The organism is Nonomuraea sp. NPDC050022, from assembly GCF_044460705.1.
In the GTDB taxonomy this organism is placed as follows: domain Bacteria; phylum Actinomycetota; class Actinomycetes; order Streptosporangiales; family Streptosporangiaceae; genus Nonomuraea.
Genome location: NZ_JBITKE010000003.1, coordinates 115129 through 571520 on the forward strand (window position 1 = coordinate 115129; position 456392 = coordinate 571520).

409 protein-coding genes, 3 tRNA genes, 2 pseudogenes and 1 riboswitch (1 of these 415 running past the window's edge) are annotated in these 456392 nt (G+C 69.4%); of the genes and pseudogenes, 195 read left to right on the forward strand and 219 right to left on the reverse strand.

The features are described from left to right. Positions 1–376: 376 nt before the first annotated feature. From ACIBO2_RS12000 to ACIBO2_RS12035, 8 genes are all read right to left on the reverse strand, one after another. The gene (locus ACIBO2_RS12000) at positions 377–1999 is read right to left on the reverse strand and encodes an ABC transporter (protein WP_397296778.1); all 1623 of its coding nucleotides are present in this window, start codon (positions 1997–1999) and stop codon (positions 377–379) included. Next, positions 1996–4485, reverse strand: a complete 2490-nt coding sequence (locus ACIBO2_RS12005; protein WP_397296781.1) for a dynamin family protein — start codon at positions 4483–4485, stop codon at positions 1996–1998. The genes ACIBO2_RS12000 and ACIBO2_RS12005 overlap by 4 nt, the downstream gene beginning before the upstream one ends. Next, on the reverse strand, positions 4482–5714 hold the full coding sequence (gene cobA, locus ACIBO2_RS12010; RefSeq protein ID WP_358449531.1) for a uroporphyrinogen-III C-methyltransferase: 1233 nt from the start codon (positions 5712–5714) through the stop codon (positions 4482–4484). Before cobA ends, ACIBO2_RS12005 begins: the two co-directional genes overlap by 4 nt. 69 nt (positions 5715–5783) lie before the next feature. Continuing rightward, a complete protein-coding gene (speB, locus tag ACIBO2_RS12015) occupies positions 5784–6797 on the reverse strand; it encodes an agmatinase (protein ID WP_357953598.1) in 1014 nt (337 codons plus the stop codon). Positions 6798–6807: 10 nt separating this feature from the next. Continuing rightward, positions 6808–7878, reverse strand: coding sequence for a nicotinate-nucleotide--dimethylbenzimidazole phosphoribosyltransferase (gene cobT, locus ACIBO2_RS12020; RefSeq protein WP_358544808.1), 1071 nt, complete (start codon positions 7876–7878; stop codon positions 6808–6810). Between the two features lie 20 nt (positions 7879–7898). Then, positions 7899–8741: a sirohydrochlorin chelatase gene (locus tag ACIBO2_RS12025; RefSeq protein WP_364002020.1), complete on the reverse strand. Its 843-nt coding sequence runs from the start codon at positions 8739–8741 to the stop codon at positions 7899–7901. Between the two features lie 65 nt (positions 8742–8806). Next, complete coding sequence (locus ACIBO2_RS12030) at positions 8807–9982, reverse strand: SAM-dependent methyltransferase (protein WP_358544806.1); 1176 nt, start codon at positions 9980–9982, stop codon at positions 8807–8809. Positions 9983–10108: 126 nt separating this feature from the next. Then, on the reverse strand, positions 10109–11173 hold the full coding sequence (locus ACIBO2_RS12035; protein WP_358544805.1) for a GNAT family N-acetyltransferase: 1065 nt from the start codon (positions 11171–11173) through the stop codon (positions 10109–10111). Positions 11174–11264: 91 nt separating this feature from the next. On the opposite strand from ACIBO2_RS12035, the gene ACIBO2_RS12040 reads away from it, so the two are divergent. Together ACIBO2_RS12040 and ACIBO2_RS12045 are read left to right on the forward strand one after the other, a co-directional pair. After that, on the forward strand, positions 11265–11534 hold the full coding sequence (locus tag ACIBO2_RS12040; protein ID WP_397296788.1) for a DUF2795 domain-containing protein: 270 nt from the start codon (positions 11265–11267) through the stop codon (positions 11532–11534). A 3-nt stretch (positions 11535–11537) separates the two neighbouring features. Beyond that, on the forward strand, positions 11538–12551 hold the full coding sequence (locus ACIBO2_RS12045) for a Vms1/Ankzf1 family peptidyl-tRNA hydrolase (RefSeq protein ID WP_397296791.1): 1014 nt from the start codon (positions 11538–11540) through the stop codon (positions 12549–12551). Here ACIBO2_RS12045 and ACIBO2_RS12050 read toward each other — a convergent pair. From ACIBO2_RS12050 to ACIBO2_RS12060, 3 genes are read right to left on the reverse strand one after another with little or no spacing between them, the layout of a single operon-like run. Further along, positions 12541–13125, reverse strand: coding sequence for a lactate utilization protein C (locus ACIBO2_RS12050; RefSeq protein ID WP_397296794.1), 585 nt, complete (start codon positions 13123–13125; stop codon positions 12541–12543). The genes ACIBO2_RS12045 and ACIBO2_RS12050 overlap by 11 nt on opposite strands. Further along, positions 13112–14503 (reverse strand): lactate utilization protein B, encoded by a 1392-nt coding sequence (locus tag ACIBO2_RS12055; protein WP_358544798.1) that lies wholly within the window; start codon positions 14501–14503, stop codon positions 13112–13114. Before ACIBO2_RS12055 ends, ACIBO2_RS12050 begins: the two co-directional genes overlap by 14 nt. After that, positions 14500–15237 (reverse strand): (Fe-S)-binding protein, encoded by a 738-nt coding sequence (locus ACIBO2_RS12060; protein WP_357953613.1) that lies wholly within the window; start codon positions 15235–15237, stop codon positions 14500–14502. Before ACIBO2_RS12060 ends, ACIBO2_RS12055 begins: the two co-directional genes overlap by 4 nt. Before the next feature lie 69 nt (positions 15238–15306). On the opposite strand from ACIBO2_RS12060, the gene ACIBO2_RS12065 reads away from it, so the two are divergent. After that, positions 15307–15999, forward strand: coding sequence for a FadR/GntR family transcriptional regulator (locus tag ACIBO2_RS12065; RefSeq protein WP_358544795.1), 693 nt, complete (start codon positions 15307–15309; stop codon positions 15997–15999). A gap of 31 nt (positions 16000–16030) precedes the next feature. Here the strand turns inward: ACIBO2_RS12065 and ACIBO2_RS12070 are convergent, their stop codons facing one another. Continuing rightward, the gene (locus ACIBO2_RS12070) at positions 16031–16873 is read right to left on the reverse strand and encodes an NAD(P)H-binding protein (RefSeq protein ID WP_358544793.1); all 843 of its coding nucleotides are present in this window, start codon (positions 16871–16873) and stop codon (positions 16031–16033) included. Between the two features lie 52 nt (positions 16874–16925). On the opposite strand from ACIBO2_RS12070, the gene ACIBO2_RS12075 reads away from it, so the two are divergent. Beyond that, on the forward strand, positions 16926–17720 hold the full coding sequence (locus ACIBO2_RS12075; protein ID WP_358544791.1) for a helix-turn-helix domain-containing protein: 795 nt from the start codon (positions 16926–16928) through the stop codon (positions 17718–17720). Here the strand turns inward: ACIBO2_RS12075 and ACIBO2_RS12080 are convergent. After that, a complete protein-coding gene (locus ACIBO2_RS12080) occupies positions 17709–19034 on the reverse strand; it encodes a sulfatase (RefSeq protein WP_358544790.1) in 1326 nt (441 codons plus the stop codon). The genes ACIBO2_RS12075 and ACIBO2_RS12080 overlap by 12 nt on opposite strands. A gap of 198 nt (positions 19035–19232) precedes the next feature. On the opposite strand from ACIBO2_RS12080, the gene ACIBO2_RS12085 reads away from it, so the two are divergent. Beyond that, positions 19233–20234, forward strand: a complete 1002-nt coding sequence (locus tag ACIBO2_RS12085) for an LLM class F420-dependent oxidoreductase (protein ID WP_358544788.1) — start codon at positions 19233–19235, stop codon at positions 20232–20234. Positions 20235–20540: 306 nt separating this feature from the next. Here ACIBO2_RS12085 and ACIBO2_RS12090 read toward each other — a convergent pair whose 3' ends face one another. Then, positions 20541–22478, reverse strand: coding sequence for an FtsX-like permease family protein (locus tag ACIBO2_RS12090; RefSeq protein WP_397296800.1), 1938 nt, complete (start codon positions 22476–22478; stop codon positions 20541–20543). Further along, the gene (locus ACIBO2_RS12095) at positions 22475–23152 is read right to left on the reverse strand and encodes an ABC transporter ATP-binding protein (protein ID WP_357953625.1); all 678 of its coding nucleotides are present in this window, start codon (positions 23150–23152) and stop codon (positions 22475–22477) included. The genes ACIBO2_RS12090 and ACIBO2_RS12095 overlap by 4 nt, the downstream gene beginning before the upstream one ends. A gap of 242 nt (positions 23153–23394) precedes the next feature. On the opposite strand from ACIBO2_RS12095, the gene ACIBO2_RS12100 reads away from it, so the two are divergent. After that, on the forward strand, positions 23395–24045 hold the full coding sequence (locus ACIBO2_RS12100) for a response regulator transcription factor (protein WP_358183259.1): 651 nt from the start codon (positions 23395–23397) through the stop codon (positions 24043–24045). 63 nt (positions 24046–24108) lie between these two features. Next, positions 24109–24837: a DUF4328 domain-containing protein gene (locus ACIBO2_RS12105; RefSeq protein WP_358544784.1), complete on the forward strand. Its 729-nt coding sequence runs from the start codon at positions 24109–24111 to the stop codon at positions 24835–24837. Positions 24838–25022: 185 nt separating this feature from the next. On the opposite strand, the gene ACIBO2_RS12110 is transcribed toward ACIBO2_RS12105, so the two are convergent. From ACIBO2_RS12110 to ACIBO2_RS12120, 3 genes are all read right to left on the reverse strand, one after another. Then, a complete protein-coding gene (locus ACIBO2_RS12110) occupies positions 25023–28637 on the reverse strand; it encodes a DNA polymerase III subunit alpha (protein WP_397297646.1) in 3615 nt (1204 codons plus the stop codon). After that, positions 28637–28903 carry a DUF6504 family protein gene (locus tag ACIBO2_RS12115; RefSeq protein ID WP_357953631.1) on the reverse strand — a complete coding sequence of 89 codons (267 nt, stop codon included), beginning with the start codon at positions 28901–28903 and terminating at the stop codon, positions 28637–28639. The genes ACIBO2_RS12110 and ACIBO2_RS12115 overlap by 1 nt, the downstream gene beginning before the upstream one ends. 79 nt (positions 28904–28982) lie before the next feature. Next, positions 28983–29729 carry a GntR family transcriptional regulator gene (locus ACIBO2_RS12120; protein ID WP_358544782.1) on the reverse strand — a complete coding sequence of 249 codons (747 nt, stop codon included), beginning with the start codon at positions 29727–29729 and terminating at the stop codon, positions 28983–28985. Between the two features lie 223 nt (positions 29730–29952). Between ACIBO2_RS12120 and ACIBO2_RS12125 the strand changes: the two genes are divergently transcribed. The 11 genes from ACIBO2_RS12125 to ACIBO2_RS12175 all read left to right on the forward strand — a co-directional run bounded on the left by ACIBO2_RS12125 (position 29953) and on the right by ACIBO2_RS12175 (position 40623). Further along, a complete protein-coding gene (locus tag ACIBO2_RS12125) occupies positions 29953–30993 on the forward strand; it encodes an ABC transporter substrate-binding protein (protein ID WP_358449491.1) in 1041 nt (346 codons plus the stop codon). Continuing rightward, a complete protein-coding gene (locus ACIBO2_RS12130; RefSeq protein WP_397296806.1) occupies positions 30990–31808 on the forward strand; it encodes an ABC transporter permease in 819 nt (272 codons plus the stop codon). The genes ACIBO2_RS12125 and ACIBO2_RS12130 overlap by 4 nt, the downstream gene beginning before the upstream one ends. Further along, positions 31796–32647, forward strand: coding sequence for an ABC transporter permease subunit (locus tag ACIBO2_RS12135; RefSeq protein WP_358544779.1), 852 nt, complete (start codon positions 31796–31798; stop codon positions 32645–32647). The genes ACIBO2_RS12130 and ACIBO2_RS12135 overlap by 13 nt, the downstream gene beginning before the upstream one ends. Next, entirely contained in the window at positions 32644–33720 is a 1077-nt protein-coding gene (locus tag ACIBO2_RS12140) for an ABC transporter ATP-binding protein (protein ID WP_358544777.1), read from the forward strand. Before ACIBO2_RS12135 ends, ACIBO2_RS12140 begins: the two co-directional genes overlap by 4 nt. 61 nt (positions 33721–33781) lie before the next feature. Beyond that, positions 33782–34396: an HAD family phosphatase gene (locus ACIBO2_RS12145; RefSeq protein ID WP_358544775.1), complete on the forward strand. Its 615-nt coding sequence runs from the start codon at positions 33782–33784 to the stop codon at positions 34394–34396. Positions 34397–34463: 67 nt separating this feature from the next. Further along, entirely contained in the window at positions 34464–35714 is a 1251-nt protein-coding gene (locus ACIBO2_RS12150) for an ATP/GTP-binding protein (RefSeq protein ID WP_397296811.1), read from the forward strand. 62 nt (positions 35715–35776) lie between these two features. Continuing rightward, positions 35777–36349 carry an RloB family protein gene (locus tag ACIBO2_RS12155; protein ID WP_397296814.1) on the forward strand — a complete coding sequence of 191 codons (573 nt, stop codon included), beginning with the start codon at positions 35777–35779 and terminating at the stop codon, positions 36347–36349. Between the two features lie 11 nt (positions 36350–36360). Beyond that, positions 36361–38067, forward strand: coding sequence for a serine/threonine-protein kinase (locus tag ACIBO2_RS12160; protein WP_358544769.1), 1707 nt, complete (start codon positions 36361–36363; stop codon positions 38065–38067). 6 nt (positions 38068–38073) lie between these two features. Continuing rightward, positions 38074–38928 carry a virginiamycin B lyase gene (locus tag ACIBO2_RS12165; RefSeq protein ID WP_397296817.1) on the forward strand — a complete coding sequence of 285 codons (855 nt, stop codon included), beginning with the start codon at positions 38074–38076 and terminating at the stop codon, positions 38926–38928. Between the two features lie 61 nt (positions 38929–38989). Continuing rightward, complete coding sequence (locus tag ACIBO2_RS12170; protein ID WP_358544765.1) at positions 38990–39937, forward strand: quinone oxidoreductase; 948 nt, start codon at positions 38990–38992, stop codon at positions 39935–39937. 74 nt (positions 39938–40011) lie between these two features. Next, positions 40012–40623: a LysE family translocator gene (locus ACIBO2_RS12175; protein WP_358544763.1), complete on the forward strand. Its 612-nt coding sequence runs from the start codon at positions 40012–40014 to the stop codon at positions 40621–40623. Positions 40624–40731: 108 nt separating this feature from the next. Here the strand turns inward: ACIBO2_RS12175 and ACIBO2_RS12180 are convergent, their stop codons facing one another. Continuing rightward, complete coding sequence (locus tag ACIBO2_RS12180) at positions 40732–41457, reverse strand: DUF3592 domain-containing protein (protein WP_358544761.1); 726 nt, start codon at positions 41455–41457, stop codon at positions 40732–40734. Between the two features lie 92 nt (positions 41458–41549). Between ACIBO2_RS12180 and ACIBO2_RS12185 the strand changes: the two genes are divergently transcribed. Further along, positions 41550–42362 carry a patatin-like phospholipase family protein gene (locus tag ACIBO2_RS12185; protein WP_358544759.1) on the forward strand — a complete coding sequence of 271 codons (813 nt, stop codon included), beginning with the start codon at positions 41550–41552 and terminating at the stop codon, positions 42360–42362. A 25-nt stretch (positions 42363–42387) separates the two neighbouring features. Further along, positions 42388–43404, forward strand: coding sequence for a 1-acyl-sn-glycerol-3-phosphate acyltransferase (locus ACIBO2_RS12190; protein ID WP_358544757.1), 1017 nt, complete (start codon positions 42388–42390; stop codon positions 43402–43404). Here the strand turns inward: ACIBO2_RS12190 and ACIBO2_RS12195 are convergent. Both ACIBO2_RS12195 and ACIBO2_RS12200 read right to left on the reverse strand, forming a co-directional pair. Continuing rightward, on the reverse strand, positions 43391–44878 hold the full coding sequence (locus tag ACIBO2_RS12195) for a cobyric acid synthase (RefSeq protein WP_358544755.1): 1488 nt from the start codon (positions 44876–44878) through the stop codon (positions 43391–43393). The two genes, ACIBO2_RS12190 and ACIBO2_RS12195, sit on opposite strands and share 14 nt — an antisense overlap. Before the next feature lie 68 nt (positions 44879–44946). After that, positions 44947–46182: a PP2C family protein-serine/threonine phosphatase gene (locus tag ACIBO2_RS12200; RefSeq protein WP_397296824.1), complete on the reverse strand. Its 1236-nt coding sequence runs from the start codon at positions 46180–46182 to the stop codon at positions 44947–44949. Positions 46183–46296: 114 nt separating this feature from the next. Here ACIBO2_RS12200 and ACIBO2_RS12205 point away from each other — a divergent pair, with 114 nt between their 5' ends. Beyond that, positions 46297–48462, forward strand: coding sequence for a helicase-associated domain-containing protein (locus tag ACIBO2_RS12205; protein ID WP_358544753.1), 2166 nt, complete (start codon positions 46297–46299; stop codon positions 48460–48462). 63 nt (positions 48463–48525) lie between these two features. Here ACIBO2_RS12205 and ACIBO2_RS12210 read toward each other — a convergent pair whose 3' ends face one another. Both ACIBO2_RS12210 and ACIBO2_RS12215 read right to left on the reverse strand, forming a co-directional pair. Further along, positions 48526–48762, reverse strand: a complete 237-nt coding sequence (locus tag ACIBO2_RS12210; RefSeq protein WP_358544751.1) for an antitoxin — start codon at positions 48760–48762, stop codon at positions 48526–48528. A gap of 55 nt (positions 48763–48817) precedes the next feature. Beyond that, entirely contained in the window at positions 48818–49063 is a 246-nt protein-coding gene (locus tag ACIBO2_RS12215) for a hypothetical protein (protein ID WP_358544749.1), read from the reverse strand. Between ACIBO2_RS12215 and ACIBO2_RS12220 the strand changes: the two genes are divergently transcribed. From ACIBO2_RS12220 to ACIBO2_RS12235, 4 genes are all read left to right on the forward strand, one after another. Then, positions 49062–49358, forward strand: a complete 297-nt coding sequence (locus tag ACIBO2_RS12220) for an FCD domain-containing protein (protein WP_358544747.1) — start codon at positions 49062–49064, stop codon at positions 49356–49358. The genes ACIBO2_RS12215 and ACIBO2_RS12220 overlap by 2 nt on opposite strands. A 38-nt stretch (positions 49359–49396) precedes the next feature. Next, positions 49397–50284, forward strand: a complete 888-nt coding sequence (locus ACIBO2_RS12225) for a DNA-3-methyladenine glycosylase family protein (protein WP_397296829.1) — start codon at positions 49397–49399, stop codon at positions 50282–50284. 86 nt (positions 50285–50370) lie between these two features. Next, positions 50371–51162 carry a DUF1206 domain-containing protein gene (locus tag ACIBO2_RS12230; RefSeq protein WP_397296832.1) on the forward strand — a complete coding sequence of 264 codons (792 nt, stop codon included), beginning with the start codon at positions 50371–50373 and terminating at the stop codon, positions 51160–51162. Between the two features lie 96 nt (positions 51163–51258). Further along, positions 51259–52470: a dipeptidase gene (locus tag ACIBO2_RS12235; protein WP_358544742.1), complete on the forward strand. Its 1212-nt coding sequence runs from the start codon at positions 51259–51261 to the stop codon at positions 52468–52470. A gap of 3 nt (positions 52471–52473) precedes the next feature. Here the strand turns inward: ACIBO2_RS12235 and ACIBO2_RS12240 are convergent, their stop codons facing one another. Continuing rightward, a complete protein-coding gene (locus ACIBO2_RS12240) occupies positions 52474–53382 on the reverse strand; it encodes a diacylglycerol kinase family protein (protein ID WP_358544880.1) in 909 nt (302 codons plus the stop codon). Positions 53383–53480: 98 nt separating this feature from the next. On the opposite strand from ACIBO2_RS12240, the gene ACIBO2_RS12245 reads away from it, so the two are divergent. The 3 genes from ACIBO2_RS12245 (at position 53481) to ACIBO2_RS12255 (ending at position 56679) form a co-directional block, all read left to right on the forward strand. Next, a complete protein-coding gene (locus ACIBO2_RS12245) occupies positions 53481–54227 on the forward strand; it encodes a phosphatase PAP2 family protein (RefSeq protein WP_358544741.1) in 747 nt (248 codons plus the stop codon). Further along, a complete protein-coding gene (locus tag ACIBO2_RS12250; RefSeq protein WP_358544739.1) occupies positions 54214–54894 on the forward strand; it encodes a phosphatase PAP2 family protein in 681 nt (226 codons plus the stop codon). The genes ACIBO2_RS12245 and ACIBO2_RS12250 overlap by 14 nt, the downstream gene beginning before the upstream one ends. 345 nt (positions 54895–55239) lie before the next feature. Continuing rightward, entirely contained in the window at positions 55240–56679 is a 1440-nt protein-coding gene (locus tag ACIBO2_RS12255; RefSeq protein ID WP_358544738.1) for an MFS transporter, read from the forward strand. 25 nt (positions 56680–56704) lie between these two features. Here the strand turns inward: ACIBO2_RS12255 and ACIBO2_RS12260 are convergent, their stop codons facing one another. Continuing rightward, positions 56705–57637 (reverse strand): GNAT family N-acetyltransferase, encoded by a 933-nt coding sequence (locus ACIBO2_RS12260; protein ID WP_358544737.1) that lies wholly within the window; start codon positions 57635–57637, stop codon positions 56705–56707. Positions 57638–57755: 118 nt separating this feature from the next. After that, positions 57756–58634, reverse strand: coding sequence for an alpha/beta fold hydrolase (locus ACIBO2_RS12265; RefSeq protein ID WP_358544736.1), 879 nt, complete (start codon positions 58632–58634; stop codon positions 57756–57758). A gap of 162 nt (positions 58635–58796) precedes the next feature. Between ACIBO2_RS12265 and ACIBO2_RS12270 the strand changes: the two genes are divergently transcribed. From ACIBO2_RS12270 to ACIBO2_RS12295, 6 genes are all read left to right on the forward strand, one after another. After that, entirely contained in the window at positions 58797–59963 is a 1167-nt protein-coding gene (locus ACIBO2_RS12270) for an acyl-CoA dehydrogenase family protein (RefSeq protein WP_397296839.1), read from the forward strand. Positions 59964–60198: 235 nt separating this feature from the next. Continuing rightward, positions 60199–61389 (forward strand): ROK family protein, encoded by a 1191-nt coding sequence (locus tag ACIBO2_RS12275; protein ID WP_397296842.1) that lies wholly within the window; start codon positions 60199–60201, stop codon positions 61387–61389. 100 nt (positions 61390–61489) lie between these two features. Next, positions 61490–61651, forward strand: a complete 162-nt coding sequence (locus tag ACIBO2_RS12280; protein ID WP_397296845.1) for a lasso RiPP family leader peptide-containing protein — start codon at positions 61490–61492, stop codon at positions 61649–61651. An 88-nt stretch (positions 61652–61739) separates the two neighbouring features. Further along, the gene (locus ACIBO2_RS12285) at positions 61740–63383 is read left to right on the forward strand and encodes an asparagine synthase-related protein (protein ID WP_397296848.1); all 1644 of its coding nucleotides are present in this window, start codon (positions 61740–61742) and stop codon (positions 63381–63383) included. After that, positions 63377–64093 (forward strand): lasso peptide biosynthesis B2 protein, encoded by a 717-nt coding sequence (locus ACIBO2_RS12290; protein ID WP_397296850.1) that lies wholly within the window; start codon positions 63377–63379, stop codon positions 64091–64093. The genes ACIBO2_RS12285 and ACIBO2_RS12290 overlap by 7 nt, the downstream gene beginning before the upstream one ends. 180 nt (positions 64094–64273) lie before the next feature. Next, complete coding sequence (locus ACIBO2_RS12295; RefSeq protein ID WP_397296853.1) at positions 64274–64423, forward strand: hypothetical protein; 150 nt, start codon at positions 64274–64276, stop codon at positions 64421–64423. Positions 64424–64619: 196 nt separating this feature from the next. Here the strand turns inward: ACIBO2_RS12295 and ACIBO2_RS12300 are convergent, their stop codons facing one another. From ACIBO2_RS12300 to ACIBO2_RS12315, 4 genes are all read right to left on the reverse strand, one after another. Continuing rightward, positions 64620–65951 carry a M1 family metallopeptidase gene (locus ACIBO2_RS12300; RefSeq protein ID WP_397296856.1) on the reverse strand — a complete coding sequence of 444 codons (1332 nt, stop codon included), beginning with the start codon at positions 65949–65951 and terminating at the stop codon, positions 64620–64622. Between the two features lie 134 nt (positions 65952–66085). Continuing rightward, the gene (locus tag ACIBO2_RS12305) at positions 66086–75583 is read right to left on the reverse strand and encodes an amino acid adenylation domain-containing protein (protein ID WP_397296859.1); all 9498 of its coding nucleotides are present in this window, start codon (positions 75581–75583) and stop codon (positions 66086–66088) included. Then, on the reverse strand, positions 75580–80283 hold the full coding sequence (locus ACIBO2_RS12310; protein WP_397296862.1) for an amino acid adenylation domain-containing protein: 4704 nt from the start codon (positions 80281–80283) through the stop codon (positions 75580–75582). Before ACIBO2_RS12310 ends, ACIBO2_RS12305 begins: the two co-directional genes overlap by 4 nt. 126 nt (positions 80284–80409) lie before the next feature. Beyond that, on the reverse strand, positions 80410–81795 hold the full coding sequence (locus tag ACIBO2_RS12315) for an NAD(P)/FAD-dependent oxidoreductase (RefSeq protein WP_397296865.1): 1386 nt from the start codon (positions 81793–81795) through the stop codon (positions 80410–80412). Between the two features lie 108 nt (positions 81796–81903). Here ACIBO2_RS12315 and ACIBO2_RS12320 point away from each other — a divergent pair, with 108 nt between their 5' ends. Together ACIBO2_RS12320 and ACIBO2_RS12325 are read left to right on the forward strand one after the other, a co-directional pair. Then, on the forward strand, positions 81904–82530 hold the full coding sequence (locus ACIBO2_RS12320; RefSeq protein ID WP_358544712.1) for a TetR/AcrR family transcriptional regulator: 627 nt from the start codon (positions 81904–81906) through the stop codon (positions 82528–82530). A 312-nt stretch (positions 82531–82842) separates the two neighbouring features. Continuing rightward, positions 82843–82983: pseudogene (locus tag ACIBO2_RS12325) on the forward strand (NAD(P)-binding protein); the annotation flags it as partial. Positions 82984–83012: 29 nt separating this feature from the next. On the opposite strand, the gene ACIBO2_RS12330 reads toward ACIBO2_RS12325, so the two are convergent. Then, positions 83013–83153, reverse strand: a complete 141-nt coding sequence (locus ACIBO2_RS12330; RefSeq protein ID WP_397296869.1) for a hypothetical protein — start codon at positions 83151–83153, stop codon at positions 83013–83015. 33 nt (positions 83154–83186) lie between these two features. Further along, positions 83187–83420, reverse strand: a complete 234-nt coding sequence (locus ACIBO2_RS12335; protein WP_397296872.1) for a hypothetical protein — start codon at positions 83418–83420, stop codon at positions 83187–83189. A gap of 101 nt (positions 83421–83521) precedes the next feature. On the opposite strand from ACIBO2_RS12335, the gene ACIBO2_RS12340 reads away from it, so the two are divergent. Further along, entirely contained in the window at positions 83522–84178 is a 657-nt protein-coding gene (locus tag ACIBO2_RS12340) for an FAD-dependent oxidoreductase (protein ID WP_397296874.1), read from the forward strand. A gap of 21 nt (positions 84179–84199) precedes the next feature. Here ACIBO2_RS12340 and ACIBO2_RS12345 read toward each other — a convergent pair whose 3' ends face one another. Beyond that, a complete protein-coding gene (locus ACIBO2_RS12345; RefSeq protein ID WP_397296877.1) occupies positions 84200–84844 on the reverse strand; it encodes a TetR/AcrR family transcriptional regulator in 645 nt (214 codons plus the stop codon). A 127-nt stretch (positions 84845–84971) separates the two neighbouring features. Between ACIBO2_RS12345 and ACIBO2_RS12350 the strand changes: the two genes are divergently transcribed. Together ACIBO2_RS12350 and ACIBO2_RS12355 are read left to right on the forward strand one after the other, a co-directional pair. Continuing rightward, positions 84972–86123, forward strand: a complete 1152-nt coding sequence (locus ACIBO2_RS12350; protein ID WP_397296880.1) for an FAD-dependent oxidoreductase — start codon at positions 84972–84974, stop codon at positions 86121–86123. 75 nt (positions 86124–86198) lie between these two features. Next, a complete protein-coding gene (locus tag ACIBO2_RS12355; protein ID WP_397296883.1) occupies positions 86199–87161 on the forward strand; it encodes an ankyrin repeat domain-containing protein in 963 nt (320 codons plus the stop codon). A gap of 62 nt (positions 87162–87223) precedes the next feature. Here the strand turns inward: ACIBO2_RS12355 and ACIBO2_RS12360 are convergent, their stop codons facing one another. Next, positions 87224–87601 carry an SDR family NAD(P)-dependent oxidoreductase gene (locus ACIBO2_RS12360; protein ID WP_397296886.1) on the reverse strand — a complete coding sequence of 126 codons (378 nt, stop codon included), beginning with the start codon at positions 87599–87601 and terminating at the stop codon, positions 87224–87226. A gap of 125 nt (positions 87602–87726) precedes the next feature. Then, positions 87727–88344, reverse strand: coding sequence for a TetR/AcrR family transcriptional regulator (locus tag ACIBO2_RS12365; RefSeq protein WP_397296889.1), 618 nt, complete (start codon positions 88342–88344; stop codon positions 87727–87729). Between the two features lie 133 nt (positions 88345–88477). Between ACIBO2_RS12365 and ACIBO2_RS12370 the strand changes: the two genes are divergently transcribed. The 5 genes from ACIBO2_RS12370 to ACIBO2_RS12390 all read left to right on the forward strand — a co-directional run bounded on the left by ACIBO2_RS12370 (position 88478) and on the right by ACIBO2_RS12390 (position 92659). Beyond that, the gene (locus ACIBO2_RS12370; RefSeq protein WP_397296892.1) at positions 88478–89647 is read left to right on the forward strand and encodes an NAD(P)/FAD-dependent oxidoreductase; all 1170 of its coding nucleotides are present in this window, start codon (positions 88478–88480) and stop codon (positions 89645–89647) included. Between the two features lie 74 nt (positions 89648–89721). Further along, positions 89722–90936: a cytochrome P450 gene (locus ACIBO2_RS12375; protein ID WP_397296895.1), complete on the forward strand. Its 1215-nt coding sequence runs from the start codon at positions 89722–89724 to the stop codon at positions 90934–90936. A gap of 29 nt (positions 90937–90965) precedes the next feature. Then, positions 90966–91166, forward strand: a complete 201-nt coding sequence (locus ACIBO2_RS12380; protein WP_358544694.1) for a ferredoxin — start codon at positions 90966–90968, stop codon at positions 91164–91166. A gap of 218 nt (positions 91167–91384) precedes the next feature. After that, positions 91385–92284: an ADP-ribosylglycohydrolase family protein gene (locus ACIBO2_RS12385; RefSeq protein ID WP_358544692.1), complete on the forward strand. Its 900-nt coding sequence runs from the start codon at positions 91385–91387 to the stop codon at positions 92282–92284. A gap of 39 nt (positions 92285–92323) precedes the next feature. After that, on the forward strand, positions 92324–92659 hold the full coding sequence (locus ACIBO2_RS12390) for a hypothetical protein (RefSeq protein WP_358544690.1): 336 nt from the start codon (positions 92324–92326) through the stop codon (positions 92657–92659). 36 nt (positions 92660–92695) lie between these two features. On the opposite strand, the gene ACIBO2_RS12395 is transcribed toward ACIBO2_RS12390, so the two are convergent. Beyond that, entirely contained in the window at positions 92696–93622 is a 927-nt protein-coding gene (locus ACIBO2_RS12395) for a LysR family transcriptional regulator (protein WP_358544688.1), read from the reverse strand. A 229-nt stretch (positions 93623–93851) separates the two neighbouring features. Between ACIBO2_RS12395 and ACIBO2_RS12400 the strand changes: the two genes are divergently transcribed. The 5 genes from ACIBO2_RS12400 (at position 93852) to ACIBO2_RS12420 (ending at position 99301) form a co-directional block, all read left to right on the forward strand. Further along, positions 93852–94739, forward strand: coding sequence for an ABC transporter substrate-binding protein (locus ACIBO2_RS12400; RefSeq protein ID WP_358544686.1), 888 nt, complete (start codon positions 93852–93854; stop codon positions 94737–94739). Next, positions 94736–95587 carry an amino acid ABC transporter permease gene (locus tag ACIBO2_RS12405; RefSeq protein WP_358544684.1) on the forward strand — a complete coding sequence of 284 codons (852 nt, stop codon included), beginning with the start codon at positions 94736–94738 and terminating at the stop codon, positions 95585–95587. The genes ACIBO2_RS12400 and ACIBO2_RS12405 overlap by 4 nt, the downstream gene beginning before the upstream one ends. Next, positions 95584–96348, forward strand: coding sequence for an amino acid ABC transporter ATP-binding protein (locus ACIBO2_RS12410; RefSeq protein ID WP_358544682.1), 765 nt, complete (start codon positions 95584–95586; stop codon positions 96346–96348). Before ACIBO2_RS12405 ends, ACIBO2_RS12410 begins: the two co-directional genes overlap by 4 nt. A gap of 68 nt (positions 96349–96416) precedes the next feature. Continuing rightward, on the forward strand, positions 96417–97550 hold the full coding sequence (locus ACIBO2_RS12415; protein WP_358544680.1) for an FAD-binding oxidoreductase: 1134 nt from the start codon (positions 96417–96419) through the stop codon (positions 97548–97550). 83 nt (positions 97551–97633) lie between these two features. Continuing rightward, positions 97634–99301 (forward strand): glycosyl hydrolase family 28-related protein, encoded by a 1668-nt coding sequence (locus tag ACIBO2_RS12420; RefSeq protein ID WP_397296903.1) that lies wholly within the window; start codon positions 97634–97636, stop codon positions 99299–99301. Between the two features lie 21 nt (positions 99302–99322). Here ACIBO2_RS12420 and ACIBO2_RS12425 read toward each other — a convergent pair whose 3' ends face one another. Together ACIBO2_RS12425 and ACIBO2_RS12430 are read right to left on the reverse strand one after the other, a co-directional pair. Beyond that, positions 99323–99553 (reverse strand): DUF6289 family protein, encoded by a 231-nt coding sequence (locus tag ACIBO2_RS12425; protein ID WP_358544677.1) that lies wholly within the window; start codon positions 99551–99553, stop codon positions 99323–99325. Between the two features lie 267 nt (positions 99554–99820). Further along, positions 99821–101053: an RNA-guided endonuclease InsQ/TnpB family protein gene (locus ACIBO2_RS12430; protein WP_397296906.1), complete on the reverse strand. Its 1233-nt coding sequence runs from the start codon at positions 101051–101053 to the stop codon at positions 99821–99823. A gap of 167 nt (positions 101054–101220) precedes the next feature. Here ACIBO2_RS12430 and ACIBO2_RS12435 point away from each other — a divergent pair, with 167 nt between their 5' ends. Continuing rightward, entirely contained in the window at positions 101221–102018 is a 798-nt protein-coding gene (locus ACIBO2_RS12435) for a hypothetical protein (protein WP_397296909.1), read from the forward strand. Between the two features lie 26 nt (positions 102019–102044). Here ACIBO2_RS12435 and ACIBO2_RS12440 read toward each other — a convergent pair whose 3' ends face one another. Then, entirely contained in the window at positions 102045–103334 is a 1290-nt protein-coding gene (locus tag ACIBO2_RS12440) for a cellulose binding domain-containing protein (RefSeq protein WP_397296912.1), read from the reverse strand. 235 nt (positions 103335–103569) lie between these two features. Here ACIBO2_RS12440 and ACIBO2_RS12445 point away from each other — a divergent pair, with 235 nt between their 5' ends. After that, positions 103570–103803, forward strand: coding sequence for a hypothetical protein (locus ACIBO2_RS12445; protein WP_358427814.1), 234 nt, complete (start codon positions 103570–103572; stop codon positions 103801–103803). On the opposite strand, the gene ACIBO2_RS12450 is transcribed toward ACIBO2_RS12445, so the two are convergent. Both ACIBO2_RS12450 and ACIBO2_RS12455 read right to left on the reverse strand, forming a co-directional pair. Further along, positions 103790–105019, reverse strand: a complete 1230-nt coding sequence (locus ACIBO2_RS12450) for an ROK family transcriptional regulator (protein ID WP_358544671.1) — start codon at positions 105017–105019, stop codon at positions 103790–103792. The two genes, ACIBO2_RS12445 and ACIBO2_RS12450, sit on opposite strands and share 14 nt — an antisense overlap. Further along, positions 105016–107184, reverse strand: a complete 2169-nt coding sequence (locus tag ACIBO2_RS12455) for an alpha-galactosidase (protein WP_358544669.1) — start codon at positions 107182–107184, stop codon at positions 105016–105018. The genes ACIBO2_RS12450 and ACIBO2_RS12455 overlap by 4 nt, the downstream gene beginning before the upstream one ends. Before the next feature lie 198 nt (positions 107185–107382). On the opposite strand from ACIBO2_RS12455, the gene ACIBO2_RS12460 reads away from it, so the two are divergent. The 6 genes from ACIBO2_RS12460 (at position 107383) to ACIBO2_RS12485 (ending at position 115157) form a co-directional block, all read left to right on the forward strand. Beyond that, positions 107383–108129 carry a ThuA domain-containing protein gene (locus ACIBO2_RS12460; RefSeq protein ID WP_358544667.1) on the forward strand — a complete coding sequence of 249 codons (747 nt, stop codon included), beginning with the start codon at positions 107383–107385 and terminating at the stop codon, positions 108127–108129. Then, on the forward strand, positions 108099–109112 hold the full coding sequence (locus ACIBO2_RS12465; RefSeq protein WP_358544665.1) for a Gfo/Idh/MocA family oxidoreductase: 1014 nt from the start codon (positions 108099–108101) through the stop codon (positions 109110–109112). The genes ACIBO2_RS12460 and ACIBO2_RS12465 overlap by 31 nt, the downstream gene beginning before the upstream one ends. A gap of 82 nt (positions 109113–109194) precedes the next feature. Then, complete coding sequence (locus ACIBO2_RS12470; RefSeq protein ID WP_358544664.1) at positions 109195–110124, forward strand: sugar ABC transporter permease; 930 nt, start codon at positions 109195–109197, stop codon at positions 110122–110124. Positions 110125–110188: 64 nt separating this feature from the next. Next, positions 110189–111010: a carbohydrate ABC transporter permease gene (locus tag ACIBO2_RS12475; protein ID WP_397296918.1), complete on the forward strand. Its 822-nt coding sequence runs from the start codon at positions 110189–110191 to the stop codon at positions 111008–111010. Continuing rightward, positions 111007–112230, forward strand: a complete 1224-nt coding sequence (locus ACIBO2_RS12480) for an extracellular solute-binding protein (protein ID WP_358544661.1) — start codon at positions 111007–111009, stop codon at positions 112228–112230. Before ACIBO2_RS12475 ends, ACIBO2_RS12480 begins: the two co-directional genes overlap by 4 nt. Before the next feature lie 47 nt (positions 112231–112277). Then, positions 112278–115157: a discoidin domain-containing protein gene (locus tag ACIBO2_RS12485; protein ID WP_397296921.1), complete on the forward strand. Its 2880-nt coding sequence runs from the start codon at positions 112278–112280 to the stop codon at positions 115155–115157. A gap of 106 nt (positions 115158–115263) precedes the next feature. Here the strand turns inward: ACIBO2_RS12485 and ACIBO2_RS12490 are convergent, their stop codons facing one another. Both ACIBO2_RS12490 and ACIBO2_RS12495 read right to left on the reverse strand, forming a co-directional pair. Further along, complete coding sequence (locus ACIBO2_RS12490; RefSeq protein WP_397296924.1) at positions 115264–116736, reverse strand: three-helix bundle dimerization domain-containing protein; 1473 nt, start codon at positions 116734–116736, stop codon at positions 115264–115266. Positions 116737–116964: 228 nt separating this feature from the next. Next, the gene (locus ACIBO2_RS12495; protein WP_358544655.1) at positions 116965–117570 is read right to left on the reverse strand and encodes a TetR/AcrR family transcriptional regulator; all 606 of its coding nucleotides are present in this window, start codon (positions 117568–117570) and stop codon (positions 116965–116967) included. A gap of 160 nt (positions 117571–117730) precedes the next feature. Here ACIBO2_RS12495 and ACIBO2_RS12500 point away from each other — a divergent pair, with 160 nt between their 5' ends. After that, the gene (locus ACIBO2_RS12500; RefSeq protein ID WP_358544653.1) at positions 117731–118438 is read left to right on the forward strand and encodes an SDR family oxidoreductase; all 708 of its coding nucleotides are present in this window, start codon (positions 117731–117733) and stop codon (positions 118436–118438) included. Positions 118439–118477: 39 nt separating this feature from the next. Here the strand turns inward: ACIBO2_RS12500 and ACIBO2_RS12505 are convergent, their stop codons facing one another. After that, positions 118478–120472: a hypothetical protein gene (locus ACIBO2_RS12505; protein ID WP_397296927.1), complete on the reverse strand. Its 1995-nt coding sequence runs from the start codon at positions 120470–120472 to the stop codon at positions 118478–118480. Next, the gene (locus ACIBO2_RS12510; protein WP_358544650.1) at positions 120469–121386 is read right to left on the reverse strand and encodes a hypothetical protein; all 918 of its coding nucleotides are present in this window, start codon (positions 121384–121386) and stop codon (positions 120469–120471) included. The genes ACIBO2_RS12505 and ACIBO2_RS12510 overlap by 4 nt, the downstream gene beginning before the upstream one ends. A gap of 251 nt (positions 121387–121637) precedes the next feature. Between ACIBO2_RS12510 and ACIBO2_RS12515 the strand changes: the two genes are divergently transcribed. Further along, positions 121638–122756 (forward strand): DUF6745 domain-containing protein, encoded by a 1119-nt coding sequence (locus ACIBO2_RS12515; protein ID WP_397296932.1) that lies wholly within the window; start codon positions 121638–121640, stop codon positions 122754–122756. Positions 122757–122788: 32 nt separating this feature from the next. Continuing rightward, positions 122789–123193, forward strand: a complete 405-nt coding sequence (locus tag ACIBO2_RS12520) for a hypothetical protein (RefSeq protein WP_358544648.1) — start codon at positions 122789–122791, stop codon at positions 123191–123193. A gap of 46 nt (positions 123194–123239) precedes the next feature. Here the strand turns inward: ACIBO2_RS12520 and ACIBO2_RS12525 are convergent, their stop codons facing one another. The 4 genes from ACIBO2_RS12525 to ACIBO2_RS12540 all read right to left on the reverse strand — a co-directional run bounded on the left by ACIBO2_RS12525 (position 123240) and on the right by ACIBO2_RS12540 (position 126284). Next, positions 123240–123902 (reverse strand): response regulator transcription factor, encoded by a 663-nt coding sequence (locus tag ACIBO2_RS12525; RefSeq protein WP_358544646.1) that lies wholly within the window; start codon positions 123900–123902, stop codon positions 123240–123242. Beyond that, positions 123899–125053 (reverse strand): histidine kinase, encoded by a 1155-nt coding sequence (locus tag ACIBO2_RS12530; RefSeq protein ID WP_358544644.1) that lies wholly within the window; start codon positions 125051–125053, stop codon positions 123899–123901. The genes ACIBO2_RS12525 and ACIBO2_RS12530 overlap by 4 nt, the downstream gene beginning before the upstream one ends. Next, a complete protein-coding gene (locus tag ACIBO2_RS12535) occupies positions 125050–125883 on the reverse strand; it encodes a type II CAAX endopeptidase family protein (protein ID WP_358544643.1) in 834 nt (277 codons plus the stop codon). Before ACIBO2_RS12535 ends, ACIBO2_RS12530 begins: the two co-directional genes overlap by 4 nt. A 167-nt stretch (positions 125884–126050) precedes the next feature. After that, positions 126051–126284 (reverse strand): helix-turn-helix domain-containing protein, encoded by a 234-nt coding sequence (locus ACIBO2_RS12540; RefSeq protein ID WP_358544641.1) that lies wholly within the window; start codon positions 126282–126284, stop codon positions 126051–126053. Here ACIBO2_RS12540 and ACIBO2_RS12545 point away from each other — a divergent pair. The 14 genes from ACIBO2_RS12545 to ACIBO2_RS12610 all read left to right on the forward strand — a co-directional run bounded on the left by ACIBO2_RS12545 (position 126250) and on the right by ACIBO2_RS12610 (position 139970). Further along, the gene (locus ACIBO2_RS12545; protein WP_397296938.1) at positions 126250–126717 is read left to right on the forward strand and encodes a tripartite tricarboxylate transporter permease; all 468 of its coding nucleotides are present in this window, start codon (positions 126250–126252) and stop codon (positions 126715–126717) included. The two genes, ACIBO2_RS12540 and ACIBO2_RS12545, sit on opposite strands and share 35 nt — an antisense overlap. Beyond that, positions 126612–126845: a tripartite tricarboxylate transporter permease gene (locus tag ACIBO2_RS12550; protein ID WP_397296941.1), complete on the forward strand. Its 234-nt coding sequence runs from the start codon at positions 126612–126614 to the stop codon at positions 126843–126845. The genes ACIBO2_RS12545 and ACIBO2_RS12550 overlap by 106 nt, the downstream gene beginning before the upstream one ends. 75 nt (positions 126846–126920) lie before the next feature. Then, positions 126921–127412 (forward strand): ribonuclease E activity regulator RraA, encoded by a 492-nt coding sequence (gene rraA / locus ACIBO2_RS12555; protein ID WP_397296944.1) that lies wholly within the window; start codon positions 126921–126923, stop codon positions 127410–127412. Positions 127413–127535: 123 nt separating this feature from the next. After that, positions 127536–128486, forward strand: a complete 951-nt coding sequence (locus ACIBO2_RS12560; protein WP_358544634.1) for an alpha/beta hydrolase — start codon at positions 127536–127538, stop codon at positions 128484–128486. A 49-nt stretch (positions 128487–128535) separates the two neighbouring features. After that, on the forward strand, positions 128536–129114 hold the full coding sequence (locus tag ACIBO2_RS12565; protein WP_358544632.1) for a hypothetical protein: 579 nt from the start codon (positions 128536–128538) through the stop codon (positions 129112–129114). 194 nt (positions 129115–129308) lie between these two features. Then, positions 129309–130193: an intradiol ring-cleavage dioxygenase gene (locus tag ACIBO2_RS12570; protein WP_358544630.1), complete on the forward strand. Its 885-nt coding sequence runs from the start codon at positions 129309–129311 to the stop codon at positions 130191–130193. Next, a complete protein-coding gene (locus ACIBO2_RS12575; RefSeq protein ID WP_358544628.1) occupies positions 130190–130423 on the forward strand; it encodes a hypothetical protein in 234 nt (77 codons plus the stop codon). Before ACIBO2_RS12570 ends, ACIBO2_RS12575 begins: the two co-directional genes overlap by 4 nt. Before the next feature lie 53 nt (positions 130424–130476). Continuing rightward, positions 130477–130887 carry an iron-containing alcohol dehydrogenase gene (locus ACIBO2_RS12580; protein ID WP_358544879.1) on the forward strand — a complete coding sequence of 137 codons (411 nt, stop codon included), beginning with the start codon at positions 130477–130479 and terminating at the stop codon, positions 130885–130887. A gap of 128 nt (positions 130888–131015) precedes the next feature. Next, the gene (locus ACIBO2_RS12585) at positions 131016–134183 is read left to right on the forward strand and encodes an amidohydrolase family protein (protein WP_397296949.1); all 3168 of its coding nucleotides are present in this window, start codon (positions 131016–131018) and stop codon (positions 134181–134183) included. Positions 134184–134353: 170 nt separating this feature from the next. Further along, positions 134354–134506, forward strand: coding sequence for a hypothetical protein (locus ACIBO2_RS12590; RefSeq protein WP_358544625.1), 153 nt, complete (start codon positions 134354–134356; stop codon positions 134504–134506). A 45-nt stretch (positions 134507–134551) separates the two neighbouring features. Continuing rightward, positions 134552–135400 carry a hypothetical protein gene (locus ACIBO2_RS12595; protein WP_358544623.1) on the forward strand — a complete coding sequence of 283 codons (849 nt, stop codon included), beginning with the start codon at positions 134552–134554 and terminating at the stop codon, positions 135398–135400. A 91-nt stretch (positions 135401–135491) separates the two neighbouring features. Continuing rightward, entirely contained in the window at positions 135492–136820 is a 1329-nt protein-coding gene (locus tag ACIBO2_RS12600) for an SWIM zinc finger family protein (protein ID WP_397296952.1), read from the forward strand. Continuing rightward, complete coding sequence (locus tag ACIBO2_RS12605) at positions 136817–138244, forward strand: hypothetical protein (RefSeq protein WP_397296955.1); 1428 nt, start codon at positions 136817–136819, stop codon at positions 138242–138244. Before ACIBO2_RS12600 ends, ACIBO2_RS12605 begins: the two co-directional genes overlap by 4 nt. Beyond that, positions 138225–139970, forward strand: a complete 1746-nt coding sequence (locus ACIBO2_RS12610; protein WP_397296957.1) for a DUF6493 family protein — start codon at positions 138225–138227, stop codon at positions 139968–139970. Before ACIBO2_RS12605 ends, ACIBO2_RS12610 begins: the two co-directional genes overlap by 20 nt. On the opposite strand, the gene ACIBO2_RS12615 is transcribed toward ACIBO2_RS12610, so the two are convergent. The 12 genes from ACIBO2_RS12615 to ACIBO2_RS12670 all read right to left on the reverse strand — a co-directional run bounded on the left by ACIBO2_RS12615 (position 139954) and on the right by ACIBO2_RS12670 (position 155318). After that, positions 139954–141672, reverse strand: coding sequence for a right-handed parallel beta-helix repeat-containing protein (locus ACIBO2_RS12615; RefSeq protein WP_397296960.1), 1719 nt, complete (start codon positions 141670–141672; stop codon positions 139954–139956). The two genes, ACIBO2_RS12610 and ACIBO2_RS12615, sit on opposite strands and share 17 nt — an antisense overlap. A 66-nt stretch (positions 141673–141738) precedes the next feature. Beyond that, positions 141739–143520: an alpha-galactosidase gene (locus tag ACIBO2_RS12620; RefSeq protein ID WP_397296963.1), complete on the reverse strand. Its 1782-nt coding sequence runs from the start codon at positions 143518–143520 to the stop codon at positions 141739–141741. Further along, on the reverse strand, positions 143517–144365 hold the full coding sequence (locus tag ACIBO2_RS12625; RefSeq protein ID WP_358544616.1) for a carbohydrate ABC transporter permease: 849 nt from the start codon (positions 144363–144365) through the stop codon (positions 143517–143519). The genes ACIBO2_RS12620 and ACIBO2_RS12625 overlap by 4 nt, the downstream gene beginning before the upstream one ends. Then, complete coding sequence (locus ACIBO2_RS12630; RefSeq protein WP_358544614.1) at positions 144355–145416, reverse strand: sugar ABC transporter permease; 1062 nt, start codon at positions 145414–145416, stop codon at positions 144355–144357. Before ACIBO2_RS12630 ends, ACIBO2_RS12625 begins: the two co-directional genes overlap by 11 nt. Before the next feature lie 37 nt (positions 145417–145453). Then, positions 145454–146704: an extracellular solute-binding protein gene (locus ACIBO2_RS12635; RefSeq protein WP_358544612.1), complete on the reverse strand. Its 1251-nt coding sequence runs from the start codon at positions 146702–146704 to the stop codon at positions 145454–145456. 23 nt (positions 146705–146727) lie between these two features. Further along, positions 146728–147894, reverse strand: a complete 1167-nt coding sequence (locus ACIBO2_RS12640) for a hypothetical protein (protein ID WP_358544610.1) — start codon at positions 147892–147894, stop codon at positions 146728–146730. A gap of 529 nt (positions 147895–148423) precedes the next feature. Continuing rightward, the gene (locus ACIBO2_RS12645; protein ID WP_357953826.1) at positions 148424–149419 is read right to left on the reverse strand and encodes a LacI family DNA-binding transcriptional regulator; all 996 of its coding nucleotides are present in this window, start codon (positions 149417–149419) and stop codon (positions 148424–148426) included. Positions 149420–149748: 329 nt separating this feature from the next. Continuing rightward, the gene (locus ACIBO2_RS12650) at positions 149749–150378 is read right to left on the reverse strand and encodes a Rid family hydrolase (protein WP_358544608.1); all 630 of its coding nucleotides are present in this window, start codon (positions 150376–150378) and stop codon (positions 149749–149751) included. Positions 150379–150392: 14 nt separating this feature from the next. Continuing rightward, positions 150393–151979 carry a flavin monoamine oxidase family protein gene (locus ACIBO2_RS12655; RefSeq protein WP_358544606.1) on the reverse strand — a complete coding sequence of 529 codons (1587 nt, stop codon included), beginning with the start codon at positions 151977–151979 and terminating at the stop codon, positions 150393–150395. Positions 151980–152243: 264 nt separating this feature from the next. After that, positions 152244–152750 (reverse strand): monooxygenase family protein, encoded by a 507-nt coding sequence (locus ACIBO2_RS12660; RefSeq protein ID WP_358544604.1) that lies wholly within the window; start codon positions 152748–152750, stop codon positions 152244–152246. A 77-nt stretch (positions 152751–152827) separates the two neighbouring features. Next, positions 152828–154450 carry an FAD-dependent oxidoreductase gene (locus tag ACIBO2_RS12665; protein WP_358544602.1) on the reverse strand — a complete coding sequence of 541 codons (1623 nt, stop codon included), beginning with the start codon at positions 154448–154450 and terminating at the stop codon, positions 152828–152830. Positions 154451–154532: 82 nt separating this feature from the next. Further along, entirely contained in the window at positions 154533–155318 is a 786-nt protein-coding gene (locus ACIBO2_RS12670; protein WP_397296971.1) for an alpha/beta fold hydrolase, read from the reverse strand. A gap of 147 nt (positions 155319–155465) precedes the next feature. On the opposite strand from ACIBO2_RS12670, the gene ACIBO2_RS12675 reads away from it, so the two are divergent. After that, positions 155466–155708 carry a 2TM domain-containing protein gene (locus ACIBO2_RS12675; protein ID WP_358544598.1) on the forward strand — a complete coding sequence of 81 codons (243 nt, stop codon included), beginning with the start codon at positions 155466–155468 and terminating at the stop codon, positions 155706–155708. On the opposite strand, the gene ACIBO2_RS12680 is transcribed toward ACIBO2_RS12675, so the two are convergent. After that, entirely contained in the window at positions 155648–157732 is a 2085-nt protein-coding gene (locus ACIBO2_RS12680; RefSeq protein ID WP_397296974.1) for an ATP-binding protein, read from the reverse strand. The genes ACIBO2_RS12675 and ACIBO2_RS12680 overlap by 61 nt on opposite strands. Before the next feature lie 26 nt (positions 157733–157758). Between ACIBO2_RS12680 and ACIBO2_RS12685 the strand changes: the two genes are divergently transcribed. Continuing rightward, complete coding sequence (locus ACIBO2_RS12685) at positions 157759–158076, forward strand: hypothetical protein (RefSeq protein ID WP_358544595.1); 318 nt, start codon at positions 157759–157761, stop codon at positions 158074–158076. Between the two features lie 85 nt (positions 158077–158161). Continuing rightward, positions 158162–158458, forward strand: a complete 297-nt coding sequence (locus ACIBO2_RS12690; RefSeq protein ID WP_358544593.1) for a hypothetical protein — start codon at positions 158162–158164, stop codon at positions 158456–158458. Positions 158459–158568: 110 nt separating this feature from the next. Here the strand turns inward: ACIBO2_RS12690 and ACIBO2_RS12695 are convergent, their stop codons facing one another. Together ACIBO2_RS12695 and ACIBO2_RS12700 are read right to left on the reverse strand one after the other, a co-directional pair. Beyond that, positions 158569–158955, reverse strand: a complete 387-nt coding sequence (locus tag ACIBO2_RS12695; protein WP_358544592.1) for a hypothetical protein — start codon at positions 158953–158955, stop codon at positions 158569–158571. Next, positions 158952–159215 (reverse strand): hypothetical protein, encoded by a 264-nt coding sequence (locus ACIBO2_RS12700; protein ID WP_358544590.1) that lies wholly within the window; start codon positions 159213–159215, stop codon positions 158952–158954. Before ACIBO2_RS12700 ends, ACIBO2_RS12695 begins: the two co-directional genes overlap by 4 nt. Positions 159216–159522: 307 nt before the next feature. Between ACIBO2_RS12700 and ACIBO2_RS12705 the strand changes: the two genes are divergently transcribed. Beyond that, a complete protein-coding gene (locus tag ACIBO2_RS12705) occupies positions 159523–159978 on the forward strand; it encodes a hypothetical protein (protein WP_358544589.1) in 456 nt (151 codons plus the stop codon). A 530-nt stretch (positions 159979–160508) separates the two neighbouring features. On the opposite strand, the gene ACIBO2_RS12710 is transcribed toward ACIBO2_RS12705, so the two are convergent. After that, positions 160509–161810, reverse strand: a complete 1302-nt coding sequence (locus ACIBO2_RS12710; RefSeq protein ID WP_397296979.1) for a hypothetical protein — start codon at positions 161808–161810, stop codon at positions 160509–160511. A 38-nt stretch (positions 161811–161848) separates the two neighbouring features. Next, the gene (locus ACIBO2_RS12715) at positions 161849–163162 is read right to left on the reverse strand and encodes a M23 family metallopeptidase (RefSeq protein ID WP_397296982.1); all 1314 of its coding nucleotides are present in this window, start codon (positions 163160–163162) and stop codon (positions 161849–161851) included. Between the two features lie 310 nt (positions 163163–163472). On the opposite strand from ACIBO2_RS12715, the gene ACIBO2_RS12720 reads away from it, so the two are divergent. The 3 genes from ACIBO2_RS12720 (at position 163473) to ACIBO2_RS12730 (ending at position 167809) form a co-directional block, all read left to right on the forward strand. Further along, positions 163473–163847 (forward strand): hypothetical protein, encoded by a 375-nt coding sequence (locus ACIBO2_RS12720; protein WP_397296985.1) that lies wholly within the window; start codon positions 163473–163475, stop codon positions 163845–163847. A 399-nt stretch (positions 163848–164246) separates the two neighbouring features. Continuing rightward, on the forward strand, positions 164247–165047 hold the full coding sequence (locus ACIBO2_RS12725; protein WP_397297648.1) for a LamG-like jellyroll fold domain-containing protein: 801 nt from the start codon (positions 164247–164249) through the stop codon (positions 165045–165047). Then, entirely contained in the window at positions 164993–167809 is a 2817-nt protein-coding gene (locus ACIBO2_RS12730; RefSeq protein WP_397296987.1) for a BTAD domain-containing putative transcriptional regulator, read from the forward strand. The genes ACIBO2_RS12725 and ACIBO2_RS12730 overlap by 55 nt, the downstream gene beginning before the upstream one ends. Before the next feature lie 155 nt (positions 167810–167964). Here ACIBO2_RS12730 and ACIBO2_RS12735 read toward each other — a convergent pair whose 3' ends face one another. From ACIBO2_RS12735 to ACIBO2_RS12750, 4 genes are all read right to left on the reverse strand, one after another. Further along, entirely contained in the window at positions 167965–169821 is a 1857-nt protein-coding gene (locus ACIBO2_RS12735) for a BTAD domain-containing putative transcriptional regulator (protein ID WP_358544585.1), read from the reverse strand. A 411-nt stretch (positions 169822–170232) separates the two neighbouring features. Then, positions 170233–170910, reverse strand: a complete 678-nt coding sequence (locus tag ACIBO2_RS12740) for a response regulator transcription factor (protein WP_358544584.1) — start codon at positions 170908–170910, stop codon at positions 170233–170235. After that, entirely contained in the window at positions 170892–171989 is a 1098-nt protein-coding gene (locus tag ACIBO2_RS12745) for a hypothetical protein (RefSeq protein ID WP_358544583.1), read from the reverse strand. The genes ACIBO2_RS12740 and ACIBO2_RS12745 overlap by 19 nt, the downstream gene beginning before the upstream one ends. Continuing rightward, positions 171982–173100 carry an ATP-binding protein gene (locus tag ACIBO2_RS12750; RefSeq protein WP_358544581.1) on the reverse strand — a complete coding sequence of 373 codons (1119 nt, stop codon included), beginning with the start codon at positions 173098–173100 and terminating at the stop codon, positions 171982–171984. The genes ACIBO2_RS12745 and ACIBO2_RS12750 overlap by 8 nt, the downstream gene beginning before the upstream one ends. A gap of 464 nt (positions 173101–173564) precedes the next feature. Here ACIBO2_RS12750 and ACIBO2_RS12755 point away from each other — a divergent pair, with 464 nt between their 5' ends. The 6 genes from ACIBO2_RS12755 (at position 173565) to ACIBO2_RS12780 (ending at position 179880) form a co-directional block, all read left to right on the forward strand. Further along, complete coding sequence (locus ACIBO2_RS12755) at positions 173565–174884, forward strand: hypothetical protein (protein ID WP_397296992.1); 1320 nt, start codon at positions 173565–173567, stop codon at positions 174882–174884. Between the two features lie 268 nt (positions 174885–175152). Then, the gene (locus ACIBO2_RS12760) at positions 175153–176169 is read left to right on the forward strand and encodes an IS3 family transposase (protein ID WP_397296995.1); all 1017 of its coding nucleotides are present in this window, start codon (positions 175153–175155) and stop codon (positions 176167–176169) included. A gap of 360 nt (positions 176170–176529) precedes the next feature. Further along, the gene (locus ACIBO2_RS12765; RefSeq protein ID WP_397296998.1) at positions 176530–177048 is read left to right on the forward strand and encodes a MauE/DoxX family redox-associated membrane protein; all 519 of its coding nucleotides are present in this window, start codon (positions 176530–176532) and stop codon (positions 177046–177048) included. Beyond that, complete coding sequence (locus ACIBO2_RS12770; protein WP_358544578.1) at positions 177045–177566, forward strand: TlpA disulfide reductase family protein; 522 nt, start codon at positions 177045–177047, stop codon at positions 177564–177566. The genes ACIBO2_RS12765 and ACIBO2_RS12770 overlap by 4 nt, the downstream gene beginning before the upstream one ends. Continuing rightward, complete coding sequence (locus ACIBO2_RS12775) at positions 177563–179374, forward strand: ABC transporter ATP-binding protein (RefSeq protein WP_397297001.1); 1812 nt, start codon at positions 177563–177565, stop codon at positions 179372–179374. Before ACIBO2_RS12770 ends, ACIBO2_RS12775 begins: the two co-directional genes overlap by 4 nt. Next, a complete protein-coding gene (locus ACIBO2_RS12780) occupies positions 179374–179880 on the forward strand; it encodes a S26 family signal peptidase (protein WP_397297650.1) in 507 nt (168 codons plus the stop codon). The genes ACIBO2_RS12775 and ACIBO2_RS12780 overlap by 1 nt, the downstream gene beginning before the upstream one ends. An 890-nt stretch (positions 179881–180770) precedes the next feature. Here ACIBO2_RS12780 and ACIBO2_RS12785 read toward each other — a convergent pair. From ACIBO2_RS12785 to ACIBO2_RS12835, 11 genes are all read right to left on the reverse strand, one after another. Further along, entirely contained in the window at positions 180771–181541 is a 771-nt protein-coding gene (locus ACIBO2_RS12785) for a BTAD domain-containing putative transcriptional regulator (protein ID WP_358544575.1), read from the reverse strand. A 328-nt stretch (positions 181542–181869) separates the two neighbouring features. Continuing rightward, positions 181870–183078, reverse strand: a complete 1209-nt coding sequence (locus tag ACIBO2_RS12790; protein ID WP_397297005.1) for a hypothetical protein — start codon at positions 183076–183078, stop codon at positions 181870–181872. 78 nt (positions 183079–183156) lie between these two features. Further along, positions 183157–183477, reverse strand: coding sequence for a hypothetical protein (locus ACIBO2_RS12795; protein WP_397297008.1), 321 nt, complete (start codon positions 183475–183477; stop codon positions 183157–183159). Between the two features lie 241 nt (positions 183478–183718). After that, on the reverse strand, positions 183719–184111 hold the full coding sequence (locus ACIBO2_RS12800; protein ID WP_397297011.1) for a DUF6262 family protein: 393 nt from the start codon (positions 184109–184111) through the stop codon (positions 183719–183721). A 251-nt stretch (positions 184112–184362) separates the two neighbouring features. After that, positions 184363–185961: an ABC transporter ATP-binding protein gene (locus tag ACIBO2_RS12805; RefSeq protein ID WP_397297014.1), complete on the reverse strand. Its 1599-nt coding sequence runs from the start codon at positions 185959–185961 to the stop codon at positions 184363–184365. Positions 185962–186020: 59 nt separating this feature from the next. Further along, entirely contained in the window at positions 186021–187958 is a 1938-nt protein-coding gene (locus ACIBO2_RS12810) for a TOMM precursor leader peptide-binding protein (RefSeq protein WP_358544567.1), read from the reverse strand. Between the two features lies 1 nt (position 187959). After that, a complete protein-coding gene (locus tag ACIBO2_RS12815) occupies positions 187960–189723 on the reverse strand; it encodes a YcaO-like family protein (protein ID WP_358544565.1) in 1764 nt (587 codons plus the stop codon). Next, on the reverse strand, positions 189720–191066 hold the full coding sequence (locus tag ACIBO2_RS12820) for a SagB family peptide dehydrogenase (protein WP_358544563.1): 1347 nt from the start codon (positions 191064–191066) through the stop codon (positions 189720–189722). The genes ACIBO2_RS12815 and ACIBO2_RS12820 overlap by 4 nt, the downstream gene beginning before the upstream one ends. Then, positions 191063–191914, reverse strand: coding sequence for a thiopeptide-type bacteriocin biosynthesis protein (locus ACIBO2_RS12825; protein ID WP_358544561.1), 852 nt, complete (start codon positions 191912–191914; stop codon positions 191063–191065). Before ACIBO2_RS12825 ends, ACIBO2_RS12820 begins: the two co-directional genes overlap by 4 nt. A 19-nt stretch (positions 191915–191933) precedes the next feature. Further along, positions 191934–194504 carry a lantibiotic dehydratase gene (locus ACIBO2_RS12830; protein ID WP_358544559.1) on the reverse strand — a complete coding sequence of 857 codons (2571 nt, stop codon included), beginning with the start codon at positions 194502–194504 and terminating at the stop codon, positions 191934–191936. A gap of 54 nt (positions 194505–194558) precedes the next feature. Beyond that, positions 194559–194783, reverse strand: a complete 225-nt coding sequence (locus ACIBO2_RS12835; protein WP_358544557.1) for a thiomuracin/GE37468 family thiazolyl RiPP peptide — start codon at positions 194781–194783, stop codon at positions 194559–194561. Positions 194784–195537: 754 nt separating this feature from the next. Here ACIBO2_RS12835 and ACIBO2_RS12840 point away from each other — a divergent pair. Beyond that, on the forward strand, positions 195538–195834 hold the full coding sequence (locus ACIBO2_RS12840) for a hypothetical protein (RefSeq protein WP_397297020.1): 297 nt from the start codon (positions 195538–195540) through the stop codon (positions 195832–195834). A gap of 418 nt (positions 195835–196252) precedes the next feature. On the opposite strand, the gene ACIBO2_RS12845 is transcribed toward ACIBO2_RS12840, so the two are convergent. Then, positions 196253–196326: transfer RNA gene (locus ACIBO2_RS12845), tRNA-Arg, on the reverse strand. Positions 196327–196418: 92 nt separating this feature from the next. Here ACIBO2_RS12845 and ACIBO2_RS12850 point away from each other — a divergent pair. Next, entirely contained in the window at positions 196419–197363 is a 945-nt protein-coding gene (locus tag ACIBO2_RS12850) for a tyrosine-type recombinase/integrase (protein ID WP_358544553.1), read from the forward strand. Between the two features lie 74 nt (positions 197364–197437). On the opposite strand, the gene ACIBO2_RS12855 is transcribed toward ACIBO2_RS12850, so the two are convergent. Then, the gene (locus ACIBO2_RS12855) at positions 197438–198172 is read right to left on the reverse strand and encodes a ZIP family metal transporter (protein WP_358544551.1); all 735 of its coding nucleotides are present in this window, start codon (positions 198170–198172) and stop codon (positions 197438–197440) included. 95 nt (positions 198173–198267) lie between these two features. On the opposite strand from ACIBO2_RS12855, the gene ACIBO2_RS12860 reads away from it, so the two are divergent. Next, the gene (locus ACIBO2_RS12860; RefSeq protein WP_358544549.1) at positions 198268–199053 is read left to right on the forward strand and encodes an aminoglycoside phosphotransferase family protein; all 786 of its coding nucleotides are present in this window, start codon (positions 198268–198270) and stop codon (positions 199051–199053) included. Between the two features lie 91 nt (positions 199054–199144). Beyond that, the gene (locus ACIBO2_RS12865; RefSeq protein ID WP_358544877.1) at positions 199145–200050 is read left to right on the forward strand and encodes a cobalamin biosynthesis protein; all 906 of its coding nucleotides are present in this window, start codon (positions 199145–199147) and stop codon (positions 200048–200050) included. Positions 200051–200074: 24 nt separating this feature from the next. Here ACIBO2_RS12865 and ACIBO2_RS12870 read toward each other — a convergent pair whose 3' ends face one another. From ACIBO2_RS12870 to ACIBO2_RS12880, 3 genes are all read right to left on the reverse strand, one after another. After that, a complete protein-coding gene (locus ACIBO2_RS12870; RefSeq protein ID WP_397297023.1) occupies positions 200075–201262 on the reverse strand; it encodes an MFS transporter in 1188 nt (395 codons plus the stop codon). Beyond that, positions 201259–202641, reverse strand: coding sequence for a DNA-3-methyladenine glycosylase 2 family protein (locus ACIBO2_RS12875; protein WP_397297025.1), 1383 nt, complete (start codon positions 202639–202641; stop codon positions 201259–201261). Before ACIBO2_RS12875 ends, ACIBO2_RS12870 begins: the two co-directional genes overlap by 4 nt. A 68-nt stretch (positions 202642–202709) precedes the next feature. Beyond that, a complete protein-coding gene (locus tag ACIBO2_RS12880) occupies positions 202710–205484 on the reverse strand; it encodes an ATP-binding protein (RefSeq protein ID WP_397297027.1) in 2775 nt (924 codons plus the stop codon). A gap of 77 nt (positions 205485–205561) precedes the next feature. Between ACIBO2_RS12880 and ACIBO2_RS12885 the strand changes: the two genes are divergently transcribed. Further along, positions 205562–206776: an MFS transporter gene (locus ACIBO2_RS12885; RefSeq protein WP_397297029.1), complete on the forward strand. Its 1215-nt coding sequence runs from the start codon at positions 205562–205564 to the stop codon at positions 206774–206776. A 77-nt stretch (positions 206777–206853) separates the two neighbouring features. Here the strand turns inward: ACIBO2_RS12885 and ACIBO2_RS12890 are convergent, their stop codons facing one another. Beyond that, positions 206854–207480, reverse strand: a complete 627-nt coding sequence (locus tag ACIBO2_RS12890; protein WP_358544876.1) for a hypothetical protein — start codon at positions 207478–207480, stop codon at positions 206854–206856. 20 nt (positions 207481–207500) lie between these two features. Here ACIBO2_RS12890 and ACIBO2_RS12895 point away from each other — a divergent pair, with 20 nt between their 5' ends. Continuing rightward, positions 207501–207677 carry a hypothetical protein gene (locus tag ACIBO2_RS12895; RefSeq protein ID WP_397297031.1) on the forward strand — a complete coding sequence of 59 codons (177 nt, stop codon included), beginning with the start codon at positions 207501–207503 and terminating at the stop codon, positions 207675–207677. A 75-nt stretch (positions 207678–207752) separates the two neighbouring features. Here ACIBO2_RS12895 and ACIBO2_RS12900 read toward each other — a convergent pair whose 3' ends face one another. After that, positions 207753–209315 carry an ABC transporter substrate-binding protein gene (locus ACIBO2_RS12900; protein ID WP_358544539.1) on the reverse strand — a complete coding sequence of 521 codons (1563 nt, stop codon included), beginning with the start codon at positions 209313–209315 and terminating at the stop codon, positions 207753–207755. A gap of 161 nt (positions 209316–209476) precedes the next feature. On the opposite strand from ACIBO2_RS12900, the gene ACIBO2_RS12905 reads away from it, so the two are divergent. Both ACIBO2_RS12905 and ACIBO2_RS12910 read left to right on the forward strand, forming a co-directional pair. After that, on the forward strand, positions 209477–211378 hold the full coding sequence (locus ACIBO2_RS12905; protein WP_397297032.1) for a nitrate- and nitrite sensing domain-containing protein: 1902 nt from the start codon (positions 209477–209479) through the stop codon (positions 211376–211378). After that, on the forward strand, positions 211371–211727 hold the full coding sequence (locus ACIBO2_RS12910; RefSeq protein WP_358544535.1) for a DUF742 domain-containing protein: 357 nt from the start codon (positions 211371–211373) through the stop codon (positions 211725–211727). The genes ACIBO2_RS12905 and ACIBO2_RS12910 overlap by 8 nt, the downstream gene beginning before the upstream one ends. 31 nt (positions 211728–211758) lie before the next feature. On the opposite strand, the gene ACIBO2_RS12915 is transcribed toward ACIBO2_RS12910, so the two are convergent. Beyond that, positions 211759–213150, reverse strand: coding sequence for an MFS transporter (locus tag ACIBO2_RS12915; RefSeq protein ID WP_358544533.1), 1392 nt, complete (start codon positions 213148–213150; stop codon positions 211759–211761). 73 nt (positions 213151–213223) lie between these two features. Here ACIBO2_RS12915 and ACIBO2_RS12920 point away from each other — a divergent pair, with 73 nt between their 5' ends. After that, a complete protein-coding gene (locus ACIBO2_RS12920; RefSeq protein ID WP_358544531.1) occupies positions 213224–213700 on the forward strand; it encodes a MarR family winged helix-turn-helix transcriptional regulator in 477 nt (158 codons plus the stop codon). A gap of 6 nt (positions 213701–213706) precedes the next feature. On the opposite strand, the gene ACIBO2_RS12925 is transcribed toward ACIBO2_RS12920, so the two are convergent. The 7 genes from ACIBO2_RS12925 to ACIBO2_RS12955 are packed head-to-tail and all read right to left on the reverse strand — an operon-like array spanning position 213707 to position 221611. Then, complete coding sequence (locus ACIBO2_RS12925; RefSeq protein ID WP_358544875.1) at positions 213707–214570, reverse strand: ABC transporter ATP-binding protein; 864 nt, start codon at positions 214568–214570, stop codon at positions 213707–213709. Positions 214571–214572: 2 nt separating this feature from the next. Further along, a complete protein-coding gene (locus ACIBO2_RS12930) occupies positions 214573–215358 on the reverse strand; it encodes an ABC transporter ATP-binding protein (protein ID WP_358544529.1) in 786 nt (261 codons plus the stop codon). Continuing rightward, complete coding sequence (locus ACIBO2_RS12935; RefSeq protein ID WP_358544527.1) at positions 215355–216257, reverse strand: ABC transporter permease; 903 nt, start codon at positions 216255–216257, stop codon at positions 215355–215357. Before ACIBO2_RS12935 ends, ACIBO2_RS12930 begins: the two co-directional genes overlap by 4 nt. Next, positions 216254–217270: an ABC transporter permease gene (locus ACIBO2_RS12940; RefSeq protein WP_358544525.1), complete on the reverse strand. Its 1017-nt coding sequence runs from the start codon at positions 217268–217270 to the stop codon at positions 216254–216256. The genes ACIBO2_RS12935 and ACIBO2_RS12940 overlap by 4 nt, the downstream gene beginning before the upstream one ends. A 3-nt stretch (positions 217271–217273) precedes the next feature. After that, complete coding sequence (locus ACIBO2_RS12945; protein WP_397297036.1) at positions 217274–218893, reverse strand: ABC transporter substrate-binding protein; 1620 nt, start codon at positions 218891–218893, stop codon at positions 217274–217276. A gap of 23 nt (positions 218894–218916) precedes the next feature. Continuing rightward, a complete protein-coding gene (locus tag ACIBO2_RS12950) occupies positions 218917–220539 on the reverse strand; it encodes a hydantoinase/oxoprolinase family protein (protein ID WP_358544523.1) in 1623 nt (540 codons plus the stop codon). Next, on the reverse strand, positions 220532–221611 hold the full coding sequence (locus ACIBO2_RS12955) for a DUF917 domain-containing protein (RefSeq protein WP_397297039.1): 1080 nt from the start codon (positions 221609–221611) through the stop codon (positions 220532–220534). Before ACIBO2_RS12955 ends, ACIBO2_RS12950 begins: the two co-directional genes overlap by 8 nt. A 202-nt stretch (positions 221612–221813) precedes the next feature. Here ACIBO2_RS12955 and ACIBO2_RS12960 point away from each other — a divergent pair, with 202 nt between their 5' ends. The 3 genes from ACIBO2_RS12960 (at position 221814) to ACIBO2_RS12970 (ending at position 226178) form a co-directional block, all read left to right on the forward strand. Then, positions 221814–222248, forward strand: a complete 435-nt coding sequence (locus tag ACIBO2_RS12960; protein ID WP_225292382.1) for an RpiB/LacA/LacB family sugar-phosphate isomerase — start codon at positions 221814–221816, stop codon at positions 222246–222248. Between the two features lie 75 nt (positions 222249–222323). Beyond that, positions 222324–223487, forward strand: coding sequence for an amidohydrolase (locus ACIBO2_RS12965; protein ID WP_397297041.1), 1164 nt, complete (start codon positions 222324–222326; stop codon positions 223485–223487). Between the two features lie 27 nt (positions 223488–223514). Beyond that, complete coding sequence (locus ACIBO2_RS12970) at positions 223515–226178, forward strand: Tex family protein (RefSeq protein ID WP_397297043.1); 2664 nt, start codon at positions 223515–223517, stop codon at positions 226176–226178. Between the two features lie 321 nt (positions 226179–226499). On the opposite strand, the gene ACIBO2_RS12975 is transcribed toward ACIBO2_RS12970, so the two are convergent. Beyond that, complete coding sequence (locus ACIBO2_RS12975; RefSeq protein ID WP_358544518.1) at positions 226500–226808, reverse strand: hypothetical protein; 309 nt, start codon at positions 226806–226808, stop codon at positions 226500–226502. A gap of 159 nt (positions 226809–226967) precedes the next feature. Here ACIBO2_RS12975 and ACIBO2_RS12980 point away from each other — a divergent pair, with 159 nt between their 5' ends. Further along, positions 226968–228080: a hypothetical protein gene (locus ACIBO2_RS12980; RefSeq protein WP_358544517.1), complete on the forward strand. Its 1113-nt coding sequence runs from the start codon at positions 226968–226970 to the stop codon at positions 228078–228080. A gap of 92 nt (positions 228081–228172) precedes the next feature. On the opposite strand, the gene ACIBO2_RS12985 is transcribed toward ACIBO2_RS12980, so the two are convergent. The 7 genes from ACIBO2_RS12985 to ACIBO2_RS13015 all read right to left on the reverse strand — a co-directional run bounded on the left by ACIBO2_RS12985 (position 228173) and on the right by ACIBO2_RS13015 (position 233887). Further along, positions 228173–228397, reverse strand: a complete 225-nt coding sequence (locus ACIBO2_RS12985) for a Scr1 family TA system antitoxin-like transcriptional regulator (protein WP_358544516.1) — start codon at positions 228395–228397, stop codon at positions 228173–228175. Between the two features lie 461 nt (positions 228398–228858). Further along, a complete protein-coding gene (locus ACIBO2_RS12990) occupies positions 228859–229296 on the reverse strand; it encodes a hypothetical protein (protein ID WP_358544515.1) in 438 nt (145 codons plus the stop codon). Between the two features lie 143 nt (positions 229297–229439). Then, a complete protein-coding gene (locus ACIBO2_RS12995) occupies positions 229440–230333 on the reverse strand; it encodes an RNA polymerase sigma factor RpoD/SigA (RefSeq protein WP_397297047.1) in 894 nt (297 codons plus the stop codon). Between the two features lie 10 nt (positions 230334–230343). Then, a complete protein-coding gene (locus ACIBO2_RS13000; protein WP_219530398.1) occupies positions 230344–230730 on the reverse strand; it encodes an STAS domain-containing protein in 387 nt (128 codons plus the stop codon). A 41-nt stretch (positions 230731–230771) separates the two neighbouring features. Next, positions 230772–231749 (reverse strand): phosphotriesterase-related protein, encoded by a 978-nt coding sequence (locus ACIBO2_RS13005; RefSeq protein ID WP_358544511.1) that lies wholly within the window; start codon positions 231747–231749, stop codon positions 230772–230774. A 57-nt stretch (positions 231750–231806) separates the two neighbouring features. Further along, positions 231807–233240, reverse strand: coding sequence for a methionine--tRNA ligase (locus ACIBO2_RS13010; protein ID WP_358544510.1), 1434 nt, complete (start codon positions 233238–233240; stop codon positions 231807–231809). 182 nt (positions 233241–233422) lie between these two features. Further along, positions 233423–233887, reverse strand: a complete 465-nt coding sequence (locus tag ACIBO2_RS13015) for a universal stress protein (protein ID WP_358544509.1) — start codon at positions 233885–233887, stop codon at positions 233423–233425. 58 nt (positions 233888–233945) lie between these two features. Between ACIBO2_RS13015 and ACIBO2_RS13020 the strand changes: the two genes are divergently transcribed. Continuing rightward, positions 233946–234311 (forward strand): hypothetical protein, encoded by a 366-nt coding sequence (locus ACIBO2_RS13020; protein ID WP_357955959.1) that lies wholly within the window; start codon positions 233946–233948, stop codon positions 234309–234311. Here the strand turns inward: ACIBO2_RS13020 and ACIBO2_RS13025 are convergent. Both ACIBO2_RS13025 and ACIBO2_RS13030 read right to left on the reverse strand, forming a co-directional pair. Continuing rightward, the gene (locus tag ACIBO2_RS13025) at positions 234272–234901 is read right to left on the reverse strand and encodes a DUF998 domain-containing protein (RefSeq protein WP_357955961.1); all 630 of its coding nucleotides are present in this window, start codon (positions 234899–234901) and stop codon (positions 234272–234274) included. The two genes, ACIBO2_RS13020 and ACIBO2_RS13025, sit on opposite strands and share 40 nt — an antisense overlap. A gap of 166 nt (positions 234902–235067) precedes the next feature. Next, positions 235068–235997, reverse strand: coding sequence for an anti-sigma factor RsbA family regulatory protein (locus tag ACIBO2_RS13030; protein WP_358544508.1), 930 nt, complete (start codon positions 235995–235997; stop codon positions 235068–235070). Positions 235998–236177: 180 nt separating this feature from the next. On the opposite strand from ACIBO2_RS13030, the gene ACIBO2_RS13035 reads away from it, so the two are divergent. Next, complete coding sequence (locus tag ACIBO2_RS13035; protein WP_358544506.1) at positions 236178–236747, forward strand: DUF1707 domain-containing protein; 570 nt, start codon at positions 236178–236180, stop codon at positions 236745–236747. Here ACIBO2_RS13035 and ACIBO2_RS13040 read toward each other — a convergent pair. Beyond that, positions 236717–236836, reverse strand: a pseudogene (locus ACIBO2_RS13040) (SRPBCC family protein); the annotation flags it as partial. The gene ACIBO2_RS13035 and the pseudogene ACIBO2_RS13040 overlap by 31 nt on opposite strands. A 108-nt stretch (positions 236837–236944) precedes the next feature. On the opposite strand from ACIBO2_RS13040, the gene ACIBO2_RS13045 reads away from it, so the two are divergent. Further along, positions 236945–237325, forward strand: a complete 381-nt coding sequence (locus tag ACIBO2_RS13045; protein WP_357955966.1) for a hypothetical protein — start codon at positions 236945–236947, stop codon at positions 237323–237325. 125 nt (positions 237326–237450) lie between these two features. Then, positions 237451–238908, forward strand: a complete 1458-nt coding sequence (locus ACIBO2_RS13050; RefSeq protein ID WP_358544505.1) for a DUF2079 domain-containing protein — start codon at positions 237451–237453, stop codon at positions 238906–238908. Here the strand turns inward: ACIBO2_RS13050 and ACIBO2_RS13055 are convergent. From ACIBO2_RS13055 to ACIBO2_RS13065, 3 genes are read right to left on the reverse strand one after another with little or no spacing between them, the layout of a single operon-like run. Next, positions 238894–239355 (reverse strand): hypothetical protein, encoded by a 462-nt coding sequence (locus ACIBO2_RS13055; protein ID WP_358544503.1) that lies wholly within the window; start codon positions 239353–239355, stop codon positions 238894–238896. The genes ACIBO2_RS13050 and ACIBO2_RS13055 overlap by 15 nt on opposite strands. Continuing rightward, positions 239352–239594: a hypothetical protein gene (locus ACIBO2_RS13060; RefSeq protein ID WP_358428133.1), complete on the reverse strand. Its 243-nt coding sequence runs from the start codon at positions 239592–239594 to the stop codon at positions 239352–239354. Before ACIBO2_RS13060 ends, ACIBO2_RS13055 begins: the two co-directional genes overlap by 4 nt. Positions 239595–239648: 54 nt before the next feature. After that, a complete protein-coding gene (locus ACIBO2_RS13065; protein WP_358544502.1) occupies positions 239649–240731 on the reverse strand; it encodes a glycosyltransferase family 4 protein in 1083 nt (360 codons plus the stop codon). 39 nt (positions 240732–240770) lie between these two features. Between ACIBO2_RS13065 and ACIBO2_RS13070 the strand changes: the two genes are divergently transcribed. The 3 genes from ACIBO2_RS13070 to ACIBO2_RS13080 all read left to right on the forward strand — a co-directional run bounded on the left by ACIBO2_RS13070 (position 240771) and on the right by ACIBO2_RS13080 (position 246144). Further along, the gene (locus ACIBO2_RS13070; protein WP_358544501.1) at positions 240771–241589 is read left to right on the forward strand and encodes a PIG-L family deacetylase; all 819 of its coding nucleotides are present in this window, start codon (positions 240771–240773) and stop codon (positions 241587–241589) included. A 49-nt stretch (positions 241590–241638) separates the two neighbouring features. After that, complete coding sequence (locus ACIBO2_RS13075) at positions 241639–242694, forward strand: lysylphosphatidylglycerol synthase domain-containing protein (RefSeq protein WP_358544499.1); 1056 nt, start codon at positions 241639–241641, stop codon at positions 242692–242694. An 81-nt stretch (positions 242695–242775) separates the two neighbouring features. Then, positions 242776–246144, forward strand: coding sequence for a BTAD domain-containing putative transcriptional regulator (locus ACIBO2_RS13080; RefSeq protein ID WP_397297054.1), 3369 nt, complete (start codon positions 242776–242778; stop codon positions 246142–246144). On the opposite strand, the gene ACIBO2_RS13085 is transcribed toward ACIBO2_RS13080, so the two are convergent. Continuing rightward, positions 246113–246631 (reverse strand): hypothetical protein, encoded by a 519-nt coding sequence (locus ACIBO2_RS13085; RefSeq protein ID WP_358544496.1) that lies wholly within the window; start codon positions 246629–246631, stop codon positions 246113–246115. The genes ACIBO2_RS13080 and ACIBO2_RS13085 overlap by 32 nt on opposite strands. 149 nt (positions 246632–246780) lie before the next feature. Here ACIBO2_RS13085 and ACIBO2_RS13090 point away from each other — a divergent pair, with 149 nt between their 5' ends. Both ACIBO2_RS13090 and ACIBO2_RS13095 read left to right on the forward strand, forming a co-directional pair. Further along, positions 246781–247275, forward strand: a complete 495-nt coding sequence (locus ACIBO2_RS13090; protein WP_358544495.1) for a VTT domain-containing protein — start codon at positions 246781–246783, stop codon at positions 247273–247275. Positions 247276–247337: 62 nt separating this feature from the next. Then, positions 247338–248183 carry a serine hydrolase gene (locus tag ACIBO2_RS13095; RefSeq protein ID WP_358544493.1) on the forward strand — a complete coding sequence of 282 codons (846 nt, stop codon included), beginning with the start codon at positions 247338–247340 and terminating at the stop codon, positions 248181–248183. Between the two features lie 68 nt (positions 248184–248251). Here the strand turns inward: ACIBO2_RS13095 and ACIBO2_RS13100 are convergent, their stop codons facing one another. Continuing rightward, positions 248252–248449 carry a hypothetical protein gene (locus ACIBO2_RS13100; protein WP_358544491.1) on the reverse strand — a complete coding sequence of 66 codons (198 nt, stop codon included), beginning with the start codon at positions 248447–248449 and terminating at the stop codon, positions 248252–248254. Between the two features lie 74 nt (positions 248450–248523). On the opposite strand from ACIBO2_RS13100, the gene ACIBO2_RS13105 reads away from it, so the two are divergent. Further along, on the forward strand, positions 248524–249594 hold the full coding sequence (locus ACIBO2_RS13105; protein WP_358544490.1) for a LacI family DNA-binding transcriptional regulator: 1071 nt from the start codon (positions 248524–248526) through the stop codon (positions 249592–249594). A gap of 117 nt (positions 249595–249711) precedes the next feature. Here ACIBO2_RS13105 and ACIBO2_RS13110 read toward each other — a convergent pair whose 3' ends face one another. The 3 genes from ACIBO2_RS13110 to ACIBO2_RS13120 all read right to left on the reverse strand — a co-directional run bounded on the left by ACIBO2_RS13110 (position 249712) and on the right by ACIBO2_RS13120 (position 253153). Further along, positions 249712–251295 (reverse strand): flavin-containing monooxygenase, encoded by a 1584-nt coding sequence (locus ACIBO2_RS13110; protein ID WP_397297058.1) that lies wholly within the window; start codon positions 251293–251295, stop codon positions 249712–249714. 104 nt (positions 251296–251399) lie between these two features. Further along, the gene (locus tag ACIBO2_RS13115; protein ID WP_358544488.1) at positions 251400–252254 is read right to left on the reverse strand and encodes a patatin-like phospholipase family protein; all 855 of its coding nucleotides are present in this window, start codon (positions 252252–252254) and stop codon (positions 251400–251402) included. Continuing rightward, positions 252251–253153 carry an alpha/beta fold hydrolase gene (locus tag ACIBO2_RS13120; protein WP_358544487.1) on the reverse strand — a complete coding sequence of 301 codons (903 nt, stop codon included), beginning with the start codon at positions 253151–253153 and terminating at the stop codon, positions 252251–252253. Before ACIBO2_RS13120 ends, ACIBO2_RS13115 begins: the two co-directional genes overlap by 4 nt. A gap of 61 nt (positions 253154–253214) precedes the next feature. Between ACIBO2_RS13120 and ACIBO2_RS13125 the strand changes: the two genes are divergently transcribed. Then, positions 253215–253811, forward strand: coding sequence for a TetR family transcriptional regulator (locus tag ACIBO2_RS13125; protein WP_358544486.1), 597 nt, complete (start codon positions 253215–253217; stop codon positions 253809–253811). A gap of 350 nt (positions 253812–254161) precedes the next feature. On the opposite strand, the gene ACIBO2_RS13130 is transcribed toward ACIBO2_RS13125, so the two are convergent. From ACIBO2_RS13130 to ACIBO2_RS13140, 3 genes are all read right to left on the reverse strand, one after another. Then, positions 254162–254863 carry a hypothetical protein gene (locus ACIBO2_RS13130; RefSeq protein ID WP_358544485.1) on the reverse strand — a complete coding sequence of 234 codons (702 nt, stop codon included), beginning with the start codon at positions 254861–254863 and terminating at the stop codon, positions 254162–254164. 163 nt (positions 254864–255026) lie between these two features. Then, on the reverse strand, positions 255027–255617 hold the full coding sequence (locus ACIBO2_RS13135; protein WP_358544484.1) for a hypothetical protein: 591 nt from the start codon (positions 255615–255617) through the stop codon (positions 255027–255029). A gap of 109 nt (positions 255618–255726) precedes the next feature. Continuing rightward, entirely contained in the window at positions 255727–256224 is a 498-nt protein-coding gene (locus tag ACIBO2_RS13140) for a hypothetical protein (RefSeq protein WP_358544483.1), read from the reverse strand. Positions 256225–256713: 489 nt separating this feature from the next. Between ACIBO2_RS13140 and ACIBO2_RS13145 the strand changes: the two genes are divergently transcribed. Beyond that, positions 256714–259635, forward strand: a complete 2922-nt coding sequence (locus ACIBO2_RS13145) for an AAA family ATPase (RefSeq protein ID WP_358544482.1) — start codon at positions 256714–256716, stop codon at positions 259633–259635. A 63-nt stretch (positions 259636–259698) separates the two neighbouring features. Here ACIBO2_RS13145 and ACIBO2_RS13150 read toward each other — a convergent pair whose 3' ends face one another. After that, positions 259699–262245, reverse strand: coding sequence for a M4 family metallopeptidase (locus tag ACIBO2_RS13150; RefSeq protein WP_397297062.1), 2547 nt, complete (start codon positions 262243–262245; stop codon positions 259699–259701). A 389-nt stretch (positions 262246–262634) separates the two neighbouring features. Here ACIBO2_RS13150 and ACIBO2_RS13155 point away from each other — a divergent pair, with 389 nt between their 5' ends. Both ACIBO2_RS13155 and ACIBO2_RS13160 read left to right on the forward strand, forming a co-directional pair. Further along, the gene (locus ACIBO2_RS13155; protein WP_397297064.1) at positions 262635–262994 is read left to right on the forward strand and encodes a hypothetical protein; all 360 of its coding nucleotides are present in this window, start codon (positions 262635–262637) and stop codon (positions 262992–262994) included. A 673-nt stretch (positions 262995–263667) separates the two neighbouring features. Continuing rightward, positions 263668–265356 carry a hypothetical protein gene (locus ACIBO2_RS13160; RefSeq protein WP_397297066.1) on the forward strand — a complete coding sequence of 563 codons (1689 nt, stop codon included), beginning with the start codon at positions 263668–263670 and terminating at the stop codon, positions 265354–265356. A 255-nt stretch (positions 265357–265611) separates the two neighbouring features. Here ACIBO2_RS13160 and ACIBO2_RS13165 read toward each other — a convergent pair whose 3' ends face one another. Next, positions 265612–266496 carry a TrmH family RNA methyltransferase gene (locus ACIBO2_RS13165; RefSeq protein WP_397297068.1) on the reverse strand — a complete coding sequence of 295 codons (885 nt, stop codon included), beginning with the start codon at positions 266494–266496 and terminating at the stop codon, positions 265612–265614. Further along, a complete protein-coding gene (locus tag ACIBO2_RS13170; RefSeq protein WP_358544479.1) occupies positions 266489–267262 on the reverse strand; it encodes a DUF4184 family protein in 774 nt (257 codons plus the stop codon). Before ACIBO2_RS13170 ends, ACIBO2_RS13165 begins: the two co-directional genes overlap by 8 nt. A 788-nt stretch (positions 267263–268050) precedes the next feature. Here ACIBO2_RS13170 and ACIBO2_RS13175 point away from each other — a divergent pair. The 12 genes from ACIBO2_RS13175 to ACIBO2_RS13230 all read left to right on the forward strand — a co-directional run bounded on the left by ACIBO2_RS13175 (position 268051) and on the right by ACIBO2_RS13230 (position 283561). Beyond that, the gene (locus tag ACIBO2_RS13175) at positions 268051–269355 is read left to right on the forward strand and encodes an IS200/IS605 family accessory protein TnpB-related protein (RefSeq protein WP_397297070.1); all 1305 of its coding nucleotides are present in this window, start codon (positions 268051–268053) and stop codon (positions 269353–269355) included. Positions 269356–269410: 55 nt separating this feature from the next. Beyond that, positions 269411–269983 (forward strand): cation transporter, encoded by a 573-nt coding sequence (locus ACIBO2_RS13180; RefSeq protein ID WP_358540311.1) that lies wholly within the window; start codon positions 269411–269413, stop codon positions 269981–269983. A gap of 134 nt (positions 269984–270117) precedes the next feature. Then, positions 270118–271896, forward strand: coding sequence for a substrate-binding domain-containing protein (locus ACIBO2_RS13185; protein WP_358540308.1), 1779 nt, complete (start codon positions 270118–270120; stop codon positions 271894–271896). 140 nt (positions 271897–272036) lie between these two features. Further along, on the forward strand, positions 272037–273650 hold the full coding sequence (locus ACIBO2_RS13190; protein WP_358540305.1) for a sigma-70 family RNA polymerase sigma factor: 1614 nt from the start codon (positions 272037–272039) through the stop codon (positions 273648–273650). A 359-nt stretch (positions 273651–274009) separates the two neighbouring features. Beyond that, positions 274010–274378, forward strand: a complete 369-nt coding sequence (locus ACIBO2_RS13195) for a hypothetical protein (RefSeq protein ID WP_357956007.1) — start codon at positions 274010–274012, stop codon at positions 274376–274378. Positions 274379–274386: 8 nt separating this feature from the next. Further along, entirely contained in the window at positions 274387–275505 is a 1119-nt protein-coding gene (locus ACIBO2_RS13200; protein WP_357956009.1) for a GNAT family N-acetyltransferase, read from the forward strand. A gap of 150 nt (positions 275506–275655) precedes the next feature. Then, a complete protein-coding gene (locus tag ACIBO2_RS13205) occupies positions 275656–276489 on the forward strand; it encodes a glycosyltransferase family 2 protein (protein ID WP_358540302.1) in 834 nt (277 codons plus the stop codon). Between the two features lie 11 nt (positions 276490–276500). After that, positions 276501–277439, forward strand: coding sequence for a glycosyltransferase family 2 protein (locus ACIBO2_RS13210; protein WP_357956014.1), 939 nt, complete (start codon positions 276501–276503; stop codon positions 277437–277439). Further along, positions 277439–278242: a polysaccharide deacetylase family protein gene (locus ACIBO2_RS13215; protein WP_357644162.1), complete on the forward strand. Its 804-nt coding sequence runs from the start codon at positions 277439–277441 to the stop codon at positions 278240–278242. The genes ACIBO2_RS13210 and ACIBO2_RS13215 overlap by 1 nt, the downstream gene beginning before the upstream one ends. Beyond that, a complete protein-coding gene (locus tag ACIBO2_RS13220; RefSeq protein WP_358540299.1) occupies positions 278235–279551 on the forward strand; it encodes a hypothetical protein in 1317 nt (438 codons plus the stop codon). The genes ACIBO2_RS13215 and ACIBO2_RS13220 overlap by 8 nt, the downstream gene beginning before the upstream one ends. 8 nt (positions 279552–279559) lie before the next feature. Then, the gene (locus ACIBO2_RS13225; RefSeq protein ID WP_358540296.1) at positions 279560–282301 is read left to right on the forward strand and encodes a hypothetical protein; all 2742 of its coding nucleotides are present in this window, start codon (positions 279560–279562) and stop codon (positions 282299–282301) included. A gap of 78 nt (positions 282302–282379) precedes the next feature. Further along, positions 282380–283561: a DUF418 domain-containing protein gene (locus tag ACIBO2_RS13230; protein WP_358540293.1), complete on the forward strand. Its 1182-nt coding sequence runs from the start codon at positions 282380–282382 to the stop codon at positions 283559–283561. On the opposite strand, the gene ACIBO2_RS13235 is transcribed toward ACIBO2_RS13230, so the two are convergent. After that, entirely contained in the window at positions 283540–283995 is a 456-nt protein-coding gene (locus ACIBO2_RS13235) for an Lrp/AsnC family transcriptional regulator (protein WP_358540290.1), read from the reverse strand. The two genes, ACIBO2_RS13230 and ACIBO2_RS13235, sit on opposite strands and share 22 nt — an antisense overlap. Positions 283996–284088: 93 nt before the next feature. Here ACIBO2_RS13235 and ACIBO2_RS13240 point away from each other — a divergent pair, with 93 nt between their 5' ends. The 3 genes from ACIBO2_RS13240 (at position 284089) to ACIBO2_RS13250 (ending at position 287055) form a co-directional block, all read left to right on the forward strand. Beyond that, entirely contained in the window at positions 284089–284958 is an 870-nt protein-coding gene (locus ACIBO2_RS13240) for an LLM class flavin-dependent oxidoreductase (protein WP_358540287.1), read from the forward strand. Next, on the forward strand, positions 284955–285380 hold the full coding sequence (locus ACIBO2_RS13245; RefSeq protein ID WP_358540285.1) for a nucleoside deaminase: 426 nt from the start codon (positions 284955–284957) through the stop codon (positions 285378–285380). The genes ACIBO2_RS13240 and ACIBO2_RS13245 overlap by 4 nt, the downstream gene beginning before the upstream one ends. Positions 285381–285471: 91 nt before the next feature. Then, on the forward strand, positions 285472–287055 hold the full coding sequence (locus tag ACIBO2_RS13250; protein WP_358540283.1) for an alpha/beta hydrolase: 1584 nt from the start codon (positions 285472–285474) through the stop codon (positions 287053–287055). A gap of 60 nt (positions 287056–287115) precedes the next feature. Here the strand turns inward: ACIBO2_RS13250 and ACIBO2_RS13255 are convergent, their stop codons facing one another. The 9 genes from ACIBO2_RS13255 to ACIBO2_RS13295 all read right to left on the reverse strand — a co-directional run bounded on the left by ACIBO2_RS13255 (position 287116) and on the right by ACIBO2_RS13295 (position 297154). After that, positions 287116–288345, reverse strand: a complete 1230-nt coding sequence (locus ACIBO2_RS13255; RefSeq protein ID WP_358540281.1) for a cytochrome P450 — start codon at positions 288343–288345, stop codon at positions 287116–287118. Continuing rightward, entirely contained in the window at positions 288342–288899 is a 558-nt protein-coding gene (locus ACIBO2_RS13260; protein ID WP_358540278.1) for an ATP/GTP-binding protein, read from the reverse strand. Before ACIBO2_RS13260 ends, ACIBO2_RS13255 begins: the two co-directional genes overlap by 4 nt. A gap of 31 nt (positions 288900–288930) precedes the next feature. Next, positions 288931–289290: a DUF742 domain-containing protein gene (locus ACIBO2_RS13265; protein ID WP_357956041.1), complete on the reverse strand. Its 360-nt coding sequence runs from the start codon at positions 289288–289290 to the stop codon at positions 288931–288933. Next, the gene (locus tag ACIBO2_RS13270) at positions 289287–289706 is read right to left on the reverse strand and encodes a roadblock/LC7 domain-containing protein (protein WP_225292333.1); all 420 of its coding nucleotides are present in this window, start codon (positions 289704–289706) and stop codon (positions 289287–289289) included. Before ACIBO2_RS13270 ends, ACIBO2_RS13265 begins: the two co-directional genes overlap by 4 nt. Before the next feature lie 65 nt (positions 289707–289771). Then, positions 289772–291130 carry an ATP-binding protein gene (locus tag ACIBO2_RS13275; protein ID WP_358540276.1) on the reverse strand — a complete coding sequence of 453 codons (1359 nt, stop codon included), beginning with the start codon at positions 291128–291130 and terminating at the stop codon, positions 289772–289774. Between the two features lie 392 nt (positions 291131–291522). After that, positions 291523–293358, reverse strand: a complete 1836-nt coding sequence (locus ACIBO2_RS13280; RefSeq protein WP_358540269.1) for an ABC transporter ATP-binding protein — start codon at positions 293356–293358, stop codon at positions 291523–291525. Between the two features lie 471 nt (positions 293359–293829). After that, positions 293830–295215: a xylan 1,4-beta-xylosidase gene (locus ACIBO2_RS13285; RefSeq protein ID WP_358540267.1), complete on the reverse strand. Its 1386-nt coding sequence runs from the start codon at positions 295213–295215 to the stop codon at positions 293830–293832. A 94-nt stretch (positions 295216–295309) separates the two neighbouring features. Continuing rightward, positions 295310–296059, reverse strand: a complete 750-nt coding sequence (locus tag ACIBO2_RS13290) for an SDR family NAD(P)-dependent oxidoreductase (protein WP_358540264.1) — start codon at positions 296057–296059, stop codon at positions 295310–295312. A gap of 54 nt (positions 296060–296113) precedes the next feature. Further along, the gene (locus tag ACIBO2_RS13295; protein ID WP_397297081.1) at positions 296114–297154 is read right to left on the reverse strand and encodes a phosphotransferase family protein; all 1041 of its coding nucleotides are present in this window, start codon (positions 297152–297154) and stop codon (positions 296114–296116) included. A gap of 153 nt (positions 297155–297307) precedes the next feature. Between ACIBO2_RS13295 and ACIBO2_RS13300 the strand changes: the two genes are divergently transcribed. Together ACIBO2_RS13300 and ACIBO2_RS13305 are read left to right on the forward strand one after the other, a co-directional pair. Then, complete coding sequence (locus ACIBO2_RS13300; RefSeq protein ID WP_358540258.1) at positions 297308–298390, forward strand: GNAT family N-acetyltransferase; 1083 nt, start codon at positions 297308–297310, stop codon at positions 298388–298390. Beyond that, positions 298387–299508: a DegT/DnrJ/EryC1/StrS family aminotransferase gene (locus ACIBO2_RS13305; protein WP_358540254.1), complete on the forward strand. Its 1122-nt coding sequence runs from the start codon at positions 298387–298389 to the stop codon at positions 299506–299508. Before ACIBO2_RS13300 ends, ACIBO2_RS13305 begins: the two co-directional genes overlap by 4 nt. Before the next feature lie 64 nt (positions 299509–299572). Here the strand turns inward: ACIBO2_RS13305 and ACIBO2_RS13310 are convergent, their stop codons facing one another. Next, positions 299573–300958, reverse strand: a complete 1386-nt coding sequence (locus ACIBO2_RS13310; protein ID WP_397297084.1) for a PLP-dependent aminotransferase family protein — start codon at positions 300956–300958, stop codon at positions 299573–299575. Between the two features lie 71 nt (positions 300959–301029). Here ACIBO2_RS13310 and ACIBO2_RS13315 point away from each other — a divergent pair, with 71 nt between their 5' ends. The 8 genes from ACIBO2_RS13315 (at position 301030) to ACIBO2_RS13350 (ending at position 309741) form a co-directional block, all read left to right on the forward strand. After that, entirely contained in the window at positions 301030–301668 is a 639-nt protein-coding gene (locus ACIBO2_RS13315) for a pyridoxamine 5'-phosphate oxidase family protein (protein ID WP_358540248.1), read from the forward strand. A gap of 86 nt (positions 301669–301754) precedes the next feature. After that, entirely contained in the window at positions 301755–304205 is a 2451-nt protein-coding gene (locus ACIBO2_RS13320; protein ID WP_397297086.1) for a serine/threonine-protein kinase, read from the forward strand. Positions 304206–304318: 113 nt separating this feature from the next. Then, on the forward strand, positions 304319–305953 hold the full coding sequence (locus tag ACIBO2_RS13325; RefSeq protein WP_358540243.1) for a serine/threonine-protein kinase: 1635 nt from the start codon (positions 304319–304321) through the stop codon (positions 305951–305953). A gap of 23 nt (positions 305954–305976) precedes the next feature. Next, positions 305977–307332 (forward strand): hypothetical protein, encoded by a 1356-nt coding sequence (locus ACIBO2_RS13330; RefSeq protein WP_358540241.1) that lies wholly within the window; start codon positions 305977–305979, stop codon positions 307330–307332. Positions 307333–307408: 76 nt separating this feature from the next. Next, positions 307409–308551 carry a DUF2510 domain-containing protein gene (locus tag ACIBO2_RS13335; RefSeq protein WP_397297089.1) on the forward strand — a complete coding sequence of 381 codons (1143 nt, stop codon included), beginning with the start codon at positions 307409–307411 and terminating at the stop codon, positions 308549–308551. A 70-nt stretch (positions 308552–308621) separates the two neighbouring features. Continuing rightward, a complete protein-coding gene (orn, locus tag ACIBO2_RS13340) occupies positions 308622–309215 on the forward strand; it encodes an oligoribonuclease (protein WP_358178208.1) in 594 nt (197 codons plus the stop codon). Positions 309216–309281: 66 nt separating this feature from the next. After that, positions 309282–309357 (forward strand) — tRNA-His (locus ACIBO2_RS13345). A gap of 156 nt (positions 309358–309513) precedes the next feature. Next, positions 309514–309741 carry a response regulator transcription factor gene (locus ACIBO2_RS13350; RefSeq protein WP_357956073.1) on the forward strand — a complete coding sequence of 76 codons (228 nt, stop codon included), beginning with the start codon at positions 309514–309516 and terminating at the stop codon, positions 309739–309741. Positions 309742–309830: 89 nt separating this feature from the next. On the opposite strand, the gene ACIBO2_RS13355 is transcribed toward ACIBO2_RS13350, so the two are convergent. Continuing rightward, a complete protein-coding gene (locus ACIBO2_RS13355) occupies positions 309831–311438 on the reverse strand; it encodes an IS200/IS605 family accessory protein TnpB-related protein (RefSeq protein WP_397297091.1) in 1608 nt (535 codons plus the stop codon). A 637-nt stretch (positions 311439–312075) separates the two neighbouring features. Between ACIBO2_RS13355 and ACIBO2_RS13360 the strand changes: the two genes are divergently transcribed. Then, on the forward strand, positions 312076–312846 hold the full coding sequence (locus ACIBO2_RS13360; RefSeq protein ID WP_358540236.1) for a helix-turn-helix transcriptional regulator: 771 nt from the start codon (positions 312076–312078) through the stop codon (positions 312844–312846). Positions 312847–312926: 80 nt separating this feature from the next. Here the strand turns inward: ACIBO2_RS13360 and lat are convergent, their stop codons facing one another. The 4 genes from lat to ACIBO2_RS13380 form a co-directional block, all read right to left on the reverse strand. After that, entirely contained in the window at positions 312927–314213 is a 1287-nt protein-coding gene (gene lat, locus ACIBO2_RS13365) for an L-lysine 6-transaminase (RefSeq protein ID WP_358540234.1), read from the reverse strand. 76 nt (positions 314214–314289) lie between these two features. Then, positions 314290–314823 carry an HdeD family acid-resistance protein gene (locus ACIBO2_RS13370; RefSeq protein WP_358540232.1) on the reverse strand — a complete coding sequence of 178 codons (534 nt, stop codon included), beginning with the start codon at positions 314821–314823 and terminating at the stop codon, positions 314290–314292. A gap of 85 nt (positions 314824–314908) precedes the next feature. Next, complete coding sequence (locus ACIBO2_RS13375; RefSeq protein ID WP_358540229.1) at positions 314909–315556, reverse strand: hemolysin III family protein; 648 nt, start codon at positions 315554–315556, stop codon at positions 314909–314911. Positions 315557–315665: 109 nt separating this feature from the next. Next, positions 315666–317132 carry a penicillin-binding transpeptidase domain-containing protein gene (locus tag ACIBO2_RS13380; RefSeq protein WP_358540227.1) on the reverse strand — a complete coding sequence of 489 codons (1467 nt, stop codon included), beginning with the start codon at positions 317130–317132 and terminating at the stop codon, positions 315666–315668. A 95-nt stretch (positions 317133–317227) separates the two neighbouring features. On the opposite strand from ACIBO2_RS13380, the gene ACIBO2_RS13385 reads away from it, so the two are divergent. After that, on the forward strand, positions 317228–318073 hold the full coding sequence (locus tag ACIBO2_RS13385) for a fused MFS/spermidine synthase (protein WP_358540224.1): 846 nt from the start codon (positions 317228–317230) through the stop codon (positions 318071–318073). Between the two features lie 80 nt (positions 318074–318153). On the opposite strand, the gene ACIBO2_RS13390 is transcribed toward ACIBO2_RS13385, so the two are convergent. Continuing rightward, positions 318154–318846 carry a response regulator transcription factor gene (locus ACIBO2_RS13390; protein WP_358540222.1) on the reverse strand — a complete coding sequence of 231 codons (693 nt, stop codon included), beginning with the start codon at positions 318844–318846 and terminating at the stop codon, positions 318154–318156. Then, complete coding sequence (locus tag ACIBO2_RS13395; RefSeq protein WP_397297096.1) at positions 318839–320581, reverse strand: histidine kinase; 1743 nt, start codon at positions 320579–320581, stop codon at positions 318839–318841. The genes ACIBO2_RS13390 and ACIBO2_RS13395 overlap by 8 nt, the downstream gene beginning before the upstream one ends. Before the next feature lie 186 nt (positions 320582–320767). Between ACIBO2_RS13395 and ACIBO2_RS13400 the strand changes: the two genes are divergently transcribed. Both ACIBO2_RS13400 and ACIBO2_RS13405 read left to right on the forward strand, forming a co-directional pair. Beyond that, positions 320768–322309 carry a serine hydrolase gene (locus ACIBO2_RS13400; RefSeq protein WP_397297098.1) on the forward strand — a complete coding sequence of 514 codons (1542 nt, stop codon included), beginning with the start codon at positions 320768–320770 and terminating at the stop codon, positions 322307–322309. Positions 322310–322445: 136 nt separating this feature from the next. Then, positions 322446–323405, forward strand: coding sequence for a pirin family protein (locus tag ACIBO2_RS13405; RefSeq protein ID WP_358540216.1), 960 nt, complete (start codon positions 322446–322448; stop codon positions 323403–323405). Between the two features lie 153 nt (positions 323406–323558). Here the strand turns inward: ACIBO2_RS13405 and ACIBO2_RS13410 are convergent, their stop codons facing one another. Beyond that, positions 323559–323942, reverse strand: coding sequence for a hypothetical protein (locus ACIBO2_RS13410; RefSeq protein ID WP_358178222.1), 384 nt, complete (start codon positions 323940–323942; stop codon positions 323559–323561). A gap of 213 nt (positions 323943–324155) precedes the next feature. On the opposite strand from ACIBO2_RS13410, the gene ACIBO2_RS13415 reads away from it, so the two are divergent. Then, positions 324156–324710: a MarR family winged helix-turn-helix transcriptional regulator gene (locus tag ACIBO2_RS13415; protein WP_397297101.1), complete on the forward strand. Its 555-nt coding sequence runs from the start codon at positions 324156–324158 to the stop codon at positions 324708–324710. Continuing rightward, positions 324707–325078 (forward strand): hypothetical protein, encoded by a 372-nt coding sequence (locus ACIBO2_RS13420; protein WP_397297103.1) that lies wholly within the window; start codon positions 324707–324709, stop codon positions 325076–325078. The genes ACIBO2_RS13415 and ACIBO2_RS13420 overlap by 4 nt, the downstream gene beginning before the upstream one ends. Before the next feature lie 16 nt (positions 325079–325094). Here the strand turns inward: ACIBO2_RS13420 and ACIBO2_RS13425 are convergent, their stop codons facing one another. Together ACIBO2_RS13425 and ACIBO2_RS13430 are read right to left on the reverse strand one after the other, a co-directional pair. Next, positions 325095–325424, reverse strand: coding sequence for a nuclear transport factor 2 family protein (locus ACIBO2_RS13425; RefSeq protein ID WP_397297105.1), 330 nt, complete (start codon positions 325422–325424; stop codon positions 325095–325097). Continuing rightward, positions 325421–326521: a low temperature requirement protein A gene (locus tag ACIBO2_RS13430; RefSeq protein ID WP_358540207.1), complete on the reverse strand. Its 1101-nt coding sequence runs from the start codon at positions 326519–326521 to the stop codon at positions 325421–325423. Before ACIBO2_RS13430 ends, ACIBO2_RS13425 begins: the two co-directional genes overlap by 4 nt. Positions 326522–326660: 139 nt before the next feature. On the opposite strand from ACIBO2_RS13430, the gene ACIBO2_RS13435 reads away from it, so the two are divergent. Next, a complete protein-coding gene (locus ACIBO2_RS13435; RefSeq protein WP_358540204.1) occupies positions 326661–328058 on the forward strand; it encodes a M6 family metalloprotease domain-containing protein in 1398 nt (465 codons plus the stop codon). A 365-nt stretch (positions 328059–328423) separates the two neighbouring features. Here the strand turns inward: ACIBO2_RS13435 and ACIBO2_RS13440 are convergent, their stop codons facing one another. The 7 genes from ACIBO2_RS13440 to ACIBO2_RS13470 all read right to left on the reverse strand — a co-directional run bounded on the left by ACIBO2_RS13440 (position 328424) and on the right by ACIBO2_RS13470 (position 335200). Next, positions 328424–329017: a hypothetical protein gene (locus ACIBO2_RS13440; protein ID WP_397297108.1), complete on the reverse strand. Its 594-nt coding sequence runs from the start codon at positions 329015–329017 to the stop codon at positions 328424–328426. 173 nt (positions 329018–329190) lie between these two features. Continuing rightward, positions 329191–329466, reverse strand: coding sequence for a 4a-hydroxytetrahydrobiopterin dehydratase (locus tag ACIBO2_RS13445; RefSeq protein ID WP_358540199.1), 276 nt, complete (start codon positions 329464–329466; stop codon positions 329191–329193). Between the two features lie 9 nt (positions 329467–329475). Next, entirely contained in the window at positions 329476–330351 is an 876-nt protein-coding gene (locus ACIBO2_RS13450) for a carbohydrate ABC transporter permease (protein ID WP_397297110.1), read from the reverse strand. Between the two features lies 1 nt (position 330352). Then, entirely contained in the window at positions 330353–331267 is a 915-nt protein-coding gene (locus tag ACIBO2_RS13455; protein WP_397297112.1) for a carbohydrate ABC transporter permease, read from the reverse strand. 3 nt (positions 331268–331270) lie between these two features. Further along, complete coding sequence (gene ngcE / locus ACIBO2_RS13460; RefSeq protein ID WP_363996425.1) at positions 331271–332716, reverse strand: N-acetylglucosamine/diacetylchitobiose ABC transporter substrate-binding protein; 1446 nt, start codon at positions 332714–332716, stop codon at positions 331271–331273. 206 nt (positions 332717–332922) lie between these two features. After that, on the reverse strand, positions 332923–334137 hold the full coding sequence (locus tag ACIBO2_RS13465; RefSeq protein ID WP_358540188.1) for an aminotransferase class III-fold pyridoxal phosphate-dependent enzyme: 1215 nt from the start codon (positions 334135–334137) through the stop codon (positions 332923–332925). A 49-nt stretch (positions 334138–334186) separates the two neighbouring features. After that, positions 334187–335200 carry a carbohydrate kinase family protein gene (locus tag ACIBO2_RS13470; RefSeq protein WP_397297115.1) on the reverse strand — a complete coding sequence of 338 codons (1014 nt, stop codon included), beginning with the start codon at positions 335198–335200 and terminating at the stop codon, positions 334187–334189. 72 nt (positions 335201–335272) lie between these two features. Here ACIBO2_RS13470 and ACIBO2_RS13475 point away from each other — a divergent pair, with 72 nt between their 5' ends. Then, positions 335273–335857, forward strand: coding sequence for a TetR/AcrR family transcriptional regulator (locus ACIBO2_RS13475; RefSeq protein WP_358540183.1), 585 nt, complete (start codon positions 335273–335275; stop codon positions 335855–335857). A 210-nt stretch (positions 335858–336067) separates the two neighbouring features. Continuing rightward, positions 336068–336706 carry a class II aldolase/adducin family protein gene (locus tag ACIBO2_RS13480; RefSeq protein ID WP_397297117.1) on the forward strand — a complete coding sequence of 213 codons (639 nt, stop codon included), beginning with the start codon at positions 336068–336070 and terminating at the stop codon, positions 336704–336706. Between the two features lie 5 nt (positions 336707–336711). Here ACIBO2_RS13480 and ACIBO2_RS13485 read toward each other — a convergent pair whose 3' ends face one another. Next, on the reverse strand, positions 336712–338280 hold the full coding sequence (locus ACIBO2_RS13485; protein WP_358540178.1) for a DUF885 domain-containing protein: 1569 nt from the start codon (positions 338278–338280) through the stop codon (positions 336712–336714). 22 nt (positions 338281–338302) lie between these two features. Here ACIBO2_RS13485 and ACIBO2_RS13490 point away from each other — a divergent pair, with 22 nt between their 5' ends. Next, positions 338303–339553, forward strand: coding sequence for a DUF4032 domain-containing protein (locus ACIBO2_RS13490; RefSeq protein WP_358540175.1), 1251 nt, complete (start codon positions 338303–338305; stop codon positions 339551–339553). A 45-nt stretch (positions 339554–339598) separates the two neighbouring features. Here ACIBO2_RS13490 and ACIBO2_RS13495 read toward each other — a convergent pair whose 3' ends face one another. Then, a complete protein-coding gene (locus ACIBO2_RS13495; protein ID WP_358428364.1) occupies positions 339599–340201 on the reverse strand; it encodes an NAD(P)-dependent oxidoreductase in 603 nt (200 codons plus the stop codon). A gap of 234 nt (positions 340202–340435) precedes the next feature. On the opposite strand from ACIBO2_RS13495, the gene ACIBO2_RS13500 reads away from it, so the two are divergent. Genes ACIBO2_RS13500 through ACIBO2_RS13515 form a run of 4 tightly spaced genes read left to right on the forward strand, consistent with a single transcriptional unit; the run spans position 340436 to position 342489 of the window. Beyond that, positions 340436–340813, forward strand: a complete 378-nt coding sequence (locus ACIBO2_RS13500; RefSeq protein ID WP_357644054.1) for a roadblock/LC7 domain-containing protein — start codon at positions 340436–340438, stop codon at positions 340811–340813. A 3-nt stretch (positions 340814–340816) separates the two neighbouring features. Then, on the forward strand, positions 340817–341695 hold the full coding sequence (locus ACIBO2_RS13505) for a hypothetical protein (RefSeq protein WP_397297120.1): 879 nt from the start codon (positions 340817–340819) through the stop codon (positions 341693–341695). 29 nt (positions 341696–341724) lie between these two features. Beyond that, positions 341725–342099: a roadblock/LC7 domain-containing protein gene (locus tag ACIBO2_RS13510; protein ID WP_225292286.1), complete on the forward strand. Its 375-nt coding sequence runs from the start codon at positions 341725–341727 to the stop codon at positions 342097–342099. Between the two features lie 18 nt (positions 342100–342117). After that, positions 342118–342489: a hypothetical protein gene (locus ACIBO2_RS13515; protein ID WP_358540169.1), complete on the forward strand. Its 372-nt coding sequence runs from the start codon at positions 342118–342120 to the stop codon at positions 342487–342489. A 130-nt stretch (positions 342490–342619) separates the two neighbouring features. Here ACIBO2_RS13515 and ACIBO2_RS13520 read toward each other — a convergent pair whose 3' ends face one another. The 4 genes from ACIBO2_RS13520 to ACIBO2_RS13535 all read right to left on the reverse strand — a co-directional run bounded on the left by ACIBO2_RS13520 (position 342620) and on the right by ACIBO2_RS13535 (position 346520). Then, entirely contained in the window at positions 342620–343465 is an 846-nt protein-coding gene (locus ACIBO2_RS13520) for an alpha/beta hydrolase (RefSeq protein ID WP_358540166.1), read from the reverse strand. Between the two features lie 125 nt (positions 343466–343590). Further along, the gene (locus ACIBO2_RS13525; RefSeq protein WP_358540163.1) at positions 343591–344343 is read right to left on the reverse strand and encodes a hypothetical protein; all 753 of its coding nucleotides are present in this window, start codon (positions 344341–344343) and stop codon (positions 343591–343593) included. A gap of 181 nt (positions 344344–344524) precedes the next feature. Next, positions 344525–344659, reverse strand: a riboswitch (cyclic di-AMP (ydaO/yuaA leader). A 164-nt stretch (positions 344660–344823) separates the two neighbouring features. Then, complete coding sequence (locus ACIBO2_RS13530) at positions 344824–345024, reverse strand: DUF5302 domain-containing protein (protein WP_357644044.1); 201 nt, start codon at positions 345022–345024, stop codon at positions 344824–344826. A 47-nt stretch (positions 345025–345071) separates the two neighbouring features. Beyond that, positions 345072–346520, reverse strand: coding sequence for an MDR family MFS transporter (locus ACIBO2_RS13535; RefSeq protein ID WP_397297123.1), 1449 nt, complete (start codon positions 346518–346520; stop codon positions 345072–345074). Between the two features lie 56 nt (positions 346521–346576). Here ACIBO2_RS13535 and ACIBO2_RS13540 point away from each other — a divergent pair, with 56 nt between their 5' ends. After that, positions 346577–347113: a PadR family transcriptional regulator gene (locus ACIBO2_RS13540; RefSeq protein WP_397297125.1), complete on the forward strand. Its 537-nt coding sequence runs from the start codon at positions 346577–346579 to the stop codon at positions 347111–347113. A gap of 50 nt (positions 347114–347163) precedes the next feature. Here ACIBO2_RS13540 and ACIBO2_RS13545 read toward each other — a convergent pair whose 3' ends face one another. The 3 genes from ACIBO2_RS13545 to ACIBO2_RS13555 all read right to left on the reverse strand — a co-directional run bounded on the left by ACIBO2_RS13545 (position 347164) and on the right by ACIBO2_RS13555 (position 349244). Beyond that, the gene (locus tag ACIBO2_RS13545; protein WP_358540155.1) at positions 347164–348021 is read right to left on the reverse strand and encodes an aldo/keto reductase; all 858 of its coding nucleotides are present in this window, start codon (positions 348019–348021) and stop codon (positions 347164–347166) included. Positions 348022–348064: 43 nt separating this feature from the next. Continuing rightward, positions 348065–348721: a CDGSH iron-sulfur domain-containing protein gene (locus ACIBO2_RS13550; protein WP_358540152.1), complete on the reverse strand. Its 657-nt coding sequence runs from the start codon at positions 348719–348721 to the stop codon at positions 348065–348067. A 94-nt stretch (positions 348722–348815) separates the two neighbouring features. Next, a complete protein-coding gene (locus ACIBO2_RS13555; protein WP_358540150.1) occupies positions 348816–349244 on the reverse strand; it encodes a MarR family winged helix-turn-helix transcriptional regulator in 429 nt (142 codons plus the stop codon). Between the two features lie 67 nt (positions 349245–349311). Between ACIBO2_RS13555 and ACIBO2_RS13560 the strand changes: the two genes are divergently transcribed. After that, positions 349312–350124, forward strand: a complete 813-nt coding sequence (locus ACIBO2_RS13560; protein WP_397297128.1) for an SDR family NAD(P)-dependent oxidoreductase — start codon at positions 349312–349314, stop codon at positions 350122–350124. Between the two features lie 2 nt (positions 350125–350126). After that, positions 350127–350513 carry a nuclear transport factor 2 family protein gene (locus tag ACIBO2_RS13565; RefSeq protein ID WP_358540146.1) on the forward strand — a complete coding sequence of 129 codons (387 nt, stop codon included), beginning with the start codon at positions 350127–350129 and terminating at the stop codon, positions 350511–350513. A gap of 29 nt (positions 350514–350542) precedes the next feature. Here ACIBO2_RS13565 and ACIBO2_RS13570 read toward each other — a convergent pair whose 3' ends face one another. The 4 genes from ACIBO2_RS13570 to ACIBO2_RS13585 all read right to left on the reverse strand — a co-directional run bounded on the left by ACIBO2_RS13570 (position 350543) and on the right by ACIBO2_RS13585 (position 355408). After that, complete coding sequence (locus ACIBO2_RS13570; protein ID WP_358540143.1) at positions 350543–350860, reverse strand: YbaB/EbfC family nucleoid-associated protein; 318 nt, start codon at positions 350858–350860, stop codon at positions 350543–350545. A 9-nt stretch (positions 350861–350869) separates the two neighbouring features. After that, positions 350870–351748: a hypothetical protein gene (locus ACIBO2_RS13575; RefSeq protein WP_357956186.1), complete on the reverse strand. Its 879-nt coding sequence runs from the start codon at positions 351746–351748 to the stop codon at positions 350870–350872. Beyond that, positions 351748–352455, reverse strand: a complete 708-nt coding sequence (locus ACIBO2_RS13580) for a hypothetical protein (RefSeq protein WP_397297131.1) — start codon at positions 352453–352455, stop codon at positions 351748–351750. Before ACIBO2_RS13580 ends, ACIBO2_RS13575 begins: the two co-directional genes overlap by 1 nt. 91 nt (positions 352456–352546) lie before the next feature. Continuing rightward, on the reverse strand, positions 352547–355408 hold the full coding sequence (locus tag ACIBO2_RS13585) for a response regulator (protein WP_358540137.1): 2862 nt from the start codon (positions 355406–355408) through the stop codon (positions 352547–352549). A gap of 169 nt (positions 355409–355577) precedes the next feature. Between ACIBO2_RS13585 and ACIBO2_RS13590 the strand changes: the two genes are divergently transcribed. The 6 genes from ACIBO2_RS13590 to ACIBO2_RS13615 all read left to right on the forward strand — a co-directional run bounded on the left by ACIBO2_RS13590 (position 355578) and on the right by ACIBO2_RS13615 (position 360265). Next, complete coding sequence (locus ACIBO2_RS13590; RefSeq protein WP_357956197.1) at positions 355578–356264, forward strand: response regulator; 687 nt, start codon at positions 355578–355580, stop codon at positions 356262–356264. Beyond that, positions 356261–357097, forward strand: a complete 837-nt coding sequence (locus ACIBO2_RS13595) for a glutamate ABC transporter substrate-binding protein (protein WP_358540131.1) — start codon at positions 356261–356263, stop codon at positions 357095–357097. Before ACIBO2_RS13590 ends, ACIBO2_RS13595 begins: the two co-directional genes overlap by 4 nt. Positions 357098–357192: 95 nt before the next feature. Further along, on the forward strand, positions 357193–357936 hold the full coding sequence (locus ACIBO2_RS13600) for an amino acid ABC transporter ATP-binding protein (RefSeq protein ID WP_358540128.1): 744 nt from the start codon (positions 357193–357195) through the stop codon (positions 357934–357936). A gap of 9 nt (positions 357937–357945) precedes the next feature. Continuing rightward, positions 357946–358782, forward strand: a complete 837-nt coding sequence (locus ACIBO2_RS13605) for a glutamate ABC transporter substrate-binding protein (protein WP_358540125.1) — start codon at positions 357946–357948, stop codon at positions 358780–358782. 2 nt (positions 358783–358784) lie between these two features. Beyond that, the gene (locus tag ACIBO2_RS13610) at positions 358785–359453 is read left to right on the forward strand and encodes an amino acid ABC transporter permease (protein ID WP_358540122.1); all 669 of its coding nucleotides are present in this window, start codon (positions 358785–358787) and stop codon (positions 359451–359453) included. Further along, positions 359450–360265, forward strand: coding sequence for an amino acid ABC transporter permease (locus ACIBO2_RS13615; RefSeq protein WP_397297135.1), 816 nt, complete (start codon positions 359450–359452; stop codon positions 360263–360265). The genes ACIBO2_RS13610 and ACIBO2_RS13615 overlap by 4 nt, the downstream gene beginning before the upstream one ends. Before the next feature lie 21 nt (positions 360266–360286). Here the strand turns inward: ACIBO2_RS13615 and ACIBO2_RS13620 are convergent, their stop codons facing one another. Genes ACIBO2_RS13620 through ACIBO2_RS13635 form a run of 4 tightly spaced genes read right to left on the reverse strand, consistent with a single transcriptional unit; the run spans position 360287 to position 363552 of the window. Beyond that, positions 360287–361138 carry an ABC transporter permease gene (locus tag ACIBO2_RS13620; protein WP_397297137.1) on the reverse strand — a complete coding sequence of 284 codons (852 nt, stop codon included), beginning with the start codon at positions 361136–361138 and terminating at the stop codon, positions 360287–360289. Beyond that, a complete protein-coding gene (locus ACIBO2_RS13625) occupies positions 361098–361925 on the reverse strand; it encodes an ATP-binding cassette domain-containing protein (RefSeq protein WP_358540113.1) in 828 nt (275 codons plus the stop codon). The genes ACIBO2_RS13620 and ACIBO2_RS13625 overlap by 41 nt, the downstream gene beginning before the upstream one ends. Continuing rightward, a complete protein-coding gene (locus ACIBO2_RS13630) occupies positions 361922–362377 on the reverse strand; it encodes a MarR family transcriptional regulator (RefSeq protein ID WP_358540110.1) in 456 nt (151 codons plus the stop codon). Before ACIBO2_RS13630 ends, ACIBO2_RS13625 begins: the two co-directional genes overlap by 4 nt. A 26-nt stretch (positions 362378–362403) precedes the next feature. Next, positions 362404–363552 (reverse strand): alcohol dehydrogenase catalytic domain-containing protein, encoded by a 1149-nt coding sequence (locus ACIBO2_RS13635; protein ID WP_397297140.1) that lies wholly within the window; start codon positions 363550–363552, stop codon positions 362404–362406. Between the two features lie 89 nt (positions 363553–363641). Between ACIBO2_RS13635 and ACIBO2_RS13640 the strand changes: the two genes are divergently transcribed. Both ACIBO2_RS13640 and ACIBO2_RS13645 read left to right on the forward strand, forming a co-directional pair. Further along, a complete protein-coding gene (locus tag ACIBO2_RS13640) occupies positions 363642–364229 on the forward strand; it encodes a helix-turn-helix domain-containing protein (protein ID WP_358540104.1) in 588 nt (195 codons plus the stop codon). Beyond that, positions 364226–364720: a hypothetical protein gene (locus ACIBO2_RS13645; RefSeq protein WP_358540101.1), complete on the forward strand. Its 495-nt coding sequence runs from the start codon at positions 364226–364228 to the stop codon at positions 364718–364720. Before ACIBO2_RS13640 ends, ACIBO2_RS13645 begins: the two co-directional genes overlap by 4 nt. Here ACIBO2_RS13645 and ACIBO2_RS13650 read toward each other — a convergent pair. Then, positions 364717–365457, reverse strand: coding sequence for a class I SAM-dependent methyltransferase (locus ACIBO2_RS13650; RefSeq protein ID WP_397297143.1), 741 nt, complete (start codon positions 365455–365457; stop codon positions 364717–364719). The two genes, ACIBO2_RS13645 and ACIBO2_RS13650, sit on opposite strands and share 4 nt — an antisense overlap. 148 nt (positions 365458–365605) lie before the next feature. Between ACIBO2_RS13650 and ACIBO2_RS13655 the strand changes: the two genes are divergently transcribed. The 3 genes from ACIBO2_RS13655 (at position 365606) to ACIBO2_RS13665 (ending at position 368322) form a co-directional block, all read left to right on the forward strand. Next, complete coding sequence (locus ACIBO2_RS13655) at positions 365606–366760, forward strand: beta-1,3-glucanase family protein (RefSeq protein ID WP_397297145.1); 1155 nt, start codon at positions 365606–365608, stop codon at positions 366758–366760. 187 nt (positions 366761–366947) lie between these two features. Beyond that, complete coding sequence (locus ACIBO2_RS13660) at positions 366948–367475, forward strand: macro domain-containing protein (protein WP_397297147.1); 528 nt, start codon at positions 366948–366950, stop codon at positions 367473–367475. A gap of 184 nt (positions 367476–367659) precedes the next feature. Beyond that, positions 367660–368322 carry a DUF4097 family beta strand repeat-containing protein gene (locus tag ACIBO2_RS13665; protein ID WP_397297653.1) on the forward strand — a complete coding sequence of 221 codons (663 nt, stop codon included), beginning with the start codon at positions 367660–367662 and terminating at the stop codon, positions 368320–368322. Positions 368323–368402: 80 nt separating this feature from the next. Here the strand turns inward: ACIBO2_RS13665 and ACIBO2_RS13670 are convergent, their stop codons facing one another. The 3 genes from ACIBO2_RS13670 to ACIBO2_RS13680 are packed head-to-tail and all read right to left on the reverse strand — an operon-like array spanning position 368403 to position 369947. Next, complete coding sequence (locus ACIBO2_RS13670; RefSeq protein WP_358540090.1) at positions 368403–368807, reverse strand: DUF4259 domain-containing protein; 405 nt, start codon at positions 368805–368807, stop codon at positions 368403–368405. Between the two features lie 36 nt (positions 368808–368843). Then, positions 368844–369416 carry a hypothetical protein gene (locus tag ACIBO2_RS13675; RefSeq protein ID WP_358540087.1) on the reverse strand — a complete coding sequence of 191 codons (573 nt, stop codon included), beginning with the start codon at positions 369414–369416 and terminating at the stop codon, positions 368844–368846. A 60-nt stretch (positions 369417–369476) separates the two neighbouring features. After that, on the reverse strand, positions 369477–369947 hold the full coding sequence (locus tag ACIBO2_RS13680; protein WP_397297150.1) for a hypothetical protein: 471 nt from the start codon (positions 369945–369947) through the stop codon (positions 369477–369479). 375 nt (positions 369948–370322) lie between these two features. Here ACIBO2_RS13680 and ACIBO2_RS13685 point away from each other — a divergent pair, with 375 nt between their 5' ends. Continuing rightward, a complete protein-coding gene (locus ACIBO2_RS13685) occupies positions 370323–372344 on the forward strand; it encodes a tetratricopeptide repeat protein (protein ID WP_358540081.1) in 2022 nt (673 codons plus the stop codon). A gap of 163 nt (positions 372345–372507) precedes the next feature. Here ACIBO2_RS13685 and ACIBO2_RS13690 read toward each other — a convergent pair whose 3' ends face one another. After that, positions 372508–375648, reverse strand: a complete 3141-nt coding sequence (locus tag ACIBO2_RS13690) for a tetratricopeptide repeat protein (protein WP_397297152.1) — start codon at positions 375646–375648, stop codon at positions 372508–372510. Between the two features lie 249 nt (positions 375649–375897). On the opposite strand from ACIBO2_RS13690, the gene ACIBO2_RS13695 reads away from it, so the two are divergent. Both ACIBO2_RS13695 and ACIBO2_RS13700 read left to right on the forward strand, forming a co-directional pair. Continuing rightward, positions 375898–377082: a hypothetical protein gene (locus tag ACIBO2_RS13695; RefSeq protein WP_397297154.1), complete on the forward strand. Its 1185-nt coding sequence runs from the start codon at positions 375898–375900 to the stop codon at positions 377080–377082. Between the two features lie 10 nt (positions 377083–377092). Continuing rightward, entirely contained in the window at positions 377093–378031 is a 939-nt protein-coding gene (locus ACIBO2_RS13700) for a carbohydrate kinase family protein (RefSeq protein ID WP_397297156.1), read from the forward strand. A 113-nt stretch (positions 378032–378144) separates the two neighbouring features. Here the strand turns inward: ACIBO2_RS13700 and ACIBO2_RS13705 are convergent, their stop codons facing one another. Both ACIBO2_RS13705 and ACIBO2_RS13710 read right to left on the reverse strand, forming a co-directional pair. Continuing rightward, on the reverse strand, positions 378145–379314 hold the full coding sequence (locus ACIBO2_RS13705) for an alanine--tRNA ligase-related protein (protein WP_397297158.1): 1170 nt from the start codon (positions 379312–379314) through the stop codon (positions 378145–378147). A 299-nt stretch (positions 379315–379613) separates the two neighbouring features. Then, the gene (locus tag ACIBO2_RS13710) at positions 379614–380342 is read right to left on the reverse strand and encodes a helix-turn-helix domain-containing protein (RefSeq protein ID WP_397297160.1); all 729 of its coding nucleotides are present in this window, start codon (positions 380340–380342) and stop codon (positions 379614–379616) included. Positions 380343–380562: 220 nt separating this feature from the next. Here ACIBO2_RS13710 and ACIBO2_RS13715 point away from each other — a divergent pair, with 220 nt between their 5' ends. Next, positions 380563–382236 (forward strand): CocE/NonD family hydrolase, encoded by a 1674-nt coding sequence (locus ACIBO2_RS13715; protein ID WP_397297162.1) that lies wholly within the window; start codon positions 380563–380565, stop codon positions 382234–382236. A 70-nt stretch (positions 382237–382306) separates the two neighbouring features. Here the strand turns inward: ACIBO2_RS13715 and ACIBO2_RS13720 are convergent, their stop codons facing one another. Then, the gene (locus ACIBO2_RS13720) at positions 382307–382495 is read right to left on the reverse strand and encodes a helix-turn-helix domain-containing protein (protein ID WP_397297164.1); all 189 of its coding nucleotides are present in this window, start codon (positions 382493–382495) and stop codon (positions 382307–382309) included. A 287-nt stretch (positions 382496–382782) separates the two neighbouring features. On the opposite strand from ACIBO2_RS13720, the gene ACIBO2_RS13725 reads away from it, so the two are divergent. Beyond that, complete coding sequence (locus tag ACIBO2_RS13725; RefSeq protein WP_397297166.1) at positions 382783–383718, forward strand: ERCC4 domain-containing protein; 936 nt, start codon at positions 382783–382785, stop codon at positions 383716–383718. A 301-nt stretch (positions 383719–384019) separates the two neighbouring features. Here ACIBO2_RS13725 and ACIBO2_RS13730 read toward each other — a convergent pair whose 3' ends face one another. Beyond that, complete coding sequence (locus ACIBO2_RS13730; RefSeq protein WP_397297168.1) at positions 384020–384460, reverse strand: ATP-binding protein; 441 nt, start codon at positions 384458–384460, stop codon at positions 384020–384022. Between the two features lie 282 nt (positions 384461–384742). Here ACIBO2_RS13730 and ACIBO2_RS13735 point away from each other — a divergent pair, with 282 nt between their 5' ends. Both ACIBO2_RS13735 and ACIBO2_RS13740 read left to right on the forward strand, forming a co-directional pair. Next, positions 384743–385585 (forward strand): helix-turn-helix domain-containing protein, encoded by an 843-nt coding sequence (locus tag ACIBO2_RS13735; RefSeq protein WP_397297170.1) that lies wholly within the window; start codon positions 384743–384745, stop codon positions 385583–385585. Next, positions 385582–386013, forward strand: a complete 432-nt coding sequence (locus tag ACIBO2_RS13740) for a DUF397 domain-containing protein (protein ID WP_397297172.1) — start codon at positions 385582–385584, stop codon at positions 386011–386013. The genes ACIBO2_RS13735 and ACIBO2_RS13740 overlap by 4 nt, the downstream gene beginning before the upstream one ends. Before the next feature lie 573 nt (positions 386014–386586). Here the strand turns inward: ACIBO2_RS13740 and ACIBO2_RS13745 are convergent. The 6 genes from ACIBO2_RS13745 to ACIBO2_RS13770 form a co-directional block, all read right to left on the reverse strand. After that, complete coding sequence (locus tag ACIBO2_RS13745) at positions 386587–387927, reverse strand: TIGR02679 family protein (protein ID WP_397297174.1); 1341 nt, start codon at positions 387925–387927, stop codon at positions 386587–386589. Continuing rightward, positions 387924–392111 carry a TIGR02680 family protein gene (locus tag ACIBO2_RS13750; protein ID WP_397297176.1) on the reverse strand — a complete coding sequence of 1396 codons (4188 nt, stop codon included), beginning with the start codon at positions 392109–392111 and terminating at the stop codon, positions 387924–387926. Before ACIBO2_RS13750 ends, ACIBO2_RS13745 begins: the two co-directional genes overlap by 4 nt. Next, positions 392111–393253: a TIGR02678 family protein gene (locus tag ACIBO2_RS13755; protein ID WP_397297178.1), complete on the reverse strand. Its 1143-nt coding sequence runs from the start codon at positions 393251–393253 to the stop codon at positions 392111–392113. The genes ACIBO2_RS13750 and ACIBO2_RS13755 overlap by 1 nt, the downstream gene beginning before the upstream one ends. Further along, the gene (locus tag ACIBO2_RS13760; RefSeq protein ID WP_397297180.1) at positions 393250–394770 is read right to left on the reverse strand and encodes a TIGR02677 family protein; all 1521 of its coding nucleotides are present in this window, start codon (positions 394768–394770) and stop codon (positions 393250–393252) included. Before ACIBO2_RS13760 ends, ACIBO2_RS13755 begins: the two co-directional genes overlap by 4 nt. A gap of 67 nt (positions 394771–394837) precedes the next feature. Next, the gene (locus ACIBO2_RS13765; protein ID WP_358540051.1) at positions 394838–395146 is read right to left on the reverse strand and encodes a helix-turn-helix transcriptional regulator; all 309 of its coding nucleotides are present in this window, start codon (positions 395144–395146) and stop codon (positions 394838–394840) included. A gap of 93 nt (positions 395147–395239) precedes the next feature. Beyond that, on the reverse strand, positions 395240–395512 hold the full coding sequence (locus tag ACIBO2_RS13770) for a type II toxin-antitoxin system RelE/ParE family toxin (protein WP_358540048.1): 273 nt from the start codon (positions 395510–395512) through the stop codon (positions 395240–395242). A gap of 230 nt (positions 395513–395742) precedes the next feature. Between ACIBO2_RS13770 and ACIBO2_RS13775 the strand changes: the two genes are divergently transcribed. Beyond that, a complete protein-coding gene (locus ACIBO2_RS13775) occupies positions 395743–397749 on the forward strand; it encodes a hypothetical protein (protein WP_397297183.1) in 2007 nt (668 codons plus the stop codon). 212 nt (positions 397750–397961) lie between these two features. Here the strand turns inward: ACIBO2_RS13775 and ACIBO2_RS13780 are convergent, their stop codons facing one another. From ACIBO2_RS13780 to ACIBO2_RS13815, 8 genes are all read right to left on the reverse strand, one after another. Next, positions 397962–399014: a cellulose binding domain-containing protein gene (locus tag ACIBO2_RS13780; protein ID WP_397297185.1), complete on the reverse strand. Its 1053-nt coding sequence runs from the start codon at positions 399012–399014 to the stop codon at positions 397962–397964. Between the two features lie 55 nt (positions 399015–399069). After that, entirely contained in the window at positions 399070–400842 is a 1773-nt protein-coding gene (locus ACIBO2_RS13785) for a cellulase family glycosylhydrolase (RefSeq protein ID WP_358540039.1), read from the reverse strand. 176 nt (positions 400843–401018) lie between these two features. After that, positions 401019–401990 carry an L-histidine N(alpha)-methyltransferase gene (egtD, locus tag ACIBO2_RS13790; protein WP_358540036.1) on the reverse strand — a complete coding sequence of 324 codons (972 nt, stop codon included), beginning with the start codon at positions 401988–401990 and terminating at the stop codon, positions 401019–401021. A gap of 18 nt (positions 401991–402008) precedes the next feature. Next, complete coding sequence (egtC, locus tag ACIBO2_RS13795; RefSeq protein ID WP_358540033.1) at positions 402009–402713, reverse strand: ergothioneine biosynthesis protein EgtC; 705 nt, start codon at positions 402711–402713, stop codon at positions 402009–402011. Position 402714: 1 nt separating this feature from the next. Beyond that, complete coding sequence (egtB, locus tag ACIBO2_RS13800; RefSeq protein ID WP_358540030.1) at positions 402715–404007, reverse strand: ergothioneine biosynthesis protein EgtB; 1293 nt, start codon at positions 404005–404007, stop codon at positions 402715–402717. Then, positions 404004–405209, reverse strand: coding sequence for an ergothioneine biosynthesis glutamate--cysteine ligase EgtA (gene egtA, locus ACIBO2_RS13805; protein WP_397297189.1), 1206 nt, complete (start codon positions 405207–405209; stop codon positions 404004–404006). The genes egtB and egtA overlap by 4 nt, the downstream gene beginning before the upstream one ends. 163 nt (positions 405210–405372) lie before the next feature. Then, complete coding sequence (locus ACIBO2_RS13810; RefSeq protein WP_358540024.1) at positions 405373–405612, reverse strand: zf-HC2 domain-containing protein; 240 nt, start codon at positions 405610–405612, stop codon at positions 405373–405375. A 100-nt stretch (positions 405613–405712) separates the two neighbouring features. Next, complete coding sequence (locus ACIBO2_RS13815; RefSeq protein WP_358540021.1) at positions 405713–406351, reverse strand: sigma-70 family RNA polymerase sigma factor; 639 nt, start codon at positions 406349–406351, stop codon at positions 405713–405715. A 172-nt stretch (positions 406352–406523) separates the two neighbouring features. On the opposite strand from ACIBO2_RS13815, the gene ACIBO2_RS13820 reads away from it, so the two are divergent. Then, positions 406524–407126 (forward strand): NUDIX hydrolase, encoded by a 603-nt coding sequence (locus ACIBO2_RS13820; RefSeq protein ID WP_397297191.1) that lies wholly within the window; start codon positions 406524–406526, stop codon positions 407124–407126. 91 nt (positions 407127–407217) lie between these two features. Here the strand turns inward: ACIBO2_RS13820 and ACIBO2_RS13825 are convergent, their stop codons facing one another. Beyond that, on the reverse strand, positions 407218–408795 hold the full coding sequence (locus ACIBO2_RS13825) for an ATP-binding protein (RefSeq protein ID WP_397297193.1): 1578 nt from the start codon (positions 408793–408795) through the stop codon (positions 407218–407220). A gap of 86 nt (positions 408796–408881) precedes the next feature. On the opposite strand from ACIBO2_RS13825, the gene ACIBO2_RS13830 reads away from it, so the two are divergent. After that, positions 408882–409661 carry a hypothetical protein gene (locus ACIBO2_RS13830; RefSeq protein WP_397297194.1) on the forward strand — a complete coding sequence of 260 codons (780 nt, stop codon included), beginning with the start codon at positions 408882–408884 and terminating at the stop codon, positions 409659–409661. A 250-nt stretch (positions 409662–409911) separates the two neighbouring features. On the opposite strand, the gene ACIBO2_RS13835 is transcribed toward ACIBO2_RS13830, so the two are convergent. From ACIBO2_RS13835 to ACIBO2_RS13850, 4 genes are read right to left on the reverse strand one after another with little or no spacing between them, the layout of a single operon-like run. Then, positions 409912–412155, reverse strand: coding sequence for a heavy metal translocating P-type ATPase (locus tag ACIBO2_RS13835; protein WP_397297196.1), 2244 nt, complete (start codon positions 412153–412155; stop codon positions 409912–409914). A 34-nt stretch (positions 412156–412189) separates the two neighbouring features. Beyond that, complete coding sequence (locus tag ACIBO2_RS13840) at positions 412190–413164, reverse strand: hypothetical protein (protein ID WP_397297198.1); 975 nt, start codon at positions 413162–413164, stop codon at positions 412190–412192. Then, a complete protein-coding gene (locus tag ACIBO2_RS13845; RefSeq protein ID WP_358540005.1) occupies positions 413161–413373 on the reverse strand; it encodes a cation transporter in 213 nt (70 codons plus the stop codon). The genes ACIBO2_RS13840 and ACIBO2_RS13845 overlap by 4 nt, the downstream gene beginning before the upstream one ends. A gap of 22 nt (positions 413374–413395) precedes the next feature. Continuing rightward, on the reverse strand, positions 413396–413677 hold the full coding sequence (locus ACIBO2_RS13850; RefSeq protein WP_357956311.1) for a metal-sensitive transcriptional regulator: 282 nt from the start codon (positions 413675–413677) through the stop codon (positions 413396–413398). Between the two features lie 436 nt (positions 413678–414113). On the opposite strand from ACIBO2_RS13850, the gene ACIBO2_RS13855 reads away from it, so the two are divergent. Then, positions 414114–415544, forward strand: coding sequence for an MFS transporter (locus ACIBO2_RS13855; RefSeq protein ID WP_397297199.1), 1431 nt, complete (start codon positions 414114–414116; stop codon positions 415542–415544). Between the two features lie 176 nt (positions 415545–415720). Here the strand turns inward: ACIBO2_RS13855 and ACIBO2_RS13860 are convergent. Next, positions 415721–415794, reverse strand: a tRNA-Lys gene (locus tag ACIBO2_RS13860). 100 nt (positions 415795–415894) lie between these two features. Between ACIBO2_RS13860 and ACIBO2_RS13865 the strand changes: the two genes are divergently transcribed. Together ACIBO2_RS13865 and ACIBO2_RS13870 are read left to right on the forward strand one after the other, a co-directional pair. Next, complete coding sequence (locus ACIBO2_RS13865; protein WP_358178300.1) at positions 415895–416731, forward strand: MoxR family ATPase; 837 nt, start codon at positions 415895–415897, stop codon at positions 416729–416731. Then, the gene (locus tag ACIBO2_RS13870) at positions 416728–418089 is read left to right on the forward strand and encodes a VWA domain-containing protein (RefSeq protein WP_397297201.1); all 1362 of its coding nucleotides are present in this window, start codon (positions 416728–416730) and stop codon (positions 418087–418089) included. Before ACIBO2_RS13865 ends, ACIBO2_RS13870 begins: the two co-directional genes overlap by 4 nt. Here ACIBO2_RS13870 and ACIBO2_RS13875 read toward each other — a convergent pair. After that, complete coding sequence (locus ACIBO2_RS13875) at positions 418086–418850, reverse strand: nuclease-related domain-containing protein (protein WP_358539996.1); 765 nt, start codon at positions 418848–418850, stop codon at positions 418086–418088. The two genes, ACIBO2_RS13870 and ACIBO2_RS13875, sit on opposite strands and share 4 nt — an antisense overlap. 170 nt (positions 418851–419020) lie before the next feature. Here ACIBO2_RS13875 and ACIBO2_RS13880 point away from each other — a divergent pair, with 170 nt between their 5' ends. After that, positions 419021–419611 carry a TetR/AcrR family transcriptional regulator gene (locus tag ACIBO2_RS13880; protein WP_358539993.1) on the forward strand — a complete coding sequence of 197 codons (591 nt, stop codon included), beginning with the start codon at positions 419021–419023 and terminating at the stop codon, positions 419609–419611. Here the strand turns inward: ACIBO2_RS13880 and ACIBO2_RS13885 are convergent. From ACIBO2_RS13885 to ACIBO2_RS13895, 3 genes are read right to left on the reverse strand one after another with little or no spacing between them, the layout of a single operon-like run. Continuing rightward, a complete protein-coding gene (locus ACIBO2_RS13885; protein ID WP_397297202.1) occupies positions 419570–420661 on the reverse strand; it encodes an acyl-CoA dehydrogenase family protein in 1092 nt (363 codons plus the stop codon). The genes ACIBO2_RS13880 and ACIBO2_RS13885 overlap by 42 nt on opposite strands. Next, positions 420658–421818: an acyl-CoA dehydrogenase family protein gene (locus tag ACIBO2_RS13890; RefSeq protein WP_357950716.1), complete on the reverse strand. Its 1161-nt coding sequence runs from the start codon at positions 421816–421818 to the stop codon at positions 420658–420660. The genes ACIBO2_RS13885 and ACIBO2_RS13890 overlap by 4 nt, the downstream gene beginning before the upstream one ends. After that, complete coding sequence (locus tag ACIBO2_RS13895; RefSeq protein WP_397297203.1) at positions 421815–423017, reverse strand: acyl-CoA dehydrogenase family protein; 1203 nt, start codon at positions 423015–423017, stop codon at positions 421815–421817. The genes ACIBO2_RS13890 and ACIBO2_RS13895 overlap by 4 nt, the downstream gene beginning before the upstream one ends. Before the next feature lie 107 nt (positions 423018–423124). On the opposite strand from ACIBO2_RS13895, the gene ACIBO2_RS13900 reads away from it, so the two are divergent. Both ACIBO2_RS13900 and ACIBO2_RS13905 read left to right on the forward strand, forming a co-directional pair. Then, on the forward strand, positions 423125–423703 hold the full coding sequence (locus tag ACIBO2_RS13900; RefSeq protein ID WP_363996670.1) for a GNAT family protein: 579 nt from the start codon (positions 423125–423127) through the stop codon (positions 423701–423703). Positions 423704–423716: 13 nt separating this feature from the next. Then, complete coding sequence (locus ACIBO2_RS13905) at positions 423717–426329, forward strand: hypothetical protein (RefSeq protein ID WP_397297205.1); 2613 nt, start codon at positions 423717–423719, stop codon at positions 426327–426329. On the opposite strand, the gene ACIBO2_RS13910 is transcribed toward ACIBO2_RS13905, so the two are convergent. The 6 genes from ACIBO2_RS13910 to ACIBO2_RS13935 form a co-directional block, all read right to left on the reverse strand. Then, complete coding sequence (locus tag ACIBO2_RS13910) at positions 426326–427216, reverse strand: hypothetical protein (RefSeq protein WP_358539975.1); 891 nt, start codon at positions 427214–427216, stop codon at positions 426326–426328. The two genes, ACIBO2_RS13905 and ACIBO2_RS13910, sit on opposite strands and share 4 nt — an antisense overlap. A 174-nt stretch (positions 427217–427390) precedes the next feature. Then, on the reverse strand, positions 427391–427765 hold the full coding sequence (locus ACIBO2_RS13915; protein WP_358539972.1) for a VOC family protein: 375 nt from the start codon (positions 427763–427765) through the stop codon (positions 427391–427393). A 45-nt stretch (positions 427766–427810) separates the two neighbouring features. Continuing rightward, a complete protein-coding gene (gene secA2, locus ACIBO2_RS13920; protein WP_358539969.1) occupies positions 427811–429991 on the reverse strand; it encodes an accessory Sec system translocase SecA2 in 2181 nt (726 codons plus the stop codon). A gap of 167 nt (positions 429992–430158) precedes the next feature. Then, positions 430159–431193 (reverse strand): DMT family transporter, encoded by a 1035-nt coding sequence (locus ACIBO2_RS13925; protein WP_397297208.1) that lies wholly within the window; start codon positions 431191–431193, stop codon positions 430159–430161. A gap of 257 nt (positions 431194–431450) precedes the next feature. Beyond that, entirely contained in the window at positions 431451–432284 is an 834-nt protein-coding gene (locus ACIBO2_RS13930) for an SAM-dependent methyltransferase (protein ID WP_397297210.1), read from the reverse strand. Positions 432285–432324: 40 nt separating this feature from the next. Next, complete coding sequence (locus ACIBO2_RS13935) at positions 432325–432513, reverse strand: hypothetical protein (RefSeq protein ID WP_397297211.1); 189 nt, start codon at positions 432511–432513, stop codon at positions 432325–432327. Between the two features lie 185 nt (positions 432514–432698). On the opposite strand from ACIBO2_RS13935, the gene ACIBO2_RS13940 reads away from it, so the two are divergent. Continuing rightward, positions 432699–433043 carry a PRC-barrel domain containing protein gene (locus ACIBO2_RS13940; RefSeq protein ID WP_225291879.1) on the forward strand — a complete coding sequence of 115 codons (345 nt, stop codon included), beginning with the start codon at positions 432699–432701 and terminating at the stop codon, positions 433041–433043. Between the two features lie 79 nt (positions 433044–433122). Here the strand turns inward: ACIBO2_RS13940 and ACIBO2_RS13945 are convergent, their stop codons facing one another. Continuing rightward, entirely contained in the window at positions 433123–433719 is a 597-nt protein-coding gene (locus ACIBO2_RS13945; protein WP_358539957.1) for a nucleotidyltransferase, read from the reverse strand. Positions 433720–433805: 86 nt separating this feature from the next. On the opposite strand from ACIBO2_RS13945, the gene ACIBO2_RS13950 reads away from it, so the two are divergent. From ACIBO2_RS13950 to ACIBO2_RS13960, 3 genes are all read left to right on the forward strand, one after another. Then, complete coding sequence (locus ACIBO2_RS13950) at positions 433806–434291, forward strand: DUF1360 domain-containing protein (RefSeq protein WP_358539954.1); 486 nt, start codon at positions 433806–433808, stop codon at positions 434289–434291. A 101-nt stretch (positions 434292–434392) separates the two neighbouring features. Continuing rightward, positions 434393–434542 (forward strand): GPGG-motif small membrane protein, encoded by a 150-nt coding sequence (locus tag ACIBO2_RS13955; protein ID WP_165959640.1) that lies wholly within the window; start codon positions 434393–434395, stop codon positions 434540–434542. Positions 434543–434678: 136 nt separating this feature from the next. Then, positions 434679–436463, forward strand: coding sequence for a SpoIIE family protein phosphatase (locus tag ACIBO2_RS13960; protein ID WP_397297214.1), 1785 nt, complete (start codon positions 434679–434681; stop codon positions 436461–436463). 12 nt (positions 436464–436475) lie between these two features. Here ACIBO2_RS13960 and ACIBO2_RS13965 read toward each other — a convergent pair whose 3' ends face one another. From ACIBO2_RS13965 to ACIBO2_RS13975, 3 genes are read right to left on the reverse strand one after another with little or no spacing between them, the layout of a single operon-like run. Continuing rightward, on the reverse strand, positions 436476–437201 hold the full coding sequence (locus ACIBO2_RS13965; protein WP_357950678.1) for a metallophosphoesterase: 726 nt from the start codon (positions 437199–437201) through the stop codon (positions 436476–436478). Further along, positions 437194–437442 (reverse strand): BON domain-containing protein, encoded by a 249-nt coding sequence (locus ACIBO2_RS13970; protein ID WP_357950676.1) that lies wholly within the window; start codon positions 437440–437442, stop codon positions 437194–437196. Before ACIBO2_RS13970 ends, ACIBO2_RS13965 begins: the two co-directional genes overlap by 8 nt. A gap of 47 nt (positions 437443–437489) precedes the next feature. Continuing rightward, positions 437490–438482, reverse strand: a complete 993-nt coding sequence (locus ACIBO2_RS13975; protein ID WP_358539945.1) for a DNA topoisomerase IB — start codon at positions 438480–438482, stop codon at positions 437490–437492. A gap of 55 nt (positions 438483–438537) precedes the next feature. Here ACIBO2_RS13975 and ACIBO2_RS13980 point away from each other — a divergent pair, with 55 nt between their 5' ends. From ACIBO2_RS13980 to ACIBO2_RS13990, 3 genes are all read left to right on the forward strand, one after another. Beyond that, the gene (locus tag ACIBO2_RS13980) at positions 438538–438795 is read left to right on the forward strand and encodes a hypothetical protein (RefSeq protein ID WP_358539943.1); all 258 of its coding nucleotides are present in this window, start codon (positions 438538–438540) and stop codon (positions 438793–438795) included. 5 nt (positions 438796–438800) lie between these two features. Beyond that, positions 438801–439865 (forward strand): SDR family oxidoreductase, encoded by a 1065-nt coding sequence (locus ACIBO2_RS13985; protein ID WP_358539940.1) that lies wholly within the window; start codon positions 438801–438803, stop codon positions 439863–439865. Positions 439866–439953: 88 nt separating this feature from the next. Further along, positions 439954–441780 (forward strand): transketolase, encoded by a 1827-nt coding sequence (locus ACIBO2_RS13990; RefSeq protein ID WP_397297218.1) that lies wholly within the window; start codon positions 439954–439956, stop codon positions 441778–441780. A 54-nt stretch (positions 441781–441834) separates the two neighbouring features. Here the strand turns inward: ACIBO2_RS13990 and ACIBO2_RS13995 are convergent, their stop codons facing one another. Further along, positions 441835–442116 (reverse strand): hypothetical protein, encoded by a 282-nt coding sequence (locus ACIBO2_RS13995; RefSeq protein WP_358539934.1) that lies wholly within the window; start codon positions 442114–442116, stop codon positions 441835–441837. A gap of 111 nt (positions 442117–442227) precedes the next feature. Between ACIBO2_RS13995 and ACIBO2_RS14000 the strand changes: the two genes are divergently transcribed. The 3 genes from ACIBO2_RS14000 to ACIBO2_RS14010 all read left to right on the forward strand — a co-directional run bounded on the left by ACIBO2_RS14000 (position 442228) and on the right by ACIBO2_RS14010 (position 446143). Continuing rightward, positions 442228–442782: a GNAT family protein gene (locus tag ACIBO2_RS14000; protein ID WP_358539931.1), complete on the forward strand. Its 555-nt coding sequence runs from the start codon at positions 442228–442230 to the stop codon at positions 442780–442782. 92 nt (positions 442783–442874) lie between these two features. Then, on the forward strand, positions 442875–444698 hold the full coding sequence (locus ACIBO2_RS14005) for a hemerythrin domain-containing protein (RefSeq protein ID WP_358540345.1): 1824 nt from the start codon (positions 442875–442877) through the stop codon (positions 444696–444698). 500 nt (positions 444699–445198) lie between these two features. Then, positions 445199–446143, forward strand: coding sequence for a sugar kinase (locus ACIBO2_RS14010; RefSeq protein WP_397297221.1), 945 nt, complete (start codon positions 445199–445201; stop codon positions 446141–446143). Positions 446144–446217: 74 nt separating this feature from the next. On the opposite strand, the gene ACIBO2_RS14015 is transcribed toward ACIBO2_RS14010, so the two are convergent. From ACIBO2_RS14015 to ACIBO2_RS14045, 7 genes are all read right to left on the reverse strand, one after another. Further along, positions 446218–446715 (reverse strand): DUF4232 domain-containing protein, encoded by a 498-nt coding sequence (locus ACIBO2_RS14015; protein WP_357643893.1) that lies wholly within the window; start codon positions 446713–446715, stop codon positions 446218–446220. After that, positions 446712–447398: a hemerythrin domain-containing protein gene (locus ACIBO2_RS14020; protein ID WP_358539925.1), complete on the reverse strand. Its 687-nt coding sequence runs from the start codon at positions 447396–447398 to the stop codon at positions 446712–446714. Before ACIBO2_RS14020 ends, ACIBO2_RS14015 begins: the two co-directional genes overlap by 4 nt. 71 nt (positions 447399–447469) lie before the next feature. Continuing rightward, on the reverse strand, positions 447470–448375 hold the full coding sequence (locus tag ACIBO2_RS14025) for a dihydrodipicolinate synthase family protein (RefSeq protein ID WP_358539922.1): 906 nt from the start codon (positions 448373–448375) through the stop codon (positions 447470–447472). Next, a complete protein-coding gene (locus ACIBO2_RS14030; RefSeq protein WP_358539919.1) occupies positions 448372–449361 on the reverse strand; it encodes an ABC transporter ATP-binding protein in 990 nt (329 codons plus the stop codon). The genes ACIBO2_RS14025 and ACIBO2_RS14030 overlap by 4 nt, the downstream gene beginning before the upstream one ends. Further along, the gene (locus ACIBO2_RS14035; protein ID WP_358539916.1) at positions 449354–451288 is read right to left on the reverse strand and encodes a dipeptide/oligopeptide/nickel ABC transporter permease/ATP-binding protein; all 1935 of its coding nucleotides are present in this window, start codon (positions 451286–451288) and stop codon (positions 449354–449356) included. Before ACIBO2_RS14035 ends, ACIBO2_RS14030 begins: the two co-directional genes overlap by 8 nt. Next, positions 451288–452229: an ABC transporter permease gene (locus tag ACIBO2_RS14040; protein ID WP_397297225.1), complete on the reverse strand. Its 942-nt coding sequence runs from the start codon at positions 452227–452229 to the stop codon at positions 451288–451290. Before ACIBO2_RS14040 ends, ACIBO2_RS14035 begins: the two co-directional genes overlap by 1 nt. Positions 452230–452251: 22 nt before the next feature. Continuing rightward, positions 452252–453859, reverse strand: a complete 1608-nt coding sequence (locus ACIBO2_RS14045; protein ID WP_397297227.1) for an ABC transporter substrate-binding protein — start codon at positions 453857–453859, stop codon at positions 452252–452254. Between the two features lie 191 nt (positions 453860–454050). Here ACIBO2_RS14045 and ACIBO2_RS14050 point away from each other — a divergent pair, with 191 nt between their 5' ends. Further along, entirely contained in the window at positions 454051–454761 is a 711-nt protein-coding gene (locus ACIBO2_RS14050) for a FadR/GntR family transcriptional regulator (protein ID WP_397297229.1), read from the forward strand. 4 nt (positions 454762–454765) lie between these two features. Here ACIBO2_RS14050 and ACIBO2_RS14055 read toward each other — a convergent pair whose 3' ends face one another. Next, complete coding sequence (locus tag ACIBO2_RS14055) at positions 454766–455470, reverse strand: HD domain-containing protein (RefSeq protein ID WP_397297231.1); 705 nt, start codon at positions 455468–455470, stop codon at positions 454766–454768. Between the two features lie 71 nt (positions 455471–455541). On the opposite strand from ACIBO2_RS14055, the gene ACIBO2_RS14060 reads away from it, so the two are divergent. Then, complete coding sequence (locus ACIBO2_RS14060) at positions 455542–456135, forward strand: TetR/AcrR family transcriptional regulator (protein ID WP_397297233.1); 594 nt, start codon at positions 455542–455544, stop codon at positions 456133–456135. Here ACIBO2_RS14060 and ACIBO2_RS14065 read toward each other — a convergent pair. Further along, positions 456118–456392, reverse strand: partial view of an RNA-guided endonuclease InsQ/TnpB family protein gene (locus ACIBO2_RS14065; RefSeq protein WP_397297235.1) — the 3' end only. Its footprint extends 955 nt past the window's final position; 275 of the gene's 1230 nt are visible here — the last part of the coding sequence; its start codon lies off the right edge, out of view; its stop codon occupies positions 456118–456120. The two genes, ACIBO2_RS14060 and ACIBO2_RS14065, sit on opposite strands and share 18 nt — an antisense overlap.

Sequence of the window (456392 nt, forward strand, 5' to 3'; positions counted from 1 at the left end):
GTGGCGAACCGGGCTGAGCGGGTGAGAAACTACACCGCTCTGCGGGACGTCATCTCGCCAACCCATCCCCCTTGTGGCGGCTGCCGACGGGCTAGCTCCCGAGGCGGGTGTTCACGGACGAAGCCACCTCTGAGGCGACTGCTCGGGACCAAGTCGCCCTGTGGTAACTGCCTGTGGAACGAGGCCATCCCCGGGGACGGCTTCCCGTGGAGAAAGCCGCTCCTGTGGTAACTGCCTGTGCACGAGGCTGCCCCAAGACGGCTGCCCGCGAAAAGAGGCCAGGCGAGGTGCTCCAGAAGCCGACCACACACAGCACCGTAAGAAGGCCGTGCACACACAGCACTGTGAGAGAAAAGCCGCCCAGCCCGCAGAGGAGTCAGCCGGACAGCCCACGCATGGCGCTGTAGAAGGCGTGGTGGCGGCCCAGTTCGCGTTCCACCGGCTCCACTACCATGGTCTCCGACACCGCCGCCACCCGACGGCGCATCTCCCGTTCCAGGCGTTCGCGTTCCCTCGATGCCCCGAGTACGACGAAGTTGCGTGACGCGATGCCCGACAGCGCCCCCAACCCCAGTACGGAGGCCATCATCAGCCCCACCCAAGGCAGCGCGGCGCTGTCGCCGAGCAGTTGGAGGGACGCGGGGAGCTGGCCGGGGACGGTCAGCCCCACCGCCAGCCAGGCGAGTCCGCCGACGAAGGCGCCGACCAGGAAGTACTGCCAGATCTTCAGGATCCGCCACCAACCCGGCACCCGGTCGAGCTCCGGCGCGACCTCCGTGAGGTCCTCGGTCAGCACCTTGGGCAGTTGGCTGGAGCGGGAGCGGGCCGCGCGGTGCACCGCCGTACGCCACACCGGGTGCATCCCAACCGTCAGCCCGTCGGCGAGCGCCTGGACGGCGTTGGACACCTCGGCGGCCTGCGCGCTCACCGAGCCGGTCGTGATACCGCGGATCTCGTCGCTGACATCCTCCAGGCGCAGCGACTTGAGCGGGTCCGGACGGAACTTGGCCAGCCAGCGCGGGTACGGCCAGCCCACCCAGCGGCTCGACCGCTCGGCGTAGACGTTCTCCATGGCCTCGCCCACGGCCGGAACGCCCACGGCGTCGCAGAGCGCGTCCGTCAGGCCGAGCCTGCGGGCCTCGTCGACCGACGCCGGCGCGGAGAGGGCCTCACCGACCGGCATGGTCTCGGTGAGGCGCCGCTCCAACCGGCGCAGGTCGGCTTCGATCTTGTGGATGGCCGCCCGCCGCCGGGAGACCGCGCCCGAGATGACGCTCTTGAGACTGTCGATGCCCCGGCCGCTGACCGCCGAGGTGGGCACCACGCTGGGATGTTCGACGCCTTCGCGGCGGAGCAGGTCGTTGAGGTCGATGACCAGCTCGGCGAGCTCCTCGGTGGACAGCTTGTCGGCCTGGTTGAGCGCGAACACGGTCATCGCGTCGTGCCCGGCCAGGTCGGTGACGTAGCGCCGGTGCGTGGAGGCGTCAGCGTACTTCTGCGGGTCGAGCACCCACACCACCAGGTCGGCCAGGCCGATGAGCCGGTCGGCCTCGGTGTCGGTGAGCGCCCGGATCGAGTCGTGGTCGGGCAGGTCGAGCAGGATCAGCCCGTGGAGCTGGCTCTCACCCTTGTCCAGCGCGCTGGCGCGGGCGAAGCGGTGGCGCCACTGGATCTGCAGCCAGTCGAGCAGCGGCGCGGCACCCTCTAGCCCCCACACGCAGGCGTGGGTACGGGCCGTGGTGGGCCTGCGTACGCCCGTCGGCGACAGCTCAAGCCCGGAGATCGCGTTGAACAGCGACGACTTGCCGCTGCCGGTGCCACCGGCGAGGGCGACCACGGTGTGCTCCGACGACAGCTTGAGCCGGTCACCGGCCCGCGTCAGCAGCGCGCTCGCCTCGGAGAGCACCTTCTGGTCGAGCCGCCCGGGGCCAAGCTCAACGATCTTGGTCAGGGCGGTCAGCCGCGGAGCCAGGCCCGGCCTGGTGGTGACGGCGGTCATCGAGCGACCTCGAGGTTGTACGTCGCCTGGTAGAGGCGGGTCGCGGTGGACTCGTCGGGTATCCCGGCCGAGTCGAGCGCTTGCACGTAACGCATGGATTCCTCGTCGAACAGCATGCCGATCCTGGCTCGCAGGTCACTGAGTGCCTTGGCGCCGATGCCGCGCAGCGACTCGGCGCCGAGCAGGGCATTGACCAGCCGGTGCGGCACGCCTTCGACGGTGCCGCCGCTGAACATCGCAACCATGAAGATCAACGATAGCGAGTCGGCATCGAATGAGACGAACTTGGACACCGACCGCTTGGCCACACCCTCCGTACGTACGAGCTCCGTGACGTGCTCCTGCCAGGCGGAGATGGCCCGGGTGGCATGCCGTACGAGCTCGTCGGAAGGCCGTTCGAGGCCCGCCCCGATCGTGCCGCCCACCTCCGAGCGGTGCCGCCAGCGGGCGACCACCTCCTCGGCGGCGCGGTGGGCGGCGGCGACGATCACCGACTCCAGACCGGCGCGCAGCGCCGCGCGGAACGCCGTGACCCGCTCGGGCGCCTGCCTGCCCGACCTGCCCCGCTTGCGGAACTGGATCGTCCGCATGAGGTCACCGGACCCGGCGAAGTCCTGCCAGCGGGCCAGCACCTCACCGTGGACGAGCATGCCGTTCCTGGTCGCCTTGTCGATCTCGGCGAGCGCGCTCATGTAGGCCGCCTCCACGTCCGCGCGCAGCTCGGTGCGGAAGGCGACCTGCCCCTCCAGATGCCTGGCCAGGGCGGGAACGCGGGTACGGAAGCTGTCGAGCACACCGTTGAGCGTCTCGTGTACGGCCTGCGCGCGGCGGTCCTCATCGACGGAGAGCTCGGCCAGCCAGAGGCGCAGATCGGTCATCTCATGATCGGGCAGCCGGCCGTCGACGACCTTCGCCTCGCCGATGACGAACCGGTCGACCTCGCCCAAGCCGTATTCGGTGAGCATCCGGATGAAGTGCTTAAGCACGACCTCACGCGCCTTGGGCTGGACCCGTGAGAGCACGATGGCCAGCCGGGCACCGCGTTCCTTGGCCAGCCGCAGGAGGTTCCAGGCGGGGGCGTCGGCGTAGCGGGCGGCGGTGGTCACGAAGATCCACAGGTCCGCGGCGTCGAGCATGCGGTGGGCGATCTCGTGGTGCTCCTCGACGACCGAGTCGATGTCGGGGGTGTCGAGCAGCGCGACGCCCTGCGGCAGCTTCTCGGTCGCGACCACGACCAGGCTGCCGATGCCGTCCTCGGGCGACGGCTTGTCGATCCGCCGCATGCCGCCGAGCAGGTCGCCCTTGGTGAACCACTGCCGGTCGTCCGGGTGGCAGACCAGCACCGGGATGCCGGTGGTGGGCCGTCGTACGCCGGTGCGGGAGATGTTCTTCTCGGCGAGGGAGTTGACCAGCGTGGACTTGCCCGCGCCGGTCGAGCCCGCGACCACGATGAGGGCGGGCGCGGTGTTCGTCCGTACTCTCGGGAGCACGTAGTCCTTGAGCTGGGCGAGCAGGTCGGCGCGGGCCTGCCTGGCCTCGGCCGCACCCGGCAGGTCCAGCCCGAACCGCAGGTCGGACACGCTCTCGCGGAGCGCGTCGAGCGCCGCCGTCAGCGCGGCGACCATCTCGGGGGGCAGCGGCTCGACCCGCCGGGCGGGGGGCCGCCCAGCCGCGCCTTGCTCCGCGCCGACCGCCTCCGCAGGCTCTACGGGCTCTACGGGCTCATCGTGTACGGCCTGCGCGTCGTCCGAGACTTGTCCGGCCTGTGGGTCCGAGACTTGTCCGGCCTGCGGGTCCGAGTCCTGTTCGGCCTGGGGGTCCGGGAACTGCCACGCGGACGGCTCCGGGCGGACATCCGCCGATCCCGCAGGCTCGTCCTCGGCAGACTCGTCGCTCTCCGCAGGCTCGACCCGCGCCTCCGGCTCATCGAGTGTCAGGAACCCGGCCGGTTGCTGCGGCTCATTGGTCTCCGCGAGCTCCGCCCGTGCCTCCGCCTCGTCGAGCTCCCTGAGCCAGGCCGGCTCCGCGGGCTGGTCGCGCCCTGCGGGCTCGGCTGATTCCGCGGGCTCGGCTGATTCCGCGGGCTCGGCTGATTCCGCGGGCTCGGCTGATTCCGCGGGCTCGGCTGATTCCGCGGGCTCCTCGTCAGACAGAGCCTCAGACTCCTCCGGTTCCGCCCGCACGTCAGGCTCCTCGTCAGCCGGCTCGTCCGACTCGGCCCCCGCCTCCGGCGCTTCCGGTTCCGACGCGCCGACGTCACCAGCGTCACCAGCGTCACCAGCGTCAGACGACGTCTGAGGCCCGTCAGGGGGTTCCTCGGACGACGCCTCAAGCCCCGCCGGCTCGTCGTGAGACTCTCCGGTCGGAGACGGCGCCTCCTCCTCGGCCGCGGCGGCCGGCGCCGCGGACTCGTCCGTGAAGGCGCGGAAGCTCAACGTCTGCTCCCCAGGCGACTCCTGCCGCCCGTCATCCATGGCCGTGTTCACGGCAGGCGCTCCGCTCTGACCATCTCGACCTCCTGGCCGACCCTTACGACGTCGCCGACGATGACGATCGCCGGCGGCCGTATACCAGCCGCGGACACGCGGTCGGCCACGCTGGAAAGTGGAGCCACAACCGCCCGCTGGGTCGGAAGAGTACCGTCCTGTACCACCATTACGGGAGTCTCCGGAGGGCGTCCATCTCTCAGGAGTGCCTCGGCCACTTTCGCCAGCCTCTCGACGGCCATCATGAGCACCAGCGTGCCCTGCGAACGGGCCAGCCCCGGCCAGTCGACGGTCGACCGGGCGTCGTCCGGCGCGACGTGCACGGAGATCACGTGAAACTCCTGGCTGACCCCGCGATGCGTCACCGGAACCCCGGCCGAGGCGGGCACCGCCACGGCGCTGGTGATGCCGGGAACCACGAGCACCGGGATGCCCGCCTGGGCGCAGGCGATCATCTCTTCGCCGCCGCGCCCGAACACGAACGGGTCGCCGCCCTTGAGGCGGACCACGAACTTGCCCTGCCTGGCCCGGTCGACGAGCAACTCGTTGATGGTCTCCTGCGAAAGGGACCTGCCGTAGGGGACCTTGGCGGCGTCGATGAGCTCGACGTCGGGCGCCAGCTCGTCGAGCAGGGCGCGGGGCGCGAGCCGGTCGGCGACCACGACGTCGGCCTGCGCGAGCAGTTGCCGGCCGCGCACGGTGATAAGCCCGGGATCGCCGGGGCCGCCGCCGACCAGGGCGACGCCGACGGGTTTGGTGCGGCTGCGGCGAGCGTCGACCGTGCCGTCGCGCAGCGCGCCCACGACCGCGTCCCTGATGCCGGCCGCCCTGCGCGGGTCGCCGCCGGCGGTCACGGCCACGGTGATCTCGTCCACCCGCCCGGAGGCGGGCGTCCAGGCGGCGGAGGCGTCCTTGTCGTCGGCTCGCACGCACCAGATCCGCTTGGCCTCGGCCTCGGCCGCGACGGCTGTGTTGACGGACTTGTCGTCGGTGCACGCCTGGACGAGCCAGGCGCCGTCGCAGTCGCCGACCTCGTAGGGGCGGGCGTGCCAGGTGACCCGGCCGGAGGCGATCAGGTCGTCGAGCGCGGGCGTGACGCTCGTGGACACCACGGTGACCTCGGCGCCCGCCTCCAGCAGCGCCGGCACCCTCCGCTGCGCGACGCGCCCGCCGCCCACGACGAGGACCCTGCGCCCGGAAAGCCGCAGGCCGAGGAGGTAGGGGCCCATGCTGGGGAATCTCCCGTTCGCGAAGCTTGGTGTGTTAAGAGGTAAACCTACCGGGTCTTACCGAGAGATTTATCGGCCGTCAAGAAGCGGCTGGTGAGGATCCCAGCGGGGCCCGCCATTATCGTCCTTCCGGCGTCTGGCCATCGCTGACAGCGCCTCAAGGATAACCCGGTTCCCGAGGAACGCGGTGATGTCCGCGTGATCGTACGGCGGAGCCACCTCGACCACCTCCATACCGGCCACCGGCAGTTCGTAGCAGATCCGCCGGACCGAGTCGAGAAGCTGCCTGGCCGACAGGCCGCCCGGCTCAGGGGTGCCCGTGCCGGGGGCGTGCCCGGGGTCGCAGACGTCGATGTCGACGGACAGGAAGATCTGGTCGCACTCGTCGAGCGCGATGCCGAACGCCTCCGTCAGGCACTCTTCGAGCCCTCGGGTGACGATCTCGGTCATCTCGTACGAGCGCATGTTCTGCTCGGCCATCCAGCCGAGCGTCTCGGGACCCGGCCAGTAGCCGCGCAGCCCGATCTGCAGGAACCGGTCGCCGCGGATGGCGCCGGACTCGATGAGGCGGCGCATGGGCTGGCCGTGGCCGTACAGGTGGCCGAAGGCGATGTTGCCCGTGTCGGCGTGTGCGTCGAAGTGGATCATCGAGGTCCGGCCCGGCTCGTACGCCCTGGAGGTGCCCCTGGCGTCGGGCAGCGCGACCGTGTGGTCGCCGCCCAGGACGAGCGGCACGGCCCCGGAGGCGGCGACGCGGTGGACCGCGTCCTCGATGGCGGCCAGCGAGGACTCGACGTCGCCGGAGTAGCACTCGACGTCGCCCGCGTCGAGCACGCGCAGGTCCCGCAGCGCGTCGACGCGCAGGGCCAGGCTGGGCCTGGAGCCGTCGTGCGGCAGGTAGCAGGCCTGGCGCAGGGCCATCGGGCCGAACCTGGCCCCGGGACGGTTGGAGGTGCCGCCGTCGAACGGCGCCCCGATGATCACGACGTCGGCCCCCGCGTACGTCGCGGGGTCGCCGACATCGCACCGCTCGACGCCGAGGAAGGTGATATCGGGGCCGTACATGGGGCCGTATCTCGACATGGCCCCATCATCACACGTGTTTTTCGGTCACTCCCGCCGAGTCGAAGGTGGCGACCTCGTGCATGACGCGTACGGCGGCGCAGACGAGCGGGTAGGCGAGCAGCCCACCGGTGCCCTCCCCCAGCCGCAGTTCCAGGTCCACCATGGGGCGCAGGCCGAGGTGGCCGAGTGCGGCGGTGTGGCCCACCTCGGCCGAGCGGTGCCCGGCGACGCAGTGGTCCAGCGCGGCGGGGTCGAGCGCCGCGGCCACGAGGGCGGCCGCCCCGGCGATGACCCCGTCGAGGATCAGCGGCACGCGGGCGGCGGCGCCGCCGAGGATGAAGCCCACCAGCGCCGCGTGCTCGAACCCGCCCACGGCGGCCAGGGCTCGCAGGGCGTCGTTGGGCAGGGACATGACGGAGTTGACGCCGTTCACCCGGAGCGCCTCACGGATCACGTCCACCTTGCGGGCGTGCGTCTCGTCGTCGATCCCGGTCCCCCGGCCCGTCACGTCGGCCGGGTCCCGGCCGGTGAAGGCGGAGATCAGCGCGGCGGAGGCGGTGGTGTTGGCGATGCCCATGTCACCGGTGATCAGGCAGCGGGCGCCGCCCGCCACCAGGTCGCGGGCCACCGAGATGCCGGCTTCGAGAGCTTGTACGGCCTGATCCACCGTCATGGCCGGACCAGCGGCCAGGTCGGCCGTACCGTAGTCGATCTTCCGCTTCACCAGGCCCGGCGCGTCGGGCAGGTCCGCCGCGACGCCCACGTCGACCACGGTCACCGTCGCGCCGACCTGCTTGGCGAAGGCGTTGGCCACCGCGCCGCCGGACAGGAAATTGGCGACCATCTGGATCGTGACCTCCTGCGGCCACGGGGTGACGTTCCGGGCGTGGACGCCGTGGTCGGCCGCGAAGATGGCCAGGGCCGCCGGGGTCGGCATGGGCGGCGGGGTGGTGCCCGCGGCGCCCGCCAGACGTACCGCGACCTCTTCCAGCGCGCCGAGCGAGCCGCGCGGCTTGGTGAGGCGGTCCTGGTAGGCCCGAGCGTCGGCGATGGCGCGCGGGTCGGCGGGGCGAATCGCGGCGAGCGTCTCAGCGAGCACGGCTTACCTCCGAGTAGGGGTCAGGGGACCAGTTGGAGCGCTTCCTCGTAACGGTCGATGACGACATCGGCCAGGGTCTCGCAGTCGCCGATCACCTCGGCGCAACGGATGTCGAGATCGGGGTGGCCGGCGCCATAGGCCAGCGCCTGCGCCCACACCCGCTCCAGCATCCCGCCCGCGAACAGCAGGTACGGGACGACGATCACCCGCTTGGCGCCCAGCCGGCGGCAGCGTTCGAGCCCGCCGGGCACTCCGGGCGGCGTGACCGAGACGAAGGCGGTCTCGACCGTCATGAAGTCGTAGGCGTGCGTCTCCCAGAACAGCCGCGAGACGCGGTGGATCTCGGCGTTGGCCGCCGGATCGGTGGAGCCCTCGCCGACCAGGACGACCGCGGTCTCTCCCGGCTCGACGTGCAGGGGCAGCTCGGTGGTCGCCGAGTCGACGGCCCGCAGCCGCGGCCGGCCGCCGACCAGCTCCAGCGGGCGCAGCTTGGGCATCTCGGTGGCGGCGTCGTTGAGGCGCTCGGCCAGCAGCGCGAGCACACGGGGGTCGGGGCCCAGCGGGCGGCCATAGTCGCACATGAGGGTCGGGTGGCGTTCCTGCACCCTGGCCATGGCGGCGGGGAACTCCGCGCCCACCCGGCTGAGGCTCAGCGGCAGCGCCACCAGACGGTGGTGGCCCCGGGCGACCAGGGAGGCGACGGACTCGCTCACCCGTGGCGTGGCGCGCTCCAGATAGCCTCCGGAGACGTCGGCGGCCCGCTGGTCCAGGCGGCATCGGAGCCTGTGGACGAACCGGCCGAACTCGGCGGAGTCGGCGTCATCGTTCGAGCCCTGCCCGATGAGCAGGAGCGGGGGCTTCATTGAGGGAATCTCCGGTGCGTAGGCAAGACACGCGAGGATAACCGATGCGTGCCGGTTGAAACAGGTCACGCCACACGCGAGGGGGTCGCGTGTACGACGAAGACAGGGTCGGCCGCGGCCAGGCTATGCGATCCGTCCGGCTGAATGGTGAGCTTTGAGGCGATTATCTGCGTGCCCTCGGCACGATAGCCGTGCTCGCGGAGCCGGTCGAGCACCGCGGAGACCCGTTCGACCGTCTTCAGCGCGCAGACCAGCGTGCGCGGTCGGCGGGCGGCGCAGGCCACGATGACGTCGGTTCCGCCCCCGCCGACGAAGACGGCGTCGGGATCGGGCAGCGGTTCGAGCGCGGGTGGCGCCTGCCCCCTGGCCAGGGCCACTTTGACGCCGTGTTCGAGTACGGTGGCGCGCAGCCGGGCACAGGCCGCCTCCTCCCGCTCGACGGCCACGACGGCGGCGCCGAGCCGGGCGCACTCGACGGCGATCTCGCCGGAGCCCGCGCCCACGTCCCAGACCAGGTCGCCGAGCCGGGGGCCGAGCTTGGCCAGGATGTACGCCCTGACCTCGGCCGGTATCGAGCTCTCGAACGGCAGCGCCCACTCGGCCGGCCCCGGCTGCGCGCCCGCCACCCAGCCGGGCTCCCTGGCCTGGTGGAGGGGGTCGATGACGAGCACCACGTCGGGGTCCTTCCACGGCCGGGTGGTGGCCTCGCCCATGCGGCTGTGGGTGACCCGCTCGTCGGGTCCGCCGATGTCCTCGCAGACGATCAGCTCGCGCGGGGTCGTCGGAGCCAGCTCGCGGGCGATGTCGCCCGGCCCGACGCCGGGCGCGACCAGCAGGGCCACCTTGGGGTGCGCCCGGCAGGCGTTGACCACCCGGTTGAGCTGGTGCGGGCCGACCGGGGCGACGACGAGCGCGTCCTCCCAGTTGAGCCCGGCGCGGGCGAAGGCGCGGGTGACGAGCGAGGTGGCGGGAAGTACGTCGGGCTTGAGCCCGTGGGCGCGCAGCCTGCGCACCACGCCGAAGAAGCCGGGATCACCCTCGGCGACGACCACGGCGGCGCCCTCGCCCTGTTCGAAGTGGCTGTCGAGGGTCTGGAGCAGCGACCCGTCGGCCACGACCGAAGCGGTCAGCCTGAGCTGCCCGATGATGGCGTCCGGCCCCACCACGAGCGTCGCCCCGCGCAGCCGCTCGACCGCCCTGGCCGACAGCTCCGATCCGTCCCACCCGACCACTGTGATCATGCGCACCACCGCCTCACCACTAAGGGTGACGGGTGCCGCGGTGTTTCACAAAGGGTACGAACGCCTGTCCGGTGTGCCTGTCCGCACGAACCACCCCGTCCTGCCCGGCCGGACCGGTGCGATCCGTCACGCCAGATCGGCCGGCGTGAGGCTGTAGACGACCAGGTCACGCCCCTGGAGCGCGTTGCGCGCCACGCCCTCGCGGACGAAGCCCGCCTTCTCCGCCACCCGCTGCGAGGCTATGTTGGTGACCGCCGCCCGCAGTTGCAGCCGTCCGAAGCCCTGCGTGACGAACAGCCAGCGGGCGATCGCCAGCACGGCCTCCCCCGCGTACCCCTGGCCGCGTGCCCAGGGCGCGGTCATGTAGCCGACCTCCGCCGATCTGTTGACCCAGTCGGCGTCCCTGAGGTCCACGTTCGCCACGAAACGGCCGCCGGCCAGCTCCGCCACGGTGTAGGCGATCCCCTGTCCCCTGGTCCTGATCCGCTCGGCGGCGCCGATGAACGCGCGGGCGTCCGCCTGCGTGTAGCCGCGCGGCAGCCCGGTCTCGGCCTGGGTGAGCGGGTCGGCGCCCGTGGCCGCCAGGTCCGCCACGTCGGCCTCGGCCGGCTGTCTGAGCAGCAGCCGCCGGGTACGCAGCTCGGTGCGGGGCAGCGTGTCGGACGGGACGCGGCTGTCGCCGCGCAGCAGGCCGAACATCACCAGATCGTGCGGCCCGTCGTCCTCCATCGCGGCGTCCCGGAGCACGCCTTCCCAGGTGAAGCCCGCTTTCTGTGCGACGCGTAGCGAGGCCAGATTGTCGAGGTTGGCCGTCAGGTCGATCCTGCGCAGCTCCGTGGTGGCGAACACCCACTCGACCAGCCCGCGTACGGCTTCGGGCGCGAACCCGCGGCCCCGGTAGAGGGGGTGCACGCCGTAGCCGACCTCGGTCGTTCCCGCGCCCCACGCGGTCTTGAACAGGCTGATGGCGCCCACGACGCGGTCGTCGGCGTCGGCCATCGCCAGGTGCACGCCCTGCCCGGAGCGGCGCAGCTCGTGCACGCCGGTCTTGAGCCACTGCGCGATGCCCGACACCTTGGCGGGGGTGCCGGGCGGCAGGAACTGGGCACCGGACTGCACGATCGAGCGGATCCGGTCGGCGTCCGAGATGCCGAAAGGCCGGAGCACGAGCCGCGCGGTGGTGATTCTCACACCGGGATCGAACACCCTCGGCAGGGTACACAGCCGCGATGTTTGCCCATGAAAGCGGGGGTAGGTCGCCCTAGAGAGGAGTGAGACCACCATGGAATGTGGCAGCGCCGAACACCTTGACGAGCAGCGCGAGCACGAGAGGGGCGGCGACCTCACGCACGCCGAGGGCGCCGAGCTCTTCGAATGGGTCAATGACACCTCTTTCCCCTCATCCAGGGAGGACCTGCTGCGGCACGCCGAGCATCGGCACGCGCCCGACGAGGTGCTGGAGCTGCTGCACTCGCTCCCGGAGCGGCAGTACCACACCATCGGGCAGGCCACGGAGGCGCTCGGGCTCAGCATGGAGAAGCGGAGGTGGTGAGTGGTGCGGCTCGACTTCATCCGGCCGCTCTATGAACGCCGCGGGCCGTACGCCTCGGTCTATCTGAGCACCCTCGCCGGGCGCGACCGCGAGAGGCACTGGCGTGACCTGCGCGCCCAGCTCCGCGGTGAGGTGGACCCGGACACGCTCGACGCTCTGGAGTCGGAGGCGGCGGGGTCGGTGGCCGCGCGGGTGATGTTCGCCACCCACGGCGACGTGGTGCTGGCTGAGACGCTCGCCGAGGCGCCGGAGCTGGCCGCGTACAGCCCGCTGCCGCTGGTGACGCCCATGCTGATGCTGCGCGGAGAGAACGTGCCGCACCTGCGGGCCATCGTGGACCACGCGGGCACCGAGCTGGCCGTCTTCGGCAGCGGCTCCCCCCGGCGGCCCACCGTGGAGCCCACTCCGTGGCCGCTGCACAGGACCAGCTGGGGTGGCTGGTCGCGGAAGCGATTCGAGCGCGACATGGAGGAGGTGTGGGAGGAGAGCGCGAAGGTCGTCGCGCACGAGATCGACGAGCAGGTCCGGCGGCTCGGCCTCGAACTCGTCGTGGTGGCCGGCGATCCGAAGTCGCGTTCGCTGGTCTGCGATCATCTCGGAACGAAGTCCGTGGACCGCGTGATGATGGTCGAACACGGCAGCCACGCCGACCACGAGCAGTTCGAACGAGACGTCGAGACCGCGCTCGACTCCTACCTCGACCGGCGGCGGGCGGAGCTGCTCGACCGCTACCGGGAGACCGGCGGGCCCACCGGGCTGGCCGAGGTCGCGCACGCCCTGCGGGAGGGCAGGGTGCACGCGGTGCTGATGCCGGGCAAGGTGACCAAGCCCATGTGGATCGGCGGCGGAGGCGGCACGCAGCTGGCCACCGCCCCCGAGGAGCTACGCGGCTGGGGGGTGGAGGATCCGGTGCCGGAGCGCGCGGACTCCGCGCTGACCAGAGCCGCGACCATGACGGACGCCGAGCTGTGGTTCAGCCCGGAGATCTCGGACGCGGCGGCGGTCATCAGGTACTAATGATCACTTCCAGCGTCCGCGGCCCGTGTACGCCCTCGACCCGGTTGAGCTCGATGTCGCTGGTGGCCGACGGGCCGCTGATCCAGGTCAGCGGGCGGACCGGGTCGAGCCGGGCGACCGCCTCGGGCACGCCGGCCACGATCTGGTCCGCGCGGACCACGCACAGGTGGTAGTCGGGCACCAGGGTCTGCGCCCTGCGGCCCTGGCCGGGGCCCGAGTCGAGGACGATCGTGCCGGTCTCGGCGATGGCCACCGCGCAGCCGGTGATCACCCCGTCGGCGGCGTCCAGCTCGGCCACGGAGCCGCCCGCGACGGCACCGGGCACCTGCCACTCGGCCGGCAGCCCGTCGGGCACGACCATCCGGCGGTCGGCCACCAGCTCGGCCACCTTGCCGGGCACCTCGGCCGCAGGCAGCACGTGCACGACGGCGCGGTAGTCGTCCACCCGCTCGGCGAACAAGCCCACGAGGTCATCTACCTGCGCGGCCGTACGGTAGCCGCGCGGGATCGTCACCTCGGGGGCGCCTGCCACGGCTCGGCGGACCCTGGCCAGGATCTCGTCACGCGCGCTCATTCCGCTCCCACCAGTCTCTGAATGATTCTTCCGGGATCTCCGGCAGGTCCCGGGTGTCGGTCCAGGCCGACAGGGGGCCCGGCAGGCGTTTCGGCACCACCTTGCGGAAGCGGGTGGCCAGGCGTTGCGCCTTCGCCAGCCGTACCTCGTCGTTGAGTATCCAGCCCGCGACGCGCATGCCCGCCCGCTCGGCCGGCGCGTGGCGGACCTTGGCGCGCAGGTCCACGAGCACCTCGGGGATGTCGATCGCGACCGGGCACACCTCGTAGCAGGCGCCGCAGAGGCTGGAGGCGTACGGCAGCGAGGCGTCCAGCTCCGACGACATGCCCCTGAGCTGCGGGGTGAGGATCGCGCCGATCGGGCCCGGGTAGACCGAGCCGTAGGCGTGGCCGCCCGCGCGTTCGTAGACCGGGCAGACGTTCAGGCAGGCCGAGCAGCGGATGCAGCGCAGCGCCTGGCGGCCCACCTCGTCGGCGAGCACGTTCGTGCGGCCGTTGTCGAGGAGCACCAGGTGAAAGTCCTGGCCCTCGGCCGAGCCGGTCCACATGCTGGTGTAGGGGTTCATGCGCTCGCCGGTGGAGCTGCGCGGCAGCAGCTGCAGGAAGACCTCGAGGTCGCGCCAGGAGGGCAGCAGCTTCTCGATGCCGACCACGCTGATCAGGGTCTCCGGCAGCGTGAGGCACATCCGGCCGTTGCCCTCGGACTCCAGCACCACCAGCGTGCCGGTCTCGGCGATCATGAAGTTGGCGCCGGAGACGGCGACCTTGCTCTTGAGGAAGCGTTCGCGCAGGTGCAGCCGGGCGGCCTCGGCCAGCGCGCGTGGCTCGTCGGTGAGGTCCGCCGGGACCGGGCGCATCTTGTCGAGGAAGATCTCGCGGATCTCGGCCCGGTTGCGGTGGATCGCGGGCACCAGGATGTGGCTCGGGAAGTCGTCGCCGAGCTGCACGATCAGCTCGGCCAGGTCGGTCTCGTAGGCGGTGATGCCCTGCGCGGCCAGCGCCTCGTTGAGGCCGATCTCCTGGGTGGCCATCGACTTGACCTTGACCACCTCGCTCTCGCCCGTGGCCTGGATCAGCCGGGTGACGATGCGGTTGGCCTCGTCGGCGTCGCGGGCCCAGTGGACGTGGCCGCCCGCCCTGGTCACGGCCTCCTCCAGCTGGATGAGGTAGCGGTCGAGGTGACGCAGGGTGTCGTCCTTGATCGCCTTGCCGGCCGCGCGGAGCTCCTGCCAGTCGGGGAGCTCGCTGACGACGTTCGCGCGCTTGCCGCGGATGGTGTGCGTGGCCTTGCGGAGGTTGTAGCGGAGCTGGGAGTTCTGTACGGCCTCCGCCGCATTTTTCGGGAAATTTCCTGGCATGCCGAGGAATGTCGCGCTCATTGGGCACCGCCCTCTTCGGTGGAGGCGAGGATCTCGGCGAGATGCATGACCCGGACACCGGTCCGCTGCCGGCCGAGCGTGCCGCCGATGTGCATCAGGCACGAGTTGTCGGCCGCGCACAGCACCTCCGCGCCCGTGTCGAGCACGCTGCGCGCCTTGTCGGCGCCCATGGCGGCGGAGACGGCCGGGTTCTTGACCGAGAAGGTGCCGCCGAAGCCGCAGCACTCCTCGGCCGCCGGGAGCGGGACCAGCTCCAGGCCCCGGACGTTCTGGAGGAGCCTGGTCGGACGGTCGCCGAGGTGAAGGCCGCGCAGCGAGTGACATGTCGGGTGATATGTCACCCGGTGCGGGAAATATGCGCCTACGTCGTCGACTTTGAGGACGTCGAGCAGGAACTCGGACAGCTCGTAGACCTTGGGCGCGACCTCGGCGATCGCCGCCGCTCCCCTGCTCCCCTGCCGTACCAGCTTGGGATACTGCTCGCGCACCATGGCGGCGCACGATCCGGACGGCGCGACGACCGCGTCGTACCCGGCGAACACCTCGGTGAAGCGGCGCGCCAGCCGTACGCCCTCGTCGCGGTAACCCGTGTTGACGTGCATCTGGCCGCAGCACGTCTGGGCGGTGGGAAAGTCCACCTCGCAGCCGAGCCTGCGCAGGAGCGACACGACGGCCTTGCCGGTGCCGGGGAAGAGCGTGTCGTTCACGCACGTGATGAACAGGGCGACTCGCACGGCTCTCCTTCCGATGTATGGTCTGACCACAGTATGGTCAGACCATATCGAAGCCGCACGAGGGGGACAATGGTGGCCGACTGGCAGCCCGTCCGGCGGACCCGTACGTTCGAGGACGTCATCGCACAGATCGAACGGCGCATCGCCGAAGACGGTCTCAAGGCGGGCGACCGGCTGCCCGCCGAGCGCAGCCTCGCCGAGCAACTGGGGGTCAGCCGCTCGTCGGTACGGGAGGCCATGCGCGTGCTGGAGACGCTCGGCGTGGTGTCGTCGCAGGTGGGGCGGGGGCCCGATGCCGGGGCGGTGCTGACCTCCCGCCCCGACACGGCGCTCACCGATCTGCTCAGGCTGCATCTGGGACTGGCCAGCCTGGAGCTGCGCGAGGTGATCGACACCCGGCTGATGATCGAACGCTGGGCGGCGGCCCGCGCCGCCTCGGCCGGATCCGACACCTCCGACCTCGCCACGGCCCTGGCGGGCATGGACGCCGCGACCTCGGCCGAGGAGTTCGTCGAGCACGACACCGCCTTCCACTGCGCGCTGGCCGACGCGTCAGGGAACCGGCTGATCGCGGCCATCATGCGGTCGCTGCGCGACTCGATGAGACGCTACGCGGTGGAGGCGGTGACACGGCTCGGCGACACGTCCGTGCTGCGCGCCGACCACGAACGCATCCTCGCGGCCGTACGGGCGGGCGATCCCGACGAGGCCGCGAACGCGGTCGCCGAGCACCTCGCCCACGCCTACCCCTCGCTCAGCTGAACGCTCCTTACACGCCTTCAGCTGAAGGCCCCTAGCTGAACGCGGCTCGGTGGTCCTGGACCCAGGACTCGTAGGAGGTGGCCGGGCGGCCCAGCACCGACTGGACGTCGTCCGAGAGATGCGGCCAGCCCACCTCCTTGAGCATGGTCCAGCCCGTCGCCGCGACCTTGACCAGGCTCGGATCGGCGCCCGAGGCGAGCATCTGCTCCTTGGCCGCCTCGATGGGGATCTCGACGGTCTCCAGCGGGCGGCCGAGCACCTTGGCCAGGATCGCCACCTGGGCGGGGACGCTGAGCAGGTCCGGTCCCGTGAGGTCGTAGGTGCGCGAGTCGTGCGCGCTCGTGGTGAGAGCGGCCACCGCCACGGCCGCGATGTCGCGCGGGTCGATGATGGGCTGCACGCCGTCGCCGGTGAAGTTGGGGATCGGGCCGCCCGACCTGACGGCTTCCGCCCAGCCCAGTGAGTTGGCGGCGAAGCCGGCCGGGCGCAGCATGGTCCACGACATGCCGCTCGCCTTGATGGCCTCCTCACCTGGCACGTGCCACGACCTGACATCGTCGGGGTCGTCGCTGTCGCCCGTGCCGATGGCCGAGAGCTTCACCACCTTCTTGACGCCCGCCGCCACGGCCGCCCCGATCATGGCCTGGTCGTGCTCCTTCAGCCGCCCGCCGAATCCGGTCAGCAGGAGAGCGGCCGACACGCCCTCGAACGCCCGCCGCAGCGATCGCGGGTCTTCGAAGTCGGCCTGGACGGCCTCGCCGCCGGGCGCGCGGGACAGGTCCCGGGTCATCGACCGTACGGCCTCGCCGCGCTCGATGAGCAGGCGGGCGGTCTGGCTGCCTATGGTGCCCGTGGCACCGGTGATCAGAATCATGTCAGCCAGGCTGACAGCGCACCTGGCGTCGCTTATAGGAAGAATCGGCACTATGGATGGAGCACTCCTGGGAACCCAGCGGATTCACGTCCGGAAGCCCGACACCACGCCGACGGTGGCCTTCCGCACGGTGGACGGGGGCGGGCGCCTGTACGTGCTGGGGCCGCGTACGCGGGCGTCGTACCTGGCGCCCAAGGACGTGCCGCACTGCGTCACGGTACGGCTGCGCCCGGGGACCGCCCGGCCGCTGCTCGGGGTGCCGCTGAGCGAGCTCGTGGACCAGGTCGTCCCGCTCCGGGACCTTTGGGGGGTACGGGCGGACCGGCTGGCCGAAGAGCTGACGGGCATGGTGATGGAAAATGACTGGGCGGAGCGGGTGATGGCGCGCCTGGAGGCGGCGTTCCTTGATCGGCTGGCCGCGCAATCGCCCGCCGACCTGGACCGCGCCGGCCTGGTGGGCGCGGCGGCGGCGCTGCTCTCGGCCGGGGCGGCGCTCGACCGTGGCGACCTGGTGGGCGTGACGGCGCTGGATCGTGGCGACCTGGTGGGTGTCGCGGCGGCGCCTCCGGTCGTCGCGGTTGCCAGAGAGCTGGGGGTGAGTGAGCGGCACCTGCGCAACCTGTTCACGGGCGGCGTCGGTGTCCCGCCCAAGCGGTTCGCCCGGATCAGCCGGGTCCGTGGCGTGCTGGCCAGGGTGTGTCGCGAAGAGGGCGCCTCACTGGCCGCCGACGCGGGCTACTACGACCAGTCGCACATGACGGCGGAGTTCCGTGCGGTGATGGGCGTGCCCCCGAGCGCTTACCGGGCGGGCCGCCTGCCGGTCCCCGCCGCCTGCTCAGCCGGCTGAGTCGGCTTCCAGGCATTCGGCGCCCGAGCAGGAGTGCATCCTCGACAGCCGTTCCTGGAGTTGCAGCACCAGTCCCGGGTCCGCGAACCGGGCGAGGTTGTGCAACTCGTAGGGATCTCGGGTGAGGTCGTACAGCTGTATCTCGCCGGTGACGTACCTCACGTAGGTGTGCGTCTCCGTACGCAATGCCTCATAGGAGGGCACCGGCGTCTGCGCGGCCGACGACCGGTTGGCCGGTCGGCTGAACTCGACCAGCACGTTCCGCCGCCACGGCGACGGGTGCTTCCCCTCCAACAGCGGCACCAGCGACCGTCCTTCGGCGAACGGCGGCACCGCCGCCCCGCCGAGCGCGGCGAACGTGGGCGCCAGATCCACCGTCGCCGTCATCTCGTTGATCTTCGAGCCCGGCTCGATGCCCGGCCCGCGCACCACCAGCGGGACATGAATGGCCTCCTCGAACGGGGTGGTCTTGCCCTGAGGGAGGCGATGCGTCCCCAGGTGGAAGCCGTTGTCGGAGGTGAAGAAGATGTAGGTGTTGTCGAGCTTGCCGGAGTCGCGCAGGGTGGTGATCACCGAGTTGACGAGGTCGTCGACACCGAGCATGGCCCGCAGCCTCCTGCGGTAGCGCTCGTCGACCTCGTCGATGCCCTCCGGCGAGAGCTGCGGCCTCGATCGCAGCCACTCCGGCTCCTCCGACACGTCCGCCTGGTTGAACGACGGCGTGCGCGGCGCCTGCGACCAGGGGAACGCGTCCATGTTGCGGACGGCCGGATTGGCCGGGTTGTGCGGCGCGATGGGGGCGAGATAGAGGAAGAACGGCTCCGAGCCGGCGTTGATGAAGTCTCTGGCCTTGCCCGCCAGCACGTCGGACAGGTAGTCCTGCTCGCCCCAGCCGTGGTCGACCAGGTTGCCGTTCTCGTTGAGGCGGTAACCGTACTCCTGATAGAGGTTGCGCACGGGCACGTCCCACTCGTGCCAGCCGGGCGGCACGTACGTCTGCGTGGCGGTGCCGCCTGGATAGTGGTTGAGGAACTTGCCCATCAGCGCCGTGCGGTAGCCGACCTGCTGCATCCAGGTGCCGATCGTGGACTGTTCCAGACCCAGGGTGTGGAAGCGGTCGAAGCCACCTTCCGGCGCGGTGTTGGTCAGCACGCCATGACTATGGACGTACTGGGAACGCAGGATCGTCGTGCGCGATGGGCAGCACCAGGAGTTGGACACGAAGAATCGCTCGAACGAGGCGCCCTGCTGCACCAACTGCTGATCTATCGCGGGAAAGTAGGAGAGCGCCCCGTACTCCAGGTCGTCCGCCATCACCATGACGATGTTCGGCCGGCTTGCCCCGGAGGCCACCGCCGGACGAATCACGGGCAGCGCGCCTGCCGAAAGAAACAGCAGCGCGCAAGCGAGTCGACACAGAACGTTAACCACGAGGGTGATTTCCCCGGAAGATCATGCATTGACACCCGGCTCCGCCGCAGCCGTAATAGAACTAAATTCCGGAGGTGTCACATGAAGCTCGGCTTACAGCTTGGCTACTGGCAGCGCAACGCGGACGACGCGACCGAAACCGTCCTGACGGCCGAGCGGCTCGGCTATGACTCGATATGGACCGCCGAGGCGTACGGCAGCGATGTCTTCACGCCGCTGGCCTGGTACGGCGCGCGGACCTCGCGCATCAAACTCGGCACGTCGATCGCCCAGATGTCGGCCAGGCCACCCGTCACCACGGCGATGACCGCGATGACACTCGACCATCTCACGGGCGGGCGGTTACTGCTCGGCATCGGCGCCTCGGGGCCGCAGGTGGTCGAGGGCTGGTACGGCCAGCCGTTCGCCAAGCCGCTGACCAGGACCCGCGAGTACGTCGACATCATGCGCCAGGTCTGGCGCCGCGAGGAGCCGGTGACCAGCGGCGGACCGCACTACCCGCTCCCCCTGGCGGACGGGCTGGGCAAACCGCTCAAGCTCATCACCCACCCGCTGCGGCCCGACATCCCCCTCTATCTCGGGGCGGAAGGGCCCAAGAACGTGGCCCTGGCCGCCGAGCTCGGCCAGGGCTGGCTCCCGCTGTTCGCCTTCCCGTCCAAGATCGAGGAGATGTACGGCGAGGCGCTGTCGGGCGCCGCGCCGGGCTTCGACGTCGCGGCCATGGTCATGGTGGTGATCTCCGACGACGTACGGGCCGCGCTCGACGGGGTGAAGATGATGCTCACGCTGTACATCGGCGGTATGGGTGCCAAGCACCGCAACTTCCACGCCGACATCATCGGCCGGATGGGGTTCGCCGAGGCCGCCGAGCGCATCCAGGCGCTGTATCTGGCTGGGAAGAAGGATGAGGCGTTCCAGGCGATCCCGGACGAGCTGGCCGACGGCATCTCGCTCGTCGGGCCGCCGGGGCGGATCAAGGAACGCCTCGAACTCTGGCGCCAGAGCCCGGTCACCAGCCTGCTGGTGATGGGGCCGCGGGACGAGCGGTCACTGACGATCATCCGCGACCTGGTTCTGAACTGACGGCTGGCGACCATTGACCGTCTCAGTCCCTGTGACGGTCCGTTGTGGCTGAGGTCCCTCGGTGGGATACCCCCTCCGGGGGAGCGCAAGAAGACGGTCCGTTGTGGCTGAGGTCCCTCGGTCGGATACCCCCTCCGGGGGAGCGCAAGAAGACGGTCCGTTGTGGCTGAGGACCCTCGGTCGGATACCCCCTCCGGGGGAGCGCAAGAAGACGGCCCGTTGTGGCTGAGGACCCTCGGTCGGATACCCCCTCCGGGGGAGCGGAGGGAGGCCCCTCCGGGGAGTGGAAGGGCGGCGAGCGTCGCGTTAGTCGGGGCGGGGAGCTGGGTCGGTGGTGATCGAGTTGAGCAGGGGTCTGCTCAGGGCCCCTGCTCCGATCACGCCGGCGAAGCCGAGTCCGACGCAGATCAGCAGCGTGATCATCCCGGTCGAGTTCACCGCGCCGATCATGAAGGGTGTCGCGCAGAACGCGCCGACCAGGATCGCGCCGCCGCCCATCACCGTGAGCGGGATGAGCGTCTCGGCCCTGCGCGCCTTGTCGAGCACCTCCAGCGGCGTGCCCGCCAGGCGCAGCAGCCCGTACGTCTGGCGGCGGTCCAGGATCGACGACGCGGCCGTGATCCCGGCGCTGGCGATGGCGACCAGGAACGACACCGACAGCACGACCACCGTGCCCGCGCGGATGTCGGCCAGGATCTGGACGCCGAAGTGCCCGTCGTCGGCGTCCGTGGTGGGCGTGTGCCCGGGAACCAGCCCGGCCAGCGCCGTACGGGCCCGGTCGATGGCCGCGGCGTCGGCCGAGGTGCCGAGAGCGACGACGACGACCTTCTTCACCGGCTTGACCGTGGCCGTGATCCCCGCCTCCTTAAGCCGGGTCCGCGCCTGCTCGGCCACGGCGGCCGTCTGATCCGCCGGGACGGCTATCTGGAGCTGCCCCGTAACCCCGCTGCTGTTGAAGGCGCCCGGACTGAGCAGGCAGAGGAACCCGGCGACGAAGCCGGTCATGGCCACCCCGCTCACCGTGCGCCACGCGGAGCGCGGATCGTCCACCAGCCGCCGGCCCGCCAGCAGCCGGGCGGGCCGGCTCGCCCGGCTGGCCGTGACGCGGCCGATGATCCCGACCACCCACGGGCCGACCAGGTTGACGCAGAGGAAGGCCAGGCCGATCACCACCGCGATGGGGCCCACGGCGTTGCCCCGACTCAGCAGCGGAACGGCGGCGAGCACCACGAGCAGGACCACGACCCTGACGAAGCGCATGGCGGGCGGCGTCTCCCGCTTGGCCACCCCGAGCGGGCTGACCACGACCCGCCGCAGCCCCACCACGGCCGAGAGCCCCACCAGCAGAGGGACCGCGACCAGCAGCCCGCCCAGGATCAGCGGGCTCGGCCACAGGTCGGAGACGAACCACGGCCCGCCGCCGATCTGGATCCCGGCCAGCAGCGGCGCCGCCAGGGCGTAGGCGAGCGTGCCCGTGACCGCCCCCGCGAAGGCCACGATCATCGCCTCGGCCACGGTCATCCCGACCACCTGGCCGGGCGTGGCGCCGACCAGCCTGAGCGTGGCCAGGCGCTGATCTCTCCTGGCCACGGTGAGCCGGGCCGCCGCGCCCCCGAACACCAGCAGCGGCACGACCATGAGCACCCCGGCAATCAGCGCCAGCACCTGGTAAGCCTTGGCGTCCTCCGTCGGCTCCCCCGCCAGGCTCGCCACCCTCACTGGGGGTTTGGCGATGATCCAGTCATCGCTCCGCTGCGCGGTCAGCTCGGGCGCGTCCGGCTTGTGGCCGACGACCGCGACCAGCTCGCCCGGGTAGAGCAGCGCCTCCTCGCCGAGTACGCCTTTGGTGCCCGGGAAGCGGTCGGCGAGCTGGTCGGCGGGCAACTGCTCGGCCAGATCCTTCAGCGCCGGGGAGAGCCAGACCTCGCCGGGCGCGGGGAAGCGGGCCAGGCCGGGCGGCAGCGCGGGCGCCTCCCCGCCGAGCGCCGCCAGGTCGACGACGGTGATGTCCTTGTCGCGGACGAAGTCATGACGGGACGCCTCGATCGCCACGGCCTCTCCCGAGGTCTGGACCGGGTTGCGCCAAGCGCTCCGGTCGGCCCTGGCCTCGAAGGCGTAGTTGGCGGCCACCGCGAACAGCAGCAGCGCCATGGAGACGGCGACGGCTCCCAAGGTCAGCCAGGTGCCCAGCAGGCCCTTGCGCCCGCCACCCTTGAGCAGCCGCCAGGTCAGGTCCAGGTTCACGCGCGTACCCCGCCCGCGAGCAGGTGGCCGTCGCGGACCTCGACCGTGCGGTCGCACCAGCCGGCCACGTTGGGGTCGTGGGTCACCACGATCAGGCAGGCGCCGTTGTGCTTGGTCGCCTCGACCAGCAGCCGCATCGTCTCCTGGCCGGTCGTCTGGTCGAGCGCGCCGGTCGGCTCGTCGGCGAAGACCACCGCGGGCTTGGTGACCAGCGCCCTGGCGATGGCGACCCGCTGCGCCTGGCCGCCCGACAGCTCGCCGGGCCGCCGGGTCTCCATGCCGTGCAGGCCGAGGGGCCCGAACCAGTCACGGGCCTGCCGTACGGCCTGCGCCCTCGGTACGTCGCCGAGCATCAGCGGCAGGGCCACGTTCTCCTCGGCGGGCAGCTCGGGCAGGAGCTGGCCGAACTGGAAGACGAAGCCGAAGCGGGTACGGCGCAGCGCGCTGCGGCCGCGCTCGCGCATGTTGTCGATGCGCTGGCCGAGCAGGTGCACCTCGCCGGAGTCGGGCTTCATGATGCCGGCCAGGCAGTGCAGCAGGGTTGATTTGCCGGAGCCGCTGGGGCCCATGATCGCCACGGCCTCCCCGGCGCGGACCGCGAGGTCCACTCCGCCCAGGGCCACCGTCTGCCCGAACCGCTTGGCCAGGGCTCGTCCAACAAGCACGTCGTTCATGGTGTCGAGCCTCCCGCCGGGGAGGGGCCCGGCGGATCAGCCGGACGTCCGGTTCCCCATCGGCCGAACGGCTGATCCTGGAGTCGCCGACGCGGGCCGGCCCCTGGGTTGGCAGCGCGAGCTGATCCCTGGGTTGGCAGCGCGAGCTGATCCCAGGGTTGGCAGCGCGAGCTGATCCCAGGGTCGCCGAGCGTGAGCTGATCCCAGAGTTGGCGACGTCGGCTGATCCTAGAGTTGTGGGCGTGACTATTCGCGTGCTCATCGCCGACGATCAACAGCTTGTACGTACCGGATTTCAGATGATTTTGGATGCGCAACCGGACATGGAGGTCGTAGCGGCGGTCGCCGACGGCGCGGAGGCGGTGTCCGAGGCGCGGCGGCTCAGGCCGGACGTCTGCCTGCTCGACATCCGGATGCCCAAGCTGGACGGCATCGAGGTGACCCGCGCCCTGGCCGGCCCCGGTGTCGAGAATCCCATGCGGGTCGTCATCGTCACCACCTTCGACCTGGACGAGTACGTCTACGGCGCGCTGCGGGCCGGAGCCCTCGGGTTCCTGCTCAAGGACAGCGGGCCCACCCTGCTGATCGAGGCGGTCAAGGCGGCGGCGAGCGGTGACTCGCTGGTGTCGCCTTCGGTGACGGTACGGCTGCTGCAGCACCTGGCCCAGCCCAAGGTCCGCGTCCCCGTCCCGCTGAACGATCCGCTGACCGACCGCGAGCTGGACGTCGTACGGCTGGTGGCGCGGGGCCGGACGAACCAGGAAGTGGCCGGCGAGCTGTTTGTCTCACTTTCGACGGTTAAGACCCATCTTGGGAGCATTCAACGGAAGCTCCGTGTCCGTAATCGGGTGGGAATCGCAGCTTGGGCGTGGGAATCCGGTGTCGTTGGATGATAAATGTGTCCAGCTGATTAACAAGGAGCCTGGCGGGATAGAAGTGAAGCAGAACCTCAGCGCATGGCCCGGGGGGAGAACAACGTGCGCTACGCCCAGGCACCGCCCACTAGGGCCGCTTCTGTCGTCTACGTGACCCTTGCCGCACAGGTCCTCTCCCTGGGCGCTCTCGTGATCTTCGAACAGGCTCGTGGCCGTCGCCTCGCCACCCAGCTCGCGGCGTTCGGCGGCCGTCCGCACGGCGCCGACGCCCAGGCGGTGGTCGGGGCCGTGACGGTGTTCGCCGTGCTGATGATGCTGGTCGCGGGCACGGCGATCGCCGCCGCCGCGGCCTACGTCACCTGGCTCATCCGGGCCCGGCAGGCCAATGATCGCTCGGCCCCCACGGGTCCGGTGGCCGCCGCCTGGCTGATCCCCGGCGTCAACCTGATCGCGCCGCCGCTCCTGCTGGACCAGGTGTGGCGCGGCGCCCGCCCGCCCAAGGACCAGCGGCCCCGCTGGCTCGCTCTGCTGGCCGCCTGGTGGCTGACCTGGCTCGCCATGCTCGCCCTGGTGACCGTCCGCCTCCCGCTCGGCTCCTCGTCGGGCGACCTGACGGGCATCGGCCTTCCGGAGCTGGCCTGCGCGACGGTGTCCGCCCTGCTGTGCGCGGCCACGGTCCGCGACATCACCCGCATCCAGTGCTCCATGTCCAGCGCCCGGGGCCGGGGCCGCCTCCGCAACGCGGGCACGGTCACCCGGCTCCCCCAGCCGCCCCCCGAATCCACCGCCCCGCTCGAACAGACGGGTTGACAGCCGGAGCCTCATGCCCAGCCATGACCCCGGAGACGGCTGAGAAGACGCCGTAACGGCGGCCTGCCACGTGCCGGTCAGCGGGCGTCTTCCTGGAGGCCCCTGGCCACGGTCGGCGGGTGGCGGTGGGGGCGGCTGTGCCGTAAAAAAAGAAATGGTGGAAAATCACGTCGCACTAGCAAGGATCACGCCGCACTAGGACCTGAACTCCCCTGGCTGGCGTGCCAGAGGCGGCGGGTGGGCGGCGCGACCACCGGCCCCAGGTCCGCGTACGGAGACAGGCGGAAGCCGTTGGCGTACTCGATGCGGCGCCCGCCGACCCCACCCGCGTCCTCGGGAGCCTGGTCGAGCAGCGCTCTGACCGCCTCGATCCCGCTCGATCGCCACAAGGCGTCGAGGTCGACCAGGTTCCAGCAGTCCACCGCGCGCATCGAGATCGCCCGCGTCCCCGTGCGCCGGACCACGCCCCGCGCCACCATCAGCCACGACCCGAACACCGTCGCCGCGCACCGCCCCTGCACCGACTCGAAGAACGTCAGGTCGATCGGCCCCGTCGAGTCGTCCAGCGTGGTGAAGATGACGCGCTGCCCCGAGCGTACGGCGGGCGTCTGGGTGGCCACCTTGACCCCGGCGACCAGCACCTCGGCCCCGTTGCGCTGGGTCAGCAGGTCCTTGGAGCGCACCACCCCGATCGCGTCGAGCAGTTCGTCGTGGAAGCTGATGACGTGGCGGCTGATGTCGATGCCCAGGATCTCCAGCTCGGCCTCCACCATCTCGGTCTCGGTCATCTCGGGCAGTTCGCCGGGCGCGATGTGCTCGGCGAAGCCCAGCGGGAGCTGCACCGCCGCTTCCTCGTGCCTGGGAACAGGACGAGCGGCGGGCGGGGTGTAGCGCTTGGACTTCGTGGCGGACGACTTGACGCCCGACGTGGAGGCCTGTTCAAGGACGCCGACCTGGGCGATCAGGTCGCGGCGGGTCAGCCGCCCCGGCCGCCAGCGCGCCCCGCCCGGATGCAGGTCGTGCAGGTCGTCGAGGCCGCCCACCTGGACGATCCGCTCGATGACCGGCCGCGACGGGCGGGCGCGGTCCCAGAAGTCGGCGATCGACGTGTACGGCTGGCCGGCCACCATGCGTCCCACCTCCGCCTCGCTCACCCCCTTGATCGCGGAGAACGGCACCCGCAGCGCGTAGCCCTTCCCGATCTCCCCGGCCCGGAAGTCACCCGGCTCGATCCTGAGCCGCACCCGCGGGCCGAGCCGCTCCACGCGCCAGTCCTTGCCGGACCTGTTCACGTCGAGCGGCAGGATCTCGACCCCGCACTGCCGCGCCTCGTCGATGATCACGCGTTGCGGGTACATGCCGGGCTCATGCGTGAGCACCCCGGCGAAGAACGCGGCCGCGTGGTGCCGCTTGAGCCAGGCCGACTGGTAGGTGGGCAGCGCGAACGCCGCCGCGTGCGCCTTGCAGAACCCGAACGCGCCGAACGCGTCCAGCACCTTCCACGCCTTGTCCACGGCCGCGTCGCCGAACCCGTTGGACCTGGCCAGCGGCACGAAGTGCTTGCGCACCCGCTCGCGCCCCTCCGGCGAGGCCAGCGTGCGCCGCAGCGACTCGGCGAAGGACAGGTCGCGGCCCGTCATCACCTCGATGATCTTGAGTACCTGCTCGTGGAAGACCACGACGCCGTGCGTCTCCTTCAGCGCGCCGCGCAGCCGCTCGTGCGGATAGTGCGGCTTGCGCCACCCATGTCTGGCCTCCAGGTAGGGGGTGACCATGTCGGAGTTGACCGGTCCCGGCCGGAACAGCGAGATGTCCACGATCAGGTCGTGCATCTTGCGCGGCTCCAGCTTGGCGACCAGCTCGCGCTGGCCGGGCGACTCGATCTGGAAGCAGCCGAGCGTACGGCTGGCGCAGATCATGTCGTAGGTGGCCTGGTCGTCGTGGGGTACGTACTCGACACCGGGCTCCGAGCCGTGCTGCGTGTCGAGCTCGACCACGACGTCGTCCACCCGCTGGATCTCGCTCAGCGTGTAGGCCATCGCCGACTGCATCCGTACGCCGAGCACGTCGAGCTTGAGCAGCCCGGCCTCCTCCACGTCGTCCTTGTCGAACTGCGACATCGGGAACTCCAGCAGGCTCCGTTCCACCGGCGTCCTGTCCCGCAGCTCCGCGTTGCCGATGAGCACCCCGCACGGGTGCAGCGCGATGTGCCTGGGCAGCCCGTCGAGCCGCTCCGCCAGCCGGAACACCCGCTCCAGCCCGGCCTCGCCGAGCCGGCTGTCGCGCAGCTCGGGTAGGTCGTTCAGCGACGCGGTGATCTGCTTGGCCCTGATGTGCGGGAACGCCTTGGCGATCGCGTCGATCTCGTACGGCGGCAGCCCCATGGCCCCCGCCACGTCCCGGATCGCGCTGCGCGCCCGGTAGGTCTCCATCATCGAGACGCAGGCCACCCGCGACTCGCCGTACCTGTCGAAGATGGCCTTGTAGCAGTCGAGCCGGCGCGCGGACTCCACGTCCACGTCGATGTCGGGCAGCCCGATGCGGCCGTCGGACAGGAAGCGCTCCATGAGCAGGCCGTGTTCGAGCGGGTTCACCTCACCGATGCCGATGAGGTAGTTGACCAGGCTGCCCGCTCCCGAGCCGCGGATCGCGCAGCGGATGCCCATGCCACGGATCATGTCAGTGATGCCCGCCACGGCTATGAAATATCCGGACAGACGTTTCCGCTCGATGATGTCCATCTCGGCCCGCAGGCGGTCCCTGGCATCGGCGGAGCGATCCAGCCCGCGCGAGCTCAGCCCGTCCTCGACGCGGTGCCGCAGCAGCGGCACCGGATCGCGGCCGACCTCGGGCAGGTGCAGGTTCGGCGGGTCGTGCTTCAGCGCGAGCAGGTCGACCGGGTTGATCGCGCACGCCTCGGCCAGCGTGCGGGTGGCGTGCAGGAGACGGCCGATCCGGTCGGGGTCGGCCCCGCAGATCTTGGCCGCCACCTGCCACATCTCCTTGGTGCCCTTGAGGTAGGCGTGCGAGGTGGTGCGCTCCAGGTGGCGCGGGTGCAGCGGTACGAGCTGCCGCGCCGCGTCGAGCACGTCGCCCACCTGGTGGTCGGCGGGGTCCAGGTATCTGACGGCGTTGGTGAGCACGGCCGGCACGCCCCGGGACTCGGCCAGGGCGAGCATCCGGACGGCGGTGGTGGCGTCGCGGAAGCCGTACTGGTCGACCAGCTCGATCACCACGCCCGGCACGGTGGCCAGCCACAGGTCGAGCAGCGCCCTGGCGTGCTCGTCACGCCGCTCGGCCACGGCGCGACCCACGTCGGAACGCGGCCCGAGCAGCACCGTCAGCCCGCCCCCTGCCACGGAGGCGATCAGGTCGCGCGTCACCTCGGGCGCGCCGCGCTCGCCCGCGTAGTGGGCGGCCGTGACCAGGCGCACCAACGAGGACCAGCCGCCCGCCCTGGCCAGCACCGTGACCCGATCCTGAGCCCCCGGCCCGGTCCTGACCCGCCCCCGGCCGCCCGGCCCGGCGCCGGCCCGCTCCCAGCTTCCCGGCCCGCTCCTCGGGCTTGGGCGGGCCGCGGAACCCGCCAGCGCGAAGTTGACCCCGAAAACCGAGGCGATCCGGGCCTCCGCGCACGCCTGAGCGTGCTTGATCGCGCCATAGAGACCGTCGCGGTCGGTCAGCGCGAGGATGTCCATCCCGTCCTCGGCCGCCCGGCGTACCAGCGCCTGCGGAAAGGCGGTGCCGTAGCGCATCGAGTAGGCGGAGCTCACGTTCAGGTGCGGGAACGGCGGCGCCATCAGTCCCACGCCCGCAGGAGCAGCCACCCGCCACTGGCGGTGTCGAACCGCAACTCGTAGGATCCGAGCTCGCGCCCCGGGCTGGCCTCCACCCGCCAGAACTGCCGTTCACCGGGATCGTTCTCGTCGATCTTCCACCACTCGCGGGCCACCACCCACTGGTCGAGGACCCGGCGGACGAGATAGAGGCGATCGCGCCAGACGAACTGGGTCGGCTGCCCGTCCCGGGTCCACACCTCTATCGGATCGCCATAGAGTCTGCTCAAGATGCTTCTCCCCGCGGCTCTGGTGCCTATGCTGAGCCACCCGGGGGAAGGCGGGCGCTTATGTCTCGAACATATGTTCTTAGGCCCCGAAACGCAAGTCGCCGGCCTGCCGCACCAGAGGGTTGGCGTCGATCGAGTTGCGGATGCTGAAGACCACGCTGCCCGCCCGATAGCGGTCGTCCGACCACTCCACCGGCCTACCCTCGTGCGTGGTGGTGATGCGGCGCTGGCGAAGCAGCGGGCTGCCGCGCCGTACACCCAGCAGAGCGGCGTCCTGGACGCCCGCGGAGACGGCGTCGATGAGGTGCTCACCGTAGGCGAAGACCAGCCCGATCGAGTCGTACAGCGCCTCGGTGACCGACTCGCAGCCGGGCGCGAGCCCTTCTACGGCAGCGGCCACCCATCCCGCGTACACCGTGCGCTCGACCAGGACGGGCTCGCCCTCCAGTGTGCGCAGCCGGAGCACGTCGAGCACCTCCTCGGTGCCGAGCCTGGCGGCCTCGGCGGGGCCGGCCGCCCGGCGCTTCTGGGCGATCACCTGGCCGCCGTAGCGGTAACCGTTGGCGCGCGCCCACTGCGCGAAGCTGTGCAGCTCGGCGAAGCTCTGGCTGCGCACCTTGCCCAGCACGATGCGTCTGGCCCCCTGCCGGGAGCCGACGATCCCCTCGGCGACCAGCACCGCGACCGCCTGGCGTACGGTGCCGCGGGCGGCGCGGTAGCGCGCGGCCAGCTCCGCCTCCGTGGGCAGCTGCGAGCCGATCGGATGTACGCCGGTGAGTATGTCGTCCCGCAGCTCACCGGCGATCCGTTCATAACGCGCAACCATCCGCGACCTTTCGCATTCATGAAAGAGCAATCTTCATGGGACTTACTTGTGCTGGCTTGTTTGTACAAGTTCCTCTAACTTCTTTCCACACCCCCCGGAGAGTGGAGCCAACGTGTTCACACCTCGTACTCGCGCGGCAGGCGTCATCGCAGCCCTTACCGTAGCCACGGCGGCATGTGGCGCCGCCCCTGGCACACAGGAGACCAAGGCGTCAGAGGGCGGGGTGAACGCGAAGACCGCCACCTCCGCCGCAGATTTCGGTGGCCTGGACAAACTCGTCGAGGCGGCGAAGAAGGAGGGCAACCTCCACGTCATCGCGCTGCCGCCCGACTGGGCCAACTACGGCGAGATCATCAAGGGGTTCACCGCCAAGTACGGGATCAAGATCGAGAGCGAGGACCCCGACGCGGCCAGCGCCGACGAGATCACCGCGGTGAAGACCCGCAAGGGCCAGGACCGCGCGCCCGACGTGCTCGACCTCGGCCAGTCGTTCGCGATCAGCGGCGCCAAGGAGGGCCTGTTCGCGCCCTACAAGGTGCAGGCGTTCGACAAGATCCCCGAGGGGCAGAAGGAGCCGACCGGGCTCTGGACCAACGACTACGGCGGCTACGTGTCGATCGGCTGCGACGCCAAGAAGATCAGCGCCTGCCCGACGAGCTTCGCCGACCTGCTCAAGCCCGAGTACAAGGGCAAGGTCGCGATGAACGGCAACCCGACCAAGTCCGGCTCGGCCTTCGCCGGCGTCTACGCCGCGTCGATCGCCAACGGCGGCTCGTTCGACGACATCCAGCCGGGCCTGGAGTTCTTCAAGAAGCTGAAGGCGGCCGGCAACTACAACCCGGTCGAGACCACCCCGGCGACGATCGAGAAGGGCGAGACCCAGATCAGTATCGACTGGGACTACAACAACGCCGCCTACGCGCCCGAGATGTCCGCCAAGGGCCTCGACTGGAAGGTGAACGTCCCCTCGGACGGCAAGTACTTCCAGATGTACGCCCAGGCCGTCAACAAGGACGCGCCCCACCCGGCCGCCGCCCGCCTCTGGCAGGAATACCTCTACAGCGCCGAGGGCCAGAACCTCTACCTCAAGGGCTTCGCCAGGCCGGTGCTCCTGCCGTCCATGACCACCGACGGCTCGGTCGACAAGGCCGCCGCCGACGCGCTGCCCAAGGTCGAGGGCACGCCCACGTTCCCCACCCCCGAGCAGGTGGACGCGGCCAAGGCCAAGCTGGCCGGCGGCTGGGACGCCGCTGTCTCGGGATGACCCGCGCCAAGGGGTGGCTCGGCGCGCTGCCCCTGCTGGTCTTCTTCGCGCTGGTCTTCGGCATCCCCGCCATCGCGCTGGTGGCGGGAGCGTTCACCGCGAACGGCCAGCCGAGCCTGGCCAACATCGGCCAGAGCCTCCAGGGCGGCTACCTCACCGCGATGGCCGGCAGCGTCCAGCTCTCGGCCGTGGTGGCGCTGGCCGGGGCGGTGCTCGGCACGTTCCTCGCCCAGGCCGTGGTGACCTCCCGGTTCGTCCTGCTGCGCGAGGCGGTGCTGACGGCCTCCGGCGTGCTGGCCAACTTCGGCGGCGTGCCGCTGGCCTTCTTCTGGATCGCCACGCTCGGCAACTCCGGCGTGATCAGCGGGCTGCTCGGGCTGCCGTCCGGCGCGCTGTACACCTTCTGGGGACTGGCGATCGTCTACCTGTACTTCGCGATCCCGCTGATGGTGCTGGTCATGGCGCCCGCGCTGGACGGGCTGCGGCCGCAGTGGCGCGAGGCGGCGGCCAACAACGGCGCGACGGCCTGGCAGTTCTGGCGCTTCGTCGGGCTGCCGGTGCTCACGCCGGCCATGCTCGGCGGGGTGGTGCTGCTGTTCGGCAGCGCGTTCGCGGCCTTCGCGACGGCCAACGCCATGGTCGGGACCGTGGTGCCGCTGGTGACCCTGAAGATCGCCAGCGCGCTCACGGGTGACGTGCTGATCGGCTACGAGAACATCGCGCTCGCGCTCAGCCTCGACATGATCGTGGTGGCCGGGCTGGTCATGGCGATCTACCTGCCGCTGCAGAAGAGGAGCACCCGATGGCTGCGCTGACCGGGCTGGAGCCGGTGACCGCTGCGCCGCGCGCGCCGTCCCGGCCCAGGTTGTGGCGCGGGGCGGTGTTCCTGCTGGCCGGCGCGTACTTCCTGATTCCGCTCGGGGCCTCGCTCTGGTACACGATCTACACGCCCACGACCGGGGTGTCCTTCGCGGCCTACGGGGAGCTGCTGACAGCCGAGGGTTTCGGGTCGTCGCTGCTGCTGTCCATGTCGCTGGCCATCGCGACGATCGTGCTGGCCCTGTTGCTCACCCTGCCGGCGATGCTGGCCGTACGGCTCAGCGCGCCGCGGCTGCGTCCCGTGATGGAGGTGCTCTGCACGCTGCCGCTGGTGGTGCCGCCGATCACGTTCGTGGCGGGGCTCACCACGTCGCTGCGTACCGGCACGGACGTGCTCGCTCCGACGCCGTTCTGGGCCACGCTGATCGCGGTGCAGAACCCGGCGTTCCCCGTCGTGCTCGTGCTCGCGTACGTGGTGCTCGTGCTGCCCTTCGTCTACCGCTCGCTCGACGCCGGGCTGCGCACCATGGACGTGCGCACGCTCGTCGAGGCGGCCCGCAACCTGGGCGCGTCGTGGCCGCACGTGCTGTTCCGGGTGATCATCCCGAACCTGCGCTCGGCCCTGGCCAGCGCGTCGTTCCTGACGCTCGCCCTGGTGCTGGGCGAGTTCACCGTGGCCAGGCTGCTGGGCTACCAGCCGTTCGCGGTGTGGATCGTGACGATCTCCGGGTCCAAGGGCCAGGTGTCGGTCGCGGTGTCCATCCTCAGCCTGCTGCTCATCTGGCTGCTGCTGCTCGCGGTGTCCACCGCGTTCTCGGGAAAGGAGCGGAAATGACGGCTCAGGTGGAGTTCCGGGGGCTGCGGCGGGTGTTCGGCAAGACGGTGGCGCTGGACGGCCTCGACCTGACGATCGCGCCGGGCGAGTTCGTCGCGCTGCTGGGTCCCTCCGGCTGCGGCAAGACGACGGCGCTGCGATGCGTGGCCGGGTTCGAACGGCCCGACTCCGGCGCCGTGCTCGTCGACGGCTCGGACATCACCGACGTGCCCGCCAACAAGCGCGACGCGGGCATGGTCTTCCAGTCCTACTCCCTCTTCCCCAACCTCAACGCCCGCGACAACGTCGCCTTCGGCCTGCGGGTACGCAAGGTGCCCGTGGCCACCAGGCGCGCCAAGGCGGACGAACTCCTCGAACTCGTCGGCCTCCCCGCCCACGCCGACCGCTTCCCGCACCAGCTCTCCGGCGGCCAGCAGCAGCGCGTCGCCCTGGCCCGCGCGCTGGCGCTGGAGCCGCGGGTGCTGCTGCTCGACGAGCCGCTGTCGGCGCTCGACGCCAAGGTACGGGTCTCGCTGCGCGAGGAGATCCGCCGCCTCCAGCTCGACCTCGGCATCACCACCATCTTCGTCACCCACGACCAGGAGGAGGCGCTGTCGATCGCCGACCGGGTCGCGGTCCTGCGCAACGGCCGCCTGGAACAGTGCGGGCCGCCCGCCGAGGTCTACGACCGCCCGGCCACCCCGTTCGTGGCCGAGTTCGTCGGCACCATGAACCACCTGGCCGGACACGTCTCGGGCGACCAGGTGACGGTGCTGGGCCAACTGCTGCCGGTGGACGGCGAGCCCCCCGGCATCCTGGAGGTGGACGTACTGATCCGCCCCGAGGCCGTACGGGTGACCCCCGATCCGGAGGGTAAGGCGGAGGTGCTCGCCGCCTCCTTCCGCGGCGCCTCGGTCCGGCTCCGGGTGGCGCTGTCGGGGGGTGAGGTGCTGGCCGACGTACCTGGTCACGAGGCGGTGAGCCTGGCACCCGGCACCCGGGTGACGGTCCGCCTGGTGGAGCGTCCCGTACTGGTGGCCGAGAGAACGGTCACGGTCCCCTCCCCCGCCTCGGAACCGGCCGATGCCGTCTGAGCCGCCGTCACCGAAGGCGCCGCCTTTAGGGACACCGTCACCGGGAGCAGCACTGTCGGAAGTGGCATCGTCGGAGGCGCCGCAGGCCGTCCTTTTCGACATGGACGGCACGCTAGTAGACACCGAGGGCCTCTGGTGGCAGGCCACGGCCACGGTGGCCCGGACCCTGGGCGTCGAACTGGGCCCCGCCGACATTCCCCAGGTTCTGGGCCGCACCGCCGAGGATGTGGCGGCCCATCTGCTCACCGCCGCCACCCCGCGTCCCGACACGGAGAAGATCACCCAGCGCCTCACCGACGCCTTCGCCACACGCGTCGGCAGCGGCGTGACGGTGATCCCCGGCGCCTTGGCCCTGCTCGCCGAACTCCACGCGGAGGCCATCCCCACCGCCCTGGTCAGCGCCTCTCCCCGAAGCATCGTCGACCTCGTCCTCCCCCGTCTCGACCACCACTTCGACCTGGTGATGGCCTTCGAGGACACGCCACGCGGCAAACCCCACCCGGACCCGTACCTGGAGGCGGCCAGGCGGCTCGGCGTGGAGCCTCGTCGCTGCGTCGCGATCGAGGACAGCCCGCCCGGCATCGCCGCCGCCATAGCCGCCGGGTGCCGTGTCATGACGGTCGACTCTCGACGTGGCCTTCCAGATCTGCGCTCGCTGTGCGATTTCAAGCCGTGATACGGCGGTTTCCTTCCCAGCCAGGATTGAAAGTGTAAGCTTGGAGCAGATTCAGGTAGGGGGCGCCATGCTGCTGCGGTTCAGGGTCGCCAATCATCGGTCCATCCGTGACGAGCAGACGCTGTCCCTCGTCTCGGTGCCGCGTCGTGGTGAGCGGCCGAAGGAGTTGTCGACCGTCCGGGTGGCGGGGATCTATGGGGCGAACGCCTCAGGGAAATCGAACGTCCTGTCCGCCTTGAAGTGGATGCAGTTCGCCATCTCCGACTCCCACCAGTTGTGGAGCCCGTCCAAGGGCGTGCCTCGCGATCCCTTCAGGCTCCCCAGCGGGGAGTCGAGCCCTTCCTTCTACGAACTGGACTTTCTACACGAGGGAACCCGATACTCATACGGCTTCGAGGTCGACGACAGGCAGATCCTTGGCGAATGGCTGAACACCTTTCCCAAGGGGAGAACGAAGAAGCTGTTCGACCGCACCGGCCCGACAAGCGTCACGTTCGGCCGTAGCCTCATCGGTGAGACCCAGAGGATTCTGAAGCTGACCCGCCCGAACTCTCTCTACCTCTCCGCTGCGGCGGCCAACAACCATCCTCTTCTGACCACGCTGTATAAACGCATCAGAGGCAGCATCTTTTTCGCGCAGCACGGCGATCACGATGAAACGTCACGGCTCTTTTTGGTCGAAGAGCTGCTGTGGGATGAATCTGCGGCGTTCATCATCAACCGCCTGGTGAGGATCGCGGACCTCGGAGTCGAAACAGCCGAGATCATCAATGAAGATCCGATGCGAGAAGAGATCCCTCCGTGGCCGGCCGGCATCGGGCAGGGGGTGCCCGGTTCGCAGACGGGCATCCGACTCCGCCGGACATCCGGGGCCGTGCTGAAACTGAGCGAAGAGAGCGCTGGCACACGGGTCTGGCTGTCGCTTCTCGGGCATTCTCTCGCCGCGATCACGTCAGGTGGGGTGCTGGTGGCAGATGAGATCGACTCTCACCTCCACCCGCTACTGAGTTCCACGCTCATCCGCATCTTTAAAGATCCGGTGATCAACAGGATGGGAGCGCAACTTGTCTTCGCCTCGCATGACACCACGCTCCTCGGCTCAATGTTGGAAGAAGAGGTCATCGACAGGGACGAGGTCTGGTTCACCGAGAAGGACTCATCCGGCGCGACCAGCCTCTACTCTCTAGCGGAATTCCACCCTCGGCGCGACGAGAACATCGAGCGGGGTTATTTGCAGGGCCGCTACGGAGCCGTGCCCTACATCAACTTCGACAGCATCCGGGAGGTCTTCACGAAGGGACCAGACGAGACGCTATGAGTCCCAGGCGTAGCCCCCCGCGCCTTGACCGCCCCACCGGCCGACGATCACCGAAAAAACGCGTGCTCGTCGTCTGCGAGGGCCAGGTCACCGAGGTCGAGTACTTCGAAGGGATCCGCGACTATTTCCGCTCCCTCCCCGTCGACATCCGCAGCTGCAAGGTGATCGGGCTGGGTCGCGATCCAGGCTCTCTCGTCGACTACACGATCCGCGAACGCGACAAGAAGGAGAAGGAAGCCCGCGCCCAGCGGGATGCCAACATCGCCTACGACGAAGTCTGGTGCGTTGTGGACGTCGACGACCACAAGACGCTCGACCAGGCTCTGATCGCGGCACGCAAAGCAGGGATCAACCTGGCGATCTCCCCCCTGCTTCGAGCTGTGGGTTCTCTATCACTTCGAGGAGTGCGCCGCCGCCTGCGACCCCGAGTCGATCAGGCGGAAGCTCAGAAACACATCAGGGACTATGACAAACATCTGGGCCGCGCGTTCCCGTTCGCGAACCATGAGGTCGCGCGTGATCGCGCCCAGCGCGCTGATCCCGATCATTGCGCGCCCAACCGCAAGGGACGTAACCCGTCCACCAATGCTTGGTTGATAGTCGAGGTCATCCGCCAATCAGGCAGAAGTCGGTAAGCTTGCCCGCCGTGAGCGGTGAATCCCCCCAGATCGGGCGCTACAGGTTGCTGAGCGTGCTGGGCCGAGGCGGGATGGGTACTGTCCACCTGGCCGAAGATGCCGCCGGGCAGCGGGTCGCCATCAAGGTGATCAACCCGGAGCTCAGCCAGCACGAGCAGTTCCGGATGCGGTTCCGCCGGGAGGCCGATGCCGCGCAGCGGGTGCGCAGGTTCTGTACGGCCGCGGTGCTCGAGGCGGCGCTCGACGGTGATCAGCTCTACGTCGTCACCGAGTACGTGCCCGGACCCAATCTGGAGGAGGCCGTCCGGCAGTCGGGGCCGCTCAAGGGGTCCAGCCTCGACGCGCTGGCGGTCAGTGTGGCCACCGCGCTCACCGCGATCCATGGGGCGGGGGTCGTGCACCGCGATCTCAAGCCGTCGAACGTGCTGCTGTCCCCCGTCGGGCCGCGGGTGATCGACTTCGGCATCGCGCGGGCCCTCGACACGCTGGGCGGGGTCACCGGGACCGGCGAGCTCATCGGCACGCCCCGGTACATGGCGCCCGAGGTGCTGCGTGGTGAGCCGGTCTCGCCGGCGTGTGACGTGTTCTCGTGGGGCTCGCTGATCGTGTACGCGGCGAGCGGGAAGGCGGCGTTCGGCGGCGACACGCTGCCCGCGACCGTCTACCAGGTGCTCAACACCGAGCCGGCGCTCGACGCGGTCGAGCCGGGGCTGCGGGAGCTGGTCAGGGCGGCGCTGCGAAAGGATCCGGCCGCGCGGCCGACCGCGCAGCAGTTGCTCGACCATCTCGTGGGGCGTTCGGTCGCCCCGGAGCAAGGCATCCAAACTCTCCAGGCCGTCCAGGCGGGACATCCTGAGCAGGCCGTCCAGGGAGTACGACCTGAGCTGGCCGCCCAAACCGCTCAGGTGGCCTGGCAGCACGGGACCACGGCGTTCACCGCGGAGCAGGAGCAGCCGGGCAGAAAGCGCTGGAACAGCCGGGTCATGGTCGGGGGGATAGCAGCGGCCGTGGCGGTGCTGGTCGCCGGGGGTGTCACGGCCTGGGCGACGCTCCGGGACAGTGGGCCGCCGCAGCTCTCCGTCCTGTACCGGGAGGACTTCACGCAGACCGGTGGCGGCTGGGACGGCACCTACGATCCGACCGACGAGTACAGCTACGGCTACCGCACCGACGGCGTGTACGGGCTCGACGTGGCCGACGACGACGAAGAGCACCTGGTGAAGGCCCCCGCGCCCTTCCTGATCGCCACGCCCACCCCGGCGCCCAGCCCGTCGGCCACGCCCACGCCGATGCTGCCCCACACGGTGGTGGTCGGCGTGACGGCCCAGGTGAAGCGGTCCGTGGGCACCGGCGAGTACGGCGTCTTCTGCCACAACAGCGCCGACGGCACCTACTACGAGTTCGCCCTGAACACCTCCGGCATGGCCCGTATCCGGCGCATCTCCGACGGCTCGGGCGGCACGCTGGCCCAGCCGGTGCAGGTGGACGGGCTGCAGAAGGACCGGAAGGCCAGGATCGAGGCCTCCTGCGAGCAGGACGGCAGCTCAGTGCGTTTGACCATGTGGGTGGACGGCGAGAAAGTCCTCCAGGTCGACGACCCCAACGGCATCGGCAACGGCTATGTGGGCCTGTTCGCGCGCACGTCCAAGGACGCGACGTCGGTGCTCAAGACCACCTTCGACGACTTCGAGCTACGTGGGAGAAAGGAACCCTGACCACACATGCTGATCGAGATCTCTGACGGCGCGCCGTACGGCATCGCCACCGGCCCTGACGGCGCGCTCTGGTTCACGCTCGTGCACCAGGGCCGGGTCGGCAGGCTGGTGCCGGGTGCGGAACCCGTGATCCACCAGCTCGACCCGGCGGACGGCGGGCCGACGGTCATCGTGCCGGGAGCCGACGGGGCGATGTGGTTCACCGAGTTCCAGGGCGGCCGGGTGGGGCGGATCACCGGGTCGGGTCAGGTGACGTCGTTCGAGGCGGAGGGCGCCTACGGGATCGCCGCCGGGCCGGACGGGGCCATGTGGTTCACGCGGATGGGGGCCGACAAGATCGGGCGGATCGCGGCGGACGGGACACGGACCGAGTTCGAGATCCCGGTGATGGGCGGCATGCCCGCGGCCATCACCGCCGGGCCGGACGACGCCCTCTGGTTCGCCCTCAATCAGGGCAACGCCATCGGCCGCATCGCGCTGTCGGGCGCGGTGACGATCCACGAGCTGCCGACGGAGGGGGCCGCGCCGGTGGGCATCACCGCGGGTCCCGATGGGGCACTGTGGTTCGTGGAGATCGGCGCGGGCCAGATCGGCCGCGTGGACCTTTCCGGAAAAATTACTGAATATCCGTTGCCGGATCGGGCCTGCCGGCCGCACGCCATCATCGCCGGGGCGGACGGCGCCCTCTGGTTCACCGAATGGGCCGCCGACCGCGTGGGCCGCATCACGACCGAGGGCGACCTCAAGGAGTACGAACTGCCCTCGCGCGGCGTCCAGGCCGAGCCGCACGGGCTCACGGTGGGCCCCGACGGCGCGATCTGGGTCGCGCTGGAGGCGGGCGCACTGGCCAAGATCGAGTGAAACACCCAAGGTTCTGTCGGAAGGTGGAATCGAGGGTGCGGACAAGAGGTTGACTAGGGGCATGCGTGCCATAGTCATCACCGCCCAGGGCGGCCCAGAGGTCCTCGAGTACGTAGAGCGTCCCGACCCGGAGCCAGGTGACGGGGAGATCGTGGTCGACGTCGCGGCCAGCGGCGTCAACTTCATCGACATCTACCACCGCTCCGGGGCTTATCCGCTCAATCTGCCCAGCTCGATCGGGTCGGAGGGGGCGGGTGTCGTCTCCGCCGTAGGCCCTGATGTGTCGGACGTGTCCGTCGGCGACACCGTGGCCTGGGCCAGCGTGCTCGGCAGTTACGCCGAGAAGGCCGTGGTCCCGGCCGACCGGGTGGTGCCCGTGCCCGCCGGCGTTCCGGCCGAGGTGGCCGCCGCGGCGATGCTGCAGGGCATGACGGCCCACTACCTCACGCACTCCACGTACGAGGTGAAGCCGGGCGACAGCGTCCTCGTACACGCCGGCGCCGGCGGCATGGGCCAACTGCTCATCCAGCTCGCCAAGCTCAGGGGCGCGACCGTGCACACCACCGTCTCCAGCGAGGAGAAGGAGAAGGTGGCCCGCGCGGCCGGAGCCGACGAGGTGCTGCGCTACGACGACTTCGTCGACGTGCTGCGCGATCAGGTGGACGTGGTCTACGACGGCGTCGGGGCGGCCACGTTCGACGGCGGGCTGGCGGCGCTGCGGCCGCGCGGGCTCATGGCGCTGTACGGGGCGGCCAGCGGGCCCGTGCCGCCGGTCGATCCGCAGCGGCTCAACAAGGAGGGCTCGCTCTTCCTGACCAGGCCGACGCTGGTCAACTACATCGCCGAGCGGGAGGAGCTGCTGTGGCGCGCCTCCGACCTGTTCGGGTGGATCGCCGACGGGCAGCTGAAGATCAATATCTCGCAGCGCTATCCGCTGTCCGAGGCGGGCCGTGCGCACGAGGACCTTGCCGCCCGCCGTACGACGGGCAAGCTGCTCCTGATCCCCTGAGCTTTAAGCGTCGGGAGGTGGCGCGCGCATGGCCGCCTCCCGACGTACGAGGGGTGTGAACTACGCTGCCGAACATGGACATCGCCCCCTCCATTTGGTCATTCGCCGCAGTGGTCGCCCTCCTGACCATCACGCCGGGCCTCGACACGGCGCTCATCCTGCGTACGTCACTGCTGTCCGGTAGGCGCCCGGCCTGGGGCGTCGTGCTGGGCATCCAGCTGGGCACCCTCTCCTGGGGCCTGCTGACCGCGGTGGGCCTGTCCACGCTCCTGGCCGCCTCCCAACTGGCCTACGACGTCCTGCGCTGGGCGGGCGCCGCGTACCTGGTGTGGATGGGGATCCGCATGCTCGTGACCAAGGCGAGCACGCAGGAAGGCTCGCCGGAGACCGGCTTCGGCTCCGGTTTCCGGCGCGGCCTGTTCACGAACCTGCTGAATCCCAAGGTAGGCGCTTTTTACGTGGCGATGCTGCCGCAGTTCATCCCGGCGGACGCCCCGCACGCGGCCATGGGGCTGCTGCTGGCTGGGGTGCACGTGGCCGAAGGCCTCGTGTGGAGCACCGTGCTGGTCGGCTTCGCCGCCCTCATGAGCGGCGCCCTGCGTACCCCGGCCGTAAGGCGGCTGCTGGACCGCGTGACGGGCATCGTGATCGTCGCCTTCGGCCTCCGTCTGGCTCTGGACAACTAGGCATCGAGCCGGCCGTCCGTGGGCTGGCCGTCACTCAGGAAGAACGCGACCGAACGCGGCTATGCCCTGTCGGGAGACCGGTCAGTGTCGTACGGCGGCTTCGGGGCCTCACGACGGAGGCGTGTCCAGGTCGACCAGGTTGCGATCCGGGTTGGCCGGGTCGTACAGCACGCGCGCGCGGGTCCGGCCCTGGAGCCGGGGGCCTGGATCATGGCGGAGATAGTCACTGACCGCGGTGTGCGTCCGGCCCGTCTGCTCATCCCGCCACGTCGCATGGACGACATAGGGATGCCGGTTGTTCACCCGCACGGTGAAGTCGCGTCCAACACGCTCGATCTCCGCCCACACCTGCCGGCCCTGCTTCCATAGCCAGGCTCGCAGCCGAGCCATCCGTCGTCCCTTGACGAACAACACCGCACCGATCGGCGCGAACACCACGCCCAGCCCCCCGACGATCAGCGGGGCGAGGAACGCTGACCAGAACGACGCGATGCGTGCGTCGGACGGGTTGCCCGGGTCATAGGCGACGGGAACATTCTCGCCTTCCTCGTAGGACGGCGGGTTGCTGCCGGTGGAACTCCGAAACGAGTGCCTCCTGCCGTCGACGCTGAACTCCACGGTCGGGTACCACGACGTGCTCCTGCGGGTATGACCGTCGGAACCGCGTGTCGTGGTGGTCCGTGCGGTCATCGCGACCACGGTGCCGTCGGTCCGCTGGGCCGAGGCCAGGAAGCTTGCCGTAGAGGCGGCCAGCGCGATGCCGACACAGAGCAGCACCAGCCCGATCAGAGCGAAGATCCCGCCGATGATGGTGAAGAGCCGTTCACGCCGCATGGGACGAGTCTGCCCAACGCGGAACACCTGTTGAGCCAGGTTCCAGTGGCACCACCGGCCGTTTCACTTCCGGATCCCGGTAACGTGCTGCTGTGCAGACGGCGTTCGTGCTCGGTGGCGGCGGCGTGCTCGGCGCGCACGAAGTGGGCATGCTCCAGGCACTCGACGAAGAGGGCATCGTGCCCGACCTCGTGGTCGGCACGTCCGTCGGCGCCCTGAACGGCGTGCTGCTGGCCGCCGATCCCGGCCGCGCGGTGCAGCGGCTGTCGTCACTGTGGCGATCCGATGTGGTCCGTACGGCGTTCGCCGGTTCGTGGGTCACCCGGCTGTCCACCTTGGCGAAGACCGGCACCCATCTGCACCCGATCGGGCCGCTTCGAGCGTTGTTGAGCGAGATGCTGCCGGTTTCAGAGATCGAGGACCTGGCGGTGCCTTTCCAGTGCGTGGCGGCCTCGGTGGAGCGGGCCACCGCCCACTGGTTCGACCAGGGGCCGCTGGTCGACGCCGTGCTGGCCTCGTGCGCGGTGCCCGGTCTGCTGCCGCCCGTGTCCATCGGCGGTGAGCACTTCTTCGACGGCGGCCTGGTGCACAGCATCCCCGTCGGCCGGGCCGTGCAACTGGGGGCCAAGCGCGTCTACGTCCTGCACGTCGGGCGGATCGAGCGCCCGCTCACCGTGCCGCGGCGGCCCTGGGAGGTGGGCATGGTGGCGTTCGAGATCGCGCGCAGGCACCGGTTCGCCGAGGAGATGGCCACGCTGCCGCCCGACGTCGAGGTGCACGTGCTGCCCGCCGGAGTGGCGCGGCCGCTGTCGAACCTGCGCTACCGCGACCTGTCACAGATCTCCCACTACATCGAACGCGCCTATCACGCATCTTCCCGATACCTGAGGACAGGAGGACGATGAAGACCTGACATCCTGGAGGCCGACGTTGTTGTTGCCCCCACGCATCCTGCGACGGCTCATCCTCGCCCCCCTGGTCATCGTGGTGACCGTGGTCGTGCTCATCACGTTGCCGGTGTGGGTCGGGGTGACGTTCGCCGCCTCACTGCGGCTCCCGCCGCCGCAGCGCCGTGGGCTGCGCTTCGTCTGGTTCGGGGTGGCCTGGCTGACGCTGGAGTCGGCGGTGCTCATCGCCTGCCTCGGACTCTGGGTGGCTGGGGCGTTCGGCCGCGACCGGGATCAGGAGCGGCACTACGCGCTGATCAAGTGGTTCCTGACCAAGGTGTACGGCGCCGCCGTACGGATCTTCCGGCTCACCGTCGACATCCACGAACCGCCGCGCACCGAAGAGGAGCAGGCCGCCCGCCTGACCCGCCCGGTGATCGTCCTGGCCCGTCACGCGGGTCCCGGCGACTCCTTCCTGCTGATCTACCATCTGCTCTCCCTGTACGGCCGGCGGCCCCGGATCGTGATGAAGGCCGCGCTGCAGTTCGACCCGTCGCTGGACGTGGTGATCAACCGGCTGCCGAACGCCTTCGTGCCCCGCCGCACCGCCGACAGCGGCATCATCGAAGAGATCAGGCGGCTGTCCGCGCCCATGGACGAGAACGACGCCCTGGTGATCTTCCCTGAGGGCGGCAACTTCACCCCGCGCCGCCGCCGGCTGGCGATCCGGCGGCTGGAGGAGAAAGGGCTGAAAGAGGAGGCGTCGCGGGCCCGTGGCATGGACCACCTGCTGCCGCCCCGCCCCGGCGGCGCCATCGCGGCCATCGAGTCCTGCCCGGCGGCCGACGTCATCTTCGTCGCGCACACCGGCCTGGACGACCTCGTCACGATCGGCGACGTGTGGCACAAACTGCCGGTCAGCGCGCACATCACCGCCAAGTGGTGGCGGGTGCCCGCCTCGCGGATCCCCGCGGCGCGCGAGGCGCGGATCCGCTGGCTGTACGACCAGTGGGAGCTCATCGACGACTGGATCAGCGCCCAGCGGCTCACCCTGCGCTAGCCCCCGGCGGCAGCGGCGGCACGGCGGGCGGGCCGTTCTCGATGAGGTCGAGCAGGGCGTCCGTGTCGAGGTGCTGCTCGACCAGGTCGCCGAGCGCGTCCAGGCGGCTCTCGCGCAGCAGGGCGAAGTCGGTGTCCGGCGCCGGGACGAAGGCGCGCCCGGCCCGCTCGGCCACCTCGGTGAGGAAGGCGCGGCGGAAGCCGTCGTTCTCCAGCGCGCCGTGCCAGGTGGTGCCCCACACGTCGGCCACGCGGCAGCCGTCGAGGAACGGCTCGCCGCCCTCGACGGTCGCGACGCCGTGGTGGATCTCGTACGCGCTCACCGGATGCCCGTAGGCGTGACCGGCCGGGCGGCCGAGCGTCTTGCCCGCGGCGAACCGGACCCGGATCGGAAGCAGGCCCAGGCCGTCGACCCGGCCGGCGCCCGACTCGACGTCGTCGTGGATCTCGCGGGCGAGCATCTGGTAGCCGCCGCAGATGCCGAGGACGGGCCCGGTCCGCCGCTGGACGGCGGCGGCCAGTCCCGTGTCGCGGAGCCAGGCCAGATCGTCGACCGTCGCGCGCGAGCCGGGCAGGACCACCAGGTCGGCGTCGTCGAGCTCCGCCGGGTCGGTCACGAACCGGACGAGCACCCCCGGCTCGGCGGCCAGGGCGTCGAGGTCGGTGAAGTTGGAGATCCGCGGCAGCTTGACCACCGCCACGCGGAGCGTCTGGGCGCCGTGGGGCCGCTGTGGGGCGATCGAGCGGCTGCCGAGGGCCAGGGAGTCCTCGACGTCCATCCAGAGGCCGTCCAGCCAGGGCAGCACACCGTAGACGCGGCGGCCGGTGAGGTCTCTGAGCTGGTCCAGGCCGGGTTCGAGCAACTCGGCAGCGCCTCGGAACTTGTTCACGACAAATCCGGAAATGAGGGCTTGGTCGGCGGCGTCCAGCAGGCCGACCGTGCCGTAGAAGGCGGCGAAGACGCCGCCGCGGTCGATGTCGCCCACCACGATCACGGGCAGGTTGGCCGCCCTGGCCAAGCCCATGTTGGCGATGTCACCCCGGCGCAGGTTGATCTCCGCGGGGCTGCCGGCGCCCTCGCAGATGACCACGTCGTACGAGCTTCGCAGCCGGTCGAGCGAGGCCAGCGCGCTCTCGCGGAGCAGGTCCTTGAGCCGGCCGTACTCCATCGCGTCGACGTCGGCCACCGGCTGCCCCATGAGGACCACCTGGCTGCGGCGGTCGCTGCCCGGCTTGAGCAGGATCGGGTTCATGTCGGCGACGGGTTCGAGGCCCGCGGCCCGCGCCTGCACGGCCTGGGCCCGGCCGATCTCGGCGCCGTCGGCGGTGACGTACGAGTTCAGCGACATGTTCTGGGCCTTGAACGGCGCCACGCGGACACCCTTGCGGGCCAGCCAGCGGCAGATCCCGGCGGTGACGACGCTCTTGCCCGCGTCCGACGTGGTGCCCGCCACCAGCAGCGCTCCGCTCTTCATGGCTGACATCGTAGGGCGGTGCTCCTTTTGCGCACATGGCGCGTGCTCACATCACGCGCCAAGGCCGCTCACATCGTGAGCCGGTGCTCCTTCTCGCCGCGCCACTCCACGCTCAGCACCGTGGCGTCGTCCTGGAGGCGGCCGTGCTGGTGCGCGAGGATCGACTGGATCAGCCGGCGCAGCGTCTCCGGCGCCGAGACCCCGTCGGTTTCGCGGCGCACGACGAAGTCGGTGAACCGCTCAAGCCCGAACATCTCCCCCTCCGGGCTCTGCGCCTCCACGATGCCGTCGGTGTAGAAGAGCAGGCGGTCGCCGGGTTCGAGCTGGTAGTGCTCCAGACCGGCGGACAGGCCCAGCCGGAAGCCCATCGGCGGCGACGGCACCGTCTCCAGGATGGCCACCCGGCGGCCCCGCCGGATCACCAGCGGCGGATAGTGCCCGCGATTGACCCAGGTCAGCTCGCCGGTCTTGAGGTTCAGGTCGGCGAGGATGCCCGTGGCGAAGCGGGTCATACCGAACTGGTCGGCGATCGCCTCGTCGATGGCCTCGCTCGCCGCCAGCAGGCCGGTCCCCCGCCGCCGGTTGTTACGGCAGGCGCCGACGGCGATCGTCGCGGTCAGCCCGGCGGAGGTGTCGTGCCCCATGGCGTCGAACATCGACAGGTGCAGCGTGTCTCCGGCGATGGCGAAGTCGAACGCGTCGCCGCCCACGTCGTAGGCGGGCTCCAGGGCGGCGCTGACCACCACCTTGTCGTTGGCGAAGCTGCTGTTGGGCATCAGGTTCCACAGCACCTCGGCCGACAGGGTCATCGACTCCGCGCGCACCAGCGAGGCGTAGGTGTCGCTGATGGAGCGCTTGCTGATCACCATCAGGGAGACCAGGCCCGCCAGCTGCTTCACCAGCGGATCGGCGGCCTCATCGCCGGCGGAGACGGTCACCGCCAGCATGCCGATCCGTTCGGTGCCGTCGAGCAGCGGCACCCACAGCCGCCGCCGGTCCTCGTCGGGCGGCGGCTCCGGCTCCCCTTCGACGGCGAGCTTGGCGTGCACGATCTCCACATTGCGATAGGCCCGCCCGGCGAGCGTGGAGTCGATGCGGATCGCCTGCAGCGACTCCCCCGCCGCGTCGCGCTGGCCGGGCAGCGGGACGAGATACTGCTGCTGCAGGTCGACCACGTAGATCGTGGCGTTGGCGAACCCGGCCGGTTCGGCATGCGCGGCGACCAGGGCCGGCAGGTCCTCGATCGCGGCCAGGTGGCTCGCGTCCAGCAGGGCGCCCAGCATGGCCTCTCCCTCACCTCGCATGGGCGCGCCTCCTACGTCTCCCTGAGGCTTCATACCCCGATGAGAGCCCCTAGACCTGCTGGTTTCTCCGCGACGGAGAAGAGTTGACGACCACCGCGTACTACGCTGCCAGGCATGCCCCGCGACGCCCTCATGGACTGGCTCACCTCGCGCGCTCCCGAGCAGTTGGCGCTCGTGGCCGATCGCGGCGCGCTGCGCGTTCGCGGTCGCGAGCCGTCACTGGAGGACTACGCCCATCTGCTCAACCAGGATCTTGTGGTCTCCCGGTTGGTGGGCTTCTGCACGCTCCCGGAGCTCCAGGTCCTGCGCGCGATCGCCTGGCTGGCCACCCAGCGCTACGGCCCCTTCCCCGACGACTACTGGCGCACCCCCGACCCACGCCCGGTTCCCCGGGCCGAGCTGCTGACCCTCCTGGCGGGACAGGACCAGGACCTGCGGGCGGAGGCGAACGCCGCCCTGGCACGGCTGGCCGACCAGGCCCTGCTTCAGCCGCCCCATGGCGAGCAGTGCTCGGTGGCGCCCTACATCCACCGGAACCTGGCGGACGGCATGGGGCTGGGCCGCTCCGTCGCCTACCTCGTCGCCCGCTATTTCAACGCGCCCGAGGTCCATCGGCTGGCCACCGCGCTGGGGCTGGACAAGGCGCCGAGCCGGGAAGCCGCCGAACGCGACGTCGTGGCGTACCTGACGGATCCGGTACGCCTGCGCGCTCTGCTGGACAAGGCACCCGCCTCGGCCACGGAGCTGCTGGCGCGGCTCACGTATGAGGGGCCCATGGTCGAGGCCCACTGTTTCCACCAGGCGGGGTCGTACGGCAGCAACAAGTACGTCTTCGCCGGCGGTTCGGGACACGCCGGCGCGGACTGGCTGGCGGCGCGCGGGCTGCTGCTCCCGGCAGGCGTGCCCCACATAGCCGAGCTGCCGGCCGAGGTCGCGATCGCCGTCCGGGGCGAGCTGCGGGCGACGTTCACCCCCTACCCTCCCGAGCCGCACGGCCTGGAACGGGCCGAGGGCGTCGAACCCGCGGCCGCGGCGGCGCTGGGCACGCTCACCTGGCAGCTCGAACGGCTGCTCGCCGGCTGCGCCGAACAGCCGCTCACCGTACGCAAATCCGGCGGGGTCGCGGTGCGCGACACCAAACGCCTGGCCAAGGACATCGCCGACCCGGAGACCGTCCGTTTCCTGCTGGAGCTCTGCTTCCGCGCCGGCCTGCTGGGCCTCCTGGCCGAGCCTGCCGAGCCGCCCGCAAACCGCCGCGCCAAGGTGCCGCCGCCCACCCAGGTCGTCCTGCCCACCACGGCCTATGACCGCTGGCTGTCGCGCACTCCCGCCCAGCGGCTGGTGCCGATCATCGCCGCCTGGACCGTGTGCCGTGACATCCCGCTCTGGTGGCCCGACCCCGACCAGACACCCGTCGCCCTGGCCGGCACGGACGACCCGGACGCCGTCAGCCTGCGTTACGCGCTGCTGGAGGCCCTGGGCGCCGCCCCTTCGCTGCGCGCGGCCGACGCACCGCCGTACCTGGTGCCCGCGGCTACCTGGCACCGCCCCGCACGGATTCCGCAGGGCCCGGCCGGTGCCCAGCGCATCGAGTCCACGCTCCGCGAGGCCGCGCTTCTCGGCGTCACCGGCCAGGGCGCCTTGACCCGGCTCGGCCACACCGTCCTCGACCTGCTCCGTACCGGCGAGGCATGGAAGAGCGCGGACGCCGCGCTCGCCCCGGTACTGACCGAAATACTGCCCGCGCCCCGGACCACGGCCCGCTTCCAGACCGACCTGACCGCCGTGGTGAGCGGCACCCCTGAGGCGAAACTGGCCGCCCTGCTCAACGCGGTCGGCGTGCGCGAATCGGAAGGCCACGCGGTGGTGTGGCGCATCAGCCACGCCTCGGTACGCCACGCCCTCGACTCCGGCCACCAGCCGGACACCCTGCTCGACCAGCTCCGGGCCGTGGCGGAGGGCGAGCTGCCGCAGCCGCTGGAATACCTGATCAAGGATGTCGGACGGACCCATGGGCGGATGCGGGTGGTGCGATCCGGCTGCTGCATCCGCTCCGACGACGAGGCGCTGCTGGCCGAGCTCGTCCACGCCAAGCCGCTGCGCGCGCTCGGCCTGCGGTTGATCGCCCCGACCGTACTGATCAGCGCCAGCCCGGAGCGGGAGACGGTGACCGCCCTGCGAGCGGCGGGCTACGCCCCGGCCGTGGAGGCGGAGACGGGCGCCACGTTGGTGGAACAGCCCGCCACGCGGCGCGCCCCTGATCCACGTAGGCGTCGTTAGGACCCGCTGGCAGCGGACGCCGCGCCGGCCGCTCGCGCTTCGGCAAGTCGTCGTCAGTCCGGGCTACTCCGGTGGCTGCTGCGGCTGACCGGGCTGCGTCGGCGGCTGACCTGGCTGCGGTTCGCCTCCTCCGTAACGGCGCCGGACCGTGTCCGCGCCCTTTTCGACCTGGTCGTCGTACTTGTGGCCGGTCCGCTCCTTGGCGAACCGCTCGGCGCGATCCAGCACCTGGTCAGCCTGCTTGGAGTGCCCTCTGGCCAGGTCCTCGGCCTTCTTCAGCCATTCTCCGATGCGGCTCATAAGTGTTCCCCTCCTCGTGCCTTACAGTCGGCCCCTACCCAGAGGCGGCACGAGGTCACACCATGAGACCTCTCAGGACATAGGGCATGATGCCGCCGTGCCGGTAGTAGTCGGCTTCGCGTCCGGTGTCGAGACGGACCTTCACCTCGAAGGTGATGTCATCGGCCGTGACGGTCAGCGTGGGCGGGACGAGGCCGTCGCCGATCGGTCCGAGGCCACGGATCGTCATGGTCTCCCGGCCCGTCAGCCCGAGCTCGTCGGCGCCCTGACCAGGCACGAACTGCAGCGGGAGGATACCCATGCCGCGCAGGCCAGGCTCGCCCGCGACATCGGCATCGCACAACGACCTGCTCATTCAGACGCTCGACAGCCTGTGGGACAAGGCCGACCGCTACCGGCGGCTCGCGCTGGAGGTCGAACGCGGCCAGACGGCCCGCGACCGCAAGGCCGCCGAACACGAGGCGCTGCTGGAGTTCGTGATCGCGGGCGACGCCGACAGCGCCGCCGCCGTCATGCGCGAGCACATCGACACCAGCCTCGGCGCCCAGGCCGCCTGGCGCCTGCGCAAACATGATCAGGATGAGGTCGACGGCTGAGTCCCGGCCGGTCCGCTCGGCCTCCTAACATACGGCGCATGACCACGCACGGATTCACGCTCACTACCGAGGGCCCGTTCGACTTCGGTGCCTCGCTGCGCTTCGTAGAGGACTGGCCGGCCACCAGCGCGCTGCCCTCCGACGGGCGGGCGCTGCGCTTCGCCTACTGCGCGGAGTCCGACTGGCTGCCCATCGGCGTGAGCGTGACGGCCGCGCCGGGCGGGGTCGCCGTCGCCACGACGCGCCCCGCGGGGCCGGGCATCCGTGGCGAGGTGGCGCGGATCCTGTCCCTCGACGTGGACGGCGCCGGTTTCGCCCGGCTCGGCGAGGCCGACCCGGTGCTCGGCGACCTGCAGCGGGCCCGGCCCGGCCTGCGGCCGGTGTGCTTCTGGAGCCCGTGGGAGGCGGCGTGCTGGGCGGTGATCGTACAGCGCTCGTCGATGCTCATCGCCGCCCGCCTCAAGCAGCGCATCGCGGAGCGGCACGGCGCGAAGGTCACCTTGGACGGACAGGTGTACCCGGCCTTTCCCCCGCCCGTGACCTTGCTGGAGGCCGGTGGCCTGGGCCTGCCCGCGCAGAAGGAGGAGTGGGTGCGCGGGCTGGCCCGCGCGGCGCTCGACGGCCTGCTCACCACCGAGCACCTGCGCGCGCTCGCCCCGGAGGAGGCCCTGTTCGAGCTGCGGGGCCTGCCCGGCGTGGGGCCGTTCTCCGCCGGCCTCATCCTCATACGCGGCGCGGGCGCGCCGGACGCGTTCCCGGGCGACGAGCCGCGCCTGTTCGCGATCCTTCGTGAGGCGTACGGCCTGCCGGAGGACGCGCCGCCGGCCGCGTACCGGAAGCTGGCCGAGGCGTGGCGGCCCTACCGCTCCTGGGCCTCCTTCCTGTTCCGGGCCTCCACCTACGGCGTCATGGACGATCGGGACTGAGCGCCGTCCCTGGTCTGCTCGGGTGAAGGTCTAGAGCGCGGAATCCGGGGCAGTCCGAGAGTCTTTGACGACTCTCGGGAGAATCCATGAGCGAAGCTGAGGCGATGGCACGCCGGGCGGCAGACAGCCCGACTATGGACAAACTCGCGCGGGTTGGGCTGGTTTGTCGTGGCGTGCTCTACGGGCTGATCGGGGTGCTGGCGATCCAGATCGCGTTCGGCAGTGGAGGAAAGCAGGCCGACAAGAACGGGGCGATCAGTACGGTGGCCGCGCTGCCGTTCGGGGCCGTGCTCTTATGGATCATGGTCGTCGGGTTCGCCGCGCTGGCCCTGTGGCAGGCGTCCGAGGCGATCTTCGGCGCCCACAAGCTCAAGGACCGGGTCGAGCCGGCCAGCCGGACCGTGGTCTACGTGGTCATCTGCGCCGCGCTGCTGACCATGCTGCTGACCGGCAAGACCGGGTCCGATGACAAGCGGTCCCAGGATCTGACGGGCAAGCTGCTCGCGCTGCCGGCCGGGCAGGTCATCGTGGGCCTGGTCGGGCTCGGCATCGTCGCGCTCGGCGTCTACTGGGTGCGGTACGGCATCAAGAAGGAGTTCCGCAAACAGCTCAGGCCGATGCCGCCGCGAGCCGGTGCGGTGATGGACCGGCTAGGACTCGCCGGGTACATCGCGCGCGGCCTGATCGCCGGCTTGGCCGGGGTCTTCGTGATCCAGGCGGCCATCACCTTCGACCCCGACAAGGCCGGGGGCATCGACGCGACGCTCAGGGCGTTCGCCGACACCCCGGCGGGGCCCTGGCTGCTGGCGGTGGTGGCGCTGGGGCTGCTGCTGTTCGCCCTGTACTGCTTGGGAGAGGCCCGGTGGCGGCGTACCTGAGCCCGTCGCTGCTTGGGAGATCCCCGCCGGCGACGTACCTGAGTCGGACGCAGGTCGATCCGCCACGACGGCATGCCCTGTGATTGGCTGATCGGCATGGAAGCACCTTCTCTGAGCACGTCCACCGACTCGTTGCGCCACGTGACCGAGCTGCTGCGCGAGCACCCGCTGATCGACGGGCACAACGATCTGCCCTGGACGGCCCGCCAGCTCGTCGGCTACGACTTCGACCGGCTCGAGATCAGCGGTGACACCTCTGATCGGACCCATACCGACCTGCCCCGGTTGGCGGCCGGGATGGTGGGCGGGCAGTTCTGGTCGGTTTTCGTGCCGTGCGGGCTGCCCGGTGGGCAAGCGGTCACCGCGACCTTGGAGCAGATCGACTGCGTACGGGCCATGGTCCGGCGTTACCCCGACCAGCTGGCCCTGGCGACCACGGCCGACGAGGTGGAGCGGGTCTTCGCCGGTGGGCGGATCGCGTCACTGATGGGCGCCGAGGGCGGTCATTCGATCGACTGCTCGCTGGGCGCGCTGCGGATGCTGTACGAGCTCGGCGTCCGCTACATGACGCTGACCCACAACGACAACACCCCTTGGGCCGACTCCGCGACCGACGAGCCGGTGCACCACGGGCTGTCCGCGTTCGGGGAGGAGGTCGTGCGGGAGATGAACAGGCTGGGCATGCTGGTCGACCTGTCCCACGTGTCGGCCGACACGATGCGCCACGCCCTGCGTGTGACGCGGGCGCCGGTGATCTTCTCCCATTCGTCGGCGCGCGCGATCTGTTCCGCGCCGCGCAACGTACCGGATGACGTGCTGGAGACGCTGGCGGGCAACGGCGGGGTGTGCATGGCCGTGTTCGTGCCCTCGTTCGTGTCGCAGGCCAACTGGGAGTGGCGGCAGGCGGGCACCGACGCCGCCCGCTCGGCCGGGGTCAACACCCATGACTACGAGGCGACCCATGAGTTCCTGGCCACCTGGGCGAAGTCACACCCCAAGCCCGCTGTCGCGCTCGACGACGTGGTGGCGCACCTGGAGCACATACGCGAGGTGGCCGGCATCGACCATCTCGGCATCGGCGGCGACTACGACGGGTGCGACGGGCTGCCGGTCGGCCTGGAAGACGTGCGCGGCTACCCTCGGCTGTTCGCGGCCCTGGCCGACCGGGGCTGGTCCGACGACGATCTGGCGAAGGTGGCCGGGCGCAACGTGCTGCGGGCGCTGCGCGGCGCCGAGGCCACCGCCGCCGACCTGCGGGATCGCGAGGAGCCGAGCATGGTGCGGTTCACCGCGGCCGCCGGCTCATGACAGCTACCCGTCCCAGCTCTCGTCTGAGCGCCCGTCCGGCGGCAGGCAGATCGTGAGGGCGCCCGGGACGGCCTTCGCCTTGAGACGGGTGGTGGCCTCGCGGTCGCCGCCATCGAGCTCGTACGTCAGCGGAGCGCCGAACCGGGCGGACACCTTCCTGGCGCGGGTGATCCGGACGAACGGCGAGTCGTCCGAGCGTCCCGTGGCCATCCTGCCGATCACCCGGGCCCACTGGACCGGCCCCTGGGCGGTGGAGACCCCGACGTCCAGCCAGCCGTCGTCCGGCTGGGCGTCGTCGAAGGCCTCGATGCCGCCGGCGATCGTGCTCACGTTGCCCAGCAGCAGGCAGCTCGCCTCCCCGTCGAACCACGTCGTCCCATCAATCTTGATCTCCATCGGCACCAGCGGCCCGCCGACGTGCCGGACGGCCGCCTTGACGTAGCTGAGCCTGCCGAGCCGCTCCTTGGCCTGCCGGTCGGCGTCGGCGATCATCTCGGCCTCGAACCCGGCTCCCGCCATCACCGCGAAGTGCTCGCCGTTCAGCACTCCCAGGTCCAGCTTCTCCCGCCGGCCGTGGAAGCCGATGCGCACCGCCTCTTCGAGGTCGATGGGGATGCCGACATTGTTGGCGAACAGGTTCCCGGTTCCCGCCGGGAGGACCGCCATCGGTACGCCGGAGCCGGCCATCACGTCGGCGCACCGTTGCACCATGCCGTCGCCGCCCCAGACGAACACCAGGTCGGCGCCCTGCTTGAGCGCCTCCCGGACCTTCTTGCGCGCCTTCTTGCTCTTGGGCACCTCGTACCAGAGGAGCTCGCCGACGTCCTCTTCGGTGATGAGCACGCGCAGCCTGTCCAGGCCTGCGCCGAGAGTCTTCTTGCGGTGCGCGACGACCGCCACGGTGGGGGACATGGTCACCGGACTACCCTCGACACCGGTTTTCAGGCAGGAATCAATGGCCGCTGTGTGGGTAGCCGAGCGCGAATGCCAACCGAGGGAGGATCAGGACAGTGAGCCGCCAATGGGTCAAAGCTCGCGTCGATCCTGACCGCAGCCTGGGACTGCGGCTGACGATCGCCAGCCTCGCGGTGGCGCTCATCATGGTTCCGTTCAGCCTGCTGCTCGTCGTGGCCAAGATGCCGGTCAACGGACTGGACAAGCAGGTCGCCGATGATCTGCACGCGTACGCGATCACCCATCCAGACGTGACCAGGGTGCTCATCGTGTGGACGGATCTGTTCGGCCCGTGGCCGTGGCGGATCGCGGTCATCGCGTTCGCCGCCTGGCTGTGGCACAAGGGCGCGCGACGGCTGGCCGTCTGGGCGATCGCCACCATCACCGTGGGCGGGCTGCTCGGCCTGGCGCTCAAGATCATCACTGCCCGCGCCAGACCGCACCTGCCGGATCCCGTCGCGCTCGCGCCCGGCGACTCCTTCCCGTCGGGCCACGCGGTCAACGTGACGCTCGGCGCGGGAGTGGTCGTCCTGCTCCTCCTGCCCATGCTGCCCCGGTGGGGGCGGCGCGTGACCTGGGCAATCGCCTGGTTCCTGGTGCTGTCGGTCGGTTACACCCGGATCGCGCTCGGCGTGCACTGGGTGAGCGACGTGGTCGCCGGGATCATCCTGGGCGTGGCCGTGGTCGCCGCCACCGCGGCGGGATTCGAGACGTGGCGGCGCGAACAGGGCCGCAGGCCCAACTCTCCGCTGGCCGAAGGAGTGGAACCCGAGTCAGAGAAGGTGACCCATGACCAAAACTGAGCACGCGAAGTATTACGCGCTGACGATCTTATTGCCGATGGTCCTGATGGCCGCGGTGACGTTCGGCGTGGGCAAGCTGATCGTCGCCTGGCCCACCGGTGAGGCGGAGGTGAGCCGGGGCCTGGCCGCCGGACGCACCCCACTGTGGAACACGCTTACCGACTTCGGCACCAGCCTCTCGGACACTCCGTACATCGTGGCACTCACCGCGATAGCCGCGATCGTCTTCAGACTCGTGTACAAGCGCTGGCGGGAATCGATCTTCCTGATCGCGGCCGTCTGGAGCCAGTCGCTCATCTTCCTGGCCACCACCACGCCCGTCGGCCGGCACCGGCCGCCGGTGCAGCACATCGACCCGGCCCCGCCCACCTCCAGCTTCCCGTCGGGGCACGTCAGCGCCGCCGTCGGGTTCTACTGCTCGGTCGCGCTCATCCTGAGCATGCACGTCCGCAACCGGGCGCTTCAGGTGGTGATCTGGGTGCTCGGCATCGCCGCGCCGCTCATCGTCGCCTTCTCCCGCCTGTACCGGGGCATGCACTTCCTCACCGACATCACCTGGGGCCTGCTCCTCGGCATCGGCTGCGTGGTGATGGCCGCTCGGGCGATCTTGTACCGGCGCGAAAGGCAGCGTGGGCATCAGGCGCCGGAGCTCGTCCGACCGGCGTAGCCGGCTGCAACTTGAGCACGCGGCCGACGAGCTTCGCGCCGTTCCCGGCGGCGGCCAGGCAGTACGCCGTTCTGTACTTCGGCCAGTCCTGCTCCGCTGGGACGATATAGATGAGGCCGACCTCCTCCCTCCTCGACTCCACGTACCGCATCTTGGGCGCGCAGCCGTTCTCGGCCAGCCGCGTCGCTACGGCGGGGGGCGTGGCGCCGCAGCCCAGGAGTGCGGCCAGCAGGCACACGCCCGCGAGTAAGGGACGGGTCATGGGACCGGATGATGACAGCTGAAGATCACGCGGCAGTTTCGTGGCACGTTTGCGAGCCGGCCTCGGGGTAGCGAGTTGACTTCATGAGCGACCTGGAGACTGGCACCATCACCACCAAGGTGCCCGCGAGACTCGATCGGCTGCACTGGTCACGCTGGCACTGGATGATCGTCATCGGCCTCGGCACCGTCTGGATCCTGGACGGGCTCGAAGTGACCATCGTGGGCAACCTCTCGGCCCAGCTCGCCAAACCCGGCAGTGGCCTGGACATCACGCAGGCGCAGGTCGCCGGCCTGGCCGCCGCTCTGTATGTCGCGGGCGCCTGTTCGGGGGCGCTGTTCTTCGGCTGGCTGACCGACCGGTTCGGCAGGAAGAAGCTGTTCCTGATCACCCTGGTCGTCTACCTGGTCGCGACCCTGATGACCGCGTTGTCGTTCGACGCGTGGTGGTTCTTCCTGTTCAGGTTCATGACGGGCTTCGGCATCGGCGGGGAGTACGCGGCGATCAACTCGGCCATCGACGAGCTGATCCCGAGCGCCCACCGGGGACGGATCGACATCATCATCAACGGCAGCTACTGGCTCGGGGCGGCGGGCGGCGCCCTGCTGACCGTGCCGCTGCTGAACGACCTGCCGGTCAACATCGGCTGGCGCGTCGCCTTCGGGCTGGGCGTGGTGCTCGGCCTGGCCATTCTCCTCGTACGGCGCCACGTACCGGAGAGCCCGCGCTGGCTGTTCATCCACGGCCGTGGCCAGGAGGCCGAGGAGATCGTCGACGACATCGAGCGCCAGGTGGGCGGGGACCTGCCGGAGCCGGCGCAGTCGATGACGATTCATCAGCGCAAGTCCATCGGGTTCGTCCGGATCGCGCACACCATGGTGGCGCTCTATCCCAAGCGGACGGTGCTCGGTCTGTCGCTCTTCATCGGCCAGGCGTTCCTGTACAACGCGATCACCTTCGGGTACGCGCAGATCCTGTCCACGTTCTTCAAGATCGACACGCATACCGGCTACTACTTCGCGGTCATCGCGGTCGGCAACTTCCTGGGCCCGCTGCTGCTCGGGCGGCTTTTCGACACGGTCGGCCGGATCCCGATGATCTCCGCCACGTACATCGGATCGGGGCTGTTGCTGCTCGGCACGGCCTGGCTCTTCAACCAGGGGATGCTCACCGCGGTGACGCTGACGGCCTGCTGGTCGGTGGTGCTGTTCGTGGCCTCGGCGGGAGCCAGTTCGGCGTATCTGACGGTCAGCGAGATCTTCCCGATGGAGACGCGGGCGATGGCCATCGCGTTCTTCTTCGCCATCGGCACGGCGGCCGGCGGCATCGCGGGCCCGCTCGTCTTCGCCCACCTGGTCGAGACGGGCGTGCCGGGCGACACGGCACTGGCCTTCTCCATCGGGGCCATCATCATGATCGCGGCCGGTCTGGTGGAGCTCTTCCTGGGCGTCAAGGCCGAACGCAAGGGCCTGGAGGAGATCGCCACTCCCCTGACGGCCGCCGAGGCAGGCCAGGCGGCATGACGGCCGGCCATCGGCAGCGGACGGGCTAGGGCCGGAGATCGTTGGAGAGGTTGATCCGGATCTCCGTGTTGCGGTATCCGGCGCGAGCGAACGCGGCCGCCATCGGGGCGTTGCCCACGTCGGTGGTAGCCGTGACGCGGAGCTCTCCGTTGGCCGCGTGGATGCGAGTGATCTCGGCGAGTACTTCGTCCACGTAGCCGCGCCCCCGGAGCTCCGGGACCACCCCCAGATATCCGACGTTCACGTTGTACGGCGTCGCCGAGGGTATCGCCATTCCCGCCACCTCGCCCTGGTGCGTATAGGCGATCCGCCACCACTCCCGCTTGCCCGGCGCCCTGAGATAGAAGTCCATCTCTTCGCGCGCGGTCGCGTCCACGCCCTTGGCCGCCACGCTCGTTCGGGTCTGGAAGTCCAGGCTGCCTTCGGCGATTCTCGTGAACACCGCCAGGAACTCCTCATCGGACGCCTCGGCGAACCGCAGCGTCCCGGCCGCCGGGGGCACCCCGTCGGCCGGCGCCCACTCGAACTGCAGCCGCTCCACCTCCTGGGTGAGGCCGGCCGCGTGTGCTGCCGCCCGCCGCCATTCCACGGCCATCGAGGTGGCCGGATCGGCGCGCCAGCCGCCGGCCGCCTTGATCGCGTACTGCACCGGCTCTGGGAATCCGGCCAGCGCGGCCCTGATCAGCTCGGCGGCGACGGCGGTGCGGTCACCCACCGCGGGGTCCACGTCGAGGCAGTCGAGCGCGACCGGGTGCGCGCTGTCCCTCGGCCCCCACCACAGCGCTCGTCCCACGACCTGGTCGTCAACCTCGGCGATCCATGTCCATCCCGGCCGGTACATGTTCTCGGCCAGATCCGCGAGGTAACGGTCGGCGGGGATCCAGCCGACGGGCTCGGTCACGCTCCACGCGGTCACGCGGTCGAGGTCGGCGGAGATGGTAGGGCGGTAGGAGATCATCTGAAGAAAGTACCCAACTTTTGTCATCATCTGAGCTAAATGTCCGGCCATTCCTTGAAGCCCGCCCAGATGAGGGGTGAGATCGCGTCGGCGCGATGGCGGGCCCCCTGAACACGCCTCACTCGGCCGTGTGCGCGAGGATGGCGGCGGCCAGTTCCTCGTGCACCTCGGGCGGGAGCGTGTGGCCCATGCCCGCCACGATCATCAGCCGCGCCCCTGGGATCTGTTCGGCGATGATCGCGCTGTGGCCCGGTTTGGCCGGCTCGTGGCTGCCCTCGATGACCAGGGTGGGCGTCTTGACCTGATGGAGTACGCCCGCCGGCTCGAAGTCGGGCTTGGCCATGGCGGCCAGCCGGTGGTTGGCCACCGCCGACAGGTCGCGGGCCCGGTCGTAGATCCGTTCCTGCAGCCGCCGCGCCGCGTCCTCGTCGAACGGCAACCCGGTGCCGTGCAGCAGCCGCTGCTCGGCGATCATGCCGTCGATCCGCGCGCGCCGGTCGGCCGGTGGCGGGGCGGCCATCAGCGTACGGTAGAAGGCCGTGAACTCCGGTGCCGGCTCCGGCAGGCTCCCCTCGGGCTGCGGCTGCCCCAGCAGGGCCCGCATGATCACCTGGCCCTCGCCGCCGCCCAGCGGGGAGGAGCCGATGACGGTCAGCGACCGCACCCGCTCCGGCCGCTCCACCGCGACGAACTGGCCGAGCAGGCCGCCCGCCGAGTGGCAGACCAGATGCGCGCTGGCCAGGCCGTGGTCATCCATCACGCGGTAGACGTCGTTCTTGATGTCATCCCATGTGTACGGATCCGCCGCGAAGTCGACGGTGCCCGACATGCCGGTGTCGCGGTGGTCGTACCGGATCACCCGGCGGCCCCCGGCGGTCAGCCGGCCGACGAACTCGTCTGGCCACAGGACGCCCTGCGACATCGAACCCATGATCAACAGGATCGGCGCATCCGTCTCGGCGCCGAACTCTTCGCTCCAGATGTTCACGTTTTGCATGCCTCAAAGCATGCCGTCCCGGGCTACGGGCGCCTTCTGTAGAACTACTGGCCGCGCCAGATCCGTACGGGGAGGAAGAACGGCCGCGGCTCTGGACAATGTGCTGCCGACGTGATCTGACGGAGTAAGAGCGTCAACGATCACGAACAGGAGTACCTGGACATGAGCGACACGCTGCGCCTTCACACAGCCGGCCCCACCTTGCTGGAGCGAGCCCGTGACCTGCGCCCACTGATCGAGCGTGAGGCGACCGCCGCCGAGGCACAGGGCAGGCTCACCACACCCGTCGTGGATGCCCTGCATGAGGCGGGACTTTTCGGCATATGGGTGCCTACGCCGCTCGGCGGCGCCGAGTCGTCCCCCAGAGAACTGCTCGCCGTCTTCGAGGAACTGTCGTACGCCGACCCCTCGACCGGCTGGGTGGTCATGGCCACCACCCTGGAGAACGGTACGGCCGGCGCCTACCTGGGTGACGAGGCCGTCGCACGGATCTTCACGGGCCCGCGGATGCCGGTCATCGCGGGCCAGGGCACCCGGCCGGGCACCGCCGTACGCGAAGACGGCGGTTTCCGCCTCAGCGGCCAGTGGGGTTTCGCCTCGGGCATGCCGCACGCCCAGTACGCCCACAGCCTGGGCGCCGTCGAGGGCACCGACGAGGCCCGGATCTTCATCACCCCGATCGAAGACGTCAAGATGCTCGGCAACTGGGACGTCCTGGGCCTGCGCGCCACAGGCAGCATCGACTACTCCATCGACGGCGCCTTCGTACCGGAGTCGCAGACTCACATCTTCACGCACAACGAACCGCTGCGCGGCGGCGCGATCTTCCGGCTCGGCGTCCTCGACCAGGCGCTGATCTGTCATTCCGGCTGGGCGCTCGGCGTCGGCCGCCGGCTGCTCGACGAGCTGAGCCGACACGCCGGGGCGCGGGCCGGGCGGCCCGGCCAGATCGCCACCAGCGATGCCTTCCACGCCGACTTCGCTCGCGCCGAGGCGGCGTTCCGTGCGGCCAAGGCCCTGGTGCACGAGACCTGGGACGACATCGAACGCACCCTGGACTCGGGCCGGACCCTCGACGTACGCCAGGAGACCATGGTGCGGCTCGCGCTCAACCACATCACGTCGACGATCGCCGAGGTGGCCCGGTTCGTCTACGCGTCGGGCGGCACCTCGGCGCTGCGGGACGGGTTGATCCAGCGGCTGTTCAGGGACGTCCACGCCGGCACCCAGCACATCACCTCGGGCCCGCAGGTGCTTCAGGAGTGCGGCCGTGAACTGGCCGGCCTGGCTCCGGGCCAGTCCTGGATGCTCTTCGCCCTGGAGGCGTGAGGGGCATGGACGCCATGATCCACCCGTACCCGGGACTCAGGCCAGGCCGTCCCCTTGAGTGCCAGAACCTTCGGGGAGAAGCTTGCATCCAATAGCCCGTGGACATCACGCAGCACGGCGGCGGAGTTGAGGCGGCGCAGCAGCGCCGGATCCTGTTGCGACGCGCACGAGCCGCCCGGGTGGTGTATATGTCACATCGTAGGTCCGTACAGCGAACGGTGTTCCCGTGCCCAATATGCTCGATCTCCTCAAGCCGCCGCACGGTCCCAAGGAAGAAACGCAGCTGTCGATCGTCAAGGCGCTCATGGCGCGGTCGTATCTGAGAGCAGATCTGGCAAGGCCGACCGGTCGGGTGGCCAACACGATCAGCACTGCGATCGACGAGCTGCGCGGCCGCAGCATCATCGCGCCGGCGAAGCGTGGCAGCAGGGAGGACATCCGGCTCATGCCGCTCACCGGCGTCGCGGTCGGTGTCGAGCTGGGATACCAGCACATGGTGGTCGCCGCGCGCCTGGCGCACCAGTCCTTCGACGAGGCCGAGACCGAGTTCCTGGAGAACGGCGCGGCGCAGGGCCGGGAAAGCTGGCTGCCCGACCTGGTGAGCGCGATCCGCAAGGTGGTCATCAAGGTCGGCGGCGGGCCCAACGAGCTGGCCACCATCGGCATGGGCATCCCGAGGGTGGTCGATCCGCAGCAGCAGACCCTCGTGCCGCCGGTGCTGCCACCCTGGCAGGAGGGCGAGAATCCCGCCGCGGCGCTGACGAAGCAGCTGGCCCGGGCCAAGGACATGAGCGTGCCGGCCAACCTGCGCGTACGGCTGGACAACGACGCCAATCTCGGCGCGTACGCCGAACACGTCTACACCCACCCGCACCAGGAGACACTGATCTACATCAAGGCGTCCACCGGGGTGGGCGCGGGGATCATCATCGGCGGAAAGCTCTTCCGCGGAGCCAAGGGGTGCGCGGGGGAGATCGGCCACACCATGGTCCAGCCGGACGGCCGCTTCTGCCTGTGCGGCGGGCGCGGCTGCCTGGAGACGTTAGTGGGCGCGGACGCGATGCTGCGTGACGCCCAGGCCATGCTGGGGGACAAGATCTTCACCAGGCCTTTCAGCGTCAACCAGCTCATCGATCAGGCGGAGGCCGGAAATCCGATCTGCCGGCGCATCGTGCGCGACGCCGCGACTCTGCTGGGCCAGAGCATCGGCAACGTGTGCAACCTGCTCAACCCAAACGTGATCGTCCTCGGCGGGGTTTTCGGCCGGGCGGGGGACCTCGCCATCAAGGCGTGCAACGAAGGGATCAGCAGGACCGCCATGGCCGCCGCCCAGGCGGAGAGGCCGTTGGTCGTCGCCACCGAGTCGCCCCGCGCGACCGCGCACGGCGCGCTTCTGCTGGGAATCGACGGCGAGGGCCGAGCATGAATTGTGGCTTTCGGGACCTCGTCGACCCGATAATTTCCTCAAATTGAGCAAAAGCCTCACAGCTTTCTCATATACGGCGGCGGTACTATCATTAGCTTCAATGCCGCCAGCGCGATTGGATGGGACCATGCCCGACGCCGACGAGCCGGAATCCCCATATATCCCGCCCGCGGTCCTCGATTTCGGCAGCGTACGAGAGCTCACCAAGGGAAGCTCGGGCAATGGCTCAGCGGACGCCAACTCCCAGTATTACTGGGCCTGAGTTACCGGCACTCGTCCCCGGCCTGATCGCCACGCTTGCCGAGGGCGAGGCGGCTCTTCGCCCCTACGGCGCCTGGCACGCTTCCGAGGTGACCGAGATCGATCGGCTCCTGGTCGTCGGTCACTGCCTCGCCGACCGGCGCTCGATCGCGGCCGCGCTCGAGCGTGACGATCTCGGTGCGCTCACGCGCCTGCCCGGGTCGTACGCATGGGTGCTGGCCAGGCAGGGCGAGCTCGTCGCGTACACCGATCTCGCCGGCCAGTTTCCCCTGTACCTCTCGCGGCTCGGCGGGCGGACCGCGCTCGCCTCGCACCCCGGAGTCCTGTCCGACCTGCACAAGAGGTCCGTCGATTCGGTCACCCTCGCGGTCGCGATCGCCTGCCCGAGCGTGTTGCCGCTGTGGGAGCATCGCTCGCCGTACCAGGGCGTGAGCCGCCTTCCCGGCGGCCGCCTGATCCACGTGGGACAGAGCACGATCCGGTACGGCACGGCCGGCCCGGCACCCGATCTCCGCGCCGCGCTGACCGAGGCCGTGGCGACCAGATGTTCCGCGGCGCCGATCTCCGCGGACTTCAGTGGCGGGCTCGACTCCACCTCGCTGGCTTTCCTCGCCGCCCGGCACACCCAGGTCAAGGGGATCGTCTACCACCACCCGGACCTCCCGACCACCGACCTGGCCCACGCGAGCAGCCTGGCCGGACACGGCATGGACCTGACCGCCGTGACAGGAGACCAGAGCACCCTTCCCTATGCCGAGCTGACCTACCCGCTCGGCGGCGAACCCGTTCGCGGCAATCTCGCCTGGCGGCGCTCCCTGCTACGCCTCGCGGAGGCGGCGCCCATGCATGTCACCGGGGAAGGCGGAGACGCTCTCTTCGGTGCCGCCCCGTCCTACCTCGCGGAACTCACGCGTCCGGGGGAGCTGCGCAAGCTGGCCAGGCACTGCGCCCATAACGCGGCTCTCAAGCATGCCTCGCCGCTCGGCCTCGCCACCCGTGCCTGGCGGGTCTCGCGTACGAGCCCGCGCCAGGCTCTGATCCGGCTCGCACGCCGCGTCCTGGATCCAGATGCCGGGAGCCCGACCTCGCATGGTGCCGGGAGGCCGAGTCGGCCGGGTATCGGGAGTCTGACCTGGCTCGATGCCGTCGCCTGGTGGCCGGTCGACGGCACGGTCCTGGGCTGGCTGACCCGGGCGATGCGGGCCGAACTCGCCATCCGCCTGGCCGACCCCGCACTGGCCGAGCGGGTAGATCCGGACCTGGGGCCGGCTCACGTGGCGACCAGGGCCGAGCTGAGGCAGTCGGCTGACGCCCAACGCCAGCTACGTGAGCTCGGGGCTGTGCTGACCGGGACCCGGGTCCACGCGCCCTTCCTCGACGACGCCGTGGTCCGCGCCTGCCTCGCCGTGCCGGCCCACAGGCGCGTGGGTCCTACCGTCGGCAAGCCTCTGCTCGCCCGTGCGCTGCGCGACCTCGTGCCCGAGCGCGTGTTCGCGCGCCGGACCAAGGGCGACTACAGCGCCGAGGAGTACCACGGCGCCCGCGCCTCGGCGGAGCGGCTTCACCGGCTCATCGACGACTCCCGGCTCGCGGCACTCGGCGCCGTCGAGCCCGGGCCCGTGCGTGCCTGCCTCGACCGGCTGCTCGCCGGAGCGCCTGCGCCGCTGGGCGCGATGGCCCAGCTCGTGGCGACCGAATGCTGGCTGCGAGGCTCCCGGCCGGGCCCATGCTGAAGGTCAGGATTCCCCGCCACGTCCATTACCGGGCCTACGAACACGGCGGAGTCGTCCTCATCAACACCGCCACGGGCCACTGGCACGCACTCAACCCGACCGCTGGCAGGCTCTGGGCGAGCTGGGCCCAGGGAGCGGACTTTGAGCGCAGCGTGGCGGAGATCTCCGCCCGGCATCCGGGCGTGGCCCCGGAGCAAATCCATGAGGACGCCGTCAACCTCCTCCACGACCTGCTGCGACGTGGTCTCGTGGGAACCGGGGCGCGCGGAAGCACCCGCCCCCGGTCCGCCCCTTCGCGCGAGGCCGCGGACGCGATGACGTCCCTCGATCACGATCTCCGGCCAGGTTGGGGTGCGGCGCTGCTTGCCTGGTGCTGCCTCGTGCTGGCCGTGCTCCTGCTCGTGCTCCCGTTCCGTGTCACGGCCGCCGTGGTCGGCTGGATCCGCAGAGTGGCCAGGAGACGTGACATGAGCACCGCGTGGGCCGAGGCCGCCGCGCATGCCGTACGGCGTGCCGCCCGGCGCTATCCGGGACGCGCCGCCTGCCTGGAGACCTCGCTGGCCACCGTGCTGTTCGCGGCGGCCTCGTTGCGGCATCTCGACTGGTGTCTGGGCGCGGCCACCGACCCCTATCGCTTCCACGCCTGGGTCGAACTCGGCGGAGACCCCATCGCCGCCGACTCCGCCTACCTCCAGGTGCTCACAATCTGACGCAAATTGCGACCGTGCATGGTCGGGGAAACTCGCCCGAAATATCAATTTGCGAAAAAGCCGTGCGGCCGGTCATTTATTGCGGAAATCGGGTGGCGTACCTCTAAAACTGCGTTTTTCGAATTCGTGGCCATTGCCGACCGCGTGGATTAGCGTCGAAGCATAGGAAAGGAGGACACCATGTCCCACTCCCGCATCAAGCTCAAGCTCCAGTTCGAGGGAAAGAGGCGGTCCAATCAGATGTTCCGGGTGATCATCGCTCTCGCATTCATCGCGATCATCGTCGTCGCCGCCGGCGACCTCAGCCTGATCAAGCTGGTCTTCCCTTGACGAAGCCGAGGCCGGCCACCTGCCGATCGAGGTCGGCACCCTCAGCCAGGAACAGGCCCGCACCGCAGGCAACACCGCCGACCGCATCTACAGCGCCGACGGAGCCTGGAACGACCCGCGACTGGACGCTCGAAGATTTCACCTTCCCCTGGCAGCGCTCGTTCGAGATCGACTTCACGCTGACCCGGCAGGACTCCTAGATGCGGTGCGTGGTCCAGAACGACGACAGGTTGATCGTCGTCGCGGCCTGGGCGGCGGCCTTGAAGTCGGCCACCGTGGAGATGCCGTACCAGTGTGAAGCGGCGTAGTCGTGCAGGAGCGTCTGCATAGCCGTGGTGCCGATCAGGCGGCGCAGGTCGTGCAGGGCGCACTTGCCGTAGGTGTAGACGACCGTGCCGTAGCGGCTGGAGTGGGCGTCCCAGTAGGCCATCGAGTTGCTGATCTTCTCGGCCGACGACTGCCAGGAGACGCTGTTCCAGCAGTTGGTGCCGCTGATGCCCTGGTACAGGTCCGTGGCGTAGTCGGCGAAGGACTCGTCCAGCCACGGGGTGTTGTACTCGTCGTCGCCGACGATGCCGTACCACCACTGGTGGGCCAGCTCATGGGCGAGCGCGGTGGAGCTGACCAGATCGAGCACGAACCCCGGATACTCCATGCCGCCGAACCAGAAGTTGTTGTCCAGGACGACGTCCACCTCGCCGTAGGGGTAGGCGCCGAAGCGGCCGGCGTGGGCGACGAGCGAGTTCTTGGCGGTGTTCATCATCGAGGTGGCGCTGGCGGCGCTGATGCCGCTGACGCGGTAGACGTTCACGGTGACGCCCGTGGTGGTCGTGCCGGTGGTCTTGGTGAACGCGCCGGCCCCCCAGGCGAACTCGCGGACGTGGCTCGCGGTCGCGGTGGTGATCGTCCGGCCGGAGCTGCCGGGGGTGTCCACGGAGGTGCCGGTCGCGGGGACGAGCAGCGAGCTGGGGTGGTCCAGGGTGACCCGGTAGTCGCTGGCGAGCTGGTAGAAGGACTCGCCGTTGTTGGTGTAGGGGTCCAGGTGCCACCCGGCGCCGTCGCGTACGGCCAGGACGGGGAGGGCGTTGCCGATGAAGTTGTACGCGCCGTCGTGGCCGAACCGGTCGGCGCCGCTGGGCACGACGATGCTCAGGTCGAAGCCGACCGAGCCGTTCTGCCCCTGGGCCAGCGGCGCGGGGAGGGTGATCTTCAGCGCCGTGCAGGCGACGGTCAGCGAGCCGGCCGTACCGCCGGTGACGTTCGTGACCGTGATCGGGGTGGACGGGCAGCTGCCGTGGTAGTTGTCCCACAGGCGCAGGTAGACCTCGGTGAGGGGATCGGCCGACAGGTTCGTGAAGCTGACGCTCTCGTGGCCGGTCCAGGTGGTGCCCGAGGCGTTGCTGGTGAGGTTCACGGTGTAGGAGGCCGAGCCCGGCGTACGGGTCGCGTCGACCGCCCAGGCCGGAGCGGGGAGTCCGGCGGCTAACGCGATGGCGATCGTGCAGAATGTCAGCATTCTTCGGATCATGGGCTGGCTCCTTGTGTGACGCTCGGGCCCCCGATCTGCCGACGAAACGTAACTTCCTGCGTCAGGACCGTCAATATCCCGGACGGCAATATCCCGGACGGGAAGCGTGGTGCGTTTCCCGTCCGGGATAGAGCTCAGGCGACGAGCTGCTTGTCGGCCGCCCGCTGGATCAGGTCCTTGTCGGTGATGACCACCGCGTCGGGGATCGCGTCGGGCAGGTCGTCCTCCAGGAAGCGGACCGGCCGGTAGCGGTAGGCCGCCAGGCCGATCACCACGGTCACCGCGCCCGCGACGAGGGTGAGCAGGGCGATCCCCCTGCCCTGCGCGGCGCCGGCGATCGGGTCGAAGACCCGCTCGACCAGCGGCCCGGCCAGCAGGAACCCGACCGGGACCATGGCCCAGCTGAGCATCAGGTTCGTGGCGATGACCCGGCCCTGCAGGTCGAGCCCGACCTTCTGCTGCACGATGGCGAACCAGTGCGCGTTCAGCAGCGCGGTGAACAGCCCGATGAAGAACAGCCCGATCGCGGGCAGCACCGGATTGGGCGCGATCCCGATGACGGCGAAGGAGAGGCCCAGGGCCATGAAGCAGCCGAGGATGCCGTACGTGCGGCGGGCCAGGCCCCCGGTCACCGTCATGATCACGCTGCCCACCAGGAGCCCGATACCGGTCATCGAGAGGGCTATGCCCAGGCCGCGGGTGTCGGTGAGGCTGAGCAGCAGCGGCGTGGACAGGACCTCGACCATGGCGAAGGGGAAGTTCAGGAACGAGGTGAACAGGATGATCGCCAGGAGCCCGTGCCTGCGGGTGATGTAGCGCCAGCCGCCCGTCATCTCCTGCCAGAACGTCTCCTCCCGCTTCTTGAACAGCGTGTTGGGGAAGCGGACCGCCAGGGTCACGGTGACCGCGAAGGCGAAGGTGGACAGGTCGATCACGATGATGCCGTGCAGCCCGATGGCGGCCACGAGCGCGCCGCCCAGCAACGGCGCCAGTACGGTTCCCGCGGCCTGCCCCAGCTGGGCCAGGCCGCTGGCTTTGCCGTAATAGCGTTTGGGCACCAGCTGGGCCACGGCCGCCATGTAGGCGGGCTGGTGGAAGGCCGTCGACACCGCGCCGACGGCGACGATGAGGTAGACGTGCCAGAGCTGGAGCCCGCCCGTCCACAGCAGGGCGGCCAGCGAGGCGGAGGAGACCCCGGCCGCCGAGTCGGCGGTGATCATGACGAGCCGGCGGTTCCAGCGGTCCGCCACGGCTCCGGCGACCGGCGCCAGCACGACGGCGGGCAGCAGCGCCATGACCGAGACGATGGCGAACATCGAGATCGACCGCGTCTGCTGGTAGACCCACAGACCCAGGCCGAACGTGGTCAGCCCGGTGCCGATCAGCGACACCAGCTGGCCGAAGGCCACCAGGAAGAACGTCTTCAGGCTGGCCTGCTGGTAACGGGGCGGCAGCGGCGCCGGTGATCGGTCCCCGGCATCGAGGATCTCGGCCAGCTCGGGCGCCTGGTGCTTCTGGAAGTAGTGCCCGGCCTTGGGGATCACCACCAGCGACACCTCGTCGGAGAAGGACTCCCACTCGCGGAAGCGCTCCTCGTACAGCTCGGTGGCGCGGTCGCTCTCGCCGACCACGCAGACCAGCGGCGCGGCCAGCTTCTTGATGGGCGCCTGGTAGAGCTCGGTGTAGTAGTCCTCGCCCTCCTGGGTGTCGTGGAGGAAGACGCCCATGATGAAGTCGCGCTCGGCGGGGTCCAGCGCTTCGGTGAAGAAGCCCATGGCCCGCAGGAACTCCAGCGCCTGCCGCTTGGAGGTCCACCGCTCCATCGGGAAGACCTTGCGGAACCAGGCGAAGGTCTTGCCCGGCAGGCGGGGCGCGGGCAGGTGCCCGCCGATGACCACCTTCTCCAGGGCGACGCCTTCCTCCTCCAGCCGGCGCGCCAGCTCGACGGTGAGCGCGCCGCCCATGCAGTGGCCGTACAGGGCGAGGGGGCCGTCGACCTTCTCCTTGATCTCCTTGACGCAGCCCTCGACGAGCTCGTGGAAGGGCAGCACGGGCTCGCCGGGGTTGCCGGTCTCGTGGCCCGGCGGCTGCAGCGCGAGCATGGTGATGTGCTCGGGCAGCGCCGAGGCCAGCGGCTGATACGTGATCGCGCCGCCGCCCGCGAACGGCACGCAGACCAGGGTCAGCGCGGCCGCGGATCGTGGCGGCGTCAGTTCATGCAATAACCCGATATTTCGGGATGATCCGTCGAGTGTGGCGAATGTGCGGATGGTGGGGTTCTTGAAGAGGTCCAGCACGGTCGCCTGGATCCCCGAGTCCCGTACGGCGCGTACGGCCTTGAAGGAGTCGCCGCCCAGCGCGAAGAAGTCGTCGTCGATCCCGATCCCCTTCACGCCCAGGATCGCCGTCCAGAGCTCGACCAGCTTGACCTCGGCCGGGGTCCGCGGCGCCGCGCCCTCAGCGCGTGCCTGGGCGACCGGCTCGGGCAGCGCCTTGCGGTCCACCTTGCCGTTCGGGGTGAGCGGCAGCGCGTCCAGCAGCACGAACGCCGAGGGGATCATGTAGTCGGGCAGCTTGCGCCGGAGGTATTCGCGCCAGTCGTGCTCGCCGTCGGCGGCCAAGTAGGCGGCGATGCTCTTGTCATCGTCCGAGCCACGCACCACCACGGCCCCCTCGCGGACCGCGGGATGCGCCAGCAGCAGCGACTCGATCTCGCCCAGCTCGATCCGGTAGCCGCGCACCTTCACCTGGCCGTCTGCCCGGCCGAGGAACTCGATCGAGCCGTCGGCCCGGCGGCGGGCCTGGTCACCGGTCCGGTAGAGCCGGCGCCCGTCGCGCCAGGTGATGAAGCGTTCAGCGGTCAGTTCGGGCTGGCCGAGGTAGTCGCGGGCCAGGCCCGCCCCGCCGATGTAGAGCTCGCCGACCACACCGGTGGGCACCAGCTGCATCGCGGCGTCGAGCAGGTGGATCTGCGTGTTGGCGATCGGGTGGCCGATGGTGATCGGCCCGTCGGTGACCCGGGTGAGGGTGGACCAGATCGTGGTCTCGGTCGGGCCGTACATGTTCCACAGCTCGGCCACCCGGCCACGCAGGTCGGCGGCCAGGTCGGCGGGCAGCGCCTCGCCGCCGCACAGGGCCTTCAGGTCCGGCTTGCCCGCCCAGCCCGACGACAGCAGCAGCCGCCAGGTCGCCGGAGTGGCCTGCATGACCGTCGCGCCGTCCAGCAGGGCGGCCAGCCGCAGCGGATCGTAGGCCGCCTCGCGGCTCGCGATCAGCACATGGCCGCCGACCGTGAGCGGCAGGAACAGCTCCAGCACCGAGATGTCGAAGGCGGTCGTCGTGACGGCCAGGAGCGTGTCCTGGCCGGTCAGGCCGGGCTCGCGGCTCATGGAGGTGAGGAAGTTGACCACCGAGGAGTGCTGGACGCGCACGCCCTTGGGCCGTCCGGTGGAGCCGGAGGTGTACAGGACGTAGCAAGGGTTCTCCTGGGCGGCCAGGGCGGGCGGCCGTTCCGGGCTCTCGCCCGAGAAACCCTCATCTGTCAGGATGAGCTCCCCCTGGAAGCCGGTGTAGCGCCCGGCGAGCTCGCGCTCGGTGACCAGGACGCCGATGCCGGAGTGGTCCAGGATGTAGTCCTGACGGTCCTGCGGGTACATCGGGTCGAGCGGCACGTACGCGCCGCCCGCCTTCAGCACGCCGAGCAGAGTGACCAGCATCGTGGCCGAGCGCTCCATCGCGACACCCACCAGCGTCTCGGGCCCCACCCCCGCCGCGCGCAGCCGCCCGGCGACCTGGTTGGCCTGCCCGTCCAGCTCCCGGTACGTCAGTGAGGCGCCCTCGAAGCTGACGGCCACGGCGTCGGGCGTCCGGTCGGCCTGTGCCTCCACCAGCTCGTGGACGCACAGGTCGGGCACCTCGACGTCCTGGCTGTCCAGTTGCTCGGCCAGCTCCTCACCGGTGAGGAAGTCCAGCTCGGACAGCGTGGTCTCGGGCGCCGCGACGATCGCGGACAGCAGGGCCTCGTAGTGCCGGAGCAGCCGCTGGACGGTGCCGGGGTCGTAGAGCGCGGTGTTGTACTCCAGCCTGCACTCCAGCTCGTCGTCCTGCTCGTTGACGTAGAGCACCAGGTCCACCTGGGCGGTGCCGACCTCCACGGCCAGCTCCCCGACGGCCAGCCCGGCCATGTCCAGGTCGCTCTTGGGCAGGTTGAGCAGGTTGAACAGCACCTGGAAGAGCGGGTTGCGCGACAGGTCCCTGGGCGGGTTGAGCTCTTCCACCAGGCGTTCGAACGGCACGTCCTGATGGGCGTACGCGCCCAGCGCGTATTCGCGTACCTGCGCCAGGAGTTCGGTGTAGCGCAGGCCGCCGTCCATCTGGGCCCGCATGACCAGGGTGTTGATGAAGCAGCCCGCGATGCCTTCGAGCTCGGGGCGGGTGCGCCCGGCCACCGGTGAGCCGACGCAGATGTCCTCCTGGCCGCTGTAGCGGTACAGCAGTGTGTGGAGCGCGGTCAGCAGGGCCATGTAGAGCGTGGCGCCGCGTTCCTGGCTCAGCTTCCGCAGTCCTTGGGCCAGCTCGACGGGCAGCACGTGGGTGGCGACCGCCCCCTCGAAGGTCTGCATCGGCGGGCGTGGCCGGTCCGTGGGCAGGTCCAGGCTGTGCGGAATGCCGCGCAGCCGCTCCTTCCAGAAGCCGAGGTCGGCGACCTGCTCCCGCTGCCAGCGCGCGTAGTCGCGGTATCTGACCCGCGGTTCGGGCAGCGTCTCGCCGTTGTACAGCGCGACCAGCTCGCTCCTCAGCAAGGTGATCGACCAGCCGTCCACGACGATGTGGTGGAAGTTGAGCGACAGAACGTGGTGATCCGGGGCGAGCCGCAGCAGCCGGGCGCGGAACAGGGGCCCGTGCGCCAGGTCGAACGGCTCGGTCGCGGCCGCGCTCAGCGCCCGCTCGGCGTCGCCGCAGTCCTCGACCGGCAGCGGGGTCTCCCCCGCGGGCAGCACCACCGGCACCGGCTCGCCGTCCGGGGCGCGGAAGACGGTCCGCAGTGACTCGTGCCGCCGCACCAGCTCGCGCAGGGCTTCGTGCAGCCGCGCCACGTCCAGCTCGCCGCGCAGGTCCAGCGCCGTGGCCACGGCGTAGGCGGCCGAGCCGTGCACCTCGTCGATGAACCACATGCGCCGCTGGATGAACGAGACGGGCGCGGGCTCCTCGCCAACCGGGATCGCTTCACGGGAGGCCGCAGAGGCGACGAGCGCCCGCTGGCCGCCCAGCGTGGGGTGGTCGAAGACCGCCTCGATGGGCAGGCCGAGGCGGGAGGCGAGCTGGGTGGCCACGAGGGAGTCGCCGCCCAGGTCGAAGAAGTCGTCCTCCGGTCCGGTGGGCGCCAGGCCGAGCACGTCCCGCCAGACGGCGGCGACCACGTCGAGCTCCTGGACCGCCTCCGCCACCGGCGCGGCCGCGACCTCGAAGCGCCGGGTACGCGGCCCGATCCAGTAGCGGCGCCGCTCGAACGGATACGTGGGCAGCGGCACCCGCCTGCCCGATGGGCCGAACGCCGTCCAGTCGACGTCGGCGCCGTGCACCCACAGCCGCCCGACGGCCTCCAGCAGGGCGGTCCGCCCGCTCTCCGGCTCGGCGGAGGCGAGGGCGGGGGCGGGGGCGGGGGCGAGGGTGGCGACCGTCGCCTGGCCGCCCTGTCGGCGTACCAGGGTGGTCAGGGTACGGCCCGGCCCCGCCTCCACCACCGCGGCGTCGGCCGCCACGAGGGCGCGGGCACAGTCGGCGAACCGCACGGTCTCCCGCAGATGGCGCACCCAGTAGGCGGGGTCCTTGGTCTCGGCGCCGGAGGCCCAGCCGCCAGTGACGTTGGACAGGTACGGCAGCTCGGGCGTGCCCAGCTGCACCGAGGCGACCTCGGCGGCGAAGGCGTCGAGCACCGGGTCCAGCATGGCGGAGTGGAAGGCGTGGGAGGTGCGCAGCGTGCGGCAGGCGACATCCTGCCGTTCCAGCCGCCGCTTGACCTCCGCGATGGCCCCCTCCGGCCCGGCCAGGACGCACATTTCGGGGGTGTTGACCGCCGCCAGTGAGACATCCGCGCCGAGCAGGTCACCCACCTCGGACTCGGGCAGCGGCACGGCCAGCATCGAGCCAGGGGGCAGGCTCTGCACCAGGCGGCCGCGCGCGGCGACCAGGCGCAGGGCGTCCTCCAGGGTGAAGACCCCGGCCAGGCAGGCGGCGACGTACTCGCCGATGCTGTGCCCGGCCATCATCGCCGGGCGGACGCCGCGCTCGATCAGCGCGCGGGCGAAGGCGTACTCCGTGACGAAGAGCGCGGGCTGGGTGAGCCAGGTCTGGTCGAGGTCGCCGGCCTCGCCGTACAGGACTTCGCGCAGGTCGAGGCCGAGGTACGGCTCAAGGATGCCGGAGCAGGCGTCGACGGTGGCGCGGAAGACGCTCTCCGATCGGTACAGGCCCGAGCCCATCCCCCGGCGTTGCGCGCCTTGGCCGGGGAAGACGAAGGCGACCTCGCGGGGGCGTGACTCGCCCGTGACGAGCTCGGCGTCCAGCGCCGACTCGTGGTCCTCGGCGACCAGGATGGCGCGGTGCCGCAGCTGACGGCGGCCGTGCCTGAGTGTGGCGGCGACGTCACCCAGATCCGTGTCCGGACGCGCGCGCAGGTGGGCGCGGAGTCGCGTGGCCGTCTCCCCCAGCGCCGAGTCACTGGCCGCCGACAGGATGAGCAGGTGCGGGCCGGTCGCCGACGGGGCGAGGGGCTCCAGCGGGGCGAGGGACTGTGCGGCGGGGAGCTGTGCGGGTGCGGGTGCTTCCTCCAGCACGACGTGGGCGTTGGTGCCGCCCATCCCGAAGGCGCTGACGCCCGCCCTGCGCGGCCCCGGCCCCTGCGGCCACTCCGCGCTGGCGGTGGGCACGTAGAACGGGCTGAAGTCGATGCGCGGGTTGGGCGTCGCGAAGTTGACCGTGGGCGGCAGCGTGCGGTGCTTGAGCGCCAGTACGGTCTTGATCAGCCCGGCCATCCCGGCGGCGGCGTCGGCGTGGCCGATGTTGGACTTGATCGAGCCCAGGGCGATCCGCCGATCGCCGGTGAAGACCTGGGAGAGCGCCGCGACCTCGATGGGATCGCCGAGCGCGGTGCCGGTTCCGTGCGCCTCGATGTAGCCGATCGTGCCGGGGTCGACGCCGGCCGAGGCGAGCGCCGCGGTGATGACCTCGGCCTGGCCGTCCACGGCCGGCGCGGTGTAGCCGACCTTCCTGGTGCCGTCGTTGTTGACCGCGGAGCCGCGTACGACGGCGTGGATGGTGTCGCCCGCGGCGATGGCGTCTTCCAGCCGCTTGAGCACGATGACGCCGACGCCGCTGGCGCCGATCGTGCCCCGGGCCTCGGCGTCGAAGGGCCGGCAGTGGCCGTCCGGCGACCCGATCCCGCCGCTCTGGTAGACGTAGCCGCGCCGGGTCCAGGCGTTGACCCGCACCGCCCCGGCCAGCGCGACGTCGCAGTCTCCCGCGATCAGGCTCTGCCTGGCCAGGTGGAGCGCGACCAGCGAGGTGGAGCAGGCGGTGTTGACGCTGATGCTCGGCCCGCGCAGGTCGAGCTTGTAGGAGGTGCGGGTGGGCAGGGAGTCCTTGTCGTTGCCGAGCATGACCTGGTAGTCGCCGACCGCTTTGAGCACGTCCGGCGCGGCCAGCAGGTTCTCGATGAGGTAGCTGCTCATCGCCGAGCCGGCGAAGACGCCGATCTGGCCCGGGTGGCGGGCGGGGTCGCAGCCCGCGTCCTCCAGCGCCTCCCAGGCGCTCTCCAGGAACAGCCGCTGCTGCGGGTCGAGGATCTCGGCCTCGCGCGGGGTGAACTCGAACAGCGTGGCGTCGAACAGGTCGATGCCGTCCAGCACCGTACCCGACCTGACGTAGGCGGGGTCCGAAAGCCGGTCGGGGTCCTCGCCGTCGGCGAGCAGTTCCTCGTCGGTGAAGTCCTGGACGGCTTCCACGCCGTCGCGGATCGCCGCCCATAACTCCTCGGGGCCGGTGGCGCCGGGGAAGCGGCAGGCCATGCCGACGATGGCGAGCGCGCCGTCGGCGGCGGGCGCGGTGGTCGAGACCGCCGCCGGGGCCGGGCCGTCGTCGCTCAGGTAGGCCGTCAGCGAGGCGATCGTCGGGTACCTGAACAGGTCGGTGACCGTCAGGCTGAACCGCTTGCGCAGCCGCTCGTGCACCTCTAGGACCAGCAGCGAATGGCCGCCCACCTCGAAGAAGTTGGTGTCGGGGCCGAAGGCGTCGGTGCCCAGCGCCTCGCGCCAGGCCCGGGTGACGAGCTGGGAGATCTCGCGGCGCGGCAGCTCCCTCGGCGTCTCGTCCCCGCTCATCGCCCCGGCCAGCACCTGCTGGAGGTCGGCGACCAGGCCGCGGATCGTGCCGGCGTGGTACAGGTCCGTGTTGTACTCCACGAGCCCGTCCAGCGTCTCGCGGACGCCCACGGTCAGGTCGAACTTGGCCGTGTGCTCGGGGATCTCGACGGAGGTGACCGTCAGGCCGGCCAGGTCCAGCGCCGCCGTGGCCTCGGGCAGCATGTTGAACATCGTCTGGAACACCGGGGTACGGTCCAGGCGGCGCTCCGGGTTGAGCTCCTCCACCAGCCGCTCGAACGGCATCCCCTGGTGGTCGTGGGCGTCGAGCACCGCCTCCTTGACCCGCTCGACCACTTCGGCGAACGACGGCTCGCCCGACAGGTCGGCGCGGATGGCCAGGGTGTTGGTGAAGAACCCGATCAGGCCCTCGTACTCGATCCGGTCCCGGTTGGCGATGGGCGTGCCCACCACCAGGTCCTGCCGGCCGGAGCGGCGCGAGAGCACCACCAGGTAGGCGGCGAACAGCACCATGTACGGCGTGGCGCCCAGGCCGCGGCAGTAGGCCGCGAACTCCTCGCGCGGAAGGTCGAGGGAGAAGGGCAGCTCGGCGCCCGCGTACGTCTGGACGGCGGGCCGCGGCAGGTCCGTCCGTAACTCGGTGAACGGCGGCGCGCCCGCCAGCCGCTCGCGCCAGTAGGCCAGATCCCCGCTGTAGTCCTTCTCCCGCTGCCAGATCGCGTAGTCGGGATACTGCTGGGACAGCGCCGGCGGCTCCTGGCCGTTGTAGAGCGCGCTCAGCTCCCGGCGGAGCACGTCCAGCGACCACGCGTCGGCGACGATGTGGTGCAGTAACAGGTGCAGGACATGCTGCTCCGCGCCCTCGCGCACCAGGTGGGCGCGGATGAGCGGGCCGGTGGTCAGGTCCATCGGCGTGCCGTCTTCGACGTCCGCCAGGTCGACCGTGAGCGAGTCGGCCACGATCTGGTACGGGCCGTCCTCGTCCATGGCGAACGTGGTGCGCAGGCTCTCGTGCCTGGCCACCAGGGCGTTCAGCGCCCGGTGCAGCGCTTCGCGATCGAGCGGGCCCTCGACGCGGAAGGCGAGCGGGATGAGATAGTGCGCGGCGCCCGGCGCCATCTTGTCCAGATACCAGGCGCGCAGCTGGGTGAAGGACATCGGCAGCCGGTCGGGCCTGGGCCGTTCGGTCTGTTGCCGCTGTTTCTTCTTGCGTAACGCTTCCAGGAGCTGGCGCTGCTGGGCTGACAGGCTCATTGATTACCTTCCATCGAGCGCAGCAGAGCCTCGGCCTCTTCGTCCGAATACGCGGCGACCATCAGATAGAGCTCCGCGGCCGCCTCCACGTCCGGCGACGTGAGCTGCGCCCCCAGCTCGGCGACGGTCGGGTGGGCGAAGAGCGTCCGCAGCGGCACCTGCACTTCCAGCGCCTCGCGCACCCGGGAGGCGATCTGGGTGGCGTTGAGCGAATTGCCGCCCAGATCGAACAGGTTGTCGTGCCGCCCGACGGGCCCGCCCAGCACCTCCTGCCAGATGGCCGCGATGGCCTGCTCCACCGGTGTGGCCGGAGCCGTGACGACCCGCGCGCTGCGGCCGGGCTCCGGCAGGGCCTGCCGGTCCACCTTGCCCGCGGGGCTCACCGGCAAGGAGTCGAGTGTGACGAATGTGCTCGGCACCATGTACTCGGGCAGCCGTTCGGCCAGGTAAGGGCGTAACTCGGGGCTGCCGTCGGCGACCACGTAGGCCACCAGGCCGCCGTCCCGGACCATGACGAACGCCTCGCGGACGGCGGGGTGCCCGGCCAGCACCGCGGCGATCTCGCCGGGCTCGACCCGGTAACCGCGGATCTTGACCTGGTCGTCCGCGCGCCCCAGGAACTCGATCTCGCCCGCCCCGTCGCGACGGGCCAGGTCCCCGGTCCGATAGAGCCGGCGCCCGTCCCGCCAGGTGATGAACCGTTCCTCGGTCAGCTCGGGCTGGTTGTAGTAGCCCCTGGCCAGGCAGGCGCCGCCGAGGTGCAGCTCGCCGGGGACGCCGTCGGGCGCCTCGTGGCCCAGGCGGTTCAGGATCGGCGTCTGGATGCCGGTGACCGGCCTGCCGATGGGCGGCAGCCGCGGCCAGCTCTCCGGCGGGCCGGTGAGCGTGTGGGCGATGTCGATGATCGCACCCTCGGTGGGGCCGTACTGGTTGTGCAGCGTCATCCACGGCCTGATGAACCGTTCTAGCTGCGGGGTGACCTGGAGCTGCTCGCCGGCGGTGATCACCTCGCGCAGCGTGGCGGGCGGCTCGATCCCGGCGCCGGCCAGCGACTGCAGCGCCACGAAGGGCAGGAAGATCCGCTCCACCCGGGTCCTGGCGATGTGGTCGAGCAGGGCGGCCGGGTCGCGCCGCACCTCGTCGCTGACCATGACCAGCGTCCCGCCGTACGCCCAGGTGCTGAAGATCTCCTGCACCGAGACGTCGAAGCCGAGCGCGGTGAACTGCAGGCTCCGGTACGTACCGCTGTGCCAGGCCATGAGGTTGGCGACCGGGCGGTGCGGCATCGCCACGCCTTTGGGCTGACCGGTCGAGCCCGAGGTGAACAGGATGTAGGCCAGGTCGTCGGGCGTGACGCCGCTGTCGGGCCGGTGTTCCGGCCGGCCGTCGAGGTCGGTGTCGACGTGGACGGGCCGCTCGTGCGGCAGTGCGCCGGCCAGGGCCTGGTGCGTCACCAGGACCGGGGTGTCGACCCGGCCGAGCACCTGGGTGAGGCGTCCCTCGGGGTAGGAGGGGTCGAGCGGTACGTACGCGCCGCCGGACTTCAGGATGCCGAGGATCGCCACGGGCAGGTCGAGCGAGCGCCGTACGTGCAGGGCGACCGGCACCTCCGGGCCCACTCCCAGCCCGCGCAGCAGGTGGGCCAGCTGGTTGGCCCGCCGGTCGAGCTCGTCATAGGTGAGGGCGGCGCCGTCGAACTCGACGGCGACCGCGTCGGGCGTCCTGTCCGTCTGCTGTTCGAAGAGCCGGTGCAGGCACTGGTCGGGACCGCGACCGGCGGGCTCGTGCTCCCGGGCGAGCAGCGTGGAGATCGGCGCGGCCGGGTCGGCCGCCACCTGCTCCAGGACGCGCAGGTAATGTCCCAGCAGACGCTCCGCGGTGGCGCGCTCGAACAGGTCGGCGGCGAACTCCAGGCTCATCTCGCGCCCTTCGGCGTAGAGCACCAGGTCGGCCTTGGCGCCGCCGTTCTCCACCTCCTCGAGCATCCGGAAGGTCACTCCGTCGCCCCGCTTGACCTCCGGCGGCTCCTGCATCGCGAACATCACGTCGAAGGGCGGCCGGCCGTCGGGGCAGAGCTCCCGGACGATGTCCTCAAGCGGCACGTCCGTGGGCGTGGCCAGGACCGTCGCCCGCACCTGTGCCAGCAGGCGCTCGAAGGAGGGGTCGTCCGACAGGCCGGTCCTGATCGGCAGCGTCTCCACGAAAAAGCCGATCACGGAGTGCGCGCCCGGCGCCTCCCTGCCGGAGAACGGCACGCCCGTCACGAGGTCGTCCTGGCCGCTGTAGCGGTACAGCAACGCCTGGAAGGCCGCGAACAGCACCATGAACGGGCTGGCCCCGGCGCTCCTGCCCAGCGACTCCACCTCGGCGAGCAGCCCGTCCGGCAGCGTGGCCCGGACCCGGCCACCGGGCCGCAGCGGCCCCGTCGATCCCGGGCGGTCGGCGGGCAGCCCCAGCCGCTCGGGCGCGGACTCCAGGACCTTCCGCCAGTACGGCAGGCCATCGAGGCCCTGCCTGCGCCCGTACGGCGCGATCGGCGCGGGCAGGCTCTCCCCCGTGTAGAGGCGGGCCAGCTCGTCCAGGAAGACCCCGGCCGACCAGCCGTCGAAGGCGATGTGGTGCACGGTCACCAGCAGCCGGTGCCGGTCGTCGGCGAGCCGGAGCAGCAGCGCCCGCAGCACGGGACCGTTGCGCAGGTCGAAGGGGTCGCGGGCGGCGTGCTGGGCCAGCGCGGTCGCGCCACGCGGGGTGGCGTCCATGACCTTCATCGTGATGAGCGCGTCGGCCGGCTCGACGACGATGGGCACCGGCTGGCTGTCGCGCTCTTCGTAACGGGTGCGCAGAGATGGATGCCGGCGCACGATCTCGTTGATCGCGTGCTGCAGGCGGCCGGTGTCGAGGGGGCCGTCCAGGGCGTACAGGATGGGCACGTTGTACTGCGCGCCGGACGCCACCTGGTCGATGTACCAGAGCCGGCGCTGCGCGGGCGTGAGCCCGCCTTCTGCGGCGGTCACCGACGTCATCCGCGGCAGGTCGTCGATCGCGCGGGCCAGCGCGGCGAGCGTGGGATGTTCGAAGAGCATCCGGGGCTCGACCCACTTGTTCAGCCTGCCGCAGGCGCGGGCGGCGATGCGCATCGCCAGCAGCGACTGGCCGCCCAGCGCCAGGAAGTCGTCGTCGGCGCCGATCGGCCCGGCGTCGAGGACGTCCTGCCAGAGCTCGGCGAGCAGCTGTTCGGTGGCGGTGCTGGGCGGCGTGATGGAGCGGGGCTCGCGGACCGGGTCGGGCAGCGCGGCGCGATCCACCTTGCCGTTATGGGTCAGTGGAAGCTCGTCCAGGAAGACCCAGGCGGTGGGGATCATGTAGTCGGGCAGGTACCTGCGCAGGTGGGCGCGTGCCTCCTGCTCGCTCGCCGTGCCCACGAGGTAGGCGACCAGTTCGTGGCCGCGGACGGCGGTGGTGGCGGCCCGGACCCCTTGGTGCCGGCCGAGCACGGTCTCGATCTCGCCGAGCTCCACCCGGTTGCCGCGGATCTTGACCTGGTCGTCCGCGCGGCCCAGGAACTCGATCCGGCCGACCTGATCACGGCGGGCCAAGTCGCCGGTGCGGTAAAGGAGTTGTCCGTCCTGGTCATGGACGAAGCGCTCGGCCGTGAGGTCGGGCCGGTCGAGGTAGCCCAGGCCGACGCAGACGCCGCCGAGGTAGATCTCGCCCTCCTCGACCGGCCGCATCGCCTCGTCCAGCAGGTGGACGGTGACGCCGGGCAGCGGCGAGCCGAGCGCGGGCGGGCGGGTCTGGCCGTCGGCGACCGGCACCTCGCCGGCGATCGCGTTGACGGCGCACTCCGCCGGGCCGTAGAGGTTGATCAGCCGGAAGGGCAGCTCGGGACTCGGATACGTGGTGAGCCGGTCGCCGCCGGTGCTCAGCGTCGCCAGCGTGGTCTCCTCCGGCCAGGACAGGCCGAGCAGCCCTTCAGCGATGGGCGTGGGCGCGTAGCAGGTGGTCAGCTCCTGATCCACGATCCAGTCGCGCAACGCGGGCAGGGAGAGCCTGGTCCGCTCGCTGGGGATGACCATCGTGGTGCCCGCGGTCAGGTACGTCCAGATCTCCCAGACCGACGGGTCGAAGTTGGGGCTGGTGAGCAGCGGGGCCCGGCCGCCGATCCCGAAGGTCTCGTGCGACCAGCTGATCAGGTTGGCCAGCGCGCGGTGCGGGACGAGCACGCCCTTGGGAGTCCCCGTGGAGCCGGAGGTGTGGATGACGTAGGCGAGGTCGCCGGGCTTGACGTCCGGCAGGGGTGACGCATCCGCCACGTCGGACGTGTCGATCACGGGGATACCGTCGGGGACCAGAGCTCTCCACTCCGGCGCCGTGACCACGGCCGCGGCTCCCGCCAGCATGGCGCGGATCCGCTCGGCGGGCGTGGCGGGGTCGATCGGCGCGAAGGCGAGGCCCGCCTTCATCGCACCCAGCTGGCCCGCGACCAGCCGGATCGACCGGCCCGCGAGCACGGCCACCCAGGGCTGCCCGGTCATCGTGAGACGAAGCAGTTGAGCGGCGACGCCGTTCGCGAGGCGATCTAACTCTCGGTAGGTGAGATGTTCTTGACCGGCCGAAACAGCGACCCTTTCTGGGGCCCTGGACAGCTGGTCCTGATAAAGCTGCAGAACAGATGCTAAGGGTGATGCATCTGACGTCATTGTCGCGCCTGCCGATTGTTGAGTTTTGCGAGTTTCTGGGCACGCCGCGGATCAGGATGACCTGGTCGCCAGATTCGTGTCAACCCTAATTGGATCATGCAGCTGAGGAGTGGTGGAGACCGGGGCTCACGGCCGGACGGCTGCCACCCCACCGGTCAGCAGCCGTCTGGCCTCCGCCCGGTGACCGGCGAGTTCGAGGAGGGTGTCCCCGACCGCCCGGACGATGGCGGGTCGTGCGCCGGCGCCGCTCCAGAGCGCGCGGGTGGTCGCCTTGAGCAGACCGGGCAGGGCGAGCGTCTCGCGCGGGTCGCGGATCCGGGAGTAGACGTCGAGGACGCGTCGGACGCCGTCCGGCCGCTCGGTCAGCGCGCGGAGCAGCTCGAACTGTACGTGCGCCAGGCCGTCACCGCGGCTGAGCAGGTTCGTCCAGTGGTAGGTGTCCACGCACTGCGCGTCGCGGGTGCGTTCCCACGCGCGGGTGGCTCGGTCGAGCGCGGCGGGGTCGTCCAGCACGGACGCGACACCCTCGCCCAGCAGCCGCCCGAACCGTACGGCATCGCGGATGCCCTGGGCCGTGACGGGATCCTTGAAGTGCCCCGCGTCGCCGGCCAGGACCCAGCCGGGGCCCGCCGAGCGGCGGAAGTACGACGGGTGTTCGGCGGAGCTGACGATCCTCGTGCTCCGGCGGCAACCCGCCAGGCGCGCGGCCAGCCCCGGGATGAGACCCACGGTCCGCTCGAACTCCGCCTCCAGGTCCCCCCGGAAATCCGCGACGCGCTCGACCGGCGGCATCAGCAGCACCAGCGACAACCCTCCGTCGCAGGGGAAGGCGTTGCCCAGCTCGCGGCCGGTCAGCCACATGGCGGCGGTGGAGCGCCATTCCGGGTGCGGGTCCTCGTAGTAGGCGTAGTAGCAGGCCCGGCCGTTGGCGTGGGCGATGCGCGGACGCTCGGCACCGACCAGCCGCGCGACGGTCGAGCGGCGACCGTCCGCGCCGACGACGAGATCGGCGCTGATCTCGTACTCCTGACCGCCTTCGTCGGACCCGCGAGCGCTCCGGTGGGACCCGCGCCCGCTCTGGTCGCGGACGCGCACGCCCATCGCGCGGCCGTCCCGCCAGATGATGCCGGTGACGCGATGTCCGTGCCTGATCTCCGCCCCGGCCTCGCGCGCGGTTTCGGCGAGGGCCGTGTCGAGGGGCGCGCGCCGTACGCACAGGCCGTAGTCGATCCCGTCGATCGGCGTGTAGGAGCCGTCGGCCGCGTGGCCGGGGCCGCCGATGAAGGCGCGCGAGAGTCGCGGCGCGCCGATCTTCTCGACCCGTTCGAGCGCGCCGATGCGGGCCAGCTCCGCGACACCCCCGGCGAAGAGCAGGTGGGTGGAGACCGTCGTGGCGGGGAACCGGACCGGATCCACCACGATCACCCGACGCCCCGCCCTGGCGAGGGCGGTGGCCACCGCCGAGCCCGCGCAGCGTGCCCCGGCGATGACGACGTCGGCCTGCTCGGCCATCGGGCCTCCTCGCGGACAGTCCGCTAACCGACTGGTGTGTCGGTTAATTGGACGGTAAGCGGCCCGAAGTCCGGAGTCAACGGCCGGCCGGACGGTAGTGTGCACGGCATGGCGAGCAAGGAGCTGAAGAAGCGCATGCCGGGCTCGGCCCGCCGAGCCCGCATCGTCGAGGCGGCTCTGGAGGTCTTCGCCACCCGGGGTTACCACGCCACGGCGATGGAGGAGATCGCCATCGCGGCAGGGGTGACACGGTCGGTCCTGTACGACCATTTCCCGTCCAAGCGGGTGCTGCTGATCACGGTGCTGCAGGAGCAGAACGCCCTGCTCGTCGAGCATGTCGGCGCCCGGATCACCGGCTCGGGCTCGCCCAACCGGCGGCTGCGGGCCACGCTGAACGCCTACTTCAGCTTCGCCGAGGCCAACTCCGCCGCGCGCCGCCTGCTGTTCGACCACACCGACGAGGACGACCCCGAGATCAAGGCCGTGCGCTGGGGCATCAGGGAGACCCGCACACGTTCGGTGGCCGTGATGCTCGGGCGTGACCTGCGCCGACTCGGCCTCGACCCCGAGACCGAGGCCGCCCAGGCGGTGGTGGAGTTGCTGATCTCGGGCACCGACGGCCTGGCCCAGTGGTGGGCGCGACACCCCTCGGTCTCACGGGACGAACTCGTGGACGCCGCCATGCTCGTGGTGTGGAACGGGCTGTCGCAACTCCCCGGCACCGACACTCACTGAGCCTTCACGATCCTGGCACCGGCACGTTCGCTGAGCCTTCGCGTGCCCCGGAAGTGACGCTCACGTTCACGTATTGACAGACGTGAGCCGCGCGTTCATCGTTCGCCTAACTCAACCAACAGGTGTGTCGGTTAGGCGGGAGGTTCCGTCGTGGGCCAGCAAGAGAACCGGAACAAGATCGGGCGCCGGAGCTTCGTCACGGGCGCGATGGCCGCGGCGACCGGCCCCCTGTGGGGCACCTCGGCGGCCAAGGCGGCGGCGCCGTCCCTGGTGCGCGCCGCGGGCAAGAGCGTGGCCGTCTTCGGCGCCGGCATGGGCGGGCTGAGCGCCGCGCACGAACTGGCCGAACGCGGATTCCAGGTCACCGTGTACGAGCGCAAGGCCCTGGGCGGCAAGTCCAGGAGCATCCCCGTCCCGGGCACCGGCACCGGAGGCAGGCAGGACCTGCCGGGCGAGCACGGCTTCCGGTTCTTCCCCGGCTTCTACCAGAACCTGCCCGACACCATGAGCCGCATCCCGTACGGCACCGGCAGCGGCACCGTACGCGACAACCTGGTCCCGGCGAGCCTGGAGGTGATCGCGTACAAGGGGAAGGAGTTACGCGTCCCGGTGCCGGGCAACATCGGCGGAGTCCTCACTCCCGACGCGATCAGGGACTACTTACGCAGCGCTCTCACGGCCGTGACGACGGTCCCGCCGCCGCAGGTCGAGTTCTTCGCCTCCAAGCTCGTCACCTTCGTCACCAGCGGCCCGCGCCGGCGGCTCGGCCAGTGGGAGAACATGGGCTTCGCCGACTTCATCAAGGCGAGCATCATGTCGCAGGAAGATCGGGATCTGCTGGTCAGGCTGTTCACCGCGTCCCTGGTCGCGGCCCAGCCGAACAAGGCCAACACCCGAACAATGGGCCTGATGTTCGAGGCGCTGGTCTACAGCGGGCTCGGCCTCGGCCCGTACGGTCCGCCCGACCGGGTGCTCGGCCGTCCGTCCAACGATGTCTGGCTCACCCCCTGGATCGGCTACCTCACCAGCCTCGGCGTGCAGTTCAAGGTCGGCTCAGGCACAGTTCTGGCGCGGCGACTTCGCGACGAGCTACGGGGACGGCACGGTCACCGACTGCCTGTCCCTCGACCTCTCGGACTGGAGCACTCCCGGCGTCCTGTTCGGCAAGACCGCCCGGCAGTGCACCCGGCCGGAGATCGTCCAGGAGGTCCTGGCCCAGGTCCGCGCGGCCCTGCCCGGTGGTGCGGCGCTGCTGCCCGACTCGATCGTACGGTCCTGGTTCGTGGATCCGGCGATCACCGGCGAGGCCACCTCGGCGGTGGCCAACGACGAGCCGCTGCTCATCAACACGCCCGCGTCCTGGACCAACCGCCCCAGCGCCACGACACAGATCCCCAACCTGTTCCTCGCCGCCGACTTCGTCCGCAACAGCATCAACCTCGCCACCATGGAGGGCGGCAACGAGGCCGGGCGCATGGCGGCCAACGGGATCCTCGACGCCGCCGGCTCCTCCGCGTCCCGGGCCCGGCTCTTCAGCCTCTATCTGCCACGCGAGTTCAAGCTGCTCTACGACACCGACGACGCACGCTACCTGCTCGGTCTGCCGAACCAGTTCGACCTGCTCAGCCCGTACTGGCCGGGACGATAGCGGTCATTTCCCCACTACTGCTCACCGCTGCTCACCGCCGTCGAGCCCGATGAGCCGGGCCAGGACGGCGACCTGGTCGGCGAAGTGCGCGATGAACTCCGGCGAGGTCGGATCGGTGCCGCAGACGCCTTCGATGACATGCGGCAGCGTGGTGGTCGCCATGGCGGCGGCCATCAGCATGACCAGCAGGCTCGCCGGGTCCACGTCAGCTGGAAGCCGTCCGGCAGCCTGTAGCGCGCGCAGCTCGTCTACGCTCTCGGCGAGCATTCTGGTGCGCGGCGCGTGGTCGGGGTCGTCGTCCGGACCGGTGTACTGCAGGCCGTTCCAGGCGAGCAGGCGGGTGCCCTCCGGGTTGTGCAACGCCTCCATCGCGTATCGGCGCAGTTGCTCGGGCAGCGGCGTGCCCGGTGGCGCCAGCTCGCGGCGCCGCTGCTGCCACTGCTGCGACACGGCCTCGTACAGGCCCTCTTTGCCGTCGAAGTAGTACGAGATCAGCTGCACGTTGACGCCCGCCCTGGCGGAGATCGCGCTGATCCGGGCGCCCGCGTAGCCGTGCGCGCCGAACTCCGCCGATGCCGCGTCCAGGATCCGCTTGCGGGTGCGTTCGGGATCACGCTGCCGCTCTTGCGGCTTGGGCGACCTACGAGGACTCGACGACGGAGACACACGCAGGACTATACATATGCCTGGCAATATCAAGCACTCCTATGACCTAATCAAATGAACGCTTGACAGAGTCCTTCGGACGTTTGACGATGGCGAGGACAGCCCTTGGACAGCGAAGGACAATGACATGCCAGATTCACCACGGATCCTCATCGCGGGCGCCGGCGTCGGCGGGCTGGCGCTCGCGCAGGCGTTGCGTCACGGCGGCCTGGACGTCGCCGTGTACGAGCGGGACTCCACACCGAAGATCCGCAGCCAGGGCTACCGCATCCACATCGACACGGACGGTAACGCCGCGCTGCGCACCTGTCTGCCGGCGGACACCCTCGACCTGGTCCGCCGCACCAGCGGGGTCAACGACGACGTCGTGGCCGGCTACACCCACCAGCTGCGGCAGGTGATGACGCGGACCTTCCCGGGAATCACCGACGACCTGATCACCGCCGTGGACCGCAACACCTTCCGGCAGGGCCTGCTCTCCGGCCTGGGCGACACCGTCCACTTCGGGCGGACGCTGACCGGCTACCGGATCACCGATTCCGGGCGGGTACGCGTGGAGTTCGCCGAGGGCGGCGACGACGAGGGCGACCTGCTGGTCGGCGCGGACGGCGTCAGTTCGGCGGTACGCCGCCAGTTGCTCCCGGACGCCACCGTGAAAGACATCGGCCTCCGATGCGTCTACGGCCGGCTGACGCTCACCGAGGCCACCGAGGCGCTCATCCCGGAGGCCATCAGTCACGGTTTCTCCTGGGTCTCCGACGAGAGCGGGTGCGGCGCCGGGTTCGCGCCGGTGCGGTTCCGCTCCCGGCCGGAGGGCGCGTCGGATTACCTGATGGTCACCCTGCTCGCGAGTGAGGAGCGGCTCGGCACGCCGGACGAGGAGTTGTTCGAGCTCTCGCCGGAGGCCCTGTGGAAGCTCACCCTCAAGGCGACCGCCGACTGGCATCCGGCGCTCCGCGAGCTGTTCGCGTACGCCGACTCGGACAGGTTCTTCCCGATCACGATCCGGGCTGGTCAGCGGGTCGACGCGTGGGAGTCCGGCCCGGTCACCCTTCTCGGCGACGCCATCCACACCATGCCGCCGACCGGCGGCGTCGGCGCGAACACCGCACTGCGGGACGCCGCGACCCTGGCCGGCGAGCTGCTCTCCGCCGCACACGGCGACAAGTCACTCATCGACGCAGCCGCCGCGTACGAGCGCATCATGCTCCCGCGCGGTTTCGACACCATCGACGCCTCGCTCCGAATGGCCGCCCAGATGTTCGCCGCGTCCGGCTGACGCGCCGAAATTGTCCTTGCCCTCCGTCATGATGGCCCCGCTCGTGTCCATGTACGTGATCTCGAAGGAGCTGTCATGACGGCGCAGGAAACCGCAGGATGGTCAGATTTCAGCTGGAATTCCTGGAAGGACCTCGCCCTCGTGCAGGCCAGGCTCGACGCGGGCGCCGACCCGAACGAAGGAGACTACTTCTTCGAGCGGCCGCTGCACGCGGCGGCGGAGCGCGGTTCGCCGGAGGTGGTCGCCGAGCTGGCCGGCCGGGTCGATGACGTCGACGCGGAGTGCGAGGGCCGCACCGCGCTCTGGGTCGCCGTCTTCAACGACCAGCCCGAGAACGCCCTCGCCCTGGTCGCCGCCGGCGCGGACCCATGGCGGCCCATGATGGCCGGCTGGTCGCCCGGCCGGCTCAGCCTGGCGGGCCCCACGCCTGGCCTGTTCTTCCCGTTCCCGCCGGGTCATACCGGCCTGACCGAGGCCGAGACCGCCACCGCGACGGAGGCCGAACGCCTGATCGGCGCGCTGGGCGACATCGAGTGGGACGGTTTCAGCCTGGCGTGTGTGCACGGCATCAGCGCCGCCGAGGCGATACAGCGCTTAGCCGCCGTACCCGCCGACGAGGAAGAGCTGGAAGAGATCATGGAAGACCCGTCCGAGGAGGATGCCCTGCGGTTCATCGGCGTCACCGACGTGCCCGGCGGCTGCGTCGTCAGCCAGCAATGGGGCTACATGGCCTCGACTCCCGTCGTGATGCAGACGCTGTCGGCGGGCACGGTCGCCTACGGCATGTACGCCAACCCGAAGAGCGGCAACCAGGGCAGCGTCTACCGCGACGGCGAGGTCATGGAGTGGGACGGTCACCCGGGCGGGGGCGACGTGTCCGGCGATGACTCGGCCGAGGAGATCCTGCTCAAATACCTGTACGACGGCCACGCCGAGGCCTACTGCTTCGCCGGCGCGGGCCTGCGCCCGACCAGCGCCCGCGCGATCACCGATCCGGACGCGCACCTGCGGCTGCCCGAACGGGACTACTGGCACTGACCGAGCGCGGACCGTTGCGTTCGACGAGGGCGGTGCAGGTGTCCGCGTTGTAGCGCGGCGGATCAGGCGGTGTCGCCGCCGTCGGCGAGCAGCGTGCTGCCCGTCATGAAGGTCGACAGGTCCGACGCGCAGAACAGGACGACGCGCGCGATGTCATCAGGCACGCCGACCCGCCCGATCGGACCGTTCAGCATGAGGTCGGTCGGCGGGAGGTCGTGCTTCGACCCGACATAGGCGGCCAGGCCGGGGGCGCTGCCGCGGAAACCGGCGGTCGAGACGATGTTCACGATGACACCGCCCGTGCCCGCTGCCGCCATCCGCCGCGCCGCCTCACGCGCGCCGACGAAGACGCCGCGCGCGTTCACCGCGAACACCTTGTCCCACGTCTCCTCGGTCATCTCCAGCGGGGGGACAGCCGGGAAGATTCCGGCGTTGTTCACCTATATGGTGCTCTCCTTCGGGGGAAACGTGCGCGTGTAAGCCCTGAGCGGTCCAGAGGCTGGCGGGCCCGTCGGCCTCATCTCGTTGGACCTGAGCGGTCCAGAAGCCGACGGGCCCGTCGGCCTCATCTCCGTCCGCCCTCGTTGATGCGGTAGTGCGCGTTCAAGAGCGGCCAGATCACCTCGGCCATCTCGGCAGGGGTGCGGGCGCATCCGCCCTCAAGCCAGTCGACGGCCACACCGAGGAGCGCCCCGGCGGTGAACGCGGCCGTGACGTCATGCGGGACGAGCTCCGGCCGCTGCCCGGCGTCGGCCGCGACCAGGTGTTCACGGATGACCGTGGCCATGCGGTGGCGAATGTGGCCGACGACGCGCGCGCTGCCCTCCAGCCCCAGCAGCGCGCGATACAGCCCCGCGTGCTCGGCGAGACTGGCGAAGAACGCCGCCAGCGACCGAATCGCCTCCTGCACTAGGTCCGGCGAATCGAGCTCTGGAGCGGGCAAGGACTCGATCAAGCCGTCGATCATCGTGGTGCAGGCGTCCTCGGCCAGCTCGTGGACGTCCCGGTAGTGGTCGTAGAAGGCCGAGCGGCTCACGCCGGCGCCTTCGGCGACGTCGGAGACGCTGATCCGGGACAGGTCCTGCTCCTCGACCAGCTGGATCAGCGCGCGTGCCAGCGCTGTCCGGGTACGGCGCACGCGCCGGTCACCTGATGAGGCCTTGCTCTCTCTTGCGGTGTCCACAATCGCCATCCTATCGAACGCCTACAGGTGCAAGTTTCCTTGCAGCTGTAGGCTAATGTGTGACCGGGACGACGAAGGGATCTCGACTTATGTGCATAAGTGCAGCTCAGGCCCTCGCCCCGGGCAGCGCCTCGTGACCTCGCCCGGACACGTACTGATCGTCGGCGCCTCCGCCGCCGGGCTCAGCACCGCGGAGGCGCTGCGGCGGCTCGGCCACGAGGGCCGGCTGACCCTGGTGGACGCCGAGCCCCACCTCCCCTACGATCGGCCGCCGCTGTCGAAGCAGGTCCTGGCCGGCGCCTGGGAACCGGCCCGCGCCCAGCTCCGTAGCGCGGCCCAGCTCGACGCCCTGGCCGCCGAGTTCGTCCGGGGCGAGCCCGCCGTCGCGCTGGACGCGGCGGAGCGAGCGGTCACCACTGCCTCCGGCCGCGTATTGCGGGCCGACGCCGTGGTCGTGGCCACCGGTCTGACGCCGTACCGGCTGCCTGGCCAGGACGGGCTGACGGGCGTACACGTGCTGCGCGGCCTGGACGACGCGCTCGCCCTGCGCGCTCGCCTGACCCCCGGCACCCGGCTCGTGGTCGTCGGTGAGGGCGTACTGGGCGCCGAACTCGCCGCCACCGCCCGCGCCATGGGCCTGGAGGTCACCCTGGTCGGCATGGGTCAAACGCTGCTGCGCGAGCAGCTCGGCGATCTGGTCGGCGGCCTCCTCGCCCGTACCCACACCGAGCGCGGGGTCCGGCTGCGACTCGGCGTCGCGGTCGCCGAACTGACCGGCACCCACGACCAGCCCGGTGTCGCGGTCGACGGGCTGACCGGCGCAGGCGACCAACTTGGTGTTGCGGTCGACGGGCTGACCGGCAGTGGCCTCACCCTGGGCGACGGGGTGGAATGCGACGCGCGCTGCCGCGCCGCCGAGGGCGTGTACGCCGTCGGTGACGTGGCCTCCTTCGAGCACGCCGGGCTCGGCAGGCGCCTGCGGCTGGAGAACCGCACCAACGCCACCGAGCAGGCCCAGCTGGTGGCGGCCAACCTCCTCGGCGCCGACCGCCCGTACACGCCGATCCCGTACTTCTGGACCGACCAGTACGACATCAAGATCCAGGCCCACGGCCTGCCCTCACCGGCGGCCGAGGTCACCATCGCCGAGGGCGACCCGGAGCAGCACCGTTTCGCCGCCGTCTACCGCGAGGGCGGCCAAGCCATCGGCGTACTCGGCTGGAACATGCCCAAGCAGGCCCGCCTCCTACGGCAGCAGCTCTTGGGCACCTGGCAGCCCGCCCCACCACTCACACCCGCGTGAGAACCCACACGCCCGACCCCGCATGACCAGAAGACCACCATCCATCCATCCGTTCGTTCACGAGGAGATGCCCGATGAGCGTCAACGAGCAGGTTCTGAGCTATCCGATCCCCAACGGCGCTGCGCTGGACCCGCCCGCGGAGTGGGCCGAGCTACGCGGCAAGTGCCCGGTGGCGCACGTGAAGCTGCCCAGCGGCGACCAGGCGACGCTGCTGACCCGCTATGAGGACGTCAAGGAAGTGCTGGCCGACCCGCGCTTCACCCGGCTGCTGAACGCCCCCGACGCGGCCCGGCTGTCGGCCACGGACGACGGCGGGCTGTTCAACAGCGACATGGCGGCGATCATCCCCGACAGCGGGGAGGAGCACCTGCACTGGCGGCGCCTGGTCGGCAAGTGGTTCACCGCCAAGCGCATGAACGCCCTGCGGCCCCAGATGGCGCGGATCGCCGAGGGCCTGATCGACGACATGGTCGAGCACGGCGCCCCCGGCGACCTCAGGGCGGGCCTGGGCTTCCCGCTGCCGGTGTACGTCATCTGCGACATGCTCGGCGTGCCCGCCGAGGACCGGGACCGGTTCTCGTACTGGTCCGACACGCTGCTCAACCTCACCCGCTACAGCAAGGAGGAGATCGAGGCCGCCCAGGCCGAGTTCTTCCAGTACATGTCCGACCATCTCGCCGCCAAGCGCATCAAGCCGGGCGACGACCTGCTGAGCGAGCTGATCGCCGCCGGCGGCCCAGAAGACGGTGGGCTGGCCGAGATCCAGATCCTCGTCACCGGCATGGCGCTGCTGGTCGCTGGTCACGAGACCACCGCCAACATGATCGGCAAGATGGTCTCCATGCTGCTGGCCGACCGCACCCGATGGGAGCGCCTGCTGGCCGAGCCCTCGCTGATCCGCTCCACGGTGGAGGAGACGCTGCGCCTCGACGCCAACTCCGGCTTCGGCCTGCCGCGCTACCTCAAGGAGGAGACCGAGGTCAGCGGCACCGTACTGCCCAAGGGCACCACCGTGATCTGCAGCATGGCCGCCGCCAACCGGGACGAGAGCGCCTTCGAGGCCGCCGACCAGATGGACCTGACCCGCAGCCCCAACCCCCACCTGGCCTTCGGCTCCGGCGCGCACTCCTGCCTCGGTCAGGCGCTGGCCCGCACCGAGCTGCAGGTCGTACTGGAGGTGTTGCTGCGCAAGCTGCCCACGCTGGAGCTGGCGGTGCCGGTGGAGGAGCTGGAGCGCGTGGAAGGGCTGGCGGTCGGCGGCCTGCGTACGGTGCCGGTCCGCTGGTGATCTTGATCAACGAGAAGGGGAGTTCCAAGATGAAAGTCATCGTGGACGAGGACAAGTGCTGCGGCGCCGGGCAGTGCGTACTGATCGCGCCGGAGGTGTTCGACCAGCGCGACGAGGACGGCATCGTCATCCTGCTCGAACCCGAGCCCGCGGCCGACCAGCACAGCGCGGTCCGAGAGGCCGCCGCCGTCTGCCCCGGCGCCGCCATTGAGGTGACGGCGCAGGTGTGAGCACGAGGCGCTCCATACTCCCGTGATCGCGTGTCAGGAGATGAAGCGCCAGTGGTGCGGTCGGCCAGGGTGGAGGCCCGAAGCGTCGAGCGCCGGTTTGAACGCCGGTACGGTCACCCGAAGATCATCTGTTCGACCTGGTCGAGGGCCAGCCGTACCGCGCCCGGCGCCGCCGCTCTCCCGAGTGGCGGCGCTGAAAGTGCCGCACAATGGGAGTGATGTCAGCTCATCTCTTCGCGCGAAGCACCGCCTCTCTCCTTGGCTTGGCTCTCGGCGACGCCTTCGGCTCCCAATTCTTCGTTCCAGACAATCGGCACGCCCTCTCCTCCCGCCTCCTTCCGCCCGGCCCTTGGCAGTGGACGGATGACACCGAGATGGCCTGCTCCATCTATCGCGTTCTGGCCGACCACGGCACCATCGACCAGGACGAGCTCGCCACGAGTTTCGCCGCCCGCCACGACTTCGACCGCGGCTACGGCCCCGCGACGAACCGGATGCTCCGGCTGGTGCGTGAGGGCGGCGACTGGCGGACGCTCTCGGCGGAGCTGTTCGACGGCATGGGCTCGTGGGGCAACGGTGCCGCGATGCGCGTGGCTCCGCTCGGCGCCTGGCTCGCCGACGACCTGACCCACGTCGTACGACAGGCCGCCCTGTCGGCCCAGGTGACCCACACCCATCCCGAAGCGGTGGCCGGCGCCATAGCCGTCGCCGTGGCCACCGCCGTCACCGTAAAAGAGCCCGACTTGTCCGCCGGGCATTTCCTCGATCGGGTCAGCGAACACGTGCCCGCGAGCATGGTCCACGACGGCATCGCCGAGGCCAGGCAGCTCCTCACCATCAGCGATCCCACGCTGGCCGCCCGAATGCTCGGCAACGGCCGGCAGGTCAGCGCGCACGACACGGTCCCGTTCACCCTCTGGGTGGCGGCTCGCGAACGCCACGACTTCGCGACGGCCATGTGGACCACGGCGGCGGCCGGCGGGGATGTCGACACCACGTGCGCCATCGTCGGCGGGATCATCGCGGCCGCCGAGCACACTCAACTGCCGCCGCAGTGGAGAAGCAGCTGCGAACCGCTGCCGGACTGGTCAGGCGCCCCACGTGAGTCCGCGCGCTAGGCTGATTCCCGGACGACTCGGACGGAGGCGCGAACGCAGATGAGCGAGGCCGATCCGCACATCCACGTCGAGCAGAAGGTAATGCAGGCCGGTGCCGCCTACCGCAATGCGATCGTGTCGATGCTGGGCCGCGTGCCCGACGCACCGAGCGTCGTCACCACCGGTTGCGGACTCCAGGTGCCCTATGCGATGACCTCGCCGCGTCCGGAGAGCGTCACCTGCCTCACCTGCCGCGAACACGCTCATCAGGAGCACCTGCGCTACGCCGAGCAGGTGGAGCGCCTGAGCCGGATGCCCGGCGCACCCGTCTCGGGCGACGATGCGGCCAAGGCCGCGCAATGGGCGCGGGACGTCGCGCAGAGGTTCGCCGGCTGAAGCGGCCCCTGAGGGCGGTTGACCAAGCGGCCGGGCTCATACGGCGACGGGGAGATCCGTCCGCCGGTGCAGGGATTCGGCGGCGCTGATGAGCATGCTCGTCGCGTGGCTGAGCAAGGGGTTGGGGTCGGTGGCGCGGCACACGGTGAAGACCCGGCGGATGTGAGAGGTGTCGCCGAGCCGGAACACGCACACGTCGTGCGACTCGATCATCGCCAGCTCCGGCACGATCGCCACCCCCAGCCCTTTGCGTACGAGCTCGAAGGGCAGGTTGTAGTCGTTGGTCCGGAACAGCACGTCGGGGTCGAAGCCGCTGGCCGCGCAGATGTGCGACAGGTTGAGCGAGGCGTCCATCCCCTCGGTATAGGAGATCCAGCGTTCGGCCGACAGCTCGCCGAACTGGATGCGCTTGCGGGCGGCCAGCCGATGACCGGTCGGCACGAGCACGTAGAGCGGCTCCTCCATGATCAATGTCATGTTCAGGTCCTTCGGCCAGCTGTGCGGCACCATGCCGTACTCGAAGACCATGGCCAGGTCGAGCCGTCCCTCGTTCACGGCGGGGATGGTCCGGTGCGGATCGCCTTCCTCGTAGCGGATGTCCACGTTGGGGTGGTCGCGAAGGAACTCGGCCAGTACGGCGGGCGCCAGCCGGAACCCGGCGGACCAGAAGCTGCCGAGCCGCAGCCTGCCCCGGTGCGCGGCGGCGAAGGACCGCATCTCCTCCTCCGCAGCTTCAAGATCGGCCAGCAGCCTGGCGGCCTTGCGGGCCAGCTCGGCCCCCGCCGCTGTGGGCCGGATACTGCGCGGCAGGCGCTCGAACAGCTGGACCCCCAGGCTCCGCTCCAGCGAGGAGACCTGCTGCGAGATGGCCGACGGGGTGAACCCGAGGCGCTTGGCGGCAGTCCTGAGCGAACCGGTGGCGACCACTTCACGGATCGCCTGCAACTGGCCCGGGGTAAGCATCGGGCCAACTTAACAGTCCGGCGACTAGCATCACCAGACCGTGAGCCGACAAGAGGCGATGCGACCGACCACCTGGGCCGGCTGGCTGGTGGAGCCGGGTATAAGGATAAGCACGACTGAACAGCCTGTGCACCAATGCGAATGCTCGCTCACCTTGTCGTTTCCAAACGGACCCCCAATATTGGTGTTTACGGAACGTCACTACGCCCGAGAGGGGGTGTCCTGCTCCATGCGGTTCACCCAAGCAGCCGCCGCATTCGGCCTGGTGGGACTCCTGTCCCTGACAGCTTGTTCTGGAAGCGGCACGTCCCAGGCAGCCGCGCCAGCGCAGCAGAAGAATCAGGAGCTTCACGAGCTTCTGCCCGACAAGATCAAGAAGAGTGGCACGCTCAACGTCGCGGCGGGCCACAACTACCCGCCCCTGGTCTACCTCGACACCGACAACAAGACGGTCATCGGCCTCGAACCCGAGCTGATGAAGGCCATCGGCCAGGTGCTCGGCGTCGAGGTCACCTTCAACCAGGCCAGCTTCGACAGCCTCATCGCCGGCGTGCAGGCCCGCCGCTACGACCTGGCCGTCCAGGCGATGCTCGACAAGCCCGAACGCCGCGAGAAGGTCACCTTCGTCGACTACTTCAAGACCAGCAGCTCGCTCCTGGTCCAGGAGAAGGACGCTCAGGCGATCAAGTCCCTCGAAGATCTCTGCGGGAAGACGGCGGCCGTCGAGCAGGGCACCGCCCAGGCCGACGACGCCGAGCAGCAGAACACGAAGTGCACGGGAGCGGGCAAGCCGGCGGTCAAGGTGCTGGTGTTCCCCGACACGGCGGGCTGTCTGCAGGCCGTCTCCACCGGCCGGGCCAACGCCTTCATCGGCGGCACCCCCACCATCACCTACCAGGCCGCCCAGTCCAGTGGCCGGATGAAGCAGGTGGGGCAGCCTTACCGCTTCCTCCCCTACGGGATCCTCGTCAACAAAGAGGACCAGAACCTGACCAAGGCCGTACAGCAGGCACTGCAGAAGCTGATGGACAACGGCTCCTACGCCAAGATCCTCGCCAAGTGGGAGATGGCGTCGGGCGCCCTCGACAAAGCGGTGATCAACGGCGGCGAGTCGTGACCACGACCCGGCAGACGGCGGGCCCGGATTCGCGGACGCGGATCCAGGCCGTCCCGCTCCGTCATCCGGGGCGTTGGGTGGGCGCGGGCGTCCTCGGCTTCCTGGCGATCTTCCTGCTGCAGGGGTGGGTGGCCAACCCGCGCATGGAGTGGAAGGTCGTCGGGGAGTACCTCTTCTCCCCGGCGGTACTGACCGGGCTCGGCACCACACTGCTGCTCACGGTGCTCGCCATGGTCGTCGGCGTCGCGGGCGGCATCGTCCTCGCGGTGCTGCGCATGTCACCCAACCCCTTGTTGTCGGCGCTGAGCGGGTTCTACATCTGGATCTTCCGCGGTGTGCCACTGCTGGTGCAGCTGTTGTTCTGGTACTTCCTGTCCGCAGTGGTGCCGACGATCGGGCTCGGCGTGCCCTGGGGACCGACGTTCGTCGAGTTCGACACCAACATGATCATCACCCAGCTCACCGCCGCGGTGCTGGGCCTCGGCCTGCACGAGGCGGCCTACATGGGCGAGATCGTACGAGCGGGCATCACCTCCGTCGACTCCGGTCAGACGGAGGCGGCCCACGCCCTGGGGCTGACCCGCTTCCAGACCCTGCGCAAGATCATTCTTCCGCAGGCGATGCGGGTCATCATCCCGCCGACGGGCAACCAGGTGGTCTCCATGCTCAAGACCACCTCCCTCGTCTTCGCCATCGCCGTACCAGAGCTCCTGACCTCGATCCAGGGCATCTACTCCAGGAACTTCCAGCAGGTCGCCCTGCTCACGGTGGCGTGCTTCTGGTACCTCGTGGCCACGACCGTCCTGAACGCCGGGCAGCACTACATCGAACGGCGGTTCAGCCGATGAAGACCCTGGTCCGCGCGGAAGGCGTGTACAAGCGTTACGGAACGGTCGACGTGCTCAAAGGCATCGACCTGGAGGTCGCGGAGGGAGAGGTGCTGGCCGTGATCGGCCCCTCGGGGTCCGGCAAGTCCACCTTCCTGCGCTGCGTCAACCACCTCGAACGCATCGACGCCGGCCGCCTCTACTTCCGCGAGCGCCTGATCGGCTACGAGGAGCGTGAGGGCAAGGTCTACGAGCTGCCCGACAAGGCGATCGCCGCCCAGCGGGTGGACATCGGAATGGTCTTCCAGCGCTTCAACCTCTTCCCGCACATGACCGCGCTAGAGAACATCATGACGGCGCCGATCATGGTCAAGAAGGAGCCGAAGGCCGAGGTACGCGAGCGCGCCCACGCCCTGCTGACCAGGGTGGGACTGGCCGACAAGGCGCACAGCCGCCCCGACCAGCTGTCCGGCGGCCAGCAGCAGCGCGTCGCCATCGCCCGCGCCCTGGCGATGCGGCCCGGTCTCATGCTGTTCGACGAGCCGACCTCGGCCCTCGACCCCGAGCTTGTGGGCGAGGTCCTGGACGTCATGCGCGACCTGGTGAAAGAGGACGGCATGACGATGATCATCGTCACCCACGAGATGGGATTCGCCCGCGAGGTGTGCGACACCATCGTCTTCATGGACGACGGGGTCGTCGTCGAATCCGGGCCGCCCAGCGCCGTGCTCGGCGAGCCCCGGCACGAGCGCACCCGGGCATTCCTCAGCAAGGTCCTCTGACCTCGAAGACCTCGAAGACCTCGAAGAGACCCTGAAGCCCCCGAAGACTCCGAAGGAAAGATATCCACGTGTCCCGCGTCATCGTTCTCGGTGCCGGAGTGCTCGGTGCCTCCGTCGCCTACCATCTGGCCGTCGCAGGGGCCCAGGTCGTCGTCATCGAGGCCGGCGGCCCAGCCGCGGGGACCTCCAGCGCGACCTTCTCCATGGACGTCACCCATCTGAAGACCCCGCGCACCTACTACGACCTGAACCGCGCCAGCTCCGCCCTGCACACCACGCTGGCCGAGGAGCTCGGGGGCCCGTCGTGGCGGCACCCCATGCCCGCCATCCAGTGGGGTGACAGCGAGGAGAGCCGGCGCAGCCTCAGGGAGCGGGCCGTCCGCCTCAAGTCCTGGGGGCATGCCTGCCGCATCGCCGACCCGTCCGAGCTGCGCGAACTCGCCCCCGACGTCGACCCCGCGGCGTGCACGGCGAGTGAGCTCGTCGTGCACGACCAGAGCGCGTGGTACGACGCCCCGCTCTTCGTCCAACGCCTGCTCGATCGCGCCGCCACGCTCGGCGCCGACATCAGGTACGGTCTGCGGGCAGAGGCGCTGATCCGCAGCGGCGACACCGTCACCGGCGTCGAGACCGGCACGCGACGCTGGGAGGCCGACTGGGTGGTCAACTGCACCGGCCCGGACGCCGACCGCGTCGCGGCGCTCGCCGGCACCGACCTCCCCATGACCCGGATCCCCGGGCTGGTCGGAGAGAGCACTCCCATCCCCGGTCTCCGGCTCGGCGCGATCCTGGCCACGCCCCAGGTGGACCTGCGCCCCGCCCCCGGGGACCGGATCTGCTCCATCTCCTGGCCGGTCGACGCGCTGCTGCCCGGCCAGGGTGACGACGCCCTGGCGGAACGGCTGCACGCCAGCGGCCAGCGCATCCTTCCCGCGCTGCGCGGCGCCCGCCTGGCCGGGGTCCGTCTCGGCGTCCGGCCGGTGCCGACGGATGGTCTACCGCTGGCGGGCACCCACCCCGACGTCCCCGGTCTCTATCACCTGGTCACCCACAGCGGCGTCAACCTGGCGCCCGAGCTCGGCCGCCTCGTGGCTCAGGAGATCACCCACGGCGACGGCCCCGACCTGGCCCGATACCGCGTCACCCGTGACATCGCGGCTTCCGTGGAGGACGAAAGCCTGACCCTCATGACCACTTCCTGACCGCCAAGTCATCCGATGGATTGCCGCGTTCCATTGGTCATGGTGGCTTGACCGCGACCATTGCTGATGCAATCCTCCGATGTGTGCCTGAGCCTTTCACGCTGAGCCGCCGAGCATTGATCGGCGGCGTCGCCGCCGTACCGGCGCTCCCCCTGTCCCCCGCCAATGCGGAGACCCGAGCCCGCCAGGGCGACACGTCGGCGGCGCTGCTGGAGGAGTGGGCGGCGGCGGAAGGCGGGCACCCGCTGGTGCCCGACATCGCGCGGGCCGGCTACCGGCATGGGGCTCGGCCGCCGCGCCCCCGAGTGGTGGCGAAGGTGACCGACTTCGGCGCCCGCGCGGACGGGACGACCGACTGCGCCACCGCCTTCAACGCGGCCGTCCGCGCCGCCGGTGAACGGGGTGGCGGCGCGGTGCTGGTGCCGGGCGGGACCTACCTTCTCTCATCGCCGGTGTTCATGCACTGGTCGAACGTGGTCCTGCGCGGCGCCGGGCGCGACTCCACCATCCTGCGCTTCACCCGCACACTGGACGACGGCTACCGGCCGGCCAGGCAGTCCAACGGCAACAGCCGCTGGTCGTGGACCGGCGGCCAGGTCTGGTTCATCGCGGCCGAGCGGCGCGCCCGCTCCGAGTCCGAGGACTACGCGGGCACCGAGGGCTGGCTGCTCGGCGACACACTCGCCGAGGTCGGCGCGGCCTCGCGGGGCCAGCGGACCCTGCTGGTGTCCGACACGAGCAAGCTGCGCGCGGGCGACCTGGTCGTGCTCGAATGCGACAACCCGCCGGACGCGACATTGCTGAAGCACCTGGCGGGCGACATTCCGGGCACTCGGTCCTACGACTGGCCGAGCCGCGCGCCCCAGCTCGTCACCGGATCAGGCGGCCAGTACATCCAGTACGCGCTCCTGCAATGGCCGGTGCGGATCGAGGCCGTTCTGGGCACCCGCCTCGTCAGGCTGGCCCAGCCGATCAGGTACGACCTGCGCCCCGGCTGGCCCGCCCGGCTGCGCGCCCTCGGCCCCACCGTGCACGACAGCGGCGTCGAGGACCTGACGATCCGCAACGAGCTGGTCCCGATGACCGCCCACAACAAGCACCCCGGCTCGAACGGCGTGTGCTTCCAGGCCGTCCACGACTGCTGGGCCAGGGACGTACGCGTGGAGAACTGCGACCTCGGCTTCGGCTTCACCACCGCCAAGTCCAACACCCTGACCCGAGTCACGGTCGGCGGCCGTTCCGCGCACCACAGCTTCGCCTGCCGGATGCAGTCGCACGACAACCTCGTGGACGACTTCGAGATCGAGGCGTTCACCGCGCCCGTCCCGGCGGGGGCCGTCCACCACGGCCTCAACCTGGAGGGACTGTCATCCGGGAACGTCTGGCGGCGGGGCACGATGACGGAGGGCACGTTCGACTCGCATCGGGCGCTGCCGTTCGAGAACGCGCGGACCAACATCACCCTGGTCAACAACGGCCGGGTCGGCGGCTCCGCGGCCTCGGGCCCGCTGTTCGGGGCGCGGATCACGCACTGGAACATCCGCGTCACCGGCGGCAGCCCGTACGCGATCACGATCGCGGACGTCGCGCCGCGCAGCCTCACCGTCGGGGTGCAGGGCACCACGGGGACGGCCGGCGAGCTGGCTCCCGACTTCACCGGGGACCTGGAGAACCTGCTCGCCGACCACGGCACCCGCCCCCGGGTCACCGACCTGTACGCGGCCCAGCGCGACCGCCTCAACCTGGACTGAGAGCGGGCTTTTTACAAGGTCTCAGCAGGGGGTCTCGTTGAACACCGGGTACGACCCGCGTCTGCCCACCCACTCCTCATCCCCGACGCAGTTCTCGTACTTGACCCCCACCAGCGTGGTGCGGGTGGAGTCGCTGTAGTAGTACGTCTCGCAGTGATAGTCGATCATGCAGGCGCGGGCGTGCGCGGGCGAGCTGATGACGGTGAGGGCGCCGAGGGCGACCAGGACGGCCAGCGATGCGCGGCGAATCATGAAGATCCTTCCTGAGGTGCGGAAGCGCTACTGCCCTCGATGATCGTTCGTCGAAGTGAATAGATCAATAAGGTCAATCCCAGTACTCAAAGGGTCAAAACGACTGTCAGAGTGAGAGTGCCGTCTCGGCGCCTTGACGGGTACGACGAGATCGTTAACACTCCCACCGAGCACGCAATCACCAGGGCGCTCGCCGACTGGGCCCACTTCCCAGGGAGCAACTCAACCGCATGTGGAGCATCTACATCGCGGGCGAGTACAACGGCATCAACTACCACTGGTTGAATCTGGTGGTTTGCTCTCTCGGTCCCGTCTGGGTGAGGGGAGGCCGGTAGCGTGTGGCTGGTTGATGGCAGCCCAGCCCGCTATGCCGCGTGTGGCGATGTTGCGGGCTGCGATGTGGTCGGCGTGCCCAGCGAGGCCACACCTGGTGCAGACGAACCGGCCCCGCGCCGGCCGGTTCGCCCTGGATATACACCCGCAGTCCGGACACGCCTGCGAGGTGTAGGCGGGGTCGACCAGCACGGAGGCGACTCCGGCTCGTGCGGCCTTGTAGCGGGTGAAGGCGATCTGCTGGGCGAAGGCCCAGTTGTGCAGGGTGCGCCGCTGGAACCGATGAGCCCTTACCCGATCGCGGATGCCCTGAAGGTCTTCCAGGGCGATGCCGCGGCCGGTGCGTTCGGCTTCGCGCACCACGAACTTCGAGATTTGGTGGTTGAGGTCGGTCATCATCCGGTGTTCACGCCCGGACAGGCGGCGCAGCAGCCGCCGCGCCGCAGACGTGCCCTTCTTCTGCAGCCGGCGGCGTTGACGATGGCGCCGCTCCCGCAGGGTGCGGACGTGGCCGTTACCGCCGACCGGCCCCGGCAGGGCCGGGCCGGGCAGCACCACGCCATCGGAGGTGACCGCCAGGTTCGCCACCCCTTGATCCACCCCCACAAAGCCGTGAACCGGCTCACGCACCACCGGCTTCGGCAGGGTGAGCGCGACCTGCAGCAGCCACACACCGCGCCGGCAGATCAGGTCGGCCTCCCCGAGCGGCAGCGTGTCGATGGCTTTAAGGTCTTCCGGCCGGCCGGTGTAGGGGACGGTGACGCGGCCGGCGGGGGTCCACAACGACACGGTACGGGCGTCACGGTTGAAGCTCATCAGCCGGGCGTCGTAGGGCACGGCACCGTGCGGCCGGAAGATGTGCGCGCGTTTCTTGCTGGCGCGCCGGTTGGCGTAGGCGCCCGCGACCCGGGCGATCGCGCGCACGGCCGCTTGCGCGCCCAGCCCGGCCACCTGCCCACGCACCTCGTAATAGGCCAGCCGGTGCAACTCCACCACGGCGAAGACGCGATGCTGCCACGCCAGGCGGGACACTAGGGTGGCCGCCTGATTGCACAACAGCACCGCCGCGGCCAGCGCGTCGGCCTGGGCGGCCGGGGTGGGCGTGAGCCGCAGTTGCACGATCGTGGGCAGGCCGTTGCGTTTGGTGGCAGAGCGGCGGATCACCATCGCGCACCTCCTGTCACAGCGGCCTCACCCACCGCACACATTACCGAACGCGACCTAGCCTTTCGATACTGTTTTCGAAGGAGGGTGAAATTTCCTCTCGGCCCTGAAGGATGGGTCTCCATGCCACCGTGTTCCGGACGTGATCCCATCCCGGCAGGATCACCATCATGAGGAAGACGATCACCATTTGGGCGGCCTGCGCTGCCCTGCTGGCGGGCGCCGCTCCGGCGCGGGCGGTGACCAAGGACCCGGTCCAGGCGCTGAAGGCCGTTCTGGTACCCGGACACGGGGTGCACATCACCGAGACGACCACTCTTTTAGCTGGCACCCGCGAACAGGCGAAACGCCGGCGCGAGGGTGTCTTCGAGTTCAACGCCAAGGGCGAGGTCAAAGCCCTGGACGTCACCACCACCGGGGGTGAGGACGGGCGCGAACGCGTTATCGGCTTCAACCATGACATCGGCGGTACCGGCTACCGGTCCGGCGGCCTCATAGGGAAGTGGCTGGCGAAGGGCAAGACCTGGTGGAAGGATTCTCACCAGTTTCACCTCTGGCACACCGAGCTGCTCGGTGACGACGAGCAGCTCATCAACCCGGCCGAGCCGGCCACTCTAGCCGCCTTGCTGAAGCACGGGCAGCGGAGCAGCAACACCGTCACCGGCGTGATCCGCTTCAAGGAGCTCCGTAAGGTCTCCCTCTGGTTCGACCACTCAACCCACAGTTCTTGGGGCGAGAATACGAAGCTCTCCTACACTCTCACGCTGACCTCGGCGGGACTGATCGGCCGGGTGCGGAGCGCGTACACCCTGACCGAAGGCACGGACGAACTGGTGGGCAAGACCTTCCACGTCGACACCCGCTACAGCCGCTGGGGTGGCAAGGTGTCGATCAAGGCGCCGGACCGCCGCAAGACGACCACCGAGCTCTGCGTCAAGGGTTTCTGCAACTGGCGCCTCCCGGGCTGACGACGCCCTGTGCGGACATGGCCGGCCTAGGAGCAGGTGATGTTGGTCGGGCCGGGTGTGGACGGGCCGTTGGCCTGGAAGCCGAAGGTGGTCGACGCGCCCGGTGCCAGCGTCGTGGCCCAGCTCGGAGCCTTGATCGTCCAGGTGGTACCCGACGGCGTGATGGTGGAGTTCCAGGCGCTGGTCAGGGTCACGCCGGACGGCATGGTCCAGGTGACCGTCCAGTTGTTCCAGGTCGTGGTGCCCGTGTTCCGTACGGTGACGTTGGTCGTGAAGCCGCCCTGCCAGGCGTTGGGGACCTGGTAGTCCACGCCGCACGAGACACCGGTGCCGCCCGTGGGAGTGGGGGTGGGGGTCGGGGTGGAGGTCGAGCCGGTCGAGGTGGTGTAGCCGACCTTGGTGTACGGCGTGCCGCACGGGTTGCAGGTGGACGGAAGCGTGAAACTGTACACGCGCCCGCCGTTGATCAGCGTGTCCGTGACGTCGCGCACCCGGATCTGGTACTGGTTACCACCCGAGGTGGCCCCGCCGATGATGTACGACTGGCCCATGTCGCCGTTCATCTGGGCCGTCTGCCACGCCCCGTTGGCGAAGTACTCGACGCCATGAATGCCGTTGGCCAGGTGCGAGACGGAGATGGCGGGCCACCAGACCTGGGCGGACTGCAGGAAGCCGATGTTGATGTCGCCGCTGTAGTTGGGCGCGGGGACGAACGACCAGGTGACGTGCCGGTTGTTCCAATGGCTGGGATACATGTCGCCGATCGGGGCGCCGTTCTTCACGAACCGGTTGAGCGAGTCCTTGGACAGGTCCAGATGGTACGGATCGTCGCGGCACCAGGCGTTGGAGTCGCCGCAGCTGTCGGCGACCAGCATGGTCAGCTTCGCGCCCTTGTACGCGTCGGCGACCCAGGAGCCGTTGCGGCAGAACGCCTGGTTCTGCGCGCCGTCGTTGGTGCCTGTGCAGTAATCGCCGATCTCGACCTGCACGTAGCGGCCGCAGTTCAGGCCGTTGTTCCACAGCCCGGCCTTGCTGAGGTTGGCCCCGGTCAGCGGCCGGGGGTAGAAGGAGTAGTCGCCGGGCGTGTTGTAGACGTTGAGCGCGACGAAGTCCGGTGAGTCGATGTTCGCCTGGGGCAGGCCGCAGCCGCCGTACGGCATGCCGAGTCCGTCGAAGTAGGTGGCGTTGCCCGTCACCGGGCCGGGCGGGTCGCTGACCGCGCTGGCGGACTGTTCCGTCAGGGGCGCCAAGGCGCCCAGCGCGACCAGGAAGGCGGAGAGCAGAATGGCGAGCAACCGGCGACGGGGGTGACTCATCGGACTCCCAACTCAGAAGGTTCGACACGAACGTCCTCGCAGAGCGGCCGCCGGTCAAGCTGGGATGCGCTTGAGCTGGGGAAACACGCCAAAAATGGTGAAACTTTCATCGAGTCCCGAAAATGAGGCGACTGCTGCCGACACCTTGATCGACAGCGCTTATCGTGATCTCATTCAGGCAAATAGCTTCGGTGTTCGCTCTGGCCCGAAACTCGGCTGATCTGGAGGAACCTGCATGAAAATGAAGCGCGGCGTTTTAGTGGTGGCGCTGGCTATCAGCGCCCTCGCCCTCGGCTCCACCCCGGCCCAGGCGATTCCCCCTCCCCCGCCGGGGGGCGACCTCCTCCTCGTCATCAGCTACTTCGTGGGCGACCAGATCGTCGGACAACGCTGGTCCGGCTGCTCTCAGCCGCCCGGCCAGTGGGGGACGACGGACGGCCAGGCGAAGTACTACTTCACCCCCTGCTGACCGCCACCCCTGCCCCCTGCTGAGCCGGCGTTCCCGGACCCGGCTTGAGCTCGGCGAAGAGACGTTCCTCCGCGACATCGAGTGCGCAACGCACGGCGCCGATCGCGGAGGAATGGTCGCCCAGCACCGAGCAGACCACCTTGGGCGGGAAGTCCGTCTCGCGTTCGACGCGGACGCGTACCGGCTCGCGGATGGCCTCGCCGGCGGCCGAGATGCCGCCCCCGATGATCACCAGCTCGGGGTCGATCGTCACCATCACCGGTGCCAACCCCTCCACCAGCAGGTCGGCGAACCCGTCTATGCCCGCCTGGGCGGCCGCGTCGCCCGCCTTGGCCGCCTCGAAGATGGCCTGGATCGCGTCCTCGTGGTCCGTACTTCGCCCCGGTGCCAGGTCCAGCAGCCGTTCGTACGCGTGCGCCCACGGCAGCCCGCGCCACAGACCGATCTCGGCCGCCGCGCCGTGGCGACCGGCGTGCGGCCGGCCGGCGACCAGCAGGCCGGTGCCCATGCGGCGGCCGACGTGGATGTACACCACGTCGGAGGCGTCACGCGCCACGCCCTTCCAGTGTTCGGCCAGCGCGGCCATCCGCATGTCGTTGAAGACCTGGGTCGGGATGCCGAACCGGTTCCGTACGTGACCGCCCAGGTCGACGCCGGCCCATTCGGGGATGGCCGGGGCGTGCGCGACCTTGCCGTCCGGGCCGACGACGCCGGGGGTGGCGATCGCCGCGCATGAGATGTCGGCAGCGGACAGGCCCGCCGCGTCCAGGGCCGCGGTGATCGCCTCGTTCATGATCGTCAGGCGCCTGGAGCGAGGAGAGGTCGGGCGCAGGCTCTCACGGCGTTCGGCGACGATCTCCCCGGACAGGTCGCTGACCAGCACCAGCACCTTGTGACCGCCGATGTCGACCCCGAGCACATGGCCCGCGCCCGGACGGAACTCGAAGCGTTGTGCCGGCCGTCCCCGCCCGTCCTTCTTCTCGACCTTGTCGATGACCTGGTCGGCGGTCTGGATCCAGCCCGCGGCGAGCAGGTCGGAGATCGCCTGGGTCGTGGTCGGGCGCGAGATGCCGGCCGTCGCCGCGATCGAGGCGATCGTGTGGCTGCCGCCGCCGTAGAGCACGCGCAGCACGGAGCGCAGGTTGAGCGTCCGCAGCGCGGAGGTGTCGCCACCGAGCTGCGTGCCCGTGCTCGGCCGAACCCTGGAGGAGGTCATCCGTTCGCTTTCTGCTCTGTTTCCAACGCGGCGTTGCCTACAGCTTGCCCGTCAAGTGTCGGGTGTGCCGCGATCTCGATGAGCATGGCGGTCTCGGGCCGTAGCGTGGGCAGCCGTACCCCGACCGTGCCGAGCGTCGCGCCGCTGAGCAGGCCCGGCGCGTCCAGCCAGCCGGGCCGGGGGCCGAGGTCGTCCCGGTTCGGGCCGACGAGCCGTACCGCGTAGCGCAGGGCCGGGTCGAGCCCGGGGAAGGTCACCCGCCCCGCCGGCTCCTCATCGGAGCGGCGCACCGCCGCCACCGAGTACAGCCCCAGCCGCGGCGTCACCACGCCGGTCAGCCAGCGGCCCGTGCTCGGGTGCTCGTCGCGGACCAGTGTGCCGGAGTGCAGCAGCGCCCGGTAGCGCTTGTAGATCCCGATCCACTCGGCCAGCTCCGCGGTCTCGGCGTCGTCCAGCCTGGTCAGATCGAGTTCCAGCCCGAAGTGCGCGAACAGCGAGGTGATCGCCCGGAAGGCGAGGTCGTGCCGGCGGCCGGTGGTGTGCGAGACGGTGGAGGCGACGTGGCCGCCGATGAGTTCGAGCGGGATGAGCTGGCTGGTCCAGCGCTGGATGGTCTGCCGTTCGAGCGGGTCGATGCAGTCGGAGGCCCACACCCGGTCGGTGTGCTCCAGGACGCCGAGGTCGACGCGGGCGCCCCCGGACGAGCACGACTCGATCTCCAGGCCGGGGAAGGTGGCGCGCAACTCGTCCATCAGCCGGTAGGCGGCCAGCGTCTGCCGGTGGACGTGGGGCGCTTCGATCAGGTCGCGGTTGTGGTCCCATTTGAGGTAGCCGACGCCGTACTCGGCGATGACCTCGGACATGCGCGTGAGCACGTGCTCGTACGCCTCCGGGTGCGCCAGGTCGAGCACCTGCTGCCAGCGCGAGGCCGGCGGCAGCTGAGGGCGGGCACGCATGATCCACTCCGGGTGTTTGACGGCGAGCTCCGAGAGCGGGCTGACCATCTCCGGCTCGAACCACAGCCCGAACGTCATGCCGAGCTCCTTGACCCGGTCGACCAGCGGATGCAGCCCGTCCGGCCAGGTCTGGTCGTCCACGAACCAGTCACCCAGCCCCCGGTCGGAGGCGTTCCTGCGGTGGAACCAGCCGTCGTCCAGCACGAACCGCTCCACCCCGATCCCGGCTCCCCGCTCGGCCAGGGCGAGGAGTTTGCCGAGGTCGTGGTCGAAGTACACGGCCTCCCACACGTTGAGATTGACCGGCCGGGGAGAGCCGGGATGGTGCGGCCGTTCCCTGAGGTGCCGGTGGAAGCGGGCGGCCAGCTCGTCGAGCCCGTCGGCGTACCCGAAGAACAGCTCGGGCGACTCATAGCTCTCCCCCGGCCGCAGCACGATCTCACCGGGCAGCAGTGACTCGCCGCCGCCCAGTGTCCTGAAGCCCTCGCCCGTACGCTCGGCCCAGGTGCGGTGGTTGCCGCTCCAGGCCGTGTGCACCGCCCACACCTCCCCCGACCGGAACCCGAACCCGGGCACTCCGGCCACCACCACGGTCGCCGCGTCGGCCCCGGTCCGGCCGCGCCGCCCTTCGCGAAGGTGCACACCCACGTTGAACGCCCCCCGCTGCGGCTGCCGCTCCCGTGACCAGCGCCCGGCCAGATCGAGCAGGTCCGCCGCCCGCTCGGGCACCGGCAGGACGGCCGACACCGCGTCCACCCGGTAGTCGTCATCCCCGTCATTGCGTACGGAGGTGCGCAACCGGACCAGCCCGCTGCCGGTCAGCTCGATGACGAGGCACAGCCCGAGCGCGGTGCCCGGATCGGCCGCCTCGACGGTGAGCCGTCCCTCCTCCTTGACGGCCTTGCTCACGGTGAAGCGGGGCGCCCACGCCGCCCCCGAGCGGGAACCGGACAGCCCGGGAATGCCGAACCACCCGGTGTGGCCTTCGGGCAGCACCGAGTGCGAGACGGGTCCGTCGATGAGGTTGATGACGTGCGGCGCGATGGCGGCCTCGGCCATCGCGTCCAGCTCGGCCTGGTCGCACGGGCCCGGATCGGCACCCCAGTGAACGACCGTGGGCAGCCCGGCGGACCGGAGGTCGAGGATCAGGGCCACGCCGGCGGCTCGGAGCTGAACGACGTGCCGCGCGGCGTCAGAGGTCTTCGTCATCCTGACCTTTCTTCGTTATGTCATCGGATGTCTCAAGTGAAGATCATCACACTCGCGAAGAGCGGACCAACTTCCACAAGTCTCACGATGTGAGACCTTTCACCTTGCTGAAGTCCCGGCATTGTGCCTAGAGTCACCCCATCTTAATATGCAGAAGCCTTGCATAAATAGAGGCAGGCTCACAGAAACATCGGATGGGTGCGCGAACGAATGAACGTGACCGTGTGGAACGAGTTCTATGAGGAGCGGACGTATCCCAGCGTCTCGTCGGTCTATCCCGACGGGCTGCACGTCGTGCTCGGGCAGGCGCTGGCCGAACACCTCGGCCCCGAGGCACATGTACGCGTCGCGCTCCAGGAGGAGCCCGAGCACGGTCTGACCCAGGCCGTACTGGACGAGACCGACGTCCTGCTCTGGTGGGGTCACCTCAAGCACGACGAGGTCGGTGACGAGGTCGTCGAGCGGGTCAGGCGGCGGGTGCTCGACGGCATGGGCCTGCTCATCCTGCACTCCGCCATCGAGTCGAAGGTCGCCCAGGCCCTGCTGGGCACCTCCTGCAAGATCGCCAGCTGGCGGCACGACGACAGTGAGCTGCTCTGGACGATCCTGCCCGGCCACGACATCGTCCGCGGCGTCCCCAACCCGGTCGTCATCCCCAAGGGCGAGATGTACGGCGAGCCGCTCGACATCCCCGAGCCGGACGAGCTCGTCTTCATCAGCTCGTACGAGGGCGGCGAGGTGCTGCGCAGCGGCTGCGCGTGGCAGCGGGGCAAGGGCCGGATCTTCTTCTTCGCCCCCGGCCACGAGGAGTCCCCGATCTACTTCCAGCCGGAGATCAGGCGCGTGCTGGCCAACGCGGTCCAGTGGGCCACGCCGCCCACCCAGCCCCAGCCGAAGGTCACCAGGAAGGGCGAATGGCCGCGGAACTGGTGGGCCGAGGCATGACCGACCTGATCCAGATCGGCCTGGGCCCCTGGGGGCTCGACTGGGCCGCGAACATCCTCCCGCGGCTCCCCGACGTCCGGGTGACCGGCTGGGTGGACGCCTCCCCCGAGGCACGGGCCGCGTTCACCGCCAAGACCGGCGACGACAACGTGTTCGCCACCGTTGAGGAGGCGCTGGCGGCCACCGGCGCCGTGGCCGCCATCGCGCCGGTCGCGATCGGCGCGCACGCGGCCGTCGCCCGGCAGGTCCTGGAGGCCGGCGCGCATCTGCTGCTGGAGAAGCCGTTCACCCTGGACGCCGCGAGCGCCAGGGAGCTCGCCGGCCTCGCGGAACGGAAGGGCCTGGTCTTCGGCATCGACCAGAACTACCGGATCTTCCCCGGCGCCCCGGTCGTCCGCGACCTGCTCGACCGGCGAGCCGTCGGCGTCGTCCGCCGGGTCTCGGTCGAATGGCACCGCGACCACGCCGGTGTCCGGGACGCCAACTCACTGATCGAGCTGGCCATTCACCACTTCGACCTGATGCGGTACCTGTTCGGGCGGGAGGGGATGGCGATCACCTGCGTACCGGTCACGCCCATACGCTCGGCCCAGGACCACACCCCCGGAGCCAGCCTCATCGTCGAGCTGGACGGCGGGCCCACGATCGACTACGTCCTGTCGAGTCAGGGGGTCGGCCCGCAGACGCCGTGGCCCGGCGTGTGGCGGATCTCCGGTGACGAAGGGCTGCTGACCTGGGGGGCCGCGCCGGACGACCACCGGGCCGTGTCGATCACCGACGCGGCCGGGAACGTGCGCGCGGTCGAGGTGTCCGAGCTGCCGCTGTTCGAGCGGGCCGGGGTACTGCGGGCGTTCGTCGACGCCGTGGCGGGCACCGGTGAGCCGACCTCGCCCGCCGCCGACAACGCGCACAGCGTCGCGATGCTGGAGGCCGCGCTGACCTCCGCCCGTACCGGGGAGCGGACGAGGGTCGAACAATGGTGACCTCCGCCCCTACTTGGGCAGCGGGCGAGGGTCGAGCGATGGTGACCTCCGCTCGTGCTGGACAGCGGACGAGGGCCGGGCGGTGGTGACGGCCGCCGCCGACCGGGTCGCGACGCGCCGAGCGCGGCAGCGGGCGGGCAGCACGCTGTTCGGCCCCAAGACGATGCTGTTCCTGCTGCCGGGCGCGATCTATCTCGCGGTGCTGTCGGTCTACCCGCTCATCGACCTGTTCCGTACCGCGTTCTCCGACGTGACCGCCGAGAACCTGCTGGGCGAGCGGCCGTTCAACGGGCTGGACAACATGTGGCGGGTGATCGAGGACCCGTCGTTCGGTCACGTGGTGCTCCAGACGCTGGCCATCGTCGTGATCGTGCTGGTCGTCGGGCTGGCCGGCGGGTTCGCCGCCGCGCTGGTCCTGCGGCCGCGCACCCGGCTGAGCGGCGTGACGCTGGGCGCGATGGTGTTCGTGTGGACGCTGCCGGCGGTGGTCGCCGGCAATCTGTGGAAATTTCTGCTTGAGTCCGGCGGGCCGGTCAACTCGGTGCTGCTCTGGCTGCACCTGATCCAGCAGCCGATCCCCTGGCTGGCCAACGGCACGCTGGCGATCGTCGTGCTCGGGCTGGTCAACGCCTGGATGGTGGTGCCGTTCTGCGCGCTCGTGCTGCGCGCGGCGCTGCTGGACGTCTCCCAGGAGCTGCTGGAGGCCGCCGCGCTCGACGGCGCGGCCGGCTGGAAGGTGACCAGGCACATCGTGCTGCCGCTGCTGCGCCCGGTCATCTCCATCCTCGGCGTGCTCGTCGTGATCAACGCCTTCCGCTCGTTCGACCTCATCTTCGTGATGACCAGCGGCGGGCCGGGCACCTCCACGACCACGCTGCCGTACCTGGGTTACCAGCAGGCGTTCAAGTTCTACGAGTTCGGCCAGGGGTCGTTCACCGCGACGTTGTCGCTGGTCATCGTGCTCTTCCTGAGCGCCGTCTACCTGCGGATGAACCGTAAGGAGCAGACATGACCGAGCTTGTCGAGGTCATCAATAAGCACAGCACCTTGGTCATGAGACCGACAAAGGAGGGCTCATGACCGACGCCAAGCGCAACACCCCGGTCACCGTGCTCGGCTGCGTCCTCCTGCTGGCGATCTACGCGCTGCCGCTGTACTGGCTGCTGGCCACCTCGTTCAAGAGCCTCAAGGACGTGTTCGCCGGATCGGCGGCGGTCATCTTCAAGCCCACGCTCCAGGCCTACATCGACGTGTGGAACGGCGGTTTCGCCACCTCCGCCGTCAACTCCGTGATCATCGCCGTGTCCACCACGGTCATCGTGCTCGTCGTCGCCGTGCCCACCTCGTACGGACTGGCCCGGCTCAACGGCGCCGTGGTGACCGGCGGGCTGGCCGCGCTGATCATCCTGCAGATGGTGCCGGCCACCTCCACCCTCATTCCCCTGAACCGGCTGCTGGCCCAATGGGGTCTGACCGGCAACCTGTACGGCGTCGCGCTCGCCATCGCCGCGACCAACCTGCCCTTCAGCATGCTGCTGCTGCGGCCGTTCTTCACCGGCGTGCCGATCGCCATCGAGGAGGCCGCCGCCAGTGATGGCGCGGGCAGGTGGCAGCGGTTCGTCAAGATCGTACTGCCGATCACCCGCAACGGGATCGCCACCGTGGCCACCCTCACCTTCATCGGCGCGTGGGGCGAGTTCCTGTACGCGATCACCTTTCTCAACGACCCGGGCCAGTACCCGGTGAGCGCGCTGCTGGCGCAGCAAATGTCCTCCTACGGGGTGAACTGGCCGGGTCTCATGGCGGTCTCCGTCCTGGTCTCGGTCCCGACTGTATTGATCTATCTGTTCGGGCAGCGCCTGCTGGTCGGCGGTATCACGATGGGAAGCGTTCGTTGATCTCTGCAAGACTCCGCGTCGTCGCCGCCGCGGCGGCCCTGTGCGCCCTCGCCGCGTGCGGCACCTCCGGCTCCGGCGGCTCGGGCGACGCCAACAAGGTCACGTTCTGGCACTACTACGCCCAGGGCATCCCCGCCACCGCGAAGTTCACCAAGGACCTGGGCGACATCTACGCCAAGGCCAAGCTGTCAAAGCCGCTGAACAGCGTGTACGTGCCCGGCGAGCAGCTCACCCAGAAGGTGATCGCCACGGCGGCCACCAAGCAGGGCCCCGACGTCTTCGTCCAGGGCGGCGCCGACCTGCTCCAGCTCATCAAGGCCGGCGCGATCGCCGACATCACCGCCCAGTACGACAAGTTCCCGGACAAGGCGCAGATCCCCGATGCGAACGTCATCAAGAAGGACGGCAAGGTCTACGGCGTCCAGGGCTTCAACAACACGACCGCCCTCTGGTACAACAAGACGATCCTCGACGAGCTGGGCATCACACCGCCCACCACGATGGACGAGCTGACCGCCGCCCTGGAGAAGATCGGCAAGAAGTACGTCGGCATCGGCCTGCCCGGCCAGGGCGACCAGGACGTCAACGCCTTCTCCTTCATCACCGCGTACGGCTTCGACTACGCCAAGCCCGACGCCGCCGCCCTGGAGACCTCGCTCAAGCTGGTCGGCGGCTGGGCCGAGAAGGGCTACGTGCCCAGGGACGCCGCCACCTGGACCCCCGACGTCGCCTTCCAGAAGTTCACCGCCGGCGGCATGGCCTTCGTGCTCGGCGGCAACTGGCAGTACGGCAACGCCAAGAAGGCCGCCTCCTTCAAGTACGGGGTCGTGCCCGTGCCCAACGGGAGCGCCCCGGCCAAGGTCTACCAGTTCGGCGACAACGTGCACGTCAGCGCGTTCACCAAGGACAAGGACGCCGCCTTCGACGCCATCGCCGCCATGTTCCTCAGCAAGGAGGGCGAGCTCGCCGCCCTGGAGGCGGGCAGCATGCCGGTGCGCAAGGACCTGGCCGACACCGAGGGCATGAAGGACCCGATCTACACCCAGTTCAACAAGGCGCTGGAGAACGGCGTGCCGTACCTGCTGCCCGGTTTCGGCACCGAGCTGACGCAGATGCGCAAGCCGGTGGCCGAGGCGTGGAGCGCCGTGCTCGCCGGACAGTCCTCCCCGGGCGAGGCCGCCACCACCGCGGTCGCCGCCATCCAGCGCGTCGCCAAATAGCGCGTCGTCAAATAGCGCCAAGTAGCGTCAAGTAGGAAGAGATCCGTATGCGCCTGCGCGCCATCCTCGCCCTCGCGATGCTGGTCGGTCTGCTCACCGCCGTACCGGCCCACGCCGAAGTCGTCCATCCTCGCCAGCAGTGGTTACGCGACTCCACCGCGGGCCTGTTCCTGCACTGGGGCATGTTCACCGCGCCCCGGCACCTGGACTGCGCCGCGTGGGAGCGCGACGTCACCGACGGCGGCTGGACCCCTGACTATTGGATCGACCAGGCCCGCGACCTCGGCGCCTCGTACATCGTCCTGGCCACCTTCCACAGCGCGCTGGGCTACGCCCGCCCCTGGCCGTCGGCGATCCCGGGCAGCTGCGCCACCCGCCGCGACTTCCTCGGCGAGCTGGTGAACGCCGGGAAGGCGAAGGGTGTGCGAGTCATGCTCTACATGACCGACGACCCGCAATGGCACAACAACACCGGCGTCGAGATGCTCGACTCGGCCGCCTACTCCGCCTACAAGGGCCGGCAGGTCGACATCACCACGCGACCCGGCTTCGGGATGTTCAGCCAGGATCTTTTCCTGGAGGTCATGGAGAAATATCCGGACCTGGCGGGATTCTGGATCGACAACGAGAACGAGTACTGGCAGCAGAACGGCCTGTACGACAAGGTCCGTGAACGGCGCCCGGACTGGCTGCTGAGCAACAACAACACCGACACCCCGATCATGGACACGGTCAGCAACGAGCAGAAGACCGGCATGACCCCCGCCTACGACTACCCGCAGGCGGCGTGGACCCCGATGCCGCGCCTGGTCGAGGCGGACTACAAGCTGCCCACGGTCGGCGACTGGTGGTACGACGGCGCCGACCACCCCGTGGACGCCCGCCTGTCCACCGGCCGGTACATCACCAACGCCGGCTCGTCGATGAAGTCGCTGATGGCGGAGACCGCGATGGCGAACGGCAAGTTCCCACCGCAGCAGGAGGCCTTCAACTCCTTCATGTCCACGTGGGTCCCGCCGATCAAGGAGTCGCTGCACGCCACCGAGGGCGGCGGCTACATGTACGGCGGCCTGCAGCCCGGCTTCTGGAACGACGGCGCGCACGGCGTGATCACCGTCCGGCGCGACGACGGCGGGAAGGTCCAGTACGTCCACGTGCTGACCAAGCCCAGCACCGACCGCGTACGCCTGCGCGACAATGGCTATCGCGTCACCGGGGTGAGCGACCTGCGTACGGGCGAGCGGATGCGGTTCACCCAGTCCGGCGGCTCCCTGACGATCCTCGGCATCACGCGGTGGGACGACTACGACACGGTGTTCAAGGTCGAGACGGCCGGCCGCCAGGGCTTCCTCACCGGGGTGAAGGCCACCGCGTCCGCCGAGCAGGCCGAGCATCCCGCCGCCGCCCTGGTAGACGGTGATTTCACGAAATATTGGGACTCCGACGGCAACCTGCCGGTTTCGGTGACGCTGGATCTCGGTAAGCGGAAGAAGGTCGCCTATCTGGCGGTCAACCAGCGCGAATGGTCGCCGGTCCTGGCCAGGGTGACCTTCGGGCGGCCCGAGGACTCCGCCCGGATCAAGGACTACCGCGTCTACGTCAGCGACGACGGCCGCCGCTGGGACAAGCCGGTGCGGGCCGGCGCGATGCGCAGCGCCCGCGGCACGCAGGTCCTCGACCTCGGCGAGCAGCACGGCCGCTACGTGAAGCTGGAGGTGCTCAACACCTGGGCGGGCGCGCAGGCGCCCCGCTTCCACCGCAAGCTCCGGATCGACGAGATCCAGGTCGCGGACTCCTACCCGGTCTCGCGCGACAGCCTGCCGCTTGAGGCGGAGCGCCAGCAGCGGACGGGCCAGGCCCGCGTCGAGTCCTGCGCCGCCTGCTCGGGCGGGGCCCAGGTGGTCGGGCTGCGGGACGGCACACTCACCTACCGCGACGTGGGCGTCCCGGCGGCGGGCGAGTACCGCCTAAAGATCGACCACACCTCCGCCACGCCCGCGACGCTGTCGGTCGCCGTCAACGGCGCGGCACCGCTCCAGGTGCGGGTGCCGGGCGACAACAAGGGCGTCCCCGCCTCCAGCGCCCTGCCCGTCACGCTGAAGGCGGGCACCAACACGATCACCCTGTCCGGGGACGCGGGAGTGGACCGCCTGGCCGTCGCCCCGATGCCGCCCGCCTCGTACACCCCCAAGACCACCATGACCGTCGACCCGGCCGGGCTGCAGTGGGTCAGCCCCGGCCAGCAGACGCTGCGGGTTTCGGCCACACTGCGTCTGGACAGCGAGGACGTGCTCGACCAGGTCGCGTTCGCCCCGGCCGTCCCGGCGGGCTGGACCGTCGAGGGCGAGCCGATCAAGGCGTCGGCCGTACGGCTCGGGCAGACGCTGGCGGGCTCGTGGACCCTCACCTCGCCCCCTGGCATGGACGTGACCGCGACGGACATCCCGATCACCGCCACCTTCCAGTCGCTCGGCCGCCCCTACACGGTCACGAACCAGGTCGGAGTGCGTCTGCGCCCCGCCGACCGGGTGTTCATGCGGGAGGCCGAGGACTCACGCAACAAGATCGGCGAAGCCGGGATCACCGCCTGCGCGGCCTGCTCGGGCGGTCAGAAGGTACGCAACATCGGCGGCGGACCGGACCAGGGCAGCGAGCCGAACGCCTATGTGCTGTTCGAGGACGTCACGGTCCCCGAGGCACGGGCGTACACGCTGTACATCGACTTCACGGTGAACGGCCCCAAGTCGTACTCCGTGACGGTCAACGGCGGCCCGCCGACCGAGGTGAAGGTGAACGGGGCGACCAACAACACCCTCTACACCGTCAGCGTCCCCGTCACGCTGAAGGCCGGCCCGAACATCATCAAGCTCCACAACGACACGACCCCGGCCCCGGACCTGGACCGCATCTCTCTCAGCCTCGGCTGATCTCTCGCCTCGACTGATCTCTCGCCTCGGCTGGGAAGGCGCGACCCCGGCGCGGATCTCCCGCGCCGGGGTCCATGCCCGGAAGCCGCAGCGGCCGGCGGCGCGGCTAGCCGTACGATTTTCCGACGCTGTCGAGCAGGTTCTCCAGAGTGTCATAGGAGGGGATGTCCACCACGTCGATGAGGTCGGTCGCGACGCTTACCTTGTGGTCCGCGGCGACCTTGGCGAAGTCGGCGGCGTCCGCCGAGCGGAACCCGTGCTCGGCGGCGAGCCGCTGCAACTGCGAATCGGTGCTGAGCAGGCGTCCGACACGGTCGCCGGACGCGTTGAGCGGCACCAGCGTGTGCTTGGACATCACCGTCGGCGACGGGTACATCAGCACCATCCCCGGCTTGATCTGCCCTCGCGTGGCCGCGTCGACGAACTGCGCCTCGTAGATCCAGACCATCGGCGACGGGCCCATGCCCACCGTGAGGTATTCGTTGAACGGACCCTCGGAGGTGTTGTCGGTGTAGCCCTGGCTGGTGAAGAGCTGGGTCACCAGGGGCAGCACGTTCTTCTCGGCGGTGGCGCCGTGCACGACCTTGCTGCCGTTCGCGACGTAGCTGGTGATCGCCAGGTACATGGCCGCGGAGTTCGAGGTGCGCGGGTCCGTCGTGGAGATCAGGATGTTCTTGTCGACGCGGTAGTCGGAGTTGCCCGTGAGCTGATCCCACTTCGTGTCCGTGGTGACCAGTTCGAGGTAGCGGCCGATGCTGAAGGTCGGCACGGGGCCCTGCTTCACGACGCCCGCCTTGGTGAGCAGGTCCGCGATCGGCTGGAACGTCGCGATCGCCATGGGCGAGGAGAACGGCGTGTACTTCGTACTGACCTTGCGCCTGCGCTGGATGAACTCACCCGCCGGCGCACTCGACGGGAACGCGAAGTCGAAGCGGCTGAGGTCTACCGAGGTGGCGATCTGCCGGGAACCGGCCGATTCGATCTCGACCTTCACGCCCTCGTCGGCGAAGGCCCGCACCACCTGCGGGTCCTCGAAGAACGCCTTCTTCTCGGAGCCGATCACGCCGCGCACGACCGTGAGCGGCGGAGCCGGGGGCGGGGCCTCCGTCTTTCCGAGGTTCACGACCACCACGGCGGCGACCACGACGACCGCGACGCCCAGGCCGATCGGGAGCAGCACCTTGCGGCTGGGCAATTTCGCCAGCACGGCGGCCGGTTGGGCGACTGTGGTGGTCGTCTCAGGCCGAACGTCCGCAGGCTTGCCTGAGGGCGCTGCGGCCGGAGACGCCGCGGCCTTGGGGGGCGCGGCCTCGGCGGGCGTGGGTTTGGCGGGCGCGGGCTCGGTGGGCGCGGGCTCGGTGGGCGCGGGCGCCTCCACCCGTGCCGTCAGCTCACCGCGAGCGATGCGTTCGACCATGACGGGGACGAAGTCACGGACGGGAAGGCCGTCGAAGCGGCGATAAGCCGCCCGCATCACACTCTCGACGTGCTCGGCGGAATGGGTGCCGGCGAAGACCTGCACCAGGTGGTCGGTGGTCCGGCGGATCGCCTGTTCCTCGCGGAGGGTGTCGCCGCTCACCAATAACTCCCCGACCTATCAATTATCAGTTATCGCGACAGGCCGCCATGCCCGCCCGATCATGCGAGACCCCACCATATAGGGGGTTTCGGCCGCGTTGATATCCACGTCGGCTGTTATTTAAAACCCGCAGGTAAGGGCGATACGACCGCACCTCCGGAAATCATCTGTTCATATTCGCCGAGCTCATTCGTTAAGCGAAATACACAAATGTTTTATGTTCGTTCATCACTGGGCGGGAGCGGTGGCGCCGAGAAGGGCCAGGCAGTTCGTCCACAGAGCGTCGAGGCGTTGGGTGTTGTTGTAGAGCTTGGCGAAGAGCACCTGACCTTCGAGCTGAGCGACGACGGATCGCGCGGCCTCGTGGGCATCGGCGACCGTGACCTCGCCGCGCTCCTGGGCTTCGGTGATGACCTTCTCCACCATGTCGACCTGCGACTCGAAGATCTGCTGCAGGCGTTCGCGGAGGGCTTCCGTCTGGTTGCTCATTTCCAGGGTCAGGTTCCCGAAAAGACAGCCCGAGACGGTGCCACAGCTCTGCTGCCCGGCGCGCTGATCGGCTTCGGTGGCCTCGAACAGCTGCCGCAGCCGCTGGAGGGGCGGGTCATCGCTGCCCAGGATGCGCTTCCAGTTGCCGTGCTGGCCGGCCCAGTGCTCGTCGATGACGGCCAGGGCGAGCTCCTCCTTGGAGTTGAAGAAGTAGTAGAAACTACCCTTCGGCACGCCCGCCGCCTTGCAGATCTCGGCCACGCCCAGCGCGGAGTAGCCACGCAGCTCGATGAGCGTCTGCGCGGCGCTGAGGATCCTCTCCTTGGCATCACTGGTTCGTCCCATACCCCTCAGTGTACGTCTTACTAGACCGGTCGACTATCAGCCCCATCGGGGTGTCCCATCTCACTTTGACGGATTGTCGACCGGTCGTCTACGTTGCAAATAGACGACCGGTCGGCTAGTAGTCCGTCCGGCGACATCCTCACTCACCAAGAAGGTCATCATGAGCAGCCAGAAGGTCGCGGTCATCACCGGAGCGTCGCAGGGCATCGGAGCCGCACTCGTCGCCGCCTACCGCAAGCTCGGCTACGGCGTCGTCGCCACCTCCCGTACGATCGCCCCCGCCGACGACGCCGACGTCGTGACCGTCCAGGGCGACATCGCCGACCCCGCCACCGCCGAGCGCGTCATCGCCGCCGGCATCGAGCGCTTCGGCCGTATCGACACGCTGGTCAACAACGCGGGGATCTTCATCGCCAAGCCCTTCACCGACTACACGGCCGCCGACTACGCCGCCGTGAGCGGTGTGAACCTGACCGGGTTCTTCCAGATCACCCAGCTGGCCATCCCGCACATGCTCGCCCAAGGCGGCGGCCACATCGTCAACATCACCACCAGCCTGGTCGACAACGCCGACTCCAACGTCCCCTCCGTGCTCGCCTCGCTGACGAAGGGCGGCCTGCAGTCCGCCACCAAGTCCCTGGCCATCGAGTACGCGACTCGCGGGGTTCGCGTCAACGCCGTCTCACCGGGCACGATCAAGACCCCGATGCACCCGGACGAGATCCACCAGACCCTCGCCGCGCTGCACCCGGTCGGGCGGATGGGTGAGGTGAGCGACATCGCCGACGCGGTGGTCTACCTCGAGACGGCCCCGTTCGTCACCGGGGAGATTATGCACGTAGACGGAGGCATGAGCGCCGGCCACTGACAGCCGCGCAGAAGCGGCATCGCGACGGTCCTCGCCGCGTCAGCCGTCCTCCTCGTCCGCATCATCCTGCTCATCCGAATCGTCCTCGGCGTCGTCCGAATCGTCCGAATCGTCCTCGGTGCTGTCCTCGTCGTCCCAGTCGTCCTCGGCGTCGTCCTCATCGTCCCAGTCGTCCTCCTCGTCGTCCCACCACAGGTCGCTCGCCGCCAGCGGGTGCTCGTCATCGATGAGGGAACTGTCCACCGAGCGGCGCCAGGCGCCCCTCTCGTCTGGGTCGGCCCAATCCTCGTCGGTGATCCTCGGGATGGGGATGGTGGCCCGCCGGTGGTCGACCATCCAGGAGTTGCGGAAGAAGTCGAACTTGAGGTGGTAGCAGCCGGCGGACTCGGTGTACATGATGGGCGGGACGAGGAACTTCGTCACGCCGACCTTGCCCGCGACGATCACGTAGTCCTCGGGAATGGATTCGTCGTTCCAGCAGGCGGCGAAGTTCACCGGCTTGAGCGCGCCCTTGCCGAGCACGTGGATGAGGGTGTCCTGGATGACGAACCGGTCGGGGTCGAGGGCCACGTCCTCGCCGAGCATGAGGATCGGCGCGGGCAGGATGTGCGCTTTGGCGAAGGACTGCGCGTCGGTGTAGAGCTCGATGATCTCGTCGTGGCGCGTGGGGTCGTAGCCTCCGGAGGAGTGGAACGGGCAGCAGATCTGGCCGTTGGGCCGCTCCGGCTCGGGGAAGAACACGGATTTGTCGACCCGTGTCATGGCCGACCCGCTATGCCGGGCCCGCAGGAACTCCGGGATCCAGTCGGCATTGTCGGACTCGATCACCTCTGTCCGGCAGAGCGCCCGGAACGCGGTGTCGCCGAGCTTGCAGTTGAAGTAGTCGAGAAGGGTGAGCGCGGCGCACTCCGCCAGCGACAATGCCTCGGTCTTGGCGAACCAGAAGTCGTAGCCGTTGGCCACGAAGTGCGCGCCACGGAACTCCTTGTGCACGAAGGTCTCGCGGCTGCGGCTTCTCCCCAAGCCGCTCCAGTGGGCGGCCGCGACCTGGTTGTAGTACGCGTCGGCGGACCGGGCCAACTCTGGCGCGAACACACTCTCACCGGTCAGGTAGCACGCCTTGCTGAACAGCTCACCGATCTCCGGCGCCTCGGTGACCTCGTCGGCGGTGAAGATGAGTTCGGTACGCAGGAACACCTTGCGGCCGTCGCGGTAGGGGGCGCCCTCGTGCTCGTACCGCTGATCGAAGATCACACACGTGAAGTCGCCGATCTCGCTGAGCGCGGCGCCGCCGACCAGGTCAAGCGCCGGCGATCCCGTACCGCCGGTCAGGTACAGCAGCACTGTGTGCCGGGAGATGTGCCGCCGCGCCGCGTCGAAATACGGCGTGTCCCGATGCCGGTGGAAGTTCGCGTCACCCGGCTCGAACCGGTTGCACCTGAACACCGGGTTCACGTGCGAGAACCCCTCCGCCGTCGCCGGAGGCAACGCGTCGGCCACCGCCGCGGTCAACGCCTCCGCCAGCAGCGCCGAGTGGAAGATGAACCGTTCACCGCCCCGGGACGCGGCATTCAGCGGCGGCACGTACAGGTTCAACTCATCCAGCTGGGCCAGCCGGGCCCGGGCCTGCGCCGGCAACCGCAGCGAGAACGAGAACACCCCCTCCGTGTGCTCCACCCGCTCGGTTAGTTCCGCCTCCAACGGCACGTCCTCGAACAGGCGGTCCAGCGGGACGATGTTCTCAAACGTGCGAAAGGACAACTCGTGCGGATCCACGAACACCGCCGCCAGGTACGGCGCGTCCGCGCTGGGACGGGCGAACAGATCCCGCACCCGCTCGTCGATTCGCTCGGCGTCGATGAACCGCACCGCCTTGAACCGCGCCGACGGATGCCACGAGATGTCCAATCCATCGACCGTCGCGGCCGGCTCGGCATCGGTCGCGTCCACCTCCGCCCGATATCGAGCGGCCTCATCGGTGGCCGCATCCCTGGTCGACAGGACGAAGAACCGATCCCGAAGTTCGATGCTCACACGCACCTCCACAAGCTACGCAGCCCCGACGGAAGGTTCGCGGCGTGCGCCAGTTTCCGCACGCCGGCCTGGCCCACATCGGAGCCGTACAGCCACAGCCGCGCGAGGGACCCGACGAACGGGGCGGCGAGCAGGGCCTCCACGCCCGCCTCGCCGATGTCGTTGTAGCGCAGGTCGAGCTCGGTCAGCTCCGGAAACCGATGCAGGGAACGCACGCCCTCGGCGGTCACCCTGTTGCGCTGCAGGCGCAGGCGGCGCAGTCCGCCCAGGTGCGGGGACGCCCCGAGTGCCGCCAGACCGGCGTCGCCGATACGGCAATACCGCAGTTCCAGCGCCCGTAACCGGTCGGTGCGGAGCGAGGCGGCGAGAATCTCGGCGCCGTCGGGGCCGAGATCCAGATAGGAGAGGTCAAGCTCGACGAGTCGCCCGACATCCAGTCCGTCGAGAAGCCGCATGTCCAAGGTGCCAGGGCGCGGCTCGGCCGCCGGGGCGCCTTCCCCCTCGTCGTCCCAGTCGTCCTCGTCGTCCCAGTCGTCGTCCTCGCCGGCCGCCGCCTTCGGCATGATTCTCAGCGTGGTGACGAACCGCCCGTGCAGCACCTGCTCAACGACCTCGCGGACGTCGTCCGACCACTGGACGACCACTTCCGCGGCGAACCCGTACCGGCGCGCCAGCACCCGCGCCGTCGCCGGCAACCCGTCGTCCCAGCCCTCCTCGTGCTCCGCGATGAGGTCAGCGATCTGGCGCTCCACGGCCGGGCGATCGGCGGGGCGGGTGCGCGCCAGGCTCTGCTCGAGGCGGATCAGCGTGCCTCTGGCGTCGCCGTGCTCCAGCAGCCGGTCGCTGTAGGCACGCCACGAGGCCAGGTCATCGGGATGAGCCCGTAACGCGTCTTCGACGGCGGTCACTTGCATTCGTACGAATGTACGGAGATCGACAGATGTGTCAAGGCGCCGCACGCCGTCGGCAAACGGACCCCGAGCGACCTCACGGGCAGGTATCCTGCTGCGCCGAGTACATGATCGCTGGGGTGGGCGGCCCCAACCGGCACGAGTGCATTCTGGCGTCCTCGGACGGAGTCAGAGGCTCGCCTCAGTTGGAGGTCTCCACCGTGAATCCACCGGGTTCAGCCCCTTCGGCAGCCGACGATCGGGATGCGGAGCGCATGCCCCGGGCCGAGTGCGGCCGGGACGACACCGCCGCCGAGAGGCGGGCGTGGGAGTCCGCGGCCCGTGCCTGCTACCAGAAGATCGGGCTCCCGTTCCCCGAACGGGTCGTGTGGGTGTCCTCACCGCTCGTCGGCGCGTTCGCCGCACCGATCGCCGCCTGTCTGAGCACCGGCCACCGCAACAACCGGGTCCTGGACTCCGTCTACCGCGCGGTGGACGATACCGCCGGTGAGGCCGTCGGTCACGCGGTGCGCGCCGCGGTCCGGGTCGCGGCCGACGGCGCGGTGAGCGATCCGGTGCACGGCGCGGCGGCCACCGCCCTGCACACCGAGATCCCCGAGACGATGGCCTCGGCGCTGCGCGAAAGGGCGCACATCACGCCTGCCCGCGAGGAGCCGGCACCGCCGACGAGCCGGAATGTGCCCACCGGCGCATTGGCCACGCTTGCCACTGCGTCGGAAGCGGCCGTGGGGGCGGCGGTGGACGCGGCGGTGGGCGGCCCGCGGCAGGATACGATCCGCGGCGAGGTGCGCCGGCTGTGGCGGGCCCACCTGGAGGGCGCCGGTTGGTGGTGGTGGCCTTTCCGGGACTTTGTCATGCTCTGTCCGCGCCCGGCCGAGCTGTACCTCGAGCAAGTCGGCGAGGGCGCCGGAGCCACGCACCGGCCGCACCGCGCCGACGGCCCCACGGCCGTCTGGGCCGACGGGTTCGGGCTGTACTTCTGGCACGGTACGCACGTCACCCGAGCCGTCATCGACGACACCCTCACCGCCGACGAGATCCTCCGCGAAACCAACGTCGAGATCCGCCGCTGTGCCATCGAACGTCGCGGCTGGGACCGCTTCATCACCGAGGCCCACCTTGCCCAGGTCGGCCCCGCAGTACCCGACCCCGGCAACCCCGGGCAGACCCTCACCCTGCACGAGGTCCCCGCGGACATCTACGCCACACGCGTGCGGGTCCTGCTGTGCACCAACGGCACCGTCGAACGGGACGGCACCCGCCGCCGCTTCGGCCTCACCGTCCCCGCGGACTGCACCGACCCCATCCAGGCCGCCGCCTGGACCTACGGCCTCACCTCCGCGCAGTACATCACGGCACAACGACGATCCTGACCCTCCGCCCACCGGCAAAGGAGCCCGAGAAGATGCCCACCATCGAACAGGCCATCGCCACCTTCGGCGTCACCATCGACGAGCACCTCGACCGGCACGCCGAGATCCCCGTCCTGTCCGGCCTGCAGTTCCAGGGCGATGTCGCCGTCGTACCGGCCAACCGGGATCCGGCCCGCACCCCCGTCCCCGAGACCGGCGTCCCGATCGTCCGCGGCCAGGCCGAGGCCAACACCCACCTCCTGCTCGCCACCGGCAAGGCGTTCTTCAGCCCGGAGCGCTTCGGCGGTGGAATGGTGCTCGGTGTGCTGACCGTCGCAGAGGGGGCGACCGCCTACCTCGCGCACCCCGAACACGCCTTCACCGGCATCGCACCGGGCACTTACGAGCTGCGGCGCCAGCGCGAGCAGGCCGGCGAAGCCCGGCTCGTCGCCGATTGAGGGTGTCGCCTCTGGCCCGATGTCGTCACATCTCGCGTGGTGCGTCTCAGGTCACCAGACCCCTGCGGTAGGCGTAGACCACGGCCTGCACGCGGTCGCGCAGGTCGAGCTTGGTGAGGATGCGCGACACGTACGTCTTGACGGTCTCCTGGCTGATCACCAGGGTCGCGGCGATCTCGCTGTTGGACAGGCCATCGGCGATGAGGCGCAGTACCTCCAGTTCGCGCGGGGTCAGCGCGATGCCGTCAGGGGTGTCCTCGGCGGGACGGATCCGCGACGCGTACCTGCCGACGAGCCGCCGCGTCACCTCGGGTGCCAGTAGCGCGGCACCCGTCGCGACGGTGCGGATGCCGCTCAGCAGCTGCGCCGGTGGGGCGTCCTTGAGCAGGAACCCGCTCGCGCCCGCGCGCAGCGCCTCGTAGACGTACTCGTCCAGGTTGAACGTCGTCACGACGAGCACCTTGATCGGATCCGCCACCCCGGCACCGGCCAGCAGGCGGGTCGCCTCGATCCCGTCGAGCACCGGCATCCGCACATCCATCACCACCATGTCCGGCTTCAGCCGGCGGGCGAGGTCGACCGCGGCGCGACCGTCCCCGCACTCCCCCACCACCTCGAGGTCGGGCTGCGCACCGATGATCGTCGCGAACCCGGTACGGATCAGCGCTTGGTCGTCGCAGATCAGGACCCGAACAACCGGAGCGCTCACGACGGGCTCCCCGCGGGGACGCGTGCCCGCACGACGAAGCCGCCGCCCGCGGGCCGGTCCGCGCTGAACTCGCCGCCCAGGGCGTCGACCCGTTCCCGGAGCCCGGCGAGACCCCGCCCGCTCCCACCAGGAGAGCCCCTCCGTGCGCCGGAACCATCGGTGCTGACCTCCACGCTGATCTCCTTCCGGCCATAGCGCACGCGGACCACGGTGCGGCTGCCGTGGGCGTACTTGAGGGCGTTCGTCAGAGCCTCCTGCACGACTCGGTAGGTCACGAACTCGGCGCTGCCGGCCGACTCCGCCGGCCGGCCCTCCTCGGTGAACTCCACCGGCTGCCCGGCCTGGCGCGTCTGCTCCACGAGCGTGTGAAGCTCGCCGACGGACGGCGTCCTGAAGTCGGTGTCGTGGCCGGGGTTGAGCAGGTCGAGCAGGTGCCGCAGGTCGGCGATGGCCCGCCGGCCGGTGTCGGTGACGGCGCTCAGCGTCTCGTCGAGGCGATCGGGTACGGCGGTCAGGTAGCGGGCCGCCTCGGCCTGTACGACCATCGCCGTCACGTGGTGAGTCACGACGTCGTGAAGTTCGCGGGCGATACGGGTGCGCTCGGCGGTGCGAGTGGCCTCGGCGACGTGGCGGCGGAGTTCGGCCTCGGCGGCCCGGGTGGAGCGCAGCCAAGCCCCCATGCCCCAAGCGAGCACCAGCGCCAGGTAGAACAGCACGAATCCTTCCGGCCGCTCGGGCCCGCCGGGCCGGTCCAGCGCGACCGCCAGCGGCACGTACGCCACGGAGAGGAGGACCACGATGACGCGACGGTGACGCTCCAGATGGGCGCCCGCGCTCATCAGCGCGATGGGCAGCCCGGTGCCCGCCAACGCGTGGTAGCCGCGCAGCTGGTCGAGCGCGAAGCCGAGCGACACCAGGACGAGACAGACGGCCGGCCACCGCCGGCGCACGCCGATCGGGAGGCTCTGGAGGGCGACCGCCACGACGGCCAGCGCGTCGTAGGGGCGGAGCGGCATGTCGCCCACCTGCGTCCCGGCACTCTGCAACCCCGGCAGGAACGACGCGACGGCCAACAACAGCGCGAGCGGAGAATCCCGGACCGTGACGTCACACCGCCGCCACAGATCCGGGACCCGATGGAGACCGATCACTGGGAGAGCGTAGCGGTCGTGCCGGGCCGGGCGCCGCGCCGGCGAGGGACCAGGTTGCCGCGGCGGCGGGCCAGCCACATGAACGCGATCGTCGCCAGCACGCAGAAGACGACCGAGTACGGGCTTCCCTCCGGCCCGAAGTCGCCACCGGTGAGCAGGGCCGGACCTGACGTCACCCCGTGCAGCAGCCCTTCTGTCGCGCCGTTGCCGGAGACTTCGGTGCTGAAGATGCCGGCCGCGGCGAAGTTCCAGCCGAAGTGCAGGCCGATCGGCACCCACAGGGTGCGGGTGGCGACGTACGCCGCGGCGAGCATGCCACCGCCCTCGATAGCGATGGCGAGCGCGCCCCACAGGCTGGCGTGCTGGTTGAACAGGTGCGCCATGCCGAACACCAGACCCGTCAGCGTCAGCGCTATCCACGTGCCGGTGCGTTCCTCGACGATCCGGAACAGGATGCCGCGAAAGAGCAGCTCCTCCGTCACGGCGGCGGCGGCCATGAACCCGACCATTCCAACAGCGCCCGCCACCGAGCCAACGCCGTCGACCCGGTAGCCGCCCATGAGGGCGATGTTCACGATGACAGCCGTGAACAACCCGATACCGACCAGAGCCCCTCGGCCGACGGCGGTGGGGGCACCTTTCGCGGCCACCTCTACCGGCTCGCGGTGTTCGGACCACCGCACCACCCGGGCGTACACGAACACCGCGAGCACGGCCGTCGCGACACCGAGCACCAGGGTGAGAAACGCGTTCCCCTGTACCGCGCCCACACCCAGACTGCCGACGAAGGCGACCACCGCGACGGCCACGAGCTGCTTCAACAGCCGCATGACGACTCCTCTGAGAGGTTCCCTGAGTTCCGCGACCGGAGCGCCGCGGCTACGTCGAGAACGCTAGGGATCCGACGACCGGGAATCGTCACCGCGCAGTGGACACTCGCGGGTAGCTCGCACGGGGGACGAGCGCGCTTGCCATTCCACGGCCTCCTGAGACCGTCTTACGCTGGGTGGTGCCACTGGTAGCGGCGTTCCGGGCGGCCGGTGCCGCCGTAGCGCAGGGAGACCTCGACCTGGCCGATGGCGGTGAGGTGTTCGAGGTAGCGGCGGGCGCTGACTCGGGAGATGCCCACCTGGGCGGCGCATTCGGTGGCCGACAGCGTGCCGCCGGTCTCGCGGAGCGCTCGTTTGCTGGCGCTCGTGCTCGTCCCGCCCTTCGTGGTCAGCTTCGCCATCAGCCTCGGCGGTCCCGACTACTTCGCCATCATGCTGCTGGCCTTCGTCGCCGTCGGCATCTTCGCCGTCGGCGAGGCACTGTGGGTCGCCGCGCACCTGCGCCGCAAGGCGGTCCCCGTCGTCCCGGTCGGACGGCCGTGGATGGGTGCGGAGGACTGGCGGCGCTCCTGGAAGCCCTGGCTGCGCGGCACCGCGCTCGGCTTCCCCTTCGGCGCCCTGCCCGCCGGCGGCGCCGAGCTCCCTACCTTCCTGTCGTACGCCACCGAGAAACGGCCGGAGGAGTTCGGCCACGGCGCCAGCTCGTCCTCAATCTGCCGCTCGCGCCCGTGTGGGCCAGGCTGCTGCGCATCCCGCGCCCCTACCCGTACGCGGGCATCCTGTTCTTCGCCTCCATGGGCGCCTATGCCATCAATGCCCAGCCGTTCGACCTGATCCTGCTGCTCGTGCTCGGACTGCTCGGGCTTCGGCATCTACGCCATCATCCTCATCTGGCCGTTGATCAGGCGTTTCGCCCGGATGCCCGCATATGGGCACCTACGCTGACCAGAGCACCGTCTTGACCAAACCACAACGGCGGGGTGTCAGCGGCGGCGATTCACCACTGGCACCTCGCCGATTCGCAGAAAGGCCGCGCTGTGACCATCGTGACCGCAGACCTCTACGACGAGCGGGGCGACGAGCTCGGCTCCTGCGACCTTCAGCTCTCCCAATACGGCGGCCGCCGGGCCTTCGCCGGCACGGTCGTCACCGTCCGCTGCCACGAGGACAACGTGCTGCTCAAGTCCGTCCTGGGGGAGCCCGGCGAGGGACGCGTCCTGGTGGTCGATGGCGGCGGCTCGCTGCACACCGCCCTCATGGGTGACATCATCGCCGGCCTGGCCGTCGCCAGCGGATGGGCCGGCGTGGTCATCAACGGCGCGGTACGAGATGTCGCCGCCCTGCGTGAACTGGACCTGGGCGTCAAGGCGCTGGGCGCCAATCCACGTAAGAGCGGCAAGGAGGGCACTGGCCAGCGTGACATCCCTGTCGCTTTCGGCGGTGTCACCTTCCATCCAGGGGCCGAGCTGTTCAGTGATGACGACGGCATCCTCGTGACACGCGCCCAGATCTCCGCGGGAGGTTCGTGAGTTACGCCGGGTCAATGAGACGCCTCCTTGGCAAGGGTCACGATGACCGTGCGTTCGCCCCCGGATTGCGGGTACGTGAGCCCGGGGGGCTCGAGCATCCATGACGACCAGGGGGGACGTCTCATGACTGAGCACATTCTGGAGCCGGCGGCGCAGGAGATCGCGGACGCGACCTCGAAGCCCCCGTTCCTGTACGAACTGGGCCCCGAGGGCGCCCGGAAGGTCCTGGACGACATCCAGGCCGCCCCGATCGACAAGCTCGACGTCGAGGAGAAGTGGATCACCGTACCGGCCGAGGTCGGGGACGTACGGGTCCGCATCATCAAGCCCCCGGGCGCCACCGGCGCGCTGCCCGTCGTCCTGTACGTCCACGGCGGCGGCTGGATCCTCGGCAACGCCGGCACGCACGACCGGCTCGTCCGCGAGCTGGCCGTCGGGGCGAAGGCCGCCGTGGTCTTCGTCGAGTACGAGCGCTCGCCGGAGGCGCGCTACCCGGTGGCGATCGAGCAGGCTTACGCCACGGCCCGCTGGATCACCCGGGACGGTGCCGCCGAGGGGCTCGACGCCGCCCGCCTCGCGGTCGCGGGCGACTCCGTCGGCGGCAACATGACGGCCGCCCTGGCCATCCTGGCCAAGCAGCGCGGCGATGTGAGGTTCGTCCACCAGTCGCTCTACTACCCGGTCACGGACGCCGCCCAGGACACCGACAGCTACCGGGAGTTCGCCAACGGGCCCTTCCTGACCGCGAAGGCCATGGCCTGGTTCTGGGACGCGTACCTGCCGGACCACGACCGGCGCGCGGAGATCACCGCCTCGCCGCTGCGGGCGAGCCTGGAGGACCTCACCGGGTTGCCCGAGGCGTTCGTGATCGTGGACGAGAACGACGTGCTGCGGGACGAGGGCGAGGCGTACGCGCGCAAGCTCCTGGCGGCCGGAGTGCGTACGACGAGCCTGCGCTACAACGGCATCCTGCACGATTTCATGATGCTCAACCCGCTCCGGCAGACCGCCGCCACCACGGGCGCCGTCGAACAGGCCATCCATGTCCTGCGTAAGGCCCTCGGCACGACCTGACACCCGCACCCGGGCCGCTCCCCCCGAGCCGGGGACGCTATGGTGACGCATGATCAGCAAGCCGCCCGGATGGTTGTTCCTCACCGTGCTCTCGGCCATGGCGTGCGTCATTCTGTACCTTGCCAGCGTCCCCTACTGGTACATCATCGAGATGTTCCTGCTCGTCTTCTTCGTCGGGCTTCCCTTGCTGATCATCTGGACGGTCCGCTACGCCACGGCGGCCGGCAACGGCACGGCGTACGGCCGGTTAGGGCGCTGGATGACGCCCTGGTTCATCGTCGCGGGCGTCACGGTGGCGCTCGTGGCGGACGCGCCCTTCTGGCTGCGGTTCACGATCTCGAAACCGAGCATGGAGGCCTACGCCCGAACTGTGACAGCCGAGACACAACAAAACATCTCCTGCCGATGGCTCGGGTTGTACCGGATATGCGACGCATTCCCCTACCCCCGGTCGGAGGACGGCGAATACGTTCCCGGCAGCGTCTGCCTAATCGGCGAGGAATGGGCCTTCGGCAGCAACACGAACTTCGTTCTGCTCCCCATAGGCGAGCCGGAGGAGACGGCCGACGACACCTACCGGCATCTCACCGGGCATTGGTACGGCTGGGTCGGCTCGGACCCGTGGTGACCCGCATTGCCACCCGTCGATCACCTGCCGGGTGAAGGACCTCAGGATCCGGAGATCAGGTGGTCGGCGAACCAGTCGGCGACCAGCGCGTCGCGCTCGGCCGCGTGGTTGTAGCCGCTTGCGAAAGTGTAGCGACAACCTCAAGTTGCTAACCGGAATACTAGTTCGCATCATCACGTGAGGATCGAACCGACATGACCGCACTTGCGGCGCACTTCAGCGAGGAGCACTCCGCCGAGATCGTCGCCGCGACCTTCGCCGACACTCCGGACCCGCGCTTGCGCGACATCATGACCTCGCTGGTACGGCACCTGCACGCGTTCGTCAAGGACGTCGAGCCCACGATCGAGGAGTGGACGGCGGCGATCGGCTTCCTCACCGAGGTGGGCGAGACCTGTACGCCGCTCCGGCAGGAGTTCATCCTGCTGTCCGACGTTCTCGGCGTGTCCATGCTGGTGGAGACCATGAACAACCGTGCGGGCGAGGCCACGGAGTCGACCGTGGAGGGGCCGTTCCACGTGGTCGAGTCGCCACCACGTGCGCTCGGCGCCGACATCGCGCTGGACGGGAAGGGCGAGCCGTGCCTGGTCACCGGCACGGTCAGGGCAACTGATGGCACTCCCGTGCCCAGCGCCGCCGTGGACGTGTGGCAGGCCAACGCGGACGGTTTCTACGACGTTCAGCAGCCCGAGCGGCAACCCGAGCGCAACCTGCGCGGGCTGTTCACCACCGACGACGAGGGACGCTTCTGGTTCCGGTCGATCGTGCCCCGGTACTACCCGATCCCCTCCGACGGGCCCGTCGGCCGGCTGCTCCAGGCGACCGGGCGCCACCCGAACCGGCCCGCCCATGTGCACTTCGACGTCCGGGCCACCGGCTTCCGGCCCCTGGTCACCCACCTGTTCGTCGCGGACACGCCTTACATCGACTCCGACGCGGTCTTCGGCGTGAAGGACAGCCTCGTACGCGAGTTTCCCACCATCGACGACCCCGCCCGGGCGGCAGAGGCCGGTCTGCCCAACCCGTTCCGTACCGTCCACTTCGACGTGGTGCTCCGACCTGAGGAGCCCCGGCCGTGACCCCGTTCAGCTACCAAGCCCTGCCGATGCGGGTGGTCTTCGGCGTCGGCGCCGTGAAGTCGCTGCCCCAGGAGATCGAGCACCTGGGACACCGGCGGGCGCTGGTCCTCTGCGGCCCCGAGCAGGAGTCCACCGGCCGGACGATCGCCGACGCGCCCGACACCAGCCCGATCATCTCGCTGATGGCCGAGGAGGGCGTCCGAGCCCTCACCACCGCTCTACCGCCCTAGTACGCGACACCGGCGACCTCAAAGCCCGCGAGCACGCCCAGTACGGAGCCTGGCTGAGCGGCGCCTGCCTCGGCGCCACCACGATGTCGCTGCATCACAAGCTGTGCCACAGCCTCGGCGAGACGCTGAACCTTCCCCATGCCCCCACGCACTCGGTCGTCCTCCCCTACAACCAGCCGGGCGCGCCACAGGCCGTGGCCGCGCTGCGCCGCGCGCTCGGCGGCACCCCGGACCCGGCGCGCCACTTGTGGGAGCTCGCCGGCGAACTCGGCGCCCCGCGGTCGCTGCGGCAGCTGGGAATGGCGGAGACGGACATCCCCCGGATCGTCGACGAGGTGCTCGCCAACCCGTACGCCAACCCGGTCGAGGTCACCGCGGAAGCTCTGACCGAACTCCTGCGTACCGCATGGGCGGGCGAGCCTCCTCAGGCTGAGCCGCCGGCTCCTCTTGACCAATTCTGTTGACCGACGTATGTACATTCCTATGCAGGCACTCTGGTCAACCAGGTCCCTCCGCCCTCACTGAACGCGTCAGCCCGCCTCTGCTCGACGGCCACCTGACCATGCGTGAATAGTGGAGTGGAAATCCCCCCATGTCTCACTCGCCGGTTTCTCCCGACGCGTTCACCTCCGCCTCCGGATCGATGTCCCGCCCGTCCCGCCGGGCCGTCTTGGTGGGCGCCGGTGCCGCCCTGCTCGCCCCAGCCGCGCCGGCGTGGGCAGGCGTAGCGGACAACGCCGGCAAGACAGCCGTAGCCTCCGGCACCGACTACGCCGTCGCGCCCTCCCCCGACGGCCGCCTGCTCGCCCTCGACCTGCTCGGTGTCCTGTGGGTCTGCTCCGCTTCCGGGGGCACCGCCCGCAGGCTCACCAGCGATCTGTACGACATCGCCCAGCCTGACTGGTCCCCGGACGGCGGCACCATCGTGTTCCAGTCGTACCGCGACGGTGTCTTCAACCTGTGGACGATCCGGCCCGACGGGTCCGCGATCACCCAGTTGACCACCGGCCCATACGATCACCGCGAGCCCCGCTACAGCCCGGACGGGCGCACCATCGCCTACTCCTCCGACGCCGGGGGCAGCTACGGGATCCACCTGCTCGACGTGGCCACCGGAGCGACCCGCGTCCTGACCGACACCTCCGCCGAGGAGTACGAGCCGGCCTGGTCACCCGATGGCAGCAGGGTCGCGTTCGTCGTCGCCGACACCAGGATCGACGTCATCGAGGTCGCCACCGGCACGCGCGGCACCGCGGTCACGGTCCCGGCCGGTCAGGTCATTCACCAGCCGTCCTGGCTGCCGAACGGCACCGACCTCGCCTACCACCTCTTCCACTCGGGCGCCAATGATCTGGCCGGCACCGCGGGCACCCTCGTCAGTGGCGAGGAGGTCTTCCCGTTCCGTGCCCGGTTCGCCCCGGACGGACGCTATTACTACACCTCAGCGGGCACCATCAAGGTCCGCCGCCTCAACTCCGCGTCCGTCGGCACCATCGGCTTCACCGCCGCGCTGACGACGACGACGCCGAAGTACAAGAAGAAGGTCCGCGTATTCGACGAGCCCGGGTCATTCCCCGTCGTCGGAATCGGCAGCCCGGCCGTGTCCCCGGACGGGTCCGCCATCGCCTTCCGCGCGCTCAACGACATCTATCTGATGCGCGGCGGTGGCACGCCGGAACCGCTTTTCCGTGACCACTGGTGGAAAGCCGACCCGGATTTCTCCCCGGACGGGCGGCAACTGGCCTTCGTCACCGACCGCACCGGCACCCTCAACATCTGGGCCCGCGACCTGAGCACCGGCGCCGACCGGCAGATCACTCACCTGACCGACTCGGCCGCCCTGTCGGTCCGGTGGTCACCCGACGGGAGGGAGATCGCCTACCTGGACCAGGACGGCGCCCTGTGGGCGGTGAACGTCTCCTCCGGCGACATCCAGAAGATCTTCGACGCCACCTTCGAACCAGGCCGCCCGACCTGGTCACCCGACGGCAAGACTCTCGCGCTGGCCGCGGTGGTGCCGTACTCACGACGCTACCGTGAGGGGCTGTCCAAGATCCTGCTCGTCGACCGGGCCACGGGTGCCGGCACGTACATCGACCCCGCGCCACACCGGTCCTTGCAGACCCGTGGCGACGACGGACCCGTCTGGTCACCTGACGGCACCATGCTCGCCTTCGCCATGGAGTCGGTCCTGTGGGTCCTGCCCGTCGACAAGACCGGACGGCCCACCGGCAGCGCCCGTCAGGTCACCCGGGAGGTCTCCGACGCCCCTGTCTGGGCGGGCGGCTCGGCCACGCTCCTCTACCTGAACGAGGGACGTCTCAAGAGCGTGCGCCTCGACGGCAAGCCCGCCCGGTCGATTCCGATGAAGCTGACCTGGCGCAACGACACCGGCCCCGATCAGGTCGTCATTCACGCCGGCCGCATGTGGGACGGCGTCTCCAAGAGCGTCGTCCGCGACGTCGACATCATCGTACGAGGCCAGCGCATCACCGCGATCGAACCGCACCGGGACGGCAGGCCCGGCACCCGGATCGACGCCCGCGACAGGTTCGTCATGCCCGGCCTGATCGACATCCACCATCACCGTGAGATGCAGGGCTACGCGTACGGTTCGCGACAGGGTCCGCTGTGGCTCGCCCTGGGCGTCACCACGACGCGCTCACCTGGCTCACCGGCGTACCACATGGTCGAGGAGCGCGAGTCGGTGCAGTCCGGCGCCCGGCTGGCACCGCGCTACCTGGGCACGGGCGAGGCCGTCGACGGGCCGCGCATCTATTACAACTTCATGCGCCCGACATACTCCCACGACCAGCTGCTGCTCGAACTGCGGCGGGCCGCCGCCCTCGACTACGACATGGTGAAGTGCTACGTACGGCTACCGGTCGTCTGGCACAAGGAGGTCATCGACTGGGCCCACCGCCAGGGCAAGCCGGTCAGCTCGCACTACCACTATCCGGCGATCGCCATGGGCGGCGACCAGACCGAGCACGTCGGCGCCACCAACCGGTTCGGCTACTCACGCACCGTCACGAACGTCGGCTCCGCCTACTCGGACGTCATCGCCATGTTCAACGCCTCGAAGATGGCCAGAACCCCCACCCTGTTCAACTCCTCGACCCTCTACCGGGACGACACCTCGCTGGTCACCGACGAACGAGTGCGCCGGCTCTACCCGAACTGGCGGATGGCCGCGCTGCGGGCGACGGTCACCACGGCCCAGACCGCCGACCCGACGGCGGTCCAGGTGATCCGGACGAACCTCGCCAACCAGGTCGCGCAGCTCACGGCGATGATCCGCGGCGGCGGCGTGGTCACCGCAGGCACCGACGCGCCGATCGATCACCTCGGGATCAGCCTGCACATGAACCTGCGCGCCATGGTCAAGTACGGCCTGACGCCGCGGGAAACGCTCACCTCCGCGACCAGCACGTCCGGGGCCTACCTCGGCCTCCCGCTGGGCAGGATCGCCAAGGGGATGTACGCCGACCTGGCCATCATCGACGGCGATCCGCTGTCCCGCATCGAGGACGCCGCCAACGTCACCGCCGTCGTCGTCGGCGGGAGACACCACACCGTCGAGCAGCTCCTCGCGCCTTTCCCGTCCTCCACCACCACCGACCAGGCGACACCCGCGGCCTCCGCGCCTTCCGGCAAGGTCAAGGCCCGCGTCCCCGTCCACCAGAGCGCGGCGAGCCACTGGTGGAACGACCCCGCCGAGCTTGAGGCAGCCCGGGTCGCCTGCTGCCACGACCACTGAAATTTTCATCGGGTACGCCCCGCGTGAGCGGGGCAATGCCCGGTAAGAAGACCTTCGCGATCGGCCGGGGCCGGAGATCTGACACCGCAATTGACAAGCCTCGGCGGCGTCATATTTGCTCTGTGCCATCACCGCTATCCCTCAATGGCGCCCACGAAGGGATTACTCCCTTGAATGTTAGCGCTCACAATGCCGACTGGAATCTCCAGCGACGCACGCCACGCCGCCAGCCCATCCGAATCGTCGTGCGCGGCAACGGCACGATGAGCGCCGGCGCCCGGATCTCGCTGCCGAGCTACACCTCCCTGCTGTCCTGGTGCTGACTCAGCCGCGCCCACAGTCCGCCATCTGAGGTGACAGGAGAAACCATGCGTAAGGTCCTCTTATCCATCGTCTCTGCCCTGGTTGCTTCCCTGTCGCTGGCCGCCCCGAGCCCCGCCTCGGCCACGGTGACCAGCGCGACCGGGTGCACTGCCCGGGTCGCCAACGCGGCCGCGACCGCCGCGGTGGCGACGACCACCGTCTGGATGGCCGGCGACTCGACCATGGCCAACCCCAGCTCCACCTGCCCCGTGGGCTGGGCCACCGAATTCGACTCGCTGTTCCACACCAACATCGTGGTCGACAACCTCGCCGTCGCCGGGCGCAGCATCCAGACCTGGCTCTACGAGGGGAACGTGACCTCCACGATCGGCTCGAACGGCGAGTGCGTCCTCAGCTCCACCACCTACTCCTCCCGGTGGCAACAGATGCTCACCGGCATGAAGGCAGGCGACTACCTGTTCATCCAGTTCGGCATCAACGACAGCTCGACGACCTGCCCGCGCCACGTCGGCACCGCGCGCTACCAGGCGCTGATGACGATGATGGCGCAGGCGGCGAAGGATCGCGGCGCCCACCCGATCCTGCTCACCGCCGTCGCGGCCATCACCTGCTCGGGCAGCACCGCGGTCAAGAACCGCGGCTTCGTCTCCCAGACCACCGCCGCCGGCGTCGCCACCGGCTCACCGATCATCGACCTGCAGACCCTCAGCGTCGACTACTACAACTCGCTGGGCCTGTGCCCCAACAACGGCGACTACACCTCGGGGCCGGTCGGACAGTTCTTCTGCAACGACCACACCCACTTCGAGGCGTACGGCGCCCGTCGGATCGCCCGGCTGGTCACCGGTGCCCTGCGGACACAGAACATCCCGCTGGCCGGATCCCTGCTGTAACACCTGTCGGCACCCTGGCCGGAGTGGGCGACGCGAACTCTTCGAATCACGGCACGCCGGTTTGTCGGTGGGGCGATCTAGTGTCCCGGCCATGACCTCAACGACGCAGGCGTACACCTACGCCGCGCCCTCCTCCCTTGTCGACGGTCGTCTCGGATTGGCGACCTCCGGCGGGCGTGCCCTGTCCGGCCCGGCCGTGGCTCCGCGGTTCTTCAGCGGCGTGGTGACCCAGGCGGCCCCCGCCGCGGCGGCCCTGCTCGGCGTCGCCGACGTGGCGCTGGCCCGCTATCACCAGCCGCAGGCGCGGCCCGGCTGGGTGCGCGACCCGGTGGTGACGTGCAACGGAGACCGGTTGCGGTTCGAGTCGTTCTCGGCCTGTGGCGGGGTGTACGCCCGGCTTGACCTGCTGAACGGCGCGCTAGACGGTGAGGTGTTCGACCGGGGCACCACCAACGTCGACGTGAACGCGCCGCTCCGGGAGGCGCTGGCGCGCATCGGCGCGCGGGACCCGCTGCACCTGGGGGTCGGGCTCGACGAGCTGGTCGTGACCACGATGGACGGCGCGGTGGTGGAGAAGAAGGTGCCGCTGCCCGAGCGCTGGTTACGCGGCTTCGCCGAGGTTCAGGTCATCGCCTCGGGCATGGACCAGCGCGGTGAGCTGGCCGGCATGGCGGCGGTACGATTCCTGCGCGGGCTGCCCAAGAGAGAGACGGTATGGGTGGCGCAGACGGGGCGTGAGCTGAAGGCCTCCGACCGTCAGGTTCCGGGCGCGGTCCAGCTCGCCGGCCCCAACCGGCTCGCCACCCTCCTGCCACTGCTGCGCTTCGCGAAGTCCCTCCGGGTGTACGGTCCGGCCGAGGGCGCCTCCAGCGCCTGGGAGCTGGAGCTGCCGGGCATGCGCTACACGCTCACCCTCTCGCCCGAGCGCTGGCGGGGTTTCTCCGGCGAGGGCGCGGTGCTCGACGACCTGGCCACCGACGAGGCCGAGAACGACGCCGACGTGGTGGGCATGCTGCTCAACTTCGAGCCCGAGATCGAGATCGGCCTGCTGGCCGACCGCGCGGGCATCCCCGCCGACCGGGTGCGGGCCGCGCTGACGCAGCTCGGCGTCGCCGGCCGGGTCGGCTACGACCTGTCGGAGGCCGCCCACTTCCACCGTGAGCTGCCCTATGACAAGGACAACGTGCTCCTGCTCAACCCACGACTGGCCAAGGCGCGCAAACTCGTCGACGCGGGCGCCGTACGCCTCGAAGGCGAGCTGGCCACCGTCCACACCTCGGGCGGCGCGCGCCGGGTCTCGCTGACCGACGGCTCCTGCACCTGCGAGTGGTGGTGGGACCATCGTGGCTCCCGCGGGCCGTGCAAACACGTGCTGGCCGCCCGGATCGTCGCCCGCGCCGCCGTGGAGGTCTCCCGATGACCCTCTGGACGGAGATCTGCGACCTGGTCACTCGCAACCAGGTCACCCGTCTGACCGACCGGCTGGTCACGCTCACCGAGGAGGAGCGCGCCGAGCTGGGCGGGCGGTTGCCCGGCCTCGTCAAGGAGCTGCGCCGCGCCCGCACCGAGCAGGTGCGGGCCCAGTATCCCGACGACTTCGAGGAGGAGGTCTCCTGGGAGGTCGGCGAACTGCTCGACGAACTGGCCGGCGCGCTGCTGCTGACCGGTGTCGGCGTAATCACCGGCCCGGCGGCCGCCGTGACGTGGATGACCAGCCGCGACGTCAACCGCCGCTGGGCCGAGGACCTCGACGTCGCCCAGGTGTGCCGGGTGGCGGCCACCCGCCCCTTGGAGTGGCGCCGCGATGTCGCGGTCCGGCTGGCCCAGCGGGTGCGCCGTCCCGCCGACCGCGTCGCGCCGCTGGCCGTGGCGCTGCTGCGCGAGTCCGGCGCCGTGCCACCCGAGCACGACCCGCTGGTGGCCGCCTGGCTGGCCGCGCCGAACGTGGCCGATGACCCGCTGACCCCCGTACTGCTGCCTCGTGTCTTCGACGCCGACGGCGCGGGCCGCGTCCTCCGTGACGAGCGGCTGGAGCCCCGGCCGACCCGCTGGCTGGCCGCCGCCGTACGCGAGCTGCCCAGGGAGCAGCTGCTCGACGGTTGCGTGAGCCGCTTCCTGCGCGGCGGCGAGGCGCAGGACTTGCGGTTCTTCGTCCGGCTGCACACGCTGCTCGACCCCACGCCAGCGGAGTCCGCGCCCCGCCTGCGCGACTACCTGCGGTTGTTGCCGTCGGCCCCGGGCACGGTCGCCGAGCTGGCCGCCGGGCAGGTACGCGGAGCGATGCCGATCGACCACGCCGACCTGGTCGAGGCGGTCGACGCGCTCACCTTCCGGGAGGAGGCCAAGCTCGCCGCCACCGGTCTGCGCTGGCTCGACCGGGCGATCCGGGCCACGCCCGAGGCGGCCGCCGACTTCGTGACCGCGCTGACCACGGCGTACGCGCACAAGTCCTTCGACGTGCGCAACCGCGCGGCCGAGCTGACCCTGAAACACGCCGGCCTGCTCGCCGACCACACTGAGGCGATCCTCGACGGCGTCCGCCACCTCCCCGCCGACCTGGGCGCGAAGCTGGCCGAGCGGTTCGGCGGGGAGACCCCGGTCGAGGAAGTGCTGGAGCGGAAGGAGTTCCCGCCGCTGCCCGAGCCGCCGGAGGCGCGACGGTTCCCCGAGCCGTCGGTCTTCCCCAACCACGACTACCACGAGCATCGGCCAGGAGCGCTGGCTGGCGGCCTTCGTCGCCGGGATCGCCGACGACCGGGCGGAACTACGCCGCAAGCTCAAGCCGCACGTCAAGCAGGACCGGGGCCACTGGCGGTCCAGCAAGGTGCGGCTCGACCCCGATGACTGGCAGTCGGCGCTGTCCGCCGAGCTCGTGGCCCCCGGCAGCGTGCCGGAGCTACCGCCGATCGGGCCGAAGAAGTTCTGGGACGACGCAAGCTACTCCGTGAGAGTGCGCGCCCTCACCCGTGGCGAGGAGCCCGAGCCGGAGCCGTCGCCCCGACGGATCGTGGTGGGCGGCGCCTGGCAGCCTGGCCGCTACCTCGACGACGATGCCCCGCTGCGCGCCTTCTCCATCACCTGGACCAGCGACGACGGCCCGGACGGGCCGGTCGCCCACGAGGGCGACCGGCAGATCCCCTTCGCCAAGGGCCGGATCCACCTGTACGACTCCTCCACCGACGACGGACCGCCTAATCACCTCCGGCCCGTGCGGAAGAGGCCCGGCGTCTTGTACGACGACTCCGAAGAGGCCATGCCGTCCTTCGTCCTCGACGACGTCTACGAGCGCATGGCCGAACTCGGTGTGGACCCCGCCCGGATCGCGGCGATGCGGGCGGAAGAGCAGGTACCCCCGCCAGGCCCGAACGAGCCGCTTGTGCAGGTGACCGTCGTCTTCGTCCCGCCCCGGCTGCGTTCCTTCATGCCCGAGGCGCTGCCCGAGAACGACGAGTGGCGGCGGCGCAACCGCCTGCCCGACCCCAATCATGTCTCCCCGCTTCACGATTTCCTGCTGCACCGCTACGCGGAACTCGCCGAGGCCCTTCGCGACGGCACCCTGCCGCCGGTGCTGCTGGCCACGCCGACCTGGTTGAGCGGCCACCTCGACCCCGACGTACTGGTCGACCGGCTGGAGACCTGCGCCGCCGCCGGCGTGGAGCCGCTCCCGGCCGACCTGGCGCAGGCGCTGCTGCGGTTGCCCCGAGGCGGCCACCAGGCCGCGGCCGACCGGGCCGCCAAGGTCGACTCGGAGGCGGCGCGCTCGGCCGCCCGCTGGCTCGCCGGTGGCGGCATGGCCGATCCCGAGTGCGGTCACGTGTGGCGTCATATGGTCGGCGCGTCCATGGTCGAGTTCGGCGACGGCGAACCGGAACACTTCACCGAGGTCAGGCTGCAGCCGGTGTTGCGGGTGACGGCCCCGACCGGCCATCGGCTGATCGACGAGGTGCTGCTGCGCCAGCCGTTCGATTGGACGCACGACGAGTTGGGCGGTTCGCTCAGGGCGTGGCCCGCCATGCTGCCCTCGCACCGCGAGGTCGTGGCCGTCAACTTCCTGCCCTTCATACCGCGCGGCCACTGGGGCATGTGGCTGGCTCCGGCGGAGATCACCGGCCTGGAGATCGCCCAGGGCCCGATGGGCGAGTCCACGGCGGTGATCCTCGCCTTCCTCCTGGCCGACAACGTGCCCAGCATGATCCCGCTGGTCCTGAGCCTGGCCGCAAGGGGCGAGCTGCCCGCCGAGGCGATCGGCCGCCAGCTCGCGCTGGTGCTGCGTCGCACCTGGCTGGAGACCCGCCCCGCCATCGCGGCCCTGACCGAGCTGGCCGACGCCGGCGGCCACCACGAGGTATGGCGCATCCTGCGCGCCCTGCTGCCCGGGATACTGCCGGGCGAGGGGCAGCGCATCACCGTGACCCACGCCGAACTCGTCGCCTTCGCCGCCGACGTGGCCCGCTGGACCGGCGCGCGCGGGGAGATCCCGGTCGTCGCCGAGTACGCGCGCAGCGGCCGGACGATCCGCTTCGTCCACGAGTGCAAGCGCCTGCACGCCCAGCTCACCGGAGCCACGTGATGACCCTCAGCGTCGGCTCGTCGATGTCCGTGTCCGTGCACGATCGGAGGACGACGTCCCATGCCTCCGGCCCGGAGCGCACGATGCTGTTGTCCCTGAAGCGAATGCCCTGGGTGCTCTTGGCATCGAGTGCCGGGACGTCACGGAGCACGAAACGATTTCCTTCGACGACGACGCCACGGTGGACCGGGGACGCGGAGTCGGTCCGCGGATCGACGAAGATCGCCGGCCCACCTGGTTCGACGAACTCGTTCCCGCGGACGATCAGATCGCGTACCGGCCCGGACTCCCACCATTCGGCGGCGTCGCCCGAGACGTAGACCGCGGCCATTCCCGGGCGTTCGAACCGGTTGTCCTCGATGATCACCGGACGCCGCGTGGTCACGAGCACGGCGCGCGTGGGCACGTTCCGGAAGACGTTGCGGGCGATGTGTACGGCCGGCGTCCGGGTCACGTTCTCCACCGCGGCCCGCCCGGTGAGGTCGCCGGGCAGCTCGGAGGCGACGGTCAGGACGATGACCCTGAGCGGGTGGGCTCGGTCCCGCCCGCTCGGCTGCCGTACGCGCTCCACTGTCGCGGTCGCGATCGGCTGGAGCGTCGCCCGCTCGACGATCTCGATCAGGTCGCCGGGCGAGAACTGCGGGAGCCCGGCCGTCTCCGGATGCGCGTACTCGAGCGCCAGCGTGCGGCGATCAGGCTGATCGGCGACGCGGAGGTAGGTGCCGTGCACATTGATCGGGTCGTCGTGCGGCCCGTCAAAGAGGCAGTCGCGAACGGCCGCGACTCCCGAGCATCCGGAAAACTGCACGAAGTCGGCGAAACCCGCCGTGTGCCGCCCGCTGCGCGGTGGGCTTCGGAACTCGCAGCCCTCGATCGTGACGCCACGGCTCGCCTGTGCCACGACGCCGAAGCCGTGCAGGAACCGGAAACGCAGCCCGGACAACCGCACGCCGGAGCTGTCGAGCACGAGCGCGCCGGGATGATCACGTGTCGTCAGGCGCATCTCATAGACGACGCCGAGGTCGGCCGGTTCCTCGCCAGAGTTGTAGTCAATCCGGATCTCGCGGTCCCCCACCGCCTTGATCGACCGGACGTCGTCGAAGAGCGGGTTCGGGCCGCGCCGCGTGCTGTGGCCGGACGGATCATGGATCTGCGTGTACTCGAGCGCGTCACGCCCCTCCCAGGCGACGGCCCCCGCGCCGAGGGACTCACCGTGCCAGCGGATCGAGCGTCCTTCGACGGAGAACAGCGTGACCTCGGGCACCCGGATCACCCGGTACGCCCGCCCCGCCTCGACGCCGGCGTCCACGACCGTGGCGTCGACGACCGTTGGCACCGCGAAATCGAACTCGAGTCCCTCGACGCGCACCCGCCGCGAGTCGATGACGGCGAAGGTCGTCTGGAGCCCATGAAGCAGGATGCGGGCGCCCTTCCCCGAGATGACGAGATCGTCCATCGCCTCGACGAGTATGGCGATCCTCTTCTCGCGGTACCGCGGATCGTCCCCGACTGTGTTGGAGACGTACAGCTCGCGACGTTGAGCGCCGTCCGGCCAGAAGTGATAGTCACCCGGCGGGAATCGGAGGACCAGCGGCCCCGCCACGGCGCCGGCGGCGCGGAGGGCCGCCGCGACCGCGGGCGCGGCATCGGAGCGGCTGCCGGGAGCCGCCCCGAAGTCGGTGACGTCCAGCGTCGCCGGCACCGAGCTAGACCCCCTCGCCCGCGAAATCGAGCACAAGCCGTGCGTGCGGCCCGCGGGTCGCCTCCGTCATGTCGAGGGCATCGAGGAAAGGGCCCGGCGCAACCGGGCGAGCCCGCCGGAGGGAATGGCCAGCGCGTGGGGCCCGGCGGCCAGAACGATGTCCCCGTCGACGACCCGCCGCCCCCTGGCGTCCCAGATCTCCAGGCGGGCGCTGACCTCGTCCCCCTCGTTCAGCAGGATCGGGGAGCTGTCGTCGGCGTTCGCGACCAGCAGTTCTGTCCAGTCGTCGGCCGGAATCCGGATGGCGTGCGGCGCGTACCTCACGACGAAGTGCCGGCCGCCGTCGTGAACGCGGGCCACCGGGTACATCAGTTCGGGGCGCTCGGGCACCAGCCGGCCGTGCAGCAGCAGGTCGCGGTGCTCGCGCCAGACACCGATCCAGAACGTGAGCGCCTCGGACTGGCCATCGGGAAGCAACGTCAGGTCCACGGAGACCTGCGGTACGCCCAGCAGTGAGTTGATCAGATGATGGGCGACCCGCTCCGGGCTGTCGCCCTCGGCCCACATGATCGGGTCGCTGTGGATCGGCATGCCGGGCCGGCTCAGGCGCAGGTCGAAGATGCCGACGCGGTTCTGGACCGCGTTCAGCGGGCAGTCGCCGACGCGGATCATCGAGGCGTACTTGGCGGGCTCTCGATGAATGTACGGCTCCCGGAACTCGATCAACGGCTCGGCTCCGAGTCCTCGTAGCCTGTCGACGATCTCGGACACGGTGTCGACGGCCGCGGCCACGGACCCCGGCGCCCCCTGGTCCTGGAACTCCTCCAGGAAGTCGAGCTTCAGGCCGTCGGCACCCGTCCGCGCGATGATCTCCTCCATCCGCCCGACCAGGTAGGCGCGGGTGAAAGGGTCTCGCGGGTCGAGGACCTCCGCCTCCAGTTCGGGTTTGTCGCGCAGCGTGGAAAGCCCCAGGTCGCGGGCCTTGGCCCGATAGCCCAGGAACGGTGTGCCGATCCACCACATGGTGCGCAGCCCTCGGGCGCGCAACGCTTCGACCAGGCCGGCCGCATCGGGGAACTTGTCCTCCGTGACTTCCCAGTCGCCGCACGATCCGTATCCCCGGCCGTGCGAGTTCGTCTGCCAGCCGTCATCGATGATCACGGTGCCGAACCCCATCGCGGCCGCGCGATCGGCCTGCGCGAGTACGGTGGCGGCCGTGACGTGCTGGTGCGCGAAATACCAGGTGCACAGGACCGGGTCCTCGGCCCCCGGCGCCACGCGATGGCCTTCCTCCCCCTGGAGCCAGCGCCCCGCCTGGGGAACGGCTCGCGCGAAGGTACCGCCGGACACGTCCAGGAGAAGCCGCACGTCGCCCGTCGTACCAGAGCCACCGACGGCGATCTTGATCACGAAGTCGGCGGTCTCCTCCACCAGACCGGCCAGCACCTGTGTCGCGCTATGCCCGGTGTCGACCGCGTACACCAGACGGGTGACGTCGCGCGAGCCGAGCAGGGCCCCGAGCGGAAGGCCCCGCAGGGCGGTCGCGTCGACCGGCGCCCCCCACGACGGCGGGATCGTCGCGTGCGGCTCGGTGCTGCCCGGGCGCCACCACGCGCTCGCGTCGGTCGCGGGGATCGTCACGGTAAGACTGAGCGGCTCCCCCAGCGTGCTGAACACGACCTCGAAGACTCCGCCCCGCAGTTCGCGCACGTCACCCGGCCGCGTCGCCCGCAGCAGGAGCCCCGCACCGGAGTGATCGGCGCCCAGCGGGACAGGCTCCTCAGGCTCCGAGTGGGTCCACCCCGGTAGCCAGGAGGCACCCGTGGCAGGCGTTTCGATTTCCGTCATTTGATCCCCGTGAATGATATTCCGCCGATGATGTGACGCTGCGCGAAGAAGAAAAGAAGAACGCAGGGAAAGGTGACCACCAGGGTGGTGGCCATCAGCAGTGGCGTGTTCGTGCCGTGTACGGACTGGAAACCCGCCAGGGCGAGCGGCAGCGTCTTCCACCGCTCCGTCGAAAGGTAGATCGCGGCCTGGAAGAAGTTGTTCCAGTAGGACATGAACTGCAACACCGCGGTCGCGATGACGATGGGCCGGGAAAGCGGCAGGTAAATCGAGAACCAGATGCGGAACCAGCCCGCGCCGTCGATGAGGGCGGCATCCGTCAGCGCGTCCGGCAATCGCAGATAGAACTGCCGGTAGAGGAAGATGAAGAACGAGGAGCCGAAAAAGGTCGGGATGATGATCGGCCACAGCGTGTCGATCATGTCGAGATTCTTGAAAAGAATGAACTGCGGGACGATCGTCACCTCTCCGGGAAGCAACATCGTCGACAGCACGATCGCGAACAGCACCCCGGAGCCCCGGACCCGGATCCGCGCGAACGCGAACCCGATGAGCGAGGACGAGAAGACCACCGCGACGACCGGGACGAGCGTGCTCAGCACCGAGTTGCGCAGGTAGGTCCAGAAGGGAAACGACCCGAGACCGTCGGAGAAGTTGGACCACTGCCACTGGATGGGCCAGAGCGACACCCCGCCCTGCGACACGCCCGCCTGCGTCCGCAGCGCGGTCGCGATCATCCAGAGGAAGGGGTAGACGAACACGACGGACCCGACCACGAGCAGGGTGACCGCGAAGACCCTGGGCCCGAGCGGCCGGGGTCGCACCCCCTCCGCACTAGCTGACATGGACACGCCGTCTCCGCTCCCTCGGCCGTTGCGATTCGTAGTAGACCCAGAAAGCGCTCCCCCGGAACACCAGCGCCGTGAGCACCATGATCATGGCGAACAGGATCCAGGCCAGGGCGGACGCGTATCCCATCTGGAAGAAGGAGAACGCGTTCTGGTACAGGTACAGGACGTAGAAAAGCAGCGAGTCGGACGGGCCGCCCCCGTTGTGCGTGACCACGTAGCCCTGGGTGAAGGTCTGCATCGCACCGATGAGACCCGTGACCACGTTGAAGAAGATGACGGGGCTCACCTGGGGAAGCGTGATGTGCCACAAGGAATGCCAGCGCCCGGCGCCGTCGATCGAGGCCGCCTCATAGAGGCTCTTCGGCACATCTTGCAGGCCGGCGAGATAGATGATCATGTTCCCGCCGACCGTCCAGAGGCTCATGAGAATCACCGCGGACAGGGCCCAGTCGGCGTCGAAGAGCCACTTGGGTCCATCGACGCCGAACAGGCGGAGCACCCCGTTGACGAGGCCGTAACTGGGGTGGAAGACCCAGATGAACAGCACCGCCTGGGCCACTCCCGTCACGAGCGAAGGCAGGTACCAGATGGTCCGGAACACGTTGACCCCGCGGACCCGTACGTTCATCAGGAGCGCGACGCCCAGGGAGAGCAACGTCTGCAGGGGAACGCTCACGACGGCGTACGTCAAGGTGACCTTGATCGCCTGACCGAGCGCGGGGTCCGAGAGCGCTTCCTCGTAGTTGGCGAGCCCGGTGAACTTCGCCGGATCGATCAGGTCCCAGTCCATGAACGACAAGATCAGGGAGTACACCATCGGCCCACCCGTGAAGATCACGAAGCCGACGATCCACGGAGAGACGAAGAGCCAGAACGCGGCGGTGTTCCGCGAGATCCAGCGCGCCCGGAGGGCACCCCACAGACCGGCACCGATGAGGCCGAACACGATGGCCAAGATGATGACCAGGGAGAGGATGGGCCTGAGCCCCTCGGCGACGCGCAGCCGTTCGAGGAATCCCGCAAGCCCATCCATGATGCCTGACATGCCGCGATCCCCCTTTACGCCATCCGCTCGGTGACCGTCACTGCGCCGCGTCCAGCAACTTCTGGCATTCGGCCTGAAGCTGCGGCAGTACGACGGCCGGATCCTCGGTGCCGGAGCCGATCGCGGTGCGTGAGTTCAGGTCATCTGAGAAGGCTCTTTCGATCCGCACCTTGTCCTTGACGGCGGGCGTGGTGACCGCGTTCTTGACGGCGTCGATGAAGGCCTGCAGGTTCACCTTCGGGGCGATGGATTTGAAGGCGTCGAGCGATCCCTGGATGACGGGGATGCCGAGCGCGGACTCCGTCGTCGCCAGGAGGTTCTGCGCGTCGGGGGTCGAGCTCATGAACTTCGTGAAGGTCTTCGCCGCGGCGGTCTCCGCATCGCTCGCGTCCTTCGCGATGCCCAGGCTGTCGACCTCCATGGGCTCGCCCTTGCCGGGCAACGGCACGATGAGGAACTTCGAGGAGTCCAACGCGGCGATCTTGGCGATGTTCCACGGGCCGAAGTCGGGCAGCATCGCGACCTTGCCGTCGGCGAGCCACTGGAACATGTCCTGCCCCTGGGCGTCGGCCTGGCTGGGCGCGAAGCCGTCGGTCTTCACGGCGTTCACCACGGTCTGGGCGGCGCGGATCCCGTCGGGGTTGCCCATTGTGCACTGCTTGCCGTCCGCGCTGTAGTACGAGCCGCCCTCCGCGATCAGCCAGCCGTCGTACCAGAGGGGCGCGGAGCCATAGACCTTCTTCGCGCCCGATCCCGACGTCAGCTTCTTGGCCGCGGAGACGAAGTCCGCGGTCGTCATCGGCGTCGCGCCGGACGGGACGGCGACGCCGGCCTTGTCGAAGGCGTCCTTGCCGAGGGCCAAGACCTTGCTCTTCGCGACGAAGGGCACCGCGTAGTCGGCCCCGCCGAACGTCCCCGCCCTCTGGACGGCCGGCGAGTAGTAGACGCTCTTGTCGACCTCAACCTGCTTGAAGGCGTTGGCGAAGCTCGGCAGCGAGGTGTCGGAGATCTCCGCCACGGTCGGGGCGTCGCCGCCGGCGATCGACGTCTGGAGCTTCTGCTCGTAGTCGCTCTGGATCCAGTTGGGCTCGACCTTGATCGTCGGGTTGGCCTTCTCGAACGCCGCGATCATCGCCTTCATCGTGGCGGCCTCGTCGGTGGTCCCCCAGAAGGCGTAACTGATCGTGGTGGTCCCGGCCGAGCCTCCTCCACCACTGGTCTCACTGCTACAAGCGGCGAGCGCGAGGAACGAGGCGGCGGTGACGGCAGCGAGTGCCTTTCGGTGCAAGGGGGGTCTCCTTTATCAGTGATCTATCGCTGCCCGCGAAGCACGACGACGCTGCCGTCGGCAGCTGCGCGTACGCGCGAACCGTTCGGCACGTCGACCGTGGTGACGTGCCCGTCGTCCCAGACGGAGGTCCAGGTCACGCCTGGTCCGCCGGTCACCTCGAACTCGGTGGCTTCCCTGGCCTCGTGCCGCAGCCCGACAACGGAACCACCGACCGGAACATCTCCGACCTCGATCCACTCCCCGGCCGGCAGATGCGAGCGGGTGTGGACGACGCCCTCGCGGGCGCCCGGCTCCAACCCGGTCAGGCCGACCGCGACGTGGGCGACGTGCGTGAAGGGGACCTCCGGATAGTCCGCCCTGGAGTCCGCGAGGTAGCGCATCCAGCGCAACGCCTCGTCGTCCCACCCGTAACGGAAGAACGCCTCCGGAAGGTACGTGAATGCCTCAATATTGGTCGGCGGCGTTGCCGCGAGGCCGGATCGCAGGAAGTCGAGATGCGCGCTCGAACGCTGGTCGTCGCGCATGATCCCCTTGAGCGCGGGGAACCAGGTGCTCTCCAGCCGGAACCCGCCGGTCGGTCCGTCGGCGGTGAAGCCCGCGGTGTAGTGCTGGTCGCCGGGCAACCACCACGATGTCGAGAAGTGCTCGGCCAGCTGCTCGGCCCGCGCACGATTCCACACGGCGAACTCTTCGTCGAAGGTGACGGAGCCGAGTGCCAGGTGGGCCGCCCATTGGCTGGCGATCCCGTCGGCGGCGACCAGGAGGTGCGGTGGCCGCTCCCCCTCGTTGTAGGTCGCCGTTCCGCGGAAGATGTCCCCGCTGCCGCCTTCACCCGCCACACCTGTCCCGAGGGGATCATGGGCGTCGACGAACGACGTCATCGTGCTGCGTACGAACGCCGCGATCTCCGGAGTGAGCAGGAATCGGTCGTCCGCCGTCCAGCGATATTGCTCGACCGCCTTCTCGACGAGTTCGAATGGCGCCGGGACCTCTCGTACGAAGTCGTCATCCGAGTGGTAGTCGATGGCGGCCGGCGTGCCGTCGAAGTCGAACGCCCACAACGGATACCAGCCGCGGGCGTCGTTCGCCGATCCGGCGAAATGCCGGAGCATCGAAAGGTTCTCCGCGTCCAGTCCCAGCAGATGCGCGCCGAGCATTTGGTGGGCGAGGTCCCTCGAATAGAACATCGGCCGGTCCGTCAAACCGGCCCAGTAACTCGGGAGATATCTCGGGTCCCGTCCGGTCTGAACCCACTCACGCGAACGACGTGACGCCCAAATGAAAGATTCGACAAGATCGTGCATGCTCGAATCAACTCGAAGGTGCCATGGCGGGTGGTTTTGACCGGACTGCGCGGCAAGCGCCGCAGGTGGTGACTGCCTCGTCATGAAAAGCGAGTGTTACATACACGTCATAAACACGTCAACAGTAGGGCAACGCAGTGCGTTACAGGACGGCCACGCGCTCAGGGAGCCCGCGTCGCGGGCGACAGTCCACCGTGGGCTCGGCAGGAGTCACGTAGCCTGCCGTGGCGGCGGGCAGCCTCCAATGACCGGCTGTCCGGGCAGCCGTCGGCGGAGGACACAACCCGCGATCAGGTACGATCGCCGATGCCGTCACGCTGGCGACATCGGACGAATGGGGCGAATCCGGTGAATTAGGCGATCAGCGAGCGGCAGCGGTCGGCCTGCTGTGCCGCGATCGATCGGCGACTAGCTATGCGCGTGGGGCGGCCGTCGAGCCGCGAATGATCAGCTCGGGGTCGAACATCAGCTCCCCCGCCGGCACCGGCCGCCTGTTGACCAGATGCACCATGGTGGCGGAGATCGCCTGCGCGATCCGCTCGATCGGCTGCCGGACCGTCGTCAGGGGCGGATCGACGAATCCCATGATCTGGGAGTCGTCGTAGCCGACGACGGACACGTCGCCCGGCACGGACAGACCGCGGCGCCCCGCCGTACGAATCGCACCCAGGGCCATGTAGTCGCTCGCGGCGACGATCGCGGTCGCACCCTGGTCGAGCAGGGTCTCGGCGGCCGACATTCCGCCCTCGACGCTGTAGACCTGGCGCGCGACGAGTCGCCGCGGGTCATCCACGCCACGTGAGCTCATCGCCTCGACGAAACCGTCGAGGCGCCGCTCGCTGGGCCGGTTGCCCACCGGGCCGACGATCATGCCGATGTCGCGGTGGCCGAGGTTCCACAGGTGCTCGACGGCCAGCGCCGCCGCCACTTTGTCATTCGTGGAGAAGCTGGGGGCCGGGAGGCCCTCGATCGCGCCGTTCATCGAGACGAACGGGATCTGGCGTTCCTGCAGCAGCCGGTATGGCGCCGGGTCCACGCCGATCAGGGTGTTGCTCGCCGAGGCGAAGACCGCGCCCGCGATGCCCAGATCCATGGTGGAGGTGATGAAGTCGATCTCCTGCAACCCGCCCACCGTCGTGGAGCACACGACGGCCTTGAACCCCTGGGGCGCCAACGCCGACTCGATCAGCTCGCAGAGCCGCCCGAAGAAGGGCTGGGCGAGGCCCGGAGTCAGGACGATGACGAGCTGACTCTGTCCGCCGCGGTCATATCCCAGCTCGCGGATCGCGTCCTCCACGACACGACGCGTGCCGGCGGCGACCACACCCCGACGGTTGAGCACACGGCTGACGGTCGCTTCGCTGACCCCGGCACGAGCGGCGACGTCACTGATTCCGACCTTGGCCATAGCTCCCTTTTGATCGATACGGACGACGCGTGATGTCACTATACGGCCAGACCTGCCGCGCGGGCAGTTCAGTCACATCGCGGCGATGGAGTCGATCCTGGAAGCGATGATTCGGCCCTCATCACACCGGCGTCGATGTCATATCGTGCCAGATCCTGACGGTGCGTTCCGGAGCGTACGAGCACGCGCGGAGCACGGCGAAGGCCGCCCCGAGGGTCCGGTGCGGTTCTCGCCGGGCAGCATCCGTGTCCGGCTGCTGGATCGGATCCATCAGCCGGACACGCCCGCAGCCCTGTGCGGCGGTCAGGGCTTGAAGTCAGTGCTTGAAGTCAGTGCTTGTATGCGGCGACGACCTCCACTTCGACGAGCCAGCCCGCGACCGGGAGGTTGGCGATCTCGATCGTCACGCGGGCCGGGCGGGCCGGGTTGACCTCCATGGGCAGGGCGGGGGGCGCGGTGCCGAGAGGGACGGGTACGGGCTGGCCGGTGGCCAGGTCCGTGTTGGCGAAGAACTGGCGGTAGGCGCGGTTCCAGCCGGCGAAGTCGGCCGACTCGGCTCCGGGAGGCTTCTCCAGGTAAGCGCGCATGGAGACGACGTCGGCCAGACCCAGCCCAGCGGCGGAGAGGTTGGCCTTGATGCGCTTGAGCACGTTGAGTGCCTGGGCCTCGGTGATGGTGACGCCAGGGGGCAAAGTAGCGCCGGGGAAGTCGACGTAGCGCTCGGGAGAGTCGGCGGGAGCCCCGGTGTTGGCCGCCGCCGGGCCCAGGCCGCTGGCGGTGTAGGAGGCCACCTGCTTGCCGAGCGCCACGCCGTCGGCGATCGCGGGGTTGGTGGTACCGGCCGGGAGGAAGGGCTTGACCTCCTGCGGCCGGGGCGACCAGGTGGGGTTGGCGGCGGCCGTACCGGTGCCGAGGACGAGGACGACGGCCGCGGAGAGGGCGATGGTGCGGATCTTCATGCGGAGGTGTCCTCTCAGGAGGTGCTCAAGGCGCGCTGGTGCAGCTCGGTGACCACCTTGCGGGCGGACTCCAGGGCTCCCGCCTGCCAGGCGATCATGTAGCTCAGCCAGTCCCCCGCGAAGTGCACGTGGCCGGCCGGTCTGTTGAGGAGCTGGTACGCGCCCTGCCGGGACGGCCAGCCCACCCAGGCGCCCTCGATGTGCGGCTGGAGTTTCCAGGCGATGGACACCGACGAGGCCAGCTCGTCGCGATACTTCGCGCCATGGATCTTCACGCCCTGCTCGATCGCGCGGCGCTCGCGGTCCGCGTGCTTCAGCGCGGCGTACGCATCGGCCTGGGCGCCGAAGTTGTAGTAGCCGACGACCATGCCGCGCGAGGCGCCGTACCCGTAGGAGGGGTACCAGATCGTGGCCAGGTCGAGGTCGGTGGCGGTGATGCCGCCGTAGATATCCTCGTCGGTCTCCCACCAGCGGCGGCGGTACTCCAGGCCGATCTTGCCCGCGTTCGTGACGGTCGGGGTGGCGAGGGCGGCCTGGACGTCCGGGCCGAGATTGTGCGCGGTCTTGGCGAGGATGTGCGGGGGCATCGCCGCGACGCAAAGGTCCGCTTTGATCTTCTGCGTACGACCGTGGCGGTCCTGGTACTCCACCTCCACGCCATCCGGCAGATCGGTGATCTTGGTAACTTCGGCGCGCAGCCGGATCCGCTGCCGCCCGATCTTGCCGGCGAAGGCCCGCGGGATCGCGTCCATGCCGCCCACTGGCTGGAACATCAGCATCGCCTGCTCGTAGCCGAACTCGAACGAGAACCGCTGCCCGACGCCACTCGCCAGCACCTCCGACAGCGACGGCACCGGCTCAAGGAGCGTGCCCGGCTGCTCACCCGCGCCCGGGTTCACGCTGTGGCCGCGGCGGTCGCCTCCGGAGTACTTGAATCCGCTCGCCTTGTTCCCCACCCCTCCGAAGCTCGACAGGAAGGCGATCAGCCGCTCTTTGTCCTGCGCGGTGAGCGCGGCGTCCAGCGCCCCCGCGTCGGTCGCCCGCGACAGCAGCTCCGAGACGTACCCGTACACGTCGGCCTTGGCGGTACGCCAACGGACGGGGGCCCGCATGTTCTGGTGGTAGATGTACGCCTGGGCGTTGGAGTTGGTGAAGACCTCCAGGTCCACGCCGAGCTCGCGGCAGTAGTCCATGGTGACCATCCACTGCGCCAGCCGGGCCGGTCCCGCGTTGAGATAGACGCCGTCACTGAACTTCGCGACCTGCGTGGAGCCGTCCAGCTCGGTCACGCGGTCACCGCCGCGGATGGTCCAGTTCCGGCCGCCCACCCGGTCGAGCGCCTCCAGGATCGTGCAGTCGTAGCCCGCCTTGCCCAGCTCGTACGCCGTGGCAAGACCGGCTATCCCCGCGCCGAGGATCACCACCTTCTTCGCCGACCGCCCGGTGAGGGAGAAGTCAGACTGCTGCGGCGGGTCGAAAGTTTCCTTCGCGGACGCCTCCGCGGTCGGCGCGAGCCCGAGCGCGCCCATGGTCGCGAAGAGCGCGCCCGCACCGCCGGAAACACCGACGGCGGACAGGAAATCGCGTCTGCTGTACCCCAACACATACCTCCAAGATTTGCTGGAGGCGAGTCTTGGGAGGTTTTGTTGCTGATCGTCCGACATTGTGTTGTTTGCGGGTTTCAAGCTCATCATCGTGTTTGTAGATGAATGTGAGGTTTCCGGGTGGCTTGTGGGCGAGCCATCGGACCGTACGCTCGCTCAGGCCGCCAACGTCAGCGGCCTATCGAAGTGAGGCCCAGCGGCGCGCGCAAGGAACAAGCACCGCGGTGCGGGCTCAGCAGGCGCTGGTGTAGTTCGAGCCGGCTAGGACTCGTAGAGTTCCGTCTCGCTCAGGACCGGTCTGCTGTCATCGGAGCGCCCCAACCGGGCCGCGGAACCGAACATGGGTCCACGAGCGCGCCGGATTCCGGCGAACCGGCCAAACCCGAGCGGCTTGGGAACGTCGTCGTAGACGGCCTCCATGCCACCCCTGACCGAGTACGTCTCGTGCCAGAAACCGGTGCCGCCCGAGTCCCGCAGGAAGTCCAGCCACCACTCCCGATGCGGCTCGGAGCGGGCGAAGGCGAGCAGCGACGGCAGGTCCCGCCAGTACTGGCGCATCCCCATGTTCATCGGGAAGAACGAGTAGTACACGGGCTCGTGCAGCAGCAGCCCGTCCGGCTTGCCCGCGACCGAGCCGCTGATCTTCCGGCCGAAGCTGAAGAAGGTCCGGATCCCGTACAGGCGATTCACTCGCATGCCGAGGTAAAGGACGAGGAGGTCTGGATAGGCGGACAGATCGACGGTCTGCCGGTTCACGCGGGTTGGCATTTGATGCTCCTTAAGGGCGCAGGTTGCGCATGGGCTGGTCGTCGGTTCCATGGAGGTCAGGACGGTCGATGGACATGTCAGTCGCCGGTGAGCGCCACGTGTACGGAGGAGACCGCGCTCGCGCCGTCGCCGACTGCCGTGGCTACTCGTTTCGTCGAGCCCGAGCGGAGGTCGCCGACCGCGAAGACCCGGGGAGCGCTCGTCTGGAACGGAAGGCGCGGGCCGGACGAGCCGGTGGGCAGCCGACTGTCGGTGAGGACGAAGCCGTCGTCGGCCTTGGCGACGCCGGACAGCCAGCCTGACACGGGGTCGGCTCCGATGAAGCAGAACAATGCGTGACAAGCCAGTCGTTTCGGCCGCTCGCCCGGCCTCTCGACGACAATCGACGTGAGGGTGTCATCTCCGGCCAGTTCGCGGACCGTGCTACGAGTGTGGGTCCGGATCCGCGGATGGGCACGGACTCGGTGGGTCAGGTAGGAAGACATCCCGGCCTCGAGCTCGCCGCCGCGAACGATCAAGTCCACCGTCGCGCCGTGAGCGGCAAGGGACAGGGCTGCCTGCCCGGCCGAGTTGGCGCCCCCGATGACGGCCACCGGCTGGTGCTCGTACTCGCGGACGTCCAGCTCGGTCGCCGCGTACCGGATGCAGCCGGACTTCTCGAACGTCGCCCACTGGGGAATGTCGAGACGGCGGTAATGGGCTCCGGTTGCCGCGATCACCGCGCGGCACGGAATGCGTACGCCGTCCTCCAGCAGGACGGTCGGCCGTCGATCGTCGGAGAGATCGAGGCCTGTCACCGCGCACGGCGAGTGGATCCGTACGCCGAACTTGAGTGCCTGAATCATCGCCAGGCGGGTCAGGTTCGCACCACTGACACCGTGCGGAAAGCCCAGGTAGTTCTCGATCCGGGCGCTCTTGGCGGCCTGGCCGCCGAGCCCACTTCGATCCAGCAGCACGGTGACGAGACCTTCGGACGCCCCGTACACGGCGGCCGCCAGCCCCGCCGGGCCGGCGCCCACCACGACGAGATCGACCGGATACGCGTCGGCCCGGTAGATGAGGCCGAGCAGCTCCGCGACCGTTCTCGACGTCGCGCGCCGCAGCACCGAACCACCGACGATCGCCGCCGGAAGATCGTCTGCCGTGAGCCCGGCCGCTGTCATCAGCGAGCGTCCTGGGTGGGAGGTCGCGCTGCGCCAGGTGTGGGGCAGGAGCATCTGCGTCACGTAGGTGCGCAGTTCCAAAGTCGCCGCGGTTTCCGGCTGACCGACGATCTCCAGGACCTCGCCGGCGGCCGAGCGGATGACCTCGCGCCGTTCCCGGAACGCCGCCAGTACGAGGTCGGCGATGTCATCCTGTTCAGCGAGGGCACGGCGCAGCTTCGCCGCCCCGATTCGCACGACTGTCCCGGCGGACACCACCCGAGCGGTCAGGTAGACGTGCTGACCGGTCAGCAGGTTGAGCTCGCCGAGAAAGTCGCCGGGGCCACCGTGGAAGATCAGACGTTCCGGCTCGATCGCCGTCGCGTCCCGGACAATGTCCACGGTCGCCGTCAGGAGCAGGAAGAAGTCGTAGGAGTCGTCGCCGGACACGTACAGATCGCGACCGGCTTCGGCGTGTTCCACCTCCCCGTACGCGGCGAGCCGGCGGAACTGCTCGTCGTTCAGGACCGGCCCGCGCCGCGCCGCACCCTCGTTCATGTGGTTCCTCCGTCGTACCGGGCCGGAACAGTAGGACGCGCCAAATCACTGGGACCGGCCGTCGGCTCGACCCCTTGAGACGTCAGCGCGCGGCGCTTTTGATGAGGTCGGCGGCCATGGAGGGCTGCGAGATCATCGCGACGTGCGAGGCGCCGACCTCGTGGACCCGTGACCCGGCCCGCCGCGCCATGAACCGCTGGGCCGCGACGGGGAGCACTTGATCGTTCCTGGCGATCAGGTAATAGGAGGGAATGGTCTTCCACGCCGAGGTGCCGGACGGCTCTCCGAGCGTGCGCGTGTCAGCGGGCCGCTGGCCGGCCTGCATCAGGTCAGTGGTCGCCCTCGGCACGTCCCCGGCGAAGACGCCGTGGAATACCTCCTTCTTGATGTATCCCTCGACGAGCCCATCACCATAAGGACGAAAGTCCAGCGCAGCCTCATTGAGCTTGCTCCCCGGATACTTGTTCTGCAGATCCAGCAGCGATTCACCCTGGTCAGGGGCGAACGCGGCCACGTAGACCAGCGCTTTCACGTTCGGGTTACCAGTCGCGGCGTTCGTGATGACGATTCCGCCATAAGAGTGCGCGGCCAGGACGATCGGGCCGCTGAGCGTGGCGAGAAGGGAGGCCAGGTAGGCGGAGTCGGCCGCCACGCCGCGCAGCGGGTTCGCCGGGGCGATCACCGGATAGTTCTCGCGGATGAGCCTGGCGCTGACCTCGTTCCAGCCGGAGGAATCGGCGAACGCGCCGTGCACGAGCACCACAGTGGGTTTGGGCTTGGCTTCCGCCTGCGCCTTGGACGTTCCCAGCAGGGCACCGGTCGCGACCGCGGCGGATCCGGCCAGCACCGCTCGGCGGGTCGTCGTCATAGCGTGGTCCTTTCAAAGGCTTGCGATTGGCACCTCGATCGCTGGTCAGAGTAGATCTCGAATAGTTGACGATCGCTGAACCCAGTAAGTCAGTCTTCGGGAAGTACGCCTCAGTCTTTGGCAAGTACGTCGATCTAGCCTGCGGGCATGAACACACAGAAGAGCGAGACGGCCAGGAAATGGGGTCTACGGATCCACCTGGCTCTTTATGTCCTGTCCAATCTGACCCAGGTCGTGGTGTGGTTTCGCTACGACGCGAAAAGCCACTTCTGGCCTGTGTGGTCGATGGCCTTTTGGGGCATCGGGCTGGGCTTTCACATCTGGAGCGTCTACTCGCCGCCCCGGCCGAATGCCGCAAGGAACTTCTCGGCACGGCGGGCGAACAGGTGAGACCCGCGTTCATGGGACCGGTCGCGGGCCTTTTCCGCAGCGGCTCGTACGACGTCCGCGGGTTCGCCACGGGCGTGCAGCAGGCGCGCCCGCAGCAGCAGGACAAGTCCTTCGGCGTAGCGTTGACCGTAGGCGTCGAGGGCCTGGTCCGCTCGGTCGAGGGCGATGCCCGCCTCGTCCGGCATCCCCGCGGCCAGCCACATCTCGGCGATCAGTGCGTGATGGTAGGCGACGCCCCACCGCGGCGGGTCGACCAACGTCCCGGTCAGGAGCTGGTCGGCCTCCGCCGCGATGGCGGCCGGGTCATCGCCGGTGAGGGCACGGGCCCAGTACCAGTTCAGCCGTATGTAGTGCTCCTGCTGGATGGCCGCGCGGCCGGTGCCCACGGCCATCCAGCGCTCGATGGCGCGCATCACCCAGCCCGCGTCACCGGCTATCGACGCGATGATCGTGGTGTAGTAGGCCCAGGTCGCGACCGCGTACGAGTCGTCGGGGCCGTTCCACTTGTCGATGATGGTCTCCGCCGTCCCGACGTCACCGTGCAGTGCCGTCACGACGGCACGCCAGCCGGGCCACTCACCTGAGACGTCACGCCGGATCGGGGTCTCGCTGTGCGCGGAGACGACCCCGTCGAGTAGGGCGGGGTTGTTCTCACTGAAGCATCGGTACGCCGCGCCGATGTCGCCGATGTCCCACTGGTGCAGGCCCCAGGCTTGCCGGCCGTACACACGGATGACCGGATCGGCGGACGCCTCCCCTTGCTCGTACAGCCTGCGGACCAGCCGCATGCGGTCCCACTCCAGGAAGGTGTAGGCCCCGAACAGGCGAGCGAAGAGCAGGCCGGCGGCGTCCACCTCGCGGCCGAGTTGGCGGGCCAGGTGTTCCGCACGCTCCAGCAGATCGAACGTCGTGCCGCCGAACCCGGCCTGCCGGCGCGGGGCGATGGCGAGCAGCGAGAGGGCGGAGAGCTCAAGTTCCGGGAGCTTGGCGGTCCGCGCGATCTGGGCGGCCGATTCCAGGTGCCGATCAGCGGCGGCGAACGCGAGCTTGGTCGCCGCTCGACGACCGGCGCGCTTCAGCGCCTCCACGGTACGAACCGGGTCGGCGAGGGGGCCGGCGGCCGACAGGTGGAAGGCGAGGCGTTCGGTGATGGACTCGTCCTCCGCCTGGCTTTCTTCGAGCGCGTCCGCGACACGTAGGTGCAGCCGGACGGCCCGCAGTTGCTCCGTTGTCTCCGTGATCGATTCGCGAACCAGGTCGTGCGCGAAGCGCCATGAGAACGGGTTCTCCGGCGCCGTTTCGAGCAGGCCGAGCGCGCGCGGCGGTTCGAGGCGTTCGAGGCAGTCAGCGACGTCGACACCGGCGGCGCGGGCGAGGAGACCGAGGTCGACGTCGCGGCCGATCAGCGCGGCGACGCGCAGCAGGTGGCGAGCGCCGTCGTCGAGACTCGCCAGCCGATCGCGGACGACGTCTCGTACGGTCGACGGCACCCCGGACCGGACCGATGCGTCGCCGTCGCTGAGCGCGCCGCGGTCGCTGAGGAGCCGCGAGAGTTCGCGGACGAAGAAGGGATTGCCGGCCGTGCGAACGTGGATGTTACGGGCGATGTCCGCGCCGGGTTCGTGGCCGGTCTCGCGGCGGATGAGTTCGGCCACGTCGGTCAGGCTGAGCGGGCCGAGTTGGATCCTGCGGTGGCTGGGCAGCCGGCTGGCGGCGGCCAGCACCCGCGAAAGGTCGGGGCCGGGCGTGGGTGCGCGGTCGCGAAGGGCGCAGATGATCGTGGTGCCGGTGGGTAACCGGGCCGCCAGATGGCTGAACAACTGGAGCGAGGTGGCATCGATCCATTGAAGATCGTCCATGACGAGCAGCATCGGCCGTTCCGCTGAGGCCTGGCCGATAAAGGTGACGACCTGCTCGTACAGGCGGAACTGGGCGCGGCCGCCGGAAACCGGTGGCGCGGCGTCATCGTCTCGAGACTCAAGGAGGCGCCCGAGTTCACTGGCCAGCCACTTCTCGCGCGCCAACACGGGCAGGCCGCCGCGCGGGGTTCGTGCCGCGGCGCATCCAGCGCACCGACGCCAGCCTGGTGTTCTCCCTGATCAGCCAGGGGCACGGAGTGTCCCTGTGCAGGGCGATCACAGCCGAGCGCGAGAACGTGGTGGTCAGGCCACTGGCCGGCGACCCGATGTGGGTACGGGAGCGGCTCCTGTGGTCGGCGGGCTCGCCGGTCGCCGAGCACGTACCAGGTATCCGTGACGTGCTCGCCGCGGCGTACCGGGAGCAGGCGGAGGCGATGCCGGCTTACCAGGCGTGGCAGCGCAGCCGCCGCCGGTCCTGGTCGGAGCGCGACGTGGAGCCCTTCGCCTAGCAAGTACCGCACTCGCCGACGCCGGTGCGGGTGACCGGTGGCCAAGAAACACGAGCGGGGCCACGCGGGCTGATACAAATGCGGCATGAGGGAATCCGTCGGCTATCCCCCGCAGCCGAACGTGCCGTCGGCCCGGCGTGTCTACAGTCGGACGTATCGTGTGTGGGCCCACGTGCTCCTGTGGACGCCGATCGCGCTCACGGTGGCCGGTGTCGTTCTCGGCCTGGGGCTGTTCGCGGCCGCTGACGCCGACCCGACGTACGGTTCGTCCGCGCTCGGCTATCTCGGCCTCTTCGCGTGGGGTGCCCTCGCGGTCCTGTCACCGGCCCTGCTCGGGTCGTTCATCGCCGGGCTGGTCATGCTGAACCGCACGCGCCGCTGAGGCTGATGGGCGCTCCCATGAGGATGGTCGTGGCGCGCCAGCGCTCAGGCGGACTCCCATGGCCGCCTTGGCGATCTCGGAGAAGCTGAACGACCCGTCGGCGGCGGGGATCAACTCACTAGGTGCTTCGAGGTGGCGGTGCCATCCGGGCTGACGACCTTGCGCGAGACGGTGATGATCGTCCGCGGGAAGGTGATGCCGTCGGCGCCGAAGGTGCCGCTGAATTCGAGTCGCTCGCCGACGTTGCCCGTCGTCGGTCCGGCCACGGTGAGCGTCGGCTCATACAAGGCCACCGTGACGGTCACCGAGGAGCCGCTACCCCGGAACCATGAGTTGCCCGGCCAGTACACCTGATACTTGAACGCCCCGATGGACGGCGGGGCGTCGGTGAATTGGTAGGTCCCGTCCGCCGCCGGCACCGGCCCAACCGCCGCCGAGATAAGGGCCACCGGCGTGCGCGGGCGGCCTGTGAGCACCCGGCCTGCCGGTGGGATCACAGCAGCAGTTGACTGAGCGGGTGCACGAAGTACCTCAGTGAGTACGCCTCCCACACCGCGCCGACGATGAGCAGCGCGAGTGCCGGCAGCGCCAGCAGGCCGATCCGCTGCAGGCCTCGGACATAGCCCTGGCATTGGTTCTGCGCGCCGATGGTGCGGGGGAACAACCAGTGCCGGCCCAGGAGGTACGCGCCAAGCAGAAGAAGCACGTACGCCTGGAACTCGACGACGAGGGTCAGCGAGTGGGGGATGAGTGCCACCCGCCCCTGGGGGGGATGCCGGAACGAGCGTGATGCCGGTCTCGACCGACCAGTAGCCGGAGAACACGAGCCCCGCGAAGGGCACGATGAGTGACGGAAGCACGATGGTCAGCGCGCTGAGCCGGAAGAGGTTGACCCCGAGGATCGTGAGCGCGAAAAGCGGCGGAGTATTCACCAGCCAGCGCACCAGCTCGCCAGTGCCGTCCTCCTCCAGGGACGCAGACCGAGCTGAGGCGGAGCTCGGCTCGCCGACGAGACCATCACCGAGACGCGGGCGCTGGCGTACGCGCGCTACGAGCTGAACCTGGTGGCCGAGCTCGAGAATGCCAAGCGACTGTGCGAGGCCGCAGGCATCACCGTCGAGGCGCGGCTCGATGACGGAACCGGCACGTCTGCGCATCCTCTGCTGGCGCACGTGCTGCGCGAAGCCACGACCAATCTGCTTCGCCATGTGCGCCCCACGATCGTCACGATCACGGCGTCGCCAGGCGCGGTGGAGGTGTCCAACGACGGTGTGATCGACGCTGCCGGCTCTCCGCTGCGCGGGCTCGCGCGCCTGCGCGAGCGCGTGGAGAGCGCCGGCGGCACGTTGCGGATCGAGTGGCCACCGGGCAGGTTCGTCGTCACCGCGCGGATCGATCCGGTTCCCGCCGCGGGAGAACCCCGGCTGGGGTTACCGGCGGGACCACGGAGAGCTCGCCACACTCGGCATCAAGGTGACACCGTCCACAGCGTGGGAGACCCTCAAGCAGGCAGGTCTTGATCCGGCGCCCGAGCGGGCGTCCGTCACGTGGGCCGACTTCCTGCGCTCTCAGGCCGACACCGTGCCGGCCGGTGATTTCATCGAGACCGTCACTCTCAGCGGGCAACGCCAGTACATCCTGGCGGTCATCGAGCACACCACCAGACGTGTCCGCGTGCTCGGCATCCGAAGTGCTCGACTCGATGGCGCACGACGGGCTGTTCTGCGCGTTCGACCAGTGCGCGCCTCACCGGTACTACGGCCTCTGCTGACTTCTGCCTGGTCAGCCCTCACCTCACGGCCAGAACCGTCGGCGCGGCGCAGGCGCCAGCGCAACCGACCCCAGTCCGGCCTCATACGCGGTTCGTGTCCCTCGGTGCGAAGTTTCGCCTCGGGCTTCCTCCAGACCCCGCCTCGCGACGACGCCCTTGCCTCCGGCTCGGAGGTAGCATCACCTCTTCCTCCCCGGGACTTTCACCCCCAGGCAATCGCCCATGCTGGGCGCACCATGCGGAAGGCCCCGGCAGGTGCCGAGGCCTTCACGCCCCCTCTCAGGTGACGGAGTCGGGGAAGGCCGACAACAGGACCTGCGTCCAGCCCTCGGTGTCCACCACGCCCTGCCCGTACAGGTCATCGCCCTTACCATCGAGCGGATTCTCGTCGAAGTACCGGTGCACCGACCCCTCGGCGTTCCTGTGGCCGTAGTACACACCGCCACCCGGCGACAACAGGTGGTCGAACACCTCCCACGTTGTGTCACGCAACTGGTACCGCTGCCACGACTCCGCACCATTGATCTTGTACGAGATCAACGCACCCGTCGACGTCGTACCCAGAATCCAGCTCGGACCCGTCGCGGTCAACGTTTTCAGCGTGAACCCGGCCCCGATCAGCGTATTACCCGTAATATCGGCCAGCACCGGCTTGCCGGCCGTCAGCTTGTACCGACGCAACGCACCATCGGCGATACCGAACAGATAATTCGACCCGTCATACGCCAGCAGATCATGAGTCCAACCAGTCCCCAGCAACACCGGCGGCGAGAACGTGACCCCATCCCTAACCGAAATGACATCCACCCGATACAGGCGACCATCCCTACCATCCTCGGTCACCAGCAACGTGTTGTAATTCAACGCCGCCAACGCCTTGGCCTTGAACCCCAGCGATACCGCCGACAACTCAGCACCCGCCGTCCGCTTCCCAGTCGCCGCATCGATCCCCGTATACGTCAACCGGCCGTCGGACAGCACGCCGTACACCGAGGCCGTGCCGTTCGGGCCGTCGATGTAAGGCCAGATGGCGTTGACGATGATCTGCGCGTCGGAGGCCTCGACCTGATACCGGTCGGGGTAAGCCGAGACCTGGACGGCTTGGCAGACTTCGCCGATCGGCGCGGTCTGCCAGCTGCCGTTCGGGTAGACGCGGAGCATCTTGTCGAGGAAGGCGTTGGTGGCCCACGTCGGGTTCAGGCGCTGGGTCCTGCTCCCCCAGGATGCTCGCTGCTGGAACAGGCCCAGGCTGTCGTGGTCGACCTCCTCACTGATGTTCTGGATGCTCGACTCCACGATGGTCGTCGCGATCGCGATCGCGACGGCCCGTTTGGACAACCCGCGGTCGTACACGGCCTTGATCACCATGCGTGCGCAGGAGACGCGGTAGCCGGTCATGTAGCCACGCATCTTGTCGTCGAGCGCGCTGTTGAGCTGGGTGGCCAGGGCGGCGTCCGTCGAGGTGGTGCCGCCTGGGTCGCAGGCGGCCGTGGTGTAGGCGGCTGTGACGTCCGACGCCTTCATCGGCGGGTCCGTCGGGTCGGCCATCGCGGGGTGGGATGACCCGATCAGGGTGATCACGACAGCGGCTGCGACGGCGGCGCGTGCCGCTAGGCCCTTCACGAGCTGGTGACGGAGTCGGGGAAGGCCGACAACAGGACCTGCGTCCAGCCCTCGGTGTCCACCACGCCCTGCCCGTACAGGTCATCGCCCTTACCATCGAGCGGATTCTCGTCGAAGTACCGGTGCACCGACCCCTCGGCGTTCCTGTGGCCGTAGTACACACCGCCACCCGGCGACAACAGGTGGTCGAACACCTCCCACGTTGTGTCACGCAACTGGTACCGCTGCCACGACTCCGCACCATTGATCTTGTACGAGATCAACGCACCCGTCGACGTCGTACCCAGAATCCAGCTCGGACCCGTCGCGGTCAACGTTTTCAGCGTGAACCCGGCCCCGATCAGCGTATTACCCGTAATATCGGCCAGCACCGGCTTGCCGGCCGTCAGCTTGTACCGACGCAACGCACCATCCGCGATACCGAACAGATAATTCGACCCGTCATACGCCAGCAGATCATGAGTCCAACCAGTCCCCAGCAACACCGGCGGCGAGAACGTGACCCCATCCCTAACCGAAATGACATCCACCCGATACAGGCGACCATCCCTACCATCCTCGGTCACCAGCAACGTGTTGTAATTCAACGCCGCCAACGCCTTGGCCTTGAACCCCAGCGATACCGCCGACAACTCAGCACCCGCCGTCCGCTTCCCAGTCGCCGCATCGATCCCCGTATACGTCAACCGGCCGTCGGACAGCACGCCGTACACCGAGGCCGTGCCCTTGGGGGAAACCGTGCCGCAGTTGTGGCTTTCGACGTTGTTCCACTCCATGCCGTTGGCCTGGCCGTAGGTAACGCCGTTGAAGGTCGGCTTGATCCGCTCGGAGCCGGCGTAACCCCACGAGGCGTGGCCGTCGCCGTTGGAGTCGTAGGCGAGCTCGAAGTGCAGGTGGGGGTGGTCGTTGGACAACGCCCCGGTCTTGCCGACCTTGCCGATCACCGTGCCGCGCTCCACCCTGTCCCCGGCTGAGACGGCACGGGACTGCAGGTGGATGTAGGTGGTGAAGTAGCCGCCACCGTGATCGATCTGCACGACGTTGCCACCGTTGTCGTGCCAGAAGGACCTGTCCACGGTCCCGCCGGCGGCTGCGAGCAGGGTGGCGCCTTCGGTCCCCTGCTGGTCGGGCTCCTTCACCATGTCGAGAGCGGGCGCGTGCCCCCAGCTGTTCAGCTGCCACTTCTGACCACACAGGAAGGGAAGCTGGAAGTCTGGTACGGCCAGCGCGGGGCTCGCCAGCCCGACGATCCCGAGCGCGGCGGCGAACAGCGTGGCGATGAATCCGCGTAATAAAGCGGATCGAGGCATGAGATTCCTCCAGGAGGATTCCGGCTGGATGGGAAATGAACAGGGAAGGCGATTTTCCGTAACGCTTGTTAAGGCGTTGCTCGCCTTCCCGCTGACTTCTCGTACGCGGGATCGACCATAGGAGGCGACGGTATGACGCGGGTATGTTCATCGGGTCGTCGCGTACCGCTCAAATAGGAGTACTGTAGACGTCCGCCTCGTCCACTCCGGGGAACGAACCAGCCGACCTGCCGCTCGCGGTCGGCGGTCAGGCGTCGAACGTCCCGCCCCCGCAGATGGCGTGCTGTGCCAGTACTTTGACCTGGTCAGCGTGGATCCGCAGGGCATCGCCCGGAGCAACGCGTTCCAGTGTGACCTGAACGTGGTGGAGCGGGTGCCGCTCACCTACCCCGCCACCGAGAGTGCGTACCAGGACTGGGTGGCCCGCAACGCGAAGTTCTCGCAGAACTGTCATGAGCGCACCCGGCCCGGCGTTCCACCACGTGGACACCACGAGCGCCACCCGGCGCCGGCGCTCGCGGTGGACCCGGCGGGACCCGCCCGCCTGGCTGTCTGGGACATGCAGAATCGGCGACTACTGCTCGTCACCTGCGTGGAAAGCACCTGCTCGGCCAGTGCCGTCGGACAGTCGAGCACGACTCCGGCGCAATCGAGCTCACCGTCGACGCACGCGGCCGACCCGTGATTGCCTGGCTTGACATCAAGTGGTTACTCCTGGGGCGGGAGGTCCGGTTCTCCACGACCGCGGTCCTCAACCGCTGGGGCCCGAACACTCCAGGCCCCATCCTGGGCAAGGGGATACTGATCACTGGCACGGCCGGGCCTGACCGGGGAATGCCTTCGCGATGCTGGGCGCGGCGAATCACCAGCGCCTGTGGCGACATACCGGCGATATACCGCCGTCCCCTAGTGTTCCGCCGTGCAGAGCCCCTGGATGGGAGGAAAAGTGATGAATTCATGAGGCGGATGCGATTCGGCACAGGGAGGTCGACCGCACCGGCAACAACCACACGGGGACCTTCCACGGTGTCACCAGCACAGTCCGGCTGCCCAACCAGGACGGTGCATCCGTCTTCAACAGCTCATCGGGAAATTTTCACCGCCAAGCAGTTCCACATCTCCACCACGGGCAAGCTCACCGTGGAAGCGTGGATCAGGCCGCACACCCTCCAGTTCCCCGACGAGGAACAGACCGGCTACGTCTACTTCATGGACAAGGGCACGAAGTCGGGCAGCGGCGGCGACCGCGAGTGGGCGGGGCGGATGTACTCCAAGGACAACGACGAGGACCGCCCCAACCGCATCTCCGGATACGCCTGGAACCTCGACGGCGGCTACGGCGCCGGGGCGTACTTCCAGGTACTTCCAGATGCCGGTGAAGGTCAGCGAGTGGATCCACTACGCGGTCACGTTCGACACCAGCGAAGGCACGTACGGGAAGGTGCGCATCTATCGCAACGGCGTGCCGGCGGGCACGGACAACCTGGCCTACCGCCCCGGTACGGCGGTTGAGGTCATCGTCAAGCCCAGGCCGGGATCCGCGCCGGTCCGGGTCGGCACCCGTGACGGGAAGTCGTATTTCAAGGGGGCGGTCGGAAAGTTCGCGATCTACGACCGCGCGCTCTCCGGGGCGGAGCTCCGGTCGCACCACGCCGCGATGACCGGATCGGCCGGGCCGAACTTCAACGCCGACGGCGTGGCGGACCTCTTCTCGGCCGCTACCGGGACGCTGACCATCTGGAACGGCAAGGGCGGCAACAGGTTCGTCTTTTGTGCTCTGCGAGGGCTGCGGGACGGACAAAAGGCGGTCGCAAGCGAGGTGATGCAGACATGCTGGAGCCGCATCATGGCCGTACATTCCTCTCCCTGGCGGCACCGGAAATAAGGTTCCTCGGACCCTGGGAGATCAAGGTGGGCGGGCAACCGGTACGGCTGGCGGGCCGTCGCCGCGTCACGGTCCTGACGCGGCTGGCGCTGGCCGCCGGGCAGCCGGTCACCTCGCGTCAACTCCTCGCCGACGTCTGGGGGCAGACCTCGACGACTACGGCCGGCAAGCAGCTCCACATCGTGGTGTCGAAGTTGCGTGAGGTGCTCACTCCCGAGATCATCGCGACCGTGCCCGGCGGCTACCTGCTGGACCTGCCCCGCGACCAGGTCGACGCGCACAACTTCACGCTGCTGGCCGGCCAGGCGCGGCTGGCGCGCGGCCGGCGCGAGCCGGACACGGCCGACGGGTTGTTCCGGCGGGCACTGGCCTTGTGGCGGGGTCGCGCCTTGGCCGAGCTGGACGACCCGTGGGCGCAGATCGAGTCCCGGCGCCTGGAGGAGGAGCGCCTGGCCGTCTTCGAGGACCACATCGACCTGCGGCTGGCCGCAGGGGACCACCACGCGGTGGTGGCCGACCTCGCCCCATACGTCCAGGCCCACCCGCTGCGAGAGGAGCCGCGCGCTCAGCTGATGCTGGCGCTATACCGGGCGGGCCGGCCGTCCGAAGCGCTCGCGGTCTACCAGGATGGCCACACCGCCATGGTGGAGGAGCTCGGCCTCGAGCCAGGCCCGCGACTGCGCCGGCTGCAGCACGACATCCTCACCAGGGACCCCGTGCTCGAGCGCGCCACACCGGCGCAGTCCAGCACGCTCGTCCCCGCCGAACTGCCGGCCGACACCCGCTCGTTCACCGCCCGGCATGAGGAGGTGGACTGGTTGAGGGAGGCGTTGCTGCGTGCGGGCGTGGCCGTCGTCGACGGGCCCGGCGGCGTGGGCAAGTCGGCGCTCGCCGTCCATGTCGCGCACGCGATGGCCGGGCGGTTCCGCGACGGCGTCATCTACGTCAACTTGAACGGTGCTACCCCTGGACTGCCGCCCCTGCCCGTGGTCGACGCCCTGGGCCACCTGCTGCGTTCGCTGGGTCTGGATGGCTCCGCCGTACCGGCCGACCTGGAGAGCGCGATCGCCCGCTACCGGTCGCTCACCGCGGCGAGCGAGCTGCTCGTCATCCTCGACAACGCGCTCGACGCCCACCAGGTGCGGCCGCTCATTCCGGCGGGCGCGGGCTGCCGCGCCGTCATCACGAGCCGCAAGGCTCTGACCACCCTCGACGACGCCCATCGCCTGCACCTGGCCGGGCTCGGCGACCACGATGCCGTCACGCTGCTGGCCAGGATCGCCGCCCCCGAGCGTGTCCAGCGCGAGCCGGAGTCGGCCGCGAAGATCGCCGAGCTGTGCGGTGGCTTCCCCCTGGCCATCCGGGTAGCCGGCGCCCGGCTGGCGGCGCGGCCCGACTGGCGGCTGGCCGACCTCGCCGACCGCCTGGCCGACGCCGCCCGGCGCCTGGACACCCTGCAGTACGCCGATCTGGCCGTACGCACCAGCATCGCCGTGAGCCACCGGCACCTGCGCGAGGAGCCCAACGGCCACGACGCCGCCCACGCCCTGCTACTCCTCGGCCTGCTCGACACGCCGACCCACACCCCGGCCGCCACGGCCGCCCTGGCCCACTGGCCCGAGGCACAGGCGGAGGCGGCCCTCGAACGGCTCCGCGGTGCCCGGCTCCTGGAGGCCGCGGGGCGCGGCCGGTACCGCTTCCACGACCTCATCCGCCTGTATGCCAGGGAGCAGGCCACCCGCGAGCTGTCCGAGCCGGAACGCGCGGCCGCGCTCCGCCGCGGCCTTCACCATTACCTGGCCACGGTCAACACCGCCACACAGCGCGTGCACCCCCAGGTCCAGGAGCCCTCATACCAGGCCGAGCAGCTTGGTGTCGTGTTTGCCAGCACGCGGGAGGTCAGCGAATGGACCGAGACCGAGCGTGACAACCTGCTCGCCGTGGCCCATCAGGCGGCCGAGTCCGCCGACCCGGACACCGCCATCGGACTGGCATTGGGGCTGCACATGCCGTTCAACTACCGCGGTTGGGTCACGCACCTGGCCGACGTCCACCGGAACGCGGTCGAGGTGGCCGCGCGGCGCGGAGATTGGGCCGGCCAAGCTCAGGCGGAGAGCTACCTGGGCTGGGTCTACCGCGACCAGGGGCGCTACGAGCAGGCGATCGACCACCTGGAACGGGCAGTGGCGTGCTGGGACAAGGCCGCCCTGCCGCACCGGAGAATTGGCTCCTTCAACAACCTCGGCATCATCTACACCATGCTGGGGCAGCTCGACCTCGCCCGCACCAACCTGGCACAGGCCCTGAACATCGCCGAGGAGATCGACGACCGCTACGCGCGGGGCGCCATCCTCAACAATCGCGTGCATGTGCTCTACCGGCAGGGTCTATTCGAGGAGGCCATCGCACAGGCGAGGACGGCCGTCGTGGAGTGGACCGGCAGCTTGTACGGGGAGGGGTTGTCCCGCGCGACCCTGAGCCGCGCCTACCTGCATGCCGGACGTCTCACCGAGGCGGCCGACACCTACCAGGTGGCGCTGGCGCTCCTGCGCGAGGCTGGATACCGCATCGGCTACGCCGTGACCGCCTGGTGGTCCGGCCAAACCCTGCACACTCTGGGACGGCACGGCGAAGCGCGGAGAAACTGGGCCGAATGCTTCACGGCCCTGCTGGAGACACGCCTCCTGACCCGCGCGGAGGTCGACGAACTGCTCGAGCAACCCGTTCCCGACATGCCGCGGCCGATCAGGAACATGCTGTAGGACCAGCATGGGGCCGCCCGCCGTGGCGTCCACCGTGCTGGGCGAGACGGACGGCACGACACTGGCCGCCGACCACCACCCCGCAGCTGGGCCGCGCTGCCAGGGGCGGACCGCGGACCAGCGTAGCAACGAGCGCCGGCCGGTATTCAGCCAAGTCACCCGCTCCAGGTAGTGGTGGAACACGCCGTGGCGGCGTGCACGGGTCCAGGTAAATGGCGGGCGGCCTGCTCGCGGGCGTGGAGGCGGATGAGGTCGTGCATCCGATAGCGGTCGGGCCCGGCGGGCTCGAGGAGGCCGGCATCCAGGAGGTGATTGAGTGCGACTTCCGCCCTGTGTTCCGGCCAGCCGGTCAGAGCGGACGTGCCGGCCACCGTGTGGATGGAGGTTTCCAGCATTCCGAGCATGAGAAACGCGTGGCAGGCGTCATGACCCGCGGGTTCGCTCAGGAGGTGCTGGAGGCTGACCGCGATGCTGTCGCGGATGGCCAGATCGGCGTGTTCGAGCGCGTCGAGGCGATAGTCGGGGTCGGTGAGCTGGTCGGCCAGAAAGGACAGCGCCCGATCGGGTCGGGCGGCCAGGCGTGCCGCCGAGATGCGGAGCGCCAGGGGGAGCGCGCCGCACTGCTGGACGATTTGCCGCACCGCTTCCGGCTCGCCATGGACCCGGCCGGAATCCGCGATGCGGAGGAACAGTGCGGTGGCGTCGGCGCGGTCAAGCCCGGTCAGTCGCAGATGGCTCGTGCTGTCGAGCGAGGCCATGATCCGGCGGCTGGTGATGATGACCGCGCATGACGGCCCGGCGGGGATGAGTGGCCGGACCTGGCCAGCGTCGAGCGCGTCGTCGAGGACGATCAGCAGGTTGCGCGTCGAGGTCAGCGAGCGGTAGCGGGCAGCGGCCTCGTCCAGGGTGGGCGGTATGGCGGCGCCGTCAAGCCCGAGTGAGCGCAACAGCCGGGCGAGGGCCTCGAACGGCGGCAGTGGCTGGCGCCCGGCGGTGGCGGCGCGCAGGTCGACGTAGAGGACGCCGTCGGCGAAGCGATCGGCGACGGTGTGCGCGACATGTATGGCCAGTGCGGATTTGCCCACCCCGCCGGGACCGTGCACCGCGGCGACGGCGGGCAGCCCAGGCCGGGTATCGGTGAGCGTCCTGTGCAGCCAAGCGATCTCCGTGGTACGCGCGGTGAACGCCTGGATATCGGCGGGGAGTTCGGTGGGAATGACGGGCTTGGTGAGCGTGGCACGCTGTGCCGGAGGGCCGAGGTCGAGTGCGGGATCTCGCCGGAGCACCGCCTGCTGCAGCCGGCGCAGTGCCGCTCCTGGTTCGATACCCAGCTCATCGGCCATGATGCGGCGCGTCTCCCGGTACACCTCGAGCGCTTCCGAGGGGCGCGAGGCCCGGTACAGCGCCAGCATCAGCTGGGCGCGCGGACGTTCTCGCAGCGGATTGGCCTTGACGTGGGCGGTGAGCACCGGAACGACCCCGTGATGGTCACCGGCTGCCAGGCGCAGGTCAACGTGGTCCTCCAGTGTGGTGAGGCGCTCCTCTTCCAGGCGATCGGACTCGACCTGGGCCCACGAGGCGGTCATGCCGGCCAGCGCGTCGCCCCGCCACAGGTCCAGAGCCTGGTGGAACAGCCCGTCCGCCGTCGCGATCTGGCCCTGTGCCCTCGCGGTACGTGCCCGTCGGGCCAGGAGCGAGAACAGGTGGGCGTCGATGCGCTCGCGGGGGAGATTCAACTGGTACCCGCCGGAGACGGTCGCGATGATTTCGTCGTCCTGGTGCCGTGAGAGCAAGCCGCGAAGTTTCGACACCACGATGTGCAGCTGCTTAGCCGCCGTCGTCGCCGTGCTCTCGCCCCATACCTGGGCGAGCAGTTGTTCCGCGGGAACCGGCTGCCCGGCGCTCAATGCCAACCTGGTCAGGACCCCCACTCGTCGCTGACCGGCCAGCACGGCCGGCTCTCCGTTCGCCGTGATCTCCCACGGCCCCAGGATTTTGATCTCCAGTCCCATCAGAGCTCCCCCTGTCATTTCGGATGGCTGACGCGAATCTCTGTGCCGGGAGCGGGAAAGGAGACGTCCGCTCGTTGGGGCAGCCAGCCCGGACAGCCGTTTCGATGGTGAGCCGGCGCGGAGCGCGTACGCCTCAAGCGTCGTCACCGCCCGGCGGCGACTCCGCGGCATCGGCCTGAGCTACATGGGCCAGAACCAGTCGATCACCTCACGCACGGGTCCTCACCGAATCCACGAGCAATCGAGAACGCACCCGTCGTACAGACCGACACCACAACCTTCCCCATGGCTCTCACGTTCGTCCCCGAGCACAAGGGGATACCCGCTGCCTGTGCAGTGGGTATCCGCGGCTTGGCGCGGCCGATCACCACATTAGGGAGACATCGGGCATAGCGATGTCCGGCGAATGCCCTACAACGAGGTTTCCGTCTGGTTGAGCTCGGCGAGCGTGATGAGTCCGTCGTCGAGGGCGCGGCCGACGAGCTCGCTCTTGGTACGGGCAGCCCGTCCCACATTGGCGTACTTGACCCGTACACGTGCGATGTAGGTGTCGACGGTCTTGACGGCGATGTTGAGCTTGGCCGCGACAAGCTCCTTCGAGGAGGAGACGAACCATGCCCGCAGCACCTCGACCTCGCGCCGGGACAGCCGCGGCCGGTCGGCGGCGGTGTCCGCGATGAACGCCCCGGACAGTGACGGCGTGGTGTACGGCTCGCCCTGCGCGGCCGCCTGGATGGCGGGGACCAAGTGCTCCGGCCCCTCCCGCTTGGTCAGGTAGGCGAGCGCGCCGATATCGACGCACTTGATGGCGATGGCGTCTTCTGTGTGCTGGGAATACACGATCACGCGCCTGCCGCTGTCGACCAGTCTGCGCAGCTCCCCGAAGTTCGGCAGGCCGGGCACCAGCTCCAGATCGAAGATCACAACGTCGGCGTCGGCGCCCGGCCCGGTCCAGACGTTGGCGAGCCGGTCTCCGGCGTCGATGAGGTCGATGGGCGGTACGGCGCGGGCACACCAGCTTCCGACTCCGGCGGCGATGGCCGCGTGATCGTCGACGATCACGGCAGTGATCAGTTCGTCGGCTGCCATCGGGCCTCCATCCAGACCATGTCGTCGTGGTGCAACGCCTCAACCCGGACACCGGTTGAGACCGGATTCGGCGCTGTCACCTCGTCGCAGTCTGCGACGACGCTCACCGACACCAGGTCCACGTCGCCCACGACGGTGACCCGTGCCCGTGAGGCGGCTGTGGCGAGCACGGTCAGGACCGCATCGGTCAGATCGCGCCGTACGGCCACGGGCGGCACCGGCCACTGGCCTCGGGCGTCCAGTTCCACCACGACACCCTTGCGGTCGGCCACGTCGGCGCAGTGACGCAGCTCGTGCAGCAGGGGGTCGGCGACGGAGTCGGCCTCGGCGAACAGCCGCCGCATCCGGGCCGCCTCAATCGCGCAGCGCCGCTGAACCTGCGGATCCTCGGGCCCGAGCGATCCGTCGGCGAGCCCTTCCAGCAGCGGAATCGTGGCCACCGACAGCTCGCCGTACCGCTGCAGCCTGCGCCGGTGCGCCTCTGCCGTACCGGCCTCGGAGACCCGTACCCGCTCGATCTCCAGGTGCGCGGCCGCCGCTATCGCCCCGAGACGGTGCAGGATCGCCGCCATCACCGCCACGCACAACGGGAAGCCCACCACGCTCACCGAACCGGTGGCGAACCGGGCCAGCGCCCGCTGGGTGGGCTGATCGAACACGAGCAGATGCAGCACGGCAGTGAGCTCGTGGGCCAGCAGGAACGCCACGCAGGCGCGCAGCGGCCGATCGAGCAGGACGACGACGCCCACCCAGTTGGCGGCGCCGAACACCCAGTCGACCTCGGTCGAGGTGCGTCTGTCCGGCAGAGCCACGTATGACAGGGCCGACGCGCCGAGCACGACGGCGATAGCGACCCAACGGAGCCGGTGCCACGATCTTCCCCGGACGAGCAGGGCCGCCTCACCCGCGAGTACGGCCCCGAGGGCGGCCATGGCGCCGAACTGTGCGAGCGCGGGCTCGTAGCGGTCCAGGTGGCGCAGCAGGTTCGCCATCCCGAGCCCGAACACGATCACCGAGGCGGCGAGCAGTGTCGCGATCCGCAGGCTGTGCCGTAACGCGGCCTCGAATATGTCAGCCATCACCGGCCCGCCATTCCAGCCGTACCAGGGCACCCTTGCCGGAAGCGGAGGTGATCGTGGCCGTGCCACCGATGCGGGTCATCCTGCCATGTACGGACTCGCGCAAGCCGTACCTGGTGGCCGGCACCTCCGCCGGGGAGAATCCCCTTCCCTGGTCGGCGATGTCGAGTCGCAGCGCTCGCGAGTCGCCACACAGTCGTATGGTCGCCCGGGTCGTATCCGCGTGCCGGCGCACGTTGGTGAGCGCCTCTCCAGCCGCATCGGCGATCGCGCGCGCGACGTCGTACGGCAGGCGCAACTCCTTGGGGGCGTCGAACTCCACGGTCAGCGGCACCGCGTCGAGGTCGGCGCGCAGCAGGCCCACGACATCGGCGTGCGGGAGGGCCGGGCTGTGGCCCGAGCCGAGTCTGTCGAGATCCCGGCGGGCCTGAGCGGCCAGCCAGCCGGCGTCGGAGCGCACCTGTCCGATGCCGACCATCAGCAGGGTCGTCGCCGCTGTGTCGTGCAGGGCGTTGGCGAACTCGCGTTCCTCGGCGCGGGCGGCAGCGGCCAGGAGCGATTGGCCGCGCGCCCGCGCGGCCTCGGCGGCCGTCAGATCAGCCTGGTGGGCGGCCCGACGCAGGAGTATCCAGGCCACCCGGGAAAGCGCGGCCGCCACCGGCGCCCACAGCAGCCCTCGGATCACGCTGGCGTCCGCGCCTGCCTCGGCGACGGCGACCACCAATCCACCCCCGGCTGTCAGCGCCGCGGCGGCACCCACCAGCACCGGCGTATGCCACTGGCAGGTGACGCACATGAAGAGGACCAGCAGGCGCAGCCAGCCGGTGTTGGTGTCCTCAACCGCGCTTGTCCACCCGACGCACGCGGACAGCCCCAGCAGGACGAGGACGTCAAGGACGACCGGGACGTTCCCCTTGCCTTTGTCGAGCCACCACGCATAGCCGCAGATCCAAACCGCCGCGACGGCGACGACGACGACAGTGGGCGCCAGATTCTCGGGAGCGGAGCGGAACAGCGCGATCATGCAGATCGGAAGCAGCGTCACCAGGCGCACGACGGCCGCGTACCGGCGACCGAAGCGGACCAGCAGCCGCGCCGCCTCCTGCGCCATCTCGCCACCTCGCTCCCGCCGATTTCGTTCGGACGAAAGCCTAACGATTGACCGAACCGTAATCACGGTGAGGGGCGTATACCTGACACACCTGCGTTCCCGCCATCCGTAGGCTCGCATCCCGGGCGTAAGGGGCGAAGCACGCCTTCCTCCCGTATGCCTGCCACATCAGGGGCGGCAGGCTGGCCCGCTCTGGAGGTTCGCCGATGTCCACCCCTTACCCGCCATCCCACGGATCCAGCGCGCCCGGATATCCGGGCGGCCAGCACCGCGGGCAGGCCTGGCCTCCGGGCAGCTTTCCACCCCCCGCACAGGGCGAACGGCCGGGACCGGGCGTACGGTGGCCTCCCGGTCCCGGCGGGCAGCCGCGCCACCCGCAAGGCGGATCCGGAGGGCAGTGGCCTCCTCCCCTACCAAACGGCAACGGAAAGGGAGGGAAGGGGCCGCTGATCGCCGTCGTCGTCGTGCTCGGCGTCGTCGTGCTCGGCGGTCTGGCAGGGGGCTGGCTGCTCCTGAGCCGTGACGAAGCCGGCCCGCCCGCGAGCCCGACCTCCGGCCGGGGCAATCCGACCCGGTCGCCCACGGCCGAGGAGGCGAAGGCCACCGATCCGGTGAAACTCCGGGCGATCACCGGCGACCAGCTCTGCGCCGCCGTACCGGGCGATCTCCGTAAGAGCCTGGTAGCCGACGCCGAATACGGCGGGAAGGACGCATCCACTGGGGCCGCCACCGACACCGAGAAGCGGGCGGCCTGCAGCTGGACGAACAGCAAGATGGACGTCGGCAACGGCGTCCTCGGATATCGCGCGCTGAGCATCTCCGTGGAAGCCAAGAGCGCAGAGACACGCAGCGCTGTCGAATACGCCACGGACCGCTTCGACCAGGACAAGCAAACGCACGCGCGGCGAGTCAACGTCCGGAACGGCAAGCGGATCGATGGCAGGACCTCAGGCTCGGCATTCGGCGAGCTCAAAACGCTGGAGTATGGCGACGCCTCCTACAGCCAGACCTCGATAGGGAGGAGCGGCCTCAAAGCGGAGGTGTTCGTCCGGCAGGGACCCTGGCTGGTCAAGGTCACCTACGGCGGTGACAACCGGACCGGCGCCAAGTACCCCTCCGGCGACGAGACGCGGGGCTCGGCCGGAAAAGTCGCCAAGCTCATCGCCGCGGAAATGGCCAAGAGTGCCGACAAGGTGAAACTCGCCGGGCCCTGCGGCATCGTCACCGCCGAACAGATCGAGGCGGCGTTCTTCCCCGCTGTCGGCGGACCGTCCGTCAGCACCAATGACGGCAGGATCAAGCAGACCACCTGCACCTGGTCGGTCAAGGAGGTCATCAAGCACCAGCCTGGGCAGGAGTTCACCGCTCGCGGCGGTGAACTCGACATTCACGTGGTCGACTGGGGTGGCGGCGACACCGGATCGACGTTCCAGTTCGATCGCGATGCCAAGAAGTACGACCGGTACCACGACAGGGGCGGCCTCACCAGCGATCGCCTCCACACAAACTACGAACCCCGCCAGGAGCTCTCCGGGCTCGGCGAGAAGGCATTCGTCGTGGTCTCCAGCACCACCAAGCTTTACGACAAGAGCGCGCCCCCCACGACGGAGATCCTCATCAAAGTCCTGGTGGGCGACCGGACGGTCGAGGTCACGTTCCGGGGGACAACGACCGGAGGCGGTCTCGCCGACGCCGCCGGCTACCGGGCACCGTTCTTCGAGTCGGCAGTCGCGCAACCTGCCCTGACGAAGGTGGCCAAGTCCTTCCTCGACGGCCTGAAATGACGTGAGGGGGATGTTCGTCATCCGCAGGTCTTCCAGTGCGAATGGTCATCACCGATGAGCTCCAATCCCTGCCCACGGAGGGTGGTGCAATGGGATTGGAGATCAAGGCTGGCGAGGACTTCGGGACTGGTTCGTCTGCGCTCGCCGCCTGTTCGCGGTGAGACGGGGCCGCTGCTCTTGCCGCGCAGGCCGGGAAGGGTGCCTCCCCCGCTTGGTGGACACGCTGATACTGGATCTTGCTTGATCCAGAGGAAGCGAGATACCGCCGATGGCGTTGAAGGACTACTCGGATGAGTTCAGGGCCGATGCTGTGGCCTTGTACGAGTCCACTGAAGGGGCGACTTACAAGGGCATCGCCGCCGACCTGGTGAGCCGGGGCAGCCTGCGCGCGTGGGTGCTGCGGGCGCGTGAGCGCAACGACGTCCCGCCGACGGCAGCCCGGGCCGCTTCTCGGTCTGCTGCGCGGGACCCGTTGCCGACCGGGGGCGGCGCGGCTGCCGAGCGGATCCAGGGTGAGGCAGCCGACCAGGCGCTGGCCGAGGAGATCCGTACCGTCCACGCCGACTCCGACGGCGCCTACGGCTCGCCTCGGGTGACCGCCGAGCTGCGTGCCGACGGCCGAAAGATCAACGCCAAGCGGGTGGCCCGCGTGATGCGCAAGTTCTCCATCACCGGCAGCCGCCTGCGCCGACGCGTCCGCACCACCGTCCCCGAGCCGGCCGCCGCACCGGTGCCGGACCTGTTCGCGCGGGACTTCACCGCCGGAGAACCGGGCAGGAAGTACATGGGCGACATCACCTATCTCCCGCTCGGCGACGGGAACTTCCTCTACCTGGCGACCGTGCTGGACTGTTTCAGCCGCCGGGTGGTGGGCTGGTCGATCGCCGGCCACATGCGCACCGACCTGGTCGCCGACGCGCTGACGATGGCCGCGGCGACCCGGGGCGGCCTGGCCGGCTCCGTCTTTCACAGCGATCACGGGGCGCAATACACCTCCAAGGACTACGCCGCCCTGTGCCGCGAGCTGGGCGTCACCCAATCCATGGGAGCCGTCGGGACCAGCGCCGACAACGCCGCCTGCGAGAGTTTCCACGCCTCCCTCAAACGCGAGACGCTCCAAGGCGCACCCCACTACGGCGACGCCGCCACCTGCCGACGCACGGTCTTTCGATGGCTGACCCGCTACAACACCCGCACAAGGCATTCAGCCAACGAGCACCTCAGCCCCGTCGCCTATGAGCACCTACACCAGCAAAGATCGAGTAGCCTGACACTGGCTGCATGACACACCCCAACGCGTGTCCACTTCCGTGGGGGAAGACCCTCGACCGCTTTCACCGATGTCGAGGTCGCCGCCGACCGGCCGCCACAGAACAGTTTCGTCGATGACGGCCCACAACGTTGGGGCTCTCGCCTGGAGCTCTACAACACCAACCCCGTCGAAGAGCCCGACATGAACAACTGGGACACCGACCTGCAGTTCCGCCTCGCTGACTGACCTCGGGGCGTGCCGGGGGTTGCACCGATTCCCGGCACGCCCGTGGACCTGGGACCTGTGCCCAGCGCTCGTCTCATCGCCAGACGCCACCAACCGCGCTATCGGCGCGCTAGCACCGGGCTAGCGGGCCGAAAGAGCATTTAGGTCATGTCGCACGTGCTGGTGGCGAGTCAAGTCCTGCTCACCACGGTCTTCGTTGTCTCCGCGTACTCGAAGCTGCGCAGCCGTACCGCACTACAGTCTTTCGCCGCCGCCCTGCGATTGCTGCCCGGCCCGGCCCGGTTCGCGGCTGCCATGGCAACGGTGGCTATGGAAGTTGTTGCTGCGGCCACCTTGATCGTGCTTCCACACACGGGGCTGGCCGCCAGCGGGATGCTGTTGATCGCGTTCTCCATGTGGATCGCCGTTTCCCTTCGCTGGGGGCAGCGCGAGCCATGCCGGTGCTTCGGCGTGTCCGCGACCCCGCTCGGTCCAGTGCATCTGATCCGCAACGGGCTTCTGCTGCTCGTTGTCGCGCTGGGTTGGGTGACGCTGATGTTCCCCGGCGGCCCGATCACCGTGGCCGGTCTCGCCCTGGCAGTGCCGGTCGGGCTGGTCGGCGCCATCCTCTTGATCGTCTTCGACGATATCGCCGATCTGTTCATGGAAGTCTCGGGGAGTTCATGATGCCGTATCTGATCGTGGCCGTCGTCGTGGTCGGCATGCTGTGCATGCTGAATCTCTTGCTGACGGTGGGAGTGATCCGCCGACTGCGGAAGCAGGCCGCGTCAGCGGCATTCTTGCCGCCCATGGCGGAAGGGCTCGCCATCGGGGAGAAGCTGCCGGAGTTCGCCGCCACCACGACCGATGGCGAGCCGATTTCCGATGAGCTGCTCGATGGGCCCGCTCTCATCGGTTTCTTCTCTCCGTCCTGCCAGCCCTGCAGGGAACTGATGCCGCGCTTTATCGACCATGCCCGCCAATCCTCGGCCGCGGTGCTCGCCGTCGTCGTCGCCGGCAGCGGCGAGGAGGCCGCCGACGACGTCGAACGCCTCGCTGAGGTGGCACGTGTAGTGGTCGAGGCGCCTCAGGACGCCATTCAGAGCGCCTTCAAGGTCGCCGGCTATCCGACCCTCTTCGTGATCGGTGCGGACGGCAGGGTCACCGACAACGATCCCACGTTGCCCGCCACGGTCAGCGCATGATCCGAACGGCAAAGGTGGCCGCGGGGGTCGCCCTTCGCGCGGCCCCGGGATTGATGGCGGTCTACGTCCTGGTGATACTCGCTGAGGCGATCGCGCCGATTGCGGTGGCGTGGCTGACCAAACTGGTGGTCGACTCCCTGGCGGAACAGGGATCGGCGGCCGAGCTGAGTACCCTCGCGGTGGGTCTGGCCGCCGCGGGCGTCCTGATGACGACACTGCCCCAGCTCGTGCAGTACCTCAACAGCGAGATGGGCAGGTTGTTCACCGCTCAGACCACCGCACAACTGTTCTCCGCGACCCTGCGGTTCGCCGGGTTACGACGGTTCGAGGACCCCAACTTCCACGACCGGCTGCGCATGGCGAAGAACAGCCTGTCGACGGGGCAGGAAGTCGTCACCGGATCCCTTGGAGCGGCGAGTGCGGTGATCACGCTGACCGGGATGGTCGGCTCCCTTCTGGTGATCAGTCCAGTTCTCACCGGGATCGTCCTGGCAACCGGGGTTCCTGCGCTGGTGGCGCAGTTGCGCCTGTCGCATCGTCGCGCCGCGATGATGTGGGACATCGGCCCGGCCGAACGACGCCAGATGTTCTACGGCGATCTGCTCACCACGGTTGCGGCGGCGAAGGAGATCCGTCTGTTCAACAGCGGCCGTTTCCTGCGAGGCCGCATGATGACCGAGTTGCGCACGTCCAACGCCGCACGCCGCCGGATGGACATCAAGGAACTGTCCGTCGAGAGCCTGCTGACGCTGCTGGGCGCGGTGGTCGCGGGCGGTGGGCTGATCTGGGCCGTTAGCTCCGCCGGCTCCGGTGCGTTGAGCGTCGGCGACGTGTCCCTGCTGATCGCCGCCATCGGCGCGGTCCAGGCCGCCCTCACCGGCCTGATCGTCGGCATCGCCGCTCTCCACCAGGATCTGCTCATGTTCGGCCATTACGTGGCTGTGACCTCGGCCGAGCCGGACCTCCCCATTCCCGCCGAGCCTGCGCCACTGCCCCGGCTGAGGCACGGTATCCAGCTGACCAACGTGTGGTTCCGCTACAGCGAGGATCACCCGTGGATCTTGCGTGGCCTGAACCTGTTCATCCCGGCCGCCGCGGCAGTCGCCGTCGTCGGTCTGAACGGTGCCGGCAAGTCCACGCTCGTCAAGCTCCTGTGCCGGTTCTACGACCCGCAGCACGGAAGCATCACGTGGGATGGCGTCGACATCCGTGACGTGCACCCCGATGATCTGCGGCACCGCATCACCGGGGTGTTCCAGGACCATATGGCCTACGACATGTCCGCAGCCGACAACGTCTCCATCGGCTTCGTCCCCGCCCGTGAGGACGAAACCCGAATCCGTGTGGCTGCTCGCGAGGCTGGGATCGATGACAAGCTCTCCTCCCTTCCTCGCGGGTACGACACCCTGCTCACGCGGACGTTCTTCAGTGAGGAGGACAAGGACGACCCCGACACGGGCGTCGTGCTCAGCGGCGGGCAGTGGCAGCGCACGGCCCTGGCCCGCGCCATGTTCCGCGGCCACCGCGACCTCGTGATTCTCGACGAGCCCTCCGCCGGGCTGGACCCGGAGGCCGAGGCCGACGTGCACGCTCGGACCCGACGTCGGCGCCACGGCGCTTCCAGCCTGCTCATTTCTCACCGGCTCAACACCGTGCGCGACGCCGACCTCATCATCGTTCTGGAGCACGGCACCATCCGGGAAGCCGGAACGCACGACGCCCTCATGTCTGCCCGCGGCCCCTACGCGCGGCTCTTCAACCTCCAGGCGAGCGGATACCGGGAGCCGGAGGAGGCGGTGGCCCTGTGATGTGGGTGCTCCTCGTCGTGATCTGCGCGATCGCGACTTCGGTCTTGTTGATCTTGCGGCTGCGCGCGACGTATTCCGTGATCCGTGTCGACGGCGACAGCATGGCCCCCACACTGATCGACGGCGACCGACTCCTGGCCCGGCGAGTGGCCCCGGCGGCCCTGCGAAGCGGCCATATCGCCGTGGTGCGCAGCCCGCTGCCGATGGGCGGCCCGTTCCTCATCAAGCGCATCGCCGCGCTACCCGGCGAGCCTATCCCCCAACCGGTGCGGCCACTCGTCCCCGATGCCCGTGTACCCGACGGACAACTCATTCTGATCGGCGACAACACCGACGCGAGCTTCGACTCTCGCGATCACGGTTATTTTCCTATCGGCGATATTCATGCCATCACCATTCGAAAGCTAACCTCTGCCAGAGACCCCAGCAGAACGGAGAGCGAGCCAGTAAGAGAATTTGGGCCCAGAAATCGAATCGGCAACAAGGAAATGGAACAAACGAAATGATACGGCTCATCGAAAATATCGGCGATCGTCTTCTCGCGCTGGTCGTTCCAGAACACCGCGCCGCGGCGGACGAGTGCGAAACCCAATATCGCTGCGGCCCGTACGCCTGTACCAAAAACATGGATCACAAGGTCAGGAAGCAGGTCAGAACTGTCTGCCGGGTGTCCGGTACACAGCCGTGGCGGAATACAATTTATTGCTGCTACATCTGATCGCCGCCGACTGGGCTCTTGGAGCACCTGGCGACGTGCGCGCCTTCCATTCGCCCGCTCCAAGGGCTACCTCGTGCTAATCAGAAACTAGGCCGCGATCCACGGGTCGATATTGGACGCGAATGCTCTGAATGTGGGAGGGGCGGCGGGCCGCGCACGGCGCCCCTCCCACACCCCGACAGCAGCGCTCCACCAGGAGAAGCAGTCCTCGTCGAGACATTGACCCAAGAAATGATCACAAGATGTCAAGCCGTGGATTCAGGCTGAGACCGCAACGAAGAAATGGCTTTGGATCGTGAAGATCATAACCAGACTCGCAGACCGCACCGTGGCATGGATCCTTCCCGAGGACTCTGCCGATGCCGTCACCAAGTGCTACAACAGACCCATCGGCGGCTATTGGTGGGGACGGTGCTATTACAACCCCGGTTGCAGCAGCAAGTCACAGCAGACGAAGTACGCGTGCAACTGGGGGCCGGGAAGCACCTATGGCACGTTGCAAATTCTCGACCGCCGGTGTTGCTAGCCGCGTAGCGGCCAGCAACGGGTCGGGCAATTCGCCGCAGCGCGGGAAATGCCCGACCCCTGCGCCGGCCAGGCCTGAGACGGCAGCTGCCGGAACGGCCAACCAGTCTGCGCAACTGCGGCATGTGCATCTTCTCAAACAGCGGATCAGCTCTAACGCCGGCCACCCGAGAGGATCAGGCTGTCAGGGTGCCCGTGAAGGATGTCCTGGTAAAGTCGCTGCACTTCGGCGTTCGGCTGAATGCCGAGTTCCTGGTCGAGGACCCGGTAAAGCCTCCGATACGCGGCGAGGGCTTCCATACGACGGCCTCCGGCGTTCAGGGCCCGCATCAACGTGGCCCACAACGTCTCCCTGAACGGCTGGGCGGCGATGAAATGCTCCAGTTCGGGGACGACGTGGATGTTGAGGCCGAGCCGCAGCTCCGCCTCAAGGCGCATCTCATAGGCGTTCAGGCGAATTTCTTCCATTCGGCGGCGTTCCTGGCGGACGACCTCGACATCCACATCGGCCAGCAACGGCCCGCGCCACATCCCGAGCGCATCTCGCAGGCACTCGGCTGCTCGGCAGGGGTCTCCCGTGTTCAAGGCTTCGGTGCCGGTGGTGGTCAGTTTCTCGAATATCCCAAGGTCAACGATGCCGTCCGGCACGGCCAACAGGTATCCGGAACCTTGGGTTCGGAGCCCGACGCCTCGCGCGGCGAGCGGGGCGATCGCCCGCCGTAGGCGATAGACATATGTCTGCAGGCTCGTCTTCGCCGTGGCCGGTGGACCGGCTGGCCACAATTCCGAGGTGAGAAGGTCGAAGGTGACCACCTGGTTCGATCTCAGCAGGAGCATGGCCAAGATGGCCCGCTGCTTGGCAGCCTGAACAGGGATCTCTCTCGCGGAGTCCACCACCCGCAACGGCCCCAGCAACGAGAACATCCATTCGCCTCCAAGCGTTTCGAGCAAGTAAGGGACGGCGCAGCCGTACCTGGTCGACGCGTAAGTGGCCAGGAACGCGGGATACATGTACACCCGGCCGCCGGTGCCGCAAGACTGGCGCGGACTACGCTACGTTGAGCCGGTTTACTGCTGGTATGTCGCCGGTATGTCGGGTCTTCGAAGTTGCGCGGTTGCGCCATGAGGCGCTGTGCTTCGAGTGGAGGTGAGAGACCTCTGCCTTCGGCCTGTCGGCAGCAGGTCGATGAAGTTGAGGGCACCCTGATCCGGGTGGTGCCGGTGGGAGCAGCCCTGACAAAGCCGGGACGTGTCAGCACTGCCAGATGCTGCGGGCCCGGCGAACGGGACGGCCACGGGGAAGGGCTGCGGCGTACTCGTGGCGATGCTGCTGGGACACAGTCGGGCTCCTCCTTCGTCGAGCGACACACAGTGAACATGGGAACCACTCGGTAACGGCTCCCCGCCGGCAGACGTCCGGTCTGTGGGCGTGGATAGGCGCACCGACCGCTGAACGGGCCGAGTGGGGCGGAGCCGCCGTAGTAGTCCGGGTCCGGGAGAGCCGGTCACATGGCGAAGGGCGGCAGCGGTTTCGAGAAGGACTGAGGAGCGGTAATGCCGAAAGACGCGCCCCGAATGGGGACGCCTGGCCGGAGGCGGTCTCAATGAGGCCGCCCTCGCGCCGCTCGCGGACCTCCCCCTTGACGTCGAGCAACTCCAGCTCACCATCGTGGACCAGGCCGACCGCCGTACCGGACGGATCGGCGATCACACCGGCCCGAGCGGCGACATCGCGCGACCACGTCTGCCGCCCGCTCGGGTCGATGCCGCGAACCTCGGTGTGATGGGTTCCGCGCTGGTCGACGTAGCGGGACACCACCGCGCCCCCTCGCGTACCGGCCACGCATTCCCCGGGCTGGTCGAGATTGACCTGAAGGGGAACGGCGGTCCCGTCCTTGAGTATCCCTCCACGCTCGCCGGTCAGGACCGCCCAGTCTCCGCCGACGCAGCCACCCCAGAACCCCCCAGCGGGCACGCGCTCCCCTGTAGCCCGCCATCCGTGAGCGTCGCGCTGGAAGCGCAGGATCTCACCGCCGGGCAGCGTGGGGTCGGCGTAGAGCAGCAGAGCCGTCGTCCGGTCGGGGCTCTCCCGCCAGAGGACGCTCTCCACGCCGACGACCTGATAGCTCTCCTTCTTGCCGTCCGAACGCTGGATCTGGAGCGTGCCTCCCTCGGCGACGACCGTGTCCGCATCGCCCCGCCGGCTCAGCACCTTCCGGGTAGCGGTGGAGAAGGCCGCTTCAGGGCACCGGGCCGCGCAGACGGCAGCCTGCTTGTCCGTCCACACGTGCCGCCCGTCCGAGGCGTACCCGAGGTGCGATTCGGTCTGCGGGTCGTACACGATCGCCCCCGTCGAGGAGGCGGCGACGAAGAGCGGCGGAATTTCCTGCTCACCGCCGGTGGAACACGACGTGACCGCCACCAGCGCCAGCAGGGACGCGACAAGTGCGCGGCGGATCATCGGCCGCTAGATCCGCTTGGTCTGGAAGCTGCACGTGGGGTCGAGGCCCGGAAGGTCCCAGCGCACCCAGAATTTCACCTAGACCTTGTCCTTCGCCGGGCTGATGATGTGGACGGTCGTGCTCTTCGTGCCCACCTTGGCGCTGTCGGTGCCCCAACCGCCGTGCCACTTGTCGACCGCGTTGTTCTTGTCCGAATAGACATCGATGGCCACGTCGGTCTTCGATCCAGCGCGACCGCCAATCGTGTACGTGAACTTGGTGAAGACGTCACTCCCTGCGCTGTTGTAGTAGTAGCGCGCCGAGCCGCTGTAACCCTTGGGGTCCGACGAGCAACTGCCGCTGAGAGTCTTGTCAGCCGACGCAGAGGCGGAAGCGCCGCCGGCGCCGACGATCGACAACGTCAGTCCCGCGGTCCCGACGATCGCCGCATGGCCGTGCAACCTGCGCCGGATTAAGAACGAGGGGCGGCCTCGGTCGGCGTCAGCTTGATCGCTCCCGCCTTGCGGTCACTGATCTCCACCCAGCCCAGGGGCCCGGCGCTCGGGTCGGTGTCACGCCCTCCGGTCCAGGCCTCGACGGATATCGGCGCCCGCGCCGGAGGGAAGGCATCTCAGCTCTCCTGCACCGGGGGGGACGGTCTCAGTCAATAGGTGTTGTGGCTGCGGTCTCACGAAGTCGGCCGAGCAGGAGAGCGTTCTGCTCACGCAGCCGGGAGACCTCCGAGCGAAGCTCACGGTTGGCGCTGGTGAGTTGACGAATGCGGGCTCCCTTGGAGGGATCGGTCATCCGCTGGCGGACGGGCTGACGTTGCCCGGTCTGCTGTTGTCGGGACCGCAACCGTTGAATGTCCTCGATCAACTCGGGGACGCGGTAAAGGAACGCGCGAGAGGTACCCGAGGCCCGGACAACCGCGGCGACGGTGATGACTTCTCCGGCAGCGTCGAGGTGGCGGATCGCCGCGCGGGCCTGATCCACGAGCTGTGCCCGGCGCTGCTGTTCGGCGGCTCGAAGGTAGCGGATGTTATCGGGCATCACGGCGACTCCAGCTTCTCGATGGTGTCCATCACGCGGGTGAGGCTGATCTCGACACGCTGATTCATCTCGACCAGGCGCTGGTTGCCGCAAGCCTGGCCGGTGGCGATGAGGTTGCGGGTGCGGTTCAGCTGGTCGCGGTGCTGGTCCAGGAATTGACCGTCGGTCAGAAAGTCGTCGCACGTCAGGCACGCGTTGGGATGCGGGCAGGTCTGCCGCAGCGGACGCCCGCAATAGCCGTTGGGTGCTGATCAGCATGCCTGGCAGCTCTCCACGATGCGTCCGTGTGCCATCACCACCACGCAGTCCGTGGGCTGGATACGCGGAAGCCGGTGCGCGATGATCACCAGAGTTCTTCCCTGGCAGTACAGGCGAAGGCTGTCGTAGACCTCGTCCGAGGTGATGCCGTCGAGGGCGCTGGTGACCTCATCGACGATGAGCACCTGCCATTCGGCAAGCAATGCCCTTGCCACTGCCAGGCGTTGACGCTCTCCGCCCGACAACTGATGCCCCTCCTGGCCGATGGGAGTGTCGAGGCCTCGTGGCAGCTTCGCCACCAGATCGTCCAGCCGAACGGCGGCGATCGCCCGGACGATGTCCTCCTCGGTCACGTCGTCGCGGGCGAACATCAAATTCTCCCGGATCGACGCATCGAACAGGGTGGTGTGCTGCGGAACGATCGTGGCTACCTCACGCAGGGTCGCACCGCTGGCGCCTGAGACATGGACTGTCCCCACGGCCGGGCGCAGGAGGCCCGCCAGGATCAACCCCAGCGTGCTCTTGCCCGACCCCGTGCGTCCGCGCACGATCGTTACCGACCCCGGGGGCAAGTCCAGATCGATTCCGCTGAGCACGGTCCGCCCACCCTCGCCGTACCGGTGGCTCACATCGCGCAGGGTCACGCTGATCTCGGTCCTCGGAACCGGGGCCGGATCTTCGTCGACTGCCACGGTCGTCGGCATGTCCAGGTATTCGATGACGCGCTCGAACTTGGCCAGCGAGACATGGAGACTGCTGGACAGTTGCAGAAGTGACTGGATGGGATCGGACAGCTGCATCTGCAGCATCACCATGACGATCACCGTTCCCACGCTCAGCCCGGTGACCGCCGTGCCGGACAGCCAGAACACTAGGGGTGGCACGCAGGCGAACGATGCCCCGATGATCACGTAGGCGGTGGCGCCTACCACCCGCTGGCGAACCGTGATCTCGCTCAGCTGCCTGCACACATCGACGAACCGTTCGAGCTGCCACCTCGTCCGGTGTAGCGTCCGGCCCAGGATGACACCGCCCAGGCTGAGGTCCTCAGCGGAGAAGCGCAGCACCGAGGTGATGTGCCGCTGTCGCTGCCGGGCCAGGTCCTGGCGCTTCTTGGCGAAGCGGTGGTTGAACAACGCCAGCACGTACGCCATGGCGAAGGAGAGGAGGGCCAGCGGCCAGCTCAGCACCAGCATCGCGATGCCTGAGGCGGCCAGTGCGGTCGCCGCGGCCAGCGCCTGCTGCACGGTGTTGGTGACGAACCGGTCCACGCCGTCGATGTCGCTGACGAGCCGAGCCTGCACCTCGGAGGTGCTTTCCTCGGTGTAGAAGGCCAGCTCCTGCGCTTGGGCCCTGCCGTACACGGTTGCGCGCAGGGTGGTCGTGACCCGCTGGCCGATGCTGTTGGTGAGAGCCACATTGCCGACGGTCAAAGCGCTGTTCGCGACGCCCAGCACGACCATGAGCCCGCACAGCAGCGTCAGCAGCGTAACGTCGCCACGGAGCAGGCCTTGATCGATTACCGTGCGTGTCAGCAGTGGACTGACGACTCCCAACGGTACGGAGATCACCACGATGGCCAGAGAGATCACGACACGCCACCGATGGGGACGAAACCATGCCAGCATGCGCCGGACGACCGATGCGGCGGTCACGGGAAGGGGTGAGGGTAGGGATTGAGCTCTCCGGGCCTCAGGTCCCGGCCCCGGTAGCCCAGCAGCCGCGGCACAGTCAGCAGCCGCGGCAGGCCGTCCACCCGACGGTTGTCGTGCCCGAAGGTCATCGACAGCGTGCCGGGAATCAGCACCTTCACGCAGGCGAACCCGCCCGCCCGGTGCTCTGAGCCGCTCTGGTCGATCACGATCACATCGAGCCCGGTATCCAGGTAACGCCTGACCGTCTCGGTGAGGACACCCGTCACATCGTTGCCGGTGAAGGCTTCTGGGGCTCCGATGTCAGCCGGCTTGCGTACACCGGACGATTCAGTCAGGAAACTGAGCCGCCGCGCCGCAACTGGATCCGCGTAGAGCAAGGCATGGTCGTCCATATCCTTGACGAGCCCGGGATCGGTGACCATCCGCCGCGCCCGATCCATATTCTGGGCGTATACGTCTGCTAGGGGAGCGATGCTGGAGGCGACCTCCGCCAGAGCGTTAACCATGGCACGTTCAGGGTCGGGGCTGGATCCGGCTGTGGAGATCGCTGCCGGTCGGCCGTCGTCGTGAGGGTTTACGGCCATGGCCCATACACAGGGGATCCGCTGCTCGACACTGATGTCGTGGAACGAGATGTGATATCCGGTCTCCACCTCCAGCGCCGCGTGCAGCAGGTGCAGCCGATGGTCGGCGGCCGCGGTCAGCTCAATGCGCGGAGCGGGCAGCCGACAGTACCAGGTCAGCAGGAAGGCATCTCGCTCCGCAACCTCCAGAACACCGTGCAAGATCGCCTCTTCAAGTGAGCCGCCGAGCGCGCAGCCGTTGGAGATCTCGTAGATCAGCTCCTGTTCGTGCCCATGCCCTTGTCTGTGCTGGTAGTAGGCGCATGTCTCCGGCACTAGGATCGGCTCTTCCCGGGCGAAGGAGTATCCCCACACCCAGGTATGGGTCTCGTTCACGTCGAATGGCCGAAACCGGAAGCCAGGCAAGCGGTAGCGTTCCGGCGGGTAGAGGCCGAGTGTTCGCGGATCGAGTGCGTGATCGGCGACCTCGGCGAAGCTTGCGCGCACCGCCGGCCTCCGAGCGCCCGGGGCGCCGCCGTACCGCTCGAGTCCCTCGAGTACGGCGATACGCCTGCTGGCGGCGCGAGTCCCAGTCCGCCCATAGCCGACCACCTCGCCCAGGCCGCGCGCACCCACCGTGGCCGACGCTACGGCCAATCCGCCCGTCGTCCACTCCGAGATCGAGCCGATCAGTCCGCACTCGGGGTCGACGTACAGCTTTTCCAGGTCTTCGTCGACGTTTCGCGTTCGAAAGCTGCCCTCGCGATGCATTGGCCTGGGCTCCAGAGTCAGGTCGGCCAACTCGGCGGTGTCTGCCGGCGCGTCGCCGCAGGTGCTGCAGAATGAATCGGGCAGGAACGGGTGCAGGCGGACGTCGAGTCGTTCCAGGTTCACCCGGAAGAAGGCTCGGTGGGAGTGGGGAGAGCTGCCTTCGGTCAGCAGGGCCGCCGCCTCCGCCGCGAGGAGTTCCGCCACCAGCGCGGCGCCCGGCCGAGTGAGCCATGAGGACGGGCGCTCACGCAGGATCTGGCGGTGCCGCCGCCAGATGGCCCGATGTCCCTCCTGGTCGGCACGGAGGCGGTGCCGCCGCCGCTCGGCGCAGGACACGCATCCCGCCTGTCCCGGGGTTTCCGTTGGACCGATCACCACGTGATTCAGCTCCACTCGGACGCGTACCCAGGGCACCGCCAGCGTGGTGGCGGCGGCTCGCATCTCCGCGGTGCGAGCGGTGTTCCAACCATCGTCGGCCGCGATCAGCAGACACGGGTTTCCGAGTAAAGGCAACGCCGTTTCGTGACAGCTGACCTGCCAGCCGTTCGAGAGTTCCTGGGCGATGGCGTCGCGGATCAGCCCGCGCCCGATCAGTGCCACCTCACGCATCACACATCACAACCCGTGTCAGATATGGCATGATCGCGGCCACCTCCGGATCATGATCGAGCGGTACGGCTAACGCCACACGTCCCTGGGCGTGCAGGCGCGACGCCACTGCTGTCATGTCACCGGGCGGGGCGGAGGTCTGTTGCCATGGACCACGGAGCCGATAGGGGAGAGGTTCTGCTTCGCCGTAACCTGTGGACTGCAGGCGTTGTAGAGCGCACCTCAGTCCCTCTCCCAGGGCCGCAGCCGGGTCCAGGTCGGCGAAGTAGCCAATCGTGGCCTCTCCGGAGCAGCACGCGAAGATCGGGACACCGAGTGGACCGGTGAGGTCATAGACCTGGGGTAGCTCATCGAGCCGGGTGAGGATGTCTCGGCATCTCCGGCCCTCCTCGTGCAGATCGACCGTTGTGATGTCGATCTGCGGAAACGGCTCAGATTGAGAGGAGAGGCTGGCCATGGCCGTTCGCAGGCACTGATCGGCCAGCCCTCGGCCGACCGCCCGCTCCCAGTCATCACCGGCCGCGAGCCCGGCGCCTCGCTTCACGAACACGTCGGCGGCCGGCAGCAGCCGCACTTTCTCGGGATCGTCGATCTCGTATGCCCAGACGTAACCGTGCCGGAGGACCGCCCGCGACCGCTCCGGATGGACGTCGGGATCGGCCCGGGAATCCATCAGTGGACGCCCGTCGGCTCCGGTCAGCCGCCGGGGATCTACCATACGCGCTCCGTAGGCGGCTAGCGCCTTACGCGCGGCGTCGCGGCGCGCCGCGTCATAACCGAACCCGGCGCCGATCTCGGAATCCCCATCCGCCAGCACGGAGCGGCAGAGGTTCAGCGGGATCTGCGGACCCGCGACCTCCTTGAGGGTGAAGACTCCCAGGTGTTCGTCGTTACAGGGTGCGATCCTGCGCAGGAACGACTCCTGGTCGAGCGGCTCGCCCGCTAAGAGGTCCCGCACCCGCTGAATGAACTCCTCGCGCGAACTTACGGACGCCGTTCGGGCGAAGGGATGGGGAATGCATGAGTGCCACGTGTGAGTCCACGTGCCTTGCTCGATTCGAACGAGGCGTCCACGTTCGGCGGGCGGCATGGCACCCGTCAGGGCACGGGAGGCGGCGCGGACCAGGCGTGCGGCTGCTCCCAACACCGGTGTGCCGACGTGAGCGGTTGTCGTGCCCATGCGGCGCCTGACGTCGTCCCACCCAGGCGTCCCTGGTGGAAGGAGCCAGGTGGCCTCCCCGGTGTCCACCATCAAGGCGACAGGAATCGCGGCCTGTGCGCACGCACGCTGCAGCGGCAGGGCCGATGGCCCGTCGCCGGCGTAGAACACCATTTCGGTTCTCTCGGGCACTTCGGCTATTCCCGGGGTGGCATCCAGATCCATCACCGTGATGTTTCGCAAGCCGGAAGCCAACGCGGCCCGTACCAGAGGCTCCAGCATCGGCTCGACGCCCGCGATTACCGAGGCGCGTTCAAGGTAGTGGACTTCACGATCGTCATCCTGCTGCGGCAACTCCTGCACGGCGTCGCATGCCCGCAAAAGGTCGACGACCCGCTTTACCGCTTCAACACGATCGCTCGGCAACCGAGCGGTCAGTTCCTCGATGGTGTGCGCCCCATTGAGAAACGGCGCGAGCCGATCAATCCAATCCGCGATGGATGTCCCGTCGACTCGCGCTAGCCCCCGATGCGTGAGAATGCGAACGCCGTCGTCGGTCGCGGCCACGTAGACGTCGTCGCGTAACCGCAGCCTCATCTTCCCGCCTTTCCGGGGACGGAGCCGAGCATGAATTCGCCCACCGTGCCTTCTTCCATTGCGTCCAGACCGGTGGCCGCAGCGAATGCGGCGGCATCCCCTCCTCCAAGCGCACAGGGCGCCAGCCCCATCGCGGTGGCCACCAGGTACATCGTCTGGAAGAGGACCCCGACATGCTTTGAGATCAGCGAATAGGCCATCGACTGGTAGCTCCACATGACTCGTCCGAACCGCGCCGCGATCACCAGGAGCACCTGCGGATCCCGATCGGTCGCCGCCGACGCGGCCGCGGCGCGCAGGAGCCGCCGCACCTGTGGCGTCGCCCCGCAGACCCGTTCCAGTCGATGGTGCTGCGGATCGTAGTGATAGAGCCCCTGCTCGAGGCCAGAGACCTTCCGGATCACCGGGTAGATCTCCAGTTCATGCATGGCTCCGCCGGCGGGATAGGGCCGGCTCACGTAGTCGACGCCGTAGCCACGATAGACATCCCGGTTACGCGCACAGCGGTAGAGGAATTCCCCGAGTTCATCCGCGGTCAGCGGGCGCGCGTCGTCGTGCCCGCGGATCGAACTCCGCTGCTCCAGCACTGCGGTCAGGCTCGGGTCGCTGGCACGCAGGCGGCTCAGGTCGGGCTGGATGAGGTCGACGACCTCGCCACCGAACGGCTCATGATGCGCGGCTGGCGGGTCGAATCTCCCCGCCGCCCACGTGCTCTTGCCGTGTGTGGCCCCGGGCTGGTGGATGCGGCTGCGGTGATGAAACCACAGCTCGTGTGGCTGCCACTGGCATGTCGAGAGGCGGTCGTTCTCGTCGTCGGTCGGAGAGACCGCCAAGCCGCATGCCCACAGGTCGCGACGGAGTCGGCGCAGGGGCACAACGTCATCATCGGCCACCCGCGACGGTCCAAGCCAGGCCAGGGCACGGGAGTCATGCAACCGCACTCGACACCAAGAGCGGGGCGACTCCAGGACTACCTCGGCTCCGTCCCTGCATGCGATCGCGAAACGCGACAACGCCAAGTCCTCAGGCGTCTCGCCGTCACGGTAGTCCTCGGGCCCCTCTGGCTCCACAGTGTAAAGTCTCTGCCCATCGACGGCCACAGTGACGTGCAGCCATCCGCCGACCCGCAGCAGGCCCAGGTGGGTTTCGAAGTCCTGCTCCGCCAGCTCGGCTACGGGGATCGACGCTTGACTCAGCCTCTGCAGCAGATTCTGCTGCATCGTGCTCAAGGGGCCAAGCGACGTGCTGTATGGCCAGCTGAGCAGGTGGTAGGAGTTGTCGGGAGCCACGGCCCCGGCCACACCCGGTCGCAGCCGAACGCTTTCCTCGATCTGTAACGTCATGCCGGCTGCTCTTCCTCGCACAGTTCTAGGACGGTCCTCAAGGCCAAGGAAGAGGCATACCGCTCGGAGAGCAGATCAACGCCTAGCCGGTTCGCCGCGAGGTGCGCACACAGCGTCATCACCTTGGGTAGTCGCTGGCGGTCTGCCTCCAGCGCCTCCTGCAGCCTCGCCGTCGTCCGTGACCAACCCGCCAGGCTGTCGTCACGCGAGATTCGATGCGCGTTATCGACGAGCGCGCGCATGCGCCGGCCAAGCGGAAGCAGGACGTCGCGTTGTCGCGCGAAGTGGTCGGCATAATCGGCTTCCGGCGGTGCACTCCCAGCCGCTCCGCCTAGCCGCAGCCAGACGATGAGATACATAGCCACAGCGGCAGTGACCCGCTGCTTGGGAGTGGCCCCTTGTGAAAGCATGGACAGGATGATCCTGCTGGAATCCACAAAGTGCTCTTCCACCGCGGCCATCGCGGCTCGCCCATAGCGCCGGTACTCCCTGCGGTAGGGGATGAACGAGACAGAGTTGTTCGCGGCCAATTCACGCGTGAAGTCCGTCATCCCCTCCGCGCGGGCCAGCCGGGCGGAGGTCTTGTCGTAGTCCCCCTGACAAATTGCGTCGGCGGACGGACGGGCACGGAAGAAGGCACGGCACCTCGCCTCAATGACGCGGCGGACTCGGTCGTGGTCGGGCGGCTCTGCCCGTATGCGCAGGCGCACATGAGGTCCACCCTCCCAGTAGCGGAGAAAGAAGAAGTCCGGAGGTGCTCCACCGCCCGCCAGTTCCTCCACGATGAGGCTTATCAGGTCGACGATGACGCGATCATGATCGCCGTGGTAGAAAATGTGTGCGCTCATCCACTCGCCGTGGCCCATATCAATCGCCCCATGCCGCGACATCGATCACCATTTCCATGACGTGGGGGCGGCCGTAATTCTCTTGAGCCAGCATCGGATCGGGCAGCGCCTCCTCGAAAACGACCACATCGTGCGACAGTCGCAGAAACTCGGCGAAGACCTGCAGGTGAAACGGGTTCGCGAAATCCATGTAGAGCGGCTTGTGGTCGTTCGGCCGAGCGAAGGAACGCCTTCTCGAGAAACCTTTCACGAAGCTCGTTTCCGGAACTTCCGACTCCCTCCGCCACGCGGTCAGCCGTACGAGGTAGTCGGCCATTCGCTCGCCCACCCGCTGCGTGGGAATGCTCGCCGGCGCCATCTGCTGGCTCGCCCTGCGGACCACAACGCGCCCCACCCGCGCTCGCGGAACCACATACACCTCAGGCAGAGCTGCCCAGTGCCCTCGCGGCGCGATGTTCATGATCGGCACGGGAGGTTCTTCCCCGAACGCTCTGACGAGTAACTGCGCCGCACGTGGCAGGGTCCATGGGGCGCTCATGCCGAGATGTAGAGGCAAGACCTGCTGGTCGAGGCTTTCTGACCGCAGTCGTAGCAGCTCGCGGCCATGGTCTCGCTCCACCCACAGGTCACGCAGATCGATCCGGCGGACACCCGGTCGCACGTCCCCGTGCCACGGATAGGCAATCTCGTGCGGCACGCAGGGCTCCCGGACATTCAAGGAGGTCCCCAGCGACCCACCGAGAGCGGCGAACACCGGATAGTCGCCGGAGGGCTGTGCCCACGGCTCTGTGGACTCTCCCACCAGATGGTCCAGGCGACGGTGACCCTTGCCGTATCCAGTGAAGACGTTGTTGACCACGAACACAGGCTGCGCGTCTTCCACCAGCGGTTGCCCATACACTCCCAGCGAGTGCAGATCGTCCAGCCATCGGGGGAACCTTGCCACTGCGTCGGTCAACTCGCCCGGATCTATGCTGACGACCCCATGGGCATCGGTGTCCCGCCACAGCACGCTTGCCGCGGCATCGCGAAGGGCATGCAGCTCGGGGATGCGGCCGAACACACTTTCCGTCCGGCTTCCCGTCGAGTGCCACAATCGGCCGATCTCCTTCCCTGCCGGAGAACCGCCGCCGACTTCCTGCAGGACCTCGTGGTAGAAGTCCAGGAAGGAAACCCGGCGACTGGCGCCGGGGTGCTGGCCCCACCAGGTGTCCAGCGCGATTTTCAAGTCTTGGCCGGGGCTGAACAATGCGAGCCAGCGGCGAATGACCTGTAGGTCGGCCAGCACCGGACTCCATGCGCGGCGGCCGCACTCGGCCAAGGGGTGCGCGCTCACGGCCGCGTCGAAAGTCAGCCTCTCGTCCAGCGCGATCGGCTGCCCCAGGTGGTCGGACAGCCTCGCCAGAGCGCGCCGGGCCGTCCCCAGTCGCAGCCGATGCCGATCAACATCCTCGATCGGTACGGTGGCGCGCACGGGCTCGCTGACTGCCTGAAGGAGTGAACTCGCCGCCGCGAACTCCTCACCAAGCGATCGCAGCCAGCGCCCTGCCTCGCCCGGCGTCGTGATCTGTCCATTGGGCTGGGGCACGATCTGCAGCAAGCCGATCTCGACGAGGCGCTCGAGGAAGGCATTGACCTCTGCCTCCTGTGCATTGCCCGTCGCCGCCAGTTTGTTCGCGAGATGACCGAAGGTCATTGTGGCGTCGTCGGGGATCAGTTTGAGACAGGCACGAATCGTCGGTGTCTCATGGGTCGTGACGATCGGCTCCTGCGGCAGATGCCCCAGAAAGCGCAGCCGATCATCGATGGCGACCACACTGGGGTTGACGCGGACGATCATGCCGCGCCGTGTCCGTTCGCTCGCCAGAAGCGCGGCGTGCAGGTCTGATCGAGCGACATGGCCGAGCTCGAGCACGCCCCAAGCACTTCGTAACCCCCCGGCACACTGGCGGACCACGATGTCGTCCTCCGCCCACGTGCCGCGTCCCGCCACCATGAACGTGCTGAAGGGGCTGGTTTTCGCTGCGGCCCGAGTCAGGTACTTGGCCAGGGCCGTTGCGAGCCGCCTTGTGCTGCGGCTCGGATCAGCCAGCCATTTGTCCAGGTCTGCGGAGAGTGCTGGGCTGGCCTGCGCGAGCGCTCGCTGGAAGGACGGGGCGGACGCGAGGTCCCGCAGTCGGGACTCTCTGGCAACCGTCTCCGATCTGATCAGCTCCTCAAGATCGTGGCTACCTTCGCGCCACTGATCGCAGGCCGCCAGCCAGTGGTGCACTCGGTCGGTGAGTTCGCGGCCGAGTAACTCCCGCGTCTGCGGGTTCCACTCGCGCGCCGTGGGATTGCGCCCTTGGTAGAGGGCCCGCCGCAGGCCGACAAGGAGTGGCTTCGCGGGCTCATCTGCCATGCCTGCGATCACCTTGTAAAGCGCGTCACTCAGTGCTCCGCCTTCGGTTTCGACCCATCGCCGGAGCACGAGCCGATCCTCCACGGCCTGTCCCACCCTGTGAAAGCGCAGCTCTTGAAGGACGGTCGACGGTATTCCGGCCAGCCGGATCAGCGGAGGAGCGATCACTGTCACCTCACTTACGAACATCGGGCCCATGCCTGCGGGCCGTCTTCAAAGCGAGACGGCCCGCAGGCCAATCCGCTACTCTTCTTCTTCCTCGTCGGGACCGACGATCGGTTCCGGCTTGTCCAAACACGAGCAGCCGCCGCAGCCGACGATGCAGCGGGTTGGGCCGCAACAGGACGCGACCACATCCATGCCGCGGCCCAGCGTCAGGGTTTGCACCTCCAACCCGCTGACCGTGAGGTCGAACACGTCCATCGGAAGGTCGTGCACATCGAAGTCGAGCGTTTGGTCGGGCGGCATCGATACCCCTTTCGCCTAACGGAATGTGACATCGCGCGTGGTCGACTGTAGGTCGGGCCGGTATGTCCGAGGTATATCGGCCCTATGCCGCCGGGGCCGGTGACTTCAACGACTCACCGTGTGGCGATGCCTGACGAGACGACCACGCGCGCAGCACCTCGTCCGCGGTGTTTGACGGGTGGACGTCACCCTCGCCGAAGGCGCCCGGCTCGCCGTGTCCCGCTCGAAAACACGCTTTCGGGCGCTGAACTGGGATTCTGCTGCGCGATCAGTTCGGCGGCTGCCACCATCGCGGAGTGCTGTTGTCGCTGATCTACCGGGTGGTTCGGTGCTTATGCGGGCTGGTAGCGGTGCTGGTCCGCTCTGATGCGTCCAGAGAGGCTGAGCTGCTGGTGCTCCGACACGAGAACCAGGTGCTCCGGCGTCAACTCGAAGTCCGGCCGCGATGGGGTCGTGCCGACCGGCTCTGGTTCGCGGCATTGTCTCGACTGATCCAGCGCCGCCGGTGGGCCGAGGTGTTCCCGGTAACCCCTGACGATCTTGCGCTGGCACCGCAACCTCGTGGCGCGGAAGTGGACCTTCACCGACAGGCGGCGCCCGGGTCGGCCTTGCACCCGCCGGCCGGTCAAGGCGCTGATTGTGCGGATGGCGCGGGAGAATCCGACCTGGGGGCATCGCCGAATCCAGGGTGAGCTGGCCCTGCCTGGGGTACACGATCGCGGCCTCCACGGTGTGGGAGATCCTGCACAGGGGGGTGACCGCGTATCCGACCGGGGCGTGGACGCTGCAGCAGGCCCGCAACCTGGCGATGGACCTGGGGGAGCGCATCGCGGGGCTTCGGTTCTTGATCCACGATCGGGACCCGCTCTTCACTGTCGCCTTTCGGGAGATCTTCACAACCGAAGGGCTTCGGATCATCACCACTCTGCCGCGGACGCCGAGGATGAACGCAATCTGCGAGCGGGTCATCGGCACACTGCGCCGCGAACTGTTGGACCGGATCCTGATCCTCAGTGAATGCCGTCTGGCCTGGTGCTTCGCGAATACCTGATCCATTACAACGGGCACCGGCCGCACCAGTCCCGGCACCAACGGCCCCCGGACACCGCAACGCAGCCCGCCCGCGACGCGACCCACCTCAACGACCTGCGGTCCATTCGCCGAAGACCCATCGTCGCAGGCATGATCAGCGAATACCACCACGCTGCTTAACTGCAGCTCAACGTACGTAACTCAATATTCGAGCGGCACACGGTCGGGGAGAGGGCGGCTTCGTTCCGCTGGGATCGCGGCGGGACGGAGCCGTTCGTCATGTGACGAAAGCGACGAGCGCGGCGATGGACAGCATGATGATCATGGTGTGTACAGGGTTGGTACGGGCGAGCACGGTGAGAGCACGGATAGGCCAGAACTATGTTCTAGCCAGGGGTGCGATTGCATGTTTCCGCAGCTCAGCGCCATGAACAAAGCGCGCCCTGCAGGATTCGAACCTGCGACCGTCGGATTAGAAGTCCGATGCTCTATCCAGCTGAGCTAAGGGCGCTCGAATTCGGCCTCTGACCAGCATGTCAGCCGACCAGGAGAGACGGTAGCATAATCATACGCCGATCGAACAGTATCGGATTTGGAGGGGCCATGGCGCGATCCCGAAGACAGATGCCCCCTTCGCCTCCCCTGCTCGACATGGTGCCCTCCTGGGAATTGTCCCTTCAGGCGGCTGACAAGTCACCCGGAACGATCCGCAGCTACCTCGACAGCGTACGCGTCCTGGCCCGGTTTCTCTCCGAGCGCGGGTTGCCCGTGGAGGTGGAGGCGGTCGACGCCGCGAACGTACGCGCGTTTCTCGATGCCAGTACTGCCGCGACCAGTTCCGGGAACGCGCGCAAGCATTTTCGCAACCTGCGGGTGTTCTTCAACTGGCTGATCGCGGAAGAGGAGCGGATCTCGGGGACGCCCATGGACGGGATCGATCCGCCGAAGGGGGCCGGGCGGACGGTCGAGTTGCTGGCCGATCGGGAGCTTGAGGCGCTGCTGGAGGTGTGTTCCGGGGGGTCTTGGGTGGATCGTCGGGATACCGCGATCGTGCGGGTGCTCATGGACAACGGGATGCGGCTGTCCTGGCTGGCCGGGCTCCGGCACGGTCCTGCCGGTGATCAGCGGGGCAGTGCTCAAACCGGGGATGTGTGGTTGGATCGGCGGCTGCTGCGGATCGTCCGTAAGGGTGACGACGCGCATCTGGTGCCGATCGGGCCGAAGGCCGCCGCGGCGATCGATCGGTATCTGCGGGCCCGTACGCGGCATCCGCACGCGGCCTCGCCCTGGCTCTGGCTTCCGGTACGCGGCATCACGGCCGAGGGTGGGGATCGGCGGCTGACCGCGACGGGCATACAGCAGATGCTGGAACGGCGGGGTCGGGAGGCGGGAATCCCAGGGCGGCTGCATCCGCACCGGTTCCGGCAGACGATGGCCGACGATTATCTGGAGAAGGGCGGCGATCCGCTCGATCTGATGCGGATCACCGGGTGGAAGAGCGTGGAGATGGTACGCCGATACCTCAGCGCCTCCGCCGAGCGCCACTGAACCTCAGCGCCGCCGGACGCCACTGAACCTCGGTGCCGACTGCCTGTGGCGGACCATGAACAGCAGCACGTCAGTCAGTCCGTCAGGGCGATCACCAGCCACATGAACGCCGCCCCCGCCACCGTGGCCAGCAGCGTCGAACCCGCCGCGCGGCTGGTGGTGTGGGCCTCCGGCAGGATGTCCGACGTCGCCAAGTACAGCAGAAACCCGGCGAACATCCCCAGATACGCCCCCAGCACCCCCGCCGGTATCGCGATCAGAGACGTCAACGTAGCCCCCGTCACCGGCGCCAGAGCATCCAGGCCCAGCAGGATCAGCGCCCGGCGGCGCGCGTTCCCGTACAGGGAAGTGATCGTGTACGTGTTGAACCCGTCCGTGAAGTCGTGCGCGATGACCCCGATCGCGACCGCGACCGCGAGCGTGGTGTCGGTCTGGAAGGCGGCGCCGATCGCGGCGCCGTCGAGGAAGCTGTGGACGACGAGCGCGGCGCCCGCGACGAGGCCGACGCCCGCGTGCGAGTGGCGGTGTGAGGCGTAGTCGCCTTCGTGGGCGTCGTGCATGCCCATGGAGCGTTCGACGCTGTGGATGCCCAGGAACGCCAGCGCGAACATCAGCATCGGCACCGGCACCCCGCCAAGCTGAGCCGGGTCGCGGGAAAGCGCCTCCGGCAGCAGGTCGAACGCCACCACGCCGAGCATGACACCGGCGGCGGCGCCGAGGACGAGGTGACGGCGTTCCTTGACCCGATGCGCGACCAGCCCGCCGAGCAGCGTCATCAAGAATGCCGCGAACGACAGCATGATCGGCATGAGGCTCCAGGCTAGGGGGCGCGTGCGCGTCACAGAGTCGCGACACGCTAAAACGCCAGGCGGGAGGGGTGCAAAAGGGTCTAAGCTCTCTGGGCATGGTCGCGACGCTCCTGCACGAGATCCCCTTGCAGGGCGGGGACGTGACGGACGGGGTGGTCCGGGTCGGTGACACCGTCCGCAGACCGGCGAGCCCGTCGACGCCCGCCGTGCACGCCCTGCTCCGCCACCTGGAAGCCGCCGGGTTCGAGGGCGCGCCGCGCGTCGTGGGCATGGACGGGCTCGGGCGCGAAGTCCTCACCTATATTCCGGGTACGACCGGGCTCGGCCTGGTGACGGTCACCGATGAGGCGCTGGTACGGCTGGCCGAGCTGCTGCGCGACTTCCACGACGCGACGCGGGGCTTCCCGCTGACGCGCGGCGGATGGAAGGGCGGTTCGAACGACGACGCCGCCCCCGAGGTCATCGGCCACTGCGATTTAACCCTTCAAAACGTGATATTTCGCGACGGAAGGCCCCAGGCGCTGATCGACTTCGATCTGGCCCGGCCGACGACCCGGCTGTTCGACGTCGTCACGACGCTCAGGCACTGGGCGCCCATCGGCGACCCGGTCGACCTGGCACCGCTCCAGCGCGGGCTGGACGTGGGGGCGCGGCTGCGCCTGTTCTGCGACGCGTACGGGGTGCCGCCGCGCGATCGGCGACGGCTGCTGGAGCTGGCCAGGCTCCGGTTCCAGCGCTCGTACACGGTCATGCGCGACCGGGCGGCGACGGGCGGGAACTGGGCCAGGATGTGGGCGGGCGGCGCGGGCGAGCGCATCCGCCGGGCAGCCGCCTGGCTGGACAAGCACGAAGATAGGCTCCATGCGCATTTGGTCAGCTAAGTCCCACCGCACTGACGACTGGTCGGTCAAGTCCCACCGTACCGACGACTGGTCAGCTAAGTCCCACCCCGCCAAAGACGTCTCCAGGCCAGTGGGCATCGCGTTGGGAGTGGCGCTCGACGCCGTCATCGGTGACCCGCGCGTGGCCCACCCCGTCGCGCTGTTCGGCCGCGCCGCCACCCGCCTGGAGCAGGCCTTGTATGGCGACGCCAGGCCGAACGGCGTCGTCCACGTCGCCCTCTGCGCGGGCGCGGCCACCGGAGTGGGCGTGCTCGCCGAACGCGTGGCGAACCCCGTCGCCCGTGCGGCGTTGACGGCCGTCGCCACCTGGGCGGTGCTCGGCGGCACCACGCTGGCCCGCGAGGGCGCCTACCTGGCCGCGGCGCTGGAGGACGACGACCTGACCAGGGCCCGCGCCCGCCTTCCTCACCTGTGCGGCCGCGACCCCGCCGCGCTGGAGGCGCCCGAGATCGCCAGGGCCACCGTCGAGTCGCTGGCCGAGAACGCCTCCGATGCCGTCGTGGCCCCGCTCTTCTGGGGTGCCGTGGCGGGCGTGCCGGGGCTGCTGGCGTACCGGGCGATCAACACGCTGGACGCGATGATCGGCCACCATTCCCCCCGCTACGAACGTTTCGGGTGGGCGGCGGCCAGGCTCGACGACGTGGCCAACTACCTGCCGGCCCGGCTCACGGGGTTGATCACCGTACTCGTCGCGCCGAACCGGGCGCGGGCGCTGGCCGTACTGCGAAGGGACGGCCACCGCCATCCCAGCCCCAACGCGGGCAGGTGCGAGGCCGCGTTCGCCGGGGCGCTCGACGTCACGCTGGGCGGCACGAACGTCTACGGCGGCAGAACCGAGCACCGGCCGACCATGGGCGACGGCCCCAAGCCCGAGCCCGCGGACGTCCGGCGCGCGGTGCGCCTCACCCGCGCGGTGAGCCTGACCGCCGCCGCCATCGCGGTGCTGGCCGCCTGGGGCCTGCGCCGCCGCCGCTAAGAGTGCTTACGTCAGGCTCTGAGGTCACACCACATCGGTCCCCGAGCGCGGCAGGAGCAGGAGGAGAGCGGGCAGCCCGGCCAGAGCGGCCATGAGGGCTGCGGTCAGCGTGAGGTTCCCGCCGGCCAGAAGCGGGGCGACGGCCGCGGCACCGACCGGCGGTGTGGCCTGCATGAGCGTACGGAGCACGCTGAACGCGCGGCCGCGCAGGGCGGGCGGGATCAGCTCCATACGCAGCGACTGGGCCCAGACGGTCATCACCACGCCCGCCGCCCCGATCAGCAGGAACCCGGCCGCGAGCACCCACCGATCGGGTACGGCCAGCAGCGCCAGGAATCCGGCCGCCGCCACGAGCTGCGCCAGCCCGATCGCCCGCATCCGGCTGACGTTCGGCTTCCACGACCCGGCCAGGAACCCGCCCGCCAGCTCCCCCACCGACAGGGCGCTCAGGAGCAGCGCCAGCGTGGCCGGGCCGCCGGACAACCCATCCTTGGCCAGCCACGGCCCGGCGACCAGCACCAGGGCGCCCTCGGCGATGTTGAACGCCATGAACGCCAGCGTCGTGCGCACCAGCGCCCGATCGCGCAGCAGGTGGCCGAGGCGCGGCCGGCCCGTCTCCGGCGTCACGTGCGGCCGCAGCGGCGTGCGGACCAGCAGCACGGCCATGGCGAAGCACAGATAGCTCATCGCGTCGAGGGCGAGGACATTCACCGCGCCGATGGCGTCGATCAACGTCCCGGCCAGGGCGTAGCCCACGATTCCGGACACGGCGTACGCCAGGGACTCCAGCGCGTTGGCCTTGTCGAGCGCGTCCGGCTCAACGAGGTCCGGGATGGCTGCGGGCACACCGGCCATGGGCACCATCTTGAGCAGGCCGTGCAGGGCCGCCACGACGAACGGTAGCCACCCCGGCACACCGCCCAGCACGGCCGTCAGCGGCACGGTGGCCACCGCGACACCCCTGATCAGGCTGTCGGCGGCCAGTATGTGCCGCTTGTCGAAGCGGTCGAGCAACGGGCCCACCGCAAGCCCGCCGGCCAGCACCGGAGCGGTGTAGCAGGCGGCCAGCAAGCTGAGCGCGCCGACGTCGCCCGGCCCGTTGAGCACCATCCAGGACAGGGCCACGAGCGTCATGCCGTCGCCGACCAGCGAGATGGACGAGCCGATCCACAGCCTGCGGAAGTCCCGCGCGGCCAGAACGATGAACGTCATGCCGCGGCCCACAGGTGGTGCAGGGCGTAGGAGCGCCAGGGGCGCCAGCTCGCGGGCGCCCGCCGTACCAGCTGGGTGGGCAGGAAGACGTCGGGGTCGGCGAGCGCGCGCATGCGAATGTAGGCGGCGGTCCGCTCGTCCACGCCGGGTACGGCGCGCAGCTGCCGCTCGGCCTCGTCCCGATCGGCGCCCGGATCGAGCGTGAGCCGCCCGGTGACCAGCGCGTCGGCGATCGGGACGACCTCGGCCAGCGCCGCCATCGGCGGGAACAGGTGGGTCACCGCTCCGGCCGGGCTGCCGAGCGGCTCGCCGAAGCGCTCGACCAGTTCCGCCAGCTTCTCCCCCGGGCCGCACACGGCGCGTACGGCCAGCTCGGCCGGGTCCACGTGGCCCGGCGCGCGCAGCCCCGGACGGGCCGTGACCAGCGGGGCGAGCACCGGATCCGCCCCGAGCACCTCCTCGATCTCGCGCGGGTCGGCGTCGAGGTCGAGCAGCACCCGGCACCGCCGCACGGCGACGGCGAGATCCCTGACGTCCGCCAGCAGCAGCTCGCACCGCATGTGATCGCCGCCGTCCGTCACGCTCACCGCTGCTGTCCCGTACGGCAGGCGCAGCGATCTTCGGTAGAACCCGGCCCCGCCCTCCTCGACACCGGGCACGGCCCGCGCTGCCAGGTAGGTGAACAGCGCCTCCGCGTCCAGCGGCGGCCGGTAGGCCAGCCGCACCTCGACCCGGACAGCCCGCGAGCCTGAGCCAACCGCCGATCCGGCCGCGGTCCCCGCACCGGTCACTGCTGCGGAGCCCGGCCGGTTTCCGTGATGTGCGGAAGTGCGGGACCGCAGCTCGGTCGGCGTCAGCCCGTACAGCTGCCTGATCGTCTGGTTGAACTGCCTGATGCTCGCGAACCCCGCCGCGAACGCCACCTCCCCCGCCCCCAACCCCGTCGACTCCAGCAGGACCCGCGCGGTCTGCGCCCGCTGCGCCCTGGCCAGCGCCTGCGGCCCGGCGCCCAGCTCGGCCAGCAGGAGCCGGTGCAGCTGCCGTTCGCTGTAGCCGAGCCGGGCGGCCAGCCCCGAGACGCCCTCCCGGTCCACCAGCCCGTCGGCGATCAGCCGCATCGCCCGGCCGGCCACGTCGGCCCGCAGGTTCCAGTCGGGCGAGCCGGGCGCCGCGTCGGGTCGGCAGCGCTTGCAGGCCCGGTGGCCCTCCTGCTGAGCGGCCGCGGCCGTGGGGTAGAGCCGCAGGTTCTCCGGCTTGGGCATGGCCGCCGGGCAGCTCGGCCGGCAGTAAACGCCCGTGGTGACGACCCCGACGAAGAACCGCCCGTCGAAGCGCCGGTCGCGGCTCCTGAGCACCGCGTACAGATTGTCCGCATCCATCACCCGACCCACTGTGACGTGGCCCGGAGCGCGGCGGCTAGCCAGGATCGGACGTTAACGACAGTGCCCTACAGGAGTCCGGTACGGCGGGCCAGTGCCGCCGCCTCGACCCGGGAGGCCACGCCGAGTTTGGCCATGATGTTGGACACATGCACGCCCGAGGTCCTGGCCGAGATGAACAGCCGCTCGGCGATCTGCCTGTTGCTCATCCCCTCGGCCACCAGCTCCAGCACCTCCAGCTCCCGCGCCGACAGCCCCGGCTCGGCCGTCAGGCGCACCCGGCCGCTGGCCGCGGCCGCCTCGACCTCCTGCCGCAACGGCGCCGAGCCCAGCCGCTCGGCGATGGCGGCGGCCTCGCGCAGCAGCTCGCGTGCCGACTCCGGATCCTGCTCGGCCGCCCTGACCAGGGCCTGTCCCAGCGCGTACGGCTGGCCGACCGTCCGCCAGGCGGCCACGGCGGCCGCCCACGAGCCCCCGCACTCGGCCTCGAACGTCGCCCGGTACGCCTCCTGGACCCGCCCCGTCGTCTCCATGCCCGCCGGCGCCTCGCGCACCCGGCCCGTACGCGCGGCGATCACGAGCAGCGGCCAGGCGTAGCGGCGGCTGAGCGTCAGGTCGTGCGCGGACAGCACGTGGTCGGCCAGCCGCCCGGCCCGCTCCACGTCACCGGCGGCGACGGCGAGCCTGCCTTCGAGCAGGTCGGGCTCCAGGCACGAGTCGTAGCCGCGCGAGCGCCCGCGCATCAGCGGCCTGGCCCGATCCAGAACGTCGGCTGCCTCCCCCAGCGAGCCCTCCCACACCGCGACCGTACCGAGCACCATCAGCAGCCAGGCCCGGTGAATCGGCGGCGGGTCGAGCGCCAGGGCCGCGTCGATGACCTCGCGCGCCTCCTTCCAGCGGCCGAGGGAGGCCAGGGGTTCGGCCAGGTTCGCGGCGATGTGGGCGCCGCGCGAGCGGGCCATGCCCAGGCGCTTGGCCTGCGCCATGCCCCGGCGCGCGACCGCCTCCGCCTTGGCGTGCTCACCCGCCGCCTCCAGCACGTCGGCCTCGCCCGCGTACGCGGCCAGCACCGTGTCGTCGTCGGGCGCGGCGGCCCGCGCCTCGGCGTGCAGTCGCGACGCGGTCGCCAGGTCGCCTTCGAGCGCGGTGAGCGCGGCCAGCGTGACCAGGGACCTGGAGTCGCCGAGCGCGAGCGCGTCCTCGGCGTGGGCACGGGCCTCGGCGTCCTGGCCGTTCCAGGCCAGCGTGTTGGCCAGGGCGCCGATCAGCCGGGCCTCGCGCGGCGCCAGCCGGATCGCCTCCCGCAGGTCCGCCAGCCCCTCCTCGCCGAGCAGGTCGCGGATCGCCACCCGCAGCTCCAGCAGGTGGGCGGCCCGCAGCGGGTCGCGTACCTCGTCCAGCGCCCGGCTCGCGAGCTCCTCGGCCCGCTCGGCGTCACCCACGTGCAGCGCGTCCTTGGCGGCCAGCTCCAGAACCGCCGCATGATCCATACCGCCGTGGGACGGGTCGAACCGACCCACACCGCCATCGGGCGAGTCGGACCGATCCCACGCTTCCACACCGCCGTCGGGCAGGTCGGACTGATCCCACAGCTCCAGTACGCGCTCCCATCGGCCCGCCCGCCAGGCCGCTTCGAAGGCGCGGCGCCGGTCGCCCGCCGCGTACCAGTGGTCGGCGGCCAGCTCGGGCCGCGCCTCGGCGCAGCGGGTGTGCAGCCGGATGCGCTCCCCCGGCAGCAGGTCGTCGTAGACGGCGTCCCGGATCAACGTGTGCCTGAACGCATAGCCGTCCCCGTCCACCAGCAGCAACCGAGCCCGGACGACCGGCCGCAACGCCTCGTCGAGCGCCAAGTCGTCCAGTCCCGCCACGGACCGCAGCACCTCGTGCGGCGTCCGGCTCCCCCCGTACGAGGGCGACACCGACGATGACACAGCGGCGATCCGCAGCACGTCCAGACTGGCCCGGCCGAGCCGCTCGGCTCCGGCGAGCAGCAGCTCGCGCAGCGACGCGGGCGTGGTGGCGGTACCCGCGTCGGCCAGCGCCTCCACGAACAGCGGGTTGCCCTCACTACGCGCCACGATCCGGTCGATGTCGGCACGTCCAAGCGGCGCGACCCGCTCACTGTCGGTACGCCCGAGCGACGCGACCTGCTCGCCATCAGTACGCCCGAGCGACGCGACCTGCTCGCCATCGCTGCCGCCGAGCATGCGCGCCACCTCGTCACGGCCCAGCGGCGGGACCTTGAGTACCTCGGCCATGGGCAGGCGTAGCGGCTCGCGCGAGGTCGCGATCACCAGCACACCGGGCCGCGTCAGGTTGCGCAGCAGGAACACCAGCAGGTCGCGGCTGGCCTGGTCGGCCCAGTGCAGATCTTCGAGTACGAGGACGACGGGCCGCCGCTCGGCCGCCCGCTCGACCAGCAACAGCACCTCCTCGAACAGCCGGGCCCGCCCCAGCTCCGGGTGTTCCTCCAGCTCGCCGAGCTCGGGCAGCAGCCGAGCCAGCCCGTTCCGGCCGCCGCGGGGAACGAGCTCGGCACCGTACTCCCGGACCAGGCGGCGCAGCACCGGCACGAACACCGCATACGGCACACCGCCCTGTACACCGTGCACGGCCGCCTGAACGCTGTGCGCGGGCGAGTGAACCCCGTGCGCGGCCGCCGTCTGAAGGGCCGTCCCCGGGTCGGCGCCGCCCTCGGCCACCAGCGCGTCGACGCCGCGTGTGAACTCGCGTACCAGGGCCGATTTGCCAATGCCCGCCTCTCCGACGACGAGCACCGCGCCCGGCGTGCGCTCCAGGGCGGCCGCCAGCGCGGCGAGCTGCTTCTGACGTCCGACAAACACGCCTCTCATTATTATGAAGAGGCGGCTACGCATCATGCCGGATGTGCCTAGGACGTGCCTCCGGCACCGTTTACGGCATGTTGCCCCACCCCGCCCCATCTGGCTCGCTGCTCACCCGCCCACTGCTCATGACCATGGCCGCCGCGGCCGGTGGGCTGCTCGGGTTCTATCTGCTGTTCGCGACCATGCCGCTCTACGCGGCGTCAGGCGGCGCGGGCGAGTCCGGTGTGGGGTTCACGACCGGCGCCATGATGCTGTCCACGGTCCTGCTGGAGCTGGCCGTCCCGTGGCTGCTGTCGAGGTACGGCTACCGCGCTGTGCTGTCGCTCGGTCTGGTGCTGCTCGGCCTGCCCTCCTTGCTGCTCCCCCTCTCGGCGGGGTTGCCGTTGATCATCGCGGTGGCCCTGCTGCGCGGCGGCGGGCTCGGCATCCTGGTCGTCGCGGGCACCGCGCTGGCCGCCGAACTGGTGCCCACCGAACGGCGTGGCGAGGGACTCGGCCTGTACGGCGTGGCGGTGGGTGTCCCGTCGGTCATCGGGCTGCCGCTGGGCCTGTGGGCGGCCGGAGTGCTCGGCTTCACCCCGGTGCTCATCGTGGGCGGGCTGATCCCGCTGGCCGGACTGGTCGCGGTACTCGGGCTGCCCGCCCTCAAGCCCGCCACAGAGCCCGCCGCCGGGCTCACCGGGCCCGATGCAAAGCCCACCGGGCCCGACGCGGAGCCCACCGGCGGGCCTGGTGCCAAGCCCGCCGGGAGGTTCGAGCTGCGGAGCCAGGTGCGGCCCACGCTGATCTTCGCCGCCGTCACACTGGCCGTCGGCGTGCTGGTGACGTTCCTGCCGCTGGCCGGGTCGCCGGAGCTGGCCTCGGGCGCGCTGCTCGCCCAGTCGCTCGGCACGCCGCTGGCCCGCTGGTGGGCGGGCAAGGTCGGGGACGGGCACGGCTCGGAGCGGCTGCTGGTGCCCGGTGTCCTCGTCACCGCCGTCGGCGTCGCCCTCCAGGTCTGGTCCGCCGAGCCGGTCGCGGTGGTGGCCGGGATGGCGCTGTTCGGCATCGGGTTCGGGGTGCTGCAGAACGCCACGCTGGCCCTGATGCTCGAACGCGGCCCCGCCGGTCCGGTCAGCGCCCTGTGGAACCTCGCCTATGACGCGGGGATGGGTGTGGGCGCGATGGGGTTCGGCCTGTTCATCGGTCACACGGGCTACCCCGTGGGCTTCGCCGTGACCGCGGCCCTGGTCGCCGCCACCCTGCCACTGGCCCTGCGGCGCACCCGCGCCACAACGCCCGCCTACTGACTGGACACTGCACCGCGGCGCGGGGCTGAACGCTGCGCTGCGGCAAACCCGCGCCAGGACTCACCACTAAACGCGGGTCAGCCGGTCCGCTCGACGCCCACCGTGATCTCGTTGCCCAGTTTGTGCTCGCCCACGAGGTCGAGCGAGTCGCCGCTCCAGAACCTGCCCGGGTCGTACCAGTTGGGCCGGCGCCCGCCGGGCAGCAGCCCCATCTCCTCGTATGTGATCGCGACGATCTCGGCGCAGTAGGCGCTCTCCAGCGTGCTCTCCCCCAGCCGGCGCCGCAGCTGCGGGACCCGCCCCCTGGCCCAGCGGGCCGCCAATCTCGCGGTGGAGGGAAACGGGGTGCCGTCGAGCCGGGCCACCGCGCGCAGGGCCGCGTCCTCCATCTCCGGGGTCGCCTCGGGTTCGAGCTGGCGGAGCCAGGCGCGCTGGCCGTACCTGTTGGCCCAGACGGTGACCGCGTCGCGCAGGTCGTGCAGCTGCACCCCACGCTGGTGGCTGCCCGACCAGAGGTCGGGCAGCGACCTGCCGAGCTCGGCGTGCCACATCATGGGCGGCAGGTCCTCGACGACGATCGCCATGCCGACGTGGTTGATCGGGCTGTTGGTCATCGTCTGGATGGCGCGGTCCGGCACCGAGCGTCCGCGGAAGACCCACAGATCACCGGTCCTGGTCAGGCTCACGGCCTCGTCGAGAGTCAGCACACCGCTAGCCTAGGCACATGCGCTGGTGGAAGGTACTCGGATTGGCCGGGGTCGCGGGAGTCGCGGCCACCGGGGTGGCGATCGCGCGGGCCGAACGACGCCGCCGCGCCTACACCCCCGAAGAGATCAAGCAACGACTGCGCGACCGAGTCGAGGGAGCGCCGTCGTCTGGAGGAGGAGCGCCGGGAGCGTAGCGACCAGAGCGACGGGGGAAGACGGCGGCATCAGGCGACCGAGACCGCCTCACGAAGTGAGGCCATAAGCACAGCTCAACCGGCCGGGCGCAGGTCGTAGACGAACACCACGTCCGGATAAGCCGGGTTGTCGTCATAGTTCTGGATGCCGCCAAGATACGCCCGCTGGTAGTTGACCACCCAAGGCAGCGCCCCGGCGACCTGCTGGTCCAATATGCGGCTCGTGGCCTGCGCGAAGCCTCGCTGGGCGGCGGCCTTGTCGGTCACCGTGAGCTCGGGCAGCGTGTCGAGCAGGGCGTCCGTCTTCTTGTCCTTCAGATAGGCCAGGTTGAAGACGGGCGGCTCGGCGCTGTGGAAGACGTTGCCGAACCACGAGTAGCCGTCGGCGTAGTCCGGCCACCAGTACATGACGAAGATGTCCTGGCCGCGCTTCTTGCCCTGCTCCCATTGGGCGTTCCATGGCATCGCCCGCGCGTCCAGCGTGACGTTGAGCGTCTTGAGCGTGGCCTGCAGCCTGGTCACGAGCAGTCGCTCGTCGTTGTCGCCCTCGGCGTAGGTGAGCCGCAGCCGCAGAGGCCGGCCGGTGGGGCCGTAGCCCGCCAGCTGGAGCTGCCGCGCGGCCTCCACGAGGTCCTGCTTCGGCGCTCGTCCCGGGGTGTGGCCGGGCAGCCCTTCCGGCACGATGCCGCTGGTCGGTGAGGCGGCGCCCTTGAGCGCCTGGATGATGCCCTGGTAGTCGACGGCCTTCTGCACCGCGCGCCGTACCCGTACGTCGGCCATGGGGCCCGCGGCCGTGTTGAACAGCAGCATCATCGTCTGGAACGAGGCCCGCTCGGACGTGCGCAGGCCCGGCGTGACCAACGCCCTGGCGAACAGGCGCGGGTTGAGCCGGTCCACGAAGCTCACGTCGCCGCGGAGCAGCATCTTCCAGGCCCGCTCGGGGTCGGGTATGACGCGGAACTCGACCGTGCGGTAGTGGGGCTGGCTCCAGCCGCCCCAGTAGCCGTCGTACGACTTGAGCGTGAGCTCCTTCTCCTTGCCCTTGCGCCAGCTCGCGACCGTGTACGGGCCCGAGCCCGCGTCCCGGCCCTCCTGGAACCACTTGCCGAGATCGGGCGCGGCCTGGGTGTCGTAGATGTAGGCGGCGTAGCCGGAGGAGGCGACCAGGTCCAGCGGGACCGGGTACTTGAGGGTGAACGTCACGGTCTCCGCGTCGTCGGCCCGGATGCCGGACACCGCGTCCCAGATGTAGGACGCTCCGGTCGCACCCTTCATGGTCCGCTCGATCGACGCCTTCACCGCCGCGGCGTCCAGGGGCCGGCCGGTGTGGAAGGTGACTCCCGAACGCAGCGTGAACGTCCATGTCTTGCCGTCCGGCGACGAGCGCCACGCGGTGGCCAGCCGGGGGCTGGACTTCTTGGTCACCGGGTTCCAGACGGTCAGCGTCTCGTAGACGTTCTGCAGGGCGATGATCTCGTTGGAATACGAGCGGCTGGGGTCCCAGTCGGTGATCACGTCCAGATTCTGGACGTAGACGAACGGCGACTCTCCGGCCGGTGCCTGCCGTACCTCTGTAGGAGTCGAACACGCGGCGATGGAGAGCACCAGCGCGGCGACCGCTGCGAGACGACGGCGCAACGCATCTCCCTCTGTGACGGATGTACGCCGAAACCTACTGCACACTGCCCGCCAAAAGTCCAAAAGTCCCGAAAAATTAGCCAATCCAGAGATCGAATTGCTATCCTCTGGGCTTGTCCCGTCCGGGGTTGCCAGCAGGGGACCGACCGGAATGAGGTGCCATGGGTCGTAGCCGAACGATCCGCATGAAGATCATCGGCCTACTGCTGGTTCCGCTTGCCTCGATGGTGGTGCTGTGGGGTGTCATCACCGCCGTCAGCGCGAGCCAGAGCTTGGAACTGCGCCAGTACAAGACGCTCTGGACCAACCTGCGGCTGCCCGCGTACAAGCTCATCAACGAGATCCAGCGCGAGCGCCTGGCCTCGGTGAAGCTGCTGCGTACGGGGAGTTCGGCCGACCGGTCGGCCACCGCGGCGCAGCGCACCAAGACCGACGTGGCCGACGCGGACTTCAAGAAGCTCTCCAGCCTGTCCATGAACTCCTCGGAGACGATCCGGACCCAGGTCGACTCCGTGCTCACGCAGATGGACCGGCTGGACGCGGTCAGGGCCGAGATCGACGCGGGCCTGTCCGACCGCCTGCGCGCGGTCGAGTCCTACAACGCGATGACCGACGCGCTCTTCGGCCTGCACCGGCGGGTGGCGTTCATCGACGACATCCCCATCTACGAGCAGTCGCGCATCGTCATCGACATGGGGTACGCCAAGGAGCTGCTCACCCGGGAGCAGGCCATCGCGGTCGGGCCGACCACGGTCGCCCAGCGCAGGCTGTTCACCCAGTGGGTCGGCAACCGGCGCTTCCTCATCGACCAGGCGCTCGGCGAGCTCGACCCACGCCTGCGCGACACCCAGGTGTCGCTGATCACCTCGGCCGCCTACCAGCGGATGCGGCTCATGGAGGACCAGATCATCGCGGGCGGCGCCCCGAAGTCCTGGCTGACCACGGCCGACACGCTGGCCAAGTCGTTCCAGGAAGCCCAGATGCAGGCGAGCACGATGCTCTCCGCGCGGGCGGAGCCGGTGGCGGACTCGGTGCTCTATCAGTCGTTCGTGCTGGCGGGGACGTGTTTCGTCCTGGTGATCGTGTCGATCGCCTTCTCACTGCGGATGGGCACGCGGCTGTCCAAGGAACTGCTCGGGCTCCGGCAGGCCGCGCTCGAAGTGGCCCAGGAACGGCTGCCGCAGGTGGTGGCCAAGCTGCGCAAGGGTGAGAAGGTCGAGGTGCCCGAGCTGTCGGTGGCGAGCACGACCGTCGAGATCGCCGACGTCGGCCAGGCGTTCTCCACCGTCCAGCAGACGGCCGTGGAGGCCGCGGTCGGGCAGTCGCAGCTGCGCGACGGTGTCGGCCACGTCTTCCGCAACCTGGCCAGGCGCAGCCAGACGCTGCTGCACCGGCAGCGGATCCAGCTTGAGGGAATGCAGCACCGTACGACGGATCCGCATGCCCTCGACGACCTGTTCCGCCTCGACCACCTGACCACCCGCATGCGCCGGCACGCCGAGGGCCTGATCATCCTGTCGGGCGCCACCCCCGGCCGCGGCTGGAGCAAGCCCGTACCGCTGCTGGACGTGGCGCGCGGCGCGGCGGCCGAGGTCGAGGACTACCAGCGCGTCACCGTCGAGCCGATGCCCGGGCAGCGCTTGGCCGGTCCGGTCGTCGGAGATGTGATTCACTTGATCGCCGAGCTCATCGAGAACGCCACCGTCAGTTCCCCTCCGCACACCACGGTCGTCGTGCGCGGGGAGGCGGCGGCCCGCGGCTTCGTCTTCGAGGTTGAGGACCGCGGTCTCGGGATGAGCGAAGAGAAGCTGGCCGAGTGCAACGAGCGCCTGGCCAGCCCACCGGAGTTCGACCTGGCCGACAGTGACGAGCTCGGCCTTTTCGTCGTCTCCCGCCTGGCCGCCAGGCATGACATCCGCGTCACGTTACGCGGTTCACCATATGGAGGGACCACCGCGATCGTGTTGATCCCGGCAGAACACGTGAGCGACCCGCCGGCCGAGCCGGAGAGCCGCGCCAAGGAGCCCGCCGCCCGGCCCATGCGGGTGGTGCCCAGTGAATGACGAGCGGTGGCTGGACGAGGACGCTGGTCCTATCGTCCCCGCCTACTTACTGACCAGGGGCCGGACCGTCCCCGCGAGCAAGGCCATCGACCTCATCGCGGTGATCATCACGGCCGGCGGCCTGACGCCGCCCGCCGGTCTCGGCCCCGAGCATCTGATCATCATGCAGAAGTGCACGAAACCGACCCGGCTCGTGGACGTGGCCGCCGAGCTGAACCTGCCCATCGGTGTGGTCCGGGTGCTCGTCGGCGACCTGCACGCGCAGCAGCTCGTCCAGGTCGAGCCGCCGCGCCCCGCGCCCGACGCCACGGTGCTGCTGGAGGTGATCAACGGCCTGAAGGCGCTCTGAGAGCGCCCTCAGGCCGCACGGGCTGTCGTGTTCAGGCTGCCACGACTGTCACACGGCGGTTGAGCAGGCCGAACACGGCGGCGAAGGCCGCCGCCACCCCGCCCGCGACGGCGGCCACCCCGAAGACCCACTGATATCCGAGTACGCCCGGCTGAGCGGCCAGGACGGCGGCGATGACCGCGCCCGCGGTGCTGCCACCCACGATGCGTACCAGCGCGTTGACCCCGGCGGCCAGCGCCGTCTTGTCCGGGGCGACGTGCTCGACCGCCATGGTGCCGAGAGCCGCGTAGCCCACCCCGAGCCCGATGCCCAGCAGGGACGTCGCCACGTAGATGTCGCCCCCGGTGCGGTGCGCGAAGACCAGCCAGATCGCCGCGAGCGCGACGACCCCGGCGCCGGCCGCCACCATCGACGAGGCCGAGAACCTGCGCATGAACCGCCCGGCGAACAGCGAGATCACCAGCATGAACAGCGTGCTGGGCAGCAGGTAGAACCCCACCTGCAAGGTGGAGGCCCCCAGCCCCGAGGCCGGCGCCTGGGTGAACCCCGAGATGCCCGTCATGACGGTGAAGAAGGCGAACCCGAGCAGCATCGAGGCGACCGTCGCGCCGATCGTGCCGCGCTGCACCAGCATCGACATCTGCACCAGCGGCTCGGCCACCCGCCGCTCGACGGCCACCCACACCACCGCGACCACCACCGCGACCGCGAACAGCCCGAGCACCCCCGGCGAGCCCCAGCCCCACGATCCGCCCTCGCTGATGGCCAGCAGCAGCGCGACCAGCCACACGGTCAGCAGGAACGCCCCGGCCAGGTCCGGCCGCCCGCCGCGGCCCGGAGCCCGGTCGCGCACCAGGAAGGCGACGATCACCGCGGCGACCACCGTGATCGCGCCGGTGATCCAGAACACGGCGTGGTAGTCACCCGAGGCGAGCCCCGCGAGGATCATCCCGCCCCCGCTGCCGAACCCCATGGTGGCGCTGAGCACCCCGATGCCGGTGGCCAGCTGCTGCCTGGGCAGCAGGTCGCGGACCACCCCGATCGCCAGTGGCACCAGCGCCGCCACGAATCCCTGCAAGACCCGGCCCAGCAGCAGCCACGGCAACGAGGTGGCCAGTCCCCCGATGACAGAGCCGATCACCAGGAGGGCCAGCGCGCCGAGGATCATCGGCCGCCTGCCGTACATGTCGCCGAACCTGGACAGCAACGGCGTGGACACCGCGCCGACCAGCAGGCTCAGCGTGAGCGTCCAGCTCACGGCGGAAAGCGAGGTGTGCAGCTCGCGCTGAAGCACGGGAAGCAAGGGGACCACGGCCGTGTTCTGCAAGGCGGCGATGGAGGCCGCGAACGCGAGCGCGACCACCGCGGGCCACGGGCTCCTGACCGGCGTCTCGCGCGTTGGAGGAGCGACAACTGTCGCCATGACGGCTCCTTTAGATAACTTGGGTAAGTAACCAAGTGACGATGATACATACCTAAGTTAGGTAAGCAAACAGATGGACGAAGATCTCAGCAAGACCGTGGCGGCCTTTAGGCAGTTGGTGACCACGATCAACCGCGCCAAGACCCACGGCATGCTGACCGAGGCGGCAGGTGTCCAGCTCGACCGGCCCGACGTGCAGATCCTTGTCCACCTGCTCGACGCGGGCGGTCCGCGCCGGGTCGGCGCGATCGCCGAGGGTTTGCAGGTGGAGAGCCCGCACGTGACCCGGCACGTCGCGTCGCTGGAGCGGCGGGGGTTGCTGACCCGGGTCAAGGACCCCGACGACGGCCGCGCCTGGCAGATCGCGCTCACGGAGGAGGGCGCCGACGCGGCCGCGAGGTGCCGGCGCGTCACCGTCGAGTGGTTCGGCGCCGCGATCTCCGACTGGCCCGAGGCGGAGCGGGCCGATCTGGGACGGCTGCTGTCGAAACTGTCCGACGACCTGTGCGTACACCTGCAGAGCCGCTTGGCGGGCAGTTCCCTCAGGTAAGCGCCCTCAGCCCAGCACGTCCTCAGCGCGGTGGCAGGCCACCTGGCGGCCCTCGACCTCCCTGAGCGCGGGCGCCGTTTCACACTCCTTCACGGCCAGTGGGCAGCGCAGCTGGAACGGGCAGCCCGTCTCGGCAGGCCGCGCCTCCGTCCTGCCCCTGGCCACGGGCGGCTCTCCGCCGAGCTTCGGTACGGCGTCACGCAGCGCCAGTGTGTACGGATGCGCGGGCCTGGCCAGAATGTCGGCCGTCGGCCCCGACTCCACGACGCGCCCCGCGAACAGCACGTGCGAGGTGCGGCAGAGCCGGCCGACCACGGCCAGGTTGTGCGTGATGAGCAGATGTTCCGTGTCGAGGCCGGCCAGCAGGTCGAGGATCCTGGCCTGGACGGTCACGTCGAGCGCGCTGGTGGGCTCGTCGAGGATGAGCAGCCGTGGGCCGACCGCGAGCGCCCTGGCGATGACCACGCGCTGGCGCTGGCCGCCCGAGAGCTGGTGCGGGCGCCTGGTGGCCAGGTCCGGGGAGAGGCCGACCTGGTCCAGGAGCTCGGGGACGCGGTGCCTGGCGTTCCTGGGGAGGGCTTCGGCTATGGAGGCGCCGACGCGCATCCTGGGGTCGAGGGCTTCGGCTTGGAAGACCGGTTGGACGTCTCTGCGAAACGCCCTCATGTCCGCTTTTTTCAGGGTTTTCTGGCCGTACCAGATATTTCCGGATGTGGGGGTTAGCAGACCCAGGAAGGCCCGCGCCAGCGTGGTCTTGCCCGAGCCGCTCTCCCCGATCAGGCCGACGCCGCCATCAGTGAGGTCGAGCGTGACGTCGTGCACGACCGGCGTCTTGCCGTACCCCAGCGTCACCCCCTCCGCCCTGAGCATCGTCACGGCAGCGCCTCCAGCAGCTCACGGGTGTACGGATGGGACGGCTCGGCGAGCACCTCGGTGGCCGGGCCGCTCTCCACGACCGCGCCGTCCTTCATGACCAGCACCCGGTCGGCGATCGTGGAGACCAGGGCCAGGTCGTGGGAGACGAGCAGCAGGGCCAGGCCGCGTTCGGTGCGCAGTCGCCGCAGTACGCCGACGACCTCGGCCTGCACGGTGACGTCGAGCGCGCTGGTGGGCTCGTCGGCCAGGATCACCTCGGCGCCGAGCGCGATGGCCAGCGCGATCGCGAACCGCTGCGCCTGACCGCCGGAGATCTCGTGCGGATAGCGACGCAGGATGCCCGGATCGAGCATGACCGCTTCGACGGCCTCCACCATGATCCGCCGCACCTTCCCCTGCCTGACCTCCCGCCCCGCCTCCTGCTCGGCCCCCTGGTCGCCGCCGCGGCCGTGCAGCTTCAGCGCGCGGCGCATCAAGGTGCCCAGGCGGGTCGTGGGGCTGAGCGCGGCCTGGGGTGACTGCATCACGAGCGCCACCCTGGCGCCCCTGATCTCGCGGAGCCGCCGTTCCGGAGCCTGGAGCACCTCGACCCCACAGACCCGGATATTTCCGGAGACGTGGGCGCCCTCGGTGAGACCCAGGAGCGACAGCAGCGTGGTCGACTTGCCCGATCCGCTCTCCCCTACGATCGCCACGCACTCTCCCGCGCGCACGTCCAACTCCGGCACGTGGGCGACCAGACGCTCGCCGTACCGCACCTGAAGATCCCTGACCTCGATCACTTCACGACCCTTCGCGGGTCCAGGGCGTTGCGCAGCCCTTCCCCCAGCACGTTGAAGGCGAACGCCGTCACCAGAATCGCCAGCCCGGGAAAGGTCACGACCCACCAGTTCGTGGTGAACAGCGTCTGTCCCTGCTCCACCATCAGCCCCCACTCCGCCGTCGGCTCCTGCGCGCCGAGCCCCAGGTACGACAGCGCGGCGGCGGTCAGGATCACCCCGCCCGCGTCGAGGGAGATCTGGACCAGGACGGGGGTGAGGGAGTTCGGCAGGACGTGTCTCAGGACGATCATGGGCGCGGGCACGCCCAGGCAGCGGGCCGCGTCCACGTACCCACGCGTCGAGATGGAGGCCGCCACGGAGGCGGACAGCCGGGCGTACCAGGGCCACCAGGTCGCCGCGATGGCTACGATCGCGGTCGTCACGCTGGGCTGCAGCACCACGGCCAGGGCCAGTGACAGCAGCAGCGCGGGGAAGGCCAGGAAGACGTCGGTGACGCGCATGATGACGTCCCGCACCCAGCCGCCGGCGTAGCCCGCCACCACGCCCAGCGTGACGCCCACGACCGCCGACACCGCCAGGACGGCCACGGCGATGGTCAGGGAGGTCCGCCCGCCGTACAGGACCCGCGTGAGCACGTCCCGCCCGACCTTGTCGGTCCCGAACCAGTGCGCGCCGCTCGGCGGGAGCAGCGCGTCGACGGGCGCGAGCCGGTCCACGGGGTACGGCGCGAGCCACGGCGCCAGGATCGTGGCCAGCAGGATGAGCACGATGAGCACCGCCCCGGCGGCGGCGAACCGGTCGGTGATCTTCGGCAGCGTACGACGCAGCCGCACCGGCTCCGGAGCGTCCTCGGGGCGCGGCTCCAAGCGGTCCTCCTGGCTCGTCGGACCCATGCTCATCGGGCCCTCGCTCTCGGGTCCACCACGCCTTGGAGGAGGTCCACGACCAGGTTGGCCAGCACATAGACCATCGCGACCAGCAGCGTGACGCCCGCGATGGCCGGGGTGTCGAGGCTGTGGATCGACTCGACGGCGTAGCGGCCCAGCCCCGGCCAGTTGAACACCGCCTCGACCAGGAACCCGTTCACGATCGCGTACGCGAACACCAGGGCGATCAGGGACAGTACCGGGTTCAGCGCGGGCCGCAGCGCGAATCTGGTCAGGATCGACGTCTCCCCGAAGCCGAGCGCCCGCTCCAGCCGGGCGTGGTCCTGCCCAGACTCCTCGATGAGCGCCGCCCTGGTCATCTGCGCGATCACGCCCGCCGGGTAGGCCGCCACGACCAGCGCGGGGAGCACCAGGTGTTCGAGCGTGCTGGTGAAGATCGACCAGTTGCCGGTGATGAGCGCGTCGACGATGGTGATGTTGGTCCAGAGCGTCAGCGGGCTGGTGGTGTCGAGCGTGGAGTCGTACTCTCCGGCGACCGGGAACCAGCCGAGGTTGCTGGCGAACACCGTCTGCAGCGTCAGGGCCAGCCAGAACACCGGGACCGAGACGGCCAGCATGCTGACGACCCGCACCCCAAAGTCCGGAAATTTCGTCTTATAGCGGGCTGCGAGCACGCCGACCGGAATGCCCACCGCGATCGCGATGAGCAGCGCCGTACCGACCAGTTCCAGAGAGGCGGGGAACGCGAGCAGCAGGTCGTCACGGACCGGCTGCCGCGTCCGCAGGCTGGTGCCCCAGTCGCCCGTGACCAGGTCCCTGACGTAGTTCCAGAGCTGCACCGGGATCGCGTCGTCCAGCCCGAACCGCAGCCGGGCCGCGGCGAGCTCCTCGGGCGTCGCCTTCGGCCCGGCGAACGCGACCGCCGGATCGCCGGGCACCAGCCGCATGATGGCGAACGTCAGCACGACCACCCCGGCCACGACCAGGACGGCCTGGCCGAGGCGACGGGCCAGATAGCGCGGCACGGCTCAGCTTGCGGGCTTGAGATCGTAGAAGAAGACCACGTTGGGATAGGCCGGGTTGTCGACGTACCCCTGCACGTCCGCCGTCAGCGCGCGCTGGTAGGTCTGCACGTACGGCACCGCCACCGCGGCCTGGTCCTGGATGATCTGCTTCTGGATGGTCGCGTACGACTGCTCGGCGGCGAACTTGTCGGTGGCCGTGAGCTGCGGCAGCGCGTCGATCTCCTTGTCGATCTCGGCGTTCTTCAGGTAGGAGAGGTTGAACTGCGGCTTGTCCGCGCTCCTGAACACGTTGAGGAACCACGAGTAGGCGTCGGCGTAGTCCGGATACCAGTACATGACGAAGATGTCCTGGCCCTGCTTCTTGCCCTGGTCCCACTGCGCGTTCCAGGCCATCGGCTTGGCCTCCAGGCTCACGTTGAGCTGCTTCAGCGCCGAGCTGAGCAGCGTCACCAGGAGCTTCTGGTCCTCGTCGCCCTGGGCGTAGGTCATCTTCAGCTTCAGCTCGGGGAAGTCGGGGCCGTAACCCGCCTCGGCCAGCAGCGCCTGCGCCTTGGGCAGGTCCTGCTTGGGCTCCATGTTGGCGGTGTAGCCGATGAGGCCCTGCGGCACCAGGCCGGTGCTCTTCTTGCCCGCGCCCTTCAGCGCCGCCACGAGGCCGTCGTAGTCGAGCGCGAGCTGGAGCGCCTGCCGGATCTTGACGTCCTTCATCGGGCCGGTGGCGGTGTTGAACAGCAGCAGGAGGTTCTGGAAGGACGGCGTCTGCGAGGTCTGTACGCCCTGGGTCGCGCTCGCCTGCTCGAAGAGCTGCGGGTTGAGGCGCTCAACGAAGTTCACCTCGCCCTTCCGCACCAGCTGCCAGGCGGTGGTGATCTCGGGGGTGACCCGGAAGGCGATCTTCTTGTACTGCTCGGGCTTCCAGCCGCCCCAGTAGTCCTCGTACGCCTTCAGTGTGAGCTCGGTCTCCTTGCCCTTCTGCCAAGTGTCGATGGTGTACGGGCCGGTGCCGGCGTCGGTCTTGCCGTCCTTGAGCTTGTCGGCGGCGGCGGTGTCATAGATGTAGGCGGCGTAGCCGGAGGAGGCGATCAGGTCGAGCGGAGCCGCGTACTTGAGCTTGAACGTCAGCGTCGCCGGGTCGGGCGTCTCGATCGTCTTGACCGAGCCCCAGATGTAGGCGGCGCCCGCGTTCATCTTGATCGTGCGCTCGATGGCCTTCTTGGCCGCCTCGGCGTCCATGGGGGCGCCGGTGTGGAACTTCACGCCCTGGCGCAGCTTGAACGTCCACTGCTTGCCGCCGTCCGCCGACGTCCACTCGGTGGCCAGCCGCGGCTCGGGCTTCTGCGACTGGGTGTTGTACCTGGTCAGGCCCTCGTAGATGTTGGACATGGCGATGATCTCGTTGGAGTACGAGGTCGCCGGGTCCCAGTCGGTGACCACGTCGAGGTTGGGCGCGTAGACGAAGGTGGCGTCGTTGGCCTTGGTGGCGGCGACGGCGGACTCGCTCGTCGTGGCGCTCGGCTTCGGTGTCCGGTCCGCACCGCGTACCTGGCCGCCCGCGCACGCGGTTGCGGTCATGGCCACGGCCCCGGTGACCCCGGCGACGAGCAAACGCTTGTGCCAGCGCATGGGTGGGGAGTCCTTTCGATCTGTCACCGGGACAGAGGTCCGGCGGCTTTGACGTGTACCCGCACCGCGGGTTCTGAGAGATAGCTCAGCGGCACCTCGAGCAGATCGACGATCTCCACCCTGGCCGGGTCCGCACCCGCCGCCACGGCACGAGCCGCCGCCTCCTCTTTGACTCTTTCGATCGCTTTTGCCCGGCTTTCGCCCGCAGGCAAGATCGTATCGACTCTGCCACTCGCGAGGGCGATGGCCGCACCGACGGCGTTGGCCACCTCGGCGTGCTCGGGCCGGATGACGCCGCTCACGCCGGGGATCTCGGCTGGCAGCAGGAAGGCCCCGCCACCCACCGCCACCAGCGGACGGTCGGCCCGGCCGAGTGCCATCCGGTCCACGGCGTCGATCACCATGGCGTCGGCGACGGCCAGCGCGCTTTGCAGAGTGTCGCGGAAAGTTTCCGACATGTCGCCCGCGCCGTACGCCGCCGTTCCCGTGGGCTTCGCGGCTGTGGCGGCGTGGGCGGCGGCTTCGAGCCGGTCGCGCCAGTCGGCCGCGTTCGCCGGGACGCGGCCGCCCGCCACGGCGGCGTCGGTGACCGTCGTCGTGGCGCCGCCGAAGACCAGCGCCTCCTCCGCGATCCGGTACCCCACCGAATCCGGCCCCACCCGCACACCGGCCCCACCCGGCCGGACCACGGTGCCGCCGCCGAGCGCGATGGCCAGGATGTCCGGCATCCGGAAGTTCGTCAGCACCCCGCCGATCTCCACCGCCGCCGCCGACTCCCTCGGGAAGCCGCCGACGAGCACGCCCAGGTCCGTGGAGGTGCCGCCCACATCGGCCACGATCGCGTCACGTACCCCCGACAGGAACGCCGCCCCGCGCAGCGAGTTCGCCGGTCCGGAGCCGATCGTGGACACCGGCAGCCGGGCGGCGTGCGCCACCGTCATGAGCGTGCCGTCGTTCTGGGCGAGGTACGGCCGCGCTCCCAGCCCTCGTTCGGCCAGCGCCGTCACCAGGGCCTCGGTCACATGCGCCGCCACGCCGTACAGGGCGGCGTTGAGCACGGTCGCGTTCTCCCGCTCCAGCAGCCCGAGGGAGCCGATCTCATGGCTCACCGAGACGGGCAGCCCGTACTCGTTCCGGACCAGCTCCTCGACCGCCCGCTCGTGGTCGGCGCTGGCCGGGCTGAACACCCCGGTCACCGCCACGGCGTCGGCCCGTACGCCGTCCAGGAACCGGCGGATCGCGCCGAGGTCGAGCGGGCCGATCTCGCGGCCGTCGACATAGTGTCCGCCCGGCACGATGACCTCACCGGCGGACACGGTCTTGCGCAGGTCGTCCGGCCAGTCGGAGAGCGGCGGCACGGCGGTGGTCGCGGGGGCGCCGAGCCGGAGCACGGCCACCCGGCCGAGGTTCCTACGCTCCAGGATCGCGTTGGTCGCGTGCGTGGTGCCCAGCATGACCCGGGTGATCCGCTCCCACGCGGCCACGTCGGCCAGCACCGCGTCCAGGGCCGCCCGTAAGCCCTCGGTCACGTCCGGCGTCGTCGGCCGTTTGGCCTTCGCCACCACTCGGTCGGCGGCGTCCAGCACGACGGCGTCGGTGTTCGTGCCGCCGACGTCGATCCCGATCCGCAGCGCGCCCTCAGTCACGCGGCTCCCCCTTCGCCAGCTCCTCGATCGGCACGTACTCCAGGTCGTAACCGAACGCGCGCGGCCCCGCCGTCTCCAGCCCCTTGGGCGTCCGCCAGAGCGGGTCGCACGGCCAGGCGAGCACCGTGACGCGCTGGCCGTAGCGCAGACTTTCGGTCTGTACGGCGGCGGCCGTCTCGGTGTCGACCACGGTGATCAGGTCGGGCACCATGGCCCTGGGACGGCCGTTCTCGAGGGCGACGAGGTTCTCGTTCTGGAGCTCCAGCGTGAGCGTGCGACCCCGGTCGTCACCGGTGCCCTCGATCGTGGCCGTACCCCTGACGAACCCGCCGGTGGTGCGCCGTTCGACGTCCGTCAGCTTGCCGGTGATCAACCGGGCCGCGCCGAGCCGATCCGCCAGGGCGCGCAGCGGCTCCGCCGCGCCCTCGGTGGCCCGGCCGACGGCCAGCGCGCGGGTGACCGTACCCTCGATGACCGCGCCGCGCGCCTGTGCGGCGGTGAGCACGTAGTCGGCCATCAGCGCGTGCGAGCCCGCCGCCACGCAGACGGCGCGCGCCAGACGCTCGGACCAGAGGCCGTCGATGGGGCGGATCGTCACGATGTTCCCCACGATGTCGGACATGATGACGAGGTCGGCCGGCAGCCCCGCCACGTACATCGACACCATCTGCACCTCGGGGAACGCCCGCCCCATGCCGTCGGCGTCGAGCAGCGGCAGGCCGAGCTGGGCGGCCCAGGCGACGGGCGCGACGCCGTTCGCCCCGCCGATCTCCGACGACATGACCGCCGCCGGCGGACGGCCGAAGATCCGCTCGATCTCCTCCGCGATCCGCTTGGGCTCGTCCTCGCCGTGGATCATCTCGTGGCTGACGGTCGGCGCCCCGATGCCGGACAGCGGCACGACCAGCGCGTCCGCCGGCAGGTCCGCGAGCTCGATGAGCGGCACCGGCCCGTACGTCTGGATCGCCCGGATGGCCGCCAGCGACCCGGTACGCACGTCCCCGCCGCCTCCGGTGCCCAGCACGGCGCATCCCCGGGCGAGGGCGGGAATGTCACTGATGTCGATGGTCATATGGCGACACAACCAAGCACATAGCCACTCATTGCGCCAGTCAGGTCGGCGTTACGAGGACCAACTCGGGTCTGTGAACCGGCAAACCGAGTGCGTGATCCGATTGCGCGATCCGGCTCCGCGCGGCGAAGCTCATGGCGGGCATACCTGCGGTGGCGGCGGTATGGGTGCCGTCCCGACATATCCGGAAAGGTGAGCGAGCATGCGGATTTCGGTGGCGACCGACAGCCTGGACGGCGTGGCCGAGCGCGTCGTGAAGCTGCTGCGTACACGCGGGCACGAGGTGGTCACGCACGGCGCGCTCAACCCGGAGGAACGCGACGACTGGGCATGGGCGTCCGAACTCGCCGCCCGCGACGTGAGCGAGGGACGCGCCGACCAGGCCGTCGTGTGCTGCTGGACCGGCACGGGCGCCTCGATCGCGGCGAACAAGGTGCCGGGCGTACGGGCGGCGCTCTGCGTCGACGCCTACACGGCCGACGGGGCCCGCAAGTGGAACGACGCCAACGTGCTGGCGCTGAGCCTGCGGCTGACCTCCGAGGTGGTGCTCGACGAGATCCTCGACGCCTGGCTGGCCGGTGTACCGAGCACGGACGCCACGGACCAGGCGAACGTCTCCCACCTCGACACAATCTGACAACGCCCCGCCGTACGGGAAATGACCTTGGGCGGAATCGCGGAAACGTCGGTGCCGCCCTTTAGGGTGCTGGGCATGACGGATGTGCTCCTCCACGGCGGGCGGCCGTGGGGTCACGAGGCGCCTGCCGACATCCTCGTCCGTGACGGCCGTATCGAGCGGGTCGCGGCCGGGATCGACGCGCCCGCCGCGCGCTCGTTCGACATCACCGGCGGCCTCGTGCTGCCCGGCCTCGTCGAGGCTCACTGCCATCTCGACAAGACCCTCTACGGAGGGCCCTGGGTGCCCCACTCGGCCGCCGACACGCTGGCCGGTCGCATCGGCAACGACCTGGGCCGCCGCGCCGAGCTGGGCGTGCCGAGCGTCGAACGCGTCGCCGCGCTGCTGGCGCGGATGAGCGCCTACGGCACCACTCACGTCCGTACCCACACCGACATCGACCCGCTGGTCGGCCTGCGCGGCGTGGAGGCCGTGCGGGAGGCGGCGGCGGGCTCGCCCATCGACGTACGCCAGGTCGCCTTCCCGCAGCACGGCGTGCTCACCAACCCCGGCACGGCCGAGCTGCTCGAAGGGGCGCTCAAGAGCGGCGTCGAGGCGGTCGGCGGGCTCGACCCGGCGGGCATCGACCGCGACCCGGTGCGCCACCTCGACATCGTGTTCGGGCTGGCGGAGCGCTACGGCGCGCGGCTCGACATCCACCTCCACGACGGCGGCTCGCTCGGTGCCTGGGAGCTGGAGCTCATCACCGAGCGCACCAGGGTGCTCGGGCTGGCGGGCAGGGTGACGGTCAGCCACGCCTACGCGCTCGGCCAGGTCGACGAGGCCTACCAGGACCGCCTGGCCCAGGGCTTCGCCGAGGCCGGGGTGGCGCTGGCGACGGCCGCCGTCTACAGCTTCCCGGTGCCGCCGATCAAGAGGCTCCAGGCCGCGGGCGTCACGGTGGCGTGCGGTCATGACGGCATCCGCGACCTGTGGGGCCCCTATGGCAGCGGCGACATGCTCGAGCGCGCCATGCACCTGGCCTACCGCAGCACGTTCCGCAGGGACGAGGACATCGAGCTCGCCCTGGAGGCGGCCACCTACGGTGGCGCGCGGGTGCTCGGCCTCGACGCCTACGGGCTGGCTCCCGGCGACCGGGCCGACCTAGTCGTCGTCCCCGCGAGCGGCGCGGCCGAGGCCGTGATCACGCACTCGGCGCGCACTCTGGTCATGAAAGACGGCACCGTCCTGCACAATTGACCGGCGGGACCATCGAAAGGCAGGCAAGTGCTCTCTATTCACCAGCGGATCGCGGAAGAGCTCGGCGTACGCGACGGGCAGGTTCTGTCGGCCGTCGAGCTGCTCGACGGCGGCGCGACGGTGCCGTTCATCGCCCGCTACCGCAAGGAGGTCACCGGCGCCCTCGACGACGCCCAGCTGCGCACGCTCGAAGAGCGGCTGCGCTACCTGCGCGAGCTGGAGGAGCGCAGGACGGCGATCCTGGAGTCCATCGAGTCTCAGGGCAAGCTCGACGACGAGCTGCGCGCCCAGATCATGGCGGCCGACACCAAGGCCCGACTCGAGGACATCTACCTCCCTTACAAGCCCAAGCGGCGCACCAAGGCGCAGATCGCCCGCGAGCTGGGCCTGGAGCCGCTGGCCGACCAGCTGCTCGCCGATCCCTCCCTCGACCCGGCCGCGCTGGCCGAGACGTTCGTCACCAATGGCGCCAACGATGGCGTCGCCGACGGAGCCGCCGCGCTGGAAGGCGCGCGGGCGATCCTCATCGAGCGCTTCGCCGAGGACGCCGACCTCATCGGCGGCCTGCGCGAGCAGCTCTGGGGCCGCGGCCGGCTGATCTCCACGGTCCGTGAGGGCAAGGAGGAGGCGGGGGCGAAGTTCTCCGACTACTTCGAGTTCGGGGAGCCGTTCACCAAGCTGCCCTCGCATCGGATCCTGGCCATGTTCCGGGGCGAGAAGGAGGAGATCCTCTCCGTCACGCTGGAGCCCGACGACAGCCCCGACTACGAGATGCGCATCGCCTCCCGCTTCGGCGTCTCCGACCAGGGCCGCCCGGCCGACCGCTGGCTCAACGAGACCGTACGCTGGGCCTGGCGCACCCGCATCCTCGTGCACCTGGGCATCGACATCCGGATGCGGCTGTGGCAGGCGGCCGAGGACGAGGCGGTGCGGGTGTTCGCCACCAACCTGCGCGACCTGCTGCTGGCCGCCCCCGCCGGCACCCGCACGACCATGGGCCTCGACCCGGGCCTGCGCACCGGCGTGAAGGTGGCGGTGGTCGACGCGACCGGCAAGGTCGTCGACACCGCCACCATCTACCCGCACGAGCCGAAGCGGCAGTGGGACCAGTCGCTGGCCGTCCTGGGCGCGCTGGCGCAGAAGCACGGCGTCGAGCTGATCGCCATCGGCAACGGCACCGCCTCCCGCGAGACGGACAAGCTGGCCGGCGAGCTGGTCAAGCACATGCCGTCGGTGACCAAGATCGTCGTATCGGAGGCGGGCGCGTCCGTCTACTCCGCCTCGGCCTACGCCTCCGCGGAACTGCCCGACCTCGACGTGTCGATCCGTGGCGCGGTCTCCATCGCGCGCCGCCTCCAGGACCCGCTGGCCGAGCTGGTCAAGATCGATCCCAAGTCGATCGGCGTCGGCCAATACCAGCACGACCTCGCCGAGACCAAGCTGTCCCGCTCGCTCGACGCGGTGGTCGAAGACTGCGTCAACGCCGTGGGCGTCGATGTCAACACAGCGTCGCCGCCGCTGCTCACCCGCGTGTCGGGCATCGGCGCCACCCTGGCCGAGAGCATCGTGCGCCACCGCGATTCCAACGGCCCCTTCAAGACCCGCGCGGCTCTGAAGGACGTGGCCCGGCTCGGGCCCAAGGCGTTCGAGCAGTGCGCGGGCTTCCTGCGCATCGCGGGCGGCGACGACCCGCTCGACGCCTCCAGCGTGCACCCCGAGGCCTACCCGGTGGTCCGGCGCATCCTCAGCTCGGTCCAGACCGACCTCAAGTCGCTGATCGGCAACACGGCGACGCTGCGGGCGATCAAGCCACAGGAGTTCACGGACGACACGTTCGGCCTGCCCACGGTCACCGACATCCTGCGCGAGCTGGAGAAGCCCGGCCGTGACCCGCGGCCGGCGTTCAAGACCGCGACCTTCAAGGAGGGCGTGGAGAAGATCTCCGACCTGCTGCCCGGGATGATCCTGGAGGGCGTGGTGACGAACGTGGCCGCCTTCGGCGCGTTCGTGGACGTCGGCGTACACCAGGACGGCCTGGTCCACGTCTCCGCCATGTCCCGAAATTACGTGAAAGATCCCCGAGAGGTCGTGAAGCCCGGCGACATCGTCCGCGTCAAGGTCCTCGAGGTCGACATCCCCCGCAAGCGCATCTCCCTGACCTTGCGCCTGGACGACGAGACCACCTCCGAGGGCCGCACTTCCCGCGGCCAGGGCGGCGCGGGCCGTGGCGCGGCTGGAGACGGCGGCCGGGGCTCAGCCGGAGACTCGGGCCGGGGCTCGGCAGGAGACGGCGGCCGCGGCGCGGGCGGTGCCCGTGGCGGCGCGTCGGGCGGAAACGGCGGGCGCGGCGCGGCGGGCCGTGGGGCCGCCGGAGACGGCGGACGTGGAGCGACGGCCGGTCGTGGCGACGGCGGACCCCGAGGCGGCTCGCGGGGTGACGGCGGACGCGGTGACGGGCCCGGTGGTCGTGGGGACGGCACACGTGGGGATGGCGGACGCGGTGACGGCGCACGAGGTGGCAGCGGTCGCGGAGATGGCGGTCAGCGCGGGCGGGGCGACAGCGGTCAGCGCGGTGACGGCGGCCAGCGGGGTCGTGGGGACGGCGGTCGCGGCGGCGCACGCCGCCCGGCTCCCTCAGGCGCCATGGCCGAAGCCCTCCGCAAGGCCGGCCTGACCGGAGACGACCAGTAACTCCCGTCCTCGACCTGCGCCTCGGGCAGCGGGCACGGCGCCACCACACGCCGTGCCCGCCCTCTTGGTTGGGCCGTGGACGGACAGCACGACCTCACCGCCCACCGTGCCCGCTCCTTAGGCCTGGGCCGTGGACGGACAGCACGACCTCACCGCCCACCGTGCCCGCTCCTTAGGCCTGGGTCGTGGACGAGCAGCACGGCCTCGCCGCACACCGGGCCAAGGGCCACCCGCCGTCGAGGTGGTCCGCTGCCGGTAGCGGAGGAATACACGGCACTGGACCGCTGGGTCCGCCCAGTGGCCGCACCTCACGAGGGTCTGTCAGTACATCTTGATCTCCCAGTCGTGGCCGGTGGCCTTGCGCTTGCCGGGGCAGGTGGCGACAGACTGCCCCTCAATGGCCGAACTGACGACCTTCCACGTGCCGCGCACCTTGCCGGTGGGACACGTGGCCACGGCCCGTACGTACCCTGAGCCCCTGTCGCAGCTGGCCCAGGTCTTGTAGTTCTGGTAGTAAATGCCGCTGTGGCAGCCGGTGGGCGGCGGCTCGGCCAGGGCAGGGCTCGGCGCGAGGGGTATGACCGTCGCGACGGTCGCGGCCATCATCAGGGTCATGATCGTCTTTTTCATGCGGGCGATCTTACTAAGGCATTCGGAACTTATCCGGCTTTTCGGATGGCCGTTGTCAGGATCGACCGGAGACGGCGGCTGACTCCCGCTGTCAGGTGATCCGCTGCTGGCGGAACTTCGGCGAGTCGGCCAGGCCCGCTGGGGCGATACGGTCGAAGGGTGAGCACAACTGCGTACACCACGGCGATCACCCAGGCCCGCGACCTGCTCAGGTGGCGCTCACCACTGCGCACCGAGCTCTGGGCGGCCCGGCTCACGGCCACACTGAGCCCGGCGGAGGTCCAGCCACTCGTACGACAGCTCACCGAAGACGGCAGCCCGGAGGCCCGTCTCACCCTCGCCGCCCTGGCCACCGTGGAGCCCGCAGCTCTGGAAGCCGCAGAGACCGCCCTGGACGACGTCGAGACCGCAACCCAGGACGGCGAGGAGACCGCAGTTCCAGGCGACGTCGAGACCGCACTTCTGGGCGGCGAGACGGAGCGGCCGGCCGGGCAGGAACCGGGAGGAGACAAGACGCTTCGGGAGACTCTGCGGGAGGCCGGAAGGCAGGCCGCGCGGGAGCTGCCCGAGTGGGTCGGGCGGATGGGGCAGGTGGAGTGCGAGCAGGCGTGGTACGGCAAGGCCGACCGCTACGGCGAGCAGACCCTGGCCGCCCTGCGCTTCCGCTACCCCGACGACAAGGAGCCGCACGTCCTGATCGTAGGCATCGACCAGGTCAACGGCGGGCTGGCGGTCGATGCTACGGTCGAGGAGCCGAAGTTCCTCGACGACCTGGACCTGCGGCCGGCGGATCCGGCGGTGGTGGCGGGGCGGGTGCTGGACGCGTTCGAGATGACGGACATGGTGATGGGCGCCCCGATCGCCGAGAGCCTGCCCGCCGTCCGCCCGCTGGCGCTCGCCCGCGCGCGGACCGTCCCCGATCCGGTACGGCAAGCGCCCGATGACACCTTGTCCCGGTTCCTGGATCTGCCGGACCTGCCAGGGGCGCAGGAGGCGTTCGAGAAGCTGGTCGAGTTCGTGGGTGATCGGCCCCTGTGGTGGAGTCCGGCCCGGGTCTCACGGTTCCTCACCTCGTGGTTGCCCCGCGAGGCGATCCTGACCGAGGCGGCCGTCTCGGCCATGCCCGAGGTGGTCCGCGCCTGGAGCCGCTTCCACGGAGCTGAGCCGGAGGTGCTCCAGCAGATCGAGGCCGACGCGCCGCGCCTGCCCGCGCTGATGGCGGACGAGTCGCTGGCGGGCCTCCGCAAACGCATTGCCCAAAGCCAACGATGACGCGGGGCTACGGCCTGGGCTCATCATTTGGCCGCTTTTCACCGTCCAGGCTTAGCTGGATGGCCCGTCAATACACGGAGAACCAGGCAGCCTCAGCGTGAGGCGAGCGCCCGTCGCGCTGCATTGATCACGCTGTGGGCGTCGGCGCCGTACACCGCGGACTCCTGAAGCGTCTTCCAGGTGCGCCGGTAGGCCTCGACGCTGCTCGCATCGTCGAGCCACAGTTCGGCATGCCATGTCTCGGTGACCACTTGGCGATCGTCGTAGATCCAGAAGCCGACTCCGGGCGGGACCTTCAGCGGGGCGCCCAGTGGCACGATGCATCTCCCCCTCCGGGCCACCGACTCTCCACGACGTCCCACTGACCGACCGCCACACGCTGGAATACACCCTCGCCAGAGCCCTGATCGTGCGCGTATCGGACCTGCGGCCCGAGGTGGCCCAGAACGACCGGTAACCACAGGCGGCCACGCCCTTCTCAGAGGGCGAGACGGAACGGGCACCCCGAGCAAGTCCGCTACCAGCGGCAAGTCGCAGCAGTGACCACGAACATCACGATCTACAACTGGAGTAGTAGGTACGGGCGGCTATGCTGCGCACTGGACGTTTTACCGCCGCCCCCGCACGGGCGTCTCAAGGGAGATCAACGTAATGTACAAGGAGTTCGCCGCAGAGGCCGTGGTCTGGCTCGTCCCGGTCGTGGTCCTCATCGGCCTCGCCCTGATGGTCACCTCCTGACAGCCGGGGGCCGGACCGGGTGCGGCCCCTGGCGCCCCGGTCAGCGGTAATACTCGTAGTGCACGACCGTGCTGACGTCACGGTCGTAGCGGATGTCGCCGTCGAGCCACCGGTTCCACAGGGTCGAGAGGGTGCGAGACCTGACGGTGCACCCTCCCCAGCGGGAGTGCTTGGCCCGAATGGTGCCGACATAGTCGAAGCACGACCCAGCCCTCTTTCCGTTGATCTTGAGCCGGGCGTTCAGGCTGACGGAGTAGAGGGTTTGGCGGGAGATGTTGGTGATCCGCACCTTGATGCGGCAGGTGTCCTTGCACCAGCCCCAGTAGATCTTGTACTTGATCAGGTGCGGTTTCGCGGTGCCGGAGAGGGTGGCTGTCGTGTTCGTGGCCACCACCGCGGGAGACGCGGCGGACGGCGCCGCGGACACCGCCACGACCGAAGTGGCCAGTAAGAGCGCGCCGACGAGACCCTTGACCATGTTGCCCCCATAGCAACGACGTACTGCCGCTTCCCCCTGTTGAAAGCGACATCAGGCCCCCGATTAACCATCAGAAAAACGGCATGGTCAATCGTTGTTCGCACTACATACTTATTACCCCACTAGTCGGCATTTCCGGGCATTTACGAAGCCCAGGCGAGCAATGGACGCAGCTGTCGCAGGCGTTTCAACGCCTGTTTCTCCAGTTGCCTGATGCGCTCTCTGGTGAGCCCGAGACGATCCGCGATTTCGGTATAGCTGCGGGCTTCATTGCCCGCCAGGCCGTACCTGAGCCTGAGGACGAATGCCTCTCGCGGCGGGAGTGAGGTGAGCACCTGGTGCAGTTCGGCGTTGAACGCGCGGCGCTCGGTGAACTCCTGCACCTGGAGACCGTCCTCGTCGGGGATCATGTCGCCGATGCTCCCCTCGCCGTTCTCGCCGACCGGCACGTCCAGGCTGACCGTCTCCTGGGCGAGCCGCCGGAGCACGGCGACGTGGCGGAGCGAGCGCTCGGCGGCCTTGGCGAGCTCCGCCTCCCGGGGTTCGCGCCCCAGGTCGGCGGCCAGTTGCCGGGCGATTCTGCTCAGTCGCGCCAGCTCTTCGGCGACATGCGTGGGCAGCCGTATGGTGCGGCTCTTGTCGTGGATGCCGCGTTCGATGGCCTGGCGGATCCACCACATCCCGTAGGTGGAGAACTTGTAGCCACGTTTGTAGTCGAACTTCTCCACGGCCCTGATCAACCCGAGATTGCCCTCCTGGATGACGTCGAGGAGTGGGAGCCCACGAAAGGCGTAGCGTCTGGCGGCGGCCACCACCAGCCGGAGATTGGACCTGATGAGCAGGTCCTTAGCACGCTGCCCGTCGCGGCGGACGTGTTCGAGCTCCGGTGTGCCCTCGCCACGGCTGATCAGGTAGCCCGAGTAGAGCCCCGCCTCGATCCGTCGTGCCAGGTCCACCTCGTCCGCGGCGCAGAGCAATGGTGTCTTTCCGATCTGCTCCAGATACATGCCGAGCAGGTCGGGCTCTTCGGCCGACATACCAATGCGACTACCCGGTAAACGGCGGCGAACTCCCCGGTTCATTGAGTTCCGCGATGGCGAGTTCGGCGGTGGTGCGGATGTCGAAGAACTTGTCGAGGGCGGTGATCGCGAAAAGGTGCTTACACCTGCCATTCAGCCCGGAAAGCAACAGCCGGCCGCCGGAGGCGGTCACCGCCTTGTGCAGATAAACGAGCACGGAAAGCCCGGAAGAATCGCAGACGCTGACCGCCTGCATGTCGATGACCAGTAAGGGTGGTTGAGTCAGGTCGAGCGCCTTGGTGACGCGATCACGCACCTCGGCCGCGGACCCGAAGTCGAAGTCTCCCGTGAGCCTGGCGATGACACACGGTCCCTGGAGGCCGAGGCTGATCGACAAGGCCTGCTCCGAAGTCACCCAGTTCCACCTACCCGCATTGCTCGCCCGATGTCACCACTTTACGAGAAGTAGCGTCTTGGGTTGGACACCAGCATCTGCTCGATCTGATCGCCGGTCACACCCGAGTCCAGCAGTGCGGCCAAGACCTCATCGTGGATGTGATCGTAGCGCCAGTTGGGCGCCATCGTGCGTAGTGCGTCATCCCAAGACTCCACAAAGTAGTCCATAAAGCAGGCGGTGTCGTGGCTGAGGACCATCCGATCAGCGTATCCCCGCTGGCAGAGGGCAGCGATGGTGGCCACCCGGTCGGACGTCGCATTGTAGACATCCAACCCGAATCTATCCATCCCCAGCGTGGCGCCCGTGTCGGCCAGGCGCATCAGGTAGTCGAGATCGTTGGTGTCGCCCGCGTGCCCGACGACGACCTTCGTCAGGTCCACGCCCTCCTTGGCGAAGAGGTCGAGCGCGGTCAGCCCGCTCTGGGTGAAGGAGTTCGTGTGGACGGTGATCGGCGCGCCGGTACGCGCGTGCGCCCGCGCGACGGCCCGGCCGATCCGCTCGACCCCGGGCGTCAGGCCCTTCTGCTCGACCACGCACTTGAGGAACGCCGCCTTGACCCCGGTGTCGGCGATGCCCTCGGTGAGGTCGCGGACGAAGTCGTCGACCATCGGATCGGGCATGTCCAGGAGCAGGCCGGGGCCGCGGTAGTCGTACTGGTGGGGCAGCTCTTCGAAGCTGTAGATGCCGGTCGCGGCGATGATGTGCAGATCCGGCACTTCGGCGGCGATGCGCTGGATGCGGGGGATGTACCGTCCGAGGCCCCACACCGTCGGGTCCACGATCGTCCGCACACCCTTCGCCGCCACCGCCTTGAGCTTGCCGATGGCGTCCGTGACCCGGAACTCCTCGTCCCACCAAGCGCCTTTGCCGTAGTTGTCGAGAAACTCGGTAGAGAGAACGAAAATGTGCTCGTGCATCAGGGTCTGACCGAGCTCATCGACATCGACGGGGCCGCGAACGGTGTTGACGGTGGGCATGAGCGCCTCCATACCGGCTGGTCGGTGCCGCCAACCTAGGCCGCCCCCTACCCCCCGTCAACAACCAGCCAGCCTCGGGAACAGCGGCTGGGGCCTGGGCAGCCGTTCCCCGCTCACCGCCGCCGCCACCCGCGCCGCCCCGGTGGGCAGAAAAGGCGCCAGCTGTCCGGCCAGCGCCCGGCACGCGTGGACGAGCGTCGCCAGCGAGGTCTCCCTGTCACCGGGCTCCTGACGCCACGGCTGTACGCGTTCGACGTACTTGTTGGCCTCCTCGACGATCGTCCAGACCGCGGCGGCGGCGCGGCGGAAGTCGAAATCCTCCAGCGCCTCGTGCACCCGCCCCGGCGCGCTCTCGCAGGCGTCGACGAGCCCACGTCCGGCCTCCCCGTCGACGGCGACAGTGGGCACCACGCCGTCCTGGAAGCGGTGCACCATGGTGACGACCCGGTTGACCAGGTTGCCGACGCCGTTGGCCAGATCCTCGTCGGCCCTGGCGACCAGCCGTTCCACGGTGAAGTCGGCGTCGCCGACCCGCGGCACCTCGCGCAGCAGCCACCACCGCACCGCGTCGGCGCCGTAGGCCCGCGCGATCGCCTCGGCGTCGGCGGGCGTTCCGGCCGACTTGCTGATCTTGCGGCCGCCGACGGTCAGGTAGTCGTGCACGAAGATCTCAGCGGGCAGGGGCAGGCCCGCCGCGAGCAGCATCGCGGGCCAGTACACCGCGTGGAAGCGGATCACGCCCTTGCCCATCAGATGGACCTTGCGCGGCTCCGCGACCCACCAGCGGTCGTAGTCGCCGCCGTCCAGCGCGGTGACGTAGTTGGCCAGGGCGTCCCACCACACGTACACCACCTGCGAGGGATCGTCCGGCACGGGTATGCCCCAGCCGCGGGCCCGATCCGCGGCGCGCGAGACGCTGATGTCGGCCAGACCCGCCTCGATGAACGCCAGCACCTCGTTGCGCCGCGCGGCCGGCTCGATCCTGAGGCGCCCACCGCGGATCAGGTCCAGCAGCGCGTCCTGGTAGCGCGAGAGGCGGAAGAACCAGTTCCGCTCAGAGATGTGCTGCAATGGCGCCTCGTGCTCGGGGCAGGACCCCTCGTTGTAGAACTGCTCGCAGCCGACGCAGTAGAGCCCCTCGTAGTGCCGCTGGTAGAGATCGCCGTCGATCGCCCGCCAGATCCGCTCGACTCCCGGGCGATGCCCCGGATGGTGACTCGTCCGGATGAAGGAGTCGAAGGACAGGTCGTACGATTCACGCAGCCCCTCGAAGGCGGCCGCGTTGCGATCGACCAGCTCGCGCACCGGGACGCCTTCCGCCTCGGCGGCCAGCACGTTCTTCAGTGAGTTGTCGTCGGTGCCGGTCTGGAAGCGTACGGGCTCGCCGCGCGACCGGTAGTGCCGGGCCAGCACGTCGCCCTGCACGAACTCCAGCGCGTGCCCCAGATGCGGGCGGGCGTTGACGTACGGGATGGTGGTCGTGATGTACATCGTGTGTCTCCCGAGGGCCCCGGACACGATGCGAGGCCCCGCTAGCAGGGCCTCGAACAAGAAGTCGTCGGTGGAAGCCCCCTACGGGGCCATCATCACCAGTCGCGACGTCATGCGCTCATCGTAGTGTTCCGGATGCAACCGGCGCATCCGGAAATCTGGGCACCACGCCGCCGCCACAGCTACTCCGGCGTGGGCACCACCAGCACCGGCCGGCGCGCGTGGTGCAGCACGCGGTCGGACGTACTCCCGAGCAGCAGTGACTTCACCCCGCCCTGCCCCCGCGTCCCGGTGACGATCAACGTGGCCCCGATCTCGTTCGCCACGTCCACGATGGACGACCACACGGACAGCGCGTCCGGCTCACACCGCGGCGAAGCGTCGAACCCCGCCTGTCTGGCCAGCTCCGCGCCCTGCGATGCCAGCTCCCGCATGGCCTGCCCGACGGCCTCGTCCTCGACGGGCGAATCGTCGATGGTCATCATCAGCCCGGCCGACGCCCGCGCCGAGGCCAGCGCCAGGCGTTCCCACACGGTCAGTACGACGGCGCGCGCGCCGGGCATCAGCGTGCCCGCGAAGGCGATCGCCGCCTTGGCGTCGTCGGAGCCGTCGTACGCGATCAGAATGGTCTGCTCAGTTGCTTCCATAGGCGAGCTCTTTCCAGATCAGCCCGTTTCACGCCCTGGAGCCGGGTAGCCAGCGGGTATGACTGTCACACAGTTCCGGGACCTGCCTCTCGCCGACCGTGACCGCGAATGGGACGCGGCGGCGGCCGACAAGCGGGTGCGTAAGTGGGCGGACGCCGAGAAGAAGCCCGACGAGAAGTACCGCCAGGCCTTCCTCTGGTACGACAGCGACGACGCCGACGAGTTCGGCGCCTACAAGCTGCCGATCGCCGACGTCGTCGGTGGTGAGCTGAAAGTCGTCCCACGGGCCGTGATCGCCGCCGCCGCGGTCGTGGACGGTGCCAGGGGCGGGGTCAAGATCCCGCAGGGCGACATCGAGAGGGTCAAGAAGAACCTGGCCAAGTACTACGCCAAGATGGGCGACACGCCACCCTGGGAGCGCTGAACCGAAGGCTTGAGCAGCGACATCCCGGCCAGGGCCAGCACCCCGATCTCGGTGAGGACCACGACCCGCTGGGTGAGCCCGGCGGGGATGTCGTCGTTGGACAACTCGATGCCGAACATCCGCACGACGTACGGGACCACGACGAGCAACAGCGCGCCCAGCGCCACCGCGCTCAGGACCCGGACGGCCCTGGCGTACCGCACTCGCGCGTTGGCCAGCAGCATCCCCGCGGCCGGCATCACCAGGAAGGCGGCGAAGGCGGCATATCTGTGAATGCCGCCCGACAGCGAAAGCGGCACCCCCGGACGGTCCGTGGGGAAGGCACCGATCAGGAACATGCTCCCGCCCCACGCCAGCAGCAGCAGCACGACCCAGACGCTCGCGCCCGCCCGGCGCAGCGACTCGGCGATCAGTGCCGAGCCGACCGCGAACAGCGTCAGCGAGGTCGGCAGCAGCCATCCCAAGGGCTGAAAGGCGTACTCACTGATCACGCTGTGCATGGGGTCCAGCCCCGATTCCGCGTGCAAGGTGAGCATGGCGCCGGCGCCGGTTCCGATGGCCGCGAATCCACTGACAAGCAATGCCTTCATGCTTCAAAGGTCGTGGAATACGGGCTTCCGGAGTATCGGAGATCGACCCGAACAGGCCCTGAAGCGCCCCTTAATACCTAGGTCGTAGCACTTCGGATACCGGCCCGCTGACCTGCGGGAACCCACCCCTGGGTCTAGCCCGCCGCCTCAGGGTAGGTAGGGCCAGCTATACCACCGCGGGGAGGTCGAAGTAGACCCTGATCACGGTGGCGCCCGCTCGCGTGTGCACGCGGACCAGGTCGCTGAGCAGATTGACGATCAGCAGGCCGCGCGAACCGGGAGTGCGCGGATCGACCGGCGTCCGCCCGGCCAGCGGGTCGATGATGTGGCCCGAGTCGCTGACCTCGCACACCAGCCGGTCGGCTTCGGCCCAGACCCTGATCAGCCCGGCGCCGCCGCCGTGATCGAGGCTGTTGGCGCCCAGCTCGGCGATCGTCAGGCGGATGTCGTCGAGCCTGGCCCGGCTGAACCCGAGCTCGGCGGCCCGCCCGGCGGCCAGCCCGCGCGCGGCGGCCAGGTTGGTGTGGTCGAAGCGGAGCGAGAGGAAGTCGGCGGGCTCGTCCAGCGGCTGGTTGTGCCCGTCGACGACCTTCTGGGGCGCGTAGTCGCCGCTGTGCCACTCGCCGGAGCCGTCGCGCAGCACGGGATGGGTCTGCTCGGCCTCACGAATGACCTCGGGGTCGAGCCCGTCGAGGTCGTACGGGCACAGGATCGTGACGTGGCGCCCGGTGAAGGCGTAGTTGATCAGGGCCTCGTGCTGGGCGCAGGCGGGATATTCCGTCACCGTGCGGCCCGGCCAGATGGGCTCGCCGATGATCCGTACGTGACCGACAGGGTGGCGGTCGGCGAACTCGCGGAGCACGGCGGGGATGATGCGTCCTGGATTGCGCCCGGCGCTGGTCATGTCGAGCAGGAGCACCTCGTCGGCGTCGCGCCCCAGACCGGCCTCGATCAGGGCGAGATTCCGGGGCGGAACCGCGACGGCGACGGGCTCTCCCGAATCTAGCCCTTCGCGGACGAAAGCCGTGGTAGCCGCCACATATTCCCGGTCGCCTCGGTAGAAGAGGGCCGGGTGTACGAAGGGGTCTGCCGCCATCACACTTCAAGCTACCCCGCCATGAGGTCTTTACGGCAATCCGTTGGGTATCCATGTGTTATGAAGAGACTCCAGATCGTCCGGCCGACGAAGCCCTCCCCCCGGCCGCTCCCTCTCGATCTGCGTACGCCCTCCGGCCGACGCCTCCCGTTCTGAAGCGGGCGAACCTATGCTCGGAACATGTCGGATTTACAGATGCGCGTCTCAGATGCCGACCGTGAGCGTGGCGCGCGCAAGCTGCAGGAAGCGTTCATGGAAGGCCGTCTCACCCAGCTGGAGCTGGAGGACCGGCTCGAACTGGCCCTCACGGCACGAACATACGGCGATCTGGCTGGCCTGACCGCCGACCTGCCGGCTGACGGGCCCGCGGTGGACGGGCCCGTGGCCGACGAGGTGGTGGAACTGGAGTCCAAGAACGGCGCCATCAAGCGATCAGGCGACTGGGCGGTCCCCCGCCGGCTCAGGGTCGCCTCCAAGTACGGCGGCATCGAACTCGACCTGTCGGAGGCGGTCATCTCCCATCCGGTCGTCGAGATCGACCTCGACCTCAAGTACGGTTCGGCCAAGATCGTGCTGCCGGACGGCGCCGCGGCCGACATCGACAGGTTCCGCACGGAGTGGGGCAACACCGTGACGTCGGAGGTGCCGGGCCGACCTCAGCCGGGAGCCCTCTATGTGGTGGTCAGCGGCCAGGCGAAGTACGGGAGTCTGGTGATCCGTTATCCGCGTAAGCGCTGGTTCACCCACTGATGGAAGATCGAGATGTGGTGCTCGCTCGGCACCAGGACCCCGCCCGCCCGGTAGGCGCGTGACGACATACCGGGCTGGGTCCGCTCGCAGTCCGCTTTACAACGACTTGATACTGATGGTGCTAGTGGGGTGCAAGCACCTGTCAAGGTTTACTCCATAATGTCGCTTCGTCGCTAAACGCAACGAAGGGCACGGAAATGACACCCCCTCGTCGTCGCATCGCCATCGCGATCGCGACGCTTTCTCTTGCCGGCCTCACCACCGCCTGTGGTGCCATCGGCAACGCTGTCGACTGCAACCAGATGGGCAGCGAAGTCACGAAGATCATGACTGACTTCAACGGCAGCATGACCTCGGCCGCGACCGATCCCAAGGCCTTCGAGAAGGCCGGCGATGAGGCCGCCGCCAAGGTGAAGACGCTGGCCGGCAAGTACGACGGCGACCTCGCCGCCGCGCTCAATGACCTTGCCACCGGGCTCGACGGCATCAAGATCGATGCCAAGGACCCCACCGGCTCGATGGACTCTGTCCAGAAGTTGCAGAGCTTCGTAACGAAGATCCAGAGCGCCTGCACCTGACGCTTCTGCCGGCATGCCGCACCGGCCGCGGGGGGCGGCTCGGCGCGGCGGCCTTGTCGCGTACGCGGTCCAGGGGGAACTTTCCGCGAACGCGATCAGGGGGAATCGGTCTACGCTTGCTGCCCGTGACGGGGGAAGCTCTGGCAGCAGGCGCTGCCCGTTGGACGGCCCGGATCACGCCGAACCGCCTGCGCGTCGGGCTGATCGTCGTGGTCTCGGCCGCCGTCTATGCCGTGCTCGGCCTGGTCAAGCTGGCCACCTTTCGCGCCAGCACGTTCGATCTGGTGATCGTGGACCAGGCCGTGCGCAACTACGCGCACTTCCGGCCGCCGTACATCCCGATGGTCGGCGCCTTCCACGACCGGGGGCTGGACTACCTCCAGCTCGCCGACCACTTCTCGCCCATCTACGCGCTGCTGGCGCCCTTCTACTGGATCCATGACGGCCCAGGTTCGCTGATCGTGGCCCAGGCGCTGCTGTTCGCCGCCGCGATCCCGTTCATCTGGCTGTTCACCAGGCGGATGCTGGGCACTGCCCCGGCCTACCTGGTCGCCGTGGCCTACGCGCTGTCGTGGCCCGTCGCGCAGGCGATCGCGTTCGACGCGCACGAGGTGATGTTCGTCCCGCTGCTCACCGCGATCATGATCGAGCGCTACCACGCGGGGCGGCTGCTGCCCGCGTTCGCGGCGATGGGCGCGCTCCTCCTGGTCAAGGAGGACATGGGCCTCACTGTGATCGGCTTCGGCCTCTACCTCTTCCTCACCGGCGACAGGTTCCGCGGGATGTGCTGCGCCGCGATCGGCCTCGGCGGGGTCATGCTCACCCGGGGCGCGCTCATCTCGCTGCTCGGCGGCCAGAGCCAGGACTTCTGGGCCTACGGCCACCTGGGGCCCGACGCGCCGAGCGCGATCCTGACGCTGCTGCGCGACCCGCTGAACGCGCTGCTGCTGCCGTTCAGCGAGGAGACCAAGGTCGACACGCTGTTCCTGCTGGCCTGGCCGACGCTGCTGCTCTGCCTGCTGTCGCCGCTGTCGCTGGTCGCGCTGCCGCACGTGCTCGAACGCATGCTGTCGGACCGCGAACCGTGGTGGCGGGCGGACTTCCAGTACAACGCCTTCACGGTGGTGATCCTGCTCCTCGCGGGCGTCGACGGGCTGTCCAGGCTGCTGCGCCGGATCAAGCGCGCCGACGACCGCTCGCTCAAGCTGGCCTGGTCGGCGGGCGCGCTCGTGGTCGCGCTCACCCTGGTGCCGAAGTTCGCCCTCGACCAGCTCTACCATCCGGCCTTCTACAAGGCGGAGGAGATCAGGACCGAATCGGCCGCCGCGGCGGTGGCCGCGGTGCCCACGGGCGTCACCGTGGAGGCCGCCAACTCGCTCGGCCCGGCCCTGACCTCCCGCACCACCGTCCTGCTCTGGACCGGGCAGCCGCGCGGCGCCGCGTGGGTGGCGGCCGACACGGCCCGCTGGCAGTTCCCGTTCGGCTCCCCCGACGATCAGCGCGCCCAGGTGGACCGGCTGGTGACCGAGGGGTATACGAAGGTGTTCGACCGCGATGGTTATGTGGTGCTACGTCGTACGTGACGTGTCGCTCGGTCCGAAGCGGGCGGCGATATCGCGTTCCCATGACGCGAGGAAGGCCGGATAGCCGTCGGCGAACTCCCGCAGTTCCCGCTCCCCTTCCGGCGAGAGCGCGGTCAGCTCGTACGTGACCCGCACAGCGCTCCCGCCGCCGCGACCCTCGCCCACGGCCACGCTGACGGTCCCGGCCCGCGAACCCGGCGTCACCCGCGCGTACGAGACGTGCCGCCCGCTCTCCCTGCCGAGCACCACCCAGGTGGTCCGCTCGCCGTGGGCGTCGGTCTCGAACACGGTGCCCGGCTCGCTGTCGTCGGCGGTGGGCACGGGGAAGCGGGGCAGCCAACCGGCCACCCACTCCTCCTCCCCTCGGGGCGTGAACAACCGGAACGCCTCGGCAGGCGGCAGCGCCACCGCGAGCTGCCCGCTGAGCCGGACCTGGGCCCCGCTCACTTCTCCACCATCCGGTGCGCGTCGGCCGCGGTCAGCGTGAGGCCGTAGACGGCCTTGAGCTGCTCGATCTTGCCCAGCGTCTCGGGCGTGAAGGGCGCCTGCCCCTCGAAGGCGTGCAAGGCGATCCCCTCCACCAGATCGCCCAGCGACATGTCCAGATATTCGGCCAAGCCCTTGAGCACCTTGAGCAGGTTGCGCTCGAGCCGCAACCCGGTCTGCGTGCGATCAACTGTTACCATGGTAACAATATACATCCGAAGACAGCGCAGGACGGACCCCCTGCCTCAGGTGGTTTATCCGATGGCCTCCGCGTACGCCCGGTCGAAGCCCGCCAGGACGGTCGGCCAGGTGCCCGCCGACGGCGGGACGGCGCGGTTGTGGGCGATCATGCGCTGCCGCAGCTCGGGATCCGTGGCCAGGCGGGCCACGGCGGCGGCCAGGTCGCCAAGGCTGCGGCCGAGCAGCCCCTCCGTGCCGTGCCGGACGAAGTCGGCCACCCCGCTCTGCGCCCGCGCCACCACGGGAAGCCCGGCGGCGCGGGCCTCCAGCGCGGCGATCCCGAACGACTCGCGTGGCGCCGGCGCCACGAACACATCGGCCGACTCCAGCACCTTGGCGATCTGCTCGCGGGTGTAGCGTCCCGGCAGCGAGACCCAGCCCGTCATGCCGTGCCGGGCCAGGTAACGCTCCATCTGGGCGCGCGCCGGGCCGTCGCCGATCACCGTGGCGCGCAGCGGAATGCCCGCGGGGACCCGGGAGCGCACCATGTCGAGCAGCTTGAGCAGCCGGACCGGCTGCTTGCGCGGCGCCAGACGGCCCACGGCCACGACGTGCACCTCCTCGCGCGGCTCCGGCGGCGACCCGGAGAACAGCCGCCAGCCCGACAGGTCGAGGCCGTTGGACACCACGTGCACGGGCACCCCCTCCCCCGCGACCGACCGGATCGGGGCCGCCGCCGCGTTGCTGACCGTGGTGGCCACCAGCCCCCAGTCCTGCCAGCCGTAGACCAGCCGCAGCAACCGGTAGACGCCGCGCGTGACGGGATCCCACATGCTGTGCACGGTCACGACGCAGGGAATCGCGGCCCGTTTCGCGGCCCGCACCCCCATCCAGGCGAACGGCGAGACCGCGCCCATGTGGACGTGCACCACGTCGGGCCGCGTGGAGGTCAGCCGCCGCGTGAGATGTCCCACTCCGAACGGGTGAACCGGCAGGTCGAAGGGCATCCTGGCGACGATCCGGTGCACGCCGGGCAGCGCCTCTCCTTTGGTCGCGGTCGCCACCTCGACGGCGTGGCCGGCCTCGCGCTGCGTACGCACGAGGTCGGCGACCTGAACCTCGATCCCCCCGAGTCGCGGCAGGTAACAGTCACTCACGTGAAAGATCCGCACCCCTCCCAGACTAATCTGGGCGTTGTGCCTCCACGTACCGCTGTGTTCTTCCACGCCCATCCCGACGACGAGGCCCTGCTGACGGCAGGCACGATGGCGATGCTCGCGGCCGAGGGACACCGCGTGGTCCTCGTGGTGGCGACCGCCGGCGAGCGCGGCCTGGCCGAGATGGGGCCGGGCGAGGAGTTGCGCGCGACCCGGCTGAAGGAGCTGTACGAGTCGGCGGCCCTGCTCGGCTGCGCCCGCGTCGAGTGCCTCGGCTACGGCGACTCGGGTCTGAGCCCGCAGGGCGGCAGCGCCGAGGAGCGGCCCGACGACGCCTTCATCGACGCCGACTCCGAGAAGGCCGCCGGAAAGCTGGCCGCCATCCTGGAGGAGGAGCGGGCCGACCTGCTGTCGATCTACGATCCGGCGGGCGGCTACGGCCATCCCGACCATGTCCAGGTGCACCGGGTGGGGCGGCGGGCGGCGGAGATCGCCGGCACGGCGGTCGTGCTGGAGGCGACGGTCAACCGCGACCCGCTGGTCAGGCTGCTGAAGCTGGCGGGGAAGCTCTACCGGTTCCCGCCCGAGTTCGACGTACGGACCTTCGAGAGCGCCTACTCGTCGAGTGAGACGATCACCCACCGGGTAAATGTCCGGAAATATGCGAAACAGAAGCGGGCGTCCATGTCCGCGCACGCCTCCCAGGCGACCGGCGGCGACAGCGACCGCACACTGGCCGTGATGCTCAAGGTGCCCGGCCCGCTCTACCGGCTCGTCTTCGGCACCGAGTGGTACGTACGACGTGATCTCCCACCCGGCACCCGCCTCAATCATCCTCTGGACCAATGGCCGAAATAAGTCCCCAGTATGATCCGAGCCGCCCCCGCGAGCGGCAGACTGTACCGCGATGAAGAACAGATGGCTCCAGATCACGCTGTCGGCGCTCTCCCTGGCGCTGGCCCTGGCCCTCGTGGTCTACCTGCCGCAGATCGTCCACTCGCTGACCGGCAAGCCCGTGTCCTGGCGCGAGATCGGCGCGCTCTTCCACAGCCTCAGCTTCGGCACCATCGCCCTGATGACCGCGGCCTGGCTGCTGAGCCTGCTGGCCTACACCTTCGTGCTCACCAACTCACTGCCGGGTCTCAACAACCTGCAGGCGCTCTCGCTCAACGCGGCGGGCAGCGCGGTGAGCAACCTGCTGCCGTTCGGCGGCGCGGCCGGGGTGGCGCTGACGTTCGCGATGACCAGGGGCTGGGGCTTCGCCAACCGCTCGATCGTGGTGATGACCCTGGTCAGCGGCATCTGGAACACGCTGTTCAGATTCATCCTGCCCGCCGTCGGCATCATCGCGCTGCTGGCGGCCGGCAAGGCACCCAACCCGACGGTGGCCAAGGCCGGCTGGGTGGGCGCGGTGTCGATCCTGGCGCTCTGCCTGGTGGTGGCCGCTGCCCTCTACTGGGACCGCGCCGCCGCCCTCCTGGGCAAGGGCCTCGACTTCCTCGTACGCCTGCTCAGGCTGAAGTTCCACGCCTCCGAGGCGCTCGAGCGGCTGCGCAAGGACACCGCCGAGATCGTGAGGTCGCGCTCGATCGGCCTGTCGCTGGCCATGATCTTCTTCCTAGGCTTCCAGTGGGCGATCATGGTCGTCTGCATGCACGCCACCGGCGCCTATCCGGGGCTGGCCCAGTCGATCGCCGTCTTCGCCCTGTCCCGCGTGCTGACCAGCGCGCTGGTCACGCCGAGCGGCGCGGGGATCATGGAGAGCGGCGTGGCCGCGCTGCTCTACGCTTTCGGCGTGGCACCCGCCCCGGCGACGGCGACCGCACTGCTTTTCGGCTTCTGGACTTACACTATCGAGATCCCGTTCGGCGGCCTCGCTCTAGGCGCGTGGGCGCTACTGCGCAGGCGCAACGCCAGGAACGCCGACGCGGAGCCCCCGTCCGCGATCTCGAAGGCCCCCTAGTGACAATCCCAAACCGAACAGGCGTTAATCAATCACGGCCCTTGTGCCTGATTCGGAAGCCCGCATAGCGTGGCGGCTGACATGGTGGCGTTCCGAGTTCTGGGGCCAGTCGAGGCGTACGAACACGACGACGAACTCGACCTCGGCGGGTTGCGGCAGCGGGCCGTCCTCGCCCGACTTCTCGTGGCCAGAGGTCAGGTCGTGCCGGTTGACACGCTCCTTTACGACTTGTGGGATGACGATACGGCCAAGGGAGCCCAGTCGGGGCTCCAGGTTTACATCTCCCGGCTGCGCCGGGTGCTGGAGCCGGGCCGTCCGCGGGGCGGGCCCAACCGCCTGCTGGTGACCGTCGCCTCCGGCTACGCGCTGCGGGTGGCGCCCGACCAGGTCGACGCGCTCAAGTTCGAGCAGTTGGTCAGGGCGGCGGGCGAGCACCTCGAGGAGGGCGATCCGCAGTCCGCGCGCGCCCGCCTGGAGAAGGCGCTCGGCCTGTGGCGGGGCACTCCCTATTCCGACTTCGCCGACCAGCAGTGGGCGGAGGCGGAAGTTAACAGGCTGACCGAGATGCGGCTGGTGGCGCGCGAGCGGCACGCCGACACCGGGCTGCGCCTCGGCCTGCCCGCCGAGACCGTGCCCGACCTGGAGGCGCTCACCACCGAGCACCCGCTGCGCGAGGAGGGCTGGCGGCTCCTCGGCCTCGGCCTCTACCGCTGCGGCCGGCAGGGCGACGCGCTGGCGGCGCTGCGCCGGGCCAGGGGCATCCTGGCCGACGAGCTGGGCATCGACCCGGGGCCGGCGCTGCGCAAGCTGGAGTCCGACATCCTGGCCCAGGCGCCCGAGCTGGAGCTGAGCGTCGCACCGCGGCCGTCCAGGCCCGTGCAGGGGCCCACCGACACCTGGCCGCCCCGGCCCGCCGCCCCGATCGAGCCGCCGCCGCTGGAGCCCGAGCCGTTCGTCGGCCGCGACGCCGAGCTGGCCAGACTCACCACGGCCGCCGCCCGCACCGGCAGGTTCCAGGTGGCGATCGTCGCGGGCGTCGCGGGCGCGGGCAAGACCACGCTGCTGCGCCAGCTCGACGGCAAGCTCACCGGGGACGGCTGGATCACCGCCTCCGGCGCCTGCCCCGACTCCAGCGCGACACCGCCGGGCTGGGCGTGGGTGGAGATCCTGCGCGCGCTGGTGGGGATGACCGGCGCGGGCGAATACGCCCAGTTGCTGGCGCCGCTGCTCGACGACGCCGACCCCGATCCCGACGACGACGAGGCGTCCGGTGGCTTCCGGCTGCACCGGGCGGTCGGCGGCTACCTCGCGGGAGTGGCGCGGCGCGCGCCGGTGCTGCTCACGCTCGAAGACCTCCACTGGGCCGACGACCAGACGCTGGCGCTGCTGCGCGCACTGCCCAGCCTGCTGGCCACCAGCCGGGTGCTGCTCGTGGTCACCTGCAGGGAGAGCGAGCTCGACGACCGCCAGTCCGACGTGCTGGCCGCGCTGGCTCGGCTCGGCCCGGTGCGGGTCGGGCTGTCCGGCCTCGACCCCAAGGCCGTGGGCGAGCTGGTCAGGGCCACCTGCGTGCGCGAGATCGACGAGGACGCGGTCGAGTCCATCGTCGAGCGCACCGGCGGCAACCCGTTCTTCGTGCGCGAGACCGTACGCCTGCTCGACTCCGAGGCGGCGGCCGACCGGGCCAGCGCGATCGAGGTGCTGTCGCGGGTGCCCTCCGGGGTGCGCGACGTGCTGCGGCGGCGCATCTCCCGGCTGCCCGCCGGAGCCCAGCAGATCCTGCTGCAGGCGGCGGTGATCGGCCGCGACGTCGACGTCGACGTGCTGGTCGACGTGGCGGGCGACGAGGACGCCGTGGTGGAGGCGGTCGAGGCGGCGCTGCTGGCCGGGCTGGTGACCGAGCCGGGGCCCGGGCTGCTCAGGTTCGATCACGACCTGGTGCGCGACACGATCTACTCCGACGCCTCCCGGCTGCGCCGCACCCGGCTGCACGCGGCGGTCGCGGCGGTCATCGAGCGGCGCACGCCGTCCGACGTGGCGGCGCTGGCACACCACTACTTCCTGGCCGACGCCGCCGAGAAGGCCGTCCACTACGCCGGGCTGGCCGCCGAGCAGGCCGAGCGCAGGTTCGCCCACCGCGAGGCGGCCACGCTGTGGGAGCAGGCCATCGCGGCGTTCGACCGCACCGGCGGCGACACCAAGGACCGGTTGCAGCTCATGCTCCGCCAGATCAGGGCCCTGGCGCTGTGCGGCGACATGACCGCGGCGCGGCTGCTGCGCCGCCAGGCCATGGACTCCGCGCTGCCGCTGGGCGATCTGGAGATCACCGCGCGGGTGGCGGCCTCGCTCGCCGTCCCGCACAAGGGGATGGCCCGCGACTTCACCCGCACCGCGTGGGAGATCGTCGACGTCACCGAGAAGGCGCTGATGGAGCTCCCCGAAGGGGAGCAGACGCTGCGCGCGAGCCTGCTCACCACGCTGGCGCTGGAGCTGGAGGGCTCCTCCTCGCCCGAGCGGGGGCGGCAGGCGTCGCTGGAGGCGCTGGAGCTGGCCAGGCAGAGCGGCGACCCGACGCTGCTCGCGGCGGCCCTCAGCGGGCGGCTGCGGCAGTCCTACGACATCCCGGCGGTCGACACCCGCGAGAGCATCGGCCGCGAGCTGCTGGAGGTCGCCCAGCGCTCCGGGCAGATGGCCACGCAGGCGCTGGCCCACCTGGTGCTGCTCGAATGCGCGGCGGCCCGCGGCGAGTTCGCCATCGCCGACGAGCACGCCGCCGCGGCCGACCGGCTGGCCAGACAGTACGACCTGTCGGCGCCGGCGGCCGTCTGCGCCTGGTATTCCGGTCAGCGGCTGATGATCGCCGGCGACTACCGCGGCGCCGAGCGGGCCTACGCCGACGCGGCCAGGATGACCGAGCGGGCGGGCATGCTGGAGGGCCGCCAGGACCTGCCGCTGATCACCACGTTCTGCCTGCACCTGGTCGACGGCCGGGCGGCCGAGACGGTCGAGCTGCTCGCCGCGGCCCATCAGCGGGGCGCGAAGTGGACCCTCGACGCCTACGCGCTGGCGCTCGCCTCCGCGGGTCGGGTGGCCGACGCCAAGGCCGTGGCCGCCGTACGCCCGCCGGTGCGGCCCGACTTCCTGTACGAGCTGGCGATGACCTGGCGGGCGCTGGCCGGGATGCTGCTCGACGACCGCGAACGGATGATCGACTGCTACGACAAGCTCAAGCCGTTCGCCGACCGCGTCGCGGGCGCCGGCACCGGGGTCGTGGCGCTCTGGCCGGTGGCCCTGACGCTCGGCGACCTGGCGGTTCGGCTGGGTCAGCCGGACGCGTCGCGGGCCCACTACGAGAAGGCGCTGGAGGTGGCCGAGCGGGTCGGCGTGCCGCGCTGGGTGGACGCGGCGCGGCGGTCGGTCAGCAACTCACCTGGAAGCGGTCGCTCTTGATGGTCTTGGCGCCCTCGACGGTGAGCTCGATGCGATACCAGCCAGGGTTGTTCGTGATGCTGGGGTTCCAGCGGACGGTCTTCGTGTTGCCGGCGAAGCCGTCGTAGTCGACGAAGTAGGAGTGCCAGGTGTTGCTGCCGGGGCTCCAGCGGGACAGCTCCCAGCCGTACAACACGGTGTGGTCGGGCTCGGGGTTGACCACCACGCTGCGGGCCACGAACGTCTTGACGCACCCGGCCTCGCCCGGCAGCGCGCTGACGCTGATCTTGCCCGGCTTGGCGGCTTCGGGCCTCCGGGCGGTGGTCGGGGAGGTGATGGGCAGCTCGCGGGCCGACAGGGTGACCGTCTGCGCCGGGTGCGGCGCGGAGTTGGCGGTGTCGTAGGCCGAGAAACCGACATAGGCTCCGGTGAAGGCGAGGGCCGCCACGAAGAGCTTGGCCGTGCTGGCCGTGCCGGAGGCCAGAACCGCGGTGCTTCTCGTTGCCATGATCAACACTCCTTCTTGCTTACCTACAGTGGTACGCGAAGGTGGTTGAACCCTGGTTGTCGATGAGTTGCACCCTGCTGTGGCGACGACTTGCCCCTTCAACTAAGGTAAGGCTGACCTAAAGCACGCGACGGGGGTGTGGGGTCCTGATGCGACAGCTGGCGTCCACCATCGAACCCGTGGGGCCGATCTGGCTGCTGATCGTGCTGATCATCGCCCTGTTCGGCGCGTTCCAGGCGTACTACTGGATCGGCCGCAGGCTCGGCGAGAAGCTCTACGACTCGCGCATCGGCGTCCGCCTCGGCCGCGAGCGGATCGCGAAGGTCGAGCGGGTCGTGGAGAAGTGGGGCGCGTTCGCGGTCTACGGGTGCTTCTGGGTGCCTATGCTCCGGCACACGCTGCCCTGGGTCGCCGGAGCCCTACGCGTCTCCTATCCCTGGTACCTCGTGGCCAGCGCGCTGGGCTGCCTGACCTGGCCGCCCGTCTGGTGGTTCGGCCTGAGCGCGCTGATCTGGGCCTGGCTCCAGGTCGCCGCGCGGTCGCCGATCACGGCGGCGGTCCTGGCGGTGCTGTTCGTCGGCGGAGTGGTCGGGTTCGTCGTGTGGCGCCGGAAGAAGCGGGCGGACAAGGTGCTGGCCGCCTGAGTGTCGTCAACTTGGGACAGAGTTCGGCATATTAAACAGTGATCACCTGCGACCATGTCGGCATGCATATTGGGGGTTTCATCGGCGGCGCCGCACTCGCCGTGGTCGTGGGGATCTCGTCGCCCGCAGCGGCCGCGCAGGCGGCGGACCCGCCCGTTGTGGCGGCAAAATCAGCGTATGTGGTCGATTCAGCGGGAACGATCCACTTCAACAAGCGGGAGACGAGCCGCGTCCCGGTCGCCAGCCTCGTCAAGGTGATGACGGCGTACGTGGTGCTCCGCGAGGCCAAACTGGGCGACACCATCACCATCACCGCGGCTGACGTCAAGCACGCGACCAAGTACGGCGGCACCACCGCCTCGCTGAAGAAGGGCGAGCGGCTCACGGTCAGGGACCTGCTGTACGGGCTCATGCTCCCGTCGGGGGCCGACGCCGCCAACGCGCTGGCCAGGACGTACGGGCCGGGCAACGCGGCATTCGTCGCCAAGATGAACGCCGCGGCCAAGACGCTGCGCCTGGCCGACACCCGCTACACCAACGCCGACGGCCTGCCCGTGCCCAGCAACGGCGGTTACTCCACGGCCGTCGACCAGACCAAGCTGGCGCAGGCGGCGCTCCGCGACACGACGTTCAAGACGGTCGTCGGGCGCGAGGTGCACAAGGTGGCCAAGACATCCGCGCACCGGGCGCACACCTGGCGCAACTCAAACAAACTGCTCACGCAGGCTGACGGCGTGCTGGGGGTCAAGACCGGCTACACGAACGCGGCGGGCTACTGCCTGCTGTTCGCGGCGGAGCGCGGCGGCAGGCAGGTGGTGGGCGTGCTCCTCGGGGACCAGGACGCGCGCCGCTTCAGCACGGCCGAGAAGCTGCTCGACTACGCGGGCGAGCAGATCGCCGGCAGCTGATCCCACGGCCCGGCGCCTGATCCCACCGCCCGGCGCCTGATCCTCCGGCCCGGCGGCGACCTGCCAGGTCATCGCCGGGCCGCGACCGCTCGGGGGCAGGTGCCGGGATCGAGGCGATCGGCGGTCCAGCGCAGGGTGTGCGCCAGCCGTAGCCGGACCCCGGCCCTGTCGGGCGACCGTTTGACCGGCGCTCCGGGGAGCGCCTCTTCCAGAGTGTGTCCATGACCCATCGCGGTCTGGTGCGCGAGGACTTGCATGGCATCCATGACTTCCTCCTTAATCGATTAAGAGCTTAATTGATTAAGAAGGGCCAGGCAAGGCCGGGCGATACGGTTGGCAGATGGCCAGAGTCACGCTGCAGACGATCGCCGACAGGCTGGGCGTGTCCCGGGCCACCGTCTCCTACGCCTTCTCCCGGCCTGACCAGCTCAGCGACGGGCTACGGCAGCGGATCATGGAGGTGGCCGACGAGCTCGGCTACGCGGGGCCCAATCCGACCGCACGGTCACTGCGGCTGGGCCGGGCCGGGGCGCTGGGTCTGCTGTTCAGCGAGACCCTCGCGTACGCCTTCGCCGACCCCTACGCCATCGGCTTCTTCCAAGGGCTGGCCACTGCGGCGGAGGACGCGGGCGTGGGGCTGCTCATCCTGCCGCTGCCGCACGGCGACAGGCGGACGGAGACCGTACGCGACGCCGTGGTCGACGCGTTCTGCGTGGTCTCGCTGCCCGACGGGCATCCCGCGCTGGCCGAGGTACTGGGCAGGAAGCTGCCCGTCGTGGTGGTCGACGAGCCCTATGTGCGCGGCCATCCGTTCGTCGGGATCGACGAGCCCGCGGCGGGGGCGCAGGCCGCCCGCCACGTGCTCGGCCTGGGGCACCGGCGCGTCGGCGTGGTCATGGTCGGGCTGCACGACGACGGCTACACCGGCTGGGCCGACGTCACCAGGCAGCGGAGCGCGGTGTTCGAGGCCATGCGCGGGCGGCGATGCGGCTACCAGGCGGCGTGCGAGGAGGCGGGCATCGACTGGGCCGGGGTGCCGTTCTACGAACTGGCCCGCAACTCCCGGGAGGCGGGCAGGAAGGCGGGCCACGCGCTGCTCGGCCGGGACCCGCGGCCCACCGCCGTCCTGACCAACACCGACGTGCTGGCGCTCGGCGTCCTCGACGCGGCGGCCGACCTCGGGCTCGACGTGCCGCGCGACCTGTCGGTCGTCGGGTTCTCCGACAGCGCCGCCGAGCAGGCCGGTCTTACCACGATCAGGCAGCCGCAGCAGGAGATGGGCGCGGCGGTCGGCCACCTGCTGCTGGCCGGCACCGGACACGGGCAACCGCCACCACTCGCCGAGGACGGGCGATTGCTGTTCGCGCACGAGCTGATCGTCCGCGGCTCGACCGCCGCGCCCGCTGTCTGACCCGGCCTCGCGTACGACCGGGCGGCCCCGCTCTCGGCGAGGCGACGAGAGTGGCGAGGCGACGAGAGCGACGAGAGCGGCGAGGCGGCCGGGACCGCGGGGCCGTGGGGCGGCGCCTCAGCCGCGGAGGAACCCCTGGTAGTCCTTGTCAGCCACCTCACTGCATTTATCCCGATATACGCCGACACCGCCGACGTAAGGCATGAAGACCCGAGGCTTACCGGGGATGTTCGCCCCCATGTACCAGGAGTTCGCCCGCGGAAACAGCGTCAGCGCCGCGATCTCGTTCACCTGCCCCACCCACGCGTCCTCGGCCTGCGGATCCGCGTCGATGACCTGCCCGTCCAGCCGCTCCAGGCACTCGGCGATCCACTCCACGTGCTGCTCGATCGAGATGATCATGTTGCTCAGCACCGACGGACTCCCCGGCCCGGTGATCGTGAACAGGTTGGGGAATCCGGCGCTCATCAGCCCGAGATAGCTCCGGGGCCCCGCCCGCCATTTGTCCCGCAGCGACAGCCCGCCCTCGCCCCGGATGTCGATGGCCAGCAGCGGCCCGGTCATCGCGTCGAATCCCGTCGCGTACACGATCACGTCCACCGGATGCTCACGCTCAGCTGTACGCACGCCGCCAGGGGTGAGCTCCTGGATGGGCGCGGTCCTGATGTCGGCGAGGGTGACGTTCGGGCGGTTGTACGTGGCGTAGTAGCCCGTGTCGACGCAGAGCCGCTTGCTTCCTATGGGGTGGCCGCCGGGAAGGAGCAGCTCGGTCACGGCCGGGTCCTGGACCGTGGCCCGGATCTTGCCGTGGACGAAGCCGGCGGCCGTCCTGTTCGCCTCCTCGTTGGTCAGCAGGTCGGAGAACGAGCCGAGGAAGCCCAGGCCTCCCCGCTCCCAGCGCGCCTCGAACTCCTGCCTCCGCGCCTCGTCCGTCACCGCCAGGGCGGAGTCGGGGTTCGGGCCGGCCAGGAGACCGCTGTGGGAGGTACGCAGCTGACGGCGGAGGTCCTGGTGGTTGGCCTTGAACCACTGGTCGTACTCCGGCGACAGCGGCCCGTTGTGCGCGGGGACGCTGAAGTTGGGCGTTCGCTGGAACACCGTCACGTGCTCGGCGCTCTCCGCGATGACCGGAATGGACTGGATGGCCGACGAGCCGGTGCCGATCACCGCCACCCGCCGCCCGGACAGGTCCACGCCCTCGGCCGGCCACCGTCCCGTGTGATAGCTCGGCCCCCGGAAGGAACCGGGCAGAGCGGGCAGGTTGGTCACCGACAGGCAGCCGACCGCGGTGACGAGATAGCGGGCCGACAGACGCTCGCCGCCGCCGGTCTCGACGCTCCAGACGCCGGGCGCTTCCCAGGACGCGGCCGTGACGCGGGTGTCCAGCTGGATGTCGGGGCGCAGGTCGAAGCGGTCGGCGACGTAATCGAGGTAGCGGAGGATCTCGGGCTGGGCGGCGTACCGCTCGGTCCAGGTCCATTCGCGCTGAAGGTCCTCGGCGAAGGAGTAGGAGTACTGCAGGCTCTCGACGTCGCAGCGGGCTCCGGGGTAGCGGTTCCAGTACCAGGTGCCGCCGACGCCACTGCCCGCCTCCAGGACGCGGGCGGCCATGCCCAGGCCGCGCAGGCGGTGGAGCATGTACAGGCCGGCGAATCCGGCACCAATGATGATCACGTCGTGGTCGGTCGATCCTGCGGGCATCGCGCCTCCATCGGCGATCGAGATGGACCTCCCCTCTAGAAGAACACGGCCCGTACGAGGGAGCACAGCGGTTGCCGATCAACCGGGCTCGCCACGCCGGACGGTCAGTCGTTCCACACCGCCGCGACCTCGGCGGCGAGCTCGACGCCCCGCTCCCGGCCGGCCCGGGCGGCCGGGGCGCGACGCGCCGGATCCAGCAGATTGCCGACCGAGCGGCCGATGATCGAGCGCCAGGTCTTCGGATCGGGCTCGACCAACGTGACGCGCGACCGCCGGCCAAGTCCGGCGATCTGCTCCGTCACGCCTTTCATGACGCGACCGCCGCCCCGGGTCATCGGCGCGATGACCACGACCCGGTCGTACCCCGTGGCCAGGTCGACGTTGGCCGCCGAACGCAACCCGCCGTCGATGTAGCGGTGCCCGCCGATGGTCGCGGGAGGCCGCACACCCGGAGCCGCGGTGCTCGCCGAGACGGCCGATACGAGGTCCACGCCGCTGCCCCCGTCGAAGTCGACGGGCTCTCCCGACTCGGCGTCGACTGCGGTGATCACCAACCGGGTCCGCGGCCAGTCGGGCACGTCGCCGAGCCACCTGGCGATCTGCGACCGGCGTTCCTCTTCAGACCCGGTCCTGGCCGCCAGCGCGATGCGGCCCATCCGGGCGCCGAAGTCCTTGGCGTTCTTGGCCCTGCTCAGCTGCCACACCAGGCGGAACACCCCGAACGGTGACACCTTCGGGATCGGCTCGCCCGCCGGAGGGGCGATCTGCCTGCCGTACATGTCCTCGACACCCATCCCGCCGGCGAGTTGCGCGCCGACGAGAGACCCGCCCGACGTACCGACAACGAGATCGGCGTCACGCAGGTCGACGCCCTTGGCGGCGAGGCCCGCCAGGACCCCCACCTCCCAGGCGATCCCGACGACGGCGCCGCCGCCGAGAACCAGTGCTCTACTCGTCAACGCGATCCCTCCCGTCCGTGAAACCGCAGAATCCGTTCGACGACCAGCTCGGGAACCTCCTGTGGCACGCCGTGCCCGACACCCGGCACGATCTCCGCATGACGGAGCGTGGCGATCAGCCGCCGGGCCCGCGCGAGCGCGCGGCGCGGCCGTAGCAGCCTGCTGCGACCTCCCAGGATGAGCTGCGTGGGCACGGTGATCCGCCGCAGTTCCTCGTCGGTGTACGGCCCCGCGGGGCTGCGATGCGGGCGGAAGCCACGGACGCCGAGCAGGACCGGAGCCATGATCTCGGCTCGTTCGACGAGCGCGTGGTCGGCCAGCAACCGGGCCAGCCATGGCTTCCAGGATCTCGGCGCCCGCATCGCGAACAGCGCCGCGACCAGCGCGAGGAAGAACCGAAGCGGCACCTTCTCCAGGCCACCCGGGTCGAGCAGGGTGAGCGCGCCCGTCCTGCTCGACCCGTACACGGCCGGGCCGAGCGCCAGCCAGCCCCCGTACGACTGCCCGACCAGATGGACCCGCTCCAGCCCGAGCCCGGCCAATACCTCCTCAAGGCACGCGGCGCCGTCGCGAGCCCCCGTGATCGGGACCCGCTGCACGCTGCCCCCCGGATCGTCGATGATGTCGATCGCGTAGACCGGATGCCGTACGCCGAGCCGCGCGACCAGGCCGTACCAGGTGGAGGCGTTGGCCCCGTGACCGTGGAGCAGGACGATCGGCGCGCCGGAGCCGGTGCCGTGGCGGTAGACCCGGACGGCGCCGAACCGGGTCTCCACGTCGAGAGGTTCTCGTTCGGCGGGCCACAGGGCCATCGCTTCCTCGTATGCGATCAGGAACGCGTCCCTGATCCCCGCGTCGATGAACCGGCCTACCTGCCCGCGGCTACCACCTTCGGCCATTCACGCCTCCTGGTACAACCGTATCGGGTACAGTCGTACCAAGTCTAGAAGGAGTTCCGAGATGGCCCGCAAGGATGACCGCGAGCAGCGTCGGCGTGAGATCGCGGACGCCCTCCTTCGGGTGGCCGGGACAGGAGGGTTGCACGCGGCCACGATGCGTGCGGTCGCCGCGGAGGCCGGGGTCTCACTGCACCTCGTGCAGCACTACTTCGCGACCAAGGAGCAGCTGATGGCCTTCGCCCTGGAGCAACTGGTCGCCCGGATGGCCGACCGGCTCAAGGAGCGCTTCGCGGCCATCAGCCCCACTCCGCGCGAGGTGGTCGAGGCCGTTCTGGTGGAGGCGCTGCCGACAGATGCGCAGAGCCGGACGTTCCACCTGATCTACACCTCCTACGCGGTGCTCGCCATGACGGACCCGGCGCTGGCCGCCCTGCCGTTCCTGACGGCGCCCGACGCGATGGAGGAGTTCATCGCCACGCAGCTCGGCAAGGCCGGCGTCGCCGAACCCCGGTTGGAGGCGGTCGCGCTGCTCGCCATGTCGGCCGGGCTGAGCTCTGGCGTGCTGGCGGGCCAGCGCTCGGCCGACGACGCGCTGGCGGCGCTCCGCCACCAGCTCGACCGCCTGTGCCCGAAGGACCGTCCCGAAGATCCGTCCTAGGGTTATCCCCTGGCCGGGCCCTGGGGTGCCCGGCTCGTCACCCGATCTACGCTGGATCCCACCTGCGGCCCGAGGCGCGCGTGGTGGCTTCCTCCATCGAAAGCGGGGGGCTCGATGGTTCAAGCACCATTCGCCCGAGGAGCTGACCGGCAGGTGGGCGATCACCGGCTCTGCGGACGGCTCGGCTCCGGCGGACAGGAAGCCGTCTGCGAGGTCTTCGAAAAGGACGGCGCCCGGGGCGGCCGGCAAGCCGCTCAGGCTCGACCGGATGGAAAGGGCGAAGGCCAGAGCCCGGTTCGCCCAAGAGGTCGCCGCCACCCGCCGGGTGGCGGCGTTCTGCATAGCGGGTCTCACATCCGGATCGATTTCGGGGTCGTGCCCGTCGATGGGCGCAGCTTCAGGCGGCCAGGTGGCCCGATCGGCGGTGCGGGCGGGTCGGCCGCGGGCCGTCCCGTAGGTGGCGGTGGCGGGTCCGTCGCCGCCAGGCAGCCCCGGCACGGCGCCCAGAGGAAGCCCGACCAGGCCGAGGAGCCGTTCCACGCCGAGCCGGTCCACTGCCACGACCAGGCGGTTGTCGCGTAGTAGCGGTCCTCGCCGCAGGCACCGCCCCAGCCCCAGGTCGGGGCGAAGGTGAAGGAGGACGAGCCCGACACCTGCCCGGTGCCGCCGCACTGCGCCCAGGCGCCACCGTCCCAGTAGTAGAGGAGGCTCTCACTGACCTGCGTGGTGCGCCACCGGCTGCCGTCGCGATAGGAGAAGCCGTCGGCCCCGGTGTGAACGCCATCCGGCAGGAACTCCACCCGTGACCGGGTGCCGTGCTCATAGCCGCCCGTGGTGGACGTGGCCCAGCCGTAGCTGAAGATCCAGTAGTCGGGCGGTCCCAACTCCTCGAACGTGGGCTTCCAGATGTAGTCGTCGATGTCCCCGTCGTAGGCGCATTCCCAGGTCTCGCCGCTGACAGTGACGATGTCGTCCTGCGCCGCCTCGTCGCACAGCTTGCCGGGGTAGTCGGCGTACGCGGCGCCCTGGCCTATGGCCAGGGTCGCCGCCACGAGTAAGAGGGTGGTGAGCACGTGCCGCCAACTGCGGAACGGCCCTCTCATAACGTACGCTTCCGTTTTTTCCTCTTGATCATGCGCACAAAGTAACTTCGGCTCAGGAAGCCGTCAAGGGCGTATCTTGACCATCGTTTTCGAATAACTTGCCGATCTGAAGCTATGCCGTCCGCAGCGTGAACCGCACGGTCGCGTGCTCTTCTGAATCGCCGTTGATATCGACCCGGAAGGCCGGATCGGTGCCGTCGGCGTCATAGGAAGTGGCGGCGAGGAACGAGGTGAACCAGTTAACGCGCACATTTCGTGAGTTCAGGCGTCCGTCCAGGCAGTCGCGGGTCAGGTATTCGGCAGACCCATCCGTCCCCACGAAAATATCGCTGGATTCGGATTGCCATACTCCGGTGACACCCTTCGGAATCAGGTCGGGAGGAGTGGACACCCACAGGCCGTGGTCGAGACGAATCCGCATGAGTTTGAGGTCGCAGAGGCTCGACCGATCGTTCGCCAGCTTGACTTCGACGGACACGCGCCCTATCGCGGTGCCCGCCAACTCTAGGACCGCCGTCGCGGCGCCCGCCGACCGTATGGCCGTTGTCGAGATGCCCGCCGACTGTACGGCCGTCGTCACGGCACCCGCCGGCCCCACGACCGTCGTCGAGGTCGCGACGGCCACAGCCGGCAGGCCCACCGTCATCGTCAACGCCGAGAAACAGGCGGCGAGAACCCCGCGGCCGAGCGTCTTCCTGGTCATGACTCTCTCCAGCTCATCGGTGGTGGGCTCATCGGTGGCAGGCGGTGGGCGCGGGAACCCCGCGCCCACCGCTCGGTGAGTCCGCTGGTACTTCAGCGGCCGGGCTGGATTACTCCGGCAGGAAGTAGGTGAACTGCCCGCCCGCGTGGTTACCGCCGCCGATCACGACATTGGTACGGAAGGCGGGATCCGTTCCGGCGGCGTCGCCGGAATTGCCACCAGAGAACGGGTTGTCCCAGTGCGCATGGATCCTCTTGGTGTTGTTGCTCGAGGGATCGCAGTTCTCGGTGATGTAGTCGGCCTCTCCTTCGGTTCCAGTGCCGACCCCGTTCGACTCGGATTCCCAGCTGACGAGCCTGCCTGACTTGATCCGGCCCGGCGGCCGCCGGCTCCACTCGCCGTGGTCGAGCCGTGCCGTGACGAGTACCAGGTCGCAACCTGTGTTGTTGCTCAGGAAGACCTCGAAGCTGATGAACGAGCGAGCGGAGGCGGCGCTCGCACTCGCTCCGGCCGCGGATGCGATCAGGCCGGCCGACAACAGTCCCGTGGCGATGAGGGCACTGCCGAGCCTGCGCATCCCGCGCCTGGTGGTGACTTTACCGCGCATTTCTGTTCCCCTTTTTAGGGTGACGAGCTCCTGACTCCTTAAAGTTAGGAGGGATTCGACCGAGCCCCCATACCCAGACTTGGGGGTGGCCACGACATCACGCCTGGCGCTATAATTCGAGTTGGCGCTGAATGATGAAGCATTGCGCGGAAGAGAAATGCAGCCATCAAGCACTCTATGTCGCTGAGATCGCCTGGCGCCCTTTATCGGCCACCCGAACGGCCCGGGACAGCGGCCGAAGCTTGGGACACATCCTTGGATCGCCGCTTCGGCGCGGTTCGGCCGACAGAGCGATCAGCGGCCCGGCTCATCGGGACCCGCCCAGCCTCCTCAGCGTGCCGTCCGAGCCGAGCGTCGGTGCCCGCCAACCCGTCCGCTTTATAGCGTTAAAGGATGATATGTCAGTAAAGCGAGGGTTGACCGTAGATGACTGGTAGTAGATAACGGTATTCCGGCACGGGCACCAAACCCGGACCCTCGGAGACGCCGATGACGAGTGTCGCCAGTCCCGCGATGGTCGGACGCGAAGCGCCGTTGCGAGCACTCCTCGGCGCGATCACCCGACCGCCCGCCGTGGCCTTGGTGGAGGGCGAGGCGGGGATCGGCAAGACTCGGCTGGCGCGGGCGGCCATCGACGTCCTGCGCGACGGCGGGCGCACCGTGCTGCTCGGCCACTGCCACCAGCTCAGGGAGCCCTTCCCGTACGGCCCGGTGTTCGACGCGCTGCGCCACGTCGCCGCCGCCCTGCCCGGGACCGAGGCGCTCAACCCGGTGACCGGGGCACTGCGCGGCTACCTCCCCGAGTTGGCCGGGCACCTGCCGCCCTCGCTCCCGCCGGTCGACGACCCGCGAGCCGATCGGCACCGCCTGTTCCGCGCGGTCCACGCGCTGCTGGACGCCGCGGCGCCGGTCGTCCTGGTGGTGGAGGACCTGCACTGGGCCGACGATGGCACCCGGGACCTGCTGCGGTTCCTCACCCAGCAACCGCCCGAGGGCCTGGCGCTGGTGGTGACCTTCCGGCGGGAGGACCTGCCCGTGACCGGACTGCCGCTGGGCCACGCCTACCGGCATCCGCCGGGCGCCAACAGTGTGGTGATCTCGCTCAAGCCGCTGGACGTCGAGGCCGTCAGGACCCTGACCAGCACGCTGCTCGGCCGCCCCCAGGTGACGGCCTGCTTCGCCGCCAGGCTGCGCGAACGGACCGCCGGCGTACCGTTCCTCATCGAGGAGGTCGTCCGCTCGCTGCTCGACGGCGACGGCCAGTTCCCCGGCGGCGTGGAGGAGCCGGAGGCGCTCGACCGCGTCGCGGTGCCGCTGCTGCTCCGCGAGGCGATGGCGGAGCGGCTCGCGGACCTGTCGCCGCCCGCGCTGCGCGCGGTGCACGCCGCCGCCGTGCTCAAGCTCCCCGCCGACGAACCGCTGATAGCCGCCGTCTCAAGCACCCCCATCTCAAGCAGCGCCATCTCAAGCAGCGCCGTCTCAGGCACCGCCGAAGAACCGACGATCGCGCCCGCCGGGGCCGCCCTGCGCGAGGCGCTCAAGGCCGGCGTCCTGCTGGAGCACCCCGACGGCCAGTACGGCTTCCGCCACGCCCTCGCCCAGCAGGCCGTCTACGACGCGATCCCCGGCCCCGACAGGCAGCTCACCCACAGACGGGCCATGGCGGCACTGGCCGCGCTGGACCCCCCGCCGCTCGTACAACTGGCCTACCACGCCAGGCGCGCGGGCGAGTACGAGGCGTGGCGCAGGCACGGCGTCGCCGCCGCGGACCAGGCGGCGGCGCTGGGCGACGTCCCGCTCGTGGTCGAGCTGCTGGAGGGCATGCTGGCCGACCCCAAACTGCCGCGCGAGGCCCGCGGCCCGCTGGCCCTCCAGCTCAGCCGGCTCGCGACGATCGGGCTCTCCCATCGGCGCGCCGTACGGATGCTCCGCCGCATGCTGTCGGACGACTTCCTGACCGGGGACGTCCGCGGCGAGGCCAGGCTGAACCTGGGCGTACTGCTGGCCAACCAGGCGGGCGACATCGCGGCGGGACGCCAGGAGGTCCTCGCCGCGCTCCCCGACCTGACCGGCCGGCCCGGCATCGCCGCCAGAGGACTGGCCCTGCTGGCGATGCCCGCCTGGGGCGGCGAGCCGATCGCCACCCACAAGAAGTGGATGGACCAGGCCGAGAGCCTCCTCGTCGCCGTCGCCGACGAGGACCCCGAGCTGACGGCGACCGTGTACGTCAACAAGGTCACCTTCGCCATGCTCGTGGGCGCGCCCGACGCCTTCGAGCTGGCCGACACGCTGCCCGTGAGCGATCCGTCGGCGGCGATACGCAGGCAGGCCGCGCGCGGCTACTCCAACCTGTGTGACGCGGCGACCGCGCTCGGCCACTACGGCCCGGCCGGCCGGTTCGCGCGCGAGGGCAGGCGGATCGCGGGGGAGACCGGCGCCCTGTACCCCGCCTACCTGGTGGAGGTGTCGTCGATCAAGCTCGACTGGCTGACCGGACACTGGGACGGCCTGCGGGAGCGGGCGCTCGCGGCGGTCGAGATGACCCCCGAGACGCCGTTGCTCAGCGTGGACGCCCGGCTGGTCCTGGGCATGCTGGCGCTGGCCAGGGGCGAGTGGCAGGAGGCCGGCGAGCACCTGGAGGCGGCCGGCCCGCGTGAGCCGGACTCGGCCTTCCTCCCGGTCGCGGCGGCCGCCTCCGGCGGGCTGGTCGAGCTGCACCTGACCCGCGACTCGGTGGAGGACGCGCTGTCGGCGGCCGACAGCGCGGTGAGCAGGCTGCGGCGCAAGGGCGTGTGGGTGTGGGGCGAACAGGTGGTGCCGGCGGCCGTCACCGCGCTGCTCAGGGCCGAGCACCGCGCCCAGGCCGCCGAGCTGGTGGCCGAGTTCGCGGCGGGCGTCGCGGGCACGACCGCGCCGGCGGCCGAGGCGGCGCTGGAGTCGGCGCGCGGCGCGCTGGCCGGAGCGGGCGGCCGGTTCGAGGAGGCCGCCCGCTACTACGGCCGGGCGCGGGCCGCCTACGAGGCGATGCCCAGGCCGTACGGGGCGGCTCGGGCGGCGGAGGCCGAGGCGGGCGCGCGGCTCGCGCTCGGCGACCGGGCGGCCGCCGCGGAGATCCTCACTCACGCGGACGAGCGCTACACCGCGCTCGGCGCCACCCACGACGCGGCACGCTGCCGCCATCTGCTGCGGGAGATCGGCGCGGGCGGCCGGCCGCGCCGGGGTCGGAAGCCGGCCGGCGGGGTGCTTTCGCCCAGGGAGAGCGAGGTGGCCAGGCTGGTCGTGCTCGGCCGGACCAACAGGGAGATCGCCGAGGTGCTGTTCCTGTCGCGCCGCACGGTCGACACCCATGTGGCGCGGGTGCTGCAGAAACTCGGCGTCCGCACGCGTAACGAAGTGGCTCTCCCTCCATGAGCCGAAGCCCTGGCCGGATGACCGGCCAGGGCTTCGGTGTCGTGTGTCAGAGGGTGTCGGGTGTCAGAGAGTGATGCTCCAGGTGTCCAGGCGCCCGGTGTCAAGGAAGTAGTCGTCGGAGACTTCGAGCACCCAGGTGCCCGCCGCCTGCTGGCTCACCGGGACCGAGTACGTCCTGGTGCCGTACGAGGTGCAGCTGGTGCCGCCGGAACTGTCGACCGAGTACCACGTGCCGTTCGGCCCGCGGAGCCGGATCTCGAGATCCTCCGCGCAGGTGTGCGCGATGGTGACCGACAGCTTGACCGGCGAGACCGCCGTACCCGTCGCCGTGGAGGTGATCGGGCTCTGTATGGTGCTGAAGTCGTTGATGGTGTAGTCGGTGCCGTTGGTGAACGTCCTGCCGCCCGAGGTGCTCTGCACCGTGAGCGCGTAGGTCGTGGTGTGCGTCGCCGTCACGCCGGTGCCGGTCACGGTCACCGTGTACGAGCCGGCGGGCGTGGTCGGCGCGGTCGAGATCGTCAGGGTGGACGAGCCGCCCGAGGTCACCGAGGCCGGGTTGAAGGCGGCCGTGGCGCCCGTGGGAAGACCGCTGGTCGCGGCCAGGTTCACGGTCTGCGCGGTGCCCGCCGTCGTGGTGGTGCCGATGGTGGTCGTGGCCGCGGAGCCGGCCTGCACCGTGCCGGACGTCGGGTTGGCCGACATCGAGAAGTCGCGGGTCGCGGTGCCGACCTGGAGGGTGTAGACGGCGGTGTGCGTGGCCGAACCCGCACCGGTGACGGTGATCGGGTAGGAGCCCTGCGCTACCGAGGAGCCGACGGACAGGGTCAGCGTCGAGGAGTTGCCGGAGGTGACCGACGACGGGCTGAAGCTCGCCGTGACACCGGTGGGCTGTCCGGACGCGGTCAGGGTGACCGTCTGGGCGCTGCCGGATGTGGTCTGCGTGTTGACCGTGGTGGTCACCTGCTGGCCGGGCTGCGCGCTACCGGTCGACGGGTTGAGCGAGAGCGAGAAGTCGTTGCCGGGGGTGCCGCAGGCGGGCTCGCCCGACGCCGCCGCCACGCTCACCGCGCTCCACGCCGCCTTGGTGGTGTTGCACTCGGCGCTGTTGGCGCCGAACAGCTCGATCGCCGCCGCGACGGAGGCCGCGCGGGCGTTGGTGTAGCGCCAGCTGGAGGTCTTGCGGTTCAGGGCGCCCAGGTAGATCTGGCCGGCCTTCTGCACGCCGACGCCGGTCACCGATGACGGACCACCGGAGCAGATCGGGCTGGACGGCTTGCCGCCGCCGGGGTTGTTGCCCTCGGCCAGCAGGTAGAACCAGTGGTTCAGCGGACCGGCCGCCGCGTGCACCTCGGTGCTGGGGATCGAGGAGGAGTAGCAGTTCGGGTCGCCGAGCGCGCTCGGGTTGTACATGTTGCGGATCGGCCCGTCGCCGACGAGGTCCACCTCTTCGCCGACCAGGTAGTCCGGCGGGTCGTTGGGGTTGTTGGCGTAGTGCTCGGTCAGGGCGCCGAAGATGTCACCGGTGCCCTCGTTGATGCCGCCGTTCTCGTTTCCGGAACCGGCCCCGCCGGGCGTGGTCTGGAAGATGGCGTGCCCGAACTCGTGCGCCACCACGTCGATGTTGGTGGCCTGCCGGGCGTTGTCCTGGCTGTGGCCGAAGTTGGTGTAGCTGCCGTTCCAGTAAGCGTTGACGTCGGCCAGGCCGACGCGGGCGGGGAAGCCCCTGCCGCTGCCGTTGATGCCGTTGCGGCCGAGCCAGTCACGCAGCATGTCCCACTCGCGCTGGACGGAGTAGAGCGCGTCGACGCAGCCGGTCTCCAGGTTGGTGCCGCTGCCGTTGCCCCACGCGTCGTCGGTGCCGGTGTAGGCGGTGCCGCCCTGCCCGCCGCACTGGATGCCGGGCCTGGTCGTGTCGGTCATCGAGTACGAGCTGCCGGAACCGCTCGTGTTGATGGTGACCTGGCCGTAGTAGTAGCCGTTGCCGCTGCCCTCACGTACGAGGTCGTAGGAGTCGGCGATCTTGCCGGTGCGGGCGTCCACGAACACGTGCTGGATGCTCGGCCGGCCCTTGACCAGGCCGCTGACGACGGCCTCCCAGCTCAGCGTGGGTGTGCCGCTCCAGGTGAGCACCACCAGGCGCGGGGCGGCGGAGTCGTCGACGCGCGAGAGCCGGGTCTTCGCCACCTCGGTGGCCCGCTCCGCGCTGATCGTGGCCGTGGTCCGCACGTCCTGGGCGCTCGGCCCGGCCGCGACGGTGTCGCGGACGTGCCCCGCCGAGTCGGTGACGACGACCGCGTCCCCGCCGACCACCGGCAGCCCCTTGTAGGTGCGCTCGTAGCCGACGAAGTACATGTCGCTGGTGCCGCGGGTGACCGACACGCGGCTGTACGCCTCGTCAGATCCCCTGGCCAGCTTGTCGAGCCCGCTGGAGACGGCCTTGTCGGCGACCGCCGCCGCGAGGGAGGCCGGGTCGGCCGCCGCTCGTGTCTGCGCGCCGGAGTCCGGCTTGCCGGCTCCGGGTGGGGCGGCGTACGCGGTGGGGACGGCGAGAGCCATCGACGCGGCAGTGGCGATTCCCACGGCCGCGGCGGCTAAGGCAGTGCGTTTCACGCGTGGTGCTCCTTTCGGCGTTTCCCGGACGCCGCGGCGTGCGCGCGCACGCCGACCACGCCGCCTCAGGGATCGCCTGGGCCGCGGAACCGACCGGGAAAGGGGGGTGGGTGAGGGAGCGGGTTGAGCGGACGAACCGTTGACCTTGCTGCCGCCAGACGCTAAGCGCTGCGATCAGGCGTGCCAATACGTATGTTCATCGGTAGCCATACCGATCTTTCGGTCCGCCCTGGTCAGAGCGTCCGAGAGGGGCGGACCCTAGAGCCGGGCGCCGCTCCGCATGAGGCCGCGGCAGGCGATCGCGGCTGCGGCCACCACGTTGAGCGAGTCCACAGCGGCCGCCATGGCCGCAGGGCTCATGGGAATGCACACGGGCTCTCCCTAACGGCTTGCTGCGCATCGACGCCGCGAAGGTCAAGCCCGAGACGAACTTGGACGGCAAGTACCTGCTGCGCTGTTCGGACCCCAAGCTGCCGGCCGAGGACATCGCCGTCGGATACAAGCAATTGCTGGAGGTCGAGCGGGGCTGGCGCGACATGAAGCAGGTCATCAACCTGCGCCCGGCCTATCACCGGCTCGAGGAACGCATCCGCGCGCACGTCATCTTGTGCTGCCTGGCGCTGCTACTAATCCGCATCATCGAGACCAGCACCGCCACCACCTGGAACCGCATCCGCACCGAGTTCGACCTCCTGACGTCTCCACCTCCGACGGCCCAACGGGCACTTTCCGTCAGCGCGCCGAGCTGACCAAGCCTCAGCGCGACATCCTGCGAAACTCGACATCCCGACCCCGAAGAAGATCGTCGAAGACATCCCCGCCGCAGACGTCTGACCCACAACACTCACGCCTAGTGACACGCCGCGTCAGCGCGCCCGCAAGCATTTCCCCAGCTCAGACCACAGATCTGTGTGCTTTTCTCGCTACACATCTGCGGAACGCAGGTGGTCAGCCGTGCTTGAGGGGCAGCTAACCGCATGACCCCCGGCACGCGGTAACCGCAGCAACCACCGCCAACGAGCTCACACTGCGGTCGGTGCCTTCACCGCTCGCCCATTCGTGCTCTAGATTGTCGGCCGCACGCTCTACGCTCAGACTATGTTGCAAGACACCCCATCGCCCCCACTTCTTCTTCCATGGCGGACACGGACGGGTTCGCTGCCTGCTATGCCGGGCGGATGGGAGGAGTCTCTTGCGACGCTCCGCCGTCTCTTAGAGCAGTTAGAGGTGCATCCAGCATTTGAAAGCCGGATCGCCTGGCCAACCGAAAACGCGGAAACTACGGTGCGTGATGCCGTCCGTCACTTCGGTACGTGTGGCCTCCTGAGACGCGAAGGGCAAGCTATAAGGCTCACCGAATTTGCGCGCCACTGGCTGCGGTCAGGTGATGACGAATATCTCATTACAGTCTTTCACGCCCATGTGCGACTTATCGTTGAAATCCTCGCCGAGGTGGCGAAAGACGAGCTCTCTCACGAATCATTGCTAGAGGTCGCGAACGAGGCGTATAATATGAGCTGGTCTAGCCTTGATCAGCTTAGGCGTAGGACTAACTGGCTACGCGCAGCAGGCCTAATTGAGTTACGCTTCGATTATAAACTGGCCATAACGCCAGCAGGGCGCGAAGTCCTCTCCGCCGTGAGAGTCCATGAGCCGCACTCATCAGATTCGCTTCACTCAGGACAAAAAGACAGCGTATGTCTTTCAGAACCATCAGAGGAACTTAGGCGAGCTCTGAGCAGCCTAGACGATACGGCTTTAAATGACCGTAAGCCAGTTGTAGGATTCATCCCCCGAGGCGACGGCAATGTAGTTCGCAGTATCAGAATACTCGCGACTGCAGCCGTACCAGACATTGAGCGGGCCGACTTCCATGCCATGTGCGAGGAGGACTTTAATACAAGGTCCGGCGATGGAGCGATATCGACACTTAAAGGGCTAGGAATTCTAGAGCAGATCGGAAGAGACAAGTTCGCGACAACAGAGGTGGCCAAACATTGGCTGGAATCAGAAGACGATCTAGAGCTCGCACGACTGATCCACTCCAGGATATTCTACTTCGGCGAAGTCCTCGACTCATTACAGTACGCTGACAATGCCCCCAAGCTTGTAGGATACGCCGAAAGCTTCTATGAGGGCTCGCGAGTCAATCTCAACGAGATGAGAAACCGCCTGCACCTACTGCGGGACTGCCAACTGATTGAAGACCTAGGCAACGCTCGATACCGTGCCACACCGCTAGGTGTCGCCTTCCGTGACTCCCTGCCGAAGCTTCAGGCCAACGAGTCTTCGGATTCAGTGCAGGCTGTACCCACAGAGGAAGGCAACAGCACTCGTTCTTCGGTCGAGAGCGTCGCCGACGAACTTATTGAGGCCTCCGTAGATTCCGATCATCCGGTGCGGTTCGAGCGGGCTATAACCAAGGCCATAGAGATACTTGGCCTTCACGCGGAGCATGACGGACGTCCGGGTAGGACTGACGTAATCGTAAGGATCGGTTTCGGGGAAAAGGCAGCCACACGCCTGATACTGGATGCCAAATCTTCCGGCGCTGGAGTCATCACCGAGCGCAACATTGACTTTGATACCTTGATGGAGCATAAAAAACTCCATCAAGCGGATGCCATTGCTGTCGTGGCTCCAAGGTTCGAGGCACGGGTCATCGGTCGTGCTGAAGAGCGCGGGGTCGCTTTAGTAGATGTCCACCTGCTCGCAGAAGCCGTCCGCCGGCAAGTCCATACCCCACTCGCACCAAAGGAAATAGCTGTTCTCTTCACCGGCAACGCGCAGGAACTCCTTCAAGAGGCGTGGGATCGCGCCTCAAGCGAAACGCATCTTCTCGCGCGGATCCTAAAAGTTCTCCACGACGAGGCTACCAATGTTGACTTGGTATTCAGCGGCGCGTTGCCCATAGAGGTTATCTACATCACCCTTCGTAACGATATGACCGTACAGCCAGACATGGCCCAGATAAAGAGGTCGCTGGACTTTTTGGCCTCTCCCCTCGTTCGCGCGGTGACCAAGGAAGGCGACCGTTATCGTGCCGCCGAGAAACCTGCTACAACCGCACTTCGGCTCAGCGCCTTAGCAGATGCACTCGCTGACCAGTAGCGTTGGAAGTTACTTGGAGCGGCGACTCAGCAAGAAGTCTGCCCTCGGCTAGCAACTGAAACTTAACGGCTAAAGTGGCGAAAACTCGGCCAACCGCATAAATGGATGCAGTGAGCATCTCGTTAGCTACGAGTCGGAATAAGCCGTGGCCGGATTTATAGGGCGCCTGCCCACGCGTACCTCACCAGCCCTAGCTGAACACCTCGTACGGTAACCCAACCGTCTGTGCAACGGTTGCCTTGCCGCCGGCCGCACCTAGCGCGGCAACTCCGCCGACCTCATCAGTCCATGGCAGGCGATGGCCGCTGCAGCCACGACGTTCAGAGAATCCACGCCGGCGGTCATTGCCGCTGCGCTCATCGGGATGCACACTGCTTCGTCGGCCTCCTTCAGCCAGTGGGACGACAGCCCATCGCCTTCAGCACCCAGCAGTAGTGCCACTCGATCCTCTAGCTTGACAGTATCTATAGGTGTAGCTCGTTGATCGGGCGTAAGAGCCAGGGTCTGGAAACCCGCCTCACGCAGCCGCGCCAACCCCCCAAACCAGTTGTCCATCCGCGCGTACGGAATCGAGAACACCGCCCCCATGGACACTTTCACAGCACGGCGGTACAGCGGATCAGCACACCGAGGCGACAGGATGATCCCGTCCACTCCCAGTGCAGCAGCGCACCTGAAAATCGCACCAACGTTCGAGTGATCAACCAAATCCTCCAGGACCAGAATCCGCCGAGTGTGTTGTTCGGCGCGCTCGCCGTTCGAGTGGTCCACGAGGTCCTCCAGGACCACCGTGCGCGACGTGCCCGCCAGCACCCGCTCCACCGACGGCAGCGGCAGGCGCTCCATCGACGCCAGCGCCCCCCGGTGCACCTGGAACCCGGCGACGCCCAGCATGGTCTCGTCGCTCACCACATACACCGTCGCGTCCCCGAGCACGTCCGCCAGCGGTTCCAGCCAGCGCGCGGTCGTCAGGACCGATCTGATCGGGTAGCCGGCGCCGATCGCGCGTCTGATCACCTTCTCGCCCTCGGCCACGAACAGGCCGCGCTCCGCCTCCAGGCTCTTGCGCAGGTCCACGTCCCTGAGCCGGGTGTAGTCGGTCAGGCGTGGGTCGGCGGGGTCCGTTACGTAGTCAGGCACCTTCAGATACTGCCACGAGGCGCATGACCTGCCAGACCGCCGCATAGCAGCTGAGCACCAGGCAGAGGCCCACGAGCGTGCCCGCGCCCACCTTGGTGATGACGCTGGCAATGCCGAGTTCGGGGATGGGCTCGTCGATCATGGGCCACAGGAAGGCGCCCGCGACGGTGCCGGCCATGCACAGGGCAAGGACCGCCCGTCGTACGCCCGTGTGGAGCCGCAGCCGGTCGGGGACGGTCGCGGCGCCCATCCGGGTGAGGCCGCGCCAGGCCCACCACACGACGATGGCCAGGCCCACCACCGAGGAAGTGTACTGGAGCAGGCGGAACAGCCTGATCACCCCGAACACCGACACCCCCAGCCAGGGGCCCCACTCGCCGGGGCCGGTGGAGTGGGTGAAGGAGTCCCACAAGACGTGGGAGGCGGCGCCGATCAGGGCGCCGGCCAGGATGGCCGGCAGGTCGCGGAGACGCGGCGGGAGCAGGGTCGCGGCGCGGCCGGCGAGAGCGGGTGGGAGCAGGGAGATCAGCGGCTCGCGGAAGAAGAGGTGGAACAGGGCCAGCAGGATGAGTACGGCGGCCAGGTCGATGGTGACGACGCCGCGCCAGGAGTGCCAGTCGGTGTAGTCGGGCAGGAACGGCAGGAAGATCGGCAGGTCGGGGACCATCGCGCCGATCGCCAGCGCCCATGGGTTGGCCAGCCGCCGGAACCGGGGCGACGACACCAGGGGAAGCACCGCCGCAATGTGACTGGGCGTGAACGGCACCGGCCCCAACCCCTCCCCCGTAGAGCTGATCTTCGAAGATTACCTCGCGAACCTTGAACAAGCTTTGCCCGTGCGCCATACAGTCACTATTAGCAATGGGTAGCTTACTTATCGCTGTCGACGGTCGGGGGTCGGATTCGGAGGCCGCGAACTCGGTCGTATGGCAAGTGCGCGCTTGTGGATGTGGATGGGGTCGTGTGCGTCGAGGTGTCGACTGCGCATCGCTCACATGTTCGACCCGGCAGGTCAACTTCTGGTAATCTAGCGGTCACTTTCGGTGAAGATCTGGGGTGGGTGGCGGATGATCCGGATGCGTCGGTGGGGTGATGGCGTGGATTTGCCGATCTCGTGGTCCGCCCACCGTTGTGGTCGCTGGCCGGTGGGTTTGTCGGCCCGCGTGGTGCAGGGGGCCCATATGGCGCTAGGGGCAGGGCATGGCTGAAGCGTTGCGGCCGATCGCTGCGCCGTTCGTGGCGGCCGGGCCATCCGGGGTGGCTGTCCGTGATCGGCTCAAGGGTTTGACGGCTCGGGATGAGCAGGTGTTGCGCCGGGTGGGGGCGCATCTTGGTGTGCTGGCGTCGCGGGATTTGACGGTGCGTTGTCGTGCAGGGCTGGAGCATTCGGCTCAGGCGTGGGCGGAGCGTAAGCGGGAGTTGACATCGGAGTCCTCGTCGCGGTGGGCGGGCAGTATCACGAAGGCGTCGCATGATCAGTGGGCGCTGGCCCGCCGCTGCCAGGCAGCCCACCTCCACTCGCTTGAGGCGGGTATCGCGACGATCGCTCACCGGTTGTCTCAGCCGGTCGGCGCGAAGGGTTCGAAGAAGGCTCCAGGTGGTTACCGCAGCAGGCGGGAGTGGCATGCCAAGAAGCGGCGCCTGCACGTGCTGCGAGACCGGCTGGAGCGGGAGCGGGCCGACTTCGAGGCTGGGCGGGTGCATATCGTGCGGGGCGGCAAGCGGCTGCTCAACACCCGTCACCACCTGGCCGCCGCCGATCTCAGCGAAGAACAGTGGCGCGATCGGTGGCAGGCCGAGCGGTGGTTCCTGCAGGCCGATGGCGAGTCGGGCAAGCGCTACGGCAACGAAACCATCCGCCTCACCCCCGACGGACAGGTCAGCATCAAACTCCCGGCCCCGCTGGCTCACCTGGCCAACGCCGCCCACGGCCGCTACATCCTGTCGGCCAGGGTGCGCTTCGCGCATCGCGGCCAGGAGTGGGCCGACCTCATCAAGGCCAACCGGACCGTCGCCTACCGCATCCACCTGGACGCCCACCCGGGCGGGGCCCGCAGCCGACGAGACAGCGGCCGCTGGTATCTGACCGCCTCCTGGCAGCATCAGCCGACCCCGACCATCCCGCTGCAGGCCGCGCTGGCCGACGGGGTGATCGGCGTGGACACCAACGCCGACCACCTGGCCGCCTGGCGACTGGACGTGCACGGCAACCCGATCGGCAACCCGCGCCGCTTCGGCTACGACCTGTCCGGCACCGCCAGCCACCGCGACGCCCAGGTCCGGCACACCCTGACCCGACTGCTGCACTGGGCCCGGGGGTGCCAGGTGACGGCGATCGCCATCGAAGACCTCGACTTCGCGCAGGACAAGACCCGCGAGAAACACGGCCGCAACAAGCGATTCCGACGGCTTATTTCCGGCATCCCCACCGGCAAGCTCAAAGCCCGCCTCACCTCCATGGCCCAGGCGGCCGGTATCAGCGTCATCGCAGTGGATCCCGCCTACACCTCCCGGTGGGGAGCCCAGCACTGGCAGAACCCCCTGACCAACCCCAAGCGCCCAACCAGCCGCCACGCCGCAGCCGCCGTGGCCATCGCACGACGCGCCCAGCAGTACCCGATCCGACGACGGACGGCACCGCCCCCGCACGACCAGAGCGATCGTGCGGGGCATCGGAGCGTCCAGGCCGCACCGTGTGCCGCCGGGCGTGAGGAAACCCGCCACCGCACACCGGACCGCGCACACGATGCGCCGGGCCCGGATACGGCCAGAACGCGGGCAACCAGCGCACCCAACACCGTTCGGGGCGCGCCAGTGCAACTCACGTTCACTGTTTCAGGAACGGTTCAAGGTGCCTGAACAGCGAGTTCACGCTCATCCGGCCGCGTCAGCCGACTGGCTGCGCGCTGCGCGCGTGGCTCGCTCCCTTTCGGTGCTCACCCTCGTGTGGCTGGCGGTGGAGAGCACGCTCGGGCTGGCCGCGGGGCTGGGGGCGCATTCGGTGGCGCTGATCGGCTGGGGGCTGTCGGCTCTGGTGGAGGCGGCGGCGAGCCTGATCGTGGTGTGGCGGTTCACCGGCTCGCGCACGCTGTCGCCGAGCGCGGAGCGCCGGGCGGGGCGGGCGGTCGCGGTGAGCTTCTGGCTGTTGGCGCCCTATCTGGTCATCCACGTCGTCCACGATCTCGACGCCGGCCATCGGGCCGTGCCGACCGTGCTCGGCATCGTGGTGACCGCGGTCAGCCTGGCCAGCATGCCGGTGCTGGGGTTGGTCAAGCGGCGGCTCGGCCGGCGGCTCGGGTCCCCCGCGACCTCCGGGGAGGGCACCCAGAACCTCATCTGCGCCGCGATGGCCGCGGGCGTTCTGACGGGATTGTGGCTGAACACGCTCGGCTGGTGGTGGGTCGATCCGGTGGTGGCGGTGGCTCTGGCGGCGGTCGCCACGAGGGAGGGAACTCGGGCCTGGCGCGGTCACTCATGCTGCCATTGACCGTCACACCAGGTAATCGTCGCACCAAACGGGCTGTTTTGCCACAGTAAGCGCACCGAGTATCGTTCCGGAAGTATTGCGGAGTATCTCCCGCTAGGGTCTCCGGAAGGTCCCGACACACCGAAGAGGACATCGTGGGGCGACACCGCACAGACGAGCTCGACGGCGGCTACCAGGCTCAGGAACCGACTCCCCGAAAGCGTGGGAACGGTGGTGGCCGCGGCAAGGTGTTCGTCCCGCTCGCCGGGGCGGTCGCGCTCGCTGTGCTGCTGGGCGTCGCGGCGTTCGTCATCTTCAACCGCGACCACGACTGCTCGAACGGCAAGTTGCCGCTGCGCGTCGTCGCGAGCCCGGACATCCAGCCCGCGCTCAACAAGATCGCCGGCAACTACAACAAGGCCATGCACTCGATCGACAGCCGCTGCGTCGAGGTGACGGTGGCCAAGGAGGCCGCGGCGCGGACCGCGAACGCGCTGGCCGCCGGCAAGATCAACGCCGACTTGTGGGTGGCCGACTCCAGCCTCGTCGTCTCCAGGCTCCGTGGCCAGGCCGCCGCGGGCGCCGCCCTGCCGGAGTCCAGCGGCTCGGTCGCCACCTCGCCGGTCGTGCTGGTGGCCGCCAAGGCCGCGGCGGCCAAGCTGGCCAGCAGCCTCCAGCCGAGCTGGGCGGGCGTCATCGCGGCGGCGAACGTCGCCAATCCGGACGGACCCGGCAAGAAGGTTCGCGTACTGGCCCTCGACCCGCAGAAGAACTCGGCCGGGATGGCCGCGCTGCTGGCCGCCGCCGGCTCGGCCCAGCAGGCCGGTCAGAGCAAGGCGCTGGTGGGCGCGCTCAAGGAGTTGTCGGGCCAGCTCGTCGCCGACCCGACCGCGCTGCTGGCCAGCCTGACCGTGAAGTCCGGGAGCAAGGTCCCGATCGGCGTCACGTCCGAGCAGACCATCTACCTCCACAACACGAAAAAGCCTGACACCCCGGTGGTGCCGCTCTACCCGGCCGAAGGCACGCTCAGCCTCGACTACCCGCTCGTCATCGTCACCAAGGACGCGGCGGCGCAGAAGGCCGCCGCGGCGTTCAAGCAGGAGCTCGGTACCGAGTCGGCCCACCGGACGCTGCGCGAGCAGGGCTTCCGTACGCCCGACGGCAAGGCCGGCGACGCCCTGTCCAAGGACAAGGGCTTCAACCCGGCCCCGCCCACACCGCTGCCCGCCCCGGACGACAAGACCGTGGTGAGCATGGCGCAGACCTGGTCCCGGCTGAACCTCGGCACCCGCCTGCTCACCCTGCTCGACGTCTCGGGCACGATGGCGCTGCCCGTCCCCGGTACGAAGATGACCCGCATGCAGGCCATCGGCAAGATCGCCGTCGAGGGGCTCGGGCTGTTCCCCGCCGATGCGGAGATCGGGGTGTGGGCGTTCTCCACCCACCTCGACGGACAGGGCAAGGACTGGCGCGAGGTGGTCTCGGTCGGGCCGCTCAGCGAGAGCGTCAACGGCGTGCTCCGCAAGGACGCCTTGGGCCGGCAACTGGGGGCCGCCCAGGCCAAGGCCACGGGTGACACAGGGCTGAACGACACGCTCAAGGCCGCGTACGCGGAAATGACGAAGTCGTACCAGGAAGACAAGATCAACACGATCGTGATCCTCACCGACGGCGCCGGCAACGACGATCCGGACGGCGGGCTCAGCAACAAGCAGATCCTGAACTATCTCAAGAAGACGTATAACCCCAAGCGCCCGGTCAGCATCCTCCTCATCGCCTTCGGCCCGGACGCCCCCAAGGGCAAGCAGCAGATGGACGCGCTCGCGCAGGCGACCGGTGGCGAGGCTTACATCGCCAAGAACGTGCTGCAGGTGCGCGACTTCTTCCTCCAGGGCATGCAGCGCCGCCTCTGCGCGCCGCGCTGCGATGGCTGACCCCATTAGTCACATCTGACACTGTTTTCCCAGCTCATGCCAGTTGGGCATGGACTGACACGCTGTGGTAACCCCGCTCGCGCGGGGAGGCGTCCTACCCGCCGTGAGGGCTTCCGCCCTCGACCAGCGGGGGAGGAAACGTGTCTGGATGGCCGGCTGTTGACCGCGGTGACGATCAGCAGGTGGTCGACGCGCTTCGGATGGGTGCCGTCGAAGGCGCGGCCAAGCTCTATGACGCTTATGCCGAGCGGTTGCACGACTACGCGTGCTCTCTTACCGGGGAGCGCGACGCCGCGGCCGATTCCGTACATGACGCGCTCGTCACCGCGCACGGGTGCGTCTCGCGACTGAAGGAGAGCGGCCGGCTGAGAGCCTGGTTGTACGCGCTGACCAGGTTCCAGGCTGTCGCCCGGCTGGCCCACAGGAGCGGCTCGGCCAAGACCGACAGCGTGCCGTTGCCGGTCTTCGACGAGCCGGAGGATCCCGAGCTCGCCGCGCTGGTGTACGAGGCGCTCGGGGAGCTGAGCAGGAACGAGCGCGAGGTCCTGGAGCTGTCGCTGCGTCACGGGCTCACCCCGGCGGAGGTGGGCGCGGTGCTCGGGCTGACCTCTCGCCAGGCCGCCGCCCGGCTCGGCCGGGCCCGCGATCATCTGGAGAACGCCGCCGCCGCCGTGATCCTGGCCAGGACCGGACGGGCGCACTGTCCGGATCTGTCGGCGATGCTGGACTCGTGGGAAGGGCCGCTCACCTCGTTGCTGCGGCGGCGGTTGTCGGGACACATCTCAGGGTGCGAGGTGTGTACGGAGGGGCGGCACCGGCAGGTGGCGGCCACCCGGCTGCTCGACATGGTGCCGGTGGCCTATCCCCCCATCTCGCTGCGCCGCAGGGTGGTCGACACCTGCGTCAACCCGGAGCGGAACCAGACCCGGACGCTGATCACCGACCGGGGCGACAGCTTCGACCGCACCGGATTTCCGGTGGCGGTCGAGCGCCGCTCGCGCCGCCGCCGGCCGCGCCGCCTCGGGCCCGTGCTGCTGGCCGGCGCGGCGGTGCTCGCGGCGACGGGCGCCATGGTCGCGATGAACAGCGGCGACCCCGCCAAGACCGCGCTGCGGGTGGCCCCCGCCCCCTCGGCCTCCGCCTCTCCTGACGACGCCTCTCCTGACGATGCCTCTCCTGACGACCCGACCAGCTCTCCCGACGACCTGACCGGCACCACGCCGGAGCCCGAGTCGGAGGACGACAGCACGCCCACGCCCGATCCCTCCCCCACGTCGTCTCGCGGCGGCGTGCCGAGCACGAGACCCGCCACGACCACCAAGCCCGCGGCGGCCCCAACGGCCACCCGCCGGCAGACCGTGCGCGGCGCCCGATTCGCCACCTCCTGCCCGGACGGTGTCGAGGACGCCGCGAAGATCGGGCTGACCGCGCGCAACGCCACCGTCGCCTGGCGCGCGAGCGCGTCCGCGGGGCTGCAGGTGTACCCCGCCAGCGGGTCGATCAAGGCGGGCAGCTCGATGGCGATCTGGGTCACGGTCGATGACCCCACCACCGGTGGCAGCGGCTCGGTGTCCTTCAGCTCCAACGGCGGCGGCGCGAAATGCTCGCTGTCGTGGCACGGCGGCACGCAGCAGACCCCGGAGCCGCCCACGGACCAGCCGACGAGCGGTCCCGAGCCGAGCCAGACGCCCAGCGGGCCGACGCAGAGCACGTCCGTGGACAACCTCCAGGTGGACCCGCCCCACGACTCCTGATGGTTACTCAGGATGACATTCCGCCTGATAAGGCGGGAAATTCTGACTCCCGGTCGTCAAATGGACCTCCCCCACGCCAGTGGCCGCTGAGCCCGGAGTACACTTACGTGACAAGTGGGGATAAAACGGACCATAGCTCGAAGATCTTGCCGCAAGTAGGGCATCCTTGTGGTTTGGGGACCGCAACGGAGGCCGGAGTATGACCGTGTGTTCAAAAACACACGAAGAATATCTGCCTGCCGGTAAACCGGAGCGCGTCGCCAAGCGTCGGCATTGACGTGTCCACGGGTGCATTGGTCCCATGAAATGCGATCAATCGCGCCTTTACCCAGCTAGGCCCCAGGAGAGAAGACAAGTAGATGCTCAAGCACCGCAGAGCGCTGACGTGGCTCCTCGCGCTCGCCTGCATCGCGGGAGCGGTGATCGCGCTGTTCGACATCCAGACACCGCTGCGCCCGCTCCTCATCTCTCTCTTCCTTCTGGTGGTGCCAGGAGCCGCAGTCGTAGGACTGTTGCGTGATCGTGACCCGCTTGCCGCACTATCAGTAGGAGCTGCGGCAAGTCTCGTGCTTAACGTGCTTCTCGCCCAAGCCATGCTGCAGTTCAACGCATGGTCGCCTCGGGCCGGTGTGGCAACGGTCGCCGTGCTCGGAGGCTTCATGTACGTGCTTCGCGTGTTGTACCGGGGGAAGAACATGCAGACCGAACAGGGGGCCAGGCCAAGGTGAACATCACAGTGGTTCGCCCCGGAGACCTCGGCGAGTCCGAGCGGGCCAGGTGGCGGGCGCTTCAGAAGGCGGACCCGAGCCTGGACAATCCATTCCTCTCCGTCGAATTCGCCTTGGCGATGGACCGGCTGCGGGATCGGGTCCGGGTCGCGGTCATCCAGGACGAGACCGGCATCGCCGGCTTCTTCCCGTACGAGCGCCACAGCTTCGGCATCGGCAAGCCGCTCGGCGGCTTCCTCACCACCTGCCATGGCCTGATCTCCGAGCCGGACCTGAAGTTAGAGGCCCGCGCGCTGCTGAGGGCCTGCAAGCTCAGCGTCTTCGACTTCGACCACCTGGTCGCGGGGCAGCCGACGTTCGCGCCTTACGAGAGCGACGTGCGCCCGGCGCCGGTCATGGACTTCACCCAGGGCTTCGACGCCTGGCTCCAGCAGGTGAAGACCAACTCCCCCAAGAACCTGAAGACCGTGCGCTACAAGGAGCGCAAGTTCGGCAGGGAGCACGGTGGGCTGCGCTTCGAATGGGCTTCGGCCGATCCGGAAGTGCTGCGCACCCTGCTCGCGTGGAAGTCCGACCAGTACAGACGGACGGGCCGGGTCGACCGGTTCGCCCAACCCTGGATCGTCGAGCTGATCGACCTGATGTTCGCCGAGAAGTCGGCTGACTTCTCGGGTGTCCTTACCATGCTGTACGCGGGAGACGTGCCAGTCGCCGGCCATTTTGGACTGCGCACGGCCACCACGCTCGTCGGGTGGTTCCCCGCTTACGACACCGAGTTCGCCCGGTACTCACCGGGCATCGTGCACCATCTGCAAATGGCAGAGGCCGCCGCGGCGGCCGGGTTGCACATGGTGGACATGGGCAAGGGCGGCAAGGAATACAAGGACTGGCTCAAGAGTGGGGTGCTGTACGTCGCCGAGGGCCGGGTCTCCAGACCCTCCGCGTCGGCGGCGGTGCACTGGATGGGCAGAACTCCTTTCAACAAAGCCCGAACAATTGTCATGGACCGGCCGTCTCTCTATAGGGCAGCCGACAGAGTCCTGAAGGGTTTCGGTCGGGTGCGCAGCACTTTGCAGCACCAGGAGTCATCCAACGCAGTCGTCAAGGAACCAACGGGAGCGCGCTAGCGCCCCCACCCGTACAGCCCTAGCAATCCCCGCGCAACCCTCGCTCCCAGTGGACCCTTCATGCACCGTTCGCAGCACCGCCATTCCTCCTGCACCCGGGAGTGGCTGCGTCCGGCCAGTGTGCTGGGTCTCGGAAGGAATTCCCTCACCATGAGTCCCGACATCGCCAAGCACAACGGCAAAGTGCAGATCGCGCCCCTGCGATCGATGCCACCTATTGAGCGTTTCACCCCGGTAACGCCTCACCTGGCCATCTCTCCCACGGTGAGCGTCGTGGTCCCGGCCATGAACGAGGCGGACAACCTGCCTCATGTCTTCGCCACGCTGCCCCAGTGGATCGATGAGATCATCCTGGTCGACGGCAACTCCGTCGACGACACCGTGGCGGTGGCCAGACGCCTGCGGCCCAACCTGAAGGTGGTCACCCAGACCGGCAAGGGCAAGGGTGACGCCTTGGCCGCCGGCTTCGCCGCCGCCAGCGGCGACATCATCGTGATGATCGACGCCGACGGCTCCACCGACGGCCACGAGATCATCACGTTCGTCGGTGCGCTGGTGACCGGCGCCGACTTCGTCAAGGGCTCGCGCTACGCCGCCGGTGGCGGCAGCGACGACCTGACCGTCGGCCGCCGGTTGGGCAACAAAGTCCTCACCGGCATCGTCAATGTGATGTACGGCACCCAGTACACCGACCTGTGCTACGGCTACAACGCCTTCTGGGCCCGCCACCTCGAGGTGCTCGACCTCGATTGCGACGGTTTCGAGGTGGAGACGCTGCTGAACGTCCGCGCCGCCAAGGCCGGATTGAAGGTGCACGAGGTGCCGAGCCACGAGCGCAACCGGATCCACGGCGAGAGCAACCTGCGCGTCGTGCGTGACGGTATGCGAGTGCTGAAGACCATCCTGCGAGAGTGGCGCCGCCAGCCCGCCCCTCCGCAGCCCAAGCCCGCCACTGCTCCGGCCGCAGACCGGGGTGTCGCGTAAGAAGGTCCGTTGTGAAGACGTCTGTTGTCATCTGCGTATACACCGACGAGCGGTGGGAGGACATCAGGCAAGCCGTCGAGTCGGTCGAGAATCAGCGGCGACGACCGTACGAGCTGATCCTGGTCGTCGACTACAACCCGGACCTGCACCTGAAACTCAAGCGTGCTTACCCACAGGCCATTGTGGTGGAGAACACGCACGAGAAGGGGCTGTCCGGCGGCAAGAACACCGGCGTGGCCACGGCCACCGGTGACATCGTCGCGTACCTCGACGACGACGCCGTCGCCGATCCCGGCTGGCTGGAGGCTTTGGAGGAGGGCTTCCAGGAACCGGGTGTCGTCGGCGTGGGCGGTCGTACCGAGCCGTTGTGGGCGTCCCAGCGCAGGCCGCGCTGGTTCCCCTACGAGTTCGACTGGACGGTCGGCTGCTCTTATCGCGGCATGCCCGCGGTAAGAGCGCCGATCCGCAACGTGATGGGCGGCAACGCCGCCTTCCTGCGTGAGGTCGTCTCCGAGGTGGGCGGCTTCCACAGCGGCATCGGGCGCAGCGTGCAGGGCCGCAAGAGCCGGCCGCTGGGCTGCGAGGAGACCGAGTTCTGCATCAGGCTGAGCCAGCGCAAGCCCGGCTCGGTCATGCTGTTCGAGCCGCGCGCGCTGATCGGGCACAAGGTGTCGCGCCAGCGCGAGCGGTTCGCCTACTTCAGATCCAGGTGCTACGCGGAGGGACTGTCCAAGGCCCTGGTCACGCAGGAGGTGGGCACCCAGGACGGACTGGCCAGCGAGCGGGCGCACGCGCTGAAGACGCTGCCGCTCGGCGCGCTGCGGGGCGTCGGCGAGGCGTTCCGGGGCGACGTCGGCGGGCTCGGCCGGGCCGCCGCGATCGTGGTCGGCCTGGCCTGGACCACCTGGGGTTACCTGATCGGCTCGGCACGACTGAAGGCAGTGCGCTGATGATCCGCGTACCGATATTGATGTACCACTCTGTCGCCGACGACCCGAACGAGGAGACACTCCCTCACTCGGTACGGCCGTCGGACCTGGACGAGCAGCTCGCCTACCTGTCGGAGAGCGGGTTCACCCCGCTCACGCTGGGCGATCTGGTGGCCTCACTGAACAAGAACAACGGCAGGTGCATGCCGGACAAACCCATCGTCCTGACCTTCGACGACGGCTACGCCGACTTCCACAGCCGCGCGCTGCCGCTGCTCGACCGCTACAAGTTCCCGGCCACGGTCTTCCTGACCAGTGGCTGGGTGGCGGACGCCGGCGACGACGCCGCGGGCCGGCCGCTCGACGACATGCTGACCTGGGGCCAGGCCCGCGAGACCGCCCAGGCCGGCATGGAGATCGGCGGCCACAGCCACAGCCACCCGCAGCTCGACCAGCTCCACATCGACGAGCTGCGCCAGGAGCTGCGCAAGAACAAGGGCCTGCTGGAGGAGAAGATCGGCGCGCCGGTCGCCACCATGGCCTACCCCTACGGCTACTCCAGCGCCCGCGTGCGGCGCGAGGTGCGCAAGGCCGGCTACTTCGCCGCCTGCGCGGTGAACAACTCGATCGCCGCCGACCGTCACGACATGCTGGCCATCCCCCGGCTGACCGTGGCGCGGCACACCTCCATCAGCATGTTCAAGCGCGCCGTCGAGGGCACCGGCGTGCCCCTGATCTACCTGAAGGAGCGGGTCCTGACCAAGGGCTACGCGATCGTCAGGCGCACGAAGTACGGCCTGCAGCGGGTGCGTGGAAATGTCTAGCCTCTGGGGGAGGGTGCTGCGCGACCTTCGTAACCCCCTGTTCCGCAACGGCTACGCGCTGATGGCCAACACGGCGATCACCGCGACGCTCGGCATGGGCTACTGGCTGCTGGCCGCCCACTTCTACACGCCCGAGGAGTTCGGCCGGGGCCAGGCGATGATCACCGCGATGCGGCTGTTCGCGTCGCTGACCGCGCTGGGCCTGGTGGGCGCGCTCTCCCGCTTCCTCCCGCTGGCGGGCCGCCGCATCCCCGAGCTCATCCTGCGGGGGTACGGCCTGGCGGCGGCGACGGGCGGCGTGGCGGCACTCGGCTTCCTGCTGACCCTGCCGCTGTGGGGACGCACCTACTCGGTGCTCGGCGCGTTCGGGCCCGGCCTGTTCTTCCTCGGCTCGGTGCTGGTCTGGTCGGTGTTCACGTTGCAGGACGTGGTGCTGACCGGGCTGCGCAACGCCACCTGGGTGCCGCTCAACAACCTGGTCTTCGGCCTGGCCAAGATGGGGTTGCTGATCGCGATGGCCGGCGCGCTGCCCGACGGCGGCATCTTCACCTCCTGGATGGTGCCGACGGCGCTCGCGCTGATCCCGGTCAACTGGCTGATCTTCGGCGTCATCGTGCCCCGGCACATGAAGCGGACCGAGACCGTCCAGGAGCCGCCGCGGCTGCGCCAGATCGGCCGGTTCCTGGCCGGCGACTTCCCCGGCACGCTGTCGATCCTGGCCATCGTCTACCTCGTGCCCACGGTCGTCGCGACCCGGGTGGACGAGGCCACGTTCGGGCGCTTCTCGATGGCGCACACGCTGGCCAGCATGATCGAACTGCTGGCCATGAACATGGCCGTGTCGCTGACCGTCGAGGGCTCCTTCGACCGGTCGCAACTGGCCGAGAACTGCCGGCGGGCGCTGCAGCGAGCCTTTATGATCATCGTCCCGATCATCGTCGTGGTGATCGCGGGAGCGCCGCTCATCCTGAGCGTCTTCGGCGAAGGCTTCGCGGCGGAGGGTACGACGCTGCTGCGGCTCATGGCGCTGGCCGTGCTGCCACGGGTGCTGATCGAGGTCTATTTGAGCGTGCTGCGGGCGCGGAGCGACGCGCGGCAACTGGCCATCGTGCAGATCGGGCTCGCGGTGCTCGTTCTCGTGTCGATCCTGGCGCTGTTCCCGTTCGCCGGGGTCAACGCCGTTGGGTACGGCCTGTTGCTCAGCGAGACTTTGATGGCACTTTTGATCTTCAAATCTCTTCGCAAAATACTCATTCTTGGCGATACTCGGCGCGCTCCCGTCACTCAGGGGTCGTCCGGGGCCGCATGATGGTCAACGTGAGGCAACGCGACGGCGATGGCATGACAACGGGGATCACGGGCTCCTCCGAGCACGTGGGCGACTCCACGGACGGCACCGAGGCAGAGGGGGAAACGGGCGTGCCCTTCGATCCGGACGCCACGGGCGTCATCCCCCGACTGCCGGTCCTGGAGGGGCCGGCCGCCCCCGTGCCGGACGCCGCCACGGACGTCGCCGACGGTGACGACGATGACGAGGCGGAGACGGGCACCCTGCCCGCCATCCGCCTGCCCGCCACCCTCCATATCGGCACGCCGCCAAAGGCCCCCGAGGACACCAAGGACCCGAAGGGGTCGAAGGGCGCCAAGGGTCCGGGCTCGGACGAGTCGGCGTCCGTCGCGGATGACAGCGCCGCGGGGACCGTACCGACGAAGGTGACGGCCCCCCCGGTCGCGAGTCTGGCCGTGGAAGCTCCCCCGGCTCCCGCGAAAGCGCCCGTCGAGCCCCCCGCCACAACCCCCGCCTCAACCGCCACCAAGACCCCGGCCAAAACCCCGGCAGAGCCTCCGACCAAGGCACCCACCACCGCCGAACCCGCCGCTACCGAACCAGCCCCCGCCAAGGCGAAGGGCCTGGGCGAGCGGCTGCGGCAGTTGGGGCGCAGCGCGCCCATGTGGCTCCCCGCGCTGCTCACGGTCGAGGGCCTGATCATGTACGTCCTCGCCCTGCGCGTGGCCCCGGGCCCGCTGCGCGGCGTGAACCCGGCCGACATCAACGGTCTCGGCCTGATCGCCGCCCTCCCGGTCAGCGCGTTCGCCGCGATCCTGATCATGCTGGTGTCGTTCTTCGTCACCGTCGCCCAGAGCACGGACCGTAAGTTCCTCCTGCTGTTCCAGATCGCCGTCATCACCTTCGCCCTGCACGGCGCGGGTTCGCTGGTGGCGAGCGAGCCCAGGTTCCCCACGGCGTACATCCACGCGGGCTTCGTCGACTTCATCGGCCGGACCGGCGAGACCGCGATCAGCATCGACGCCCGCATGGGCTGGCCGGGCTACTTCGCGCTGTTCGCCTTCGTGACCAAGGCCGCCGGCATCAGCGACATGACCACGATCCTGCAGTGGACGCCGCTGCTGACGAACCTGCTCTATCTCCTGCCGTTCGTGCTGATCCTGCGCCAGGTGGTGGCCACCACGCGGGCGCGCTGGTACGCGGCGCTGCTGTTCGTGCTGGTGCAGTGGATCGGGCAGGACTACTTCTCGCCGCAGGGCTTTACCTTCGCGCTCTATCTGGCCTTTGTCGCGATCTTGTTGCGCTGGTTCGGGCGGGTGGAGCCGCGCACCAAGCCGATCGCGCCGAAGGGGCTGCGCAAGCTGCTCGGCCGCCTCGACGCGATGACGCCGGGCGAGATCGCCAACACCGGTACGTTCCGGGCCGACCGGCTGCTGATGCTGCTGATGCTGCTCGCGCTGTTCTTCGCGGCGACGGCCTCGCACCAGATCACGCCGTTCATGATGCTCGGCGTGGTGACGGCCTTCCTCATCTTCAAGCGGACCAAGCTGACCTGGGCGCTGCCGTTCTTCCTCGGTCTGGGCGTGCTGGCCTGGATCAGCTACGAGACCGTGGGCTTCTGGGCGGGCCAGATCGACGCGATCTTCGGCGGCCTGGGCCGGATCCTGACGAACCTGCAACGCAACACCGGCGACCGCATCGCGGGCAGCGACCCGGCGCACGCCATGGTGCTGCAGGCGCGGCTGGGCATCCTGGTCGTGATCCTCGCCCTGGCGGCGACCGGCCTGTTCAGGCGGTTGCGGCGCGGGGTGGTCGACCGGGCGGCGCTGATCCTGCTCTGTGTGCCGGTCCTGGCGCTGGGGCTGCAGAGCTACGGCGGCGAGATCGGGCTGCGCATCTACATGTTCGCGCTGCCCGGCGCCTGCCTGCTGGCGGCGTACGCGTTCTTCCCGAACCTGCCCGCCGACAGCGCGGACGTGCGCGAAGAGACCGTGCCCATGCGCAAGCGGAACGTCCGCTTCAACCCCGAGCTGACCAGGAAGCTGTCGGTCGTGCTCGCGGCCTGCTTCGCGGTGGTGTTCGCGGGGGCGTTCCTGATCGCCCGCTACGGCAACGAGAAGTTCGAGCGGGTGACGACCGGCGAGGTCGCCGCGATGCACTACATCTACGCGCACGACAAGCCGAGCGCCAAGGTCCTCTACCTGACGGCCAAGGAGGGCCCCGAGGTCACGCCGACACTGCCGTGGGGCGAGAAGGACATCGAACTGGTCAACTTCAACGGCCAGGCGCTCGTGTACCAGGATCCGACGAACATCGCCAAGGCGGTCGCGACGCTCAAGGCCAGCCAGCGCAACACCTATCTCGCCGTCAGCACCGGTCAGATCGCCTACCTGCAACTCAATGAGGGCTTCCCGGCAGACTGGGGTCCCAGGTTCAGGGCCGCGCTGGACGCCTCGCCGGATGTCAAGAGGGTCTACGCCAACAAAGACGCCGCTCTGTACACCTGGAAGAAGTTCGTCAAGGGCACCGAGATCCCGGAGCCCCGGTCGTACATAGGACCCGGCGACCCCACCTCGCCCTGGACACCGGTCGGCCTCGCGGCACTGGCCCTGACCTGGGTAACTCTGTTCGGCTACGAGGTGATCCGGCTCAACGGGCCGAACCGGGCGGTCAAGGCGCGCCGACGGTTGCTGTGGGTGGCCATCCCGGCATTCGCCGTGGCCGTGGGTGTGATCATTGAGCGATTTATCTATATCGCATCAAATACCTAGATTCACAGGAAACCCTCAGGTTTTGCGGAATGATGTTCGCTGATGAGGACACATCCCGCCATTTCACCTGGGCGATCCATGGCTACACGCATCACTTCGGTCGATGCCCTGCGCGGCTTCTCGCTGCTCGGCATCCTCGTCGTGAACATCGCCTTTTTGGCCTCCGGCTACCGGATGGCCGGGATGGCCGAGCCCGCGTTCATCTCACCGCTCGACTGGGCGGTGCGGTGGACCGTGACCCTGTTCATGGAGAACAAGTTCTACTTATTGTTCTCCTTCCTGTTCGGCTACAGCTTCACGCTGCAGGTCGACTCGGCCGTACGGCGGGGCAAGGCGTTCGTGCCGATGTTCCTTCGCCGCCTGGCCGGGCTGTTCCTGATCGGGCTGGCCCACGCGGTGCTGCTGTTCCCGGGTGACATCCTCACCACCTACGCCGCGGTCGGGCTGGCCCTGCTGCTGCTCCGCAAGATCTCGCCCAAGACCGCGGTCATGCTCGCGATCGCCTTGACCTCCATGCTCGCCCTGGGCTTCGTGCTGCTGGCCGTCCTCGCGATGGTCGGTCTGGACACGGCCGGGACGGTCTCGCACGGGGTGGCGGAGGCGGTGCACTCCGACACGGCCCTGCGCGGCTCGGGCTTCCAGATCATCGGCGAGCACCTGCGCAAGCTCTCCCTCATCGTCGTGCTGCGCGTGCTCTTCCAGGGTCCGGCCGTACTGGCCGCCTGCCTGATCGGGCTGGCGGTCGGCAAGCTGGGCGTGCTGCGCGATGTGTCCGCGCACACGGCCACGCTCCGCCGGCTGCAGTGGCTCGGGTTCACCCTCGGGCTGGGCGGCGCGTTCGTCTACACGCTGTCGGCCTGGCACGGCAGCGTGAACAAGTTCCTCGGTGAGGCCGTGGACCTGGTCACGGCTCCCCTGCTCGCCGCCGCCTACGCGGCGACGTTCCTGCGGCTGCTGCCGCACCTGCCGCGCATCGGACGGGCGCTGGCGGCGCCGGGCCGGATGGCGCTGTCCAACTATCTGGGGCAGTCGCTCATCTGCTCACTGATCTTCACGGGGTACGGCCTGGCGCTCGTGGACCGCGTCAGCCCGCCGGTGGAGGTGGTGATCGCGCTGGTGGTCTTCGTCGGGCAGGTCTTCCTCAGCCATTGGTGGCTGCGTGGGCACCGGTACGGGCCGGTGGAATGGGTGCTGCGCGCCGTGACGTACTGGAGCCGGCCCGGCCACCGGGGCGCTCATCAGAAGTCGGCGCGCGCCTGAGGCCCCCGATAGGGCAGCGTCCGGCTGTAGACCAGGTTGGTGGTGGTGCTGCCGAACTGGGCGAGCTCGTCCACGACCCGTTCGAGATGGGCCATGGAGGCCGCGGCCACCTTCAGCAGGTAGCAGTCGTCACCGGTGGTCCGCAGGCATTCGAGGATCTCGGAGCGCTCACCGAGCAGCCGATGCAGCGGCTCGTGCCGACTGCCTGGATACTTGAGCCGCACCACGGCGAGCACGGCGTAGCCGACCTTCTCCAGGTCGACCTCGGCCCGGTAGCCGGTGATGACGCCGACCGTCTCCAGCCGCTTGACCCGCTCGGTCGTCGCGGAGGAGCTGAGGTTGACCCGCCGCCCCAGCTCGGTGAGCGCGACGCGCCCGTCTCTCTGGAGCTCGGCGATGATCGCCCAGTCCGTCGCGTCAAGGCTCTCGGTCATCGGCCCAAAATACCGGCAATTCCCCGGCCAATCGTCCGGTGCGCAGGGAGAACTCCCTTCCTACCGCCATGATCCATTGGCTAGCCTGCACGGGTGCGAATAGGCGTGAACGTCCCGAACTTCGGACCAGGCACCAACCCCGACGTGCTGCGCGGCTGGGCGCGGACGGTGGAGGGCCTCGGCTACGACCTGCTGATGCTGTCGGACCACGTGGTCGTGACGCCGGACGTGGCCGAGCAGTATCCGGCGCCGTTCTACGAGCCCTTCACCACGCTGGCCTGGCTGGCGGGCATCACCGAGCGGATCAGGCTCGGGACCACGGTGCTGATCGTGCCGTACCGGCATCCGCTGCTCGTCGCCCGGATGGCCGCCAACCTCAACGACCTCAGCGGCGGGCGGCTGGTCCTCGGCGTGGGCGTGGGCTGGGCGCGGCAGGAGTTCGAGGCGCTCGGCATGCCGTTCCACCGGCGCGGGGCGCTGACCGACGAATACCTCGACGCGCTGCGCGCCGCCTGGGCGGACGGCGCGGACTACCGCGGCGGGCCGGTGCCGATCTGGATCGGCGGCAACAGCGACGCCGGCCTGCGCCGCGCGGTGCGCCTCGGCGAGACCTGGCATCCGCTGCGCAACACCCTGCCCTGGCTGCGCGAGGCCTTCGGCCGGCTCAAATCCCTCGCCGACGAGCAGGGCCGCCCGATGCCCGCCCAGGCGCCCCGCATCATCCTCAGGCTCACCACGTCGCCGATCACCGATCCCGAGCGGCGCGCCGGTGAGGGCACGATCGAGCAGATCGTGGACGACCTCGAACAGCTACGCCTCCTCGGCGCGGACACCGTCGTCCTCGACCCCTTCGGCGGCGACCCGCGGGAGACGTGCCACCCCGAGGTGGCCTGGCACGCCCTCGCGGCCGTAGCCGCCTCCTGGGACCTCCACACAAACCACCCACGAACGGAGCAGCCATGACACATGACGACGAGCAGTTCCTGCGCCGGGCCATCGGGCTGGCCGCCAAGGCACGGGCGGCGGGCAACCCGCCCTTCGGATCCCTCCTGGTGGGGCCGGACGGCAGCGTGCTCGCCGAGGACGTCAACACCTCCATCAGCGACGCCGACATCACCGCGCACCCCGAGCTGAAGCTGGCCCGCTGGGCGGCCCGTGAGCTCAGCCCCGAGGCCGCGGCGACCACCGTCATGTACACCAGCTGCCAGCCCTGCGGCATGTGCACGGGCGCCATCGAGCGGTCGGGGCTCGGGCGGGTGGTGTTCGCGCTGTCCAGCGAGCAGCTCGGCGGGCTCAAGCCACCCGCCGGGAACGCCGGGGCACGGCTCGACGGACCAGCGCTGTACGACGAGGCGCGGGCGCCGGTCGAGGGCTACTACGTCTAGCGCTCATATTCACCAACAAACCCCGTAAAGTCCCGCAAACCGCACTGTCGTCCGCCAGGATGATCAAGGGATACCTCTGGAAGGAGCGATAGTGCGGTTAAGACTGTTCACGGCGGCACTGGCTGGTGCCGCGCTGGTGACCCAGCTCGCCGGAGTGGCATCAGCCCAGTCAGGCCCTTCGACCGCGATCGATTGGGCGGAATGTGGCACCACGTACAAGGGGGAGTGCGCCACCATCAAGGTGCCGATGGACTACGCGAAGCCCGACGGCCCGAAGATCGACCTGGCCATCGGCCGGTTGAAGGCGCTCGACCCGGCCAAGCGGCAGGGCGTGTTGTTCGTGCACCCGGGCGGTCCCGGTGGGTCCGGCCTCAACGCGTACATCATGGGCCGCGGCATCCCCGACGACAGCCCGCTGCGCCAGTACTTCGACATCGTCAGCGTGGACCCCCGCGGCGTCGGCAGCAGCACGCCCATTCTGTGCAGCGAGGACGTGGTCAACGAGACCCCGCTCACCTACCCGGCCAACGAGGCGGAGTATCAGAACTGGCTGGCCTTCAACGCCAAGCTGTCGAAGGACTGCCGCGAGCGCACGGGCCCGCTGTTCGACCACGTCGGCACCACCAACGTGGTGCGCGACGTGGACTCGATCCGCGCGGCGCTCGGCGAGCGCCAGATCAGCTTCTTCGCCATCTCCTACGGCACGCAGGTCGGCCAGGAGTACGCCGAGATGTTCCCGAAGAACCTGCGCGCGATGGCCATCGACTCCAACATGGACCACAGCATCACCTCGGCCTACCAGTACATGAAGACCACCACCGAGGACCTCGAAGGCTCCTACCTGGCGTTCGCGAAGTGGTGCGGCGAGACGGCGGCCTGCGCGCTGCACGGCCAGGACGCCACGGCGGTCCTGGACGGCCTGCTGGCCAAGGCCAGGGCCGGCACCCTGAAGGACCCGGAGACCGGCGCCGTGATCTCGGACGAGGAGCTCCGGATCGAGGTGTTCAATCCGATGTACAAGCCGTCGACGGGCTTCTTCCCGCTGGCCGAGCGGCTGAAGGCGCTGGCGGCCGGCCAGGCGGACCAGCAGGTCGCGGACAAGCCGGTGGCATCGGAATCGGCGGCGGCGAAGTCGACGGCCAGGGCCGCGGCCGAGGCTTCGACGTCGACCGCCGAGGGCGTCAACTACGCCTACCCGGTCATCTGGTGCTCCGACTGGAAGTGGAACGTCAGCGGCTTCGCCGAGCTCGACGCCTACAAGCGCCGCCTCAAGGCCATCGCCCCGCACACGGAGCTCTCCCCGTTCTGGAGCGACGTCATGAGCTGCCTCAACTGGCAGGGCAAGACGTCCAACCCGCAGCATCGCCTCAGGATCAGCGGCACGCCGCCGATCCTGGTCATCAAGGCGAAGGACGACGTGGCCACTCCGGCGGCCTGGAACTACGCCGCCGCACGGCAGATCCCGCGCTCGGTCGTACTGGAGTACGACGGCGTCGGCCACGGCCAGTTCCGCAACAGCACCTGTGCGCGCGACTACATCGAGAAGTACCTGATCAACCGCACCATGCCCGCGCCGGGAACGCACTGCGCCACGCAGTTCCCGACGGAACCGCCCGCGACGACGCTGTCCCCGCAGGACTCCCCGCGGTCCATCACGGGCCGCCCGGTTCACTGACGGCGAGCTGACCGGTGGTGTGTCCCCTGAGGTGTCAGGGGACACACCACTTCATCGGTCCTAGCCGGGTCCCCTGAGGTAGCCGGGCGTGAACTCGACCGGCAGGGTGGTCAGGGCGCGCAGCCGGAAGGACGGCCGCCAGACGAGCTGGTCGGCGGGCACCGACAGCCCCATGTCCGGGAGCCGGTCCAGCAGCACCTCGACGGCCGTGTAGGCGATGACCTCGGCGAGCTCCGGCGCCGGGTGCGGGCAGCCGTGCTCGCCATGGCCGAAGGACATGTGCGCGTGGTTGCCGGCGGAGCCGCCGTAGGAGTCGGGCCGTACCTGCGGGTCGGCGTTCGCGGCGGCGAGACCGATGATGAGCGCGTCACCGGCCCGGATGCGCTGCCCGCCCAGCTGCGTGTCGTGCGCCGCCCAGCGGCCCAGGCTGTTCTGGGCGGGCGAGTCCTCCCACATGACCTCGTTCAGCGCCTGGCTGGCACTGCGGCGGCCACCCGACAGGGTCACGGCGAACCGTTCGTCGGTCAGCATCAACCGCAGGGTGTTGCCGATCCAGTTGGCGGTCGGCTCCTGGCCGCCGCTCAACAGCACGACCAGGTCCTGGACGATCTCCTCGTCACTGAGCCCCGCGGGATGGGCCAGCAGGCGTGAGGGCAGGTCCGGGCCGGGGCGCTCGCGTTTGGTGGCGATCAGCCGCTGCATCGCGGTCTGGACTCGCCCGTACGCCTCCGCGGTTTCCGGGCCGACGTTGAGGATCATGGTCACGTCGGCCACGATGCGGGGCGTCTCCGCCTCCGGCAACCCGAACATCGTGACCATGGACAGCAGCGGCATCGGCTGAGAGTACTGCGCGATCAGGTCAGCCCGGCCGTGGCCGGTGAACGCGTCGATCAGGCCGTCGGCGACCCTCTCGCACTGCGATCTCAGCTCGAACTGGTCGACGGAGGCGAGGGCGTCGCTGAGGGCGCCGGCCCGCCGCTGATGCTCGGCGCCCTCGGTGAACAGAATGGACGGCTGATAGCCGACGAACGCCAACAGCGGCCAGTCCGGCGGGATGCGGTCCCAGGCGTTCCACCGGCGGGAGTCACGGCCGAAGAGCTGCGGATTGCTCAGGACGTAGCGCAGCTCGCGGTAGCCGATCACCAGCCAGGCGGGAATATCGCCCTCCATCAGGACCGGGACGACGGGCCCGTGCAGCTTGCGCATGTCCCGGTACAGCTGCTCCGGATCCTCCTGGAACTGGGGCCCGTACATCCGGATGGGCTCGGGTGTGTAGTGGGTATCGGTCATCGGGTAACCCCCCGGGCGGAGGACATCGCGTGGAGGTGGTTGACGAGGGCGATCAGCACGGCCTTGCTCGAGTCACGTTGACGGGCGTCACAGTCGATCAGCGGAACCTCTTCGGACAGGTCCAGCGCCTCCCGGATCTTCTCCAGGGGATGCGTCGGCTCGTCGAAGTTGTTGCGCGCGACAATGAACGGCATTCCGTGGTGTTCGAGCCGGTCGATGGCGTACCACGAGTCGGCCAGGCGGCGGGCGTCCACCAGGACGACCGCTCCCAGCGTCCCGGAGAACAGCCGGTCCCACAGGAACCAGAACCGGTCCTGGCCGGGCGCCCCGAACAGGTAGAGCACCATCTGCTCGTTCAGGCTGATGCGGCCGAAGTCGAAGGCCACCGTGGTCGTGGTCTTGGTCTGTACGCCGCTCGCGTCGTCGATCCCCATGCCTGCCTGGGTCATCGTCTCTTCGGTGCTCAGCGGCCGGATCTCGCTGACCGAGCGGACCATGGTCGTCTTGCCCACGCCGAACCCGCCGACGACCACGATCTTGAGACCGGTGGTCATCGTGCTCCGTAGCGGTGTACGGCCGGGTGGGTCAGAGGTTCTGAAGTCCAACAAGCACCTGCTCCAGGATTTCGGGATCGGGCAGTTGCGCCTTGGCGGGAGCCTTGGGCGGATGGCGGGCGGTGATGCGTCCGGTGTCCAGCAGGTCGCACAGCAGGATCCGTACGACGCTGACGGGCAGTCTCAGCTCCGAGGAGATCTCCACGACCGCCATCGGCTGGCGGCACATCTGGAGGATCTTGACGTGCTCGGACTGCATGCCGGGGGTCGGATCGCATTCGCTCACGATCAGCGTGACCACGTCCATGGCACTCTCGTCCGCGCGACTGCGCCCCCCGGTGACCGTGTACAGCCGGTCCGGGTTCTCGCTGGCCACTCGCCGCGAGATCATAGCGAGCGGCTGCTCTGCTGAGGTTCGCGCGGCGGAGCGGTCAGATACTCCCCGATCTGCTCGACCAGTTCGTTCATGTTGTGGCCGATGATGCCGGGGTCGGCGTCGTCGCTCGCCACGACGGCGAGATGGGCGCCTTCTCCCGCTTCCACGATGAACAGCAGCCCGCCGTGGAACTCCGTCATGGACTGCCGCAGCCCGCCGGAACCGTCGCCGAACTCCATCGACGCCCCGTGGGCCAGGCTCTGGATGCCCGAGGCGATGGCGGCCAGTTGATCGGCCCGGTCCACCGACAGCCCGTGGGTGTGGGAGAGCTTGAGGCCGTCCTTCGACAGCACCAAGACGTGCCGGGTCTGCGGTGTCCTCTCCAGGAGGTTCTCCAGCAGCCAGGCGAGGTCGCGGTCTGAGGTTCTCATCGAGAGTCTGGGACGGTCATCCGGCGTCGCCGGACGAGCAGCCCTCCCTCCAATCTGTAAGTTGGTCACCGGATGTCGTCTTTCGGGCCTTCTGCTGCCGGGCCCTCTGCTTGCGGGTGTTCCACTTCCTGACCCGCCGCACCGGCGCCGGCACCGGTCCCACGGCTGGCCTGGCGGAAAGCGCTGAATCTCGCTCCGGCCTCGGAGAGGGACGGCCTGGGCCGCGCCGGAGCCTGCTCGGGCACGGGGGCCGCGGACGTCGCCGCCGCGAGCGTCTGACCGCGCCGTCGCCTGGGCAGCTCGCCATCCGCGACGGGGTCGGCCTTCGCGGGGTCGGCCTGCGCGGGGACGGGGGCCGAGGCGGCCCGGCGGGCGGCCGGGACGCTCGGCTTACGCGGGGCCTCCACCTGGGGAGCCGGCGCGGGCTGGGTGACCAGTTTCTGCGGGATCATGACCACCACTCCGGTGCCCCCGCGTGAGGACGGCCTGAAGGAGACGGTCAGACCGTGCTTGCGAGCCAGGCAGCCCACGACCGCCAGGCCCAGTCGCGTACCGGACAGCGTCGTCAGGTCCAGGGGCTCGGACGAGACGGCCTGCCGGGCGCGGTTCAGCGCCACGGCGCTCATGACCAGACCGCAGTCCTCGATGGTGATCACGATGCCCGTGCTCACCTCTTCGACGTACACGTGCACCTCCTCGGACGGAGGCGAGAAGCTGGTGGCGTTGTCCATCAGCTCCGCGAGGGCGTGCATGACGCCCTCGGCGGCGTGCCCGGCGATCGCGACGGTGCTGGCCGAGTGCACCCGAACCCGCTGGTAGGCACTGATCCGGCCCACCGCGCCGCGCATGATGCTCTCCATCACGATCGGCTTGGTCCAGCGCCGCCCGGAACGCGAACCGGTCAGCACGGCGATGCTGTCGGCCAGCCGGCCCGCCTGGGCGGTGCTGTGGTCCAGCCTCAGCAGGTCCCCGAGGACCTTCTCGTCATGCCGGTCCTCCATCTCCCGCAGATCGGCCAGCATGCTGGTCGCCAGTGCCTGCACCCGGCCGGCGGCGTTGGCGCAGGCCGACATCGCGGCCGCGCGCATCCGGTCTCCTCTGCCGACCTCCTGCGCCAGCGTCCACAGGATGCGCTGCTGAGCCAGGTCGGCGGGCCTGGGCACCTCGGCGAGCGCGGTGTCGACCGACGCCCCGTCACGCAACCTCTTCACCAGCGCGGGCAGGGTGTGGTCGGCCAGTTGGGCGAGGTCCGCCTCCCGCATGGCGAGCCGGTCACGCAGCAGGCTCGCCTGCTGCCGGCCGTACAAGCCATAGGTGATGGCGGCGCACAGCAGCAGGGCGGCTATGCCCAGGCACCAGGCCACGAGCGTTCGCCCCTCGACCGGCGCCTCGGCCACGGCCCATACGCACGCGACGCCGGCCACGACGGCGACGCCAAGCGGTACGAGCAGGGCCCGACGGTGAACAGGTATGTGAGTTGCTGACATCAAGTCCTCGTCGGAGGTCAGAAACATACGGCCTGGAAGTCTTGATCGGATTGTAGTGGAATCTTCGCTTTGCGTGGGCACTTGGTAACCAATTGCGGCCATTGTCGCCCGCCCTGCCCAATAGTCGAGCTCCTTGAGCATGGGCGCCGGATCTGACAACAGATCTTGCTGGGTGTGGAGTATGCCGGATTAGTAGGCTCTCGGCTACTGAATGGCGATGACGGGAGGCCCCCCGGCGTTGTTGATCATGGCACAGTTGGCCGAGGCGGGGGTGGCGTTCACATGACAGGGCCTGGGCGGTTTCCCGCCCAGGCCGGTGAATTGTCGGGTCAGTATGCGCCATGCACCCCGAGGTCACTCCGTTTCGGCCGGAGCCGAATCCGATCCGAACGTCGTACCGGTTCCAGGTCGATCCGGCGCACCCCTTCCGGAACATGCCGCAGGTCATGGGTGATGAGCAGCGTCGTCCGCCCCTCCATCAACCGGCGCAACGGCACCATCACCCGCTCGGCCGTGACCACGTCCAGCCCGGTCATCGGCTCGTCCAGCACCAGCACCGGCGAGTCACGCAGGATCGCGCGGGCGATGGCGAGGCGCTGGCGCTGGCCGCCGGACATGAGGCGGCCCCGCTGACCGATGGGCGTGTCGTACTTCTGGGGCAATGTCTGGATGAAATCGTGTACGTCGGCCAGCTCGGCCGCCAGAATCACGGCGGCGTCGTCGGCACCCGGAGAGCCGTAGGCGATGTTGTCGCGCACCGTGCCGGAGAACAGGAGGTTCTCCTGGTGCAGGAGCGTGATGGTGTCGCGCAGCGACGATCGGGTCAGGTCGCGCAGGTCCACCCCGTCCAGGAGGATGCGGCCGGTGTTCGGGTCGTAGAAACGCAGGAGCAGCTTGGCGAGCGTGGACTTGCCCGCACCGCTGGCTCCGGTGCAGACGACGAGTTCCCCCGGTTCGATCACGAACGACAGCTCGCGCAGTGTCGCCCTGATCCGCTTGGGGTACGTGAAGCCGACCCGCGAGAACTCGATCCGCCCCTTGCTGCGCCCGACCACCGGTACGGCGGTCGGACGGTCCACGACGGTCGGACGTACGGAGAGGACCTCCATGACGCGGTCCGAACCGGCGGCGGCCTCCGAGACGGTCAGGGCGAGCTGGCCCAGACCCTGGACGGCGGGATAGAGATAGGCGAGGTAGGCGGCGAAGGCGAGCAGGCCGCCGAGCGTGAGGCGGTCTTGGGTGATCTCCCAGGCGCCGAAGCCCAGAATGACGATCAGGCAGATGGTCTCCAGCACCTGTACGGCGGGGCCGTAGAGGCCGGAGAGCCACGCCTGGGACAGGTTCGCGCGCAGCCAGGTGCGACCTTCGCGGTGCAGGTGCCTGGCCTCGGTCTGCTGCTGGTTGTAGGCCTGGACGAGTGACTGGTTGGACAGGCTCTCCTCGATGACGCTGTTCATGGTGCCGTTGCTGGTCCGCTCGCGGGCCGCCGCGTTCCTGAACCGGGACGCGAAGACCTTGGAGACCACCAGGAACGCCGGGATCAGCGCGAACGTGACCAGCGCCAGGTCCCATCGGATGATGAACGCCGCGCCGGCGAAGAAGATCACGCTGGCCACGGTGGTGAACATCTTGACCAGGCCGGAGCCGACGAGCTCCTCGATGGCCTCGATGTCGTCGGTGAGCCGGGCCATCAGGTCGCCCGTACGGCGGTTCTCGAAGAAGTCGGGTGTGAGGGTCTGGACGTGGCCGAAGACCCGGTCGCGGAGCTTGAGGAGGAAGCGTTCCGCGCCCGCGGCGGTGATGTACGCGCCGGCGAAGGAGACGAGACCGGCCAGAACCGCCAGGCCGAGCCAGGCGGCCGCGGGGGCCCAGAAGGCGCCCAGGTCCCGTTCGCTGAGGACCTTGTCGGTGATGTAGCCGAACAGGGCGATCGCGGCGACCTCACACAGAGCGGCCAGGATCGCGAACACGACCCCGGCCGCGAACAGCGCCCTGACGCCGCGGGTGTCCGGCCAGAATGCCCGGAAGGTGTTCCGGATGGACACCGTCGGCGCCAGAGGCGGAGCGGTGAGTGAGAGCCGTTGGGAGACCCGACGGCTCTCAGGTGGCACCTCTTCTACCACCACCACCGCCTGCGCCAGCCGCCACCGCAGCCACCGCCGCATCCACCCCACCAGCGACGCCGACCACAACCGCGACGGCCCCATCCCCACCAGTCGCTACGGTGAGCCGGGAAGAGCTTACCGAGAGTCATGATTCCCCCCTGTGCAGGTCGCACTATTTCGGCTTTCAAAATAGGACGCTAGCACCCAAATGGTGAAAAATCAGGGCTTGGGGGCGTTCTTTGATCTGATTTGACCGGTGCTCATGGAAAAGATCTGCGCATGTGTGATATGTAAATCAGCGATAAAGCGCTCGCAGTCCGCCCCATACCAGAACCCCGTTGGGACCTGGGCAAACCCAAGCCGACGCCTCGATCACCACAGAAGTGGAAAAGCGGTTTGACGTTTCTCTGCCCGCCGCAAGTCGCCCCAGGCAATGGAATTCCGGGGGACGGCAATGATTGTTCCGAAGAATGGTGAGAGAAGGGCTCCGGCCGACCGCCCGAGCAGACGAACGGAGCCCTTGACCGAGGGTCAGGCCCCGCGTCCCGCCCACTGGATCTCGTACGGTTTCAAGGTCACCCGCTTGCCGTCCACGGTGGCGGTGACGCTCGTGTCGGCCGTGTTGACCATGACCATCTGCCGCTCCTGGCCCAGCGTCTTGATGCGCTGGTCGGAGGTGGTGACGGCATCCAGTTTCACCCCGGCGGGGAACCATTTCGCGAACCCGCTCAGCAGCCCCGCCATCGGCAGCTCCTGGCCCGTGCCGGACGACCAGAGGCAGCCGGGGCACTCCGTCCCGTCCTTCTGCTCCGGGTTCCAGTAGAGCGCCGTCGTCACGCCGCTCCTGGCGAACTCCATCAGCGTCGTGGCCTGTACGGCGGTGCGCTTGTCCTCGCTCCAGCCGGAGTTGGTGGGCTCGACGTACCACTCGGCCCACCACACCGGCATGTCGTTGCTCTTCTGCCTGAGCCAGGCGGTGACCGCGCTGAACTTGGCCTGGGCCGCGAAGTCGTCCGGGACGTTGGCCTTGTCGTTGGTCATCGAGGCGCCGTCGACCACGATGAAGTCGGCGCCCTTCTTGTGCTCGATCCAGTATTCGATCGCGTCGAGCGCGCGCTGGTCGACCGTGCCCCAGGGACCGCTGAGCTCGGAGGGGCCGCCGCCGGAGTTGGTCTCGACCGGGATGTACGGGCCGCCGACCTGGATGTCGCCGTTCACCTTCTTCAGCGCCGCGTAGACCTTGTTGTACAGCTCGGTATAGCCCTCGGCGTCCCAGCGGTTCGTGGACGGGTTCCAGAAGCCCTTGAACTCGTTCCACACCATGAAGTACTTCACCGTCGGATATTGCCTGGCGATCCGCGCGGCGAGCTTGGCGTAATCGTCGAAATGCTCGCGCTTGGGGGCGACCGTGTGGTTCTTGGACCAGTCCGTACGGCCGGCCTGACCGCCCTTCATCCAGTCGGGCGCGCAGCACAGCGTGATGACCGGGACGGCCCGCGAGGAGGCCATGAGCTTCAGCCGCCGGTCGAGGTCTCGTAAGTTGTACTGGTCCGGGCTCGGCTCCGGGTTGCCCACGCCCCAGCCCATGATGTGCTGGTTCTGCACCATGGGGACGCGGCCGAGGATGTTCTTGGCCTGCTCGGTGATCTCGCGGGGCACGTTGTCGGCGCTGTACTGGGTGTGGGTGACGCCCCAGCGCGGCCAGTCGTCCAGGGCCGGCGGCTGCTCCAGTGTGGGCGGCGGCTCACTTGGCTGGGTCTGGGCGATCTCGCCGCCCTTGTACTCGTCTCGGGGGCCGCCCCGCGTGCCCGCGTACACCATGATCGCCGCGACGAGCGCGACCGCGAGGATCCCGACGCCCAGCGCGATCGGCCATGGCGGCCGTCTGCGTGCGTGTTTGCCATCGGTGGGAATCACGGTGCCTCCACCCTCGCGCGTGGACAAGGGCCGGGACGCCTCTCCCAGCCCTTCCCACGGTATATATCAGTACTTGCAAGGGACTTGCGGTCGATCAAGGGGCTGGCGGGCGCTGCCCTCCAGCCGGTCCGGGGACTCCCGCATAACGGTACGGCACTGGCTGCCTCCCCGGTTGCACGATGAGGAGCGTGCCCGGTTCGTCGGCGTAGAAGGCGGTTTCGACGGCCGCGGCGACATCGGCGGCGCTCAGCAACGGGAACCCCGCGTTGACGAACATCTCGCGCGCTCCCGCCACCAGCGGCGTGTCCGTGAACCCCGGGCAGACCGCGCCGATCCGGATCCGCTCCTTGGCCAGCGGCGCGGCCAGCGCCCTGACGAGCCCCACCACGGCGTGCTTGGTCATCGTGTACACGGGGTCACCGGCGAAGCCGACGAGCCCGGCCAGCGACGAGGTGACCACAATCGCGCCACCGCCCGAGCGCTTGAGCGACGGCAGGCAGGCGGCGACGCCGAAGACCACGCCGTCCACGTTCACCCCGACGACCCGGCGATAGCGCTCGACGTCGAACGCCGCGAGATCCACCCCGCCCGAGATCCCCGCGTTGAGGTGCACCAGGTCGAGTCGGCCGTAGGTCTCCTCGGCGAGCGCGACGGCCTGCCGGGAAGCCTCCTCGGTGCCGACGTCACCGGCCAGCCAGACGCCGCCGACCTCCTTCGCCAGGCGCTCGGCCCCTTCGGCGTCGAGGTCGAGGAGGACGCACTTGGCCCCGCCCGCCGACAGCCGCCGTGCCACCGCGGCGCCGATGCCGCTCGCCGCTCCGGTGATCAGTGCCACAGTGCTCATGTGCGCTCCTCAGGGGCTCATGCTCGGGCGGTTCACGGGTCGGGCGGTTCACGCTCAGGGGTTCACGGGCTGGTCCAGCATGCGGTGCGCGCGGGCGATGAGTGCGGGTACGGCGGAGCCGATGTTCTCGAAGCCCTCACCCACGGTCTTACCCTGCCGGAAACGGGCGTGGATACCTTCCACGATGACCGCGAGCTTGAAGTTCCCGAACGCCACGTAGAACGGAAGGTCCGAGATGTCGCGGCCGGAGACCTTCGTGTAGTGGGCGGCGAACTCGGCGGCGTTGAGGAACCCGGGGGCGAGCGTCACGTCTCCGGCCACCGGGATCCCCGCCCGCTCCTCGTCACCGGAGTCCTGCCAGTAGGTGAGCGTGAGCCCCAGATCGGCCAGCGGGTCTCCGAGGGTGGACATCTCCCAGTCGACCACGGCCAGGATCTCGGGCGGACCGGGCGCCAGCCGTACGAGCGTGTTGTCGAGGCGGTAGTCACCGTGCACGAGCGTGCTGGCCGAGTGGGCCGGCATGCACGCGCGCAGCCGCGTGACCAGGCGGTCGTACTCCGGCAGGTCGGCCGTCTTCGAGCGGTCCCACTGCTGGCACCACCGGCCGAGCTGCCTGGCCAGGTAGCCGTCGGGGCGGCCGAAGTCGCCGAGCCCGATCTGCTGGTAGTCGACGGCGTGGATGGCGGCCAGCACCTCGGCGAGCCGCTCCGCCAGCCGCCGCGTCTCGGCGGGCGCGGGCTCGCCGAGCTGCTCGCGGGTCCTGGCGGCCAGGCCGTCCACGTACCCCATCAGGTAGAACGGCGCTCCGATGACCTCCTCGTCGGCGCAGAACGCGACCGGCTCCGGCACCGGGACCGGCGTCGCGGCGAGCGCGGAGATGACCCGCCACTCGCGCCGCATGTCGTGCGCGGTGGGCAGCACGTGACCGAGGGGCGGGCGGCGCAGCACCACCCGGCGTTCGCGGGTCTCGATGAGGTACGTGAGGTTCGACCTGCCGCCGGAGATCAGGGAGACGGACAGGGGTTCGCCCGCGTCGGGCACGTTCGCGCCCATCCAGCCGAACAGCCGGGGCCGGTCAATCCCAGGTACGGTCATGCACACACATTAGAACGTCACTCTGTCCTGAACGCTAGCTGAGAGTTGTGTAACGTTCCGGAGCTGCGGAGACGACCATCATGCGAGACCATTTACCCTGGTTGTATACAGCTACCTCCAAACTAACTGAAGGTATGCCGAACGTAGGAGCCCATGCGCGTCACACTTGCTCACCCTCGCGAGCTGGGAGCACCTGAGCTGAGCCGATGGCGGGCTCTCCAGGAGGGGCACGCGGCCTTCGACAATCCGTTCCTGTCTCCCGAGTTCACCATCACGGTCGGTGAGCTGCGCGACATGGTCCGCGTCGCCGTGCTCTACGACGGGCCCGACATCGTGGGGTTCTTCCCCTTCGAGCGCCATCCGATGGGCATCGGCAAGCCGGTGGCCGCCGGGCTCACCGACGCGCAGGGCCTGGTCCACGCCAAGGATCTGGAGATCGACCCACGCCGGTTGATCAAGCAGTGCGGGCTGTCGGTCTATGAGTTCGACCACCTGGTCGCGGGCCAGCCGCTGATCGCCGGGCGGCACGAGCGCCACCCGTCGCCGATCATCGATCTGCGTGAGGGGCACGGCCCCTACACCGAGTTCCTGCGCCTGCACTCCGGCAAGACGTACAAGACGACCCTGGCCAAGTCGCGCAAGCTCCAGCGCGACGTCGGGCCGATCCGCCACGACTACGCGACCACCGACCCGGCGCCGCTGCACACGCTGCTCGGCTGGAAGACCGACCAATACCGGCGCACGGGGCGCACCGACCGGTTCGCGCAGCAGTGGATCGTCGAGCTGGTCGAGCGGCTGCTGGCCACGCAGACCGAGGGCTTCGCCGGGGTGCTCGACATGATCTACGTGAACGACCTGCCGATGGCCGGGCATTTCGGGCTCCGCACGCGCACCACGCTCGCAGGCTGGTTCCCGGCCTACGACACCCACTACGCCAAATACTCCCCCGGCCTCATCCATCACCTGGCGATGGCCGAGCAGGCCGCCGGTTCCGGCATCCAGGTGATCGACATGGGCCGGGGTGAGAAGGAGTACAAAGAGAAGCTCAAGAACGGCGAGTTCCAGGTGGCCGAGGGGCGGGTCGCCACGGTCGGCGCCGCCTCGGCCGTCCACTGGCTGCTGCGGGTGCCCGTGCGCAAGACGCGGGCCACCGTACTGGCCAACCCGCTGCTGCACAGGACCGCCGACCGGGCGCTGAAGACGTTCGGGCGGCTGCGCACGGCCCTCCAGTCGTGAAGGAGCCTCCAGCGAAAAGAATCGCTGAGCGCACCGGCCGTCACTGCCTGCTGCTCCCCTCGAACCGCCTCGGCCTCTACCTCGTGCTGCGTCACTGGTGCACGCCGGGCCAGCGGCTGCTCATGTCGCCGATCTCCGCCGACGAGATCCTCTTCCTGGTGCTGGCGGCGGGCCTGCGCCCGGTGATCGCGCCGCTGTCGCGCCGTGACGGCAACATCGACGCCACCCGCGTCAACCTCGGCCAGGTGGACGCCGTCCTGACCACCAACCTGTACGGCCTGCCGGACACCGTGTCCGCCTTCACGGGAAAAATCCTGATCGAGGATGTCGCCCACGCCATGGAGACCAGCGTCGCCGGCCGCCCCCTCGGCACGTTCGGCCAGGCCGGAGTCTTCAGCCTGTCCAAGCACCCGGGCGCGGGCTCGGGCGGGGTCCTCGCGGTGGAGAGCCTGGCGGACCTGCGCGCGCTCGAACGGGCCCGCGACGCGCTGCTGGAGCCGGGCGCCTTCCGCGCCGAACTCCTGGCCGTGACCACCTCGATGGCCCGCCAGGCCGCCCTCCGGCTCGACCTGGTCCGGCCCGCCCTCCGGCTCTCCCGCCTGCTGGGCATGGAGGAGTCGCGCGAGGGCTACCGCATCCCGCTGCGGCCCGACGAGCTCGCGGCGGCCATGAAGCAGGTGCCGTCGCTGCCGCCGTTCGATCCGTGGGTCCGCGCCGACCTGCACGACTACCGCGCCCGGAGAGGGGCGCTCGCCCGCTGGTACCAGTCGAGACGGCTGGCCAAGGTGCCCGGAGAGCGGGCCCGCCGGTTGGCGGGGGTGCGCTCGCTGGCGGAGCTGCCGTCGGTGGCGGCGGGCGTACGGGACCATGCCGACCAGCCGTTGTTCCGGGTGCCGCTGCTGGTGCGCGACCGGGACGCGGCCATCGCCGCGCTGGAGCGGCGCGGGGTGGTGACGGGCTACCTCTACGACCCGCCGTACGACGACTACGCGCCCGCCTTCACCGACCCCTCCCCCGATCCGGCCCCGGCCCGCTGGTGGGCCCGCCACGCCCTGCCCGTCGACCCGGTCTACGCCGCCCGCTCCCTGCCGATCCTGCGCGAGCTCGAGCCCGCCTGAGACGGCTGCGCGCGCCGGTAGTTGAGCCACGCACCGGTGGCTGGGCTTTGCGGCGCAGGCCGAGCTACGCGCCGGTGGCCGAGCGGATCAGCTCGGCCACCGTCCAGCAGCCGCGCCTGACCTCGGCCAGTGTGGCCGAGCCGTACCCGATCACCAGGCCGTGCAGGCGCTCGGTGCCGTAGTGGTGGCGGGCGGTGGAGTCGAGCAGCACGCCTTGCTCCCGCGCTGCCGCGACCAGCCCGGAGACCGTTTCGAGCGGCAGCTCCGCCAGCAGGTGCAGGCCGGCCGTGTCGCCGCGCAGGCGGCACACCGGGCCCAGGATCTCGACGATCGCGCCGCGCCTGCGGGCGTACTCCAGGCGCATCCTGCGCAGGTGGCGGTCGAGGTCGCCGCGCTCCAGGAGGGTCGCGACGGCCTGCTGGACCGGGCCGCTGGTGCGGTCGGACATCGAGACCCGGATGGCGGCGATCCGATCGAGCAGCTCGGGGGAGCCCACCAGCCAGCCGACGCCGATGTCGGGGGCGAGCGTCTTCGAGAGCGTGCCGAGCAGGACGACGCGCGACGGGTCGAGGCCGTAGAGGGCGGGCAGCGGCGCGACGTCGTAGCGGAACTCGGCGTCGTAGTCGTCCTCCACGATGATCGCGCCGGTACTCCGGGCCCAGGCGAGCAGCCGTTCCCTGCGCGGGATCGGCAGGCGTCCGCCGAGCGGGTACTGGTGGGCGGGCGTGGTGTAGAGGACGCGGAGGTCGTCGGGGAGCGCCTCGACGATCACGCCCTCCTCGTCGACGGGGCACGGCACGACCTTCGCCCCCCTGGCCCCGAACACCGTACGCGCCACGTGATAGCCGGGGTCCTCGACGCCCGCCCGGCCGCCCTCACCCAGCAGCGCGAGCGCGCACAGGTCGAGGCCGTTGCCGGTGCCCCTGGTGACCAGGACGTTCTCGGGGCCGACCGTCACGGCCCTGGCCCGCCGCAGATGGTCGGCGAGCAGCTCGCGCAGGTACGGCAGGCCGTACGGGTCCGGGTGGTCGCCAGGAGGCAGATCGGCGGCCCTGCGCCAGGCCCGCTTCCAGGCCGCGTGGTCGTAGTCGCGCACCCAGGGGGTGCCGGGGGTCAGGTCGATCACCCGCTCGGCCGGTGGACGCGGCGGCGGCTCGGGCGCGGCCGGCGGCTCGACGGCCAGGTGTGACGCCTCCAGCGCGGCCACGAACGTGCCGGAGCCGTGCCGCCCCTCCAGCCACCCCTCCGCGTACAGCTGCTGGTACGCCTCCGTGACCACGGTCCTGCTCACGCCGAGCTGCTCCGCGAGCCCGCGCGAGGACGGCAGGCGCTCCCCCGGCGCGAGCGTCCCGGCCAGCATGGCCTGGCGCAGCCAGCCGGTGAGCTGTGCCGAGAGCGGGACACCCGACCCCCTGGACAGGGATACGGGCAGGTCGACGAGGGTGCGCACGAAAGTGGTCTCCGGGAAGCGGTCATTAGTGGCCCTACAGGCTATGTCCACTTTCTCATTACCGTGGCCCCATGCTCTCCACCACACCCCGCACCACGCTCGGCCGCTCGAAGGACCGGGGCAGCAGCGACAGGAACGACCTGTACGAGGTGCTCGACGCCGGGCTGATCTGCCACCTGGGTGTGGTGGTCGACGGCCACCCCATGGTGATACCCACCGGATACGGCCGCCTGGGCGAGACGCTCTACCTGCACGGCTCCACCGGCGCGCGGTCGCTGCGCGCGAGCGAGGGCACGGACGTGTGCGTCACCGTCACCCACCTCGACGGCATCGTGCTGGCCCGGTCGATCTTCCATCACTCCGTCAACTACCGCTCCGCGATCATCTACGGCCGCGCCCGGCTGCTGACGGACCCGGAAGAGCGGCTGGCCGGGCTCCGCGCCGTGTCCGAACAGCTCGCGCCGGGCCAGTGGGACTACGTCAGGGAGCCGTCGCCCAAGGAACTGGCCGCGACGGCCGTGCTGGCCCTGTCGCTCGAAGAGGCGTCGGTGAAGATGCGGCGCGGCGCTCCTCTGGACGAGGAGGAGGACTACGAGCTGCCCGTCTGGGCCGGGGTTCTGCCGCTCGTGACGTCCTGGGGAGAGCCGCTGCCGGATCCGGCACTCCCAGAAGGTATCGATGTACCTGTTCACATCCGCGGCCGGAGGTAGTTCCATAAATCAGGAACCACCTGGCAAACTTCTCTCCTTGATCACACGTCTCATCAGGTGGGCCCAACTCCTGATGGGGGATGGCGATGGAGTGGAACGCTCCTGGTTATACGGAGATCAAGCAGCTCGGGGCGGGCGGCAGCGGCCGAGTCGTGCTCGCGGTGCACGATGAGACCGGCGTCAAGGTCGCGATCAAATACCTCTCGCAGCGGTTACTCAGCGACCCGGTGGCCCTGGCCAGGTTCCAGTCGGAGGCGCGGCTGCTGACCACGCTGCGCGACCAGAACATCGCCACGCTGTGGGAGTACATCCAGGACGGCTACGGCGCGGCCATCGTGATGGAGCTGGTCAACGGCGTGTCCCTGCGGGCGCTGCTGCGCGAGCACGGGACGACGGGGCCGGAGGCGGCCCTGGCCGTGCTCAAGGGCTCGCTGCTCGGCCTGGCCCGAGCCCACTCGCACGGGCTGGTGCACAAGGACTACAAGCCCGAGAACGTGATCGTCCGCGACGACGGGGCCAGCAAGCTGGTCGACTTCGGCATCGCCGTCCAGCAGGGGACCGCCTCGCGGGCCGAGGGCACGCCCCCGTACATGGCGCCCGAGCTGTGGGAGAACATGCCCGCCTCGCCCGCCACCGACGTGTACGCGGCGACGGCGGTGTTCTTCGAGTGCCTGACCGGGCACCGGCCCTACCGGTCGACCGAGCCGAGCGTGCTCGGCTACCAGCACATGCACGCGCCGATCCCGGTCCACGACGCGCCCGAGCCGGTGCGCGAGCTGATCACCCGCGGAATGGCCAAGGACCCGGCCGCGCGGCCCGTCAGCGCCGCCGCGTTCGTCATCGAACTGGAGGCGGCGGCGCGGGCCGCGTACGGCGAGGACTGGGAGGAGCGCGGCAGGCGGCGACTGGCCGGGCTGGTGGCCCTGCTCGCCCTGCTGCTGCCCGTGCCCCAGACGCCTCCCGCCGAGGTCACGACCTCACTGGCGCAGACCGTCTTCCGTACGACGCTGCGTACGGCCAAGCACAACGCGGCCCGGCTGGCCATGGGCGTGGGAGTGCTCGCGGTCGCGACCATCGCCGTGATCGTCGTGCTGTCGAGCCGCGACCAGGCCGTGGAAGTGGCCCTGGCGAGGCCCTCGCAGTCGCAGGGACCGGCCGAGGAGGGCTCACCGCCGGCCACACCGGTCACGCTGAGCCAGCCGCCCGAGGAGTCCCCGGTCGACCTGCCCCGCGACCAGCCGACGGCACTGGCCGTAGCCTCCCCCAGCCCCAAGCCGCACACCGCCGAGCCCGTGGTGGCCACCTCGCCACCGACCACCAAGCCCGCGCCCACTCCCAAGGTCACTGTCACCAAGCCTGTTAAACCCACACCCACAGTCACCAAACCCGGCAAGCCCACGCCCACGCCTGGTAAGCCCACGCCGACCAAGACGCCTAAGCCGCCCAAGACCATCACGCCGACGCCGGTCGTCACCGTGACCACGCCGACGGTGACGCCGACGCCGGTCCCGGTGACCTCGGTCGCGGGGCTCACGCTCGGCGGGCTGACGTTCAACGACGACAACGTGGCCGGCTCCACGCTGTCCATCCGCACCACCGGCACGGGACGGGTCACGGCGACCGCCGCCTGGTCCGTGGGGGGCGTCGGCGTACGCAGCCAGACTCTGCGGCTGAGCGGCGACCGGTCCTATGACCGCGCGCTCAGCTACACCGCGGACGAGCGCCCGTGCGGCAAGACCGTCACGCTGGCCGTCACCACCTTCCCCGCCGCTCCGGGCGGGGCGCGGACGGCCACGGTGAACGTACCGCCATGTCCCACGCGGGTGACGGGCCTGCGGGCCTCGCTCGATCTGGCCGCCTCGCCGGGCCGTACGGCTCAGGCCCGGGTCAGGGTGACCACAAGCGGTACCGCCGAGGTGCCCGTCGAGGCCGCGTTCGCGCTGAACGGCGACCAGGTCGCCACCCGCTCGGCCACCCTGTCCGGCCGGACGGCCTACTCGCGGACGTTCACCTACGCCTTCAGGTCCCGCCCGTGCGACACCACCGTCTCCGTCGTGGTCCGCGCGGGCGACCGGACGGCCACCGCCCGGACCAGGGTGACCTGCCCGCCGAGCGTGCGGAAGGTGTCGATCGTGCGGGCCTCGCTCAGCCCGCGCGGCCCGGCCACCGCGGTCGTCGCCGTGACCACCGACAACGACCAGCCGGTACGGCTCAGCGTCGCCTTCTCCCTGGGCGGCCGGATCGCGCACACCGAGACCCTGACCCTGTCCGGCGACACCTCCTACACCAGGACCGTGAGCTACACCTTCGACAAGGTGCCGTGCGGCACGTCCTGGCTCGTGACGGCCGCCACCCGTCCCACGGCGGACAACGGCGGCGACAGCTCGGGCGGCAAGACCGCGGCCTGTCAGGAGGACCCGCCCACGGACGACGACCCACCCAAGGACGACCCGCCGAAGGACGACCCCACGAAGGACGGACCGAAGACCCCGGCCCCCGACACCCCTTCGGACGACGATTCGGGCACCATTGGTTGACCTCCGGATTCATACTGTGTCCGGACATTAACTGTGGGAAAGCGGTCGCCTCTGGTTAAGCTACGGTCCGTCTGATGAGGGTGGGGGCCCAGAGGACCGCAGAGGGAGACCGCATGTACGACGACCATGGTCAGTGGGTGGTCCCGGGCTACACCGAGATTCGCGAACTCGGCGCGGGATCCGCCGGGCGGGTCGTGCTGGCCCGACGGGACCATGACGGCGTGGAGGTGGCCGTCAAGTACCTGTCCGACGAGCTCCGGTCCGACGTCGGCTTCGTGGCCCGGTTCCGGCACGAGGCCCGGCTGCTGGGCACCCTGCGCAGCCCGCACAACGCCCGCCTGATCGACTATGTCGAGAGCGGCGGGGGCGCGGCCATCGTCATGGAGCTCGTCAACGGGGTCTCCTTACGGGAGCTGCTCAGGTCGGAGGGTCCCACGGGCCCGGAGGCCGCGCTGCTGGTGCTCAAGGGCTCGTTGCAAGGCCTGGCCGCGGCCCACGCGATCGGCGTCGTGCACCGCGACTTCAAGCCCGAGAACGTCATGGTCCAGGGCGACGGCTCCAGCAAGCTGGTCGACTTCGGCATCGCGGTCAGGACCGGCGAGGACGCGAGCGCCGCCGGCACCCCGCCGTACATGGCGCCCGAGCAGTGGTCGGGCGCCTCCGCCGCACCGGCCACCGACGTGTACGCCGCCACCATCGTGTTCTTCGAGTGCCTGACCGGCACCCGCCCCTTTCGCTCGCCCAACCTCGCGGCGCTGGCCCGCCAGCACCAGAGCTCGCCACCGCCCATCGAGGAGGTGCCCGGCCCGCTGCGGAACCTGGTCGAGCGCGGCCTGGCCAAGAACGCCCTCGACCGCCCGCCGTCCGCCGAGGCGTTCCTGACGGAGCTCGAAGCGGTCGCGACCAGGGCGTACGGGTCCGACTGGGAGGAGCGCGGCAAGCGCCGCCTGGCCCGGCTGTCCGGCCTGCTGCTCATGCTGTTCCCCAGCCCGCCCGAGGTGCCGGCCGAGACGCAGACCTCGCTGGCCGAGACCCGTTTCACCGAGCCGCGCGGGCTGCTGAGCAGGCTCTCCACGAAGATCGTGGTCGGCGCCACCTGCACGGGCCTGCTGATCGGCGTGGCGATCGTCCTGGTGAAGACGATGTCCGCCGAGCCCGCCCTGCAGGCGCAGACCTCGCAGGTGACGCCCACCACGGCGGCGCCGGAACCCTCCGCCGCGGCCGAGGAGGAAGAGGAGCCTTCCGAGGAGCCCACACCGACGGCGGAGGAGACGACGCCGGAGCCGACGACGCCGGCGAGCACCGCGCCACCGCCCGTCACCAGCGCGACGCCGAAGCGGACGCCGACGCCCACGCCGACCCGCAAGCCCATCAGGACCGTGAAGCCCAGGCCGTCGAAGACCGCGATCAAGACCCCGCCCGCGGTCGAGTCGGCCGAGCCCGAGTTCACCGGCACGGTCGACAACCCGCCGTCGGGAGCCACGGCCGCCGCCACGAAGGCGCCCACGACCGCGCCCCCGACCGTCCGTCCGACGCGTACCCTCAGCAGCCCGGCCCCCTCCTCCGACCCGCCGAGCAGTCCCGGTAGCGGGGAAGGCAGCGGCAGCGGCAGCGGGGAAGGATCCACGCGGACTCCGTCACCGCAGGACGGCGCCCTCCTGGGGCTCGTGCTGGTGACGTCTGGCGCGCTTCCGGTCACACTTGCGGTTAAGCGCCGTATGGCGGGACGACATCGGAGAAAGCGTTAGAAAGGCTTCGGGGGGCTACGGCGATGGACAACCCGAGAAACGGTATCGCCGGCTTCCGGCTCACCGAGCACACCTGGAACACCGAACTGGGCAACTGGATCGACGCGATCTCACCCGACGGACGCCGGGCCGGGGCCCTGCTGTTCGACCCGAAGATCATCGGGCTGCCCGGGGTGCGCGAGCGCGTCGTGGCGACGGTTCTGACCGACCAGCGGCTGGTCCTGGGCGGGCTGGCCGGGCTGATCCCCGTCGCCGACGTCGTCGCGGCGGGCGAGCAGGTCTGGCTACTCACCGCGCAGGCCGTGAGCCCGACGCTGTCGGACCTGCTGGCCTCGGGGGCGATCGACGCGAGCGGCGCGGCGGCCGTACTGGCGGAGACGGCCCAGACCCTCCTCGCGCTGCACGCGGCCGGGGTCACCCACGGTTCGGTGCATCCCGGCTCGGTGGTCATCACCGCCGAAGGCGCGGCGCTGCTGTCGGAACGCGGCTTATCCGACGCCATCCGCGGCCAGGTCTCCCCGCCGGAACGGGACGTGGCGGCGTGGGCGTCCCTGGCGCGGGCGCTGGCCGCCTCGGTCACGCGGAGCGCCCCGCGCGCGGCGGCCCTGTTCGAGCGGGCCGCGGTCACCACGACGACGCACGGCCTGGGTACCGCCAGGTCCGTCGTGCTCTCCGAGCCCACGGCGCTGCCGGGCGGGGCGATCAGGCACGATCAGCTGGCCCAGGCGGCCCGTGGCAGGTCGGCGTTCGCGCATCCTCCCGTGGAGGCGCAGCCGCCGCTCGACGAGGGCGACATCATCACGCTGCTCGCCGTTCCCAGCCCGCATCAGACGCCGGTGCACTTCGGGCCCGGCGTGAGCTCTGAAGTAAGTACGGAATCGGCCCAGGCCGGCACCACGGCCGAACGGATCTGGCGTGAGGGCCGGGAACAGGTCGGAACGGTCCAGCGCGGTGGCAAGCCGGGTAAGGCGGCACGGGCGAGGCGGCGCCGGACCATCCTCTCGGCGATACTGTTCGCGGTCATCATGGGCGGCGCGATCCTGGCCTGGCTCAAGCTGAGCGGCGCGCCGGAGCTGGCGATCAAATCGATCGACGTCGTGGCCCCGAAGAAGACGCAGGGCTGCGACAGCGCCGTCGTCGTCACGGGCAAGATCGTGACGAATGGTGAGGCGGGCGAGATCAGCTACGAGTGGCGCAAGAACCTGGACAAGGAGGTCGTCAAGCAGACGCTCCAGACGACCGCCGACCAGACCTCCTACACCGTGCCCCTCCGGTGGACGCTCAAGGGCAAGAGCACCGTCAAGGCCACGGCCACGCTGCGGGTGCTGTCTCCCGGCCCGCTCAGGACGGACAAGGCGAGCTTCACGTACAAGTGCTGACCCCTGGGCGCTGATCTTGAGCGTTGGTGCCGAGCCAGCAATGCATATCAAAGCTGTTGTTACTACGCTGACGAACATGACCACGCAGACCCCCGCGGGCTGGTACCCCGACCCGTACGGATCGCCCCAACTCCGTTGGTGGGACGGCGGCCAGTGGACGGACGCCACCCACCCGCTGGAGCAGGGGGCGTCACCGCAACAGCAACCGCCGTCCGGACCGCAGCAGCAGTCGAGCCCCGACTGGTCCGCCACGCCGGCGAATCCGACGCGGCAGTTCGGGCAGCCGACATACGGACAGGCCGCGTACGGGCAACCGACGCAGGAACAGCCCGCGTACGGGCAATCCACCCAGGGCCAGCCCTCTTATGGCCAGCCCCCGCAGGGCTCTTATGGGCAACCTGGTCAAGGCTCGGCCCCCTACGGGCAGGGGCAGTGGGGTGACACGCCGCTGCCCGGCCCCGGCTACGGTACGCCGCCGAAGGAGAGCAATCCGCTGCCGTGGGTGTTCGGCGGTCTGGCGGCGCTGGTGGTGGTCGGCCTGATCGTGGTGGCCGGGATCTTCTTCGTCAACCGCAACACCGACGGCACCCTCGCCTCGTCGCCGACGCCCAGCGAGACGGAGCAGCTGCCGCAGCAGCAGGAGACCACCGAACCGCCACCGAGCGTCACAGAGCTGCCACAGCCCCAGGACGGCCGCATCACCGACCCGCAGGCCAACCTGTCGTACCAGGTGCCCGAGGGCTGGAAGGTGCCGGCCGCCGGTTCCCTGAACGGCAGCGACCCGTCCCAGCAGGCCTGGTCGAGTGGCGTGGGGGCGACCTCGCAGGAGAAGTACAACGGCAAGGACGACTGGAGCGGCAACGTCTACACGGGGCTGCTCAACAAGCAATACCCCTACACGGGGACGGACGGGCTGGGTGACACGGCCAAGACGGTGTTCGTGGACTTCGCCGAGTACTACCCGGTTGCCCACACCAACAAGATCATTCAGGACAAAGCACTCAAAATCGGCGATAAGTCCGCCTGGGTGCTCCAGTTCCAGCTCGACTTCTCGAAGGAGTCGAAGGCCAAAGGTTACAAGTGGAACAAGGAAAACGGCGCGATCGTGGTGATGGATCGCGGCGCGGGCCAGAGCCCAGCCCTCGTATACGTGTCAGTTCCGGACAATTTGGGCACCGACGTGGTCGAGAAGGTTCTCAGCTCGCTCAAGCCCGCGTAACCGGTGGCACTAGGCTGGTGGGGTATTCAGGCGGGCGGATGGCTCCGAGCCGCTTGGGCGAGGAGATCGAATGAGTGACTTGCTGGTCTGGATCGACTGCGAGATGACCGGGCTCGACCTGGGTCGCGATGCGCTCGTCGAGGTGGCGTGCATCATCACCGACAGCGAGCTCAACCAGCTGGACGAAGGCGTCGACGTGGTCATCAAGCCGCCGCCCGAGTCGCTGGAGCAGATGTCGCAGGTGGTCCGCGAGATGCACACCGCCTCGGGGCTGCTGCCCGAGATGGCGGGCGGGGTGACGCTGGCGGAGGCGGAGTCGCTCGTGCTCGACTACATCCGCCGCCACATCCCCGAGCCGAAGAAGGCGCCGCTCTGCGGCAACTCCATCGGCACCGACCGCACGTTCATCGCGCGCGACATGCCCGTGGTCGATGGCTATTTGCACTACCGGATGATCGACGTGTCGTCGATCAAGGAGCTGGTCCGCCGCTGGTACCCCCGGGTCTACTTCGCGGCCCCGGAGAAGCAGGGCGGACACCGCGCTTTGGCCGACATCACGGAGAGCATCAGGGAGCTCCGCTACTACCGGGCGGCCATCTTCGTCGGCCAGCCCGGCCCCGATTCGGCCACCGCCAGAGCGGTCGCCGAGCGTGTCAGCGGCTAATCGAGTGGCGTAAAGACTCCCGAAGAACGCTACACTTTTCCTGTGCCGCCACGTCGGCGGCCAATGGTGGGTGTAGCTCAGCTGGTAGAGCGCCAGGTTGTGGTCCTGGATGTCGAGGGTTCAAGTCCCTTCACTCACCCCATGCACGCGGCCGGTCCTTCGGGACCGGCCGTTGTCGTTTTTCTACGGCAACGTCCCCAAAACATGACATTGCGAGTTATGCTCGCTGTCTACCGCTTACGCCGGATGCGCGGGGGCCTCGGCGATCTGACCGTCTGCGCGCGCCCCCGGAGGCCGGATGAGAGTCGAAGACGCAGCGTTCGATAGCGTGTTCACGTCCCTGAGCAAGCGCGAAACCGAGGTCATGGACCTGATCGCCACTGGGCAGTCGAATGGGCAGATCGCGCAGCGGCTGTTTCTCAGCGAGAAAACGGTCAAGAACCATGTCAACCGCATCTACGCCAAGCTCGGCGTGGACTCGCGCGTCACCGCGATCGGCCTCTGGCAATCCCGCCCCCTGCCCTGACCAGGCGATCTCGCGCGTTTCGCCGTAACGGGCTGTCTCGCCTAGCGGGTCAGCTCACGTAGCGGCTCGGCCGGCATGGGGCACCGTTCCTAAACAGTGAACGTGAGTTGCACTGGCGCGCCCCGAACGGTGTTAGGTGCGCTGGTTGCCCGCGTTCTGGCCGTATCCGGGCCCGGCGCATCGTGTGCGTGGTCCGGTGTGCGGTGGCGGGTTTCCTCACGCCTGGCGGCACACGGTTCGGCCTGGACGCTCCGATGCCCCACACGATCGCTCTGGTCATATGGGGGCGGTGGCGTCCGTCGCCGGATCGGGTGCTGCTGGGCGCGTCGTGCGATGGCCACGGCGGCGGCATCGTGGCGGGTGGTCTTGCGTGTTTGGCTGGTCAGGGGGTGCTGCCAGTGCTGGGCTCCCCATTTGGAGGTGTAGGCGGGGTCTACCGCGATGACGCTGATGCCGATCGTCTGGGCCATGGAGGTGAGCCGGGCGCGCAAGCGGCCGGTGGGTATGCCGGAGATGAGCTGCCGGAACCGCTTGCGGCCGTGTTTCTCGCGGGTCGTCTCCTGCGCGAAGTCGAGGTCTTCGATGGCGATCGCCGTCACGTGGCACGAGCGTGCCCAGTGCAGCAGGCGGGTCAGGGCGTGCCGAACCTGGGCGTCACGGTGCCCGGCACTGCCGGTCAGGTCGTAGCCGAAGCGGCGCGGGTTGCCGATCGGGTTGCCGTGCACGTCCAGCCGCCAAGCGGCCAGATGATCGGCGTTGGTGTCCACCCCGATCACCCCGCCAGCCAGCGCCGCCCGCAACGGGACCGCCACGGACGGCTGATGCTGCCAGGAAGCGGTCAGGTACCAGCGACCCCGGGTCACGTCCAGGTGGATGCGGTAGGCCACGGCCCGGTTGGCGTCGATGCGGTCGGCCCACTCCTGGCCGCGGTGTGCCAAGCACACCCTGGCGGCGAGCACGTAGCGGCCGTGGGCGGCGTTGGCCAGGTGAGCCAGCGGGGCCGGGAGTTTGATCGAAACCTCGCCGTCGGGGGTCAGACGGATGGTCTCGTTGCCGTAGCGCTTGCCCGACTCGCCATCGGCCTGCAGAAACCACCGCTCGGCCTCCCACCGCTCGCGCCACTGCGTTTCGCTGAGATCGGCGGCGGCCAGGTGGTGACGGGTGTTGAGCAGCCGCTTGCCGCCCCGCACGATGTGCACCCGCCCAGCCTCGAAGTCGGCCCGCTCCCGCCGCAGTCGGTCGCTCAGCGCGTGCAGGCGGCGGGTTTTGGCATGCCACTCCTGGCTGCTGCGGTAGCCGCCCGGCGCCTTCTTCGAACCCTTCGCGCCGATCGGCTGAGACAGCCGGTGTGTGATTGCCGCGATGCCCGCCTCGAGGGAGTGGATGTGGGCCGCCTGGCAGCGGCGGGCCAGCGCCCACTGGTCATGGCTGGCCTTGGTGATCGCCCCCGCCCAGCGCGACGTCGACTCCGGCGTCAGCTCCCGCTTACGCTCCGCCCACGCCTGAGCCGAATGCCCCAGCCCCGCACGACAACGCACCGCCAGATCCCGCGAAGCCAGCACACCCAGATGCGCCCCCACCCGGCGCAACACCTGCTCATCGCGCGCCGTCAAACCCTTGAGCCGATCACGGACAGCCACCCCGGACGGCCCGGCAGCCACGAACGACGCCGCGATCGGCCGCAACCCCTCAGCCATCCCCGACCGCCCCCAGCACTATACGAGCCCGGCAAACCCATCGGCCGACCGTCACAATCGCCACCACAGGGGCGGGCGAACCATGCGATCGCCGCATCCACGCCATCACCCCACCGACGAACCCGGATGGCTCGCGACCCACCCCTGAACCGTCACCGACGGTGACCGCTACACTACCAGCCGGGTCGAACATGTGAGCGACACATCAGCCACCCACCACGAGCGCGCCCTCACCACCACACGACCGGCATCACAACCATCGACGCCGACCACGACCGCGCCCACCGGACCCGCCCAGCCGCAACCCCGAGCGCGCTGTTAGGCAACCACGCGAGCCTCCCGCGCATGCCCCATCGACATGCTCACACGAAGATCGAAACACAACGAGAAACAACTCATTCACACTCGTGCACGCTCAACAGCCGACGGTCGCAACCCCCACCCCTGACGTGGCTGAGCTCTGTCCAGGGGGGACGCTCCTCCGGTGGAGGTGGTCGGCCGCCGTTACGAGACGGTGAGACCATCTGAGGGCCATTTGTGAGCCCGAGCCGACCCTCTGATGACGCCCTGCGGGGAATCGTGGTGATTCCCTGCGGGGAATCGTGCTTCATCACCCGCGTGGGCTAGAAAGGGAGGCGTGGAACGATTCGCGAGCGAGTTGCGGCGATGGCGTAGCAGTCGGCGGGTGAGCCAGTTGGAGCTCGCCAACCGGGCCGGCACCACCCAGCGCCACCTCAGCTTCATCGAGCAAGGCCGTTCCCACCCCGGGCGGGCCATCGTCGTGCGCCTGGCCGAGTCACTCGAGCTGTCGCTGCGCGAACGCAACGGCCTGCTGCTGGCGGCCGGCTACGCTCCCGTGTTCCCCGAGTCGGGTCTGGACGACGCCATGCTGCGCCCCGTACGCGAGGCTCTGGACAGCATCCTCGACGGGCACCTGCCGTATCCGGCGGTCGTCGTTCGGCCCTACGGCGAGTTGCTGGCGGCCAACGCGGCCTTCGACGTGCTCACCGAGGGGGCGGCGCCCGAGCTGCTGGAGCCGCCGGTCAACGTGTTGCGGCTCGCCCTGCATCCCAAGGGCATGGGCCCTCGGGTGGTCAACCTCGCGGACTGGGGCCGGCACATCATCGAGAGCCTGCGGGCCGAGCTCCTCCGCAGCCCGGATCCGCGGCTCGACGCGTTCATCGCCGAGCTGGAGTCCTACGTGCCCGACGCGGTGCCGGGAAGCGATCATCTCGGGTTCGCGGTGCCGCTGCGGTTGCGTACCGGCGATACCGAGCTGCGGCTGCTGACCACGCTCACGTCCTTCGCCACCGCGGTGGACGTCACGCTGGCCGAGCTCAAGCTGGAGGCGTTCCTGCCCGCCGACGCCACCACAGCGGCCTTCCTGCGGTCCCGCCACCGCGACTGACCCAGGTCGGCCCGGTGGAGTTTCGGTGAGGCGGCGGCGACGCCCGTGTGGGCGTCGCCGTGTGTCAGGGGCTTGGCGGCCTATGCCCGTGCCATCTGCGGAAGAGCCGTCGAGATGGCCGCGAGGCCGTGTTCCAGGTCGGATTCGGGGATGTTGAGCGCGGGCCTCAGCCGTACCGAACGCGGCCCGCAGGCCAGGAGCAGTACGCCCGCCTCGTCCCGCAGCCGCGTCACCAGCGCGTCGCGCGCGGCCCCGTCGGGCAGGTCGAACGCGCACATCAGGCCGCGCCCCCGGGCGTTGGAAACCAGGTCCGGGTGTTCGGCCTGCAGCTTGACGAGGCGTTCGAGGAGGACGGTGCCGAGCGTGGCGGCGCGCGGGATGAGGTTGTCGCGTTCGACGATCTCCAGGAGGCCGCGCGAGCGGACCATGTCCACCAGCCCGCCGCCCCAGGTCGAGTTGATCCGGCCGCTGACCTGGAAGACGTTGTCGGGGACCAGGTCCACGCGGCGCCCCGCCATGATGCCGCCCACCTGGACCTTCTTCGCGAAGGCCACGATGTCCGGCGCCAGGCCGAGCTGCTGGTAGGCCCAGGGGGTGCCCGTGGTGCCGCCACCCGTCTGCACCTCGTCCAGGATGAACAGCGCGTCGTGCTCGTGACACAGCCGCTGCATCGCCTGCAGGAACTGCGGGCGCATGTGGTTGTCGCCGCCCTCGCCCTGGATGGGCTCGGCGATGAAGCAGGCGATGTCGTGCGGGTGCGCCTCGAAGGCGGCGCGCGCCTGGGCGAGCGCGTGCTCCTCGGCGGCCTCCACATTTCCGAGGTGTACGGCGGGTACGTCGATGCGCGGCCAGCGGAACTGGGGAAAGCGGTCGGTCTTGCCTGGTTCGGTATTGGTCAGGCTCAAGGTGTAGCCACTGCGGCCGTGAAACGCCTTCGTCAGGTGCATGACCTGCGTGCCGAGGTCGCGGGAGCGGCCCGCCGCCTCGTTGCGGCGGCTCTTCCAGTCGAAGGCGGTCTTCAGGGCGTTCTCGACGGCCAGCGCACCGCCTTCGACGAAGAACAGGTGGGGCAGCTCGGGGTCGCCGAGGACACGGGAGAAGGTCTCGACGAAGTCCGCCAGGTGGGCGGTGTACATGTCGGAGTTGGCGGGCTTGTTACGGGCCACCTCGCCGAGAAGCCGGACGAACTCCGGGTCGAAGGGCGGGTTCACGCCGAGCGGCGCGCTGGCGAAAAACGTGTAGAAGTCAAGGTATCGGCGGCCGTTGCCGGCGTCGACGAGCCAGGAGCCTTGGCTGTGCTCCAGATCGAGCACGAGCCGGTAACCGTCGACGAGCAGATGGCGGGCAAGGCGGTCGTGTACGTCCATGTCACCTCCACGTTGAAACCAGACATGGCGTACGTTTCCCAGTTGAACCTATGTCTATGCGGAAAATTTCCTGATTTCAGGTGGCATGGGCGAACTTTTTTACCTCGAACGACAGCACGATCATCGCGATGCCGTACAGGATGGCGAAGATCCCGACCAGCCAGACCAACGTCAGCAGTCCCGCGCCGGGCCAGACGAGCAGCAGGACGCCGAAGACGATGGACAGGATTCCGCCGATGATGAGCATCCACTCGTTCTCGATCACCTTGCGCATCTGCACGCCCGCGACGATCTCCGACGCGCCGCTGAGGATCGCCCAGAACGCGATCACGAAGAGCAGGACCAGCGCGGTCTTGCCCGGCCAGACGAAGGCTATGATCCCCGCCAGGATCCCGAGAATTCCGGAGATGATGAGCCAGACGCGGGAGTCCGTTCCATGCCGGAAGGCGGAGAACACCGAGACGAGCCCGCTGACGATGGCGTACGAGCCGAAGAAGACCACGAGCACGAGCAGCGTGATCGCGGGCCAGATCAGCGCCAGGATGCCGAAGATCACCGCCAAAATGCCGCGGATCAGGACGAGCCACCAGTTGCGTGCGATTTGCTCCATACTGGTGTGATCTCCCGATCGATCACGCAAGCAGCCCACAGCGCGGTCAAAACTCGGTAACCCGCCGCCGTCGGGGCGAAACGCCCTAGACGTGGGAGTAGACCACGATCGACACCGCGATGTACTGGACCAGGTAGGCGGCGATCGTGAACGCGTGGAACACCTCGTGGTAGCCGAACCAGCCGGGGGCCGGGTCCGGGCGGCGCAGACCGTACACGATGGCTCCGGCGCTGTAGAAGACGCCGCCGACGGCGACCAGCACGACGGCGGCCACGCCCGCGCCCGCGAGCAACTGCGGCAGCACGAAGATCGCGGTCCAGCCGAGCGCCAGGTAGAGGACCGTGTACAGCCAGCGCGGCGCGCTCATCCAGAACACCCGGAAGAGCACCCCGGACAGCGCGCCGCCCCAGACGACCGCCAGGACGGCCACGCGGGCGGCCCCGTCGAGCGCGAGGAGCGCGAAGGGCGTGTAGGTGCCCGCGATGATCAGGTAAATGTTGGCGTGGTCGAAACGCCGCAGCGCCTCCGCCAGGCGGGGGCCCAGCGTGCCGCGGTGGTAGGTGGCCGAGATGCCGAAGAGCAGACCCGAGGTGATCGCGTAGATCGCGGACGCGAGACGGGCCTGGAGGGTGGGGCCGAGCGCCACGAGCGCGAACCCGGCGACCAGCGTCACGGGCAACGCTCCAGTGTGCAACCAGCCTCGTAGCCTCGGCTTCGCGGTGATGGTCGTCATATAACCTACGGTACCGTAGGTTATGGCCACGTTGAGGGTGTGGACCCTCGACGAGACGAAGCTCATATCCCAAAAGGGCCTATCCCCAAAGGTCCTATCCCCTAAAGGGTCATATCCCGTTGAGGAAGCGGGCCGCGACCGGCAGCGCGGCGCTCCGGCCCGAGCCGCCGTTGCGTACGAAGACGCTGAAGGCCAGGTCGTCGCGGTAGCCGATGAACCAGCCGTGCTCCCGCCCGCCACCGGCCTCGGCTGTGCCCGTCTTGCCGGACACACCCGCGGGCAGCCCAGCGGCGGCGGCCGTACCGTGGTCGACGACGGCGGCCATCATCTCCCGCAGCGCCGCGATCGTCCTCTCGTCGAGGTCGACCGGCTTGGCGGCCGGGCCGTCGATCCGCTCGACAGCGGCCTTGGACAGGATGCGCGGCACGCGCAGTGTGCCGCTCTCGACCGCCGCCGCGACCATCGCCATGCACAGCGGGGTCGCCTCCACCGTGCCCTGGCCGTAGGAGTCGGCCGCCAGCTCGTCCACGCCGTCGGGAGGGTCCATCCGACCGCAGTCGCCGCCCAGGCCCGTGGCCAGCTTGGCGCCGCCGAACCCCCACTTCACGGCGGTCTCCATAAGATCGGCACCCGATAATCGGCCCACGGTCTCGCGCACGAACGTGGTGTTGCAGGAGTACGCGAACGCGTCGGCGAACGTCACGCGGCCGTGCGCCTGCTCGCCCGCGTTCTTGACGGAGCTGAAGTTCGGGATCGTGTACCTGGCCGGGCAGTCCACCTCCGCCGCCGGATCCAGGCCCGACTCCAGCAGCGCCGCCGCCGTAACCGTCTTGAACGTGGACCCGGGCGGGAAGAAGTCGCGGAAGGCGCTGTAGTTGCCCTCCAGCCGATCGGCCACCGCGAGCACCTCGCCGGTGCTGGGCCGGATCGCGATGATCGAGGCGTCCCGCACCCCGTCGAGCGCCCGCGCGGCCGCCGCCTGCACCGAGCGCGACAGCGTCGTACGCTCCAGGTTCACCTTGGGCTCGACGGTCATGAGCCGCCGCGCCTGCTGTCCCGGCAGGGCAGACTCCAGCGCCCACCCCTGGGCCACCTCGTCGAACTCGGGCTTGAGCTCGGCGAGATAGGACTCGGCGTAGCTGTCGTTGGGGATCTTGTCACCCTCGCTGGTCACCAGCTCGACCGCGGGCCCGTCGAACTCGGCCAGCCGCACCGTGCCCCCGTCCTTGAGCCGGGGGTCCAGCGTCTCCGGCGCCCAGAGCACCTTCCAGGTCCGGTCGCGCACGGCCAGCCGCAACGTACCGCTGAACGGCCACGCCCCGAACTCGCTCAGCGTCCTGCTCCCGGTGAACGGCACCTCGGCCGAGGTCTCCCCCGTGCTCTTCACGGGCCCGGGCCGCAACTGGATGTCCTGAACATGCAGGTCGTCCGAGAACGACCGGTGCCGGGCGATGAAGTCCGCGGGCGGCTGATAGACCAGGATGGCCATGGCCCCCAGGTCTCCCCGCTGCCACGCCGTGAAGTACGCGGCCGAGGTCTGCGCGGCGCTGCCCTTGACCCGCTTGGACACCACCATCGCGAAGACACCTGCACCCACTACCGCAACAACGGCGATAACCAGCACAATCAGCCTTCGTCGTCGCATACGGTTACTCCCAGGAGGGGATCATCGTGGCACGAGGACAGCGGGAGCCGATGCCCGGCCTCTACCCGGTGACGTTCGGCGAGATCGAACTGCTCCGGGACCTGGACAGGCAGGACGGCTGGGTACTGTCCAAGGATGGCGTACCTCAGTCGTACGTTGACTTACAAGACCCTACATATCTGGAATTCGAGTACGTACGGCTTATGGCGGACGTGATCGACCTTCTTCCGGAAGGCGCGCTCGCCTGCGTCCACGTGGGCGGCGGGGCGTGCACGATCCCGCGCTATGTCGCGGCCACCCGGCCAGGGTCCCGGCACATCGTCCTCGAACCCGACGGGCTCCTGGTCAACCTGATCCGCGAGCAGCTCGGCCTGCGGTCCGTGCCGCGGCTGAAGGTGATAGTGCAGGGTGGGCGCGAGGGCACCGCCAAGGTCTGGGACGACTCGGCCGACCTGCTGGTCCTCGACGCCTTCTCCGGCGCCACCATGCCGGTCGAGCTGGCCACGACGGAGTACATGGGCGACATCTCCAGGGTGCTGCGCCCGTCGGGCACGTTGCTGATCAACATGGCCGACGGCAAGGGCCTGGCCTTCGCCAAGCGGCTCGTGGCGACGGTCCAGGGGACGTTCCGGCATGTCGCGCTGCTGGCGGAGCCGGGCGTCATGCGCGGCCGCCGCTTCGGCAACCTCATCGTCGCCGCCTCGCGGGCGGAGCTGCCGATCGACCTGCTGACGCGCCGCGCGGCCGGCGGCCTCACCCAGGCCAGGTGCGTGTACGGGGAGGCGCTGACGAACTTCGTCGCGGGCGCCCACCCGATCAAGGACGGCGACGCGGTGCTGGCCCCGGTGCCACCCCCGGCCGTCTTCGGTTGAGAACCGCGCTCAGGACCGAGTGGCCGGGTCTTGAGCCCTGGGTCCTGGGGCCCCGCTCGGGACCCGGGCCGCCCCCTCGCTCAGACCCCAGTCCGGCCCCCTTGCTCAGGCCCCAGGTAAGCCAGGACCGCGGCGACCCGGCGGTGGACGTCGCCGCTGTTCTCCAGGCCGAGCTTGGCGAAGATGGAGTTGACGTTCTTCTCCACCGACGAGACCGACAGGTGCAGCGCCCTGGCGATGGCACCGTTGGATCGGCCATGTGCCATCTCACGCAGCACATCGCGCTCACGCGACGTCAGCGCCTCCTGCTCGCCCCGCACGTCACGCCTGGCCAGCAGCCCTTCCACCACCTTGGGGTCGATGACCGAGCCGCCAGAGGCAACAGCCTTGATGGCGCCGAGCAGCTCGTCGAGATCGCCCACTCTGTCCTTGAGCAGATAGGCGAACCCCTCGGTGCCGTGCTTGAACAGCTCGAAGGCGAACAGCGCGTCCGAGAACTGCGACAGCACCACGACCCCGACGCCCGGATGATCGGTGTGGACGCGATGGGCGGCGTCGATCCCCTCGAACCCCTGGCGCCAGTCCCCTCCCGGCATCCGGATGTCGGTGATCACCACGTCGGGGCCGAGCCTGCGCGTGGCGTCGACCAGTTCGTCGGCGTTGCCCACCGCGCCGACGACCAGGACCTCGCCCGAGGTCTCCAGCAGCCGCCGGGTGCCCTCGCGTACCAGGTAGTGATCGTCGGCCACGATCGTGCGGATCCGCTCAGGCATCGACCGGCACCCAGGCGTTCATCCGTGTCCCCTCTCCTTGCCCGCTGTCGAGGTCGAGTCCGCCGCCGAGCGCGTCGAGGCGGTCGGCGAGCGTGGCCAGCCCCCGGCGGCCGGCGGCCGACGGATCGAAGCCCTGCCCGTCGTCCGTGACGATCGCACGCAGGCGGCCGTCCGCCCGCGCCAGGCGTACCTCTATCTTGGTGGCGCCCGCGTGCTTGAGCGCGTTGGCCACCGCCTCACTCACGGTGAAGTACATCGCGCCCTCCACCTCGTCGGGGAAGCGCTGGGCGCGCAGCTCCCTGCTCGCGACGACCGTGGTCGGCACCGGCAGCCGGGCGCAGCGCCCCTCCACGGCCTCCACCAGGCCGCCCTGGCTGAGCGAGCTGGGATGGATGCCGGCGGCCAGCTCCCGCAGGTCGTTGAGCGTCTGGCGGGCCTGCTCGCGCAGCTCGGCGAGCATGTCGGGGCCGCCACCGGTGGCGCGGGCCAGCTCCAGCCCGGCGATGAGCGCGACGAGTTGCTGTTGCACGCCGTCGTGGATGTTGCGCTCGATGCGCCGGCGTTCGGCCTCCTGGGCGTAGACCAGGCGTCCGGCCAGCCCGGCGCTCTGGATGGCGAGCCCCGCCGGCACGGCCAGCGCCTCCAGGAGCCGCCGGTCGCCGGCGGTGAGGCGGTCGCCGTCCCTGGGCCCGCACTCGATCCACCCTGAACCGCCCCGCACGGGCAGCGTCAGCGCCGCGGCGCCCTCCTCCCGCCCGGCGACCACGCGGGTGCCGTCGGCGAGCGTGACCGCCGCCCACCTGACCTCCAACCCATCGCGTACGGCCGCCGCGAGCCTGCCGAGCTGCTCCACGGGCTCCGGCGTCTCCTCTAACGCCGTGCCCAGGCTCGTCAGCATCTCGCCCACGGTCGGCCGGACGTCGAACACCACGAGGAGCCGCGAGCCCCTGATACCGATCCTGAGGTCGAGCAGCCGATGCCTGACGACCGCGACAGCGATCGCCACGGGCAGGGACCCCAGCACGGCCAGCACGCCGACCACCCCGGCCAGCGGCGCGGCGAGCCCGACGAGGAAGAAGGAGAGCAGCACGAACCCGGCGAGGTTGACGGTCATTCCCGCGACCATCCAGGCGTACTGGCCGCGCTCACCGCTCCCGCTCCGCCGCCAGCGGGCCACCAGCCCGCCGAACACGACGAGGGTGATGATCCAGGTGACGAACTGACCGACCCCGGACACGAGCCAGGCGACCAGGTCGGCCGAGCCGGCCGACACCAGCTGGCCGGGCGTGGCGGAGGGGATGAGGCCGATCATGAGGTTGCCCGTGAAGTGGACGGCGATCGCCACGGCCCCGATCCACGCGACGGGCCGCCAGCGGCGCGACGGCAGCCGGCCCTCGGGGAACAGCAGCGGGACGAAGATCCACAACAGTCCGTAATAGACGGGGAAGACCGCGACCAGCACGCGGACGAGCACCGGTGCCACGTCGAGCGTGCTCAGCCCGACGCCGAAGGTGCTCACACCCAGGCAGACCGCCGTGGCCAGGAGCAGCCAGACATAGGGGATCCGCGGGCGACGGACCGCCAGCAGCCAGCCGAGTGCCGGCAGGACCAGGCCGATGACGATGTACGCCCACTCCGTGGGAGGGGCGGGCAGGCCGCTCCCCAGCAGCGTCCCCGCCGTCACACCTGCGGCCGCGATCACCGCGAGCAGCCCGGCCACCAACCTGGAACTCATAAGGCCCCATCGTCGCGGGGGCGGTGGGCTGCGTCTATGCGGATAACCGCACATCCGGTGCGGTTATCCGCAGTCTCAAGACGGCGGCTCACCAGGTGGGATATGCAGGACGGGGTCTGTTGGGTGGGAGGCACGTGTTCCACCGGGGTCTGAGTCGAAATCGAACGCGAAGTCGAAGGAGCCACCATGCACTCCCCGTCGAAGCCCGCCCTCGCTGTCGCGGCCGCCGCCGTGACCGTGTCACTGACCGCCTGCGCGACAGGGACCACCACCACCAGCCCGCCCGGGGCGGCCGCGAGCCGGCCTGCGACCCTCACCAGCCTGTCCGGGACCGCCGCGAATCGGCCTGCGGGCGTGACGAGCCTGTCCGGGCGCGTCGCGAACCGGTCTACGGGCGACACGAGCTCGCCCGTGACCGCCGCGAACCCGCTCACGGTCTCCGCCGCCGTCAGGAACGTTCCAAGTACTCCCCCCGCGACGACCGCGCCGCCCGTGGAGATTCCCAGTACGCCTGTCGGCCAGCAGTTGCGCTGGCTGCTCGACGCCCCCGCCAGGGCGCCGATCGGGCAGGCCGAGCTGGCCGAGCACTTCGCCCCGGCGTTCCTGCAGCAGGTCCCCGCGGACAGGATCAACGAGACCCTGGCCGGGCTGCGCGGGATCCAGCCGCAGAAGATCATCGCAGCCGTGCCCACCGTTCTGATCGCGCATGTGGTGGTCGGCACCCAGACGCTCAAGCTGACGCTCTCGGTGGACGCCACGGGCAAGATCAACAGCGCGCAGTTCACCGAACCGGCCACTCCTCAGCCCTCCCCCACGAGCTGGGACGAGCTGGATCAGCGGGCGCGCAAGGCAGCGGCCCGCGTGGGGTTCCTCGCCGCCGAGGTCAAGCGCGATGGCACCTGCCGCCCGGTCCACGCCGTCGCCGGCCGGCAGGCGCGCCCGCTCGGCTCGATGTTCAAGCTGTACGTCCTCGGGGCCGTCGCCAAGAAGATCGAGCAGGGCAGGTTCTCGTGGGACACCGCGATGACGATCAAGCCCGAGCTGAAGAGCCTGCCCAGCGGCCAGCTCCAGGACCGCCCCGACAACAGCCAGGTGCCGGTGCTGGAGGCTGCCAAGATGATGATCTCCATCAGCGACAACACGGGCGCGGACCTGCTGCTCCACCAGGCCGGCCGGACGGCGGTCGAGGAGCGCGTCCGGGCCTGGCGCGGCCAGGTGAAGCGGAACACGCCGTTCCTGACCACCAGGGAGCTGTTCGCGCTCAAGGGCGCCGACTACCCGCGACACTCCAAGGAGTTCCTGTCGCGCGACACGGCCGGGCGGCGGGGCTACCTGTCGGCGGTCGTCGACGAGCTCCCGCTGTCCAGCATCGTCCCGTGGATCGCGCCGCGTGAGCTGGACACCGTGGAGTGGTTCGGCTCCCCGGCCGACATCTGCCGCGCGTACGCGGGACTGGCGAAGAGCCGGGACAAGCGGATCGGCGAGGTGATGTCGCAGAACGACGGCGGGATCAACTTGCCGGCCAAGGAGTGGTCCACCGTCTGGTACAAGGGCGGCTCCGAGCCGGGCGTGCTCGACCTGAGCTACCTGGCCCGCACGCCGTCCGGCCGCACCTTCGTGGTCACGGCCCTGGCCTCCGACCCGTCCGCCGCCCTCAAGGAGGACCAGGTGTACGAGGAGCTCGTCGCGCTCTCGCGGGGCGCCTTCGCCTTGCTCAAGTCGTCCTGACCCTGGGCCCTTCGGCGTCCTGAGGCTGGATTTCCGACGGCCGAGTCCGGGCTCCTGGCGGCGGAGTCCGCTCGCCTGGAATAGTTGAATTCTCAACTTGGTTGAGCACAGCAGATTCCGCCGAAGGGAGCCCGACATGCCCGCCGTCACCGTAGAGAACCCGCTCAGCCTGCCCCGCCTGCCGGAGCCGCTGGCCGAGGCGCAGGACCGCAAGGTGCTCGCCGTCGAGACCGCGCCGAGCGGCTTCGAGGGCGAGGGCTTCCCGGTACGCCGGGCCCTGGCCGCGATCAAGCCTGAATACCTCGACCCGTTCGTGATGATGGACCAGATGGGAGAGGTCGACTACGCCGCCGGCGAGCCCAAGGGCACCCCGTGGCACCCGCATCGCGGCTTCGAGACCGTCACGTACATGATCGACGGTGTGATGGAGCACCTCGACTCCAACGGAGGCGGCGGCACGATCACGAACGGTGACACCCAGTGGATGACCGCCGGCGCCGGCATCTTGCACAAGGAGGCGCCGCCGGAGTGGCTGGTGCAGCAGGGCGGGCTGTTCCACGGCGTCCAGCTGTGGGTGAACCTGCCGGGCGCCAAGAAGATGATCGCCCCGAAATATCAGGACATCGGAAGCTCCAGCGTCGCGCTGCTCAGCAGCCACGACGGCGGCGCCCTGGTCCGCCTGATCGCGGGCGACCTGGCCGGGAACACCGGACCCGGGAGCACCCAGACGCCGATCACCCTGCTGCACGCCACGATCAGCCCGGGTGCGCGGCTGACCATGCCGTGGCGCAAGGACTTCAACGCCCTCGCCTACGTCCTGTCGGGCCGCGGCACGGTCGGGACCGAGCGGCGCCCGCTGGTCAGCGGCCAGCTGGCCGTGTTCGACGGCTTCGGCGACCGTCCGGGGCTGACCACGTCGGGCGAGACGATCACTCTGTCGGCGAAGGACACGATGGAGGTCATCATTCTCGGCGGTCAGCCGATCGGCGAGCCGGTGGCCCATTACGGCCCGTTCGTCATGAACACCCGCGCCGAGCTGGCCCAGGCTTTCGAGGACTATCAGGCGGGACGCCTGGGCTCCATTCCCGCCGCCTGATTACGAGAATCGCATCGAGCGGCCCGCTATTAAGCGGGTCCGCTATCGAGTAGGCCGCTGTTGAACGGGCGCTGTTGAGCGCGCCGCCAAGTCATTGGAACTGGGCCGCCGATATTCACGGCGGCCCATTGTGTTTAAAGGGCGACGCGGCGGTTACGGGCGGACCACCGTCTTCTTCGGCCCGCAGTGGTCGAATTTCACCTTGTACGGCTTGCTCACACAGGCCCAGAGCTCGATCTTGCCGTGCGACATGCGCCTGGTCCGCTGCTCAAGGCAGTCCTGGTTCTTGTAGTAGTTGGCGTACTGATAGGTGTGCCCCTGATACCTGACTTTGGCCATCGCGTAGCGGTGGTCGGCATTCCGGTCGCAGACGATGATTCTCGTGTCGCTCTCCAATTGGGCTTCGGCGAGCACGCCCCCGTGCCCGTCACTCAGGGATGCGCGGGGAATCGCCCGAGCGGTGGCCGAAGCGGCGGTGGTGCCCACGGTGGCGAGCGCCAGTCCGGCGATGGCGGTGACGAGTAGCAGCTTTTTCACAATGCCCCCTGTCGTTTTGCATTTCCGTAGGAAAGACGACGACATCGGCGGCAAAGTTCATAAAAAAGTGCGAGCCGATTTCGGCGCGCTCGTCGAGGGCGGCCCATGGCCGGGCGGACCGGCCGGGCGCGACGAGGCGCCCGGGAAGCCCCCGCGATCCCGGCACCAGCCGATCGACAAGTCGCGAAGTACGTACTAATGTGCTGATTCATCATGAAGGACGTACATAAATCAGATTTCGACACTGACCCCGACGGAAGCCTCTTCGATCCCACGACCAGGACCGCCATGCGGCAGTTCACCGGCGGAGGCGACACCGCCGCGCTGGAGGCCGCGGCCGCCGTTCGCACCGCCTTCCACGCCATCGAGCGGATGCGCGCCCATGGCAGCCAGGGCAGGGGGTTGAGTTCCGGCGCGATGGACCTGCTGATGCGGCTCGGCGCCGCCGAGGGAGACGGAGTGAGCATCGGGGAGCTGGCCCAGTCCGCGGGTGTCAGCTCCCGTAACGTGACCGGGCTGGTCGACACGCTGGAGCGTGAGGGTCTGGTGCGGCGGGTCCCCGACCAGCGGGATCGGCGCTCGGTCCTGGCCCAGATCACGACAGAGGGACGGGATTGGATCAAGGCGTTCAGCGAGCCGTCGCAGCGGGCGATGGCGGCGATGTTCAGGGACTTCACGACCGACGACCTGACCCGGTTCCGGGACCTGTGCCTGCGGGTGGCCGACAATCAGCACCGGCTCGCGCAGTACCTGGAAGGTGCCTCATGAGCGGCGAGAACCGGACGCGTGAGGTCGTACGCGGCTACCACGAGGCACGCTTCCGTGGCGATGTGGCCACGGCCGCCGTGCTCATTGGCGACGGGTTCAGCTTCCGTAGCCCGCTCATGAGCTCCGACGACGCCGCCGGCCACCTGGCCGGGATCACCGGCTTCGTCCAGGTGGTCACCGGCGTCGACCTGATCAGCGAGCTCTACGGCGAGTCGGAGGCCACGCTCGTGTACGACGTGCACACCGCCACGCCGGTGGGCACCCAGCGCACCGCCGAGCACTTCCAGCTCGTCGACGGCCGGATCGTCTCCATCATGCTGATCTTCGACGCCACGCCGTGGCAGCCGATGAGACAGCTGATGGGCTGAGCTCAGCCGTGAGCGGTCAGGGGGACGGCAGGGCGGCGGCGGTCTGGCGCCAGATCCTGCCGTCCTTGATCACTAGCGTGCCGAACGTGGTGACCTTGTTGCCGGCGATGGTCATGAGGGCGTTGTAGAAGATGACGTCGTCCATCGCCTGGACCGACGTGACCTCGACGACCTGCGGCTCGGCGGCCAGATAGGCGCCGAACAGCTCCCGGATCTCCGCCGCACCCCTGGCCACGCGGTCGAAGCGGACGACCATGGCCTCCTCGTGGTACTGCGCCAGCAGGGCCTCCAGGTCCCGGTCCGCGATCGCGGCCAGTTGGCGGTCGAACAGCTCCATCACGGTCATGCCTCTCCTCCGGGCAGGGGACGGCGAAGATCGTAGGCGACCTGCGCTCCGCCGTACAAGAGAATCAAGGGGAGCGCCAGCGCGGCCGGGAGCGCGGAGGTGACGAGCGTGAGCACGGCGGCCGCCACGCGGATGCCGGTCGCGAGCCGGTCGCCGGAGCACAGGTGCTGGAGGCCGAGAGTGACGAACACCACCGCGGCGGGGACTCCGACGGCCCAGCCCGTCCCCGGGTGGGTGATCGCGTGCTCGACACCGATGCCGAACGCGACAAGACCCAGCGACAGCGGCAGATGGGAGTAGACCCAGACCTGTCCGGCCAGCTGAGTACGCAGCACCACGGACTCGTCAATATGCCCGAAATACAGCCACCAGAACGCCATGGCGATCGCGATGCCCGCGAGGGCGATCAGCAGGGTGCCGGGCGTGACCGCGTGGCTCTTCAGCCCGACCACCACCGCGGCGACGACCTCGCCCAGCACGATCACCACGAACAGTCCGAACCGCTCGGGCAGGTGCTCACTCTGCGGCGGCAGCGCGCCCTGGTGCCGCCGCGCCAGGAGCGGCGTGGCCAGGTCGATCACCATGGCGACGGCCCACAGGACATAGCGCAGCGGCGGCTCGACGGCCAGCGACGCCGTCCAGATGACCACCGACACCGTGAACCCGGCCACATAGCTGCTGGTCAGCGGCCGCCCCTCGGGCACATGCCGCCCGGCGCGCAGGTAGGCCACGATGAGCAGGATCCGCACCGCCACATAGGAGAGCGCGAACAACGCGGAACGCTGCCCGATGTCGCCCACGCTCGCGGCCATCGTGCCAATGGCCAGGATTTGGGGTAGTACGAGCAGACGATGGCTCACGTCATCGGTGTCGAACCTGTTCGCGTAGAACACGTACCCCGCCCAGGCCCACCAGATGGGCACGAACAGCCCTATGAACGCCAGAATCCGCCCTGGTTCGGTCCCCTCGGCCAGCACATCGGCCAACTCGGCCACGGCCACCACGAACACCAGGTCATAGAGCAGCTCCAGCCAGGTGGCCCGTCGCTGCACTCCCTCGAACAGCCGTAACCTAGGCGGCTGCCAACTCCTGCTCACCCATACCTCCCACATGTAATCGTGTAATTATGTCGCCCTGGAGGTCTGGTGCGCACGGCATCGGTTGAGTAGGGGGTACTCAGGACGAACCCCATTATCCGGCCTACCTTCACGGAAGGACGGACGATGGGGGGACACCATGCACTTCGTTCCATTAGCGCCGGATGCGCTGGCCAAGCTGGAGACCCGCTTCTACGAGCTGAAGGCGGCCGGGCTCCTGCCCGAGCACCTGACGTTCGAGGACTACTACGCGATGTGGCGTTCCGAGCGGCGTGGGCCGCGCTCGGTGGGCCTGGATGACGGCAACCTCACCCCGCAGGCTCCCGACGTGAGCCTGATCAACCGGCCGCCGAAGAAGCTCAAGGGCGTCATCAAGACGCTGGTGCTGCTGGTCGACTTCGCCGACAAGCCGCACGATCCGGCTCACGACGCGGAGCACTTCAGGCGGCTGCTGTTCGGCACCCAGCCGGGCAGTATGCGCGACTTCTACCGGAAGGTCAGCGGCTTCGGCGACGACCACGGCATCGACGTGCAGGGCGAGGTGTTCGGCTGGTTCCGGCTGCCGGAGACCCTGGCCTTCTACGCCAACAACAAGTCGGGGCTGGACGAGGACCACTTCCCGCGCAACGCCCAAGGTATGGCGCGGGACGCCGTACAGGCCGCCCTGGCGGCGGGTGTCGAGTTCGACCCCTCCTACGACGTACTCGACGAGCACCGGGTCACCGCGCTGTTCGTCGTGCACGCCGGGCCGGGCGCCGAGACCTTCGCCGACGCCGAAGGGCTGCAGTACATCTGGAGCCTGAAGTGGACCGTCGGCGACGAGCCCATCGCGGTCGGGCCCGACCTGGAGGTGAGCACCTTCCTGACCGTGCCCGAGGACTGCAACGTCGGCGTCTGCGCCCACGAGTGGGGGCACCTGGCGGCGCGCTGGGCCGACTACTACGACACCGACCGGGCGCAGACCGGCGCCAAGTCGCACGGGCTGGGCAACTTCTGCCTGATGGCGGCCGGCTCGTGGGGCAACCGCGGCGTCACGCCCGTCTTCCCGACCAGCATGCTGCGGATGTTCCACGACTGGGTCACCCCGCGACTGGTCACCGAGACCACCCACGGCATCACGCTCCGGCCGGTGGCCGAGGGCGGTGACTTCGTCGTCGTCCGTAACGATCGGACGATGAAGGACTCGCAGTACATCGTCGTGGAATACCGCCGCAAGCGGGGCCAGGACGAGTTCCTGCCCGACCAGGGCATCGCGGCCTACGTCGTGGACGAGGCCATTCCCAACGTCGACGACGAGCGGCGGCTGGCGATCGAGCTGATGCAGGCCGACGGCCTGCGCCAACTCGCCCAGATCGGCAGCCTGGGAAACAGGGGCGACGCCAACGATCTGTATCCCTCACTGGGCAACACGAGCATCGGCCGGGACACCAGGCCCCCGCTCGATCTGCCCGGGGGCGGATGGACCGGCGTGACCATCGAAGTCTCCGGCACACCGGGCGACGATGAGATGACGATCGACGTCGTGGTCAGCTCATAAGGGCAGTCCATGACGGGGACTACGGCAGATGCTGGGCGAGTGCCGCGACCGCCCAGCATCTGCCGTAACTGGCTCTATCTCGTCGCACACGCCGACCGCGGTCCGCCATTCTCTCGTCGTACGGGCTGACCGCGGTCGACGAAACTCCCGTCGCACGCGCTGACAGCGATCCACGAACCTCTCGTCATACGTGCTGCCACCGGTCTACGAATGGGCCCTGCGGGCGGCCAAGAGTGCGCGCGTCACAGCGCCCAGCCACGTAAACCGCAGGAGCGTGCCCCTGGACGGAGCCCAGGTGGGACGATGGGTGGGGTGGGTGTGGCCGGCCGTAAAAAATCGCCCGTAAAAATCGCCCGTAAAGACGCTCAGTTCAGTGTGAGGCAGGCGATGCGCGGGGCGGGCTGCTCGGAGGGGGTGGTCGGCCTGGCGTGGAGGACCAGGGAGTGGGGCACTTCGCCACCCGTCAGCGGCCAGTCGTGGCGGGCGGTGGCGCGCCCGGCGCCGGAGCCGTCCGTCTTCAGGTCCAGCCACACCTCGCTGGTGGCGTCGGCTCGGCCGGCTATGTGCTGGAAGTGCGCCCCCGCGTCGGCGGGGCCCTTTCCGCAGGGCGCGACATGGAGGTGGGCGCCGTATCGATGGTTCGGCACCAGGCCCTCCACCACCAACGAGGTCACCGTCTTACCGCCCGTGGACTCGGCGGTCACGCTCGCCTGAGCCCCCTTGGGCACCAGCTTGCGGTTGTAGACGATGGCCATCGTGGTGCGCGGCTTGAACACCCCGGCGCCCGTGAGCGTGGTGGGCGCCGCGGCGGCGTCGGAGCTGTGGACGGCGTTTCCCACGGGCGCTTCGGCCTCGGGATCGGCCGGGCTCTGCGCACAGCCCGCGACCGCCAGAGCGAGCAGCAACGCGGCCGAACGCACCCTCAGCGGGCGAACGCGCGGGGCGGTGGACTGCTCCACGATGACGAAGTCGGGGTATCCAGGACTCAGTTGGGCACGCGCCCTCTGTGACCGGACGGACGCGGGCATCCGTTGTGCGATGGCGGGCGTGGGCAGGCGCATGGGAACCCCCAAAGCGATGACGAGCCCTGGCCAGGCTCACGGGGCCACCACTCTAACCAGTAACCGACCCACTACGCACCGTGTTTGGCGGCGATCCCGTCGATGAGTCCGGCCAGGGTGAAGTCGTTCTCCGTGAGCCGCCCCTTGTCGTGGGTGGTCAGCGAGAGGTGCAGTTTGCGCCACCGGATGTCGATGTCGGGATGGTGGTTCATCTCTTCGGCCTGGACCGCGATCTCGTCGACGATCCGGATGGCCGTGGGGAAGTCGGGCGCGGTGATCGTGCGCCGGATCTCCTCGCCCTCCCTACGCCATTTGGGCAGGTCGTTGAGCTTGCTGTCGACGTCCATAAGCTCACGTTACTTCAGCGCCCCCGCGCCGAGGCCGGACTGGATCTGGCGCTGGAAGATGATGTAGACGATCATCACCGGAATGATCGCCATGCTGAGGGCGGCGAACAGGCTCGGCCAGTCCGCCTCGTACCCGGCGATGGTGGAGATGTCGGCGATGCCCTGGGTGATGACCCACTTGTCCTTGTCGTCCGTGAGCAGGACCAGAGGCAGCAGGTACTGGTTCCATTGGCCGAGCACGTTGAAGATGGTGATGCTGATCAGGCCGGGCTTGGCCATGGGGAGCATGATCTGGAAGAACGTGCGGGTGTGGGAGGCGCCGTCGATCGCCGCCGCTTCGGCCACGGTGTCCGGCAATGTACGGAAAAATGCGGCCAAGAAGAAGACCGTGAACGGCAGCGAGTACGCGATGTAGACCAGGATGAGCCCGATGTGGGAGTTCAGCAGCCCGAGCTGGAGGACGACGAAGAACAGCGGCCCCAGCGCCAGGAAGATCGGGAACGCCATCCCCGCCACGAAGAAGTAGTAAATCACCCTGTTGCCGAAAAACTGGTAGCGCGCCAGCACATACGCCGCCATAGAGCCGAACAGCATCGTCCCCAAAGTGCTGAAAAATACGACGACAACGGTGTTGAGCATGTACTGCCCCACATGGGCCTTGTCCCAGGCCCTCCCCCAGGCGTCGAGCCGCAACTGACCGGGCAGCTGAAGCGCGTCCCCGAAGATCTCCGTGTTGTTCTTGAACGACGCGAGGAACGTCCAGAGCAGCGGCAGGATGATCAGCAGCGCCCAGATGAAGAGCGCCAGATGAGAAAGGCCGCCAAGGACCCCGAGCCGGTGTCTGGCCGGACGAGGCGTGGCCATGCGAGAGGAGGTCGATGTCATGTCAGAGCTCGATCCTCTCGCGCCGCGTGGTGCGCAAGGTCAGCACCGCGAACGTCACGGTGAGAAAGAACAGCACGACCCCCATCGCCGAGGCGTAACCGACCTTGGAATAGGTGAACGCGGTCTTCCATATCTCCACGGGCAGCACGGTCGTGGCCCCGTCGGGCTCTCCTTTGTCCCCGGCGAGTACGAGGATCAGCGCGAACCCGTCGAACGCCGCGATCCCCAAATACACCCAGCCCACCTGGATGGTGTCGCGCAGCAGCGGCAGCGTTATCGAGAAGAACAGCCGCGCCCGCCCGGCCCCGTCGAGCGCCGCCGCCTCGAAATAGTCCTTCGGAATGGCGGCCATTCCCGCCGAGAAGAGCACCACGTAGAATCCGACGGCCTGCCAGATCATCACCGCCAGGATCGCCCAGAGGGCCAGGTTCGGCTCGACGAGCCAGCCGACGGGGTCGAGGCCCAGCTTGACCAGGACCCCGTTGATCACGCCGCTCTCGTCGGGCCGGTAGACCGCCTTGAACAGCACCCCGACCACGGCCACGGCGAGCACCTGGGGGAAGAAGAACACCACCCGATAGAACCTCGACCCCCAGATCCCCTTCATTCCCGCGCCGCGCGTTCCCCCGCCCAGGTTCAGCAGGAACGCGAAGAACAACGCGATGGCGACCGTCACGAGCGGCAGCACGAGCAGCAGGATTCCGTGATTGCGCAGGGCTCGCCAGAAGACCTCGTCCCCGAATAACCGGGCGAAGTTGTCCAGCCCGATGTAGTGCAGCCTCGACTTGTAGCCGTTCCAGTCCGTCAGGGAGATCTGGAACGCCTGGATGTAGGGGCTGATCACGAACACCGAGTAGAGAGCGACAGGAACGGCGAGAAACGCGGCGACGAACCCGTACTTGCGCAACCGCTCCATGGGCTAGTTGCTCCGCGTCTGCTTGACGACGGACGAGTCCTTCTTGATGGCGTCCGCCTTCTTCTGCATGTTCTGGCAGAACTTCTCGGGCGTGATGCGCCCGGCCATGACCACGTTTATCTGCTGGGTGCCGTAGTCGAACAACTCCTTGTACCAGCCCTCGAAACGGGCGTCGGTGATGATGTTCTGGCCGGCGGCGTCCTGTGCCTTGGCCGCGCTCTTGAGGCCCGGGGTGAGATCCAGTCCCTCGGCCGCGCCGTTGACCACGGTGAGGTTCAGCGTCTTCTCGGTGAAGCCCTTGGCCCCTTCCTTCGACAGCATGATGCGGAGATACTCCAGGCCGCCCTGCGGGTTCTTGCCTTTGGCGGAGACGAAGAAGTTCTCGCCGACCCCCACCTGGATGGCCCCGTACGGCATCTTGTCGGCGGCGGTGACGTCGGGGATCGGGGCGATGGCGTACTCGAAGTCCTTGGGCTTGTCCTTGGCCATCTCGTTCTCGATCCACGAGCCGACCGGGTAGAAGAGCAGCTTGTTCTGGAGCTGCTTGACCTGGGTCTGGGTGTGGTCGAGGCCGAAGTACGCCTTGTCGCCATAAAGCGTCTGGATCTCCACCCAGGCGGTCACCGACTGCTTCACCGGTTCGGCGTTCCAGGCGTTGTCGACCAGGTTGTCGATGTCGATGAGGACCTGGTTGCCGCCGATCTTGGCGGCCGTGTAGAGGGCGTTCCAGAGCTGGTAGTACGGGCCCTTCTGCCCGGGATAGGCGAACAGCAGGATGCCCTCCTTCTTCGCCGTGTCGCCGAGCGCCTTGAACTCCGCCCACGTCTTCGGAAGCGCCCACCCCTTGTCCGCGAAGAGCTTGGCGTTGTACCAGAGCGCGCGGTGGGAGACGGTGTAGTTGAGGACCAGGTCCTTGTCGTCGATCTTCGCGTTGTCCAGTACGGCCGGCGTCACGGTGTCGCGGACCTTCTTGGACGGGTCGTCCAAGGACGGCGCGTCGAACAGCGCGGTCAGGTCGGCCAACTGGCCCTCGCCGGCCATGGCGGCCAGGTCGAGTGCCTCGGGGCCCGAGTTGTTGACCACGTCGGGCACGTCGCCGCTGACGAAGCGCGGGCGCAGCTGGGTGCCGATCTGCTGGGTCGCGTTGTGCTTGACCGTCGCGCCGGGGAACCTCTTCTCGTACATCTTCTCGTGCAGGTCCTTGGCGTACGCGTCGCCGTAGCCGCCGCTGAAGATCGTGACCTCCAGCGGCTTCTTGGCGTCGACGCCGAAGGGGTTCTTCGGGTCGGCGGAGACGGCGATCGAGCCGGTCGGCGTCGCGGTGGGCTCGTCGCCGGCGCCACTGGTGGCGCAGGCGCTCAGCAGGCCCGCGCCGGGGCCGGCGACGAACGCGGTCATGCCGATTCGGCGCAGCAGCTGACGCCGAGTGATCTCTCCCGGGTGGGTCATGGGGGGCTCCTGAAGAGGACGAATTAGGAAAGTTTCCTAACCGTTTGCCCGAAGGTACGAACGGCCGGGCGCACCCGTCAAGGGGCGCAATCGAGCCGTAACACCTTTGCCGCGATCCTTTGCCGTGAACCTTCCGCAGAAAGGACACTAGATGCCTGCCGCCCAAACGGCCACCCACCGTCAACCCGAAGCGCTCTCGGGTCCCGTCAGCCGAAGTGCGCCCTGGTCTCGGCGAAGGCCAGGTCGGTGCCCTCCAGGGCTCGGGCCACGTCCTCCTCTGTGTGCGCGGCCGACATGAACCAGTTGTGCCACGGGTGGATGTACACACCGTGCCGCAGGCAGGCGTCGCTCCAGTACATGGCGGTCGACAGGTCGGCGTCGCCGTCGAAGCTCAGCCACGGGATCGTCACAGGTCCGGTCTGGTTCACCACGAACCCGTGCGCCTTGGCCTGCCCATACAGCCCGTCACGCAGCCGCGTCCCGGCCCGCTCCATGGCCGCGATGCCGTCGGTGTCGCGCAGCGTCTCGATCGTCGCCTTCGCCGCCGCCATCGCCACGGCCGAGAACCAGAACGAACCCGTCGAATACAGCGTCTGAGCCGGTCCGCGCAGCGCGTCCGTGCCGGTCACGGCGGCTATGGCGTAGCCGTTCGCCATGGCCTTGGACCACGCCGTCAGGTCCGGCCGTACGCCATAGGGCTCCCACGACCCCCGCAGGTCGATCCTGAACCCCGCCCGGACGTCGTCGATCACCAGCGCGGCCCCGATCCGGTCGGCCAGCGCCCGCGCGGCCCGCGCGAAAGCGGGCTCCACCAGCTCCTGGTCCTCGAAGGAGTCGTGCTTGAACGGCGTCACGATGATCGCCGCGACCTCCCCCTCGACTGTGGCGGCCGCGGCCTCCAGCGACTCGATCGAGTTGTAGTCGAACTCCACCAGGTCGGCCCGCTCGTTCGGCGTCGTCCCGGCCAGCGACGGCGTGCACCAGGGGTCGGCCCCGTGGTAGGCGCCGTGGGCCATCAGCACCTTCGTCCGGCCGGTGGCCGCTCTGGCGACCATGAGGGCCTGGGTGGTGGCGTCGGTGCCGTTCTTGGAGAACATCGCCCAGTCGGCGCTGGGCACGGTGTCGACCAGCAGCTCGGCCAGCTCGACCATGATCGGCCCCGGCCCGTTGAGGCAGTCGCCGAGAGCCAGTTGCTTGGCGGCCGCCTCCTCCACGCGCGGGTGCCGGTGCCCGAGCACCACCGGGCCCCAGCTGCACATGAAGTCGATGTACTCGCGGCCGTCCACGTCCCACTGGCGGCACCCTTCGCCCCGCTCGAAGAACTGCGGGTATCCGGGGGCAAAGATCGCGGCGTTGAGGTGCCCGTACATGCCGCCGGGCACGACCTTCAACGCCCGCTGACGAAGCTCAGCGTCTGTCATCTGAAATCCCTCTCCAAGTTCCACGGGTCGAACACAGCAGCCGGCGTTGTCATGTCAGGAGGGCGAGGGTGGATTCGAGGTCGGTGAGGCCCGCGTCCGAGCCGAGTCCGGTGGCGACCTGGGCGGCGGCGGCCGTGCCCCAGCGGGCGGCGCCCACCACGTCCTGTCCGTGCAGCAGCCCGGTGATGAACCCGGCGCAGTACGCGTCCCCGCAGCCGGTCGTGTCGCTGACCTCGACCTTCAGCGCGGGCACCTGCTCGATCCCCGCCTCGGTCACCACCAGGCTTCCCTCGGCTCCCATCGTGACGAGCACCCCGCGCGGCCCCTCCCCCAGCAACGCCAGGGCCGCCGCCGACACCTCCGCCACGGAAGGCGACGAAGCCGACGGAGGCGAATCGCCCTCGGCGGCGGAGGTGTCTCCCGCCGACGAGCCCGAGCCCGTGTCGGAGCCGGCGGTGAGGCCGGCTGCCATGAGGAGCGCCTGGGAGTCGTTCGGGAGGACATAGTCCACGTGCGGGAGGAATGCCCGCGCCATCCCCAGCAAGTCCGGCATTTCCGACAACAGGTCCATCGTCACGATCACCCCGGCCGCCCGGAGTGAGTCCAGCAGCGCGAAGAACGCCGGATCCCCCAGCCCGAACGTCACATCCATCCCGCCCAGATGGACGGCCCGCACACCACGCAGCCGCGCCTCGTCCAGGTCCGCCGTCGTGACCCCGAGGTTCGCCCCGGGGACGTGGAAGCTGGGGCGCCCGCCGTCGGGCCTGATCGGCAGGATCGAGGCCGCCGTCTGCTCGCCGGACTTGCGGGTGAGCAGGGAGACGTCCACGCCACGCTTGGCCATCACCGCCACCAGGAAGTCCCCGAGCTCGTCGTCCCCGATCGCGCCCATGGAGACGACCTCGTTGCCCAGTTTGACTAGGTCGACCGCCGTCCCGGCCGCGGATCCGGCGGCGGTCAGCCGGATCTGGTCCACCAGGGCGGTGTCCTGCCCTTCCGGGATGTACGAGACGGGCCTGGCGAGGATGTCGACGATGTGCACGCCGATCGTGGCGACGGTCATGGGTCTAAATAGACAGACGTCCGAATAAAAAGTCAATATGCTCAGGACAGCACCGAAGAAGGGGGCCACCGGATGCCGAAGATCGTTGACCATGACGAGCGCAGGCGCGAGGTGCTCTCAGCCGCCCGCCGGGTGATCGTCAGGGACGGCATCGACGCCGCCACGACCCGGGCCATCGCCAAGGAGGCGGGCTACTCCAACGGCGTGCTGGCGCACTACTTCGCCGACAAGGACGAGATCCTGCTGTCGGCGCTGCGGCAGTCCCACCAGCGCATCCGCGAGCGCCTGACGCGCAAGATCGAGGGCGCCACCGGCCTGGCCGCCCTGCGCGAGCTGCTGCTGGACAACCTGCCCCTCGACGCGGAGCGTACCCAGGAGACGCGTCTGGAGGTCAGTTTCTGGAGCCGCAGTCTGGCCTCGGAGCGGCTCGCCGAGGTCCAGCGCGCCGAGGCCGCCGAGCTCCGCGGCGCCGTACGGACAGTGCTCGGCGAGGCTCGGGCGGCGGGCGAACTCACCAGCGACGAGAACCTCGACGACATCACGGAGCGCCTGCTGGCGCTGGTCGACGGGCTCAGCCTGCACCTGCTGCTCTATCCCGGCCGCCTTGCCCGCGTGGACCTGGAGCGCCTGATGCTCGCCACTCTCGACCATCTGTGATGGTCTTTTAAGACCTTCCATCCTGTACGGCAAGCCGCCCCACCCGCCAACCGCCGCACGTGGCGGGCGTCTGTCCAGGGAGACGCCCGCTGACCGGGCGCAACGTCCCGCCGCAACGGCGCTTCGTCGGCCGATTCAGCCCTCATCCTCGGCCGGTGCCGAACACCCTGGTATTGCCGCATTTCGGACGACCGACTACATTGCTCCGCCATGAGCCTCCGCGAGCAGCTGTGCGAGTACGGGCAGAGAGCCGTCGAGCAGGGCCTGGTCATCGGCACGTCGGGCAACCTGAGCGTCCGTCAGGGCGAACTGGTCGCGGTCACCCCGTCCGGAGTCGCGCTCGACCGGCTGACGCCGGAGATGTGCCCGATCGTGGACATCGAGGGGTACCTGGTCGAGGGCGACCTGCAGCCGTCCTCGGAGACCCCGATGCACCTGGCCGTCTACGAGACCACCGGCGCGCAGGCCATCGTCCACACGCACTCGGTGTTCGGGACCGTCGTGGCCACCACGATGACCGAGCTGCCACCGGTCCACTACAACGCGCTGCTGCTGGGCGGGGTGGTGCGGGTGGCCGAGTACGCGACGTACGGGACGCCGGAGCTGGCGGCCAACGTCCGGGCGGCGCTGGACGGCAAGCAGGCGGCGCTCATGGCCAACCACGGCGGCGTCACCATCGGCGCCACGCTTGAGCAGGCCTTAGAGGCCACCCGGTTACTCGAATGGCTGTGTGAGGTGTACGTGCGGGGGTTGAGCGTCGGCAAGCCCACGATCCTGACCGACGAGCAGCTCGCGGCCGTGATAGACCGCTCGCTCAACCCACCGGCCTTCCCCCGCAGCACCACCTGAGGGGGCTACAGGTGGGCCGCCTGTTCCGCCAAGCCCAGCGGCAGGCCGCCCGAGCCCGCGATCTTGTCGTGGAACGACTTCAGCGGCCCGTCGTACGACTCCCTGATCCGGTCGATCTCGATCGCGCCCGTCAGGTAGGACGGCGCCTGCGTGGGCCAGGCGCAGTAGCGGTTGACCTCTCCCTGCGCCGTTCCGGGCGACAGTGACGCCTTCGTCGCCATGAACGTCTCCGCCTCCTCGATCGACATGTCCGCGCAGTGCAGCGCCGTGTCCACCACGATGCGGGCCGCGCGGAAGATGCGGCAGTCCAGGTGCGCCAGTTCGGTGGCGAGCGTGTCGAAGTAGCCCTGCTCGTGCAGCACCTTCTCGACGTAGAGGGCCCAGCCCTCGGTGAAGTACGGGGTGCGGAACACGTTGCGCACGGTCCGGGTGTTGCTCGCCATGTGCGACAGGTGCCAGTGGTGGCCGGGATAGGCCTCGTGGACGGCGATCGACGGCATCTGGGCCCGCGAGTTCGTCCGCAGGCGCTGCCGTACCTGCTCTTCGGTGAAGCCGTCAGGCGTGTACGGCACGAAGAACACGCCGGTACGCGAGCTGCTCAGCGGCGGCGGCGCCAGGTAGTGGGCCACGGCCAGGATCGGCCTGGTGTATTCGGCCGAGGGCAGCACCAGGCACTCCTCCCCCTCGGGGAAGGTCACCAGGTCGCGTTCCCTGACGAACTCGCGGGCCCGGTGGGTCTCGGCCTCGTACTCGGCCCGCATGTCGGCCAGCGTGGCGGGATGGTCGTCCATCAGGGACTCCATCGCGGCGCGCCAGTCCTCGGTGCCGTTGAGCCGCTTGGTGACCTCGCGCATCCGCGCGTCCAGCGACGCCCAGGCCGCCTCGCCCTTTTCGTGCAGTTCGGCGGCGCCGTACCCGAGCAGTTCGCGCTCGCGCAGCAGCGTCGAGTAGAGCCGCTCGCCCATCCGCCAGGTGCCGCCGCACTTGAACTCTTCGAGGAAGATGACGAAGGCATCGAAAGCCGCGGCGGCCGGCTCGGCGGCGGACGCGAGCCGCGCGCGCAGCTCCGGGTCTGTCACCATCGACGGAATGGTCTTGGTGAGGAAGTTGCGCCCGGTGCGCGCCTGCCCGAGGCCGCGCTGGACGAGCAGCGGCGCCGCGAGCTCGGCGTCGAGGTTGGCCCGGCAGGCGGCCAGCACGTCCGGCACCTCGGCCAGCCGGGAGAGGGCGGCGGCCACCAGCTCGGGCTCGGGCTTGAGCCGCCGCTGGAACGGCGTGAACATGGAGGTGAAGATCGCCGACAGGTAGACGGCCGGGTCGCGCCGCCACTCCGGCCAGGAGGCGAGGGCGATGGAACCCCTCAGCTGAGACAGGACGAGATCCCTGTCGATCGCGTCGTCCGGTGTCGGCGTCTCCAGTCTGGAGAGCCGGTCCAGCCAGACGATCTCTTCCCGTTCACGGGCGGCGAAGGCGGCGGCGGTGAAGTCACCGAGCGTGTGATCGTAGCCGTCGGCTCCCAGGGTGCTGGCGACGACGGGACGACCGGAAAAGTACCACTTGAGAAACTCGTCCACGTCCGCACAATATCCTGGGCATATGCCCCTACAGATCACCGGCGCGCTCGGCAACCCCGACCTGATCCGCCTGCCCTGGGAGGTCCCTCTCGCCGACTGGCCGACGCACCACATGGTCGACCTGCCTCGCGGTATCTCGCGGCACGTGGTGCGGTTCGTGCGGCTGTCCGGCAACGTGTACGCGATCAAGGAGATCAGCGAGCGGTACGCCCGGCGGGAGTACCAGCTGCTGTGGGACCTGGCCAGGCTCGACGCGCCGTCGGTCGAGCCGATCGCCTACGTCACCGGCCGGGATGAGGGGCTCGACGCGGCGTTGATCACCCGGCACCTGCAGTTCTCGCTCCCGTACCGCGCGGTCATGTCAGGCACGCTGCGCCCAGACACGCTCACCCGGCTGCTGGACGCGCTGGCCGTGCTGCTGGTGCGGCTGCACCTGATCGGCTTCTACTGGGGCGACTGCTCGCTGTCGAACACGCTGTTCCGCAGGGACGCGGGCGCCTTCGCCGCCTACCTCGTGGACGCGGAGACCGGCGAGATGCACCCGATGATCAGCGAGGGCCAGCGGCTCGGCGACATCGAGACCGCGCACATGAACATCTTCGGCGAGATGCTCGACCTGGAGGCGGGCGGGCTGCTGCACCCGTCGATCGACCCCATGGACACCGCCGAGGACATCGTGACCCGCTACCACCGGCTGTGGAACGAGATCACCCAGGACGAGATCATCGAGGAGGTCGACTGGCACCGGGTGGAGCAGCGGATCAGGCGGCTCAACCTGCTGGGCTTCGACGTCGCCGAGATGATGGTGCGGCGCAAGGTCGGCACCGGGCGGCTCATCGTCCGGCCCAAGGTGGTCGACTCGGGGCACCACCAGCGGCGGCTGCTCCGGCTCACCGGGCTCGACGTCGAGGAGAACCAGGCCAGGCGGCTGCTGAACGACCTCGACGGGTTCCGGGTCGCCAAGGGCCTGCGGCACGAGGACGAGGCGATCGTGGCGCACCGGTGGCTGGCCGAGGTGTTCCAGCCGACGGTCGAGGGCATTCCGGCCCGGCTGCGCGGGAAGCTGGAGCCCGCGCAGCTGTTCCACGAGGTGCTGGACCACCGGTGGTACCTGTCGGAGGCGGCCGGGGCCGACGTGGGCATCGCGGCCGCCGTGAAGTCGTACGTGGACAAGGTGCTCGTCCACAAGCCCGACGAGAAGGCCCTCCTGCCCGAGGAGCCGGGCGGCCTCCTGGAGGAGGCGGACGACCTGCTTGAGGAGCCGACTCCTTGAGGAATCGGACCTTAAGGGATCGGACCTTAAGGAGTCGGACGGAGTTCAGTAGGCGACCGTGATGCGCCGGCGCGGGTGCTCGCCCTTCTCCACCTCGTCGGCGATCGCGATCGCGTAGTCCTCGGCGGAGATGCGGCTGTTGCCCTCGGCGTCCGCGAGAAGCTGGTCGCCGCCGACACGGAAGTGTCCGGTGCGCTCTCCGGGCGCGATCTCCGCGGCCGGGGAGACGTAGGTCCAGTCGAGGTCGTCGACCTCGCGATAGAGGCCGAGAGCGCTCCGCTGGGCCAGCGCTTCCTTCTTGTACATCTCCGGGAAGCCGGGCGTGTCGACCAGGTCGACACCGGGCGCCACCTCCAGGCCGCCGGCGCCGCCGACGACGACGAGCCGCCTGACCCCGGCGGCGCGGACGCCGTCGATGAGGGCGCGATGGGCGTCGAGGAACGGCCCCTCGGGCTCGCTCCCGTCGCGGGGCGGAGCGATCGCGCAGATCACGGCGTCGTGGCCGCGGCCCAGCGTGGCGGCGTCACGCACATCTCCCTTGACCGGCCCCGACCTGCTGACACCGGTCACCTCGTGGCCGCGGGCCGCCAGTTCGGCGGCGATGCGCTGACCGACCATGCCGGTCGCGCCAAAGAGAAGAATCTTCATATTCTCCAGAGTATCCATTGGATACTGGCAAGCTGGGCCGAGAATAATGTGAGCGATACTCTTAAATGTCGCAAGCAATACCCCTAATCAGGAAATCTCCGTCGCGGTTAGGTTTTTCTCCACCTTGGCCGTAGACATCTTCAACCTCATACATATCTCGCTTTATCCGATCACCCGGCCGCCATCCGCCGCTCCTACGCTGTCCCAGTCCTCATGACGGCGTGGGAGGGTCACGTGCTGGGACTGGATGACTGCCTGACCGAGGTCATGGCGATACCAGGGGCGCTGGACGCGATGCTGGTGGACCAGACGAGCGGCATGGCCGTGGCCATCAGCGGACCGCCGCAAGGCGTGGACGCCGAGAGCTCCGCCGCCGCCCTGACGGAGACACTGCGCGCGACCATGGACGGTCTGGCCCGCTCCTGCCCGGGTGAAACCATCCGTATCGACGACATGCTGGTCACTACCGACAAAGGCCATCATTTACTGAGATTCCTTGAAACGGTATTCGAGGGGCCGCTCGTCATTTACCTGCGCCTCGACCTGGAACGGTCGAATCTCGCCCTGGCGCGATACCGCCTGCTGAACATCTCCCGCCAATTGCTCACCTGAGCCATGGCACCGCTGGACACGCTTCTGGCCGGCCTAGCCCGTGAACGGGCCACGGGCGCCCTCCGTGTGGGCCGGGCCGGGACGATCTTCCTCAGCGAGGGCCGGGTCACGTACATGGAGTGCGCCCAGACCCCCGGCGTCGAACGGCTGCTGGCGGCGCGCGGGCGGCTGCCGGAGACCGCGCTGCGCCGGCTGCAGGCCGACGGAGGCTGCGCGCGCCTGCTGGAGGAGGGGCCCGTCACGCTGGGCGAGCTGCAGTACTGCGTGCTCGGGGCCGTCCTGGACGCCGCGTTCTTCCTGCTGCCGGCCGGCGGGTCGCGGCCGAAGTTCCGGCCGGGCGAGCAGCACTGGCTGGGCGGGCAGTGGTTCTTCGACGTGGCGGGCCTGATGCGGGAGTGCGCGCGCCGCCGCGCCTATCTCGCGCAGATCTGGCCGTCCGCCCAGCTGGACGCGGCTCCGGTACGGCCGGCGCGGTGGCTGCCGGGCAGCGGGGTGACTCTGGACTCGGTCCAGTGGGAGGTCGTCACCGGGGCCGGGGCCGGGGCTACACCGCTCGACCTGGCCAAGCGGATCGGCAGGTCCGGCTATTCGGTGTTGCTGGCCGTACGGAGGATGGCGGCGGCCGGGCTGCTGGCACCGCCCGTGGAGACGACCACCACGCGCGCCCCGGAGGAGAGCGCGACGAAGACCGGTGAGCACAGGGCGAAGGCCGCCGCAGGCGGGCAGGGGGCGCTGCCGCAGCGGGGGCGCGTGGCCGCCGATCAACGGCCGCCGCACGATCCCCGCGCCCCGGGCCTGCCGCTCGGCCCGCCGGTCACGGCGGACCCCACGGACCTGGCCCTGCTGATGCGCCTGAAGAAGGCACTGGAGGAGCTGACATGAAGTTCCCCCGCCCGCAAAGGAGGCCACCGGTGGAGCTGCGTGAAGAGGTGCTCAGGGAGATGGTTCTCCTGCGCGAGCGCACTCCGGACATCAGCGGGAGCGTCGCCTGCACGGTCGACGGCATGAGCATCGCCTGCGACAACGCCGACGGCAGTGGCGAGCAGGTCGCCGCACTGTCCGCGGCGCTGCTCGCGCTGAGCAGGCGAATGACGATCATGACGGGCCAGGGCGTACTGGAGGAGACGCTCATCTCCGGCACCGCCGGCTTCGCCGCCTTCTACGCGGCGGGCCCCACCATCGTCCTCGCAGTCCTGGCTGAGCCCGGCACCAATCTCGGGCTGCTCCGGCTGGAGGGGCGCAAGACGGCGGCCAGCGTGGCCGCCATCTCAGCACGGATCCACTGAGCTTGAACGGAGGAAGGCATGGCCAGCATGGACGTCTCTCTCAAGGAGATGATGACGATCGACGGCTCCATCGGCGCGGTGATCGTCGATCACGGCAGCGGCATGGCGCTGGGGGCACTCGGCGGCTCCAAGGACCTGGATCTCCAGGTCGCCGCGGCGGGGAACACGGAGGTGGTCAAGGCCAAGCTGCGCACGATGGACTCGCTGGGGCTCAAGGACTCCATCGAGGACATCCTGATCACGCTAGGCGGCCAGTACCACATCATCCGGCCGATCACCGGCCGCGGCGGCAAGGGGCTCTTCCTCTATCTCGCCCTGGACCGGGCACGGGCCAACCTGGCACTGGCCCGGCACCAGCTCCGCGGGATCGAGGAGAAGCTGGAGATCTGAGAGACCCGGTGGCTCGCGTCCGGGCGCGGCGGACACGAGCCACCGACCTCCACCGATCCCTGACCAGCCTGGTCCTTGAACAGCCCGGTCCTTGAACGACCGACCCCTGACCGGCCTGATCCTTGGTACGTCAGCTCGTGGTGAGCTTGGTGATGGCGCCGACGATGTCCGGCCAGAGCGGCCGGGGCAGGTCGTGGCCCATACCGGGGAACGTCAGCAGCGTGGCGCCCGGAATCGCCGCCGCCGTGGCGTGGCCGGCGGCGACTGGAACGAGAGCGTCGGCCTCGCCATGGATGACCAGGGCGGGGATCCCCAGCGTGCCGAGCCGCTCCGTGCGGTCACCGGAGGCCATGATCGCGGCCAGCTGCCGGGTCGTGCCCGGCGGGTCGAAGCACCGGTCGTACGCCTGGCCGGACAGCCGGAGAATGCGTTCCCGGTCCATGTCGAAGCCTGGCGAGCCGATCACCGCCCAGGTCCTCAAGGACTGGGCGAGCACGGCGTCCCGATCGGTCGGGGGCGCGGCGAGCAGCACCGCGCTGGCCTCCGGCGTGGGCGGGGCCACGTCCGGACCGGGAGTCGACATGATCGAGGTAAGGGTCAGCACCCGTTCGGGGTGCCGGATGGCGAGCGTCTGGGCGATCATCCCGCCCATCGAGGCGCCCACGACGTGGGCGGCGGGCCAGCCGAGGACGTCCATCAGCCCGGCCGCGTCGTCGGCCATGTCATCCAGCAGATACGAAGAGGACGTCCCCAGTGTGGGAACGCCCTCGTCGTGTAGGTGCGTGGAGAGTCCGGAGTCACGGTTGTCGAATCTGACGACGTGATGGCCCTGCTCCGCCAGGAGCTCGCAGAGCTCGTCGTCCCAGTGGATGAGCTGGGCGCCGAGCCCCATGATGAGGAGCAGGGGACGTCCGCCGGGTGAGCCGAAGGACTCGTACGCGATCTCGATGCCGTTCGCGGCTGCAAGCGTGGTCACGAGGTCAGAATGACATTCTGTTTCCCGCGACGCAAAGACCGTCAGCTCCGAAGTCGACGACCATCAAGGCCGTCGGCTCCGGACCTGACGGCCGTCAGCAAGACCGTCTTCGGACCTAACGGCCGTCAGCGCCGGACGAGCTTGCGGATCCGCTCGCGGCCGACCGTCGAGCCGCCGAACATCGCCAGCGCGACCGCCGCGGCGGCGCCACCGATGGCGTTCGACTCGACAACCTTGTTCTCAGCCTTGTCCTCGGCCTTGCCGGCCTTCTTGGCAGCCACCGGCACGGCCTTGGCCGGAGCGGGCTTGACCGCGGCGGGCTTGTCGCCCTCGGCCACGATCTTCGGGGGCTTGGCGGGGTTGTGGTCCACTACGGCGTACGCACCGGTGGAGAAGGGCTGCGGGTAGTTCTTCTTGCCCGGGCCACTGCCCCACTTGGTGATGACGTAGTCGATCTTGATGTGGCCCGCGCCCCCGTTGCCGTCCACGCCCAGCGTGCTGGAGTTGAAGCTGCCACCGGTCAGGGCGGCGAAAGTCTTGGCGTCGAGGTCGAGCATGACGCCGCTGGAGGACGGCACGCCCGGGCCGCGGTCGCCGACGAAGAAGGGCATCTTCTTGCCCTTGTAGACGACGTAGCCCTCGGTCATGAGCGGCCAGCTCGGGCTGGCGGCGAGCCCCTTCTGCATGGGCTTGCCACTGGCCGGCAGCCCGGTGTCCCCGGCGCGGCCGGAGGAGTCGTCCCAGAAGTAGGACGCGGTGGTCTTGCCCTTGAGCAGGACCTTCTTGTCGCTGCCGGTGTCGGCGTGTGCGGCGGTGCCTGCGCCGATGGAGATCGCACCGACGACGGCGGCGGTGAGCATGGCAGATCGAACAGACATGAAGTAGCAAAGTCCTTTATACGGGAACAAGGGGATTGCGCTCGCGAAAGGTGGGCGTAGCCGGGCAAAACGCCAAACGGGCGCTACGCGGAGCGTGGAAGAGCGGGGGGAAGGTGCCGGTCAGTCAGCGGACGACAACACGCGGGCTGGCGGCACGACGCGGGGGTTACGCATGCGGTAGGTGTCCTCTCCATCTCGCCTACCGGGTTAGCTGACGGGTTCGGACGTGGAGATGCCCTACCGACCGCGGTCGGATTCACCCCTAAGGAACATTGGTTCCCCGGTTCCCGCGAGCGGGATTCGGCGCCTGCCGGTTGGTACTCCCCTGTTGAAGCCCCAAAGTCACCGGCTGGTAACTCCATGAACTATAGGTACCGAACCGGACAAAGGCAAACATAAGCCCATGAAACGGGCGAAGATCTACCTAGAGGGTCAAGAAAAAAGGGGGTACGGCATGCCGTACCCCCAGAAAAGCTCAGGTCAACCGCCGCTCTTCCGCCTGAAAGAACGCTTGCTGGCGGCGGGCCCGTGAGCGCCGTGAATCTTGGAAGGGTCGTTGCCCCTGCCACCCGCGCTCGAGTCGGCATGCTGGTTACGCTTGCGCTCCAGCGCCTCGCGGAACTTGCGCTTCATCTCGTCCTCGGGAGTTTCGTCGACTTCCGGCTCCGGTGTTTCCGCCATGAGGACCTCCTGGTGTTGGGGACAAGGACAGCTTCGCATGACGGCGCTCAGGACGCGAAACTGGCCTCGACCTTGGGCTGGGGGGTTTCCCGGTCGATACGCGTACCGGGCATGGCGATCAGGGCGACCAGCGCCACGAGGGCGCCCGCGACCCCCAGCGAGGGGATGACCAGGGCCGCTGCCGAGGCGTGCGCGGCGGCCAGCCCGTGCAGCGGCGTCTCGGTGGCGATGACGGAGGTGTAGGCGGTGCCGGCCAGCGCCAGGGCGACCGAGCCGCCGATCTGGCGGAAGAACGTCAGGTTGGCCGAGGCCGTACCCATGTACTGGGGCGGCACCGAGTCCGACACGGCCACGGTCAGGCCGGAGAGCATCGGGCCCATGCCGAGACCGATCAGCGCCATCCACCCGACGAGCACCCAGGGCGGCGTGTCCAGCGTCAGACCGGCGCACAGCAGCGTGCCCACGACCAGCAGGAACGGCGCCGCCACCAGCCACGGCTTGTAGACGCGCGTCCGGCTGATCAGCGCGCCCACGACCATGCTGCCCACCACCATGGCCAGGGTCAGCGGGTAGATCCGCAGCCCCGACTCGGTGGCGCTGGCGCCGAGCGCCTCCTGGAAGTAGCGCGGCAGGAACACCACACCGGCGAACATGCAGAAGGCGGTGAAGAAGGAGGTCACGTTGACCAGCGTGTACGTACGGTTCCGGAACAGGTGCATGGGCACGATGGGCGCCTCGGCCCGCAACTCCACCACCACGAACACCACGAGCGACACCAGAGCCAGCACGATCGGCCCGATCACCGGCACGCTGGTCCACGTGTGGCCGTCGAGTCCCTTCTCGGTCAGGCCGATGAGCAGCGCGCTGATGGCCACCGTGAAGACCCCGATGCCCAGGTAGTCGGGCCGCCCGCCGCCGTGCCCCGGCAGTCGCGGCAGACGCAGCACGATGATCGCGATCAGCGCCAGGCCGATCGGCACGTTCACATAAAAGGCCCAGCGCCAGCTCGCGTGGTCGGTGAAGAGCCCGCCCAGGAACGGCCCGGCGAGGTAGCTGAGCGCCATCACCCCGCCCATCGCGCCCTGCACCCGCGCCCCGCCCTTCTCCGGCGGGAACAGTTCGAGCACCAGGGCGATCGACAACGGCAGCAGCGCGCCCGCGCCCAAGCCCTGCAACGCGCGGAACAGGATGAGCTGCGTCATGTCCTGCGCCACCCCGCACAACGCCGAGCCCAGGAGGAACACGGACATGCCGATCAACAGCAGCGGCTTCCTGCCGTGCTGGTCCGACAGCCTTCCATAGAGGGGCACGGTAACGGTCGAGGTCAGCAGGTAGGCCGTGACGACCCAGGTGTAGAGATCGACGCCGCCCAGCTCCGTGATGATCCGCGGCAGGGCCGTACCGACGATCGTCTGGTCGAGCATTCCCAAGAACATGCCGCCGAGCACGGCGACCAGCAGGAGGCCATCGCCTCCGCGCTTCGTGTCAGTATTCACGTGTGGAGAGTGACATGTAAGGATTGACATGTCAACCCATTGCTATGCTTGCCGACATGTCCCTACGGATCGCGCTGCTCGGGCTCCTCGACGCCAAGGGGCCGGCCAGCGGCTACGACCTGGCGAAATCCTTCGAGCGGTCGCTCAATCACGTCTGGCAGGCCGGGCACACGCAGATCTACCCGGAGCTGGTGAAGATGGCCGCCGACGGGCTGGTGGCGGTCGAGTCGGAGGGGGCGCGCGGACGGAAGCTGTACGCGATCACGCCCGAGGGCGCGGAGCAGGTGCGCTCCTGGCTGGTCGAGCACGAACCGGTCGGTGCGATACGCAGCGAGGTGGCCCTCCAGGCGTTCCTGCTTCCGCTGCTCGACAAGGAGTCGGCGATCGCGGTGGTCGAGCGCATCAGGGCGGGGTTCCAGCAGCGGCTGGCCGTCCTGGAGTGCAAACCCGAGGACGGGTCGAGGCTCGGCAGGCACGCGCTCAATCTCGGCCTCACGCAGGGCCGCTCGGCGCTCGCCTGGGCCGACGAGACCCTGGCCGAGCTGCGCGGGCTGGAGCCGACCGACCAGCCGGCCCCAGCCCACTTGCAGTAGAGCTAGGAAAGCGTGCAGCTAGGAAAGCGTCCAGTTAAGAAAGCGTCCAGCTAAGAAAGCAGGGACAGCTCCTCGGCGGTGAGGACGAGGTCGGCCGCGGCGGCCGAGTCGACGATGCTCTCCGGCCTGCTCGCCCCGGGGATGGGGATCACCACCGGACTGCGCGCCAGCTCCCAGGCCAGGCAGACCTGCTGCGGCGACACGCCCCGCGCCGCCGCCACCGTGCCGAACGCCGTGTGCTTGCCGCCGAGCTCGGACGCCGAGCTGATGCCGCCCAGCGGCGACCACGGCAGGAACGCCACCCCGAGCTCCGCGCACACGTCGATCTCCGGCTCGCTGGACCGGAACTTCGGCGAGTACTCGTTCTGCACACTGGCCAGCCGCCCACCCAGGATCTCGTGGGCGAGCCTGATCTGCTCCGGATTGGCGTTGGAGATGCCCGCCATCAGGATCTTCCCCGCGTCGAGCAGGTCCCGCAGGCCGCCGAGCGTCTCCTCGTACGGCACGGCGGGGTCGGGCCGGTGATGCTGATAGAGCCCGATCGCCTCCACCCCCAGCGCCTTCAAGGAGCGCTCGCACGCCTCGGCCAAGTAGTCCGGCCGGCCGTTGACCTGCCACCCACCGCCCTCTACCCGGGTGTGGCCGCCCTTGGTGGCCACGAGCACGTCACCGGTGTCGCCGCTCCAGCTCGCCAGGGCCTTGGCCACGATCCGCTCGTTGTGACCCACCTGGTCGGCCGACGGCGTGTAGGCGTCAGCGGTGTCGATGAGGGTGACTCCCGCGTCGAGCGCCGCGTGGATGGTCTTGATCGACTGGGCTTCGTCGGGCATGTGCCCGGCTACGGACATGGGCATGGCACCGAGCCCGATGGCGCCGACACGGGTCTGGCCAATAGATCGTGTGTTCATGAACCCATCCTCCCCAGGCCGCGGAAGTGAAGTCGAACCGGGGTCAGGCGCCGGCAAAACGGATGGTCACGTGCGAGCCATCGCAGAACGGCTTGTTCCTCGAGTTTCCGCACCTGCAGAGCGTGACCCGGTTGCGTACCTCATAGTCCTCGCCGTCGGCCGAGGTGACCGGAATGCCGCCGCGTACCCAGATCGGCCCGCCCACGCCCGCCACCTCGTCCTCGACGATGCCAATGGACGGCGGCAGCTCGGGCTCGATCGGCGAGCGGGACGCCCAGGCGGTGAGCCGGCCTGACGGGCAGTGCGCGGCCTGCCGCGCGGCGGTCTCGCCCTGTCCGGGGATCTTGAGGAGCTTCCATACCTGCCCGTCCGCATCGCAGAAGCGGGCGAAAGCACAGAACGCGGGCGCGTCGGTGAGCGCCAACTCGGGCCCGATTTGCTCCTCCGCCTGCCCCAGGTATGACCGCCGCGAGGCGGTCTCGGTGCCGTCGAACCGCACCCGCTCGTGACTGCCGTCGCAGTAGGGCTTGTTCTGCGAACGGCCGCAACGGCAGAGCTCGTACGACTCCGCGACCGGATAGTCCTCGCCCTGGATCCACTCCGTCGACTGGCCCATCGCGTCGCCGCCGATGACCTGCCTGGCCATGGGGACCGATCCGGTCACCACGTAGGGACCGTCGGGCGTCACCTCGATGCGCATACGTCTCCACCTCCCGCGGGCGGGGGGCCGTGGACCATGCTTCCCGGCAGGCATCGGCCGAAACCCGCAGGCTGAGCCCGCTCTGGCCGCCTGTCTAGTCGCGGATGTTCTGCGCCAGCTGGGTGAGAATCTCCTCGAACGAGGCAGTCTGCTCCTCGCTGAGGCCCACGCGCAGGCGGGTGTCGAAGGCCATCGCCACCTCCCGCAGCCGGTGGAACAACCGCTCCCCTTCCTCGGTCAGCTCGACCACGTGGACGCGCCGGTTGGCGGGGTCCCGGCGGCGGGTCAGCAGGCCGCCGCTCTCCATCGCGTTGAGGTGGTGGGTCAGCGTCGCCCCCTGGATGCCCACCGCCTCGGCGAGCTCGCGCTGGTTGCCCAGCTGCCGGGACTTGATCGAGATGAGGATCTGCCAGACCGGGGCCGACCCGCCCACGGAGGCGAGCGCGTCGTCGAAGGCCCGGCTCACGATCCTGGCGGTGTTGGTGAGCAGCAGGCCGATCGGTGGGCGGAAGGGTGGCATCATGCCGCCGAGTTTAGCAGTGCCATCTAATCGTTTGACATCTAATGCTTCGATATCTATCGTCGGAGACATGCAGCCAAACCCTTCCCTCAACGGCAAAGTCGCGGTCGTGGCGGGGGCCAGCCGCGGCATCGGCGCCGTCACCGCCCAGGCCCTGGCCCAGGCCGGCGCCGCCGTGGTGCTCGGCGCCCGCGACGCGCAGGCGGTCGAACAGGTCGCCGCGGACATCCGCTTCGACGGCGGGCAAGCGCTGGCCGTATCCCTTGACGTCGGTGACGCGGCGTCGAGCGAGCGGCTGGTCCAGCGGGCGCTGGAGACCTTCGGCCGGCTGGACGCGGCCTTCAACAACGCCACCGACGGGCCGATGCCCGCGCCGCTGGCCGACATCGATCCCGACGAGTTCGACCGGGGCATCCGTACGAACGTGCGCGGCACCTTCCTCGGCATGAAGTACCAGATCCGGGCCATGCTCGCCTCAGGTGGCGGGTCGATCGTCAACATGGCCTCGCTCGCCGGGCTCCAGGGCAGCGCGAACCTGAGCGCGTACGTGGCGGGCAAGGCCGGGATCATCGGCCTGACGAAGGTGGCCGCGCTCGACTACGCCGACCAGGGCATCCGCGTCAACGTGGTCGCCCCAGGGCCGATCCTCACCCATCACCTGGAGGCGGCGGGCGAGGAGGCGCAGCGCCTGGCCGGGCTGTCGACGCCCATGCGGCGCATCGGCCGATCAGAAGAGGTGGCCGCGGCGGTCGTGTGGCTCTGCTCCGACCAGTCGTCGTTCATCACCGGAGTGACCTTGCCCATCGACGGCGGGCAGGCGGCGGGCAACAAGCCCGCGCGCATGTACCGCCAAGGCCGGCCCATGGAGAGACAGGAGATCTGATCATGACCATCGACCAGCGACTCGACGAACTCAGCAGGCAGTGGATGGAGGCCGAGCGCCGCGGCGACACCGCAGCGCTCGACGCGCTCACCGTGCCCGACTTCACCCTCGTGGGACCGCTCGGCTTCATCCTGAACAAGGACCAGTGGCTGGCGCGCTACCGCGGCGGCGGCATGGTCACGCACGAGATGAGCTGGGCGGACGTCACCGTACGGGAATACGGCGACACGGCGGTGGCCATCGGCGTACTGGCGCAGCGCGCCGCCTTCCAGGGCACACCGGCCGACGGACGCTTCCGCGTCACCCAGATCTCGGTCAAGGACGGGGACCGGCGCCTGCTGGCGAGCCTCCACTACAGCCCGATCGCGGCCCCACCGGGCCGCCCCTGACCCAGCGTCGCCAGCGGCCGGGCTCGACGTCAGCGGCCGGGCAGCTCGAAGAGGGCCTGGGTGGCGGTGAAGGTCTGGGCGGTCACGTCATCCTCGGCCTGCCGGGCCGCCTCCATTAGGGCCTCGCACAGCGCCTCGGAGCCCAGCCGCATCGCTCGCGGCGCGATGTGCACGCTCGCCAGCCCGCCGCTGGGCAGGACCTCGACCGTCACCTGCCCGTCCGCCGCCACACCGCGCCCCCTGGCCGACTCCAGTCGGCGCCCCACTTCCTCGAACTGAGCCGTCTGTACCGCGAGCTGCGCCAGCGCCCGGTCGATCTCCGGATCGCCGCTCCTGGGTATGGTCATACCGGCTCCTTATCGGTGGAGGATGAACGCCCGGGGGGCGTGCGCCAAAGCGGATCTGAGCGATCCCTGGACGGACATGTCCCCGTTGGCGACCAGCGCGTAGAGGGTCGCCGCCGACGTGGTCCGCCGGAAGAAGTTGCCCATGGGACCGGTGCCGAGCATGGTCTCGGTGAACCTGGTGGCCGGGATGAACTTGCGTACGTCGCGCAAGGCCTTGATACCGCCGTCATAGGCCAGTTCGGCGACGAAGTGCTTGCCCGCGTACTCCCACAGGTTGCCCATCGGCTGGCCGGTGGCGGCGGAGCTCGCCGCGTGCACGCCGGTCTTCACCGTGGCCCACACGACCGAGTCGGCCACGGCGTCGAGTCCTTCGCGCACCGCGTACGTGCCCACGTTGAACTTGCCCACCTTCGCGGCCAGGATGGTCTTCATCAGCTTCTGGAAGATCGTCTTCTCCAGCCTGGCCCGCGCCACGAGCCACTTGAACACGCCCTCGGCCGCGATCCTGGCCGCCGGGTAGAGATAGCCGAACATCATGGTGAACGCCATGGCGGCCAGCTGGGTGCCGATGATCTTGAGCTGTTCCCGGTGTTCCTCCACCGCGTCGGCGTAGTCGTCGCAGCCGTCGGCCAGCTCGTTCAGCGCCGCCCGCATGGCGGCGTATCGAGGGGCGAGCTGGTCGGGCCACACGTCCGCGAAGCGGTCGACCGACCGGCTGTCGTTCGTCTTGAGCACGCCCGCGACCCCGCTCTCCGTGTGCTGCGCGAGCGTGCCGATCGCCTTGGCGAACTCGCGCAGCTCCGTCGCGCGCGCCCGCAGGTTGGACACGTCGGCCACGGGCACGTGTACGTCGGCGAACCAGGCGAGCGCCTGGAACGGATCGAACATCAGGCACCTTCCTTGGCCGGCGGCGTCACGGGGATCGGCGCGTCAGGGAGGTCCAGGGCCGTGGGCAGGGACGCGATGATGTCCTGCTCCAGGTAGTCCCAGAGTTTCTTGAGGCTGCGCAGATTGCCGGCCGCTGTGAAGTTCTTCTCGGCGATGGCGTCCATGTGATGGGTCAGGGCGGCGTAACCGGCGTGGTACCACTCGGCCCAATCGATACCCTCCTCGTCGCCGCCGACGAGGCCGGAGGTGCTTCCCAGCTTCCAGGAGTTCAGCCGGCGCTCCACGACGTCGTCGCCCAGCTTGTCGAAGAGTCCGGCCAGCTCGCGAATGGAGTCCCAGTCGATCTGCACCTGGCCCGACGCGCCCGGCGGCCCGGCGGGCGTCGGGGGCGGGGTGTACGAGTGGGTGGGCGTCGGCGTAGGGCTCGACGCGTCCGGAGGGGTGCTGGACGGCGGGCTCGATGGCGTGGGGGTGCCCGATGGGGAAGGGGTGTCCGACGGAGTCGGGGTCGCCGTGTCCGACGGGGTCGGGGTCGGCGCGGGTGTATCCGGCGGGGTCGGGGTCGGCGTGTCCGACGGGGTCGGGGTCGGCGCGGGTGTATCCGTGGGCGTGGGTGCCGGGGAGTCCGTGGGCGTGGGTGTCGCGGTGGGAGTGTCCGACGGGGTGGGGATGCCCGTGGGACTGGGCTCCTCAGTCGAATCCGCCATTTACCTTCCCCCATTACAAATACGTTAATTCGCGACATAAGCACGCTAGTGACAGAAAATTACTCACACGTTAATAAATCCGTCACCAGGGTTAATTTACTGACATCCAATTCGGCAGCTCGCGCAACAAACCACCCAGCCGATCCACTGATTCCCGCTCGGCAACCCCGCGCTGGGCCGACACCTCGACCCGTTCGCACACCTCGGCCGCCTCGATGAGCCCGACGGTCGCGCAGCTGCCCTTCAACCGGTGCGCGAGCGCGGCCACCCGGGCCAGGTCTTGACCGCGTTCGGCTTGGCGGAGCTCGTCATAGATCGCCATGGCCGTCGAGAGGAACACCTCGGCGATCTCCGTGATATCCCCCTGCGACAGCCCCGCCAGCTCCGGCGGGACCTCTGACGTGGCGGCCCACAGCGGCACCTGGGTCACGACGTACTGCCAGTCCACCGGCTTGGCCAGGTGGTCGTCCATGCCCGCCGCCAGGCAGCGAAGTCGGTCGTCCGGCATCGCGGCGGCGGTCATCGCGATGATCGGCGTGCGCGGCTCCTCGCGCCGCCTGATCTCGGCGGTCGCGGCCAGGCCGTCGAGAACCGGCAACTGGCAGTCCATGAAGACCAGGTCGTACCCGCCCAGGAGCACCGCCGCCACGGCCTGCTTCCCGTCGGCGACGGAGTCGACGTGGTGGCCCGCCCTCCGCAGGACCAGCTCGGCCACCTGGCGGCTCACCTCGTCGTCCTCGGCGACCAGGATCCGCGCCGGTGCGGCGCCGTCGACCGGCACATCCGGCGTTTCGCCGCCCTGCGCGGAGGCAGGCACGGAACCCGGCCCGGCTCCCTGCGCGGGAGTCAGAGCGTTCTCCACGGCGTCGAGCAGCCGGCGGCGGCTGAGCGGCCGGGTCATCGACTGCACGGTCCGCTCGGCCACCGAGATCGGCCAGGCGCGCCCCGAGCGCCCCGGTGTGACGAGCACGACGACACCGGCGTCTCGGAGCAGCGGATCGGCCGACTCCCCGTCGGCCAACGCGAAATCGAGGTCTAGGTCGATGACCGCCAGGTCGAACGGACGTCCCGCCGCGGCACCGGCCCGCAGGGCGGCCAGGGCGGCCGGGCCGTCGGAGGCCGTCTCCACCACCAGACCGGCATCGTCCAGGATGCGCACGGCCAGCGCGAGGTCCTCCGGCCGGGCGTCGGCGACGAGCACCCGCCGTCCGCGCAGCGCGGGCGCGGCCGGGGCCGACCACGTCAGTACGTCCACCGGCAGCGTCACCCAGAACCGGCTCCCCACTCCCTCGACGCTGTCCAGCCCGATCTCACCGCCCATCAGCTCGGTGAGCTGCCTGCTGATGGCCAGGCCGAGGCCGCTCCCGCCGGTCCGCCGGGTGATCGGGGAGTCGACCTGACGGAAGATGCCGAAGACCCGCTCCAGGTCGCCCTGCCCGACGCCCACGCCGGTGTCGGTCACCGTGAACCGCAGCGTGACCCGATCGTCGCCGGGACCGCCTTCGTCGAGGGTCACCTCCAGGTCGACGCCACCCTTGACGGTGAACTTCAGCGCGTTCCCCACGACGTTGGTGAGCACCTGCCCGAGACGTACCGGATCGCCGAGCACCTGTTGCGGCAGGCTGTCGCCGAGCCGCGAGGTGAGCCAGAGCCCCTGCTGGTAGGCGTGCGGCGCGAACGGGGCCACCACCTCGTCGCAGAGTCGGAGCAGGTCGAACGGCACCGACTCCACCTCCAGATGCCCCGCCTCGATCTTCGACAGGTCGAGGAAGTCATCGAGCAGCCGGAGCAGGCTCCGCGCGGACTCCTGCGCCGTGCTCGCGTAGTGGCGTTGCTCGCCGTCGAGCAGGGTGTCCAGCAGCAGGGAGTTCATGCCGAGGACACCGTTGATCGGGGTGCGGATCTCGTGGCTGATCTTGGCGAGAAACTCGGACTTGGCGCCGGACGCGCTCACGGCCTCGTCCCGGGCCACGGCCAGCTCGGCGGCGTACCGGGCGAGCATCCGTTGCGCCCGGCGCCGGCCGCGCGTGGTGTGGATCTGCAGGCCTAACCCGATGAGGATCAGCAGCGCCAGGACGGCGGCGATCGACAGCACCCGTACCCGGAGTTGCTCGGCCGAGGCGAGCGCCGCGTCGGCGGGCACCTCGGCGGTGACCGTCCAGCCGACGTCGGGGATGGGCTCCGACGCCGACAGCACCTTCCCGCCGGCGTCGTGGTGGGTGGTGAAGAGGGTACGGCCGGCCAGCGCCGCGTCCACCCTGGGGTCCTCGCGCAGGGAGGTGAGAGCGTAGAGCTTCCTGCCGGGGTCGGCGACGAGCACGCCCGACTGGTCGGTGATGAGCAGCCGGATCCCCTGCGCCTCGGCGGCCTGCGAGGCGAAGTCCTGGATGGCGTCCAGGCTGTAGACGACGACCAGGACGCCCAGCACGCTCTTGCCGTCGGCGCTCGAGATCACGGCGGCCGCGGCGACGGCCCTGGACACGCCGCGCATCGTGGGCGTGTACGCCTGGGAGATGTAGGGTCGCAGGCGATCGCGGACGGCGACGTACCAGTCGGTGCTGCTGACGTCCTGGGGCAGCACGCTCGTCGGCTCGGCGCCGGCGATGTCGCCCCGGAGCCCGATCACGATCACACCGCCGACTCCGGCGCGCATCCTGCCCAGTTCCTCGCGGAACCCGATCATCGTTTCGCGGCCCACCGGCTTGCCGGAGGTCGCCGCGGCGCGCACCTCGGGCCGCTGGGCGTACGCGCTGACGAGCTGCTTGAGCGAGCCAAGCTGCTGCTCCACCACGACCCGGCTGACCGAGGCGGTGGTTCGCACCCGGTCGCCGACCTCGTCGCCGACCGCTTCCGCCGACAGCGTGATGCTGGACGAGGTCAGCAGCGCCAGCGGGAGCAGGCCGAGCAGAATCCACAGCGCAGTCACTGCCAGGAGCCATCCGCGCTCTCTCACCAGTGATCACCTCCCCCACGGCTCACCGGCCGCTGACACGCATCACACAGTAAGAGGGAAGAGCTTGGGGCGAAGCCCCGCACTGAGCAAAAGGAGCAGAAGGCGATTGGTTGTAACACGACGTCCCTAAGATGCCCGCGTCGATCACAGTCGAGCTAGGAGTGTGGCGATGCCTGGAGCGGCGGACATCACCGTTCTCATCGTGGACGACGACCCAGTCGTGACCGCCGCGTTGCACGCCCAGGTGAACCGTGTCTCCGGGTTCAAGGTGGTGGGGATCGCACACACCGGACAGGTGGCGCTCGCCGCCGCCCACCGGTTCGCGCCGCGGCTGGTACTGCTGGACCTGCACCTGCCCGACCTGCCCGGACTGGAGGTCGCGCACCGGCTGCGGCGCCCGGACCAGCCACCCACCGACGTGATCGTGATCTCCGGCCACAAGGAGTCGGCCGCGGTGCGCGCGGCCATGCAGCGCGGCGCCTTGTACTACCTGGTCAAGCCGACCAGGGCCGGGATTCTGGAGCAGACGTTGCTGCGGTACGCGGCGACGGTCGAGCAGTTGGGCTCGGGCGGCAGGTTCGTCGAGCAGCAGGAGATCGACCGGATTTTCCGCTCGCTGCATCTGGACGCGTCTCCCCGGGCGAAGAGCATCTCGGCGGCGACCGAGCAGGCGGTGCTCGACGGGCTGGCCGCGGCCCAGGACGACCTGTCGGCGCACGAACTCGCCGAGGCCATCGGCGTCAGCAGGGCGACCGCCCGCCGCTACCTGGAACACCTGGTCGAACGGGGACAGGTCGAGGCCAGGCTGAGGTACGGACCGACGGGCCGCCCGCAGCACCGGTACTGGGTGCGGTGAAGCCGGTCAGGGCGCTGCTCGCCGTACTCGCCTGCCTGGCACTGGCGGCCTGCGGCTCCCCCGTAGAGCCCGCGTTCCCCGAGGGCTCCACCATGGCCCGCGTCCAGCGAAACGGACTGCTCACGGTGGGGATCAAGTTCGACTACCCGCTGTTCGGGTTCAAGGACCCGGACAGCGGGCGGATCACCGGGTTCGACGCGGAGATGGCCAGGATGGTCGCCAAGGACCTGACCGGCGGTGAGCGCAACGTCCGCTTCGTGGAGACCCTGCCGGTCCAGCGCGAGGACTTCCTGCGGCAGGGGGTGGTGGACCTCGTCATCGCGACCTACTCCATCACGCCGGCCAGGAGCCAGGTCGTCGGTTTCACCGAGCCCTATTACCAAGCCGGGCAGGACGTGCTGGTCAGAGCCGGGGACAAGCGCATCGACGACGTGGCGGACCTCGACGGCCGGGCGGTGTGCACGACCACCCGCTCCACCTCCCTGGACCGGCTGCGGGACCGCGTGCCCGGCGCCCGGCTGGTGGTGGTCGACAACTCCAGCGAATGCGTGCCCGCCCTCACGGCCGGCCGCATCGACGCCATCAGCACCGACGACACGATCCTGCTCGGCCTGGTGAACCGGCGGCCGGACGCGCTCAGGCTGGTCGGCCGGCCGTTCGGCCGCGAACCGTACGGCATGGGCGTCCGCAAGGAGGACGTGGTGTTCCGCGACTACCTCAGCGGACTGATCGGGCGCTGTCTGCAAGACGGCCGGTGGGATCGGGCGTTCAAGGACACCATCGGCCTGTCCGGCGCAACCGCCGCACAGGCCAAGCCGCCCGTCACTCACTGACGGCCGGTCAATCACTGAGCAGAACGCGCACAACCCTCTGCGTGACACAAGCCGCTCCTACCGTTGCGCCAACGCGGACGGAAGGAGCATCACCCGTGTCCGATCAAGGGCTGGTCGTCCTCGACCAGGTCAACAAGCGCTTCGGCGATCATCACGTGCTCAGGGACGTCGAGCTGAGCGTACGGCGGGGCGAGGTCGTGGTGATCATCGGCCCGTCGGGCGCCGGCAAGTCCACCCTGTGCCGCGCGATCAACCGGCTGGAGGCCATCGACTCCGGCACCATCACGATCGACGGCACGCCGCTGCCCGAGGAGGGACGGCAGCTGGCCCGGTTGCGAGCCGAGGTCGGCATGGTGTTCCAGTCGTTCAACCTGTTCGCGCATAAGACAGTCCTGGAGAACGTCGTGCTCGGGCAGGTCCACGTACTGAAGAAGAGCAGGGCGGACGCCGAGAAGAAGGCGTACGAGCTGCTGGAGCGCGTCGGGATCGGCAGCCAGGCGGGCAAGTTCCCCGCGCAGTTGTCAGGTGGGCAGCAGCAGCGCGTCGCGATCGCCCGCGCGCTGGCCATGGAGCCGAAGGTGCTCCTGTTCGACGAGCCCACCTCGGCGCTCGACCCGGAGATGGTCAACGAGGTGCTCGAGGTGATGACGGCGCTGGCCCGCGAGGGCATGACCATGGTCGTCGTCACGCACGAGATGGGCTTCGCCCGCCGGGCCGCGGACCGCGTGGTGTTCATGGCCGACGGCGAGATCGTCGAGCAGAACGCCCCGGACGACTTCTTCGGCACCCCGCGCAGCGAGCGCGCCAAGTCGTTCCTCGCCAAGATCCTCACTCACTAAGGACGCGTCATGTTTGGAAGATCCCTTTACGCGGTATTCGCCGTCGTTGCCCTGGCCGCCACCGCCACTGCCTGCGGCGGCGGCCAGGACACCTACGACTCGGTCGTGGACAAGGCCAAGAACGACAAGAAGCTGGTCATCGGAGTGAAGGCCGACCAGCCGGGACTCGGCCTGCGGACGCCGGACGGCGGCTTCTCCGGGTTCGACATAGAGGTCGCCAAGTACGTGGCCAAATCGCTCGGCGTCGAGGCCAAGGACATCACGTTCAAGGAGACGGTGTCGGCCAACCGGGAGGCGTTCCTGCAGCAGGGCCAGGTGGACATGGTGGTGGCGACGTACTCCATCACCGACGCGCGCAAGCAGAAGGTCTCCTTCGCCGGACCGTACTTCGTGGCCGGTCAGGACCTGCTGGTCAGGGCGGACGACACGGCGCTGACCGGCCCCGACACGCTGAACGGCAAGAAGCTGTGCTCAGTCGCCGGCTCGACCCCGGCGCAGAAGGTCAAGGAGAGCTACGCCAAGCAGGTGCAGTTGCAGGAGGAGCGGACCTACTCCGCGTGCGTGGACCGGGTGCTCGGCGGCCAGCTCGACGCGATCACCACGGACAACGTGATCCTCGCCGGGTACGCCGCCCAGCACACCGGCAAGCTCAAGTTGGTCGGCAAGCCGTTCAGCACGGAGAAGTATGGCATCGGGCTCAAGAAGGACGACTCGGCGGGCCGCAAGGCCGTCAACGAGGCGCTGACCACGATGTTCGCCAACGGTAGCTGGAAGAAGGCGCTGGAGAGCAGCTTCGGCGGAGCCGGCTTCACCGTGCCGGAGGCCCCGAAGCTGGAGCAGTACTGATCATGGACGCGCTGCTCCTGGAGTGGGACACCGTCGTCGCGGCCTTCTGGATGACCGTGCGGCTGACGGCGGTGAGCGCGCTCGGCTCGCTGGTGCTCGGCACGCTGCTGACGGCCATGCGCGTGGCGCCGCTGGCGACCCTGCGCCGCACCGCCGGCGTCTACGTGGCCGTGGCCCGTAACACCCCGCTGACGCTGGTGCTGCTGTTCACCGGCCTCGGCGTCGGCGCGAACCTGGGCGTGGAACTCTCGTCCGACATCGCGACCAACAACTTCTGGCTGGCCTGCATCGGCCTGACGGCCTACACCTCGGCGTTCGTCTGCGAGGCGCTGCGCGCGGGCATCAACACCGTGCCGGTCGGCCAGGCCGAGGCCGCGCGCTCGCTCGGGCTCGGTTTCCTCCAGACGCTGGGGCTGATCACGCTGCCGCAGGCGTTCCGCGCGGTGATCGCGCCGCTGGGCAGCATCCTGATCGCGCTGACCAAGAACACCACGATCGCGCTCGTGGTGGGCGTGAGCGAGGCGTCGGTGCGGATGCGGGAGATGATCGAGACATACGGAGACCAGGTGATGCAGATCTTCCTCGGGTTCGCGGCCGGGTTCGTGCTGCTGTGCCTGCCCATGGGCCTGCTGTTCGGCTGGCTGTCACGGCGCTTGGCGGTGGCCCGATGAGCGGTGGCCCGGTGAGCTACGCCAACCTCTACGAGACGCCGGGGCCGCGCGGCGCACGGCGCAACCGGGTGCTGGCCGGGGTCATCGCGCTGGTCCTGCTGGGGCTGGCCTATGTGACCTATGTGCGCTTCGACGCCAAGGAGCAGTGGGCGGCCGGCAAGTGGACGCCGTTGCTGCGGCCAGAGGTGTGGACCACCTTCATCCTGCCGGGACTGGCGGGCACACTGGCCGCGGCAGTGGTGGGCGTCGTGCTGGCGGGCCTGTTCGGGCTGGTCTTCGCAACGGCCCGCCTCTCGGACCACCGGTGGATCCGGTGGCCAGCGGCGGCCGTGGTCGAGTTCTTCCGGGCCGTGCCGCTGCTGCTGCTCATCTTCTTCGCCTTCTTCGGGTCCTACGTTTTTGCGGGGACCAACGTCTCAGCCTTCACCGCCGTGGTGTTCGGACTGACCTTCTACAACGGGTCGGTGATCGCCGAGATCATCCGGGCCGGGGTGCTGAGCCTGCCCCGCGGCCAGGCGGAGGCGGCCCACGCGATCGGGCTGCGCAAGGGGCAGGTCATGCGGCTGGTGCTGCTGCCGCAGGCGTTCCGGGCCATGATGCCGGCCGTGATCAGCCAGTTCGTGGTACTGCTGAAGGACTCGGCGCTCGGGTTGATCGTGGGCTACGACGAGTTGGTGGACCGGGGGCTGAACGGGATCGCGGCCAACTTCTCGAACGTCATCCCGGCGGCCATCCTCATCGCGGCCATCTTCATCGGCATCAACCTGTCGCTGGACCGGCTCGCTCACTGGCTGACCCCAGCGACGCAATGAGTTGGCGCTTGACCCGGCGAGTCAGCGCGCCAACCGCCCCAGCAGGCCGGAGGCCGCCGTGATGCCGAGCGCCGCGGCCGCGAGCAGCACCGCGAAGTCCAGCGGCAGGTTCGCAGGGATGCCGAGCAGCAGCCCGCGCAGCGCGTCGACCTGGTAGCTGAGCGGGTTGATCACGCTGATGTACCGCAGCCAGTCGGGCATGACCGTGGTCGGGTAGAGCGCGTTGGACGCGAAGAACAGCGGCATCGTGATGGCCTGCCCGATGCCCATCAGCCGGTCGCGGGTCAGCACGATCCCGGCGATCGTCACCGACAGGCAGGAGAAGAACGCCGAGCCGAGCAGCACGGCCACGATGACCCCGGCCAGGCGCAACGGGTTCCAGGTCATGCTCACGCCCAGCAGCGCGGCGATGAGCACCACGACCACCGCCTGGATCATCGCCTTGACCCCCGCGGCGAACGCCTTGCCGGTGACCAGCGCGGCCCGCGGCGTCGGCGTGACCAGGAGCTTGGTCAGGACGCCCGAGTCGCGTTCCCAGATGATCTGGATGCCATAGAAGATGGCGATGAACATGGTGGACTGGGCGATGATCCCGGGGGCCAGATAGTCCAGGTACGGGATGCCCTCGGTGGGGATCACCTTGATCCGGGTGAAGGTCTCGCCGAAGATCAACAGCCACAGGGCGGGCTGGACGGCGCGGGTGTACAGCTCGGTGCGATCGTGGCGCAGCTTCTGCAGCTCCACCACGCACATCGCGGCGACCCTGGCGGGCAGCACCCGCCACCCGGTGCGGGGACGCGGCGGAACGAGCAGCAGGTCGAAGCCGCTCCTGTCAGCCGAGTCGAGTGGCAGTGGTGCGGGTACGTCGGACATCGCGGAACTCCCCTCCTCCGTCGCCGAGGCCGCTGCCGGCGACGTCGCGGAAGACGTCCTCCAGCGTCGGGGCCGAGCCGTCGCCGAGGCGGGCGCGCAGGTCGTCGGTGAGCTGCCGCGGTGTGCCGAGCGCCCGTACGCGTCCCTGGTGCATGAGCGCGACCCGGTCGCAGTATTGGTCGGCCTCGTCCATGTAGTGCGTGGTGACCAGGACGGTCATCCCGGTGGCGGCGCGTACCGCCATGATGTGCTCCCACACGCTGGTGCGGGCGATGGGGTCGAGCCCGATCGTCGGCTCGTCGAGCATGAGCAGGCGCGGCGCGCTGACCAGCGCCTGGGCGAGTTCGAGGCGGCGTACCATGCCGCCGGAGAAGGTGGCGGCCATCCGGTCGGCGGCGTCGCCGAGCCCCACGGCCTCCAGCGCCTGCTCGACACGGGCCGCCCGCTCACGCCGGGGGACGTCGAAGACGCGGGCGAACAGGGAGACGTTCTCCCGCCCCGTCAGGCTCGAGTCCGCCGACAGTTGCTGGGGTACGTAGCCGAGCAGGCGGCGTACCGCCATCTGCTCGGTGGCCGCGTCGTGCCCGAAAACCCGCACCATCCCGGACGGAATGGGCAGCAGCGTGGTCACGCAGCGGATGGCGGTGGTCTTGCCCGCGCCATTGGGACCGAGCAGACCGAACACCTCACCGGCGCCGACCGTCAGATCAAGGCCGTCCACGGCCCTGGTCTGCCCGAAGGAATAGCGCAGGCCCGTGCAGGCGACGGCCGGTGTGTCGTCACTCATATCATTTCCGCCTCCTCTTGCAGACCCTCGGCCAGCCGGCGCAACGCCGGAAGCGCGGCGGCCAGCGCGACCCGGTCGTCTTCGCTGAGTCGTTCCACCCGCTCGCGAACGAGCGCGGCCCGCCGCTCCTCCCACGCCCGCAGCCGCGCCTCGGCCTCGGGGGTGAGCAGCAGCCGGGCGGAGCGGCGGTCGTCATGACCGATCTCGCGCCGCAGCAGCCCGGCGGCGGTGAGCTGGTTGACCAGCGTGGAAACCGAGTTCCCCGCCAGAAAGAGCTCCTTGGCCGCCGCTGAGACGCCGATGCCGGGGTTGGCGCCGACCAACCGCAGCAGCTCGACCTGGGCGCCACGGAGCGGCGGCCCGGTCATCCCTTGGCGCAGCCGCCGCCGGATGAGCCGCTGGATACCGGTCAGGACACCGACGAGGGCGTCAGGTAGGTCCGCTGTGCTCATACCAAAAGGTTAGCTCTGCTCACGAGCTAATGGGAAGTCCCCAGCCCGGGGTGACTCCGGGGTGATGGGGTCACGTCGCAGGACGACCTTGGTGGTCCTGGCCTGGTAGGCGCTGGGCGCGTCGTCCCAGTCGGCGGTGAGGGTGGTGACGGTTTCGGCGGGGAAGCCGGTGCGGTCGACGAAGTCGAGCAGGTCGGGCAGGACGGCGCGGGGGTGGGAGACGCCGAGGTGGAGGGTGGCGTCGGTGGCGTACATGTGCATGAGCGGTACGCGGGTGCCGGTGGCGAGGTAGTAGCCGACGGCGGTGCAGATTCCGCCGGGCGCCAGGGCGCGGAGGGCTTGGCGGATCCCGGCGGGGCGGGAGGTGGCTTCGACGGCGATGTCGTAGCGGCCTTCGAGGCTTCGAGGCTGCGGGGAGTGCGGGGAGTGCGGGCGCCGAGGGTTTCGGCGATCCGGCGTCGGGTGGCGCTGGCGTCGAGGTAGTCGACCGTGGCGCCGTGGGCGGCGGCCAGGCCGGCGGCGTACAGGCCGATGCTTCTGGCTCCGCCACCGAGGATCAGGACGCGGCCGCCGCCTCGCGCGGTCAGGGGCGGGACGACGGCGCGCCAGGCGTCGGCGAGGTTGTCGCTGGCGGCGGCCACCCGCAGAGCGGGGACGCCGTGCGGAATCGGGACGAGCATGTGGTCGGCGTGGGGGATGCGGAGGGTGTCGGTGATCATGCCGCCCCAGGGGCCGCAGGCGGGGCCGAACCCGAAGGCGGCCAGGGTACGTCCGGCGTGACGAGTGGTGGTGTCGCATTTGGCGGTGAGCCCCCGCAGGCAGGGTGAGCAGGCGCCGCAGGAGATCGACCACGGCACGATCACCCACTGGCCGGGGCGCACGTTGGTGACGCCTGGGCCGGTTTCGAGGACTTCGGCGACGCACTCGTGGCCGATGGCGAACGGTCCACGGAACGGTACCGGGCCGCAGATGCCGCGTACGACCGGATCGATCAGCCCCAGTGTCAGGCCCGCCTGCATGGCGCGGGACACCGGCCGGTGCAGCGGCAGGGTGTCACCGTCGCAGCGTCCGGCGATGAACGGCCGGACGATGGCGTCACCCGGCTCGGTCAGGCGGGGCGCGGGGCGTTCATGCCAGGTGAGACGGCCGCTGCGCACGAACGTGAGTTCCCGCATTGGTCCTCCAGGTTATGACGCTCGTTATAGCCGCACCTCACGGTAAGTTATAACGAGCGTCATAATCAACTCCGAGGAGGGCGTACCCGATGTCACAGACGGATCCGCGATCGCGGATCGTCGTCGGCGCCGCCGACCTGATCCGGCGGCGCGGCCTGGCCGGCAGTACAGTACGGGACCTGGCCACCCATTCCGGCGCCCCGCTGGGCTCGACCTACCACTACTTCCCGCGCGGCAAGCAGCAGTTGGCCGCCGAAGCGGTCCGCTTCGCCGGCGACCTGGTGTCCGGCGTACTGCGCCGGGAACTGGCCGCCGGGCCGGTCGCCGGATTGCGTGCCTTCCTCGGCCTGTGGCGGCAGACCGTGCTCGACAGCGACTTCCGCGCCGGCTGCCCGGTGCTGGCCGTCTCGGTGGAGGAACCACCTGCCGACGCGGCCCCCGAGGCCCTGGACGCCGCCGCCGAGGTGTTCACCACCTGGGAAAACCTGCTGTCCGACTCGCTACGCGAGCACGGCGCCGACACCGCGGTGGCGGCGCGGATGGCCACTTTGATCGTCGCCGCCGTCGAAGGCACGGTCGCCATGTGCCGCGCCCAACGCGACATCACCGCCCTCGACCACGTCGCCGTCCAACTGGAGCACCTCATCCAGACCGCCACGAAAGGACCGGCAGCATGACCGTGATCACCGTGAACACCCCCAAGGGGAGGCTGACGCCGGAACAGCGCCGCCTGCTCGCCCAGACCCTCACCGACGCCGTCCTGGTCCCCGAGGTGGGCCGGCACGCACCCGAGGCGCGCATCGGCTTCCAGGTCCATTTCGTCGAACGCGATGCCGACATGATCGCCATCGGCGGCGCCCTCCTCAGCGACATCCCGGAACCCGCCGACGTCATGGTCGTCGACGTAGCCGTCATGTACGGCGCCTGGCCCCGCGAAACCCGCGCCCAAGCCATCGAAGGCATCCTCGCCGCGCTCGCCGACGCCTGCGGCATGCCGGCTCCCTCGCCCTCCTGGTGGGTCACGTTCCGCGTCATCGACGAAGGCAGCTGGGCAGCAGCGGGCCAGGTCCTGTCCATGCTGTTGTTCCTGGACGCCGACCCCGAACACAGGATCTTCCCCAAGGAACGCGCCGACGCCATCCGCGCCGCGATCGCCACCGCTTCCTAGTATTCGTAGTATTCGTAGTACGAGTTGACCGCGGGCTGGCCGGTGTAGTTTGGGCCGGCTTGATCGTCGGACCCCCGGTAGCGGTACGGCAGATCGATGAGGCGCCGACCCGTCCAGCCGATCCGCCGGGTCCGCCCGTCGTACCTCACGCCCTGCGAGCGCAGCGACGCGGTGAGGCGGCGGCCCGCGGGCGCGCCGTCTTCGAGACGGATGGCGCGAACGTCGAAGTTCGCGATGAACAGTCCGTCGTCGGCGAGCCATGTGCCGACCCTGGCAAGCAGCCCGAGCTTGTCACCGATGTAGTGCAGCCCGTGTACGCAGGTGATCAGGTCGAAGGGACGCTCGGGCCGCCACGTGGTGACGGAGGCGGTGATCAGCCGCAGGCGCGGCGGGCACGATGTGCGGGCGAAGAAGTCGACCAGATCCACACCGACGATCTCAGCCTCACCGCCCCCGCCGCCCTCGCTGTCCTCACCGCCCTCGCTGTCCTCACCGCCCTCGCTGTCCTCACCGCCCTCACCGCCGAGCAGGTCGGCGACCTGGCCGAGGGCGTACCCCGTCCCGCAGCACAGATCGAGCCAACGCACGGGCTCCCCCACGCGCCGCCGGGCACGCAGTGTGTCGACGACGTCGATGCCCAGCTCGCGGTTGTAGCCGGGCAGGCGGCGTTCTCGGTTCATCCGGCAATTGGCCACGACGGGGGAACGTTCGAGCGCGTCGTCGTCGAGCAGATCCACGATCCCACCTCCGCCGACCCACCACTCAGGCTCTTGACAGCCCGCTTTACAGAAAAGAAACTTAACCAAATGCTGCGAGAGAGCGCTCTCTTGACCCTAGGACGGCAAGGTGACCCCGCAGCCGGCACGACCGTGAGGAGCCCGAACCATGATCACAAGACGAACCCTACTCGCCGGCGCGGCAGTAGCCGCCGCCACTCCGGTGCTGGCCCTCGCCCCCCGAGCCGAGGCCGCCACGGTGCTCCCCCTGACCGTCGTCAACCACACCTTCCGGTACGCCAACAGCGCGATCTTCCTCTACATCGTCGGCACCGACCTGGCCACCGGCCAGCAGGTCTACGTCCGCGCGGACGGCACGAGAGTGCCGGTATCGGGCTCACTCAACGGCCCCGACGGTTTCGCCGACCTGTCCATCCCGCTCGCCGCCAACGGCGACACCCGCCTCAACCTGCCATGGATGTCCGGCCGCATCTACGTCTCCATCGGCCAGAAGGTGAAGTTCAGGGTGGTCACGGACGGCAACGGCCGACCGGCGTTACAGCACCCGGCCGGCTGGGTGAGCTCGGACCCCAGCTACGGCGTGCTGCACGACTTCATGGAGTTCACGTTCAAGAGCGACGGCATGTTCTGCAACACCACCATGGTCGACATGTTCAGCATCCCGATGGAGCTTCGGCTCGACGGGCAGTCCAGCCAGACCGTCGGCACCCTCGTCCCCAACGGCCGCGACACCATCTTCGCCGGCATCGCGGCCAACCCCGCCTTCCGGCCCCTCATCGTGGGCGACAACCTCCGGGTGATCGCTCCGGGACACGGCATCGACTCGGGCATCTTCTCTTCCACGTACTTCGATCCGTACATCACGCAGGTCTGGAACATGTACGCGGCGGCCAACCTGCGGGTGGCGGTCGGCGGGACCACGTACACCGGGCGGGTGTCCGGCGGCCAGCTCGTCTTCGACAACGGCATCCGGACGTTCGCCCGGCCGAGCACCCGCGACATCTTCTACTGCAACGGCGCCCTGGACGCCGGCGGCACCTCCGGCCCGGTCGCGGCGATCCTCGGCGCCGCGTTCAACCGCTCGACCCTGCACAACCACCCCGACCAGCCGACAACCGACCGAAGCACGTTCTATCTCACCTCGGTCAGCAACCATTACGCGCGGGTCCTGCACGAGAACACCCGGGACCACAAGGCGTACGGGTTCCCGTTCGACGACGTCGCGAACTACGCGTCCTATGGACAGGACCTGGCCCCAACAGCCCTGCGGCTACGACTCACGCCATTCAACGGGACCGCCTGACACTCCAGTCTGGCGCGGGATCCGACCTGCCAACCATCCGCCTCCGACTGCGGGGCGCTTCCACCAATGGCCTCGTTCAGGTTGCGTGGGTTTCCAACCACACGGCCTCCACGTCGTCGGGGTCAACGCTGGACCTGCCAAGCATGTCCGACAGGAATTGTCGGTCTCCCTGCCTAAGGTCCAGGCTGTGATCACCTATCTCCCGGGCGACGCGACCAACCCGGCCGGCAACGAGCCGCGCATCATCTGCCACATTTGCAACGACGTCGGCGGCTGGGGCCGTGGTTTCGTCCTGGCCATCTCCCGCCGCTGGCCGGAACCCGAGGCCGAGTTCCGCGCCTGGCATCGCTCGGATGCGGGGTTCGAGCTGGGCCAGGTGCGGCTGGTGCAGGTCGAGGAGTCCTTGTGGGTGGCGAACATGATCGGCCAGCACGGCATCCGGCCCACCAAGGAAGGGCCGCCCATCCGCTACGACGCGGTCGATCGGGGCCTGAAAGCCGTCGCCATCAACGCCATCGAGCTTGGCGCGAGCCTGCATATGCCACGGATCGGCTGCGGTCTGGCCGGCAGTACCTGGGACCGGATCGAACCGCTCATCGCCCACCGGCTCGTGACAAAAGGCATCCCGGTGACTGTCTACTCCTGGAGTGAGCGCCCACCGTTCCTCCTCCCGCACCGCTCTCCCCATGAAGATCCACAGGCGACAGGCCGCTGAGCAGGCCGGGCAGGACGAGCTCCTACACCACGGGCACCGCGTTCCATCACCTCGGCAGGGTGGATCCGGGGCCCGGCTGGCTGCTCTCCGCGTCATGTCAGCGGCGGCGTCAGGACGGCGACAGCCCGGTATCAGAGCGGTTGGCGAAGGTGGACATCGAAACAACGCAGCCAAGGAGCACATGATGCAGAAGTTCGACACCCTCGCCCCGATCACCGCCGTCCTGGACATCCCCGCCGGACGAGTCCGCTTCATCGCCGCCGACCGGGCCGAGACCACGGTCGAGGTCCTGCCCGCGAACGCCTCCAAGGGCCGCGATGTGAAGGCGGCAGAGGTGACCACGGTTGAGTACGCCGACGGCGTCCTGCGGATCGAGACTCCGGTGAAGAACCAGTACCTCGGCCCGACCGGAGCCATTGAGGTGACGGTCGAGCTGCCCGCCGGTTCCCGCGTCGAGGCGAAGACGGGCAGCGCCGAACTGCGGACCGTCGGCCGCCTCGGCGACGTCGCCTTCGAAGGCGCGTACCACCAGATCAAGCTGGAGGAGACCGCGAGCCTGCGTCTCACCGCGACCGACGGCGACGTCGAGGTCGGCCGGCTGGGCGGCGCCGCGGAGATCAGCACCGCACGGGGTGACATCCGGATCGCCGAGGCCACCGGCGGCAAGGTCGTGCTCAGCACCCAGTCCGGCGACATCTCGATCAGCGCCGCCGCCGGCGTCTCGGCCTCCCTGGACGCCGGCACCACCCACGGCCGCATCGCCAACACCCTCAAGAACGACGGCACCGCCGAACTCGACATCCACGCCACCACCTCCAACGGAGACATCACCGCCAGCAGCCTGTGACCCGCAGCCTCCATAGGAGAGGTAGACCAAGCCCGGTCACGGCGAACGGCCCCGGTCCATCCAAGTGGACCGGGACCGTTCTAGAGAGCACCGCGAATGCCTTCTATGACGGCCACGGCCTCCGGAGAGGAGCCGCTCTCCTCCCAGAGCTCCAGCCACTCCGAGTCCTCGCCCATCACCCGGTCCAGCCCCCGCACGGCCAGCGCCACGAGTGCGTCATCGATCTCCAGCCGGCCACCTTCCAACAGGAAGTCCGGCGCATAAGGCGAGGTGATCGGCACGCCGCTGCGTTGAGAGGCGACGATGGCCGCTGCCGCGATGGCCTCCGACGCCTCATCGCTGTCCAGATATTTCGTACGACCCGCAGCGGCTTTGAGCGCCTTGCGAACCAGAGCCGGACGCCGCTCAGGTGCTGCGTTGTGCAGATCGCCGCACCAGTCGGCGGCCGAGTCGTTGTCGAACGGTCCCACATTCCATGTGCCCATGGCCGATTCGTATCGGACCTCACCGACATTTAGCCGTCATCCGTCGGCGGGTACGACCTCCCCGCCCTCCCACTCGGCGATGCAGCCTGGCGGGCGGTTCGGCGCGCTGGCATCACGCCGGACGATCTCCGCCAGCTCGGTGGATACGACCCAGAAGTCCCAGGAAACGCGGGCATCGCGGAACTGTGGATCGCTGACGATCGCCTCCGCATAGCTCTTGATCTGGGCGACCTCCGCCTGGCCGATCTTGACCCTGGGAGCCTTGAGCTCGACTATGAGGTGCTCTCGCCCGGAGCTTCCCCGGTGAGCGCGCCCCAGCAGGAGGTCGGCGATGCCCATCCGGCCGTCCTCGCGGCGCACCGGATTGAGCTTGCCGTCTTCCGGCTCCCGGCCGAGCTCTTGGAGATGGCGAACGAGGATCGCATCCAGGCTCCGGTCGCTGACCATCAGGGCGTAGGCGTCGCCGAAGATCCAGGTCTCGCGCTCAAGGATCTTGTGCAGCTCGCTCCGCTCCTTGACCGTCCGGCTGATCTCCGGCTCGAAGACCAGCTTCTTCAGCGCGGCCAGGAAATCGAGCCGGTCACTGACCTGTCCGGTTGCCTTGGTCACTTCAGACAGGCTCGTCCTCTGGAGGATCCGCTTGAGCTCCTCCTGTTCCGACTGAGGCAGTCAGAACAGTTCATCAAGTACCGGATAGAGCCCACTCGGATCACGGGAAATGATCTCTCTGAGCAGCCGCAAGGTTGTCTTCTTGCTCTGCGTCACGCCTGGCAGTCGCCGGGAGATCCGAGTGGCCACTTCGTCGAACATCTCACGTTCGACAGCCTGTGCCGGCTCGGCAGGCTCCTCGGGGTAGGGATAGACCCCCTCGATCTTCCACTCCTGGATGAGCCTGCTTCGGCGCTCTTGGTCGCGTCTCTTGACGTGCGCACGGAGTGTCTCCCGCGCGAGTGCCAAAAGGGGTGCGATCTCGTCCATCTCCGCCAGGGGCAGATCGTCGCGGCGTTCTACCAAGCCGTCCCACAGCAGGTAGGCCGTGAAGTGGTGCCCATAGGACGGAACAGAGCATCCGCCTGGGGAAGAATCTCCGCCGATCGCCCCCGACGATCTCAATCTGATCAGCGCCGAATGGCTGCGCACCCCAGAGGAGTTGGATGCCCTTCTGTTGATCGCGTTCGTAGGCGGACACGCTGCCATGCGTTTCGGTGGTGCGCCGCAGGGGTCCTCTGCCGGCATTCCGACCGGCGCAGGCCAATCATCGCCATAACGTCAACGGCGAACTACAGAGCGCCACGCCCAACATTAATCTCCACCATATTGCAGCATATTTTTTCATCCGTCATTGTTGCAGTTGATGTCTGTATTCCAGGCCCGCGTGACCCGTGAGGGCGGACGGCGAGCCGAGGCATGGATTGGTGTCGAGACTGCGTGATAGCCAGGAGAAAACTGTCGGAAATTGTGTACAACGAGGCGGCTGGGATAGTTCACGGTTCGCTTGTCCAAGCTCGTGACATATTGGGGGGAGTCCATTTCCACGAGGCGGTTTCGCTGCCCCTGCCGAGCCAGCTTCCCCCACGCCCGCGTCTGATCGACCGCGAGGCCGCCATCGCCGAACTCGATGCCCTGCGGGAAGACGTGACGGAGGTGCCGATCACCGCGCTGATAACGGGCTCGGTCGGCGTGGGCAAGTCCGTACTGGCCCTGAGCTGGGCGCACATGATCCGCTCGCACTATCCGGACGGGCAGTTGTACGCCGAACTGCGCGGCCATTCCGACGACGCCCCGGCCACCCCGCAGGAGGTGCTGGGCGACTTCCTGCACGCCCTCGGGATTCCAGCAGAGCTCATACCAGGCGATACAGCCCAGCGCGCGGCGCTGTACCGCACAGTGACTCATGACCAGCGGCTTCTCGTCGTGCTGGACGACGCGTTCACAGCCGCTCAGGTGCGGCCTCTGCTTCCGGCCTCACCGGCGAGCCTCACCGTGGTGACCAGCAGGTACCAGCTGGCCGGCCTGCTGGTCCAGGGCGCCCGCGGGGTGTACGTCGACCGCTTCGACGCCGAGGCGAGCCTCGCCCTTCTCCGGGACGCGCTGGGGAGCGACCGGCTGGACCGGCACCGCGAGGCGGCCTCTGATCTGGTCGAACTGTGCATGCGGCTGCCGCTGGCCCTGAGCGTCGCGGCGGCCCGCCTGGCCGCGCGGCCGAGCTGGCCGCTTCGCGAGATGGTCGCCGCACTGGCCGAGGAGCAGCAGACCTTGGCGGCGTTGACGATAGGAGACGACGTGGCACTCCGTTCCGCGCTCGACCTCTCCTACCGGGCGCTCCACCCTGGCACGGCCCGCCTGTACCGGCTCCTGGGTCTGGTCCCAGGGAGCACGTTCGGCGGCGACGCGGTGGCCGCGCTCGCCGGCGTCCCTCGCGTGGAGGCCAGACGCCTGCTCGGCGAGCTGACCGACGCGAACCTGCTGAGTGACATCCCCGACGGCCGCTATCGCTTCCATCACGCGCTGGTCCGCCTGCACGCCGCCCAACTGGTCGCGGTCGAGGACCAGCGAGAGGCCCGTGAGGGCGCCGAGGGCCGGTTGCTCGCTTGGTACCTCGCCACCGCCGCACGCGCGGAACGTCAGCTCCGGCCGTACCGTACCGGGTTGCCGCGCGATGCCGAACCTCCCCCCGCCGAGCCGACGGACTTCGGCGGCCCCGAGGACGCGCTCGGCTGGCTGGAGTCCGAACGCGCGAACCTGAGCGCCGCCGTCACTCTGGCGCACACACGGGGGCGGGAGGTCTCGGCATTCCAGCTCGCTGATGCCATGTGGCCGCTTTTCCTGTACATGGGCCATCACGGGGAGCGGGTCGGGGTGGAGGAGACAGGGCTGGCGGCGGCGCGCGCAGCGGGGGACGTTTACGGTCAGGCCAAAATGCTGAATCGCCTGGGCCTGAGCCTGAATGACCTGGGGCGATACGACGACGCCGTCGAGCGGTTCGAGGAGGCGCTGGAGATCTGGCGCCGACTTGGCGAGCGGGGCAGGGAGGCCGGATCACTGCGGCGGCTTGGGCTGGTCTCGGCGGCGCGGGGTGACCACGAGGTGGCCATTGCCAGATTCACGGCCTCGATAGCCATGTATCGGGAGTCGGGGGCCGACCGGCAGGCCGCGCTGGGGCTTATGGATCTCGCCGGTGTCCTCGTGGCCCAGGGTCGAGGGCCTGATGCAGTTATCCACCTGGAGAAGGCGCGAGCGCTGCTGCGCGGGGCCGATGATCTTTACAACCGGGCCAGAGTGGGGATCTTTCTCGGGTATGCGTATGCCGATCAGGAGCGGGCGGATCGTGAGCTGCGCTCCGCGCTGGAGATCATGGATCAGCTGGGATCTTCGGTCGGCCGGGCCGCGGCCCTGGAGGGCCTGGGAGAGCTGGCCCGACGTACCGGCCGACCGGAAGAGGCACATCACTGCTATGAGATGGCGTTGGAAGTGCTTAGCGAGGCCGAGTCTGCGATCTATCTCCGACTCAGGGGCCGCCTGGACCATCTCTCTTGAGGGTCCCTTAGCTGAAAACCACCTTCAGCGCCTCCAGGACCCACATCATCATCATTGGGAAGATATGGGGCATTTTCTTACCCTTCTAGAACTTGTCGCGTTCACCGCGGCAAGTGAAGCATATCCTTTTAGATAGGGCAATAAGGAGATTTGGCGCCAGCTTTTATCCCGCTACATCGTGACCGTTGAGGCGATCCTGCAGAATCCTAGCCTCCGGAGCGCCCAACCGCTCAAATATCCCCAAAGCTTCCCGCCACGCACCTTCAGCCGCGCTCCTCCCCTGAATCTGCAGAAGACTCTCACCGAGACGCTGAAGAGAACCCGCCACCAGGGAGGGATCCGCCACATCCCTCGACAAAGAGAGCGCACGCTCATAAGTCCCCCGAGCAAGGACAAACTGCCCACTAGCCTGCTGAGTGTCACCAATCCTCTGGAGCGCACGCGCGGTTTCGTACAAATCCCCTATATCACCCGAAAGGGCAAGCGCTTTCTGGAAATGGATCAGCGCCTCAGCGGTCAGCCCCGCCTCCAGGTACATCGACCCGATATTGCTCAAAGCGTCGGCCTCGTTCCGGCGATCACCGGTCTCGCGATAAGTTGACAAAGCCTCACGATAGAAATGCAAGGCCTCGTCGCGACGCCCTTCACGGGCCATGACGCCGGCCACGTTGTTCAAGGCCACGGCCTCGTTCTGCCGCCACCCCGTCTCGCGCATGACAGCGAGCGAGTCCCGGAAGAGTCCGAGCGCCTCCCGATGATCACCACGGTTGAGGTGCAATTCCCCGAGATTGTTCAACAACATCGCCTTGGTAGCGACGTCCCCCATCTCCTCCACGATCTCCAACGAGCTCTCGAAGACGGCCACTGCCTCCTCCGTACGCCCCAGGTACGACAGCGCGATCCCCGAATGCAGCAACGCGTTCCCTTCCCCATACCGGTCCCCCACGGCACGGAACAGCCCGAGCGCCTCCTCCGCGTAAGCCAATGCCTCACGGTTGCGCCCGGACAGCCAGTGCACGAGGGCGAGGTGGTCCAGGGCGTCGGCCTCGCCGCGCCGGTCGCCGAAGGCGCGGAAAGCACTGAGACCGTTGAGGGCGTGTTCGAAAGCGACGGCGTAGTGGCCCGTACGGCTGCGTACCAGGCTGAGTTCGAGCTCCGCGCGAGCCTCCCCCTCGCGGTCGCCCATCTCCTGGCATGCCTGGCGGGCGAGCTCGTGGACACGGGCGGCGTCCTCCCAGAGCGCCGATCGTTCGAAGTACGTCGCGACGGCCTGCGAGAGCTGGGCCGCATGCGCCGGAAAGCCCCGCGCGGCGGAGTGACGTACACACATGAGCAGATTGACCCGCTCGGCGCGCAGCCACTCGGCGGCGGCACGCGGGTCGCTCACGGACGGCGGATCCACGGGCGGATGGGTGACGTCCACGGCGGCGCGGCGCCTGTGCGGGTACAGGACGCGATCGGCCTGGTCGGCGGTGTACAGGTAGAGGTCGAGCAGCCGGTGGACGGCTCGCCGCAGCTCCTCGACGGGTTCCTCCTCGGCCGCGCGCTCCGCCGCATAGGCGCGCAGCAGGTCGTGAAAGCGGACCCGGCCGGAATCCGGCTCCTCCACGAGATGGCGGTCGATCAGCTCCTCCAGGACGCGCTCCGCCCGCTCGAGGCCGCAGCCGATCAGCGCGGCCGCCACGACCGCGGTGAGGTCGGCGCCGATGTGCAGGCCCAGGCGACGGAAGGCGTGCCGCCGCTCCGGGGACAGTTCCCGGTACGACAGCTCGAACGCGGTGACGAGGTCGCTGTCTCCCGCGTGCATCTCGGCCAGCCGGTCCTTGGAGCGAGACAGCTTGGCCACCAGGTCTCCGACCCCGCGGGCCGGCCGATGGCGGAGTTTGTTGGCCATGATCGTGACCGCGAGCGGAAGGTAGCCGCACAGACGGACCAGCTGGTTGACGTCACCCGCGTCGAGCTGCCGGTCCTGGCCGACGATCCGGCGGAAGAGCAGCGCCGCCTCCGGTGGCGCCAGAGCGTCCAGCGGGAGCGGTCGCGCGCCTTCGAGGCCGGCGAGCCGATGCCGGCTCGTGACCAGTACGAGGCAGCCGGGCGCCCCGGGAAGGAATGGCCGCACCTGGTCGGCGCCGGCCGCGTCGTCCAGCACGATCAGCATCCTGCGGTTGGCGACCCACGCCCGCCACAGCGCGGCCCGCGGCTCCAGCGCCCCAGGAATGCGCTTGGGATCCTCCCCCAGAAGCCGGAGCAGGGTGTCGAGACCTTCGGCGGGATCGAGCGGCGGCTGGTGGGGATCGTGCGCGCGGAGATGGAGGTACCACCGCCCATCCGGGTAGCGGTCCGCCAGTCTGTGCGCCGCGTGGATGGCGAGGGCCGTCTTGCCGATCCCGGCCATGCCGTCGATGGCCTCGATCACGACCGCCGACGGGGAACGATCCAACACGGCGTACAGCTGGTTCAGCTCCGTCTCTCGCCCGGTGAAGTCCGCGATGTCGCGGGGCAGGTTGTCGGCGAGTGGCCCGCCGGGAGTGCGGTGGCGGGCGGGCGGCACGGCCAGATCCGGATCGCCGCGGAGCATGCGGTCGTGCGTGCCGCGCAAGGAGGGCCCGGGATCGGCTCCGAGGTCGTCGGAGAGGCGGTGGCTGGCCCGGTGGTACGCCTTCAGCGCGTCACCCTGGCGCCCGCAGCGATACAGGGCCACCATCAGCTGCTCGACGAACGACTCGTCATACGGATATTGATCGACCAGCCCGTACAACTCCCCGACCAGTTCAGCGTGCCGGCCCGCGTCGAGCTCCATCGCCAGGCGGGTGCCGATCGCCGCGCGGTGCTCGCTCTCCAGGCTCGTACGGAACTGCGTCGCCCATTCCCCGGACAGGCCGGAAAGCGGATCGCCCCGCCACAGATTCTCCGCTTCGCGGAGTAGGCGCAGCGCGTCCTCCGGGTTGCCGCTGGCCGCGATAGCGCGCGCCTGCACGTTCAGCCGCCGAAAACGATACAGGTCGATCTGCTCGGGATCGACTTCCAGAAGGTAAGCCCCGGAACGGGAAATCAGCCGTGCCCCGCTATCCCCGAACCGGCGATTCAGGCGTCCGCGCAGCCGGGCGATATAGCTGTGGACGCTCTCGCGCGCCTTTGCCGGCGGCGCGTCACCCCAAACCCGGTTGATCATGGTTTCGATGGACACGGGCTGCCCAGGCGACAGGAGCAGGATGGCCAGGATGTACCGTTCCTTGGCCGACCCGAGCTCACACGCCTCCCCGTCGGACCACAACTCCACGGAGCCGAGTATTCGGAACTCCACGAGTGTCCTTTCACCGCTAAAGACCCACGTGCCGCCAGTTTCCCGCGTATTCGCTTAATGGTCCATACGCACCTTTGATCTGACTCTTCAACTTCACGATTGTTGCAAGGTTTTGTCCAGGAATGCGGTGGACCCTTGGATAGAGCCGTTGAAACGGGGATTACGGCCGGGCGAATACGGCGGCGCGAAACCGCGTCGTACGCGAAATGGGGGGTCGAAAGCCCGATGTCCTGTTCAGAGGGGTACCACGTGCCGGTCGGGCCGGATGCGGCGCGCTGGGTGACGCGCCGCGGCCTGCGGACCGTACTCGTGATCGTCCACACGGTCACGTCCGGGCAGATTCTGCTGGACGTCGTCCGTCTGCTCGCCGCTGATCTGCGGGTCCAGGTGGTCTTCACCAGGGCCCCGGATGTCTTCGGCAACGGGGTGAGCGAGTTGCTCGGGCGCATCGGCGGCGTGGTGATGCCGTGGCGGCTGGCCATCCGCCAGCGCTTCGACCTCGCCGTCTCCGCCGCCTATGGGGGGATCGAGGACGTTCACGCGCCGCTCGTCGTCATCCCGCACGGCGCGGGCTATCAGAAGAGAGTCAGCCGCCGGCTGGGCGGTGGCGCCGTCGCGGCCCGCGGCGTGTACGGGCTCAGCGCTCAGGAACTGGTCCGGGACGGCATGGTGGTCCCGTCGGCGATCGTGCTCGCCCACGACGCGGAGCGCGGGCGGCTGGCGCGGAGCTGCCCGGAGGCCGTCGCGGTCGCCGAGGTCGTCGGCGACGCCTCCCATGACCGGCTGGTAGCCAGCGCCGGAGAGCGACGTGCCTACCGCCAGGCTCTCGGCGTCCAGGACGACCGCGAGCTCGTGGTGGTGACCTCGACCTGGGGAACACGATCCCTTTTCGGGCGGCGTGCGGAGTTGTTCCGGCGGATGCTGGCCGAGCTGCCCCGCGACCGCTACCGCGTGGCCGCGCTCTTCCATCCGAACGTCTGGTTCGGCCACGGCGTCTGGCAGCTGAGAGCCTGGCTGGCCGACTGCCTGCGTGACGGGCTCGCCCTGATACCGCCCGAGGCGGACTGGCGTGGCGCGCTGGTCGCCGCCGATCACGTGGTGGGCGACCACGGCTCCGTCGCGGTGTACGGCGCGGTCTGCGGTGCCCCGGTCCTGCTGGTGGGCGACGCGGAGGACGATGTGGACCCGGAGTCCGCCGGTGGGCTGCTGGCTTCGGCGGCGCCCCGGCTACAGCCCCATGGACCGCTGGCGGCCCAGCTGCGCGCTGCCGCCGCCGGCCACTGGCAGGGACGGCACGACACTGTCGTGGCCCGGCTCACCTCGGCTCCCGGCTGCTTCGACCGGAACATGCGGCGCCTGATGTATCGGCTGATGCGCCTGAGGCAGCCACTCACCATTCCACGGACCGATCCGGTCCCCCCGCCCCATCTTTGAAGGAGGAGCAATGGGCAGCAAGATAGTCGTGGCCGGTGTCAGCAGCCTCTACATGGCCATGCCGGTCGCGGAGTTCCCGCTCCCGTACACCTCGCTGCGGTTTCCCGACTGGATGCGGGCCGAGGTGTCCGGGGCCGCGTGCCACATCGCCGACACCCTGCGCACCCTGGGCGACGAGGCCCGCCTGTGCACCTTCGTCGGCGAGGACGTCGCGGGTGAGGCGATCAACGCGTCGTTACGCACCCGAGGGCTGCTCGGGCCTGGGGTGGTGACGGTACCGCGCTCGTCGCTCGGCGTGGTGCTCGTGGCTCCGGACGGACGGCGCTCCGGGCATCCGTACGTCGCCGCGGTCAACACCGTCGAATATCCCGTCGAGGTGTTCCGCCGGCTGGTCCGCGGCGTCGATCTCGCGGTGCTCACCAACACCGCGTTCGTTCGGCCGCTACTTGGGGAGGCGCGTACGCGGAGCGTGCCGATCGCGGTCGACGTCCATCTGATCACCGATGTGGACGACGCGTACAACCGGCCCTGGCTGGAGGTCGCCGACATCGTCTTCTGCAGCCACGAACGACTGGCCGGCCCGCCGGAACAGTGGGTGGCGAGCGTCTTCGAACGCTATCCCGGGTGCGCGATCGCCGCGGTCGGCCTCGGCGGGCGCGGCTGCCTCATGGGACTGCGCGACGGCACCCTGATCGAGGCCGAGGCCGTCGCGCCGCGCGGCGTGGTGAGCACCTCTGGGGCGGGAGACGCGCTGTTCGCGTCGTTTCTCCAGGGCTGGCTCGCCACCCGGAACCCCATCACGGCTCTGAAGGACGCCGTGCTGTACGCGGGCTGGAAGGTGGGTGACACGTTTCCCTCCGCAGCCTCGCTAACGGAGGCGGAGCTGGCCCGGCTGCGGGAGAATCACCCGATCACCATGTCTCTCGGTCGTTGGGACACTGTCGCGTAGGGGAGGGCGTACCGGAGCCGCCATCGCCGGGGCCCTGTTCGGCGGGCTCCGGTTGCCGGGCCTGCGCCCGATCCACACACGCGACGGCCGCGACGTATACGGTCCAGATGTTCCTACTGCGGCGTGAGCAAGCCGACAACGAGGTCGCGGGGCAGGCCATGGGTCTGGTGCAGGTAGTCGTAGTCCTCCTCACTCAGCTTCCCGACGAAACCCTCTCGAGTCAGCACCTGCCGCCCTCGCCTGAGAAGCGTGGAGAATCGTCTCTCCTCATCGACCAACACCTCACGCACATGGCCGACCTCGCACGATTGCCGGAAATGCTCCAGCGTGTGCTCTATGAGCTCACGAGGAAGGTCAGACAAGAGGCGGGAGGAGTCATCGCGCCACAGAGTGGTGAGCACACGTCGGGTGAGCCGGCGCAGCACGTAGCCGCGCCCGGTGGTGGACGGCCGGACCCCGTCGCCGATGATCACGATGCCGGAACGCAGGTGGTCCACGATGACACGTAGCGACGGCCCGTCCGTGCTCCACAAAGGGGGGATGGTCGTCATCCACGGCTGGAACACATCGGTCTCGAAGACCGACGGCTTGTCCTGCAAGATCGTGAGGAGCCGTTCCAGCCCCATCCCTGTGTCGATCCCGGATCGCGGCAGGGGTTCCAGGCTGCCGTCCTCATGGCGGCGGTAGCGCATCCGCACGTGATTCCACACCTCCACCCACCGCTGGTCGCTGGTCGGGGTTCCCTGCGGCGGGCCCTCCCCGGTCCACACGAAGATCTCCGAGTCGGGACCGCACGGACCGGTCGGCCCGTTGGACCACCAGTTGTCCTCACCGGTCAGCTCCACGGGCACGCCCAACCCGCCCCATGTTCGCAGCGACTCGGTGTCGGGCCCGACCTGCTCGTCGCCACCGAAGACCGTGACGTACAGCCGTTCGGAGCGGATGCCGAAACCGTCGCGCAGCAGGTCGTAACCCCATCGAAGGCTCTGCTGGTGGTCGTAGTCACCCAGCGACCAGGAGCCCAGCATCTCGAACACCGTCAGGTGGGTCCTATCACCGACCTCACCCAGGTCGGTGGTGCGCAGGCAGCGTTGCAGGTTGACCAGGCGCCGCCCGAGCGGGTGCGGGCGGCCCTCAAGGTACGGGGTGAGCGGGTGCATGCCGGAGGTGGTGAACAGCACCGGATCTCCGGAAGGCGGCAGGAGCGAGCTTCCGGTGACGCGTTGATGGCCCCGCTCCCGGAAGAAGTCAAGGAAGGTGCTGACGGTCTGGTCGACGTTCATGGCAATGGGCCCTTCGTGGTCATGAGGGACCGGAAAGGGCCACGAGCACAGGCTGCGAACAAGAGGTCAGACGACGCACTGGCGGCCGTTCCCGGTCGCCGGCGAGGAAGAAGGAGGTCAGGCAGCGGCAACCGACGAGCTGGTAGCTCGTGCGGCTGCGGCGAGAGTGCGCTTGGAGACCTCCATGGGCCGGATGGTATCGAAACGGCCGGGTGAGTATCACCTGGATTTCCAGCGGGCAAGGGCGACGGACAGCGCCGTCTTGCTGAACCCCGCTTACGCGGAGATCGGACTCGTGCTCACCGGCTTCCAGGCCGAGTAGCCGACAGGGCGCGCCACCGGTTCTCGGCCGCCTTGGCCATGTCGCCGCCAAGAAGCTGGAAGTACCGGCTCGTCATGTCGAGCCGGGCACCGGCGGGGGTGGCGGCGCCGAGGACGCCGACTCCCTCCTGGGCGGTGCCAGCCCACAGCTGGATGGACCGCGCGCTCGCCGACCACGTCCGATACCAGATGTCGTCGTGGACGATGTAGCGCTCGCGCCGCCGCCGGCCTTCGCGTTCGCGCCTGACCAGGCCGAGGCGTTCGAGGTAGCCGACGGCCTTGGAGATCGACGCCGGGCTGACACGCAGCCGCTGGATGAGTTCAGCCGCCGTCAGGCCGCCGGTGTCGCTGGTGAACAGGTGGACGAGCACCGCGGCCATCATCGGCGGGAGCCCGGTCTGGACCATCATCGCCATGAACCGGTCCTCGAAGGCGCGTACCGCCTCCGGGTCGCGACCGTAAGGGGTCTCGGCGGCGATCGGCTCGGCCGGACGCGGGGCCGGCTTGCTGCGGCGGGCGCGTCGCGCGGTCGCGGCCTGTGCCGCGGCGGCCCGGTAGGCGTGGGGGCCGCCGTTGCGGCCCACCTCGCGGGTGATGGTCGAGGTGGGTCGCGCGAGGCGCCGGGCGATGTCGGAGTAGCCGAGTCCCTCGGCCAGACCTGCCGCGATGCGCTGACGATCCGCGTAGGTCAGTCGGCCTCCCGGCATCCGTTCTCGCCTCCCGTCGGTCGACCGTCGCCTCAACAGTATGCGTTCACGAACAGCTCATTGCAACGGATCGCGATTCTGGTGCATTCACCCTCAGAGTCATTGCACTAATTTATGCGGTTTTACATGGGAATATCAGCGTATAACTTCTCCATGTAGTTGAAGAAAAAGAAAACACAATATAGCGTTCGCCTGCGTTGAAATATCAAGGAGAATGCCGATGCCACTGCTGACGAGGCTGGCCTCGCGGCTGCTCGATCTTCCCCCCGCCGTCGCTCACGAGCTCGAATTCCAGGTCGATCTTCGCGTCCCCATGCCGGACGGGATTGTGCTGCTCGCCAACCGGATCGCCCCGCGAGGCGGGGAGAATCTGCCGATCGTGGTCATCCGGTCGCCGTACACCCCGCGCGGGAAGAAGCCCGACATGACCTCCCGGCTGATCGCCGAGCGCGGCTATCAGGTGATCATGCAGAACTGCCGGGGCACCTTCGGGTCAGGCGGGCAGTACCGGCCGTTCCGCGACGAACGCGAGGACGGACTGGCCACACTCGACTGGCTTGCCGATCAGCCGTGGTTCAGTGGCAAGGCGACGATGTTCGGCCTGAGCTACCACGGGTACGTGCAGCTCGCCGCCGGGCCGGGCGCGCCGGGGTTCGTGGGGGCGCTGGTGCCGCAGATGGCGGCATCTCGCGTGTACGAGGTGCAGCACGGGCTGGCCCTGTGCCTCCAGGGCGTGCTCACCTGGATTTACCAGCAGTACGTCGGCCACCTCGAGGAGTCGTTCCTCGGCAAGATGCGGGTGGCGGCCCGCCGTACGGGAGTGTTGCGCAAGGGGTACGCCCACCTACCGGTCAGCGAGGCGGATCGGGTGATCACCGGGCGAACCGTTCCTCACTTCCAGGAGATCCTGCGGAACGACAGCCCCCGAGACGAGTTCTGGGCCGCGATGGACCACGCGAAGCGGGTGCCGGACATCCAGGCGCCCGTGCACCTGGTGGGCGGCTGGTACGACTTCTTCCTGGCCGACCAGCTCGCCGACTACCAGGCGCTGCGCGAGGCGGGCAGGAATCCGCACCTCACCATCGGGCCGTGGCCGCACGCCTCGCTGGGCGGCCTCAAGGCCGGGTTCCAAGAGAGCCTCACCTGGTACGACGCGCATCTACGGGGCAACCCCGACGCGCTGCGGCCCTCCCCGGTGCGGGTGTGCGTGATGGGCATTGACGAGTGGACCGACCTACCCTCCTGGCCGCCACCGGCCGTGCCGAACCGCTGGTATCTGCGACCGGGCGGCGTGCTCTCACCCAAACCGGCCGACGCCGCCGAGGCGCCCTCGCGTTACCGCTACGATCCGGCCGACCCCACGCCCAGCCTCGGCGGGGCGGTGGTGCTCGGCGGTGGCCCCAAGAACAACCACAAGATCGAGACGCGGAAGGACGTCCTCATCTTCACCAGCGCACCGATGACGCGCGGAACCACCGTCATGGGCACGGTGTCGGCCGAGCTGTACACACGTTCGTCCCTGAAGCACACGGACTTCTTCGCCCGCCTGTGCGACGTGGCGCCCAACGGGAAGTCGATCAACATCTGCGACGGCATCGTCCGGCTCACCCCGGGATCGCCGGTGGACCAGGACGGCATCCACCGCATCACGGTGTCCCTGTCCCCCACCGCCTACTGCTTCCGCGCCGGTCACCGAATCCGGCTTCAGGTGTCCAGCGGGGCCCATCCCATGCACAACCGCAACCTGGGAACGGGCGAACCGATCGCGACCGCGACCGCGATCCGGGTGGCCGACCAGGAGGTGCTCCACGACGACAACCACCCCTCGGCCGTCGTCCTTCCCCTCCTGTTCGTGCCGGTTGCTGGCGTGCGGAAAACCACCGAGCACCTGTAGAGCGCTGCCAGCTCTCGCCGGCGTCCCCGTCAGTGACGAAGCCCGGTCCTCCACGAACCAGGCACTCACATCAGGCAACCTTCCACGTACGATCACCGAGAATGGCAACCAGATCAACCGTTCCGCCAAGCGCCGCAGCATAAGCACGAACGACTTCGATCCCCGATACTTCACCGCTTTCGATCCGGGAGACCCTGCCCTGACTCACCCCGAGCGCCTCGGCGAGTTCGGCCTGTGTGACCCCCACGGCCTTGCGCATTTCGCTCAACTGATAGCCACGCCGATATGCCTCGCAACAAGCCCGCGCCGCCAACTGGCCCGCCTCACGCTCGGCATCGCTACGCGGGTCGAGTGCGCGAGCCTTCGCAGCCCCCTGCCCGATGACGAACCCGGCGGCGCGACGACCTGGTCGAGGAGAGTCACCAACTCGCTGATCATCGTGCCGAGGCGACCCGGCAGCTCGTGGAGGAATAGTGTCGGGTCCCTATGTCGCTACGGGCGTGCCAAATCCAGAGGACCGGCAGCGTCGTCAAGCACACTGGTCAGGTGCGTGATCTCGTCATCGTCCGCAATCCCGACCCGGACTCCCGCTTGCCATACCTCATTCGACTACCGCTGGGCGACGACGGGCTGATCCTGCGGGCGGGCGGTACCTGGCCGCGGGAAAAGGCGATCTACTGTTACCCGGCCGCGGCCAACGAATGGCCGGACGAGCCTGAGGTGGTCGAACAGATTCCGGTCCGGTCCTGTGTACGGCGAGGCGCGGCCATCGACCTAGTGCTCGACCGAGCCAGGGAGAACCGCTCGCAGATCGTGTTCACCAGGGCGCGCGGCCGGGACGCGATCTTCTGGCAGACCGCCCGCGTCCGCAAGCAGGCCCGGCCGAACGTGACCACCCCGACCGCCCACGCCTCCGGCATCACCGCGCTGCCGATCGTGGTCGACAGCGGCGAGCGGTACGGCTACCGCTTCCCCCGTCAACAGGTCGAGATCGTCAAACGGCGACTGGCATGCGGGGACTACGCGGTCGAGGTCGCCGGAACACTACACGCCGCCGTCGAGCGCAAGAGCCTGGCCGATCTGGTCTCCAGTCTGCTCAACACCCGCCTGAAGTACCAGCTCACCGAGCTGGCCACGCTGCCGCACGCGACCGTCGTCATCGAAGACCGCTACTCCCAGGTATTCAAGCTCGAACACGTCCGCCCCGCCGTGGTCGCCGACGGCATCGCCGAACTCCAGGTGGCCTTCCCCACGGTACCCATCGTGTTCTGCGAGACCCGGCAGCTGGCCGAGGAGTGGACCTATCGGTTCCTGGCGGCCGCCTATGCCGCCGCCGACCACCCGGCACAGGAGGAGCCTGCCGTACCGGAACCGACCAGCGCCGAGGTCCGGGCCTGGGCACGCGGTCAGGGAATGGACGTGACCGAGCGCGGGCGGCTCCGGCCCGATTTCCGGCAGGCCTACCGACGCCCCCACCCGTAACCGGAGCCACTGATCGTGAGCTCGATCGCTGGGACCTGCCGATAGATCGCTGAGCAGGCCAGACAGGACGTCAACCGATGTGATCTTGCCGTCTGGCGCGAGAACGTTCACGGCGTTCTGGATGCTGCTGGCTGCGGTACGCCGGTACTGCTATTCAGATCCTCCGAGGCTTCCCGTCGCGGAGCTGGGCCAAGTCGGCGGGTGACAAGAGCCCATATCTTCCGAGTGCTCGAGTCCCGGCTTGTTGTGGCTGGGACTCGAGCACTCGCGACCGGGCCGGGCAAAGCCGTCATGGGGACCCTCATCGAGGCAGCGCGAACCAGATCGCCTTGCCGATGCAAGGACGCCCGCCCTGAGCGGGCAGTTGCCGTACGCCGCAGTCCCCTTGCGCCAGAGCGACGACGGTAAGCAGACCACGGCCTCGCTCCAAAGCTTCGATCTCCAAGCAGTCGATGCCGGCCAGCGTCAACTCGGGGATCAGCCGAGGGGGCAAGACCAATGGTCGACAGTCGCCGTCGATGAACTCCACCACCGTGCGGCGACGGGTGTGGTAGATCCGCAGTTCGTACGGCGGATGGGCGTGCTTCTCTGCATTGGCTGCCACCTCGCCGACCATCAGCAGGGCATCTTCGATGCGCTTCGGACCGATGGGCAGAGTGGTCAGCGCGGACAGCAGCAGGCCCCGGGCCTGTCGTGCGAGGGGAGCATCCGCCGTCAGCGGCCACAAGAGGAGCGCCGGCAAGTCGGGTACGGACGGTGGGCTTGAGGACGTCGTCGTTGACGGGCTCATCGCTGAAGGCCTTCCTCGGTTCGGAGGGCGAAGGAAAGGCGTGCGAAACGCTACCCTTCCAGGGGCAGAATGTGATGACACAACTACACAGAGCGACCATGCGGCTTCATCATCGGCGAGACTTCCTGACTTCGCAACAGGTCTTCTCTGAGAAATCTCAAACTCGCAAAAGATCGGCCTTGCGCAATCCACACGGAATCGATGCCATGCCGGACATAACAAAGGGGGAGGCAGATGCGGTACAGCCTGTCGGTCCGCGGACGCAGACTGCTGCGCGAGCTGCGCGCCATCCGCGAATCACGCGGCCTGTCGCCAGAGCAGGTGGCCAAGCAACTCGCCTGGTCCCGCTCGAAGATATACCGCGTCGAAAATGGAGAGAGCCGCCTGATCGTCGAAGACCTGGAACTACTCCTTGACATCTACGGCGTACCCTCACCCCAGGCCAAGGCACTCGGCAAACTGTGCCGGGAAGCGTGGAAGCGTGGCTGGTGGCTGGCGTACAGCGACATGTACAAGGGCGGCTCGTACTTCGTCCTCGAAGATGACGCCTCAGCGATCACCTTCGTAGCCAACAACATCCCCGGGCTACTGCAGACGCCCAACTATGCCCACGCGTTGATCGCAGCCACGTTGGCGGAAGGTTCCCAGGAGGAGATCCAGCGGCGAGCCGAGGCACGGATCGCCCGTCAGCAACTGCTAATCCGTGATCCCCCACCTGAGGTCACTGTGATCCTGGACGAGGCCATCCTGCGGAGGCACGTCGGTGGGACGGAGGTCACCCGCAACCAACTTGACCACCTGATCGAGCTCTCCGGGCATCAAGCGATCACGATCTATCTGATCCCTTTCGGCGCAGGTGGTCATACCGGGCTGGACGGCGAGTTCACTATCCTCGACTTTCCCGACAAAGAGGATCCCCCCGTCGCCCATCAAGAGGGATTGTTCGGGGATATCTTCGTGGAAGCACCAGGCGATGTCGCCCGCTATCGCACAGCTGCCGATGCCGCTCGCCGGACGGCCCTGGAACCCGATGACTCCGTGACCCTGATCAAGGACCTGAGGAAGGCGATGCGATGACTGACGAGCAGGGCTGGATCACCAGTAGCCGCACGGGTAGTGGCCAGCAGTGCGTCCAAATGAAGCCAAGCGGCACAGGGGTCGCCTTACGTGACTCGAAAGACCCCTCCGGTCCCCAACTGCGGGCAGGTACAGATGCCTGGCGGTCCTTCCTCGCCGGAGCGAAGAACGGCTACTTCGAGTTGTCCGCTCCCCCGCCCGCAGCCACGGGTCGGACGACGAAGCCGACACCCGAGGATCTCAATCTGATCAGCGCCGAATGGCTGCACACCCCTGATCGGCTGGACTCCCTTCTGTCAATCGCCTTCGTCGGCAGCCACGTCGTCATGCGTCTCTCTCCCACCGCCGAGACGCTCGTCTTCACACTCGCGGAGTGGCAGGCATGGTTAGACGGCGCCAAAGACGGCGAATTCGATCACCTGGCATAACCCGTACAGCGTTGGCGACAGATCGCTGAGCAAGGCGAGCTCCCTCTCCACCCGCACCGCGCTGTGTGCCGTGACCTCGGTCAGAGCGGGATCCTACGGCGGCAGCCACGAACGGCTGGCTCGCCACCCGGAACCCCGTCACGGCGCTCAAGGAAGCCGTGCTCCACGCGGGCTGGAAGGTGGGTGACACCTTTCCCAGTACGGCCTCGCTGACGAGGAGGAGTTGGCCCGGCTGTGCCAACGCCATCCCGTAACCACGTACCTCGATCGCTGGGACAACACCAGGTAATCGTGCATTCCCCGAAAGCTGGAGGCGTCGCCTGACATCACCGCTGCCCAATCTTGGTTCGGGCCTGGCACGGCTGCGCCGGTGGGCCAAACGCAACCCCCTGCCCGATGACGAGCCCGGCGGCGTCGACGACCTGGTCGAGGAGAGCCGGCAACTCGCTGATCACCGTGCCGAGGCGACCCGGCAGCTCATGGAGGAATAGTGCCGGGTCCTTGTCCAGGGACGCCTCGCCCAATATCTCGGCCGCCTGGACTGAGCCCACTACAGGTCCGTCACCTCGTACCTCAATTGCTGGGACCTGACGACAGATCGCTGAGCAGGACGGGTAGGACGAGCTCCTCCTCCACCCGGACCGCGCGGCGCGCCATCGCCTCGGCCAGGGCGGGGTCCCACGGCGTCGGACAGGGCCGTCCGGCCAGCACTGCCTGGGAGGCCACCGTCTGGGAGTGCGCTGCCTGGGAGGCCGCCGCCTCGTAGGCGGCGGTGTCGAAGCGCCAAGGCTCGAAGCCGTACCGGTCGTGGACGGCAGCGGCGATGGCGACGCCGCCCCAGTCGAAGTCGCCGTGGTACGCGAACCGCCCGCCACCCTCCGACAGCAGGTCGAGCAGCCGCCAGACGGCCGCCGACGGCCGGCCGCCGCCGCAGACCAGCGGCGGGCAGGACGGTCCCAGTTCGTCGGCGGCGGCCGCCACCACGACGGGGTTCTCGCAGATCCGCACCAGCCCGGCACCGGTCGCGAACGGCGACTGCGATGGCGACGGCGACGGCGACGCCGCCCCAGAGGACAGGGGCCCGTCGTGGCGGCGGAGCTGGCGCAACGTCAGCACGCAGGGCTCCCCTGCGGCTCGGGCCGCCGCCAGGATGCGCCCGGTCGGCGTCCGATCGTCTCCCGGCAGGCCGAGGCAGAGCACCAGCGAGGACAGGTCGTCGAGGTGAACGCCCACGGCCGCCCACGCGGCGCGGCGGGCGTCCGCGCCACCTTCCCCGGGGTACGCCCGGCCGGTGAGCGCCTTGGCCGCCGACAGCGCCAGTGTCCCCAGCGGCCTCCCCTCGTCGAGGGCGTGCGCGTCACCGGCGGTCTGCGCGGCCAGGCGGCCGATGGGCAGGCCGGGCGACGGCAGCCGCGCCACCACCTGGGCCAGCTGGTCGAGCAGGTGCCGTGCCTGGACCGGGTCCGGGGCGAGCCGCCTGACCAGGCCGGTGGACTCCAGCCAGGCCCGCCATCCGGCCAGCTCGGGACGGGCGGCCGTCGCGGCGTCGAGGTTCCCGTACGCCGCCTGCCAGGCCGACGCCGACGCCTCCCGTTCCCCGGCCAGGTCGCGCAGGGGGCCGCGGAGCCGTACCACCGCCTCATGGAGCCCTTCGGGGGCGGCGCCGCTGGCGCGCAGGACCCGGTCCACCTCCTCCAGGGAGACCGACAGGGAGGCGCCGGCGCCCGCGCGGCGGCCGAGCAGCAGTTCGGCCGCGCGGCGCTGCGCCGCGGAAGCGGTGGAGAGGGTGACCGTGCCTGTGAGGGAACGACCGCGTTCGAGGCGCTGCCGGGCGCGTTCGACGAGCCACTCGGTCTCCTCGCCGCCCAGCAGTCGCCGCAGCCGCTCCTCACCGGTCAAACCGTTGCCGGTCAAAGCAGGCTGTCCTGTACGGCGGAGGTGGCGGAGCCAGGCTCAGCTTCGATGGCATCGGCCATGGCCCGAGGCCGCTCCGCCCGTGTCCGCTCCCGCCCATCCCACCGCCATGGCGTCACCAGCACGGCATCAATACCGTCCCGTCTGGTCAACTGGCAGATCGCCAACCCCGGCACCGACGGATAACACCCCCACTCACGCTCACTGGTCATCACCACGTCCATGTCGAACGTGGCCAGCAGCCCCAAGCACTTGGCCCGTGAATCATCGTCCACTCCGGCGAAAGCCTCATCCAGCGCGACCAGCCGCGGCGTGTACGGGTTGCCCGCCGACTTGTAGTGCGCCGACGCGGCGGCGAACAGGGGCACGGAGGCGGCCAGCACCCGCTCGCCCCCCGAAGCGGGCCCGGTGGCCGGCCGCCACTGCCCGTCCTGGAGCCGCTGGATCGCGAACTCGTGCCAGGTCCGATAGTCCAGCGCCTTGGTCAGCGCCTCGGTCCAGCCCGCCGCCGGGTTGTCGGCGTGCTCGCGGGCGATCCGCTCCTGCAGGAACGCCCCGACCGCCGCCCGGTCGTCCAGCGACCAGGCGTCCACGATCTGCCGGAGTTTGTCGCGTACCCGGTCGAGCCCTTCCGGGGCGTTCCTGGCCTGCTTCCACAGCAGGCGCAGGCGCATTCCGGTGGACGTGGGGCGGGCGGCCAGTTCGGCGTTCATCTCGCGCACCTCGGCCTCGGCCGCGGTGATCAGCTCCTGGAGGGTGCCGGCGACCTCGTTGAGCAGGTGGTTCTCCAGGATCTCGCGCTCCTTGGCCGACAGCAGGCGGGCGCGGTGCTCGCTCTCCTCGCCCAGGGCCGCCACCAGGCCGGGTACTTCCCGGGTACGGCCCTGGAAGTGCACGTCCACGACCATGACGCCTTCGCGCAGGGTCAGCCCGACCGAGTGGCCGTGCCTGGCCATGGCGTCGGAGAGCAGCTTGTGCTCCTCGGCGACCTTCTTCTGCACCCGGTCCCAGGGACCCTCGCCATCATCGACGCTCTCAAGCGACGCGTTGACGGTCCTGGCCAGGAGTACGGCAGGGGTGGCCGCCCATTCCGCGGCCGGATCGGGGAGGTCGAGCTCGGGCAGCGCGACCCGCATCAGCCCGGTCGCGGCGAACGCGCGGAACTCGCGTACCTCGTCGTCGCGCGTGTCAGCCGCCTCCTTGATCTGGCGGCGCAGGCTCGCGCTGGTGGCCTCGGCCCGACCCCGCTCCGTCAGCGCCTGCTGCTGGTCGGTTCGGGCCTGCTGCTCCTGTTTCGCCCGTTCGCGCAGCTGGAGCCGTACCTCTTCGAGGCGGCGGAACAGCTCTTCGACGGCGGCGCCGGCCGTCGCGGTCAGCTCCCGGTAGGTCTCGGCGGCGGCCTGCTCCTGCTCGCGCGCCTCGGCCGCCACCACGGCCGCCTCCGTCAGCGATTCGCGGGCCTGCGCGAGGTCGTCGGTGGCCTCCCGCGCGGCCTCCTCGGCCGTCCGCGCCGCCCGCACGGCGGGCCAGAGCTCGGCCAGCGCCAGCCGGTACGCGGCCAGGCCCGCCTTGACCTCGGCCAGCTCCGCGGCGGCGAGGGGCAGGCCGACGTCGCCCGCGAACTCCGCCGCCCGTTCCCGCGCGACGCCCAGCTCGCCCTGCCGGTCCTGCGCCAGCCGCTCGGCCACGCCGTGCTCGGTCGCCAGCTGGCCGCGCCGCTCGTGCTCGGCCGCCAGCTTGACGTGCGCCTCGCGGACGGCCGCGTCCGGCGGCAACGCCCGCTGCTCGGCGGCCAGATCATCCTGGCGTACGGCCAGCGCGGCCAGTTCGTCGCCCAACGTGGTGATCTGTCCGTCGACCTCGGCGAGTTCGGCCCGGAGCGCGGTCAGCCTGGCCCGCCGGGCCGCTTCCCGCGCGCCTTCGCCGATGTAGTCGGCGCTGACCTTGTGCCAGGACCCGGCCAGCACCCCGTTGCCCCACCGCCCGTCGACCGCGACCCACGTCGCCGCGCCCGGCCCCAGCCCGATCGCCGCCAATACGGTATGCACGGCGGCGTCTGGCAGCGCGGCGGCCACGGGGTCGGCTCGATCCACGGCGGGACGCAGCACGACGGCGCAGGACGGACCGGACACCGGCGCCCCCGCCACGATGGTCGTGTCGTCCTCGGCCAGGAGGGTTCCGGCGGGGGTCAGCCAGGCGTCGAGGATGCCCGCCGCTTCCAGCGCGGCCTCCAGCCCGGCCCGGTGTTCGGCGGGCACCGCGTCGGCGAAGTCCACGGCCCGCCACAGGGGCGCACCAGGACGGCCGTCGCGGGCGGCACCGCGGGTGTGCGGCACGGGCGGGGCGTCGTGACCGCCCGCCTCCAGCCTGACGATCTCCTCCCCCAGCTCCCGGGCCCGCCGGCGCGCCGCGACCAGCGCCGCGTCCAGCTCGGCGCCGCGACGGCCGAGTGCGGCGGTGGCGGCGCGGACGGCGTCGTTGACGGCGGCCTCGGCCGGATTGGCGCCATCCGCGGTGTTCGCCCAGCCGGCCAGCGCGGCGAGCACGCCGTCAGGGTCTGTCAGCCGCAGCTCGGCCAGTCCGGCCAGGTAGAGCGTGTACGCCTGGACCAGCTCGGTGATCCTGGTGGCCGTGGCCTCTTCCGCGGCGGCGATGCGGACGGCCGACGCCTGGAGCTCGCCCGTCAGCCGGTCCACCTCCGTGCGGGCCGCGGCCAGCCGGGCCTCGGCCTGAGCGACGGCGTGGAGCAGCCGTTCGAGCTCGGCCACGGCGTGTTCCTGCCGGGTGGCGAGCGCCTCGGCGGCCGACCGGTCCAGTGGCTCGCCGGGCAACCCGGCTCCGCGTGGCATGCCAGGCAACCCGGCTCCGCGTGGCACGCCAGGCAACCCGGCTCCGCGTGGCATGCCAGGCAACTCGGCTTCGCGTGGATCGCCGGGCGACCTGGTTTCGTGTGGATCGCCGGGCAGTCTGGCCTGGCGGGCCGCCCGCGCCGTCCGCTCCTGGGCGGCCGTCAGCCCGGCCGCCGCCTGGTCGGCCTTGAGCCGGCTCGTGTCCGCCCGCCCCAGCATCTTGTCGACCTGCCCCGTCAGGCGATCACGATCGCGGTCGGCGCGGCCCACGTGCTCGGCCAGCCGGCGGGCCTCCTCGCCGGCCTGCTTGAGCCGCTCGGCGGAGCGCATCTCCGGGCTCTCCTGGAGGGCGTTGCGGCGGGCCTCCAGCTGGTTCTGGCGGGTGGCCAGGTCCGAGAGCAGGTCGTCGAGCTCCTCCAGCCTGGTCTCCGCCGCGCTCTGCCGGGTCTCCGCCTCGCCCAGGTCGCGGCCCAGGTGCTCGTACCGGCTGTGTGCCAGGCGGGGGCCCGCCGCCTTGCGCTTGGCGGCGATGGTGGCGTACCGGCGGTAATGGGTGAGGAACGCGGACGCGGCGGCGCGCGCCTCCTCCAGACCGCGCAGGGCGTCGCGCTCCTCGTCGAGGCCCCGGAAGGCCTCGGCGACGGTGGCGATGAGGGCGGGGCTGAGTGGCGGCAGCGCCTCGGTGAGGGCCCTGGACAGCAGCCTCTCGTCCGGCTTCTTGGACAGCTGGGGCTGGCGCAGCTGGATGAGCAGGTTGACCAGCGCCTCGTAGCGGTATTCGCCGAGGCCGAACATCGCCTCGTCCACCGCCCGCCGGTAGTCGGCGGCCCGGTCGTACACCATGCCGTGGCCCTCGACCGCCTCGCGCAGCTTCTCCCTGGTCAGCACCACTCCGGTGGCGGACAGCAGGTGCAGGTCGAGGCCGGGCCGCTGGGGCGTGACGAAGAACCAGTGCCGGACGATGCCACGGTCCTTGACCGCTTTGAGCCCGCAGCCGATCGTACGGAACTCGCGGGTGCCGTCGGCGGCGCGGCGGCCGAACTCCAGCCAGGCGTAGCCCAGCCGCTCGGCGTGCGGGTGCTTGCCGCCGAGCAGGAGGTTCCACTCCATCCGCTTCTGCCGGTCGCCATCGGGTTCGACCCGGTGCGGGGCCAATTCGCCGTCCAGCAGGAAGGGCAGGGTCAGGGCCAGCACCTTGGACTTGCCCGTGCCGTTGTTGCCGCGCAGCAGCAGCCGCCCGTCGTGGAAGTGGAACTCCTCCACGTCGTAGTAGAACAGGTCGACCAGGCCGGCGCGCAGCGGCTTCCAGCGCTCTGAGGTGGGCTCGGGGAGCATCACGGTCCTTTGACGACGGGGGCGTCGAGTGCGTAGCGGGCGATCGCCGGCAGTCCGGCGACCGTGTCGTGGCGGACTTCGGCCAGGCGCAGCGCGGTCAGCTTGCCCAGCGCCGTGGCCAGCAGGCCGTCCTCGGCGCCCGGCTCGGTCACGCCCTTGCGCCAGAAGGAGGTGTGCTCGCGGGCGGCCCGCCGGACGAAGCTCCTGAGCTCTTCCATGCTCTGCTCACCGCGCTCGGCGAGCAGCTCGGCCACGAGCAACGTGACATGGCCGTCGGTACGCTGCTCGGGCATCCGTACGTCGGTCAGCTCGTCGTCGGGGTCGGCCATCGCGATGCCCTCGGCCCGGACCTCGGCGACCAGACCGGTGGCCTCCTCGATCCGGCGGGTGATCGCGTGCCGCTGGGAGGTCAGGTAGGCGCGCTCGGCGTCGTCCAGTTCGGTGTAGTAGACGACGGGATCCTCCAGGAGCCGCCGGGTGAGACGGCGGCGCAGCGCCTGGTTGCGCAGGTCGTCGGTGTCGGCGACCGGCTCGGCCGCCAGCTTCGCGATCCGCTCGCCGAAGGACTCGGCGGTGATCGTGGACGGGCCGCGGGTGCCGGTGAGCAGGGCGGCCAGCACCGGCCTGCGTACGTCGTACAGGACGTCGCCGGTGGCCGACAGGTAGGCGTCCTCATCGCCCGCGACCTTGCGCAGGACACCCCAGTCGATGAGTGTGCGGACCACGGCCACCAGGTCGGCGCGCTCCTGGCGGCTGTCCAGGGTGAAGGCGAAGTCCAGCTCCGGCTCGGCCGCCGCGTTCAGCACCTCTTCGGCGAGTCCGCCGAGCGTGGTCTGCGCGTCGGCCCGCTCCAGCATGGCCAGGGCCAGGCAGAGCACCACGTACCGCCGCCTTCCGTACGGTTCGCCGGCCCGGCCGCGCGCCGGATGGGTGGCGTCGGAGGGGTCCGGCGCCGTCTTGAACAGCCGCGCGCTCTCGGAGTCGACGACCAGCCGCCAGCCCGTCTCACGGGTCAGCCAGTCGCGCAGCTCGCTCAGATGGCGCCGGACCAGCACCAGCTTGTCCGGATCGCGCAGCAGCGGGGCGGCCAGCAGGGCACGTAGCGCCGTACGCCGCTGGGCCAGGTCCTCCTCCGGTGTCACGGCGCCACCATCAGGTCGGTGATCTCGACGACGTGCTCCGGCCCGGTCAGGACGCCGTCGTCGGTACGGATCTCGACCTGGCCGCCGCCGGGGACCAGCGCCAGCCGTACCTCGAGAGAGCCGTCGCTCGTCACGGTCTTCACCTCGAGGTCGTCCGGGTGCCGCGCGGCCAGCGCGTCGCCCAGCAGGCCCAGGAAGAGCCGGAACGCGCGCGGGTCCAGCACGTCCAGCTCCGACAGCAGCACCGGACCGTCCGTGCGCAGCCGCGCCCGCGCCGCGGCGGTCTCAGCCGCCTCGCGCTCGGCCTGCTCCAGCAGCAACCGGCGGGCCCGCGTACGGTCGGCCACCTTGTTCGGCTTGCCCCGCCGCTCGTAGGAGCCGGTACGGCGCAGCTGCGGCGAGATCCTGATCGGCGGCGCCTGCGCCCAAGGCGTGGCGGCCGGGACGTCCTGCCATTCGTCCAGCGTGGACACGGTGACGCTCAGGTGCCGGGCCGAGGTCAGCCCGAACGCCGCCCGCCACAGCCGGTGCATCGACGCCTCGTCGGGCGCCTCGGCGAACCAGCGGGCCAGCGTACGGAAGTCGGCCGTACGGTCGGAACGGCCCGCCCGCCGTTCGTTGAGCAGCCCGACTGTGTCGATGAGCTGCTTGATCGCGGTCACCGCCGCCTGCCGCAGCAGCCGGGCCTGCGAAGGATGACCGGCGTCCTGGGAGACGAACCAGTCCGTCAGCCCGCGCCAGCGGTTCCGCCACGAGCCGAGCGCCTTCTCCTGGGCCCGATCCTGGTCCTCGCCGTCCGGCACCGCGTCGGCGGCCTCGCGCCGGGCGGCCAGCACCAGCAGCCGCTCGTGACCGCTGCCCTCCAGCTCGACGAGCAGCGCCGCGATGCGCGCCCCCGAGTTGGCCAGGTCGGCGATGAACCGGTTGATGTAGTCGATCAGCCGCTCCTTGTAGGCGACGAACCCGTCCACGTCGCCGTCGGAGAAGTCGATGGCCCGCCGCAGTGACGCCATGAACGCCTGCGCGTTGTCGGCCAGCGAGGAGAACCGCTCGGCCAGGGACAGCAACAGCAGGTGGACCCTGGCGGGATCGGGCTCGTCCTCCCCGGCGAGCAGGGCCAGCGACCGCAGTTGCTCGGCGATGTCGGCCAGCGCCACAGACTGCAGCGAGCCACGCCGGCCGATCGCCTCCTCGTAGAACGCGATGGCCTGCTCGGCGGCCTGACCGGCCGGGGTCAGCTGGAACAGCAGGCGTTTGCGGTGAAACTCCTCCACCGTGGTGACCCGGCCGGTGTCGGCGTCGGCGCGTAGATTGCCCCACTCCACGAGCTTGTCCAGCGCACCGGCCAACTGCTCGTCACTGTCGCGCCGCAGCTCGACGGCCACGTCCTCGGGCCGCAGGTGCACGATGAACCGCTCTTTGGCGCTGACGAAGGTCCGCAGCACGTCCCGGTAGAGGGCGGCGTTCGGCGCACTCAGATGGGCGAAGGGCTGGGGCTCCTGGGTCGGCGAGGACATGGGGTCAAGTGTCCCTCATGTCCTCCGCGCCAAACGGGGATTTCCACTGTCGGTCGTGTCTGTCTGGTCAGGCCGCGTGAGCCTCGAACCACAGAGAGTCAAGATCATGCCCGGAAGTGAGCCGGACATCCGCATCGAGAGCAGCGGCAAGGAGACGGAGCAGCGCGACCGTGGGCGCGGTGCCGCCCTCCTCGATGCACTCGATCTCATCTACGGTCATGCCCACTGCCTGGGCGAGTTCCGCGACGGTCAGGCCGAGGGCGGTCCGCCGGTCATACAGAGCCTTGCCGAAGACCAGCGCCTCACGGATCGCGATCCGCTCGGGATCGTCCGCCTGCGGCTCAGGACGCACCCAGCGGGTGTGGTAGCCGGCCATCACACCTGCCTCTCGAAGCTCTCGGCCGCCGGTCGGCCATGGTCACGTTCGCAGATCTTCTGCGCCCATACCGCCCGGTCAATCTGTCGCTGCTCATGCTGCCTGGTCTTGCGGAAGACCGTGAGCAACACGATGGTCCTGTTGGCAGTACACCAAGTACGTCACCCGGGCCGCAACATCGCGAAGCCGTACTCGCAGTTCCCATACCGGTCCTTCTAGGTGGTCTGACCACGGTCCGCCCAGTTCGGTTCCCTTCTCCGCGAGAAGCCCGGCGACTTCGTCCACCCGCTTGAAATCGCCATCACTGAGTGTCTCGAGCCACTCACGAACCTCCGGCTCCACCTCGAACCCGTACAGCTCACGCACATTCATTCCTATCCCATGCACAACGGAACTGGCTCGCCGACTCTCGAAAAACAGTGAAGGTTACGCTGGCCATCAGCGGAAGAAACACGGCCATGTGTGCTGAGAATAGTTCCCCAGATAACGATCCTGTGGCATCTTCAATGAAGAGCTTGTCTCCGCTTCTGGGAAGATTGATGCAACCACTGCCTTGGGCCGCACGCGCCGATGGCCTAGCCAACCTGCCAGGACCCTTGACCAGCTGGCTGGCCAAGCTACGACGACTGTTTAATGTGTTGGGTGATGGCGTGGAAGCCAGCGCAATGGTCGCATGGCCTTCCACCAATGACTTCATTCGCGCAGGGGAGGCGACGAGGCGCCTGACTCGCACGGGACTCATTGCTCGCCATGGCTCCTGGATAACACCAACCGCAAATGCCCAAAACTGGCTTGAGAGCGGCAAAAATGCCCATCTCGTGCTAATTCTGCACCGGCACGTGCGATTCATTGGCGAACTCATGAGCACCCTCGAACGGGGATCAACCTCACACGAGGAATTGTTGATCGTCGCGCGCTCTCGGTACGGCTTCCGCTGGGAGTCGCTGACTCCAGTACGCACCAGGACCAGTTGGCTGAGGGTCACCGGCATGGTGGACATCTTCGATGGCGAGGTTCACCTGACCGAGGCAGGGCGAGCTTTGCTCAGCGACCTGGAACTCGGCAAGCCGGACGCGGACGAAGGGGACGCGCCTGCCGTCCTCCCATCCACCCCAACGGCCATCGCCGACCTTTTGGCGGCACTGGATGATGTGCGTCTGCATCGCCGAGCGCGAGCTGCGGGTTTCTACATCCCCGGCCAACAGGAAGAGGCCGGGTGGATCGAGACCCTGAGAGTCCTGACTGAAGGCGCCATGCCTTCGATCACCGTGGGCGGCCTCGCCAACCTCTGCTGTCGAACGCATGGCATCTCGGCATCGTCTGCGAGCAGCGCTCTAGACACCCTGAAATCGATAGGACTGGTGGCGCGAATCTCGTCGGATCGTCTTGCGGCGACTGGGGCGGCCCAAGCCTGGCTGGACACCGATCAGTCCGTGAACCTCGCCCGCATCGTTCACGCTCACATCTCATATTTCGGAGAGATTCTCTTCGACCTTGATACGGTCGGAGTGAAGCCAACTGCAAAAGGACTCGCCGAACGCAGTTCGCACTATGGCATCGATACCGCGCAGGGGCTCCCCCCTGCGGCCGTCACCGGGCGACTGAACCTGCTGCTGGCTTGTGGCCTGGTCACCAAGATCTCTCAAACGTTTTTCAAGGTAACGCCACTAGGCCGGGCTTTCCGTGATTCCGTTCGCTGCCTTACTCCACAGCAGCTTGTAGAGCTCCACGAGGAAGAATTCGCCAGCGTGCCGCCGACAGACGTCGTCGAGGCGGAGCAGATCGCGGCCAAGATCGAGGATTCCGCACATGACAGTGGCGAGCCGGAGCGACTTGAGGTCGCTGTGATCGCCGCGTTCAACTATCTGGGCATGCCCAGTCGCCATATAGGTGGAGCGACGACGGACAGTCCCGATGGCGAGGTGCGGACGGGGTCAGGGGTGCACGGACGGATCTTGGCCGTCGAAACCAAAACCGCGAAGAACGGCGAGGTGTCAGAGGAATACGGTCGGCCGCTCACCCTGCCGGGCCAGCGATCGAAGATAAATGCCGAGGCAACAATATACATCGGCCCTGGCTTTGAACGCCGCCTACTGGATGCAGTCGACGACGACCTCCAGGTTGCCGTCGTTCTGACATCGTTGTTGGCGGAAGCCGTTCGCCGTCAAGGGGTTACACCACTCACGCCCGCACAACTCGGCCCGCTTGTCGACCCGCTGCTGCGGTCCGACCAGCGACGTGACCTTCTCGCGAAAGAATGGAACGCACAGCAGCGGCTTGCCGATCTGGAACTGTCAGTGGCAATCGTCCTTCACAATGAGGCTCAGGATCCCCTTACAGAAGGCGCTTGGCTTGAGATAAAAGATATCCGCAGAGAGCTGCGCAAGCTGGGACACCGAGCCGATGAGGAAATGATCATGAAAGCCCTGCACTTCCTCACGTCACCCCGAATAGCCGTGGCGGAGTGTGCCGCAAAAGCAGGGAGCCCCGCCGAAGAACCGAAGTACGAATATCGCGCTACGATGACACTCGGCACCATCTGGCGCCGCATCGAAGCGCCAGGACGGCAGTGGCGCAGGAGCAGTTCGCGAAACGATGAGTAGCCGAGGATCCGCTCACCCTCGCGGAGGGTATCGCGACGAGGTGCGCTCACACAGATCGCGGCTACCGTGGCATCATCTAACTCCGCCGCAGGCGGGATCAATTGCGGGACCAATCGGCCACAATTCTGCGACATAATGCCAGGATCAGGCAAGCTTCATTTAATATCTCCATTTCCCGAGGCTTGATGTTGAGGTGTCGCCCGGCAATATGCTCAGCCGAGTGAGCAGCTCAACTGGGGTAGCGCGTTGGTGGTGTTGTTCCAGGTGGCGGTGAAGCCGAAGGTCGTGGCCGCGCCGACCGGCAGGTTGCCGTTGTAGCTCGCGTTGCGGGCCGTGACGGTGGCGCCGTTCTGAGTGAGCGTGGTGTTCCAGGACTGGTTGATCTGCTGGCCGTTGGCGAAGGTGAAGGTGGTCGTCCAGGCGGAGGAGGCGTTCTGGGAGGCGTTCTTCACCGTGATCTCGCCTTGGAAGGCGCCGCCCCACTGGGAGATCACCTTGTAGGTGGCGGTGCACCGGGCATCGGTAGGCGGAGGAGTCACCGGCGGGGTCACGCCGTTGAGTACCTGCGCGAGCGACGGGTACCAGCGATCGGCCATCTTCCGGAAGCCGGTGTCGTTGGGGTGGACTCCATCGCCGGTGTCGGTGGCCGTGTTGAAGCCGGTCCACAGGTCGGCGACGACGATGGGCGACCGCGCGGTCGTGAGGCCGGCGGCCCAGCCCGGGATCGCGTTGTCGAGCGCCACCACACTGGCCGCGCAGGTGGGGCAGCCGGACGGGTTCATGGGGATGATCTGCGCCACGATGATCTTCATGTTCGGGTTGTTCGCCCGCATCTGGCCGACCAGCTTGGTATATGCGGCCAGGACGGTGGTGGTGGGGATGAAGCCGCCCCACATGTCGTTGGTGCCCAGGTGCATGAGGACGATGTCGGGCTTCGCCGCGTCCAGCCACGGCGGCAGCTGATTCTGATCGGCGATGCCGGTCGCGGCGTAGCCGCCGTGACCCTCGTTGTCACCGTCGTAGGAGAACCCGTAATTGCAGCCGCCGTCGGGGACGCTGCCGACGAAGTCGATGTTCGTATATCCGGCTGTCTGCAGGTGGTTCCAGAGCAGGGCGCGCCAGCAGCCGGGTCCGGCGGTGATGGAGTCGCCGAGCGGCATGATCCGGACGGGGGCCGTCGCCGACAGCGCGGGCAGGGCGACACCGAAGGCGACCGCCACGAGGAGCGTGACGAGGACGGCGTACAGGTGGGATCTGCGGCGCATGAGCGGCTCCATGGAGAGACCCGGGCCCGCCCGATGACGGACCGGTCGAGTGCTGCTACGAGAGGGGGTTCTGGGTGAGCAGGTGTGCCTTGAAGCCCTCGCCGTACGTGCTGGTGGGCGTGCCGTTGTAGTCGGTGATGAGCACGTTGCCCTGGCTGCAGCCCCACGGGTTCCAGGTCCAGGCCGTGTACCCGACGCCGTGCGCGTCGGCCCAGCTCATCACCTGGTCGATGTAGTCGTGCGCGCAGGAGTTCTGGCCGATCTCACCGGCCTGCACCGGCACCTGGGCCGCGACGGCGCCGACCTGGCTGTTCCAGCAGGCGGTGTTGGAGCAGGTGTTGAAGTTGTAGGTGTGCCAGGCGGCCATCAGGTTGCCGGTCGGATCGGTCGGCTTGTACGTCAGCCACTGGCTCAGGTCGTTGGACCAGGCCAGCCCGCCCAGCATGATCACATTGGTGGCCCCGGTGGCGCGCACCGTGTTGACCAGCGACTGCATGCCGGCCACCTGGTAGCCGATGCCGGTACAGGTGCCGCCGTCGCGCCAGCACTTCCAGCCGGCGGTCGCGTCCCAGTTCGCGGCCGCGTCCGGGTAGGGCTCGTTGAACAGGTCGAAGACGACCGCGTTGTTGCCCTTGAAGGCGTTGGCGACCCCGGTCCAGAACGTCGGGGCGTACTGGGCGTCGGGCATCGGCTTCTGGCAGGTCGCCGTGGTGTCGGAGCAACCGGCACCCTGACCGGTGTACAGGCCGTAGTTCCAGTGCATCTCCACGATCGGCGTGATGCCGTTGGCGACCAGCAGGTTGACGTAGTCCTTGACGTTCTGCTGGTACGCGGGGCCGCTGGGGGTGCCGTTGGTGCCGTTCCAGCACTCCTCGTTCAGCGGGATCCGGACCGTGCGGATGTTCCACGCCTTCATCGCGTCGACCGAGGCCTGATCCACCGGGCCGCTGTCCCACATGCCCTTGCCCTGTACGCAGGCGAACTCGCCGCTGGCCCGGTTGACGCCCAGCAGACGGTAGGTGGCGCCGGCGGCGGTGACCAGCCGGTTCCCCGAAACGTGCAGCACGGGTGCCGCGCCTCCCGTGCTGCCGTCGTTGTCGGCCTCGGTGGCGTTCACCGTCACCGAGGTCAAACCGCTGGATGCCACGGTGATCGGCCGGGTGCCGTTCGTGGTGTCGCTGTCCTCCGCGGCGCTCAACGTCACCGTCTGCGGGGTGTTCCAGTTGGCCGTGGTGAAGGTCAGGGAGGCTCCGCCGGTCACGGTGATGTTGGTGTCACCGGTACCCGCCGTACTGGTGACCGTCACGTTGCCGGTCGGCTGGGAGCGCAGGCGGACCGTGTAGCCGCTGGTCCCGCCCTCGGGCACGCTCACGCTGGTGGCGGAGACCACCAGCGCCTGTTGCGTCCCTCCGGCGCCGGTCCCCGTGCAGGAGACGCTGGGGTTGGTGTTGGCGCCACCGGTGTACGTGCCGTTGAAACCGAGACTCCAGGTCGCCCCGGCGGGCTTGGCGGCGTTGTAGGAGACCGGGTTGACGGTGATGGCCGCACCCGCCGGGGTGGGGGTCGCCGGAGTGGGCACACCCTCCCACATCTGGGTGATCACCTGATTGTTGGGGAAGTCGAAGCTCAGCGTCCAGCTGGTCAACGCGTCGCCGGTGTTGGTCACCGCGATGGTGGCGCCGAACGCGCTGCCGTTGTCCCAGCTCTTGGTATAGGTGGCCGAACACGACACGGCGGCGTCGGCCGCGCTCTGGACGGCGGCGAGGCCGAACCCGGCCAGCACCACAGCTACGGCGGCCGTCAAGGCCCTGCGTAACACGATCGGCATGGGAGCCCTCCGTGACGAAACCGATGGACACCGCTTTCTCGAAGCGGCCGAGCTCCGACACTTGGGAGCGCTCCCAACGATCTGTCGCCCCGATTCGCCTCGCAAGAGCCTCCCCACGCCTCAGCGCGCGGCACCTACGCCGACCTTGGACAAGGCCGACGACGCTGCTGAAACTTTCAGCCGGCCTCGGCCAGGATCAGGGTGAAGTCCCCGGCCAGGTCCGTGTAGCGACGGCGCACCTTGAAGCCCGCACCCACAAGCTCCGCCCACAGCCCCTCCGGCCGGAACTTCGCGCTGATCTCCGTCCGTACCTCCTCCCCCTCCGCGAAGTCGGTGACCAGCCCCAGCCCACCGATCCGCACCCGCATGTCGCGGCTCGCCCGTAGCCGCATCTCGATCCATTCCTGCCGCTCGTCGTACAGCGCCACGTGCTCGAACGCCTCCGGGTCGAAGTCCGCCTCCAGCTCCCGGTTGATCACCCGCAGCACGTTCCGGTTGAAGGCGGCCGTCACCCCGGCCGGGTCGTCGTAGGCCGCCACCAGCCGCTCGGTGTCCTTCACCAGGTCCGCCCCCAGCAGGAACGTGTCTCCTGGCTGGAGCGTGGCCCGCAGGTCCTTCATGAACAGCTCGCGCGCGGCCGGTTCGAGGTTGCCGATCGTGCCGCCGAGGAAGGCCACCATCCGCCTTCCGGTACGCGGCAGCAGCGCCAGATGGCGCTCGAAGTCGGCGCACACCGCCTTCACCCGCAGCCCGGGGAAGCGCCCGGCCAGCCGGTGCGCCGCCTCCGTGAGGGTGACCGCGTCGACGTCCACCGGCGTGTAGACACGCGCGGCGAGCGCCTCCAGCAGCAGGACGGTCTTCTCGCTGGTGCCCGAGCCCAGCTCGACCAGCGTGTCCGCGCCGCTGGCGGCGGCCAGGTCCGCGGCCCGCGCGCGCAGGATGGCCAGCTCGCGCCGGGTCGGATAGTACTCGGGCAACCGGGTGATGCGGGAGAACAACTCGCTGCCCGCCGCGTCGTAGAACCACTTGGGCGGTAGCCACTTGGGCACGGCTGTCAGCCCGGCCCTGACATCATGTTCGAGCGCCTGGCGCAGATAGTCGCGGTCAAGATAGTTGATCACCTGCACGGTCGACTGGCTGACAGGCACGATGCCTCCTGAAGTGGGTTACAACGGCTGGACGCGTACGTCGTCATGGGTGACGGTGAGCAGGCTGCGCTCGGGTACGGCCTGCCATCCGGGCAGGTCGTCGAGCGGCTCGCTGGCCACCAGCACGCCGTCGTGGAGTCGGTGATGGAAGAGGGTGTCGCCCCAGACGGTCGCGGCGATCGACGCGCCGTCGCAGGCGAGCAGGTTCAGGCGAGCGCCAGGGTCCTTCTCCCCGGCGCGGACGACCACCTCGGCGAGCGCCTCGCCCAGGCCCAGCCCGGCGTGCCCGCGCTGGAACACGGCGGCGGCGACCCAGGCGGCGTCGCACGCGCTCTCGGCGCTGTCGGCCAGGTCCCTGACCGCGTCCCGCTCGACACGCCCGTTGTGGCTGAGCAGCCACCGCCCGTCGGTGAACGGCGCGGTGGCGCTCTCCTCGATCGGCATGCCGACGGTGGCCGAGCGTACGGCCGCCAGCAGGCAGGTCGAGCGGGCGATCCGCGCGAGTCCGGGCAGGTTGGCGTCGGCCCACATGGGGATGGCACGGCGATAGCGCACCGGGTCCGGGCTCTGCTCATACCAGCCCATGCCGTACCCGTCGGCGTTGATCATGCCGTAACGCTGCCGCCGCGGCGCGTACGACTGCTTCAGCAGGCCAAATTCCGGCTCGTGGATGAGCGCGGCGAGCGGGCGGGCGGCGCCCAGCCAGGCCGCGTGCCTGCACACGTTAGACCAGCTCCGAACGGGCGCAGCGGAAGCCGCTGAAGATCTGCCGGCGGATCGGGTAGTCCCAGTTCCTGAACGTGGTCCGCACCGCCGCCGGATCGGCCGCCCAGGAGCCGCCGCGCAGCACCCGGTACTCCTCGCCGAAGAACACCTCGCTGTACTCCTTGTACGGGAAGCTGCGGAAGCCGGGGTAGGGCTGGAACCACGAGGCGGTCCATTCCCAGACGTCTCCCACCATCTGCTCGGCCCCGTAAGGGCTGGCCGCGGCCGGGTAGGCGCCCAACGGCGCGGGATGGGCGGCGCGATGCCCGAGGTTCGCCCGCTCGGCGCCTGGGGCGTCCTCACCCCAGGGATACCGGTGCGCTTTCTCTGACCGGGCGTCCCAACCGCAGGCCTTCTCCCATTCGGCCTCGGTGGGCAGCCGCTTGCCCGCCCAGCGGGCGTAGGCGTCAGCTTCGTACCAGGACACGTGCTGGACCGGCTCGTCCATCGGGACCGGCTCGCTGCGCCCGAAACGGGTACGCCACCAGGCGCCGCCATCCCTGACCCAGAACAGCGGGGCGAAGACGCCGCTCCGCTGCCGCCACTGCCAGCCCTCCGCGGACCACCAGCGCGGGTCGTCGTAACCGCCGTCCTCGATGAACGCCGCGTAGGCGCGGTTGCCGACAGGCAGCCGGTCGATCGAGTACGCGGGCAGGTCCACCCGGTGCGCCGGCCGTTCGTTGTCGTAGGCCCAGGGCAGCGTGTCGGTACCCATGAGGAAGGAGCCCGCGGGCACGAAGACCTCTTCCGGACCCCCACTCCGCCCGGGCGGAAGGTCGCCGTCGCGCACCAGCCCGGGTTGCCCGGACAGTTGCAGGGTGGCGAGCATGGTCTCGTCGTGCTGATGCTCGTGCTGGATCACCAGGCCGAACACGAAGCCGTCGCGGTGCAGCGGGGCGGGCCCGTCCAGGTCGATCGCGTCGAGGACGTCGAGCACCCGCCCGCGTACGCCCTCGATGTAGCGGCGGGCCTCGGCCGGACCCAGGAAGGGCAGGCTGGGGCGATCCTTGCGCGGTGTCTTGAACGCGTCGTAGATGTCGTCGATCTCGGGCCGGAGCGGGTCGATGCCCCCGGCCTCACGCAGCACCCAGAGCTCCTCGTAGTTGCCCACGTGCGCCAGGTCCCAGACGAGCGGCGACATCAGCGGGGAGTGCTGGCGTACCAGCAGGTCGTCCTCCGCGGCCGTGTAGGTGAGTGACCGGTCGCGCACCGCGATGAGCTCGGCCGCGATACGTTCTTTGATGTCGTTCATTCCCATCCTTCGTCGCTCGGCCAGTTCGGAAGATCCAGCAGGTAGGAGGCCGGTGAGCGGCCCGTGCTCACGTGCCGGTCGGCGAACGCGGCCACCTCGCCGACCAGACCGGGACCCGCGCCGCAGCGCGGCAGCGCCTCCAGCGCGGCGCGGAAGCACTCCTCGGCGGCCCGGCGCAGGCGCGGCTCGGCCAGCCCGCACCGCGCCGCCACCCCCCAGAGCTGCCGGTACGGCTCCGCGGCGGCCGTCGCGGCATCAGCGGCGCGGTCGTCGGTGACCAGGGCATGGGTCACGGCCACACAGACCGGCCAGATCGCCGGGTGCTGGGCGTCGAGGTAGCGGATCTCCAGCCACCCCCGGGGCCGCACCGGTGGAAACAGCGTCGTGGCGTGGTAGGCCAGGTCCTCGGCGGTGGGCCGCCGCCGGCCGTCGGCGTTCAGCCAGTCGCGGAAGCTGGAGCCGTCACGGATGGTGTGATAGCTCTGTTCGTCCTCCCGCACCAGCATGAGCCGGGCATCCAGCAGGTATTCGGCCCAGTCCGCGGCGGGATCATCCGAGGCGGGCACGGGCGAGGTTCTGGTGCGGTCGAGGTGATCCCAGACGGCCTGACGGCCCGACATCCAGCCGCACGGCCGGCCATCGCGCAGCGGCGAGTTGGCGAAGGCAGCCATCAACACGGGGCCGAGCGCGTGCGCCCGTTCCCAGCGCGCCACCGGCCGCTCGCCCAGGTCCAGGTTGACCTGGATCGACGCGGTCGAGCACATCATGAGCTGTCCGTACGGCACGCCGAGGAACTCGGCCATCGCGTCGTACCGGGGCAGACGCAACTGGCGCCGGGCCGGCCGTAGCGGATCGAGACCGACACCGGCCAGCACCAGCCCGGACGCCCGCAAGGCGGCGCGTACGGCGGCCACGTCGGCGGCCACGCGGGCCAGCGATTCCGTCAACGGGCCTGTCGGGCCGGACAGTTCGAGCTGTCCGCCCGGTTCGAAGGTCAACCGGCTGCCACCGGGCAGCTCGGGCATGGCCCGCTCGATCCTGGCCAGCGGGACATGCCTCGTTGCCGACGTACGGTCGAAGATCAGGAATTCCAGCTCCACGCCGACCAGGTCCGCGGCGGCGGGACAAAAGCAGCGACGCGCGAAGTCCACCACCTCCGAGGCGTCCTGCAACGGCGGACTCTCGGCCGTAAGCCCGATCATCGTTTCCCCTTCGCGTGGCGCATGGGTCTGTGATGGTCCAGCGGTCCACCGCAGGCAACGGTGGCCCCATCTACAGACCCACGAACCGCGCGAGCGTTACACGCGAATTTCGAGTAAGGGATTTCGGGTAGTTGGATGAGCAGTCACATGGGGGGCTCGCGCCTCATGACCGCCGGCGCTCGCGGAACGCGGACATGAGCCGATCGCGCACGTCGGCGGGGAGTTTCTCCGGGGGCGGGTCGCCCAGGGAGACGATGGTCGCGCGGAACTGTTCTAAGTAGCGGCCGCACCCCTCGCAGGCGGCCAGGTGGGCGTGCACGCCCTCGCGCTCGGGCTGATCAAGGGCGTCGTCAAGGTAGGCGGTGAGGAGTTCCACCAGCTCGCCGCATGTGAAGCGCTTCACGACGTTGACCGCCCTCGTCTGCTGAATGAACCGTTTCACCTATTGTGCCGCCGCGCGAAGCGGAAGTGGTCAGTCCGGCCGTCTCACGAACTCGAAGTGGTCAGTCCGGCTGTTTCGCGAACTCGAAGTAGTCCGCCAGCCACCCGCGCACCGCGACACGGGCGCGATGCAGCAGGACCCGCTGGTTGGCGGCGGAGATCTTCAGGATCTCGCACACCTCGTCGGAGGTGCATCCCTCCACGTCCCGCAGCGTGATCACGGTCCGCTGCCGGGGCGGCAGCCTGGCCAGTACCTCGCCGATCAGGCCGCGCACCTCCGAGGCCAGCACCTCTTTCTCGGGCGTCGGCCATGCCGCGGGCGGATCCCGCCAACCGCCAGGCGGCACCGGGTCGAGGCTCTGGCCCGCGATCGCGCCGCCATCATCCTTGACAGCGCTCCACGGCAGCGTGCGCCTCTCGCGTACGCCGCGCTTCTTCGCCGCGTTGACCAGGATGCGGAAAACCCACGTCTTGACCGACGAACGGCCCTCGAAGTCGTCGATCCCGCCGATCACCGCCAGCCAGGTGTCCTGGACGACCTCTTCCGCGGCGTGGTCGGTGGGCACGTACGACCTGGCCACCCGGAGCATGCCCCGGGACCAGGTGTCGAGCAGCGCCGCGAACATCGCCTCATCGCCCGCGCGCAGGGCCGGAACGATGACGTCATCCGAAGGCAACTCTCCGCCCGCGAAAGACCCCACAATCGCTTCCCTCCGGTCAGACGTCGGGACATCAATGACATCCAGGTCGAACCGACCCCGGCCTTTACCAGGCTAATCTCCCCCACCGACGTCCATGCGCCCGGGATGCCGGGTCATCGCCATGCGTATGCTCGAAGAAGCGGGCCCCCGGCGAATCGGTGAGGAGCATCCCATGAGTCGGTCGGAAAGGCTGCTCTACGCGGCGAACGGGGTCGATCTTCGCGTCGTGGACCTCGAACTGACCGACGGCGAGCACGTGGAGCAACCCTTCGTCCGCACGCCGCAGGCCGCCGGAGCGGTGGTCTTTCACGCCGGGCGCGCTCTGTTGCTGTGGCGGCACCGCCCGGTCACCGACACGTGGGGGTGGGAGATCCCGCTCGGCGAGATCGGCCCGGACGAGGACCCGGAGCGGGCCGCGGCCCGTCTCGTGGAGGAGCAGACCGGCTGGCGGCCCGGTCCCCTGATGCCGCTGATCCGGATCCGCACCGCCGAGGACGTCGCCGACAGCGACCACGTGATCTTCGTCGCCTACCAGGCCACCCCCGTCGCCACACCGGCCGACGACCAGACTGAGCCGGCCGGCGACCATGCTGCACCGGTCGGCGACCAGACCGCGCCGGTCGGCGGCCGGGCTGACGAACGAGAGCGGGCCGAATGGCTGCCGGTGCTGGGCATCCAGCGGCTGATCAGCGAGCAGGCCATCACGTCCGCGACCACGGCGGCGGCCCTGCTCCATCTCCTGGCCGACCTCCTGCAGGCCCGCACGTCACATTAGAGCAGCCAGGAACGCCAAAAACCCCAGGTCAAAAATGACCCATGGGTCGGCGTCACCTGGTCTGACTCCCTGGATGTCAGCGGGTGACCCTTCATGCCCGGACGAGAGTGACGGCGTGACCGCGCGGGCTGGTGACCTTTTCGATGGCGGTGCGCTCCAGGAGGTGCGGGGCGGTGGGCCGGCGGTCGAAGACGATGAGGGTGCCGTGGCTCAGGTCGAGGTGATCGAGGTAACCGTCGAGCTGGTGCAGGCCCTCTTCGACGGGATCGGGCCGTCTGGGGTGATGGACCTTGAGTTCGATGGCCTCCCACTGCCAGCCGCGCTTGCCGTCGGCGTCTGTGTAGGGCCATTGGACGCAGATGTCCATGCGCCCACGGCCCAGGGCGTACTCACGGTCGATCACACCGCCGCCGTTGACCACCCGATGCAGCCAAGCCATGAAGATCAGGTGGCAGGCGGCCTCGTGATAGGTCTCGCGGCTTTGCAGGATCTCGCCGTTGCGCCGCCAGAAGGTGAGGAACCCCTGCAGGATCGCGGGCATGTCGAGCCGCCCGTCCGGGGTGAGGAAGGCTGAGCGGTCGAGCCGGATCTCAGCCTCGACGTCCTGGCTGAGGACGCGCACGATGACTTCCTGATAAATCGGGTTGGCGACCTGGACCGGCGGTTTCTGGGTGATGAGGCCGAGATCGCGGGCGTAGGCGAGGTCATCGTCATAGACGTTCTCCCGAACTTCGCCGGTGAGGAGTGGCTCGATGATGCGCTGGACGCGGTCCTCACGTAGCTTGGCGGCCAGGGAGTCCAGGTGGACGGCGCGGGCGACGATGAGCCGCTCGACCGCCTGGTTCATGTGCTCGTCGGTGATCAACTGGCTTTCCGGGATGCGCATCTTGCGGATGATCTCGCGGGCGAGGGCGTTGACCAGCCACGGCTGCCCCTGGCTGGCGTGGAAGGCGCGCTGGATCGCGTGCGCGGTGAACTCCTGGCCGGTGGCGTCGGTGTGCTGGCCGTACAGCTCGGCCACCTGCTCGAAGGTGAAGTCCGCCAGCCGCATCGACTCGGCGAGGATGTTGAACGGCGAGGGGCCGACCAGCCTTGACGGGTCGCCGCCCGAGGCTGCCTTGTAATCGCGCACGTCACGCATCCCGCACAGCGCCACACTGTGCGGGAACGGCACTGGGAAGCTGTTGTATCCCTGGCGGAGCTGCCGGAGAACGCTGATCAACTCATCGCCCTGAATCGCGTCGATCTCATCCATGAGCAGCACGACCGGGCGCGGGCAGCGGCGAGCCCATGCGGAGAGCCCTCTGAGCAGTCGGTTGCCTCCAGGAGCCTCCGGCCACGGCTCCGGCGGCAGACATTCCTCTGGAAGCCCCGTCGCCTGTGCCATGGCCGCGATCTCGGAGAGAATCCGCACCTCAGCCGGAGCGGCTTGATCGGGCCGGGTGGAGGCACTCTCGCAGGAGATGTACACCGCCGCATACTTGGCCTCGTCCCGCAATTCGGCGGCCAGGGCCTGGAGCGAGGTCGTCTTGCCGCTCTGGCGTGGCCCGCGAATGACGAAGTATTTCTCCTCGTCGATCAGCTCCCGCGCCTCGGGGATCCGGGGAATCGGGGGCAGCATGAAGTGCTTGCCCGGCCGACACGGACCCGTCGTGTTAAAGGACTTCACTCTCTGTACAGTAATGGTTACTTACCTGTCGCGCCCATCGATCTCAGTCCGCGGAACTGTCGTAGGCCGCCAGCACACTGTTGTCCATGGCACACGGTCTGGGCATGAAGAGGGTGCGCGAGGAGCTCGGCCTCGCCGTCTGGGAAGTCGAGCTCGCGGTCGAGACCAGCCTGCTCCGCCGCCTGCCGGACCGCACATTCGACCCCGTCTCGGTCAACGCGGCGAAGACGGACGCCGAGCGCTTCCAACGCCTGCTCGCCGCCGAACATCGCTGTAACGCCACCCAGGCGGCCATCAGACTGGGCATTTCACCTCAGCGTTTCAAACGCCTCGCCGACCGTCTGGCGCCCGTCGCCGTCGATGAGATCCAGAAATACGGCCGGACACTCACCATCCGCTACTACCGCGCCGCCGACGTCGACGCGCTCGCCGACCTCGTCCGGGCCGACACCGAACTGCGCGCCGCGGCCCGGACCCTTTCGCGCTCCGAAGCAGCGCGCAAGGCAGCCGCGACCCGCAAGCTCAACAAGGAGAGGGCGGTGGCAGCACGGGCCCTGCTGCAACGGGCCATGCCCTGTGACAACGGGGACCCGATCCAGGTGCTCGTCTGGGCGCCCTGGCTTCGGTCGGAGAGCGCGGCCCTCGCCGAGGTCGAGCGCCGCCGCCGCAAAGCTCAAACCCGCGTGGAACGCACGGCCCAACGTCGACTCGCCTGGCGTCGCCGGTGGGCGGAGGCGTTGGGACTACCTCTCGAAAGGGTTCCGCAGCCTGCTGGACGGCCCACCCCGAAAGCGATCTCGGCCGCGCGGGACCGGCCACCTCCCTGGGCACGGTTAGGCCGGTCGGTAGATCGAGTAGGAGGGTGAGGTCGCCTCACCCTCTCCTCGCACCACCGGACATGCGGGCCCGCATCCGGCGGGAGCGCCGCTGCTGTCGTTCCTGGACGTGACCGGTGAGAAAGGTCTGGTCGGCGTGAACCCTGACGGCCAGGTGCGGAGAGTCTGTGGGCAGCGGCACCACCTTCCGGACCATCTACCAGCCGTAGGCGGCAGCACCACACCGAGCGCGTCGAAATGGCTCCGAGCAGCGCTGCTCGGAGCCATTTCGACGCGGTTCTTACTTGAAGCGGCGCAGCCGGAGGCTGTTGCTCACCACGAAGACGCTGGAGAACGCCATCGCGGCTCCGGCGATCATCGGGTTGAGCAGACCCAGCGCCGCCAGCGGAAGGGCGGCCACGTTGTAGGCGAAGGCCCAGAACAGGTTGCCCTTGATGGTGGACAACGTGCGCCGGGACAACCGGATCGCGTCGGCGGCCACCCGCAGGTCGCCGCGTACCAGCGTGAGGTCGCTCGCCTCGATCGCGGCGTCGGTGCCGGTGCCCATCGCCAGCCCGAGGTCGGCCTGGGCCAGCGCGGCGGCGTCGTTGACCCCGTCGCCGACCATGGCCACGACCCGGCCCTCGGCCTGCAGCTTCTTGACCACGTCCACCTTGTCGGCGGGCAGCACCTCGGCGATCACCTCGTCGATGCCCACCTCGGCCGCCACCGTACGGGCCACGGCCTCGTTGTCACCGGTCAGCAGAACCGGTGTGAGACCGAGCGCGCGGAGCTGGGTGATGGCCTCCTGGCTGGTCGACTTGACCACGTCGGCCACCACCAGCACGGCACGGGCCTGTCCGTCCCACCCGACCGCGACGGCCGTGCGACCGGCTGCCTGTGCGGCGTGCAGCTCCCGCTCCAGATCGGCGGGCAGGTGCTGGGACCACTCCTCCAGCAGCCGGGGCCGGCCGACCAGCACCGCGTGACCGTCCACGATGCCCTGCACGCCGAGTCCTTCGACGTTGGCGAAGTCTTCCGGCGTGGGCAGTTCGCCGACCCGGGCCGCGGCGCCCTTGGCGATGGCCCGGGCGATCGGGTGCTCAGAGGCGTGCTCCAGCGCCCCGGCAAGGCGCACCACCTTGGCCTCGTCCTCGCCATCGGCGACGTGGACGTCGGTGAGGGTCATGCGGCCCTCGGTGACCGTGCCGGTCTTGTCCAGCACCACGGTGTCGATCTTGCGGGTGGACTCCAGCACTTCCGGACCCTTGATCAGGATCCCGAGCTGGGCTCCCCGGCCGGTGCCGACCAGCAGGGCGGTCGGCGTGGCCAGACCGAGCGCGCACGGGCAGGCGATGATCAGCACCGCGACCGCGGCGGTGAAGGCCGCGCCCACGCCGTCGCCGGTGCCCAGCCAGAAGCCGAGCGTGCCGATGGCCAGCGCGATCACGATCGGGACGAAGATGCCGGAGATGCGGTCGGCCAGCCGTTGCACGGCCGCCTTGCCGGTCTGGGCCTCCTCCACCAGCTTGGCCATCTGGGCGAGTTGAGTGTCGGCGCCCACCCGGGTCGCACGTACGACGAGCCGGCCGCCGGCGTTCACGGTGGCGCCGGTGACCGCGTCGCCCACCCGAACTTCGACCGGCACGGACTCACCGGTCAGCATGGAGGCGTCGACCGCCGACGTGCCCTCCTCGATGACGCCGTCCGTGGCGATCTTCTCGCCCGGCCGTACGACGAACCGGTCCCCGGCCGTCAGCTGGTCGGCGGGAATCCGGCTCTCCACGCCGTCGCGCAACACCGCGACGTCCTTGGCACCGAGCTCCAGCAGCGCCCGCAACGCCGCCCCGGCCCGCCGCTTGGAGCGGGACTCGAAATAGCGTCCCGCCAGGATGAACGCCGTGACCCCGGCCGCGGCCTCGAGGTAGATGTTGCCGGTGCCGTCGGTGCGCTCGATGGTGAACGCGAACGGGTGCGTCATGCCCGGCGTGCCGGCCGTGCCGAAGAACAGCGCCCACAGCGACCAGCCGAGCGCGGCCAGCGTACCGATCGAGATCAGCGTGTCCATCGTGGCGGCGCCGTGCCGGAGGTTGGTCCAGGCGGCCTTGTGGAACGGCCATCCCGCGTACACCACCACCGGCGCGGCCAGCACCAGCGACAGCCACTGCCAGTTGGTGAACTGCAGCGGCGGGATCATCGCCATCGCGATCACGGGCGCAGCCAGCACCACGGAGGTGATGAGGCGGTTGCGCAGGGGTCGGAGTTCGTCCTCCGGCTCTTGTGCGCCCGCCTGCGCCCCCTCCGTCTTGGGTGGGGCGGGGAGCGCGGCCGTGTAGCCGCTCTTCTCCACCTCCGCGATCAACTGCTGCGGATCCACGCCATCGGGGAAGGTCACCTTCGCCTTCTCCGTGGCGTAGTTGACCGTGGCGGTCACGCCGTCCATCTTGTTCAGCTTGCGCTCGATGCGGTTGGCGCACGAGGCGCAGGTCATGCCGCCGATCGAGAGTTCGACCGCGTTCTGCCGGTCATCGGAGACCGAAGTCATCACCCTGCTCCTTTCTCTCGCTCCGCTCCCTCGCTCAGTGGCCGTGGCCATCAGCGCCGTGGCCGCTCGGGGTGGCCGTCGGAGTCGCCTTGGGGAGGGCGGACTGCTCGCCGGCGCCAAGGGTGAAGTCCGCGGTACGGACCTCGCCGTCGTGCTGGAAGTCCAGGAACAGCCGGTAGTCGCCGGTGCTGGGCACCTCGGCGTAGAAGACGATCTCGGGGCCTGCCGGGGTCTTGCCGTCACCGGGCTCACCGTCCGGGTGGACGTGAAGGTAGGCCAGGTCCTTGGCGCGCAGGGCCACCAGGTGGCCGTAGGCGCCGAGGTAGGGCTGCAGGTCGGTGACCGGCTTGCCGTCCTTGGCGACCTTCAACGTGAGCTTGCTCGACTGCCCGGGGGCCAGGTCTCCGTCAAGGGTGACGGTGTATCCGTCGACCGTCACGGTGCGGCTCTCCTCGGGCAGAGCCTTTGGCTCGTAGTCACCCGCCGCCGCCAGGTCGGTGCCCAGTGTCAGCGCTTCACCGCCGACCGGTGAGAAGTCGGCGAAGGCTCGGTACGTGCCCGCGTCCGGCAGCGTCAGCTTGACCGACCACACGCCGTTGCCCGCCTCAGTGGGGTGCAGGTGCTGGAAGGTGCCCAGGTCGCGGGAGACCACGATGAAGTGGAGTTTCTTGTCGTGCTCGACCTTGTAGTCGGTGACCGGCTTGCCGTCGGGGCCGGTCACGGTGAATTGGAAGTCTGCGGGCTCACCGGGCTTGAGCGCCTCGGTGAGTGGGACGAGGGTGTAACCGTTCTCGGACACTTGGAGCCCCCCAGGGGTATCGCTTTTGGCCTGCTGGGTGGCGTACTGGTCGTGACCCGCGCTCGCGCTCGTGGTGGGCGCCGTCATGGCGCTGTGATCCTCGGCCGGGGGCGTCCCGACCGGCCCTACCGCCTTGCCCGCCCCAAGAGCGCCGCCGAAGACGACGGCCAGCCCCAGGACGTAGGCGCCGAGCTTGGCTGCGGTGTTCACGACTGATTCGCCACTTCGTATCCGGCTTCCTCGACCGCGGCGACGATCTTCGCCGGGTCAATGGAGTCGTCGCTGTCAACGGTCAGCAGTCCGGTGGCCAGGTCCACTTGGACATTGGTCACGCCGGCCACTTCGCTGACTTCTTCTTTGACCGAGCTGACGCAGTGGCCGCAGGTCATGCCCTTGACGGTGTAGGTGGCAGTGCTCATATCGGTCTCTCCTTAAGGTCGATCAGGAACGGACAAGTCTGGCGATGGCGTCGGCGGCTTCCTTGACTTTCGCGTCGGCCTCCGGGCCGCCCTTCCGCGTGGCCTCGGCGACGCAGTGGGCCAGGTGCTCCTCCAGCAGCGACAGTGAGAACGACTTCAGCGCACTGGTCGCCGCGGACACCTGAGTGAGGATGTCGATGCAGTATTTGTCGTCTTCGACCATGCGCTGCAGGCCGCGGACCTGCCCCTCGACGCGGCGCAACCGCATCGCGTGATCCTTCTTGGTTCCGCCGTATCCGGCCATGTCCGGACCTCCCATCCTTCGTCGCCGGCAATAACACCATACCCCCCTACCGTATTCCGGACAACAGAAGCCCAGCGAGACTGACGAAATCCGGGAGGATGAGATGCCACATGTGATGCGCAGGCCGGCGACCGCGGCCGACATGGTCCTGGGCATGTCGGCCGCCCTCGGGGGTGCGCTGTACGTGGCACTCGGCTGGATCCAGGAACTCGTCGGCTCACGGTGGGCATGGCCATCGGTTTCGCCTTGGTGCTTCCATCAGCGGTGATCGCCCTCGTCGCGCTTCGACGCCGGCGAGAAGTGGGTCGGTAGCACTTGACAGATACCCCCCGAGGGTATTCATTAAGCCAGCAATACCCCTCGCACACGAACCCGCCTCTCGCGGAATCGTTTGCGAATCACATACCCTACCCCCGTATAGCATGGAGAACCGCTGATGTCTGCTCCATCTCCCCGGCGATGGGCCGCCCTGGCCCTGATCGCCACCGCCCAGTTCATCGTCATCATGGACACGTCGATCATCGGCGTGGCCCTCCCCCGCATCCAGGAAAGCCTCGGCTTCTCCCAGGAGAACCTGTCCTGGGTCTTCAACGCCTACGTCGTCGCGTTCGGCGGCCTGCTGCTGCTCGGCGGCCGACTGTCCGACCTGTTCGGCGCCCGCCGCGTGTTCGGCGCCGGCTGGGTCATCCTGCTGGCCGGCTCGCTCGTCGCCGGCATCGCCCCCGAGGTGTGGGTGGAGCTGGCCGGCCGCGTGATCCAGGGCGCCGGCGCCGCCCTGATCGCGCCGTCCGCCCTCACCCTGCTCATGATGCTCTTCGGCCACGACCCCCGGGAACTCACCAAGGCCATGGCCCTGTACGGCGCCGCCGCCCCGGCGGGCGGCACCGCCGGCGTCTTCCTCGGCGGCGTCATCACCGAATACCTGAGCTGGCCCTGGGTCTTCTACATCAACATCCCCATCGCCATCGTGGTCCTGCTGGCCAACAAGCCGCTGATGCCCGCCGTACAGTCCCAGCGCGGCTCCATTGACGTGGTCGGCGCGCTGACCGTCACCGCCGGCCTCGCCTCCGCCGTGTACGCCATCGTCCGGGCACCCGAGATCGGCTGGGGCTCGGCGGAGACCTGGCTCGTGCTGCTCGGCGCCGTGGCCCTGCTCGGCGGCTTCGTCGCGATCCAGGCCCGCCGCCGCGAGCCGCTGATGCGACTGTCGATCTTCCGTGCTCCGAACCTCTCCGCCGCCAACCTGACCCAGCTGCTGCTCGGCGGCGCGTGGATCCCGATGTGGTTCTTCCTCAACCTCTACCTGCAGCAGGTGCTCGGCTACAGCGCCTTCCCGAGCGGCGCGGCGCTGGTGCCGATGACCGTCCTCATCATGGTCGGCATGATCGTCCTGGCACCCCGCGCGATCGGCCGCTTCGGCCCCAAGGCGACCACGGTGGCCGGCCTGGCCCTGCTCGCCGCCGGCATGGGCTGGCTGTCACTGATCAGCCCGAACGGCAGCTTCGCCACCGACGTACTGCCCGCCAGCCTCGTCGCCGCCCTCGGCATGTCCCTGGCCTTCATCCCCTCACTCGGCACCGCCATCTCCTCCGCCCGCCCCGAGGAAGGCGGCCTGGCCTCCGGCATCGTCAACACCAGCTACCAGGTCGGCTCCGCGCTCGGCCTGGCCGCCATGACCGCCGTCGCCGCCGCCAACGGCGCCGGACAACTCGGCGACCTGCCCGCCCTGACCAACGGCTTCTCCTCCGCCTTCATCGGCGCCGCCGGCATCGCCACCGTCGGCGCCCTGCTCGCCGGGCTGACGCTGCGCTCCCACCGCACCGAGCCGGCCACGTCCGAGCCCGCCACCACGCACAACGGCCACTGACCACTGGGAGAGCTGCGCGACTTCGACGACAAGACCCTCGCGCCGTTCGCTGAGACGCCTGCCGTTCTCTCGGCTCCCCGTTCCAGGGAGCCGGGAGAAGCTCCTCAGCTCGGCCAGAGCTACTTGAAAAACGAGAAACCCCAGCTCAACTTAGGTGAGCTGGGGTTTCTGTGCGGTGCGCCGCCAGGGACTCGAACCCCGGACCCGCTGATTAAGAGTCAGCTGCTCTAACCAACTGAGCTAGCGGCGCTTGCAGAGAGGAATATACCGGCACTCCGCATCCTGGTCGAATCGGTATCACCCGCCTGCCAGCCGCTAGAATAAAGTTCGGCAAGCAGACAGGAGCATCGATGTTCGACTCGCCCGCCGACGTGACCGAGCGGCTCGCCGCCGTTGACTATCTCTCCGACGACGCCATCTCCACCTCGGTGTTCCTCGCCGCCGCCCTCGGCAAGCCGCTGCTGGTCGAGGGCCCCGCGGGGGTGGGCAAGACGCAGCTGGCCAAGGCCGTGGCGCTGGCGACCGGCGCCCAGCTGGTCAGGTTGCAGTGCTACGAGGGGCTCGACGAGGCCCGGGCCCTGTACGAGTGGAACTACAAGAAGCAGCTCCTGCGCATCCAGGCCACCAGCGCCGACGATGACATCTTCAGCGAGGAGTTCCTGCTGGAGCGGCCGCTGCTCAAGGCGATCAGGGCCGGGGTGCCGACCGTGCTGCTCATCGACGAGACGGACAAGGCGGATGTGGAGGTCGAAGGGCTGCTGCTGGAGCTCCTGTCGGACTTCCAGGTGACGATCCCCGAGCTGGGCACGATCAGCGCGGTCCGCAAGCCGTACGTCGTGCTGACCTCGAACGCGACCCGCGAGCTGTCCGAGGCGCTCAAGCGGCGCTGCCTCTATCTGCACATCGAATACCCGACGCCCGAACGCGAGCGCGACATCGTGCTCAGCCAGGTGCCGACGATCCGCGCGGACCTGGCCGAGCAGCTGGCCAGGACCGTCGCCACGCTGCGGGCCATGGAGCTGAAGAAGGCGCCGTCGGTGGCGGAGACGGTCGACTGGGCCAACACACTGCTCGCGCTCGGGCGCGACGAGCTGGACGAGCCGACGGTGGCGGGCACGCTGGGTGTGGTGCTCAAGCACGCCTCCGATCATGCTCGCGCGGTCAAGGAGCTCGGGCTGCCCTCATGAGTGATACCTCGCTGGTCGACAGGCATGTCGGGTTCGTGCACGCGCTGCGCGAGGCGGGGCTGCCCGTGTCGCTGGCCGAAGGGCTCGACGCGGCGCGGGCGCTGCGGGTGATCGATCTGACCGAGCGCGAGTCGCTGCGCGCCGCCTACGCGGCGACGCTGGTCAAGAAGCCGGGGTACCGTCCCGGGTTCGACATGCTGTTCGACCTGTGGTTCCCGTCATCCACGACCGGTCTGTACGACGAAAGCGCCGTAAAGAGTGACACCGCCGAGCTCAGTGAGCTGCGTGACCAGCTGGCCAGGCTGCTGACCAGGGGCGGTGAGGCCGAGATGCGGGAGTTCGCCAGGGCCATGGTCGGCCGCTTCGGCCGCCAGCCGGCGGGTCCCGGCCGCCAGAACTGGTTCTCCTACAGCGTCCTGCGCGCCCTGTCCCCCGAGACGCTCATGGCCCGGATCCTCCAGGAGATCCTGGCCGGGCAGGAGCGCGGCGGCCTGGCCGAGAAGACCGCCCGCCAGCGGGTGAACTCCGGCATCAAGCGCTTCGAGGAGGCGGTCGCCACCGACGTGCGCCGCCGGATCGCCGAGGACTCCGGCGTCGAACGCATCGCCCGCTCGGCCGTACGCCCCCCGCTCGACCAGCTCGACTTCCTGCGCATCACCAAGGCGGACCTGGCCAGGCTGCGGCGCGAGGTCTACCCGCTGGCCCGGCGCCTGGCGGCCAGGCTGACGATCAAGCACAGGAAGGGGCGGCGCGGGCGGCTAGACTTCCGCCGCACCATGCGGGCCTCGCTGCAGAGCGGCGGTGTCCCGCTGACCACCCATTTCAAGCCGCCCCGGCCGCACAAGCCCGAGCTGGTGATCCTCTGCGACACCAGCGACTCGGTCTCGTCGTTCGCGCACTTCACGCTGCTGCTCACGTACGCGCTGAGGGAGCAGTTCACCAAGGTACGGGCGTTCGGGTTCGTGGACACGGTCGACGAGATCACCCGCTTCTTCGTCCCCGGCGCGGACGTAGTGGAGGCGATGACCCGGCTGGCCAACGAGGCGGACATGGTCCGCTTCGGGCGCACGAACTACGGCCACTCCTTCGAGCGGTTCGCCGAGCGCTACGGCGACGCGATCGGCCCCAGGACCTCGCTGCTGATCCTCGGCGACGCCCGCTCCAACTACCAGCCGGCCGCCGTCGACACCCTGCGCGCCCTGGCCGCGAAGGCCCGCCACGCCTACTGGCTCAATCCGGAGCCCCGGCGGCAGTGGGACACGGGCGACTCCATCGCCACCGACTACGACGCGGTCGTGCCGATGTACGAGTGCCGCAATGTCGCGCAGCTCAGCGCGTTCATCCAGGACTTGGCCTAGGCGCGCTGGAGCTCCCGGGCGGCGGTGCGGGTGAGCAGCTCGATCTGCTGCTCGTCGAGCACCTCGCCGGCGGTCGCCTTGACGCGCCGGGCCGCCAGGCTCGGCTTGAGCAGCGTGAGGCCCTCCGCCGTGACCTGGCCGCCGCGCGGCAGCAGGCCGCAGTGCACGGCGAGCAGCGGCGTGATCGTCACCGGGATGCCGGTCTCGCGGGTCAGCAGCTCGGCGAAGGCATTGGAGGTCTCGACGAGAGACTTGGCCACCTTGGTGCCGTACTTCTCGCCGAAGAACAGCCGCCCGTTGTAGGTGGCGATCTCGGTGTCGGGGCTCCACGACTCGTTGTCGATGGCCCACAGGCCGCCAGGACCGATCACCAGGTGGTCGATGGACGCCTGATCCCTGATGGCCCGGCCGTCCAGGACGCTGTAGCCGAGCTTGCCGAGCGAGCGGCGGAGCATCCGGCCGGTGATCACCTCACCGCGCCGCCGGCCACGCCAGACCGCGGTCGCGTGGAAGGAGCGCCAGGCGAGAAACCAGTCGACGCCGGCCACGATGCCCGCGAAGGCGACGCCGTAGAAGGCGGTGAGCGCCAGGTCGAACCGGATCGCCAGGCCGATGCCGGCCACGAAGCCCACGCCCGCCTTGATCATCCTTGATCGCTTGCGGTTGTTCGCGTCCTCCCGCCAGAACTTCTCGTAGTACCACTGAGGCGAGGCCCCAGTGAACTTCTCGTCCTGCTGCACGTAGATCGAGCCACCAGGCACGGCAAACTCCCCCAATGAGTCGCTGAACCATCAGGATCTGCCACGCCGAAGATCCCTCGCTGAGTCAATTAATACCCCACCTGACCCCAACGGAAGCAAGGGGACCCTAAGGTGACGGAAATAGCACCTGCGGGAAGTCCATCAACCGACCAGTCGGTATGCTGTGGCACGTGAAGGAAGAACCGGTACGCAGGAGGCTGCTGAGCGAGGCGACCCGGCTGTTCGCGGAGCGGGGCTTCGAGGGCGCGTCCGTGCAGGAGATCGTCGTGGCCGCCGGCGTCACCAAGGGCGCCATGTACCACTATTTCGACTCCAAAGATGATCTGCTGCACGAGATCTACGCGCGTGTGCTGCGCATGCAGATGGAGCGCCTGACCCACATCGCCGACGGCCCCGGGACGGTCGCCGAGCGGCTGCACGCGGCGGCGGCCGACGTCATCGAGACCACCACCGCGAACCTCGACGACTCCAAGATCTTCTTCCGCTCGATGCACCTGCTGGCGCCCGAGACCCGCAAGACCGTACGCGCCGAGCGCCGCCGCTACCACGAGCGCTTCCGCGACCTGGTGATCGAGGGCCAGCGCGAGGGGCTGTTCAGCGAACGCGTCCCGGCCGAGCTGGTCGTCGACTACTTCTTCGGCTCGGTGCACCACCTGGGCAGCTGGTTCCACACGGACGGACCACTCACCGGCGCCCAGGTGGGCAAGCACTTCGCCGACCTACTGCTGACCTCGCTCGGGGCCGGGCTCGCCGACGAGTGAGGCCGGCGCCGGCACGTCGGCCAGTGATGCCAGCGCCTCCCGGTGGTCGCCGGGCGTGCCGAGCGCCGTCTCTGTGGCCTTGGCACGCTTGAGGTAGAGGTGCAGGGGATGCTCCCAGGTCATCCCGATCCCGCCGTGCAGCTGGAGGGCCTCCTCAGCCGCGTGTACGGCCACACCCGCGTTCCACGCCTGGGCCACGGCGACCGTCACGGCCGAATCGTCACTCGCCGCGGCCCGCGCGGCGGCCCGCGCCCTGACCACGTCGAGCCAGAGATCGGCCAGCCGATGCTTGATCGCCTGGAACGAGCCGATCGGGCGGGCGAACTGGTGGCGTTCCTTGACGTAGGCGAGCGTGGTGTCCAGGCACCACCCCGCCACCCCGAGCTGCTCGGAGGCGAGCAGCCCGGCGCCGGACCGCAGCACCTCGACCAGGTCGCACGGGCCCAGCGACCGGGCGGGCGACGCCGAGAAGGTGACCGTCGCGACCGGACGGGTCAGGTCCAGCGACGGTACGACCTGGACGGCGGCGTCGGCGGCCTCGACCGCGTACAGCTCGCCGCCGACCGGCACCAGCAGCACGTCGGCCACCTCCGCCCCCGCGACCGCGGACACGGTTCCGGACAGCGTCCCGCCGTCCAGGCTCACCGACGAGCCCCGCCCCGGCCGGTACGGCGAGGCGGCGAACGACACCACCAGGGCCGCGGTCGTCCGCCCCCCGGCCAGCCCGCCCAGCAGGTCGGCCGAGCCCGTCGCCAGCAGCGCCTGGGTGGCCAGCACGGCGCTGGTGAAGAACGGCACCGGCGCGACACCCCGGCCGAGCTCCTCCAGCACGACGGCGGCCTCACGGGCCGACGCGCCCGCCCCGCCGTACTGCTCGGGAATGAGCAGGCCCGCCACCCCGATCTCCCCCGCGAGCGTCTTCCACAGGTCGAGGTCGTAGGGGTCGGACTCCACCCGCTTGAGCACCGCGGCGGGCGGACAGCGGTCGGCGAGCAGCCCGCGCACGGCGGCGCGCAGCTCCTCCTCGACCTCCGAGTACAGCAGGGTCATCGTGGCAGGTCCTTCCAAGGGACGTCCTTGTCGACGCGGGGTTCTGAGGGCAGGCCGAGCACCCGTTCGGAGATGATGTTGCGCAGGATCTCCGAGGTGCCGCCCTCGATCGAGTTGCCCTTGGCACGCAGGTAGCGGTAGCCGGCGCCACGCCCGTAGAAGTCGAGGTCCTCCGATCGGCGGAAGGTCCAGTCGTCGTAGCCGAGGTCCCGCCTGAGCTCGATGTCGAGGCCGGACAGCTCCTGGTTCAGCTTGGCGAACGACAGCTTCATGCCCGACCCCTCAGGACCGGGGTGCCCGGCGACGAGCTGTTCGCGCAGGCGTACTCCGGACAGGCGAGTCACCTCCGCCTCGACCCACAGCGACAGCAGCCGCTGGTGCAGGTCGTGGGTGCGCAGCTCGGGGTGCTCGCGCCAGGTGTCGAGCACCGGCCCGATCATGCCGCCGCCGCGCCGTACGGGAGCGCCGCCGATCGCCACGCGCTCGTTCATCAGCGTGGTCTGGGCGACCCGCCAGCCGTCGCCGACCTCACCGAGCCGCAGGTCGTCGGAGAGCCGCACGCCGGTCAGGAAGACCTCGTTGAACTCGGCCTCCCCCGTGATCTGCCGCAGCGGGCGCACCTCGACGCCCGGCGCGTGCATGTCGCAGATGAAGTACGTCATGCCGCGGTGCTTGGGCACGTCCGGGTCGGTACGGGTGACGAGGATCGCCCACCGGGCGTGGTGCGCGCCTGAGGTCCAGACCTTCTGGCCGTCGACGACCCACTCGTCGCCGTCCCTGACCGCCCTCGTGGCCAGCGTCGCCAGATCGGACCCGGCGCCCGGCTCGCTGAAGAGCTGGCACCAGATCTCCTCGCCCGTCCACAGGGGCCGCAGGAAACGGCGCCGCTGCTCCTCGGTGCCGAACGCCAGGACCGTCGGCGCCGCCATGCCCAGGCCGATGCCCTGCACGCCGGTGTTGAGCTGCGGCGTGTCGGCGAGCTCGCGCTCGACGACCTGCTGCAGGTCCCGCGACACGCCCAGGCCGCCGAGCCCTTCGGGGAACCACACCCACGCCAGCCCGGCGTCGAACCTGGCCCGCAGGAACTCCAGCCGGTTCTTCGGATCATTGGCGCCGAGGAGCGCGTCGACGCGCTCCTTGATCTCCGCCTCGTTCACATGTACCTCTTCAGTTCGCGGTAGGCGAGTGAGCGCTTGTGCACCTCGTCGGGGCCGTCGGCCAGGCGCAGCGACCTGGCTCCCGCCCAGAGCCCCGCCAGGGGGAAGTCCTGCGAGACGCCGCCCGCGCCGTGCACCTGGATCGCCTTGTCCAGGATCCATTCCACGGCGATCGGGGTCGAGATCTTGATGGCCTGGATCTCGGTGTGGGCGCCCTGGTTGCCGACGGTGTCCATGAGCCAGGCCGTCTTGAGCACGAGCAGCCGCAGCTGCTCGATCCGGATGCGGGACTCGGCGATCCACTCCTGGATCACGCCCTGCTGGGCGATGGGCTTGCCGAACGTCGTACGCGCCAGCGCCCGGCGGCACATCAGCTCGACGGCGCGCTCGGCCATGCCGATCAGCCGCATGCAGTGGTGGATGCGGCCCGGCCCGAGCCTGGCCTGGGCGATCGCGAAGCCGCCGCCCTCCTCGCCGATCAGGTTGTCGACCGGCACCCTTACGTCCTCGAAGACGATCTCGGCGTGGCCGCCGTGGTCGGCGTCGCTGTAGCCGAAGACGTGCATGCCGCGCTTGATCTGCATCCCGGGCGTGTCACGCGGCACCAGGACCATGCTCTGCTGGCGGTGCTTGGGCGCGTCGGGGTTGGTCTTGCCCATGAGGATGAAGATCTTGCAGTCGGGGTTCATCGCGCCGGAGATGAACCACTTGCGGCCGTTGATGACGTACTCGTTGCCGTCGCGGGCGATGGAGGTGGCGATGTTCGTGGCGTCGGAGGAGGCCACGTCGGGCTCGGTCATCGCGAACGCCGAGCGGATCTGCCCGTCGAGCAGCGGCTGCAGCCACTCCTTGCGCTGCCACTCGTTGCCGAACATGGAGAGGACCTCCATGTTGCCGGTGTCGGGCGCGGCGCAGTTGGTGGCCACCGGGGCGAGGTTGGGGCTGCGGCCCATGATCTCGGCCAGCGGCGCGTACTGCAGGTTCGTCAGCCCCGCGCCGTGCTCTCCCGGCAGGAACAGGTTCCACAGGCCGCGCTTCCTGGCCTCGTCCTTGAGGTCGGCGACGAGCGGCGGGGAGCTCCATCCGCTGGTCGCGGCCTGCTCCTCGAAGGCGGCTTCGGCCGGATAGACGCATTCGTCCATGAAGAGCAGCAGGCGCTCACGCAGGTCCTCGGTGACACGGTCGAAGGCGAAGTCCATACCCCGGAGCCTACCGACCGGCCGGTATGAGTGTCGACAGGTGGTCGCCGGGAAACCGGCGCAGGTGGCCGTAAAGGTGATCCGGATCTTCTTTTAGGGTGACCGCTATGACCGCGAACCTGCCCTCCCCTGTGGTGCTCGAGAACGACGTCGTCCGCCTTGAGCCGTTGACGATGGAGCACATTCCCGACCTGTTCCTGGCCGGCGGCGGGGATGAGGAGGTCTGGCGCTGGATGCCCGCCAAGCCGCCGCAAGCCGAGTCGGAGCTGGCGGGGCTCGCTCAGGGCCTCATCTCGGACGACAAGCACATCCCGTTCGCGGTCGTGCTCCGGTCGTCGGGGCTGGCCGTCGGCTGGACCACGTACGGCGACGTGCCCGGGTTCGAGAAGAGCATCGAGATCGGCTGGACCTGGTACGGCCGGACGGTCTGGCGTACCGCTGTCAACACCGCCTGCAAGGTGTTGCTCATCGACCATGCTTTCGACAAGCTGGGCTACAACCGCGTCTTGCTCAAGACGGACGTCCTCAACCTACGTTCGCAGAACGCCATCAAGCGCATCGGCGGTGTGCACGAGGGGACGCTGCGCCGCCAGCGCAGGAGGCCGGACGGCACCTGGCGCGACACGGTCTATTTCGGCATCCTCGAAGAGGAGTGGCCGGACCACCGAGCTCGCCTGATCCGTTAGCCGAAAGGGCCGCATGACTGACCGGCTGGGGGGCTACTGGTTAGGCTCCCGGCTCGGCGGTGCCGTCCATGACGCCTACGACGAGTCGGGCACTCGATATGCGCTCACCCGCCTCCCCGCGCGACCCCAGGGCCCCGTCAAGGCGGCCTTACAGGTCCGGTCGCTGTGCGTCGCGCGGGTGGTGGACGCCTGTCTCGACGGGGACGCGCCGTATCTGGTCAGCGAGTACGTGCCCGGGCCGACGCTGGCGGAGGTGGTCGGGCGGCGGGGGCCGTACGGCGGGGACGACCTGTACCGGCTGGCGGCGGCCACGGCGACGGCGCTGGCGGCGATCCACGAGGCCGGGGCGGTGCACGGAGGGCTCACGCCGGACCGGGTCGTCCTGGGGGCCGAGGGGCCGCGGCTCGTCGGGCTCGGGACCGCGACCGACGGGAGTGGGCCGCCAGGGGATGTGCGGGATTGGGGCAGGCTGCTGGTGTTCGCGGCGTACGGCCCCGCACCACCGGACGGGCTGGACCCGTCGCCGGGCCAGCCCCCCGGCCTGCCCGCTCAGCCCGGCCAGTCCGTACAACCCGTCCCGCCCGGCCAGCCCGTCCCGCCCGGCCAGCCCGCTCAAGTGGGCCGGCCTGGGCGGCCCGAGCGGCTGCTCGATCGGTTCGATCGGCCGCTTCGGGAGCTCGTGCTGGCGGCGCTGCGCCGGGATCCGGACCGGCGGCCGAGCGCGCACCAGCTGTTGCTGTCCCTGCTCGACGTGCCGCAGTCGCAGCAGGGGCGCCTGCTCCCTCCCGAGCCGGTGGACGACCCCCCACTGGGCGCGCGGGCGGAACGCCTCTACCTCCAGCTCAGCCGGGCGGACCAGGATCTGGTGCCCGAGGTGTTCCTACGTCTGGTCGGCATGGCGGCCGACGGCACCGACACCCGCCGTCGCGCCACCCGTACCGAGCTGGTCACCGGCCGCCCTCCGGAACAGGCCGCCATGGACCGGGTCCTCAGGGCGTACACGGAAGCGGGGCTGATCGACCAGAGCGACACCGACACGGGCGGCGTGGGCATCGACCGGAGCGGCACCGACGCGGATGGGGTGGGCATCGACCGGAGCGGCACCGACGCGGGCGGCCTGGTCATCGCCCAGGCGGCGCTCCTGCGGGCCTGGCCGCGCCTGCACGAGTGGCTGGACGCCGAACGCGACGGCCTCGCCGTACACCGCGACCTGACCAAGGCGGCGCGGCGGTGGGAGGCTGGCGGCCGGCGGGAGAGCGATCTGTTCCAGGATGACGACCTGGACCGGGCGCTGGCGTGGGCGGCGAGCGGGCGGCGGCGCGTGACGCTGAGCGCCGCCGAGCAGGCGTTCCTGGACGGCGGACGCGCGCTGGTACGCGGGCGAGCCCGCGGTCGGCGGCGGGCCATGGCGGCCTTGGCGTCGGTGACGCTCGTGGCGGTCCTGGCGGCGGTCGTCGTCGCCGTCTGGCGCGAGGGCAGCGCCGACGGGCGGCTGGACCAGGCGATGGCGAGGGTGGCGGCGTCCAGGGCGCGGGCAATGCGGGCGGCCGATCCGGTGACGGCGCGCCGGCTGAGTCTGGCCGCGTGGCGCCTGGCCCCGGTCGCGGAGGCCCGTGCCGCGCTGGCGGACTCGGCGGCCGATCCGGCGGTGGACGTGTTCGCCGACCCCTACGGCGGTCCGCACTCGCTCGACGCCCTCAGCGACGACGGCACCCGGCTGGCCGCGCTGACCGACGGGACGATCCGGGTGTACGACCCCCTTTCCCGCAGGCAGCTGGCCATGACCGCCGGTCCCGCCCAGAGCGTGCGGGCGCTGGCCTGGTCCCCCGACGGCCGGACACTGGCGCTCGTCGGCGTCGACCGGTCCTACCTGTGGGACACGACTTCGGGCGCGGGCGTGGGACGGCCCTTCGGCCGGGGGCTGGGCGCGCCGGGACAGCAGGCGGCCTGGTTCAGTCCGGGGGGCGGGCTGCTGTTCGCCGCGGCCCGTCAGTCGGGCGAGCGATGGGCCTGGAACCTGCGGACCGGCCGGGCCGCGTTCGTCGGCCGGTACGCGGTGGTGGGGCCGCGTGACAAGGTGGCGCTGGTATTCGCGGGAACGCGTTCGGAGGTGGTCCGCCTGTCCGGCCGTGGCGCCCGTACGCCGGCGCCCTGGCTGGATCGGATGCCGTGGGAGTACACGGTGTTCAGTCCCGAGGGTGAACGGGTGGCGATCGCCGAGGAGACCGGGGTGCAGATCTACACGCTGGACGGCGTGCCCGTGCTCCCGGTGCGGCTCCGGCCCTCTCCCGGCAGCCTCACCTTCAGCGCCGACGGCCAGCTCCTGGCCAGCACGGACAGCGACCGCGTGCGGGTCTGGCGGGTCTCGGACGGCACCCGTCTCACGGACCGTCAGGTCCCGGCGGCCGGCGCCGACCGTCCCGTCCAGGCCGCTCTCGCGCCGGGCGGACGCTGGCTGCGCGTACTGGCCGGCCACGGCACGGTCGTCACCATCGACCTCGCCCACGCGACCCCGCCCCCGGATCCGGCCGGGTCGGCGGCGTCGATCTGCGGCCGGTACGGAGGGCTGTCCCGGACCGATTGGGACCGTTATCTGGCAGAGGTGCCGTATCGACCGGTGTGCTAGCTCGGGGTCAGCTCTGAGGTGGTGGTCAATGAACGAGATCCTCGGGTGGCGTCCACCCCGACAGGCTGGGAGTGGTCAGGGGCCAGTCGCCCGAGTGTGATCGTTCCCCCGATGGTGAGTGCGGCCGCCAGTATGGCCGGGACCGCCGTGGACGGGCTGGTCGGCAGTGGTTCGCCGAGGAGGATCGCGCCCGCGAGCACCGAGGTGATCGGGTCCACGACCTGTACGCCCGCGTACGCGATGCCGAAGTAGCCCACCGCGTAAGAGCGTTGCAGCATCACGACCGCGCCGACCAGCAGCACAGGTATGACGAGTGTGAACCAGTGCAACAGCCTGCCCCAGTCCCCGTTCATGCCACCGCCGACCGCCCGGACGAACGTTGACACGCTCGCCGTCACGGCGCCGGCGCCCACGGACAGGACGAGGGCCTTGCCTGGCCCGCGCAGCCTGTTGGCGAACAGTTCGGCGGCGAGCACGATCAGGCCGATCACGACGATGAAACCGATCGCGGCCCCGCTGCCGAGACTCGGTCTGACGTTGTGCGCCGGGACCAGCACCATGAGCCAGAGCAATCCGACGGCCACCGCGATGGAGCCGAGGATCTCCGCCTTGTACGGGCGGCGACCGTACATCAGCGCGGCGAGCGGCACCGCGAACACCAGTGTGGCCACACTGATCGGTTGTACGGCGACCAGCGGCGCGAGGCTCAGCGCCACGGCGTGCAGGGACGCGCCGACGAAGCCGATGACCCCGCCGATCCACCAGCGAGGGCGCTTCACCAGTCTGAGGGAGGCGCCCTCCGCCACGGCTTCGTACTGTTGCAGCGCCGCGCCGAACGCGTATCCGAGTGCCCCGGCCAGCGCGATCACGAGACCGACCCAGGTCATCGGCGCCCGCGCAGGGACATGGATCCTTCCAAGAGCATTGCACCAGCTTATGAGGGAAGCTAAGTGCTTGAATCATCCTTTTGGCCAGACATCCCTCATCACGGACGTACCGCCGCACCAGTCCGGTCCATCACCCCAGCCACACGGCGGGACGACGGGACGTGTCAGGATTTTTCAGGACTTCTCGGGGCAGACGCAGAACGCGTGCCCCTCCGGGTCCTGCATCACGATCCACCCGACCTTCCCGTCCGTGACCCCGGGCTGGAAAGCGGGCTTCGTCGCCCCCAGGGCGATGTACTCCTCCACCGCCCGCTCCACGTCCGGCACCCGGAAGTCGAGATGGAACTGCTTGTCCGAGCTGGGCCACTCGACCGGCTTGCGGTCGGCGACGCGGCCGAAGTAGATGTTCGTCGTCCCGTCGCCCACCGCGGCGTATTCGTCCTCGGAGTATTGGATGTCCAGCCCGGTCACCTGGTGCCAGAACTCGGCCAGCCTCTTGGGCTCGGCACAGTCGATGGTGAAGGCGATGAGCTTCGCGTGAGTTGTCATGATGGAAGGTTCGCAGCCATACCTGCCATCTTTTGTCAGGTACGCCTAGCCGCGACGAGTGGCCGATGTCACACGCTTGAGGATCCTGTCCCACTCCGTACCGAACGGGTTGTCCTGCACCAAATAGGTCCAGGTCGCGGTGGGGCGCTTGAGATCGGGCTCCGGTGCCTCGAACGATTCGACCGAGCGGCGTTCGACCTCCGACAGCAGTGACTTGTACTCCGCCACGGCCTCCCGGTGGAACTCGTCGATCGGGTTCATCCGGCCCAGCGCCCGCAGGTGGATGCCCTCGCGCAGGTCGGTCAGGAACGCCAGGTGCTCGGTCCAGCAGCGGTCGATCGCGTGCAGCACGATCTGCCTGGCCGTCTCGTCGCGGGTGTCCTCCGGCAGCGCCTCCCAGCGTTCGGGGTCGGCCTCGGCCAGCGCCTTGGCCGCCGAGTCGCCGTGCAGGACCTTGTCGCGCCACTCCAGGATGAGCTCGCGCTGGTGCTCCAGCAGGCGGGTGTAGCGCCACGTGTTGCGGTGGATCTCCAGGTTCACGCCCTCGGCGACCCGCTGGGCGTGGGCCACGAGGTAGGGGCCGCGGCGGTGGCGTACGAGGCCGTCGGCGTCGGCCGCGGGCGGGCGCTCGTCGGGGACGAACTGGGTGATGAGATCGTCCTGCATGCTGACGAAGAACACCGAGGCGCCGGGATCGCCCTGACGGCCCGCGCGACCGCGCAGCTGGTCGTCCAGGCGGCTGCTCGCGTGGCGGCCCGAGCCGATCACGTACAGGCCGCCCAGCTCGGCCACGCCGTCGCCGAGCCGGATGTCGGTGCCGCGGCCGGCCATCTGCGTGGAGACGGTGATGGCGTCGCGTTCGCCGGCCTTGGCGATGATCGCGGCCTCTTCGGCGTCGTTCTTGGCGTTGAGCACGACGGGCTCCAGGCCGCGCCGCTGCAGGAGCTTGGCCAGGTTCTCCGACTCAGCCACGTCCAGCGTGCCGATGAGGATGGGCCGGCCGGTGGCGTGCGCCTCCTGGATCTCCTCGACCAGCGCGGCGTCCTTGTCCGGAACGGTCGGATAGATGCGGTCCGGCTCGTCCTTCCTGACGCACGGCCGGTTGGGCGGGATCACCGCGACCTTGAGGCCGTAGAACTCGCCGAGCTGCTCGCTGACGGCGACCGCCGTGCCCGTCATGCCGGAAATCTGCGGATAACGCCGGATCAGGCCCTGGACGGTGATCGAGTCGAGGATCTCGCCCTTCTCGCTGGGCGGCAGCGTCTCCTTGGCCTCCACGGCCGCCTGCAGGCCGTCGGGCCAGCGCTGGAGCACGGCCACCCGGCCGCGTGAGGGGTTGATGAGCTGGACCTTGCCGTCGCGCACGATGTAGTCGACGTCGCGGGTGAGCAGGGCGTGGGCGTGCAGGGCCAGGTTGAGCTCGATCAGCGTGCCGGGCTCGTTCTCGTCGTACAGCTCGACGTCCAGCATGCCCTCGACGCTGTCGGCGCCCTTGGTCGTCAGGTAGACGTTGCGCGCCTGGTCGTCGATCTCGTAGTGGTAGCCCCGGATCAGCTGCCTGACCAGCGCGGCCATCTCCGGCACCGCACTGCCCTCGTCGGCCGCCCCCGCCATGACCAGCGGCACCCGCGCCTCGTCCACGAGCACCGAGTCGGCCTCGTCGACCAGCGCCACCTCGGGCGCGGGCACGATGATCTCCGCCGCGTCGGTGCGCAGCCGGTCGCGCAGCACGTCGAAGCCCATCTCGCTGACGGGTCCGTACGTCACGTCCTGCGCGTAGGCCGCGCGCCGCTCGTCGGGCGTGGAGTTCTGGTCGATCCAGCCCACCGAGACGCCCATGGCCTCGTAGAACGGCGCCATCCACTCGGCGTCGCGCCTGGCCAGGTAGTCGTTGACGGACATCACGTGCACGCGCTTGCCCTGCAGCGCGTAGCCGGCCGCGGCCATCGCCCCCGACAACGTCTTGCCCTCACCGGTCGCCATCTCGGCGATCTGCCCGTCGAGGAGGGCGAGCGTGCCCAGAAGCTGCACGTCGTACGGCCTGAGCCCGAGCGTCCGGTCGGCCGCCTCCCGCGCTACAGCGCAGAACTCCGCCAGATCATCCATTTTCGGCCTGGGCAACTCTTCGAGCGCGCTGACGCGTTCGGCTCGTTCGCCCGCCGCCTTGACGATCTTTTTGTACGGGCTGAGGTTCACCCCGCCCGGACGATCCAGGAGGTTTCTCACTATTCCGGAAATCGACGCCACAATCCCTCCAACGCATGCTTTGTCAGCGCCGTTCCCATTTAGTGTCAAGTGCGCTCTATCGGGAGCGGAGCGACGGTACGGCAAGCATCGCCGTACCGGACCCTAACTCATAGGACGGCCGCAATCGCCACTCCGCTCCGCGACCACTAATCCTTCTCTGTAGTACGCCCTGCTTGAACGGCCGGAACGACCACCGCCGCCAGCAGCAACGCGCATCCGCACCATGCCATGGGCGTGAGCCGCTCACCGAACAGCACCACGCCGAGCACGGCCGCGCCAACCGCCTCGCCGAGCGAGATGATGGAGACGGTCGTGGCGTTGAGCGTGGTCAGGGCGCGGAAGAACAGCCCGTACGCGAGCGCGGTCGGCACGGCGCCCAGGTAGAGCAGCAGGGCGACAGGGGTCGCCCCGCCCGTCGGCAGCACTCCGTCGACCAGGGCGAACGGGGCCAGGCAGGCGGCCGCGACGGCGAACCCGCCCATGGCCGTGCGCTGGGGGTCGTCGCGGTGGTGGCGCGAATAGACGGTCACACCGGCGTACCCTGCGGCGGACACCAGAGCGAGCACGATCCCGGCCGCCCGCCCACCGCCGACACTCCCGGAGAGGACGGCGCTCACCCCGGAGAGGGTGCTCTGCCCGGTGAGGGCGCTCTCCCCGGTGAAGGCGCTCTCACCGGTGAGGAGGAGCAGCCCGCCCAGCGCCGCAGCCAGCGCGGCGAGCGAGGTGCGGGTGATGCGCTCCCCCAGGAGGTAGCGGCCGCCCAGAGCGGTGAACACCGGCGTGGCACCCATCGTGACCACCGTGGCGATGGCCACGCCGGACTGGGCGATCGCGCCGAAGTAGGCCGTCTGATAGACGGCCATCCCGACCCCGACGACCAGAAGCCGCCGGTCGAAACGCGCCCACTGCAGAGAAGGCCGACGCCGGCCGACATCACCCGGCCGAACAACGACCGGCCGAACGATGGCCGGCCGAACGGCGGCTCGCCGGACTGCGGTCGCGGTGAGGCGGGTGGTGACGTACAGGAAGGCAGCGCCCAGAAGGTAGCGCCAGAACGAGACGTCGACGGGGCCGAGCCCGCCCGACTGGAAGAGCAGGGAACCGGCGGCGCCGCCGGTGCCCCAGGCGGTCGCGGCCACGGACATGAAGAAGGCGCCCCGCCGCGCGGAGACATGGGACATGACTGATCTCTCCGGATGGAGTGGTGGAAGTGGGCCCGGCGCGCGGGCAGCAGCCACCCCCAGATCTGGTCAGATCCGGAAAAATCGGGAAAAGCCGCCCGCTACTCGGCGGGCGGAGGGGAACAGATCAGTCGACGCGGCACGACGCCCACTCTAGCGCCGACAATCCGCCACGATTCAGCCAGGTTCCCGGACGTCGGAGGCCAGCGCACGGACGTCAGCCAGGTTCCCGGACGTCGGAGGCCAGCGCACGGACGTCAGCCAGGCTTCCGGACAGCTGAGGCGGGTTTGCGGGCCACGCCGCCCAGCAGGAGCGCCTCCCACGTGGCCAACGGCCCCGGCAACCGCTCGTCCGGCCGCCACTCCGGGAAGTGCACCACCCCGGGCTCCTCCAGCACCAGCCCGTCGAAGAAGCGCTCGACCTCTTCCCGCGACCGGAAGTAGCCCGTCCCCATCGTCGCGTGCAGCATGGCTTCCAGCGCCTGGGCCTGCGGGCTGACCGAGGCCAGCATGTTGGATGCCGCCAGGTAGCTCCCCGGCGCCAGCGCGTCCATGTATCGCTTGACCAGCCCGTGCGGATCGTCCCTGTCGGGGAACAGGTGCAGCAGCCCGATCGCCATCAGCCCGACGGGCTGCGAGAGGTCGATGAGCCGCGTCAGCCTCGGATGCCGCAGCACGGCCGCCGCGTCCCTGGCGTCCTCGGTGATCGCCAGCGCGTTCTCGTTCCCGTTCAGGATCGCCCGCGCGTGCGGCTCGACCATGGGGTCGGAGTCGACGTACACGACCCGCACGGAGGGGTCGGCGAACTGGGCGACCTCGTGGGTGTTCTCGATCGTGGGCAGCCCGGACCCCAGGTCGATGATCTGCCGGATCCCGGCCTCACGGACGAAGAAGTCGACGACCCGGCCGACGAAGGCGCGGTCGCACCAGACGAGGTTCACCACCTCGGGCACCGCCTCTTTCAGGCGGCGGGCGATGGCCCGGTCGGCGGCGAAGTTCTCGGTGCCGCCCAGGAGGGCGTCGTGCACCCGCGCGACGCTCGGCGTGGTGCTGTCCACGCCGGGAGGCGCCCACTCGGACCCGAGAGTCACCTGTCCCCTTTCGCCTCATCTGTGACGCGGATGTTATCCGCTAGCTGGCCATTCCGAAACTGCTGGCCAGCTTGGTGGGCTGCCGCCGGGGTGCCATCAGACGCTTGAGCGCGGGGGCCAGCGGCCGTTCGACGAAGCGGTGCACGGCGTAGGCCGCCGCGCCCATCACCGCGATGAGCACGAAGAGCAGAACGTACTTGTCGACCGCGCCGCCGATCCTGTTGAACACGATGCCCGTCGAGTTCGTACAGCCGATTCTTCATGTGATTCGCCCCCTTCGTCATGAGGAGGGTCGCCCGGCCGCCTTGACGGCTCATTGACAGCCGCTATACGAGAGCGCGGTGTTTAGCGGCCATAGACGGGGTAGCGGAGGGCCTGCCCGAGAAAAGACGAAAGACGGAGAGAGGATGAGCCATGGAGCTCTGGGACTATCAGCCTGACGTCTACAATCGCGGCCAGAGTCTGGACCTCGTGGGTTACCACGTCCAGGCGACGGACGGGAAAATCGGGTCCGTCGATGAGGCCACGTACGAGGTCGGCGAGAGCTACATCATCGTCGACACCGGTCCGTGGATCTTCGGCAAGAAGGTGATGCTCCCTGCCAAGGTCGTCACACGTATCGACCCGCAGGAGCGCAACGTCTACGTCTCGCGTACCAAGGCCGAGATCAAGGACGCGCCCGAGTTCGACGAGGGCAGCTTCAAGGAGCCCGAGTACAGGACGCGGCTGGGTGACTACTACGGCCGCTTCCCGCACTAAGCTCCGCGCACAAGACGAGAGCCGCGCCCGACCCCGGGCGCGGCTCTCGCCGTCTCACGACCGCCAGTGCGGCATATGGTCACGGCCAGTGCGGGTCTCCGTTCGCCTTCACCGGCGCTTCCAGCACGCCCAGGCGTTCGAGCAGCGTGATGAACGTCGTGGCGTACGGCGATCCGGCGACCACGGCGGCCGCCCGGGGCCAGTCGACCTGCTCGCGCAGGGCCCGCACCTGGGGCAGCAGCGCCCCGTAGTCGCAGGCGTGCTCCGACAGCGGCAACAGCCACGAGATCACCAGGTCGGTCGCCTCCAGCACGGGCACGATGACCGCCGACGCCGTCATCGGCTCGGCCCGGTCGAGGAGCTCGTCAGTGATCGCCTGGTCGGACACCCGGAAGATCAGATCGACCAGCCGGTCCTCGTCGAATGCCTTGACCAGCCAGTCCTCCGGCGGTTTGGCGGTCTTGAAGCCGATCCCCCGCAGAGCCTCCAACGCGGCCGGCACGTCATGCTCGGTCAGTACGAAATCGACGTCGTGCAGCGAAGGAGCCGCACCTCTGGCATAGGCCGCACAGCCGCCCGCCAGGGCGAATTTCACCCCCGCGTCCTTCAATCCGGAACTCGCGCGCTTGAGTGTGTCGAGGATGGCATCAGTGACCGCATGACTATGGCTGCCCATGGGATCGGGCTACCCGGACGATCGACAAGTAGGCGTTACCCCGACCGGCGGAGTAGAGCGGGAGGCCGAGGGTAGCGCCTGCCCCTATGACCGACTTCCTGGAGCAGACAGAACGGGACTACGAAGGCGAGCACGACCGGCCACTCGGCACGTACGCACGGATCATGGCCGTCTACGGCGGCGCGGTGGCGACGGCGGTGGCGGCCGCCGCGCTCACCGGGCGGCGGCCGCCCGAGCGCGTCGGGTTCATGGACGTGGCGCTGATGGCCGCCTGCACGCACAAGGTGGCGCGGCTGATCGCCAAGGATCCGGTGACCAGCCCGATACGGGCGCCCTTCACCCGCTACGAGGGCGTGAGCGGGCCCGCCGAACTACAGGAGACGCCCCGCAACACGATCGGCGAACTGCTCGGCTGCCCGTTCTGCATCGCCCAGTGGGCGGCGACGGTGTACGCGGCCGGGATGGTCTTCGCGCCCCGGTTCACCCGGCTGGCGGGTGCGACGATGACCGCGGTGGCCGTCGCGGACTGGCTCCAGTTGGGCTACGCCAAGCTCATCAAGGCGACCGATTAACGAGCCCCTTCGCAGGCCAAGAAAATGGCTCATACACCTTTCTACCTGGTGGTTCGGAGAAAAGCATGTTAAAGGCCGATGGCTGAGGGCAGAGGCGGTTCATGGCTACTTTGCTCTGGATCATCGCCGTCATACTCGTCATCTCCGGGATCTATGTGATCCTGGCCCGGCGCGACCTTCTCTGGGGAATCGTACTCATCGTACTCGGCTTCCTGGTGGGTCCCGGCGGTGTCAGCATCTTCAATGTGTAAGGGGCTTGACGCCCCGTCACACCGTCCCCTCCACTGGGCCGGTCTCCGAGTCCGGCTCAGTGGACTGTCCACTCTTTGCTGAAATATCGCAACGTATGCACCTCTTTCTCGCCCTCTGGTAGGGAATGGGAAGGATGTGAGCAATTACCCGCCGTTCGGCGGCCGCTACGACTGTGGCGCGGCGGCCGCCGGGATTCGCGAGCTGCTGACGCGGCTGCGTCGCCGGATGCGTAACGAGGCGATCGTCGACGAGGCCACCGCCCGGCTGGCGATACGGCTGAACATCAGGCCCGCGGAAGCGGCCGACGAGCTGTCACGGATGGCGCACGACAGTGGGATCTCGCTCGTCGAGGTCGCCATGGGGGTCGATCGGCCGCCCGACAAGCCCGTCGAGCCACCGAAGCTGCCCGGCTGGGTCACCGGAGTCCTCGAAAGCGTGCACGTCCCGGCCTGTTTCCTCACCCCCGTGCGCGATGCCACGGGCCGCGTCGTGGACTTCCTGATCGCCGCCGCCAACCAGCAGGCCGGCGAGCCGGCCGGTCGGACGCCCGAGGAGCTGCGCGGGCGCCGCCTCATCGAGACCAGCCCCGGCGCGGCAAACTCGGGGCTGTTCGACGACCTCCTGCAGGTCCTGGAGACCGGTGAGACGCTGCACCGGGGGCCGCTGGAGTTCGTCGAGGCGCGGGACCACCTGCTCTGGCCGGCCACGATGACCGTCCGCGCGGTGCGTATGGACAACGGGCTGCTGGTCACCTGGCGCGCGCTGGACGATGAGGAAGTGCTGGTCGCCGGCTGGGAGCGGGCGCAGCGGCTGGCCGAGCTGGGCTGGGGCGAATGGAACCTGGCCACCGAGCGGACGCTGTGGACGCCGCAGATGTACGAGATGTTCGGCAGGGAACACGGCGAGGGCCCGATGCCCCTGGAGGAACTGCCCCTCGTGGTGGTGCCCGAGGACCTGTCCATCGTGGACGACCAGTTGCGCACCCTCCTGGAGCACAGCGAGGCGGTCGAGACGGAGTTCCGCATCCATCACCGGCACGGGCTGCGGCATCTCAGCGTGGTCAGCGAGCCGGTGCTCGACACCGACGGGCTGCCCGTCAAGGTGCGCTTCCTCGTCCAGGACGTGACCAAGAACCGCCGCAGGGAGCGGGCCCTGGCCGTGGCCCACGCGCAGGCCTCCCGGCAGCGGGAGCGGGCCGAGGAGGAGCACCGCGTCACCGTCCAGCTCCAGAACACGATCCTGCCGGTACGCCGGGGGCTGATGCAGCTGCCCGGCCTGTCCATCGGGGTGCGCTACCTGCCCGGTGAGGAGCTGGCCCGGCTGGGCGGCGACTGGTTCAAGGCCCATCCCATCCCCGACGGCAGGGTGCTGCTGGCGATCGGCGACGCGATGGGCCACGGTCTGGCGGCGGCGAGCCTCATGCTGCAGATGCGCTCGGCGCTGGCCGGCCTGGCCTACACGCACGCGCCCGCCAACCAGCTCACTACCTGGCTGAACGACCTGCTCGTCCACTCCAACGAGGGTGTGACCGTCACCGGCACCGCGATCATCGGCCACTTCGACCCCATGGACCGCACGCTGACCTGGACGAACGCCGGCCATCCGCCGCCGGTCCTGGTCAGGGACGGCCGCGCCGAGCTGCTCGAAGGCGTGCCCGGCACCATGCTGGGCGCCTTCGAGGCCGCCCAGTACGGCCTGGCCACCACGCGGCTGGAGGCCGACGACACCCTGGTGCTCTACACCGACGGCGTCATCGAACGGAGAAGCCAGGACCTCGACGCCGGGATCGCCGCCCTCGCCCAGGCCGGGAGCCAGTGCGTCGGCGACGACCCGGAGAAGATGATCGACTGCGTGCTGTCGCACCTGGGCGGCCGGGCCTCGGACGACGACGTCTGCATCGTCGCCGCCCGCATCCTGTGATCAGTCGATCGGTCAGTCGCAGTCGTCGAGGCAGTAGACCCCGTACGCCCTGCCGAGCACCGGCAGGGCCACGTTGCGGACCCTGATCCCGCCCGGTGTCATGCCCTTCTCGGTGCCCTTGTGCGCGTGCCCGTGCACGAAAAGGTCCGCCCCGGCGGTGTCGACCGCCTCGGCCAGCAGGTAGCTACCGAGAAACGGGTAGATCTCGGGCGGCTCGCCCTCCAGCGTCTCCTTGATCGGCGAGTAGTGCGACAGCACCAGGCGATGATCGGCCTGAACCTCCTTCAGCGCCACCTTCCACGCCTCGGCGATGTGCCGGGTGTGCGCCACGAAGTTCTTGATCTCCCGCTCGCCGAACTCGCTCGCGCTCTTGCCCGCGAACCCGCCGCCGAAGCCCTTGCCGCCGACCACGCCCAGCTTCGTCTCGCCGCACTGGAGCACGGCGCCGTCGTCGTCGAGCACCGTCACCCCGGCGTCGCGGAGCTCCGAAGCGATCTCGTACTGCTGGTCGGAGTGGTAGTCGTGGTTGCCGAGCACGGCGACGACGGTGACGGGCAGGTCGCGGAACTCGTCGGCGACCACCCGGCCCTCCGCCAGCGTGCCGTGGCGGGTCAGGTCGCCCGCCAGCATCAGCACGTCGGCGCGCTCCTCGATGCCCTCCAGATGTTTCCGGTAGTGGCCCCGGCTGTCCTCGCCCAGGTGAACATCCCCCACGGCCGCTATACGCAGGTCAGTCAAGGTGCTCATCCTCTCCGGGCTCGATGATTTCCACGATCTTGATCTCGTTGTGCAGGTGGAGGGCCGGCGCCGTCTCGTGGGCCACCGCCCCGAGCCGTTCGCGCTGTTCGGCGCCGTCCACCTGGCCGCGCAGGAACAGCTGATCGCCTCTGATGTCGACCCGGATGCCGAGCTCGTGCGTGCGCGCATCCTCGGCCAGCGCCCGCTGGACCCTGGCCGCGACGTACTGCGGAGCTTCCATCGCAACTTCCTCCTTCTCCAGACGCCGCATGCCCAGCGGGAAACCGCTCAAACGGCGCGTACCAGGCCGATGACCGCCCGTTCCACCGGGCCACGCGTGGCCAGCTGGCCGAAGCCGGCGTCGGCGCCGAGCTCGGTCAGCGCTCCCGCGATCGTCTTGCCCCGGTCGTACGCCTTGATCACCCGCGGGTCGACGTAGGATTCGCGAGCGACCGTGGGGGTGTTGCCTAGATACTCGGCCACCTCCTTCATCACCCGCGTGATCGCCCGTTTGCCGGTCCCGGCGTGGATGGAGACCGCCAGCCCCACGGCGGCCAGCACGGTCGCGTGCCAGGTGCGGAAGTCCTTCGCGGTCACCTCGTAGCCGATCGTCTCGCGCAGGTAGTCGTTGATGTCCTCGCTGCGTACGTCGGCCCAGCCGCCGTTGTGCCGGTAACGCAGCAGCTCGCCCTCGGCCCTGAGCCTCTTGAGCGATCTGATCACCGCGCACGCCCCCGGGTCGGCCACCTCGATCTCGCGGGCGATGTCGCCCTTGGCGGGGTACGAGCAGGTGATCACGCCCTTGCCGCAGGACACGTGCTCCATCTTGAGCGTCGCCAGGCCGTAGGAGTCATAGCTCTCGCCGCCGACCCGGAAGAAGCCCACGTCGAGCAGCCGCGCGGCGGCGGCGAGCACCCGCTGCCTGGTCAGCCCGCGCCCGGAGAGCTGCTTCTCGACGCTCTCGCGGAAGGCCGGCAGTCGCTCGGCCAGCTCCAGCACCCGGTCGAACTTCTCCCGGTCCTGCTGCTCGCGCCAGTCGTCGTGGTAGCGGTACTGCCTGCGCCCGGCGGCGTCGGTACCGACCGCCTGGAGGTGCCCGTCCGGCGAGGCGCAGATCCACACGTCGGTCCACGCCGGCGGGATGGCCAGCGCCCTGATCCGGCTCAGCGTCCCGGCGTCGCGCACCGCGCCGCCGCCGGGCCGGTGGTAGCTGAACCCGCGACCGCGCCGGCGGCGCGCGATCCCCGGCTCGTTCTGGTCACTCGGCCGTAGTTCAGGCACGCCAGCGCGGCTACCCGCGACGTTACGCGGCAAACGGCAGGGGCAGGTGGCCCATATGCCTGAGAACAACGGTTGGGAAGAGAGCCGGGATGAGCGATCCCACGCGATGGTCCCCGCGACACCGCGCGATGTGGCGCACATCAGGGTGGGCTCCTTCATCTTGATGTTCCTGTTCGCGTTCGCCGTGCTCGGCGTCATCGCCAGGGCCCCGGTGATGACGGGCATCGCGGTCGTGGCGGCGATCGCCACGGTCATTGACATGGTGCTGGCCGTCCGGCGGCAGCACCGCGGTAGATCAGGAGAGGCGGGTTGACCTTCATGGCGCCACAGAGTGCCGAGAATCTGACCACCAAGACGGAAATCACCGACGACCTGCGTGGCCGCGTGGTCGTGGTGACGGGCGCGAGCGGCGGCGTGGGCCGCGCCGTGGTGCGCGAACTCGGGGCGAAAGGCGCCAAGGTGGCGCTGATCGCCCGCGGGACGACCGGCCTGGGCGCCGCTGCCGTGGACGTCGCCGTCGCGGGCGGGAGCGGGCAGGTCTATGAGGCGGACGTGGCCGAGTACGACCAGGTACGTCAGGCGGCCGAGCGCATCGAGGCGGAGATCGGCCCGATCGACGTGTGGATCAACGTGGCGTTCTCCTCGGTGTTCGCCAGGTTCTCCGACGTCTCCCCGGAGGAGTTCGAGCGGACGACCAGGGTCACCTACCTCGGCTACGTCTGGGGCACGCGGGTGGCGCTCGATCTGATGCGGCCCCGCAACAGGGGCGTCATCGTCCAGACCGGCTCGGCCCTGTCGTATCGGGGGATCCCGCTGCAGTCGGCGTACTGCGGGGCCAAGCACGCGATCAAGGGCTTCACCGAGTCGGTACGGGTCGAGCTCCTGGCGGCCCGCAGCAACGTCAAGATCACCATGGTGCAGCTGCCGGCGGTCAACACACCCCAGTTCGACTGGGTGCTCAGCAAGCTGCGCCGCCACCCGCAGCCGGTGCCGCCGATCTACCAACCCGAGGTCGCGGCCCACGGCATCGTGTACGCCGCCGAGCATCCAGAGCGCAAGGAGTACTGGGTCGGCGCCACGACCGCGGCCACCCTGCTCGCGCAGCGGATCGCGCCCGCCCTGGTGGACCGCTACCTGGCGCGGACCGGCGTGGACTCCCAAGTGACGGACGAGAAGCCGCCCAGCGGCGCGGCCAACCTCTGGCAGCCCGTGGACGACGACCGCGACTACGGCGCGCACGGCAGCTTCGACAAGCGCTCGCACGCCCGCAGCCCGCAGCTCTGGCTGTCGCAGCACCGGCGCGCGGTGCTCCTCACCCTGGCCGCCGCCGCGACGGCGACCGGCCTCGCGGTCCTCGGCCGGGGCGGCAGACCGGGGCGTTGAGGCTCGCGGTCCTCGGCCGGGGCGGCAGACCGGGGCGTTAAGGCAGCCCGATGGGGTAGGCGGCGGGGCAACCACGAGGAGGGACCTGATGCCTGATCGCGATCTGCATTTCCTGTCCGAACTCGCCGCGCAGTTGCGTGTGGACTCCGTACGCGCTTCGGCCGCCGCCGGCTCCGGCCATCCGACGTCGTCGATGTCGGCGGCCGACCTGATGGCGGTGCTGTTCGCCTGTCATTTGCGCTACGACTTCCAGAATCCCGGCAACCCCGCCAACGACCATCTCATCTTCTCCAAGGGTCACGCCTCCCCGCTGCTCTACTCGCTGTACAAGGCCGTGGGCGCGATCACCGACGAGGAGCTGCTGTCGTTCAGGAAGCGCGGCAGCCGTATGGAGGGCCATCCGACGCCCAAGCTGCCCTGGGTGGACGTCGCCACCGGCTCGCTCGGGCAGGGGTTGCCCATCGGGGTGGGGGTGGCGACGGCCGGGCGGCTGGAGCGCCTGCCGTACCAGGTGTGGGTGCTCTGCGGTGACAGCGAGCTGGCCGAGGGGTCCATTTGGGAGGCCGCCGAGCAGGCGGGTGCCGAGGGGCTGGCGAACCTGACGTTGCTCGTGGACATCAACCGGCTTGGCCAGCGCGGCCCGACCCGGCATGGCTGGGACACCGGCGCGTACGCCCGCAGGTTCGGGGCGTTCGGCTGGCACACGATCGAGATCGACGGGCACGACCCAGGACAGATCGACTTCGCGCTGAACGACGCCTGCAACACCCGCCGGCGGCCGACCGTGATCCTCGCCAAGACGCGCAAGGGCGAGGGCGTCCTGGAGGTGGAGAACCGCGAGGGCGCCCACGGCAAGGCGCTCAAGGACCCGGACAAGGCCATCGGCGAGCTGGGCGGCGTGCGGGACGTGCGAGTCGAGGTGCGGCCGCCCGAGCCCAACGGTGAGCCGTTCCGCTTCCACAACGGGGACCTGGCGCTGCCCGCGTACAAGACCGGCGATGAGGTCGCCACCAGGGACGGGTTCGGCGCGGCGCTGGTCGCGCTGGGCGCGGCCCGTGGCGAGGTGGTCGTCGTCGACGGCGAGGTGGCCGACTCGACCAGGACCGAGGACTTCGCCAAGGAGTTCCCCGAGCGCTTCATCGAGTGCTACATCGCCGAGCAGCAGCTCGTCGCGATGGCGATCGGCCTGCAGGTGCGCGGCTGGATCCCCTACGCCGCCACCTTCGCGGCCTTCCTGACCAGGGCGTACGACTTCATCAGGATGGCCGGGGTGAGCCACGCGTCGATCAGGCTGGTCGGCTCGCACTCCGGCGTGTCCATCGGCGAGGACGGCCCGTCGCAGATGGGGCTGGAGGATCTGGCCATGATGCGCGCGGTGTACGGCAGCACGGTGCTCTACCCGTGCGACGCCAACCAGGCCGCCGCGCTGACGGCCGCGATGGCCGACATCTCAGGGGTGTCGTACCTGCGTACCACCCGTGGCGACCTGCCGGTGATCTACGAGCCGGGCGAGCGCTTCCCCGTGGGCGGCTCGTCCGTGCTGCGGCAGTCGGCGGCGGATCGGGCCACGATCGTGGCGGCCGGGATCACCGTGCACGAAGCGCTCGCGGCGGCCGACGAGCTGAGCCGCGAGGGGATCCCCGTGGGCGTGCTCGACATGTACTCGATCAAGCCGATCGACACGGCCGCGCTGATGGAGGCGGCCACCACCACCGGCACCCTCATCACGGTGGAGGACCACCGGCCGGAGGGCGGGCTGGGTGACGCCGTGCAGGACGCCGTCAGCGAGCTCGGGCCGCGCGTGGTGAAGCTGGCGGTACGGGAGCTGCCCGGGTCGGCGACGCCGCAGGAACAGCTGGCAGACGCCCGCATAGACCGCCACGCGATAGCCGAGGCGGTCAAGCGGGTGCTGTGAGAGGGGTTGGGAGGTCAGCCGGCCCACCGGCTGACCTTCTTACGGCCGGCGGATCTACAAGGGGGGCTCGTCATAGCGGCGACGTTCCTCGTACACGGTGCTCCGGCGAGCCTGGGGCTCCTCGTAGACGTCGTGACGGACTACCGGCTCGTCGATGGGGGCCACGGCCCTGCGGGTCACGCTGATCCGGTAGATCCCGAACAGCAGGCCGGCCACACCACCGAGCATGAGGATGACGCCGACCACGTTGATGTCGATACCGGCAAGATCGAATTCGACGGCCCAGGTGAGAATCGCACCCAGCATGATGAGGATGATGCTTCCGGCGATGGTCATGTTTTTTACCTCCTTGACAAGATGAACCTCTATCCCCATGTCGAAAAACAAACCAGCGGTCATGGCCGGGTCGGGTTTGCCCCTGCTGAGCAGGCTTGATAGTGAGGGGGGATGTTCGCTGACAAGCCCACACTCCAGGGCGATCGAGTGACCCTGCGCCCGGTCGGCCCCGAGTACGCCGACGACCTGTTCGAGCTGGTCACCGACCCCGAGGTGCGGCGGCTGACCGGCTCGCACGGCGAGTTCGACCGGGAGGCCAGCCGCCACTGGTACGCGACGAGGAGCCAGCACGCCGACCGCCTCGACCTGGCGATCCTCGCGGAAGGCCGCTTCGTGGGCGAGATCGTGCTCAACGAGCTCGACGCGGGCAACCTCGCCTGCAGCATGCGGATCGCGCTGATCGGCGCTCGCGCGTTCGGCAAGGGCTACGGCACGGAGGCCATCGACCTGCTGCTCGGCCATGCCTTCACGACGACCCCGCTGCACCGGATCGGCCTGGAGGTCTTCGCCTTCAACGACCGCGCCAGGCACGTCTACAAGAAGGTGGGATTCGTCGAGGAGGGCGTGCAACGTGACGCGCTGCTCTGGGACGGCGAGTGGCATGATGCCATCACCATGTCGGTGCTGCGGACCGAATGGCGGCCAAGATCGGAAAGCCTGACATAATGATCATGACGCACGGGTCCTCCGGGGCGCGCGGGGGACCTGTGACGTCTTGCAACCAAATCACGATTTCGTGCATCTAAGCAGCAGTGACGATGCGCTTGGTGCCCGGTGACCCCGAGAGACTTGGCGGCTACTGGCTGGCCGGGCGGCTTGGCGCGGGCGGGCGCGGGGTGGTCTACGACGCCTACAACGACGAAGGCCGCCGGTTCGCGATCAAGGTGCCTCGGGGCGAGGTCACCAGGCAGCTCGCCGAGGCCGTCGGCCTGATCAAGCCGCGCCATCTGGCCCGGGTGGTCGGTGTCGGGCTCGACAGCGAGAGCCCCTACATCGTCAGCGAGTTCGCCGACGGGCCCGATCTGCGGCAGGCGGTGGCCGTCCACGGGCCGTACGCGGGTGACGAGCTGTTCGCGCTCGCGCTCGCCCTGGCGACCGCGCTCAGGACGCTGCACGAGGCGGGCATCACCCACCGCGACCTGAAACCCGAGAACGTGCTGCTGGCCCCCGACGGCCCGCGAGTGATCGACTACGGCGTGGCGGCCGGCGATCCGGTCGGCAGGCGGCACACCTACCTGGCGCCCGAGGTGCTCACCGGGCAGCGGGCCGGGACGGCGGCCGACGTGTTCGCCTGGGGCGCGGTCGTGCTCTACGCGGCCACCGGCCGCGACCCGTTCGAGGGCGAGAGCCTCGGCGCGATCATGCACCGGCTGCTGACCGTCGACCCGGACCTCGGCGAGCTGCCGCCGCGGCTGCGTGACCTGGTGGGGCGCGCCCTGGCGAAGAACCCGGCCGACCGCCCCTCCGCCATGGAGCTGCCGGCGCGCGGTCCTGCCGAGCTGCGCCCGCCCGCCGGGCTGACCGGCCCGCGCTCGCTCGGCGAGGTGGCCGAGGAGGTGTACTCCTCACTCACCCCGGCGCAGCAGGGCGAGCTGCCCGGCCTGCTGCTGCGCCTGCTGGACGGCGAGGAGGTCAAGGACGACGGCGAGGAGGGGAGCGTGCTGACCCGCCTGGTCGCCGCCGGCCTGCTGGTACGGCTCAGCGTCCGGGTCGAGCCCGTCACGACCGAGGTGGGCAAGCTGGTGGCGATCAGCGACGACCGGGTCGCCCCGGCCAGCGCCGCGCTCTTCCGCGCCTGGCCCCGGCTGCGCGACTGGGCGGCGCACGACGCGGCGACCCGCCGCTCAGGCGCCGCGCCGGCCCGGCGGACGAACGGCCCGGCGGCCCGGCGGGCGGCCTCCGCCCGCGAAGACGACGCGACCCGGACCAACCCCATCTTGCGGCCCGGCCCCATCTCGATGCCGGACCTCACCTCGATGGCCGACCTCACCTCGATGTACGTCGTCCACCGCGCCATGCTGACCGACCTGCGGCGGCTCGCCGAGCTGCTGACCGGGCCCGCCGAGCTCGGCGCGGCCAAGGGCAGGGCGGTGCGCGGCTACACGGCCTCGCTGCTGACCCAGGTCGACCACCACCACGCCAACGAGCGCGAACTGCTGTGGCCGGCCATCGAGCGCGCGGCGGGCCAGTCCGTCGACCTGACCGCCTACACCACCGGCCACCAGGCGTTCGGCCCGCTGCTGGAGCGCTGCCGCGCCGCGCTGAGCGGCGACCCGGGCGCGCTCGGCCGGGAGCTGGGCGAGTTGCTGGAGCCGCTCGAGGAGCACCTCTCTGAGGAGGAGTCCGAGTTGTTCCCGATCGTGTTCCGGTTCGTGCCGTTCGACGCCTATGTACGGGTGGAGCGGCAGGTCGCCAGGCGGGCCACCCTCCGCGAACTGGCCTTCACCACTCCGTGGCTGCTCCGCCACGCCACGCCCGAGGAGGCCGCGCGCCTGCTCACGAGGGCGGGCCGGCCGCTTCGTCTGCTGGCGGCCGCCACGAGGCCGGGCTACACCCGGCGCGAGCGTCAGATCTTCGGCTAGCCCGGGCGCCGGGCTAGCCGAGCGCTTGGCTGGCCCGGCACTTCACCGGCGCCAGCGTGATGCCGCTCCTGGTCGGCGGGTAGCGTCTTCGGTTCCCTGTGTTTACCTAGGTAAAGCGGACATCGGCGTAGTCTCATCGCACCCGGCCGGGGCCGGACAGTGATCCGGTAAAAGCCGAAGCCGCGTCCGTCCGGCAAGCCGGGCGGACCGTGGTTTGAGAACCGCGTTGTCGGGGCCTGACTGCGCGCTCCTGGAGGAAGTGCGCCTCTTGGGCCACCGCCCCGCCGGACGCTTTCCCGTTGATGCGGACACCAACGGGGGCGGGGACCGAGCGCCAGTCAGGCACACGGCTGTGACAGAAAATTACCGCACGATTACCATCCGTCGCAACAGATCGAGCCAGAGAAATCCAACTACAGTTGCCAGCGGGTAGCCTGTGGGGCGGCCGAACGTCCCCGCGACGGCACCACGCATCTTCGAATGGCTGGGAGCTCGACTCGATGACCGATCTGGTGACCTTCGGTGAGACCATGGCGCTGTTCGCGGCCCGGCGCACCGGTCCGCTGCGCTTCGCCCGCGACTTCGACCTGGGTGTCGGCGGCGCCGAGTCGAACGTGGCCATCGGCGTCAGCCGCCTGGGGCACAGCGCCACCTGGATCAGCCGGGTCGGGGCCGACGAGTTCGGCGAGCTGATCCGCTTCACGCTCCAGGGCGAGGGCGTCGACGTCAGGGTCGTCACGGATCCGGAGGCGCCGACCGGTCTGATGATCAAGGGCCGGCGGACGGCCGACCTCGTCGACGTCCGCTACTACCGCGCGAGGAGCGCCGCCTCCCGGATCACGCCCGAAGACGTCGACCCCGCGCTCATCCAGGCCGCCCGGGTGCTGCACGTCTCCGCGATCACCCCGGCTCTGTCGGCGTCGGCCCGCGAGACCGTACAGCGGTCGATCGCCGTGGCCCGCGCCGCCGGGGTGTTCGTGTCGCTGGACATCAACTACCGCCGGGCGCTGTGGACGCCCGAGGAGGCCGGTGCCTGGCTGCGCGAGACGATCGGCGACGTGGACGTGCTGTTCGCGACCGAGGCGGAAGGCCGGCTGGTCACCGACGTCGAAGGGGGCGCCGACCTGGCCAAGGCGCTCAGCTCGCTCGGTCCCGGCCACGTGCTGGTGAAGTCCGGTGCCGAGGGGGCCCTGGAGTTCTCGGGCGGCTCCGTACGGCGGGCTCAGCCGTACCAGGTGACGGAGGTGGACCCGGTCGGCGCCGGGGACGCGTTCGCGGCCGGGTGGCTGGCCGACTGGCTGGCCGGCGGGGACGCCGACCAGCGGCTGCGCACGGCGTGCGCGGCGGGGGCCTTCGCGGTGACCTCGCAGGGCGACTGGGAGAGCCTGCCCAGCCGGGCCGACCTGAACCTGCTCCAGCAGCCCGCCGACGGGGTCAGCCGCTAGCCACCCCACCCCGGCACGGCCGCGCCTGCGCCGGTCGGACACCTGACCGGCATGCCATCAGGGCCGCCAGTCGGTCACTTGATCGGTGTGACGTCGAGCCGGCCCTGGTCGCACACGCGGTCGACAGCGAACGCGATCTCCGTGTGCGCACGCTCGTCCGGCGGGATGACCATGAGCCGGGCCGCACCCGGGCAGGCGGTCTCGGTGCCGGTCTCCACGACCGTCCAGTGGAGGACGGCGCGGGCGCTGCCGCCAGGCTTGAGCGTCACCTTCGGCCGCGCTCCCGGTGTCCGGCGGACGCGGGTCCGCAGGGCGTCACCCTGCTTGTCGAACATCACCAGCCCCGGATAGCCCTGCAGGGTGCACGCGGCCCGCGACCGGTTGGTGAACACCAGCGGCGCGTTGCGGTTGCCCGCCCCGGCATCCACCCTGCCCAGCCGCACCTGAAGCTGCGGCGCCGAGCAGCGCCCCGGGGCCCCGGCCTGCTGTGCGGTCTCCTGGGCCAGCGCGGGCGCGGCACCGCCGACCAGCAGCAACCCGCTCACGAGGGCGGCGATCCTGAACGTCTTCATGGGCTTTTTGACGCGTGCATCACACCAAAAGTTCTAAGCCGGACTTTCTGGCATTCGCGCCGGTATTGCCGCTGGCCGATCAGTCTCCACAGGACGCGGGCGGCCATCGGCATCAGGCGGAGAAAGGCCTCGCGCTCCCAAGGCGTGGCGTCCTCCAGCAGCGCGCCCAGGTTGACCAGCAGCCGGTCCTTGGGCAGCTGGGCGCGGGCGTACTCCGAGAGCGTGTCCCATTCGGCCTTGGTCAGGTGCGCGGCGACGAGCGGCAGGATGCGCTCCTCCTCCTGGTCGAGGTGGACGAGCAGCTCGTCGTGGAGCAGCGTCAGCGTGTCGGCCAGCCGGTCCCTCCGGTCGGCGTCGGCCTCGGCCCGCCAGGCGGGCAGCAGCTCCTCCAGCACGGAGATGTGGTCGGCGACGCGCTCGTGCTGCTCCTCCATCGTGCGGATGAGGGCGCCTTCCAGCCGTACGCGGCGCAGGAGCACCGGCCAGAGCAGCTTGTCCTCGGCCTCGTGGTGGTGGTGCAGACCCGCCAGGATCTCGCCCAGGTACGCGGCCAGCGTGGCGGCCCGCTCGGTGTCGCCGGGGGCCACCTGCCGGATCAGCTCGGGGGCCAGCCTGAACTCGCGGCGGAACACGCGGTGGACGACCACCATCTCCCAGATGGCAGGGGCGTTGTCAGTAGTCACCAGCACAGGATGCGGGACACCGATTGTCGTACGATTGTCCGCTGATGCAAGCCGTAGTACCTGCCCCGCTGCTACAGCAGACCCGCGGCCGCCAGGTGCTTGCCGATGCGGCCGGTCTCCTCGTCGTTCAGCGGGACCTGCGGCAGCGCGGTGGCCGGGTGGTCGATGACGCCGCGCAGGTGCAGCGCGGCCTTGAAGGCGCCGAGCCCCGACGAGCTGCCGCCCATCCGGCCGCCGCCGACCGTGACGATCTCGAACAGCCGTACCAGCCGCTCCTGCTCCAACCGGGCCGCCTCCCAGTCGCCCCGCCGGGCCGCCTGGTAGAGCCGGACGTACCCGTGGGGATCGACGTTGCCCAAGCCGGGCACCACCCCGTCGGCGCCCATCCACAGGGCGGAGTCCACCGTCACCTCGGAGCCGGTCAGCACGCTGAACGGCGCCTCGCGGCCCAGGATCACCTGCCGGAGTCCGCCGTCGTCCCCGCTCGAATCCTTGACTCCGGCCAGCACCCCTTCGGCGGCCAGCCCCAGCAGCAGCTCGGCGGTCAGCTTGGTGTGCACGGCGACCGGCAGGTCATAGGCGTAGACCGGCAAGCCGCTCTCGGCGCTGATGGTCCGGAAATGGGTGCGGATCTCGGTGGGATGGGTGCGCGTGTAGAACGGCGCCGTCGCCACCAGTCCCGACACCCCGGCCTCGACGGCGACACGCACGTGTTCGAGCACCCGCGGCGTCGTCATGTCGATCACCCCCGCAAGCACCGGCACACGTCCGCCCACATGACCGACCACGGTGTCGAGCACCACCCGGCGCTGGGCGTCGGGCAGGTAGGCCACCTCCGACGACGACCCGAGCACGAACAGCCCGTCCACCCCGCCGTCGAGCAGGTGGTCCACCAGCCGGATCAGCGACGCGGCGTCCACCTGGCCGTCTGCGGTCATCGGGGTGCACACCGGGGGGATCACACCGGTCAATGTCATGGGCGCTCCTGGATCAGTTCGAGGTCGGTGGCTCCCGCCGCCACCGGGTGGTAGCAGTGGAAGAGGTGGTCGGCGTCGCTGCGCGCCGCGGGCCAGGCCGCGCCGCACTCCTCGTCCGCCCGCCAGCATCGGGTGCGGAACGGGCAGCCGCTCGGCGGCCTGGTGGCCGAAGGCACGGCGCCGACCAGCGGGATCGGGTTGATCGGGGAGATCAGTCCCGGCGTGGCGGAGAACAGCGCCCGCGTGTAGGGGTGCCGGGCGTTCAGGGGTACGGCGTGCGCGGGCGTCTGCTCGACGATCCTGCCCAGGTACATGGTCACCACCCGGTCGCTCATCCGCCGGACCGTCTGGATGTCGTGCGAGACGAACACCAGCGCCAGCCCGAGCCGCTCCTTCAGATCGAGCAGCAGGTTGAGTATCTGCGCCCGTACCGAGACGTCAAGGGCACTGGTCGGTTCGTCGGCGATGAGCAGGTCGGGTTCGAGGGCCAGCGCCCTGGCGATGGCCACGCGCTGCCGCTGCCCGCCGGACAGCTGGCCGGGCAGCAGATCGGCCGCGCCGGCGGGCAGGCCGACCAGATCGAGCAGCTCGCGGACCCGGGCGTCCCGCTCGGTCGGGGTGCCGCGCCCGTGCACGTTGAGCGGGTCGCGGAGCACCTTGCTGACGGGCAGCCGCCGGTTGAGCGCCGTGGACGGGTCCTGAAATATCATCCCGACGCTGGATCCGATCAGCCCCCGCCGCTCCGCCTCCTTGAGCGCCCACAGGTCCTTGCCGCGGAAGGTCACGGTGCCCGAGGTCGGCCGTTGCAGGCCCACCAGCACCTTGGCCAGCGTGGACTTGCCGCAGCCCGACTCCCCCACGACGCCGACGGTCTCGCCGGGGCTGACCGAGAGGTTCGCCTCGGTCAGCGCGTAGACGCGGTCCCGCGAGAACACCCCGCCCGAGCGGGCCTTGTGCACGACGTGCACATCCTTCAGCTCAAGCATGCTGATCACTCCCCACGAGGACGACAGCGGGATGGTGACACGCCACGGCGTGCCGCTGGGTGTCCCCCTCCAGCGCCGGAGTGTCGGTACGGCACACGTCCGTGGCCATCGGGCACCGGTCGGCGAAGCGGCAGCCGGCCGGGAAGTCCGCCGCCGCGGGCACCACGCCGGGGATCTGCGTCAGCCGTTCGGCCCCCGACTCCAGCGACAGCACCGAGCCGAGCAGCCCGCGCGCGTAGTGGTGGGCGGGCGCGCCGACCAGCGTCGCCGTGGCGCCGGTCTCCACGATCTGCCCGCCGTACATGACCACGACGCGGTCGGTGACGTCGGCGATCAGCGCGAGGTCGTGCGAGACGAGGATCAGCGCGAACCCGAGCTCCGCGCGCAGTTCCAGCAGCAGCTCGATGACCTGCGCCTGGACGGTCACGTCGAGCGCGGTGGTGGGCTCGTCGGCGACGATCAGCTTGGGCTCGCGCGACAGCGCCATCGCGATCAGCACCCGCTGCCGCTGTCCGCCGGACAGCTCGTGCGGGTAGGAGGACAGGGTACGGCGGGCGTCCAGGCCGACCAGTTCGAGCAGTTCGGCCGGTGTCCGGCGGCCACCACGACGGGTGACCTGCTTGAGCTGGGCCTTGATGGTCATGGCCGGGTTCAGCGAGGAGAGCGCGTCCTGGTAGATCATCGCCATCTCGTGACCGAGCAGGCGGCGGCGGGCGCGGCGCGGGAGCGACAGGAGCTCTTGCTGGTCGAAGCGTACGTGGCCGCTGACGCGGGCGTCGCGGGGCTGCAGGCCCATGATGGTCAGCGCGGTCAGCGACTTGCCGCAGCCGGACTCGCCGACCAGTCCGAGGACCTCGCCCGGACGTACCTCGAAGGCGATGCCGTCGACGATGTCCACGCCCTCGGCGAAGCCGATGCGCAGCCGCTCCACCGCGAGGATCGGCGGGCCCGAGGGCAGGGGACGGGCCCGTTCGGCCAGTCTGCGGGCGGCCTCGGCCAGACCCGGCAGCTCGACGACCTCGCCCGAGCCCGGCCGGGCCGCCTCGAACGCGTCGTCCTTCTTGATGGCGGCCTTGCGGGTGGCGGGCGCGGCCCAGGCGTCGGAGATGCCCTCGGAGAGGATGTTCAGGGCCAGCACGGTGATCAGGATGAGCAGACCGGGGAAGACCGTGGCCCACCAGCCGCCGAGGAGCACCATGTTCTTGCCGTCGGCGATGACGCTGCCCCACGACGGGTTCGGCGGGCGTACTCCGGCGCCGATGAACGACAGCGACGCCTCGAACACGATCACGTCGGCCACCATCACCGTGCAGAACACCAGCACCGGCGCCGCGCAGTTGATGGCGATGTGCCGGATCAGGATGTGCGGGGTGCGGGCGCCGATGATCCGCTCGGCCGCGACGTAGTCCTCGCCGTACTGGGCGATCACGTTGGCCCGTACGACGCGCGCCACCGAGGGCATGTAGAGGAAGGCCATCGCCATCACCAGCACCGGGATGCTGCCGCCGAACACCGCCACCAGCACCGCGGCCAGCGCGATGCCGGGGAAGGCCATGATCACGTCGAGCAGGCGCATGATCGTCTCGTCGACGGCCCGGCGCGAGGTGGCCGCGGCGGCGCCGATGACGGCCCCCACGACCAGGGCCAGGACGGTCGCGCCGAGGCCGATGAGCAACGACCAGCGCGCGCCGTACAGGAGCCTGGACAGGATGTCGCGGTTGGCGCTGTCGAGTCCCATCCAGTGGCTCGCGGACGGGCCGCCGCCGGCGATCTCCTGGAAGTACGGCGAGTGCGGCGCGATCACCGGCGCGAGCAGCGCGGCCAGCACGATCACGGCGACGACGCCGACGGCGATCCACGACAGCGGCCGTAGCCGTCTGAGGTTGACGCCCGGCTTGGCGAGGCGTTCGGTCAGTCCACGTCTCATCAGGTGGCGCTCCTGAGCCTGGGGTTGACCAGCAGGTACAGGACGTCGACCAGCAGGTTGACGACCATGAAGCCGACCGCGACGGTCAGCACGACGCCCTGCACGACGGCGGGGTCGCCGTCGCGCACCGCGTTGATCATGAGCTGGCCCATGCCCGGCAGGCCGTAGATCTGCTCGATGACCACCGCGCCGCCGATCAGGTAGCCGATGCGCAGGCCGAGCACGGTCAGCGGGTTGATCAGCGCGTTGCGCAGCACGTTGCGGCCCACCACCACGATCGGCGGCAGCCCGCTGCCGATCGCGGTGCGTACGTAGTCGCGGTCGAGCTCCTCCACCATCGAGGTGCGGATGATCCTGGTGAGCTGGGCCGCGACCGGCAGCGACAGCGACAGCGCGGGCAGCGTCATCGAGCGCAGCCAGCCACTCGTCGAGTCGGCGGGGTTGATGTAGCCGCCGGTCGGGAACAGCCCCTCCCCCACCGCGAGCCACTGGATCATCAGCAGCGCCAGCCAGAAGGCCGGGGCCGCCACCCCGACCAGGGACACGATGCGGATCACCTGGTCGGGCCAGCGGTCACGGAACAACGCCCCGGTGACGCCGAAGATCAGCGCCAGCACGACCGCGACGAGCAGGCCGAGAAGCGTGAGCTGGAGCGTCAGCGGCAGCGCGGTCGTGACCGATTCGAGCACCGGCTTCTTGGTGAGCACGCTGGTGCCCAGGTCGCCGCGGACCAGGTCGCCGACGAAGCGCAGGTAGCGCAGCGGCAGCGGGTCGAGCAGGCCGTTCTCGACCTGGAACTGGTGGATCTGCTCGGGGGTCGGGTTCGCGCCCTGGAAATAGGCGTACTCCGGCTTGCTGTTGGAGAAGCGCATCACGATGAACACGAACGCGGCGACCCCGAGCACCAGCGGGACCAGGACGAGGATCCGCCGGAGGAGCATTCTGACGATGAAGGCCATGGGCTCAGGTGCGCTTGGCCTGGAGGACGTTGATGCCCGGGTATGCCTGCGCGCGGATCCCGGTCAGCTTCTTCGGGTCCCAGGCGGTCATCAGCTCGGTGTGGACGACGGGGTAGAGGACCGCCTGCTCGGCGATGAGATCCAGATATTTCTGAACCTTCGCGGTCTTGGCCGCCTTGTCGGGCTCTTTGGTGGCCTCGTCCATCTGACTGAACAGGGTCTTGGCGTCCTTGCTGTCACCCCAGTGGCTGTACTTCATCCACAGGCCGCCGGCCACGAAGTTGTAGCGCATGATCAGGTCGGCGTCCATGCCGAACTGGTTGGGGTTCGAGGCCGCCGCGACCACCTGGTAGTCCTGGAACTGGTCCATCTTGGCGAACAGCGCGGCCGTGTCCTGCGGCTCCAGCGTCGTCTTGACGCCGATCGCCTCCCAGGAGGCGGCGATGGTCGGCAGGCAGTCGGCGATCCAGCTCACGTTGACGGCCATCAGGTTGACCGTCAGGTTGGTCACGCCCGCCTCTTTGAGCAGCGCCTTGGCCTTCTCCTGGTCGTAGTCGTAGACGACCGAGGCCCGCTTGTGGTCGGGGTGGCCCTCGTTGAGGAAGGAGCTGGAGGCGGTGCCGTGCCCCTTGAGGGCCACGTCGATCAGCTTCTTCTTGTCGATGGCGTAGTGCAGCGCCTGGCGTACGCGGACGTCGTCGAACGGCTTGGTCCCAGTGTTGAACATCAGGAACATGTGGTTCATCCCCGCCCCGCCCTCAACGCTCAGCCCCTGCTGCTTGAGCTGCTCGACGTTGGCGTACGGGATGTTGTCGGCGATCTGCGCCTCGGCCGAGCCGCCGGAGATCTTCGCGACGCGGGCCGCCGCGTCCACGATCGTCAGCCAGTTCATCTTCTTGACGGTCGCCGGGCGCGGCCCGTTGTAGTCGGCGAACGCCTCGAAGGTGGTGTTGCTCTTGGGGTTGTGCGCGGTCTGCTTGTACGGCCCCGAGCCGACGGCCTTGCCGGTCTTGGCCTGGTCCCAGGCGCCCGGCTGGCTGAAGACGTGCTTGGGCATGATCTTGGCGATGGTCAGCCTGGGCGCCGCGTCGGGGAAGGCGAACTTGAAGACCAGCTCGACGTTCTTGTCATCGATCTTCTTCACTTCCTGGAGCCAGGACTTGAAGAAGTTGCCGGTCAGCACGTTGGCTTCCGGGTCGAGGATGCGCTGGAAGGTGAAGACCACGTCGTCGGCGGTCACCGGCTGGCCGTCGTGCCACTTCGCGCCGTCGCGGAGGGTGAACTTCCACGAGGTGGCGTTCAGATCCGTCGGCAGCGCGGTCGCCAGCGCCGGGAACGGCTCGCGGGTGATCGGGTCGGTGTCGAGCAGGCCCTCGTAGACGTGCTGGATGCCGGCCATCGCGAAGGCCGAGGCCGTCTGCGTCGGATCCCAGCTCTGGTCGTTGCCATAGCCGATGACGGCGGTGATCAGGTCCTTGTTGGATCCGGCGCCGACCGAGCCGGTCGAGGCCGGGCCACCCGAGCAGGCGGAGAGGGTGGTGGCGATGAACGCCGCCGCACCCGTGGCCCCGCTGTAGCGCAGGAAATCACGGCGGCTGAACTCAGAGCTCACGGATGCCTCCTGGGGGTTTGGTGCAGATCCTGCGATCCGCATTAGGCCGCTTCGTTACGGTCCTAATGTAGAACGTGGGACATCCCATGTCCTATGTTGTGCGTAGGGTGGACGCTATGGGCCGGACCCGGTTGAGGTCAACAGGAGATTTCCGGAATGTTACCTAAGCGCTTACGACGAAGGGATTTTTCATGACCACTGTCCCGCGCCCGCGGCCCAGCCGTGCCGTCGAGGCCCAGGAGGGCGTCAAAGAGCTCATCCTCCGGCGCGGGCTCGTGGCGGGTGATCCCCTGCCCACCGAAACCGAGCTCATGGAAGAGCTCCAGGTCAGCCGCAACTCCGTCCGGGAGGCGCTCAAGGCGCTCCAGGCCGTCGGGATCGTCGACATCCGCCACGGCTTCGGCATGTTCGTGGGCCGGATGTCGCTGGCCGGGCTGGTCGACGAGCTGGCCTTCCACAGCCGCATCACCCTCCAGGACGGCAAGAGCCACCTCACCCACCTCACCGAGATCCGCGAGATCCTGGAGGCCGGCCTGGTCCAGCGGCTCATCGACCTGGGCTCCGAGGCCGACCTGACACCGGTGGCCGACGTGATGGCCCGCATGGAGAGCGAGGCGCTGGTCGGCGACGTGTCACCGGAGACGGACCGGCTCTTCCACGACCTGCTCTACCGCCCGCTCGGCAACCCGCTGGTCAGCCAGCTGCTCGGGGCGTTCTGGGACGTCTACCACCAGCTGCGTGACCAGCTCGGCACGCCCGACGAGCCCCCGGCCGACGTGGCCAAGCGGCACCGCGACATCTACACGGCCGTGCAGGCCGGTGACAAGACCGCGGCAGTGGCGGCGGTCTTCGCCCACTTCGACGGCGTCCGCAACCGGTTGGCCCGCCTGCACACCCGCTGAGGGGTTACTCCGATTCGAAGGCCCGCCAGTCGTCCCGCCAGTCGGCGAACCAGCGGGCGAACCACGGTGACGTCGCCGCCAGCGGCATGATGTGCTCCACCGTCTCCCGGTGGTATCGCCGCTGGAAGTCCACCGGCACCCGGTGCAGCTCCTGCACGTTGCTCACCCGATCGGCCAGCTTGACCAGCACGGCCTGCGGCGGCGCTTCCGCCAACCCCCGCAGGTAGGCCGCCTTCACCGCCGCCTTCGCCGCCGCCCTCGCCGCTGCTTCGTCCTGCCCGGCGGTCACGTCGGGCTCATCCTGCCCGGCGGTCACGTCGGGCTTATCCTGTGGGGCGGCCACGTCGGACTTATCTTGTGAGGCCGCCACGTCGGGCTTGGTCACCCACGCGACCAGCTCGGCGACGTGCTCTCCGAACCGTTCGGCGATCTCCGCGCGGGTGCACGGGGTGTCCTCGACCACGTCGTGCAGCACGATCGCCACCAGCACGTCCGGGTCGCGCACCCCCGCCCCGCGCACCGCGACCTCCAAAGCCTCCAGCAGATGCTCCAGGTAGGGCACGCCGGTCGGCCGCAACTGATCTCCGTGCCGCAGTTCGGCGAAGGCCACGGCCTCCTCCAGCACCGCGACCGTCTCCCCCGGCAGTGCCGCGGCCAGCGGTTGCTCGGCGTCCCGCCAGGATTTCCAGCTCGTGAAGATCTCAGTCATGCCTCGGATGCTATCCTCTGGTCAAACGCCTTGGTCGATCGCCCAGGGCGTACGTCCAAACGGAGGAATCCATGCCCGGACCCAAGGCGGCGGACCAGGGCCGCGAGGTGCGCGGGCGGCTGCTGCGCGTGGCCGCGGAACTGATCGCCGAGCGCGGCTGGTCGGCGGTGAGCACGCGGATGCTCGCCGAGCGCGCCGGGGTGACGCCCGGACTGGTGCACTACCACTTCTCCTCGGTGCACGCGCTGCTCACGGAGGCCGCCATCGGCACGATGCGGGGCCTGGTCGAGGGGATGGGCCCGCTGCTGGAGCAGGCCGGCACGGCGGAGGAAGCACTGGACCTCATGCTCGCCACGCTGGACGAGCACGACGGCCGCGACCCCATGTCGCTGCTGTTCACCGAGACGTACCTGGCGGCCACCCGCGACGAGACGCTGCGCCGGTCGCTGGCCGAGGTGATCACCGCCTTCCGCGACCGGCTGGCCTCGCGACTGGCCGCCCAGGGCGTGGCGGCGCCGGACCAGACGGCGGCGGTGGTCGCCGCCGCCATCGACGGCCTCATGCTGCACCGGGCCTTCACTCCCGACCTGACCGCCCCGGCCGTCGCCCCCGTACTCAGACGGCTCCTCGACAGAAGGGAACTCTCATCAACTACCACCGGATGAAGCTGGTGGTTTGCTCTCTCGGTCCCGTCTGGTTGAAGGGAGGCCGGTAGCGTGTGGCTGGTTGATGGCAGCCCAGCCCGCAGCGCCGCGTGTGGCGATGTTGCGGGCCGCGATGTGATCGGCGTGCCCAGCGAGGCCACACCTGGTGCAGACGAACCGGCCCCGCGCCGGCCGATTCGCCCTGCTGACGTACCCGCAGTCCGGACATGCCTGCGAGGTGTAGGCGGGGTCGACCAGGACGAAGGCGATCCCGGTCC

Excerpts from the sequence above, each read along its gene's own strand:
- ACIBO2_RS12395 (WP_358544688.1), bottom strand. The coding sequence starts at position 93,622 with ATGCTTACCCCGGGCCAGTTGCAGGCGATCCGTGAAGTGGTCGCCACC.
- ACIBO2_RS13610 (WP_358540122.1), top strand. The coding sequence starts at position 358,785 with ATGGACGCGCTGCTCCTGGAGTGGGACACCGTCGTCGCGGCCTTCTGG.
- ACIBO2_RS12905 (WP_397297032.1), top strand. The coding sequence starts at position 209,477 with ATGGGTCGTAGCCGAACGATCCGCATGAAGATCATCGGCCTACTGCTG.
- ACIBO2_RS12280 (WP_397296845.1), top strand. The coding sequence starts at position 61,490 with ATGCCGCCAGCGCGATTGGATGGGACCATGCCCGACGCCGACGAGCCG.
- ACIBO2_RS13915 (WP_358539972.1), bottom strand. The coding sequence starts at position 427,765 with ATGACAACTCACGCGAAGCTCATCGCCTTCACCATCGACTGTGCCGAG.
- ACIBO2_RS12565 (WP_358544632.1), top strand. The coding sequence starts at position 128,536 with ATGATCAGCAAGCCGCCCGGATGGTTGTTCCTCACCGTGCTCTCGGCC.
- ACIBO2_RS12375 (WP_397296895.1), top strand. The coding sequence starts at position 89,722 with ATGAGCGTCAACGAGCAGGTTCTGAGCTATCCGATCCCCAACGGCGCT.
- ACIBO2_RS12040 (WP_397296788.1), top strand. The coding sequence starts at position 11,265 with ATGGAATGTGGCAGCGCCGAACACCTTGACGAGCAGCGCGAGCACGAG.
- ACIBO2_RS12050 (WP_397296794.1), bottom strand. The coding sequence starts at position 13,125 with ATGAGCGCGCGTGACGAGATCCTGGCCAGGGTCCGCCGAGCCGTGGCA.
- ACIBO2_RS13705 (WP_397297158.1), bottom strand. The coding sequence starts at position 379,314 with ATGAACGTCGACCAGACCGTCAGCACCTTCCTTGACTTCTTCCGGGAG.
- ACIBO2_RS13720 (WP_397297164.1), bottom strand. The coding sequence starts at position 382,495 with ATGCGCAAGGCCGTGGGGGTCACACAGGCCGAACTCGCCGAGGCGCTC.
- ACIBO2_RS12885 (WP_397297029.1), top strand. The coding sequence starts at position 205,562 with ATGTTGCCCCACCCCGCCCCATCTGGCTCGCTGCTCACCCGCCCACTG.
- ACIBO2_RS13035 (WP_358544506.1), top strand. The coding sequence starts at position 236,178 with ATGTCGGATTTACAGATGCGCGTCTCAGATGCCGACCGTGAGCGTGGC.
- ACIBO2_RS12180 (WP_358544761.1), bottom strand. The coding sequence starts at position 41,457 with ATGCGGCGTGAACGGCTCTTCACCATCATCGGCGGGATCTTCGCTCTG.
- ACIBO2_RS13565 (WP_358540146.1), top strand. The coding sequence starts at position 350,127 with ATGACCATCGACCAGCGACTCGACGAACTCAGCAGGCAGTGGATGGAG.
- ACIBO2_RS12790 (WP_397297005.1), bottom strand. The coding sequence starts at position 183,078 with ATGATCCGCCGCGCACTTGTCGCGTCCCTGCTGGCGCTGGTGGCGGTC.
- ACIBO2_RS13835 (WP_397297196.1), bottom strand. The coding sequence starts at position 412,155 with ATGACTTCGGTCTCCGATGACCGGCAGAACGCGGTCGAACTCTCGATC.
- ACIBO2_RS13885 (WP_397297202.1), bottom strand. The coding sequence starts at position 420,661 with ATGACCCTGCTGTACTCGGAGGTCGAGGAGGAGCTGCGCGCCGCCGTG.
- ACIBO2_RS12640 (WP_358544610.1), bottom strand. The coding sequence starts at position 147,894 with ATGTTCTATTCGAGGGACCTCGCCCACCAAATGCTCGGCGCGCATCTG.
- ACIBO2_RS13380 (WP_358540227.1), bottom strand. The coding sequence starts at position 317,132 with ATGGTGGTGTCCAAGCGGGTCAAGGGCAGCGCCGCGCAGACCTCGGCC.
- ACIBO2_RS12290 (WP_397296850.1), top strand. The coding sequence starts at position 63,377 with ATGCTGAAGGTCAGGATTCCCCGCCACGTCCATTACCGGGCCTACGAA.
- ACIBO2_RS12080 (WP_358544790.1), bottom strand. The coding sequence starts at position 19,034 with ATGGCGGACGACCTGGAGTACGGGGCGCTCTCCTACTTTCCCGCGATA.
- ACIBO2_RS12265 (WP_358544736.1), bottom strand. The coding sequence starts at position 58,634 with ATGCAAAACGTGAACATCTGGAGCGAAGAGTTCGGCGCCGAGACGGAT.
- ACIBO2_RS12560 (WP_358544634.1), top strand. The coding sequence starts at position 127,536 with ATGACTGAGCACATTCTGGAGCCGGCGGCGCAGGAGATCGCGGACGCG.
- ACIBO2_RS12735 (WP_358544585.1), bottom strand. The coding sequence starts at position 169,821 with ATGGGACTGGAGATCAAAATCCTGGGGCCGTGGGAGATCACGGCGAAC.
- ACIBO2_RS12170 (WP_358544765.1), top strand. The coding sequence starts at position 38,990 with ATGCGTGCCATAGTCATCACCGCCCAGGGCGGCCCAGAGGTCCTCGAG.
- ACIBO2_RS12205 (WP_358544753.1), top strand. The coding sequence starts at position 46,297 with ATGCCCCGCGACGCCCTCATGGACTGGCTCACCTCGCGCGCTCCCGAG.
- ACIBO2_RS12485 (WP_397296921.1), top strand. The coding sequence starts at position 112,278 with ATGCGCCTGCGCGCCATCCTCGCCCTCGCGATGCTGGTCGGTCTGCTC.
- ACIBO2_RS13030 (WP_358544508.1), bottom strand. The coding sequence starts at position 235,997 with ATGGCGGCAGACCCCTTCGTACACCCGGCCCTCTTCTACCGAGGCGAC.
- ACIBO2_RS12510 (WP_358544650.1), bottom strand. The coding sequence starts at position 121,386 with ATGCAAGTGACCGCCGTCGAAGACGCGTTACGGGCTCATCCCGATGAC.
- ACIBO2_RS13100 (WP_358544491.1), bottom strand. The coding sequence starts at position 248,449 with ATGGATGCCATGCAAGTCCTCGCGCACCAGACCGCGATGGGTCATGGA.
- ACIBO2_RS13575 (WP_357956186.1), bottom strand. The coding sequence starts at position 351,748 with ATGTTCGATCCGTTCCAGGCGCTCGCCTGGTTCGCCGACGTACACGTG.
- ACIBO2_RS13355 (WP_397297091.1), bottom strand. The coding sequence starts at position 311,438 with ATGGCTGAGGGGTTGCGGCCGATCGCGGCGTCGTTCGTGGCTGCCGGG.
- ACIBO2_RS13300 (WP_358540258.1), top strand. The coding sequence starts at position 297,308 with ATGCGCGTCACACTTGCTCACCCTCGCGAGCTGGGAGCACCTGAGCTG.
- ACIBO2_RS12760 (WP_397296995.1), top strand. The coding sequence starts at position 175,153 with ATGGCGTTGAAGGACTACTCGGATGAGTTCAGGGCCGATGCTGTGGCC.
- ACIBO2_RS12815 (WP_358544565.1), bottom strand. The coding sequence starts at position 189,723 with ATGAGGCTGCGGTTACGCGACGACGTCTACGTGGCCGCGACCGACGAC.
- ACIBO2_RS12235 (WP_358544742.1), top strand. The coding sequence starts at position 51,259 with ATGGAAGCACCTTCTCTGAGCACGTCCACCGACTCGTTGCGCCACGTG.
- ACIBO2_RS12310 (WP_397296862.1), bottom strand. The coding sequence starts at position 80,283 with ATGACGTCAGATGCATCACCCTTAGCATCTGTTCTGCAGCTTTATCAG.
- ACIBO2_RS13295 (WP_397297081.1), bottom strand. The coding sequence starts at position 297,154 with ATGACCGTACCTGGGATTGACCGGCCCCGGCTGTTCGGCTGGATGGGC.
- ACIBO2_RS13900 (WP_363996670.1), top strand. The coding sequence starts at position 423,125 with ATGACCGCGAACCTGCCCTCCCCTGTGGTGCTCGAGAACGACGTCGTC.
- ACIBO2_RS12925 (WP_358544875.1), bottom strand. The coding sequence starts at position 214,570 with ATGCTCAGGGCGGAGGGGGTGACGCTGGGGTACGGCAAGACGCCGGTC.
- ACIBO2_RS12275 (WP_397296842.1), top strand. The coding sequence starts at position 60,199 with ATGCTCGATCTCCTCAAGCCGCCGCACGGTCCCAAGGAAGAAACGCAG.
- ACIBO2_RS13145 (WP_358544482.1), top strand. The coding sequence starts at position 256,714 with ATGACGAGTGTCGCCAGTCCCGCGATGGTCGGACGCGAAGCGCCGTTG.
- ACIBO2_RS13865 (WP_358178300.1), top strand. The coding sequence starts at position 415,895 with ATGTTCGACTCGCCCGCCGACGTGACCGAGCGGCTCGCCGCCGTTGAC.
- ACIBO2_RS12660 (WP_358544604.1), bottom strand. The coding sequence starts at position 152,750 with ATGCCAACCCGCGTGAACCGGCAGACCGTCGATCTGTCCGCCTATCCA.
- lat (WP_358540234.1), bottom strand. The coding sequence starts at position 314,213 with ATGGACGTACACGACCGCCTTGCCCGCCATCTGCTCGTCGACGGTTAC.
- ACIBO2_RS12860 (WP_358544549.1), top strand. The coding sequence starts at position 198,268 with ATGGTCGCGACGCTCCTGCACGAGATCCCCTTGCAGGGCGGGGACGTG.
- ACIBO2_RS12780 (WP_397297650.1), top strand. The coding sequence starts at position 179,374 with ATGTGGGTGCTCCTCGTCGTGATCTGCGCGATCGCGACTTCGGTCTTG.
- ACIBO2_RS13980 (WP_358539943.1), top strand. The coding sequence starts at position 438,538 with ATGCCTGAGAACAACGGTTGGGAAGAGAGCCGGGATGAGCGATCCCAC.
- ACIBO2_RS13560 (WP_397297128.1), top strand. The coding sequence starts at position 349,312 with ATGCAGCCAAACCCTTCCCTCAACGGCAAAGTCGCGGTCGTGGCGGGG.
- ACIBO2_RS13820 (WP_397297191.1), top strand. The coding sequence starts at position 406,524 with ATGAGTCGGTCGGAAAGGCTGCTCTACGCGGCGAACGGGGTCGATCTT.
- ACIBO2_RS12665 (WP_358544602.1), bottom strand. The coding sequence starts at position 154,450 with ATGAACGAGGGTGCGGCGCGGCGCGGGCCGGTCCTGAACGACGAGCAG.
- ACIBO2_RS12270 (WP_397296839.1), top strand. The coding sequence starts at position 58,797 with ATGAGCGACACGCTGCGCCTTCACACAGCCGGCCCCACCTTGCTGGAG.
- egtA (WP_397297189.1), bottom strand. The coding sequence starts at position 405,209 with ATGATCGGGCTTACGGCCGAGAGTCCGCCGTTGCAGGACGCCTCGGAG.
- orn (WP_358178208.1), top strand. The coding sequence starts at position 308,622 with ATGAGTGACTTGCTGGTCTGGATCGACTGCGAGATGACCGGGCTCGAC.
- ACIBO2_RS12800 (WP_397297011.1), bottom strand. The coding sequence starts at position 184,111 with ATGCCCGATAACATCCGCTACCTTCGAGCCGCCGAACAGCAGCGCCGG.
- ACIBO2_RS12715 (WP_397296982.1), bottom strand. The coding sequence starts at position 163,162 with ATGCCTCGATCCGCTTTATTACGCGGATTCATCGCCACGCTGTTCGCC.
- ACIBO2_RS13645 (WP_358540101.1), top strand. The coding sequence starts at position 364,226 with ATGACCGTGATCACCGTGAACACCCCCAAGGGGAGGCTGACGCCGGAA.
- ACIBO2_RS12600 (WP_397296952.1), top strand. The coding sequence starts at position 135,492 with ATGACCTCAACGACGCAGGCGTACACCTACGCCGCGCCCTCCTCCCTT.
- ACIBO2_RS12430 (WP_397296906.1), bottom strand. The coding sequence starts at position 101,053 with ATGGTGATCCGCCGCTCTGCCACCAAACGCAACGGCCTGCCCACGATC.
- ACIBO2_RS12250 (WP_358544739.1), top strand. The coding sequence starts at position 54,214 with ATGACCAAAACTGAGCACGCGAAGTATTACGCGCTGACGATCTTATTG.
- ACIBO2_RS13350 (WP_357956073.1), top strand. The coding sequence starts at position 309,514 with ATGAGAGTCGAAGACGCAGCGTTCGATAGCGTGTTCACGTCCCTGAGC.
- ACIBO2_RS13260 (WP_358540278.1), bottom strand. The coding sequence starts at position 288,899 with ATGACCACCGGTCTCAAGATCGTGGTCGTCGGCGGGTTCGGCGTGGGC.
- ACIBO2_RS12410 (WP_358544682.1), top strand. The coding sequence starts at position 95,584 with ATGAAGACCCTGGTCCGCGCGGAAGGCGTGTACAAGCGTTACGGAACG.
- ACIBO2_RS12740 (WP_358544584.1), bottom strand. The coding sequence starts at position 170,910 with ATGGCAGCCGACGAACTGATCACTGCCGTGATCGTCGACGATCACGCG.
- ACIBO2_RS12000 (WP_397296778.1), bottom strand. The coding sequence starts at position 1,999 with ATGACCGCCGTCACCACCAGGCCGGGCCTGGCTCCGCGGCTGACCGCC.
- ACIBO2_RS13025 (WP_357955961.1), bottom strand. The coding sequence starts at position 234,901 with ATGAAGGCATTGCTTGTCAGTGGATTCGCGGCCATCGGAACCGGCGCC.
- ACIBO2_RS12300 (WP_397296856.1), bottom strand. The coding sequence starts at position 65,951 with ATGATCCGAAGAATGCTGACATTCTGCACGATCGCCATCGCGTTAGCC.
- ACIBO2_RS13945 (WP_358539957.1), bottom strand. The coding sequence starts at position 433,719 with ATGGGCAGCCATAGTCATGCGGTCACTGATGCCATCCTCGACACACTC.
- ACIBO2_RS13435 (WP_358540204.1), top strand. The coding sequence starts at position 326,661 with ATGCACTTCGTTCCATTAGCGCCGGATGCGCTGGCCAAGCTGGAGACC.
- ACIBO2_RS12975 (WP_358544518.1), bottom strand. The coding sequence starts at position 226,808 with ATGAAAAAGACGATCATGACCCTGATGATGGCCGCGACCGTCGCGACG.
- ACIBO2_RS12095 (WP_357953625.1), bottom strand. The coding sequence starts at position 23,152 with ATGAACGACGTGCTTGTTGGACGAGCCCTGGCCAAGCGGTTCGGGCAG.
- ACIBO2_RS13495 (WP_358428364.1), bottom strand. The coding sequence starts at position 340,201 with ATGAAGATTCTTCTCTTTGGCGCGACCGGCATGGTCGGTCAGCGCATC.
- ACIBO2_RS12500 (WP_358544653.1), top strand. The coding sequence starts at position 117,731 with ATGAGCAGCCAGAAGGTCGCGGTCATCACCGGAGCGTCGCAGGGCATC.
- ACIBO2_RS13135 (WP_358544484.1), bottom strand. The coding sequence starts at position 255,617 with ATGACCAGGAAGACGCTCGGCCGCGGGGTTCTCGCCGCCTGTTTCTCG.
- speB (WP_357953598.1), bottom strand. The coding sequence starts at position 6,797 with ATGTCGAGATACGGCCCCATGTACGGCCCCGATATCACCTTCCTCGGC.
- ACIBO2_RS12140 (WP_358544777.1), top strand. The coding sequence starts at position 32,644 with ATGACGGCTCAGGTGGAGTTCCGGGGGCTGCGGCGGGTGTTCGGCAAG.
- cobA (WP_358449531.1), bottom strand. The coding sequence starts at position 5,714 with ATGGGCCCCTACCTCCTCGGCCTGCGGCTTTCCGGGCGCAGGGTCCTC.
- ACIBO2_RS13710 (WP_397297160.1), bottom strand. The coding sequence starts at position 380,342 with ATGCCGGGAGGCCGACTGACCTACGCGGATCGTCAGCGCATCGCGGCA.
- ACIBO2_RS13940 (WP_225291879.1), top strand. The coding sequence starts at position 432,699 with ATGGAGCTCTGGGACTATCAGCCTGACGTCTACAATCGCGGCCAGAGT.
- ACIBO2_RS13280 (WP_358540269.1), bottom strand. The coding sequence starts at position 293,358 with ATGCGGCGGTGGCTGCGGTGGCGGCTGGCGCAGGCGGTGGTGGTGGTA.
- ACIBO2_RS13625 (WP_358540113.1), bottom strand. The coding sequence starts at position 361,925 with ATGAGTGACGACACACCGGCCGTCGCCTGCACGGGCCTGCGCTATTCC.
- ACIBO2_RS12495 (WP_358544655.1), bottom strand. The coding sequence starts at position 117,570 with ATGGGACGAACCAGTGATGCCAAGGAGAGGATCCTCAGCGCCGCGCAG.
- ACIBO2_RS13505 (WP_397297120.1), top strand. The coding sequence starts at position 340,817 with ATGGCACCGCTGGACACGCTTCTGGCCGGCCTAGCCCGTGAACGGGCC.
- ACIBO2_RS13700 (WP_397297156.1), top strand. The coding sequence starts at position 377,093 with ATGGGCAGCAAGATAGTCGTGGCCGGTGTCAGCAGCCTCTACATGGCC.
- ACIBO2_RS13850 (WP_357956311.1), bottom strand. The coding sequence starts at position 413,677 with ATGGCCGGATACGGCGGAACCAAGAAGGATCACGCGATGCGGTTGCGC.
- ACIBO2_RS14040 (WP_397297225.1), bottom strand. The coding sequence starts at position 452,229 with ATGCTCCTCCGGCGGATCCTCGTCCTGGTCCCGCTGGTGCTCGGGGTC.
- ACIBO2_RS13445 (WP_358540199.1), bottom strand. The coding sequence starts at position 329,466 with ATGGACGTCGACAGCAAGCTCAACGACCTGCCCAAATGGCGTAGGGAG.
- ACIBO2_RS13020 (WP_357955959.1), top strand. The coding sequence starts at position 233,946 with ATGACTGTCACACAGTTCCGGGACCTGCCTCTCGCCGACCGTGACCGC.
- ACIBO2_RS13245 (WP_358540285.1), top strand. The coding sequence starts at position 284,955 with ATGACACATGACGACGAGCAGTTCCTGCGCCGGGCCATCGGGCTGGCC.
- ACIBO2_RS13090 (WP_358544495.1), top strand. The coding sequence starts at position 246,781 with ATGCGACAGCTGGCGTCCACCATCGAACCCGTGGGGCCGATCTGGCTG.
- ACIBO2_RS12255 (WP_358544738.1), top strand. The coding sequence starts at position 55,240 with ATGAGCGACCTGGAGACTGGCACCATCACCACCAAGGTGCCCGCGAGA.
- ACIBO2_RS13110 (WP_397297058.1), bottom strand. The coding sequence starts at position 251,295 with ATGCCCGCAGGATCGACCGACCACGACGTGATCATCATTGGTGCCGGA.
- ACIBO2_RS12025 (WP_364002020.1), bottom strand. The coding sequence starts at position 8,741 with ATGAAGCCCCCGCTCCTGCTCATCGGGCAGGGCTCGAACGATGACGCC.
- ACIBO2_RS12915 (WP_358544533.1), bottom strand. The coding sequence starts at position 213,150 with ATGGCGACAGTTGTCGCTCCTCCAACGCGCGAGACGCCGGTCAGGAGC.
- ACIBO2_RS13125 (WP_358544486.1), top strand. The coding sequence starts at position 253,215 with ATGGCCCGCAAGGATGACCGCGAGCAGCGTCGGCGTGAGATCGCGGAC.
- ACIBO2_RS12305 (WP_397296859.1), bottom strand. The coding sequence starts at position 75,583 with ATGAGCCTGTCAGCCCAGCAGCGCCAGCTCCTGGAAGCGTTACGCAAG.
- ACIBO2_RS12295 (WP_397296853.1), top strand. The coding sequence starts at position 64,274 with ATGTCCCACTCCCGCATCAAGCTCAAGCTCCAGTTCGAGGGAAAGAGG.
- ACIBO2_RS13765 (WP_358540051.1), bottom strand. The coding sequence starts at position 395,146 with ATGGCCGGCTACCACACCCGCTGGGTGCGTCCTGAGCCGCAGGCGGAC.
- ACIBO2_RS13335 (WP_397297089.1), top strand. The coding sequence starts at position 307,409 with ATGACCACGCAGACCCCCGCGGGCTGGTACCCCGACCCGTACGGATCG.
- ACIBO2_RS13580 (WP_397297131.1), bottom strand. The coding sequence starts at position 352,455 with ATGGCGGATTCGACTGAGGAGCCCAGTCCCACGGGCATCCCCACCCCG.
- ACIBO2_RS12515 (WP_397296932.1), top strand. The coding sequence starts at position 121,638 with ATGCCCCGGGCCGAGTGCGGCCGGGACGACACCGCCGCCGAGAGGCGG.
- ACIBO2_RS12320 (WP_358544712.1), top strand. The coding sequence starts at position 81,904 with ATGGCGAGCAAGGAGCTGAAGAAGCGCATGCCGGGCTCGGCCCGCCGA.
- ACIBO2_RS13060 (WP_358428133.1), bottom strand. The coding sequence starts at position 239,594 with ATGGTAACAGTTGATCGCACGCAGACCGGGTTGCGGCTCGAGCGCAAC.
- ACIBO2_RS12965 (WP_397297041.1), top strand. The coding sequence starts at position 222,324 with ATGACGGATGTGCTCCTCCACGGCGGGCGGCCGTGGGGTCACGAGGCG.
- ACIBO2_RS13570 (WP_358540143.1), bottom strand. The coding sequence starts at position 350,860 with ATGACCATACCCAGGAGCGGCGATCCGGAGATCGACCGGGCGCTGGCG.
- ACIBO2_RS13670 (WP_358540090.1), bottom strand. The coding sequence starts at position 368,807 with ATGGGCACATGGAATGTGGGACCGTTCGACAACGACTCGGCCGCCGAC.
- ACIBO2_RS13045 (WP_357955966.1), top strand. The coding sequence starts at position 236,945 with ATGACACCCCCTCGTCGTCGCATCGCCATCGCGATCGCGACGCTTTCT.
- ACIBO2_RS12230 (WP_397296832.1), top strand. The coding sequence starts at position 50,371 with ATGAGCGAAGCTGAGGCGATGGCACGCCGGGCGGCAGACAGCCCGACT.
- ACIBO2_RS12105 (WP_358544784.1), top strand. The coding sequence starts at position 24,109 with ATGGCCCGGGGGGAGAACAACGTGCGCTACGCCCAGGCACCGCCCACT.
- ACIBO2_RS13515 (WP_358540169.1), top strand. The coding sequence starts at position 342,118 with ATGGCCAGCATGGACGTCTCTCTCAAGGAGATGATGACGATCGACGGC.
- ACIBO2_RS13255 (WP_358540281.1), bottom strand. The coding sequence starts at position 288,345 with ATGACCGATACCCACTACACACCCGAGCCCATCCGGATGTACGGGCCC.
- ACIBO2_RS13995 (WP_358539934.1), bottom strand. The coding sequence starts at position 442,116 with ATGACCATCGCCGGAAGCATCATCCTCATCATGCTGGGTGCGATTCTC.
- ACIBO2_RS12385 (WP_358544692.1), top strand. The coding sequence starts at position 91,385 with ATGTCAGCTCATCTCTTCGCGCGAAGCACCGCCTCTCTCCTTGGCTTG.
- ACIBO2_RS13480 (WP_397297117.1), top strand. The coding sequence starts at position 336,068 with ATGAGCCTCCGCGAGCAGCTGTGCGAGTACGGGCAGAGAGCCGTCGAG.
- ACIBO2_RS13970 (WP_357950676.1), bottom strand. The coding sequence starts at position 437,442 with ATGGAAGCTCCGCAGTACGTCGCGGCCAGGGTCCAGCGGGCGCTGGCC.
- ACIBO2_RS12875 (WP_397297025.1), bottom strand. The coding sequence starts at position 202,641 with ATGGATGCGGACAATCTGTACGCGGTGCTCAGGAGCCGCGACCGGCGC.
- ACIBO2_RS12440 (WP_397296912.1), bottom strand. The coding sequence starts at position 103,334 with ATGAGTCACCCCCGTCGCCGGTTGCTCGCCATTCTGCTCTCCGCCTTC.
- egtB (WP_358540030.1), bottom strand. The coding sequence starts at position 404,007 with ATGAACGACATCAAAGAACGTATCGCGGCCGAGCTCATCGCGGTGCGC.
- ACIBO2_RS12465 (WP_358544665.1), top strand. The coding sequence starts at position 108,099 with ATGGCCGCGGAACTGGTGGGCCGAGGCATGACCGACCTGATCCAGATC.
- ACIBO2_RS13590 (WP_357956197.1), top strand. The coding sequence starts at position 355,578 with ATGCCTGGAGCGGCGGACATCACCGTTCTCATCGTGGACGACGACCCA.
- ACIBO2_RS13750 (WP_397297176.1), bottom strand. The coding sequence starts at position 392,111 with ATGCTCCCCGAGCCCACCTCAGAGCGCTGGAAGCCGCTGCGCGCCGGC.
- ACIBO2_RS13490 (WP_358540175.1), top strand. The coding sequence starts at position 338,303 with ATGCCCCTACAGATCACCGGCGCGCTCGGCAACCCCGACCTGATCCGC.
- ACIBO2_RS13075 (WP_358544499.1), top strand. The coding sequence starts at position 241,639 with ATGAAGAACAGATGGCTCCAGATCACGCTGTCGGCGCTCTCCCTGGCG.
- ACIBO2_RS12520 (WP_358544648.1), top strand. The coding sequence starts at position 122,789 with ATGCCCACCATCGAACAGGCCATCGCCACCTTCGGCGTCACCATCGAC.
- ACIBO2_RS12820 (WP_358544563.1), bottom strand. The coding sequence starts at position 191,066 with ATGACGTTACAGATCGAGGAAAGCGTTCGGCTGCGACCGGGTGTGGCC.
- ACIBO2_RS12355 (WP_397296883.1), top strand. The coding sequence starts at position 86,199 with ATGACGGCGCAGGAAACCGCAGGATGGTCAGATTTCAGCTGGAATTCC.
- ACIBO2_RS13950 (WP_358539954.1), top strand. The coding sequence starts at position 433,806 with ATGACCGACTTCCTGGAGCAGACAGAACGGGACTACGAAGGCGAGCAC.
- ACIBO2_RS12990 (WP_358544515.1), bottom strand. The coding sequence starts at position 229,296 with ATGGTCAAGGGTCTCGTCGGCGCGCTCTTACTGGCCACTTCGGTCGTG.
- ACIBO2_RS12785 (WP_358544575.1), bottom strand. The coding sequence starts at position 181,541 with ATGTTCTCGTTGCTGGGGCCGTTGCGGGTGGTGGACTCCGCGAGAGAG.
- ACIBO2_RS13315 (WP_358540248.1), top strand. The coding sequence starts at position 301,030 with ATGCTCTCCACCACACCCCGCACCACGCTCGGCCGCTCGAAGGACCGG.
- ACIBO2_RS13630 (WP_358540110.1), bottom strand. The coding sequence starts at position 362,377 with ATGAGCACAGCGGACCTACCTGACGCCCTCGTCGGTGTCCTGACCGGT.
- ACIBO2_RS12960 (WP_225292382.1), top strand. The coding sequence starts at position 221,814 with ATGCGGATTTCGGTGGCGACCGACAGCCTGGACGGCGTGGCCGAGCGC.
- ACIBO2_RS14030 (WP_358539919.1), bottom strand. The coding sequence starts at position 449,361 with ATGCTTGAGCTGAAGGATGTGCACGTCGTGCACAAGGCCCGCTCGGGC.
- ACIBO2_RS14010 (WP_397297221.1), top strand. The coding sequence starts at position 445,199 with ATGACCGATCTGGTGACCTTCGGTGAGACCATGGCGCTGTTCGCGGCC.
- ACIBO2_RS12775 (WP_397297001.1), top strand. The coding sequence starts at position 177,563 with ATGATCCGAACGGCAAAGGTGGCCGCGGGGGTCGCCCTTCGCGCGGCC.
- ACIBO2_RS12920 (WP_358544531.1), top strand. The coding sequence starts at position 213,224 with ATGGACGAAGATCTCAGCAAGACCGTGGCGGCCTTTAGGCAGTTGGTG.
- ACIBO2_RS13465 (WP_358540188.1), bottom strand. The coding sequence starts at position 334,137 with ATGACAGACGCTGAGCTTCGTCAGCGGGCGTTGAAGGTCGTGCCCGGC.
- ACIBO2_RS12850 (WP_358544553.1), top strand. The coding sequence starts at position 196,419 with ATGGCGCGATCCCGAAGACAGATGCCCCCTTCGCCTCCCCTGCTCGAC.
- ACIBO2_RS12210 (WP_358544751.1), bottom strand. The coding sequence starts at position 48,762 with ATGAGCCGCATCGGAGAATGGCTGAAGAAGGCCGAGGACCTGGCCAGA.
- ACIBO2_RS14015 (WP_357643893.1), bottom strand. The coding sequence starts at position 446,715 with ATGAAGACGTTCAGGATCGCCGCCCTCGTGAGCGGGTTGCTGCTGGTC.
- ACIBO2_RS12055 (WP_358544798.1), bottom strand. The coding sequence starts at position 14,503 with ATGAGCGCGACATTCCTCGGCATGCCAGGAAATTTCCCGAAAAATGCG.
- ACIBO2_RS12200 (WP_397296824.1), bottom strand. The coding sequence starts at position 46,182 with ATGCGAGGTGAGGGAGAGGCCATGCTGGGCGCCCTGCTGGACGCGAGC.
- ACIBO2_RS13120 (WP_358544487.1), bottom strand. The coding sequence starts at position 253,153 with ATGGCCGAAGGTGGTAGCCGCGGGCAGGTAGGCCGGTTCATCGACGCG.
- ACIBO2_RS12830 (WP_358544559.1), bottom strand. The coding sequence starts at position 194,504 with ATGTTCGTAAGTGAGGTGACAGTGATCGCTCCTCCGCTGATCCGGCTG.
- ACIBO2_RS13420 (WP_397297103.1), top strand. The coding sequence starts at position 324,707 with ATGAGCGGCGAGAACCGGACGCGTGAGGTCGTACGCGGCTACCACGAG.
- ACIBO2_RS12855 (WP_358544551.1), bottom strand. The coding sequence starts at position 198,172 with ATGCCGATCATGCTGTCGTTCGCGGCATTCTTGATGACGCTGCTCGGC.
- ACIBO2_RS13830 (WP_397297194.1), top strand. The coding sequence starts at position 408,882 with ATGGCACACGGTCTGGGCATGAAGAGGGTGCGCGAGGAGCTCGGCCTC.
- ACIBO2_RS12645 (WP_357953826.1), bottom strand. The coding sequence starts at position 149,419 with ATGGCCAAGGTCGGAATCAGTGACGTCGCCGCTCGTGCCGGGGTCAGC.
- ACIBO2_RS12835 (WP_358544557.1), bottom strand. The coding sequence starts at position 194,783 with ATGCCGCCCGACCAAACGCTCGACTTCGATGTGCACGACCTTCCGATG.
- ACIBO2_RS14035 (WP_358539916.1), bottom strand. The coding sequence starts at position 451,288 with ATGAGACGTGGACTGACCGAACGCCTCGCCAAGCCGGGCGTCAACCTC.
- ACIBO2_RS12895 (WP_397297031.1), top strand. The coding sequence starts at position 207,501 with ATGCGCTGGTGGAAGGTACTCGGATTGGCCGGGGTCGCGGGAGTCGCG.
- ACIBO2_RS12570 (WP_358544630.1), top strand. The coding sequence starts at position 129,309 with ATGACCGCACTTGCGGCGCACTTCAGCGAGGAGCACTCCGCCGAGATC.
- ACIBO2_RS13400 (WP_397297098.1), top strand. The coding sequence starts at position 320,768 with ATGCACTCCCCGTCGAAGCCCGCCCTCGCTGTCGCGGCCGCCGCCGTG.
- ACIBO2_RS13760 (WP_397297180.1), bottom strand. The coding sequence starts at position 394,770 with ATGTCCTCGCCGACCCAGGAGCCCCAGCCCTTCGCCCATCTGAGTGCG.
- ACIBO2_RS14000 (WP_358539931.1), top strand. The coding sequence starts at position 442,228 with ATGTTCGCTGACAAGCCCACACTCCAGGGCGATCGAGTGACCCTGCGC.
- ACIBO2_RS13855 (WP_397297199.1), top strand. The coding sequence starts at position 414,114 with ATGTCTGCTCCATCTCCCCGGCGATGGGCCGCCCTGGCCCTGATCGCC.
- ACIBO2_RS12535 (WP_358544643.1), bottom strand. The coding sequence starts at position 125,883 with ATGCGGCTGTTGAAGCAGCTCGTGGCCGTCGCGGTGGTCGCCTTCGTC.
- ACIBO2_RS13015 (WP_358544509.1), bottom strand. The coding sequence starts at position 233,887 with ATGGAAGCAACTGAGCAGACCATTCTGATCGCGTACGACGGCTCCGAC.
- ACIBO2_RS12765 (WP_397296998.1), top strand. The coding sequence starts at position 176,530 with ATGTCGCACGTGCTGGTGGCGAGTCAAGTCCTGCTCACCACGGTCTTC.
- ACIBO2_RS13525 (WP_358540163.1), bottom strand. The coding sequence starts at position 344,343 with ATGTCTGTTCGATCTGCCATGCTCACCGCCGCCGTCGTCGGTGCGATC.
- ACIBO2_RS13450 (WP_397297110.1), bottom strand. The coding sequence starts at position 330,351 with ATGACATCGACCTCCTCTCGCATGGCCACGCCTCGTCCGGCCAGACAC.
- ACIBO2_RS13205 (WP_358540302.1), top strand. The coding sequence starts at position 275,656 with ATGAGTCCCGACATCGCCAAGCACAACGGCAAAGTGCAGATCGCGCCC.
- ACIBO2_RS13105 (WP_358544490.1), top strand. The coding sequence starts at position 248,524 with ATGGCCAGAGTCACGCTGCAGACGATCGCCGACAGGCTGGGCGTGTCC.
- ACIBO2_RS13390 (WP_358540222.1), bottom strand. The coding sequence starts at position 318,846 with ATGCCTGAGCGGATCCGCACGATCGTGGCCGACGATCACTACCTGGTA.
- ACIBO2_RS13605 (WP_358540125.1), top strand. The coding sequence starts at position 357,946 with ATGTTTGGAAGATCCCTTTACGCGGTATTCGCCGTCGTTGCCCTGGCC.
- ACIBO2_RS12110 (WP_397297646.1), bottom strand. The coding sequence starts at position 28,637 with ATGGCGCCGCCGTTCCCGCACCTGAACGTGAGCTCCGCCTACTCGATG.
- ACIBO2_RS12225 (WP_397296829.1), top strand. The coding sequence starts at position 49,397 with ATGACCACGCACGGATTCACGCTCACTACCGAGGGCCCGTTCGACTTC.
- ACIBO2_RS13550 (WP_358540152.1), bottom strand. The coding sequence starts at position 348,721 with ATGCGCATCGAGGTGACGCCCGACGGTCCCTACGTGGTGACCGGATCG.
- ACIBO2_RS12825 (WP_358544561.1), bottom strand. The coding sequence starts at position 191,914 with ATGAGCGCACACATTTTCTACCACGGCGATCATGATCGCGTCATCGTC.
- ACIBO2_RS13085 (WP_358544496.1), bottom strand. The coding sequence starts at position 246,631 with ATGGCAACGAGAAGCACCGCGGTTCTGGCCTCCGGCACGGCCAGCACG.
- ACIBO2_RS13290 (WP_358540264.1), bottom strand. The coding sequence starts at position 296,059 with ATGAGCACTGTGGCACTGATCACCGGAGCGGCGAGCGGCATCGGCGCC.
- ACIBO2_RS12750 (WP_358544581.1), bottom strand. The coding sequence starts at position 173,100 with ATGGCGCAGGAGGCGGCGCGGCTGCTGGTCCGCTTCGGTCGCCGGTAC.
- ACIBO2_RS12935 (WP_358544527.1), bottom strand. The coding sequence starts at position 216,257 with ATGAGCATGGGTCCGACGAGCCAGGAGGACCGCTTGGAGCCGCGCCCC.
- ACIBO2_RS13425 (WP_397297105.1), bottom strand. The coding sequence starts at position 325,424 with ATGACCGTGATGGAGCTGTTCGACCGCCAACTGGCCGCGATCGCGGAC.
- ACIBO2_RS13740 (WP_397297172.1), top strand. The coding sequence starts at position 385,582 with ATGACTGACGAGCAGGGCTGGATCACCAGTAGCCGCACGGGTAGTGGC.
- ACIBO2_RS12135 (WP_358544779.1), top strand. The coding sequence starts at position 31,796 with ATGGCTGCGCTGACCGGGCTGGAGCCGGTGACCGCTGCGCCGCGCGCG.
- ACIBO2_RS12945 (WP_397297036.1), bottom strand. The coding sequence starts at position 218,893 with ATGCGCTGGCACAAGCGTTTGCTCGTCGCCGGGGTCACCGGGGCCGTG.
- ACIBO2_RS13265 (WP_357956041.1), bottom strand. The coding sequence starts at position 289,290 with ATGATCTCGCGGCGAGTGGCCAGCGAGAACCCGGACCGGCTGTACACG.
- ACIBO2_RS14050 (WP_397297229.1), top strand. The coding sequence starts at position 454,051 with ATGACCACTGTCCCGCGCCCGCGGCCCAGCCGTGCCGTCGAGGCCCAG.
- ACIBO2_RS13325 (WP_358540243.1), top strand. The coding sequence starts at position 304,319 with ATGTACGACGACCATGGTCAGTGGGTGGTCCCGGGCTACACCGAGATT.
- ACIBO2_RS13455 (WP_397297112.1), bottom strand. The coding sequence starts at position 331,267 with ATGGAGCGGTTGCGCAAGTACGGGTTCGTCGCCGCGTTTCTCGCCGTT.
- ACIBO2_RS13955 (WP_165959640.1), top strand. The coding sequence starts at position 434,393 with ATGGCTACTTTGCTCTGGATCATCGCCGTCATACTCGTCATCTCCGGG.
- ACIBO2_RS12070 (WP_358544793.1), bottom strand. The coding sequence starts at position 16,873 with ATGATTCTGATCACCGGTGCCACGGGCACCATAGGCAGCCAGACCGCC.
- ACIBO2_RS12690 (WP_358544593.1), top strand. The coding sequence starts at position 158,162 with ATGAGGGAATCCGTCGGCTATCCCCCGCAGCCGAACGTGCCGTCGGCC.
- ACIBO2_RS13620 (WP_397297137.1), bottom strand. The coding sequence starts at position 361,138 with ATGTCCGACGTACCCGCACCACTGCCACTCGACTCGGCTGACAGGAGC.
- ACIBO2_RS13665 (WP_397297653.1), top strand. The coding sequence starts at position 367,660 with ATGCAGAAGTTCGACACCCTCGCCCCGATCACCGCCGTCCTGGACATC.
- ACIBO2_RS13320 (WP_397297086.1), top strand. The coding sequence starts at position 301,755 with ATGGAGTGGAACGCTCCTGGTTATACGGAGATCAAGCAGCTCGGGGCG.
- ACIBO2_RS14055 (WP_397297231.1), bottom strand. The coding sequence starts at position 455,470 with ATGACTGAGATCTTCACGAGCTGGAAATCCTGGCGGGACGCCGAGCAA.
- ACIBO2_RS13640 (WP_358540104.1), top strand. The coding sequence starts at position 363,642 with ATGTCACAGACGGATCCGCGATCGCGGATCGTCGTCGGCGCCGCCGAC.
- ACIBO2_RS13005 (WP_358544511.1), bottom strand. The coding sequence starts at position 231,749 with ATGCCCACCGTCAACACCGTTCGCGGCCCCGTCGATGTCGATGAGCTC.
- ACIBO2_RS12260 (WP_358544737.1), bottom strand. The coding sequence starts at position 57,637 with ATGATCTCCTACCGCCCTACCATCTCCGCCGACCTCGACCGCGTGACC.
- ACIBO2_RS13990 (WP_397297218.1), top strand. The coding sequence starts at position 439,954 with ATGCCTGATCGCGATCTGCATTTCCTGTCCGAACTCGCCGCGCAGTTG.
- ACIBO2_RS13140 (WP_358544483.1), bottom strand. The coding sequence starts at position 256,224 with ATGCGCGGTAAAGTCACCACCAGGCGCGGGATGCGCAGGCTCGGCAGT.
- ACIBO2_RS13330 (WP_358540241.1), top strand. The coding sequence starts at position 305,977 with ATGGACAACCCGAGAAACGGTATCGCCGGCTTCCGGCTCACCGAGCAC.
- ACIBO2_RS12995 (WP_397297047.1), bottom strand. The coding sequence starts at position 230,333 with ATGTCGGCCGAAGAGCCCGACCTGCTCGGCATGTATCTGGAGCAGATC.
- ACIBO2_RS12120 (WP_358544782.1), bottom strand. The coding sequence starts at position 29,729 with ATGGTTGCGCGTTATGAACGGATCGCCGGTGAGCTGCGGGACGACATA.
- ACIBO2_RS12075 (WP_358544791.1), top strand. The coding sequence starts at position 16,926 with ATGGATGGAGCACTCCTGGGAACCCAGCGGATTCACGTCCGGAAGCCC.
- ACIBO2_RS12745 (WP_358544583.1), bottom strand. The coding sequence starts at position 171,989 with ATGGCTGACATATTCGAGGCCGCGTTACGGCACAGCCTGCGGATCGCG.
- ACIBO2_RS13845 (WP_358540005.1), bottom strand. The coding sequence starts at position 413,373 with ATGAGCACTGCCACCTACACCGTCAAGGGCATGACCTGCGGCCACTGC.
- ACIBO2_RS13540 (WP_397297125.1), top strand. The coding sequence starts at position 346,577 with ATGTCCCTACGGATCGCGCTGCTCGGGCTCCTCGACGCCAAGGGGCCG.
- ACIBO2_RS13405 (WP_358540216.1), top strand. The coding sequence starts at position 322,446 with ATGCCCGCCGTCACCGTAGAGAACCCGCTCAGCCTGCCCCGCCTGCCG.
- ACIBO2_RS13530 (WP_357644044.1), bottom strand. The coding sequence starts at position 345,024 with ATGGCGGAAACACCGGAGCCGGAAGTCGACGAAACTCCCGAGGACGAG.
- ACIBO2_RS12240 (WP_358544880.1), bottom strand. The coding sequence starts at position 53,382 with ATGTCCCCCACCGTGGCGGTCGTCGCGCACCGCAAGAAGACTCTCGGC.
- ACIBO2_RS12425 (WP_358544677.1), bottom strand. The coding sequence starts at position 99,553 with ATGATTCGCCGCGCATCGCTGGCCGTCCTGGTCGCCCTCGGCGCCCTC.
- ACIBO2_RS13635 (WP_397297140.1), bottom strand. The coding sequence starts at position 363,552 with ATGCGGGAACTCACGTTCGTGCGCAGCGGCCGTCTCACCTGGCATGAA.
- ACIBO2_RS13375 (WP_358540229.1), bottom strand. The coding sequence starts at position 315,556 with ATGACGACCATCACCGCGAAGCCGAGGCTACGAGGCTGGTTGCACACT.
- ACIBO2_RS12350 (WP_397296880.1), top strand. The coding sequence starts at position 84,972 with ATGCCAGATTCACCACGGATCCTCATCGCGGGCGCCGGCGTCGGCGGG.
- ACIBO2_RS12165 (WP_397296817.1), top strand. The coding sequence starts at position 38,074 with ATGCTGATCGAGATCTCTGACGGCGCGCCGTACGGCATCGCCACCGGC.
- ACIBO2_RS12195 (WP_358544755.1), bottom strand. The coding sequence starts at position 44,878 with ATGAAGAGCGGAGCGCTGCTGGTGGCGGGCACCACGTCGGACGCGGGC.
- ACIBO2_RS13615 (WP_397297135.1), top strand. The coding sequence starts at position 359,450 with ATGAGCGGTGGCCCGGTGAGCTACGCCAACCTCTACGAGACGCCGGGG.
- ACIBO2_RS13415 (WP_397297101.1), top strand. The coding sequence starts at position 324,156 with ATGAAGGACGTACATAAATCAGATTTCGACACTGACCCCGACGGAAGC.
- ACIBO2_RS13785 (WP_358540039.1), bottom strand. The coding sequence starts at position 400,842 with ATGCCGATCGTGTTACGCAGGGCCTTGACGGCCGCCGTAGCTGTGGTG.
- ACIBO2_RS12330 (WP_397296869.1), bottom strand. The coding sequence starts at position 83,153 with ATGTTGCCCGGCACCGGGACGCGTAACTCCTTCCCCTTGTACGCGATC.
- ACIBO2_RS12400 (WP_358544686.1), top strand. The coding sequence starts at position 93,852 with ATGCGGTTCACCCAAGCAGCCGCCGCATTCGGCCTGGTGGGACTCCTG.
- ACIBO2_RS12175 (WP_358544763.1), top strand. The coding sequence starts at position 40,012 with ATGGACATCGCCCCCTCCATTTGGTCATTCGCCGCAGTGGTCGCCCTC.
- ACIBO2_RS12770 (WP_358544578.1), top strand. The coding sequence starts at position 177,045 with ATGATGCCGTATCTGATCGTGGCCGTCGTCGTGGTCGGCATGCTGTGC.
- ACIBO2_RS13370 (WP_358540232.1), bottom strand. The coding sequence starts at position 314,823 with ATGGAGCAAATCGCACGCAACTGGTGGCTCGTCCTGATCCGCGGCATT.
- ACIBO2_RS13470 (WP_397297115.1), bottom strand. The coding sequence starts at position 335,200 with ATGACCGTCGCCACGATCGGCGTGCACATCGTCGACATCCTCGCCAGG.
- ACIBO2_RS12150 (WP_397296811.1), top strand. The coding sequence starts at position 34,464 with ATGCTGCTGCGGTTCAGGGTCGCCAATCATCGGTCCATCCGTGACGAG.
- ACIBO2_RS12435 (WP_397296909.1), top strand. The coding sequence starts at position 101,221 with ATGAGGAAGACGATCACCATTTGGGCGGCCTGCGCTGCCCTGCTGGCG.
- ACIBO2_RS13715 (WP_397297162.1), top strand. The coding sequence starts at position 380,563 with ATGCCACTGCTGACGAGGCTGGCCTCGCGGCTGCTCGATCTTCCCCCC.
- ACIBO2_RS12220 (WP_358544747.1), top strand. The coding sequence starts at position 49,062 with ATGCCGCGCAGGCCAGGCTCGCCCGCGACATCGGCATCGCACAACGAC.
- ACIBO2_RS12650 (WP_358544608.1), bottom strand. The coding sequence starts at position 150,378 with ATGAAGATCCGCACCATCGCCCTCTCCGCGGCCGTCGTCCTCGTCCTC.
- ACIBO2_RS12730 (WP_397296987.1), top strand. The coding sequence starts at position 164,993 with ATGCTGGAGCCGCATCATGGCCGTACATTCCTCTCCCTGGCGGCACCG.
- ACIBO2_RS13895 (WP_397297203.1), bottom strand. The coding sequence starts at position 423,017 with ATGGACTTCGCCTTCGACCGTGTCACCGAGGACCTGCGTGAGCGCCTG.
- ACIBO2_RS12540 (WP_358544641.1), bottom strand. The coding sequence starts at position 126,284 with ATGGCGAAGCTGACCACGAAGGGCGGGACGAGCACGAGCGCCAGCAAA.
- ACIBO2_RS13655 (WP_397297145.1), top strand. The coding sequence starts at position 365,606 with ATGATCACAAGACGAACCCTACTCGCCGGCGCGGCAGTAGCCGCCGCC.
- ACIBO2_RS12450 (WP_358544671.1), bottom strand. The coding sequence starts at position 105,019 with ATGACCTCCTCCAGGGTTCGGCCGAGCACGGGCACGCAGCTCGGTGGC.
- ACIBO2_RS12620 (WP_397296963.1), bottom strand. The coding sequence starts at position 143,520 with ATGACGGAAATCGAAACGCCTGCCACGGGTGCCTCCTGGCTACCGGGG.
- ACIBO2_RS13010 (WP_358544510.1), bottom strand. The coding sequence starts at position 233,240 with ATGTACATCACGACCACCATCCCGTACGTCAACGCCCGCCCGCATCTG.
- ACIBO2_RS12870 (WP_397297023.1), bottom strand. The coding sequence starts at position 201,262 with ATGACGTTCATCGTTCTGGCCGCGCGGGACTTCCGCAGGCTGTGGATC.
- ACIBO2_RS13780 (WP_397297185.1), bottom strand. The coding sequence starts at position 399,014 with ATGCGCCGCAGATCCCACCTGTACGCCGTCCTCGTCACGCTCCTCGTG.
- ACIBO2_RS12340 (WP_397296874.1), top strand. The coding sequence starts at position 83,522 with ATGTCTGGCTCACCCCCTGGATCGGCTACCTCACCAGCCTCGGCGTGC.
- ACIBO2_RS13220 (WP_358540299.1), top strand. The coding sequence starts at position 278,235 with ATGTCTAGCCTCTGGGGGAGGGTGCTGCGCGACCTTCGTAACCCCCTG.
- ACIBO2_RS13475 (WP_358540183.1), top strand. The coding sequence starts at position 335,273 with ATGCCGAAGATCGTTGACCATGACGAGCGCAGGCGCGAGGTGCTCTCA.
- ACIBO2_RS13395 (WP_397297096.1), bottom strand. The coding sequence starts at position 320,581 with ATGAGTTCCAGGTTGGTGGCCGGGCTGCTCGCGGTGATCGCGGCCGCA.
- ACIBO2_RS12445 (WP_358427814.1), top strand. The coding sequence starts at position 103,570 with ATGAAAATGAAGCGCGGCGTTTTAGTGGTGGCGCTGGCTATCAGCGCC.
- ACIBO2_RS12630 (WP_358544614.1), bottom strand. The coding sequence starts at position 145,416 with ATGTCAGGCATCATGGATGGGCTTGCGGGATTCCTCGAACGGCTGCGC.
- ACIBO2_RS13080 (WP_397297054.1), top strand. The coding sequence starts at position 242,776 with ATGGTGGCGTTCCGAGTTCTGGGGCCAGTCGAGGCGTACGAACACGAC.
- ngcE (WP_363996425.1), bottom strand. The coding sequence starts at position 332,716 with ATGACCCACCCGGGAGAGATCACTCGGCGTCAGCTGCTGCGCCGAATC.
- ACIBO2_RS13555 (WP_358540150.1), bottom strand. The coding sequence starts at position 349,244 with ATGATGCCACCCTTCCGCCCACCGATCGGCCTGCTGCTCACCAACACC.
- ACIBO2_RS12065 (WP_358544795.1), top strand. The coding sequence starts at position 15,307 with ATGGTGGCCGACTGGCAGCCCGTCCGGCGGACCCGTACGTTCGAGGAC.
- ACIBO2_RS13270 (WP_225292333.1), bottom strand. The coding sequence starts at position 289,706 with ATGAGAACCTCAGACCGCGACCTCGCCTGGCTGCTGGAGAACCTCCTG.
- ACIBO2_RS12380 (WP_358544694.1), top strand. The coding sequence starts at position 90,966 with ATGAAAGTCATCGTGGACGAGGACAAGTGCTGCGGCGCCGGGCAGTGC.
- ACIBO2_RS14060 (WP_397297233.1), top strand. The coding sequence starts at position 455,542 with ATGCCCGGACCCAAGGCGGCGGACCAGGGCCGCGAGGTGCGCGGGCGG.
- ACIBO2_RS12130 (WP_397296806.1), top strand. The coding sequence starts at position 30,990 with ATGACCCGCGCCAAGGGGTGGCTCGGCGCGCTGCCCCTGCTGGTCTTC.
- ACIBO2_RS12085 (WP_358544788.1), top strand. The coding sequence starts at position 19,233 with ATGAAGCTCGGCTTACAGCTTGGCTACTGGCAGCGCAACGCGGACGAC.
- ACIBO2_RS12215 (WP_358544749.1), bottom strand. The coding sequence starts at position 49,063 with ATGGGTATCCTCCCGCTGCAGTTCGTGCCTGGTCAGGGCGCCGACGAG.
- ACIBO2_RS14025 (WP_358539922.1), bottom strand. The coding sequence starts at position 448,375 with ATGACATTGACCGGTGTGATCCCCCCGGTGTGCACCCCGATGACCGCA.
- ACIBO2_RS13985 (WP_358539940.1), top strand. The coding sequence starts at position 438,801 with ATGGCGCCACAGAGTGCCGAGAATCTGACCACCAAGACGGAAATCACC.
- ACIBO2_RS13925 (WP_397297208.1), bottom strand. The coding sequence starts at position 431,193 with ATGTCCCATGTCTCCGCGCGGCGGGGCGCCTTCTTCATGTCCGTGGCC.
- ACIBO2_RS14005 (WP_358540345.1), top strand. The coding sequence starts at position 442,875 with ATGCGCTTGGTGCCCGGTGACCCCGAGAGACTTGGCGGCTACTGGCTG.
- ACIBO2_RS12625 (WP_358544616.1), bottom strand. The coding sequence starts at position 144,365 with ATGTCAGCTAGTGCGGAGGGGGTGCGACCCCGGCCGCTCGGGCCCAGG.
- ACIBO2_RS13195 (WP_357956007.1), top strand. The coding sequence starts at position 274,010 with ATGCTCAAGCACCGCAGAGCGCTGACGTGGCTCCTCGCGCTCGCCTGC.
- ACIBO2_RS13545 (WP_358540155.1), bottom strand. The coding sequence starts at position 348,021 with ATGAACACACGATCTATTGGCCAGACCCGTGTCGGCGCCATCGGGCTC.
- ACIBO2_RS13905 (WP_397297205.1), top strand. The coding sequence starts at position 423,717 with ATGACTGACCGGCTGGGGGGCTACTGGTTAGGCTCCCGGCTCGGCGGT.
- ACIBO2_RS12595 (WP_358544623.1), top strand. The coding sequence starts at position 134,552 with ATGCGTAAGGTCCTCTTATCCATCGTCTCTGCCCTGGTTGCTTCCCTG.
- ACIBO2_RS13215 (WP_357644162.1), top strand. The coding sequence starts at position 277,439 with ATGATCCGCGTACCGATATTGATGTACCACTCTGTCGCCGACGACCCG.
- ACIBO2_RS13230 (WP_358540293.1), top strand. The coding sequence starts at position 282,380 with ATGGCTACACGCATCACTTCGGTCGATGCCCTGCGCGGCTTCTCGCTG.
- ACIBO2_RS12030 (WP_358544806.1), bottom strand. The coding sequence starts at position 9,982 with ATGATCACAGTGGTCGGGTGGGACGGATCGGAGCTGTCGGCCAGGGCG.
- ACIBO2_RS12955 (WP_397297039.1), bottom strand. The coding sequence starts at position 221,611 with ATGACCATCGACATCAGTGACATTCCCGCCCTCGCCCGGGGATGCGCC.
- ACIBO2_RS13910 (WP_358539975.1), bottom strand. The coding sequence starts at position 427,216 with ATGACCTGGGTCGGTCTCGTGATCGCGCTGGCCGGGGCACTCGGATAC.
- ACIBO2_RS12315 (WP_397296865.1), bottom strand. The coding sequence starts at position 81,795 with ATGGCCGAGCAGGCCGACGTCGTCATCGCCGGGGCACGCTGCGCGGGC.
- ACIBO2_RS12455 (WP_358544669.1), bottom strand. The coding sequence starts at position 107,184 with ATGACGAAGACCTCTGACGCCGCGCGGCACGTCGTTCAGCTCCGAGCC.
- ACIBO2_RS12390 (WP_358544690.1), top strand. The coding sequence starts at position 92,324 with ATGAGCGAGGCCGATCCGCACATCCACGTCGAGCAGAAGGTAATGCAG.
- ACIBO2_RS13235 (WP_358540290.1), bottom strand. The coding sequence starts at position 283,995 with ATGACCGAGAGCCTTGACGCGACGGACTGGGCGATCATCGCCGAGCTC.
- ACIBO2_RS12605 (WP_397296955.1), top strand. The coding sequence starts at position 136,817 with ATGACCCTCTGGACGGAGATCTGCGACCTGGTCACTCGCAACCAGGTC.
- ACIBO2_RS13735 (WP_397297170.1), top strand. The coding sequence starts at position 384,743 with ATGCGGTACAGCCTGTCGGTCCGCGGACGCAGACTGCTGCGCGAGCTG.
- ACIBO2_RS13870 (WP_397297201.1), top strand. The coding sequence starts at position 416,728 with ATGAGTGATACCTCGCTGGTCGACAGGCATGTCGGGTTCGTGCACGCG.
- ACIBO2_RS13095 (WP_358544493.1), top strand. The coding sequence starts at position 247,338 with ATGCATATTGGGGGTTTCATCGGCGGCGCCGCACTCGCCGTGGTCGTG.
- ACIBO2_RS12670 (WP_397296971.1), bottom strand. The coding sequence starts at position 155,318 with ATGACGACGACCCGCCGAGCGGTGCTGGCCGGATCCGCCGCGGTCGCG.
- ACIBO2_RS12475 (WP_397296918.1), top strand. The coding sequence starts at position 110,189 with ATGACCGACGCCAAGCGCAACACCCCGGTCACCGTGCTCGGCTGCGTC.
- ACIBO2_RS12675 (WP_358544598.1), top strand. The coding sequence starts at position 155,466 with ATGAACACACAGAAGAGCGAGACGGCCAGGAAATGGGGTCTACGGATC.
- ACIBO2_RS12585 (WP_397296949.1), top strand. The coding sequence starts at position 131,016 with ATGTCTCACTCGCCGGTTTCTCCCGACGCGTTCACCTCCGCCTCCGGA.